Origin of the sequence: Pseudomonas sp. So3.2b (assembly GCF_019464415.1) — a bacterium.
Classification (GTDB): Bacteria; Pseudomonadota; Gammaproteobacteria; order Pseudomonadales; family Pseudomonadaceae; genus Aquipseudomonas; species Aquipseudomonas shahriarae.
In genome coordinates this window covers 1224269-1685641 of record NZ_CP080494.1, presented here as the reverse complement: position 1 = coordinate 1685641, position 461373 = coordinate 1224269, and the positions used below count along the sequence as shown (strand labels likewise).

At 60.2% G+C, this 461373-nt stretch carries 431 protein-coding genes, 2 tRNA genes and 2 pseudogenes (1 of these 435 running past the window's edge); 198 read left to right on the top strand and 237 right to left on the bottom strand.

Annotation, left to right across the window (positions count from 1 at the left end):
- Positions 1–11 precede the first annotated feature (11 nt).
- The 6 genes from K1X80_RS07460 to K1X80_RS07435 all read right to left on the bottom strand — a co-directional run bounded on the left by K1X80_RS07460 (position 12) and on the right by K1X80_RS07435 (position 6331).
- Positions 12–782 (bottom strand): IclR family transcriptional regulator, encoded by a 771-nt coding sequence (locus tag K1X80_RS07460; RefSeq protein WP_057439776.1) that lies wholly within the window; start codon positions 780–782, stop codon positions 12–14.
- Between the two features lie 63 nt (positions 783–845).
- Positions 846–2288 carry an amidase gene (locus K1X80_RS07455; RefSeq protein ID WP_120732001.1) on the bottom strand — a complete coding sequence of 481 codons (1443 nt, stop codon included), beginning with the start codon at positions 2286–2288 and terminating at the stop codon, positions 846–848.
- A complete protein-coding gene (locus tag K1X80_RS07450) occupies positions 2285–3595 on the bottom strand; it encodes a citrate-proton symporter (protein WP_128593592.1) in 1311 nt (436 codons plus the stop codon). The genes K1X80_RS07455 and K1X80_RS07450 overlap by 4 nt, the downstream gene beginning before the upstream one ends.
- Before the next feature lie 58 nt (positions 3596–3653).
- Positions 3654–4829, bottom strand: coding sequence for a M20 aminoacylase family protein (locus K1X80_RS07445; protein WP_057439780.1), 1176 nt, complete (start codon positions 4827–4829; stop codon positions 3654–3656).
- A 108-nt stretch (positions 4830–4937) separates the two neighbouring features.
- On the bottom strand, positions 4938–5252 hold the full coding sequence (locus tag K1X80_RS07440; protein ID WP_057439782.1) for a hypothetical protein: 315 nt from the start codon (positions 5250–5252) through the stop codon (positions 4938–4940).
- A complete protein-coding gene (locus K1X80_RS07435; RefSeq protein ID WP_220172762.1) occupies positions 5249–6331 on the bottom strand; it encodes a serine hydrolase in 1083 nt (360 codons plus the stop codon). Before K1X80_RS07435 ends, K1X80_RS07440 begins: the two co-directional genes overlap by 4 nt.
- A 924-nt stretch (positions 6332–7255) precedes the next feature.
- Between K1X80_RS07435 and K1X80_RS07430 the strand changes: the two genes are divergently transcribed.
- A protein-coding gene (locus tag K1X80_RS07430) for an IS3 family transposase (protein WP_220172761.1) occupies positions 7256–8616 on the top strand; the annotation gives its coding sequence in 2 pieces (ribosomal slippage) (positions 7256–7733 and positions 7733–8616; 1362 coding nt in all).
- A 203-nt stretch (positions 8617–8819) separates the two neighbouring features.
- On the opposite strand, the gene K1X80_RS07425 is transcribed toward K1X80_RS07430, so the two are convergent.
- Positions 8820–9698 (bottom strand): acyl-CoA dehydrogenase family protein, encoded by an 879-nt coding sequence (locus tag K1X80_RS07425; RefSeq protein ID WP_186626211.1) that lies wholly within the window; start codon positions 9696–9698, stop codon positions 8820–8822.
- A 130-nt stretch (positions 9699–9828) separates the two neighbouring features.
- On the opposite strand from K1X80_RS07425, the gene olsB reads away from it, so the two are divergent.
- Together olsB and K1X80_RS07415 are read left to right on the top strand one after the other, a co-directional pair.
- Complete coding sequence (olsB, locus tag K1X80_RS07420) at positions 9829–10584, top strand: L-ornithine N(alpha)-acyltransferase (RefSeq protein ID WP_057439788.1); 756 nt, start codon at positions 9829–9831, stop codon at positions 10582–10584.
- Complete coding sequence (locus K1X80_RS07415; protein WP_115127562.1) at positions 10584–11375, top strand: 1-acyl-sn-glycerol-3-phosphate acyltransferase; 792 nt, start codon at positions 10584–10586, stop codon at positions 11373–11375. The genes olsB and K1X80_RS07415 overlap by 1 nt, the downstream gene beginning before the upstream one ends.
- Before the next feature lie 39 nt (positions 11376–11414).
- Here K1X80_RS07415 and K1X80_RS07410 read toward each other — a convergent pair whose 3' ends face one another.
- Positions 11415–11999 carry an ACP phosphodiesterase gene (locus K1X80_RS07410; protein ID WP_115127561.1) on the bottom strand — a complete coding sequence of 195 codons (585 nt, stop codon included), beginning with the start codon at positions 11997–11999 and terminating at the stop codon, positions 11415–11417.
- Between the two features lie 154 nt (positions 12000–12153).
- On the opposite strand from K1X80_RS07410, the gene K1X80_RS07405 reads away from it, so the two are divergent.
- The 3 genes from K1X80_RS07405 to K1X80_RS07395 are packed head-to-tail and all read left to right on the top strand — an operon-like array spanning position 12154 to position 14727.
- Positions 12154–12468 (top strand): helix-turn-helix transcriptional regulator, encoded by a 315-nt coding sequence (locus tag K1X80_RS07405; protein WP_029297039.1) that lies wholly within the window; start codon positions 12154–12156, stop codon positions 12466–12468.
- Positions 12469–12478: 10 nt separating this feature from the next.
- Positions 12479–13645 (top strand): MFS transporter, encoded by a 1167-nt coding sequence (locus K1X80_RS07400; RefSeq protein WP_057958749.1) that lies wholly within the window; start codon positions 12479–12481, stop codon positions 13643–13645.
- Positions 13646–13671: 26 nt separating this feature from the next.
- A complete protein-coding gene (locus K1X80_RS07395) occupies positions 13672–14727 on the top strand; it encodes an alkene reductase (RefSeq protein WP_198800264.1) in 1056 nt (351 codons plus the stop codon).
- 257 nt (positions 14728–14984) lie between these two features.
- Here K1X80_RS07395 and K1X80_RS07390 read toward each other — a convergent pair whose 3' ends face one another.
- Positions 14985–15617 (bottom strand): TetR family transcriptional regulator, encoded by a 633-nt coding sequence (locus tag K1X80_RS07390; protein WP_057439796.1) that lies wholly within the window; start codon positions 15615–15617, stop codon positions 14985–14987.
- A 265-nt stretch (positions 15618–15882) separates the two neighbouring features.
- On the opposite strand from K1X80_RS07390, the gene K1X80_RS07385 reads away from it, so the two are divergent.
- From K1X80_RS07385 to K1X80_RS07355, 7 genes are all read left to right on the top strand, one after another.
- Positions 15883–17025 (top strand): efflux RND transporter periplasmic adaptor subunit, encoded by a 1143-nt coding sequence (locus tag K1X80_RS07385; RefSeq protein WP_198818497.1) that lies wholly within the window; start codon positions 15883–15885, stop codon positions 17023–17025.
- A 3-nt stretch (positions 17026–17028) separates the two neighbouring features.
- Entirely contained in the window at positions 17029–20196 is a 3168-nt protein-coding gene (locus K1X80_RS07380; protein WP_186626212.1) for an efflux RND transporter permease subunit, read from the top strand.
- The gene (adeC, locus tag K1X80_RS07375) at positions 20196–21653 is read left to right on the top strand and encodes an AdeC/AdeK/OprM family multidrug efflux complex outer membrane factor (RefSeq protein WP_057958747.1); all 1458 of its coding nucleotides are present in this window, start codon (positions 20196–20198) and stop codon (positions 21651–21653) included. The genes K1X80_RS07380 and adeC overlap by 1 nt, the downstream gene beginning before the upstream one ends.
- A gap of 166 nt (positions 21654–21819) precedes the next feature.
- The gene (locus K1X80_RS07370) at positions 21820–23070 is read left to right on the top strand and encodes an OprD family porin (protein WP_220172760.1); all 1251 of its coding nucleotides are present in this window, start codon (positions 21820–21822) and stop codon (positions 23068–23070) included.
- 331 nt (positions 23071–23401) lie between these two features.
- Positions 23402–24301, top strand: a complete 900-nt coding sequence (locus K1X80_RS07365) for a polysaccharide deacetylase family protein (RefSeq protein WP_220172759.1) — start codon at positions 23402–23404, stop codon at positions 24299–24301.
- 183 nt (positions 24302–24484) lie between these two features.
- Positions 24485–26026, top strand: a complete 1542-nt coding sequence (locus tag K1X80_RS07360; RefSeq protein ID WP_220172758.1) for a M91 family zinc metallopeptidase — start codon at positions 24485–24487, stop codon at positions 26024–26026.
- A gap of 37 nt (positions 26027–26063) precedes the next feature.
- On the top strand, positions 26064–27746 hold the full coding sequence (locus tag K1X80_RS07355; protein ID WP_220172757.1) for a M91 family zinc metallopeptidase: 1683 nt from the start codon (positions 26064–26066) through the stop codon (positions 27744–27746).
- A gap of 27 nt (positions 27747–27773) precedes the next feature.
- Here K1X80_RS07355 and pcaC read toward each other — a convergent pair whose 3' ends face one another.
- The 11 genes from pcaC to pcaR all read right to left on the bottom strand — a co-directional run bounded on the left by pcaC (position 27774) and on the right by pcaR (position 38662).
- Positions 27774–28166, bottom strand: a complete 393-nt coding sequence (pcaC, locus tag K1X80_RS07350; protein ID WP_057958742.1) for a 4-carboxymuconolactone decarboxylase — start codon at positions 28164–28166, stop codon at positions 27774–27776.
- A 61-nt stretch (positions 28167–28227) separates the two neighbouring features.
- A complete protein-coding gene (pcaD, locus tag K1X80_RS07345) occupies positions 28228–29019 on the bottom strand; it encodes a 3-oxoadipate enol-lactonase (RefSeq protein ID WP_057958741.1) in 792 nt (263 codons plus the stop codon).
- A gap of 10 nt (positions 29020–29029) precedes the next feature.
- Complete coding sequence (locus K1X80_RS07340; protein WP_057958740.1) at positions 29030–30394, bottom strand: 3-carboxy-cis,cis-muconate cycloisomerase; 1365 nt, start codon at positions 30392–30394, stop codon at positions 29030–29032.
- Positions 30395–30404: 10 nt separating this feature from the next.
- Positions 30405–31700, bottom strand: a complete 1296-nt coding sequence (locus tag K1X80_RS07335; RefSeq protein ID WP_220172756.1) for an MFS family transporter — start codon at positions 31698–31700, stop codon at positions 30405–30407.
- 159 nt (positions 31701–31859) lie between these two features.
- Positions 31860–32426 (bottom strand): protocatechuate 3,4-dioxygenase subunit alpha, encoded by a 567-nt coding sequence (pcaG, locus tag K1X80_RS07330; protein WP_057958739.1) that lies wholly within the window; start codon positions 32424–32426, stop codon positions 31860–31862.
- 1 nt (position 32427) lies between these two features.
- The gene (gene pcaH, locus K1X80_RS07325) at positions 32428–33132 is read right to left on the bottom strand and encodes a protocatechuate 3,4-dioxygenase subunit beta (RefSeq protein ID WP_057439810.1); all 705 of its coding nucleotides are present in this window, start codon (positions 33130–33132) and stop codon (positions 32428–32430) included.
- 27 nt (positions 33133–33159) lie between these two features.
- Positions 33160–34365, bottom strand: a complete 1206-nt coding sequence (gene pcaF, locus K1X80_RS07320; protein ID WP_169990665.1) for a 3-oxoadipyl-CoA thiolase — start codon at positions 34363–34365, stop codon at positions 33160–33162.
- A complete protein-coding gene (locus tag K1X80_RS07315) occupies positions 34362–35141 on the bottom strand; it encodes a CoA-transferase subunit beta (RefSeq protein WP_057439814.1) in 780 nt (259 codons plus the stop codon). Before K1X80_RS07315 ends, pcaF begins: the two co-directional genes overlap by 4 nt.
- Positions 35141–35998: a CoA transferase subunit A gene (locus tag K1X80_RS07310; RefSeq protein WP_057439815.1), complete on the bottom strand. Its 858-nt coding sequence runs from the start codon at positions 35996–35998 to the stop codon at positions 35141–35143. The genes K1X80_RS07315 and K1X80_RS07310 overlap by 1 nt, the downstream gene beginning before the upstream one ends.
- A gap of 297 nt (positions 35999–36295) precedes the next feature.
- The gene (locus tag K1X80_RS07305) at positions 36296–37642 is read right to left on the bottom strand and encodes an MFS transporter (RefSeq protein WP_057958737.1); all 1347 of its coding nucleotides are present in this window, start codon (positions 37640–37642) and stop codon (positions 36296–36298) included.
- Between the two features lie 177 nt (positions 37643–37819).
- Complete coding sequence (pcaR, locus tag K1X80_RS07300; protein ID WP_057439816.1) at positions 37820–38662, bottom strand: pca regulon transcriptional regulator PcaR; 843 nt, start codon at positions 38660–38662, stop codon at positions 37820–37822.
- Positions 38663–39280: 618 nt separating this feature from the next.
- On the opposite strand from pcaR, the gene K1X80_RS07295 reads away from it, so the two are divergent.
- Complete coding sequence (locus K1X80_RS07295; protein ID WP_029297082.1) at positions 39281–39481, top strand: hypothetical protein; 201 nt, start codon at positions 39281–39283, stop codon at positions 39479–39481.
- A 329-nt stretch (positions 39482–39810) separates the two neighbouring features.
- Entirely contained in the window at positions 39811–41286 is a 1476-nt protein-coding gene (locus K1X80_RS07290; protein ID WP_057439817.1) for an inorganic phosphate transporter, read from the top strand.
- Positions 41287–41430: 144 nt separating this feature from the next.
- On the opposite strand, the gene ccoM is transcribed toward K1X80_RS07290, so the two are convergent.
- The 3 genes from ccoM to K1X80_RS07280 form a co-directional block, all read right to left on the bottom strand.
- Entirely contained in the window at positions 41431–41547 is a 117-nt protein-coding gene (gene ccoM, locus K1X80_RS28370) for a cytochrome c oxidase subunit CcoM (protein ID WP_029297086.1), read from the bottom strand.
- A gap of 143 nt (positions 41548–41690) precedes the next feature.
- Complete coding sequence (locus K1X80_RS07285) at positions 41691–41882, bottom strand: hypothetical protein (protein ID WP_128593654.1); 192 nt, start codon at positions 41880–41882, stop codon at positions 41691–41693.
- Positions 41883–41907: 25 nt separating this feature from the next.
- Positions 41908–42249, bottom strand: coding sequence for a hypothetical protein (locus K1X80_RS07280; protein ID WP_057958736.1), 342 nt, complete (start codon positions 42247–42249; stop codon positions 41908–41910).
- A gap of 218 nt (positions 42250–42467) precedes the next feature.
- Here K1X80_RS07280 and rapA point away from each other — a divergent pair, with 218 nt between their 5' ends.
- Positions 42468–45314, top strand: a complete 2847-nt coding sequence (gene rapA, locus K1X80_RS07275; protein ID WP_057439822.1) for an RNA polymerase-associated protein RapA — start codon at positions 42468–42470, stop codon at positions 45312–45314.
- Between the two features lie 609 nt (positions 45315–45923).
- A complete protein-coding gene (locus tag K1X80_RS07270) occupies positions 45924–47048 on the top strand; it encodes an IS481 family transposase (RefSeq protein WP_057961168.1) in 1125 nt (374 codons plus the stop codon).
- 189 nt (positions 47049–47237) lie between these two features.
- Here K1X80_RS07270 and K1X80_RS07265 read toward each other — a convergent pair whose 3' ends face one another.
- Positions 47238–48584 carry an MFS transporter gene (locus K1X80_RS07265; protein ID WP_057958735.1) on the bottom strand — a complete coding sequence of 449 codons (1347 nt, stop codon included), beginning with the start codon at positions 48582–48584 and terminating at the stop codon, positions 47238–47240.
- A gap of 245 nt (positions 48585–48829) precedes the next feature.
- On the opposite strand from K1X80_RS07265, the gene K1X80_RS07260 reads away from it, so the two are divergent.
- From K1X80_RS07260 to K1X80_RS07250, 3 genes are all read left to right on the top strand, one after another.
- Positions 48830–49198 (top strand): YkgJ family cysteine cluster protein, encoded by a 369-nt coding sequence (locus K1X80_RS07260; RefSeq protein ID WP_057958734.1) that lies wholly within the window; start codon positions 48830–48832, stop codon positions 49196–49198.
- Positions 49199–49341: 143 nt separating this feature from the next.
- Positions 49342–51585 (top strand): bifunctional diguanylate cyclase/phosphodiesterase, encoded by a 2244-nt coding sequence (locus tag K1X80_RS07255; protein WP_198792437.1) that lies wholly within the window; start codon positions 49342–49344, stop codon positions 51583–51585.
- Between the two features lie 189 nt (positions 51586–51774).
- Entirely contained in the window at positions 51775–53955 is a 2181-nt protein-coding gene (locus K1X80_RS07250) for a hypothetical protein (protein WP_057958732.1), read from the top strand.
- Positions 53956–54260: 305 nt separating this feature from the next.
- Here K1X80_RS07250 and K1X80_RS07245 read toward each other — a convergent pair whose 3' ends face one another.
- Positions 54261–54566, bottom strand: a complete 306-nt coding sequence (locus K1X80_RS07245; protein ID WP_057958731.1) for a DUF2288 domain-containing protein — start codon at positions 54564–54566, stop codon at positions 54261–54263.
- Between the two features lie 340 nt (positions 54567–54906).
- On the opposite strand from K1X80_RS07245, the gene K1X80_RS07240 reads away from it, so the two are divergent.
- From K1X80_RS07240 to K1X80_RS07200, 9 genes are all read left to right on the top strand, one after another.
- Positions 54907–56034: a branched-chain amino acid ABC transporter substrate-binding protein gene (locus K1X80_RS07240; RefSeq protein ID WP_057958730.1), complete on the top strand. Its 1128-nt coding sequence runs from the start codon at positions 54907–54909 to the stop codon at positions 56032–56034.
- A 228-nt stretch (positions 56035–56262) separates the two neighbouring features.
- On the top strand, positions 56263–57186 hold the full coding sequence (gene livH / locus K1X80_RS07235; protein ID WP_057958729.1) for a high-affinity branched-chain amino acid ABC transporter permease LivH: 924 nt from the start codon (positions 56263–56265) through the stop codon (positions 57184–57186).
- Positions 57183–58436 carry a high-affinity branched-chain amino acid ABC transporter permease LivM gene (locus K1X80_RS07230; protein ID WP_032858082.1) on the top strand — a complete coding sequence of 418 codons (1254 nt, stop codon included), beginning with the start codon at positions 57183–57185 and terminating at the stop codon, positions 58434–58436. Before livH ends, K1X80_RS07230 begins: the two co-directional genes overlap by 4 nt.
- Positions 58433–59200, top strand: a complete 768-nt coding sequence (gene livG, locus K1X80_RS07225; RefSeq protein WP_057958728.1) for a high-affinity branched-chain amino acid ABC transporter ATP-binding protein LivG — start codon at positions 58433–58435, stop codon at positions 59198–59200. Before K1X80_RS07230 ends, livG begins: the two co-directional genes overlap by 4 nt.
- The gene (locus K1X80_RS07220) at positions 59201–59902 is read left to right on the top strand and encodes an ABC transporter ATP-binding protein (RefSeq protein WP_029297115.1); all 702 of its coding nucleotides are present in this window, start codon (positions 59201–59203) and stop codon (positions 59900–59902) included. It abuts the gene before it with no gap.
- Between the two features lie 235 nt (positions 59903–60137).
- Positions 60138–60440 carry a DUF2282 domain-containing protein gene (locus K1X80_RS07215; RefSeq protein ID WP_057439836.1) on the top strand — a complete coding sequence of 101 codons (303 nt, stop codon included), beginning with the start codon at positions 60138–60140 and terminating at the stop codon, positions 60438–60440.
- A 24-nt stretch (positions 60441–60464) separates the two neighbouring features.
- Positions 60465–61346: a DUF692 domain-containing protein gene (locus K1X80_RS07210; protein WP_057958727.1), complete on the top strand. Its 882-nt coding sequence runs from the start codon at positions 60465–60467 to the stop codon at positions 61344–61346.
- A complete protein-coding gene (locus tag K1X80_RS07205; RefSeq protein WP_220172755.1) occupies positions 61343–62107 on the top strand; it encodes a DUF2063 domain-containing protein in 765 nt (254 codons plus the stop codon). Before K1X80_RS07210 ends, K1X80_RS07205 begins: the two co-directional genes overlap by 4 nt.
- Entirely contained in the window at positions 62104–62589 is a 486-nt protein-coding gene (locus tag K1X80_RS07200; protein ID WP_057958725.1) for a DoxX family protein, read from the top strand. Before K1X80_RS07205 ends, K1X80_RS07200 begins: the two co-directional genes overlap by 4 nt.
- Here K1X80_RS07200 and K1X80_RS07195 read toward each other — a convergent pair.
- Positions 62586–63494 carry a LysR family transcriptional regulator gene (locus K1X80_RS07195; RefSeq protein ID WP_057439842.1) on the bottom strand — a complete coding sequence of 303 codons (909 nt, stop codon included), beginning with the start codon at positions 63492–63494 and terminating at the stop codon, positions 62586–62588. The two genes, K1X80_RS07200 and K1X80_RS07195, sit on opposite strands and share 4 nt — an antisense overlap.
- A gap of 104 nt (positions 63495–63598) precedes the next feature.
- On the opposite strand from K1X80_RS07195, the gene K1X80_RS07190 reads away from it, so the two are divergent.
- A complete protein-coding gene (locus K1X80_RS07190; RefSeq protein WP_128593658.1) occupies positions 63599–64198 on the top strand; it encodes a short chain dehydrogenase in 600 nt (199 codons plus the stop codon).
- Here K1X80_RS07190 and K1X80_RS07185 read toward each other — a convergent pair whose 3' ends face one another.
- The gene (locus K1X80_RS07185; RefSeq protein ID WP_169990179.1) at positions 64199–64555 is read right to left on the bottom strand and encodes a hypothetical protein; all 357 of its coding nucleotides are present in this window, start codon (positions 64553–64555) and stop codon (positions 64199–64201) included.
- A gap of 170 nt (positions 64556–64725) precedes the next feature.
- Here K1X80_RS07185 and K1X80_RS07180 point away from each other — a divergent pair, with 170 nt between their 5' ends.
- Both K1X80_RS07180 and K1X80_RS07175 read left to right on the top strand, forming a co-directional pair.
- Complete coding sequence (locus K1X80_RS07180; RefSeq protein ID WP_057958722.1) at positions 64726–65397, top strand: COG3650 family protein; 672 nt, start codon at positions 64726–64728, stop codon at positions 65395–65397.
- Positions 65398–65503: 106 nt separating this feature from the next.
- Entirely contained in the window at positions 65504–67117 is a 1614-nt protein-coding gene (locus tag K1X80_RS07175) for an NAD(P)/FAD-dependent oxidoreductase (protein ID WP_057958721.1), read from the top strand.
- A gap of 67 nt (positions 67118–67184) precedes the next feature.
- Here K1X80_RS07175 and K1X80_RS07170 read toward each other — a convergent pair whose 3' ends face one another.
- Positions 67185–68279 carry a PLP-dependent cysteine synthase family protein gene (locus K1X80_RS07170; protein ID WP_057958720.1) on the bottom strand — a complete coding sequence of 365 codons (1095 nt, stop codon included), beginning with the start codon at positions 68277–68279 and terminating at the stop codon, positions 67185–67187.
- A 216-nt stretch (positions 68280–68495) separates the two neighbouring features.
- On the opposite strand from K1X80_RS07170, the gene nhaA reads away from it, so the two are divergent.
- Positions 68496–69683, top strand: a complete 1188-nt coding sequence (nhaA, locus tag K1X80_RS07165; RefSeq protein WP_057958719.1) for a Na+/H+ antiporter NhaA — start codon at positions 68496–68498, stop codon at positions 69681–69683.
- A gap of 525 nt (positions 69684–70208) precedes the next feature.
- Here nhaA and K1X80_RS07160 read toward each other — a convergent pair.
- The gene (locus tag K1X80_RS07160) at positions 70209–70673 is read right to left on the bottom strand and encodes a glycine zipper 2TM domain-containing protein (protein ID WP_029297142.1); all 465 of its coding nucleotides are present in this window, start codon (positions 70671–70673) and stop codon (positions 70209–70211) included.
- Between the two features lie 157 nt (positions 70674–70830).
- On the opposite strand from K1X80_RS07160, the gene K1X80_RS07155 reads away from it, so the two are divergent.
- Complete coding sequence (locus K1X80_RS07155) at positions 70831–71076, top strand: hypothetical protein (protein WP_057439854.1); 246 nt, start codon at positions 70831–70833, stop codon at positions 71074–71076.
- A 69-nt stretch (positions 71077–71145) separates the two neighbouring features.
- Here the strand turns inward: K1X80_RS07155 and pdxH are convergent, their stop codons facing one another.
- The 5 genes from pdxH to dinG all read right to left on the bottom strand — a co-directional run bounded on the left by pdxH (position 71146) and on the right by dinG (position 78667).
- Positions 71146–71793, bottom strand: a complete 648-nt coding sequence (pdxH, locus tag K1X80_RS07150) for a pyridoxamine 5'-phosphate oxidase (protein ID WP_057958718.1) — start codon at positions 71791–71793, stop codon at positions 71146–71148.
- 27 nt (positions 71794–71820) lie between these two features.
- Positions 71821–72831, bottom strand: a complete 1011-nt coding sequence (locus K1X80_RS07145; protein ID WP_057958717.1) for an OmpA family protein — start codon at positions 72829–72831, stop codon at positions 71821–71823.
- A gap of 139 nt (positions 72832–72970) precedes the next feature.
- Complete coding sequence (locus K1X80_RS07140; RefSeq protein ID WP_200660237.1) at positions 72971–74116, bottom strand: serine hydrolase domain-containing protein; 1146 nt, start codon at positions 74114–74116, stop codon at positions 72971–72973.
- A 53-nt stretch (positions 74117–74169) separates the two neighbouring features.
- Complete coding sequence (locus K1X80_RS07135; protein ID WP_115127547.1) at positions 74170–76434, bottom strand: beta-galactosidase; 2265 nt, start codon at positions 76432–76434, stop codon at positions 74170–74172.
- A gap of 88 nt (positions 76435–76522) precedes the next feature.
- Positions 76523–78667 carry an ATP-dependent DNA helicase DinG gene (gene dinG / locus K1X80_RS07130; protein WP_032858113.1) on the bottom strand — a complete coding sequence of 715 codons (2145 nt, stop codon included), beginning with the start codon at positions 78665–78667 and terminating at the stop codon, positions 76523–76525.
- A 99-nt stretch (positions 78668–78766) separates the two neighbouring features.
- On the opposite strand from dinG, the gene K1X80_RS07125 reads away from it, so the two are divergent.
- Positions 78767–79231, top strand: coding sequence for a CopD family protein (locus K1X80_RS07125; RefSeq protein ID WP_057439857.1), 465 nt, complete (start codon positions 78767–78769; stop codon positions 79229–79231).
- 109 nt (positions 79232–79340) lie between these two features.
- Here the strand turns inward: K1X80_RS07125 and K1X80_RS07120 are convergent, their stop codons facing one another.
- The 3 genes from K1X80_RS07120 to K1X80_RS07110 all read right to left on the bottom strand — a co-directional run bounded on the left by K1X80_RS07120 (position 79341) and on the right by K1X80_RS07110 (position 81258).
- Positions 79341–80099, bottom strand: a complete 759-nt coding sequence (locus K1X80_RS07120; RefSeq protein ID WP_057958715.1) for a hypothetical protein — start codon at positions 80097–80099, stop codon at positions 79341–79343.
- The gene (locus K1X80_RS07115) at positions 80092–80382 is read right to left on the bottom strand and encodes a DUF1145 domain-containing protein (protein WP_220172754.1); all 291 of its coding nucleotides are present in this window, start codon (positions 80380–80382) and stop codon (positions 80092–80094) included. The genes K1X80_RS07120 and K1X80_RS07115 overlap by 8 nt, the downstream gene beginning before the upstream one ends.
- Before the next feature lie 180 nt (positions 80383–80562).
- Positions 80563–81258, bottom strand: a complete 696-nt coding sequence (locus K1X80_RS07110; protein WP_120731974.1) for an OmpA family protein — start codon at positions 81256–81258, stop codon at positions 80563–80565.
- 191 nt (positions 81259–81449) lie between these two features.
- On the opposite strand from K1X80_RS07110, the gene K1X80_RS07105 reads away from it, so the two are divergent.
- From K1X80_RS07105 to K1X80_RS07055, 11 genes are all read left to right on the top strand, one after another.
- Positions 81450–81947, top strand: coding sequence for a DUF6231 family protein (locus tag K1X80_RS07105; RefSeq protein ID WP_057439863.1), 498 nt, complete (start codon positions 81450–81452; stop codon positions 81945–81947).
- 2 nt (positions 81948–81949) lie between these two features.
- The gene (locus tag K1X80_RS07100) at positions 81950–82420 is read left to right on the top strand and encodes a YchJ family protein (protein WP_057439866.1); all 471 of its coding nucleotides are present in this window, start codon (positions 81950–81952) and stop codon (positions 82418–82420) included.
- A gap of 87 nt (positions 82421–82507) precedes the next feature.
- A complete protein-coding gene (locus K1X80_RS07095) occupies positions 82508–82999 on the top strand; it encodes an LEA type 2 family protein (protein WP_057439868.1) in 492 nt (163 codons plus the stop codon).
- Complete coding sequence (locus K1X80_RS07090) at positions 82996–83196, top strand: SEC-C metal-binding domain-containing protein (RefSeq protein ID WP_220172753.1); 201 nt, start codon at positions 82996–82998, stop codon at positions 83194–83196. Before K1X80_RS07095 ends, K1X80_RS07090 begins: the two co-directional genes overlap by 4 nt.
- Before the next feature lie 155 nt (positions 83197–83351).
- Positions 83352–83996: a glutathione S-transferase N-terminal domain-containing protein gene (locus K1X80_RS07085; protein ID WP_115127542.1), complete on the top strand. Its 645-nt coding sequence runs from the start codon at positions 83352–83354 to the stop codon at positions 83994–83996.
- Positions 83997–84225: 229 nt separating this feature from the next.
- Positions 84226–86667: a penicillin acylase family protein gene (locus tag K1X80_RS07080; RefSeq protein WP_220172752.1), complete on the top strand. Its 2442-nt coding sequence runs from the start codon at positions 84226–84228 to the stop codon at positions 86665–86667.
- Positions 86668–86883: 216 nt separating this feature from the next.
- Positions 86884–87666: a transporter substrate-binding domain-containing protein gene (locus K1X80_RS07075; RefSeq protein ID WP_057958713.1), complete on the top strand. Its 783-nt coding sequence runs from the start codon at positions 86884–86886 to the stop codon at positions 87664–87666.
- Positions 87667–87726: 60 nt separating this feature from the next.
- Complete coding sequence (locus tag K1X80_RS07070) at positions 87727–88455, top strand: ABC transporter permease (protein WP_057439877.1); 729 nt, start codon at positions 87727–87729, stop codon at positions 88453–88455.
- Positions 88452–89162, top strand: a complete 711-nt coding sequence (locus K1X80_RS07065) for an ABC transporter permease (protein WP_057958712.1) — start codon at positions 88452–88454, stop codon at positions 89160–89162. The genes K1X80_RS07070 and K1X80_RS07065 overlap by 4 nt, the downstream gene beginning before the upstream one ends.
- A gap of 9 nt (positions 89163–89171) precedes the next feature.
- Positions 89172–90290, top strand: a complete 1119-nt coding sequence (locus K1X80_RS07060) for a succinylglutamate desuccinylase/aspartoacylase family protein (RefSeq protein ID WP_057958711.1) — start codon at positions 89172–89174, stop codon at positions 90288–90290.
- 13 nt (positions 90291–90303) lie between these two features.
- Entirely contained in the window at positions 90304–91068 is a 765-nt protein-coding gene (locus tag K1X80_RS07055) for an ABC transporter ATP-binding protein (protein WP_057958710.1), read from the top strand.
- A gap of 186 nt (positions 91069–91254) precedes the next feature.
- On the opposite strand, the gene K1X80_RS07050 is transcribed toward K1X80_RS07055, so the two are convergent.
- Both K1X80_RS07050 and dcd read right to left on the bottom strand, forming a co-directional pair.
- Positions 91255–91452: a hypothetical protein gene (locus K1X80_RS07050; RefSeq protein ID WP_029297182.1), complete on the bottom strand. Its 198-nt coding sequence runs from the start codon at positions 91450–91452 to the stop codon at positions 91255–91257.
- Positions 91453–91559: 107 nt separating this feature from the next.
- The gene (gene dcd / locus K1X80_RS07045) at positions 91560–92126 is read right to left on the bottom strand and encodes a dCTP deaminase (RefSeq protein WP_003219273.1); all 567 of its coding nucleotides are present in this window, start codon (positions 92124–92126) and stop codon (positions 91560–91562) included.
- A 392-nt stretch (positions 92127–92518) separates the two neighbouring features.
- Between dcd and K1X80_RS07040 the strand changes: the two genes are divergently transcribed.
- Positions 92519–92728 carry a cold-shock protein gene (locus K1X80_RS07040; protein ID WP_002554837.1) on the top strand — a complete coding sequence of 70 codons (210 nt, stop codon included), beginning with the start codon at positions 92519–92521 and terminating at the stop codon, positions 92726–92728.
- A 189-nt stretch (positions 92729–92917) separates the two neighbouring features.
- Here the strand turns inward: K1X80_RS07040 and rpoS are convergent, their stop codons facing one another.
- The 8 genes from rpoS to K1X80_RS07000 all read right to left on the bottom strand — a co-directional run bounded on the left by rpoS (position 92918) and on the right by K1X80_RS07000 (position 100036).
- Entirely contained in the window at positions 92918–93922 is a 1005-nt protein-coding gene (gene rpoS / locus K1X80_RS07035; protein ID WP_057958709.1) for an RNA polymerase sigma factor RpoS, read from the bottom strand.
- Between the two features lie 105 nt (positions 93923–94027).
- Positions 94028–94861 (bottom strand): peptidoglycan DD-metalloendopeptidase family protein, encoded by an 834-nt coding sequence (locus tag K1X80_RS07030; protein WP_057958708.1) that lies wholly within the window; start codon positions 94859–94861, stop codon positions 94028–94030.
- A 211-nt stretch (positions 94862–95072) separates the two neighbouring features.
- Positions 95073–95708, bottom strand: coding sequence for a protein-L-isoaspartate(D-aspartate) O-methyltransferase (locus K1X80_RS07025; protein WP_169865481.1), 636 nt, complete (start codon positions 95706–95708; stop codon positions 95073–95075).
- Positions 95709–95749: 41 nt separating this feature from the next.
- Complete coding sequence (gene surE, locus K1X80_RS07020) at positions 95750–96499, bottom strand: 5'/3'-nucleotidase SurE (protein ID WP_057958707.1); 750 nt, start codon at positions 96497–96499, stop codon at positions 95750–95752.
- Entirely contained in the window at positions 96487–97545 is a 1059-nt protein-coding gene (gene truD / locus K1X80_RS07015) for a tRNA pseudouridine(13) synthase TruD (protein ID WP_169990175.1), read from the bottom strand. The genes surE and truD overlap by 13 nt, the downstream gene beginning before the upstream one ends.
- Entirely contained in the window at positions 97542–98015 is a 474-nt protein-coding gene (ispF, locus tag K1X80_RS07010) for a 2-C-methyl-D-erythritol 2,4-cyclodiphosphate synthase (protein ID WP_029297241.1), read from the bottom strand. The genes truD and ispF overlap by 4 nt, the downstream gene beginning before the upstream one ends.
- A gap of 54 nt (positions 98016–98069) precedes the next feature.
- The gene (gene fghA / locus K1X80_RS07005) at positions 98070–98915 is read right to left on the bottom strand and encodes an S-formylglutathione hydrolase (RefSeq protein WP_057958705.1); all 846 of its coding nucleotides are present in this window, start codon (positions 98913–98915) and stop codon (positions 98070–98072) included.
- A gap of 8 nt (positions 98916–98923) precedes the next feature.
- Entirely contained in the window at positions 98924–100036 is a 1113-nt protein-coding gene (locus K1X80_RS07000) for an S-(hydroxymethyl)glutathione dehydrogenase/class III alcohol dehydrogenase (protein ID WP_057439887.1), read from the bottom strand.
- 109 nt (positions 100037–100145) lie between these two features.
- Between K1X80_RS07000 and K1X80_RS06995 the strand changes: the two genes are divergently transcribed.
- A complete protein-coding gene (locus tag K1X80_RS06995; RefSeq protein WP_057958704.1) occupies positions 100146–101042 on the top strand; it encodes a LysR substrate-binding domain-containing protein in 897 nt (298 codons plus the stop codon).
- Between the two features lie 127 nt (positions 101043–101169).
- Here K1X80_RS06995 and ispD read toward each other — a convergent pair whose 3' ends face one another.
- The 23 genes from ispD to rpsB all read right to left on the bottom strand — a co-directional run bounded on the left by ispD (position 101170) and on the right by rpsB (position 127315).
- Positions 101170–101877 carry a 2-C-methyl-D-erythritol 4-phosphate cytidylyltransferase gene (gene ispD / locus K1X80_RS06990; protein ID WP_057958703.1) on the bottom strand — a complete coding sequence of 236 codons (708 nt, stop codon included), beginning with the start codon at positions 101875–101877 and terminating at the stop codon, positions 101170–101172.
- Positions 101874–102152, bottom strand: coding sequence for a cell division protein FtsB (ftsB, locus tag K1X80_RS06985; RefSeq protein ID WP_029297251.1), 279 nt, complete (start codon positions 102150–102152; stop codon positions 101874–101876). Before ftsB ends, ispD begins: the two co-directional genes overlap by 4 nt.
- A 171-nt stretch (positions 102153–102323) precedes the next feature.
- Complete coding sequence (gene eno, locus K1X80_RS06980; RefSeq protein WP_029297253.1) at positions 102324–103613, bottom strand: phosphopyruvate hydratase; 1290 nt, start codon at positions 103611–103613, stop codon at positions 102324–102326.
- Positions 103614–103769: 156 nt separating this feature from the next.
- Positions 103770–104615 carry a 3-deoxy-8-phosphooctulonate synthase gene (gene kdsA, locus K1X80_RS06975; protein WP_057439889.1) on the bottom strand — a complete coding sequence of 282 codons (846 nt, stop codon included), beginning with the start codon at positions 104613–104615 and terminating at the stop codon, positions 103770–103772.
- A gap of 5 nt (positions 104616–104620) precedes the next feature.
- Entirely contained in the window at positions 104621–106252 is a 1632-nt protein-coding gene (locus K1X80_RS06970; RefSeq protein ID WP_057439891.1) for a CTP synthase, read from the bottom strand.
- A gap of 273 nt (positions 106253–106525) precedes the next feature.
- Positions 106526–107845, bottom strand: coding sequence for a tRNA lysidine(34) synthetase TilS (gene tilS / locus K1X80_RS06965; protein ID WP_057958702.1), 1320 nt, complete (start codon positions 107843–107845; stop codon positions 106526–106528).
- Between the two features lie 158 nt (positions 107846–108003).
- Complete coding sequence (locus tag K1X80_RS06960; protein WP_029297260.1) at positions 108004–108951, bottom strand: acetyl-CoA carboxylase carboxyltransferase subunit alpha; 948 nt, start codon at positions 108949–108951, stop codon at positions 108004–108006.
- A 139-nt stretch (positions 108952–109090) separates the two neighbouring features.
- The gene (dnaE, locus tag K1X80_RS06955; RefSeq protein ID WP_057958701.1) at positions 109091–112612 is read right to left on the bottom strand and encodes a DNA polymerase III subunit alpha; all 3522 of its coding nucleotides are present in this window, start codon (positions 112610–112612) and stop codon (positions 109091–109093) included.
- Positions 112613–112689: 77 nt separating this feature from the next.
- Positions 112690–113322: a ribonuclease HII gene (rnhB, locus tag K1X80_RS06950; RefSeq protein WP_057439893.1), complete on the bottom strand. Its 633-nt coding sequence runs from the start codon at positions 113320–113322 to the stop codon at positions 112690–112692.
- On the bottom strand, positions 113319–114458 hold the full coding sequence (lpxB, locus tag K1X80_RS06945) for a lipid-A-disaccharide synthase (protein ID WP_128593468.1): 1140 nt from the start codon (positions 114456–114458) through the stop codon (positions 113319–113321). Before lpxB ends, rnhB begins: the two co-directional genes overlap by 4 nt.
- Positions 114459–114460: 2 nt before the next feature.
- On the bottom strand, positions 114461–115237 hold the full coding sequence (lpxA, locus tag K1X80_RS06940; protein ID WP_032858160.1) for an acyl-ACP--UDP-N-acetylglucosamine O-acyltransferase: 777 nt from the start codon (positions 115235–115237) through the stop codon (positions 114461–114463).
- Positions 115234–115674: a 3-hydroxyacyl-ACP dehydratase FabZ gene (gene fabZ / locus K1X80_RS06935; RefSeq protein ID WP_029297270.1), complete on the bottom strand. Its 441-nt coding sequence runs from the start codon at positions 115672–115674 to the stop codon at positions 115234–115236. The genes lpxA and fabZ overlap by 4 nt, the downstream gene beginning before the upstream one ends.
- A 110-nt stretch (positions 115675–115784) precedes the next feature.
- The gene (lpxD, locus tag K1X80_RS06930; RefSeq protein ID WP_057958699.1) at positions 115785–116840 is read right to left on the bottom strand and encodes a UDP-3-O-(3-hydroxymyristoyl)glucosamine N-acyltransferase; all 1056 of its coding nucleotides are present in this window, start codon (positions 116838–116840) and stop codon (positions 115785–115787) included.
- A 3-nt stretch (positions 116841–116843) separates the two neighbouring features.
- A complete protein-coding gene (locus tag K1X80_RS06925) occupies positions 116844–117347 on the bottom strand; it encodes an OmpH family outer membrane protein (protein WP_057958698.1) in 504 nt (167 codons plus the stop codon).
- A gap of 45 nt (positions 117348–117392) precedes the next feature.
- Entirely contained in the window at positions 117393–119780 is a 2388-nt protein-coding gene (bamA, locus tag K1X80_RS06920) for an outer membrane protein assembly factor BamA (protein WP_057958697.1), read from the bottom strand.
- A gap of 74 nt (positions 119781–119854) precedes the next feature.
- On the bottom strand, positions 119855–121207 hold the full coding sequence (rseP, locus tag K1X80_RS06915) for a sigma E protease regulator RseP (RefSeq protein WP_057958696.1): 1353 nt from the start codon (positions 121205–121207) through the stop codon (positions 119855–119857).
- A 35-nt stretch (positions 121208–121242) separates the two neighbouring features.
- Positions 121243–122433 (bottom strand): 1-deoxy-D-xylulose-5-phosphate reductoisomerase, encoded by a 1191-nt coding sequence (ispC, locus tag K1X80_RS06910; protein WP_057958695.1) that lies wholly within the window; start codon positions 122431–122433, stop codon positions 121243–121245.
- Positions 122430–123236 (bottom strand): phosphatidate cytidylyltransferase, encoded by an 807-nt coding sequence (locus K1X80_RS06905; RefSeq protein WP_220172751.1) that lies wholly within the window; start codon positions 123234–123236, stop codon positions 122430–122432. The genes ispC and K1X80_RS06905 overlap by 4 nt, the downstream gene beginning before the upstream one ends.
- Entirely contained in the window at positions 123236–123991 is a 756-nt protein-coding gene (gene uppS, locus K1X80_RS06900; protein WP_220172750.1) for a polyprenyl diphosphate synthase, read from the bottom strand. Before uppS ends, K1X80_RS06905 begins: the two co-directional genes overlap by 1 nt.
- Positions 123992–124008: 17 nt before the next feature.
- Positions 124009–124566, bottom strand: coding sequence for a ribosome recycling factor (gene frr / locus K1X80_RS06895; protein WP_057439907.1), 558 nt, complete (start codon positions 124564–124566; stop codon positions 124009–124011).
- Entirely contained in the window at positions 124563–125306 is a 744-nt protein-coding gene (pyrH, locus tag K1X80_RS06890) for a UMP kinase (protein ID WP_003172271.1), read from the bottom strand. The genes frr and pyrH overlap by 4 nt, the downstream gene beginning before the upstream one ends.
- Positions 125307–125517: 211 nt before the next feature.
- Positions 125518–126381: a translation elongation factor Ts gene (gene tsf, locus K1X80_RS06885; RefSeq protein WP_003172264.1), complete on the bottom strand. Its 864-nt coding sequence runs from the start codon at positions 126379–126381 to the stop codon at positions 125518–125520.
- A 193-nt stretch (positions 126382–126574) separates the two neighbouring features.
- On the bottom strand, positions 126575–127315 hold the full coding sequence (gene rpsB, locus K1X80_RS06880; protein WP_029297291.1) for a 30S ribosomal protein S2: 741 nt from the start codon (positions 127313–127315) through the stop codon (positions 126575–126577).
- Positions 127316–127701: 386 nt separating this feature from the next.
- On the opposite strand from rpsB, the gene map reads away from it, so the two are divergent.
- The 3 genes from map to dapC all read left to right on the top strand — a co-directional run bounded on the left by map (position 127702) and on the right by dapC (position 132600).
- Complete coding sequence (gene map / locus K1X80_RS06875; RefSeq protein WP_032858167.1) at positions 127702–128484, top strand: type I methionyl aminopeptidase; 783 nt, start codon at positions 127702–127704, stop codon at positions 128482–128484.
- A 67-nt stretch (positions 128485–128551) separates the two neighbouring features.
- Positions 128552–131254 carry a [protein-PII] uridylyltransferase gene (locus K1X80_RS06870; RefSeq protein WP_057958694.1) on the top strand — a complete coding sequence of 901 codons (2703 nt, stop codon included), beginning with the start codon at positions 128552–128554 and terminating at the stop codon, positions 131252–131254.
- A 146-nt stretch (positions 131255–131400) separates the two neighbouring features.
- Positions 131401–132600 (top strand): succinyldiaminopimelate transaminase, encoded by a 1200-nt coding sequence (gene dapC, locus K1X80_RS06865; RefSeq protein ID WP_057958693.1) that lies wholly within the window; start codon positions 131401–131403, stop codon positions 132598–132600.
- Between the two features lie 80 nt (positions 132601–132680).
- Here the strand turns inward: dapC and K1X80_RS06860 are convergent, their stop codons facing one another.
- Complete coding sequence (locus tag K1X80_RS06860; RefSeq protein WP_057958692.1) at positions 132681–134324, bottom strand: Na+/H+ antiporter; 1644 nt, start codon at positions 134322–134324, stop codon at positions 132681–132683.
- Between the two features lie 264 nt (positions 134325–134588).
- On the opposite strand from K1X80_RS06860, the gene K1X80_RS06855 reads away from it, so the two are divergent.
- The 4 genes from K1X80_RS06855 to K1X80_RS06840 all read left to right on the top strand — a co-directional run bounded on the left by K1X80_RS06855 (position 134589) and on the right by K1X80_RS06840 (position 137649).
- Positions 134589–134897, top strand: coding sequence for an arsenate reductase (locus K1X80_RS06855; RefSeq protein ID WP_232545463.1), 309 nt, complete (start codon positions 134589–134591; stop codon positions 134895–134897).
- Between the two features lie 32 nt (positions 134898–134929).
- On the top strand, positions 134930–135964 hold the full coding sequence (gene dapD / locus K1X80_RS06850; protein ID WP_057439915.1) for a 2,3,4,5-tetrahydropyridine-2,6-dicarboxylate N-succinyltransferase: 1035 nt from the start codon (positions 134930–134932) through the stop codon (positions 135962–135964).
- Between the two features lie 69 nt (positions 135965–136033).
- Positions 136034–137239, top strand: coding sequence for an aminotransferase class V-fold PLP-dependent enzyme (locus K1X80_RS06845; RefSeq protein WP_057439916.1), 1206 nt, complete (start codon positions 136034–136036; stop codon positions 137237–137239).
- Positions 137236–137649 (top strand): SufE family protein, encoded by a 414-nt coding sequence (locus tag K1X80_RS06840; protein ID WP_198792444.1) that lies wholly within the window; start codon positions 137236–137238, stop codon positions 137647–137649. The genes K1X80_RS06845 and K1X80_RS06840 overlap by 4 nt, the downstream gene beginning before the upstream one ends.
- Before the next feature lie 55 nt (positions 137650–137704).
- Here the strand turns inward: K1X80_RS06840 and tcdA are convergent, their stop codons facing one another.
- On the bottom strand, positions 137705–138514 hold the full coding sequence (gene tcdA, locus K1X80_RS06835) for a tRNA cyclic N6-threonylcarbamoyladenosine(37) synthase TcdA (RefSeq protein ID WP_057441812.1): 810 nt from the start codon (positions 138512–138514) through the stop codon (positions 137705–137707).
- Positions 138515–138733: 219 nt separating this feature from the next.
- Between tcdA and K1X80_RS06830 the strand changes: the two genes are divergently transcribed.
- The 4 genes from K1X80_RS06830 (at position 138734) to K1X80_RS06815 (ending at position 143969) form a co-directional block, all read left to right on the top strand.
- On the top strand, positions 138734–141325 hold the full coding sequence (locus K1X80_RS06830) for a glycosyltransferase (protein WP_169990167.1): 2592 nt from the start codon (positions 138734–138736) through the stop codon (positions 141323–141325).
- A 232-nt stretch (positions 141326–141557) separates the two neighbouring features.
- Positions 141558–142709: a succinyl-diaminopimelate desuccinylase gene (dapE, locus tag K1X80_RS06825; RefSeq protein WP_057958687.1), complete on the top strand. Its 1152-nt coding sequence runs from the start codon at positions 141558–141560 to the stop codon at positions 142707–142709.
- A complete protein-coding gene (locus K1X80_RS06820; protein WP_057958686.1) occupies positions 142709–143518 on the top strand; it encodes a putative RNA methyltransferase in 810 nt (269 codons plus the stop codon). Before dapE ends, K1X80_RS06820 begins: the two co-directional genes overlap by 1 nt.
- 73 nt (positions 143519–143591) lie before the next feature.
- Positions 143592–143969 carry a hypothetical protein gene (locus tag K1X80_RS06815; protein WP_115127520.1) on the top strand — a complete coding sequence of 126 codons (378 nt, stop codon included), beginning with the start codon at positions 143592–143594 and terminating at the stop codon, positions 143967–143969.
- A gap of 143 nt (positions 143970–144112) precedes the next feature.
- Here the strand turns inward: K1X80_RS06815 and K1X80_RS06810 are convergent, their stop codons facing one another.
- Positions 144113–144322 (bottom strand): cold-shock protein, encoded by a 210-nt coding sequence (locus K1X80_RS06810; protein ID WP_057441757.1) that lies wholly within the window; start codon positions 144320–144322, stop codon positions 144113–144115.
- A gap of 179 nt (positions 144323–144501) precedes the next feature.
- On the opposite strand from K1X80_RS06810, the gene plsB reads away from it, so the two are divergent.
- From plsB to K1X80_RS06795, 3 genes are read left to right on the top strand one after another with little or no spacing between them, the layout of a single operon-like run.
- Positions 144502–147006, top strand: a complete 2505-nt coding sequence (plsB, locus tag K1X80_RS06805) for a glycerol-3-phosphate 1-O-acyltransferase PlsB (protein ID WP_120731793.1) — start codon at positions 144502–144504, stop codon at positions 147004–147006.
- Between the two features lie 51 nt (positions 147007–147057).
- Positions 147058–147459 (top strand): YbaY family lipoprotein, encoded by a 402-nt coding sequence (locus K1X80_RS06800; protein ID WP_220172749.1) that lies wholly within the window; start codon positions 147058–147060, stop codon positions 147457–147459.
- Between the two features lie 25 nt (positions 147460–147484).
- The gene (locus K1X80_RS06795) at positions 147485–148171 is read left to right on the top strand and encodes a DUF4197 domain-containing protein (RefSeq protein ID WP_057441761.1); all 687 of its coding nucleotides are present in this window, start codon (positions 147485–147487) and stop codon (positions 148169–148171) included.
- An 83-nt stretch (positions 148172–148254) separates the two neighbouring features.
- Here the strand turns inward: K1X80_RS06795 and K1X80_RS06790 are convergent, their stop codons facing one another.
- The 3 genes from K1X80_RS06790 to K1X80_RS06780 all read right to left on the bottom strand — a co-directional run bounded on the left by K1X80_RS06790 (position 148255) and on the right by K1X80_RS06780 (position 152757).
- Positions 148255–148443 (bottom strand): hypothetical protein, encoded by a 189-nt coding sequence (locus K1X80_RS06790; RefSeq protein WP_128593471.1) that lies wholly within the window; start codon positions 148441–148443, stop codon positions 148255–148257.
- Between the two features lie 138 nt (positions 148444–148581).
- Entirely contained in the window at positions 148582–151647 is a 3066-nt protein-coding gene (locus tag K1X80_RS06785) for an efflux RND transporter permease subunit (RefSeq protein ID WP_216312159.1), read from the bottom strand.
- 6 nt (positions 151648–151653) lie between these two features.
- Positions 151654–152757, bottom strand: a complete 1104-nt coding sequence (locus tag K1X80_RS06780; RefSeq protein WP_120731791.1) for an efflux RND transporter periplasmic adaptor subunit — start codon at positions 152755–152757, stop codon at positions 151654–151656.
- Positions 152758–152849: 92 nt separating this feature from the next.
- Here K1X80_RS06780 and K1X80_RS06775 point away from each other — a divergent pair, with 92 nt between their 5' ends.
- Entirely contained in the window at positions 152850–153485 is a 636-nt protein-coding gene (locus K1X80_RS06775) for a TetR/AcrR family transcriptional regulator (protein ID WP_057958679.1), read from the top strand.
- On the opposite strand, the gene K1X80_RS06770 is transcribed toward K1X80_RS06775, so the two are convergent.
- On the bottom strand, positions 153463–154257 hold the full coding sequence (locus tag K1X80_RS06770) for a class I SAM-dependent methyltransferase (RefSeq protein WP_220172748.1): 795 nt from the start codon (positions 154255–154257) through the stop codon (positions 153463–153465). The genes K1X80_RS06775 and K1X80_RS06770 overlap by 23 nt on opposite strands.
- Positions 154258–154352: 95 nt before the next feature.
- Between K1X80_RS06770 and K1X80_RS06765 the strand changes: the two genes are divergently transcribed.
- A complete protein-coding gene (locus tag K1X80_RS06765; protein WP_220172747.1) occupies positions 154353–154973 on the top strand; it encodes an energy transducer TonB in 621 nt (206 codons plus the stop codon).
- A 3-nt stretch (positions 154974–154976) separates the two neighbouring features.
- Here K1X80_RS06765 and K1X80_RS06760 read toward each other — a convergent pair whose 3' ends face one another.
- From K1X80_RS06760 to ppc, 7 genes are all read right to left on the bottom strand, one after another.
- A complete protein-coding gene (locus K1X80_RS06760; RefSeq protein ID WP_120731787.1) occupies positions 154977–155675 on the bottom strand; it encodes an extensin family protein in 699 nt (232 codons plus the stop codon).
- 3 nt (positions 155676–155678) lie between these two features.
- Entirely contained in the window at positions 155679–156506 is an 828-nt protein-coding gene (locus K1X80_RS06755) for an oxaloacetate decarboxylase (protein ID WP_120731785.1), read from the bottom strand.
- Between the two features lie 25 nt (positions 156507–156531).
- Positions 156532–157392, bottom strand: a complete 861-nt coding sequence (locus K1X80_RS06750) for a DUF72 domain-containing protein (protein WP_057441772.1) — start codon at positions 157390–157392, stop codon at positions 156532–156534.
- Positions 157392–157712, bottom strand: a complete 321-nt coding sequence (locus K1X80_RS06745) for a hypothetical protein (protein ID WP_057441774.1) — start codon at positions 157710–157712, stop codon at positions 157392–157394. Before K1X80_RS06745 ends, K1X80_RS06750 begins: the two co-directional genes overlap by 1 nt.
- A gap of 192 nt (positions 157713–157904) precedes the next feature.
- Complete coding sequence (gene tsaB / locus K1X80_RS06740) at positions 157905–158588, bottom strand: tRNA (adenosine(37)-N6)-threonylcarbamoyltransferase complex dimerization subunit type 1 TsaB (protein ID WP_057958675.1); 684 nt, start codon at positions 158586–158588, stop codon at positions 157905–157907.
- 90 nt (positions 158589–158678) lie between these two features.
- The gene (gene adk, locus K1X80_RS06735; protein WP_057441778.1) at positions 158679–159326 is read right to left on the bottom strand and encodes an adenylate kinase; all 648 of its coding nucleotides are present in this window, start codon (positions 159324–159326) and stop codon (positions 158679–158681) included.
- Positions 159327–159619: 293 nt separating this feature from the next.
- Complete coding sequence (gene ppc, locus K1X80_RS06730) at positions 159620–162265, bottom strand: phosphoenolpyruvate carboxylase (RefSeq protein WP_057441780.1); 2646 nt, start codon at positions 162263–162265, stop codon at positions 159620–159622.
- A gap of 184 nt (positions 162266–162449) precedes the next feature.
- On the opposite strand from ppc, the gene K1X80_RS06725 reads away from it, so the two are divergent.
- From K1X80_RS06725 to K1X80_RS06715, 3 genes are all read left to right on the top strand, one after another.
- Positions 162450–162794, top strand: coding sequence for a hypothetical protein (locus K1X80_RS06725; protein ID WP_057441782.1), 345 nt, complete (start codon positions 162450–162452; stop codon positions 162792–162794).
- A 292-nt stretch (positions 162795–163086) separates the two neighbouring features.
- The gene (locus K1X80_RS06720; protein ID WP_057441784.1) at positions 163087–163512 is read left to right on the top strand and encodes a DUF4398 domain-containing protein; all 426 of its coding nucleotides are present in this window, start codon (positions 163087–163089) and stop codon (positions 163510–163512) included.
- Positions 163513–163566: 54 nt separating this feature from the next.
- Positions 163567–164349, top strand: a complete 783-nt coding sequence (locus K1X80_RS06715) for an OmpA family protein (RefSeq protein WP_057958673.1) — start codon at positions 163567–163569, stop codon at positions 164347–164349.
- A gap of 85 nt (positions 164350–164434) precedes the next feature.
- Here K1X80_RS06715 and K1X80_RS06710 read toward each other — a convergent pair whose 3' ends face one another.
- From K1X80_RS06710 to K1X80_RS06635, 16 genes are all read right to left on the bottom strand, one after another.
- Complete coding sequence (locus tag K1X80_RS06710; protein WP_057958672.1) at positions 164435–164749, bottom strand: hypothetical protein; 315 nt, start codon at positions 164747–164749, stop codon at positions 164435–164437.
- A 97-nt stretch (positions 164750–164846) separates the two neighbouring features.
- Positions 164847–165173 carry a hypothetical protein gene (locus K1X80_RS06705; RefSeq protein WP_057441790.1) on the bottom strand — a complete coding sequence of 109 codons (327 nt, stop codon included), beginning with the start codon at positions 165171–165173 and terminating at the stop codon, positions 164847–164849.
- Complete coding sequence (locus K1X80_RS06700) at positions 165170–166084, bottom strand: alpha/beta hydrolase (protein WP_057958671.1); 915 nt, start codon at positions 166082–166084, stop codon at positions 165170–165172. The genes K1X80_RS06705 and K1X80_RS06700 overlap by 4 nt, the downstream gene beginning before the upstream one ends.
- 143 nt (positions 166085–166227) lie before the next feature.
- Complete coding sequence (locus tag K1X80_RS06695) at positions 166228–167505, bottom strand: flavohemoglobin expression-modulating QEGLA motif protein (protein WP_057441794.1); 1278 nt, start codon at positions 167503–167505, stop codon at positions 166228–166230.
- Positions 167506–167526: 21 nt separating this feature from the next.
- A complete protein-coding gene (locus tag K1X80_RS06690) occupies positions 167527–168075 on the bottom strand; it encodes a hypothetical protein (RefSeq protein ID WP_220172746.1) in 549 nt (182 codons plus the stop codon).
- A 43-nt stretch (positions 168076–168118) separates the two neighbouring features.
- Positions 168119–168835 (bottom strand): TetR/AcrR family transcriptional regulator, encoded by a 717-nt coding sequence (locus K1X80_RS06685; protein ID WP_081044192.1) that lies wholly within the window; start codon positions 168833–168835, stop codon positions 168119–168121.
- Between the two features lie 109 nt (positions 168836–168944).
- Positions 168945–170444, bottom strand: coding sequence for a lysine--tRNA ligase (gene lysS, locus K1X80_RS06680; RefSeq protein ID WP_057441798.1), 1500 nt, complete (start codon positions 170442–170444; stop codon positions 168945–168947).
- A gap of 83 nt (positions 170445–170527) precedes the next feature.
- A protein-coding gene (gene prfB / locus K1X80_RS06675; RefSeq protein WP_104911704.1) for a peptide chain release factor 2 occupies positions 170528–171623 on the bottom strand; the annotation gives its coding sequence in 2 pieces (ribosomal slippage) (positions 170528–171550 and positions 171552–171623; 1095 coding nt in all).
- Positions 171624–171792: 169 nt separating this feature from the next.
- Positions 171793–172794, bottom strand: coding sequence for a diguanylate cyclase (locus K1X80_RS06670; protein WP_057441800.1), 1002 nt, complete (start codon positions 172792–172794; stop codon positions 171793–171795).
- A 51-nt stretch (positions 172795–172845) separates the two neighbouring features.
- Positions 172846–173856 (bottom strand): chemotaxis response regulator protein-glutamate methylesterase, encoded by a 1011-nt coding sequence (locus K1X80_RS06665; protein ID WP_120731778.1) that lies wholly within the window; start codon positions 173854–173856, stop codon positions 172846–172848.
- Positions 173853–176159, bottom strand: a complete 2307-nt coding sequence (locus K1X80_RS06660; RefSeq protein WP_120731776.1) for a hybrid sensor histidine kinase/response regulator — start codon at positions 176157–176159, stop codon at positions 173853–173855. Before K1X80_RS06660 ends, K1X80_RS06665 begins: the two co-directional genes overlap by 4 nt.
- Complete coding sequence (locus tag K1X80_RS06655; RefSeq protein ID WP_198792455.1) at positions 176156–176851, bottom strand: chemotaxis protein CheW; 696 nt, start codon at positions 176849–176851, stop codon at positions 176156–176158. Before K1X80_RS06655 ends, K1X80_RS06660 begins: the two co-directional genes overlap by 4 nt.
- On the bottom strand, positions 176848–178116 hold the full coding sequence (locus K1X80_RS06650; RefSeq protein WP_198831053.1) for a protein-glutamate O-methyltransferase CheR: 1269 nt from the start codon (positions 178114–178116) through the stop codon (positions 176848–176850). The genes K1X80_RS06655 and K1X80_RS06650 overlap by 4 nt, the downstream gene beginning before the upstream one ends.
- Positions 178116–178637: a chemotaxis protein CheW gene (locus K1X80_RS06645; RefSeq protein WP_128593473.1), complete on the bottom strand. Its 522-nt coding sequence runs from the start codon at positions 178635–178637 to the stop codon at positions 178116–178118. Before K1X80_RS06645 ends, K1X80_RS06650 begins: the two co-directional genes overlap by 1 nt.
- On the bottom strand, positions 178637–180259 hold the full coding sequence (locus tag K1X80_RS06640; protein ID WP_057958666.1) for a methyl-accepting chemotaxis protein: 1623 nt from the start codon (positions 180257–180259) through the stop codon (positions 178637–178639). Before K1X80_RS06640 ends, K1X80_RS06645 begins: the two co-directional genes overlap by 1 nt.
- 147 nt (positions 180260–180406) lie before the next feature.
- A complete protein-coding gene (locus K1X80_RS06635) occupies positions 180407–181117 on the bottom strand; it encodes a tellurite resistance TerB family protein (protein WP_220172745.1) in 711 nt (236 codons plus the stop codon).
- A gap of 1146 nt (positions 181118–182263) precedes the next feature.
- On the opposite strand from K1X80_RS06635, the gene K1X80_RS06630 reads away from it, so the two are divergent.
- Positions 182264–183889: a glucan biosynthesis protein D gene (locus tag K1X80_RS06630; RefSeq protein ID WP_057959558.1), complete on the top strand. Its 1626-nt coding sequence runs from the start codon at positions 182264–182266 to the stop codon at positions 183887–183889.
- Between the two features lie 49 nt (positions 183890–183938).
- On the opposite strand, the gene K1X80_RS06625 is transcribed toward K1X80_RS06630, so the two are convergent.
- A complete protein-coding gene (locus K1X80_RS06625; RefSeq protein ID WP_057959557.1) occupies positions 183939–184124 on the bottom strand; it encodes a hypothetical protein in 186 nt (61 codons plus the stop codon).
- A gap of 253 nt (positions 184125–184377) precedes the next feature.
- On the opposite strand from K1X80_RS06625, the gene K1X80_RS06620 reads away from it, so the two are divergent.
- On the top strand, positions 184378–184974 hold the full coding sequence (locus K1X80_RS06620; protein WP_057959556.1) for a TetR/AcrR family transcriptional regulator: 597 nt from the start codon (positions 184378–184380) through the stop codon (positions 184972–184974).
- A gap of 2 nt (positions 184975–184976) precedes the next feature.
- Positions 184977–186158, top strand: a complete 1182-nt coding sequence (locus tag K1X80_RS06615) for a DUF418 domain-containing protein (protein WP_057959555.1) — start codon at positions 184977–184979, stop codon at positions 186156–186158.
- 28 nt (positions 186159–186186) lie between these two features.
- Here the strand turns inward: K1X80_RS06615 and K1X80_RS06610 are convergent, their stop codons facing one another.
- The 3 genes from K1X80_RS06610 to K1X80_RS06600 form a co-directional block, all read right to left on the bottom strand.
- On the bottom strand, positions 186187–187296 hold the full coding sequence (locus K1X80_RS06610) for an NADH:flavin oxidoreductase/NADH oxidase (protein ID WP_220172744.1): 1110 nt from the start codon (positions 187294–187296) through the stop codon (positions 186187–186189).
- 170 nt (positions 187297–187466) lie between these two features.
- Positions 187467–189176, bottom strand: coding sequence for a single-stranded-DNA-specific exonuclease RecJ (gene recJ, locus K1X80_RS06605; RefSeq protein ID WP_115127502.1), 1710 nt, complete (start codon positions 189174–189176; stop codon positions 187467–187469).
- Positions 189177–189425: 249 nt separating this feature from the next.
- Positions 189426–189968 (bottom strand): YaeQ family protein, encoded by a 543-nt coding sequence (locus K1X80_RS06600; RefSeq protein WP_169990604.1) that lies wholly within the window; start codon positions 189966–189968, stop codon positions 189426–189428.
- A 147-nt stretch (positions 189969–190115) separates the two neighbouring features.
- Here K1X80_RS06600 and K1X80_RS06595 point away from each other — a divergent pair, with 147 nt between their 5' ends.
- Both K1X80_RS06595 and K1X80_RS06590 read left to right on the top strand, forming a co-directional pair.
- Positions 190116–191315: a CaiB/BaiF CoA-transferase family protein gene (locus tag K1X80_RS06595; protein ID WP_057444507.1), complete on the top strand. Its 1200-nt coding sequence runs from the start codon at positions 190116–190118 to the stop codon at positions 191313–191315.
- Between the two features lie 25 nt (positions 191316–191340).
- A complete protein-coding gene (locus tag K1X80_RS06590; protein ID WP_057959552.1) occupies positions 191341–192225 on the top strand; it encodes a TIGR02285 family protein in 885 nt (294 codons plus the stop codon).
- 170 nt (positions 192226–192395) lie between these two features.
- On the opposite strand, the gene K1X80_RS06585 is transcribed toward K1X80_RS06590, so the two are convergent.
- The gene (locus tag K1X80_RS06585) at positions 192396–192680 is read right to left on the bottom strand and encodes a DUF3509 domain-containing protein (RefSeq protein ID WP_057438042.1); all 285 of its coding nucleotides are present in this window, start codon (positions 192678–192680) and stop codon (positions 192396–192398) included.
- Positions 192681–192950: 270 nt separating this feature from the next.
- On the opposite strand from K1X80_RS06585, the gene K1X80_RS06580 reads away from it, so the two are divergent.
- Entirely contained in the window at positions 192951–193613 is a 663-nt protein-coding gene (locus K1X80_RS06580; RefSeq protein WP_057959551.1) for a response regulator transcription factor, read from the top strand.
- Positions 193614–193641: 28 nt separating this feature from the next.
- Here the strand turns inward: K1X80_RS06580 and K1X80_RS06575 are convergent, their stop codons facing one another.
- From K1X80_RS06575 to ffh, 12 genes are all read right to left on the bottom strand, one after another.
- On the bottom strand, positions 193642–194871 hold the full coding sequence (locus tag K1X80_RS06575) for an EAL domain-containing protein (protein ID WP_128593887.1): 1230 nt from the start codon (positions 194869–194871) through the stop codon (positions 193642–193644).
- Positions 194872–194943: 72 nt separating this feature from the next.
- Complete coding sequence (locus K1X80_RS06570; protein ID WP_220172743.1) at positions 194944–198567, bottom strand: ATP-binding protein; 3624 nt, start codon at positions 198565–198567, stop codon at positions 194944–194946.
- Positions 198568–198690: 123 nt separating this feature from the next.
- Positions 198691–200100: a threonine synthase gene (thrC, locus tag K1X80_RS06565; RefSeq protein ID WP_057959549.1), complete on the bottom strand. Its 1410-nt coding sequence runs from the start codon at positions 200098–200100 to the stop codon at positions 198691–198693.
- Between the two features lie 66 nt (positions 200101–200166).
- Positions 200167–201471, bottom strand: coding sequence for a homoserine dehydrogenase (locus tag K1X80_RS06560; protein WP_029296281.1), 1305 nt, complete (start codon positions 201469–201471; stop codon positions 200167–200169).
- 127 nt (positions 201472–201598) lie between these two features.
- Complete coding sequence (locus K1X80_RS06555; RefSeq protein ID WP_057437999.1) at positions 201599–202330, bottom strand: thioredoxin fold domain-containing protein; 732 nt, start codon at positions 202328–202330, stop codon at positions 201599–201601.
- A 141-nt stretch (positions 202331–202471) separates the two neighbouring features.
- On the bottom strand, positions 202472–203368 hold the full coding sequence (gene xerD / locus K1X80_RS06550) for a site-specific tyrosine recombinase XerD (RefSeq protein WP_057437997.1): 897 nt from the start codon (positions 203366–203368) through the stop codon (positions 202472–202474).
- Positions 203369–203492: 124 nt separating this feature from the next.
- Positions 203493–203906, bottom strand: coding sequence for an acyl-CoA thioesterase (locus tag K1X80_RS06545; protein WP_057437995.1), 414 nt, complete (start codon positions 203904–203906; stop codon positions 203493–203495).
- An 82-nt stretch (positions 203907–203988) separates the two neighbouring features.
- Positions 203989–204339, bottom strand: a complete 351-nt coding sequence (gene rplS, locus K1X80_RS06540; protein ID WP_003175895.1) for a 50S ribosomal protein L19 — start codon at positions 204337–204339, stop codon at positions 203989–203991.
- Between the two features lie 45 nt (positions 204340–204384).
- Entirely contained in the window at positions 204385–205158 is a 774-nt protein-coding gene (trmD, locus tag K1X80_RS06535; protein ID WP_024077235.1) for a tRNA (guanosine(37)-N1)-methyltransferase TrmD, read from the bottom strand.
- Positions 205140–205676: a ribosome maturation factor RimM gene (gene rimM, locus K1X80_RS06530; RefSeq protein ID WP_010565276.1), complete on the bottom strand. Its 537-nt coding sequence runs from the start codon at positions 205674–205676 to the stop codon at positions 205140–205142. Before rimM ends, trmD begins: the two co-directional genes overlap by 19 nt.
- Positions 205677–205681: 5 nt before the next feature.
- Complete coding sequence (rpsP, locus tag K1X80_RS06525) at positions 205682–205933, bottom strand: 30S ribosomal protein S16 (RefSeq protein ID WP_003175899.1); 252 nt, start codon at positions 205931–205933, stop codon at positions 205682–205684.
- 250 nt (positions 205934–206183) lie between these two features.
- The gene (gene ffh / locus K1X80_RS06520; RefSeq protein ID WP_029296179.1) at positions 206184–207560 is read right to left on the bottom strand and encodes a signal recognition particle protein; all 1377 of its coding nucleotides are present in this window, start codon (positions 207558–207560) and stop codon (positions 206184–206186) included.
- Between the two features lie 233 nt (positions 207561–207793).
- Here ffh and K1X80_RS06515 point away from each other — a divergent pair, with 233 nt between their 5' ends.
- The 3 genes from K1X80_RS06515 to K1X80_RS06505 all read left to right on the top strand — a co-directional run bounded on the left by K1X80_RS06515 (position 207794) and on the right by K1X80_RS06505 (position 211514).
- Complete coding sequence (locus K1X80_RS06515) at positions 207794–208606, top strand: inner membrane protein YpjD (protein ID WP_057437993.1); 813 nt, start codon at positions 207794–207796, stop codon at positions 208604–208606.
- 12 nt (positions 208607–208618) lie between these two features.
- Positions 208619–209857, top strand: coding sequence for a transporter associated domain-containing protein (locus K1X80_RS06510; RefSeq protein ID WP_057959548.1), 1239 nt, complete (start codon positions 208619–208621; stop codon positions 209855–209857).
- 346 nt (positions 209858–210203) lie between these two features.
- Positions 210204–211514 carry an MFS transporter gene (locus tag K1X80_RS06505; protein WP_029296174.1) on the top strand — a complete coding sequence of 437 codons (1311 nt, stop codon included), beginning with the start codon at positions 210204–210206 and terminating at the stop codon, positions 211512–211514.
- A 78-nt stretch (positions 211515–211592) separates the two neighbouring features.
- On the opposite strand, the gene purT is transcribed toward K1X80_RS06505, so the two are convergent.
- The 5 genes from purT to K1X80_RS06480 all read right to left on the bottom strand — a co-directional run bounded on the left by purT (position 211593) and on the right by K1X80_RS06480 (position 214829).
- A complete protein-coding gene (gene purT / locus K1X80_RS06500) occupies positions 211593–212774 on the bottom strand; it encodes a formate-dependent phosphoribosylglycinamide formyltransferase (RefSeq protein ID WP_057437989.1) in 1182 nt (393 codons plus the stop codon).
- A gap of 69 nt (positions 212775–212843) precedes the next feature.
- On the bottom strand, positions 212844–213311 hold the full coding sequence (locus K1X80_RS06495; protein WP_029296170.1) for a VUT family protein: 468 nt from the start codon (positions 213309–213311) through the stop codon (positions 212844–212846).
- Positions 213312–213454: 143 nt separating this feature from the next.
- Positions 213455–213670: a DUF1289 domain-containing protein gene (locus tag K1X80_RS06490; RefSeq protein WP_057437987.1), complete on the bottom strand. Its 216-nt coding sequence runs from the start codon at positions 213668–213670 to the stop codon at positions 213455–213457.
- Positions 213667–214191, bottom strand: coding sequence for a gamma carbonic anhydrase family protein (locus tag K1X80_RS06485; RefSeq protein ID WP_057437985.1), 525 nt, complete (start codon positions 214189–214191; stop codon positions 213667–213669). Before K1X80_RS06485 ends, K1X80_RS06490 begins: the two co-directional genes overlap by 4 nt.
- A 35-nt stretch (positions 214192–214226) precedes the next feature.
- Positions 214227–214829, bottom strand: a complete 603-nt coding sequence (locus tag K1X80_RS06480) for a CoA pyrophosphatase (protein WP_057959545.1) — start codon at positions 214827–214829, stop codon at positions 214227–214229.
- Between the two features lie 146 nt (positions 214830–214975).
- Between K1X80_RS06480 and K1X80_RS06475 the strand changes: the two genes are divergently transcribed.
- The 8 genes and pseudogenes from K1X80_RS06475 (at position 214976) to K1X80_RS06440 (ending at position 229277) form a co-directional block, all read left to right on the top strand.
- Positions 214976–215524: an NUDIX hydrolase gene (locus K1X80_RS06475; protein ID WP_169990601.1), complete on the top strand. Its 549-nt coding sequence runs from the start codon at positions 214976–214978 to the stop codon at positions 215522–215524.
- Positions 215525–215559: 35 nt separating this feature from the next.
- Entirely contained in the window at positions 215560–216063 is a 504-nt protein-coding gene (locus K1X80_RS06470) for a murein L,D-transpeptidase family protein (RefSeq protein ID WP_057437979.1), read from the top strand.
- 261 nt (positions 216064–216324) lie between these two features.
- Positions 216325–217083, top strand: coding sequence for a GntR family transcriptional regulator (locus K1X80_RS06465; protein WP_057959542.1), 759 nt, complete (start codon positions 216325–216327; stop codon positions 217081–217083).
- A 9-nt stretch (positions 217084–217092) separates the two neighbouring features.
- Positions 217093–218199 carry an N-acetylglucosamine-6-phosphate deacetylase gene (nagA, locus tag K1X80_RS06460; RefSeq protein WP_128593884.1) on the top strand — a complete coding sequence of 369 codons (1107 nt, stop codon included), beginning with the start codon at positions 217093–217095 and terminating at the stop codon, positions 218197–218199.
- Positions 218180–219202: an SIS domain-containing protein gene (locus K1X80_RS06455; protein WP_115127493.1), complete on the top strand. Its 1023-nt coding sequence runs from the start codon at positions 218180–218182 to the stop codon at positions 219200–219202. The genes nagA and K1X80_RS06455 overlap by 20 nt, the downstream gene beginning before the upstream one ends.
- Positions 219203–219238: 36 nt before the next feature.
- Positions 219239–221751: pseudogene (gene ptsP, locus K1X80_RS06450) on the top strand (phosphoenolpyruvate--protein phosphotransferase).
- Between the two features lie 26 nt (positions 221752–221777).
- A complete protein-coding gene (gene nagE / locus K1X80_RS06445; RefSeq protein WP_057960551.1) occupies positions 221778–223484 on the top strand; it encodes an N-acetylglucosamine-specific PTS transporter subunit IIBC in 1707 nt (568 codons plus the stop codon).
- An 81-nt stretch (positions 223485–223565) separates the two neighbouring features.
- Positions 223566–229277, top strand: a complete 5712-nt coding sequence (locus tag K1X80_RS06440; protein ID WP_220172742.1) for a membrane-targeted effector domain-containing toxin — start codon at positions 223566–223568, stop codon at positions 229275–229277.
- Positions 229278–229369: 92 nt separating this feature from the next.
- On the opposite strand, the gene K1X80_RS06435 is transcribed toward K1X80_RS06440, so the two are convergent.
- Both K1X80_RS06435 and purL read right to left on the bottom strand, forming a co-directional pair.
- The gene (locus tag K1X80_RS06435) at positions 229370–229681 is read right to left on the bottom strand and encodes a hypothetical protein (RefSeq protein ID WP_057437975.1); all 312 of its coding nucleotides are present in this window, start codon (positions 229679–229681) and stop codon (positions 229370–229372) included.
- A 4-nt stretch (positions 229682–229685) separates the two neighbouring features.
- Complete coding sequence (purL, locus tag K1X80_RS06430) at positions 229686–233582, bottom strand: phosphoribosylformylglycinamidine synthase (RefSeq protein WP_115127489.1); 3897 nt, start codon at positions 233580–233582, stop codon at positions 229686–229688.
- A gap of 287 nt (positions 233583–233869) precedes the next feature.
- Between purL and mltF the strand changes: the two genes are divergently transcribed.
- On the top strand, positions 233870–235330 hold the full coding sequence (gene mltF, locus K1X80_RS06425; RefSeq protein ID WP_128593877.1) for a membrane-bound lytic murein transglycosylase MltF: 1461 nt from the start codon (positions 233870–233872) through the stop codon (positions 235328–235330).
- 138 nt (positions 235331–235468) lie between these two features.
- Here mltF and K1X80_RS06420 read toward each other — a convergent pair whose 3' ends face one another.
- The 5 genes from K1X80_RS06420 to treP all read right to left on the bottom strand — a co-directional run bounded on the left by K1X80_RS06420 (position 235469) and on the right by treP (position 242958).
- Positions 235469–235753, bottom strand: coding sequence for a PTS transporter subunit EIIB (locus K1X80_RS06420; protein WP_057960555.1), 285 nt, complete (start codon positions 235751–235753; stop codon positions 235469–235471).
- Positions 235754–235755: 2 nt separating this feature from the next.
- Positions 235756–238287, bottom strand: a complete 2532-nt coding sequence (gene ptsP, locus K1X80_RS06415; protein WP_200661024.1) for a phosphoenolpyruvate--protein phosphotransferase — start codon at positions 238285–238287, stop codon at positions 235756–235758.
- Positions 238288–238456: 169 nt separating this feature from the next.
- Positions 238457–239677: a carbohydrate porin gene (locus tag K1X80_RS06410; protein WP_057444517.1), complete on the bottom strand. Its 1221-nt coding sequence runs from the start codon at positions 239675–239677 to the stop codon at positions 238457–238459.
- Positions 239678–239749: 72 nt separating this feature from the next.
- A complete protein-coding gene (gene treC / locus K1X80_RS06405) occupies positions 239750–241396 on the bottom strand; it encodes an alpha,alpha-phosphotrehalase (protein ID WP_120731751.1) in 1647 nt (548 codons plus the stop codon).
- A 119-nt stretch (positions 241397–241515) separates the two neighbouring features.
- The gene (treP, locus tag K1X80_RS06400) at positions 241516–242958 is read right to left on the bottom strand and encodes a PTS system trehalose-specific EIIBC component (RefSeq protein WP_057437971.1); all 1443 of its coding nucleotides are present in this window, start codon (positions 242956–242958) and stop codon (positions 241516–241518) included.
- 200 nt (positions 242959–243158) lie between these two features.
- Between treP and treR the strand changes: the two genes are divergently transcribed.
- The 5 genes from treR (at position 243159) to K1X80_RS06375 (ending at position 247390) form a co-directional block, all read left to right on the top strand.
- Positions 243159–243863, top strand: coding sequence for a trehalose operon repressor (gene treR, locus K1X80_RS06395; protein ID WP_057960558.1), 705 nt, complete (start codon positions 243159–243161; stop codon positions 243861–243863).
- A gap of 22 nt (positions 243864–243885) precedes the next feature.
- Positions 243886–244656 (top strand): APH(3')-II family aminoglycoside O-phosphotransferase, encoded by a 771-nt coding sequence (locus K1X80_RS06390; RefSeq protein WP_169990401.1) that lies wholly within the window; start codon positions 243886–243888, stop codon positions 244654–244656.
- 88 nt (positions 244657–244744) lie between these two features.
- Positions 244745–245056 carry a hypothetical protein gene (locus K1X80_RS06385; protein WP_057960560.1) on the top strand — a complete coding sequence of 104 codons (312 nt, stop codon included), beginning with the start codon at positions 244745–244747 and terminating at the stop codon, positions 245054–245056.
- 492 nt (positions 245057–245548) lie between these two features.
- Entirely contained in the window at positions 245549–246268 is a 720-nt protein-coding gene (locus K1X80_RS06380) for a hypothetical protein (RefSeq protein ID WP_129451100.1), read from the top strand.
- A 117-nt stretch (positions 246269–246385) separates the two neighbouring features.
- Positions 246386–247390, top strand: coding sequence for a protein NO VEIN domain-containing protein (locus K1X80_RS06375; RefSeq protein ID WP_220172741.1), 1005 nt, complete (start codon positions 246386–246388; stop codon positions 247388–247390).
- Positions 247391–247574: 184 nt separating this feature from the next.
- On the opposite strand, the gene K1X80_RS06370 is transcribed toward K1X80_RS06375, so the two are convergent.
- The 4 genes from K1X80_RS06370 to K1X80_RS06360 all read right to left on the bottom strand — a co-directional run bounded on the left by K1X80_RS06370 (position 247575) and on the right by K1X80_RS06360 (position 252318).
- A complete protein-coding gene (locus K1X80_RS06370) occupies positions 247575–249251 on the bottom strand; it encodes a S8 family peptidase (RefSeq protein WP_258571562.1) in 1677 nt (558 codons plus the stop codon).
- A gap of 63 nt (positions 249252–249314) precedes the next feature.
- On the bottom strand, positions 249315–250100 hold the full coding sequence (locus tag K1X80_RS28085; protein WP_258571544.1) for a hypothetical protein: 786 nt from the start codon (positions 250098–250100) through the stop codon (positions 249315–249317).
- 13 nt (positions 250101–250113) lie between these two features.
- A complete protein-coding gene (locus K1X80_RS06365) occupies positions 250114–251097 on the bottom strand; it encodes an AAA family ATPase (protein WP_129451094.1) in 984 nt (327 codons plus the stop codon).
- An 849-nt stretch (positions 251098–251946) separates the two neighbouring features.
- Positions 251947–252318 carry a plasmid mobilization protein gene (locus tag K1X80_RS06360; protein WP_220172740.1) on the bottom strand — a complete coding sequence of 124 codons (372 nt, stop codon included), beginning with the start codon at positions 252316–252318 and terminating at the stop codon, positions 251947–251949.
- A 493-nt stretch (positions 252319–252811) separates the two neighbouring features.
- Here K1X80_RS06360 and K1X80_RS06355 point away from each other — a divergent pair, with 493 nt between their 5' ends.
- From K1X80_RS06355 to K1X80_RS06330, 6 genes are all read left to right on the top strand, one after another.
- On the top strand, positions 252812–253021 hold the full coding sequence (locus K1X80_RS06355; RefSeq protein ID WP_124401818.1) for a TraC family protein: 210 nt from the start codon (positions 252812–252814) through the stop codon (positions 253019–253021).
- Positions 253022–253023: 2 nt separating this feature from the next.
- Positions 253024–253248 carry a hypothetical protein gene (locus K1X80_RS28080; RefSeq protein WP_124401819.1) on the top strand — a complete coding sequence of 75 codons (225 nt, stop codon included), beginning with the start codon at positions 253024–253026 and terminating at the stop codon, positions 253246–253248.
- A gap of 269 nt (positions 253249–253517) precedes the next feature.
- Entirely contained in the window at positions 253518–254312 is a 795-nt protein-coding gene (gene trbJ, locus K1X80_RS06345; RefSeq protein WP_220172739.1) for a P-type conjugative transfer protein TrbJ, read from the top strand.
- A gap of 2 nt (positions 254313–254314) precedes the next feature.
- A complete protein-coding gene (locus K1X80_RS06340) occupies positions 254315–254503 on the top strand; it encodes a hypothetical protein (protein WP_220172738.1) in 189 nt (62 codons plus the stop codon).
- 3 nt (positions 254504–254506) lie between these two features.
- Positions 254507–256090 (top strand): P-type conjugative transfer protein TrbL, encoded by a 1584-nt coding sequence (gene trbL, locus K1X80_RS06335; RefSeq protein WP_220172737.1) that lies wholly within the window; start codon positions 254507–254509, stop codon positions 256088–256090.
- A gap of 2 nt (positions 256091–256092) precedes the next feature.
- Entirely contained in the window at positions 256093–256413 is a 321-nt protein-coding gene (locus tag K1X80_RS06330; RefSeq protein ID WP_124408092.1) for a hypothetical protein, read from the top strand.
- Positions 256414–257086: 673 nt separating this feature from the next.
- Here the strand turns inward: K1X80_RS06330 and K1X80_RS06325 are convergent.
- The 8 genes from K1X80_RS06325 to K1X80_RS06290 form a co-directional block, all read right to left on the bottom strand.
- Positions 257087–258214 carry a DUF3800 domain-containing protein gene (locus K1X80_RS06325; RefSeq protein ID WP_220172736.1) on the bottom strand — a complete coding sequence of 376 codons (1128 nt, stop codon included), beginning with the start codon at positions 258212–258214 and terminating at the stop codon, positions 257087–257089.
- A 1416-nt stretch (positions 258215–259630) separates the two neighbouring features.
- On the bottom strand, positions 259631–260509 hold the full coding sequence (locus K1X80_RS06320; protein ID WP_220172735.1) for a helicase RepA family protein: 879 nt from the start codon (positions 260507–260509) through the stop codon (positions 259631–259633).
- 3 nt (positions 260510–260512) lie between these two features.
- A complete protein-coding gene (locus K1X80_RS06315) occupies positions 260513–260743 on the bottom strand; it encodes an AlpA family transcriptional regulator (protein WP_220172734.1) in 231 nt (76 codons plus the stop codon).
- Positions 260744–261046: 303 nt separating this feature from the next.
- Positions 261047–262255 (bottom strand): site-specific integrase, encoded by a 1209-nt coding sequence (locus K1X80_RS06310; RefSeq protein WP_220172953.1) that lies wholly within the window; start codon positions 262253–262255, stop codon positions 261047–261049.
- Between the two features lie 308 nt (positions 262256–262563).
- Complete coding sequence (guaA, locus tag K1X80_RS06305; RefSeq protein WP_017134673.1) at positions 262564–264141, bottom strand: glutamine-hydrolyzing GMP synthase; 1578 nt, start codon at positions 264139–264141, stop codon at positions 262564–262566.
- An 81-nt stretch (positions 264142–264222) separates the two neighbouring features.
- Positions 264223–265692, bottom strand: coding sequence for an IMP dehydrogenase (gene guaB / locus K1X80_RS06300; RefSeq protein WP_003209646.1), 1470 nt, complete (start codon positions 265690–265692; stop codon positions 264223–264225).
- A gap of 159 nt (positions 265693–265851) precedes the next feature.
- The gene (locus tag K1X80_RS06295; RefSeq protein WP_057437964.1) at positions 265852–266400 is read right to left on the bottom strand and encodes a hypothetical protein; all 549 of its coding nucleotides are present in this window, start codon (positions 266398–266400) and stop codon (positions 265852–265854) included.
- Positions 266401–266534: 134 nt separating this feature from the next.
- A complete protein-coding gene (locus K1X80_RS06290; RefSeq protein ID WP_057437962.1) occupies positions 266535–267302 on the bottom strand; it encodes a sulfite exporter TauE/SafE family protein in 768 nt (255 codons plus the stop codon).
- A 99-nt stretch (positions 267303–267401) separates the two neighbouring features.
- On the opposite strand from K1X80_RS06290, the gene K1X80_RS06285 reads away from it, so the two are divergent.
- The 4 genes from K1X80_RS06285 (at position 267402) to leuA (ending at position 272600) form a co-directional block, all read left to right on the top strand.
- Entirely contained in the window at positions 267402–268292 is an 891-nt protein-coding gene (locus K1X80_RS06285) for a LysR family transcriptional regulator (RefSeq protein ID WP_057960562.1), read from the top strand.
- Between the two features lie 30 nt (positions 268293–268322).
- Positions 268323–269702, top strand: a complete 1380-nt coding sequence (gene xseA, locus K1X80_RS06280; RefSeq protein ID WP_057960563.1) for an exodeoxyribonuclease VII large subunit — start codon at positions 268323–268325, stop codon at positions 269700–269702.
- 3 nt (positions 269703–269705) lie between these two features.
- A complete protein-coding gene (locus tag K1X80_RS06275) occupies positions 269706–270527 on the top strand; it encodes a M23 family metallopeptidase (RefSeq protein ID WP_128593883.1) in 822 nt (273 codons plus the stop codon).
- A 393-nt stretch (positions 270528–270920) separates the two neighbouring features.
- Positions 270921–272600, top strand: a complete 1680-nt coding sequence (gene leuA / locus K1X80_RS06270; protein WP_057960565.1) for a 2-isopropylmalate synthase — start codon at positions 270921–270923, stop codon at positions 272598–272600.
- Positions 272601–273459: 859 nt separating this feature from the next.
- Here leuA and K1X80_RS06265 read toward each other — a convergent pair.
- The 21 genes from K1X80_RS06265 to trmJ form a co-directional block, all read right to left on the bottom strand.
- Positions 273460–274251, bottom strand: a complete 792-nt coding sequence (locus K1X80_RS06265) for an amidohydrolase (RefSeq protein ID WP_057438035.1) — start codon at positions 274249–274251, stop codon at positions 273460–273462.
- Positions 274239–275387 (bottom strand): pyridoxal phosphate-dependent aminotransferase, encoded by a 1149-nt coding sequence (locus tag K1X80_RS06260; protein ID WP_120731741.1) that lies wholly within the window; start codon positions 275385–275387, stop codon positions 274239–274241. The genes K1X80_RS06265 and K1X80_RS06260 overlap by 13 nt, the downstream gene beginning before the upstream one ends.
- 218 nt (positions 275388–275605) lie before the next feature.
- Positions 275606–277075, bottom strand: a complete 1470-nt coding sequence (der, locus tag K1X80_RS06255; protein WP_057437955.1) for a ribosome biogenesis GTPase Der — start codon at positions 277073–277075, stop codon at positions 275606–275608.
- Positions 277076–277209: 134 nt separating this feature from the next.
- Positions 277210–278361 (bottom strand): outer membrane protein assembly factor BamB, encoded by a 1152-nt coding sequence (gene bamB / locus K1X80_RS06250; protein ID WP_057437953.1) that lies wholly within the window; start codon positions 278359–278361, stop codon positions 277210–277212.
- A complete protein-coding gene (locus K1X80_RS06245) occupies positions 278354–278995 on the bottom strand; it encodes a tetratricopeptide repeat protein (protein ID WP_057437951.1) in 642 nt (213 codons plus the stop codon). The genes bamB and K1X80_RS06245 overlap by 8 nt, the downstream gene beginning before the upstream one ends.
- Positions 278996–279036: 41 nt before the next feature.
- Positions 279037–280326: a histidine--tRNA ligase gene (gene hisS, locus K1X80_RS06240; RefSeq protein ID WP_057437949.1), complete on the bottom strand. Its 1290-nt coding sequence runs from the start codon at positions 280324–280326 to the stop codon at positions 279037–279039.
- A 23-nt stretch (positions 280327–280349) separates the two neighbouring features.
- Complete coding sequence (ispG, locus tag K1X80_RS06235) at positions 280350–281459, bottom strand: flavodoxin-dependent (E)-4-hydroxy-3-methylbut-2-enyl-diphosphate synthase (protein WP_057437947.1); 1110 nt, start codon at positions 281457–281459, stop codon at positions 280350–280352.
- 2 nt (positions 281460–281461) lie between these two features.
- Positions 281462–282457 (bottom strand): RodZ family helix-turn-helix domain-containing protein, encoded by a 996-nt coding sequence (locus K1X80_RS06230; protein WP_220172733.1) that lies wholly within the window; start codon positions 282455–282457, stop codon positions 281462–281464.
- The gene (pilW, locus tag K1X80_RS06225) at positions 282457–283215 is read right to left on the bottom strand and encodes a type IV pilus biogenesis/stability protein PilW (RefSeq protein WP_057437943.1); all 759 of its coding nucleotides are present in this window, start codon (positions 283213–283215) and stop codon (positions 282457–282459) included. The genes K1X80_RS06230 and pilW overlap by 1 nt, the downstream gene beginning before the upstream one ends.
- Before the next feature lie 12 nt (positions 283216–283227).
- Positions 283228–284376, bottom strand: a complete 1149-nt coding sequence (rlmN, locus tag K1X80_RS06220; RefSeq protein ID WP_057437941.1) for a 23S rRNA (adenine(2503)-C(2))-methyltransferase RlmN — start codon at positions 284374–284376, stop codon at positions 283228–283230.
- 28 nt (positions 284377–284404) lie between these two features.
- Positions 284405–284830 carry a nucleoside-diphosphate kinase gene (ndk, locus tag K1X80_RS06215; RefSeq protein ID WP_017846179.1) on the bottom strand — a complete coding sequence of 142 codons (426 nt, stop codon included), beginning with the start codon at positions 284828–284830 and terminating at the stop codon, positions 284405–284407.
- A gap of 91 nt (positions 284831–284921) precedes the next feature.
- Complete coding sequence (iscX, locus tag K1X80_RS06210) at positions 284922–285122, bottom strand: Fe-S cluster assembly protein IscX (protein ID WP_057437937.1); 201 nt, start codon at positions 285120–285122, stop codon at positions 284922–284924.
- 14 nt (positions 285123–285136) lie between these two features.
- A complete protein-coding gene (gene fdx / locus K1X80_RS06205; protein ID WP_016977666.1) occupies positions 285137–285478 on the bottom strand; it encodes an ISC system 2Fe-2S type ferredoxin in 342 nt (113 codons plus the stop codon).
- Between the two features lie 3 nt (positions 285479–285481).
- On the bottom strand, positions 285482–287344 hold the full coding sequence (gene hscA / locus K1X80_RS06200) for a Fe-S protein assembly chaperone HscA (protein WP_057960568.1): 1863 nt from the start codon (positions 287342–287344) through the stop codon (positions 285482–285484).
- 51 nt (positions 287345–287395) lie between these two features.
- Complete coding sequence (hscB, locus tag K1X80_RS06195; RefSeq protein WP_057437935.1) at positions 287396–287917, bottom strand: co-chaperone HscB; 522 nt, start codon at positions 287915–287917, stop codon at positions 287396–287398.
- A gap of 8 nt (positions 287918–287925) precedes the next feature.
- Positions 287926–288249: an iron-sulfur cluster assembly protein IscA gene (iscA, locus tag K1X80_RS06190; protein WP_010565230.1), complete on the bottom strand. Its 324-nt coding sequence runs from the start codon at positions 288247–288249 to the stop codon at positions 287926–287928.
- A gap of 28 nt (positions 288250–288277) precedes the next feature.
- Complete coding sequence (gene iscU, locus K1X80_RS06185) at positions 288278–288664, bottom strand: Fe-S cluster assembly scaffold IscU (RefSeq protein ID WP_028617851.1); 387 nt, start codon at positions 288662–288664, stop codon at positions 288278–288280.
- A gap of 99 nt (positions 288665–288763) precedes the next feature.
- Positions 288764–289978 carry an IscS subfamily cysteine desulfurase gene (locus K1X80_RS06180; RefSeq protein WP_057437931.1) on the bottom strand — a complete coding sequence of 405 codons (1215 nt, stop codon included), beginning with the start codon at positions 289976–289978 and terminating at the stop codon, positions 288764–288766.
- A gap of 50 nt (positions 289979–290028) precedes the next feature.
- Positions 290029–290520 carry a Fe-S cluster assembly transcriptional regulator IscR gene (gene iscR, locus K1X80_RS06175; protein WP_038446306.1) on the bottom strand — a complete coding sequence of 164 codons (492 nt, stop codon included), beginning with the start codon at positions 290518–290520 and terminating at the stop codon, positions 290029–290031.
- Between the two features lie 299 nt (positions 290521–290819).
- Entirely contained in the window at positions 290820–291605 is a 786-nt protein-coding gene (gene cysE, locus K1X80_RS06170) for a serine O-acetyltransferase (protein WP_057960569.1), read from the bottom strand.
- Positions 291606–291607: 2 nt separating this feature from the next.
- Positions 291608–292378 carry a tRNA (cytosine(32)/uridine(32)-2'-O)-methyltransferase TrmJ gene (gene trmJ / locus K1X80_RS06165; RefSeq protein ID WP_057960570.1) on the bottom strand — a complete coding sequence of 257 codons (771 nt, stop codon included), beginning with the start codon at positions 292376–292378 and terminating at the stop codon, positions 291608–291610.
- Between the two features lie 145 nt (positions 292379–292523).
- Here trmJ and suhB point away from each other — a divergent pair, with 145 nt between their 5' ends.
- Positions 292524–293339, top strand: a complete 816-nt coding sequence (gene suhB / locus K1X80_RS06160; protein ID WP_003175971.1) for an inositol-phosphate phosphatase — start codon at positions 292524–292526, stop codon at positions 293337–293339.
- A gap of 203 nt (positions 293340–293542) precedes the next feature.
- On the opposite strand, the gene K1X80_RS06155 is transcribed toward suhB, so the two are convergent.
- The 6 genes from K1X80_RS06155 to queA all read right to left on the bottom strand — a co-directional run bounded on the left by K1X80_RS06155 (position 293543) and on the right by queA (position 299616).
- Positions 293543–294085, bottom strand: coding sequence for a glycine zipper 2TM domain-containing protein (locus K1X80_RS06155; protein ID WP_029298576.1), 543 nt, complete (start codon positions 294083–294085; stop codon positions 293543–293545).
- 123 nt (positions 294086–294208) lie between these two features.
- Positions 294209–295123 (bottom strand): protein translocase subunit SecF, encoded by a 915-nt coding sequence (secF, locus tag K1X80_RS06150; protein WP_220172732.1) that lies wholly within the window; start codon positions 295121–295123, stop codon positions 294209–294211.
- A 9-nt stretch (positions 295124–295132) separates the two neighbouring features.
- Positions 295133–297001: a protein translocase subunit SecD gene (gene secD, locus K1X80_RS06145; protein ID WP_057960572.1), complete on the bottom strand. Its 1869-nt coding sequence runs from the start codon at positions 296999–297001 to the stop codon at positions 295133–295135.
- A gap of 62 nt (positions 297002–297063) precedes the next feature.
- Positions 297064–297402 (bottom strand): preprotein translocase subunit YajC, encoded by a 339-nt coding sequence (gene yajC / locus K1X80_RS06140; RefSeq protein WP_003175975.1) that lies wholly within the window; start codon positions 297400–297402, stop codon positions 297064–297066.
- 43 nt (positions 297403–297445) lie between these two features.
- Entirely contained in the window at positions 297446–298561 is a 1116-nt protein-coding gene (gene tgt / locus K1X80_RS06135; RefSeq protein WP_162947783.1) for a tRNA guanosine(34) transglycosylase Tgt, read from the bottom strand.
- 5 nt (positions 298562–298566) lie between these two features.
- Positions 298567–299616: a tRNA preQ1(34) S-adenosylmethionine ribosyltransferase-isomerase QueA gene (gene queA / locus K1X80_RS06130; protein WP_057437921.1), complete on the bottom strand. Its 1050-nt coding sequence runs from the start codon at positions 299614–299616 to the stop codon at positions 298567–298569.
- Between the two features lie 108 nt (positions 299617–299724).
- Here queA and K1X80_RS06125 point away from each other — a divergent pair.
- The 10 genes from K1X80_RS06125 (at position 299725) to K1X80_RS06080 (ending at position 308220) form a co-directional block, all read left to right on the top strand.
- A tRNA-Leu gene (locus K1X80_RS06125) sits at positions 299725–299809 on the top strand.
- A 165-nt stretch (positions 299810–299974) separates the two neighbouring features.
- A complete protein-coding gene (locus K1X80_RS06120; RefSeq protein ID WP_220172731.1) occupies positions 299975–301216 on the top strand; it encodes a tyrosine-type recombinase/integrase in 1242 nt (413 codons plus the stop codon).
- A 246-nt stretch (positions 301217–301462) separates the two neighbouring features.
- Positions 301463–302401 (top strand): hypothetical protein, encoded by a 939-nt coding sequence (locus K1X80_RS06115; protein ID WP_220172730.1) that lies wholly within the window; start codon positions 301463–301465, stop codon positions 302399–302401.
- A gap of 82 nt (positions 302402–302483) precedes the next feature.
- A complete protein-coding gene (locus tag K1X80_RS06110) occupies positions 302484–302738 on the top strand; it encodes an AlpA family transcriptional regulator (RefSeq protein WP_220172729.1) in 255 nt (84 codons plus the stop codon).
- On the top strand, positions 302735–303040 hold the full coding sequence (locus K1X80_RS06105) for a hypothetical protein (protein ID WP_220172728.1): 306 nt from the start codon (positions 302735–302737) through the stop codon (positions 303038–303040). Before K1X80_RS06110 ends, K1X80_RS06105 begins: the two co-directional genes overlap by 4 nt.
- A gap of 530 nt (positions 303041–303570) precedes the next feature.
- Positions 303571–303855 (top strand): hypothetical protein, encoded by a 285-nt coding sequence (locus K1X80_RS06100; RefSeq protein ID WP_220172727.1) that lies wholly within the window; start codon positions 303571–303573, stop codon positions 303853–303855.
- On the top strand, positions 303852–304124 hold the full coding sequence (locus tag K1X80_RS06095; protein ID WP_017734497.1) for a DUF3077 domain-containing protein: 273 nt from the start codon (positions 303852–303854) through the stop codon (positions 304122–304124). The genes K1X80_RS06100 and K1X80_RS06095 overlap by 4 nt, the downstream gene beginning before the upstream one ends.
- Positions 304121–307009: a DUF927 domain-containing protein gene (locus K1X80_RS06090; RefSeq protein WP_220172726.1), complete on the top strand. Its 2889-nt coding sequence runs from the start codon at positions 304121–304123 to the stop codon at positions 307007–307009. Before K1X80_RS06095 ends, K1X80_RS06090 begins: the two co-directional genes overlap by 4 nt.
- Positions 307010–307104: 95 nt before the next feature.
- Positions 307105–307947 (top strand): chromosome segregation protein SMC, encoded by an 843-nt coding sequence (locus tag K1X80_RS06085; protein ID WP_220172725.1) that lies wholly within the window; start codon positions 307105–307107, stop codon positions 307945–307947.
- A 63-nt stretch (positions 307948–308010) separates the two neighbouring features.
- Entirely contained in the window at positions 308011–308220 is a 210-nt protein-coding gene (locus K1X80_RS06080) for a hypothetical protein (RefSeq protein ID WP_258571543.1), read from the top strand.
- A gap of 216 nt (positions 308221–308436) precedes the next feature.
- Here K1X80_RS06080 and K1X80_RS06075 read toward each other — a convergent pair whose 3' ends face one another.
- Complete coding sequence (locus K1X80_RS06075) at positions 308437–309249, bottom strand: DUF2971 domain-containing protein (protein WP_220172724.1); 813 nt, start codon at positions 309247–309249, stop codon at positions 308437–308439.
- A 405-nt stretch (positions 309250–309654) separates the two neighbouring features.
- Here K1X80_RS06075 and K1X80_RS06070 point away from each other — a divergent pair, with 405 nt between their 5' ends.
- Positions 309655–310242 carry a hypothetical protein gene (locus K1X80_RS06070; protein WP_220172723.1) on the top strand — a complete coding sequence of 196 codons (588 nt, stop codon included), beginning with the start codon at positions 309655–309657 and terminating at the stop codon, positions 310240–310242.
- Here the strand turns inward: K1X80_RS06070 and K1X80_RS06065 are convergent.
- The 5 genes from K1X80_RS06065 to K1X80_RS06045 form a co-directional block, all read right to left on the bottom strand.
- Positions 310239–311084 (bottom strand): HNH endonuclease, encoded by an 846-nt coding sequence (locus tag K1X80_RS06065; RefSeq protein ID WP_220172722.1) that lies wholly within the window; start codon positions 311082–311084, stop codon positions 310239–310241. The two genes, K1X80_RS06070 and K1X80_RS06065, sit on opposite strands and share 4 nt — an antisense overlap.
- 449 nt (positions 311085–311533) lie before the next feature.
- Positions 311534–311956 (bottom strand): response regulator, encoded by a 423-nt coding sequence (locus tag K1X80_RS06060; protein ID WP_220172721.1) that lies wholly within the window; start codon positions 311954–311956, stop codon positions 311534–311536.
- Positions 311953–312663: a sensor histidine kinase KdpD gene (locus K1X80_RS06055; RefSeq protein ID WP_220172720.1), complete on the bottom strand. Its 711-nt coding sequence runs from the start codon at positions 312661–312663 to the stop codon at positions 311953–311955. Before K1X80_RS06055 ends, K1X80_RS06060 begins: the two co-directional genes overlap by 4 nt.
- On the bottom strand, positions 312664–313560 hold the full coding sequence (locus tag K1X80_RS06050; protein WP_220172719.1) for a restriction endonuclease: 897 nt from the start codon (positions 313558–313560) through the stop codon (positions 312664–312666).
- Between the two features lie 149 nt (positions 313561–313709).
- Entirely contained in the window at positions 313710–315059 is a 1350-nt protein-coding gene (locus tag K1X80_RS06045; RefSeq protein ID WP_220172718.1) for an SIR2 family protein, read from the bottom strand.
- 1140 nt (positions 315060–316199) lie between these two features.
- Here K1X80_RS06045 and K1X80_RS06040 point away from each other — a divergent pair.
- From K1X80_RS06040 to K1X80_RS06020, 5 genes are all read left to right on the top strand, one after another.
- Entirely contained in the window at positions 316200–317018 is an 819-nt protein-coding gene (locus tag K1X80_RS06040) for a hypothetical protein (RefSeq protein ID WP_220172717.1), read from the top strand.
- A 225-nt stretch (positions 317019–317243) separates the two neighbouring features.
- Positions 317244–317573: a hypothetical protein gene (locus K1X80_RS06035; RefSeq protein ID WP_057437918.1), complete on the top strand. Its 330-nt coding sequence runs from the start codon at positions 317244–317246 to the stop codon at positions 317571–317573.
- A gap of 34 nt (positions 317574–317607) precedes the next feature.
- Positions 317608–317979, top strand: coding sequence for a PH domain-containing protein (locus K1X80_RS06030; RefSeq protein WP_128593811.1), 372 nt, complete (start codon positions 317608–317610; stop codon positions 317977–317979).
- A 315-nt stretch (positions 317980–318294) separates the two neighbouring features.
- Positions 318295–318774, top strand: coding sequence for a hypothetical protein (locus K1X80_RS06025; RefSeq protein ID WP_120731731.1), 480 nt, complete (start codon positions 318295–318297; stop codon positions 318772–318774).
- Between the two features lie 12 nt (positions 318775–318786).
- Complete coding sequence (locus K1X80_RS06020; protein WP_115127478.1) at positions 318787–319029, top strand: hypothetical protein; 243 nt, start codon at positions 318787–318789, stop codon at positions 319027–319029.
- A gap of 432 nt (positions 319030–319461) precedes the next feature.
- Here the strand turns inward: K1X80_RS06020 and K1X80_RS06015 are convergent, their stop codons facing one another.
- Complete coding sequence (locus K1X80_RS06015; RefSeq protein ID WP_220172716.1) at positions 319462–319974, bottom strand: type VI secretion system amidase effector protein Tae4; 513 nt, start codon at positions 319972–319974, stop codon at positions 319462–319464.
- Between the two features lie 314 nt (positions 319975–320288).
- On the opposite strand from K1X80_RS06015, the gene psrA reads away from it, so the two are divergent.
- The 4 genes from psrA to phnX all read left to right on the top strand — a co-directional run bounded on the left by psrA (position 320289) and on the right by phnX (position 324588).
- Positions 320289–321380, top strand: coding sequence for an iron-containing alcohol dehydrogenase PsrA (gene psrA, locus K1X80_RS06010; RefSeq protein ID WP_220172715.1), 1092 nt, complete (start codon positions 320289–320291; stop codon positions 321378–321380).
- A 92-nt stretch (positions 321381–321472) separates the two neighbouring features.
- A complete protein-coding gene (locus K1X80_RS06005) occupies positions 321473–322768 on the top strand; it encodes an MFS transporter (protein ID WP_057437908.1) in 1296 nt (431 codons plus the stop codon).
- A 37-nt stretch (positions 322769–322805) separates the two neighbouring features.
- The gene (locus K1X80_RS06000; protein WP_057437906.1) at positions 322806–323678 is read left to right on the top strand and encodes a LysR substrate-binding domain-containing protein; all 873 of its coding nucleotides are present in this window, start codon (positions 322806–322808) and stop codon (positions 323676–323678) included.
- Between the two features lie 82 nt (positions 323679–323760).
- A complete protein-coding gene (phnX, locus tag K1X80_RS05995; protein WP_198800090.1) occupies positions 323761–324588 on the top strand; it encodes a phosphonoacetaldehyde hydrolase in 828 nt (275 codons plus the stop codon).
- A gap of 63 nt (positions 324589–324651) precedes the next feature.
- On the opposite strand, the gene K1X80_RS05990 is transcribed toward phnX, so the two are convergent.
- Positions 324652–325035 carry a cytochrome c family protein gene (locus tag K1X80_RS05990; protein ID WP_057437904.1) on the bottom strand — a complete coding sequence of 128 codons (384 nt, stop codon included), beginning with the start codon at positions 325033–325035 and terminating at the stop codon, positions 324652–324654.
- 55 nt (positions 325036–325090) lie between these two features.
- Complete coding sequence (locus K1X80_RS05985) at positions 325091–325651, bottom strand: hypothetical protein (RefSeq protein ID WP_029300252.1); 561 nt, start codon at positions 325649–325651, stop codon at positions 325091–325093.
- Between the two features lie 178 nt (positions 325652–325829).
- On the opposite strand from K1X80_RS05985, the gene K1X80_RS05980 reads away from it, so the two are divergent.
- A complete protein-coding gene (locus tag K1X80_RS05980; RefSeq protein ID WP_220172714.1) occupies positions 325830–326549 on the top strand; it encodes an SDR family oxidoreductase in 720 nt (239 codons plus the stop codon).
- 17 nt (positions 326550–326566) lie between these two features.
- Here K1X80_RS05980 and K1X80_RS05975 read toward each other — a convergent pair whose 3' ends face one another.
- A complete protein-coding gene (locus K1X80_RS05975; protein WP_220172713.1) occupies positions 326567–327499 on the bottom strand; it encodes a hypothetical protein in 933 nt (310 codons plus the stop codon).
- A gap of 193 nt (positions 327500–327692) precedes the next feature.
- On the opposite strand from K1X80_RS05975, the gene K1X80_RS05970 reads away from it, so the two are divergent.
- The 3 genes from K1X80_RS05970 (at position 327693) to K1X80_RS05960 (ending at position 331124) form a co-directional block, all read left to right on the top strand.
- Positions 327693–328070, top strand: coding sequence for a response regulator (locus K1X80_RS05970; protein ID WP_057444523.1), 378 nt, complete (start codon positions 327693–327695; stop codon positions 328068–328070).
- Positions 328071–328272: 202 nt separating this feature from the next.
- Entirely contained in the window at positions 328273–328887 is a 615-nt protein-coding gene (locus K1X80_RS05965) for a biliverdin-producing heme oxygenase (protein WP_128593807.1), read from the top strand.
- Entirely contained in the window at positions 328884–331124 is a 2241-nt protein-coding gene (locus K1X80_RS05960; RefSeq protein ID WP_220172712.1) for an ATP-binding protein, read from the top strand. The genes K1X80_RS05965 and K1X80_RS05960 overlap by 4 nt, the downstream gene beginning before the upstream one ends.
- A gap of 172 nt (positions 331125–331296) precedes the next feature.
- Here the strand turns inward: K1X80_RS05960 and K1X80_RS05955 are convergent, their stop codons facing one another.
- Positions 331297–331755 carry an REP-associated tyrosine transposase gene (locus K1X80_RS05955; protein ID WP_057960582.1) on the bottom strand — a complete coding sequence of 153 codons (459 nt, stop codon included), beginning with the start codon at positions 331753–331755 and terminating at the stop codon, positions 331297–331299.
- Between the two features lie 174 nt (positions 331756–331929).
- On the opposite strand from K1X80_RS05955, the gene K1X80_RS05950 reads away from it, so the two are divergent.
- Positions 331930–333849, top strand: a complete 1920-nt coding sequence (locus K1X80_RS05950; protein WP_057960583.1) for an alkaline phosphatase D family protein — start codon at positions 331930–331932, stop codon at positions 333847–333849.
- A gap of 138 nt (positions 333850–333987) precedes the next feature.
- Complete coding sequence (locus K1X80_RS05945) at positions 333988–335001, top strand: diguanylate cyclase domain-containing protein (RefSeq protein WP_057960584.1); 1014 nt, start codon at positions 333988–333990, stop codon at positions 334999–335001.
- A gap of 3 nt (positions 335002–335004) precedes the next feature.
- On the opposite strand, the gene K1X80_RS05940 is transcribed toward K1X80_RS05945, so the two are convergent.
- Positions 335005–336033, bottom strand: a complete 1029-nt coding sequence (locus K1X80_RS05940; RefSeq protein WP_057437889.1) for an amino acid ABC transporter substrate-binding protein — start codon at positions 336031–336033, stop codon at positions 335005–335007.
- 148 nt (positions 336034–336181) lie between these two features.
- Between K1X80_RS05940 and K1X80_RS05935 the strand changes: the two genes are divergently transcribed.
- Positions 336182–337108, top strand: a complete 927-nt coding sequence (locus tag K1X80_RS05935) for a LysR substrate-binding domain-containing protein (RefSeq protein WP_128593804.1) — start codon at positions 336182–336184, stop codon at positions 337106–337108.
- 186 nt (positions 337109–337294) lie between these two features.
- Here K1X80_RS05935 and K1X80_RS05930 read toward each other — a convergent pair whose 3' ends face one another.
- On the bottom strand, positions 337295–338419 hold the full coding sequence (locus K1X80_RS05930) for an IS481 family transposase (protein ID WP_057961168.1): 1125 nt from the start codon (positions 338417–338419) through the stop codon (positions 337295–337297).
- A gap of 996 nt (positions 338420–339415) precedes the next feature.
- Between K1X80_RS05930 and K1X80_RS05925 the strand changes: the two genes are divergently transcribed.
- Complete coding sequence (locus K1X80_RS05925) at positions 339416–340684, top strand: aspartate aminotransferase family protein (RefSeq protein WP_057960586.1); 1269 nt, start codon at positions 339416–339418, stop codon at positions 340682–340684.
- Entirely contained in the window at positions 340672–340953 is a 282-nt protein-coding gene (locus tag K1X80_RS05920) for a hypothetical protein (RefSeq protein ID WP_057960587.1), read from the top strand. The genes K1X80_RS05925 and K1X80_RS05920 overlap by 13 nt, the downstream gene beginning before the upstream one ends.
- Before the next feature lie 32 nt (positions 340954–340985).
- Here K1X80_RS05920 and K1X80_RS05915 read toward each other — a convergent pair whose 3' ends face one another.
- The 3 genes from K1X80_RS05915 to K1X80_RS05905 form a co-directional block, all read right to left on the bottom strand.
- Positions 340986–343019, bottom strand: coding sequence for a c-type cytochrome (locus tag K1X80_RS05915; protein WP_120731713.1), 2034 nt, complete (start codon positions 343017–343019; stop codon positions 340986–340988).
- Between the two features lie 164 nt (positions 343020–343183).
- On the bottom strand, positions 343184–344791 hold the full coding sequence (locus K1X80_RS05910; RefSeq protein WP_186626329.1) for a 5-guanidino-2-oxopentanoate decarboxylase: 1608 nt from the start codon (positions 344789–344791) through the stop codon (positions 343184–343186).
- A gap of 118 nt (positions 344792–344909) precedes the next feature.
- Positions 344910–345794, bottom strand: a complete 885-nt coding sequence (locus K1X80_RS05905) for a LysR substrate-binding domain-containing protein (protein ID WP_057960590.1) — start codon at positions 345792–345794, stop codon at positions 344910–344912.
- Between the two features lie 234 nt (positions 345795–346028).
- On the opposite strand from K1X80_RS05905, the gene K1X80_RS05900 reads away from it, so the two are divergent.
- The 8 genes from K1X80_RS05900 to K1X80_RS05865 all read left to right on the top strand — a co-directional run bounded on the left by K1X80_RS05900 (position 346029) and on the right by K1X80_RS05865 (position 353865).
- Positions 346029–346811: an ABC transporter ATP-binding protein gene (locus tag K1X80_RS05900; protein ID WP_038446245.1), complete on the top strand. Its 783-nt coding sequence runs from the start codon at positions 346029–346031 to the stop codon at positions 346809–346811.
- A gap of 47 nt (positions 346812–346858) precedes the next feature.
- On the top strand, positions 346859–347632 hold the full coding sequence (locus K1X80_RS05895; RefSeq protein ID WP_057960591.1) for a transporter substrate-binding domain-containing protein: 774 nt from the start codon (positions 346859–346861) through the stop codon (positions 347630–347632).
- Positions 347633–347650: 18 nt separating this feature from the next.
- On the top strand, positions 347651–348364 hold the full coding sequence (locus tag K1X80_RS05890) for an ABC transporter permease (RefSeq protein ID WP_057437878.1): 714 nt from the start codon (positions 347651–347653) through the stop codon (positions 348362–348364).
- A 12-nt stretch (positions 348365–348376) separates the two neighbouring features.
- Positions 348377–349066: an ABC transporter permease gene (locus K1X80_RS05885; protein WP_057437876.1), complete on the top strand. Its 690-nt coding sequence runs from the start codon at positions 348377–348379 to the stop codon at positions 349064–349066.
- Between the two features lie 21 nt (positions 349067–349087).
- A complete protein-coding gene (locus K1X80_RS05880; RefSeq protein ID WP_057960592.1) occupies positions 349088–350269 on the top strand; it encodes a pyridoxal phosphate-dependent aminotransferase in 1182 nt (393 codons plus the stop codon).
- A 132-nt stretch (positions 350270–350401) separates the two neighbouring features.
- Entirely contained in the window at positions 350402–352138 is a 1737-nt protein-coding gene (locus K1X80_RS05875) for an amidohydrolase (protein WP_120731706.1), read from the top strand.
- Positions 352135–353052 (top strand): GTP-binding protein, encoded by a 918-nt coding sequence (locus K1X80_RS05870; protein WP_057960594.1) that lies wholly within the window; start codon positions 352135–352137, stop codon positions 353050–353052. Before K1X80_RS05875 ends, K1X80_RS05870 begins: the two co-directional genes overlap by 4 nt.
- Before the next feature lie 108 nt (positions 353053–353160).
- A complete protein-coding gene (locus K1X80_RS05865) occupies positions 353161–353865 on the top strand; it encodes a hypothetical protein (RefSeq protein WP_128593920.1) in 705 nt (234 codons plus the stop codon).
- Between the two features lie 643 nt (positions 353866–354508).
- Here K1X80_RS05865 and cyoE read toward each other — a convergent pair.
- From cyoE to cyoA, 5 genes are read right to left on the bottom strand one after another with little or no spacing between them, the layout of a single operon-like run.
- Positions 354509–355396 carry a heme o synthase gene (gene cyoE / locus K1X80_RS05860; RefSeq protein WP_029300217.1) on the bottom strand — a complete coding sequence of 296 codons (888 nt, stop codon included), beginning with the start codon at positions 355394–355396 and terminating at the stop codon, positions 354509–354511.
- An 11-nt stretch (positions 355397–355407) separates the two neighbouring features.
- Positions 355408–355743 carry a cytochrome o ubiquinol oxidase subunit IV gene (gene cyoD / locus K1X80_RS05855; RefSeq protein ID WP_029300215.1) on the bottom strand — a complete coding sequence of 112 codons (336 nt, stop codon included), beginning with the start codon at positions 355741–355743 and terminating at the stop codon, positions 355408–355410.
- Positions 355743–356369: a cytochrome o ubiquinol oxidase subunit III gene (gene cyoC / locus K1X80_RS05850; protein ID WP_038446230.1), complete on the bottom strand. Its 627-nt coding sequence runs from the start codon at positions 356367–356369 to the stop codon at positions 355743–355745. Before cyoC ends, cyoD begins: the two co-directional genes overlap by 1 nt.
- Positions 356370–356372: 3 nt before the next feature.
- A complete protein-coding gene (gene cyoB / locus K1X80_RS05845; protein WP_057444528.1) occupies positions 356373–358391 on the bottom strand; it encodes a cytochrome o ubiquinol oxidase subunit I in 2019 nt (672 codons plus the stop codon).
- Between the two features lie 3 nt (positions 358392–358394).
- On the bottom strand, positions 358395–359333 hold the full coding sequence (gene cyoA, locus K1X80_RS05840) for a ubiquinol oxidase subunit II (protein WP_029300208.1): 939 nt from the start codon (positions 359331–359333) through the stop codon (positions 358395–358397).
- 27 nt (positions 359334–359360) lie between these two features.
- Between cyoA and K1X80_RS28365 the strand changes: the two are divergent.
- Positions 359361–359575, top strand: a pseudogene (locus K1X80_RS28365) (hypothetical protein).
- 77 nt (positions 359576–359652) lie between these two features.
- Here K1X80_RS28365 and K1X80_RS05835 read toward each other — a convergent pair.
- The 3 genes from K1X80_RS05835 to hmpA form a co-directional block, all read right to left on the bottom strand.
- The gene (locus K1X80_RS05835; RefSeq protein ID WP_128593286.1) at positions 359653–359973 is read right to left on the bottom strand and encodes a hypothetical protein; all 321 of its coding nucleotides are present in this window, start codon (positions 359971–359973) and stop codon (positions 359653–359655) included.
- A gap of 155 nt (positions 359974–360128) precedes the next feature.
- Positions 360129–360635, bottom strand: a complete 507-nt coding sequence (locus tag K1X80_RS05830; RefSeq protein ID WP_057958354.1) for a disulfide bond formation protein B — start codon at positions 360633–360635, stop codon at positions 360129–360131.
- A gap of 240 nt (positions 360636–360875) precedes the next feature.
- A complete protein-coding gene (gene hmpA, locus K1X80_RS05825; RefSeq protein ID WP_128593285.1) occupies positions 360876–362057 on the bottom strand; it encodes an NO-inducible flavohemoprotein in 1182 nt (393 codons plus the stop codon).
- A 156-nt stretch (positions 362058–362213) separates the two neighbouring features.
- Here hmpA and norR point away from each other — a divergent pair, with 156 nt between their 5' ends.
- A complete protein-coding gene (gene norR / locus K1X80_RS05820) occupies positions 362214–363755 on the top strand; it encodes a nitric oxide reductase transcriptional regulator NorR (RefSeq protein WP_057958352.1) in 1542 nt (513 codons plus the stop codon).
- A 57-nt stretch (positions 363756–363812) separates the two neighbouring features.
- Here norR and K1X80_RS05815 read toward each other — a convergent pair whose 3' ends face one another.
- On the bottom strand, positions 363813–364730 hold the full coding sequence (locus K1X80_RS05815; RefSeq protein ID WP_220172711.1) for a DMT family transporter: 918 nt from the start codon (positions 364728–364730) through the stop codon (positions 363813–363815).
- 136 nt (positions 364731–364866) lie between these two features.
- On the opposite strand from K1X80_RS05815, the gene K1X80_RS05810 reads away from it, so the two are divergent.
- Entirely contained in the window at positions 364867–365742 is an 876-nt protein-coding gene (locus tag K1X80_RS05810; protein WP_128593284.1) for a helix-turn-helix domain-containing protein, read from the top strand.
- A gap of 31 nt (positions 365743–365773) precedes the next feature.
- Here K1X80_RS05810 and dacB read toward each other — a convergent pair whose 3' ends face one another.
- From dacB to K1X80_RS05770, 8 genes are all read right to left on the bottom strand, one after another.
- Positions 365774–367228 carry a D-alanyl-D-alanine carboxypeptidase/D-alanyl-D-alanine-endopeptidase gene (gene dacB, locus K1X80_RS05805; protein ID WP_198792275.1) on the bottom strand — a complete coding sequence of 485 codons (1455 nt, stop codon included), beginning with the start codon at positions 367226–367228 and terminating at the stop codon, positions 365774–365776.
- Between the two features lie 69 nt (positions 367229–367297).
- The gene (locus K1X80_RS05800) at positions 367298–369721 is read right to left on the bottom strand and encodes a TonB-dependent receptor (RefSeq protein ID WP_220172710.1); all 2424 of its coding nucleotides are present in this window, start codon (positions 369719–369721) and stop codon (positions 367298–367300) included.
- Between the two features lie 110 nt (positions 369722–369831).
- Entirely contained in the window at positions 369832–369981 is a 150-nt protein-coding gene (gene ykgO, locus K1X80_RS05795; protein WP_020297337.1) for a type B 50S ribosomal protein L36, read from the bottom strand.
- Between the two features lie 102 nt (positions 369982–370083).
- Positions 370084–371061 (bottom strand): FecR family protein, encoded by a 978-nt coding sequence (locus K1X80_RS05790; protein ID WP_057958349.1) that lies wholly within the window; start codon positions 371059–371061, stop codon positions 370084–370086.
- Positions 371058–371636, bottom strand: coding sequence for an RNA polymerase sigma factor (locus tag K1X80_RS05785; protein ID WP_057958348.1), 579 nt, complete (start codon positions 371634–371636; stop codon positions 371058–371060). Before K1X80_RS05785 ends, K1X80_RS05790 begins: the two co-directional genes overlap by 4 nt.
- A gap of 7 nt (positions 371637–371643) precedes the next feature.
- The gene (locus tag K1X80_RS05780; RefSeq protein ID WP_057437857.1) at positions 371644–371970 is read right to left on the bottom strand and encodes a DUF3325 domain-containing protein; all 327 of its coding nucleotides are present in this window, start codon (positions 371968–371970) and stop codon (positions 371644–371646) included.
- Positions 371970–373544: a PepSY domain-containing protein gene (locus tag K1X80_RS05775; RefSeq protein ID WP_120731693.1), complete on the bottom strand. Its 1575-nt coding sequence runs from the start codon at positions 373542–373544 to the stop codon at positions 371970–371972. Before K1X80_RS05775 ends, K1X80_RS05780 begins: the two co-directional genes overlap by 1 nt.
- Positions 373541–373843, bottom strand: a complete 303-nt coding sequence (locus K1X80_RS05770) for a DUF3649 domain-containing protein (RefSeq protein WP_057958346.1) — start codon at positions 373841–373843, stop codon at positions 373541–373543. The genes K1X80_RS05775 and K1X80_RS05770 overlap by 4 nt, the downstream gene beginning before the upstream one ends.
- 211 nt (positions 373844–374054) lie before the next feature.
- Here K1X80_RS05770 and K1X80_RS05765 point away from each other — a divergent pair, with 211 nt between their 5' ends.
- The 3 genes from K1X80_RS05765 (at position 374055) to fecA (ending at position 377920) form a co-directional block, all read left to right on the top strand.
- The gene (locus K1X80_RS05765; RefSeq protein ID WP_057958345.1) at positions 374055–374543 is read left to right on the top strand and encodes a sigma-70 family RNA polymerase sigma factor; all 489 of its coding nucleotides are present in this window, start codon (positions 374055–374057) and stop codon (positions 374541–374543) included.
- The gene (locus K1X80_RS05760; protein ID WP_186625453.1) at positions 374540–375484 is read left to right on the top strand and encodes a FecR domain-containing protein; all 945 of its coding nucleotides are present in this window, start codon (positions 374540–374542) and stop codon (positions 375482–375484) included. Before K1X80_RS05765 ends, K1X80_RS05760 begins: the two co-directional genes overlap by 4 nt.
- 90 nt (positions 375485–375574) lie before the next feature.
- Positions 375575–377920: a TonB-dependent Fe(3+) dicitrate receptor FecA gene (gene fecA / locus K1X80_RS05755; protein WP_200660659.1), complete on the top strand. Its 2346-nt coding sequence runs from the start codon at positions 375575–375577 to the stop codon at positions 377918–377920.
- 123 nt (positions 377921–378043) lie between these two features.
- Here fecA and K1X80_RS05750 read toward each other — a convergent pair whose 3' ends face one another.
- A complete protein-coding gene (locus tag K1X80_RS05750; RefSeq protein WP_057437847.1) occupies positions 378044–378451 on the bottom strand; it encodes an HPF/RaiA family ribosome-associated protein in 408 nt (135 codons plus the stop codon).
- Between the two features lie 212 nt (positions 378452–378663).
- Positions 378664–379611 (bottom strand): LysR substrate-binding domain-containing protein, encoded by a 948-nt coding sequence (locus K1X80_RS05745; RefSeq protein ID WP_057437845.1) that lies wholly within the window; start codon positions 379609–379611, stop codon positions 378664–378666.
- A gap of 138 nt (positions 379612–379749) precedes the next feature.
- Here K1X80_RS05745 and K1X80_RS05740 point away from each other — a divergent pair, with 138 nt between their 5' ends.
- From K1X80_RS05740 to K1X80_RS05730, 3 genes are all read left to right on the top strand, one after another.
- Positions 379750–381126, top strand: a complete 1377-nt coding sequence (locus K1X80_RS05740) for an L-serine ammonia-lyase (RefSeq protein WP_120731690.1) — start codon at positions 379750–379752, stop codon at positions 381124–381126.
- 60 nt (positions 381127–381186) lie between these two features.
- Positions 381187–382476 carry a serine/threonine transporter gene (locus tag K1X80_RS05735; protein WP_057437841.1) on the top strand — a complete coding sequence of 430 codons (1290 nt, stop codon included), beginning with the start codon at positions 381187–381189 and terminating at the stop codon, positions 382474–382476.
- A gap of 269 nt (positions 382477–382745) precedes the next feature.
- The gene (locus tag K1X80_RS05730; RefSeq protein WP_057444533.1) at positions 382746–383063 is read left to right on the top strand and encodes a DUF3509 domain-containing protein; all 318 of its coding nucleotides are present in this window, start codon (positions 382746–382748) and stop codon (positions 383061–383063) included.
- 1 nt (position 383064) lies between these two features.
- Here K1X80_RS05730 and K1X80_RS05725 read toward each other — a convergent pair whose 3' ends face one another.
- The 4 genes from K1X80_RS05725 to K1X80_RS05715 all read right to left on the bottom strand — a co-directional run bounded on the left by K1X80_RS05725 (position 383065) and on the right by K1X80_RS05715 (position 385425).
- On the bottom strand, positions 383065–383514 hold the full coding sequence (locus tag K1X80_RS05725) for a phosphate-starvation-inducible protein PsiE (protein WP_032857668.1): 450 nt from the start codon (positions 383512–383514) through the stop codon (positions 383065–383067).
- 160 nt (positions 383515–383674) lie between these two features.
- On the bottom strand, positions 383675–383863 hold the full coding sequence (locus K1X80_RS28070) for an antitoxin (RefSeq protein WP_081044175.1): 189 nt from the start codon (positions 383861–383863) through the stop codon (positions 383675–383677).
- A 36-nt stretch (positions 383864–383899) separates the two neighbouring features.
- The gene (locus tag K1X80_RS05720) at positions 383900–384862 is read right to left on the bottom strand and encodes an IS110 family transposase (protein ID WP_076965387.1); all 963 of its coding nucleotides are present in this window, start codon (positions 384860–384862) and stop codon (positions 383900–383902) included.
- A 233-nt stretch (positions 384863–385095) separates the two neighbouring features.
- A complete protein-coding gene (locus K1X80_RS05715; protein WP_057958340.1) occupies positions 385096–385425 on the bottom strand; it encodes a DUF6124 family protein in 330 nt (109 codons plus the stop codon).
- A gap of 424 nt (positions 385426–385849) precedes the next feature.
- Here K1X80_RS05715 and K1X80_RS05710 point away from each other — a divergent pair, with 424 nt between their 5' ends.
- A complete protein-coding gene (locus K1X80_RS05710) occupies positions 385850–386110 on the top strand; it encodes a YebG family protein (RefSeq protein ID WP_003188807.1) in 261 nt (86 codons plus the stop codon).
- A gap of 32 nt (positions 386111–386142) precedes the next feature.
- On the opposite strand, the gene K1X80_RS05705 is transcribed toward K1X80_RS05710, so the two are convergent.
- Positions 386143–387183, bottom strand: a complete 1041-nt coding sequence (locus K1X80_RS05705) for a Glu/Leu/Phe/Val dehydrogenase dimerization domain-containing protein (protein ID WP_057958339.1) — start codon at positions 387181–387183, stop codon at positions 386143–386145.
- Between the two features lie 185 nt (positions 387184–387368).
- Between K1X80_RS05705 and K1X80_RS05700 the strand changes: the two genes are divergently transcribed.
- Positions 387369–388172, top strand: coding sequence for a SirB1 family protein (locus tag K1X80_RS05700; protein WP_220172709.1), 804 nt, complete (start codon positions 387369–387371; stop codon positions 388170–388172).
- A 77-nt stretch (positions 388173–388249) separates the two neighbouring features.
- Here K1X80_RS05700 and K1X80_RS05695 read toward each other — a convergent pair whose 3' ends face one another.
- From K1X80_RS05695 to hmgA, 4 genes are all read right to left on the bottom strand, one after another.
- Entirely contained in the window at positions 388250–389605 is a 1356-nt protein-coding gene (locus K1X80_RS05695) for an aromatic acid/H+ symport family MFS transporter (RefSeq protein ID WP_057437836.1), read from the bottom strand.
- Between the two features lie 67 nt (positions 389606–389672).
- Positions 389673–390317, bottom strand: coding sequence for a maleylacetoacetate isomerase (gene maiA, locus K1X80_RS05690; RefSeq protein WP_115127449.1), 645 nt, complete (start codon positions 390315–390317; stop codon positions 389673–389675).
- 12 nt (positions 390318–390329) lie between these two features.
- Positions 390330–391628 carry a fumarylacetoacetase gene (fahA, locus tag K1X80_RS05685; protein ID WP_057958337.1) on the bottom strand — a complete coding sequence of 433 codons (1299 nt, stop codon included), beginning with the start codon at positions 391626–391628 and terminating at the stop codon, positions 390330–390332.
- A gap of 3 nt (positions 391629–391631) precedes the next feature.
- Positions 391632–392915, bottom strand: a complete 1284-nt coding sequence (gene hmgA, locus K1X80_RS05680) for a homogentisate 1,2-dioxygenase (RefSeq protein ID WP_220172708.1) — start codon at positions 392913–392915, stop codon at positions 391632–391634.
- 119 nt (positions 392916–393034) lie between these two features.
- Between hmgA and K1X80_RS05675 the strand changes: the two genes are divergently transcribed.
- Positions 393035–393823 (top strand): IclR family transcriptional regulator, encoded by a 789-nt coding sequence (locus K1X80_RS05675; RefSeq protein ID WP_057958335.1) that lies wholly within the window; start codon positions 393035–393037, stop codon positions 393821–393823.
- 144 nt (positions 393824–393967) lie between these two features.
- On the opposite strand, the gene K1X80_RS05670 is transcribed toward K1X80_RS05675, so the two are convergent.
- From K1X80_RS05670 to K1X80_RS05635, 8 genes are all read right to left on the bottom strand, one after another.
- The gene (locus tag K1X80_RS05670; protein WP_198792279.1) at positions 393968–396508 is read right to left on the bottom strand and encodes a LuxR C-terminal-related transcriptional regulator; all 2541 of its coding nucleotides are present in this window, start codon (positions 396506–396508) and stop codon (positions 393968–393970) included.
- 153 nt (positions 396509–396661) lie between these two features.
- Complete coding sequence (locus tag K1X80_RS05665; RefSeq protein ID WP_169990148.1) at positions 396662–398029, bottom strand: DUF1329 domain-containing protein; 1368 nt, start codon at positions 398027–398029, stop codon at positions 396662–396664.
- Positions 398030–398059: 30 nt separating this feature from the next.
- Positions 398060–399850, bottom strand: a complete 1791-nt coding sequence (locus tag K1X80_RS05660; protein ID WP_220172707.1) for a DUF1302 domain-containing protein — start codon at positions 399848–399850, stop codon at positions 398060–398062.
- Positions 399851–400333: 483 nt separating this feature from the next.
- Positions 400334–401245 carry an SDR family oxidoreductase gene (locus K1X80_RS05655; RefSeq protein WP_120731680.1) on the bottom strand — a complete coding sequence of 304 codons (912 nt, stop codon included), beginning with the start codon at positions 401243–401245 and terminating at the stop codon, positions 400334–400336.
- A 198-nt stretch (positions 401246–401443) separates the two neighbouring features.
- On the bottom strand, positions 401444–402388 hold the full coding sequence (locus tag K1X80_RS05650) for an alpha/beta fold hydrolase (protein ID WP_057958330.1): 945 nt from the start codon (positions 402386–402388) through the stop codon (positions 401444–401446).
- Positions 402388–403170, bottom strand: coding sequence for a class II aldolase/adducin family protein (locus tag K1X80_RS05645; RefSeq protein WP_057958329.1), 783 nt, complete (start codon positions 403168–403170; stop codon positions 402388–402390). The genes K1X80_RS05650 and K1X80_RS05645 overlap by 1 nt, the downstream gene beginning before the upstream one ends.
- 153 nt (positions 403171–403323) lie before the next feature.
- The gene (locus K1X80_RS05640) at positions 403324–404010 is read right to left on the bottom strand and encodes an LrgB family protein (protein WP_220172706.1); all 687 of its coding nucleotides are present in this window, start codon (positions 404008–404010) and stop codon (positions 403324–403326) included.
- Positions 404000–404392, bottom strand: a complete 393-nt coding sequence (locus K1X80_RS05635) for a CidA/LrgA family protein (protein ID WP_120731676.1) — start codon at positions 404390–404392, stop codon at positions 404000–404002. The genes K1X80_RS05640 and K1X80_RS05635 overlap by 11 nt, the downstream gene beginning before the upstream one ends.
- Before the next feature lie 92 nt (positions 404393–404484).
- Between K1X80_RS05635 and K1X80_RS05630 the strand changes: the two genes are divergently transcribed.
- Positions 404485–405381, top strand: coding sequence for a LysR family transcriptional regulator (locus K1X80_RS05630; RefSeq protein WP_198792281.1), 897 nt, complete (start codon positions 404485–404487; stop codon positions 405379–405381).
- On the opposite strand, the gene K1X80_RS05625 is transcribed toward K1X80_RS05630, so the two are convergent.
- Complete coding sequence (locus K1X80_RS05625) at positions 405362–405817, bottom strand: flavodoxin (RefSeq protein WP_057444540.1); 456 nt, start codon at positions 405815–405817, stop codon at positions 405362–405364. The genes K1X80_RS05630 and K1X80_RS05625 overlap by 20 nt on opposite strands.
- 103 nt (positions 405818–405920) lie before the next feature.
- Between K1X80_RS05625 and K1X80_RS05620 the strand changes: the two genes are divergently transcribed.
- Positions 405921–406388 (top strand): PAS domain-containing protein, encoded by a 468-nt coding sequence (locus K1X80_RS05620; RefSeq protein ID WP_057437813.1) that lies wholly within the window; start codon positions 405921–405923, stop codon positions 406386–406388.
- A gap of 58 nt (positions 406389–406446) precedes the next feature.
- A complete protein-coding gene (locus K1X80_RS05615) occupies positions 406447–407052 on the top strand; it encodes a hypothetical protein (protein WP_220172705.1) in 606 nt (201 codons plus the stop codon).
- Between the two features lie 2 nt (positions 407053–407054).
- Here the strand turns inward: K1X80_RS05615 and K1X80_RS05610 are convergent, their stop codons facing one another.
- Complete coding sequence (locus K1X80_RS05610) at positions 407055–408014, bottom strand: MerR family transcriptional regulator (RefSeq protein WP_057437810.1); 960 nt, start codon at positions 408012–408014, stop codon at positions 407055–407057.
- A 213-nt stretch (positions 408015–408227) separates the two neighbouring features.
- On the opposite strand from K1X80_RS05610, the gene K1X80_RS05605 reads away from it, so the two are divergent.
- The 5 genes from K1X80_RS05605 (at position 408228) to K1X80_RS05585 (ending at position 410635) form a co-directional block, all read left to right on the top strand.
- Positions 408228–408788, top strand: a complete 561-nt coding sequence (locus K1X80_RS05605) for a hypothetical protein (protein WP_057958325.1) — start codon at positions 408228–408230, stop codon at positions 408786–408788.
- A 61-nt stretch (positions 408789–408849) separates the two neighbouring features.
- Complete coding sequence (gene folM, locus K1X80_RS05600; RefSeq protein WP_057437799.1) at positions 408850–409557, top strand: dihydromonapterin reductase; 708 nt, start codon at positions 408850–408852, stop codon at positions 409555–409557.
- Positions 409558–409612: 55 nt separating this feature from the next.
- Entirely contained in the window at positions 409613–409984 is a 372-nt protein-coding gene (gene folX / locus K1X80_RS05595) for a dihydroneopterin triphosphate 2'-epimerase (RefSeq protein WP_057437798.1), read from the top strand.
- A gap of 23 nt (positions 409985–410007) precedes the next feature.
- Complete coding sequence (locus K1X80_RS05590; RefSeq protein WP_057437796.1) at positions 410008–410304, top strand: DUF1244 domain-containing protein; 297 nt, start codon at positions 410008–410010, stop codon at positions 410302–410304.
- Positions 410297–410635: a HopJ type III effector protein gene (locus tag K1X80_RS05585; RefSeq protein WP_169990144.1), complete on the top strand. Its 339-nt coding sequence runs from the start codon at positions 410297–410299 to the stop codon at positions 410633–410635. Before K1X80_RS05590 ends, K1X80_RS05585 begins: the two co-directional genes overlap by 8 nt.
- Before the next feature lie 87 nt (positions 410636–410722).
- On the opposite strand, the gene trxB is transcribed toward K1X80_RS05585, so the two are convergent.
- Positions 410723–411685, bottom strand: a complete 963-nt coding sequence (gene trxB / locus K1X80_RS05580; RefSeq protein WP_057958322.1) for a thioredoxin-disulfide reductase — start codon at positions 411683–411685, stop codon at positions 410723–410725.
- A 294-nt stretch (positions 411686–411979) separates the two neighbouring features.
- Between trxB and cysZ the strand changes: the two genes are divergently transcribed.
- From cysZ to K1X80_RS05560, 4 genes are all read left to right on the top strand, one after another.
- Entirely contained in the window at positions 411980–412735 is a 756-nt protein-coding gene (gene cysZ / locus K1X80_RS05575; RefSeq protein ID WP_029295586.1) for a sulfate transporter CysZ, read from the top strand.
- Positions 412736–412833: 98 nt separating this feature from the next.
- Positions 412834–413811: a cytochrome-c peroxidase gene (locus K1X80_RS05570; protein ID WP_162947782.1), complete on the top strand. Its 978-nt coding sequence runs from the start codon at positions 412834–412836 to the stop codon at positions 413809–413811.
- Between the two features lie 78 nt (positions 413812–413889).
- On the top strand, positions 413890–415068 hold the full coding sequence (locus K1X80_RS05565) for a glycosyltransferase family 1 protein (protein ID WP_186625440.1): 1179 nt from the start codon (positions 413890–413892) through the stop codon (positions 415066–415068).
- A 116-nt stretch (positions 415069–415184) separates the two neighbouring features.
- Entirely contained in the window at positions 415185–415601 is a 417-nt protein-coding gene (locus K1X80_RS05560) for a hypothetical protein (RefSeq protein WP_057437786.1), read from the top strand.
- Positions 415602–415675: 74 nt separating this feature from the next.
- On the opposite strand, the gene K1X80_RS05555 is transcribed toward K1X80_RS05560, so the two are convergent.
- The 3 genes from K1X80_RS05555 to K1X80_RS05545 all read right to left on the bottom strand — a co-directional run bounded on the left by K1X80_RS05555 (position 415676) and on the right by K1X80_RS05545 (position 418038).
- Positions 415676–416779, bottom strand: a complete 1104-nt coding sequence (locus tag K1X80_RS05555; protein ID WP_057958319.1) for an NADH:flavin oxidoreductase — start codon at positions 416777–416779, stop codon at positions 415676–415678.
- Positions 416780–416933: 154 nt separating this feature from the next.
- Positions 416934–417416, bottom strand: coding sequence for a glutathione peroxidase (locus K1X80_RS05550; protein WP_057958318.1), 483 nt, complete (start codon positions 417414–417416; stop codon positions 416934–416936).
- Positions 417417–417552: 136 nt separating this feature from the next.
- Entirely contained in the window at positions 417553–418038 is a 486-nt protein-coding gene (locus tag K1X80_RS05545) for a peptidylprolyl isomerase (protein ID WP_017476012.1), read from the bottom strand.
- Here K1X80_RS05545 and K1X80_RS05540 point away from each other — a divergent pair.
- The 3 genes from K1X80_RS05540 to K1X80_RS05530 are packed head-to-tail and all read left to right on the top strand — an operon-like array spanning position 418007 to position 421405.
- Positions 418007–418345, top strand: a complete 339-nt coding sequence (locus tag K1X80_RS05540) for a DUF3565 domain-containing protein (protein WP_081044174.1) — start codon at positions 418007–418009, stop codon at positions 418343–418345. The two genes, K1X80_RS05545 and K1X80_RS05540, sit on opposite strands and share 32 nt — an antisense overlap.
- A 60-nt stretch (positions 418346–418405) precedes the next feature.
- A complete protein-coding gene (pta, locus tag K1X80_RS05535) occupies positions 418406–420505 on the top strand; it encodes a phosphate acetyltransferase (RefSeq protein ID WP_057958317.1) in 2100 nt (699 codons plus the stop codon).
- A complete protein-coding gene (locus tag K1X80_RS05530) occupies positions 420506–421405 on the top strand; it encodes an acyltransferase (protein ID WP_057958316.1) in 900 nt (299 codons plus the stop codon).
- A 167-nt stretch (positions 421406–421572) separates the two neighbouring features.
- On the opposite strand, the gene cysN is transcribed toward K1X80_RS05530, so the two are convergent.
- The 3 genes from cysN to K1X80_RS05515 all read right to left on the bottom strand — a co-directional run bounded on the left by cysN (position 421573) and on the right by K1X80_RS05515 (position 425316).
- The gene (gene cysN, locus K1X80_RS05525) at positions 421573–423471 is read right to left on the bottom strand and encodes a sulfate adenylyltransferase subunit CysN (protein ID WP_220172704.1); all 1899 of its coding nucleotides are present in this window, start codon (positions 423469–423471) and stop codon (positions 421573–421575) included.
- A gap of 9 nt (positions 423472–423480) precedes the next feature.
- A complete protein-coding gene (cysD, locus tag K1X80_RS05520) occupies positions 423481–424398 on the bottom strand; it encodes a sulfate adenylyltransferase subunit CysD (protein WP_057437780.1) in 918 nt (305 codons plus the stop codon).
- Positions 424399–424557: 159 nt separating this feature from the next.
- The gene (locus tag K1X80_RS05515) at positions 424558–425316 is read right to left on the bottom strand and encodes a Nif3-like dinuclear metal center hexameric protein (RefSeq protein WP_057958314.1); all 759 of its coding nucleotides are present in this window, start codon (positions 425314–425316) and stop codon (positions 424558–424560) included.
- 102 nt (positions 425317–425418) lie between these two features.
- On the opposite strand from K1X80_RS05515, the gene algW reads away from it, so the two are divergent.
- The 3 genes from algW (at position 425419) to K1X80_RS05500 (ending at position 429489) form a co-directional block, all read left to right on the top strand.
- A complete protein-coding gene (gene algW, locus K1X80_RS05510) occupies positions 425419–426573 on the top strand; it encodes a Do family serine endopeptidase AlgW (protein ID WP_057437778.1) in 1155 nt (384 codons plus the stop codon).
- A 75-nt stretch (positions 426574–426648) separates the two neighbouring features.
- On the top strand, positions 426649–428757 hold the full coding sequence (locus tag K1X80_RS05505) for a TonB-dependent siderophore receptor (RefSeq protein WP_128593277.1): 2109 nt from the start codon (positions 426649–426651) through the stop codon (positions 428755–428757).
- Positions 428758–428769: 12 nt separating this feature from the next.
- Complete coding sequence (locus K1X80_RS05500) at positions 428770–429489, top strand: DUF4198 domain-containing protein (RefSeq protein ID WP_057958312.1); 720 nt, start codon at positions 428770–428772, stop codon at positions 429487–429489.
- A 63-nt stretch (positions 429490–429552) separates the two neighbouring features.
- Here the strand turns inward: K1X80_RS05500 and hemH are convergent, their stop codons facing one another.
- Together hemH and K1X80_RS05490 are read right to left on the bottom strand one after the other, a co-directional pair.
- Positions 429553–430575 carry a ferrochelatase gene (hemH, locus tag K1X80_RS05495; RefSeq protein ID WP_169960581.1) on the bottom strand — a complete coding sequence of 341 codons (1023 nt, stop codon included), beginning with the start codon at positions 430573–430575 and terminating at the stop codon, positions 429553–429555.
- Between the two features lie 14 nt (positions 430576–430589).
- Positions 430590–431489: a TIGR01777 family oxidoreductase gene (locus K1X80_RS05490; protein WP_057437775.1), complete on the bottom strand. Its 900-nt coding sequence runs from the start codon at positions 431487–431489 to the stop codon at positions 430590–430592.
- A 197-nt stretch (positions 431490–431686) separates the two neighbouring features.
- On the opposite strand from K1X80_RS05490, the gene K1X80_RS05485 reads away from it, so the two are divergent.
- From K1X80_RS05485 to K1X80_RS05430, 12 genes are all read left to right on the top strand, one after another.
- Complete coding sequence (locus K1X80_RS05485; protein ID WP_057437773.1) at positions 431687–432673, top strand: NAD(P)/FAD-dependent oxidoreductase; 987 nt, start codon at positions 431687–431689, stop codon at positions 432671–432673.
- Positions 432670–432885 (top strand): TIGR02450 family Trp-rich protein, encoded by a 216-nt coding sequence (locus K1X80_RS05480; protein ID WP_057437771.1) that lies wholly within the window; start codon positions 432670–432672, stop codon positions 432883–432885. The genes K1X80_RS05485 and K1X80_RS05480 overlap by 4 nt, the downstream gene beginning before the upstream one ends.
- Before the next feature lie 122 nt (positions 432886–433007).
- Positions 433008–433967, top strand: a complete 960-nt coding sequence (locus K1X80_RS05475) for a DUF523 and DUF1722 domain-containing protein (protein WP_057958357.1) — start codon at positions 433008–433010, stop codon at positions 433965–433967.
- Between the two features lie 3 nt (positions 433968–433970).
- Complete coding sequence (locus K1X80_RS05470; RefSeq protein ID WP_057437769.1) at positions 433971–434906, top strand: MerR family transcriptional regulator; 936 nt, start codon at positions 433971–433973, stop codon at positions 434904–434906.
- Complete coding sequence (gene phrB, locus K1X80_RS05465; protein ID WP_057958309.1) at positions 434906–436351, top strand: deoxyribodipyrimidine photo-lyase; 1446 nt, start codon at positions 434906–434908, stop codon at positions 436349–436351. Before K1X80_RS05470 ends, phrB begins: the two co-directional genes overlap by 1 nt.
- The gene (locus K1X80_RS05460; RefSeq protein WP_057437765.1) at positions 436344–436766 is read left to right on the top strand and encodes a nuclear transport factor 2 family protein; all 423 of its coding nucleotides are present in this window, start codon (positions 436344–436346) and stop codon (positions 436764–436766) included. Before phrB ends, K1X80_RS05460 begins: the two co-directional genes overlap by 8 nt.
- The gene (locus K1X80_RS05455) at positions 436763–437545 is read left to right on the top strand and encodes an SDR family oxidoreductase (RefSeq protein WP_057958308.1); all 783 of its coding nucleotides are present in this window, start codon (positions 436763–436765) and stop codon (positions 437543–437545) included. Before K1X80_RS05460 ends, K1X80_RS05455 begins: the two co-directional genes overlap by 4 nt.
- Entirely contained in the window at positions 437542–438789 is a 1248-nt protein-coding gene (locus K1X80_RS05450; RefSeq protein WP_057958307.1) for an NAD(P)/FAD-dependent oxidoreductase, read from the top strand. Before K1X80_RS05455 ends, K1X80_RS05450 begins: the two co-directional genes overlap by 4 nt.
- Positions 438786–439589: a DUF1365 domain-containing protein gene (locus K1X80_RS05445; protein ID WP_057958306.1), complete on the top strand. Its 804-nt coding sequence runs from the start codon at positions 438786–438788 to the stop codon at positions 439587–439589. The genes K1X80_RS05450 and K1X80_RS05445 overlap by 4 nt, the downstream gene beginning before the upstream one ends.
- Complete coding sequence (locus K1X80_RS05440; protein WP_057437758.1) at positions 439576–440847, top strand: cyclopropane-fatty-acyl-phospholipid synthase family protein; 1272 nt, start codon at positions 439576–439578, stop codon at positions 440845–440847. Before K1X80_RS05445 ends, K1X80_RS05440 begins: the two co-directional genes overlap by 14 nt.
- Entirely contained in the window at positions 440840–441319 is a 480-nt protein-coding gene (locus tag K1X80_RS05435; RefSeq protein ID WP_057958305.1) for a DUF2878 domain-containing protein, read from the top strand. The genes K1X80_RS05440 and K1X80_RS05435 overlap by 8 nt, the downstream gene beginning before the upstream one ends.
- A 54-nt stretch (positions 441320–441373) precedes the next feature.
- A complete protein-coding gene (locus tag K1X80_RS05430) occupies positions 441374–441679 on the top strand; it encodes a YkgJ family cysteine cluster protein (RefSeq protein ID WP_057958304.1) in 306 nt (101 codons plus the stop codon).
- 151 nt (positions 441680–441830) lie between these two features.
- Here K1X80_RS05430 and K1X80_RS05425 read toward each other — a convergent pair whose 3' ends face one another.
- The 6 genes from K1X80_RS05425 to hemA form a co-directional block, all read right to left on the bottom strand.
- A complete protein-coding gene (locus tag K1X80_RS05425) occupies positions 441831–442349 on the bottom strand; it encodes an acyloxyacyl hydrolase (protein ID WP_170060218.1) in 519 nt (172 codons plus the stop codon).
- A gap of 113 nt (positions 442350–442462) precedes the next feature.
- Positions 442463–443257, bottom strand: a complete 795-nt coding sequence (gene murI, locus K1X80_RS05420) for a glutamate racemase (protein ID WP_057958302.1) — start codon at positions 443255–443257, stop codon at positions 442463–442465.
- Positions 443250–444005: a molybdopterin-synthase adenylyltransferase MoeB gene (locus K1X80_RS05415; protein ID WP_120731660.1), complete on the bottom strand. Its 756-nt coding sequence runs from the start codon at positions 444003–444005 to the stop codon at positions 443250–443252. The genes murI and K1X80_RS05415 overlap by 8 nt, the downstream gene beginning before the upstream one ends.
- A complete protein-coding gene (gene prmC, locus K1X80_RS05410; protein ID WP_220172703.1) occupies positions 443999–444829 on the bottom strand; it encodes a peptide chain release factor N(5)-glutamine methyltransferase in 831 nt (276 codons plus the stop codon). The genes K1X80_RS05415 and prmC overlap by 7 nt, the downstream gene beginning before the upstream one ends.
- Positions 444830–445912, bottom strand: a complete 1083-nt coding sequence (gene prfA, locus K1X80_RS05405; protein ID WP_057437746.1) for a peptide chain release factor 1 — start codon at positions 445910–445912, stop codon at positions 444830–444832.
- A complete protein-coding gene (gene hemA, locus K1X80_RS05400) occupies positions 445909–447198 on the bottom strand; it encodes a glutamyl-tRNA reductase (RefSeq protein ID WP_057958299.1) in 1290 nt (429 codons plus the stop codon). Before hemA ends, prfA begins: the two co-directional genes overlap by 4 nt.
- Positions 447199–447380: 182 nt before the next feature.
- Here hemA and K1X80_RS05395 point away from each other — a divergent pair, with 182 nt between their 5' ends.
- The 18 genes from K1X80_RS05395 to hrpT all read left to right on the top strand — a co-directional run.
- Positions 447381–449105: a tetratricopeptide repeat protein gene (locus K1X80_RS05395; protein ID WP_128593274.1), complete on the top strand. Its 1725-nt coding sequence runs from the start codon at positions 447381–447383 to the stop codon at positions 449103–449105.
- Positions 449106–449109: 4 nt separating this feature from the next.
- Positions 449110–449727, top strand: coding sequence for a lipoprotein insertase outer membrane protein LolB (lolB, locus tag K1X80_RS05390; RefSeq protein ID WP_057437742.1), 618 nt, complete (start codon positions 449110–449112; stop codon positions 449725–449727).
- A 1-nt stretch (position 449728) separates the two neighbouring features.
- Positions 449729–450577, top strand: a complete 849-nt coding sequence (ispE, locus tag K1X80_RS05385; RefSeq protein ID WP_115127432.1) for a 4-(cytidine 5'-diphospho)-2-C-methyl-D-erythritol kinase — start codon at positions 449729–449731, stop codon at positions 450575–450577.
- Positions 450578–450613: 36 nt separating this feature from the next.
- Positions 450614–450688: transfer RNA gene (locus K1X80_RS05380), tRNA-Gln, on the top strand.
- 45 nt (positions 450689–450733) lie between these two features.
- The gene (locus K1X80_RS05375) at positions 450734–451675 is read left to right on the top strand and encodes a ribose-phosphate pyrophosphokinase (RefSeq protein ID WP_003171603.1); all 942 of its coding nucleotides are present in this window, start codon (positions 450734–450736) and stop codon (positions 451673–451675) included.
- Between the two features lie 138 nt (positions 451676–451813).
- Positions 451814–452413 (top strand): 50S ribosomal protein L25/general stress protein Ctc, encoded by a 600-nt coding sequence (locus tag K1X80_RS05370; RefSeq protein WP_057958296.1) that lies wholly within the window; start codon positions 451814–451816, stop codon positions 452411–452413.
- 168 nt (positions 452414–452581) lie between these two features.
- The gene (pth, locus tag K1X80_RS05365; RefSeq protein ID WP_032857782.1) at positions 452582–453166 is read left to right on the top strand and encodes an aminoacyl-tRNA hydrolase; all 585 of its coding nucleotides are present in this window, start codon (positions 452582–452584) and stop codon (positions 453164–453166) included.
- A 22-nt stretch (positions 453167–453188) separates the two neighbouring features.
- Positions 453189–454289, top strand: coding sequence for a redox-regulated ATPase YchF (ychF, locus tag K1X80_RS05360; protein WP_057437736.1), 1101 nt, complete (start codon positions 453189–453191; stop codon positions 454287–454289).
- A gap of 396 nt (positions 454290–454685) precedes the next feature.
- Positions 454686–455609, top strand: coding sequence for a sigma 54-interacting transcriptional regulator (locus K1X80_RS05355; RefSeq protein ID WP_057958295.1), 924 nt, complete (start codon positions 454686–454688; stop codon positions 455607–455609).
- A 177-nt stretch (positions 455610–455786) separates the two neighbouring features.
- Positions 455787–455966 (top strand): hypothetical protein, encoded by a 180-nt coding sequence (locus tag K1X80_RS05350; RefSeq protein WP_081044173.1) that lies wholly within the window; start codon positions 455787–455789, stop codon positions 455964–455966.
- A 63-nt stretch (positions 455967–456029) separates the two neighbouring features.
- Positions 456030–456404 (top strand): hypothetical protein, encoded by a 375-nt coding sequence (locus K1X80_RS05345; RefSeq protein ID WP_057958294.1) that lies wholly within the window; start codon positions 456030–456032, stop codon positions 456402–456404.
- A gap of 6 nt (positions 456405–456410) precedes the next feature.
- Positions 456411–457199 (top strand): type III secretion system inner membrane ring lipoprotein SctJ, encoded by a 789-nt coding sequence (gene sctJ, locus K1X80_RS05340; protein ID WP_057958293.1) that lies wholly within the window; start codon positions 456411–456413, stop codon positions 457197–457199.
- On the top strand, positions 457192–457773 hold the full coding sequence (locus tag K1X80_RS28065; protein ID WP_057958292.1) for a hypothetical protein: 582 nt from the start codon (positions 457192–457194) through the stop codon (positions 457771–457773). Before sctJ ends, K1X80_RS28065 begins: the two co-directional genes overlap by 8 nt.
- Positions 457757–458347 (top strand): type III secretion system stator protein SctL, encoded by a 591-nt coding sequence (gene sctL, locus K1X80_RS05330; RefSeq protein WP_057438025.1) that lies wholly within the window; start codon positions 457757–457759, stop codon positions 458345–458347. Before K1X80_RS28065 ends, sctL begins: the two co-directional genes overlap by 17 nt.
- Positions 458348–458452: 105 nt before the next feature.
- Entirely contained in the window at positions 458453–458671 is a 219-nt protein-coding gene (locus K1X80_RS05325; protein WP_057958291.1) for a hypothetical protein, read from the top strand.
- 1 nt (position 458672) lies between these two features.
- Entirely contained in the window at positions 458673–459065 is a 393-nt protein-coding gene (locus tag K1X80_RS05320) for a CesT family type III secretion system chaperone (protein ID WP_057437726.1), read from the top strand.
- Positions 459066–459080: 15 nt separating this feature from the next.
- On the top strand, positions 459081–461222 hold the full coding sequence (gene sctC, locus K1X80_RS05315) for a type III secretion system outer membrane ring subunit SctC (RefSeq protein ID WP_220172702.1): 2142 nt from the start codon (positions 459081–459083) through the stop codon (positions 461220–461222).
- Positions 461219–461373, top strand: the 5' portion of a protein-coding gene (gene hrpT / locus K1X80_RS05310) for an HrpT family type III secretion system protein (protein ID WP_057958289.1). Its footprint extends 49 nt past the window's final position; only the first 155 of its 204 coding nucleotides appear in the window; it begins with the start codon at positions 461219–461221; its stop codon lies off the right edge, out of view. Before sctC ends, hrpT begins: the two co-directional genes overlap by 4 nt.

Below are 461373 nucleotides of genomic sequence, written 5' to 3'. Positions count from 1 at the left end.
GTATATCCCCCTCAGCCCAACGCATGCTGCACCCCGCGCACAGTCGCCTCCAGGCTGGCCAGATGCAAACTCAACACCCGCTCCACCGGCGCCTGGTGCATCGGCCAGTGCAACGCCATGCTCCCCACCAACCGGCCATTGGCCCGCACCGGCAGGGCCACCGCGCGGATCAGGAACGGCAAGCGCACCGGGTACTCCCAGTACCCCTCGGTACGCTGGCCAAACCCCTGGTGCTGGGATTGCTCACAGGCGCGGTACTGGTCGTCGGCCGGCACATGTTCGCGGCTGGCCAGGCGCTCTACTTCATCAGAAGCCAACTCGGCCAGGCACGCCTTGCCCATGGCCGAGTGGAACAAACTGGCATGCTGGCCGACGATCTGGCAGTTGTTCGGGTACAGCTTGCGCAGCACCGTGGGGATCGCGCTCTCCATGACTTCCAGGCGTTCGCCGTCAAAGTTCGACAAATCCGCCACCAGCCCGGTGCGTTCGCTGAGTTCCAGCAGCCAGGGCGCCGCGCACTCCACCAGGCGGCGCTTGAACCGTTGCTGGGTATCGCCAAACAAACGCTGGGCACTGATGCGATAACGCCGGTCGCTCAGGCCGCGATAGATCCAGCCCTGCTCCTGCAAGGTCAGCAGCATGCGCGACACCGTGGCCTTGGGCAGGCGCGTCAGGTAATGCAGCTCCTCAAGCCCCAGGGCCTGGTGCTCACCGAGCAACTCGATGATGGCCAGTGCCCGCTCCACTGAGCGCACAGTACCTGTGTCGGCGTTGCTGCCCATGGCTGATCTCCCGGTTGCTGATGGATGATCGAATTTCACAGCAAGATACAGGCCGCTGCCAGCTCAGGCGTTCGCCCGCAAGCATTGCGGAGGGCGACGCTGCACCCAGCGTGTCAGTTGTTCATGGGCATACGCCAGTTGCAGCACGGCGCGATCCGCCTGGGCCGGGCCGATGATCTGCAAGCCCATGGGCAAGCCACGGTGGTTGAAGCCCACCGGCACACTCATGCTCGGCAGGCCGGCCAATGTGGGGCCGATCACCACCTCCATCCAGCGATGATAAGTGTCCATGGTTTGCCCCCCGACGACGCGTGGCCAGGGCTGTTGTGCATCGAAAGGGAACACTTGTGCGCTGGGCAGCAGCAGAAAATCGTAACGTTCGAACAACCTGGCCAAGGCGCGATACCAGTCGCTGCGCGCCAGCGACGCCTGATACACATCCGCCGCGTTCAGGCCCAGGCCGCCCTCGACTTCCCACTGCGCTTCAGGCTTGAGCAGCGCACGTTTATGGGGGGCGGCATAGGCCGCCCCCAGCGTGCCCTGCACCAGCCAATGGCGATGGACCAGCCAGGTTTGCCACAGGCGCGCCATGGAAAAGTCCGGCTGGCAGCTTTCTACCTCGCACCCCAGCGCGCCGAAATCGCCGAGGGCTGACTCACACAGGCCCAGCACGCCGTCGTCCATCGGCAGATAGCCGTTGTAGTCCCCCAGCCAACCCAGGCGTGCGCCGTTGAAATCACGGGCCAACGATGTGCCGAACACGCCGGGATCGTCTTTGAGCGACAACGGCACCCGCGGGTCATAACCGGCCTGGACGCTCAACAGCCGCGCCACGTCAGCCACACTGCGCCCCATCGGGCCTTCGGTGGCCAGTTGCTGGACAAACACCTCCGGCGCCGGGCCATGGGGTACGCGGCCCTGGGAAGGACGCAGGCCGAACACGTTGTTGAACGCCGCCGGGTTGCGCAGCGAACCCATCATGTCGCTGCCATCGGCCACCGGTAGCATGCGCAGCGCCAGGGCCACCGCCGCCCCGCCGCTGCTGCCGCCCGCGACCAAGGTCGGGTCATAGGCATTGCCGGTGGTGCCGAATACGCTGTTGTAGGTCTGCGAACCCAGGCCGAACTCCGGCACGTTGCTCTTGCCGATGATAATCGCGCCACTGGCACGCACCCGCGCCACGACGATCGCGTCTTCACTGGGAATCTGCTCGGCGAACAGGGGCGAGCCCAGGGTGGTGCGCAGGCCCTGGGTCGCCGCCAGATCCTTGATGGCCTGGGGCATGCCGTGCATCCAGCCACGGGAGCGGCCCTGGTCCAGCTCAAGGTCACAGGCACGGGCTTCGGCCAGCACATCGGCTTCGTCGCGCAACGACACCAGGGCATTGACCGAGGGGTTGAAGCGCGCGATCTGCGCCAGATAGGCCTGCATCACTTCGTGGCAGGACACCTGCCGTGCATGGATCGCCCGGGACAGCTCGAGCGCATCCAGTTCAACGATGTTCAAGGTTTCACCCCCTTGGCAAAGCGCGCCGGCGCTGCAGCCCTCGGCGCTTCATGCATGCAGTAAGTGCCCAGCAGCGTCAGGACGCAAGCGAACAGCACATAAAACGCCGGGGCCACCGGTGTGCCCAACTCTTTGCTCAACCAGGTGACGATCAGCGGGGCAAAACCGCCGAACACCATCACCGCTACGTTATAGGCCACCGACACACCGGTGGAACGCACCTCGATGGGAAACTGCTCGGCCAGGGCGGTCGGCGCCGGGCCGAAGAAGCCGCCGATGGCGGTGCACAGCATCACTTGCATCACCAACAAACGCTCGATGGACGGCGCCGCCGCGACCCACACATACAGCGGGTAGACCATCACAAAGAACGCCAGGGTAAAGCCCATCAACACCGGGCGCCGGCCCAGGCGATCCGACAGCATGCCGGACAAGGGGATGACCACGGTCATCAGCGCCACGGCAAACATCTGCACCATCAATACCTGGTCCAGGGGCAGGCCGAGGTTCTTGTGGGCGAAGGTCGGCATATTCACCAGCACCACGTAGAACGACACCGTCGCACCGCAGGCCAGGCCCATGCTCACCAGGATGCTGCGCCGATGCTCACGCAGCACTGTCATCAGGCTCGGGGCCGGGCCAGTGGCCTGTTTGCGCGCTTCGATAAACTCCTCGGGGTCTTCCATGTGCCGACGAATCCACAAGCCCACCGGACCGATCAGCAAGCCGAACACAAACGGCAGGCGCCAGCCCCACAGGTCGAGGGTCTGCGGGGAAAAGAAGTGAGTGACCAATGCCACCATCGCCGCGCCGCCAAACACCGCCAGGCACTGCCCGACCAATTGCCAGGAGCCGTAAAGGCCTTTGCGATGAGCCGGTGCGCTTTCCACCAGGAACGCCGTGGCGCTGGCATATTCGCCGCCGGTGGCAAAGCCCTGGAGCATCCGCGCCACTACGATCAGCAGCGGTGCGCCCATGCCGATGGCGGCGTAGTTGGGCGCAAACACGATCAGTGCGATGGACACGGTCATCAAGCGGATAATCAACTGCATGGCGGCCTTGCGGCCTTTGCGGTCGGCGTACATGCCGAGCAGGATGCCGCCCACCGGGCGCATGAAAAAGCCCACGCCGAAGGTGGCCAGGGCCATCAGCAGCGATGCGTATTCATCGTCCGAGGGGAAGAACTGCCGGGCGATGATGCTGGCCAGAAAGCCATAGACGATGAAGTCGTACCACTCCAACGCGTTGCCGACCACCGCCGCTACCACTTGCCGGGTGCGGGACACACCTTTTATTGAAGTCTGCATGAGAACACTCCATTCAACCTGTTGAGGAAAGGTCCAGCGGCAGGAAAAAGGCAGGTGGTCAGGCCGGCTTGAGCCAGCTCTCGGCCAGGGCGCCCCAATAGGCGGCGCCGGTCAGCAGGATCTCGTCGTTGAAGTCATAGGCCGGGTTGTGGACCATCGGCCGCGACACGCCGTTGCCGATAAACAGGTAGCTGCCGGGGCAGCGTTGGAGCATCCAGGCGAAGTCTTCGCTGCCCATCAACTTGGGCGTATTGGCGTCGACCGCCGCTTCACCGAGCAAGGCAATGCCGACCTGGCGGGCGAACTCGGTTTCGTCGGCATGGTTGACCAGCACCGGGTAGGCCGGGCGGTGTTCAATCTGTGCGGTACAGCCAAAGCTGGCGGCCTGGGTCTGGATGATTGCCTTGACCCGCTCCAGCATCTGCTCGCGTACCGGCGCATTGAGGGCACGCAGGCTCAGGCGCAGGATGGCCTGCTGAGGAATCACGTTGGCGGCCTGCCCCGCTTGCAGGGCACCGACCGTGACTACCGCAGCTTCCTGGGCATTGATATTGCGCGCGACCACCGTCTGCAAAGCCATCACCGTACTGGCGGCGGCCACCAGCGGGTCCACGGTCAGGTGCGGCATGGAACCGTGGCCGCCGACGCCTTCGAGGGTCACGGTGAGCAGGTCCTGGGAAGCCATCATCGGCCCGGTCCGCAAGCCCAGGTGGCCGGCGGGCAGGCCGGGCATATTGTGCATGCCGAACAGCGCGTCGCAGGGGAAGCGCTCCAGCAAGCCATCGGCGAGCATCGCTTCGGCGCCGCCCTGGCCTTCTTCGGCCGGCTGGAAAATCAGGTTGAGGGTACCGTCGAACTGACGCGTCGCCGCCAGGTAGCGCGCGGCGCCCAGCAGCATGGCGGTGTGACCGTCGTGACCGCAGGCATGCATGCAGCCGGCGTGCTGGCTGCTGTAGGCGACGCCGGTGTTTTCGATAATCGGCAAGGCATCCATATCGGCCCGGATCCCCAGGGTGCGTGGACTGCTGCCATTGCGCAGCACGCCGACCACGCCGGTGTGGCCGATGCCGGTATGGACCTCGAAGCCCCAGTCCTTCAGGGATTGTGCGACCAGGGCCGAGGTGCGGTTTTCTTCAAACCCCAGTTCAGGGTGGGCGTGGATGTCCTGGCGCACGGCGTGCAGGTCGCTGGCGACATCGCTCAGCCAATCCAGGATGTGCTGGTGTGGGCGCATGGTGACTCTCCTCGCAGGCGGGTGTTCCCGTTCTTTTTTGTGGCACCGCCACAGATAACCGCGATGGGCGTGCGAGGACAATCAAAGGTGGTTCCACCCTGTGGAACCTCAGGGCAGCAGGCGGCAGCCCTGGCGCTCGCCCAGCCATTGGGCGCTGTGGCTGCGGCCCAGGCCGCTGGCGGTGACCAGGCGCGTTTGCGGATGATCGGCAAAGGCGCTGGTGGGAACGTATTGCTTCACATACCCCAGGCAATAGTCAGCAGGATTGCCCGCCACATACCGACACGAGCAATACTCCTTGGCCGTATACGCCGCGATGATGTCGGGGAAGGCTTGCAGGTTGACGCGCTCGTGCCAGATCCATCCCAGCAAGGCGAGCAACAGCAGGAGAAACAGACTGATAAACGGGCGACGACGGATCATGGTTGCACCGCCGCGAGCACGCGTTTGAGCAGTTCGTTGTGGCGATAGCTGCCGTCGCGGTCATCGCCGTAGCGCACGATCACCAGCTGTGCCTCGGGCAACACATACAACGCCTGGCCCCAGTGCCCCAGGGCCGCGAAGGTATCGTCGGGCGCATCCGGCCAGGGCCGGGCAGCGCCCTGCACGTGGCGGTTGAGCCACCAGTGGCCGCCGGGTACCGCCTCGTCCTGGCCCGCGATGTACTGCGCCAGGGGTTGGCGATTGAAATCGACCCAGGCCTTGGGCAGCAATTGCCGCTCACCCCAACGCCCGTCCCGCGCCATCAACAAGCCAATCCGTGCCAGATCGCGGGCAGTCATATAGGCATAGGATGAGGCGACAAAGGTTTCATTGGCGTCGCTTTCCCAGCTGGCACTGCGAATGCCCAAGGGCGTGAACAGCGCGGTCCACGGGTAATCGACATAAGCCTTATGGCCAAGCATGCCCTTGAGGGCAGCAGACAATAGATTGCTGTCACCGCTGGAGTAGCGGAATGCCTGGCCAGGTGCGGCGAAGGGGCTGGTATCAGCGGCAAACTCCGCCATATCAGCGCGGCCACGGGTGTAGAGCATGGCCACCACCGAGGATTTCAGCGGCGCGTATTCGTAGTCTTCCTGCCAGTCCATGCCCGAGGCCCAATTGAGCAGGTGCCCCAGGGTAATGGTCGGGTGCTGCTTCATCGGTGGATAAAAGCGCGCGGCCGGGTCGCTCAGTTTGAAACGGTTTTCGCCGTACGCCACGCCCAGGACGGTGGCCATCAGGCTTTTGCTGATGGACCAGGTCAGGTGCGGGGTGGTGGCGGTGGTCGGTGCTGCATAGCGCTCATAAATGACTGCGCCATCGCGGATCACCAGCAGCGCGTCGGTGCGGATGCCTTCGCGGGTGATGTCATTGCGCGCCGGGAACGCATAGTCCTCCAGCGCCTTGACGGCGGGACCGGCCAACTGCGGGCCCTGGGACCAATCCTTTGCCGGCCAGGTCTGGGCATGGGCGGTAGCGGTGAACAGCAGCAAGGCGACGGACAGCAGGCCTTTGACCATGGACAAGCACTCGGGGGCATTCAAGCCCGCGAGCCTAATGCAGATAAATGACGGTTTGGCGACAGGCCTGGGAACCACCACATAGCGCCTGTGGGAACGGGCTTGCCCGCGATGGCCATAGGTATCTACACAACTCTTTAGCTTATTGGGTTTGTGTACATATCCGTTGCTGCGGTCATGGCGGCTATTGGTTCCGCTCTTACAGCGGGTCACTTTTGGAAAAGAGCCCCAAAAGTAACCAAAAGGGCTCCTGCCCCACCACTCGGTGCCTCGCCTAGGCTCGGCATGCCCGCAGTCAGGCATTGCTCCGTGGGCCCGCCGCGATCGGCCATCCATGGCCGTGTCGCGGCTACCCCGGCATCCATGCCGGGGTGCCCACTGCGCAATACCTGCCTGCGGCCATCGTGGTTTAACGGGGCGCCCAAGATCAAGATCAAAAGCCAGATCAAAAGCAGAGCAACAGCAAAGCCGGGGCGCGAAGCTGCATTCCCCCCTGTGGGAGCTGGCTTGCCTGCGATGGCGGTGTATCAGTCGATAAATGTATTGGCTGATACACCGCCTTCGCAGGCAAGCCAGCTCCCACAGGTATATGCGTACATCTCGACGATCAGGTCGGCTGTCAGGCCGACTCGCTTTGCTTGTGATTTTGATCTTAGGCGCCCCGTTAAACCACGCTGGCCGTCATCCGATATTGATTTGGGGGGTAACCCGGCAGGACGCCGGGTTAGCCGCGCTGGGCCATGGATGGCCCATCGCGGCGGCCCCCCAAATCAATGTCGGATGACGGGCACACCGAGCCTAGGCGAGGTGCCGAGTGGTGGGGCAGGAGCCCTTTTGGTTACTTTTGGGGCTCTTTTCCAAAAGTGACCCGCTGTTGAACTGCCCCCCGAATGTTGGACACCTGACCCCTCGGGAGGGTGTTCCATGACGAAATACAACCTAGCGCTCAAGCAATCACTGATTGAAGAGTGTCTGTCTGCCAGTAGCGTTCATGAGGTGGCCCTCAGGCATGGCTTGAGTCCATCGCTACTGCGGCGCTGGATCAAGGGTTTTGAAAAGCACGGTTCCTCTGGCTTGATTGCTAAGTACAGCCATTACGATGCCCAGTTTAAATTGAAGGTTTTGCAGTGCATCGAACAAGACGGACTGTCGGCCCAACAGGCCTGTATACAGTTTGATATCCGTGGCCCAAGCAGTATCAGGCAGTGGCAAAAGCTGTACGATGAGGGCGGCGTAGAAGCGCTACAACCGCATCGTCTTCAAGAGTCCAGCATGCCCCGCAAACCTTCCAGACAACCCAAAGCAAGTCCTGCTCTTCCTGCGGACGCAGAGCTGACCCCTGAACAAATGCTCGCAGAACTGGCCTATCTGCGCGCGGAGAATGCCTATTTAAAAAGCTCGATGCCTTAATCCAAGCGGATCCCCGTACTGCGCAGCCAAAAACGCAGGCCGTCCAAGGATTGAGGCATGAGCATCCACTTGCTCTGTTGCTACGTGCAGCGGGACTTGCACGCAGCACCTTCTATTACCAAAGCAAAACACTGCTAACCGACAAGCATGCCGACCTTAAAGATCGCATCCGCAGCGTCTTTCACGGGAATAAGGGGCGTTACGGCTACCGCCGTATCACTGCGACCCTTGGAAACAGTGGTGAGTTGATCAATCACAAAAAGGTGCATCGGCTGATGCAGATAATGGGCCTCAAGTCGCTGGTCAAAGTGAAGAAATATCGCTCTTACCGAGGTGCTGAAGGGCTTGTTGCGCCTGATCTACTAAAGCGCGAATTTAAGGCAGAAGCCCCTAACCAGAAATGGGTAACCGACGTGACGGAGTTCAAGGTGAAGGGGCAAAAGCTGTTTCTCTCGCCTCTCATGGATTTGTACAACGGCGAGATCCTGGCCTACCAGATCAACCGACGTCCCGAATTCAGGATGGTCTCGATGATGCTGGAAAAAGCCTTCGGGCGACTGAGTCGAGATGAAAAACCAATACTGCACTCTGACCAGGGTTGGCAGTACAGGCAGCCTACCTACCGACATATGCTGGCCGAAAAGAGCATCGAGCAGAGCATGTCGCGCAAGGGTAATTGCTTGGACAATGCCGCCATGGAAAGCTTTTTCGGCACACTCAAGAGCGAGTTTTTCTATCTGGAATCATTTGAGAGTGTGGAGCAGCTGGCATCAGGCATAGAGGATTACATTGCCTACTACAACCAAGACCGCATAAGCCTCAGACTGAATGGCTTGAGTCCGGTACAATTTCGTATCCAGACGCTGAATCAATAGCGTCCCTGTCCAACATTCGGGGGGCAGTTCATGTAAGAGCGGAACCAATAGCCGCCGTTACCGCAAAAACGGATATGTACACATACCCAGAAGAGAGTGTGTAGATACCTATGCCCCGATGGCGGTATATCAGTCACCGCCTGTATTGCCTGCCCCCCCTGCTATCGCGGGCAAGCCCGCTCCCACACAAGCTCATCCCACAGTCAGCGAGGGGCTGGGTTCAGGGCTTTTTCCAAGCGTTTGGCCCGGGCGCTGGCGGCGAGGTCCAGCACGGCTTGGTCGCGCTGCCACATCGCGGCCCACGGTCCCGCCCCCATCGCCTGATTGACCTGCGCCTTCAGCCCCTCGAACTGCACAAACAATCCCCCCAACAACACATGCCCCGCCGCCGACGCGCTGGGTTGGCGAACAACCTCGGCACAGCCGGCCAGCAATGCCAACAACTGCAAACGCAGGGCCTGGGGCCAGTCGCATTCCTGGCCGATGCCATGCAGCCAGGCGGTCATCGCGCTGAGTACATAGGTGTCCTCCAGGGTGCGGAAGGGTTTGACGTAATCGTCCCAGCCATCCCCCGGCAAGCGCTCGCAGGCGGCGTGGTCGAGGTGGACGCGACCATGGCTGATATCGGGCATCAAGGGGATCGCCGGCAAGGGCTCCACACGCACGCCGGGCTCGCCGGCCAGCACCACGGCCAGGGTCAGGCGCGGCTTTTCGCCGGGGGCCTCGCAGCGGGCGGCGATCAACAGCCAGTCGGCGGCATCGCCGGCGGTGACGAAATCCTTGCGTCCGCTCAGGCGCAGGTCGTCCAGGCGCGTTTGCATGTCCAGCGGGCGCAGGCTGCGCTGTTCGGTCGCACACAGGGCGCCCAGGCTGTGGGGCGCGCTGGGCCATAACGCGCGCAATGCTGCTTGATAACCCACCAGGAACGCCAGGCCGGGCGTGGCCATCAGGCGGGCGCCCTGGGTTGCCAGCTCGAAGGGCGTGAGCGGCCCCAGGCGTTGCAATAAAACGCTGTAGCCCTCGGCCAGGTTGGCGTGGACGGGCAGTCGGGCAGGTCGGTCGAGCAACGCGTGCCAGGGCATGGAAGGCTCCTTGGGGGCTGTCATCTAAGCGTCACCGTAGATTCATGGAGATGACACCGGGGGTACATAGCCTGACTTTGCACAACAAAGTCGACTGGCCGCAACCCTGGCCGGCACCTGGAGACTCGCCATGACTCAGATCGCCCGCATCAGTGACACCGGCAATGAACGCCGCCTGCAAGCCGAACGCCTGATCGGCGCCCAGGCGTTGCAGGAAGCCCAGGCCCTGCGTTTCAGCGTTTTCAGCGGCGAGTTCAATGCCAAGCTGAAAGGCGCGGAGCTGGGCCTGGACATGGATGACTATGATGTTCACTGCAGCCACATTGGCGTACGGGACTTGAACACCGGGCGCCTGGTGGCCACCACCCGCCTGCTGGATCACCAGGCGGCCAGCACCCTGGGCCGGTTCTACAGCGAAGAAGAGTTCAGCCTCCACGGCCTCCTGCACTTGCAGGGGCCGATCCTGGAGATCGGCCGTACCTGTGTCGACCCGGCCTACCGTAACGGCGGCACCATCGCGGTGCTGTGGGGCGAGTTGGCCGAGGTGCTCAACCAGGGCGGCTACAGCTACCTGATGGGCTGCGCGAGCATCCCGATGCACGACGGCGGCATCCAGGCCCACGCGATCATGCAGCGCCTGCGCGAACGCTATCTGTGCAACGAACACCTGCGCGCCGAACCGAAAAAGCCTCTGCCGAGCCTGGACTTGCCGTCCAACGTCATCGCCGAAATGCCGCCACTGCTCAAGGCCTACATGCGCCTGGGCGCGAAGATCTGCGGCGAGCCGTGCTGGGACGAGGACTTCCAGGTGGCCGACGTGTTCATCCTGCTCAAACGCGACGAGTTGTGCCCGCGGTATGCCCGCCACTTCAAGGCGGCCATGTGATGGGCCGCCTGCGGGTCTACGGGCGGATCGCCCGCGTGCTGCTGGTGGTGGCCCTGGGCTTGAGCATGGCCGGCGTGTTTGGTGTGTTCGAGCGCCTGGGAATCGCCAACTCCATGGTGCGGCGCCAGCGCTGGTCGCGGTTTTTCATGGCGCGCCTGAGCAATGCCCTGCCCTTTCGCGTGACGGTGCACGGTGAGCTGCCGCAACAGCCGATGCTGTGGGTCAGCAACCATGTGTCCTGGACCGACATCCCGCTGCTGGGGATGGTGGCGCCGCTGTCATTCCTGTCCAAGGCCGAAGTGCGCACCTGGCCAGTGGCCGGTTGGCTGGCCGCCAAGGCGGGCAGCCTGTTTATCCGCCGTGGCTCGGGGGATAGTCAGTTGATTCGCAAACAGATGACTCGTCATCTCGAGCAAAAACACCCGCTGCTGATGTTCCCCGAAGGCACCACCACCGATGGCCGCAGCCTGCGCACCTTCCATGGCCGGCTACTGGCCAGCGCGATTGATGCCGAGGTGGCGCTGCAACCGGTGGCGATCCGTTATTTGCGCGAGGGACAGATTGATCCGCTCGCACCGTTTATTGGTGACGATGATTTGCTCTCGCACCTGATGCGTTTGTTTGCCAATGATCAGGGCGACGTTGAGATTCATCTGCTCAAACCCATTGCCTGCGCCGGCCAGGAACGTGCGGCGCTGGCGTATCAGGCGCAGCAGGCGGTGCAGAAGGCCTTGTTCGGGCCGGTGCCACAAAACCAGCCAGTGCCGGTTCGGCCGGCGTATGCGGCCTGAAGCAAACGCAGTACCCAATGTGGGGGCTTGCTCCCACATTCAGGTTTGTATTACCAAGTGGCTATTCGAGAACGCCTGCAACTGGGGATAGAACACCCGGAAATCCTCGCTCAACGGCTCATACAGAACTCGCAACTCCTGCATCGCCTGGTCCAGTTCCTGGGGTTGGCTCAGGCGCCGGGAAATCCCCCGCAGCACATGCTCCATCACCGCAAACTCGCGGTAGGAGCCCAGCCAGTCATCCGTCGCCATAGACGGTGCAATCTGCGCCAGGCGCCCCGGCAATTGCGGTTCGGCCGCCAGCACCTGGTACACCTGGGAGGTAAAGCGCTCCAGTGGCTGATCGGCATACAACGCCCAATCCCGCGCCAGGCAATGGTCGAAGAACACGTCGAGGACGATCCCCGCATAACGACGCCGAGTCAGGGTAAACCGTGACAACGCCTGCCCGACCAATGGGTGGCTGTCGGTGAAACGGTCGATGGAGCGATGCAGCTGGATCGCCGCCTCGATTTGCGGGCTGTACTGGCCCTGCAGGCGGCCTTTGACGAAATCGCCATAGAGGCTGCCCAGCAGTTGTGCAGGAAGTTGGCCGCCGAGGTGCAGATGTGCGAGATAATTCATGGCGCGCAGTTTAGCACTGCTGCCAACGTATCGTTATAACCCGATATACCGATTTATTAAGTAACAAGATCAAAATCGTATTGGTATATCGGGATATAGCGATTTAAAGTTCGCCTCATCGCGATATAACGTTTTACCCACACCGAGCCCTGCCATGTCCATTGACCTCGACGAAATAATAAAAGCCCTGGCACACCCAGTACGGCGAGACATTCTCAACTGGCTGAAAGACCCGAAAGTGCAGTTCCCCGAACAAGTCCACAACCACGAGTACGGCATCTGCGCCGGGCAGATCGACCAACGCTGCGGCCTGTCGCAGTCCACCGTGTCGGCGCACCTGGCAACCCTGCAACGGGCAGGCCTGATCAGTAGCCAGAAAGCCGGGCAGTGGCACTTTTTCCGCCGCAATGAAGACGTCATCCAGGCGTTTATCCAAGCCATCACCGAAGAACTCAGCCCACCGCTGTAAAGGATCCCGCATGCCTCTCTCGCTCCTCATACTGGCCTTAAGCGCCTTCGCCATCGGCACCACCGAATTCGTCATCATGGGCCTGTTGCCCGATGTGGCGGCCGACCTTGGTGTGTCGATTCCTGGCGCCGGCTGGCTGGTGACTGGCTACGCCCTGGGCGTGGCCATTGGTGCACCCTTCATGGCACTGGCCACCGCCAAACTGCCACGCAAGGCTGCCCTGGTAGCGTTGATGGGCATTTTCATCGTCGGCAATCTGCTTTGCGCCCTGGCCAGTGACTACAACGTGTTGATGTTTGCCCGGGTAGTCACCGCGTTGTGCCACGGTGCCTTCTTTGGGATCGGCTCGGTGGTGGCCGCCAACCTGGTGCCAGCCAACAAACGCGCATCAGCCGTGGCCCTGATGTTCACCGGCCTGACCCTGGCCAACGTGCTCGGCGTGCCCCTGGGCACCGCGCTGGGCCAGGAAGCCGGCTGGCGCTCGACCTTCTGGGCGGTGACGGTGATTGGTGTGATCGCGCTGATCGGCCTGATCCGCTTCCTGCCGGCCAAGCGTGATGAAGAGAAACTCGATATGCGCGCCGAACTGGCGGCCCTCAAGGGTGCCGGGATCTGGTTGTCGCTGAGCATGACCGCGCTGTTTGCCGCGTCGATGTTCACCCTCTTCACCTACGTCGCGCCGCTGCTCGGTGATGTCACCGGCGTCTCGCCCAAAGGCGTGACCTGGACCCTGCTGCTGATCGGCCTGGGCCTGACCGTGGGCAATATCATCGGCGGCAAACTGGCGGACAAACGCCTGGCGGCGACCCTGATCGGCGTGTTTATCAGCATGGCCGTGGTATCCACCGCATTGACCTGGACCAGCGTCGCCATCATCCCCACCGAAATCACCCTGTTCCTCTGGGCCACCGCGTCGTTTGCCGCCGTACCGGCACTGCAGATCAACGTGGTGACCTTCGGCAAGGCCGCGCCCAACCTGGTGTCGACCCTCAATATCGGCGCTTTCAATATCGGCAACGCCCTGGGCGCCTGGGTCGGCGGCAGTGTGATTGCCCACGGTTTCGGCCTGACCAGCGTGCCGCTGGCGGCTGCGGCCCTGGCGATCCTGGCGCTGGTGGTCACGCTGATCACCTTCCGCCAGAGCGCCGATGCTGACCTGGCCCCTGCTACCCATTAATCACTTAGAACAGACGAGTATTTGCGATGACGACTATTTTCGATCCGATCAAACTGGGTGATGTGCAGCTGTCGAACCGCATCATCATGGCACCGCTGACCCGCTGCCGTGCCGACGCCGGTCGCGTGCCCAATGCGCTGATGGCTGAATACTACGTGCAGCGGGCGTCTGCCGGCCTGATCCTCAGCGAAGCCACTTCGGTGACGCCGATGGGCGTGGGCTACCCGAACACCCCAGGCATCTGGTCCAACGACCAGGTGCGCGGCTGGACCAACATCACCAAGGCCGTGCACGGCGCCGGCGGCAAGATCTTCCTGCAACTGTGGCACGTGGGGCGGATCTCCCACCCGTCTTACCTGAACGGCGAGAGCCCGGTAGCCCCGAGCGCCATCCAGCCCGCCGGCCACGTCAGCCTGGTGCGCCCGCTGGCCGACTACCCAACCCCACGAGCCCTGGAAACCGCAGAAATCGCCGATATCGTCGATGCCTATCGCGTGGGTGCCGAGAACGCCAAGGCTGCCGGTTTTGACGGGGTGGAAGTGCACGGCGCCAATGGCTACCTGCTCGACCAGTTCCTGCAAAGCAGCACCAACCAGCGCACCGACGAATACGGCGGTTCCCTGGAAAACCGCGCGCGACTGTTGCTGGAAGTGACTGACGCGGTGATCGAAGTCTGGGGCGCCGGCCGCGTGGGGATGCATCTGTCGCCACGGGCCGACCTGCATGACATGGGCGATGCCAACCTGGCAGAAACCTTCACCTACGTCGCCCGTGAACTGGGCAAGCGTGGCATCGCCTTTATCTGCGCCCGCGAGAAAGAAGCCGGCGACAGCCTGGGCTCGCAATTGAAAGCCGCGTTCGGCGGTCCGTACATTGCCAACGAACGCTTCACCAAGGACAGCGCCAATGCCTGGCTGGCCTCGGGCAAGGCCGATGCGGTGGCGTTTGGCGTGCCGTTTATCGCCAACCCGGACCTGCCGGCCCGTCTCAAGGCCGATGCATCATTAAACGAAGCGAACCCGCAAACCTTCTACAGCCCAGGCCCGGTCGGCTATATCGACTACCCGACCCTGGCGCTCTGACCCGCAACAATGCAAAAGCCCCGGCTCGCAAGAGCCGGGGCTTTTTATTGGATCTTGAAAACACCGCGCCCGCTCCCACAGGTTCGGTAACAATCCTTCACAGCAATGAAACAATATCGCTACAAAATACTTAGCCGGCTACCTTTCAACCTGGGGCCAGCGCGTATATAACGTCACCCCACAAATAAGTCGGAAGGACGATTGATCATCCTTAGGCTTTACTGTTGACACCAACGAACGCAATTACGCATTTTGTATCAATTGTGCAGGCTGGGACTCAAGCGCAGCATGTCCAGCCCGATATCCACCAGGCGCTCGGCCTGCTGATACAGCTCAAAGCTGTCTGGCACCAGTAGCCACTGGCCAATAAGCCCGTTGATGTAGGCATGAATGCACACCGCCCCGCGAGCGGTGTCGAGGTTTTCCGGAAGTTGCCCGCGGTGGACTGCATTGCGCAGTGTCAGGCCAATGCGCAGGTTGCACTCAAGGCTGTGGGTCTGGCGCTGACGGCGCATGTCACACATTTCATCGGTAAATTCGCACTTATGGAACAAGATCTCATTAATGCGCCGGGTTTTCGGGTCCAGGGCCACCTGATGAAAAAGATGGATCAGCAGCTTGCGCATGCAGCCCAGCGGATCTACCTCATCCTCGCTTTCACTGGCCCTGGCCAATTCGTCCAGGGGCTCGTGCAGCGTGTCCAGCAGCGCCTGCAGCAGGTCCGACTTGTTGCTGAAGTGCCAATAGATCGCGCCTCGCGTCACGCCCGCACGCGCCGCGATATCCGCCAGCGTAGTACGGGCAACGCCACGCTCATAAAAGGCTTGCTCGGCAGCTTCAAGAATCTGGCTGCGGGTTTCCTGAGCTTCCTCTTTGGTACGACGAACCATGGCAGTAACACCTCAATCAGGACACGAGCGGTGGTTGATAACCACCTTCTGAATAATTATGGGACGACACCGTCAAGGGCGCCGAACGTAATAGAATCGAGGCTTTCAGCGCTGCCTTGCAAGGAATCCGCGAAGCCTGTCAAGAGTTTACAAACAACCATGAACGTAAGTATATTGCCTAGCAAGCTACTTATCTACTCACTGCCTGTTTTTTACCCTTCCACACTTCTTGTGCGCATCGAGCGCGCCTGACCCGAGGATCTTCATGCAACTTAAGCCAGCTGTTACCGCTCTGGTCACTGCCGTCGCCCTGGCATCGCTGCTCAGCGGATGTAAAAAGGAAGAAGCGGCTCCGCCCGCTCAAACCCCTCAGGTCGGCGTGGTCACTATTCAACCTCAAGCCTATACCCTGACCTCCGAATTGCCGGGCCGCACCACTGCGTTCCGCATCGCGGAAGTCCGCCCGCAGGTCAATGGCATCATTCTCAAGCGTCTGTTCAAGGAAGGCGGCGACGTCAAGGAAGGCCAGCAGCTCTATCAGATCGACCCATCGGTGTATGAGGCGACCCTGAAAAGCGCCCAGGCCAACCTGCAACAGACCAAGTCGATTGCCGACCGCTACAAACAACTGGTCAACGAGCAGGCCGTCAGCCGCCAGGAATACGACACCGCCGTATCCAACCGCATGACTTCCGAAGCCAACCTGCAGACCGCCCAGATCAACGTGCGCTACACCAAGGTGTTTGCCCCGATCTCCGGGCGTATCGGGCGTTCCTCGGTCACCGAAGGCGCTCTGGTCAGCAATGGCCAGTCCGACGCCATGGCCGTGATCCAGCAACTGGACCCGATCTACGTCGACGTCACGCAATCCTCCGCCGAGATGCTGAAGCTGCGTCGCGACCTGGAAAGCGGCCAACTGCAGAAATCCGGTGAAAACGCGGCCATGGTCAAGCTGACCCTGGAAGACGGCAGCGAGTACGCGCAACAGGGCAAGCTGGAATTCTCTGAAGTGTCGGTCGACCAGACCACCGGTTCGGTAACCCTGCGCGCCGTGTTCCCCAACCCTGATCACACCCTGTTGCCGGGCATGTTCGTCCACGCCCAATTGCAGGCCGGCGTGAACAGCAAGGCGATCCTCGCCCCACAACAAGGCGTGACCCGCGACATCCGGGGCATCCCGACTGCGCTGGTCGTGACCGCCGACAACAAGGTCGAACAGCGCGTGCTGGTGGCCAACCGTACCGCTGGCGCCTACTGGCTGGTGGAAAAGGGCCTGAATGCCGGTGACCGTGTGATCACCGAAGGCTTGCAGTTCATCAAGCCGGGCATCACGGTTGACGCGAAGGAAGCCACCAACGCCAAGCCTGCCGGTACTGCTCCTGCCGCCGCCGCTGGCAAAGGGGAGTAATACATGTCGAAATTTTTTATCGACCGTCCCATTTTCGCCTGGGTAATTGCCCTGGTGATCATGCTGGTCGGGGCACTGTCGATCCTGAAGTTGCCCATCAACCAATACCCGGCCATCGCGCCAACCGCCATTGATATCCAGGTGACCTACCCAGGCGCGTCCGCACAAACCGTGCAGGACACCGTGGTACAGGTGATCGAGCAGCAGCTCAACGGTATCGACAACCTGCGTTATGTGGCCTCGGACAGTAACTCCGACGGCAGCATGACCATCACCGCGACGTTCAACCAGGGTACCAACCCGGACATCGCCCAGGTTCAGGTGCAGAACAAGCTGAACCTGGCGACCCCATTGCTGCCGCAAGAAGTGCAGCAACAAGGGATCCGCGTAACCAAGTCGGTGAAGAACTTCCTGATGGTGATCGGCCTGGTGTCCGAAGACGGCACCATGAGCAAGGATGACCTGTCCAACTACATCGTTTCCAACATCCAGGATCCGATTTCGCGGACGTCTGGCGTGGGTGACTTCCAGGTCTTCGGTTCCCAGTACGCCATGCGTATCTGGCTGGATCCGGCCAAGTTGAACAACTTCCAGATGACCCCGGTGGATGTCAGCAGTGCCATTGCGGCGCAGAACGTCCAGGTGGCCACCGGCCAGTTGGGCGGCCTGCCAGCCCTGCCCGGCACCCAGTTGAACGCCACCATCATCGGCAAGACCCGTCTGCAAAGCGCCGAGCAGTTTGAAAAGATCCTGCTGCGCGTGAACAGCGATGGCTCCCAGGTACGCCTGGGCGATGTCGCCCGTGTCGAGTTGGGTGGCCAGAACTACAGCATCAGTGCCCAGTTCAACGGCAAGCCGGCTTCCGGCATGGCGATCAAACTGGCATCGGGTGCCAACGCCCTGGACACCGCCAAGGCCATCCGTGCCACGGTCGCGTCCCTGGAGCCGTTCTTCCCGCCAGGCATGAAAGCCGTGGTTCCGTATGACACCACCCCAGTGGTGACCGAGTCGATTTCCGGGGTAGTCGATACCCTGGTCGAGGCGATCATCCTGGTGTTCCTGGTGATGTACCTGTTCCTGCAAAACTTCCGCGCCACCATCATCACCACCATGACAGTACCGGTGGTATTGCTGGGTACGTTCGGCATCCTCGCGGCCTTCGGCTTCACCATCAACACCTTGACCATGTTCGGCATGATCCTGGCCATCGGCTTGCTGGTGGACGATGCGATCGTGGTAGTGGAAAACGTCGAGCGGGTGATGGCCGAGGAGCATCTGTCGCCTAAAGAGGCAACGGTCAAGTCCATGGACCAGATCCAGGGCGCCCTGGTAGGTATTGCCCTGGTACTCTCGGCGGTACTGCTGCCGATGGCGTTCTTTGGCGGCTCGACGGGGGTCATCTATAAACAGTTCTCCATCACCATTGTGTCGGCGATGGCACTTTCGGTACTGGTTGCACTGATCTTCACCCCGGCCCTGTGCGCCACCATGCTCAAGCCGATCGACCCCGAGAAACACGGCCAACCCAAGCGTGGTTTCTTCGGCTGGTTCAACCGCACCTTCGACCGTGGCGTACTGAGCTACGAGCGCGGCGTGGGCAACATGATCAAGCACAAGGCGCCTTCGTTCCTGGTGTACCTGATCATCTTCGCCGGCATGATCTGGCTGTTCACCCGTATCCCAAGCGCGTTCCTGCCCGAGGAAGACCAGGGCGTGATCTTCGCCCAGGTACAGACGCCGGTTGGTTCTTCGGCCGAACGCACCCAGACCGTTATCGACGACATGCGTGCTTTCCTGTTGAACGACAAGGAAGGCGAGCCCGGTGAAGGCAAGGCCGTGCAATCGGTATTTACCGTAAACGGCTTCAACTTTGCCGGTCGTGGCCAAAGCTCGGGCCTGGCATTCGTCATGCTCAAGCCATGGGACCAGCGCGACGCATCCATGTCGGTGTTCGAAGTGGCCAAGCGTGCCCAGGGCTACTTCTTCCAGACCTTCAAGGACGCCATGGTGTTTGCCATCGTGCCCCCATCGGTACTGGAGTTGGGTAACGCCACCGGTTTCGACGTGTTCCTGCAGGACCAGGGCGGTGTGGGTCACGAAGCGTTGATGAACGCACGTAACCAGTTCCTCGGCATGGCCGCGCAGAGCAAGATCCTGGCCGGCGTACGTCCCAACGGCGTCAACGATGAGCCGCAGTACGAGCTGACCATCGACGACGAGAAAGCCAGTGCCCAGGGCATCAGCCTGTCGAGCATCAACCAGACCCTGGCGATTGCCTTGGGTGGCAGCTACGTCAATGACTTCATCGACCGCGGTCGAGTGAAGAAGGTCTACATCCAGGGTGAGGCCGCTGGCCGGATGACCCCTGAAGACCTGAACAAATGGTTCGTGCGCGCCAACGACGGAAAAATGGTGCCACTATCAGCAATTGCCTCTGGCAACTGGATCTTCGGTTCGCCGAAACTGTCGCGGTACAACGGTGTAGCGGCGATGGAAGTCCTCGGTACCCCGGCGCCTGGCTACAGCACCGGTGATGCGATGGCGGAAGTCGAACGCATCGCCAAGCAATTGCCGGCAGGTGTGGGCTATGCCTGGACCGGCCTGTCCTATGAAGAACGCTTGTCCGGCTCCCAGGCACCTGCGCTGTATGCCCTGTCGTTGCTGGTGGTGTTCCTTTGCCTGGCAGCGTTGTACGAAAGCTGGTCGATCCCGATTGCGGTAGTGCTGGTAGTACCGCTGGGCGTGATCGGTGCACTGATGGCCACCAGCCTGCGAGGACTGTCCAACGACGTGTTCTTCCAGGTGGGGTTGTTGGTCACCGTGGGCCTGGCTTCGAAGAACGCCATCCTGATTGTCGAGTTCGCCAAGGAACTGCATGAACAGGGCAAGGGCATCGTCGAGGCGGCCATCGAGGCGTCCCGCATGCGTTTGCGTCCGATCATCATGACGTCCATGGCGTTCATCCTCGGCGTACTGCCGCTGGCGATCTCCTCGGGTGCAGGTTCGGGCAGCCAACACGCAATCGGTACCGGCGTAATTGGCGGTATGATCACCGCCACTGTTCTGGCTATCTTCTGGGTGCCACTGTTCTTCGTGACCGTGTCCGCCATTGGCAGCCGGAAAAAAACTGACAAGTCCGATACACCGAATACTCCTAAAGAGGCTGGCTAATGCGCAAGTCGCTACTCTCCCTGGCAGTCACGGCATTTGTGCTCAGTGGCTGCTCGCTGATCCCTGATTATCAGCAGCCTGAAGCGCCGGTGGCCGCCCAGTTCCCGCAGGGGCCGGCGTACTCGTCGGCCCAGGCACCGAGCCAGGCCGCGGCCGAGCAAGGCTGGAAGCAGTTTTTCCACGACCCTGCCCTGCAGCAACTGATTCAGGTCGCGTTGGTCAACAACCGTGACCTGCGCGTCGCCGCGCTGAACATCGACGCCTTTGCCGCGCAGTACCGCATCCAGCGTGCCGACCTGTTCCCGGCCGTCGGCGCCAATGGCAGCGGCAGCCGCCAGCGCGTTCCGGCACGGGCCTCGCAAACCGGCGAATCGAACATCACCAGCTCCTACTCGGCGACCCTCGGGATCAACGCCTACGAACTGGACCTGTTCGGCCGGGTGCGCAGCCTGAGCGAAGAAGCGTTGCAGAAGTACTTCGCCACTGAAGAAGCACGCCGCAGCACGCAGATCAGCCTGGTGGCCAGCGTGGCCAATGCCTACCTGACCTGGCAGGCCGACAAGGAACTGCTGAAGCTGACCCAGGACACCCTGGCCGCCTACGAGCAGAGCTTCAAGCTCACCTCGCGCAGCAACGAAGTCGGCGTGGCCTCGGCCCTGGACTTGAGCCAGGCGCGGACCTCGGTTGAAAGCGCCCGCGTGCAACTGGCCCGCTACACCCGCCAGGTGGCCCAGGATGAAAACAACCTGACCCTGCTGCTGGGCACCGGTCTGCCGGCGAATCTCGTCACTCAGCCGCTGTCCGACGACCTGTTGAGCGAAGTACCGGCCGGCCTGCCTTCAGACCTGCTGCAACGTCGCCCCGACATCCTCCAGGCCGAGCACAACCTCAAGGCTGCCAACGCCAATATCGGCGCGGCACGGGCTGCGTTCTTCCCGAGCATCAGCCTGACGGCCAATGCCGGGACCTTGAGCCCGGACCTCGGCGGCCTGTTCAAGGGCGGCTCGGGTACCTGGTCGTTCGCACCGCAGATCAACATCCCGATCTTCAACGCCGGTAGCCTGCGCGCAAGCCTGGACTACTCGAAGATCCAGAAAGAGATCAACGTCGCGACCTACGAGAAGTCGATCCAGACCGCGTTCCAGGAAGTCTCCGACGGCCTGGCAGCACGTGCGACCTACAACCAACAGTTGCAGGCCCAGCGTGACTTCGTCTCGGCCAACCAGGACTACTACCGTCTGGCCGAGCGTCGCTACCGCATCGGGGTTGATAGCAACCTGACCTTCCTCGACGCCCAGCGCCAGCTGTTCGCTGCCCAGCAAACGCTGATCACCGACCGCCTGGCCCAACTGACCAGCGAAGTGACCTTGTACAAGGCCCTCGGTGGCGGTTGGAACGAACAGACGGCGCAGAATGAGCCGGTGAAAGAAGAAGCGCCGAAGCTCAAGTTGTTCTGATCGGCGTAGCAACACAGGAAGCCCACCTTTTGGTGGGCTTTTTCATGGGCGTACAGTTCCGTTCGATCACCGCCCAGAACCCGCCCTCCCCCAATTGAACCGCCCCGGCAACGCCCCGCACCATGGCCCGCACCTGAAAACCACCAATAACAACAGGTCCCACGCCATGAGCACCTTGCACCCTCGCCGGCTATTGCTGGCTACCGCTGTCGCCAGCCTTGCCCTCCCAGTTGTCGCCGAGGAACACGGCTTTCTGGAAGATGCCAGCGCCAACCTCAACCTGCGCAATTTCTTCCTCAACCGCAATTTCACCAACCCGACCAAGGCCCAGGGCGGCGCGCAGGAGTGGACGCAGAGTTTCATCCTCGACGCCAAGTCCGGTTTCACCCAGGGCACCGTGGGGTTCGGGGTGGATGTGCTGGGCATGTACGCGCAAAAACTCGACGGCGGCGGCGGCGCCGGTGGCACCCAATTGCTGCCCCTGGATCACGATGGCAAACCGGCCGACAACTTCGGCCGCCTGGGGGTGGCGTTCAAGGCACGGATTTCCCAGACCGAATTGAAAGTCGGCGAGTGGATGCCAGTGCTACCGATCCTGCGTTCGGACGATGGCCGCTCCCTGCCGCAAACCCTGCGCGGCGGGCAGATCACGTCCAAAGAGATCGCCGGCCTGACCCTGTATGGCGGCCAGTTCCGCGCCAACAGCCCACGGGACGACAGCAGCATGACGGACATGTCGATGTTCGGTAAAACCGCGTTCACCTCCGATCGCTTCAACTTCCAGGGCGCCGAATATGCGTTCAACGACAAGCGCACCCAGGTCGGCGTGTGGAATGCCCAGCTCAAGGACATCTACCGCCAGCAATACCTCAACCTGACCCACAGCCAGCCCGTGGGCGACTGGACCCTGGGCGCCAACCTCGGCTTCTTCTATGGCCAGGACGACGGCAGCGCCCGTGCCGGCAACCTGGACAACCAGACCTGGTCCGGCCTGTTCTCGGCCAGGTACGGCGGCCACACCTTCTATGTCGGCCTGCAAAAACTCAATGGCAATAGCGCGTGGATGCGGGTCAATGGCACCAGCGGCGGCACCCTGGCCAACGACAGCTTCAATGCCAGCTATGACAACGCCGAAGAACGCTCCTGGCAGCTGCGCCACGACTACAACTTCGCCGCACTCGGCGTGCCGGGCCTGACCCTGATGAACCGCTACATCAGCGGCAGCAACGTGCACACCGCCACCGTCAGCGATGGCAAGGAATGGGGACGGGAAAGCGAAGTGGGCTACACCGTGCAAAGCGGCAGCCTGAAAAGCCTGACCCTGCGCTGGCGCAATTCCAGCATCCGTCGCGACTTCAGCAACAATGAGTTTGATGAGAATCGGTTGATTGTCAGTTATCCCCTTAGCCTGCTGTAGGCTGCCTCGCACTGACTAGGGGTACCAGCACTGGATATCTGCGGTGGCCCCCCCTGGAGCAGGCCGGCGACAAACCTGCGCGAGATACGCCCAACGGCAAACTTCAGGCCGTCGGCCTGCCGACCGCTGCCGCCCCCCCTTCAGTGTCAGTGCTGAAGGGGCCACTTGCCGCGAGTAGCGCACCGGCCCACCAGCGTTTAGCCTCAATGAAGAGATGGCCGGCCGTTGTAGTTCGTCAGCCAGATGATCACCCCGGTTATTCTTGCTGTATGGTGCCCGCCTGTTGCGGCCTCTCCTTAGGCGCAATCTGTGTCAGAGCCCGGCCCATACCATGAAATCCTTCGCCATCACCGCCGCCGTGTTCGCTTTGGCACTGAGCCTCAGCGCCTGCATCGGCGCGCCCGTGGCATTGACACCCCAGACCGAACAGCGCCTGCACGCCCAGGCCCCCATCCGTTTCCTGCTGACGTTCGATGACGGCCCCAGCGCCTCGGGCTACGCCAACCCTAGCCGTTTGGTCCTCGAGAGCCTGGCCAACAACCCGGTGCAACCGGGAATCAAGGCGATCTTCTTTTTGCAGACCGAGGCCTGGCGCTCTGGCGGCAGCCCGCGCGGGCGCAAGACCATGGAGCGCGAGCACGCCGCCGGCCATATCCTGGCGTTTCACACCGCCACGCGCTGGCATAGCAATCATCGGCTGTTGAACGACGAAGAGCTGACGCAGACCTTGAGCCTGGGCGCCGCGACTATCGCCTCGATCACCGGCGCTGCGCCGAACCTGATACGCCCGCCCTTCTGGAATTACGACAAACGCACCTTCGCTGCCTACCAGCGCCACGGCATGCAGATTCTGCTGACCGACCTGAGCGCCAATGACGGCAAGATCTGGGGCTTCAATGCCAGCCCACGGCGTCGGGCCAACCTGCTGCGGCAGCTGTCGCTGGTGCGCGAACGCATTGCCCTGGGCGAACTGCCGACTGTAGAAGGGGTGATCCCGGTGGTGGTGACCTTTCACGACATCAATCGCTACACCGCCCGGCATCTGCAGGAGTACCTGCAGATCCTGATGGACAGCGCCCAGGCCAATGGCCTGAAGACCGCCGCCGAACCGTTCTACACCGACCGCTCGGCACTGGAGCGCGGGGCCCTGGCGCGCACGGTGAAGGATGCCAGCCAAGCCGTGCACTTACCGGGGATGTGGGACTGGGTGTGGGACGCCGCCCCCCAATGATCCAACCCGACCACAGAGCCGTGTTTCGTTAACCGACACCCCAGACGATTTAGCGACGTGTGCAGCGGGCGCGAGCAAATTTCATTACGCCAGGACACAAAGCATCGGCCGGTATGGCGGAACCCTTTTATTCCAATCATCAACCTACAGAGAGCCCCCTATCTCGAATAGAAAGGTTCTCTGATGAACACTATCGCGCCACTGAACCACAGTCTGCCCCTCCCTTCCCTTGAGCCTTCCACACACTCGGCACCCGCCCCAGCCAAGAGGGAGCGCCGTCAAGCGCCCTCCCTGGCGCAGGACACTGGAGAAAGCCCTGCTCCGCCTGCGAGACGCGTTCGCCCATCGCAAGAACAGGAAGCGATACTGGTCGATGACGGTAATCTGATTGCCCGGCATTCAATCCGCACCCGGCAATATGACCTGGATAAACCCACCCTGCTGGACGATAAGCTGACGCTTGAAACAGGTAATACCTCAGACACTATTCATGTCAGTAACCGCACCGACGGACGACTCAATGTAGAGGTCAATGGCAAGTCATACATCTTTGACGCAAGAGACGCGAAAGATGAAGTCCCCACAAAACTCGTGATTAAAAGTAACGGCGGCGACGACAAGATAAAGGTCGATGCCGATGTCATGCTTTACGTAACGATTGAAGCGGGGGATGGCAATGATCACGTAAGGGCGGGAGGTGGTCCAAGCCGCCTGCTGGGAGGCAGCGGCAACGACTTTCTCCAGTTGGGCAGCGGTGCAGGCTATGCCGAAGGCAATGAGGGTAGCGACATGATGATAGGCGGCTCCGGTAACGCCATTCTGTACGGCAATAACGGCAACGACTGGATGTATGCGGGGCCTGGGGCAGCCAGCAAAAAAAGCCACATGGACGGCGGCAGCGGCTCAGACACAATGTATGCCGGCAACGGCCACACGATTATGAATGGCGGCCGGGGTGACGATGTGATGCTGGGTCGCGATCGAACCACCTTTTACAGCGGCAAAGGTAACGACACGATCCGCTCCAACAATCGGGACGACCTTATCTACGCAAAACCCAGCGACAGGTTCCTGAACTCTGCGCACGCGAAGTTAAGGGCAGTCACACCCAGTGAAGCCGGTAAAAGAGGGTTTAACGTCCAAGGCACAGCAGAGTTCAAACAACGCGTCGAAGATGACCTGGAGCTTTTACGCAGCTCGCCGGCAGGCCAGAAAATGCTTGCCGAGATGGACGCCGCCGCTGACAGAAATGGAGTACCGGTAACCCTTCAGGATGGCGGAAAAAGAGACAGGACAGATTACGCGTTCAACCAACAAGAGCCGGATCAGTTGGATCCTGAGGCCCCCGTAAAAGGTTATGTTCACAACGGGGTACAGGGCGCGCCAATCACCGATGGCGTCGTCCGCTACTCCCCTTCCAGTACGTTTGACGCCCCTGTATCAGGCGGTTTTCCGATAACAAATCTCTACCATGAAATGGTGCATGCCTATAACGGCGCCACGGGTTCCTTCCTCCCCGGAACGACCGAGGAGCCGGTCGCGGGTGAACCTCCCGAAGACACACCCAATATTGAACGACAGGCTGTCGGTCTGCCGACGGGTGCCGAGCCGTTCGACTTTGACCATGATCCACTCACCCCGCCGACCGCCACCAATCCCGCCCCCTTCACGGAAAACTCTTTACGCAAAGAAATGGGACTTAATCTGCGCGATCGCTATACCTGACGCTCCTTGTTTTAAGGCAGGCCAATGATACATAACCGTGCGCGACCGCGAAGTTCTACGCGTTCATGTGTGGTCCGAAAAAAACGGTATTGAAGTTCGGCGGAATCCTGTTCAGGCGGCCAACCACTCATCTCCAAACCCCCTATCGCGAGACGATGCAATGTCCATCTCAGCCCCTGCACAGTATCCAAACGTATTCTCCTCATCCGCACTCAGTCCAACACCGGCTGCTAACGCCCTGCCAAACCCCATTTCCATTGAAGTTCCCCTGCTACAAAACTCAAATGCGACTTTCACACCGAAATCAAAACCAACACCAGACCAACACTACGTAGAAAAATATCCAACCTATACAAACTCTGCTCCTTTATATAAGGACGACCTTATCAAAATCACCCATAAAACCACTTGGGAGACGGTCAGCGACAATGAACGCACAAACAGAAGCAACGTCATCAAAATCGAAACAGGTGAAAAGCCCGACGTTATAAAAGTCAATCAATCTTCGAACAATGAAGTCCAGCTGCAAGTCAACGACAGGCATTACACATTAAAAATCAACAATCACGAAAGTTACCCTGAAGAACTGCACATCAAGTCAAAAGGCGGCGATGATCACATTCGGGTTGATCCGCGCGTGACGATCCCCATTACGATCGAGGGCGGTAAAGGTCGAGACCGGATTGAAGCCCTTGGCAGTGGTGATACCCGTGTCTACGGAGGAGCGGGGAACGACAACATCACGCTGGGCAGCGGCAACGGCTACGCCGAAGGGAATGACGGCAATGACACAATGAAAGGCGGATCAGGAATAGCCGTCATGTATGGGAATAACGGCAACGACACTATGTCCTCCGGGACTGGCAGCGAAGGCACATTCAGCTATATGGATGGCGGCAACGGCAACGACACGATGGTCAGCGAAAGCCCGATGAATGTCATGCATGGCGGCCCCGGTGATGATTTGATGACAGGAAATGCACAGACCGTGTTCTATACAGGGCGTGGTCGGGATCGTGTCAACTCATACAATGCAAACGATACTATCTATGCCAAGAAATATGACCTCGTCACCAGTATTCCCGGCACCCGATATAAAAAAGTCAACATCAGCAATGCGGGTCATAAAGCGTTCAAGATCGAGGGCTCAAGCAAATTCAAACAACAAACCCAGGATGATCTTGAATTCTTCAGAAGCTCACCAACGGCACAAAAAATGCTGAGTGAACTGGACCGGGCCGCCGAGCGCAACGGTTCCTCCGTAACAATCCGAGAAACTACCGTCCGCCCCAATTATACATTCACCAACAACTTCACCAGAGAACACGACAAACAATTAAAAGAATATGACGAGCTCGCAGAATCACCCCAATTGGGATTCATACACGGCAACACCAAAGGCTCAGTCGCCACGGGGGCAAAGATACACAACAATCCCGGCCTCATCTTCCGTGAGCCTCCGGTCATCAGCCTCTACCATGAAATGGCCCACGCCTATAACGGCGCCAATGGCACCTTTTTACCCGGCAAAACCGCAGATGAACCGAATCGGGAGCGCCAAGCCGTCGGGGTAGAGACCAATGCCCCCGCCTTTGATTTTGACAACGACCCGTCGACACCCCCGACGACTACCAACCCCAACCCCTTTAATGAAAACGCACTGCGTGAAGAAACGGGTACTGCGCGGCGGGATGCTTACTTTCCGCCTGACGAGGGGTGAGCGGCTCCAGGCGGGGGTAAATCGTCGTCAATCCCGCGACTCAACCCCCAACTCATCCCACACCGACTCGGCCAGGTGAAACGTCGCATTGGCCGCAGGGATCCCGCAGTAGATCGCGCTCTGCATCAGTACTTCCTTGATCTCGGCACGGGTCACGCCATTGCTGGCGGCGGCGCGCAGGTGCAGTTTGAGCTCTTCGTTGCGGTTCATACCGATCAGCATGGCAATGGTGATCAGGCTGCGGGTGTGCCGGGGCAAGCCCGGGCGGGTCCAGATATCGCCCCAGGCATGGCGGGTGATCATTTCCTGGAACTCGCTATTGAACTCGGTCAAGGCATTGAGGCTGCGATCGACATGGGCATCGCCCAGCACTTCACGCCGCACCTTGAGCCCATCGGCGTAACGTTGTTTCTCGTCCACAAAACCTCCTAAAACCAACCATTAATGACTGTGCCACAACAAGCGCTACTCGCCTGGACCATCAGCCCGCCAACAAGAACGCCAGTACCCGCTCGCTGAACGCAGCCCCGGCCTGTACGTTGGACAAGTGCGCCGCATAAAACTCGGCATACTCGGCGCCCGCGACACGCTCTTGAATAAAGTGCCCGCCAGCCGGCGGTGTGACGGCATCCTCAGTACCGGCAATCACCAGCGTCGGCACCTTGATAGACGCCAGTTGCTCACGCAGATCCGCATCGCGCACCGCGCCACAGTTGGCGGCATAGCCTTGGGGCGATGTGGCCGCGAGCATGTCGGTAATGCGCTTGGCCTGAGCGGGATGAGCCTGGGCAAAATCGGCAGTAAACCAACGCGCAACCGACGCATCACGCAAGCCGACCATTGCCGCCTGGCCCTCGCGCAGGACCATTTCGATCCGCGGGTTCCAGATGTCCGCAGTGCCGATCTTGGCTGCCGTGTTGCACAGCACCAGCTTGAGCAAGCGCTCACCGGCGTTGATGCCCAGCCACTGGCCAATCAACCCGCCCATGGACAAACCGCAGAAATGCGCACGCTGGATATCCAGCGCATCCAGCAACGCCAGCACGTCACGCCCCAGTTGCTCAATGCTGTAGGGGCCCTCGGTGACCAGGGATTTGCCGTGGCCACGGGTGTCCAGGCGCAGCACCCGAAAATGCTCGGTGAAGGCCGGCATCTGGGTATCCCACATATGCAGGTCGGTGCCCAGTGAATTGGACAGCACCAGTACCGGCGCGCCTTCAGGACCTTCCAGTTGGTAATTCAGTTCGCCATCGGCGAGTCGTACAAATCCCACAGCAGCCTCCTCAGGCAGAAAAAGCAAAGTGCTCAGCCACGGCGCGGCTGACCCAGGTCTGTGCCTGGCCCAGGTAATGCGCCGGGTCCAGCAGGCGATCCAATTCCACCGCCGACAGCTCGGCGGTGACTTGCGGCTCATCGGCCAATACCGCGCGCAAATGGCGCTGCTCGGCGACCGCGCGTTTGCAACACTGTTCCAGCAGGTGATGGGCGGTTTCACGGCCCAGGCGCTGGGCCAATGTGCTACTGACGGCCTCGGCCAGCACCAGGCCCTGGGTCAGGTCGAGGTTGTGGCCCATGCGTTGTGCATCGACTTCCAGGCCTTCACTCACCAGCAATGCCTGATGCAAGGCACCGGACACCAGGCGGCAGATTTCGGGCAGGGTTTCCCATTCGGCATGCCACAGGCCCAGGCTGCGCTCGTGCTCCTGGGGCATGGCGCTGAACATCGTCGCCACCAGCCCCGGCACCCGCGTAGCAGCGCTGATCAACACCGCCGCGCCAACCGGGTTGCGCTTGTGCGGCATGGTCGAGGAGCCGCCCTTGCCTGGGGCTGACGGCTCGAACACTTCCGCCGCTTCGGTCTGCATCAGCAGGCTGATATCCCGCCCGAGCTTGCCCAGGCTGCCGGCGATCAGGCCCAGCACGCTGGCGAACTCCACCAGACGGTCACGCTGGGTGTGCCAGGGTTGTTCGGGCAGCGTCAGTTGCAACTCCGCCGCCAGGGCTTGCGCCACCGGCATGGCGTGTTCACCCAGTGCAGCCAAGGTGCCGGACGCGCCGCCGAACTGCAGGACCAGCAGGCGCGGCTGCAACTCCACCAACCGTTGGCGATTGCGCGTCACCGCCCCCAGCCAACCGGCGATTTTCATCCCCAGGGTGACCGGCGTTGCGTGCTGCAACCAGGTACGCCCGGCCAACGGCACGTCGGCATAGCGCTGCGCCTGGGCCGCGAGAACCGCGCCCAGCCGGGCCAGGTCCGTGTCGATCAGTTCCAGCGCCCGCCGCAGTTGCAGCACCAGGCCGGTGTCCATCACATCCTGGCTGGTGGCGCCCAGATGCACATAGCGTTCGGCGCCGGCGTCCTCGCTGGCAATCAGTTTGCCCAGGGCCTTGACCAGCGGGATCGCCGAATTGCCCGCCGTGGCAATCGCCGCGCCGAGGGCATCCACGTCGTACAACGAGGCCAGGCATGCCTGGGCAATCGGCGCGACGGCGGCCTGGGGAATCAACCCGATCCGCGCCTGTGCCCGGGCCAGTGCGGCTTCGACATCCAGCATGCCCTGCAAGCGTCCCTGGTCACAGAACACCTCGGCCATGCTGTCGGCGGTGAAGTAAGCGTCGAACAGTTGGTTGCTCGTGCGCAGTGTCATAAGTCATCCCTTACAGATCGTGGTGCAAGTACTCAGCCTGTTTCGGCAGGCGCAGGCTGAACAGGAACGCAATCGCCATCATGCCGGTCACGTACCAGTAGAAGGTGTTTTCCAGGCCAATGGATTTCAGGCCCAGGGCTACGTATTCCGCCGAACCACCGAAGATCGCGTTGGCCACCGCGTAGGCCAGGCCCACACCGAGGGCGCGCACTTGTGGCGGGAACATTTCGGCTTTTACCAGGCCACTGATGGAGGTGTAGAAACTCACAATCGCCAGCGCCAGGGTAATCAATACAAAGGCCAGGAACGGACTGGTCACGGTTTTCAGGGTCAGCAGGATCGGGACTGTGCACAAGGCCCCGAGCGCGCCGAACCAGAGCATCGAGTTACGGCGGCCGATCTTGTCCGAGAGCATGCCGAACAGCGGCTGCATGCACATATAGAGGAACAGCGCGCCGGTCATGATGTAGCTGGCGGTCTTGGCGTGCATGCCGGCGGTGTTCACCAGGTACTTCTGCATGTAAGTGGTAAAGGTGTAGAAGATTAGCGAGCCGCCGGCGGTGTAGCCGAGCACGGTGATAAACGCGGCCTTGTGATCGCGGAACAACGCGGCAATGCTGCCGGCGTCCTTGTTTTCCCGCATTTCCTTGCTGGTGGTTTCTTTCAGGGAGCGGCGCAGCAACAGCGAAATCACCGCCGCCACGGCCCCGATCACAAACGGAATGCGCCAGCCCCAGGCCCGCAGCTCGTCCTCGGTGAGCAGTTGTTGCAGGATCACCACCACCGACACCGCCAGCAGTTGCCCGCCAATCAGGGTCACGTACTGGAACGAGGCGAAGAAGCCGCGCTGGCCCTTGAGCGCGACTTCACTCATGTAGGTCGCCGTGGTGCCGTACTCGCCACCCACCGACAGGCCCTGGAACAGCCGCGCCATCAGCAGCAGGGCCGGAGCCCAGGCGCCGATGTCTTTGTAGGTCGGTAGAAAGGCGATGACCAGGGAACCGGCGCACATCATCAGCACCGAAATCATCATCGAATTCTTGCGCCCGTGCTTGTCGGCGACCCGGCCAAACAGCCAGCCGCCGATGGGGCGCATCAAGAAGCCTGCGGCGAACACGCCAGCGGTGTTGAGCAGCTGCACCGTGGGGTCGTCGGAGGGGAAAAACGCCGGAGCGAAATAGATCGCGCAGAAGGCATAGACGTAGAAGTCGAACCATTCGACCAGGTTGCCGGAAGAGGCCCCGACAATCGCAAAAATCCGTTTGCTGCGTTCTTCTCCGGTGTAGTGACTGGTACTCGTTGTCATGTTGTTTTCACTCGTAGGGAACGGGTTAGAGTCTAGACACACTTTGCAACAACCTCGTTCCGCAAGCAGACCTTTGAATGGCAGCCAAGCCCGCTCCCACAGGTGATCGCATTCCACTGTGAGAGCGGGCTTGCCCGCGACAGCGCCCTGGCAGGCAACTCAATAATCGAAAAACACCGTCTCTTCATCGGTGCCCTGAAGCACCACATTCCACTGATACACCCCCGACGCATCCGCCTTGGCAACCAACGTGCCGCGCCGCTCTGCCGGCACACACGCCAGCAACGGGTCATCGCCATTGGCCGCTTCGCCGTCGAAATAAATCCGCGTCAGCAAGTGCTTCACCAAACCACGGGCAAACACCAGCACCACCAAATGCGGCGCCTGGGTCGTACCCTTCAGGCCCGGCACGCTACCGGGCTTGATGGTGCTAAAACGGAAACGCCCTTGCGCATCCACCGGCACCCGGCCAAAGCCTGCGAAACTGGGGTCCAGGGCTTTGTCCTGGTCGTCCTCGGGGTGGTCATATTTACCGGCGGCGTTGGCCTGCCAGACTTCCAGCATGGCATCGTTGACCACCTCGCCATTGCCATCCACCACCTGCCCGGTGATGGCCACACGCTCGCCGAGGGTGCCCGCATTCGCCAGGTCTTCGCAGTTCAACCAGGTCAGGCCGATGTGGTAGTACGGCCCGACGGTGTGGGACGTGGTTGCGTTGAGGGTCATGTCATTTCTCCATCGGCGTGGCGTCGCGGCCGCGCAGGACGATGTCCCAGCGATAGCCGAGGGCATAGTGCGGCACGGTCTTTTCCAGGTCGAAACGGGCGATCAGGCGTTCCTTGGCCGAGGTGTCCGGCACGCAGTTGTAGATCGGGTCATAGGCCAGCAGCGGGTCGCCGGGGAAGTACATCTGGGTCACCAGGCGCGTCAGCACACTGGGGCCGAACAGCGAGAAGTGGATATGCGCCGGGCGCCAGGCGTTGTGGTGATTGCCCCACGGATAGGCGCCGGGCTTGATGGTCTGGAACTGGTACCAGCCATCGGCATCGGTGACGGTGCGCCCGGTGCCGGTGAAGTTCGGGTCCAGGGGCGCGTCGTGCTGGTCGCGCTTGTGGTTGTAGCGACCGGCGGCGTTGGCCTGCCAGATCTCCACCAGGATGCCCGGCACAGGCAGGCCGTTTTCATCCAGGACCCGGCCGTGAATGATGATGCGCTCGCCTTGGGGCTCGCCCTCGTGCTGGGCGGTCAGGTCGTTGTCGTGCTCGGCAATGCGTTCGGCGCCGATGGTCGGGCCGGTGATTTCCGACAGAGAATGGGGCAAAAACACCAGCGGCTTGGACGGCGAACGCAGGTTCGTCGACTGGTACGCCGGGTGCAGGTAATCAGGCTGAGTACCCGCTTGCGGGCGCCGGTATCCGGGCTTGTCACTCATGGAGCATTCCTCTTTTTCTTGTAGGTCTCAAACGCGTTCGATGGCCAACGCCAAGCCTTGGCCAACGCCGACACACAGGGTCGCCAGGCCTTTGCTGCCGCCGGTTTTTTCCAGTTGATGCAGGGCCGTCAAGACCAGGCGCGCACCGCTCATGCCCAGGGGATGACCCAAGGCAATCGCGCCGCCGTTGGGATTGACCTGGGGTGCGTCGTCCGCCAGGCCCAACTCACGCAGCACCGCCAAACCCTGGCTGGCGAAGGCTTCGTTGAGTTCGATCACATCAAAGTCGCTGACCGCCAGGCCCAGGCGCTCTACCAACTTGCGCACCGCTGGCACCGGGCCGATGCCCATCACCCGGGGTTCGACCCCGGCACTGGCCATGCCCAACACCCGGGCGCGGGCGGTCAGGCCGTGCTTTTTCACCGCGTCCGCGCTGGCCAGAATCAACGCGGCGGCGCCGTCGTTGACCCCGGAAGCGTTGCCGGCGGTGACGGTCTTGTCCGGGCCGTTGACCGGCTTGAGCTTGGTCAGGGCTTCGAGGGTGGTATCGGCACGCGGGTGTTCGTCGTGCTCCACCAGGGTCTCGCCTTTTTTATGGGCGACCCGTACCGGGACGATTTCTTCAGCGAAAAACCCCGCGGCCTGGGCCATGGCTGTGCGTTGCTGGCTGCGCAAGGCGAAGGCGTCCTGGTCGGCGCGCGAGACGTTGTAATCATCTGCCACGTTATCAGCGGTCTGCGGCATGGCATCCACGCCGTACTGGGCCTTCATCAACGGGTTGATAAAGCGCCAGCCGATGGTGGTGTCTTCCAGCTTCATGTTGCGCGAGAACGCGGCGTCCGCCTTGCCCATCACGAACGGTGCACGGGACATCGACTCGACACCACCGGCAATCGCCAGCTCCATTTCGCCACTGGCAATGGCGCGGAACGCGGTGCCGATGGCGTCCATGCCCGAGGCGCACAAGCGGTTGACCGTCACCCCGGGAATGCTCGGCGGCAGGCCGGCCAGCAGCGCGGCCATGCGCGCCACGTTACGGTTGTCTTCGCCGGACTGGTTGGCGCAACCGAGGAACACTTCGTCGACCGCGTTCCAGTCTACCGACGGGTTGCGCGCCATCAGGGCCTTGATCGGCAGGGCCGCCAGGTCATCGGCGCGCACCGTGGACAGGCCACCGCCGAAACGGCCGATGGGGGTGCGGATCGCATCACAGATAAACACGTCGCGCATCAGGCTTCTCCTGGGGTTTGGCCATGGGCCGCGGCGGTACGGGCTTCAAGATCGCGCAAGGCGTTCAGTTCGACTGGCGTGGGTTCGGCGCTGGTGCTGACCTGCTCGGCAAAGCGGATCGCCCAGCCGGTGGCGGCAATCACTTGCTCGCGGGTCACGCCGGGATGCAAGGCGGTGACCACAAATTCGTGGGTGCCCTCCTCCGGCTCCATGATGCACAGGTCGGTAATAATCCCGACCGGGCCTGCGCCTGGCAGGCCGAGGCGCTTGCGCGAGTCGCCGCCTTCGCCATGGCCGACCGAGGTGATGAAATCCAGTTTGTCGACAAACGAACGGGACGACTGCTTGAGGATGATCAACACGCTCTTGGCGGAGCCGGCAATCTCCGGCGCACCACCGGCACCCGGCAGGCGCACCTTGGGTTGGTGGTAATCACCAACCACCGTGGTGTTGATATTGCCGAAGCGGTCGACCTGGGCTGCGCCGAGAAAACCGACGTCAATGCGCCCGCCTTGCAGCCAGTAGCGAAAAATCTCACCCGTGGGCACGACACTGTCGGCGGTTTCCGCCAACTCGCCGTCGCCAATGGACAGCGGCAGGACCGAGGGCTTGGCGCCAATCGGGCCGGACTCGTAGATCAACACCACATCCGGCGACGACGTCAGGCGGGCCAGGTTGGCGGCCTTGGACGGCAGGCCGATGCCGACGAAGCACACGGCACCGTTCTTCAGGCGGCGCGCGGCGGCGACGGTCATCATTTCATTGGTCGAGTAAGTCATTACTTGGCCTCCTGCGCGGCAGCCAGTTTGGCCTGGAATTGACTGAAGTCAGCGGTACCATGGATGTATTCATTGATCCATGCGGTAAACGTCCCACGGTCCCGAGCGATCGGATCCCAGGCTTGATAGAAGCGATTGTCACGCTCGGTGTAACCGTGGGCGTAGGAAGGGTGCGCGCCCCCTGGTACATGGCACACGGCGGTCAGGGCCCAGGTCGGCAGCACGCAGGCGTTCATGGGGGCGTTGAGGTCGTCGACGATTTCTTCGACGGTGACGATGCAACGCTTGGCCGCCAATGCCGCCTCTTTCTGCACCCCGAGAATCCCCCACAACAGCACGTTGCCCTTGCGGTCGGCCTTTTGCGCATGGATCACGGTGATGTCCGGGCGCACCGACGGCACCGCCGCCAGCACTTCGCCGGTGAAGGGGCAGGTCACGGTCTTGATCAGCGGGTTGACCTTGGGCAGGTCAGAACCGGCATACGCCCGCAGCACCGCGAACGGCAGGCCGGAGGCGCCGGCCACGTAGGCGTTGGCCAGGTCCGCATGGCTGTGTTCTTCGATCTCCAACGGTTGCGGCCATTGCTTTTCCACCGCATCCCGCAGGCGATGCAGGGAACCTACGCCCGGGTTGCCGCCCCAGGAAAAAATCAACTTGCGCGCACAGCCGGCACCGATCAGTTGGTCGTAGATCAGGTCGGGCGTCATGCGCACCAGCGTCAGGTCTTTCTTGCCCTGACGGATGATTTCATGACCTGCCGCTGTAGGGATCAGGTGGGTAAAGCCTTCGAGCGCGACGGTATCGCCGTCATTGACGAACTGCTTTACCGCATCAGCCAGCGAAAGGATTTCAGCCATGGGGTTGGGCTCCCGGTGTAGGTCGAAAAAGGCGCTGGAGGCAGCGCCGAAGTACTTGAAGAGTAAGCCGGGGTCAGGGGTCAAACAATCCGATAATCGACTAACCGTTCGATAATCGAACAGATTGTTACCTGGCTAACATTCCTCCAAACACCCCTGCTTTCCATGCGAACAGCGTCCCTGTGGGAGCGGGCTTGCTCGCGAAGGCGGTGTGTCAGTCAACACACTTTTGTCCTGAGCCACCGCCTTCGCGAGCAAGCCCGCTCCCACATTTTTCAACCGTGCCTGCATTAAGTCTCAGGTGGCGTCGGCGTGGCTGACGAAGCCCTTGATCAATACCGCAGTGGTGGCCAATGCAGCCGGAATCACCAGTGCCGTCAGCACTTGCTCGAAGTTCCAACCCAGCCCCAACAGCGTGGCTCCCATCCACGCACCGAGGATCGCGCCAAAACGGCCAATCCCCAGCATCCAGGACACCCCGGTCGCCCGGCCCTGGGTCGGGTAAAACCGCGCCGCCAACGAAGGCATGGCCGATTGCGCACCGTTGACGCACATCCCGGCGATCAACACCAGGGTGGCCAGGAGGGTGATATTGCCCAGGCTCTGGCCCACGGCGTAGGCAAAGACCCCAGCCAGCAGGTAGAAAGTGCCGATGACCTTGTGCGGATTGAACCGGTCCATGGCCCAGCCCACGCCCACGGCGCTGAGTACCCCGCCAAACTGGAACAACGCGCCGATAAAAGCCGCCTGCTCCATGCTGGCGCCGCTGTCACGCATCAGGGTCGGCAACCAACTAGTCAGCAGGTACACAATCACCAGACCCATAAAGTAGGTGAGCCACAGCAACAGGGTGCCGGCGCTGTAGGTGCCAGAGAAGATCACCGCGAACACATTGCGCGCCTTGACGGTTTTCTGTTCCGGGACGCTGAAGCTGGAAGCCTGGGCGACGGTGGCCGGGTCGATGGGTGACAAGGCCTTGCGCACCTTGTCTGTGCCGCGATTGCGCACCACCAGGTAGCGTGCCGACTCCGGCAGCCACAGCACCAGCACGCCGACCAGGATCAAGGGCAGGATGCCGCCGATCAGCAGCAGGCTGTGCCAGCCGAACATCGGGATCAGCTTGGCCGAGATAAACCCGCCACCGGCCATGCCCAGGTTGAAGCCGCAGAACATGCTGGTCACCAGCAACGACTTGTGGCGCTCCGGGGTGTATTCGGACAGCAACGTCGTGGCGTTCGGCATGCCAGCGCCCAGGCCCAGACCGGTCAGGAAGCGCAATACCAGCAACTGATCAACGTTGCTGCTATAGGCCGAGGCCAGGCTGAACGCACCGAACACCAGCACGGCGCCGACCAACACCACCTTGCGTCCGAAACGGTCGGCCAACGGGCCTGAACCCAGGGCGCCAAACACCATGCCGATCAACGCGGCACTCATCACCGGGCCGAGGCTGGCACGGTCGATCCCCCAATCCTGGGACAGTGCCGGCGCAATAAAGCCCATGGCCGCGGTATCCAGGCCATCGAGAAAGACAATCAGGAAGCACAGGATCACCACCCGCCATTGATAGCGGGACAGCGGTTGCGCATTGATAAAGGACTGCACGTCCAGACATGTACCAACAGAAGGCGAAGGCTGATTCATTATTTTTATTTCCACACCGATGGCGGGCGGACGACGGCGAGTCGTCATTATTATTGGGGCGAAACCGAAACCGCGGCGGTAGAGGCTGTCGCGGTCAATCACGCTGCCGCGACATTAATGAGCCAGGGGAAACACCGTCAATTCGTCAAACTAGGATCTGTGCGGTCACCGAACAGCTTAAGCAAACAACTGGGCACTCAGCTCCTGGCTGGCGCAGAGCATGCTCGGCAGGAAACGTTGTTCCAGCTCACTGCGGCTGACCCGCCCGGCGTGGGTGCTGACATTCAGCGCAGCCAATACCTGGCCGGACGCGTCATACACCGGCACGGCGATGGAGCGCAGACCCTGCTCCAGTTCCTGGTCGACAATGCACCAGCCCTGTTGCCGCACTTGTTGCAGGCATTCAAGCAAGGCTTGCGGCGTGGTCAGGGTGCGGCTGGTCTTGGTTTGCAGGTCGGCATGATCCAGGTAGTCCTGCAGCGACGCGTCATCCAGGGCCGCCAGGAGGATTCGGCCCATGGAGGTGCAGTAAGCTGGCAGCCGGCCACCGACCGAAAGATCCACCGAAATCAGGCGTTGGGTGGTGGCGGATCGGGCGATATAGAGGATGTCGTCGCCCTCCAGGGTCGCCATGTTGCAGGCTTCATGAAGCTGCTCACTCATGCGGTCCAGGTAAGGCTGGGCAGAAACCGCCAGGGGCGTGGACGACAGATAGGCATGGCCGAGGGTCAGGACCTTGGGCAGCAGGGAGTACGTGCGCCCGTCGGTGGTGGCGTAGCCGAGTTTGATCAAGGTATGCAGGCAACGCCTGACGGCAGCGCGGGGGATTTCCGTGCGATGGCTGATCTGGGCGATGGTCAGGTGCCGCTTGCGCTCCTGGAACGCCTGTACCACGGCCAGCCCGCGGGCCAGGGAGGTCATGAAATCCGGGTCGCCGGTAAACGCCTGGATGCGCTTGGCCGGTGACGCAACGATCGGCGGCGCCACTGAGGCAAAGGAGTTGCGCAATTGATCGTTCATTTCAGGTCCTTTCTCTTATTTTCAAGCGCCATTACAAGCCGGCAGGCAACGGATGTACAAGGCAAGGGCGCCAACATTGGGCGATTATCGGACGGTCATTCGATAATCGCAATTTACGCCGCTGGGCGCTGCCAGGCCCCGCACTGAATTTGTTGCACTCACTTAACCGACGGCGTCCGGCCTGGCAATGTTGACTTAATTAACGACCGTGCAACTGTCACATACAGAGTGTTAGGCAAGTACGGCGTCAAGTTCCCGACATGAGGTGAATAGCAATACAGCTACGCCAAGTTGACGTTTTTTAACTTGTTGACGATAGTCTTATGCAAATGCGCCGCTATAATGCACCCTGTGACAAGGTCGAGTTGGCCTCAAGGGCATGCCTGCCCCCACCAAGCCTCAGCTTTTCCTTGTCCTGGCCTGGGTTGCAGATACCGGGTACTCAGCTCCACAGCCTGCCCATATTTGTGATGTAAAAAGAAAACTGTTGCTACGACAGCTGTTCTTCCCCGGTGCCGTGGCCGCGTGCAATAACTGAAGTGGTTGATCGTGTAATACGCCCATCACTTGCGTCATCGCGCATCACCGGAATCAAACTCAACTCAATTAGGTAACAAAGTGACGAAAGACGAACTGCGCGCGGAACTTGAGCGCCAGGAACAACGTTACAAGGATGTTTACGGCGGGGAAGTCACCACCTACGCCGCCCAACCTGAGCCGGAGCGCAAACCATGGCGCAAACGAGCCAGTCTGCTCGACCAGGCATTTGCCCAGGAAATCCAAAAGATCGAAAAGGACCTCAAGGCCGAAGAGCCATAAGCCTCTCGGACTGAGCCTTCCTGGCAAGTCATTGCCCTGCCAGCCCCCCTGGCAGGGGCGCCCGGGTTTTGCCCTGCAATCGTCAGTTTCGCCGCTCTGACGAAATTTCATACACCTGTTTCAGACCCTTCATCTTAATTGTCGCACCCTGCCACGGCCCCTCTATTCTTTATAAATCAATGAGTTGCCAAACCACCGAAATATCTGGTAGTCGCACCCCTCCTCCAAATTAATTCGTTGAAGAATGTTACCGGCGAGCAGCTAGTGCATAGATTACTGAGGTTTTCTGGCATAATCGCGCCCCCTTACGACCGGGTCATAAAACCTTCATGATCGATTTATTCAGCGGACTGGATGCTTGGGTTCTTGTGAGCCTGTTGCTCGCCCTCGCCTTTGTCCTCGCCTTCGAGTTCATCAATGGCTTTCATGACACCGCTAACGCGGTGGCCACAGTCATCTATACCAAAGCGATGCCGCCGCACCTGGCCGTATTCTTTTCCGGGGTGTTCAACTTCCTCGGCGTGTTGCTCGGCGGGGTGGGCGTTGCCTATGCCATCGTGCACCTGCTGCCGGTGGAGTTGCTGATCAATGTAAACACCGGCCATGGTCTGGCCATGGTGTTTTCATTATTAGCAGCGGCCATCACCTGGAATCTCGGCACCTGGTATTTCGGGATCCCGGCATCCAGCTCCCACACCCTGATCGGTTCGATCCTCGGTGTCGGCCTGGCCAATGCCTTGATCAACGATATTCCGCTGGCAGACGGGGTCAACTGGCAGAAGGCCATTGATATCGGCGCCTCGCTGGTGTTCTCGCCCATGGCCGGCTTCCTGGTCGCAGCCCTGGTGTTGATTGGCCTTAAATGGTGGCGTCCGCTGTCCAAGATGCACAAGACACCGGACCAGCGCCGCAAGCTCGACGACAAGAAACACCCGCCGTTCTGGAACCGCCTGGTACTGGTGATTTCCGCGATGGCCGTGAGTTTCGTGCATGGCTCCAACGACGGCCAGAAAGGTATTGGCCTGATCATGCTGGTGCTGATCGGTATCGTGCCCGCGCAGTTCGTACTCGATCTGGGCAGCACCACTTACCAGATCGAGCGAACCCGCGACGCCACCCTGCACCTCAACCAGTTCTACCAGCGCAACCACGAAACCCTCGGCGAATTCCTTGCCCTGGGCAAAAGTGTCAGAGACGACCTGCCAGGCAAGTTCCGTTGCAACCCGCAACAGACCGAGCCGACCATCAACGCCCTCCTCGGCACATTGAAGGGTGTCTCTGACTACCATTCCTTGACCTCCGACCAGCGCATTGAAGTCCGTCGCTACCTGCTGTGCCTGGACGACACCGCGAAGAAAGTCGGCAAGCTGCCTGGCCTTGATTCCCGCGAGAAGTCGGACCTGGAAAAACTGCGCAAAGACCTGACCGCCACCACCGAATACGCACCGTTCTGGGTAATCCTCGCCGTGGCCCTGGCCCTTGGCCTGGGCACCATGGTGGGCTGGAAGCGCGTGGTACTGACGATTGGCGAGAAGATCGGCAAGCAGGGCATGACCTATGCCCAGGGCATGTCGGCGCAAATCACCACCGCCACCATGATTGGCTTTGCCAATATCTTCGCCCTGCCGGTGTCCACCACCCACGTGCTGTCTTCGGGCGTGGCCGGGACCATGGTCGCGAACAAGAGCGGGCTGCAAGGCGGCACCGTGAAGACCATCCTGATGGCCTGGATCCTGACCCTGCCAGCCACAGTGAGCCTGTCGGCCGGCTTGTTCTGGCTGGCGTCCAAGGCGTTGGGCAGTTAACCGACAACGCAATTAAAAAGGCGTGACCTGCGAGGGTCACGCCTTTTTTTGTGCCTTTGTGGCTAGAGAGCTAAATATCGGGCAAAAAAAAGGGCGACCGAAGTCGCCCAAAATGCCTTGCGTGCTCATGTAACCCGGAAAAACCTATGGTTTTTTACGCTTGTTCGCGTCTTTCCAGATAAAAAATCCAAACCCTACAAAAAACAGCACCATGAGGCCGACAGTCAGCACCCCGGCAAAAACCACATTATCGAAAAACATGACCGGCCTCCTGCTCTTGCCTTGTTGCGATGGGGCTAAGTTAACCAAGAAGTCGGGGGCAGAAATTGACGGGGATCAATGTCGCCCGCAACGGGGCGTAAAGAAGGGAGATAACTGACCTGAATCAATAGATTCAGGGCATTTCAGCGCTTTTTCGGTTTGTTTTTCGACTTTTTCTTCGCCTTGCCCAGCGGCATGGCCTGCTCGAACGCCTGGCGCACGTCATTCAGGCGCTTGTCATTGAGATCGTGGACCCGTTTGGCGCGTTCGGCAGTCAGGTCGATCAGCTTGTCGTCACTCATGGCATGGCTTACGTGGTGGCTGGATTGACTCAATAATGCGTCCTGGCCCGCCCGGGGGTCAAACCTCGACGTCCACCCACAACCCCTGGCGGGGTGCATCCTCGATCAGCGGCGCGACCGGCACGGTGTTATCGGCATTCAGTTCGTCACCAGGAATAGCCAGGTGCTGCTCGGGATCTTCGTCGGCCTCGCGCCGGCGTTTTTGCTGTTCCTGCTGGCGTCGTTGTTCCTCGCGCAGCATCAGGGTCGATTGCTCCGCGTCGCGGTTCTTGAGGTCAATGGTGCTTTCGCTGGAACTCGCCTGCGCAGGCACCACCGGCGGGATATCGGGTTTGGGGCGCACGGGGTCGAGTTGTGACGTGACCGGCACAACACTCAAGGGCAAGATCGGTGGCAGCATAATTATTGGTCTCCTGTCAGCAGGCTGTCGGCTGCTGTACCAGCGACTTGAGCCTGGGGCCGCCAACTTGTGACCCAGTCGTCAGTCGCCAGTGCCCTGCCACCCGTCGAATCGTCCTCTTTCACTCCGGCAAGCGGAGTAGTTTTTGTCAGAGTCCTTTGGCTGGGGGCCTTGTTCCGTTAGAATAGTCGGCTTTTTCACGGCGGGAGTCAGGCAGCATGGCGCAGCAGTATCAACCGGGGCAACGCTGGATTAGTGACAGCGAAGCAGAGCTGGGGTTAGGCACCGTTCTGGCACAGGACGGCCGCTTGTTGACCGTGCTCTATCCGGCCACTGGCGACACCCGCCAGTATGCGCTACGGAATGCGCCCCTCACTCGCGTGAGGTTCTCGCCGGGTGACACCATCACCCACTTCGAAGGCTGGAAGATGACCGTGCGCGAGGTCGACGATGTCGACGGCCTGCTGGTCTACCACGGCCTCAATGGGCAGAACGAGCAGGTCACCCTGCCGGAAACCCAACTGTCGAACTTCATCCAGTTCCGCCTCGCCAGCGACCGTCTGTTCGCCGGCCAGATCGACCCGCTGGCCTGGTTCTCCCTGCGCTACCACACCCTGGAACACACCAGCCGCCAGTTGCAGTCCTCGCTCTGGGGCCTGGGCGGCGTGCGTGCGCAGCCGATTGCGCACCAACTGCACATCGCCCGTGAAGTGGCTGACCGGATCGCGCCACGGGTGCTGCTGGCCGACGAAGTGGGCCTGGGCAAGACCATCGAAGCCGGCCTGGTGATCCATCGCCAACTGCTGTCCGGGCGCGCCAATCGCGTACTGATCCTGGTCCCGGAAAACCTCCAGCACCAATGGCTGGTGGAAATGCGCCGGCGTTTCAACCTGCAGGTCGCGCTGTTCGACGAAGAACGTTTTATCGAAAGCGATGCCAGCAACCCGTTCGAAGACACCCAACTCGCGCTGGTGGCCCTGGAATGGCTGGTGGACGACGAAAAAGCCCAGGACGCACTGTTTGCCGCCGGCTGGGACTTGATGGTGGTCGACGAAGCCCACCACCTGGTCTGGCACGAAGAAAAGGCCAGCGCTGAATACCAACTGGTCGAGCAACTGGCCGAGACCATTCCCGGCGTGCTGCTGCTGACCGCAACCCCGGAACAACTGGGCCAGGACAGCCACTTCGCCCGTCTGCGCCTGCTGGACCCGAACCGTTTCCATGACGTCAAAGCCTTCCGCGCCGAGAGCGAGAACTATCGCCCGGTCGCCGAAGCCGTCCAGGAACTGATGGACAAGGGTCGCCTCTCGCCGGCCGCGCACAAGACTATCCAGGGCTTCCTCGGCAACGAAGGCGAAGCACTGCTGGCTGCCGTCAACGATGGCGACACCGAAGCCAGTGCGCGCCTGGTGCGTGAGCTGCTGGACCGCCACGGCACCGGCCGCGTGCTGTTCCGTAACACCCGCGCCGCCGTACAAGGCTTCCCCGAGCGCAAGCTGCACGCCTACCCGCTGCCGTGCCCGGACGAATACCTGGAACTGCCGCTGGGCGAGCATGCCGAGCTGTACCCGGAAGTCAGCTTCCAGTCGCAACCGGATATAGAAGAAGAAAACCGCTGGTGGCGCTTCGACCCGCGCGTCGAGTGGCTGATCGACCAGCTGAAAATGCTCAAGCGCACCAAAGTCCTGGTGATCTGCGCCCACGCCGAAACCGCCATGGACCTGGAAGACGCCCTGCGCGTGCGTTCCGGCATCCCGGCCACGGTGTTCCACGAGGGCATGAACATCCTCGAACGGGACCGTGCCGCCGCCTACTTCGCGGATGAAGAGTTCGGCGCCCAGGTGCTGATCTGTTCGGAAATCGGCAGTGAAGGCCGCAACTTCCAGTTCGCCCACCATCTGGTGCTGTTCGACCTGCCATCGCACCCGGACTTGCTGGAGCAGCGCATCGGGCGTCTGGACCGGATCGGCCAGAAGCATGTGATCGAGCTGCACGTGCCGTACCTGGAAACCAGCCCGCAAGAGCGGCTGTTCCAGTGGTACCACGAAGCCTTGAATGCCTTCCTTAATACCTGCCCGACCGGCAACGCCTTGCAGCACCAGTTCGGCCCGCGCCTGCTGCCGCTGCTGGAAAATGCCGACGACGGCGAATGGCAAGCCCTGATCGACGAAGCCCGCACCGAGCGCGAGCGCCTTGAAGCCGAGCTGCACACCGGCCGCGACCGTTTGCTGGAGCTCAACTCCGGCGGCGCTGGCGAAGGTGATGCGCTGGTCGAGGACATCCTGGAGCAAGACGATCAGTTCACCCTGCCGATCTACATGGAAACCCTGTTCGACGCGTTCGGCATCGACAGCGAAGACCATTCGGAAAACGCACTGATCCTCAAGCCCAGCGAAAAAATGCTCGACGCCAGCTTCCCCCTCGGCGATGACGAAGGCGTGACCATCACTTACGACCGCAACCAGGCGCTGTCTCGCGAAGACATGCAGTTCATTACCTGGGAGCACCCGATGGTCCAGGGCGGCATGGACCTGGTGCTGTCCGGTTCCATGGGCAACACCGCAGTGGCGCTGATCAAGAACAAGGCGCTGAAGCCAGGCACTGTGTTGCTGGAACTGCTCTATGTCAGTGAAGTGGTGGCACCGCGTTCGCTGCAACTGGGTCGCTACCTGCCCCCGGCGGCCCTGCGCTGCCTGCTGGATGCCAATGGCAATGACTTGTCGGGCCGGGTGTCCTTCACCACCCTCAACGACCAGCTGGAAAGCGTGCCACGGGCCAGCGCCAACAAGTTCGTGCAGGCCCAGCGCGATCAGCTGACGCCACGGATCAACGCCGGCGAAGAGAAAATCGCTCCGCGCCACGCCGAACGTGTGGCCGAGGCGCAACGTCGCCTGGCGGCAGATACCGACGAAGAGCTGGCGCGCCTGACCGCCCTGCAAGCCGTCAACCCGACCGTGCGCGACAGCGAACTGGTTGCCCTGCGCCAACAGCGCGAGCAAGGCCTGGCCATGCTCGACAAGGCGGCGCTGCGGTTGGAGGCGATTCGGGTGTTGGTCGCCGGTTGATCCGCGCCCTGCCCTGATGAACAAAAAGGCCCGCACAATGCGGGCCTTTTTTATGGGTGTCCTGCCGGTTTACCCCCCAAATCAATATCGGATGACGGCCAGCGTGGTTTAACGGGGCGCCTCAGATCAAGATCAAAAGCAAAGCGAGGCGGCCTGACCTTCGAGGCGTGCGCGTCCTTCTGTGGGAGCTGGCTTGCCTGCGATGGCGGCAGGTCAGCCAATAGATTTATCGACTGATACACCGTCATCGCGGGCAAGCCCGCTCCCACAGGGGAATGCAGCTTCACGCTCTTGCTTTGCTGTTGCTCTGCTTTTGATCTTGATCTGAGGCGCCCCGTTAAACCACGATGGCCGCAGGCAGGCATTGCGCAGTGGGCACCCCGGCATGGATGCCGGGGTAGCCGCGACACGGCCATGGATGGCCGATCGCGGCGGGCCCGCGGAGCAATGCCTGACTGCGGGCATGCCGAGCCTAGGCGAGGCACCGAGTGGTGGGGAAAAAGCGCTTTGGTTACTTTCACGCTCTTTGTACGGACCGGACACATGGTTGACGGGTGTGCGGGGACATGGTGGACACTTTTGGCGAGCCAACTTCGCCGGAAAGCCATCATGCCCTGGGACACGAGAGATACCATGAGCCTGAAAGAAGAGTTCATTGCCTTAGCACGGCAACCCGGCAGCAATAAACGAGAGCTGTGTCGACGGTTCGGCATCAGTCCGCAAACGGCCTATAAGTGGTTGAAACGCTATGAAATGCAGGGGCAGTCTGGACTGCAAGAGAAGTCCCGAAAACCTGCGACTAGCCCAAAGCTAACCGCGCCAGCTCTGGAAGCGGAAGTCATAGCGCTTAGGCGAGCACATCCCGCTTGGGGCGGACGTACAATCAGCAGCCTTTTGAAAAAGCAGATTGCTCCTAGCACTGTCACCAATGTTCTGCACCGATGCGGGCTGATTCAGCCTGTTCAGAAGGAACAAGAAGCAAAGCTGAGATTTGAACACGATGCACCTAACGATCTTTGGCAGATGGATTTCAAAGGGCACTTCCCGACGCAAGAAGGCCGATGCCATCCGCTGACGTTGTTGGACGATCACTCACGATTCAATTTGGCGATTCAAGCTTGTGATAACGAGCGTGGAATCACAGTGAAGGAAAAGATGATCGAGGTATTCCAGCGCTTTGGTTTACCGGCTCGCATCAACGTTGACAATGGGCCGCCATGGGGCTCGCCACGCAACCCTGGGGAAATCACAGAATTAAGTATCTGGTTGATTCGCTTGGGGATCAGGATCAGCTTCAGTCGTCCTTATCACCCTCAAACCAATGGAAAGATTGAGCGCTTCCATCGTTCACTCAAAGCCGAGGTGCTTGATGGGCGTCAATTCTCCACGATCAAGGATGCTCAAACAGCGTTTGATCAATGGCGTGAGGTCTATAACTTAAAACGCCCTCACCAAGCACTGGACTACAAGGTGCCTATGGACCGGTATCGAGCAAGCCCCTGGGCTTATCCGCAGCAGCTATCGGAGTTTGAATATGGGCCGGATGATGTGCTGGCCAAGGTTTATCACAGCCGATTTCGCTTTCAGAAACGTTACTTCAGCATTGCCAAGGGGCTGGTTGGGCAGCACATCGCAGTTCGGCCTAACCCTGAAAGTGACGGGCTCTTTGACGTCTACTTCTGCCACCATTTCCTACGAACGATCGACGTGAGCAAACCGGACTATGGTTCATAATGTGTCAACTATGTCCCCGCACATGTGTCCACTATGTGTCCGGTCCGTACACGCTCTTCGAAAGTGACCCGCCGTAAGGGCGGAACCAATAGCCGCCGTGACCGCAGTAACGGATATGTACACAAACCCAATAAGCACTAGATAAAAGAGTTGTGTAGATACCTATGCTGCGCTGGCGTCACCTCGGTTTCAAGCAGTAGCCGCCGCCGCCGGCACCTCAACCCTCCCCAACCCATCCTTCATCCGCTTGGCATCGCGCACAAAACACCGCGAAGCCTGGAACAGAAACAGCATGGTCAGGAACAACGCCACCGGAATCAGGTACATGGCGTCATGCAGCCCCACCGCCTTGAACGCCTCGGTCATTTGCTCGGCACCCGCCGCGTACATTGCCGCATGGGCAAAGTGATCAGACAGCGCGCCCACCACCACCGGCCCCATGCCACCCCCCAGCAGATACAGGCCGGCGAAAAACAGCGCCATGGCCGTGGCCCGCAGGCGCGGCTCCACCACATCCTGGATCGCCGTGTACACGCAGGTGTAGAAGTTATAGGCAAACAACCAGCCCACACTGAACACCGCGACAAACACCCCGATCTCGATGCGCCCCGCATGCAGGGCCCAGGCAGTGCATACCGTGGAGATAATCAGGCTGAAGGCGGCAAACAGTAAGCGGCCATTGGCAATGCGCTGGTGAATCTTGTCCGCCACCAGGCCGCCCAAGGTCAGGCCGAACAGACCGGTCACGCCGACAATCACCCCGGTCGCCACGGCCGCCTCCTGCAAAGGCATCAGGAAGTAACGTTGCAGCATCGGCACCAGGAACGAGTTACAGGCATAGGTCGCAAAGTTAAAGCACAGCCCCGCCAGCACCAGCCACAGAAAGGTCGGCACCGCCAGCACGCGCCGGATCGGCCGGTCGACTTTCTCCTGGGAGACTTGCACGGTTTCGGCGGCGCCGCGCTTGGGCTCCTTGATGTAGAACATGAACACCGCAAGGATCAGCCCAGGGACGGCCGCAATAAAGAACGGCGCACGCCAGCTGTCGAACGCCTCGACCATCGCACCGATGGTGAAGAACGCCAGCAACAGGCCCAGGGGCAGGCCCAGCATGAAAATCCCCATGGCCCGGGCGCGACGGTGGGCCGGGAACAGGTCGCCGATCAACGAGTTGGCGGCCGGCGCGTAACTGGCTTCACCAATGCCGATGCCCATGCGCACCAGCAGAAAGGTCCAGAAGCTGCCAACCATGCCGTTGACCGCCGTCAGCGCGCTCCAACTCGCCAGGCCCCAGCCCATCAGCTTGCTGCGCGAGCCGGTATCGGCCAGGCGCCCCAGGGGCAAGCCGGCAATCGCATAGACGATGGTGAATGCGGTGCCGATGATGCCGAGCTGGAAGTCACTGAGGTGCCATTCCATGCGGATCGGCTCGATGATGATCGCCGGGATCGTGCGATCAAAGAAGTTGAACAGGTTGGCCAGGAACAGCAGGAACAGAATGCGCCAGGCATTCGCCGCTTGGGTCGAGTTCTGCATGGGTCCGTCTCTTTTATTGTTATAGAGGCTCGATGCCGACGCATCCTGCCCGGAACCTGCAATCTAGTCAGGCGCGGCGCGGTTGTCTGTAATGATTCGTAAAGCTGATAGGGCGTAATTTCATCCAGGACAGCCGGATTTTCCCGCTAAAAAAATAAGCATGCGCCCCCCTTCCCAAGCGCCTTGGCAGGCATAGAATAGCGAGCCTTCCGCAGTTCCCCCTTACCTCTTATTGATGACGTGCCATGTCCGATGCCAGTCCGTGTCTGAATTGCGGTGCCTGCTGTTCACACTTTCGCGTGTCTTTCTTTTGGGGCGAATGCGCCTCATCAGGCGGCACCGTACCCGATGACCGCGTGGTACAGATCAACCCCACGCGGGTGGCGATGATCGGCACCGACCAGAAACCGGCACGCTGCTGCAGCCTGGAAGGCGAAGTGGGCAGCACCACCCGTTGTTCGATCTACGAGCAGCGTTCCAGCGTGTGCCGGGAGTTCGAGGCCTCATGGAGCCAGGGTGAAGTGAACGTCGATTGCGACGCCGCCCGCGCCGCATTCGGCTTGGCGCCGCTGGAGCAACCGCCTTACGAGTTCGAGCTGCCCATCAGTGCTTAGCACCATTGGCTATGGGGAGCATGCCAAAATCAAAGCAATCAAAATGCCATTACGGCTTGCGATTCCGTTGAGCCTTCTATACTCGATTCCATAGGTCATCGCCACGCGCAGTGACACGAGATGACTCTGCAACGGGACGTGCTATGGAATGGCTGGGTCTGCATTTTTTTACCCCGCTTCCCGAGAGCGGGTATTTATTACTTAATTGCACCCATAACCCCTTCCTGGTGCTACTGGCGTACCTGGTTGCCTGCGCCGCGAGCTTTGGCACCCTGGACATGGCGGAGCGTGTCGGCCACGTTGATAACCTGACGGCAAAACGCCATTGGCGCTGGATCGGTGCCGGTTGCCTGGCCGGCGGGATCTGGTCGACGCACTTCATCAGCATGCTGGCGCTCCAGGCGCCCATCACTATCCATTACGAATGGTTCCTGACGCTGGCTTCATTGGCGATCGCATTGATCGCTTCGTTGTTCGCCCTGCAAACCCTCAGTCATGCCCGAATGCGTTTTCATCAGTACCTGACGGCGGCCACCTGCATGGGCCTGGGCATCGCCCTGATGCACTACGTGGGCATGGCCGCCATGCGCTCCGAGGCCCAGGTGTATTTTTCCAGCGGGCTGTTTGGGTTGTCGGTGGCCATTGCCATTGGCGCCAGCCTGGCCGCCTTGCTGTTGTCCCGCTACCTGCGCAATGGCAATGGAATGTTCCACCAACTGCTCAAGTACGCTGCCAGCCTGGTGCTCGGTGCCGGCATTATCAGCATGCACTTCACCGGTATGGCTGCCATGCAATTGCTGCTGCCCACCGGGGCCTTGCCGGCATTGCCCATCGACAACAACCCGACGCAACTGGGCCTGTCGGTGGCCGTCATCACGTTGTTGGTCATCGGCAGCAGCATCAGCGCGGCCCTCGCCGACAAAAAACTGCAGCACAAGGAACGCGACCTGCGTCGGGTCAATGCCCTGCTGACCGAGCTGGACCAGGCGCGCGCATCCCTGCAGCAAGTGGCCCACTACGACGCCCTGACCAGCCTGCTCAATCGCCGGGGTTTCAACCAGATCTTCGCCGAAAGCCTCGCGCAGAAAGCCCAGGCCGAGGGCATGCTGGCGGTGATCTTCCTCGACATCGACCACTTCAAGCGGATCAACGACAGCCTCGGCCATGATGCCGGCGATGAGCTGCTGACAGTCCTGGCCGGCCATATCAAGAGTTCGATACGCAGTCACAATGATGTAGTGGCGCGCTTTGGCGGTGATGAATTCTGCATCCTGATCAACATCCGTCATCGCGACGAAGCGCGGCACATGGCCCAGCGCATCATGCAGAAAATGAAAGAGCCCATCGAGCTGGCTGGCCGGCGCATGGTGATGACCACCAGCATCGGTATCAGCGTGTTTCCCGAGGACGGGACCACCTGCGAGGAACTGCTGAAAACCGCCGACCTGGCGCTGTATCAATCCAAGGATGGCGGGCGCAACAGCTTGAACTTCTTCAGCTCCAACCTGAAAACCCGGGCCTTTCTCGAACTGCAGTTGGAAGAGGAATTGCGCAATGCATTGCGCAACCAAAAGGAACTGGTCCTGCACTACCAACCGATTCTGGACCTGCACAAAGGCAAGGTCACCCGCCTCGAAGCCCTGGTGCGCTGGCAACACCCGCAACATGGGCTGCTGGCGCCCGAACGGTTTATCGGCATCGCCGAAAACAACGGCCTGATCGCCGAGCTGGACAACTGGGTGCTGCGCCAGGCCTGTGCCGACCTGGGCTGGCTGACGGACCAGGGGCACCCGGACCTGGTCATGGCCGTGAATTGTTCGGCCCTGAACCTGGCCCGGGACGAACTGGCAGATGAAATCGAATACGCCTTGCGCAACAGCGGCATCGCCGCCAGCCGCCTGGAGCTGGAAGTGACCGAGAATGCCTTGATGGGCAACATCAGCAGCACCCTGATCCTGCTGCGGCAAATCCGTGCGCTGGGTGTGGCGCTGTCCATCGACGACTTCGGCACCGGCTACTCCTCCCTCTCCTACCTCAAGCGCCTGCCCCTCAACACGCTGAAGATCGACCGCTCCTTTATCCAGGACATTCCCAAGTCCACCTCCGATATGGAGATTGTCCAGGCAATCATCGGCATGGCCCACACCCTGCACCTGCAGGTCATTACCGAAGGCGTGGAAACCCAGCAGCAACTGGAGCTGTTGATCAAACATGGCTGCGATTACGTGCAGGGTTACCTGCTCAGTGCAGCGGTGCCGGCCAGTGAAATCAGTGCCGTGATCACGGCACTTGACCAGCGCAACCCGCCGGGCCTGGCGGGCAGCAAGGACACGACCAGCGCAAAGGGTTCATCGACGGGTTCTTCGGTAGTCCGCCCTATTCGCTGAAACGCCAGCATCAGGGCAAATAGCCAGTATTTGATTAAAGAACGCCGACGAACGGCCGATTCATGAGAGTCCAACGTAGCTTTTCCCTAGAAAACCTAGGGTTAAACCCTATCGGGTAAAGTCGCGAACTCTCACTCGGTGATGGCTCTTTGATGTTTTCCGGCCATCCGTCCAGGCACATGGCGCACAATGACTTCTAAAAATAATCCTGTTACCGCGGTATCCGACGTGTTGCTGACAGCGCCTGCGGAAAAACCCTCAGGTTCAAAGTCATTGACCAGTCAACGTGCGCTGGGCACCCAGCAATACCTGTACTTCACCGAAACCAACACCGACCGCATCCTCGACAACCTCGATGGCCTGCGCGACATGGTGTTCCCGCGCCCGCCGCACCTTGACGGTGACAGCGAGCTGCACAGTGAGCAGGAGTTTCCCTCGGTCTGCCTGATCGGCCTGGGGCGCTGTGGTTCCAACATCGCCCTGGATGTGGCGGAACTGGTGTACAACGCCCGCAAGTTTTATCTGAACGAGTTCAGCACCGAAGACAAATCCTACGTTGAAAAAGGCTACAGCCCGGCCCAGTGGATCCGTAACAACCTGCGCCTGGGCGCCAGCAAGGCCAGCAAGCCGGTGTTTCTGGTAGAACCCCTGGTGATGCTCGGCGACCTGGACAAAGACATCGCCGGACGCATCCGTTTCTCGCGCAAGGGCGAGAAAAGCGGCTTTTTGCGCGACTACAGCAAAATGAAAATCATGGACCTGTCGGAAGTGCATGCCGGTGGCGCCGGTAACGCACCGATCCTCGGCCAGTACCTGGCCAAGATCATCCTCAACAAAGACACCCAGCGTTTTTCCAGCCCTGACTGGAAGATGATCCATTCGTACCTGATCGACTCCTGCGGGATCAAGGCCAACCAGTCGCGCCTGTACTTCTCGATCTTCAGCGCCGGCGGCGGCACCGGCTCGGGCATGGCCTCGGAGTTCGGCCTGGCCCAGCAACACTCGTACATGAACAAGACCTTCGACACCAAACCTGCCGACGAGCATGACAGCAAGAGCGGCCATGCCTTTGTGTTCGAGCCGATTTTCACCAGCGGGATCTGCGTGCTGCCGAACATCTCCGATCACCGCAGCGAAATGTCCGAGGCGCTGCACATCAACGCCGGTCGGCTGCTGTGCAAGTACCTGTCGGAGGAATGGGATTTCTCGTACAACTTCGACAATGAAGACAGCAGCGAGGCCAGTGTCAAAGGCCGTATCCGCCCGTGGAACGCGATGATGCTGATCTCCAACGACATCATGCGTTACGCCGAAGAAAGCGACGACGGCAACATCCAGAACATTGACGTCAATGCCATGGAAAAACACGCCAACCAGTACATCTCACAGCAGATCTTCAACATCCTGACGGCTCAGGCGGTGACGACCGACTATGACCAGAACTATTTCCGCCGCGCCGGCATCGACATCGGTGAAACCATTCGCCTGGACGCCAACGACCTGTTCATGAGCCTGGCCGGGCCGGTGGCAATTGCCTACGCCGAGTCGGTGGTCCCGGAAACCCCGGCGCCGAGCAACGACAAGTTCAAGGTGTTTGAAAAAGAGCCGCAGCGCCTGAACATCGACGATTTGTTCTTCCGCTCCATCGACCTGCCCCACTTCAATAAAGTCACCCAGGCCATCGAAGGCATCAGCCTGTTGCCGATCGAATCCAAGCGCTACAAGGCCTCCCTGGAGCAGTACAAGAACTCCGGCTATGACGCAGCGGCCCTGCATGACCTGCACTTCTTCAAGAACTGCTCGTCGGTGGTGTCCATCGTCTCCCTGCCCAAGGACTACAAACTGTCCTATATGGACCTGAACCGGCTCAAGACCCACCTCAACAGCCTGTTCCCCAACACCACCCTCAAGCGCTACGCCCTGGTGATCGGTGCTTCGGCCAACCTGTCGTTGACCACCCTGATCGCCAAGAGCCCGTGCCTGTCGGATGACTTCCTGACGTTGATCGTGGCCTTTATCAAGCGCTGCTTTGCCCGCAACCCGTACCGTTTCGACGAGACCCTGGACAACTCGATCCTGGACTTCATCATCCATGAAGACTTCGACGAGGACCGTATCGACGAGTTGCTCAACGAATTCGAGAACCCGGCGAAGATCCTCGATACCAACTGGTACGCGATCAAGCCGATGTATGAGAAGAAGTACCGCGAGCTGATCAACGACAAAGAGAAGTTTGTCTCGATCAACGACATTCGCCTGTCGCGCGATTGCGTGAAGAAGGCGATCAAGTACCTGCGTGAGATTTATCGTCACCGGATTGGCAAGACCAAGGTGATCTCGCTGAACAACCATACGGGCAAGACCGCCTAGACCGAGGTGCGCCCATCGCGAGCAAGCCCGCTCCCACAGTTGTCCGAGTTCCACTCTTGGAATGCGGCTGGATGTGGGAGCTGGCTTGCCTGCGATAGCGGTCTAACCGGCAACAAATACCCCTAACCTTGCCACACCAAGAAACAATTCCCCAGGCCATCCGCGCCCCGCAAAACTGTTCCCCTGACGTTTACGTCACCCTCGCCTGTGACCTTTCTTCACGGCCAGTTGCCATCATGGGCAAAGCGGTTACTCCGCTACACACTTTTAATGGCGCGCAACTCGCACTATTTCGGTGCGCGCGTTTAGTTCGATGCCCTTTCCTGGATCAGAATCCACGGTGAAACCACCACCGCCCACAAGCTCGGATCACGCTCCACCAGGTCCAATGCCCGCGTCGCAGACACTTCGCCAAGGCTCCCGGAGGCCAGCCAGGCGGCCACTTTGTCACGGTTGTCCTCGGCCATTCCCTCGGCCGCTTCGATCAAATCCAGGCCAGCGTCGACCCACAATAGGGCACCCTTGGCAAAGAACGGTTCGAGCTCCTTCCAGGAAATTTCCGCGGTTTCGCCGAGCAGCTTGGCATAGAGGGTGCTAGGTTCTTGCGTCATGGGAACTCACCTGAGGAAAAAATCGGCGCAATCATACCGTCGAGGCTTCCCCAGAAAAACCCAGTTGCAATTGAGGCACCGATTGAAAGTGTCAGGAACGCCAAGGATTGCCCGAGACTCTGGCAAGCACCCGCCGCTATTCTGTCTTTTTCTTTCATTTAAGCGACATACCCGGCGTTTGCCCCCAGCAGCCAGCTTTTCAAGCGATCAACCGGCGCTCTACACTGTACCGGTACAGTTGCCAGGCCGCTGCCGGGGGATATCCGAGATATCTGATCCGGTTCTGTAGCCCACAAGGCCGCTAGAACTATAAAAAATACAACAGTAAGAGTGGAGCACTATGAATAAGGCTACTAAGCAGATTTCCAAACTGTTTGCCGCTATGGTCCTGGCTGGGGTTGCCGGCCATTCGTTCGCAGCTGACACCATCAAGATCGGTATTGCCGGCCCTAAAACCGGCCCTGTGACCCAATACGGCGATATGCAGTTCATGGGCGCCAAGCAAGCCATCAAGGACATCAACGCCAAGGGCGGTGTCGATGGCAAAATGCTTGAGGCCAAGGAATACGACGACGCTTGCGACCCTAAACAAGCCGTTGCCGTCGCCAACAAAGTGGTCAACGACGGCGTCAAGTTCGTGGTCGGCCACCTCTGCTCCAGCTCCACTCAACCTGCAACCGACATCTACGAAGACGAAGGCGTGATCATGATCACTCCGGCGGCTACCAGCCCGGAAATCACCTCCCGTGGCTACAAGCTGATCTTCCGTACCATCGGCCTGGACAGCGCCCAGGGCCCAGCGGCCGGCAACTACATCGCCGACCACGTCAAGCCGAAGGTCGTGGCAGTCCTGCACGACAAGCAACAATACGGTGAAGGCATCGCCACCGCCGTTAAGCAGACCCTCGAGAGCAAAGGCACCAAGGTTGCCGTGTTCGAAGGCCTGAACGCCGGCGACAAGGACTTCTCCTCGATTATCCAGAAGCTCAAGCAAGCCAACGTCGACTTCGTCTACTACGGCGGCTACCACCCAGAACTGGGTCTGATCCTGCGTCAATCCCAGGAAAAAGGCCTGAAAGCCAAGTTCATGGGCCCGGAAGGCGTGGGCAACGACTCCATCTCGCAAATCGCCCAGAAAGCCTCCGAAGGCCTGCTGGTCACCCTGCCGAAATCCTTCGACGCCGACCCTGCGAACAAGGCCATCGTCGACGCACTCAAGGCTGACGGCAAAGACCCAAGCGGTCCGTTCGTGTTCCCAGCCTACTCGGCGGTTGAAATCATCGCGGGCGGCATCGCAGCTGCCAAAAGCGAAGACACCACCAAAGTGGCAGAGGCCATCCACGCGGGCACCTTCAAGACCCCGACCGGCGACCTGAGCTTCGATAAGAACGGCGACCTGAAAGACTTCAAGTTCGTGGTCTACGAATGGCACTTCGGTCAACCAAAAACCGAAGTTTCCCCTCAGTAAGCCAGGCGTTACTGGATAACAAGCCCACTGTGCAAGCAGTGGGTTTTGTTTTACGAGGTTTATGGGCCACGCACCCGCGATCCGGGCGCTGGTTCACCTGAAAATCTTAAAACCGTCACCAGCGGTTCGCTGGCAAATGCTTTGTGCAAATGTGCTCACAGAACACAGCACCGAGCAGGAAGATGACTCCACCAGTGAAATGCGTATCGGGTTTTTAGGAGCGCTGTAATGCCTGAGATCTATCATTTTTTCCAACAGCTGGTTAATGGCCTGACCATTGGCAGCACCTATGCCTTGATAGCCATTGGCTACACAATGGTTTACGGCATCATTGGAATGATCAACTTCGCCCACGGCGAGGTGTACATGATTGGCTCCTACGTGGCGTTTATCGCCATTGCCGGGCTGGCCATGATGGGTATCCACTCCCTGCCGCTGTTAATGACTGCCGCGTTCCTTGCGTCAATCGTCGTAACCAGTGCCTACGGCTACAGTATCGAACGTGTTGCGTACCGCCCCTTGCGTGGCAGCAACCGCCTGATCCCGTTGATTTCTGCCATCGGCATGTCGATTTTCCTGCAGAACACCGTATTGCTGTCCCAGGACTCCAAGGACAAGTCCATTCCCAACCTGATCCCGGGGAGCTTTTCCTTCGGTCCAGGTGGTGCAGAAGAAGTGCTGATTTCCTACATGCAGATCCTGGTCTTCGTCGTCACCCTGGTGGCCATGCTGGGCCTGACCCTGTTCATCTCCCGCTCCCGTCTGGGGCGCGCCTGCCGGGCCTGCGCCGAAGACATCAAGATGGCCAACCTGCTGGGTATCAACACCAACAACATCATTGCCCTGACCTTCGTCATCGGCGCCGCACTGGCCGCCGTCGCTGCCGTGTTGCTGAGCATGCAGTATGGCGTGATCAACCCCAACGCCGGCTTCCTGGTGGGGCTCAAAGCCTTCACTGCGGCGGTCCTCGGCGGCATCGGCAGTATTCCGGGCGCGATGCTCGGCGGGCTGGTGCTGGGTGTGGCCGAAGCCTTTGGTGCCGATATCTTCGGCGACCAGTACAAGGACGTGGTGGCATTCGGTCTATTGGTTCTGGTGCTGTTATTCCGGCCGACCGGCATCCTGGGCCGTCCGGAGGTTGAGAAAGTATGAGCAGATATCTTAAATCGGCGTTTTTCAGCGCCTTGCTGGTATGGGCCGTGGCCTTTCCGGTACTCGGGCTCAAGCTGAGCATTGTCGGGATCAACCTTGAAGTACACGGCACCGGGCCAGTCACCCTGACCATCATTGCCCTGTGCTCGGTGCTGATGTTCCTGCGGGTGCTGTTCACCCAGCAGGTCGGTGCGCTGCTCAAGTCCAACCGTGGCCCGCTGGTCTCGCCCAAGGTCAGCCAGTTCCTGACCCTGCCGCGCACCCAGCGCTACATCATCATCGGCCTGATCGTGGCCGCGTTGATCTGGCCATTCTTCGGCTCCCGTGGTGCGGTGGATATCGCCACCCTGATCCTGATCTACGTGCTGCTGGGCCTGGGCCTGAACATCGTGGTGGGCCTCGCGGGCCTGCTCGACCTGGGTTATGTGGGCTTCTACGCAGTAGGTGCCTACACCTACGCGCTGCTCTCGCACTACCTGGGCTGGAGCTTCTGGATCTGCCTGCCTCTGGCCGGCATGGCGGCGGCCACCTTCGGCTTCCTGCTGGGCTTCCCGGTGTTGCGCCTGCGCGGTGACTACCTGGCCATCGTGACCCTGGGCTTCGGTGAAATCATCCGTCTGTTCCTGCGTAACCTCACCGATATCACCGGCGGCCCCAACGGCATCAGCAGCATTCCCAAGCCAACGTTCTTCGGCTTGTCGTTTGATCGCTCCGCTGCCGAAGGTATGCAGACCTTCCACGAGTACTTCGGGATTGCCTACAACCCGGTGAGCAAGGTGGTGTTCCTGTACCTGGTCGCCCTGTTGCTGGCCCTGGCCGCGCTGTTCGTGATCAACCGCCTGCTGCGCATGCCGATCGGGCGTGCCTGGGAAGCGCTGCGTGAAGACGAAATCGCCTGCCGCGCGCTGGGCCTGAACCCGACCGTCATCAAGCTCTCGGCCTTCACCCTGGGTGCCGCGTTCGCCGGTTTTGCCGGCAGCTTCTTTGCCGCTCGCCAAGGCCTGGTGACACCGGAATCGTTCACCTTCATCGAGTCGGCAATCATCCTCGCCATCGTGGTATTGGGTGGCATGGGCTCGCAGTTGGGCGTGATCCTTGCGGCCATCGTGATGATCCTGCTGCCGGAACTGATGCGTGAATTCAGCGAGTACCGCATGTTGATGTTCGGCGCCATGATGGTGCTGATGATGATCTGGCGCCCTCAAGGCCTGCTGCCCATGCAACGTCCACATATGGAGCTGCGCAAATGAGCCGCGAGATCCTGAAAGTCGAAAACCTGAGCATGCGCTTCGGCGGCTTGCTGGCGGTCAATGGCGTCGCCCTGACCGTCAAAGAGAAACAAGTGGTCGCGTTGATCGGCCCCAACGGCGCCGGCAAGACCACGGTGTTCAACTGCCTGACCGGTTTCTACAAACCGGCCGGTGGCAGCATCCTGCTGGACGGCCAGCCGATCCAGGGCCTGGCCGGTCACGAGATCGCCCGCAAGGGCGTGGTGCGGACCTTCCAGAACGTGCGGTTGTTCAAGGACATGACCGCCGTGGAAAACCTGCTGATCGCCCAGCACCGGCACCTGAACACCAATTTCTTCGCGGGCCTGTTCAAGACCCCGGCGTTCCGCAAGAGCGAGCGCGAGGCCATGGAGTACGCCGCGTACTGGCTGGACAAGGTCAACCTGACCGAGTTTGCCAACCGCCCGGCCGGCACCCTGGCCTACGGTCAGCAACGGCGCCTGGAAATCGCCCGCTGCATGATGACCCGCCCGCGGATCCTGATGCTCGACGAACCGGCTGCCGGCCTCAACCCCAAGGAAACCGAAGACCTCAAGGCGTTGATCGGTGTGCTGCGTGAAGAAAACAACGCCACCGTGCTGCTGATCGAACACGACATGAAACTGGTCATGAGCATTTCCGACCATATCGTCGTGATCAACCAGGGCGCGCCATTGGCCAACGGGACGCCGGAGCAGATCCGCGACAACCCGGAAGTGATCAAAGCCTATTTGGGGGAAGCGTAAATGCTGCAATTCGAAAACGTTTCCACTTTCTACGGCAAGATCCAGGCCCTGCACGACGTCAACGTGGAAGTGCGCCAGGGCGAGATCGTCACCCTGATCGGTGCCAACGGTGCCGGCAAATCCACCTTGCTGATGACCTTGTGCGGCTCGCCCCAGGCTCACAGCGGCAGCATCCGCTATATGGGTGAGGAACTGGTGGGCCAGCACTCTGCGGCGATCATGCGCAAGAGCATTGCCGTGGTCCCGGAAGGCCGTCGGGTGTTTGCCCGCCTGACCGTGGAAGAGAACCTGGCCATGGGCGGGTTCTTTACCGACAAGGGCGACTACCAGGAGCAGATGGACAAGGTGCTGCACCTGTTCCCTCGGCTCAAGGAGCGCTTCAGCCAGCGCGGCGGCACCATGTCCGGTGGCGAACAGCAAATGCTTGCCATCGGCCGTGCGCTGATGAGCAAGCCCAAGCTGCTGCTGTTGGATGAGCCGTCCCTGGGCCTGGCCCCGATCATCATCCAGCAGATCTTCGACATCATCGAGCAACTGCGCAAGGACGGTGTGACGGTGTTCCTGGTGGAACAGAACGCCAACCAGGCACTGAAAATTGCCGACCGCGCCTATGTGTTGGAAAACGGCCGGGTAGTGATGCAGGGCAGCGGCGAACAACTGCTGACCGACCCGAAAGTGCGCGAGGCTTACCTCGGCGGCTAGGGTCTGAATGTGGGAGCGGGCTTGCCCGCGAAGGCGGTGTGTCGGTGCCGGATGGTTTGGCTGACACACCTCTATCGCGAGCAAACCCGCTCCCACATTTGCTTTGTGTGAACCGTAGAATTTGCATTGTTTTAACTTTTATTCGAGCCGCCTGTAACGATCCCCTCCCCCCTTTCTCTAGTGGGGTATGCAAGCACAAACGCTTGCTTACCCACCTCACTGCTGGAGAAACATCATGACCACCCGTTCGCTGTCCGCCGCCACCCTCGTCCTCGCCCTGGGGTCGGCCTTGAGCCTGAGCACCCTGACCACTGTCGCCCATGCCGACGACGCGAAGATGGAAAAATGCTTCGGCGTCGCCCTCAAAGGCAAGAATGACTGCGCCGCAGGCCCCGGCACTACCTGTGCGGGCACCTCGAAAACCGACTACCAGGCCAACGCCTGGAACCTGGTCCCTGAAGGCACCTGCGTGAAGATGGAAAGCCAAACCTCGCCGACAGGTTTTGGCCAACTGGAAGCCTTCAAGGCCAAGTCCTGAATTACCCCTGCCTGAGTACTGACGATGACACTTTCATCCCTGCCTGATGTCGCCCAGGCTCAGGCACCCGGCCTTGCGTGCCGGGCCGGGCTGGGGCTCAAGAGCGAACACTGGCATACAGTGCTCGCCACCCTGCCCGATATTGGTTTTTTTGAAGTCCATGCCGAAAACTACATGGTGGCCGGCGGGCCTTTTCATCACTACCTGGGCCTGATCCGCGAGCAGTATCCGCTGTCACTGCATGGCGTCGGCCTGTCCATCGGCGGCGAAGGCCCGCTGAGCCAGGCCCACCTGGCGCGCCTGGCGGTACTGATCGAGCGCTATCAACCCCAGTCCTTTTCCGAACACCTGGCCTGGTCCAGCCACGGCCCGGTGTTTCTCAACGATCTGCTGCCCCTGGCCTATGACGACGCAACTCTCAAGCGAGTGTGCGAACACGTGGACCAGGTACAAACCACCCTCAAGCGGCCCATGCTGCTGGAGAACCCGTCGACCTACCTGCAGTTCCAACGCTCCACCCTGGATGAAACCGACTTTATCCGCGAGGTCATCCGGCGCACCGGCTGCGGTTTGTTGCTGGACGTGAACAATGTGTATGTGTCCTGCATCAATCATCAGCAGGATCCGTTGGCCTACCTCGATGCGTTGCCTTTGCACGCGGTGGGCGAGATTCATCTGGCAGGCTTTGCCGAAGACAGCGACAGCCTTGGTGATCGCCTGCTGATTGATGATCACGGCGCGCCCATCGACAACGCCGTCTGGCAGTTGTATCAGCAGGCCTTGCAACGCACCGGGCCGGTTGCGACGCTGATCGAGCGCGACAACGATGTACCGGCCTTCAGCGTATTGCACGCCGAAGCCCGGCAAGCCGAGCGCCACTTGCTAGCTGCGGCGGTGCGCCCATGAATGTGCTCGAACAGTTTGCAAAGGCCCTGTTGGCGCCGGGCCAGCCATGCCCGGAGGGTTTGTTCAGCCACAACGGCGCCGATCCCGCCAGCCGTTTTGCGGTGTATCGCAACAACGTCCACAGTTCGTTAATCAGCGCCCTGGCCGACGGTTACCCAGTAACCCGGCAACTGGTGGGCGATGGTTTTTTCCGCGCCATGGCCGGGTTGTATGTCCAGGCCTATCCACCCACCAGCCCACTGCTCAACGAGTACGGCAGCGACCTTGCCGCCTTTATCCAGGGCTTCGCCCCCGCCGCCAGCGTGCCTTACCTGGCGGACGTCGCGCGACTGGAGCACTTGCGGATCAACGCCTATCACGCCGCCGACACACCCGTCGCCGAGCCCCAGGCCGTCATCGACCAACTGCAACAGTTGCCCAGCCTGGGCAACGTACGCCTGCACCTGCACCCCAGCGTCAGCACCCTGCAGTCGAACTATGCCGTGGTGGCGTTATGGGCCGCGCATCAAACCACCGACACCGTCACCAGCCTCAACCCCTGGCAGGAGCAAAGCGCGTTGATCCTGCGCAACGGCCTGGAGGTCGAGGTATTCGGCATCGACAGCGGCTGCGTGACGTTTATCAACAGCCTGGCCAACGATTGGCCCCTGGAAATGGCGGTGGCGTACGCCCTCGACGCAGCGAGCGAATTTGACCTGCACCACTGCCTGGGACTGCTGATCAACCACCGCGCCATCACCCATATCAAGGTACAACCATGAATACTGCCGCTACGCGCCTGATTGCACGCGCCACCCAAACCTTCGGGAACATCCCCTACAGCCTGATCGCCCTTATTGCACGCTTTTCCATGGCGGCGGTGTTCTGGAAGTCCGGCCAGACCAAGGTCCAGGGCTTTGCCGTCGACCTGGTAGACGGCACCTTCGAACTGGGTGTGCCGCAGTTGGCCAACTCCACCGTGCCGTTGTTTAAAAGTGAATACCACGTACCGTTTGTGCCCGCAGAAGTGGCGGCGTACCTGGCTACGTTCGCCGAGCATTTTTTCCCGGTCCTGATTCTGCTGGGGCTGGCCACGCGCTTTTCGGCCCTGGCCTTGTTGGGTATGACCCTGGTGATCCAGTTGTTTGTCTACCCCGACGCCTACCCGACCCACGGCACCTGGATCGCCTTGCTGCTGCTGTTGATGGCCAAGGGACCAGGACGGGTGTCCATGGATCACTGGATTGCCCGGCGCTGGCGCTAAAGCCGGTCCAATGCCTCGCCATTGCGTTTGAACCAGCCCACCAGGTAATCGGCCAGTACTTGGGTACGGCGTGGCAACCCGCCCTGATAGGGGTGGACCAGATACATCGGCTGGCTGCGAGTCTGATAATCACGCAGGAGCCAACGCAGCCGGCCGTCAGCCAATTCCATCTGCAACAGATAGGAGGGCAGCCGTGCGATGCCGGCGCCCACCAACGCCGCCTTTTTCAGCAGGTTGTAGTGGTTGGAGGCAAACGTGCCATCCACCCGGACCCGCAGCAATTCGTGTTGCTGGTGATACAGCCACTCTTCGCGACCACTGTAGTGGCTGTTGAGCAAGCAACGGTGGCCGACCAGCTCCGCCGGTGTCAGCGGTTCCCCGTGTTGCTCCAGATAGGCCGGGCTGGCGCAGGTCATTTCATGCCAGGCCAACAGCGGCCTGGCGACCAGCCTTTCATCGTTGGCCACCGCCGAGCGTACTGCCAGATCAAAACCGTCCCGCGCCAGGTCACGATAATTGTTGTTCAGATCCAGCTCGATCTGTACTTGCGGGTACTGCCGGGAAAACTCCAGCAACAGACCATCGAAGAAGGTTTCACCCAGGGAAACCGGAACGGTCATACGCACCGGCCCTGCCACATCGTCCTTGAGTCGCGCCAATGCCTGACGCGCGCGGTCGACCTGGATTACCAATGCCTGGGCCTGGGGTAACAGCGCCGCGCCGGCGGCAGTGAGGCTTAAACGGCGGGTGGTGCGATGCAGCAACACCACCGAAAACTGCGCCTCCAACTGGCTGATGCGCTTGGACAACTGGCCCTTGCTGCACCCCAGTTGCTGGGCGGCCAGGGTAAAACTGCCGGCTTCGATCAACACCGCAAACGCCGCCAGATCATCCATCTCGCTCATGGATTGTTTCCATTTGAAAACCAAAGGTTGCCTATTAGTGCGCTTATCCGCAGAAAAAACCACTCTAGACTCAAGGCTCACCTGAACCTCTAGAGGAACGACACATGAAAATCCTGTTGATTGGCGCCAGCGGCACGGTGGGCTCGGCGGTCAAGGCCGAACTGTCCCAGCGCCATGAAGTGATCAGCATTGGTCGCACGAGCGGCGACTTTCACGTCGATATCAGCGACAGCGCTTCGATCCGCCGACTGTTTGCACAAACCGGCAAGTTCGACGCCCTGGTGTGCGCCGCCGGCAGCGTCAACTTTGTGCCCCTGGGCGAAATGGACGCCAGCCACTTCGACCTCGGCCTGCAAGACAAACTGATGGGCCAGGTCAACCTGCTGCTGATCGGCCGCGAATTTGCCAACGACGGTGCGTCCTTCACCTTCACCAGCGGCATCCTCAACCGCGACCCGATCCGCACCGGCGCCTCGGCGGCGCTGGTCAATGGCGCCATTGATGCTTTCGTCAAAGCGGCGGCAATTGAACTGCCACGGGGCCTGCGGATCAACTCGGTCAGCCCCAACGTACTGCTGGAGGCCATGGGCAGCTATGCGCCTTATTTCCGGGGCTTCAAGCCGGTGCCTGCGGCAGATGTAGCTTTGGCCTACGCCAAGAGTGTGGAAGGCTTACAGACCGGGCAGACTTACATCGTCGGCTGATCACTTGATCAGCGACGGCATCATCTCCAACAACTGATCGCGGGGGATGGAGAACCTCAGGCCCGGACCGTCGAGCACACCCTGGACCGTCGCCGTATTGAGCTGCCGGCCATTGAGGTACAGGGCCATCTGTTTATGCATGGCCGCCTCGGACAGCGCCTTCGTGCGCTCCTGGGCCTGCGGTGTCAGCGTCACGTCAACCTCGATAAACTCGGGGTGGAGGGCTTGGGCTTTTTTCAGGGTCAAGGTGATATCGGTGAAGTCGGTCTGTGAGGTATAGAACAGCTTGGCCGGCACCTCGGCCCAGGCCAGGGGTGCCACGCAGGCCAGGGCGAGAAGGGTCCATCGAATGTTCATATGAATGCGCCTTTCGAAAAACTTAAACTTGGCATAAGGCTTCCGTAACATCCACGGAAAAAGGCTTAATTTCAGGCTCCGTTAAAATGCTGCAACCTAATCGCCCATCACCGACTTGTGATGCAGCGCCAGCCTGCGTAACGTGGCGGCACTTGTCAGGAGACCCGATAATGCGTGCCGCCCGTATCCTTGCTCTGTTTGCCCTACTGCCCCTGTTCGCCGCCTGCCAGGTGTTTGAGCGCGACCCGGCCAAGCCGTCCACGGCGGGCCTGACCCGCATGCAGGGCGAGTTGACCGCCATCGGCGATAAACTGCTGTTCCAGCCCTGCCATGACCAGCGCAACTACGTGGTCAACGATACCGGCGGCACCAGCATCCTCCAGGAAGCGGCGTCCCTGGCCGGCCAGCAAGGGGCCTTGTTTGCCGACTTGCGCGGCAAGTTCTCCGGGGTCGCCAGCGGCACCCAGGGCCAGGTGGAGCTGCAGCAGCTGTACCGCGTCGAACGCTCGACCTCGGCCTGTGACGACCCGGACTTCAAGCGCATGATCCTGCGCGCCAACGGCCACAAACCCGCGTGGGCGCTGAATGTCACCAACAAGGGCATGGTCCTGCAGCGCGAGGGCCAGCCACCGCTGCCGGTACCTTATGTGGAAGAGCAACTGGGCGATGGCCGTTTCAACCTCACCACCGAAGCCAACGGCCAGAAGATCGAACTGTGGGTCGCGCCCCAGCGCTGCATCGACAGCGTCAGCGGCAGCCTGCAGCACATGAGCGCCGAACTTCGGATCAACGGCCAGGTGCAGCGTGGCTGCGCGGCGTTTGGCGGCTCGCGAGACGACTGATTCGGCCCTGCGCTGTTTTAGCATGACGGGAAACCGCCGTTGGGGCTTATAATCGCCGGTTTGCAAAACCGCCGGCCCTACCAAACGCCGCATACCGGATCCTGTCATGCTACGAATCACCGAACTCAAGCTGCCCATCGACCATCCCGAAGAAGACCTGCGGCCTGCGATTGTGCAGCGCCTGGGCATCGCCAGTGATGATCTGCTCGATTTCACCCTGTTCAAACGCAGCTACGATGCACGCAAAAAATCATCGGAGCTGTGCTTCATCTACACCGTCGACCTTGAGGTCAAGGGCGAAGCCGCCCTGCTGCTCAAGTTCGCCGACGACCGCAATATCAACGCCGCACCGGATGTCAGCTACAAGGTAGTCGGCCAGGCGCCGGCCGACCTGAGCGAGCGACCGATTGTGGTCGGTTTCGGTCCTTGCGGGATTTTTGCCGGGCTGTTGCTGGCGCAGATGGGTTTCAAGCCGATCATCCTCGAGCGTGGCCGCGAAGTGCGCCAGCGCACCAAGGACACCTGGGGCCTGTGGCGCAAAAGCGTACTCAACCCCGAGTCCAACGTGCAGTTCGGCGAGGGCGGCGCCGGGACCTTTTCCGACGGCAAGCTCTACAGTCAGATCAAGGATCCGAAGTTCCACGGGCGCAAGGTGCTGCACGAGTTCGTCAAGGCCGGCGCGCCAGACGAAATCCTCTACGTCAGCAAACCGCATATCGGCACCTTCCGCCTGACCGGCGTGGTAGAAAACATGCGCCAGCAGATCATCGCCCTGGGCGGTGAGGTGCGTTTCGAACAGCGGGTCACCGACGTGCTGATCGAGGACGGCCAGTTAAATGGTGTGGTCGTCGATGGTGGCGAGCAGATCCTCTCCAGGCACGTGATCCTCGCCCTCGGCCACAGTGCCCGCGACACCTTCCGCATGCTCCACGGCCGTGGCGTATACATGGAAGCCAAGCCGTTTTCGGTGGGTTTCCGTATCGAACACCCGCAGTCGCTGATCGACGCCGCGCGCCTGGGCAAGTATGCCGGGCACCCGAAACTGGGGGCGGCCGACTACAAGCTGGTGCACCACGCCAAGAACGGCCGTTCGGTGTACAGCTTCTGCATGTGCCCAGGCGGTACGGTGGTGGCGGCCACTTCCGAGCCAAATCGGGTCGTGACCAACGGCATGAGCCAGTACTCGCGTAACGAGCGCAATGCCAACTCCGGGATCGTGGTCGGTATCACCCCGGAAGTGGACTATCCGGGCGGCCCGCTGGCCGGGATCGAGTTGCAGGAGCGCCTGGAATCCCATGCGTTCATCCTCGGCGGCAGCAACTACGAAGCGCCGGCGCAACTGGTGGGTGATTTCATCGCCGGCAAGCCGTCCACCGCTATTGGTAGCGTGGAGCCTTCCTACAAGCCGGGCGTTGCTCTCGGCGACTTGGCCCTGGCCTTGCCAGACTTCGCCATCGAGGCCATCCGCGAAGCGTTGCCGGCCTTTGAGAAGCAGATCAAGGGCTACTCGCTGCATGACGCAGTCCTGACCGGGATCGAAACCCGCACTTCGTCGCCACTGCGGATCACCCGCGACGCGTCGATGCAGAGCTTGAATGTGAAAGGCCTGTTCCCGGCGGGTGAAGGCGCAGGTTATGCCGGCGGGATCCTGTCGGCAGGCGTTGACGGGATTCGGATTGCCGAAGCCGTGGCGCGCAACATCCTCGGGATCGAAGCCTGAGTAAACGCGCTCCATTGTGGGAGCGGGCAAGCCCGCCTCCCACAGTGATCGTCATGCGCCAGGCAGTTTAGATATTGGCGCGCAATACGCTGTCCGGCAACGGCTCGCCACGCTCGACACTGGCGGCAACCGCGTCGATCAACTCTTCCAGCGCATACCCCTGCCCAACCAGCCACGCATCGTCGTAGTAGGTCGTGGCATAACGCTCGCCACCGTCACACAGAATCGCCACGATAGACCCCGACTCCCCTGCCGCCTGCATCTGCTGCGCAGCAATCAACGCGCCGATCAGGTTGGTGCCGCTGGATCCCCCGACCCGCCGTCCCAAGCGCTGCGCCAGGTAATGCATGGCGGCCAGCGACAAGGCATCCGGCACCTTGACCATTGCATCAATCACCTTGGGCAGGAACGACGCTTCCACCCGTGGCCGACCAATGCCTTCGATCCGTGAGCCGCAGTCCAGGCGCAAGCTGGCATCACCGCTCTGGTAATACTCGAAGAACACCGAACGCTCGGCGTCGGCACACAACACTCGGGTGCAATGCTGGCGATAACGCACATAGCGCCCCAGAGTCGCCGTGGTACCGCCGGTACCCGGGCTGGAAATCAGCCAGCTCGGCTCTGGATGCCGCTCGAAGCGCAACTGCTGGAAGATCGACTCGGCAATATTGTTGTTCGCCCGCCAGTCGGTAGCCCGTTCGGCATAGGTGAACTGATCCATGAAGTGCCCACCGCTTTCCTGCGCCAGGCGCTCGGATTCGGCGTAGATCTGCGTGGGGTCCTGCACCAGGTGGCTCTTGCCGCCATAGAAGGCGATCTGGGCAATTTTTTCCTGGGACGTGGTGGCCGGCATCACCGCAATAAACGGCAGGCCCAGCAAGCGCGCGAAGTACGCTTCGGAAATCGCGGTGGAGCCACTGGAGGCCTCGATCACCGGCGCGCCGGGCTTGAGCCAGCCGTTGCACAAGGCATACAGGAACAAGGAGCGGGCCAAGCGGTGCTTAAGGCTACCGGTGGGGTGGCTGGACTCATCCTTGAAATACAATTCGATCCCCGGCAAGCCCGGCAATGCCAGTGGGATCAGGTGGGTGTCGGCGCTGCGCTGGAAATCAGCTTCAATAATGCGAATGGCCTCTCGGGCCCACGGACGGTGGTCACTCATGCTCAAGTTCCATTAAGTTTTCAGGCGTGATCTTAGGGTGTTTCCCAAACTGCACACAGATACAGTCATGACTTAATTCGATCCCTAATTGCTAGGCTTTGAGCCAATCCCTAGCACCGCACTTTTATATAACAAAAAAGAATATAACTTTTGTTTTAACAACTAACAGTACGGGTTAGGGTACGCCCCTATTGAACCTTGATTGGAGAGCGTCCCTTGCCTCTGCGTAGCACGTTTACCCGTTTCTTCCAGCTCGAAGCGGCCAGCGGTCTGTTACTGATCGCTGCAGCCGCCTTGGCCCTGATCATCAACAACTCGCCGCTGTCGTCGTTCTACAGCAGCTTTCTTGAAGTGCCCGTCGCCGTACAGATCGGCGCCCTGCAGATCGCGAAGCCATCGCTACTGTGGATCAACGACGGCCTGATGGCCCTGTTCTTCCTGCTGATCGGCCTGGAGGTCAAGCGCGAGCTGCTCGACGGCCATTTGTCCAAGCCTTCCCAGGTTGTGCTGCCAGGGGCTGCGGCCATCGGCGGCATGGTGGTGCCGGCGCTGATCTACTGGGCCTTGAACAAGGATAACCCGGCGGCACTCGGCGGCTGGGCCATCCCGATGGCCACCGATATCGCCTTTGCCCTGGGCGTGCTGGCACTGCTGGGCAAGCGTGTACCGGTGTCGCTGAAGCTGTTCCTGATGACCCTGGCGATCATTGATGACCTGGGAGCCATCATCGTCATTGCGATTTTCTACTCCGGCGAACTGTCCACTGCGTCGCTGGCGGGCGCCGGCGCCTGCCTTGTCGCGTTGATCACCATGAATCGCCTGGGCGTGGTCAAGCTCGGGCCGTACCTGATCATCGGCTTGATCCTGTGGGTCTGCGTGCTCAAGAGCGGTGTTCACGCCACCCTGGCCGGCGTCACCCTGGCGTTCTGCATTCCGCTGCGCACCAAGAACGCCGAGCCCTCGCCCCTGCTCGGCCTGGAACACGCCCTGCACCCGTGGGTGGCATACGGCATCCTGCCGCTGTTCGCCTTTGCCAACGCTGGCGTGTCGCTGGCCGGGGTCAATCTGGAAAGCTTCACCCACCACGTGCCGATGGGTATCGCGGCAGGTTTGCTGGTGGGCAAGACGGTCGGTGTGTTTGGCCTGACCTGGCTCGCCGTGAAAACCGGGCTGGCCGCCCTACCGACCGGCGCCAATTGGGGCCAGGTCATGGGTGTCGCCATCCTGTGTGGCATCGGCTTCACCATGAGCCTGTTTGTCGGCTCACTGGCGTTCTTGCCGGGCAGTAGCGAATACGCCGGGATGGACCGGATGGGCATTCTCACCGGCTCGATCCTCGCGGCATTGATTGGTTATGCCGTGACGGCGATGGCCAGTCGTAAGCAGGTGACAGTCAACGCTTAACGCGTTATGTGGGGGCAGGCCTGTCTTGCCCCCATGCGCTGTTTCAGCCTCTTCTCCCCTCGCTTACAGCACCTTCCTACCTTCTTTCTCCTGCGCCTCCCCTAACGTCGCACACCCGTCTGCAAGAACGGATGTCACGCCCAGGTGGGCAGGATGGCCAACAACAAGGACAGCCCTCTGCTGTCGGGGGCGTGTTCGCCAAATCCTCTCTACGAAAATCCAAAAGAACAAAGAAGATTCGCACCATGAGATATCTGATTGCAGCCTTCGATAAGGTTACTGACCTCCAGGCGTTTGTAGTCGAGCAACATGGCTGGGAGGTCTACAACCTGCCCCCGCTCAACTAACGGCTATAGAAACCTTGGCCGGCAGAGCAATAAATGACTCGGCTCATCACTTCCAACTTACCTGCAACGTTTAACGCGCCCGGCCGAAATCAAAAATCGCATTAAGAAAGTCCTTAGCCGAACCGAAAAAAACCCCGACCAGGCACCCGGTCGGGGTTTTTCTTTTACTGTATGACGCTTAGCGGGTAACGCGGCTGGTCCCATCTACAGTCATGATGCGCACACGGTCGCCGATGCGGAAGATTTCGTTTTCCTGCACCGCCTGGACGTAGGCGCGCATGCTGCCGTCGTCTTCGCGCACGGTGATTTCCACGCCCTGGGTACGGGTCAGGCCTTCTTCGGTGGCCGAGCCCAGCAGGCCGCCCGCCACTGCGCCGATAACGGCAGTCACGATGCTGCCGCGACCGCCACCGATGGCGCTACCGCCAACACCGCCGATGACCGCGCCTGCTGCGCCGCCGATTGGGGTCTTGGTGCCTTCGATCTTGACCGGACGCAGGGATTCGATGGTACCCATGCGCACGCTTTGCACACGACGGGCTTCGTCACGGGAGTACGAGTCGCCGGTCAGACTGGAGGCGCAGCCACCCAGCAGCAACGACATGGTGGTAAAGCAGGCAACCAGCAGAACAGACTTACGCATAGCATCAACTCCAAAGGACATATCTTTATTAGACTCCGCTGCTTGACGCCTGTCACGGCACGGCCCGGAGAAAATTGCTTTCATTCAGCCCCAGTACAGACAGGCTGTATCGCAAAAACCGACAAACGGTAGCACCTACACCCAGACAAGGAATTTCATGGACTACTTCATCATTGTAGCGACCACCGCCGCCGGCCTGTACTTCCACTGGTGGCTCTACCGGCGGATCAAGCGCTGGGTAGATCGCGACCTGGCGCTGTCCCTGGCTGGAGACGATCAGCGCAAGCGCAACTTTATGCTGCAACAGTTGGACCGCGCCAAGGCAGAGAAGGTCAAGCGTAAGGATTTACCACAATGGCTGCAGGACGCAGCCCGGCAATACACACCACAAGCCCCGGAGTAGAGACTTCGGCAGGAACACCTGACTCCAGGCCACAGCGCCCATATGGATTACAGGTGTTTAAAGGCGCACTCAGGGCGCCAGGCGCTCGCGGGTCCAGTCGGTACCCTGCAAGCGATAGTTCAAGCGGTCATGCAAGCGGCTCGCCCGGCCCTGCCAGAACTCGATGCGTTCCGGCAGCAGGCGATAACCCCCCCAGTGCTCCGGGCACGCCGGCTGGGTATCGCTGAAGCGCTGTTCGGTCAGCGTGAGCAAGTCCTGCAATTGCTGGCGATCACGGATCACCTGGCTTTGCGGGGAAGCCCAGGCACCGATGCGGCTGCCCAGGGGTCGCACCTGATAGTAGGCATCCGATTCCTCAGGCGTGACCTTGACCACCCGCCCCTCGATGCGCACCTGGCGCTCCAGGGTCGGCCAGAAGAAGGTCATGGCAGCAAACGGGCGGGCTGCCATTTGCTGACCCTTGGCGCTCTGGTAGTTGGTAAAGAAGGTAAAACCCTGGGCATCCAGGCCCTTGAGCAGCAGGACTCGGCAGTGAGGCCGGCCCTCCTGGTCCACGGTCGCCAGGGTCATCGCGTTGGCCTCCACCGGCGCTTGCTCGGTCTTGACCGCATCGCTGAACCACTGGTGGAACAAGGCAAACGGCTCGTCCGGGGCCTGGGCCTCGCTCAAACCGTCCCGCGTGTAGTCACGGCGCATATCCGCCAATGCCTGGTTCATGGGGCTTTATCCTTCTCGCTCAACTGCTCAGTTTTTCGCCTGGTCGTTTGCCGCTACTTTTTTCGCAGGTGCCGCTGCCTTGGCGGCCACCGGCTTTTTGGCTGCCGGCTTGGCGGCGGCTTTTTTCGCGGCTGGCTTGGCGGCGGTCTTCTTGGCCGGGGTTTTCTTCGCGGCCACGGCTTTCTTGGCCACCGGCGCAGGAGCAACGACGTCCTGTACCGCTACCAGTTCAGGCTTCGGCGGGTTTGGCGAGTTGTACTTGCTCAGCAGTGCCAGCATGGTGGTGCGCTGGGTGAACATGATTTCCATGCGACGGTTCAGGGCGCGGCCCTGGGTGCTGTCGTTGGCGGCGCGGGGCATCAGGTCGCCCATGCCACGCAACATCAGGCGGTCCTGCTTCAGGCCGCTGAGGCTGAAGATCGAAGCGATGGACTGGGCACGCTCCTTGGTCAGGGCCTGGTTCTGCACGGTGTCGATGTGGCCCAGGACCAGCACGGCAGTCTTCGGATCCTTTTCAACGGCCTTGGCGACACGGGTAAACGGACCCAGGGTCACCGGCAACAACATCGCCGGGCGCTTCGGGTTGTACGAACCATCGACCGGGGCAATCACCACCAGTACGTTGTCGCGACGTTCCAGTTGCAGGTTGCTGTCCTTGATCGCGGCGCGCAGGCGTGGCTCGTAGTCATCCAACCAGGCCTGGGTGATTTTCGGGTCTGGCATCGGGATGTTGGTCACATCGACTTTGTTCAGGGGTTTTGGCTTGCTTTCAAACGGCCACCACCATTTGGTGTCGCTTTCAGCCTTGGCCACTACCGGCGCCGCAGCGGGAGCAGGTGTTGCCGCCTTCAGATCGGCCTTGAGATCAGCCTTGGCGTCAGCCGCCTTGGCATCGGCCTTGGCGGTAACGTCCTTGGCCGCCGCCTTGTCGGACCCGAATGACCACCAATGCTCGCCAGACGCATCATTTTGTGGGTTTTGTGCACAGCCAGTAATAGTGAGGCAGAGCGCCAGAGCCAAGGACTTGTTCGATAACATGAGATATCCACAAAATGAGAAAACACAGGGGTCTGAATGACCCGTTAAACGGACGCTTCACGAAGTTTAAAGTAACAATACTTTTCCAGCGTCTTTTGTAGGTGCCTTTTTAACAAAAAAACGCCAGACAGCAAGCTATTTACAGACAACCGGCCAATATTCTTACCAACTTTTGCGCGCGCGGGTCCATAAGTACATGCGGCCCCAGTGTATTGGTCACAAAACCAAATGCTACATCATGTTCCGGATCGGCAAAGCCCACGGAACCACCGGCCCCAGGATGCCCAAATGCACGTGGGCCAAGGCCGAACGTCGCGTTGGGCACGTCTGGCTGGTCCAACATGCAACCCAGGCCAAAGCGGGTTTGCGTCAATAAGGTTTTATCCGGCCCAACACTGTGCTCGCGGGTCAGTTGTTCAAGCATATCGGCTTCCAACAAACTTCCGTCCAACAAACCACTATAAAACCCGGCCAAACTGCGCGCATTGCCATGACCATTTGCCGCAGGCTGCTGCATGCGGCGCCATTCAGGCTTGTTAGTGCTGGTTAGTATAGAAGGCGGATTGGTAAACGCCCGGGTAGTCATTGCTTCGGGCTCACGCAGGGTGACCTGTAACAACCGTTGGGCTGCCGCATCCCCCATATTGCCTTTGCTCCGGGCAATGTGGGCGACACGATAAAATTCCTCGTCCGCCAACCCGACATGGAAGTCCAGGCCCAGTGGCCGGGCAACCCGCGCCACAATCGACTCCCCCGGCCCACGCCCATCGGCGCGGCGCAGCAGTTCACCGACCAGCCAGCCATAAGTGATGGCCGCATAGCCATGGCCTTCGCCGGGTGTCCACCAGGGGGTTTCGGCGGCCAGGGCGGTAGTCATCAAAGGCCAGTCATACAGGGCCTCGGCAGGCAATATGTCACGCAACGCGGGCAGCCCGGCCTTATGGCAAAGCAGTTGGCGCAGGGTGATGTTGTGTTTACCTGCCGCAGCGAACTCCGGCCAGTAGTTGGCAACCGGGGCGTCCAACTGCAATTTGCCCTCGGCTACCAGTTGCAGCGCGGTGACGGCGGTGAAGGTCTTGGTGCAGGAGAACAGGTTGGCGATGGTGTCGCTGTGCCAGGCCTCGGCACCGTCCTTGTCGGCAGTGCCGGCCCACAGATCGAGGACGGTTTGCCCGCCAATCTGTACACACAGCGCCGCACCACGCTCCTGAGGGTCGTCAAACAGCGCGGCGAAGGCTTCGCGCACTGCTTCGAATTGAAGCTCGTAATGACCCTGAATCTGCACCTGCATCCCCCTCGGAAAAGTCCTGCGTTAAATGGCGTTCATTGTTCCAGCCATTACTGGCTTTGGGAACCCGTGGCAGCCTGGGCGACCTTGGCTTTTTCAGCTTTGCGGCCCAATTGCTGGATCGCCGCCAGGTTGCTTTTACGCACACTGTCGACAAAACCCTGGAAGGGCACATCGGTGATCCCCACCAGGCCGAAATGACCATTTTCACCGTCCAGCAATCGCCCGGTCACCGGCTGGTCGAGGTACTGGAACCAGTGCACGCCAACAATCGACGGCTCGGCCATGGCCTGCTTGAGGAACGTCGCGTAAGCCGGGCCACGCGCCTCCTCCCTGGCCAAGGGCGTCAAGCCGCCCCAGAACGGGCCACGGTCGGTCGAGCCGAAGTTGAACTCGCTGATCAATACCGGCTTGTCCAGCCCGCGCAGGGCGGCGAAGTCATAACCGTCCTGGGGCTTGAGGGTGTACATATTGAAGCTCAGTACATCGCAGTACTGGGCGCAGGACGCCACGGCTTCCGGGGTGCTGACCGCATAGCGGCCACCCAGCAGCAGCTGGTTGGGCGCATGCCATTTCAGCGCATCGGAGATGGTCTTGAAGTAGGCGTCAGCGAAGGTCTTCTGGAAGTACTGGAAATCAGCTTCGATTTCCGGGTGCTCGGGGTTGGGTACCGGCGGCTCGAAGCCTGGATCTTCCATCAACTCCCAGCCCGCCAATTGAATACCCCAGGCTTTGGACAGGCCATCTTCGTTACGGTATTTATCGCGCAGTTGCTTGAGGAACGCACGCTTGGCCGGCACATCGGTGGTCATGCGCAGGGTGCCGTAGGCCAGGGCATAGCGGGATTTCGCATCGTTGCCAGGACCGGCCCACGCCAGTTCGTTATCGGCAAAGAAGCCGATCAACCAGGGGTCGTCGCGATGGTCACGGGTGGCAATCGCGACCGCCCGCTCGGTGGCCATGGCAAAGCGCGGGTCGAAGGGATCGGGCATGCCGCCCCACCAGTCGATACCGGTGCTGATACTGGTGTAGTCGCCAATGATCGACAGCGGCAAGGTGTAAGGCACGCGATCCGCGCCAACCAGTTGCGGGGCGCTCCAGTTGCCGACGGTGTTGAAACCCCAGGCCTGCAGGCGGTCCAGGGTGTGGCTAACCCAGCGCGCCTGGTCAAACCCCTGGGCTGTGCAGGGCTGGGCCTGGGCTGCCGGGTCGCACGCCTGGCCATAGGTGCGTTGCAGGTTAGCGCCGTAGAAGTCATACCAGCGCCCCACATTGAAGCCACGCCCTACATCCGCGCCATTGCCGCCACGGTTGTCGCCACTGCCGTAATACTTGTCGAAGGGCTCACCCGCCTTGGGCAACGCGCCAAACATCCATTCGCGGCCGGCGACATAGGTCTGGCTGTTGTCCGGGGTCACCGTGTTGACGCCCAGGGAGTAGAACGGATGCCCCAGGGGTGTCACCAGGTACCAGCGCCCATCACGCTTTTCGGTACGGAAGAAGCCGCTGGCGTCAAAGGCCGGGCCCTTGGTCCAGCCGCCAAACTTGTCCAGGCCCGCCTTGTCACGCTCCGCAAGCCAGCCCTTGAGCTGTTGCTGCTCCTTGGCGGCCGCGGCTTTCAACTGCTCGTCGCTGCTGACCTTTTCCGGCCAGCGCGCGCGGTTGGACTGCCCGTAGGCATCCACCAACTCACTGTAGGCAGCCTTGAGCACCGGCTCGCTGTCCTGCACGCCAAAGCGCTCCAGCAGGATACTTTGCGGCGCAGCCGGCTGGATCATCGACAGCGTGACCGAGACCACCTGGCTGCGGTCGAGCTCGCCAGCGCTGCCGGCCAGCATCACGCGCTGACCGTCCACGGTGATCGGCATCGGCGGCCCGGCTTTCATACCCTGGCTCAAGGGCGAATTGGCTTGCAGTGGCACCAGCAGCGTTTGCGCAGGTCCCGCCGGCAAATCAATCCGGCTGACCAGGGTCTTGCCGTCGCTGCTCTGCACCTTGACGTACAAGGTCAGCGCCCAGTCCATCGCACTCTGGATACGCAGGCTCATGGCACTCGATTGCGACCAGTCCCACACGCCACTCTGCGGGCTGAGCACCAGGCTCGGTTCCGCCGCCGGGTTGAAGGTGATGCGGCGCAACACCTCGCCTTCCGGGGTCTGTTCGGCGTTGTATTGCGGCAAGCTGGCGTCCTGGGTCGCCACCTTGACCACATCGGCCGGCCGGACAAAGTTGAACAGCGTCTGTTGCCCGGCCGGCGCGGCCAGCAATGGCGCAGCGAACAACAAGGCAAAAAGAGCAGGCAGCGTGCGGATCATACGAACAAGGTTCTCCCAATTGGCCGGTGAATGGCCTGATGACATACATGAGATAGACCACGAAGTGGGCGAATTCGCCCACTGCGGCTTAAGAAATTTCGCGCCGGAAAGGCGGCAAGGCATTCAGGATCGCCTTGCCATAGCGCTGGGTGACCAGACGGCGGTCGAGCAAGGTGATGGTGCCCCGGTCTTCTTCGGTACGCAGCAAGCGACCACAGGCCTGGACCAGCTTCAACGAGGCATCCGGAACCGAGATCTCCATGAACGGATTACCGCCCCGGGCTTCGATCCACTCGGCCAGCGCAGCCTCGACCGGATCATCCGGCACCGAGAACGGGATCTTGGCGATCACCACGTGCTCGCAGTAGGCACCGGGCAGGTCGACACCTTCGGCAAAGCTCGCCAGGCCGAACAGCACGCTGGAGTCCCCGCCATCAACCCGCGCCTTGTGCTTGTTCAGGGTTTCCTGTTTCGACAGGTTGCCCTGGATAAACACCTGTTTGCGCCAGTCGCGGTCGAGGCCGTCGAACACGTCCTGCATCTGTTTACGCGACGAGAACAGCACCAGGGTGCCCTTGGAGCCTTCCACCAGCGACGGCAGGTCACGAATGATTGCCGCGGTGTGGGCCGGCGCATCCCGTGGGTCGGCCTTGAGGTCCGGCACCCGCAGCACGCCAGCGTCAGCGTGATGGAACGGGCTGGGGACCACGGCAGTGACGGCTTTTTTCGGCAGGCCGGCGCGCATGCGGAAGCGGTCGAAGGTGCCCAGGGCCGTCAGGGTGGCCGAGGTCACCAGGGCGCCGTAGGCCACATTCCACAGGTTGCGCCGGAGCATTTCTGCGGCAAGGATCGGGCTGGCGTTGACCTCGATATCGAACAGCGCACCGCTCTCCGACAGCGTCAGCCAGCGGGCCATGGGTGGATTGTCTTCCGGGTCTTCAACGGTGAAGGCCGTCCACAACTCCCAGTTGCCCTGGGCACGGGACAACAGGCTGCCAAACAACGGATACCACTCTTCGGCCTGGTTGCTGGCGATGCCGATATTGACCTCGCCGTCCATGCCTTCCTTGAGCAGGTCGGTGAGGCGGGTGAACAGGTCGGTCAGGCGTGAGAAGCCCTTCTTCAACTCCACGCCCATCTCGCGCATATGCTCGGGGATCAGCCCGCCGACAAAGCGATGGCGTGGCCGCTCGCGACCTTCAACGTCTTCGCCGGGCTTGAAGTCCGCCACCTGTTCGCAGGCGCTGAACATGAACTGTTGCTGGGTCTTGATCTCCCGCGCCAACTCCGGCACCTGTTCGATCAACTTGCCCAGGTCGCCCGGCAGCGGATGCTGGGCCAGCAGCTTGGTGAGGTTCTTGGCGGTGGTTTCCAGCCAGTCAGCGGTGGAACGCAGGCGTGTGTAGTGGGCAAAGTGGCCGATGGCCTTGTCGGGCAGGTGATGGCCTTCGTCGAACACGTAGAGGGTGTCGCGCGGGTCGGGCAGCACGGCGCCGCCGCCCAGGGCCAGGTCAGCCAGAACCATGTCGTGGTTGGTGACAATCACGTCGACCTTGCCCATGCCTTCGCGGGCCTTGTAGAAGGCGCACTGGCCGAAGTTGGGGCAGTGCCGGTTGGTGCACTGGCTATGATCGGTAGTCAGGCGCGCCCAGTCGGCATCTTCAAGGGCGTTGGGCCAGCTGTCGCGGTCGCCGTCCCACTTATTGCCGGCCAGCTTCTCGATCATGCTGGTAAACAGCTTCTGGCTGGCCTCATCGACTTCGATCTTGAAGCCTTCTTCTTCGAACAGCGAGGCCGTGGCGGTTTGCGCGTGGCCTTCCTGCAACAGCACATCCAGCTTGGACAGGCACATATAGCGGCCACGGCCCTTGGCCAGGGCGAAGGTGAAGCTCAGGCCGCTGTTGCGCATCAGGTCCGGCAGGTCTTTGTAGACGATCTGCTCTTGCAGGGCCACGGTGGCGGTGGCAATCACCAGGCGCTTGCCGGCGGCCTTGGCAGTGGGAATCGCCGCCAGGCTGTAGGCCACAGTCTTGCCGGTACCGGTGCCGGCCTCGACGGCCACGACCGCAGGGTCGCCACTGCGCCGGCCTTCGTCGTCGGTGTCGATATCCCCGAGGACCTTGGCCACTTCGGCGATCATCAGGCGCTGGCCGTAGCGCGGTTTCAAGCTCTTGGCTTCGAGAAAACGCGAGTAGGCGCCCTGGATCGTGGTTTTGAGTTCAGTGCTGATCATGGATAGTCGGGCGCAAAAAACGCTGGATAAATTTTCAGTGGTTCGGATCGGCCGCTATCATACCCCGCTAATTAATCCCGCGCAGAACGGAGTACCTCAATGACCGTGTTTAGCCTTGCCTACACCCTGCATGTATTGGCCGCCCTGGTATGGGTCGGTGGTATGTTTTTCGCCTGGATGATCCTGCGCCCGGCCGCAATGGCGGCGCTCGACGGCCCTCCACGGCTGAAATTGTGGATGAATGTGTTTCAGCGTTTTTTCGTGTGGGTCTGGGTCGCGGTGCTGATCTTGCCGATCAGTGGCGTCGGCCTGTTGCAACTGCGCTTCAACGGGTTTGAAACCGCGCCGCGTTATGTGCAAGTGATGATGGGCTTGTATGTGGTAATGACCGCGCTGTTTATCCGCATCCAGGCGTTACAACTGCCTGAACTGCGCACGGCTGTGGCGGCCGAGGACTGGGCGACGGGCGCGCAGGTGCTGGGAAGAATCCGAAAGCTGGTAGGGATCAATCTGATTGTCGGGTTGGTGGTGGTGGGCGTGGCTTCGGCTCGGCCGATGTTCTGAGGTTGTTCCTCAGTGCCTCATCGCGGGCAAGCCCGCTCCCACACTTTGATTTGTGAATACCTTAAAAATGTGGGAGCGGGCTTGCCCGCGATGGACCAGTGCCGATAGCTCAAAGCCGCTGGATGGTCACCGTACCGGCAGGCCCCGCCGGCCCCGCCTGGCCTTCCAGACCCGGCCGGCCTTTCTCGCCGCCGTCGGCACGGTACACCAGGCAGCCCTTGGACGCCCCGCCCTTGCCCGGCTTGCCGGCCACACCCGGTAAACCTCCCGCACCACCCTCGACCCAGACCTTGATCTGCTCACTCGGATAATCCCGCGGCAACTCGATGCGCACCGCCGCCCCCGCAGCCCCCGGCAGCCCGTCGCCGCCGTTGTCGCCATTGGCGCCACGTCCGGCCGAACCCCAGGTGCAACCAGGGTCTTCGCCATTGGCACCATCCAGGCCGCTGTAACCCTGGGCACCGGTGCCACCACGGGCATCGACGGACAGTTCTTCTGCAATCAACCCATTGATCCGCAGGGTCAGGTCACGCCCCGGCCGGGCCGGTTTTTCATGGGTGCCGGGCGCGCCACGGGAGGTGATTTGGCTGCCATGCTCCAACTGCGCGTGCCGCACCTGCAACTGCAGGGCCGAGGCGCTGGGCACGATGGCAATCCGCGCTTCGCGGCCCAGGTGCAGTTCGTCGACAGTGACCTGGGTGATATTGGCCGGAATCAACAAGGTGCCATAGTCCGCCACTTCCAGGCGCTCCAACTGCAGCACGCTGGTGCTGTTGGGCAAGCGCATCAGCGAGTGGGTCTCGACACTGACGCTTTCGGCCAGGGCAATGGGGCTGACCAGCAGGGCCAGGAGAAAAACCTTACGCATGATTGGCATCCTTGTTGTCTTGGTTAGCCGTAGGCGCAGGCAGGCCCTTTATATGGAACATCCCCAGCAACAGGATCAGCAGGCGGTCACGCCAGGGGTGAGCACGATGTTTGACGCTGGCGTTGAATAACACCAACTCCAGAAGATGGACCAGCAACAACAGGCTGCCGACCAGGTTGACCAACAGATGAAATGGATTAGTCAGCGGTTTGAACAGGTTGACCAGCACAACCGTCCAGAACAGCATCGCCAGCAACTTCCCCAATCCTAGCAACAGCTTCATGCCCTACGCCCCCTTGCACATTATTCTTTGGGCGCACAGTAACGAGTTCTACAGGCGATTTGCCAGTGAAGGATTAAAAAACTTGAGAAGGCTGCGACTTGGCGGCCAGATCGCCGAGATTCGTCTGATACAGCTGTAAGAAATGCCCCTGGCACCACCCAGGGGCATATCAGAAATGTCTTAGCGGTTGATTTGAATTTCCACGCGACGGTTCTGGGCGCGGCCGTCGGCGGTTTTGTTGTCGGCCACCGGATGGCTCTCACCAGCCCCCGTCACCGACACAAAGTTACTGCGGGGCACGCCGGAGCTGACCAGGTACTCGGTCACCGAACGGGCGCGTTTTTCCGAAAGTTTCTGGTTGTAGGCATCTTTACCGACGCTGTCGGTGTGCCCGCTGACCCGCAACTGCGCACTCGGCGCTTCCTGTTTCAGGCGTGTGGCAACCGTGTCGAGCTTGGTTTTGTCGGCGGCCGTCAGCCGGGCCGAATCGAACTCGAAGTGCACATCACGAATCACGATGGTCTCTTCCTGGACCACGACCACTTCCTCGACGACGACCGCCTCAGGTACCGGCGGGCAGCCGTTGGCATCCACCTGCACGCCCTTCGGGGTGCCCGGGCACTTGTCGCGACTGTCCGGGACGCCATCCGCGTCTTCGTCACCGTCGCCATGCACCCAGCAATAGGCGCCGGCCATGCCGCCAATCAACAATGCGCCACCGCCAGCCCATGAAGAGCTTTCGGTAGCGCCCAGCGCGGCCCCGGTTACGCCGCCGAGGGCGGCACAGGTGGGCCAGTCGGTTTTTTGCAAGCCTGCGCAACCTGTCAATACTCCGGTTAGCAGAACCAAGGGTAGAGCTGTCCGCATGATGCTCATTTGATTTCTCCTGAGGGGATCGGCCGCAAGCCGATGGGTGGAGTAAAGACCGCTCTTTTCATCTGCGCCAGCCGGCCATACCCCCGTATTCATTGGCCGAGGCCGCTTTTTCCGGTCGACAGGCGAGCGCCCGCTCTAGGCCCGCACGCTCAAGCAGGCTAGTCTTGAAGGTTCTGATGTGAGGATCTTCGATGACCGCCGGCAATTCTTCCCGTACTCCGCAGCAAGCACTCGCTGCCCTGCTTGATCGCCAAGCCCCCAAACGCCTGCTGGTGTTGGGCGCCGGCCACTTCCCGGCGCTGGAGGCATTCCAGCAGGCACACCCTGACACCGTGGTCTGCGTCGCCGGGCCTGGGCCATTGCCACCTGAGGTGGCCGCCCAGCGATTTGACCTGGCCCTGGTGGTCGATTGCCTGGAGCACCTGTCAAAACGTGCAGGTCTGGAGCTGCTGGGCGGCGTGCGCAACCTCAATGCCAGCCGCATCGCCGTTCTCGCCGACCTTGCCGCCTGCGGCTGGAAGGACACCGACTTTTTCTCCCTGGCCCTGCAGACCAATGAGCAGTTTTGCCGCGACAATCAGGTACTGACGCTGTTTACCTACGATCTGCTTGAATACAAACAAGTGCCGGACTGGCTGAATGCCCGGTTCTGGGCCAACCCGGAAAATTTCGGAAAGTATTGGTGGTAACCATGAGTACATCCATTTGCCCTTGCGGCAGCGGCAACCTGCTGGATGCCTGTTGCGGCCACTACCACACTGGCCACCCCGCGCCGTGCGCCACCGCGTTGATGCGCTCACGCTACAGCGCCTATGTGCTGGGGCTGGTGGACTACCTGGTGGCCACTACGCTACCGGCACAACAGAACGGCCTCGACCGTGATGCCATCGGGGCCTGGAGCGCACAAAGCACCTGGCTCGGCCTGGAGGTGGAAAGCTCCGAGGTGTTTGGTGGGCAGCCGGAACATGCCTTTGTCACTTTTACCGCACGCTGGCATGACAGCACCGGCGAACACAGCCACCGCGAACAGTCGTCTTTCGTACAGAACGATGGGCGTTGGTACTTTATTGATCCTACGGTGGAGGTGAAGGCCGGGCGTAATGATGCCTGCCTGTGCGGCAGTGGGCAGAAGTTCAAGAAGTGCTGTTCCAGTTACCTTTAAAAACCAAGGACACTGCGTTAAACCACACAACACTCGTCATCGTTGACGACCATCGCCGGCAAGCCGGCTCCTACAAGGGATTGCGTCATGGTCAGCCGATTACGAACCTACAGCTGTTTAATGGTATTGACCGTTGGCCTCTCGGGCTGTGCGTCCTGGTTCGCCGATGACACGCCGCCGCCACAGATCCACCTGGTCAAGGTCGAGTTGGTGCGGGCCAAGCTACTGGAGCAGAAATTCAAGCTGCACTTTCGCGTAGATAACCGTGACGACTCGGACCTCACCGTGCGCGGCCTGATCTATAAGATCAGCCTGGCTGACGTGGAGCTGACCGAGGGCGAATCCAACGAGTGGCTGACCATACCGCCCCATGGCCGGGGATTTTTCAAGGTCACGGTGCGCACCAACCTGTGGCCACAGGTGCGGGAGATCGCCGACCTGCTGAAAAATCCGCACCGCCCCATCCCCTATCGCCTGGAAGGTGAGTTGAAAACCGGATTATTCATCGGTAACGACGTGCACGTGATGCGCAATGGCGAGATAATCCCCGGCGATTTTATTCCGGAGCGACACCAATGACTCAGCAACCCCATGTCCATGGTCCTGACTGCAACCACAATCACGATCACCACGATCACGACCATGGTCATGTCCACGGCCCGAACTGCGGCCATGCCCACCAGGAACCGGTGCGCAACGCATTGAAGGACGTTGGCCGCAACGATCCATGCCCATGCGGCAGCGAGAAGAAGTTCAAGAAGTGCCACGGCGCCTGATACGCGTCCCGCAGGAGCCGGCAAGCCGGCTCCTACAGTTCTATCGTTAGACGCAAATATTTCATTGAATTTTCGGTAGCTGAGCACTACCTATACCTACAGGCACATCAGCGGGCGTCCTGCCCGTTCAAGCATCACCAATCCTGGAGAGCTTCATGATCGACCTGTATTACTGGACCACCCCCAACGGTCACAAGATTTCGTTGTTCCTGGAAGAAGCAGGCCTGCCCTACGAGGTGCACCCGATCAACATCGGCCAGGGCGACCAGTTCAAGCCAGACTTCCTGAAGATCGCTCCCAACAACCGCATTCCTGCCATTGTCGACCAGCACCCGAGCGACGGTGGCGCGCCGATTTCGCTGTTCGAATCCGGAGCCATCCTGCTGTACCTCGCGGAAAAAACCGGCCAGTTCCTGCCCAAGGACCTGCGCGGTCGCCAGGAAGTGCTGCAATGGTTGTTCTGGCAAATGGGCGGCCTGGGCCCGATGGCCGGGCAGAATCACCATTTCAGCCAGTTCGCCCCGGAAAAAATCCCCTACGCGATCAAACGCTACGTCGATGAAACCGCGCGCCTCTATGGCGTGCTCGACCGGCGCCTGGCGGACCGCAGCTTCGTTGCCGGCGAGACCTACAGCATTGCCGATATGGCGATCTACCCGTGGATCGTGTCCCACAAATGGCAGAGCCAGCGCCTGGAAGATTTCCCCCACCTGCATCGCTGGTTCAACCTGATCAAGGAACGCCCGGCGACAGTGCGAGCCTATGACCTGGTGCAGAAGGTCAACCCGCCGAAACCCTGATGCACGCTCCCCCCTGTGGGAGCTGTCGAGCCCCCGGCGAGGCTGCGATGCAGGCGCTGGGGCTGCCAGATACAGCACGATGCTCCTATCGCAGCCTGGCTAAAGCTCGACAGCTCGCACATGTGCTCAATCAAATCCTGAAAATTAGCATCGCCTCCCGCTTGCGTCGGTTCGCCGCGCTCACTAACGTAGCGCCTTTACTGACGCTACCCCCCGCAGGAGCTTTGCCATGGCCTCGCCAGCCCTTTCACGTTTTCTTCCCCGGTTCGGCGTTGCCGCGGCAGTGGCCAGTGCCTTGGGCCTGGCCGGTTGCCAGTCCCTGAACAGCCAGGACACCCTGCCCCCCGTTTCCGGCGTGCAGCCGCTCAAGGGCCTGGCGCAGAATGTTTCCGTACGGCGTAACAGCCAGGGCATGCCGCTGATTGAAAGCAATACCTTCCACGACGCACTGTTCACCCTCGGTTATGTGCACGCCAGCGACCGAATCAACCAGATGGTTACCCTGCGCCTGTTGGCCCAGGGCCGACTGGCGGAGATGTCCGGTCCGGACGTGCTGGATGTCGACCGCTTCATGCGCGCCGTCAACCTGAAGAAAAGCGCCAGCGAGCTGTACAACGCCTCGTCGCCGCGCCTCAAGCGCTTCTTTGAAGTGTATGCCCGCGGGGTCAACGCCTACCTGTTCCGCTACCGCGACAAACTGCCGACGGACCTGGCCCAGACTGGCTACAAGCCCGAGTACTGGAAGCCGGAGGACTCGGCGCTGTTGTTTTGCCTGCTGAATTTCAGTGAGTCGGCCAACCTGCAGGAAGAGTTGTCCGCCCTGGTACTGGCGCAAAAAGTCGGCGCCGACAAACTCGCCTGGCTGACCCCAAGCTACCCGGACGAACCGCTGCCTGTGGCGGAGTCCGACAAGCTCAAGGGCGTCAATCTCGGGCAGATTCCCGGCCTTGCCACGCTCAACAGCATCAACGAACACCTGGGCAGCCTTAACACCCTTGGGGTTTCCACCTCCAGCAACTGGGCCATCGCCCCGCAACGCAGCCGCAGTGGTCGCAGCCTGTTGGCCAACGACCTGTCTACGCCTATGCAGGCGCCGTCCCTGTGGAATTTCGTACAAATCCGCGCGCCGAAATACCAGGCGGTCGGGGTGTCGATTGCCGGGATTCCTACCTTGCTGTCCGGTTTCAACGGCAAGGTGGCGTGGAGCATGAGCCAGGTGTCCGGCGATACCCAGGACCTGTTCCTGGAGAAGGTCAAACGCCAGGGCAGCGCGCTGTACTACGAGCACAACGGCAAATGGCTGCCGACAATCGTGCGTAACGAAACCTTCTTCGCCAAGGGCCAGCGGCCGATTCGCGAGGCGGTGTACGAAACCCGCCACGGACCGTTGCTCAACAGCGCCCAGTCGCTGACCAGCGGTTACGGCCTGGCCCTGCAAACCGCCAGTTTCAAGGACGACAAGAGCCTGGATGCGTTTTTCGACCTGTCCCGGGCGCAGAATGTGGAAAAAGCCTCGGACGCCAGCCGCGAGATTCGGGCCATCGCCCTGAACATGGTATTTGCCGACGCCAGCAATATCGGCTGGCAGGTCACCGGGCGGTTCCCCAACCGCCGCGAAGGTGAAGGCCTGCTGCCCTCGCCGGGCTGGGACGGGCGCTTTGACTGGGACGGCTACGCCGATGCGATGCTGCATCCCTATGACCAGGACCCGCCACAGGGCTGGGTCGGCACGGCCAACCAGCGTACGGTGCCCCACGGCTACGGCATGCAACTGTCCAACTCCTGGGCCGCGCCGGAGCGCAGCGAACGCCTGGCGCAACTGGCCGGCAACGGCAAGCACGACAGCCGCAGCGTGATCGCCATGCAGTACGACCAGACCACGCTGTTCGCCGCCAAACTCAAAAGCATGTTCCAGGCGCCGGGCATGGCCCAGCCACTGAAGCAGGCGGTTGATGCCCTTCCTGCCGCTGAGCGGGCCAAGGCGCAGCAGGCCCTGGGCCGCCTGATGGCGTTCGACGGGCGGCTGGCAGCCACCTCGGCCGACGCCGCGATCTACCAACTGTTCCTGCAGGAAAGCGCCAGGCAGATTTTCCTCGACGAGCTGGGCCCGGAATCCAGCGCCACCTGGAAAGCCTTTGTCAGCAACGCCAACCTGTCCTACGCGGCCCAGGCCGACCATCTGCTGGGGCGTGAAGACAGCCCGTTCTGGGACGACCTGCGCACCCCTGGCAAAGAAGACAAACCGGCGATTCTCGCCCGCAGCCTGGCTGCTGCAATCACCGCCGGCGACAGCCAGTTGGGCGCAGATCACAAGGCCTGGCAATGGGGCAAACTGCACAGCTACACCTGGAAAAACACCGGCGGCCAGACGATTCGCGGCCCATTGGCAGCCGGCGGCGATCACAGTACGTTGAACGCAACGCCTTACAATTGGGGGCAGGATTTCGCCACCAGCCAAGTCCAGGCCCTGCGCATGATTGTCGATTTCGGCCAGGTGGAACCGATGATGGGTCAAGGCGGGATCGGCCAATCCGGCAACCCTGCCAGCCCGAACTATGCCAATGGCATTGATCCGTGGCTCAAGGCGCAATACCTGAGCTTCCCGATGCAGCCACAGAACTTTGAAAAGGTGTATGGCAAGACTCGTCTGACCCTGGTTCCGGGAAAGTAATCCCACGTAGGCGCCCCGCCCGCACTGCAATGGTGCTGAAGATTTTTAGCGCCCGATATCGGGCGCTTCCTACGTTACCCTTCGTGTAATCCCGCCAATTAAAAAGACTGTTCAGAACTATGGTGCAGAAATTGCTACTTGCGATTCGTCTGACACCGTTCAGTAACAGTCCTAATCGCGCCACAAGCGCTTATCTTGGTTCCCAGGGATTACATAATGAAAAAAGCATTGCTGACCCTTTCTGCACTCGCACTGTGCATGGCCGCCGGTACCGCCTTGGCCAAGGAATACAAAGAATTGCGTTTTGGTGTGGACCCTTCCTATGCGCCATTTGAATCCAAGGCCGCCGACGGCAGCCTGGTGGGCTTCGATATCGACCTGGGCAATGCCATTTGTGCGGAGCTGAAGGTCACCTGCAAGTGGGTGGAAAGTGACTTTGACGGCATGATCCCGGGCCTGAAAGCCAAGAAGTTCGACGGTGTGATTTCGTCCATGACCGTGACCCCGGCCCGCGAGAAGGTCATCGACTTCTCCAGCGAGCTGTTTTCCGGGCCGACCTCCTATGTATTCAAGAAAGGCTCGGGCCTGAGCGAAGACATCGCCTCTCTCAAGGGCAAGACCGTCGGCTATGAACAAGGCACCATCCAGGAAGCCTACGCCAAGGCTGTGCTGGACAAGGCCGGAGTGAAAACCCAGGCCTACCAGAACCAGGACCAAGTCTATGCCGACCTGACCTCGGGCCGCCTGGATGCGTCGATCCAGGACATGCTGCAGGCCGAACTGGGCTTTCTGAAATCGCCACAAGGGGCGGGCTATGAAGTCAGCAAGCCCGTAGACAGCGAATTGCTGCCCTCCAAGACCGCAGTCGGCATCGCAAAAGGTAACAAAGAGCTCAAAGCCCTTCTGGATAAAGGTATCAAAGCGTTACACGATGATGGCACCTACGCCACCATCCAGAAAAAACACTTCGGCGATCTGAACCTGTACAGCGGCAAATAACGCTGCGGCGCCCGCCGCTCCAAGGGGTGGGCGCACTACCGATTGCCAAAGGCGTACCCCATGTTTGAAGACCTGTTGCAGACCCTCGGGCTTGGCGCGTTCAGCTTGAAAGGGTTTGGCCCGCTGTTGCTGCAAGGCACCTGGATGACCATCAAGCTGTCGGTGCTGTCCCTGGCCGTCAGCGTGCTGCTGGGACTGATCGGCGCCAGCGCCAAGTTGTCGAGCCTGGCGCTGTTGCGCATTCCCGCGCAGCTGTACACCACCTTGATTCGCGGCGTGCCGGACCTGGTGCTGATGCTGTTGATTTTCTACAGCCTGCAAACCTGGCTGACCAGCTTCACCGACTACATGGAATGGGAATACATCGAGATCAACCCGTTCGGCGCCGGGGTGATTACCCTGGGCTTTATCTACGGTGCGTATTTCACCGAGACTTTTCGCGGCGCGATCCTCGCCGTGCCCCGCGGCCAGCTCGAGGCCGCCACGGCCTATGGCCTCAAGCGCGGGCAGCGCTTTCGCTACGTGACCTTCCCGCAAATGATGCGCTTCGCCTTGCCGGGCATTGGCAATAACTGGATGGTGATGCTCAAGGCTACGGCGCTGGTGTCGATCATCGGCCTGGCCGACGTGGTCAAGGCTGCCCAGGATGCCGGCAAAAGTACCTACCAACTGTTCTTTTTCCTGGTAGTGGCGGCCTTGATCTACCTGGCCATTACCAGCGCATCAAACTTCGTCCTGCGCAGGCTGGAAGCCCGTTACGCCGCCGGCTCACGGGAGGCCGTGCGATGATCGAACTGTTGCAGGAGTACTGGCGGCCTTTCCTCTACAGCGATGGCAACCATATGAGCGGCCTGGCCATGACGATGTGGCTGCTCACGGCCTCGATCTGCATGGGTTTCGTGGTGTCGATCCCACTGTCCATCGCCCGCGTCTCACCCAAGCGCTGGGTCCGTTGGCCGGTGCAGTTCTACACCTACCTGTTTCGCGGCACACCGCTCTATATCCAGCTGCTGATCTGCTACACCGGTATCTACAGCCTCGCTGCGGTTCGCGCACAACCATTGCTGGATGCGTTTTTTCGCGACGCGATGAACTGCACCCTTCTGGCCTTTGCCCTCAACACCTGCGCCTACACCACGGAAATCTTCGCCGGAGCCATCCGCAGCATGGCCCATGGTGAGGTCGAAGCGGCGAAAGCCTATGGCCTGAGCGGCTGGAAACTCTACGCCTACGTGATCATGCCGTCGGCCCTGCGCCGTTCATTGCCGTACTACAGTAATGAAGTGATCCTGATGCTGCACTCGACGACGGTAGCCTTTACCGCGACGATCCCGGACATCCTCAAAGTCGCCCGGGACGCCAACTCGGCCACCTTCCTGACTTTCCAATCGTTTGGTATCGCTGCGCTGATCTACCTGACCGTGACCTTTGCCCTGGTCGGTCTGTTTCGTCTGGCGGAGCGGCGCTGGCTGGCCTTTCTCGGGCCGAGCCATTAAGGAGCCCCTATGCGGCAACAGATTCATCCCCTCCTCGCCCCCGTGCCAGGCACGGCACGGCAGATCCACAGCTTTCACTTCGGGCCAGAGCAGGCCGAAGGCAAAATCTACATCCAATCCTCGCTGCACGCCGACGAACTGCCCGGCATGCTGGTGGCCTGGCACTTGAAGGTACGCCTGGCGGAACTGGCTGCAGCCGGCCGCCTGCGCAGCGAAATCGTGCTGGTGCCGGTGGCCAATCCAGTGGGCCTGGAGCAAGTGCTGATGGACATTCCCCTGGGCCGCTACGAGCTGGAGAGCGGGCAGAATTTCAATCGCCTGTTTGTCGACCTCAGTGACGAGGTCGGCAATCAGGTCGAGGGCCGGCTGGGGGATGATCCAAGGCGCAACGTCGCGCTGATCCGCGACAGCCTGCGCCAGGCCCTCGACCGCCATGTACCGGCCACGCAGCTGCAATCCCAGCGCCTGGTGCTGCAACGCCTGGCCTGTGATGCCGATATGGTGCTGGACCTGCATTGCGACTTCGAAGCCGTCGCCCACCTTTACACCACGCCCGAGGCCTGGCCGCAGGTCGAGCCGCTGGCCCGTTACATCGGCGCCGAAGCCTGCCTGCTGGCCACCGATTCCGGGGGGCAATCCTTCGATGAGTGTTTCACCCTGCTCTGGTGGCAATTGCAGCAACGTTTTGGCGAGCGCTTCGAGATTCCCCAGGGCAGTTTTTCCGTGACCCTGGAGTTGCGCGGCCAAGGCGATGTCAATCACGGCCTGGCCAGTCTCGATTGCCAGGCGATCATCGACTATCTGATCCGATTTGGCGCCATCAGCGGCGAACCTGCACCCCTGCCCGACTTGCCCTACCCCGCCACGCCGCTGGCTGCCGTCGAACCGGTGGCAACCCCGCTAGGTGGCTTGCTGGTGTTCCACGCGCTGCCAGGAGAATACCTGGAGGCCGGGCAGTTGGTCGCCGAGGTCATTGACCCCATTCACGACCGCGTCACCCCCGTTCACTGCCGCCATGCCGGCCTGATGTACGCCCGCTCGCTACGGCGCATGGCCACGGCCGGCATGGTGATTGCCCATGTCGCCGGCCTTACGCCCTATCGCAGCGGCTATTTACTATCGCCTTGAGGATGCACGCCCCATGTACAAACTGACCGTTGAAGGCCTGCATAAAAGCTATGGCGACCATGAAGTGCTCAAAGGTGTTTCGCTAAAGGCCAAAAGCGGTGATGTGATCAGCCTGATCGGCGCCAGCGGCTCGGGGAAAAGTACCTTCCTGCGTTGCATCAACTTTCTTGAACAACCCAATGACGGCGCCATTAGCCTGGATGGCCAGCCGATCCGTATGGTCAGCGACCGCCACGGCATGCGCGTGGCCGACGAAGCCGAGCTACAGCGCCTGCGCACCCGCCTGGCGATGGTGTTCCAGCACTTCAACCTGTGGAGCCATATGAGCGTGCTGGAAAACATCAGCATGGCCCCCCGCCGGGTCCTGGGCTGCAGCAAAAAGGACGCCGAGGACCGTGCCCGGCGTTATCTGGAGAAGGTAGGGCTGCCGGCACGGGTGGCCGAGCAGTATCCGGCGTTCCTCTCGGGGGGCCAGCAACAGCGAGTGGCGATCGCACGCGCCCTGGCGATGGAGCCGGAGGTGATGCTGTTCGACGAGCCGACATCGGCCCTCGACCCGGAACTGGTGGGCGAAGTGCTGAAGGTGATCCAGGGCCTGGCTGAAGAGGGGCGGACCATGATCATGGTGACCCACGAGATGAGTTTTGCGCGCAAGGTTTCCAGCCAGGTGCTGTTTTTGCACCACGGGCTGGTGGAGGAGGAAGGCACGCCGGAAGACGTGCTGGGCAACCCGAAAAGCGAGCGTTTGCGGCAGTTTCTAAGTGGCAATCTGAAGTAAGAGGCCAAGGCAAGAGGCCTTACTGTGGCGAGCGGGCTTGCCCGCGTCGGGCTGCGTAGCAGCCCCTGTAACGTTGCCGCCTGTCTTCAGATACACCGCGGCGCCAGGTTTCAGGGCTGCTGCGCAGCCCAACGCGGGCAAGCCCGCTCGCCACCACAAAAGCTACCAGCGGTTTGTGGAGGCCTGTCAGGCCACTGGAGCGGGTGGTGGCTCATCCGGCAGGGTCGGCACACCAGGCTCGGTAGGTTGTTCCGGGGTATCGGGGTCAGGCTGGCCAGGGATGCCGCCGGCGGCGGGGTCGGCCATCAGGGACCAGGCCAGAACACCAATCTGGTTGGGTTCAAGCCGGGCAAGTTCGGCGCTGATTCGCGGGTCGATCTTCATAGGGTACTCCTCAAGCGTGGCTCGGCGCGCTGTGCACGCGCCGAGGCAGTACTCCCAATAGAGTGCCTGCCCGCTGACAAATTCCCTTGCCCTGTAAGACGTTTCGATCAGGTGCGTGGCAGGGTGACGCCGCGCTGGCCCTGGTACTTGCCGCCACGGTCTTTATAGGACACTTCGCACTCTTCGTCGGATTCGAAGAACAGCATCTGTGCGACGCCTTCATTGGCGTAGATCTTGGCCGGCAAGGTGGTGGTGTTGGAAAACTCCAGGGTCACGTGGCCTTCCCATTCCGGCTCAAGCGGAGTCACGTTGACGATAATGCCGCAGCGCGCGTAGGTGCTCTTGCCCAGGCAGATGGTCAGCACATTGCGCGGAATACGGAAGAACTCGACAGTGCGCGCCAGGGCAAAGGAGTTTGGCGGGATGATGCACACGTCGCTCTTCACATCGACGAAACTCTTTTCATCGAAATTTTTCGGATCGACGGTGGCCGAGTTGATGTTGGTGAACACCTTGAACTCATCGGCGCAACGCACATCGTAGCCATAGCTGGAAACCCCGAACGAAATCAGGCGCTCGGCGCCCTCTCCGCGCATCTGGCGCTCGACGAAGGGTTCGATCATGCCGTGCTCTTGCGCCATGCGGCGAATCCACTTGTCCGATTTGATGCTCATGGCGGGTGTCCTGAATAGCGAGGTGGAAAATTCTGTTGGGCATCTTACCGGGGCTGGCCTCGCGGTTCAAAGGACGCGGGGGTTTTTCTTGATTAAGTTGCGCCCGATCACTGTCAGCCGTATGGGGCGGGCCCTGCCCCTGAATTAAAGGGCCGCAGGCCTGTAAAAGGCACCGCCAGTCACGAAAATAGAGAAACCTTCGGAAATACCATTGGCACGTTCCGGAAAAAGGGTTAAGGTGGCGCCACTGTGCTGCTTGTGTCACTGAGAATCTCTACACGATATGTTGAATTTCGATCCAACCATCTCCAAGAATTTTTCCTGCTCTTTGCACTCAGTCTCGGCCAGGGCTTTTCCTGAGTCGCAGTTAACTTTGTCCAAGGAGATACACCATGTCTAATCGCCAAACTGGTACCGTTAAGTGGTTCAACGATGAAAAAGGCTTCGGCTTCATCACTCCACAATCCGGTGACGACCTGTTCGTTCACTTCAAAGCTATCCAATCCGACGGCTTCAAAAGCCTGAAAGAAGGCCAACAGGTTTCTTTCATCGCTACCCGCGGTCAGAAAGGCATGCAAGCTGAAGAAGTTCAAGTTATCTAACTTGTACTGACTTAGTCGAAAGAACCCCGCCCTTAAAAGCGGGGTTTTTTTATGCCTGGAATTTGATGCTGCCCTTGCCAGCGAGAGCCGCCCTCAAGGTCGCCATCGTCGGCAAGCCGGGCTCCCACAACGCAAAACGCCCGGTGCATTCCCATGCACCGGGCGTTCTCATAGCTACCTTACAAGCCGTTACTGAAACAACGACTCACTCGACAAGCCATTCTTCTCCAGGATCTCCCGCAAACGCTTGAGACCCTCAACCTGGATCTGCCGCACCCGCTCGCGGGTCAAGCCGATCTCCAGGCCAACATCCTCCAGGGTACTGCTCTCATGGCCACGTAGACCGAAGCGGCGAATCACCACTTCGCGCTGCTTGTCCGTCAGCTCCGAAAGCCATTGGTCGATGCTCTGCGACAAGTCATCGTCCTGCAACAGCTCACACGGATCCGTTGGTCGGTCATCCGTCAGGGTGTCCAGCAGGGTTTTATCGGAATCCGGACCCAGCGAGACATCGACCGAAGACACACGCTCATTAAGACCCAGCATGCGCTTGACCTCTCCCACCGGTTTTTCCAGCAGGTTGGCGATCTCTTCAGGCGATGGTTCATGATCCAGCTTTTGAGTGAGCTCACGTGCTGCCCGCAGGTACACGTTAAGCTCCTTGACGACATGAATCGGCAACCGGATGGTCCGGGTCTGATTCATGATTGCCCGTTCGATGGTCTGGCGAATCCACCAGGTAGCGTAGGTCGAGAAGCGAAAACCCCGCTCGGGGTCAAACTTCTCCACTGCCCGGATCAGGCCGAGGTTGCCCTCTTCGATCAAGTCCAACAGGGACAGCCCACGATTGACATAGCGTCGGGCGATTTTCACCACCAGTCGCAGATTGCTTTCAATCATGCGCTTGCGCCCAGCAGGATCACCCTTTTGCGACAGTCGCGCAAAATGGACTTCTTCTTCGGGAGTGAGCAAGGGGGAAAAGCCGATTTCATTGAGATACAACTGGGTCGCATCGAGCGCCCGGGTGTAATCAATGTACTTATGCTGTTTTAACGCTGTGGAGTTTTTGGACTTGGTACGAACTGAAGGTACAGCGGGTCCCTCATTCGACATCGAATCCGTACCGATGCCGGTCTCCATAAGGAGAACCTCATCGTCGATGTCAAACTCCGGCGCTTCTTTACTGAGAGCCATTGTTATAGTCCTTTGGTGAGTTCGACCTCAAGCTCAAGCGACGCCTTTATCCTTGGCAACGCTGGAGCCTGTTCCTTCTACGTGAGGGAACAGGCTGACAACACATCAACGCCGGGGTAGGAATTGCAGTGGATCTACAGGCTTACCTTGGCGGCGAATCTCAAAGTGCAGTTTCACCCGGTCTGTACCAGTTGACCCCATCTCGGCAATTGTCTGTCCGACTTTGACTTGCTGCCCCTCCCGAACCAACAACCTGCGGTTATGACCGTAGGCACTGACGTAGGTATCGCTGTGTTTGATGATGACCAATTCGCCGTAGCCCCGTAAACCACTCCCGGCGTATACAACAGTCCCATCAGACGCAGCTAAAACAGGCTGTCCCAAATCCCCGGCGATATCAATGCCTTTATTCAAACTACCGTTTGAAGAGAATTTTCCAATAAGAATGCCATTTGAGGGCCATCCCCAACCCTTCGGCGCAGGCCCCACAGGTGGCAACGGCGCGGGTGCCGGCTTCCTCGCAGCCGCCGGCGCAGCGGTGCCTGCAGGCCGGGTGAAGACCGTCGTCTTGCTGGAAGAAGAAGCCGAGGAACCGGATTTTGTCACAACTGCCGTGGGTGCCGAACCCGTGCGCCCATCGAAACGTATCGTTTGCCCCGGATGTATCGTATAGGGCACCGGGATGTTGTTCCGCGCGGCCAGCGCCTTGTAATCCCAACCATAACGGAAGGCGATCGAGAACATAGTATCGCCCTTGCGCACCACGTACTGCCCGGTGGTCACCGTAGGCCGCTGCGGTGCCGCGCTATTGCGGTCGACGACCCGTGCCCCGCCGCCTGTGTTGGAACAGGCAGCCAACAAGGAACTCAAGACAAGGCCAATCACCAGTCGCTGAAAGCTCGTTTTACTCATACGCTGCGCAATGACTGTGAGACTCACCCGCCGCTCCCTTTGTGGTGGCTGAAACATGAACGCCTGTATCAGGCTTGAAATATGTCGCCAGTATAACTGGCTGCCGGACTTTAACCGGCAACAAGGTAGAAACGAAAAATTCATCTCGTTAAGTAACTACCCAACTTGATGTTGACTCAATGAACCCCGCTGTAAGACACATACCCGGCAATAGAATTCAGTGCGCCGTCATAAATGATCAGGCCAGCGGCCCATTAAGTAACGGCACAAAACGCACTGCCCCCAGGACATGCCGCGAAAAACCTTCTTCTTCGCGCACAATCAACATCAGTTGCTGCACTTCACCCGACCCGACCGGAATCACCAGGCGCCCACCCGGGGCCAGTTGGTCGAGAAGCGCCTGAGGCACATCCGTGGCCACGGCCGTCACGATGATGCCGTTATAGGGCGCCAATGCCGGCCAGCCCTCCCAGCCGTCCCCCCAGCGAAACACCACATTGCGCAGGTTCAATTCCACCAGGCGCTCCTTGGCCCGGTCCTGCAGGACCTTGATCCGCTCGACGGAAAACACCCGCTCCACCAACTGCGAGAGCACGGCGGTCTGGTAGCCGGAGCCGGTGCCGATTTCCAGCACTTTGTCCAGCGGACCCGCCGCCAGCAGCAGCTCGCTCATGCGCGCCACCATGTAGGGCTGGGAGATGGTCTGGTTATGGCCAATGGGCAGCGCGGTGTCTTCATAGGCGCGATGGGCCAGGGCCTCATCGACAAACAGATGACGCGGGGTACGACGGATGACTTCCAACACCTGGGCGTTGGACAGCCCCTCTTCGTAGAGCCGCTGGATCAATCGCTCACGGGTGCGCTGGGAGGTCATGCCGATGCCACGGCGCAACAGGTCGTCCTGTTCACGAGCCATCAGCGCAGCCCCTCCAGCCAGGGATCGAGACCACCGAAGGCATCATTGAAGGTGCGATCAAGTTGTAACGGGGTAATCGAAACATAACCTTGCATCACCGCATGAAAGTCCGTGCCCGGCCCGCCATCCTCGGCGTCGCCCGCTGCAGCAATCCAGTAGCCTTCCCTGCCACGGGGATCGACCACTTTCAGCGGTGCCGCGGCGCGGGCGCGATGGCCCAGGCGGGTCAACTGGATACCGCGAATATGGTCCAGGGGCAGGTTGGGGATATTGACGTTGAGCACTGTACGTGGCGGCAGCACCAGGGTGTCGTGGGCCTCCACCAGTTTGCGCGCGAAGTACGCGGCGGTCGCCAGGTTATCCACCTGGCGCGACGCCAACGAAAAGGCAAATGCCGTGCGTCCCAGGAAACGCCCTTCAAGGGCCGCCGCCACGGTGCCGGAGTACAACACGTCATCGCCCAGGTTGGCGCCCAGGTTGATCCCGGAAACCACTAAATCCGGCTCATCGACCAGCAAACTGTTGATCGCCAGGTGCACGCAATCGGTCGGCGTGCCATTTACGCTGATAAAGCCGTTGGCCAACGTTTGCGGGTGCAAAGGACGGTCGAGCGTCAGCGAACTGCTGGCGCCGCTTTTGTCCTGGTCCGGTGCAACCACCACGCACTCGGCGTAATCGGCCAGCGCAGCATGAAGCGCGGCAAGGCCGGGGGCGGTGACCCCGTCGTCGTTAGATATCAGAATACGCATGGGCTGTCCGTCTGCCCCACCGGCACCAGATCAACAAGCTCGCGCACCAAAACAGTGGCGAAGCATCCGGCCGGCAGGACGAATTCCAATTGCAGAATGTCAGTCTCGGGATAATGCCACGTCAACCCGCCAATGGGCAGTCGCAGAATGCGTCGCTCCTGACTCATGCCGGCTTTGGCCAGCCAATCGCACAGGTCTGCTTCGCTCGCTGCGACGGTTTGCTCCAGCGCATGGGTGGCGCCGCTGGCGGGCGATTCGCCTTCACCCCACTGCGGGCCGGTGGGATGCAGGTCGAGGATGGCCAGGCGCGGATCGCTGCACTCCGCCTCCCCGGCCGGGAAAAAGCTGCGGCTGTCGGTGAACGCCAGCAAGTCACCGACCTGGGCGCGCTGCCATGAACCATCGGCAACCCGCGCCGCCAGCACTTTATTGAACACAAAGCTGCGCGCGGTCGACAGCAGGCGCGAACGCACATTGCGCTGCTCCGGCAAGGCCTTGCGGGTCGCCCAGTCGCGGGCATCGACGACGTTACCGCCGTTATGGCCAAACCGCTGGGCGCCGAAATAGTTGGGGATACCCTGTTGGGCGATCAGCTGCAGGCGCGCATCGATCGCGGCGTGGTCACCGACCAGTTGGGTCAGGCGCAGGGTAAAACCGTTGGCCGCATGGGCGCCACGCTGCAACTTGCGCTTGTGGCGGGCGGTCTTGAGGATCTTCAGGGTGTCGTTTTCCGCCGCGCTCAGGTCTGGATCGGCCTTGCCGGGCAGTTGCACGCTGAACCACTGGCGGGTCAGCGCCTGGCGATCCTTGAGGCCGGCATAGCTGACCGTGCGCAAGGGCACGCCGGCAGCCTTGGCAATGCGCCGCGCGGCCTCTTCGGTGTTCAGGCCACGCTTTTCCACCCACAGCCACAGGTGCTCGCCTTCGCCGGTCAGCGGGATATCCAGCACCTCGTCCACCTGGAAGTCCTCAGCCGTCGCCTTGAGTACCGCGCTGCCCAGTGCTTCACCATAGGCCCGCGGCCCCAACAGTTGCAGGTCGTTCATGCGCGCAGCAACAAGGCGACGGAGTGCACGGCGATGCCCTCTTCTCGACCGGTAAACCCGAGTTTTTCGGTGGTGGTGGCTTTCACGTTGACTTGATCCAGTTCTATTTGCAGATCGGCGGCAATCACTGCGCGCATCGACTCGATATGCGGGGCCATTTTGGGCGCCTGGGCGACGATGGTGTTATCGACATTACCGACCTTCCAGCCCTTGGCATGGATCAGGCCGACCACATGCCGCAGCAGCACGCGACTGTCCGCGCCCTTGAAGGTGGGATCGGTGTCCGGAAAGTGTTTACCGATATCCCCCAACGCCGCCGCGCCGAGCAAGGCATCGCTCAAGGCATGCAGCACAACGTCGCCGTCGGAATGAGCCAGCAACCCATGGTGGTGCGCAATGCGCACGCCGCCCAGGGTGATGAAGTCGCCTTCGGCGAAACGGTGCACATCATAGCCGTGGCCAATACGCATAAAAAAACGCCCCGAGTTAATTCAGGGCGTGATTCTACCTACTTTTGCCGGACATTAACCGAGCAAAGCACGTCCATGATGACGCAAGTGGTCCTCGATGAAGCTGGCGATAAAGAAGTAGCTGTGGTCATAACCCGGCTGCAGGCGCAGCTCCAGCGGATGGCCGGCGGCCTTGGCGGCTTGTTGCAAGGCCTCGGGCTTGAGCTGGGTGGCGAGGAAGTCGTCGCGATCGCCTTGGTCCACCAGCAACGGCAGTTTTTCCGAGGCTTCGCTGATCAGCACGCAGGCATCCCATTCGCGCCACTTCGAACGCTCTTCCCCCAGGTAGCGGGAAAAAGCCTTCTGCCCCCAAGGGCAATCCATCGGATTGTTGATCGGCGAGAACGCCGACACCGACTGGTAGCGCCCAGGATTGCGCAAGGCACACACCAGCGCACCGTGGCCGCCCATGGAGTGCCCGCTGATGCCACGCTTGTCGGAAGCCGGGAAATGCGCTTCAACCAACGCCGGCAATTCCTGCACTACATAGTCATGCATCCGATAGTGCTTGCTCCACGGCTCTTGCGTGGCATTCAAGTAAAACCCGGCACCCAGGCCAAAATCCCAGGCATTCTCCGGATCGCCCGGTACACCCGGCCCACGGGGGCTGGTGTCCGGCGCGACGATGATTATTCCCAGTTCGGCCGCCATACGTTGCGCGCCGGCCTTTTGCATGAAGTTCTCATCGGTGCAGGTCAGCCCCGACAGCCAGTACAGCACCGGCAACTTGCCGCCCTGCTCCGCCTGGGGTGGCAGGTAGACGGCGAAGGTCATGTCGCAGTCCAGCACATCGGAATGATGTTTGTAACGCTTATGCCAGCCGCCGAAGCTCTTCTGGCATGACAGGTTTTGCAGACTCATGGCCGACCTCAGAAATGGATGACGGTACGAATGCTCTTGCCTTCATGCATCAGGTCGAACGCCTTATTGATATCTTCCAGGCCCATGGTGTGGGTGATGAAGGTATCCAACGGGATTTCACCGCTCTGGGCCATTTCCACGTAGCTTGGCAACTCGCTGCGGCCACGCACGCCACCGAAAGCCGAACCGCGCCAGACGCGACCGGTCACCAGCTGGAAGGGACGGGTGGAAATTTCCTGGCCGGCCCCGGCGACACCGATGATCACCGACTCGCCCCAACCTTTGTGGCAGCACTCCAGGGCCGCGCGCATCAGTTGGACATTGCCGATGCACTCGAAGGAAAAGTCCACGCCGCCGTCGGTCAAATCGACGATAACGTCCTGGATCGGCCGGTCGTAGTCTTTCGGGTTGATGCAGTCGGTGGCGCCCAGTTGCTTGGCGATTTCAAACTTGGCCGGGTTGATGTCGATGGCGATGATACGGCCGGCCTTGGCCTTCACTGCACCGATCACAGCCGACAAGCCAATCCCGCCGAGGCCGAAGATGGCCACGGTATCGCCCGGCTTGACCTTGGCGGTGTTGATTACCGCACCGATACCGGTGGTGACGCCGCAGCCCAGCAGGCAGACTTTTTCCAGCGGAGCTTCTTTAGGAATCTTGGCCACGGAGATTTCCGGCAACACGGTGTATTCGGAAAAGGTCGAAGTACCCATGTAGTGGAAAATCGGCTGGCCCTTGTAGGAGAAGCGCGTCGTGCCGTCCGGCATCAGGCCCTTGCCCTGGGTTGCGCGGATGGCCTGGCACAGGTTGGTCTTGCCCGACAGGCAGAACTTGCACTTGCCGCATTCCGGGGTGTACAGCGGGATCACGTGGTCACCCACGGCTACCGAGGTCACACCTTCGCCAATCGCTTCGACTACCGCACCGCCTTCATGGCCGAGGATCGACGGGAAAATACCCTCCGGATCGGCGCCCGACAGGGTGTAGGCATCGGTATGACAAACCCCGGAGGCAACCACGCGCAGCAGGACTTCACCAGCCTTGGGCATGGCGACATCCACTTCCACGATCTCCAGTGGTTTCTTGGCTTCAAAGGCGACAGCGGCGCGTGACTTGATCATCCGGGTTTCTCCTGGGGCTTAAAAAGTAAGACGGGCAGTGTAAAACATGGCTCATTGATTAATAATCCAGACAAAAGCAAAACATTATTGCTGTACTGGGATAATCACCATGCTTGAAAACCGCTGGGAAGGCATTGATGAGTTCGTCGCCGTGGCCGAGTGCAGCCAATTTACCGCTGCCGCCGAACGCCTGGGCGTGTCCTCGTCCCATATCAGCCGCCAGGTGGCACGCCTGGAAGAACGCCTGCAAACCCGCCTGCTCTATCGCAGCACCCGGCGCGTCACGCTGACCGAGGCCGGGCAGACCTTTCTGCAACATTGCCAACGCCTGCAAGACGGACGCGAAGAAGCCTTGCGCGCAGTGGGCGACCTGACCAGTGAACCCAAGGGTATGTTGCGCATGACCTGCGCCGTGGCTTATGGCGAACGTTTTATCGTGCCGTTGGTAACACGCTTCATGGGGCTTTACCCGCAATTGCGGGTGGATATTGAACTGAGCAACCGCCCCCTCGACCTGGTGCATGAAGGCCTGGACCTGGCGATTCGCCTGGGCCGCCTGCAGGATTCACGAATGGTCGCCAGCCGCCTGGCGCCGAGACGCATGTATCTCTGTGCGTCGCCGTCCTACCTGGAGCGGTACGGGCGCCCCCATAGCTTGTCGGAACTGAGCCGGCATAACTGCCTGATCGGCAGTTCGGATATTTGGCAGTTGGCGCAGGATGGACGCGAATTTTCCCAGCGCGTGCAGGGAAACTGGCGCTGCAACAGTGGGCAAGCGGTGCTGGATGCGGCGTTGCAAGGGGTGGGGTTGTGCCAGTTGCCGGACTATTACGTGCTGGAGCACTTGCACAGCGGCGCGCTGGTTTCACTGCTTGAATCCCATCAACCGCCGAATACGGCAGTGTGGGCGCTGTATCCGCAACAGCGGCATTTATCGCCAAAGGTGCGCAAGTTGGTGGAGTTCTTGAAGGAGGGGTTGGCTGGGCGGCCGGAGTATGGCGGGTGATCTGGGGTGCCTGGCCTGGCCTCATCGCAGGCAAGCCAGCTCCCACACCTGACCGCGTATCTCTGTTGGAATGCGGTCAGGTATGGGAGCTGGATTGCCTGCGATGAAGTCACCTCGGTCCAGCAGCCTACCGGCGATTAGCCCACCGCAACCTAAGCCACTCCAGATCCTCCGGCCGCGTCACCTTGATATTGTCCGCACGCCCTTCCACCAAACGTGGCGCCTGGCCAGACCACTCCATGGCCGAGGCTTCATCGGTGATGAGCGCATCAGCCACCAGGCTATCGGCCAACGCGCGGTGCAAGGCGCCGAGGCGGAACATTTGCGGGGTGTAGGCTTGCCAGATCAGGCTACGGTCAATGGTTTCCACCACCCGCCCCCGCTTGTCGACACGCTTGAGGGTGTCGCGGGCCGGTACGGCGAGCAAGCCACCCACCGGGTCGTCCGCCAACTGCGCCAATAACGTGTCGAGGTCTTCGCGGCTCAGGTTCGGCCGCGCAGCATCGTGCACCAGCACCCAGTCGTCATCGCCGGCGCCCAGGGCATTGAGTTGCAACAGTGCATTGAGCACCGAGCCTGAGCGCTCTGCCCCGCCGTCCGCACGTTGGATACGCGGGTCGGCAGCACACGCCAGGTTGGGCCAGTAAGGATCATCGACCGCCAGACTGACCACCAGCCCCTTGAGGCTCGGATGGTCGAGAAAACAGCCAAGGCTGTGTTCGAGAATAGTGCGCCCGCCCAACTGCAAATACTGCTTGGGACGGTCCGCGGCCATACGGGCACCGACGCCCGCGGCAGGAATCACGGCCCAGAAGGCCGGCAAACAGGCGCTCATTGGGCCAACTGGTAGAGGGTTTCGCCCTCCTTGACCATGCCCAATTCATGACGAGCCCGCTCTTCAACGGTCTCCATGCCTTTTTTCAACTCAAGCACTTCGGCATCGAGCACACGGTTGCGCTCCAGCAACACCTCGTTCTCGGCGTGCTGCGCGGCAATTTGCTGGGTCAGGTCGGTCACCTGCGCCAGACTGCCATTGCCCACCCAAAGGCGGTACTGCAGGCCAGCCAGCAGCAAGAGCAGGACGAGGAACAACCAATTGGGACTGCGCATCGAATATCGGGTATCCAGTGAAAAAAGACAGCCATGCAAAACTTTTGAAGCAACTGATAGCACGAAGCCTGGAAGACCCAGGCTTGTGCTTGATAGGCATCAGATTAGTGCGCAAATTCACTCTACAGCGAGTTTTCCGACACAATCCTTTGTCTTTTTACCATCAACTACTCAGCCGCGAAACTCGCCACGACCGTTGTATTTGGCTTTTCCGCCCAGTTGCTCTTCGATACGCAGCAATTGGTTGTACTTGGAAACGCGGTCGGAACGGCACAGGGAACCGGTTTTGATCTGGCCCGCCGAGGTGCCCACAGCCAGGTCGGCAATGGTCGAATCTTCGGTTTCGCCGGAGCGGTGGGAGATCACGGCGGTGTAGCCCGCAGCCTTGGCCATCTGGATGGCTTCCAGGGTTTCGGTCAGGGTGCCGATCTGGTTGAACTTGATCAGGATCGAGTTGGCGATCTTCTTGTCGATGCCTTCTTTCAGGATCTTGGTGTTGGTCACGAACAGGTCGTCACCGACCAGTTGGATCTTCTCGCCGATCTTGTCGGTAAGGATTTTCCAACCGTCCCAGTCAGACTCGTCCAGGCCGTCTTCGATCGAGATGATCGGGTAGCGCTGGGTCAGGCCCTTCAGGTATTCCGCGAAACCTTCGGAGTTGAACACCTGGCCTTCGCCGGACAGGTTGTACTTGCCATCTTCGTAGAACTCACTGGCCGCGCAGTCCAGGGCCAGGGTCACGTCGGTGCCCAGCTTGTAGCCAGCGTTGGCCACGGCTTCGGAGATCACTTTCAGTGCATCTTCGTTGGACGCCAGGTTCGGTGCAAAACCACCTTCGTCACCCACTGCTGTGCTCAGGCCACGGGCCTTCAGTACCGCTTTGAGGTGATGGAAAATCTCGGTACCCATGCGCAGGCCTTCGGAGAAGGTCTTGGCGCCCACTGGCTGCACCATGAATTCCTGGATATCGACGTTGTTGTCTGCGTGCTCGCCACCGTTGATGATGTTCATCATTGGGACTGGCATCGAGTACACGCCCGGAGTGCCGTTCAGATTGGCAATGTGCGCGTACAGCGGCAGGTCCTGGTCCTGGGCGGCAGCCTTGGCAGCTGCCAGGGATACAGCGAGGATCGCATTGGCGCCGAGGCTGCCTTTGTTTTCAGTGCCGTCGAGCTTGATCATCGCGTGATCGAGGGCTTTCTGGTCCAGCGGGTCCTTGCCCAGCAACAGGTCGCGGATCGGACCGTTGATGTTGGCTACTGCCTTGAGGACACCCTTGCCCAGGTAACGGCTCTTGTCGCCATCACGCAGTTCCAGCGCTTCGCGCGAACCGGTGGAAGCACCGGACGGCGCGCAGGCGCTGCCGATGATGCCGTTATCGAGAAGCACGTCGGCTTCGACGGTGGGGTTGCCACGGGAGTCGAGAACTTCACGACCTTTGATGTCGACGATTTTTGCCATTGTTGTAAACACTCCAAAGTTGACGAAAACGACGCAGCTGAAGGAAATCTTTTGACCGACCGCAAGGGTGGAACAACGGGGCAGGCTTGCAGACGACAAGACTCAGGCCCGGGGGCCTGAGCATAAAGCGCGGAAAGTTTACCGGAGAAACGCGGGTTACGCGGTCTCTACCGTCGGAAAACTCTTGACCAGTTCGTCCAATTGCTTGAGTTGGGCCAGGAATGGCTCCAGCTTGTCCAGGCGCAGAGCGCAAGGACCGTCGCACTTGGCGTTGTCCGGATCCGGGTGGGCTTCCAGGAACAGGCCTGCCAGGGACTGGCTGATACCGGCCTTGGCCAGATCCAGTACCTGGGCACGTCGGCCACCGGCGGAATCGGCTCGACCACCAGGCATTTGCAGCGCATGGGTCACGTCGAAGAACACCGGGTATTCGAACTGTTTCATGATGCCGAAACCAAGCATGTCCACCACGAGGTTGTTGTAGCCGAAGCTCGAACCACGCTCGCAGAGGATCAACTGGTCATTACCCGCTTCCACGCACTTGTTCAGGATGTGTTTCATCTCCTGGGGCGCGAGGAACTGGGCTTTCTTGATATTGATCACAGCGCCGGTCTTGGCCATCGCGACGACCAGGTCGGTCTGGCGCGACAGGAAGGCCGGCAACTGGATGATGTCGCATACCTCGGCGACCACACCAGCCTGTTCAGGCTCGTGGACGTCGGTGATGATCGGCACGCCGAAGGCTTGCTTGATGTCCTGGAAGATCCGCATGCCTTCTTCAAGGCCCGGGCCGCGATAGGAGGTCACGGACGAACGGTTCGCCTTGTCGAAGCTGGCCTTGAATACATAAGGGATACCCAATTTCTCGGTAACCTTTACGTACTCTTCACAGACCTGCATCGCCATGTCGCGGCTTTCCAGCACGTTCATGCCGCCAAACAGCACCATGGGCTTGTCGTTGGCAATTTCGATGTCGCCTACGCGAATGATCTTCTGGGCCATCAGGTTTACGCCTTCTTCTGATGTTGCGTCAGTGCTGCTTTAACGAAACCGCTGAACAACGGGTGACCGTCGCGCGGCGTCGAAGTGAACTCAGGGTGGAACTGGCAAGCGACGAACCATGGATGATCCGGGGCTTCGACCACTTCAACCAGCTTGCCATCACCGGAGCGACCGGAGATTTTCAGGCCAGCCGCTTTGATCTGCGGCAGCAGGTTGTTGTTCACTTCGTAACGGTGACGGTGACGCTCGACGATCACGTCCTTGCCGTAGCAGTCGTGCACCAGCGAGCCGGACTCCAGCAGGCAATCCTGTGCGCCAAGGCGCATGGTGCCGCCCAGGTCGGAGCTTTCGGTACGGGTTTCGACAGCGCCGGTGGCATCTTCCCACTCGGTGATCAGGCCCACGACCGGGTGGCCGCTGGTGTGATCGAACTCGGTGGAGTTGGCGTCTTTCCAGCCCAGCACGTTACGAGCGAACTCGATAACGGCCACTTGCATGCCCAGGCAGATACCCAGGTAAGGCACCTTGTTCTCACGAGCGTACTGCACGGCAGTGATCTTGCCTTCCACGCCACGCAGGCCGAAACCGCCTGGCACGAGGATCGCATCCACACCTTCGAGCAGCGCGGTGCCCTGGTTTTCGATGTCTTCGGAGTCGATGTAGCGCAGGTTGACCTTGGTACGGTTGCTGATGCCCGCGTGGCTCATCGCTTCGATCAGCGACTTGTACGCGTCCAGCAGCTCCATGTACTTGCCAACCATGGCGATGGTGACTTCGTGCTCAGGGTTGAGCTTGGCGTCAACCACCGCTTCCCACTCGGACAGGTCCGCGCCATTGCACTGCAGGCCGAAACGCTCGACCACAAAATCATCCAGGCCCTGGGAATGCAGGATGCCTGGGATCTTGTAGATGGTATCGGCGTCTTCCAGGGCAATCACCGCACGTTCTTCAACGTTGGTGAACTGGGCGATCTTGCGACGCGAGGAAATGTCGATCGGGTGATCGGAGCGGCATACCAGCACGTCCGGCTGCAGGCCGATGGAACGCAGTTCCTTGACCGAGTGCTGGGTAGGCTTGGTTTTGGTTTCGCCAGCGGTGGCGATGTACGGCACCAGGGTCAGGTGCATCAGCATCGCGCGCTTGGCGCCGACTTCGAAACGCAACTGGCGGATGGCTTCGAGGAACGGTTGGGATTCGATGTCACCCACGGTGCCACCGATCTCGACCATCGCCACGTCGGCATCGCCTGCACCCTTGATGATGCGGCGCTTGATTTCGTCGGTGATGTGCGGGATCACCTGGATGGTTGCACCCAGGTAGTCACCACGGCGCTCCTTGCGCAGCACGTGCTCGTAGACACGGCCGGTGGTGAAGTTGTTGTTCTGGGTCATGGTCGTGCGGATGAACCGCTCGTAGTGGCCCAGGTCCAGGTCGGTCTCGGCGCCGTCGTGGGTGACGAACACTTCACCGTGCTGGAACGGGCTCATGGTGCCCGGGTCGACGTTGATGTACGGGTCCAGCTTGAGCATGGTGACCTTAAGTCCCCGCGCCTCCAGGATGGCCGCCAACGAAGCGGAGGCAATGCCTTTCCCCAATGAAGAAACAACACCGCCCGTGACGAATATGTAGCGCGTCATGAAAAACCCTAGAAGTCTGCGTTAAAGCGGTCGGAGCCGCCGGGGAAAGCGAAGGAAGGCCGAAGCCCCCGATCACCTGCATTAATCACAGTGCACCTTTCAAAAAAACCGCCGCGTTGTGACAGACCAGCAATGGAACACCGGTACGTTGATCGCTACACATTTTTTGGAATCGCCCAGCAAAGACTGCTTGGTAATCGGCAACAACTGTGTTTCAGGAGAATCCACAGAAGTTGTATCAAGAAGGGAGCGTAGTCTACCGGAAAGGCGCTATCAGCTCAAACCTTGATCGCAGGTTGGTGGCGCCCAATGTAATTGCCAGTCATCCCCCTGCCCTGTCGAGGCCCCTGCCAGGTTGGCCACGGCCACCAGACGGCTGCCCTGGTACAGCAGCGGCAATCTGCCACGGATAAAGCCCGGTACAGCCGTTTCGTTGAGCAGACGCTTGAGGTCGCGCCGGCCACGGCCGGGCACGTCCATGACTTCACCGCCCTGGCGGTAGCGGATGCTCAAAGGGCCTTCAGGGGCATGCCCGCTGAAATACAACTGCCCGTTGCCAGGTAACTGTAGTGGGTTTTGCGGGTGCGACCAGCTCAAAGGACTGTCGGAAAACTCTGACCAATTGGTAGGTATCCACCAGATACGATCGTTGCAACGCTGCAATTGGCCGTCAGCCAAACGCCACACCGGCTGCGCGTCCTCCTTGGCATCGCGCAAGGCGCTCCAACCAACCCAATGTTCGCTGTCGGGCATCGCCGTCAACGGCGCCAGCCAATAGCGCAGGACGTTGCGCTGCCGAGCGTCGGAAAGATCGCGCAGTGGCGCAAGTGCCAACGATGGCAGCGCCAGCCAGGGAAACGCCGACGGCAGTTGAGCGGCCTGCATATCCAGTTGCGCCAACTCATCGAGCAGCTCCTGGGCCTGCGCCAGATGCCCGGCAGTACGGGCCAGGCTATTCACGGCCTGGGGCCAGCGCGCCGTAAGTACGGGAAACACATGATGGCGCAGGTAATTCCGGGAAAAGCGTGGGTCGCCGTTGGAGGGGTCTTCGATCCAGCTCAACTGCTGCTCGCGGGCGTAAGTTTCCAGTTCGGCTCGCGACACCTCCAGCAGCGGCCGCATCAGGTGCCCCCCACCCAAAGATCGCTGGGCGGGCATGCCGGTGAGGCCCCGCACTCCCGCGCCCCGCAGCAGGCGAAACAGCAAGGTCTCGGCCTGATCGTCACGGTGCTGGCCAGTGAGTAGCAACTCACCTGGGCCGATTGCCTCGGCGAACGCCTGGTAGCGCGCGTCACGGGCCGCACGCTCCAGGCTTGCACCCGATGGCACCTGCACACGCATGACCCGCAGCGGCACACCGGCGGCATCACAGACCGCCTGGCAATGGGCTGGCCACGCGTCGGCCGCAACCTGGAGGCCGTGGTGAACATGGATAGCCTGCAGTGGCGGCAAGGATTGGGTTTTTGCCAGATCGGCAAGGAGGTGCAGCAGAACCGTGGAGTCGAGTCCGCCGGAGTAGGCGATCTGCCAGGCCGGGGCGTCGCGCCAGGGGGCCAGGGTTTGCAGGAGTTTGGCGGTTAGAGTTGGTTTCATCGCACGTTACCGCCGCAAAACTGGAATACGTTAGCCAAGCATATACAACGCCAATGTGGGAACGGGCTTGCCCGCGACAGCGGTGTACCAGTCAACCCATCTGGCACTGACACATTGCTATCGCGGGCAAGCCCGCTCCCACAGGGTAATGCAGTAGCTTAGAGACCGTAGCTCATCAGGCGCTCGTAACGACGGGCCAGCAGCGCCTCGTTGTCGAATTTCTTGAGCATGTCCAACTGCGCGCAGAGTTCGGCGCGGATGGTGGCCGATGCGGCCGCCGGGTCGCGGTGGGCGCCGCCCAGGGGTTCGGCAATCACTTTGTCGACGATACCCAGGCCTTTCAGGCGATCAGCGGTGATCCCCATGGCTTCGGCAGCATCCGGGGCCTTTTCTGCGGTTTTCCACAGGATCGAGGCGCAGCCTTCCGGCGAGATCACCGCATAGGTGGAGTATTGCAGCATGTTCAGTTGGTCGCAGACGCCAATGGCCAGCGCACCACCGGAACCGCCTTCACCGATCACGGTAGCGATGATCGGGGTTTTCAGACGCGCCATCACGCGCAGGTTCCAGGCAATCGCTTCGCTCTGGTTGCGCTCTTCAGCGTCGATGCCTGGGTAGGCGCCAGGGGTGTCGATAAAAGTCAGGATCGGCATTTTGAAACGTTCAGCCATTTCCATCAGGCGGCAGGCCTTGCGGTAGCCTTCCGGACGCGGCATGCCGAAGTTGCGACGCACTTTCTCACGCACTTCACGGCCTTTCTGGTGACCGATCACCATCACTGGCTGGTCATCCAGGCGAGCAATGCCGCCGACAATCGCCGCGTCATCGGAGAAGTGGCGGTCGCCATGCAGCTCGTCGAATTCGGTGAAGATGTGGTCGATGTAGTCCAGGGTGTACGGACGGCGCGGGTGGCGGGCCAGGCGCGCGATCTGCCAACTGGTCAGCTTGCCGAAGATGTCTTCGGTGAGCGTCTTGCTCTTGTCTTGCAGGCGGGAGATTTCATCGCCGATATTCAGCGAATTGTCATTGCCGACCAGGCGCAGCTCTTCGATCTTGGCTTGCAGGTCAGCGATCGGCTGTTCGAAATCAAGAAAATTCGGGTTCATAAGCGTCCGTCTTGGGTCGACGGCCAGGGAGTGCCTGGCCAGCCGGTTGTCTATTCGCGCCCTACCTTAAGGGAGAGGCGCGTCAAGGTCGAGATTAAATGTCGAGTCGAGGTCAGGGGTACAAGGGCAGCCCTGACCGTCAACGGTATTGGAGGAAGACGTTGTCACGCCCGAACTGGTCACGCAATGCTTGAATCAAGCCATCAGCCGGGTCAATTCGCCACGTCTCGCCAAACTGCAACATCGCCTTGGCATCGCTGCCGGTGTACTCCATAGTCACCGGGCACGCACCACGGTGACGCTTGAGCAGATCCCCCAGCCAGCGTAGCTGATCGCCCTTGAGCGCTTCGGTTTTCACCTTCAGGCGCAGGCTTTCGGCCAGGTTGGTGCGGGCATCTTCCATGCTCATTACGCGTTTGATCCGCAGGCGCAGGCCGCCGGAGAAGTCATCGTTGCTGACCTCGCCCTCCACCACCACCATCGCGTCGGTCTGCAACAGCGACTGCGCGGAATGGAACGCATCGGCAAACAGCGACGCTTCGATACGCCCGGAGCGGTCGTCGAGGGTGATGAAACCCATCTTGTCGCCCTTTTTGTTCTTCATTACCCGCAGGGCAATGATCATCCCGGCCACGGTCTGGGTATCGCGCGCCGGTTTCAGGTCGATGATGCGCTGGCGGGCAAAACGCCGGATTTCGCCCTCATATTCGTCAATCGGGTGGCCGGTGAGGTACAGGCCCAGGGTGTCTTTTTCACCCTTGAGGCGTTCCTTGAGGGTCAGCTCCTTGGCCTTGCGGTGGTTAGCGTACACATCGGCATCTTCTTCGACGAACAACCCGCCAAACAGGTCGGCATGCCCACTGTCATGGGTGCGGGCGGTTTGTTCAGCGGCCTTGATCGCTTCTTCCATGGCGGTCAGCAGTACCGCGCGGTTACGGTCGATATTGGCCTGGTAGGCCTTCGACTCGTCATGGAAGTACGGACCAAGACGGTCAAGTGCGCCGCTGCGGATCAGGCCATCGAGGGTACGTTTGTTGATGCGCTTGAGGTCGACCCGGGCGCAGAAGTCGAACAGGTCCTTGAACGGACCGTCCTGGCGCGCCTCGGTAATCGCCTCAACCGGGCCTTCGCCCACGCCCTTGATCGCGCCCAGGCCATAGATGATGCGACCTTCGTCGTTCACCGTGAACTTGAACTCCGAGGCGTTCACGTCCGGCGCGTCGAGGCGCAGCTTCATGGTCCGCACTTCTTCGATCAAGGTCACGACCTTGTCGGTGTTGTGCATATCCGCCGACAGCACCGCCGCCATGAACGGCGCCGGGTAGTGGGCCTTCAGCCAGGCAGTCTGGTATGACACCAGGCCGTAGGCGGCGGAGTGGGATTTGTTGAAACCATAACCGGCGAACTTTTCCACCAGGTCAAAGATGTTACCGGCCAGGTCGGCGTCGATATTGTTGGTGGCGCAACCCTCAATGAAGCCGCCGCGCTGCTTGGCCATTTCCTCGGGTTTTTTCTTACCCATGGCCCGGCGCAGCATGTCCGCACCGCCAAGGGTGTAGCCGGCCATGACCTGGGCGATCTGCATCACCTGTTCCTGATACAGGATGATGCCGTAGGTCGGTGCCAGTACCGGCTTGAGGCCTTCGTACTGGTAGTCGGAGTGCGGGTAAGCCAGTTCGGCGCGCCCGTGCTTACGGTTGATAAAGTCGTCCACCATGCCCGATTGCAGCGGGCCCGGACGGAACAGGGCCACCAGTGCGATCAAGTCTTCCAGGCAGTCGGGCTTGAGCTTTTTGATCAGCTCCTTCATGCCGCGGGATTCAAGCTGGAACACCGCAGTGGTTTCGGCTTTTTGCAGCAGCGCGTAGGTGGGTTTGTCGTCCAGTGGGATAAAAGCGATATCCAGCGGCGCTTCATCCACCTTGGCGCGCTCACGGTTGATGGTCTTGAGCGCCCAGTCGATGATCGTCAGGGTACGCAGGCCGAGGAAGTCGAACTTCACCAGGCCGGCCGCCTCCACGTCATCCTTGTCGAACTGGGTTACCAGGCCATCGCCTTCTTCGTCGCAATAGATCGGCGAAAAGTCTGTCAGCTTGGTCGGCGCGATTACCACGCCACCGGCGTGCTTACCAACGTTACGCACCACGCCTTCGAGCTTGCGCGCCATGTCCCAGATTTCGGCGGCTTCTTCATCGACCTTGATGAAGTCGCGCAGGATTTCTTCCTGCTCGTAGGCCTTTTCCAGGGTCATGCCGACTTCAAAGGGGATCATCTTCGACAGACGATCCGCCAGACCGTAGGACTTGCCCTGTACCCGCGCCACGTCGCGAATTACCGCCTTGGCCGCCATGGAACCAAAGGTGATGATCTGGCTTACAGCGTTACGGCCATATTTTTCGGCCACATATTCGATGACCCGGTCGCGACCATCCATGCAGAAGTCGACGTCGAAGTCGGGCATCGATACCCGTTCCGGGTTCAGGAACCGTTCGAACAGCAGGTCATATTCCAGCGGGTCAAGGTCGGTGATCTTCTGCACATAAGCCACCAGCGAGCCGGCACCCGACCCCCGGCCAGGGCCCACCGGCACGCCGTTGCTTTTGGCCCACTGGATAAAGTCCATTACGATCAGGAAGTAACCGGGGAACCCCATCTGGATAATGATATCCAGCTCGAAGTTCAGCCGGTCGACATACACCTGGCGCTTGGCCTCGTAGTCTTCGGTGGTGTCCTTGGGCAGCAGGACGGAAAGACGCTCTTCCAGACCATCGAACGACACCTTGCGGAAATACTCGTCGATGGTCATGCCATCGGGAATCGGGAAGTTGGGCAAAAAGTGTTTGCCCAGCTTCACTTCGATATTGCAGCGCTTGGCAATTTCGACGGAGTTTTCCAGGGCCTCGGGCAAATCGCTGAACAGCTCAGCCATTTCCTCGGCGCTTTTGAGGTACTGCTCTTCGCTGTAGTTCTTCGAGCGACGCGGATCGTCCAGCGCCCGGCCTTCGCCGATACACACGCGGGTTTCGTGGGCCTCGAAGTCTTCCTTCTTGATAAAACGCACATCGTTGGTGGCGACCAGCGGCGCACCCAGCTTTTCGGCCAGGGCCACGGCAGCGTGCAGGTGCTCTTCGTCGTTGGGGCGATTGGTGCGCTGAACTTCCAGGTAGAAGCGGTCAGGGAACACCGCCATCCACTCCCGGGCGAGCACTTCTGCCTCCTGGGGATTGCCGCCCAGCAAGGCGAGGCCGACCTCTCCTTCCTTGGCAGCCGACAGCATGATCAGCCCTTCGCTGGCCTCGGCTACCCATTCGCGCTCGATGATGATCGAGCCGTTGCGCTGGCCGTCGATAAAACCGCGGGAAATCAGTTCAGTCAGGTTGCGATAACCCACGCCGTTCATCGCCAACAGGCTGATGCGACTCAAGGCGTTATCGGGGTCTTTATTGGACAGCCACAAGTCGGCGCCGCAGATCGGCTTGATGCCGGCGCCCATGGCGCTCTTGTAGAACTTGACCAGGGAGCACATGTTGTTCTGGTCGGTCACCGCCACGGCCGGCATATTCATGCCCACCAGGGTTTTGACCAGCGGTTTGATCCGTACCAGGCCGTCGACCAGGGAGTATTCAGTGTGCAGGCGCAGGTGAACGAATGAAGCCGGCATAGTGATCCTGTCTAGATACGTGTGAAAACAACAAGGCCCGGATTGTACCGGGCCTTGAGTAAAACATCAGCCTGCGCCTAAAGCTCGACCAGGCTTTCGCGCACCTCATAAGCCTGGCGTACCGGGGCAAACGAGCGGCGGTGGATCGGCGTCGGGCCCAATCGGGCCAGGGCTTCCAGATGAACGGGCGTCGGGTAGCCTTTATGGCCACCAATGCCATAGCCCGGATAGATCAATTCGAACGCCGCCATCTCACGGTCACGACTGACCTTGGCCAGGATGGAGGCGGCGGCAATTGCCGGCACCTTACTGTCACCCTTGACCACCGCCTCGGCCGGCATCGCCAGCTTCGGGCAGCGATTGCCGTCGATCATCGCCAGCTTGGGGGTGATGTGCAGACCCTCGACGGCGCGCTGCATGGCCAGCATCGTGGCATGCAGGATGTTCAGTTCGTCGATTTCTTCGACTTCGGCCCGGGCGATATGCCAGCTGAGGGCTTTTTCGCAAATTTCATCAAAAAGCTTTTCACGACGGGCTTCGGTGAGCTTCTTCGAGTCGTTGAGACCGAGGATCGGACGATTCGGATCAAGAATCACCGCCGCCGTGACCACTGCGCCGCACAACGGGCCGCGCCCTACTTCATCGACACCGGCGACCAGTTCGTGGGTTTGGGCGACCAGGCTGAAATCCAGGCCCATTTGCGTCTTCATAGGGTTTCCTGCTGGCGGCCGATCAAGGTCAACACGGCGTCTGCGGCCTGGTTCGACGCATCACGGCGCAAGGTACGGTGAATTTCGTCAAAGCCACGGGTTTGCTCTTCGCCACCGTCGATCAACGGCAGAATGGTCTGGGCCAAAGCCTCGGGGGTAGCAGCGTCCTGCAGCAACTCCGGCACCAGCAACCGCTGGGCCAGCAGGTTGGGCAAGGAGATGTAGGGGCTTTTGACCATGCGCTTGAGAATCCAGTAGGTCAGCGGCGCCAGGCGATAGGCCACAACCATCGGCCGCTTGTAGAGCAAAGCCTCCAGCGTGGCAGTACCGGAGGCGATCAACACCGCATCACAGGCCGCCAGGGCAAGGTGCGAACCACCGTCGAGCAGGGTCAACGGCAGGTCACGTCCTACCAGCAAGGCCTCGATCTGTGCACGCCGTTGCGGGCTGGCGCACGGCAGTACAAACCGCACCCCGGGCTTCAAGGCCAGCAGACGCTCGGCCGCATCGAAAAACAGTGCGCCCAGGCGCCCGACTTCACCGCCACGGCTACCGGGCATCAACGCCACCAGCGGCCCCTCGGGCAGGCCCAACTCGGCGCGGGCGGCGGCGCGATCAGCCTGCAGCGGGATGGTATCGGCAAGGGTGTGGCCGACAAACCTGACCGGCACGCCCTTCTCTTCGTAGAACCGCGCCTCGAAAGGCAGCAGGGTCAGCATCAGGTCGCAGCCTTCGCGGATCTTCAGCACACGCTTCTGCCGCCACGCCCATACGGACGGGCTGACGTAATGCACGGTCTTGATCCCGGCCTGACGCAGTTTGAGTTCGATATTGAGGGTGAAGTCCGGTGCGTCGATACCGATAAAGACGTCCGGTTTTTCTGCGATCAGGGTCTGGATCAGCAGTTTGCGCCGAGCCAGCAGCTCGCGCAGGCGCCCCAGCACTTCCACCAGCCCCATGACCGACAAACGCTCCATGGGAAAGTAGGAAGTCAGGCCTTCGGCCTGCATCAGCGGGCCGCCGACCCCAATGAATTCAACGGCTGGATGCTGCGCCTTGATGGCGCGCATCAGGCCAGCGCCGAGGATATCGCCGGAAGCTTCTCCGGCCACCAATGCAATACGCAGCGTGGCCATGATCAGCGGGTGATGCCGCGAGTCGATGCCTGGATCGAATCGCGGAAGATGGCAACTTCTGGAAACAGCGCCGCCGGCTCGGCCAGCTCGGCCAACGCCTGGTCAACCGTCAGCCCCTGGCGATACACCACTTTGTAAGCGCGGCGCAGGGCGTGGATGGCATCTTCGCTGAAACCACGCCGGCGCATGCCTTCGAAGTTCATGCTGCGGGCTTCGGCAGGGTTGCCAAAAACCGTGACGAACGCCGGCACATCCTTGCCAATAGCGGTACCCATGCCGGAAAAGCTATGGGCACCAATATGACAGTACTGATGCACCAGGGTGAAACCGGAAAGAATCGCCCAGTCGTCAACGTGCACATGGCCGGCCAGCGCAGTGTTATTGACGAGGATGCAGTGGTTGCCGATCACACTGTCGTGACCGATATGGGCGTAGGCCATCACCAGATTGTGATCACCCAGGGTCGTTTCCGCCCGATCCTGCACTGTGCCACGATGAATGGTCACGCCTTCACGAATGATGTTGTGATCACCGATTACCAGGCGGGTTTCCTCACCCTTGTACTTCATGTCCGGCGTATCTTCGCCTACCGAGGAGAACTGGTAGATGCGGTTGTGTTTGCCAATGCGGGTCGGACCCTTGAGGATCACGTGCGGCCCGATGACAGTCCCCTCGCCGATTTCCACACCTGCGCCGATGATCGACCAGGGGCCGACCTCAACGTCGGCGGCCAGCACGGCCGTCGGATCGATGATTGCGCGAGGGTCAATCAAACTCATAGTTTGCGTTCCGCACAGATAATTTCGGCGGAACACACAGGCTTGCCGTCAACAGAGGCCTGGCATTCGAACTTCCAGATCTGGCGCTTGCAGCTCACGAACTTGGCTTCCAGGATCAACTGGTCACCTGGGGTGACCGGGTTGCGGAAGCGCAGCTTGTCGGAGCCCACGAAATAGTAAAGCGTGCCATCGGCAGGCTTGAGGTCGAGCATTTTAAAACCGAGGATACCAGCGGCCTGGGCCATTGCCTCAATGATCAACACGCCCGGCATGATCGGATGCGCGGGAAAGTGACCGTTGAAGAATGGTTCGTTGATGCTGACATTCTTGTAGGCACGAATGCGCTTTTCCTCAACATTCAGTTCCACTACACGGTCCACCAGCAGGAACGGGTAACGGTGAGGCAGGTATTCGCGAATCTCGTTGATGTCCATCATTTCGGGGGGAAGCCTGTAATAAAGATTGGGAGCGCGCGGACTAAGGCACGCCCCTCTAGCAAATCAAGAAGGCAGTCTAGCTGCTGTGCACACTTGATATGGAAATGGTATCAGCCATCTGATGAAACATTACTGCCAGGGGTCACGTCCCCAACACGCTTTTCCAGATGTTTCAGGCGCCGCGCCATGTCGTCGAGCTGCCTTAAACGGGCCGCGCTCTTGCGCCACTCGGCCGCGGGTTGCATCGCTGTACCGGAAGAGTAGGCCCCTGGCTCGGTAATCGAATGGGTCACCATGGTCATGCCGGTAATGAATACGTTGTCGCAGATTTCAATATGGCCCACCAACCCAACACCGCCGGCCAGCATGCAATGCTTGCCGATCTTGGTGCTGCCAGAGATGCCGACACACGCGGCCATGGCCGTGTGATCGCCAATCTGTACGTTGTGGGCGATCTGGATCTGGTTGTCCAGCTTCACACCATTGCCAATCACGGTATCGGCCAGGGCCCCGCGATCGACGGCAGTGTTGACGCCAATCTCCACATCATCACCGATCAGCACACCGCCGACCTGGGCGATCTTCTGCCAGATGCCCTTCTCGTTGGCGAAGCCAAAGCCTTCGCCGCCGATCACGGCACCCGACTGAATCACCACTCGCTGCCCGATACGCACATCGTGGTACAGGGTCACGCGCGGCGCGAGCCAGCCACCTGCAGCGATTTCACTGCGGGCACCGATAAAGCAATGAGCGCCGACAGTCACACCGGCGCCAATGCGCGCACCACTCTCGATCACCACAAAAGCCCCGATGCTCGCCGCAGGATCTACCTGAGCATCATCGGCGATGACAGCAGAAGGATGGATACCAGGAGCCGCTTTGGGTTTCGGATCGAACAGGTGCGACACCCGCGCGTAAGCCGCGTAAGGGTCAGCCACCACCAGCGCACTCCCGGCAAACGTCTCGGCGTCAGCGGCCTTCAGCAATACGGCTGCGGCTTGGCTGTCGCCCAGGTATTTACGGTATTGGGGATTTGCAAGGAAGCTCAACTGAGCTGGGCCAGCCTCCTGCAAGGTGGCTAGCCCAGTGATTTCCTTCTCCGGGGAGCCACTCAAGGTAGCCCCCAGGAACTCGGCCAATTGACCGAGTTTGATAGTCGCGGTCATGGCTTACTTCAGCTGGTTCATGCGCTCGATCACCTGGCGGGTGATGTCGTATTGAGGTTTGACGTCAATCACGGCGCCACGCTCGAAGACCAGGTCGAAGGCACCTTTCTTGATGACTGCTTCCACGGCGCTGTCGAGTTTTGGCTTCAGTTGCTTGAGCATTTCACGGTCAGCAACAGCCTTGGCTTCGTTCAGTTCCTTGGACTGGAACTGATAGTCACGGGCCTTTTGCTTGAATTCAAGCTCCAGACGCTCGCGCTCGCCTTGCTGCATTTTATCGCCACCGGCGACCAGACGATCCTGGATGCCCTTGGCGCTGCTTTCCAGGGTCTTGAGCTTGGTCAGTTGCGGACCAAATTTCTTCTCGGCATCCACGGCGTACTTCTTGGCCGCATCGGATTCCAGCAGAGCCATCTGATAGTTCAGGACGGCGATTTTCATTTCGGCAAACGCCGGGGTCGCTACCAGCACAGTTGCCAGAAGAACCAATTGAGTCAACTTACGCACGATGCACTCCTACAGAATCCGTTGTCGTTATCTTGGGTCGGACGCTTAGAACGTCTGGCCGAGGGAAAATTGGAAAATCTGGGTTTCAGCGTTATCCGGTTTCTTGACTGGCATCGCCAAGGCGAAGCTCAGAGGACCCAGGGCAGTAATCCAGGTCACACCCACACCCACGGAACTGGCCAGATTGCTCAGGCTGACGTCGTTGCACTGGGTGTTGGACTTCAAGCCGCTTGGGTTACGGATCTGCTCGCACTTGGAGTCGAATACGTTACCCACATCCCAGAAGACCGAGGTCCGCAGGGAACGCTGGTCCTTGACGAACGGCAGCGGGAACAGAATTTCCGCACCACCTTGAATCAGCACGTTACCACCGAATGGCAGCGGATCATTGTCCGAGTCACGCACGGTGCCGACGTTACCGGTTTCGGCAACACCACGGCTTGGCGTACCACGTGGACCCAGGGTGCTGTCCTTGAAGCCACGTACCGAGTTGAAACCACCGGCGTAGTAGTTCTCGTAGAACGGCAGGCCATCGGTCGAACCGTAGCCATCACCATAGCCCAGTTCCGTGTGCAGGCGCATGGTGTAGTTATCGCTCAACGGCGTGAACAACTGGCCACGGTAGTCGAGTTTGAAGAACGACAGGTCGCTACCAGGGGTGGTGGCTTCCAGGGTCAGGCTCTGGGAATGACCACGGGTCGCCAGCACGCCTTTGTTCAGGGTGGACTCGGACCAACCGGCCGAGGCCTTGAAGTTGAGGAACTTGTCACCTTCGCGGCGGGTGAAGTCGAAGATTTCGTCCACGGTGTAGACACCGGTCTTGATCTCATCCTGCTGCGCGGTCAGGCCGAAGGTCAGACGCGAAGTCTCACTGATCGGGTAGCCCACGTTGACACCGGCACCCAGGCTGTCGATCGCATAGCTTGCAACGTCGACGTCGAGGTCTTTGTAGTCGGTGGTGCGGTAGAAAGCGTTGTAGCCCAGGCTCACACCATCAGCAGTCCAGTAGGGGTCCACATAACCGAAGTTGTAGCGGCTCTGGTATTCACTGCGGGTCAGGCCGATGGAAACCTTGTTACCAGTACCCAGGAAGTTGTTCTGGGTGATCGAGCCACCAAGGATCAGGCCTGCACTCTGTGCAAAACCGACACTGGCGGTGATCGAGCCGGAGGCTTGTTCTTCCACGGCGTAGTTCACGTCGACCTGGTCATCCACACCCGGTACGGCCGGGGTTTCGACGTTGACTTCCTTGAAGAAGCCCAGGCGCTCAAGACGGGTCTTGGACTGGTCGATCAGGTAGGTCGAAGCCCAGCCACCTTCCATCTGACGCATTTCACGACGCAGCACTTCGTCCTCGGACTTGGTGTTGCCACGGAAGTTGATGCGGTTGACGTAGGCACGCTTGCCTGGATCGACGACAAAGGTGATGTCCACAGTGTGGTCATCATCGTGGGGGGTCGGCACGCCGTTGACGTTGGCGAAGGTATAGCCTTCGTTACCCAGGCGACGGGTGATCAGCTCGGAAGTCGTGGTCATCAGCTTGCGCGAGAACACCTGGTCCTTCTGGACCAGCAGCAGGGACTTGACCTGGTCTTCAGGCACTTTCAGGTCGCCGCTGAGCTTCACGTCACGAACGCGGTACTTCTCGCCTTCGTTGACGTTGACGGTGATGTACACGTGTTTCTTGTCCGGGGTGATGGACACCTGGGTCGAGGCGATATCCATGTTGATATAGCCACGGTCCAGGTAGTAGGAACGCAGGCGCTCCAGGTCACCGGAGAGTTTTTCACGGGCGTACTTGTCGTCGTTCTTGAAGAACGACAGCCAGTTGGTGGTCTTGAGTTCGAACAGGTCGATCAGGTCGTCGTCGGCGAACTTGGTGTTACCCACCACGTTGATGTGCTGGATCGCCGCCACAGTGCCTTCGTTGATGTTGACCTTCAGGCCGACACGGTTGCGCGGCTGCGGCACCACTTCGGTTTCCACGGAAGCGGAGTAACGGCCCTGGGCAACGTATTGACGTTGCAGCTCGTTACGCACGCCTTCGAGGGTGGCACGCTGGAAGATCTCGCCTTCGGCCAGGCCGGACTGTTTGAGACCCTTCATCAAGTCTTCAGTGGAGATCGCCTTGTTGCCTTCGATCTCGATACTGGCGACAGAAGGCCGCTCGACGACAGTGATGACCAGGACGTTGCCTTCACGACCCAGTTGGATATCTTGAAAGAAGCCGGTTTTGAACAGCGCACGAGTGGATTCCACCAGGCGACGGTCGTCAGCCTGTTCCCCAACGTTCAACGGCAAGGCGCCAAAGACGCTACCCGCGGAAACCCGCTGGAGGCCGTTGACGCGAATATCGGAGATGGTGAAGGACTCGGCGTGAACTTCGGCGATCATCAATACGGTGAGAACCGCAGTTAGCAGCAGACGTTTCATGAAGTCCTTTCTTATTCCAACTGGCAATAAACAAACTGCCGCAAAATGCGGCAGATTCGCAATTCAGCGAAGCGTTACAGACGTCCCAGATCGTTGACCAAGGCTAACAACATCACCCCGACCACCAAACTGATACCGATCTGTATCCCCCAACCCTGCACCCGATCCGACAAGGGGCGACCACGCACCCACTCGACGAGATAAAACAACAGATGCCCCCCATCCAATACTGGAATGGGCAACAAATTCAGAACTCCTAGGCTAATACTCAGATAAGCCAGGAAATTCAGGAAATCAGCAACGCCCGACTGGGCAGAAGCGCCCGCCACTTTAGCAATGGTTATCGGTCCACTCAAGTTTTTTACCGAGAGCTCGCCGAACAACATTTTCTTCAGCGAATCGAGGGTCAGCACACTCATGGTCCAAGTGCGTCTTGCACCTTCGCCAATTGCAGCCAACGGCCCGAAGCTGACCTCCCGCACCATCGATGGCGGCCATTCGACACCTTTGACCCCGGCACCCAGGTATCCGCCGGCTGCCTTGGCCTCTCCACGCACCGCGAGGGTAACAGGGACGTCGATTTGAGCACCGTCACGCTCAACTTTCAGCACAATTTTCGTATCAGGACGTACACGAACCAGATCGACCACTTGCTGCCAGTCACCCAGCACCTGACCATCCAGGGCCAGCAAACGATCACCGGTCTTCAGGCCGGCCGCCTGGGCCGGCCCCTTCGGATCGAGCTCAGCCAACACCGGCGGCAGTGCCGGGCGCCATGGACGAATGCCGAGGGACTTGATCGGATCAGGCTCATCAGCGCCCTTGAGCCACTTGTCCAGGACCAGCTCGCGCGGTGTCTCGGCCGTGGAGTCCTGCTCGCGCACTACCAGTTGTACGGTGCCGCTCTCACCCAGGCGGCGAACCAGCTGCAGATTGACCGCCCCCCAGCCTGTAGTAGGCTCGCCATCAATAGCAACAATTTCCTGCCCGGCGCTCAAACCGGCCTTGGCGGCGATGCTGCCCGCCTCCACCGCACCGATGACCGGCCGCACTTGCTGGCTGCCCAGCATTGCCAGGACCCAGAAGAACACCATGGCCAGCAGGAAGTTGGCGATCGGGCCGGCAGCCACGATAGCGATCCGCTGACGAACGGTCTTGCGATTGAAAGATTGATCCAACTGATCAGCCGGCACTTCGCCTTCGCGCTCGTCGAGCATCTTGACGTAGCCACCCAGGGGAATGGCGGCAATCACGAATTCGGTGCCCTTGCGGTCGTGCCAGCGCAGCAGCGGCATGCCAAAACCCACGGAAAAGCGCAGGACTTTGACGCCACAACGGCGCGCCACCCAGAAATGACCGAATTCGTGGAAAGTGACCAGCACACCCAGAGCAACCAGGGTGCCGATAATCATGTAGAGCGCACTCATCTAATCTCTCCGCATTCCAATCCCGCGCCTGCCGACTAACCTGCGTGGCGTTTCAACCATTGCTCGGCCAAGACCCGGGCCTTGGCATCCGCCTCGAACACGGCGCCCAAATCATTCACGGCAACCACCGGCTCAAGGCTCAAAATTTCCTCGATGATACTCGCGATCTGTGGAAAGCGGATGCGCCGATCAAGAAACGCAGCAACCGCGACCTCATTCGCCGCATTGAGCATCGCCGGAGCGCTGTTGCCCGCCTCTGCCGCCTCACGTGCCAGGCGCAGGCAAGGGAAGCGCTGATCATCCGGTGCTTCGAAATCCAGGCGGGCAATGGCAAACAGGTCCAGGGGCGCCACACCCGAGTCAATCCGCTCTGGCCATGCCAGGGCATTGGCAATCGGCGTGCGCATGTCCGGGTTGCCCAACTGGGCCAGCACCGAGCCATCCACGTAGTCGACCAGGGAATGAATCACACTTTGCGGATGAATCACCACTTCGACCTGATCGGCGCGAGCATCAAACAACCAGCAGGCTTCGATCAGTTCCAGGCCCTTGTTCATCATGCTGGCCGAATCCACCGAGATCTTGCGCCCCATCGACCAATTGGGATGAGCGCAAGCCTGATCGGGAGAGACGTGCTCCAGCTCGGCCAGCGGCGTCTGCCGGAACGGGCCGCCAGAGGCTGTCAGCAGGATACGCCGTACGCCGACCTGGCTCAGGCCGCGGGCAAAATCGCCCGGCATGCACTGAAAAATCGCGTTATGTTCGCTGTCCAGCGGTAACAGTACCGCTGCGCTCTTGCGCACGGCCTGCATAAACAGCGCGCCGGACATGACCAGCGCTTCTTTATTGGCCAACAGGATCTTTTTGCCAGCATCCACCGCTGCAAGGGTTGGACGCAAACCCGCGGCGCCGACAATAGCAGCGACCACGGTATCCACTTCAGAGGCAGCGGACACCTGGCACAAGCCCTCCTCGCCAACCAACACCTGGGTCGACAGGCCCGCAGCCCGCAGATCGTCCTGCAAACCACGGGCAGCGGTCCCGTCCGGCACCACTGCGAACTGCGGCCGGTGCCGCACGCACAGCGCCAACAGCTCGCTCAAGCGACTGAAGCCGGTCAGGGCAAATACCTGGTAGCGCTCAGGGTGACGGGCAATCACATCCAGCGTGCTCAATCCGACCGAGCCGGTTGCCCCCAGCACGGTGACCTGCTGCAGGCGGCTCACGAAGCGGCCATCCACAACAATACGGCAAACACTGGGATCGCCGCCGTCAGGCTGTCGATGCGGTCCAGCACACCGCCATGGCCCGGCAGCAGGTTACTGCTGTCCTTGATGCCCGCCTGGCGCTTGAACATGCTTTCGGTCAGGTCGCCGACCACCGAGATCAGTACGACCACCGCCGCGCCCATCAGGGCCAGGAGGATTTGTTTGCCCCCCCAATCACGCATAACGCCAACAACCAGGGTAATCAACAACGTCAAGGCCAGTCCGCCGTATACCCCTTCCCAGCTCTTGCCGGGGCTGACCGCCGGGGCCAGCTTACGCTTGCCAAAGGCACGGCCGGAGAAGTACGCACCGACATCCGCGCCCCAGACCAGGACCATCACCGCCATGATCAACCAGTTGCCCAGGGCCATATGCTTGATATAGACCAGGCCCTGCCAGGCCGGCAGCAGGATCAGCAGGCCGATCACCAGCTTGCAGGCGACGCTGGACCACTTGCTGCTGGTCCGCGGATAGGTCAATACGAGGAATGTCGCCAACGCCCACCACAGCACCGCTGCCCCGAGCACCCAGGGTGCGACATCCGGCAGGATGTACATCAGGAACAGCAACAACGCGACAACGGCGGCGTACACCACCCGCGGCAGTTGTTCGGCAAACCCTGCCAGGCGCGCCCATTCCCAAGCGCCCAGGGTCACGACCAAACCAATGAACAGCGCAAAGCCTGCGCCTTCGAGCAGGAAAAACCCGCACAGGGCGATCGGCAGCAGGATCAGTGCCGTGATGATTCGTTGTTTAAGCATTAAACCCGGGCTCCAGCTTCGATCTGCTCGCTCGTTTTACCGAAGCGACGCTGACGGGAAGCGAAATCGGCCAGCGCATTACGCATGGCATCGTGTTTGAAGTCCGGCCAGAACAGGTCGGAGAAGTACAATTCGGTATAGGCCAACTGCCACAACAGGAAGTTGCTGATGCGGTGCTCGCCACCGGTACGGATGCACAGGTCCGGCAACGGCAGGTCGCCGGTCACCAGACAGGTTTGCAACAACTCGGGCGTGATGTCTTCCGGCCGCAGATGACCGGCCTGTACTTCACGCGCCAGGCGCTGCGCAGCCTGAGCAATGTCCCACTGTCCGCCATAGTTGGCGGCGATTTGCAGGACGAAGCGGTTGCTGCCAGCAGAGATAGCCTCGGCCTCACGCATGGCCGTCTGCAGTTCCGGATGGAACCGCGAGCGATCGCCGATGATACGCAGGCTGATATTGTTGTCGTTCAGGCGCTTGGCCTCACGACGCAAGGCCTTGAAGAACAGGTCCATCAAGGCGCTGACCTCTTCGGCCGGGCGCTGCCAGTTTTCACTGGAGAAGGCAAACAAGGTCAACACCTCGACCTTGGCCTCGGCACACACCTCGATCACGGCCCGTACCGCATCGACACCCGCTTTATGCCCGGCGACACCCGGCATAAAGCGTTTTTTCGCCCAGCGATTATTCCCATCCATGATGATCGCGACATGGCGCGGCACCACAGAGGGCACAGTCTGCTTGGTCTTTTCCATGAAGGCGTCCTGACCCCTTATACGGCCATCAGGTCCTTTTCTTTCTCTTCCGTGGCCTTGGTGATCAGGGCCTCGGATTCCTTGGTCAACTTATCGATATCGGCGATGGCACGACGTTCTTCGTCTTCGCTGATTTCTTTGTCCTTGACCAGTTTCTTCAGGTCACCCAAGGCATCGCGACGGATGTTGCGCACGGCAACGCGAGCATCTTCAGCTGCGCTGCGCGCCTGCTTGGTGAAGCCCTTGCGGGTTTCTTCGGTCAGGGCCGGCATGGAGATCAGCAGCAACTCACCCAGGTTGGTCGGGTTGAGGTTCAGGCCAGCGCTCTGGATAGCCTTGTCGACAGCAGCGAGCATGTTGCGCTCGAAGGCCACGACCTGCAGGGTGCGCGAGTCTTTTACGGTCACGTTGGCCACGCCGCTCAGCGGGGTGTCGGAGCCGTAGTAAGGCACCATCACGCTGCCCAGGATGCTTGGGTGGGCCTTGCCGGTACGAATCTGGCCAAACGCGTGGTTCAGAGACTCCAGGGATTTTTGCATACGCGCTTGGGCGTCTTTCTTGATTTCATTGATCATTGTTGGCCTTCCTCGATCAGAGTCCCTTCTGCGCCGCCGTGTACGATATTCAGCAGGGCGCCGGGCTTGTTCATGTTAAATACGCGCAGCGGCATCTTATGGTCGCGGCACAGGCAGATTGCCGTCAGGTCCATCACACCCAGCTTGCGATCCAGCACTTCATCATAAGTCAGATGATCGAACTTCTCGGCATGCGGGTCTTTGAATGGATCGGCAGTGTAGACACCATCGACCTTGGTGGCCTTGAGCACTACGTCGGCATCAATTTCGATGGCACGCAGGCAGGCAGCCGAGTCGGTGGTGAAGAACGGGTTGCCGGTACCGGCGGCAAAAATCACCACCTCTTTGGCATTCAGGTGGCGCATGGCTTTGCGCCGATCATAATGATCGGTCACACCCACCATGGAAATGGCCGACATCACGATGGCCGAGATGTTGGCACGCTCCAGGGCGTCGCGCATGGCCAGGGCGTTCATCACAGTGGCCAGCATGCCCATGTGGTCGCCAGTGACCCGATCCATGCCAGCAGCACTGAGCGCGGCGCCACGGAACAGGTTGCCACCACCGATCACCAAGCCGACCTGGACGCCGATACCGACCAGTTGGCCGACTTCCAGCGCCATGCGGTCAAGCACCTTGGGATCGATCCCGAACTCTTCCGAGCCCATCAGGGCCTCGCCGCTAAGCTTGAGTAGAATGCGTTTATAGCGAGCCTGATAACCACTGCCCTGCTGAGCCATTGCGAATCTCTCCTGCGGCGTATTTTTAAAAAATTCTTGGCGAGCCGTTTACGGCTTGCGTTCACTCTAGCTGGACGCTGTCACAGCGCCATCGGAACACGGCTTTGTAAGCCAGTTCCAAAGGGAAGCCAAATAAAATTGAGCATCCCATTTGAAAAGAGGCTGCGCGCGTGAGCGGGCAGCCTCTCTTGGGCGACAGTTGAAAACTGTCTTATTGCTTAGCGGCAGCCAGCTGGGCAGCAACTTCTTCAGCGAAGTTGTCGACCGGCTTCTCGATGCCGTCGCCTACTTTGAAGTAGGTGAAGGAAACGATTTCAGCACCGGCTTTCTTGGCCAGCTCGCCAACCTTGATTTCAGGGTTCTTGACGAACGCCTGCTCAACCAGGCTTGCTTCGGCCAGGAACTTGCTGATACGGCCTTTGACCATGTTCTCAACAATGTTTTCTGGCTTGCCTTTGATTTTTTCTTCGTTCAGCTGCAGGAACACAGCTTTTTCGCGCTCGATCGCTTCGGCAGAAACTTCCGAAGGCAGCAGGAACTCAGGGTTGCTGGCCGCTACGTGCATAGCGATGTCTTTGGCCAGTTCAACGTTGCCGCCCTTGAGGACAACTGCAACACCGATCTTGTTGCCGTGCAGGTAACCACCGACAACATCACCTTCAACGCGCACCAGACGACGGATGTTGACGTTTTCGCCAACCTTGCCGACCAGTACCAGACGATCAGCTTCTTGAGCGGCGATCAGCGGAGCGGCGTCAGTCAGTTTGTCGGCGAACGCTTTTTCAACGCTAGCAGCAACAAATGCCTTGAAGTCGTCCTGCAGAGCCAGGAAGTCGGTCTGCGAGTTCACTTCCAGCAGAACGGCAGATTTACCGTCTTCCTTCAGAGCGATAGCGCCTTCAGCAGCGACGTTGCCTGCTTTCTTGGCAGCCTTGATCGCGCCCGAAGCACGCATGTCATCAATGGCTTTTTCGATGTCGCCGTCAGCCTTTTCCAGGGCTTTCTTGCAATCCATCATGCCTTCGCCAGTACGCTCACGCAGTTCTTTAACCAACGCTGCAGTAATTGCTGCCATTTTCAAATTCCTCTTGGATAGGTTTTCAACCATTCCACCCGACTTGTACGGGCGTTCAATTCTTCCCGAACCACCCTTGTTAACCGCTGCACGTTACAGATGCTGTAGCTGTGCCGCTCACAAATGGTTTTCGAGGTGGCAAAAAGGGGGCCAAGCCCCCTTTTTGCTTACTGAGTCAACGCCAGGGCGTCAATTACTCAGCTGCAGCGACCGGTGCTTCTTCAGCAGCGAACTCTACGGTGCCGCCGCCAACATTGTTGCGGCCACGGATTACAGCGTCAGCCATCGAACCCATGTACAGCTGGATAGCGCGGATTGCGTCATCGTTGCCTGGGATGATGTAGTCAACGCCTTCCGGGCTGCTGTTGGTATCGACTACGCCGATAACCGGGATACCCAGCTTGTTGGCTTCGGTGATCGCGATGCGCTCGTGATCAACGTCGATAACGAACAGTGCGTCAGGCAGACCGCCCATGTCCTTGATACCACCCAGGGAACGATCGAGCTTTTCCAGGTCACGGGAGCGCATCAGCGCTTCTTTCTTGGTCAGCTTGGCGAAAGTACCGTCTTCGGCTTGCACTTCAAGGTCACGCAGACGCTTGATGGAAGCACGGATGGTTTTGAAGTTGGTCAGCATGCCGCCCAACCAGCGGTGATCGACGTACGGCGAACCGCAACGTGCTGCTTCTTCAGCAACGATCTTGCCAGCGGAACGCTTGGTGCCGACGAACAGAATCTTGTTTTTGCCCTGAGCCAGGCGCTCTACGAAAGTCAGAGCTTCGTTGAACATTGGCAGGGTTTTTTCAAGGTTGATAATGTGGATCTTGTTACGCGCGCCGAAAATGTATTTACCCATTTTCGGGTTCCAGTAACGGGTCTGGTGACCGAAGTGCACACCGGCCTTCAGCATATCGCGCATGTTGACTTGGGACATGATAGTTCCTTAATAAGTCGGGTTTGGCCTCCACGTATCCCAATGACCAACCAGCGGCTTCAAGGCCTCCGGCACCCAGGTCATCGTGTCGACACGTGTGTGGATTTAAGCTTTGCGGGGTATCCCCGGAAAGCGGCGCATTTTATACCACAGCATCGGCAAAAACGAAACCCGCAATCGCACTTGCTTGCCGCCAGCGCCACCCAAGCCATTGAATCGGGTGAAAATACCCACACCTTATAGAGAGAAGCGATAGCCAGACACTCATGGTTTACACCTTGCGTCTGTTAGAATCGCGTTTTTTGGGCTTGTGCGAACGCTGCACCTTTTTGTCGCACGCCCGTAAACCGTATTGATTTCAGCGCGTCGCGCTAGAGAGAGCCTGTATGACCGTTACCCTGAAAACCGCCGAAGACATCGCAGGTATGCGCGTTGCCGGCAAACTGGCGGCCGACGTACTGGAAATGATTGCCGAACACGTCAAGCCCGGCGTCACCACCGAAGCCCTGGACCGCATCTGCCATGACTATATTGTCGACGTGCAGAAAGCCATCCCCGCGCCGCTGAACTACAAAGGCTTCCCCAAGTCGATCTGTACCTCGATCAACCACGTGGTCTGCCACGGCATCCCAGGCGACAAGCCGCTCAAGGACGGTGACACGCTGAACATCGACGTCACCGTGATCAAGGACGGCTATCACGGCGACACCAGCCGTATGTTCCATGTCGGCAACGTGCCGGTGTGGGCCGAGCGCCTGTCCCAGGTCACCCAGGAATGCATGTACAAGGCCATCGAGCTGGTCAAGCCGGGCTGCCGCCTGGGCGATATCGGAGAAGTGATCCAGAAGCACGCAGAAAAGAACGGCTTCTCGGTAGTCCGTGAGTTCTGCGGCCACGGCATCGGTAAAGTGTTCCACGAAGAGCCACAGATCCTGCACTACGGCCGTGCCGGCACCGGCATGGAACTCAAGGCAGGCATGACGTTTACCATCGAACCGATGATCAACCAGGGCAAGGCCGACACCAAGGTGCTGGGCGACGGCTGGACGGCCATCACCAAGGACCGCAAGCTCTCGGCGCAGTGGGAACATACCCTGCTGGTCACCGAGACGGGCTATGAGATCTTCACCCTGCGCGCCGACGACACGATTCCCCGCGTTTCGGCCTGATGCTTGCAGCGGGCTTTCCAGATAGCAATGTTGTGACCTACACCTAGATAGAAAGGAAAGCCGATCAATGCCCCAGGTGGATCCAGAACTCTTCGACCGTGGCCAGTTCCAGGCGGAACTGGCGCTGAAGGCCAGCCCCATAGCAGCCTTCAAGAAGGCCATCCGCCAGGCCCGCGAGGTGCTCGACGAGCGCTTTCGCAGCGGCCGGGAGATTCGCCGGCTGATCGAGGATCGTGCCTGGTTCGTCGATAACATCCTGCAAAAGGCCTGGGAGCAGTTTGATTGGAGCGAGGACGCCGACATCGCCCTGGTGGCCGTCGGCGGCTACGGCCGTGGCGAACTGCACCCCTACTCCGATATCGACCTGCTGATCCTGCTGGACAGCGCCGACCATGAGATCTTTCGTGACTCCATCGAGCGTTTTCTGACGCTGTTGTGGGATATCGGCCTGGAAGTCGGCCAAAGCGTGCGTTCGGTGGCTGAATGCGCCGAAGAGGCCCGCGCCGACCTGACCGTGGTCACCAACCTGATGGAAAGCCGCACCATCTGCGGCCCCGAGCGTCTGCGCCAGCGCATGCTGGAAGTCACCAGCACCGCGCATATGTGGCCGAGCAAGGAGTTCTTCCTGGCCAAGCGCGCCGAGCAGAAAGCCCGGCATCACAAGTACAACGACACCGAATACAACCTGGAACCCAACGTCAAGGGCTCGCCCGGCGGGCTGCGGGATATCCAGACCATTTTGTGGGTCGCCCGTCGCCAGTACGGCACCCTCAACCTGCGGGCCCTGGCCGGCGAAGGCTTTTTGGTGGAGAGCGAAAACGCCCTGCTGGCCTCGTCCCAGGAGTTCTTGTGGAAGGTGCGCTACGCCCTGCACATGCTGGCCGGACGCTCCGAAGACCGCCTGCTGTTCGACCACCAGCGCTCCATCGCCACCCTGCTGGGCTTCGAGGGCGAAGACGCGAAGACCAGCATCGAAAGCTTCATGCAGCAGTACTACCGGGTGGTCATGAGCATCGCCCAGCTCAGCGACCTGATCATCCAGCACTTCGAAGAAGTAATCCTGGCCCCCGAAGACGAAGCGCCGCCGCAACCGATCAACGCCCGCTTCCAACTGCACGATGGCTATATCGAGGCGCGTAACGACAATGTGTTCAAACGCACGCCGTTTGCCATGCTGGAAATCTTCGTGCTGATGGCCCAGCAACCGGAAATCAAGGGCGTGCGCGCCGATACCATCCGCTTGCTGCGGGAAAACCGTCACCTGATCGACGACGAATTCCGCCACGACATCCGCAACACCAGCCTGTTTATCGAGCTGTTCAAGTGCAAGGTCGGCATTCACCGCAACCTGCGGCGCATGAACCGCTACGGCATCCTCGGGCGCTATCTGCCGGAGTTCGGCTTTATTGTCGGGCAGATGCAACACGACCTGTTCCATATCTATACAGTCGACGCCCACACCCTGAACCTGATCAAACACCTGCGTAAGCTGCAATACACCCAGGTGTCAGAGAAATTCCCGCTGGCCAGTAAGCTAATGGCCAAGTTGCCCAAGCCTGAACTGATCTACCTGGCCGGCCTGTATCACGATATCGGCAAGGGCCGGCATGGCGACCACTCGGAAATCGGCGCAGTGGATGCCGAAGCCTTCTGCCAGCGCCACCAGTTGCCGCAGTGGGACAGCCGCCTGATCGTCTGGCTGGTGCAGAACCACCTGGTGATGTCCACCACCGCCCAGCGCAAGGACTTGTCCGACCCGCAGGTGATCCATGACTTTGCGCAGATCGTCGGCGACGAAACCCGTCTCGACTACCTGTACGTGCTGACCGTCTCCGACATCAACGCCACCAACCCGACCTTGTGGAACTCGTGGCGCGCCAGTCTGTTGCGCCAGCTCTACACCGAGACCAAGCGCGCCTTGCGCCGTGGCCTGGAGAACCCGGTGGACCGCGAAGAGCAGATCCGCCGCACCCAGAACGCGGCCCTGGATATCCTGGTGCGCGGCGGCAACGACCCGGACGATGTCGAGCAGCTCTGGTCGCAGTTGGGGGATGATTACTTCCTGCGCCACACCGCAGGCGACGTGGCCTGGCATACCGACGCGATCCTGCAGCAGCCGGCCGACGGCGGCCCATTGGTGCTGATCAAGGAAACCACCCAGCGCGAGTTCGAAGGCGGCACGCAGATCTTTATCTATGCGCCGGACCAGCATGACTTCTTCGCCGTGACCGTGGCCGCGATGGACCAGCTGAACCTGAACATCCATGACGCGCGGGTCATTACCTCCAGCAGCCAGTTCACCCTCGACACCTATATCGTGCTCGACACCGAAGGCGAGTCCATCGGCGACAACCCCGAACGCGTGAAGAAGATCCGCGAGGGCCTGACCGAGGCCCTGCGCAACCCGGACGACTACCCGACCATCATCCAGCGCCGGGTACCGCGCCAGCTCAAGCACTTCGCCTTTGCGCCCGTGGTGACGATCCACAACGATGCCCAGCGCCCGGTGACGGTACTCGAGCTCAGCGCCCCCGATCGCCCTGGCCTGCTGGCGCGGATCGGCGGGATTTTCCTGGAGTTTGACCTGTCGTTGCAGAACGCCAAGATTGCCACCCTGGGCGAGCGGGTCGAAGACGTGTTTTTTATTACCGATGCCGACAACCAGCCACTGTCCGACCCTGAACTGTGCCGCCGCTTGCAGGACGCCATCGTCGCGCAATTGAGCGTGAATCAGGAGCCTGGCGCGGAGTTGTCCAGAATAACCATTTGAGTTGAATTTAATTTCCCTGTGGACGCGGACCTTGTAGGGGCTGGCTTGCCTGCGATGCGGGCGGCGCGGTGTATCTGGTGCACCGAGGCGATGCCATCGCAGGCAAGCCAGCTCCCACAGGGCCGCGCTCAACGATAGAGGCCCCGATGAACAACGCTCTGAACCAACTGCAACCCTACCCGTTCGAGAAATTGCGTGCCCTGCTGGGCAGCGTCACACCAAACCCGGACAAGCGCCCGATTGCCCTGTCCATTGGTGAACCCAAGCACAAGTCCCCGGATTTTGTAGCCCAGGCCCTGGCCAACAATCTGGATCAGATGGCGGTATACCCCACTACCCTGGGGATCCCCGCGTTGCGCGAGGCTATTGGGGCCTGGTGCGAGCGGCGCTTCGACGTGCCCAAGGGCTGGCTGGACCCGGCGCGCAATATCCTGCCGGTCAATGGCACCCGCGAAGCCCTGTTCGCCTTCACCCAGACCGTGGTCAACCGGGGCGACGATGCCCTGGTGGTCAGCCCGAACCCGTTCTACCAGATCTACGAAGGCGCAGCGTTCCTCGCCGGCGCCAAGCCGCACTACCTGCCGTGCCTGGATGAAAACGGCTTCAACCCGGATTTCGACGCGGTCTCGGCCGACATCTGGAAACGTTGCCAGATCCTGTTCCTGTGCTCCCCCGGCAACCCGACCGGCGCACTGATCCCGGTCGACACCCTGAAAAAACTGATTGCCCTGGCCGACCAGTACGACTTCGTGATCGCCGCCGACGAGTGCTACAGCGAGCTGTACTTCGACGAGCAAACTCCGCCGCCAGGCCTGCTCAGCGCCTGCGTCGAGCTGGGCCGCCAGGACTTCAAGCGCTGCGTGGTGTTCCATAGCCTGTCCAAGCGCTCCAACCTGCCGGGCCTGCGCTCGGGGTTTGTGGCCGGAGATGCGGAAATCCTCAAGGCCTTCCTGCTGTACCGCACTTACCACGGCTGCGCGATGCCGGTGCAAACCCAGCTGGCAAGCATCGCCGCGTGGCAGGACGAGGCTCATGTACAGGCCAATCGTGACCTGTATCGGGAAAAATTCGACGCCGTATTGGCGATTCTCAAGCCGGTACTCGACGTGCAAAACCCCGATGGGGGCTTCTACCTATGGCCGAACGTCGAGGGCGACGATGCCGCGTTCTGCCGCGATTTGTTCGCGGAAGAACATGTGACCGTGGTGCCGGGCTCGTACCTGTCGCGGGAAGTGGATGGCTTCAATCCAGGGGCCGGACGGGTGCGCCTGGCATTGGTTGCGCCATTGACCGAATGTGTTGAAGCCGCCGAACGGATGCGCAACTTCATCCAGCGTCGTCGTTGATGACAGGGGCCGCTCCCGCCCAGGAGCGGCCTGCGCGTTGAGATCGCGCAAGGGCAACAGGGGTAAGTCAGCCCACACGGCTACTTCTGGGTCCCCAGGTTGGCCTCACTCATATCCAGGTCGGCCAGCACTTCGCGCAGCACGTCATCGCCAATCTGGTGGTGACGGCTCAGGCTATACAGCTCCAATCGCTGCGCGCGCAGGGCCTTGAGCCGTAACTTGCGCTCCAGATGATCCATCTGCAGCGCCAGCGCCTGGGCTTCGGCCGAGTCATTGAACACCTCCAGTTGATGGCGATATTCCGACATGATCCGTGCCTTGAGCTCTGCCGCCAGTGCAGCCTGGGCCGCATCCAGGGGCGCCGCGTCGGCGGCCTCCTCTGCTTCCAGGGCATGAATCGCGGCTTCGGCGGTTTTCTTCCAGGCATCACGCACCTCGCCGCGCCGCTTGTCATCCGGGCTCTTCTCGATCCCCCGCAACAACAAGGGCAAGGCGATACAGGCGGCGACCAATGACAACAGGATTACCCCGGCGGCAATGAAGATCAGCAGGTCGCGCTCGGGAAACGCCTGGCCAGGCGCCATCAGCAACGGTACTGACATCACACCGGCCAGGGTCACCGCCCCGCGCACCCCGCCAACCGTCAACAGCCAGCAGGACCGCGCGGTGGGCACCAGTGTCAGCTCACTTTTACCGCGCAGGCGACGCAGCAGACCGGACAGACGCCAAATGCTCTGTACCCAGATAAACCGCAACACCAACAACACCAGGAAGATCGCGATCACGTCCAGGCAGCGATAGAACAAGGTCGGCCACAGCGTGGCTTCGTGGCTGGTCACCGCCTTGATGATGTCCGGCAACTGCAGGCCAAGCAGCAGGAAGATCAAACCGTTGAAGGCAAACTCCAGCAACGACCAGACACTGCGATTGAGCAAGCGTGTACTGGTCTGGCGTGGCAGCAGGTCCAGCCAGCTCTGCATCATGCCCGCCGCCACGGCCGAGAGAATCCCCGAGGCGCCCAGGCGTTCAGCCAACACATACGCCGCAAACGGCAGCAGCAACATAAACACCACATGGGTCGCCGGATCATCCCAGCCCCGGGCAATCATCCAGGCCCGCAGGCGCCCCACCAGCCAGCTCAAGGCTACGCCAATGGCCAGGCCACCGACCGCCACCAGCACAAATGTCAGGCTGGCATCGGCCAGGGAAAATACCCCAGTCAACGCCGCCACCAGGGCGAACTTGAAGGTCACCAGGCCCGACGCATCATTCATCAAGGCCTCGCCCTGAAGCATGTGCATCAAAGGCGTGGGCAAGCGGTTCTGGGAAATCGCCGACACCGCCACCGCATCCGTCGGCGACAACACTGCCGCCAGGGCGAAAGCCACCGGCAAGGGAATGCTCGGCAACAACCAGTGGATAAAGTACCCGGCGCCCACCACGGTAAACAGCACCAGCCCCACGGCCAACGTCAGGATCGGCCCACGCAGGCGCCACAGCTCACGCTTGGGCATGCGCCAGCCATCGGAGAACAGCAACGGCGGCAGGAATAGAAACAGAAACAATTCAGGGTCCAACGCCACATGCAGCCCCAGGGTCGGCCACGCCAGCAAGGCACCAGCGGCAATCTGCACCAACGGCAACGGCAAAGGGATCACACGCCCGACCAGACGCGAAACGCTGACCAGCATCAGCAGGATAAGAACGGTGTAGGCGGTTTGCATAAAGCGGGGTTCCTGGACAATCGACTTGCAATGACACACTTGAGGCAACAACGCGCCTTTGAAGTGCCATATTAGCTGCCTATGCTGTTGCCGGGCTTTTGCACATAAGTCGCACCTCGTACCGTAAGGAGTGACGAGCGGCACCGAAACTGTTTTGTCGTGGCATAATCCGTGATCGTTTGTTTCCAGCAGCCCAAAGGGGGCAGTTCCTTGACCGATTCAAGCAAAACATTGCACCTTTTTGGCATCAAAGCCTGCGACACCATGAAAAAGGCCCGTACCTGGCTCGATGAAAATGCCATCAGCTATGAGTTTCATGACTACAAGACGGCCGGTATCGACCGCGAACACTTGACCCAATGGTGCAATGAGCACGGTTGGCAGGTGGTTTTGAACCGTGCAGGCACGACCTTTCGCAAACTCGAAGACGAACGCAAAGCCGATCTCGACCAGGCGAAAGCCGTTGAACTGATGCTCGCACAACCCTCGATGATCAAGCGCCCAGTGCTCGATCTCGGTGACAGAACCCTGATTGGCTTCAAGCCAGATAGTTATTCGGCGGCCCTCAAGTAGGCCAGCCACTTCATTTTTGTAGAGGTAACAGCATGTCCAATTCCCTGTTCAGCCTGGGCTTCGGCGTCGGCACCCAGAACCGCCAAGGTGCTTGGCTGGAAGTGTTTTACGCGCAGCCATTGCTCAACCCTTCGGCCGAAATCGTCGCTGCCATCGCGCCGATCCTTGGCTACACCGAAGGCAACCAGGCGATCACCTTCACCATTGCCCAAGCCTCGCAACTGGCTGATGCACTGAAAAATGTAGATGCCACCCAGGCCGCCCTGCTGACCCGCCTGGCCGAAAGCCACAAGCCGCTGGTCGCCACGTTGTTGGCCGAAGATGCCGCACTGACCTCCACCCCTGAGGCCTACCTCAAGCTGCATCTGCTCTCCCACCGCCTGGTCAAGCCCCATGGCCTGAGCCTGGCGGGTGTGTTCCCGCAACTGCCGAACGTAGCCTGGACCAGCCAGGGTGCGATCGACATCGGCGAACTGGCCGAGCGCCAACTGGAAGCGCGCCTGCGTGGCGAGCTGCTGGAAGTGTTCTCGGTGGACAAGTTCCCGAAAATGACCGACTACGTGGTCCCGGCCGGCGTGCGTATCGCCGATGCCGCACGTCTGCGCCTGGGTGCCTATGTGGGCGAAGGCACCACCGTGATGCACGAAGGCTTCATCAACTTCAATGCGGGCACCGAAGGCCCGGGCATGATTGAAGGCCGTGTATCGGCTGGCGTCTTCGTCGGCAAGGGGTCGGACCTGGGCGGCGGTTGCTCCACCATGGGCACCCTGTCGGGCGGCGGCAACATCGTGATCAAGGTGGGCGAAGGCTGCCTGATCGGCGCCAACGCCGGTATCGGTATCCCATTGGGTGACCGCAACACCGTGGAATCGGGCCTGTACGTGACTGCCGGCACTAAAGTGGCGCTGCTCGATGAGCAGAACCAACTGGTCAAGGTGGTCAAGGCCCGTGAACTGGCTGGCCAGCCGGACCTGCTGTTCCGCCGTAACTCCGAGACCGGTGCCGTGGAGTGCAAAACCCACAAGTCGGCCATCGAACTGAACGCAGCGCTGCACGCTCACAACTAAGCAGCGACTCGATGCCACCGGAGCCGGCCGTGCCTTGCAGCACGGCCGGTTCATATGAGTCTTGAACCCATGCTTGTGCCCTCGCCCTGGCGCGCCGATTTCCCGGCCATCGCCACCTTGCAACGGCAAGACCAGACCTATCTGGACAACGCCGCTACCACGCAAAAACCTCAAGCCCTGCTGGACGCCCTTGGCCATTACTACGCCAATGGCGCGGCCAATGTGCACCGTGCCCAGCATTTGCCAGGCGCCCATGCGACCCAGGCGTTCGAGGACAGTCGCAGCAAAGTGGCGCAATGGCTCAACGTCGGTGACAGCGGGCAGATCATCTTTACCCACGGCGCGACGTCTGCGCTGAACCTCCTGGCCTATGGCCTGGAGCACCTTTTCAACCCGGGCGATGAGCTTGTCATCAGCGCCCTGGAACATCACGCCAACCTGCTGCCCTGGCAGCAACTGGCCAAACGCCGCGAGCTCACGCTGGTGGTGCTGCCCCTCGACGATGAGGGTTTGATCGACCTGCAAGCCGCCGCCACGATGATCGGCCCACGCACCCGCCTGCTGGCGGTGAGCCAGTTGTCCAACGTGCTGGGCGTCTGGCAGCCGTTGCCGCAGTTGCTGGCACTGGCCAAGGCCCACGACGCCTTGACCGTGGTGGATGGCGCCCAGGGCATCGTCCACGGCCGCCATGACGTGCAGGCCCTGGGCTGCGACTTCTACGTATTTTCCAGCCACAAACTTTATGGTCCGGACGGCGTCGGCGTGCTTTACGGCCGCACCGAAGCCCTGCATCGGCTGCGCCACTGGCAGTTTGGCGGCGAGATGGTGCAGCAGGCGGACTACCACAGCGCCAGCTTCCGCCCGGCGCCCCTGGGTTTCGAGGCGGGTACGCCACCGATTGCCGGGGTGATTGGCCTGGGGGCGACCCTGGATTACCTCAACTCCCTGGATCAACAGGCGGTGATCGCCCACGAAGCGGCACTGCACGACTACCTCTTGCGCGGTCTACAGGCACGCAAGGGCGTCCATCTGCTGGGCTCGCCGCAAGTCGCCCTGGCCAGCTTTGTGGTGGAGGGTGTGCACAACGCCGATCTCGCCCACCTGCTGACCGAGCAGGGCATCGCGGTACGCGCCGGTCATCACTGTGCGATGCCTTTGCTCAAGAGCCTGCATCTGTCGGGGGCGATCCGGGTTTCCCTGGCGTTGTACAACGACTCCGATGACCTGGAGCGTTTCTTTGAAGCGCTGGATCAGGCCCTGGACATGCTGCGATGAGCCTGCCCGCAGATGCACGTGTCGCGTTGCAGGCCTTTCAGGCCGTCGGCAGCTGGGAGCAACGCGCGCGCTTGTTGATGCAATGGGGCGAGCGGCTGCCGGCGTTGGCGGCTGAGGACAAGGTCGAAGCCAACCTGGTGCAGGGCTGTGAAAGCCTGGTGTGGCTGGTGGGATGCTTGCGCGATGGCCATTGGCAGTTTGCCGCCAGCAGTGATGCACGCTTGATTCGAGGGTTGGTGGCGTTGCTGCTGGCGCGGGTCAACGGGCTGTCGGCGGAGGCGTTACAGGCGGTCGACCTGCCCGACTGGTTCAACCAACTGGGGCTTTCCCGTCAATTGTCGCCGTCGCGCAGTAATGGCCTGAATGCGGTCCTGCAGCGCATGCGCCAATTGAGCCAAGCACAAAACTGAATGTGGGAGCTGGCTTGCCTGCTCCCCCACTGTGATGGATGCCCAGCCGTGAGATTCAGGCGGGCTTGACCCGCTCGGACGGCCTGCGCACCCCAGCCACAATCTTGTCCACCGCCTTGGTCGCCGCGACCATGCCAAAAGTCGCCGTCACCATCATCACCGCGCCAAACCCGCCGGCGCAGTCCAGCTTCACCCCATCACCGACAAAACTCTTTTGCAAACAGATGCTGCCGTCGGGTTTGGGATAGCGCAGTTGTTCGGTGGAGAACACGCAAGGCACGCTGTAGTGCCGGGTCACGGTGCGCGAGAACCCGTAGTCGCGGCGCAAGGTGGAGCGCACTTTCGAGGCCAGCGGGTCGTTGAAGGTGCGGTTCAGGTCGCACACCTGGATCAGCGTCGGGTCAATTTGCCCGCCGGCGCCGCCGGTGGTGATGATCTGGATCTTGCGGCGCTTGCACCAGGCAATCAGCGCCGCCTTGGCGTTGACCGCGTCGATGCAGTCAATCACACAGTCGATGGTCGGCGTGATGTACTCAGCCATGGTGTCGCGGGTTACGAAGTCCGCCACCGCGTGCACCGTGCAAGCGGGGTTGATCGCACGCAGGCGTTCGGCCATCACTTCGACCTTGGGCTTGCCCACCGTGCTGTCCAGGGCGTGCAACTGACGGTTGCTGTTGCTGACGCACACGTCGTCCAGGTCAAACAGCGAAATCTCGCCCACCCCGCAACGGGCCATGGCTTCAGCGGCCCAAGAGCCGACACCGCCCACGCCGACGATGGCCACATGGGCCGCTTTCAAGCGTTCCAGGCCTTCTATGCCATACAAGCGGGCGACGCCGGCAAACCGTGGATCTTCTGTACTCATGACCATTACCCCAAAAACCGGCGCGCATTATAGGGCTACGCAGCGATAAGTTCTAAGCTACAAGCTATAAGTAAAGAACTTACCGACGCTTTGGCTGCCCAATGCCCGGTTTTTCCTGGCTTGCTGTACGCAGAGTGCAGGGCCGATGGTAGGATGCGCGCCGTTCGGCGTACACCAACACGTCTATTCGTTCCACACCCTTTGGAACCCGAAACAGCTATGTCATCGCGTAAATTTGGACTCAACCTGGTGGTGGTGCTGGCAATTGCCGCGCTGTTCACCGGTTTCTGGGCGCTGATCAACCGCCCGGTCACTACCCCCAACTGGCCTCAGCAGATTTCCGGGTTTTCTTACTCGCCGTTCCAGCAGGGCCAGTACCCGCAAAAAGACCAGTACCCGACCGACGAACAAATGCGTCAGGACCTTGCGATCATGAGCAAGCTGACGGACAACATTCGGACCTATTCGGTCGACGGCCCCCTGGGGAATATCCCCAAGCTGGCGGAAGAGTTCGGCCTGCGTGTGACCCTGGGGATCTGGATCAGCCCGGACCTTGAGCGCAACGAGCGCGAAATCCAGCGGGCCATCGAGATCGCCAACAGTTCGCGCAGCGTGGTGCGTGTGGTGGTCGGCAACGAGGCCATCTTCCGCAAGGAGATCACCCCCGAGGAGCTGATTGTCCTGCTGGACCGGGTGCGCGCCGCCGTCAAAGTGCCAGTGACTACCTCCGAGCAGTGGCATATCTGGGAACACAACCCGCAACTGGGCAAGCATGTCGACCTGATCGCCGCGCACGTTCTGCCGTACTGGGAACATGTGCCGATGGCCCAGGCCGGGCAATTCGTCCTCGACCGGGCCAAGGACCTGAAGAAGACCTTCCCGAAAAAGCCACTGCTGCTGTCGGAAGTCGGCTGGCCGAGCAATGGCCGCATGCGCGGTGGCGCGGACGCCTCCCCGGCTGACCAGGCCATTTACCTGCGCACTCTGGTCAACAAGCTTAACCGCCAGGGCTACAACTACTTCGTGATCGAAGCCTTCGACCAACCCTGGAAAGCCAGTGACGAAGGCTCGGTGGGCGCCTACTGGGGCGTGTTCGACGCTGCGCGCCAGCAGAAATTCAACTTTGAAGGGCCGGTCGTGGCGATTCCGCAATGGCGGGTGCTGGCCATCGGCTCGGTGGTGTTGGCACTGCTGTCGCTGACCTTGCTGATGATCGACGGCTCGTCCCTGCGCCAGCGTGGCCGTACCTTCCTGACCTTCATCGCGTTCCTGTGCGGCTCGGTGCTGGTCTGGATCGGCTATGACTACAGCCAGCAATACAGCACGTGGTTCAGCCTGACCGTGGGCTTCTTGCTCGCGCTAGGTGCCATGGGCGTGTTTATCGTGTTGCTGACCGAGGCCCATGAACTGGCGGAAGCGGTCTGGACCCACAAACGCCGGCGTGAATTCCTGCCGGTTGAAGGGGATTCGCACTACCGCCCGAAAGTCTCCATCCATGTGCCGTGCTACAACGAGCCGCCGGAAATGGTCAAACAGACCCTCGACGCCCTGGCCGCCCTCGATTACCCGGACTACGAAGTCCTGATCATCGACAACAACACCAAGGACCCGGCGGTGTGGGAACCGGTACGCGACTACTGCCTGACCCTGGGCCCGCGCTTCAAGTTCTTCCACGTCGCGCCCCTGGCCGGCTTCAAGGGTGGCGCGCTGAACTACCTGATCCCGCACACCGCCAAGGATGCCGAAGTGATCGCGGTGATCGACTCGGACTACTGTGTGTCGCCCAACTGGCTCAAGCACATGGTGCCGCACTTCGCCGACCCGAAAATCGCCGTGGTGCAGTCGCCCCAGGATTACCGCGACCAGAACGAAAGCACCTTCAAGAAGCTCTGCTACGCCGAATATAAAGGCTTCTTCCATATCGGCATGGTCACCCGCAACGACCGCGACGCGATCATCCAGCACGGCACCATGACCATGACCCGCCGCTCGGTGCTCGAAGAACTGGGCTGGGCCGACTGGTGCATCTGTGAAGACGCCGAACTGGGCCTACGGGTATTCGAGAAAGGTCTGTCGGCTGCGTACTACCACACCAGCTACGGCAAGGGCCTGATGCCCGATACCTTTATCGACTTCAAGAAACAACGGTTCCGCTGGGCCTATGGTGCGATCCAGATCATCAAGCGCCACACCGCCAGCCTGCTGCGCGGCAAGGACACCGAGCTGACCCGTGGCCAGCGCTACCACTTCCTCGCGGGCTGGTTGCCGTGGGTAGCGGACGGCATGAACATCTTCTTCACCGTCGGTGCCCTGCTGTGGTCGGCGGCGATGATCATTGTGCCGACCCGGGTCGACCCGCCGTTGCTGATCTTCGCAATCCCGCCGTTGGCGCTGTTTGTGTTCAAGGTCGGCAAGATCATCTTCCTTTACCGCCGCGCCGTTGGTGTGAACCTCAAGGATGCGTTCTTAGCAGCCCTGGCCGGGTTGGCGTTGTCCCACACCATCGCCAAGGCAGTGCTGTATGGCTTCTTCACCACCAGTATTCCGTTCTTTCGTACACCGAAAAACGCGGATAACCACGGCTTCTGGGTAGCGATTTCCGAAGCCCGCGAAGAGATGTTCATTATGTTGCTGCTGTGGGGCGCGGCGCTGGGGATCTACCTGGTGCAGGGCCTGCCAAGCAATGACATGCGCTTCTGGGTGGTGATGCTGCTGGTGCAATCACTGCCGTATGTGGCGGCGCTGATCATGGCGTTCCTGTCGTCACTGCCGAAACCGGCAGCGGTGGCGGAGCCCGCGACGGCCGCGTAAAAACTTGCGCAATGCACTAAACGGCGGCCTCTGGTCGCCGTTTTGCTATAAGATAACGGCCCTTTATGGGTTCAGGCAGCCACTGCCCCCCTTGTGGGAGCGGGCTTGCCCGCGATGGCATCGCTGCGGTGCAACTGCTACACCGCGGCGCCTGCATCGCGGGCAAGCCCGCTCCCACATTGGATATATTTCACTCTCGTCTTGCGCCCTGACACACCTTCGGAGTTTTCCCATGACGGCCCACGCCGACCTTTCGCCGACCCTCCAACTCGCTATCGACTTGATCCGCCGCCCGTCGGTGACGCCGATCGACGCCGATTGCCAGAAGCTGATGATGCAGCGCCTGGGCGACGCCGGCTTTGCGCTTGAGCCGATGCGCATCGAAGATGTGGACAACTTCTGGGCCACCCACGGCAAGCACGAAGGCCCGGTGCTGTGCTTCGCCGGCCACACCGACGTGGTCCCGACCGGCCCGGTGCAGGCCTGGCAGAATGACCCGTTCGACGCATTGATCGACGAACACGGCATGTTGTGCGGGCGTGGCGCGGCCGACATGAAAGGCAGCCTGGCCGCGATGCTGGTGGCCTCCGAGCGCTTTGTGAAGGACTATCCGGACCACAAGGGTTCGGTGGCATTCCTGATCACCAGCGACGAAGAAGGCCCGGCGCACCACGGCACCAAGGCAGTGATCGAGCGCCTGGCAGCACGCAAGGAGCGCCTGGACTGGTGCATCGTCGGTGAACCGTCGAGCACCACCCTAGTGGGTGATGTGGTCAAGAACGGCCGTCGCGGCTCCCTCGGTGCGACCCTGACCGTGCGCGGTGTGCAAGGCCACGTGGCTTACCCGCACCTGGCAAAGAACCCGATCCACCTGGCCGCCCCAGCCCTGGCCGAACTGGCCGCCGAGCATTGGGACAACGGCAATACCTTCTTCCCGCCGACCAGCTTCCAGATTTCCAACCTCAATTCCGGCACCGGCGCCACCAACGTGATCCCGGGTGACCTGACGGCGGTGTTCAACTTCCGTTTCTCCACCGAGTCCACCGTCGAAGGCCTGCAACAGCGGGTCGCGGCGATTCTCGACAAGCATGGCCTGGACTGGCATGTGGAGTGGGCGCTGTCGGGCCTGCCGTTCCTGACCGAGCCGGGCGCGCTGCTCGATGCGGTGTCCGCCAGCATCAAGGCCATTACCGGCCGCGAGACCCAGGCGTCCACCAGCGGCGGCACCTCCGACGGGCGCTTTATCGCGACCCTCGGCACCCAAGTGGTGGAACTGGGCCCGGTCAACGCGACGATCCATCAGGTCAACGAGCGCATTCTGGCCAGCGACCTCGATGTGCTGACCGAAATCTACTACCAGACCCTGATCAAGTTGCTCGCCTGATGCTTGCTTGCCCCATTTGCAGTGCGCCCCTCAATGAGGTGGATAGTGGCGTGGTATGCCCGGCCGGGCACCGGTTCGACCGGGCCCGCCAGGGTTACCTGAACCTGTTGCCGGTGCAGCACAAGAACAGCCGTGACCCAGGCGATAACCTGGCCATGGTGCAAGCGCGCCGCGACTTCCTCAATGCCGGGCACTACGCGCCTGTGGCCAGGCGCCTGGCCGCCCTGGCAGCCGAACGCAAACCCCAGCGCTGGCTGGATATCGGTTGCGGCGAAGGCTACTACACCGCGCAAATCGCCGATGCCCTGCTGCGCGCCGATGGTTATGCCCTGGATATTTCCAAGGAAGCAGTCAAGCGCGCGTGCAAACGCAACCCGACGCTGACTTGGCTGATCGCCAGCATGGCCCGCGTGCCGCTGGCCGACGGCAGTTGCCAGTTCCTCGCCAGCGTGTTCAGCCCCCTGGACTGGCAGGAAGCCAAGCGTCTGCTCAGCCCGGGCGGCGGCCTGATGAAGGTCGGACCGACCAGCGGCCACCTGATGGAACTGCGCGAACGCCTGTACGACGAAGTGCGCGAGTACACCGACGACAAGCACCTGGCCCTGGTGCCAGACGGCATGAGCCTGCAACACAGCGAAGTGCTGGAGTTCAAGCTCAGCCTGGCCGACCCCGGGGACCGCGCCAATCTGCTGGCGATGACCCCCCATGGCTGGCGTGCCAGCGCCGAGCGCCGCGCCCAGGTGATCGAGCAGGCCGAACCGCTGCTGGTCACCGTGTCGATGCGCTACGACTATTTCGTGCTTCAATAACCGACTATTCCGGGCCTTTGCGCCCACCCTGAATCCGCGAATGGATTTTCGAATCCCGCAACGAGGAACATCCATGCGCCAACCCGATATCGAGATTTACCTCAAGGACGCCGACGTCGACTACAAGGCTATCGCCGCCTGGCTCGGCGCTGCCCTGGGGCCGTGCACCGACTGGATACAGAAGGGCCAGACCTACAAGTGCAAGGCCGGCAATGTGCCAGTGACCTGGCTGCCCAAGGCCGTGGGCAAATGGAACAGCCTGTACCTGGAAAGCGACCAGACTCCGTGGGAAGACGACATCGCCTGCGCCCGTGCGGCCTTTGCCGCGCTGAACGTTGAAGTGCGCTGCGCGCCGGGGACGTGGGTCGAGGAAGAAGGTGAAGAAAGCGCCGACACCTGGATTCGGATCAGCACCGACGGTGAAGAGCAGATCACCTGGAAAACCACCTGATTCTGAACTGTGAACCCAATCAGATGTGGGAGCGGGCTTGCTCGCGAAAGCAGTCAATCAGTCAACCTCTACAGTGACTGATTCAGCGCTTTCGCGAGCAAGCCCGCTCCCACATGGGTTCAGCGGCGTTGCAGAAATCGGCTTTAAAGACCGACTACATCCTCAGCCTGCAAGCCCTTGTCGCCGGTCACCACGGCGTATTCCACCTGCTGGCCCTCGGCCAGGGAGCGGTGGCCTTCACCGCGGATAGCGCGGTAGTGCACAAACACATCCTTGCCATCCTCCCGCTGGATAAAACCATAGCCCTTGGCGTCGTTGAACCACTTCACATTGCCGGTTTCGCGCGTTGTCATCTGTTTGCTCCCACTGGTTTTTATTGTTGAGTCAGTCGCATTGAACTGCCGAGTATAAGACAGGCTCAAAAACGATCAACTCAACTTTACATCGCTGCTTTTTTGCCGATTTTCGGCGAATACGGCACACTACCCGCCCGAGCGCCTGCTCGGTTTTTTCCACTCAAAGCAGCACGCCTATGACCCGCTCCCCGTTCCGCCGTCTGGTATTTGGCACCTTGCGCCGACTGTTGTACCTCTGGGTTCGCTCGGAGACGATCAACCAGTCGTCCCTCACCCTTAACCTGGACCGCAGCCGGCCGGTGTTCTACGTCCTGCAATCGCCCTCCCTGACCGAACTGGCCGTGGTGGATGCCGAGTGCACCAAGGCCGGCTTGCCGCGCCCGGTGCTGCCGGTGTCCGTTGGCCCGTTGATGGAACCGGCGGCGTTCTTCTACCTGACCCCGGACCCGGACTGGCTCGGCCGCCAGGACAAGCGCGGCGCGCCGCCGACCCTGACGCGCCTGGTCAACACCCTGACCGAGCATGCCGAAGAAAACGCCCAGATCATTCCGGTCAGCGTGTTCTGGGGCCAGTCGCCCGCCAGCGAGTCGAGCCCCTGGAAACTGCTGTTCGCCGACAGTTGGGCAGTCACCGGGCGCCTGCGCCGGCTGTTGAGCATCCTGATCCTGGGGCGCAAGACCCGAGTGCAATTCTCTGCGCCAATCAACCTGCGTGAATTGATCGAGCACAATAAAGGTCACGAACGCACCGTACGAATGGCCCAACGCATCCTGCGGGTACACTTTCGCAACCTGAAGACTGCGGTGATCGGCCCCGACCTGTCCCACCGGCGCAACCTGGTCAAAGGCCTGGTGAATATGCCGCTGGTGCGCCAGGCGATCCTCGACGAGGCCGAGCGGGAAAAGATCACCCCGGAAAAAGCCAAGGCCCAGGCCCTGCGCTATGGCAACGAAATTGCCTCGGACTACACCTACACCGCCATCCGCTTCCTCGAAGTGGTGCTGAGCTGGTTCTGGAACAAGATCTACGACGGCATCAAGGTCAACAATATCGAAGGTGTGCAAAAGGTCGCCCAGGGCTACGAAGTGATCTACGTGCCCTGCCACCGCAGCCATATCGACTACCTGCTGCTGTCTTACCTCCTATTCAAGAACGGCCTGACCCCGCCGCACATTGCTGCCGGGATCAATCTCAATATGCCGGTGATCGGCAGCCTGTTGCGCCGCGGCGGGGCGTTTTTCATGCGCCGTACCTTCAAGGGCAACCCGCTGTACACCTCGGTGTTCAACGAATACCTGCATACCCTGTTCACCAAGGGCTTCCCGGTGGAGTACTTCGTCGAAGGCGGCCGCTCGCGCACCGGGCGCATGTTGCAACCCAAGACCGGGATGCTGGCGATCACCCTGCGCAGCTTCCTGCGCTCCTCGCGCATGCCCATCGTGTTTGTGCCGGTGTATATCGGCTATGAACGGGTGCTGGAAGGCCGCACCTACCTGGGCGAACTGCGCGGGGCGACGAAAAAGAAAGAGTCGATCTTCGATATCTTCAAGGTCATTGGCGCGCTCAAGCAGCGCTTTGGCCAGGTAGCGGTCAACTTCGGCGAGCCGATCAAGCTGGCGGAATTCCTCGACCAGGAGCAACCGGACTGGCGCGCCCAGGATCTGGCACCGAACTACAAGCCGGCCTGGTTGAATGAGACCACCAACCGCCTCGGCGAGCGCGTGGCCCAGCACCTCAACGAGGCCGCTGCGATCAACCCGGTGAACCTGGTGGCGTTGGCGCTACTGTCCACCAGCCGCCTGGCCCTGGACGACCAGGCCATGGCCCGGGTGCTGGACCTGTACCTGGCGCTGCTGCGCCGGGTGCCCTACTCGCCTCACACCACGCTGCCCGAAGGTGACGGCCAGGCCTTGATCAAGCACGTCAAGGACATGAACCTGCTGTCGGAACAGAGTGATGCCCTGGGCAAGATCCTCTATCTGGACGAGCAAAACGCCGTCCTGATGACCTATTACCGCAACAACGTGCTGCATATCTTCGCCCTGCCGGCGCTGTTGGCCAGCTTCTTCCAGAGCAGCTCGCGCATGAGCCGCGAACAGATCCTGCGCTACACCCGTGCGCTCTATCCGTACCTGCAATCGGAGTTGTTCATCCGCTGGACCCTGGACGAACTTGACGCAGTGGTCGACCAGTGGCTCGAAGCCTTGGTAGAACAAGGTCTGCTGCGCTTTGAAAACAACATCTACCTGCGCCCGGCGCCCAGCTCGCGCAACTTTGTGCTGCTGACCCTGCTGTCCAAGAGCATTGCCCAGACCCTGCAACGCTTCTACATGGCCATTTCCCTGCTGCTCAACAGCGGCCAGAACAGCATCAGCGCCGAAGAGCTGGAAGACTTGTGCACGGTCATGGCCCAGCGCCTGTCGATCCTGCATGGCCTGAATGCCCCGGAGTTCTTCGATAAGAGCCTTTTCCGACATTTTATTCAGACGTTGCTCGAGCAAGATGTGCTGCGTCGCGATGAAGCCGGCAAGTTGAGTTACCACGACCTGCTCGGCGAATTGGCCGAAGGCGCAGCCAAACGGGTGTTGCCGGCGGAGATTCGCCTGTCGATCCGCCAGGTCGCGTTGCACCGCAATGAAGAAGCGCCCGCACCGGACGCCGAGGCGGACGAAACCCGCTAGATTTACCAGGGCGCCAGGGTGTTTCTGGCGCCGTTGACAAGGAGCTGTACCATGAAAAAAATCATCCTCTTGGGCCTGACCGCCCTGCTGGGAGCCTGTCACTCGATGAATCCTGCGCCCAAAGCCAGCCTTGATGGCGAAGTGTTCTACCTGCAACGCATCGCCCTGCCGCCTGCCGCGACCTTGAGCGTCAGCCTGCAGGATGTGTCCCTGGCCGATGCGCCCGCCGTCACCCTGGCCGAGCAGAACGGCCCGGTCAACGGCCAGGTGCCGCTGCCCTTCCACCTGAGCTACGACCCGGCCCAGGTCAAGCCTGGCCACAGCTATTCGGTCAGCGCTCGCATCGAGCTGGATGGCAAGCTAATGTTTATCACCACCGAGCGCCATTCGGTGCAGTTGAACGGCCAGGATTCCCAGCCGCTGCGCCTGCGCGTTGACGCCGTTGCCCACTGATCCAGTCGATTAAAAGGAAGCGCCCATGCTCCGTAACTCTCTTCGCCTCACCACCTTGTGTGCCGGCCTGCTGCTCGGTGCCAACGCCATGGCCCTGTCCCTCGGTGACCTGTCCCAGGGCGACGCTACCGGCGGCCTCAAGGACGCCCTGACCCAAGGCGCACAGATTGCCGTCAAGCAACTGGGGGCTCCCGGTGGCTTCAGCAACAACCCCGAGGTCAAGATCGGTTTGCCGGGCAAGCTGGAGAAAGCTGCCGGCGCCCTGAAAATGCTCGGCATGGGCGATCAGATCACCCAGCTTGAAGCCAGCATGAACAAGGCCGCCGAATCCGCCGTGACCCAGGCCCAGCCGATTCTGGTGAATGCCGTGAAAAACATGAGCGTGAACGACGCCAAGGGCATCCTCAGCGGTGGCCAGGATTCGGCGACCCAGTATCTGGACAAAAGCAGCCGTGAGCAGATCCGCGCCAAGTTCCTGCCGATCGTCAAGCAATCCACGGACAAGGTCGGTGTAGCCCAGCAATACAACGCGCTCGCCAAAAAGGCGCCCCTGGGTTTACTGGGTGGCAAGAGCGACAGCGTCGAAAACTACGTGACTGAGCAAGCGCTGGACGGCTTGTTCAAGATGATTGCCCAACAGGAAGAAAGCATTCGCCAGAACCCGGCAGCCGCCGCGACCAGCCTGGCGAAGAAAGTGTTCGGTGCCCTCTAGGTACACCGTCGGTAACCAACAACAACGCCCCGAATAATTGGGGCGTTGGTGTTATTGCCCAGCGGACATGCCCCTTACTACCATCAGCTGTAGCTGATTTTCCCCTCGTACTTGATGGTACTGGAGAACTGCGGCGGTTGAGCGTGGTGGTGGTGGTGGTGGTGGCAGGGCGGAGGCTTGCATTTGGATTTACCGCGCTTGCCCATTTTGAAGGCCATCATCGGCATCATGCCCAGACCTATACCTATACCACCCATTGCAAATAAACCCATAGGTAATTCCTCGCAGGTTGATAAAGCCTTGTTCTGTAACAACCCCGTTGCCAGAAGAAGGTACCTGTAACTCAGGTACCCCTAAGTGGCAAACACGCAGGAAAAAGTTCCTAAACCCTGTAGCCGATTCACGCAGGCTTATGCCGAGTGCGGCTTGACCCGGAACCACGCCGCATACAGCGCCGGCAAAAACAGCAGCGTCAACGCCGTCGCCACAATCAACCCGCCCATGATCGCCACCGCCATCGGCCCGAAAAACACACTGCGCGACAGCGGGATCATCGCCAACACCGCCGCCAGGGCCGTCAGCACAATCGGCCGGAAGCGCCGCACGGTGGCTTCGATAATCGCCTGCCAAGGCTCCAGGCCTGCCTTGATGTCCTGCTCGATCTGGTCCACCAGGATCACCGAGTTACGCATGATCATCCCCGACAACGCGATGGTCCCCAACATGGCCACGAAGCCAAACGGCTGGCGGAACACCAGCAGGAACAGCGTCACCCCGATCAGCCCCAGCGGCGCGGTCAGGAACACCATGGCCGTGCGCGAGAAGCTGCGCAGTTGCAGCATCAGCAAGGTCAGCACCACCACGATAAACAGCGGCACCCCGGCCTTCACCGAGTTCTGCCCTCGGGCGGAGTCTTCCACGGTGCCGCCCACGTCCAACAGGTAACCGTCCGGCAATTCGGCACGTACATCGGCCAGGGTCGGCAGGATCTGCTGGACCAGGGTCGCCGGTTGCTCCTTGCCGTAGATATCAGCACGTACAGTCACCGTTGGCAGGCGGTTGCGGTGCCAGATAATGCCTTCCTCGAAGCCATATTCCAGGGTGGCGATCTGCGACAGCGCCACGCTGGTGGCGTTGTCGGTCGGCACCGCCAGGCTCGGCAGCAGCGACAATTCGGTGCGCTCATGCACGGTGCCGCGCAGGAGGATTTCGATCAACTCGTTGTCTTCCCGGTATTGGCTGACGCTGGAGCCGGTCAGGGAGCTCTGGAGGAATTTCGACAGGTTGGCGGTGCTCACGCCCAAGGCGCGGGCGCGGTCCTGGTCGACATTGAGGTAGACGATCTTGCTTGGTTCTTCCCAGTCCAGATGCACGTTGGCCACATGGCTGTTCTCACGCACCTTGGCCGCGACCTTGCGCGCCAGGGCCCGCACTTCTTCGATGTGCTCGCCGGTCACGCGGAACTGCACCGGGTAACCAACCGGCGGGCCGTTCTCCAGGCGGGTGACCCGCGAACGCAGGTCGGGGAATTGCTCGTTGAGGGTTTCGATCAACCAGGTGCGCAGGGTTTCGCGCTCCTCGATGGTCTTGGCCAACACCACAAACTGGGCAAAGCTGGCCGCCGGCAGTTGCTGGTCCAGGGGCAGGTAGAAGCGCGGTGAGCCGGTGCCGACATAGGCCACATAGTTTTCGATCCCCTCATGCGCCTTGAGCAAGCCTTCGAGACGCTTGACCTGCTCGGCGGTGCTGCTCAGGGAGGCGCCTTCCGCCAGTTTCAGGTCGACCATCAGTTCCAGGCGTCCGGACGCCGGGAAGAATTGTTGCGGGACAAAACGGAACAGCGCCACCGAGCCGATAAACAGCAGCACGGTCAGCACAATCACGGTTTTGCGGCGGCGCACACACCACTCCACCCAGCGCCTTACGCGCTGGTAGAACGGCGTGCCGTACGGATCCGGCCCATCAGTACCGTGCTTGGCCGCATGAATTTTCGCCAGATCCGGCAGGAGCTTTTCCCCCAGATACGGCACAAACACCACAGCGGCGACCCACGAGGCCAGCAGCGCGATGGTCACCACCTGAAAGATCGAGCGGGTGTATTCGCCGGTACTCGATTGCGCGGTGGCAATCGGCAGGAAGCCGGCTGCGGTGATCAGCGTACCGGTGAGCATCGGAAACGCCGTACTGGTCCAGGCGAAACTGGCTGCCTTGAGACGGTCGTAGCCCTGCTCCATTTTGATCGCCATCATTTCCACGGCGATGATCGCGTCGTCCACCAACAGGCCCAGGGCCAGGACCAGCGCCCCCAGGGAAATCTTGTGCAGGCCGATCCCCAGGTAATACATGCAGGCAAACGTCATCGCCAACACCAGCGGAATCGCCAATGCCACCACCATGCCGGTGCGCACACCGAGGGAAAAGAAACTCACCAGCAATACAATCGCCAAGGCCTCGGCCAAGACCTGGACGAATTCGCCCACGCTGGTCTTCACCGCAGCCGGCTGGTCCGACACCTTGCGCAGTTCCATGCCTGCCGGAAGGTTCTTCTGCAGGCGTGCGAACTCGCCCTCCAGAGCCTTGCCCAGTATCAGGATATCGCCACCATCGCGCATGGCCACGGCCAGGCCGATTGCGTCGTCCCCCATATAGCGCATACGCGGCGCCGGTGGGTCGTTGAAGCCCCGGTGAATCTCGGCCACATCGCCGATGCGGAAGGTACGGTCGCCAACGCGGATCGGGAAATTGCGGATCTCTTCGACCGTCTTGAAGTTACCCGACACCCGCAGTTGCACGCGCTCGCTCGGGGTCTCGAAGAACCCGGCGGTGGATACCGCGTTCTGCTCCTGCAACGCCTGCTGCACCGCTGCCAGGGGCAGGCCGAGGGTGGCGAGCTTGAGGTTGGACAGCTCGATCCAGATCTTCTCGTCCTGCAACCCCAGCAGCTCGACCTTGCCCACATCCGGCACCCGTTGCAGCTGGATCTGGATACGGTCGGCGTAGTCCTTGAGCACCGCGTAGTCAAACCCCTCGCCGGTCAGGGCGTAGATATTGCCAAAGGTGGTGCCGAATTCGTCGTTGAAGAACGGGCCCTGGATGTCCGGTGGCAGGGTCTGGCGGATATCGCTGATCTTCTTGCGCACCTGGTACCACAGGTCGGGAATCTGCGCCGAGTGCATCGAGTCCCGCGCCATAAACGTGACCTGGGATTCGCCCGGGCGGGAGAACGAGACAATGCGCTCGTACTCGCCGGTTTCCATCAGTTTCTTTTCAATGCGCTCGGTGACCTGGCGCGAGACTTCCTGGGCCGTGGCCCCTGGCCAGTTGGTCTTGATGACCATGGCTTTGAAGGTGAACGGCGGGTCTTCACTTTGCCCCAGCTTGGTGTAGGACAACGTACCGACGACGGCCAACAGCAGCATCAGGAACAGGACGATCTGGCGATTACGCAACGCCCATTCGGAAAGATTGAAACCCATCGGGGACTACTCCTTGTTGGCCGCCAGATTCACCACCCGGTTGGAGCGATCCACCGGGCGTACTTGCTGGCCCTCATGGAGCACATGGACACCGGCGGCAATCACCCAGTCGGAGGGGCTCAGGCCTTCAAGCACCGGTACGCTTTTTTCGCCGAACGCGCCGATGCGCACCGCCGTGCGCTTGAGGGTGTTATCCGGCTTGACCAGCCAGACGTAGGACGCGCCGTTCTCTGCGCTGAGGGCAGACAGCGGCACCGACAACGGAATCACGCCGTTGGCCTGGATAAAGACCCTCGCGCTCTGCCCCAGCTCCGCCGGGACTTTGCCGGCGTTGAAGGCGACACGGGCGGCGAAGGTGCGCGACTTGGGATCGGCCGCCGGCGACAGCTCGCGAATGCGCCCCTCGAAGCGTTGGTCGGGCTGGCTCCACAGCTCCACGGAGACCGGCTGGCCGACCTTGAAGCGACCGAAGCTCTGCTCCGGGAAGCTGATCAACACTTCACGCTCGCCATCGGTGGCCAGGGTGAACACGGTCTGCCCGGCCGACACCACTTGCCCGACTTCCACTGCACGCTTGGCGACCACGCCATCCTGGGGGGCGCGCAGCACGGCATAGCCGGCCTGGTTATTGGCCACGTCGAATTCAGCCTTGATCTGCTGCAGGCGTGCGACCCCAGAACGGTAGAGGTTTTCGGAATTGTCGTACTGGGAACGGCTGACCATCTGACGGTCCATCAGGGTCTTGTAGCGATCACGCTCGGCCCGTACCAGGCTCAGGTTGGCCTCGGCTGCCGTGACCTGGGCACGGGTGGCCTGCAGTTGCAGGCGTACATCCTGGGGGTCGAGCTCTGCCAGCGGCTGGTTGGCCTTGACGCGCTCGCCCTCCTCCACCAGCCGGCGACTGACTTTGCCACCAATGCGAAAGGCCAGGTCCGGCTCATAACGGGCGCGAACCTCGCCTGGATAACTGTCCATTGCCAGCGCCGAGGGCTGTGGCTGCACCACCATGGCCGGGCGGACGGTGGTTTGGGCCGCTTCTTCATGGCCGCAGGCAGCCAATAAAAGAGCAAGGCTGGCAGGCAACGCGAGGTGCAGAAAAATGCTGCGCATGCTGAAGGACCTTTCGCAAATGGTGCTTGGAGTAATTATACTGGCCAGTATGTTATTAATACCAAACTCACCAGTCCAGTATTAAAGTGAAAATGTCCGACAATCCTGTAAACACCAATAGCCCCGGGCGTCCCAAGGACATGGCAAAACGCCAGGCAATCCTCGACGCGGCGAAAATCCTGTTTTTGAGCAATGGTTACGCGAGTACCAGCATGGATGCCGTGGCCGTTGAGGCTGGCGTGTCGAAACTGACGGTCTACAGCCACTTCACCGACAAGGAAACGCTGTTCACCGCCGCCGTCGAAGCCAAGTGCGAAGCACAACTGCCGGTGATGTATTTCGAGTTGCCGGACGACGTGCCAGTGGAGAAGGTGCTGCTGAACATCGCCCGAGGCTTTCACCTGCTGATCAACAGCGAGGAATCGGTGAACCTGCATCGCCTGATGATGACCTCAGGCAATCAGGATCCGAAGCTGTCGCAGATCTTCTTCGAAGCCGGCCCCATGCGGATGTTGCAGGGCATGGAGCGCCTGCTGGGCAAGATCAATCAAAGTGGCGCATTGCGCATCGACAAGCCGTTTACCGCAGCCGAGCACTTCTTTTGCCTGCTCAAGGGCACGGCAAACTTCTGCTTGCTGTATGGCTGCGGCGAACGCTTGAGCGAAGCGGCCGCCGAGGAGCATGTGCAGGAAGTGGTGGGATTGTTTATGCGGGCGTACCGGCCTTGAGCGCTTTCTTCGGATAAATATCGTACCGGCTGGATTTGCCATCCAGCGCATGGCTCGGCTTGGGCCCCTCAATGCACGGCGCCTTGCGTGGGCGCTTCACCACCACCCGGTGGCTGGCCAGGGCCAAGGCCGCCGCGAGCAATGCCGGGGCATCCGGATCGTCACCCACCAGCGGGCGGAACAGGCGCATTTCCTTCTTCACCAGGGCGGTTTTCTCCCGATGGGGAAACATTGGGTCGAGGTAGATCACCTGCGGCGGCTCACCTTCCCAATTACGCATCACCTCGATGGAATTGCCCTTGAGCAGGGTCATCCGCGCAACAATCGGCGCCACTTCAAAATCCTCCGCCCCACGCGCCAGGCCATCTTCGAGCAAGGCACCGATCAACGGCTGACGTTCGATCAGGCTCATCTCGCAGCCCAGGCTGGCCAGCACGAAGGCATCCTTACCCAGGCCGGCCGTGGCATCCAGCACTCGCGGGCGCACGCCTTGGGAGACCCCCACCGCCTTGGCAATCATCTGCCCGCTGCCACCCCCATAGAGCCGCCGATGGGCAGCACCGCCCTCGACAAAATCCACCCGCACCGGGCCAGGCGCATCCGGGCCCAGCTGTTGCAGCTGCAGGCCATGCTCACCCACTTGCAGGGCAAAATCGGCGTCCGCCAGTTGCACAGGCAAACCGAGCTGCTCGGCCCAGTGCTGGGCACGGGCCTGAAAACCGTCGGTCAAGGCCTCGACCCGAATGCGGCTGGCCGCGGGTTGTTCGCTCATCGTTTACTACGCTCAAAAATATTAAGGATCGGCAAACAGCGGCCGATAAAAAAGGATCAGGCATTTTGCCAGACCCTGAGCGTCGACCGAGAGAAATGTCAGACATTCATTCCCTATTCACCGGTGTCCTGCCGACCCACAACCACTTCGGCCTGCGCAATACCCAAGCGCTGGCCGGCGTCAGTCATGTGTGGCAGGACTTCTTCGCCCGGGCGTTGGCCGAGCAGTTTGGCCAGGAGCCAGGTGCGCAGCTGGCCGCCGATCCGGTGCCGGTGGATGCCTCGGTCGAACCCAGCGCCGGCAGCGACCTGCTGACGCAAATCGTCACCCAGCGTCATTGCGATGTCCAGGACACCGAGATCGCCCCGCCTGAGCCACTGTTCCTGCCGATTGCCGAGTTCGAACTGGACCTGCTGCCACCGGCGGCCGTGCCGTTCCCGGAGGATGAAATCGTTGCCCAGCAACGCCAGCAGAACTTCGAGAGTGGCTGGGTACGGCCGATCGTCCTGACCGCCGGCCAGCCATTGCCCGAGCCAGGCCCGGCGCCGCAACCCAAGCCGCTGTTCCTGCCGATTGCCGAATTCGAACTGGACCTGCTGCCACCGGCGGCCGAGCCATACCCCGACGAGGAACTGGTGCAACAGCAAAAGGCCCTGGACTTCGATTGCGGCTGGGCCCGCCCATTGATCCTCAACAACCTGCGCCTGGCGGCCTGACCCTTAGCGGCACACCCACCAACGCCCCATATCCAAATGGAAATGGTTGCGATGGGCGGCGTTGTAATCCGGGCTCAAGACCACGTTGAAATCATTGCACGCACTGTCGCGCACCTGCCGCAGAAAGCGTGCGCTGGCACCCTCTCCTGGCCAATCCTTCAACACATTGATGCTGCGCCCATCCGCCAGGCGAAACCCGGCAATGTCCAGGGCATTGGCCGAGGCATGCTGGCTGAGTCGCCCTTCAGCCCGCCCATACATGTTGCGGCAGGCAAAACTGCCGAGGTGATCGACCCGCGTCACCGCCTGGCCAAACACCGCCTGGGCAGCCGGCTGCAAGCTGTGGCGCTCGAACAGGGCAAACGCCACCGCCAAGGGGCAACTGGCGAGAAAACTGCTGCTCAACCCCACCTCCGCGCCCTGAACCCGCAACGTGTTGCGCAATGGGCAAGCCGCATCCGCCGGGCTGTCCGCTTGATGGCTGACCCGCAACCCGGAGGTTTTCAGCACCTGGTCGCACAGGGCGGGATCGTCCTGCAAGCGCCCCAGTTTGAAGCGGGTCAGCAGGTTAGGCGCAGCTTGCACATCCAAGGGCGCCCAGGGGTTCCACTCAGCGGGCAGCGGCACCCAGCCGCGCCAGATGCCTACGAGTAGGCCGCCGGCGAGTAGCAGCAACACACCCAACACTTTGAAAAAAGCCACGTCTCAACCCTTGCACAACTGATTTGCCTGGCTGAACGGCATCGAGCGCTCGGTAAAGGTAAAGGTTCCCAGTTCCTGAACCTCCCGCGCGGCCCTGAAGAACTCCCCATAGGCCGCCAGGGCCATGGCCGAGCCGACGCTGATGCGCTTGACGCCCATCTCGCTCAGTTGCGCCACCGAGAGCTTGAGGCCACCTGACATCAACACATTCACCGGTTTTGGCGCCACCGCCCGCACCACCGCCAATACTTCCTCAGCACTGCGCAGGCCTGGAGCATAAAGCACGTCGGCACCCGCTTCGGCGTAGGCCTGCAAACGGCGAATAGTGTCGGGAAAATCCAGGCGACCATGTAGGAGGTTTTCCGCACGGGCCGTCAGCATGAAGGGAAATGGCAAGCTGCGTGCCGCAGCGACGGCAGTCTCGATGCGTTCAACCGACAGATCAAAGGGGTAGATCGGGTCGACCGCAATCCCGGTAGCGTCTTCGATAGAACCGCCGACAATGCCGGTAGCGGCTGCCCGCAACAGGCTCTGGGCACAACCTTGAGGCGTATCGCTGAAGCCGTTTTCCAGGTCCGCCGCCACCGGCAGCGAGGTGGCCTGAACGATCATCCCGGCGTTGCCCAGAGTATCCTCCAGCGATAGCGCGCCTTCAGCATCCGGACGCCCCAGACTGAAGGCAAAACCCGCGCTGGTAGTGGCCAGGGCTTCAAAACCGAGGCTGGCGAGCATCTTGGCGGAACCGGCGTCCCACGGGTTGGGCATCACGAATGCACGATCACGCTCGTGCAGGGCTCGAAAGGATTCGGCGCGAAGGGTTTGGGCATCCATGACTGACTCCAGGCACAAAAAAACCCTAGAGTAACCCCAGTTGCTCCACCGCGGGTTCCCGATGCAACTGCGCCAGCGCCGGCAACCCCGGCAACCGCTCCATCAATTGCTGATGAAAGCGTATGGCCAGTTGGGCCGCCAGGCGGTTATCCGAGGTGTGCAGGAACACATAAGGCGTGCGCCCCTCCTCAATCCAGCCTGCGACTTTCTCAAGCCACGGCACGAGGAACGGGTCGTTGGCTTCCAGGTCCGGGTGGCCGATAAAGCGTACCTGGGGAAACTGGGTCAACGCCGCTGGCCGGGGCGGTACCTTGGGCTTTTTCGATTGGGCGTGGAGCACCGCTGCCGAAGTCGACGTGCAACTGAACAAAGCTCGTGGATCCAGGCAGATACGCTCGACCCCGCGATCACGCAGCAGGCGGTTGAGGCTGCGCTCGGCGTCACCCTTGGCGAAGAACTCACGATGACGCACCTCCACCGCCAACGGGCGCTCCAGGCCGTCGATAAACCCTGCCAGCTCCCCCAGCCGCTGCGGGGTGAAGCTGGCCGGCAGTTGCAGCCACAACGGCGACACCCGCTCGCCCAGCGGGCTCATCAAGCCAAGAAAGCTTTCGGCGGCGGGCAACTGTTCGCGCAGGTCGGCACTGTGGCTGATATCACCGGGAAATTTGGCGGTAAACCGAAAGTGCGCGGGCATGATCTCGGCCCAACGCTGCACGGTGGCCACCGAGGGCCGCGCGTAGAAGGTGGTGTTGCCTTCGCAGGCATTGAACACTTGGCAATACAGCCCGAGAAAATCCGTGGCGCGGGCGTCTTGCGGATACAGGTACTCGCGCCAGGCGTTTTCACTCCAGGACGGGCAACCGAGGAAATAAGGCAACAGCATCAGATGTGGATATCGAGACCCAGCACTTCCATATCCCATTCGACAAAGCCGGCAGTGGTCAGGTAGCTGGCCAGGGCCGTAGCGACGTTTTTGCTCATGGAGCGCGGGAAGATCATGTCTTGCTGGCGGGCCGGAACGCCGCCGATACGCGAACCGCTGGCACCTTGGGCACGGGCGGAAACTGCCGCGCCCTGGGAGGTTTCGGGCTGGACTTCAATAAAGTCGGGGGATTCTTCGACGGACTCGTCTACCGTCACGTTCGCCTTGCGTGGCTTGCGCTTGAGGGGGTAGGACTGGGTAGAAAAGCCGTCTATACGCATACATGCAGATCCGCTATCAATGATGGCAATTTAGCGGCACTTTCCTTGGCACGCAAATGCTCTGGTGATAACTAGAACACATAAACGGGCAAAGGTTTAAACCCAGGGGCAAATTCTGACGATTGGCGCGAATTGCCTGCGATCAACGGTGGGGCTCGACAGCTCCCACACTAGAGGCTGAGCGCAATAAGCCTAGAGCCCGCGCTCGGCCTTGGTCTGTGCCACTTTATCGCGCAGGTACACCGGAGCGGCCTGATCAGCCGGGATCGCCTCGCCGCGCTCCCAGGCAAAACGCGCCAGGCTCAGCAGGTCTTCGGCATGGGGCAACATCCCGGCATCCTGGCCGGCCGTGGCCACGGCGATACGTTCGCCATAACCCCACCCCGTACCAGCGCCAAACCAGTCGCCACTGGCATCGGCCGGCAACGCGGCGGCCTCGGGCGGCTGCACGGCCTCGACGCCGACCAGGCGCATCTCACCAGCGGTTTCGCGGTAGCAGCCCCAATAGACCTCATCCATCCGCGCATCAATGGCGGCCGCGACCTGGCGTGCGCCATGTTCACGCAACGCACGCTGGGCCAACACGGCCAGGTTGGACACCGGCAGTACCGGCCGCTCCAGGGCAAACGCCAGGCCCTGCACCACACCGATGGCGATGCGCACGCCGGTGAATGCACCCGGGCCGCGGCCAAAGGCGATGGCGTCTACCGCCGACAGGGTGGTGCCGGCATCGAGCAATAGCTGCTTGATCATCGGCAGCAGCTTTTGCGCGTGCAGGCGCGGGATCACCTCATAGTGGCTCGTGACCTTGCCGTTATGCAGCAGGGCAACGGAGCAAGCTTCAGTCGCGGTGTCCAGGGCCAGCAGGGTGCTCATCGGTATGGGTGTCCAAATCGAAAAAAAGTGCGCCAGTATAAACAACAACGGCCCGCAAGCGGGCCGTTGAACGTCAAGCCAATCGTCAGATCAGTTCAGCGCTTCCAGCACCTTGGCGGTGATGGCTTCCACCGAGCCAACGCCCGGGATGTGGCTGTATTTCGGCTTGCCCTGGGCAGCCGACAGCTTCTGGTAGAACTCTACCAGCGGCTTGGTCTGGGAGTGGTAGACCGACAGGCGATGACGCACGGTTTCTTCAGTGTCGTCTTTGCGCTGCACCAGGTCATCACCGGTCACATCATCCTTGCCAGCCACTTTTGGCGGGTTGTAGACGATGTGGTAGACGCGGCCCGAGGCTTCGTGAACGCGGCGACCGGCGATACGCTGGACGATCTCTTCATCTTCAACGGCGATTTCAACCACAGCGTCCAGCTCGACGCCGGCTTTCACCAGGGCTTCGGCCTGGGGAATGGTGCGTGGGAAACCGTCGAACAGGAAACCGTTCTTGCAGTCGTCCTGGCTGATGCGTTCCTTGACCAGGTTGATGATCAGGTCGTCGGAGACCAGGCCACCGCTGTCCATCACGCTCTTGGCGATCAGGCCCAGCTCGGTGCCGGCCTTGACGGCAGCGCGCAGCATGTCGCCAGTGGAGATTTGTGGAATGCCGAACTTTTCAGTGATGAACTTTGCCTGAGTACCTTTACCGGCCCCGGGAGCTCCCAGCAGAATGACGCGCATCGATGTGCTCCTCAATTTTTTATAGAGATGACGCTCGGATTCGCCGCGTGGGGCCAATCTCGTAGAATATGCTCGTAAAAATACGAATCCAGGCCGCCCAACCGGCCAAAGGCTGATCAAGATACACAGCGAGCCCTAACCACACAAGCCGCCAAAAGTCGGAAGAACCCGCACCACACAAGCCTTTTGGTCGCGGTATCCCTTGGTGCAACCCGGACACAAAACCGCCGGCACAGCCCTTTCGGGTCAGCCGGCGGTTTTGTGTGCAAGCCCTTGAGAACACGCCAGAAATGTCAGCCGGTGTTACGCAGCCCGGCGGCAATACCGGCCACGGACACCAGCAGCGCCTGTTCCAGAGGGCTGTCCTGTGTCGCCTCCTGCTGGCGGGAGCGGGCCAGCAGTTCGGCCTGCAACAGGTGCAACGGGTCGAGGTAGGTGTTGCGCAGGCGGATGAACTCCAGGGTGTCGGGGCTATGGGCCAGCAGCTGCGACTGGCCGGTCAGGCCAAGCACCACGGCGCAGGCCTGCGACAATAGGTCGCGCAAATGCGCACCCAATGGCAACAGGTCGGCTTGCACCAGACGCTGGTCATAGAGCCGGGCGATATCGGCGTCAGCCTTGGCCAGGACCATTTCCAGCATGTCGATACGGGTGCGGAAGAACGGCCATTGTTCGCGCATCTGCCCCAGCAATTCACCTTCGCCGCGCTCCAGGGCCTTGCTCAATGCCGCTTCCCAGCCGAGCCAGGCCGGCAGCATCAGGCGGGTCTGGGTCCAGCCGAAGATCCACGGGATTGCACGCAGGCTCTCGATGCCGCCGGCACGGCGCTTGGCCGGGCGACTGCCCAGGGGCAAGCGGCCCAGTTCCTGCTCGGGGGTGGACTGGCGGAAATACTCGACGAACTGCGGATTTTCCCGCACCACTGCGCGATAGGCGCTGACACCATCAGCCGCCAATTCATCCATCAAATGGCGCCAGGCCGGCTCCGGTGGTGGCGGTGGCAATAAGGTCGCCTCCAGCACTGCGGCCAGGTACAGATTGAGGTTCTGCTCAGCGATATCCGGCAAGCCGAACTTGAAACGAATCATCTCGCCCTGCTCGGTGGTGCGGAAACGCCCGGCTACCGAGCCCGGTGGCTGCGACAGAATCGCCGCATGGGCCGGGCCGCCGCCACGGCCCACGGTGCCGCCGCGACCATGGAACAACAACAGTTCCACCTGCTGCTCGCGACAGATATCCACCAGACGTTCCTGCGCCCGGTACTGGGCCCAGGCCGCAGCCGTGGTGCCAGCGTCCTTGGCCGAGTCCGAATAGCCGATCATCACTTCCTGCGGGCCTTGCAACCGCGCGCGATAACCGGGCAGCAGCAACAGGCGCTCGATTACCGGGCCGGCGTTGTCCAGGTCGGCCAGGGTCTCGAACAACGGCACCACACGCATCGGCCGCTGCACCCCGGACTCCTTGAGCAGCAACTGCACTGCCAGCACATCGGATGCCGCGCCCGCCATGGAGATGACGTAGGAACCGAGGGAAGCCGCCGGCGCAGCGGCGATTTCCTTACAGGTATTGAGCACTTCGGCGGTATCGGCCGAAGGCTTGAAATACCCCGGCAACAACGGGCGACGATTGGCCAACTCCTTCATCAGGAAGGTGATGCGCGCGTCTTCGTCCCAGTCCTCATAGCGACCCAGACCCAGGTAATCGGTGATTTCGGTCATCGCCGCCGAATGCCGGCTGGAGTCCTGGCGTACATCCAGGCGCACCAGGAACAGGCCGAATGTCACTGCACGGCGCAGGCAATCGAGGAGCGGGCCGTCGGCAATCACGCCCATGCCGCAGGCGTGCAGGGACTGGTAGCACAGCTCCAGCGGCTCCAGCAGGTCACGATTGTTTTGCAGCACATCGGCTGGCGCCGGGAGGCTGCCGGTCAACGCCGCGTGCGCCCAATTGCGGGTGGCGCGCAGGCGTTCGCGCAGTTGTTTGAGCAAGGCTCGATAAGGTTCGACGCTGTCGCCGACCTTGGCCTGCAACTCAGGGCTGGCCTGCTGCATGGACAGTTCCGAGGCCAGGTGGTCGATATCCCGTAAATACAGATCTGCCGCCATCCAGCGCGCCAGCAGCAGCACTTCACGGGTCACCGGCGCCGTCACATTGGGGTTGCCGTCACGGTCGCCGCCCATCCACGAGGCGAAGCGGATCGGCGCCGCCTCCAGGGGCAGGCGCAGGCCGGTGGCGGCGTGCAAGGCTTGATCGGCCTTGCGCAGGTAGTTGGGGATCGCGTGCCACAGCGAATGCTCGATCACCGCAAAGCCCCACTTGGCCTCGTCCACCGGGGTGGGCCGGGTACGGCGGATTTCTTCGGTGTGCCAGGCTTCGGCGATCAGCCGTTGCAGGCGTTGGCGAATCTGCTCGCGCTCGGCGCTGGTCAGGTCACGGTGATCCTGCAAGGCCAGTTGTGCGGCGATGGCGTCGTATTTCTGGATCAGGGTGCGGCGCGCGACTTCGGTCGGGTGGGCAGTGAGTACCAGCTCGATCTCCAGCCGCGCCAACTGCCGGGCCAGGGATTCGCTGCTGTGGCCCTCACTCTGCAGCCGCGCCAGCAGCTCGGGCAACACCCGCGATTCGAACGGGGCCGGCTGGGACTCATCGCGCCGATGAATCAGTTGGTACTGCTCGGCGATATTGGCCAGGTTGAGGAACTGGTTGAACGCCCGTGCTACCGGCAGCAGCTCGTCTTCCTGCAACTGGTTGAGGCTGGCGCTGAGTTCTTCACCGGCCGCCGCATCCGTGGTCCCGCCCCGGCGATCGGCCTTGGCGCCCTTGCGAATCTGCTCGATCTTGGCGAGGAACTCATCACCGTACTGTTCTCGAATCGTGTTGCCCAGCAATTCACCCAACAGGTGAACATCTTCACGCAAACGTGCATCGATATCGCTCATCAGCCAATCTCCAGCCAGGAATCCGTGATGCTTTGATCTTTAAGAGTGCCGATCAAGCCTTGGTCTGACAAGGAACTTTAAACCTTGGCGGTTGCAGCTAGTCTCAAGGGTACGTCGTCGCGTTATCCACGCTACGACTGGTCACTCATCACCGCCCGCTACCCCGGGCATCACTGAGGTTGCCATGAAAATCCGAGAACTGGCCCAGCAATGGGAAGAAACCGCCAAGGGTCGCCTGACCAAGACCGAATATGCCATCCACCTGGATGTAGAGGCCGCTGCCCGGCTAGCGGCCATCCGCGAGATGTACCCCAAGCGCAGCACCGAGGAATTGCTCGGCGAGCTGATCGGCGCCGCCCTGGAAGAGCTGGAAGCCAGCTTTCCGTATATCCGGGGCCAGCATGTGGTTGCCACCGATGAAGAGGGTGACCCGCTGTATGAAGACGTCGGCCCCACGCCGCGCTTCCTGTCGCTGTCACGGCGCTACCTGCACGACATGTCAGCCACGCCTGACGATCAGAAACACTGATCCACATTCGCTGATAAAAACCATCCCCCAGCGTACCGGGCCTTTCATAGGCCCGGCATACCGCTGCAGGTGGCAAAAGTTCCGATTTTTTATCGCCGCCCCCTCAGTCAGATTTGTTCAGATATTTTTTCGGGCAAATCGCCATCTTTGGCTGAACTATTCAAAAAAGCCTCGGGTCACAGCCAGTAAGCCATCACTTGGAACAGGCGTTTGAAAAGGCACACTGAGCTTCACCGCCAAACGCAGACGCTGAACACCGTAGATGGATTTGATGTTTTTCAGGAGTTATCTAATGGAGTTGAAGACGATGAAGACCAGCACTGCCAAATCCTCGTTTAACCACCTGCGCGGGCTCAAATTGGCCGCGTTGGCAATCGGCACCAGCTTCGTCCTCGCGGGCTGCGCCGGCAACCCGCCGACCGAACAGTACGCAGTGACCCAATCGGCCGTGAACAGCGCTGTAAGCGCTGGCGGTACCGAATACGCTGCCGTGGAAATGAAAGCTGCACAGGACAAGCTCAAGCAAGCCGAGCTGGCCATGCATGACAAGAAATACGACGAAGCCCGTCGTCTGGCCGAGCAGGCTGAGTGGGACGCTCGCGTGGCAGAGCGCAAGGCCCAGGCTGCCAAGGCCGATCTGGCGCTGAAGGATTCTCAGAAGGCTATTGAGGAGCTGCGTAACGAAGGCATGCGCCCTGCTGTGATCCAGCAGAAGTAAGCACCGCCATTGTTTGCATCGCACCCGAAATCGAATTGAAAGGACGACACCACTATGCGTAAACAATTGATGATCCCTGCCCTGCTGGCGATGAGCGTTGCACTGGCGGCTTGCTCCACCCCGCCTAACGCGAACCTGGAAAACGCACGGACCAACTTCTCGGCCCTGCAAGCCAACCCGCAAGCGACCAAAATCGCCGCCCTGGAAACCAAGGACGCCAGCGAATGGCTGGACAAGGCTGACAAGGCGTACCGTGACAAGGAAGACGAGAAGAAGGTCGACCAACTGGCCTACCTGACCAACCAGCGCGTTGAAGTGGCCAAGGACACCATCGCCCTGCGCGAGTCCGAAGCCAAACTGAAAAACGCTGGCGACCAACGTGCCCGCGCCCTGCTCGAAGCCCGTGACGCGCAGATCAAGCAACTGCAAAGCAGCTTGAACGCCAAGCAGACTGAACGCGGGACCCTGGTGACCTTTGGTGATGTGCTGTTCGCTACCAGCAAGGCTGATCTGAAATCCAGCGGCCTGGTGAACATCAACAAACTGGCGCAATTCCTCCAGGAAAACCCGGATCGTAAAGTCATCGTCGAAGGCTACACCGACAGCACCGGCAGCGATGCCTACAACCAGACCTTGTCCGAGCGCCGCGCTACTTCGGTGCAGGTTGCACTGATCAAGATGGGCGTTAACCCAAGCCGCATCGTGACTGCTGGCTACGGCAAGGCATACCCGGTTGCCGATAACGCCAGCGTTTCGGGCCGTGCCATGAACCGCCGCGTTGAAGTGACCATCTCCAACGACAACCAGCCGGTCAAGCCACGTTCTTCGGTTCAATAACCGACTGACAGCTACTGGTCTGAAAGCCCTGCCTGTGTTCCAGGCAGGGCTTTTTTGCATAAGAACTGCGGGCAGACTCTGCGGATCAGCCGAAATTGATTTGGCTGTTGTTCTCTTGAGGCATCTGCATGCCTTGCTGCTGATCGCCACTCATCTGCTTGCGCAGCGGGTCCTCTTCCTCGTTAGCACCGCCACTGCCGCCACTGCCCTGGGAGCCGCCTGCACCTCCCGCACCGCCCAACAGTTGCGCCAGGAGTTTCTTCAGCGCTTCAGGGTCCATACCGCCCTGCTGCTGACCGCCTTCGACGCCCTTGCCAACCATATTGCCGGAATCCCCCATGCCGGCGCCGCCGAAGTTACCGAACCCGCTGCCACCACCGCCTACTCCATTAATACTCATAGTGATACTCCACGTAATTAAGGGTTACTCGTCAGCGCTGCTGACGACCCAATCAGTGGTGTCATACGGAATATGGTTCCAAAAACTACCGGCAGGCTCACTCCTGCAGTTGCGGGGTTTCCTGGCCCATGCAACGCACCGCCTGCTTCTTGCTGTTTACCAGCACGCCCGTCAGCCCCTTTTGCTCGGTATCGAACAGCACCAGCACACCGTCGACGCATTGCGCCACTTGGGGGGCCGGGGTCAGGGAAACTTTGTAGTCCTCGCCGGGCACGGTCTTGAGCATGGTGTAGTCGCTGAGCAGCAACGCATCCTCAGGCTTGGCGAAGTGCAGGTAGCCGTAGTACCACAGGCAGCCAACGGTACCGATGATGGTGCCGATGCCGGTGAGGATCAGGGGGATCATGTTGCGTTCTTCGCTCATTGCGGGCTCTCTGATGATTCGGTTTTAGGATTGGCAGCCGCCGGATAATTGGGAATTTCCCCCAGGCGGCGCAAACCGTTGAAATGCTGCGGATCGTCAAGATAGCGCAGCATTACGGTTTGCCAGGTCTTGTCGGCAAAGGTCTGCACGTGACCGCCCCGGGTCAGTTGCAACACCCTTGGCGGCGGCGCAGCTTGATACAGACGGATGCCGTTGGAAAGCGGCACGATCGGATCATCCAGACTGTGGAACAGCAGTTTCGGCACGCCAGTCAGCTGTGGCATGCCATGGATCGCACTGTCGGCGTCTGGCACCAGCCACGACAACGGCACCTGGAACGGCCATGTTAGCCAGGAAGTGCTCAGGGCGAATTGCCCTACATCACGATAACTGGCGGGCACGCCATCGAGCACCAGCGCTTTGAGCCGGGGCTGTCGCTCGGGGTGTGCGGCCAGGTAATGCACGGCCAACGCCCCGCCCAGGCTCTGGCCGAGGACCACCAGCGGCTGCCCTTGGGTTTCAGGGGCCTGGTCGAGCCACTGGAAGGCGGCATCCAGATCCTGGTAAATGGCCGGCAACGAAGGTTTGCCTTCTGACACGCCATAGCCGCGATAGTCCAGCATCAGCACTTGATAGCCCTGGGCCGGCAACCACCAACTGCCGCCCAGGTGCCCGGAGAGGTTGCCCCCATTACCGTGCAGGTGCAGCACCGTGCCCTTGAGCGGCACGCCGGCCTTGGCTGGCAGCCACCAGGCCCGCAACTTCAGGCCATCGGCGGTGGTCAGGGTGACGTCACGGTATTCCAGGCGCGCCTGCTGTGGACTGAACGGCAGGCCGGGCTCGGGGTAGAACAGCAGCGAGCTGCAGCCATTGAGGGTGAGGAGCAGGCATAGAATGCCGAGGAGTCTCATCCGTTGAAACCTCGCAAATGGGTGGGGACACAACCCTGATAATCAATGAAGACTAACTGTGGGAGCTGGCTGTCAGTTACTCCACCGGTGGCTGACAGACCGCGATCGCAGGCAAGCCTGCTCCCACAGTTGATGGGATTTGGTCAGAGGATATTGGAGTAATCCGCCTCGATCCGGTCCAGGCTCAGGTGGTTGAGGAAGTTGGAGAAGCACATCCATGCCGACAGCGCGTTCATGTCACGGAACTGATCCGGCAGGTATTTGGGCGGCACCACCAGGCCTTCGTCCACCAACTGGCGCAAAGTACGCATGTCTTCCAGGGTGGTCTTGCCGCAGAACAACAGCGGCACCTGCTCCAGCTTGCCCTTGCGCACGGCCAGCTGGATATAGTTGTAGACCATGATAAAGCCCTTGAGGTACGACAGATCCTTGGTAAACGGCAGCCCCGTCGGCGTCGAGCCGCGGAACACCCGGCTGGCGTTGCCGTAGCTCTCGGCCATTTCAAAGCCTTGCTCGCGGAAGAACTCGAACACCTGCAGGAAATCGGCGCCCTCTTCCACCATATGGATCGCGCGGGTGCGGTTGGTCAGCTTGCGCAGGCGGCTGGGGTAAGAGGCAAAGGTGATGATCTCCATCAAGATTGCCAGGCCTTCCTGGGTCACGGTCGACGACGGTGGGCCCTTGGACAGGAAGGTGCAGATCGGCTGGTTCTGGCCATTGAGGGTGGTGCCCACATGGACCAGCCCTTCGTGCACTTCCAGGGCCCGCACATCCCGCTCGTTGAACATCGCATCGGCGCGGATCTTGATGTAGTCGGCGCCCGCCGCCGCGTCGGCAACGATGCCGTCGGACTCAAACACGCGAATGGTTTCTTCGGCTTCGCCAAACACTTTGTTCAGGCGGCTTTGCAGCAGGCCCACAGCGTCCTTGGCGGTCAGGGTCTTGGCTTCGTCCTTGAGGTCGCCACGACCGTCGATGTTATTCAGGTAGTCGGAAAGCATCAGGCCCAGGTCGGCCAGGGTCGGGTCGCCGGCATGGAACGCATCGGAGGCGGCGCCGTAAAGCTCCTGGGAAATCAGGCCGAAATCCTCGGTGCCACGGGCTTCGAGCATGCGCACCACCATGCGGTACTCCTTGCACATGCGCCGCATGATCTGCCCGACCGGGTTGAACTGGCCCAATTGGCGGGTGATATCGCGCTCGATGTTCTGGAACTCCAGCTTCACCTTGCTGGAATCGAACGACAGTGGCCGGTTCAGGTAATAGTCGCGATCCACGGCCGGCATGTGCTTGCCCTTGCCCTGGAGGAAGCCCTTGCGAATGTTGTCGTCCCACTTCACGGCGTCGAGGACGCGAATCGGTGTCTGCGCCAGCACAATGCGATCGGACAAGGTGCGTATCGTCTGCTGGTAATCGTCCACCCGGTGCTCCCTCTTTAAACGTTATTTGCCCACATGTTTATAGCGTACGGCTTCGACAAACACGTCGGCGTTGGCCGGATCATCCAGGTAAGCCAGGATCTGGCTCATGGGGCTGTCGATCAATATGCCGTCACCTTCGACGGTATCCACGTGGCTGCCAATCAGGATTTTCTGCGCGATGGCCTGGTTGATTGCCTCGGGGTCGAGGTTGTAGACCACCAATTCGCGGGCATTATTCAATTCAAAGCCGGCGAGGATAAAATGCCCACCCAGCTTGTCCGGCAGCGGTGCCGACAGGTACCAGCGGTTGCCGTGGCGGGACACGCTGAACAAATATTCGTCGCGCTTGACCGGGTTGGTTTGCGAAGTGCTCACCGCCTTGTAGCGATGCTGTCCAGCGCGGCTGATCTGCAGGTCGAGCGGTTCGCCCCAGGCGTTCCTGCTGGCCCACTTGCCCAGCAGCGCGTCAGGTGCGGCCTCGCTGGCCGGAAGGGGCTCCTTGAAGGTCACCAGGCAGCCGCTCAGGAGCAGCAACACCATTGCGGTCACAGCCACACGCCAGGTTTTCATCCATCACTCCACAGCTGTTTTGGGTGGCCCGGCTCCCACACGACTAGACCGAGGCCAGTACCAGGTGCATGTAACGCTTGAGAATCTCGAGCATTTCTTCGCCAGTCAGGGCCTCGGGCTCGAACAGCAGGCCCTGATATTCCATCCGACTGATAATCGCCGTCAACACTTTGGCATCTTGCTGGGGTTCGCGGGAGCCCAATACCTGGAAAAACTGGCAAGTGCCCTGCAACAGAATCTGCTGATGGGAGCGCACCAGGTCGGCCAGGCGCGGGTTCAACAAGGCCTCCTGGCGAAACGCCTGCTCGGCCATCAGGTACTCGCGACGGTTAAGCAGTTGGCGCAGGACGTAATCGGCGGTCAGCCGCGCAATATCGTCGGCCAGTTGCGAGCGCGACTCGGCGCTGCCATCACCATAAGCCACCATCTCGCGCAGCAAGCCCTCATTGCGCACCCACAACTTGCCCATGAACGCCGCACTGCGCTCCACGTACTGGGCAAAGGTGTCGGTAAGCAGGTCGTCGATATCCTTGAAGTAGTAGGTGGTGGCCGACAATGGCACACCCGCCTCCGCCGCTACCGCCCGATGGCGCACGGCGCGCACGCCGTCGCGCACGACAATGCGCATCGCTGCATCGAGGATGTCTTGCCGACGCTGCTCGCTGCCCTGGCGACTGGCCTTGCGCCCTTGGTACTGAACACTTTCAGCCACGGCGGCAGCAATGCCAGCGGCGCCTTCTTGAGCCATTACGCGCTTCACGAAAGATCGTCCTCTCCTATCAACAGAAGCCTGGCGCCGTTTGCTTGACGTTAGTTCAGGCCCCACAAAAAAGCCGCCTTATAAAAGGCGGCTTGATGATTTACTGCGGTTACGCTTGCGGCCGCATATGCGGGAACAAGATGACATCGCGGATCGACGGTGAGTTGGTGAGCAACATCACCAGACGGTCGATACCGATCCCTTCACCAGCCGTTGGCGGCATGCCGTACTCCAGCGCGCGCACGAAGTCGGCGTCGTAGTGCATGGCTTCGTCGTCACCGGCGTCCTTGTCGGCCACCTGGGCCATGAAACGCTCGGCCTGGTCTTCCGCGTCGTTAAGCTCGGAGTAGGCGTTGGCGATTTCGCGACCACCGATAAACAGCTCGAAACGGTCGGTGACGTTCGGGTTGTCGTCGTTGCGACGGGCCAGCGGCGACACTTCGAACGGGTACTGGGTGATGAAGTGCGGCTGCTCCAGCTTGTGCTCCACCAGCTCTTCGAAAATCATCACCTGCAGCTTGCCCAGGCCTTCGAAGCCCAGGACCTTGGCCCCGGCTTTCTTGGCGATGGCGCGAGCCTTGTCGATGTCGTTCAGGTCGTCAGCGGTCAGCTCAGGGTTGTACTTGAGGATCGAGTCGAACACCGACAGGCGCACGAACGGCTCGCCGAAATGGAACACCTTGTCGCCGTAAGGCACGTCGGTGCTGCCCAGGACCAGTTGCGCCAGCTCGCGGAACAGTTCTTCGGTCAGGTCCATGTTGTCTTCGTAGTCGGCGTAGGCCTGGTAGAACTCCAACATGGTGAATTCCGGGTTGTGACGGGTCGAGACACCTTCGTTACGGAAGTTGCGGTTGATCTCGAACACCTTCTCAAAACCACCCACCACCAGGCGCTTGAGGTACAGCTCCGGCGCGATACGCAGGAACATTTCCAGGTCCAGGGCATTGTGGTGGGTTTCGAACGGCTTGGCTGCGGCGCCGCCCGGGATGGTCTGCAGCATCGGCGTCTCGACTTCGAGGAAGTCACGCGCCATCAGGAAGCTGCGGATGTGCGCGATTACTTGCGAACGCACGCGGAAGGTCTGGCGCACTTCTTCGTTGACGATCAGGTCAACGTAGCGCTGGCGATAGCGCTGCTCGGTGTCGGTCAGGCCGTGGTGCTTGTCCGGCAGCGGGCGCAGCGACTTGGTCAGCAGGCGCACGTTGGTCATTTCGACGTACAGGTCGCCCTTGCCGGAACGGGCCAGGGTGCCTTCGGCGGCAATGATGTCGCCCATGTCCCAGGTTTTCACCGAGGCCAGGGTTTCTTCCGGGAGGGTCTTGCGGTTGACGTAGACCTGGATGCGCCCGGTCATGTCCTGGATCACCATGAACGAGCCACGGTTGAGCATGATGCGACCTGCCACCTTGACCGGGATCGCCGCTTCAGCCAGCTCTTCCTTGGTCTTGTCCGCGTACTGCTTCTGCAAGGCATCGCAGTAGTTTTCGCGGCGGAAGTCATTGGGGAAGGCATTGCCCTTGGCGCGCTCGGCAGCAAGCTTTTCCTTGCGCAGGGCGATCAGGGAGTTTTCTTCCTGTTGCAGGGCCTGGTCGAGTTGTTGGTCGCTCATGTCTTTAAATTTTCCATCACAGGTTCGTTGCCCCCAGGCCTTCGGCCTGGGGATCGCGGGCAAGCCCGCTCCCACAGAGGGTGTTACAGGCCGGACTTCAGGCTCGCTTCCAGGTATTCGTCGATATCGCCGTCGAGTACCTTGTCGCAGTCGCTGCGTTCGATGTTAGTGCGCAGATCCTTGATCCGCGAAGCATCAAGCACATACGAACGGATCTGGTGACCCCAGCCGATATCCGACTTGGTGTCTTCCAGCGCCTGGGAAGCGGCGTTGCGCTTCTGCATTTCCTGCTCGTACAACTTGGCCCGCAGCATTTTCATGGCGGTGTCCTTGTTGGCGTGCTGGGAACGTTCGTTCTGGCAGCTGACCACGGTATTGGTCGGAACGTGGGTGATACGTACGGCCGAGTCAGTGGTGTTTACGTGCTGACCACCGGCACCGGAGGAACGGTAGGTGTCGATCCGCAGGTCGGCCGGGTTGATCTCGATTTCCACCTTGTCGTCGATCTCTGGGGAGACGAAAACGGCGGAGAACGAAGTGTGGCGACGGTTGCCGGAGTCGAACGGACTCTTGCGCACCAGACGGTGTACGCCGATCTCGGTCCGCAGCCAGCCAAAGGCGTATTCACCCTTGATATGCACGGTCGCGCCCTTGATACCGGCGACTTCACCGGCGGACAGCTCCATGATGGTCGCTTCGAAACCGCGTTTGTCAGCCCAGCGCAGGTACATGCGCAGCAGGATGTTGGCCCAGTCCTGGGCTTCGGTGCCACCGGAACCGGCCTGGATATCCAGGTAGGCGTTGTTCGGGTCCATTTCGTGGCTGAACATGCGGCGGAATTCAAGCTTGGCGAGGTTGTCCTCGAGACGGGCCAGCTCGGCGACGACATCGCCCACTGCGCCTTCGTCGTTTTCTTCGACGGCCATGTCCAGCAGGTCGCGGCAATCGCCCAGACCGGTGTTCAACTCGTCGAGGGTGTCGACGATCTGCGCCAGCGCAGCGCGCTCGCGGCCCAGTTCCTGGGCGTATTCAGGTTTGTTCCAGACAGCCGGATCTTCAAGCTCGCGATTGACTTCGGTCAGACGCTCATGCTTTTGATCGTAGTCAAAGATACCCCCGAATAGTTTCGGAGCGCTCGGACAGGTCCTTGATGGTGTTCAGGATCGGGTTGATTTCCATGGCGGGCAGCACTCGTTGGCGAACTTTTGAAAGCCGGCGAGTATAACGGCAAAAGGCTGGAAACGGCAGTCCGCTTGGCCGAAAAGGCCGGGTTTGTGTGATATCTACAGGCCGATAACGATCAAAGTTGGGAGCGGGCTCCCACATTGGGTTGGCGGTGTCCTGCAGGCTATTCGATCCCCACCTGGTTGCGCCCATTATGCTTGGCCAGATACAACCCCTTGTCCGCCGCCGAGATCAATTGCCGGCAATCAGTCCCCAGCAGCGGCGTCATGGTCGCCAGGCCAATGCTGATGGTCAGGCTCGCCCCTTCAGAGGGTGCAATATGCGGGATTTTCAACGCGGCAACAGCCTGGCGCAGTTTCTCCGCCACCAACCGCGCACCGCCCGGCGAGGTGTTCGGCAACACCAGGGCAAACTCCTCGCCCCCGTAGCGCGCCGGCAGGTCCGAAGGACGGCTGCTGGCGTCACGGATGCTCGCCGCCACCTTACGCAGCGCCTCGTCTCCTTCCAGGTGGCCAAAGCTGTCGTTGTAGGTCTTGAAGAAGTCCACGTCGATCATCAACAACGACAACTGGGTCTGGTCCCGCATGGCGCGTCGCCATTCCAGCTCCAGGTATTCGTCGAAATGCCGGCGGTTGGACAGCCCGGTCAAACCGTCGGAGTTCATCAACCGCTGCAGCACCAGGTTGGTGTCCAGCAGTTGTTGCTGGCTGACCCGCAATGCACGGTAGGCCGCATCCCGCTGCAACAGGGTCATGTAGGAGCGCGAGTGGTAGCGGATACGCGCCACCAGTTCGATGTTGTCCGGCAGTTTCACCAGGTAATCATTGGCCCCGGCGGCAAACGCGGCGCTCTTGATCAGCGGGTCTTCCTTGGTCGAGAGCACGATGATCGGGATGTTCTGCGTCGCCGGGTGGTTGCGGTATTCGCGCACCAGGGTCAGGCCGTCCAGCCCGGGCATGACCAGGTCCTGGAGAATCACCGTCGGCTTGATGCGGATCGCCTGGGAGATGGCCTGGTGGGGGTCGGCACAGAAGTGGAAGTCGATATTCTCCTCATGGGCCAGACCGCGTCGCACGGCTTCGCCGATCATCGCCTGGTCGTCCACCAGCAACACCATGGCGGCGTTTTCGTCGGTCTTGAAGTCGTCGAGCTGTAAATCATTCATTTGCGGTCACCTGAATTACTACGTGCAGGCCAGGACAGCGAGTTATATCGGTCATTTTGCGAATACCTCCAGCAATCGTGGCGCAATTCTGTCCAACGGGCGAATCTCAACAGCGGCATCAATCGCCGCCGCCGCTTTGGGCATGCCGTAAACCGCACAGCTCTGCTGATCCTGAGCGATGGTCAGATAGCCCTGCTGACGCATCAATTTGAGTCCCTGGGCTCCGTCACGTCCCATGCCGGTCAGTAATACGCCGACGGCATCGCCGTTCCAATGGCTGGCGACGCTCTCGAAAAACACGTCGATGGACGGCCGATAAATCTCGTTCACGGGTTCCGCCGTGTAGGCCAACGTGCCGTTTTTCAGCAGCCGGATATGATGATTGGTGCCGGCCAGCAATACCACGCCGCTTTGCGGTGGCTCACCTTCGCGTGCCAGGCGCACCGGCAGGCCCGAGGCGCTGCTCAGCCACTCGGCCATGCCGGCGGCGAACACCTGGTCCACATGCTGCACCAGCACAATGGCTGCCGCAAAGTTCCGAGGCAAGCCCTTGAGCAGGGTTTCCAGCGCCGCCGGGCCGCCCGCCGAAGAGCCGATCGCGACCAGGCTCTGGCGCTTGCCCGTCCCCCGCGGATGCACAGGTTCGGCCCGCACCCGGCTGCCCCGCTGGCCGATCAGCCAGCCAATATTGAGGATCTTGCGCAACAGGGGCGCGGCCGCCTCCTTGGCATCGCCAACCCCCAATGCCGGGGTGTCCACCACATCCAGGGCACCATGGCCCATGGCTTCAAACACGCGGCTGACATTCTGCTGGCGATCCACCGTAACGATAACGATAGCGCATGGCGTCTCGGCCATGATCTGCCGGGTGGCCTCGACGCCATCCATCACCGGCATGATCAGGTCCATCAGGATCAGGTCCGGGGTCAGCTCGGCACAGCGCTGCACCGCTTCCAGGCCATTGGTGGCAACCCACACTACTTGATGGGCCGGTTCGAAGCTCAAGGCCCGGCGCAAGGCCTCGACCGCCAGGGGCATGTCATTGACGATGGCGATCTTCATGCCCGGGCGCCTCCAATCAGTTCCACCACCGCATCGAGCAGGGCGTCATCATGGAAACTGGCCTTGGCCAGGTAATAGTCGGCGCCGGCATCCAGGCCGCGCCGCCGGTCTTCTTCACGATCCTTGTAGGACACCACCATCACCGGCAGCGACTGCAGGCGAGTGTCACGGCGTAAAAGTGTGACCAATTCGATACCGTCCATGCGTGGCATATCAATGTCAGTAATCAGCAGGTCGAAGTCTTCGGAACGCAGAGCATTCCAGCCATCCATGCCATCGACGGCGACCGCCACCTCATATCCACGATTAAGTAATAGCTTGCGCTGCAGTTCACGCACGGTAAGCGAGTCATCCACCACCAGGATGCGCTTGCGCGTGGCCTCGACGGTTTGCTGCGCGCGGCGGGCAATGCGTTCCAGGCGGCCGGTGTTGAGCAGCTTGTCCACCGAGCGCAGCATGTCTTCGACATCGACGATCAACACCACCGAGCCGTCATCCAGCAGCGCACCGGCAGAAATGTCCTGCACCTTGCCCAGGCGATCGTCCAGCGGCAGCACCACCAGGGTGCGCTCGCCGATAAACCGCTCTACGGCAATCCCGTACACCGCATCGCGCTCGCGGATTACCACGACCTTGAGGGTATCCTGGCTGGTCTGCCCGGGCGGGCGCTGCAACAACTGGCTGGCCGCGACCAGGCCGACATGCCGGCCTTCGTGCCAGAAATGCTGGCGGCCTTCCAGTTGCACGATTTCGTCGGGTTCCAGGTCGCACATACGCTCGATATGGGCCAGGGGGAAGGCGTAGGCTTCTTCGCCAACCTCCACCACCAGGCTGCGCACCACCGACAAGGTCAGCGGCACTTCCAGATGGAAGCGGCTGCCCTGCCCTGCCGTCTGCTCCAGTACCACCGCACCGCGCAGTTGGCGGACCATGTGTTGCACCGCATCCAGGCCGACACCGCGCCCGGAGACTTCGGTCACCTTGTCGCGCAGGCTGAAGCCCGGCAGGAACAGGAAGGTCAGCAATTCCTCTTCGCTCAGGCGCAAGGCGGTTTCCAGTGGCGACAGATTGCGCTCGACAATACTGTCGCGCAGGCGCGCAAGGTCCACGCCGTTACCGTCATCACTCAATTCCAGTACCAACAGGCCAGCCTGGTGCGAGGCACGCAGGCGGATCAGGCCTTCGGCCGGCTTGCCCGCCAGCAGGCGCTGCTCGGGCATCTCAATGCCGTGATCGACGGCATTGCGCAACAAATGGGTCAGCGGCGCTTCGAGTTTTTCCAGGACATCACGGTCAACCTGAGTCTTCTCGCCTTCGATTTCCAGGCGCACCTGCTTGCCCAGGCTGCGGCCCAGGTCGCGCACCATGCGCGCCTGTCCCGCCAGCACATCGGCAAACGGGCGCATGCGGCACGCCAGCGCGGTGTCATACAACACCTGGGCGCGCTGCCCGGCCTGCCAGCCGAACTCATCCAGTTCGGCGGACTTTTCCGCCAGCAGCAACTGCGCTTCGCTCAACAGGCGGCGGGCATCGGCCAGGGCTTCCTGGGCTTCAAGGCTCAGGTCGACGGTCTTGAGCTGGCCATCCAGGTTGTCCAGGGCCCGGGCGCTATTGCTTTGGATGCGCTTGAGGCGTTGCAGGCTGGACAGGTAAGGCTTGAGCCGCTGGGTTTCCACCAGGGATTTGCTGGACAGGTCCAACAGGCTGTTCAAGCGCTCGGCGGTGACCCGCAACACCCGCTCGCCACCTTCGGTCATACGTTTGTTGTGGCGCGGCGCATCACTGCTGACCGGCGGCGCGACCTCCGGCTCCGGGGGCAATAGCAGCGATTCTTCAAGGGACGGCAGCGGCTGCGCGAGCGGCGCAGCCACGGGCGGCGGCGGCGGCGGTGCAACCACCTTGGCCATGGGTTGCGACGGGTCCAGCAAGCGTTCCATCAGCGCCACATACGCCTGGATATCGGCCGGGCCCACGGTGTTGCCCGGTGTGGCGATGCGCATCAGCAGGTCGGTGCCCTGCAACAACGCGTCGATATGTTCGGGTTGCAGAAACAGCCGGCTTTCCTGGGCGCTGACCAGGCAGTCTTCCATCACGTGAGCCACGCTGACGCCGGCATCGACCCCGACAATCCGCGCCGCGCCTTTGAGCGAATGCGCCGCACGCATGCACGCCTCAAGTTGGTCGGCCTGGGTCGGGTTGCGTTCCAGGGCCAGCAGGCCGGCACTCAGGACCTGGGTCTGGGCATCGGCTTCCAGGCTGAACAGCTCCAGCAGCGAGGCGTCGCGCATCTGGTCGGGGGTCATGACAGGCTCCGGGTCACGGCAGACAGCAGTTGCGTCTCGTCCAGCCAGCGCAGGCTGCGGCCCTTGAACGGCAACACACCCTGGGTGTAGCGCGCACTGGCCTGGGTGCCGGAGGCAGACGCGGCTTTCAGGGTGCGCTCCTCAATGGCATGGATGCCATCCACTTCATCCACCGGCACCACTACCGGGCCATCCTGCGCGGCGATGATCAGCATGCGCGGCATGATCCGCCCGCCACTGGCGCCGCCGCTGCTGTCGAGCCCGAGCAGCTCCACCAGGGACAGGCAGGCCACCAGAGCACCGCGCACATTGGCGACCCCGAGCAAGGCCCGCGAGCGCTGGTGGGGCAAGGAATGGATCGGCTGCAGGGGCGCCACTTCCACCAGGCAGCGAGTGGCGATGCCCAGCCATTCCTCGCCCAGGCGGAACATCAGCAAGGACCGGGTGGCCACCTCGTCGTCCGCCTGTGTCGCAGCGCCAGGGTGACGATCCTCTTGCTGCAATGCATAGCGATCCAGCAGGCGAGTGGCCGCTGCCGAATACACCGCACAATTGCGGCAGTGGATATGCTCGGCCAGCAACGGGCAGGATTTATCGCCGTGGATCCCGATGCGGTTCCAGCAATCGTCAATGGCCTGGGTATCGGCGACCGTCAGGTTCAGGCCGGTGTCCGGGGATGCGGAGCTACTCATCGTTTACGCTCACTGTCAGCGGCTCGCTCGCTACGGGCAGCACGGGCTTGCAAGCGCCGCGCCCCCGCCGTATCGCCCTGGGATTCCAGCAGTGCGGCCAGGTGCATCAAGGCCTGCGGATGCTGGGGTTCCAGGTACAAGGCTTTTCGATAATACCCCTGGGCTTCCAGGGCGCTACCCGCCACATCGCTGAGCAGGCCCAGCCAGTAAAACACCTGGGCCGCCGGCGGATGAGTTTGCAGGTACAGCTCACAGGCAGCACGGGCCTCAAGGCTCTTGCCTTCATTGGCCAGGGTTGCGATCTGCCCGAGCAGATCGGCAGCATCCGAATGCACTGGCGCAGGCTTGATCGGCGCCACCGGCGCTGCGAATGCACTGAAGGCTCGCGGTTTACTCGCAATCGGCGCTGCGCTGCGTTGCGGCAGCGGCGCCGGTATGGTGGTGAAGACCGGCTCAGGCGGCGCGGCTTCGGCGTGGCGACTGAAGGCAAACGACTGCGGCACACCAATCGAGCGCATGCCCAGGCGCCCCAACAGGCTGCCTTCGGCCGGGCCGATAAACAGCACGCCGTCGACATGGGTCAGGCCCTTGAGCACTTCAAAGACCTGCTTCTGGGTCGGCTGGTCGAAGTAGATCAGCAGGTTGCGGCAGAACACAAAGTCATAAGTCGGCTCATTGGCCAGCAACTGCGGGTCCAGCAGGTTGCCCACTTGCAGGCGCACTTGCTCACGCACCCGGTCGGCGACGCGATAGCCGTCGCTCTCGGCGCTGAAATGCCGCTCACGAAACTCGAGGTCCTGGCCACGGAAGGAGTTCTTGCCATACACCCCGCGCCGCGCGCGCTCCACCGACAATGGGCTGACGTCCATGCCTTGCACCTTGAACTGGTGGGGCGAAAGGCCCGCATCGAGCAGGGCCATGGCGATGGAATAGGGTTCCTCGCCGGTGGAACACGGCAGGCTGAGAATGCGCAAGGCGCGCATATGCTTGATTTCGCCCAGCCGTGTCACCGCCAGCCGCGCCAGGGTGGCAAAGGATTCGGGATAACGGAAAAACCAGGTTTCGGGGACGATCACCGCTTCGATCAGCGCCTGCTGTTCCTCGCTGCTGGTTTGCAGGCGTTGCCAGTACTGATCGGCACTCAGCCCCTGCAACGCCTGGCTGCGCTGGCGCACGGCGCGCTCGATGATGGCTTCGCCCACCGAGGCGACATCCAGGCCGATGCGTTCCTTGAGGAAGTCGAAGAAGCGTTGATCATTGCTCATCACGCCTCCCCAACGGTCAGGTCGGGGGCAAACAGCAAAGCGCAGACCTCGGGGGTCAGCAGGTCGGCGACGCCGATCCACTGCATCAGCCCCCGCTCGTCTTCGCGCACCGGCCCCAGGTAGGGCGCCTGGCGATTGTCCAGGCCGTAGGGCTGGAAGTCCGCCGGGTCGCAGCGCAGGGTGTCAGTGGCCTGTTCGAGGATCAGCCCCAGCCAGCGCGGCTCCAGCCAGGTTTCTGGCCGATAGTTGACCAATACCAGACGCGTACTGGTGCGGGCCTGGGCCGATGTACCAAAGGTCAGGGCGCTGAGGTCGATCACCGGCACCATGTTGCCGCGATGGGCAAAGATCCCGGCGACCCACACCGGCGCATGGGCAATCGGCTTGAGTGGCAGGCGCGGCAGCACCTCGGCCACTTCCGTGGCCTTGAGGGCGTAGCGCTCGCTGCCGATATGAAACACCAGGAACAAGGCTTTTTTGGCTGCTGTCATCGCGCCGCGTTTCGCCGCTGGATCGCTCATCAGACTTTAAAACGCGACACGCCGCTGCGCAGACCCACCGCAACCTGGCTCAGTTCATCAATGGCAAAACTGGCCTGGCGCAGGGACTCCACGGTCTGGCTGCTGGCATCGCCCAATTGCACCAAGGCATGGTTGATCTGCTCGGCCCCCGTGGCCTGGGCCTGCATGCCCTCGTTGACCATCAGCACCCGCGGCGCCAGGGCCTGGACCTGATGGATGATCTGCGACAGTTGCTCGCCGACCTGCTGCACCTCGAACATCCCGCGACGGACCTCTTCGGAGAACTTGTCCATGCCCATCACGCCGGCCGATACCGCCGATTGGATCTCGCGCACCATCTGCTCGATATCGTAGGTGGCCACGGCGGTCTGGTCGGCCAGACGCCGTACTTCGGTGGCGACCACGGCAAAGCCGCGCCCGTATTCACCGGCCTTTTCGGCCTCGATGGCAGCGTTGAGGGACAGCAGGTTGGTCTGGTCGGCCACCTTGACGATGGTCACGACCACCTGGTTGATGTTGCCCGCCTTCTCGTTGAGGATCGCCAGCTTGGCGTTGACCAGATCGGCGGCCCCCATCACCGAGTGCATGGTTTCTTCCATTCGGGCCAGGCCTTGCTGGCCGGAACCGGCGGCCACCGAGGCCTGGTCGGCGGCGGTAGACACTTCGGTCATGGTGCGCACCAGGTCCTTGGACGTGGCGGCAATTTCCCGCGAGGTGGCGCCGATTTCGGTGGTAGTGGCGGCCGTTTCGGTAGCCGTGGCCTGTTGCTGCTTGGAGGTGGCCGCAATCTCGGTCACCGAGGTGGTGACCTGCACCGACGAACGCTGGGCCTGGGATACCAGAGCGGTCAGCTCGGTCATCATGTCATTGAAGCCGGTTTCCACGGCACCGAACTCGTCCTTGCGGTCCAGGTTCAGGCGTTTGCTCAGATCGCCGGTGCGCATGGTTTCGAGGATATCGACGATGCGGTTCATCGGCGCCATGATCGCGCGCATCAGCAGCAGCCCGCACAGGCCGGCGGCGAGGATCGCCAGGAGCAGCGACACGCCCATACCGATTTTCGCTGCAGCCACGGCATCATCAATGGCCGCGGTGGCGTTGTCCGCGACTGCTTTGTTCTCGTTGATGATGTCATTGAGCTTCAAGCGCCCGGCGATCCAGGCCGGGGTCAGTCGCTCGTCGAACATCTTGACCGCTTCGGCTTCCTTGTTGGCCGCATGCAGCTCCAGGACCTGGGCAAGTACTTGGTTGTACTTCTGGTGCAGGGCTTCAAAGGTGTCGAACTCAGTACGATCCTGGCCGATATTGACCGTCTTGGCGTAACTGGCCATATGCTGCTCCAGCTGCGCCTCGAACGTCTTGTAATCCTGCCTATCCTCGTCGGAAATGCCCTGGTGCTCGCGCAACCCGATCAACTCCTGGGTCTGCAGGTAGCTGTCGACCCAGGCGCTACGGATCATCGAGCTGAAAAACACCCCCGGTACGGCGTCGTCGCGTACCACATTTTCGCTCGCTTCGATCTTCAGCAACCGTGAATACGAGACCACAACCATCAGCAGCATAATGGCGATAATCACCGCAAAGCTCGCCAAGATGCGTTGGCGCAAGGTCCAGTTCTTCACAGTAATTCCTCGAAGGCCGATCAAATGCCGGGGAGTATAGCTGAGGCCGTGCCATCATTTATCAATGGGTTGTGGGCCAAGTCTCACGAAATATAAAAACACCCCGCAACCTGGACGGTGACGGGGTAGTTTTCTGTACGGGGCGGGTCAGAGCGTGGCTTGGCGTACCTGTTTTTCCAGTTCGATCTTGAGGCCCGGCTCCAGCTTGAGTTGGCGGGCCAATTCGTCGAGGTAGGACTTCTCCATGAAGTTCTCCTCGTCCACCAGCATGACGCTGGCGATGTACATTTCGGCGGCCATCTCCGGGGTGCTGGCAGCGCGGGCGACATCGGTGGGATCCAGGGGTTTGTTGAGTTCGGCATGCAGCCAGCGTTGCAGTTCCTGGTCATTGTCCAGCTTGACGAATTCGCCTTCGATCAACGCACGCTCGCGCTCGTCCACATGGCCGTCGGCCTTGGCGGCGGCCACCAGGGCCTTGAGGATGGCCTGGCTATGCAGTTCGACCTGGGCCGGCGGCAGGCGGTCGAGGGTCTGCGGTTCGCCTTTTGGCGCGCCGGCCTGTTGTGCCTGCCAGTTGCCGTAGGCCTTGTAGGCAATCACGCCTAATGCGGCAAGACCACCATAGGTGAGGGCTTTACCGCCAAAGTTGCGGGCCTTTTTGTTGCCCAATAGCAGGGCCATGGCCCCGGCGGCCAATGCCCCGCCACCTGCGCCACCGAGCAGGCTGCCGAGCCCGCCACCGCCGAGCAGGCCGCCCAAGGCACCTTTGTCATCGCCTTTGCGTTGACCGCCAGCTTTGTTTTGCAGCATGTCCTGGCCGGACTTGAGCAACTGATCAAGCAATCCACGGGTATTCATTCATAGCCTCCAGAGACTTGGGTTCATAGGGTTGATAGGCCTTCAGCGTAAAACTAAGTGCCAATAATCCTGGATATAGAGTGCTTCCAGATGTAACTCAACTGCGATGGTTTTGGGTCGGTGTACATATCCATTGCTGCGGTCACGGCGGCTATTGGTTCCGCTCTTACAGCGGGTCACTTTTGGAAAAGAGCCCGGAGTGCCGGCCCAGCCAAAAGTAACCAAAAGGGCTCTTGCCCCACCACTCGGCACCTCGCCCAGGCTCGGTGTGCCCGTCATCCGACATTAATTTGGGGGGCCGCCGCGATGGGCCATCCATGGCCCAGCGCGGCTAAACCGGCGTCCTGCCGGTTTACCCCCCAAATCAATATCGGATGACGGCCAGCGTGGTTTAACGGGGCGCCTCAGATCAAAATCACAAGCAAAGCGAGGCGGCCTGACAGCCGACCTGATCGTCGAGGCGTGCGCGTGTACCTGTGGGAGCTGGCTTGTCGGGTCGCCGCATCGCTGCGATGGCGGTGTATCAGTCGATAAATGTATTGGCTGAGACTCCGTCATCGCAGGCAAGCCAGCTCCCACAGGGGGAATGCAGCTTCGCGCTCTGGCTTTGCTGTTGCTCTGCTTTTGATCTTGATCTTAGGCGCCCCGTTAAACCACGATGGCCGCAGGCAGGTATTGCGCAGTGGGCACCCCGGCATGGATGCCGGGGTAGCCGCGACACGGCCATGGATGGCCGATCGCGGCGGGCCCACGGAGCAATGCCTGACTGCGGGCACACCGAGCCTAGGCGAGGTGCCGAGTGGTGGGGCAAGAGCCCTTTTGGTTACTTTTGGGGCTCTTTTCCAAAAGTGACCCGCCGTTGGGCGGAACCAATAGCCGCCGTGACCGCAGCAATGGATATGTACACCGACCCAAAACCATCGCAGGCAAGCCGCCCCCTACAGGATCCCCCCGGCTGACACGTCTTGTTTCATATGCAACGCCATCATCCCGCTATCAATCAATTTTCCTTCCCCACCGAACCCCTTAAGCTATTCAGCATCTGTTTAATGTCCGTTGCGTTTGGCCGAAGGCATGTCCGAACCGTAATTTCTGATCCAGCACGCGCCAGGAACGGCACGGGATTGCTCACCACAGGTTGTATTTATGCACCGCAGGAATTTGCTCAAAGCGTCCATGGCCATCGCGGCCTACACCGGGCTGTCAGCCAGTGGTCTGCTGGCCGCCCAGGCCTGGGCCGGGAATCGTGCAGCCGATGGCGACGCCAAGGCGTTCGACTTCGACTGGCTCAAGCTGCAGGCCAAGCAACTGGCTGGTAAGCAGTATCAGAACACCCGCCAGGTGCTGCCGCCGACCCTGGCGACCATGACCCCGCAGAATTTCAATGCCATCGGCTACGACGGTAATCATTCGCTGTGGAAAGACCTCAAAGGCCAGCTGGACGTGCAGTTTTTCCACGTCGGCATGGGTTTCAAGACCCCGGTGCGCATGCACAGTGTCGACCCCAAGACCCGCCAGGCGCGGGAGGTGCATTTCCGTCCGTCGCTGTTCAATTATGAAAAAACCACGGTCGATACCAAGCAGCTCAAAGGCGACTTGGGTTTTTCCGGCTTCAAGCTGTTCAAGGCCCCGGAACTGGACCGCCACGACGTGGTGTCTTTCCTTGGCGCCAGCTATTTCCGTGCGGTGGATAACACCGGCCAGTACGGTCTTTCGGCACGCGGCCTGGCCATCGACACCTACGCCAATAAACGCGAAGAGTTCCCCGATTTCACCCAGTTCTGGTTCGAGACGCCGGACAAGGACAGCACCCGTTTCGTGGTCTACGCCCTGCTCGACTCCCCGAGCGCCACCGGTGCCTATCGTTTTGATATCGACTGCCAGGCCACCCAGGTGGTGATGGCCATCGACGCCCATATCAATGCGCGCACGGCAATCCAGCAAATGGGCATCGCGCCGATGACCAGCATGTTCAGTTGCGGCACCCATGAGCGGCGCATGTGCGACACCATCCACCCGCAGATCCACGACTCCGATCGCCTGGCGATGTGGCGCGGCAACGGCGAGTGGATCTGCCGCCCGCTGAACAACCCGGCCACTCTGCAGTTCAATGCCTTCGCCGATAAAGACCCGAAAGGTTTCGGCCTGGTGCAGACCGACCATGAGTTCGCCAGTTACCAGGACACCGTCGACTGGTACAGCAAGCGCCCAAGCCTGTGGGTGGAGCCGACCACCGCGTGGGGCGAAGGCTCTGTCGATCTGCTGGAAATTCCTACGACCGGCGAGACCATGGACAACATCGTCGCCTTCTGGACCCCGAAAAAACCGGTGGCCGCCGGCGACTCCCTGACCTTTGGCTACAAGCTCTACTGGAGCGCCCTGCCCCCGGTCAGCACACCGTTGGCACAAGTCAACGCTACCCGCTCCGGCATGGGCGGCTTCACCGAAGGCTGGGCGCCGGGTGAGCATTACCCACCGGTCTGGGCCCGCCGTTTTGCCGTGGACTTCAAGGGCGGTGGCCTCGACCGCCTGCCCGCAGGCACCGGGATCGAGCCTGTGGTCACCTGCTCCCATGGCGAAGTGAAAGACTTCAGCGTGCTGGTGCTCGACGACATCAAGGGCTACCGCATTCTCTTCGACTGGTACCCGACCAGCGACAGCGTTGCGCCGGTGGAGATGCGCCTGTTCATCCGCACCAATGACCGGACCTTGAGTGAAACCTGGTTGTACCAGTACTTCCCGCCCGCACCGGACAAGCGCAAGTACAGCTGATGCCCAACGTTCCCACGCTCATTGCGGCGTGGGAACGCCCCCACCCGGTTCAAAAACGCGAAATACTCCTCATCGCACCAATCAAATAACGCATTGCAATTTGATCGTTTTCGGTCAAGGCACGGTACTGCTCTAGCAACTGCGCCTCGTCCGAGCTCAACCGGCGGCCATGCAACGACAACTTGCGGCTGAAAAAAAGCACCAGAACCCCTGCGACACCAATGGACTTGACCATGGACTGTTTCTCCGTGTGATAAACAACAACTCCCGATGCCCATAACCCTATCCGCGAAGTGCAATGCCTCAGCGCGTAAACAGACTGACTTCCTGGGCCAGAAGCCGTCTTACTTCAAGCGTAGAAACTATCCTGGCGCTTGTGAGATTTTTTTAGAGTATTCACTTAAATAATGATCTCGAAGCAAAAAGCTTGCAGATAATTCTTACGCCTTATAAATTGAGTGACCACTCAATTAATGAATGAGACAGGCATGCGCACCCCTGACCCCCAGCAACGCGAAAGCAAACGCATGGCCCTGCTGGATGCCGCGTCCCAGTGTTTTGCCGAGGCCGGTTTTGTCGCCACGCGCACCGCTGATATCTGTGCCCGGGCCGGTATGAGCGCGGGCAATTTGTTCCACTATTTCGCCAGCAAGCACGAGGTGCTGCTGGCGCTGGTGGCCCGTGAAGGTGCACAGATCCAACAGGCCATGGCGCCGTTGGCCAAGGCGGCTGATCCGATGGCGCAGTTATTGGCTTTCCTCGATCAGGTCTGCCAATTGGCCTGCGACCGCCACTACGCCGGCCTGGCGCTGGAGATCTCGGCCCTGGGCCATCGTGACGAAGCCGTGGCGCGCCTGGTGAAGGCCAATGACCGCACCTTGCGTGACGGCCTGGAAGCCCTGGTACGGGCGGCTGACCAGGCCGGGCAATTGCACACCGCGCTGAGCGTGCCCGAAGCAGCCAACTGGCTGGCGGCCTTGATCGATGGCATGTTCGCCCGGGTGGCGGCCGACCCGGACTTTCACCCCGAGCAGCAGACCACGGTCCTGCGGGGCCTGGTGGTTCACCTACTGCAGGGGCGTTGAGCATGCCAGCCACGGCCAACGCGCGCTTGGTCCAGGTCGATGCGCTGCGCGGGTTTGCCTTGTTCGGCATTCTCAGCGTCAATATCTGGGCCTTTGCCGATCCCTACTACGCTTCGACCTCCAGCAACCCGACCTACGCCAGCGTGCTCGATCACGGGGTGCGGCTGCTGGTGGCGTGGTTGTTCGAGACCAAGTTCTACCTGCTGTTTTCCTTTCTGTTTGGCTACAGCTTCACCCTGCAAATGGCCGCCGCCGAACGTGCCGAAGCAGCATTCGTCCCACGCATGCTGCGCCGGCAACTGGCCCTGTTGATACTCGGCCTGGCCCATGGCGCGCTCTTGTATTACGGCGAGATTCTCTCGACTTATGCCCTGTTGGGCCTGGTGCTGCTGGCCGCCCGCAACCTGTCAGCGGCCCGCGCCCGGCGGTGGGCTATCGGTCTGGTGGTGGTCGCTTGTTCATTGTGGATGGTGCTGGGTGTCTTACAGGGCCTGGAAGGGCAATGGATCGGCACTGGCCATGGCGAGGCCCAGGCAAAACTCGCGGCATTTTCCGCCGGAGCCCTGCAGACCGTGCAATTTCACAGCCGGGAAGTATGGGCCACGGTGCCTGCGTTATGGCTATTGCAAGGGCCCAGCGCCCTGGCGATGTTCCTGTTCGGTTACGCCGCCGGGCGCCAGCAGTGGCTGGCCTCTTCACAGGCCTGGGCACCCCGTACCCGGCGTCTGCTGCTAACGACCGCCCCACTGGGCCTGCTCGGTGCGCTGGTCTACGCCCTGACCGCCGCTTACAGACCAGGCGGCGGCCTGGAAACCTTTGCCTTCGGCCTCGGCCAACTGACAGCACCGCTGCTGACTGCCGCCTATTGCCTAGTGATGCTGGCGCTGTTCAACACCGCCACTGGCGCAAGGCTGTGTGCGTGCCTGGCGCCGCTGGGCAAGATGGCCTTGAGCAATTACCTCATGCAATCCATGGTCCTCGGGCTGTTATTCACCGGCTACGGCGCGGGCTGGGTCAATCAGGTCGAGCCCTGGTTGCTGCTCCCCATGGCGGCTGCGATTTTTATCCTGCAAATGGGGTTGAGCGCGCACTGGCTACGCCGCCATCCCTATGGGCCATTCGAGTGGTTGTTGCGGGCCGCGACGTTGCTGGCCTGGCCACAGTGGCGACGTGAGGCCCGCTGACCCGGCGGGTCAGCGGCGGCTGGAGGGGTTACTTGTTGCGCAAATCCGACTCATGGATCGGCTGGTCGCGGTGGGTAGCCCGCTGGTACTGCGCCGGCCAGGTCGCCTTGCGGCCGCCCAGGTCGTCATCGGCGTGCAGCGGCCAGTACGGATCACGCAGCAGTTCCCGGGCCAGGAAGATGATATCGGCCTGGCAGGTGCGCAGAATATGCTCGGCCTGGGCCGGTTCGGTAATCATCCCGACCGTGCCGGTGGCCATACCGGATTCCTTGCGCACGCGCTCGGCAAAGCGCGTTTGATAGCCGGGGCCGATAGGGATTTCGGCATTGGCGGCGGTACCACCGGAGGACACGTCGATCAGGTCCACGCCCAGGTCTTTCAGGCGGCGCGCCAGTTCCACGGTTTCGTCCGGGTTCCAGCCGTCTTCCACCCAGTCGGTGGCCGAGACGCGCACAAACAGCGGCAGCTCTTGCGGCCACACCTCACGCACCGCTTCGGTGACTTGCAGCACCAGGCGGATGCGGTTTTCAAAGGAACCGCCATATTGATCCTGGCGCTGATTGCTCAGAGGCGAAAGAAATTGATGCAGCAGATAACCATGGGCCGCATGGATTTCCACCACTTCGAAACCGGCGGTCAGGGCACGCTTGGCGGCCGCCACAAAGTCGCTGATCACCTGCTGGATTTGCCCCTCATCGAGCTGCCGGGGGGCGGTGTGCTGAGGGTCGAAGGCTATCGGCGAAGGGCCAACAGGCACCCAGCCACCGTCTTCGGGCTTGACGCTGCCATGCTTGCCGATCCACGGCCGATGGGTGCTGGCCTTGCGCCCGGCGTGGGCCAGTTGAATGCCCGCCACCGCGCCCTGGGCGCTGATAAAGCGTGTGATGCGACGCAGCGGCTCAATCTGGGCATCGCTCCACAGGCCCAGGTCCTGGGCGGTGATGCGGCCATCGGCAGTAACGGCGGTAGCTTCGCTGAAAATCAGCCCGGCGCCGCCAACGGCGCGGCTGCCCAGGTGCACCAGGTGCCAGTCGTTGGCCAGGCCATCGACGGCGGAGTACTGGCACATCGGCGATACGGCAATGCGGTTGAGCAGGGTCAATTGGCGCAGGGTATAGGGTTCAAGCAACAGACTCATGGGGCACCTCTTCTCGTATCCGGTGGGCATTGGCTCCAGGGTTCTGTCTGACCGGTACGCGTGACGAGAAGATGAAAGGCCCGTCCCCTTCGGGCTAAAAAACAGACAAGGTCACAAGACCAATCACACAGTGCTTAGAGACTAGTCGACAACCGGGGATTGCACAGGGTTCAGCGCGGTTCGATGTGGGCAATCATCAATTGCACGGTTTCCTGGCCGCGGAACTCATTGACGTCGAGCTTGTAGGCCAACTCCACCCAGCGAATGGTCGGGTTCGGCCACACCTCGCGGTCGATGCCAAAGGCAATGCCATCGAGCTTCACTGCGCCGCACTCACTCTTGAGCACTACCTTGAGGTGCCGCTCGCCCACCACACGCTGCTCCACCAGTTGAAACACCCCATGAAACAACGGCTCGGGAAAGTGCTGGCCCCAGGGCCCGGCGTTGCGCAGGGCACGGGCCAGTTCCAGGTGGAACTCTTCCACCGCCAGGGTGCCATCGGACAACAGGCGCCCCGTCAGGTCTTCTTCACGCAGTTGCCGGCGCACTTCGGCGTCGAAGGCTTCGGCGAACAACGGGAAGTTGGCTTCAGGCAAGGTCAGGCCCGCCGCCATGGCGTGGCCGCCGTACTTGGCGATCAGGTTCGGGTGCTGGCTGGCCACCACTGCCAGGGCATCACGGATATGAAAGCCCGGCACCGAACGCCCGGAGCCCTTGAGCAGGCCATCACCGGCATCGGCAAAGGCAATGGTCGGGCGGAAATAGCGCTCTTTCATACGCGAGGCGAGGATCCCGATCACACCCTGGTGCCATTCCGGGTCGAACAGGCACAGGCCAAATGGCATCGACTCCACCGGCAAGTCCTTGAGCTGGGCCAGGGCCTCGCGCTGCATGCCCTGCTCGATGGCTTTGCGGTCCTGGTTCATGCCGTCCAACTGCGCGGCCATTTCCCGGGCCTGGGCGAAGTCGCTAGTGAGCAGGCATTCGATGCCCAGGCTCATGTCATCCAGGCGCCCGGCCGCATTCAGCCGTGGGCCGAGGATAAAACCCAGGTCGGTAGAGGTGATGCGTGCGTGGTCGCGCTTGGCCACTTCCAGGATCGCCTTGATCCCCGGCCGCGCACGCCCGGCGCGGATCCGCTCCAGCCCTTGATGGACCAGGATGCGGTTGTTGGCATCCAGCGGCACCACGTCGGCCACGCTGCCCAGGGCCACCAGATCGAGCAACTCGCCGATATTGGGCTGCGGCTGCTTGTCGTACCAGCCCAGGCTGCGCAGGCGCGCACGCAGGGCCATCAGCACGTAGAAAATCACCCCGACGCCCGCCAGGGCCTTGCTGGGGAACCCGCAACCGGGCTGGTTCGGGTTGACGATGGCATCGGCCGCCGGCAGTTCATCGCCGGGCAAGTGGTGGTCGGTGACCAGCACCTTGAGACCCGCCGCCTTCGCCGCCGCCACACCCTCGACACTGGAGATGCCGTTGTCCACGGTAATCAGCAAGTGCGGCTCGCGCTGCAAGGCCACGGCGACGATTTCCGGGGTCAGGCCATAGCCGTATTCGAAGCGGTTGGGCACCAGGTAATCCACATGGGCCGCCCCGAGCAGGCGCAGGCCGAGGGTGCCCACGGTGCTGGCGGTGGCGCCATCGGCGTCGAAGTCGCCGACGATCAGGATGCGCTGGCGCTGCTCCAGGGCCGTCACCAGCAAATCCACGGCAGCCTCAATCCCTTTGAGCTGCTGATAGGGAATCAGCCGCGCCAGGCTTTTATCCAGCTCATCCTGCGAGGTCACGCCACGGGCGGCGTAGAGACGAGTCAGCAACGGTGGCAATTCACCGAGGAACGGCAGGACAGCGGGCAATGGGCGGGGATCGATGCGCATGGGGTGATGGGGGCTTCTGTGCAATACAACGGTTAAAAAACACTATGAGTAACGACAAACATCAAATGTGGGAGCGGGCTTGTGTGGGAGCGGGCTTGCTCGCGAAAGCAGTGGGTCAGTCAACATCAATGCTTGCTGGGCCGACGTCTTCGCGAGCAAGCCCGCTCCCACATTTGATCTTCGCTGCTTTGAAGATTGCCTTCGCTTAACTGGGCAAGCCAGCTCCCACACAAACCCGTCCTGACAGGATCAGCCGCGTTCGCCGACCAGCCACTGCAGTTGCACTTCGTGCTGGCCGCGGTCATCGGTGACGAAGATCGTGCCTTCGCTGATCATCACATCCCACTTGATCACCCGGGGCATGTCCTTGGCCAGGGTTTCCAGGATTTCCTGGGGCACGGCGGCGATATGCACGTTTTTCAGGTTGTTGCCCACCGGCACCACCTTGCCTTCCCACACCCGCAGGCTGCCGTAGGCCAGCAGGCTGGTACGTTCGGTACGGCGCGAACACCAGGTCAGGCGGTCGGCATCGGGCTGGCCGACTTCGATCCAGTGCAAAACCCGATCATCCAGGCTTTTTTCCCACAGGGCTGGTTCGTCTACATCTGACAGTCCGCGACCAAACGACAACTGCTCGTTGTACCAAAGGGCGTAGGCCAGCAAACGCACGGTCATGCGTTCTTCGGTTTCCGAGGGGTGACGGGCGATGGTTTGCTTGACGCTCTCGTACACCGAACGATCGAGGTCGGTCAGGTTGAGTTCAAACTTGTAGGTCGTGGACGGCTGGGCCATGAACGGACTTCTAGAGACAGGGAAAGGCGGCCAGTCTAACCGATGGCGGGGTCATTCAACGAATCCTGCGCTGCATCATCCTTATCCCTGCAGCACTCGCCTATGTTAAAAGGCAATACATACCTTCCTGCGTTAGTAAGGATCCTCATGTCGTTTACCGCCAAACCGCTCGCCGGCCTGAAAGTCATCGAACTGGGCACCCTGATCGCCGGTCCGTTCGCCTCGCGCATCTGCGCCGAGTTCGGTGCCCAAGTGATCAAGGTCGAATCCCCCGACGGCGGCGACCCGCTGCGCAAATGGCGCAAGCTGTATGAAGGCACGTCGCTGTGGTGGTTTGTCCAGGCACGCAATAAACAGTCCCTGACCCTCAACCTCAAGCATCCCGAGGGGCTGGCGATCCTCAAGCAGTTGCTGGCAGACGCCGACATCCTGATCGAGAATTTCCGCCCCGGCGTCCTGGAAAAACTCGGCCTGAGCTGGGACACCCTGCACGCCCTCAACCCCAAGCTGGTAATGGTACGGCTCTCGGGCTTTGGCCAGACCGGGCCGATGAAGGATCAACCGGGCTTCGGCGCGGTCGGTGAATCCATGGGTGGCCTGCGCTACATCACCGGCTTCGAAGACCGCCCGCCGGTGCGCACCGGGATTTCCATCGGCGACTCCATCGCCGCGCTGTGGGCGGTGATTGGCGCGCTCATGGCCCTGCGCCATCGCGAGGTCAACGGCGGCCTCGGTCAAGTGGTGGATGTGGCGCTGTATGAAGCGATCTTCGCGATGATGGAAAGCATGATCCCCGAGTTCGATGTGTTCGGGTTTATCCGCGAGCGCACCGGCAACATCATGCCGGGCATTACCCCGTCATCAATCCATACCACCGCCGATGGCAAGCATGTGCAGATTGGCGCCAATGGCGATGCAATCTTCAAGCGCTTCATGCTGACCATTGGCCGTGAAGACCTGGCCAATGACCCACAACTGGCCAGCAATGATGGCCGCGATAGCCGGCGCGACGAGCTGTACGGCGTAATCGACCGCTGGGTCAACAGCTTGCCACTGGCCCAGGTGGTGGAGCAGCTGAACCAGGCCGAAGTGCCTGCCAGCCGGATTTACAGCGCCGAAGATATGCTGGGCGACCCGCAATACCTCGCCCGGGAAATGTTCCTCAAGGCCCAGTTGCCCGACGGCAAGGATTTCAAGATGCCCGGCATCGTGCCCAAGCTCTCGGACACCCCAGGCAGTTGCGAGTGGGTCGGGCCAGAGCTGGGCGAACACAATGCCGTGGTTCTGCAATCCCTGGGCTACGACAGCGACGCCGTGGCCCGTTTGCGTAAGGATGGCGCGATCTGATGCCCCGTGGAGCACTCTCAAGATAATGGCCGGCCGTTTTATCAGGGCGTTGCGGCGCCTATGGCTCATCGCCCCGCTGCTGGGGATGCTGCCGCTCTCGAGCCAGGCACAGGACACCCTGACCTGGCTGGTGCGTGACCTGCCACCGATGACCATTTTCGATGGCCCGCAAAAGGGCCAGGGCAGCGTCGATAAACTGCTGCCGCTGTTGATCGAGCGCCTGCCGCAGTATCGCCACCAGATCCTGCACGTCAATCGCGCCCGAGGCCTGCAAATGCTCAACACGCCCTCCTTCACCTGCGATCCATCGTTGGTATGGACCCCCGTGCGGGCCAGGAACATTGTGTTTTCCGCACCGGCGTTCGCCGTACTGAGCAATGGCATTGCGATTCGCCGCAACCAGCAGGACGCCCTGGCAAGCTATGTGGTGGATGGCCAGTTCGATCTGGTGAGGTTCCTCGATGTGCAGCAGATGCGTCTTGGAATCGTCGCCGAGCGTAGCTACGGACCTGGGGTGGACGAACAGTTGAATCACGCCGATCCGCTCAAGCTGACCCCCCATTACGGTAACGATGCACTGGGCAGCTTGCTGCAGATGCAGCGTCTGGGGCGGCTGGAAGCCGTGTTGGGCTACTGGACGGAAATCCGATACCAGGCAGCGCAACAGGGTATTGATCCGCAAGACCTGGTGTTCTATCCGATCAAGGGCACGGCGCGCTATCAGCGGATTCATATCGGTTGCTCGGACACCCCGATGGGGCGCGAGGCCATTAGCCATATCAATCGCGAGTTGCAGAATATTCCCCAGGAGACGTTGCGCCAGACCTACGCCAACGGGCTGGACCCGCTGATGCGCGAGCGGTACCTCAAGGACAACCCGAGGTTTTTCAGCGAAACGCCGCTGCCCTGATAAATCCCGGGCAAAAAGAAACCCCGAGCAGTGGGGAGACAACTCGGGGTTAAACGTGGCCTACAAAGACCAGTACAACAAGCTACAAGCACCGGAGCACAATGCTTGATCCTGCTGTTACATGGTCTGACTGGCCTTCCTGTAGGAAGGTTCCGAAGATAAAAATTTCTTCACGCCTGGACGCTGATGCGCGTCTGGGCGGCATTGCGCAAGGCCGCGATTACCGAAGGTTCCAGGCGCCCTTCGGCGATTTTCAGGTCGCGGAGCAGGCAGTCCACCACGTCCACCAAGGCGCGCTTGTCGGTCAATTGCGCACGATCCACTTCGCGTTCGACCACGATTGCGCCCGTGGGGCTCTTCACTGTCACCAGGCTCTCGCCGTGTACACCCGAGGTAGTCAGCGTGACCTGATAAGGGCTCAGCGCTTCACCGAGCAATAGGCTGATACTTTCCATCTCGATCACCACTCAATCATGAGAAAAATAAATAACCAGTGTAGGCGCGAGCATGCTCGCGAAAAACCTGAGAGCGCCGCGTTCGTTCAGGATGCCCTACATTATCGTTGACGTTTTTCGCGAGCAAGCTCGCGCCTACAGATAAGTGACCTACGCCAAAAGCACAAAGTTCGCCTTTGAGCTGAGCTTATCGAGCATGCATGGCCAATATGACAGAGAGAAAACAGCCGCCGACAGGCTAGAATCCCCTGATTATTGCCGGAGTCCGCCGTGAGAGACGCGTCTGAACAGCCCTTGCGTATTGTCATCGCCGACGATCATCCGATTTTCCTGATCGGTTTGCGGGCAGTGCTGGAGCGCGACGAGCAGGTGCGCATCGTCGGTGAGGCCACCTCGCCCCAGGCCCTGGCCGCCCTGCTGCAACGCTGCCCCTGCGATGTACTGGTCACCGATTTCATGATGCCCGCCGAACCCCAGGCCGACGGCCTGCGCCTGATCGAACACCTGCGCCGGCATTACCCGGACCTGCCGATTGTGGTGGTGACCATGCTCAACAACGCCGGCCTGTTCCACTCGATCCTGGAACTGGGGGTCATGGGTCTGTTGAGCAAGGCCAGCCTGGCCGACGAGTTGCCCGAAGCCATCGACAAGGTGCGCCAGCAGCGGCCCTATGTGGCCCGCACCATTGAACAGGCGCTCGCCCTAGCCGGTGCAGTGGGGGCTGATCGCCTGCACTCGCAGCACCAGTTGTCACCCCGGGAACTGGAGGTGATCCGCCTGCTGGCAGGTGGCAAGACGGTGGGCGAGATTGCCGCGCACCTCAATCGCAGCAAGCAGACCGTCAGCGCGCAGAAAGTCAGTGCCATGCGCAAGCTGGGGTTGATCAGCGATGCCGCGTTGTTCATCTATGTGCAGGAACACGGGTTGGCCTAGGTTTGTGCAGCGGCCGGCTTGCCGGCTCCTACAAGGCAATCGCCGTAGATTTCGCCAGCCAGTGTTGCAGCGCCTGGGCACTCATCGGATGAGCGATCAGGCAACCCTGCAGCCAGGCCGGCCCCAGCGCGCGCACCGCGTCACGGTCGGCGGGGGTTTCAATTCCGGTCACGACCACGCCAACCCCCAGGTGCTGGGCCATGCTCATGGCCCCGGCGACCACCGCACACTTGCGTTCGTCACCCGCCATCCCGCTGGCAAACGCCGGGGGAATCTTCAGCTCGGTGAACGGCAGCTCCAGCAACCGCTGCAGGCTGGTACCGCCGATGCCGAAATCGCCAATGGACAACTTGCAACCGATCATCCGCAGGCGCAGCAAACCGGTGACATGGGCGCTGTCGGTCTTCAGGCGCGAGGTTTCCACCAGTTCCAGGGTGAGGTTGCGCGCCGGGACGGCAAAGCGCTGCAGCAGGCCTTGCAGCGTGAGCGCGAAGTGTTCCTGATCCAGCAACCGCCCGGGAATGTTGACTGACACCGGCAGTTCCAGGCCCGTGTCCCGGGTCACCTGGGCGCATAGGCGCAACACCTGGTCCAGCACGTACCAGGTAAAGGCCTGCTCCAGGCCGGCCAACTCCAGCAGCGGCAGAAACTCGCTGGGCATCAACTGGCCATGCTCCGGGTCTTGCCAGCGCGCCAACGCCTCCACGCCTTGCAGATCACCGGCCTGGCTGACGATGGGTTGGTAGCAGACACGGGCGTAACGCTCAAAGGCGGCCTCGCCGACCTCAGCGCAAAGTTTCTCGGTCGCGAATTCACTCACTCCCAGCATCTGGTGCACACGCTCCCAGGACAGCGCTTGCGGGCTCGGCCGCAAGCGTTGCCGGCAGGCATCGAGCATCTGCCCGATGGAAGTGGCGGAAGCCGGCTTGGGCATGCACCCCAATACGTTCAACCCCGCATGACGCGCCATGCTCGCCACGCCTTCCAGTACATCCGGTTCGGCGTCGCTCAACAGGACCAGGACCTGGGCCTGGCTGTGCTCAGCCATTTCGCGGATCAGCCCCAGTGAGTCGCCATGCTCCAGGTACAGATCGCAGATGGCGATATCCACCGGCCCCTTGCTCGCCAGCGACTGGCGGGCGACCTCGACGCTGTCGGCCGTAAGCACGTTGAACACGCCGTTGGCGTTGAGCATCTGGTGCAGGGCCATCAGCTGGAACGGGTGATCTTCGAGAATCAGGACTTTGAGTGAGCGCATGGAAAACTCTGGGGCTGCGTGCAGGATGGCCCACATTAGCCAAAACCCGGACGCGACCACATAGGACGCGTCCTATTCTTGCTCCAGATAAGGCTGAATCTCCTCTCGCAGTGCCAGCAATGCCTGCGACAAGGCTTGCCAGCGCACTGGCAGCTCAGCGTCGCGGTGTTCCCGCGCACTGCTTTCAAGGGCGATGCAGGCCTTGGCCAGCGGCAGCGCATCCACCAGGCAACAAATGCCCTTGAGGCGATGCAGGCTGGCCCGCACCTGCACCAGGTCGTGCTCGGCCATGGCGTTGCCCAACAGATGGTGCTCGTGCTCCAAATTGTTCGCCAACTCCTGCAACATGCTTTGCAGAATCGGCCCGTCGGCCTGGGTCATCTTGCGCAGGGCCTGCAGGTCGAAGGCCGGCACCGCCGTGACCCGGGCCAGCACCCGCGCCCACTGCTCCAGGGTCACCGGCTTGACCAGCAGCACATCCATACCCGCCTGCTGGTCGCGCTGGCTTTCGTCCTCCTGGGCCGCAGCGGTGCAGCCAATCAACGCGCAGCGCGGGCGCTGCTCCTGGGTTTCGATCTGGCGAATAGCCTCGGCCAGGGCATAACCGGACATGCCCGGCATATGACAATCAGTCACCAGCACGTCGAACGCCTCGCTGCGCCAACGCTGCAATGCGGCCTCGGCACTATTGAGGGCCACCACCTGGTGCCCGAGGAATTGCAACTGCTGGACCAGCACCAAGCGGTTGGCCGGCAGGTCGTCGACAATCAGCACCGACAGCACCCGGCCCGCAGCCAGCACCGGCGCGGCGGCCACCGGCGCCGGCAGGTCGTCACTGCCGACCCGGTCCAGGCGCAGGTCGATACACACGGTGGTGCCTTCGCCCAGGGTGCTGCGCAGGGTGATTTGCCCGCCCATCAGGTCCACCAGTTGCTGGCAGATACTCAAACCCAGCCCGGTGCCGCCATGTTCGGCGGCCGTCAGCGGGCTGCCCTGGATAAACGGCCGGAACACTCGTGCCTGCTGTTCGACGCTGATGCCGGGGCCAGTATCTTCGACGCACAGGTGCAAGTATTCGTGACCCTCACCATCCACCTGGCAGGCGACACGCATACGCACATCTCCGCTTTGCGTGAACTTCAGCGCATTGCCCAAAAGGTTATGCATGACCTGGCGCAGGCGCAGCGGGTCGAACCAGTAAAAGCCTTGGGCCTGGGGATCGAACGCCAGGGTCAGGTGCAGGCCCTTTTTCTGCGCAGTGGCTTCAAACAGGCGCTGGATACCTTCGAAGAAACCTTTCAGGTCAGTGGTCTGTGGCGCCAATTGCAGATGGCCGGCTTCGATCTTCGCCAGATCAAGGCTATCTCCCATCAGGGCAATCAACTCCCGTGCCGAGCGATGGGCCACCTGCAACGCCTCGGAAACAGGGGCGCCCGAGGCCAGGGCGCGCTCCTGTTCCAGCTCCAGCAGGCCGATAATCGCCGTCATCGGCGTACGAATCTCATGACTGAGGTTCGACACAAAGGCACTCTTGGCGTAGTTCGCTTCATCGGCAGCGCGACGCGCGTCCATCAGTTGGGTTTCCAGGACCTTGCGCTCGTTGATATCGACCCAGCCCCCGAGCAAACCCCGCAACTGGCCCTCGGCATCGTAAAACGGCACGGTCCATTGATAGACATGGGCGATACCGCCGTTGAACTCCAGTTGGCGGTCGATAAACAACGATTGCTGCGTCTCCAGTTGCTCCATGTGCCCCACATGCAGGCGCAAGGCGGTGGCGGCCGGCAAAATTCCACTCTCCGGCAGGGTCAGGCCCTGGATCAGTTCAAGCCGGGTGGCCAACTGCTGTTCATAGCTTTTGTTGCAGGTGACCAAACGGCCAGCGAGGTCACGCACAAACACCGGGTTGGGCATGCCATCGAGCAGGGCGCGCTTGAACGCCAGTTGGTCATTGAGCCGTCGCTCGGCCTCCACACGCTGGCGAATCTGACGCTTGAGCCGGCTGTTCCAGACCAGAGATACCAGCACAAACAGCAACGCCGTGGCGACCGTCCAATAGGCCCATGGCGGCACACGCTGCCAGGCGGGCACCGGGACCGCCACCGCGCCCATCCAGCGCAGGCGCAACGCGCTCAGTTCGGCTACCGGCAAGGCTTCCAGGGCCTTGTTCAAAATACTCAGCAGCTCGGGATGGTCCTTGCGCACTGCCAGGTTGTCACTGGACCACTTGCCATCGACACTGCGACCGACCCGCAACTCATCGTTCGGATAACTCTGCACCTCGACTTCACTCTGGATGGTCGCAGCCGCTTCTCCCCGGGCTACCAGAGCGCGGGCCTCGGTGTAGTTGGCCACCGAGCGCAGGCGGATCTGCGGGTATTCACGCCGGATGTCGCCTTCGAGCACATGCCGCGCCGGCAGCGCCAACACCTCGCCCGAAAGCTGGCTGAGGCTGGTCAGCGGTGGCGTATCAAGACGCTCGACAAACACCCAGCCGGCACCGCCAAAGCCGTGGCTGAAATCCAGAAACCGCCGGCGTTCGGTGCTTTCCACCAGGGTAGTGCTCATATCCGCACTGCCCTTTTCCAGGATAGCCAGGGTCTGCGCGGTGGAAAACACTTCCTCCATGACGAACTGCAAACCGGTCATGCGCGACAGGCGATTGAGCAGATCGACATTCAGCCCGACCCAGCGCCCGTCCTTGTCTTTGAACACATAGGGCGAGTATTGCTGGGACGCCACCACCACATGGGGATGCTGCAGCACCCAGGCCTGCTCGGCGGCCGACAGGGGAATACGCTCACCGACGACGTCCACCCCCAGCCCGGTGGTCCAACGGGCCAGGATCTCACGGCGCACCGAGTCATCAATGCTCTGCAACGCCCGGTCCATCATCTTGCCCAGCAACGGATCGGCCTGGCGCGTGGCGAAGGCAAAACCAATCGGCGCCAGGCGGCTTTGCTCCTTGATCTGCATGCTCAGGTAAGGACGCAGGGACTTGTAGGCGCGCACGATCACTTCATTGCCGATAAACGCATCCACATCACCCTGCTCCAGGGCTTCGAGGCCGCTATAGAGATTGGGCGCCAGCATGATGTGGCTTTGCGGGTAGGCGGCATGCACGTTCTTGACGTTGGCGTAGCCATCGAGCAACACCACCTTCTTGTCCTGGAGTGCGTCGTTTGGCGTGGCGTCGGCACCGCGCGTCACCACCACCGAACGGTCGGGCATATAGTCCGCCGTAAAGGCCAGGCCGGGCACGTCACGTTCATAGCCGTTGGCGCTGGTGAGGATATCGATAGCCCCGCTGCGCAACGCCTCCACGGCCTGGGCCCGCTCGGCGAAGCCCATCACCTGCATCGACACGCCGAGTCGCGCCCCCACCAGGCTCAAGTAGTCGGCACTGATGCCCTGGTAGCGATTGCGATCGCGGGTGATGTCGATGGGTTGGTAGTCATCAATGGAAATCCCCACCCTCAGGGTTCGGTGTTGCGCCAGCCACTGGCGCTCGGCGGGTGCCAGGGGGATGGGCGCCAGGGTGATAAACGCCGGCACCAGATTGAACGGCAGGCTGACGGCGGCCAGGCTTGCAGGCAGGTGGCCGAGCAGCAGCGCGCTCAGTAGGCACAGGTGCCATCGGGTCGTGAACCGCACCGTAGGGGTTTCCTTGTGGGTTATTTTTGGTTCGGTGGACATATCCGTTGCAGGGGTAACGGGGCGCCCCGGATCAAAAACAGGGTGCGATACCCGCCAAGAAAAACGGCGCTTCCCCATCTCTGGACAAGCGCCGTTTGCCTTATTCGTGCAGCCTTTCAGAACTCAGAGCGGCTTACCACGATTGCCATGCTGGCTGACGAACGCCTGAATAGCCTTCAGGTCATTAGGCAATACCGTGCAACGCTCTTCCCGCTCAAACAGGTCAGCCAGGTGCGGCGGCAGTTCCAGAGCCTTGCCGACACCGGCCTTCTGCACCGCCTCAGGGAATTTCACCGGGTGGGCCGTGCCGAGGATCACCATCGGGATGTCCAGGCTGCGCCGGCATTCGCGCGCGGCCTTGACGCCAATGGCGGTGTGCGGGTCCAGCAGCTCGCCGGTCTGGGCATAGACTTCAGCGATGGTCTCGCAGGTCTGGGCATCGTCCACGGCCAGGGAGTCGAACAGCTTGCGGGTTTCGGTCCAGCGCTCCTGATCGACGCTGAAACCACCACCCTGCTTGAAGCTGTCCATCAGGCCGGCCAGGGCCGCGCCGTTACGACCGTGCATGTCGAACAGCAGGCGTTCGAAGTTCGACGAGACCATGATGTCCATCGACGGCGACAGGGTCGCGTGCAGGGTTTCCTTGACGTACTGGTTGCCGCTCATGAAGCGGTGCAGGATGTCGTTGCGGTTGGTGGCGACGATCAACTGGTTGATCGGCAGGCCCATGTTGCGTGCCAGGTAACCGGCGAAGATATCGCCAAAGTTGCCGGTCGGCACCGAGAACGACACCGAACGTGCCGGCCCGCCCAGCTGCAGCGAGGCGTGGAAGTAGTAGACGATCTGGGCCATGATCCGCGCCCAGTTGATCGAGTTCACCGCAACCAGACGCGTGCCTTTGAGGAAGCTCTGGTCAGCAAAGCTGGCCTTGACCATTTCCTGGCAGTCGTCGAAGTTGCCTTCGACCGCGATATTGTGGATGTTCTCGCCGAAGATGGTCGTCATCTGCCGGCGCTGCACCTCCGATACGCGGTTGTGCGGGTGCAGGATGAAGATGTCGACGTTTTCGCAGTGCTTGCAGCCTTCGATGGCCGCCGAGCCGGTATCACCGGAGGTGGCACCGATGATCACCACGCGCTCGCCGCGTTTCTCCAGCACGTAATCCAGCAGGCGACCGAGCAGTTGCAGGGCGAAATCCTTGAACGCCAGGGTCGGGCCGTGGAACAGCTCCAGCACCCATTCGTTGCCGTTCAGCTGACGCAGCGGGGCGATGGCGTTGTGCGAGAACACGCCGTAGGTTTCTTCGAGGATCTTCTTGAAATCGGCATCGGGGATGCTGCCGGTAACGAACGGGCGCATGACCCGGAACGCCAGCTCGTGGTACGGCAGGCCAGCCCAGGAGGCGATTTCTTCCTGGGTGAAGCGTGGCAGGTTTTCCGGCACGTACAGGCCACCGTCAGTGGCGAGGCCTGCGAGCAGGACGTCTTCGAAATTCAGGGCCGGTGCCTGGCCGCGGGTGCTGATGTAACGCATGACTGGCTCCTCTACAACATTCTTGAACAGAGGCCGCCGAACCTGCGGGGCCTCTGCAACCTATCGTTAGTTCAGGTGTTCGACGCGGATCCGCACCACCGGCCCGACCACGCCCTGCAGGGCTTCCAGCGCGGCAATGGCATCGTTCATGTGCTGTTCCAGCACACGGTGAGTCAGCAGGATCATGGGCACCAGGCCGTCGTGTTCTTCGACTTCCTTCTGCATGATCGACTCAATGTTGATGCCGCGCTCCGAGAGGATGCTGGCCACCTGGGCCAACACGCCCGGGTGGTCCTTGGCCTGGATCCGCAGGTAGTAGGAGCTTTCGCAGGCTTCGATCGGCAGGATCGGGTGGGCCGACAGCGAATCCGGCTGGAAGGCCAGGTGCGGCACGCGGTTTTCCGGGTCGCTGGTCATGGCGCGGACCACGTCCACCAGGTCGGCGATCACCGACGAAGCCGTCGGCTCCATGCCGGCACCGGCGCCGTAGAACAGGGTCGAACCGGCCGCATCACCATTGACCATCACCGCGTTCATCACGCCATTGACGTTGGCGATCAGGCGGTCGGCCGGAATCAGGGTCGGGTGCACGCGCAATTCGATACCGGCAGCGGTGCTGCGCGCCACGCCCAGGTGCTTGATGCGGTAGCCCAGGGCTTCGGCGTAGTTCACGTCGGCGGTGGTCAGCTTGGTTATGCCTTCGGTATAGGCCTTGTCGAACTGCAGCGGGATACCAAAGGCGATGGACGCCAGGATGGTCAGCTTGTGCGCCGCGTCGATACCTTCTACGTCAAACGTCGGGTCGGCTTCGGCGTAACCCAGGGCCTGGGCCTCGGCCAGCACGTCTTCGAAGGTACGGCCCTTCTCGCGCATTTCGGTAAGGATGAAGTTACCGGTGCCGTTGATGATGCCCGCAACCCAGTTGATACGGTTGGCCGACAGGCCTTCGCGGATCGCCTTGATCACCGGGATACCGCCAGCGACGGCGGCTTCGAACGCCACGATCACGCCCTTCTCGCGGGCCTTGGCGAAGATTTCGTTGCCGTGCACGGCAATCAGCGCCTTGTTGGCGGTAACCACGTGCTTGCCGTTTTCGATGGCCTTGAGCACCAACTCACGGGCGACGGTGTAGCCGCCGACCAACTCGATGACGATGTCGATTTCAGGGTTCGTGGCCACATCGAAGACATCGTTGGTAATCGCAATACCGGTCGTTTGGTACTGAGGCTTTGGCGTACGCATGGCAATTTGTGCCACTTCAATCCCGCGCCCTGCACGGCGGGAAATCTCCTCAGCGTTACGCTGAAGTACGTTCAAGGTGCCGCCACCGACGGTCCCTAACCCACAGATGCCTACTTTGACCGGTTTCACTGAAGAACTCCCCATGAAACGGCCGACTCAAGGTCGGCCGTGAAAAACAGCCGCACAACTGCGGCTCTCTGTTAACGACCCGTCGACGTGTCGGCGGGCCTGATCGTCAAAGGCTCGACAATACTGTTTATTTGGCACCCAGTGCCAGTTTGGCGACTTGTGGCGCAGGCTGGTAGCCCGGAATCACCTGGCCGTCGGCCAAGACGATGGCCGGCGTACCGTTCACCCCGATGGACTGACCCAGAGCGTACTGCTTGGAAACCGGATTGGCACACTTGGCGGACTTGATTTCTTTGCCATCGACCATCTTGTCCATGGCTGCTTTCTTGTCGGTTGCGCACCATACCGCTTGCAGTTGCTCGTCGCCCGGCGAACCGAGGCCCTGGCGCGGGAACGCTACGTAACGCACTTCGACACCCATCTTGTTCAGCGCAGGTATCTCGGCGTGCAGCTTGTGGCAGTACGGGCAAGTGGTGTCGGTGAAGACGGTGATGTGGGTCTTGGTTTCGCCAATCGCGGGGTAGACCACGGTCTCGGCCACCGGGATACCGTTGATCAGCTTGGAGATCCCAACGCGCTCGGCCTTCTCGGTGAGGTTGACCGGCTTGCCGTCTTTCAACTGGAACAGGTAGCCCTGGACGATGTACTGACCGTCGGCGCTGGCATACAGCACGCGGCTGCCCTTGAGCTTGACCTCATACAGGCCGGCCATCGGGCTGGCGCTGATGCTTTCGACCGGAGTTTCGAGCTGGAGGCTTTCCAGACTCTTACGGATTGTCTTCTCGGCGGCGTCATCGGCGACGGCAAAGGTTGAAACCAACGCAATGGCTGCGGCGGCAAAAATCTGGGTCAAGCGCATGGGAACTCCTGAAGGCAGATGCAGGGACGAAGGCCAGGACGCCGATCTGGAAACACGGCTCGGGACCGTCCCCTTTGCAAACCGGCAAAGCCTACCACAATTGGGCGCCAGGGCAGACGCTGGCGGCCAAATTGGGGCCTGTCAGCCCCTTGGGTGATGTTTGGCATGCAGGTCCTGCAACCTTGCCCGCGCCACATGGGTATAAATCTGCGTGGTGGACAGGTCGCTATGGCCCAGCAGCATCTGCACCACGCGCAAATCCGCGCCATGGTTGAGCAGATGGGTGGCAAATGCATGGCGCAGGGTGTGGGGGGACAGCGACTTACCGATCCCGGCGACCTTGGCCTGGTGCTTGATGCGATGCCAGAAGGTCTGGCGGGTCATCTGCTCGCCGCGCAGGCTGGGGAACAGCACGTCACTGGGGCGCCCGCCGAGCAGCTCGCTGCGGGCATCGCGCATATAGCGCTCGACCCACACGATTGCCTCTTCGCCCATGGGCACCAGGCGCTCCTTGCTGCCCTTGCCCATCACCCGCAACACACCCTGGCGCAGATTGACCTGCTCCAGGGTCAGGCTGATCAGCTCGGTGACGCGCAGGCCGCAGGCATACAAGACTTCCAGCATCGCGCGGTCGCGCTGACCGATGGCTTCGCTCAGGTCGGGCGCGGCCAGCAGGGCTTCGACGTCGGCTTCTGACAGGGACTTGGGCAACGGCCTGCCGAGTTGCGGCATATCGACTTGCAGGGTCGGGTCGACAGCAATCAGCTTTTCCCGCAGCAAATAGCGATAAAACCCACGCACTCCCGAGAGGAATCGCGCAGTGGAGCGCGGCTTGTAGTTCTGCTCAAGGCGCCAGGCCAGGTGATCGAGGATCAACTCACGCCCGGCGTGGCTCAGCTCGAGGTTTCTCTCCAGCAACCAGCCATTGAACAGGGCCAGGTCGCTGCGGTAGGACTGGCGCGTGTTGTCCGACAGGCCTTTTTCCAGCCAGAGGGCGTCGAGGAAGCGGTCGATCAGGGGATGGTCAATGGCGGGCATGGGGGCTCAGGCTGAGTACTTTAGTGTCTGGTAGATCCTATCGCAGGCAAGCCCGCGCCCCCAGGGAAATGCATGGCTAATGTGGGAGCTGGCTGGCCTGCGATAGCGGCGACGCGGTCTCGGATCAGTCTACAAACCCAGGCAGCACTGGCACCGGGCGCTTATCGTCATCAATTGCGACAAAGCTGAACACACCCTGGATCGCCTTCTCGCGGCCATCGGCACTCATGCTCTCGACAAACACCTCCACTTCCACCTTGAGGCTGGTGTTACCGACTTTGATCACGCGGCCAATCAGCTCGACGATGGAACCGGCCGGGATCGCGTGATTGAAGTCGATACGGTCGGTAGACACCGTCACCAGCGGCAAACGGCAAAACCGCGTGGCGGTGATGAACGACACTTCATCCATCCAGGCCAATGCAGTACCGCCAAACAGCGTGTTGTGGTGGTTGGTGGTCGGCGGGAATACGGCTTTGGTTACATGGGTCACGGACAGGTCGGTGCGGCGCTGGATTTCTTCGAGGCGGGTGGTCATGAACGGGTTCCGGGCAAGAGGCAAATTTCAGGCACAAAAAAGCAGCCCGTAGGCTGCTTTTTTCTGCATCGGGAAGCTGGACTTAAGCCAGTTTTTCCTTGATGCGAGCTGCTTTACCGGACAGGTCACGCAGGTAGTACAGCTTGGCTTTACGTACGTCACCGCGACGTTTAACGGCCATGCTGTCGATTTGCGGGCTGTAGGTCTGGAAAGTACGCTCTACGCCAACACCGTTGGAGATTTTACGAACAGTGAAAGCACTGTTCACACCACGGTTACGCTTGGCGATTACGACGCCTTCGAACGCTTGCAGACGCGAACGGTCGCCTTCCTTCACTTTCACCTGAACGACAATAGTGTCGCCCGGGGCAAAGGTAGGGATCTCTTTGGTCATCTGCTCTGCTTCGAGTGCAAGGATGATTTTGTTAGTCATGCTGTGCTCCTAAGGTAGATCGTCGGATCTACCATCGATACGTTGTTAACTATCGTCCCGCGCGAGGATGTATTCCTCGAGCAGCTTCTTCTCTTCTCCAGAAAGCGAGCGGCTTTCCAGAAGATCGGCGCGTCGTTCATAGGTCCGACCAAGGGACTGCTGTAAACGCCAACGCCGGATGTGTGCGTGATTGCCACTTAGCAACACGTCGGGAACACGCTGATCCGCATACACCTCCGGTCGGGTGTAGTGCGGGCAATCCAGCAAACCATCCGTGAAGGAATCTTCCTCCGCGGAGTCCGCATGCCCTAAAGCTCCAGGCAGCAGTCGTGTAACCGCATCTATCAGGACCATCGCCGGCAGCTCACCGCCAGACAGGACATAGTCCCCAATCGACCACTCTTCATCGACATGAGCTTCAATAAAACGCTCGTCAATGCCTTCATAGCGACCGGCAATCAGGATCAGTGCTTCCTCATTCGCCAGTTCGCGTACCGCCGCCTGTTTCAGCTGACGGCCTTGAGGGGACAGGTAAATTACCTTCGCCTTCTCCCCTGCTGCTGCCTTGGCCTGAACCAGGGCGTCTTCCAGGGGCTTGATCTTCATCACCATGCCCGGGCCACCGCCAAATGGGCGATCGTCCACAGTGTGATGTCGATCCGTCGTGTAGTCTCGCGGGTTCCAACAAGTGAGCTGCAAGAGCCCTTGTTTCACCGCCCGACTGGTGATGCCGTACTCGCTGATGGCAGAAAACATCTCGGGAAACAAACTGATCACTTCAATGCGCAAATTAGCCACGCTTAGAAGTCCGCGTCCCATTCCACCTTCATCTCGCCCGCTGCCAGGTCGACAGCCAACACGCATTGCTCGGTATAGGGCAACAGGCGTTCGCGATCATCCAGGCTGCCAGCGCAAGGCTTGACCACCATTACATCATTGGCGCCGGTTTCCAGAAGATGGTCGATTTTCCCGAGCAATTGCCCGAGTTGATCAATAACCTTCAGACCTTCCAGCTGGTACCAGTAGTACTCGCCGTCGGTCAATTCAGGGAACAGGTTGCGCGGCACGCAGATCTCATAACCGGCCAGAAGACGCGCTTCTTCACGATCATCGAGACCCTTGAGCTTTGCGACCAGGAACTTATCGTTCCCACGTCCACTGACCAGCTCGACCTGTTTCACACTACCTTCGCGCTTGAGCGTCCAGGTCTTGTACTGCAACAGGTTTTCAGTCGGATCAGTAAAGGAATACACCTTCACTTCGCCGCGAACGCCATGAACAGAGTAAATCTTGCCGATAACGATCAAATCATCAGCAACAGCTGGCGTCGCGTTCATATTGCTCAGGCTGCGGCCTTAGCCGAGTCCTTCAACAACTTGGCAACACGCTCGGAAGGCTGTGCACCAACGCTCAGCCAGTAGGCTACGCGCTCTTGGTTCACGGACAGACGAACTTCTTGACCACGAGCAACAGGGTTGAAGAAACCAACCTGTTCCTTGTGCGAACCGTCGCGCGGGTTGCGGCTGTCGGTTACGGTCAAGTGGTAAAACGGGCGCTTTTTGGAGCCGCCAAGGGCAAGACGGATTGTTAGCATGTGAACATCGTTCCTGTAGTCGGTGCTGCAAATCTAAATGCACAGCGGGCATGGGTGCCCGAAAGGCCGCATATTCTAAGGAATATCCGGACTTTTGCAAATGTCTTTTTCCGGCGCCTGACCGCGGGCCATTCAGATCTGCTATAGAGCCGTCGGTTAAAACGGCGAGTCAGCTCCCGCCAACGGCGGGTTTGCTGGAGATCCCACATCCTTGTGGGTCTGCGCAAGAGCAAGCCCTTGCGCGAATTCTTTACATCTTCGGCATGCCACGGCCGGGCATCATACCGCCCATGCCGCGCATCATTTTGGCCATGCCGCCTTTGGCGGAGAATTTCTTCATCATCTTTTGCATCTGCTTGTGCTGCTTGATCAAGCGACCGATGTCCTGCACCTGGGTGCCGGAACCCATGGCGATCCGACGTTTGCGCGAACCGCTGATCAGCTCAGGGTCGCGGCGCTCGGCCGGGGTCATGGAGTTGATGATGGCTTCCATCTGCTTGAACTGCTTCTCTGCCGCACCCTGGGCATTGCCCATTTGCGCCAGGTTCACACCGCCGATGTTCGGCAGTTTGTCCATCAGGCCGCCGAGGCCGCCCATGTTCTTCATCTGTTGCAGCTGATCGCGGAAGTCTTCGAGGTCGAAGCCCTTGCCCTTTTTCAGCTTCTTGGCCAGTTTGTCGGCCTTGTCCTTGTCGAGGGTCTGCTCGGCCTGCTCGATCAGGCTGAGCACGTCGCCCATGCCGAGGATCCGCGAGGCAATCCGCTCAGGGTGGAACGGCTCGAGCGCTTCGGTCTTCTCGCCCATACCGATGAACTTGATCGGCTTGCCGGTGATTGCGCGCACCGACAGTGCGGCACCGCCACGGGCATCACCGTCGACCTTGGTCAGGATCACGCCGGTCAGCGGCAGGGCATCACCAAAGGCCTTGGCGGTGTTCGCCGCGTCCTGGCCGGTCATGGCATCGACCACGAACAGGGTTTCTACCGGGTTGATCGCGGCATGCAGCGCCTTGATCTCGCCCATCATCTCTTCGTCGATGTGCAGGCGACCGGCGGTATCGACGATCACCACGTCGATGAACTTGAGCTTGGCTTCTTTAATGGCAGCGTTGGCGATGTCGACCGGCTTCTGGCTCAGGTCGGACGGGAAAAAGGTCACGCCGATTTCACCGGCGAGCATTTCCAGCTGCTTGATCGCGGCCGGACGGTACACGTCCGCCGACACCACCATCACGGATTTTTTCTTGCGCTCTTTAAGGAAGCGCGCCAGCTTGGCAGCGGTGGTGGTCTTGCCCGCCCCCTGCAAACCGGCCATCAACACCACGGCCGGCGGCACGGCGCTGAGGTTCAGGTCTTCGTTGGCCGCACCCATCAGGCTTTCGAGCTCGGCCTGGACGACCTTCACAAAGGCCTGGCCCGGCGTCAGGCTGCGGGACACTTCAGTGCCGACCGCACGCTCCTTGACCGAGTTGACGAAATCCTTGACCACAGGCAAGGCAACGTCGGCTTCGAGCAACGCCATGCGCACTTCGCGCAGGGTGTCTTTAATATTGTCCTCGGTCAGCTTGGCCTTGCCGGTGACATGGCGCAGCGTCTGCGAGAGACGGTCAGTCAAGTTTTCAAACATGCGCGATCCTTTCAGGCCCTATTCATCGAAGTGCATCGGTAGACCGAGGTAATGGCGGCCCAGGCTGTGTAAATCGCTATTAAAAACAGCGCTTGGCGAGCCTGCGGCGTGGGCAGGTCGCGGATTATAGCGAAGACTGCCGTCATGCACACCCGCTGTCTGGCCCGCTGGTCTTTCGTGGAACGCAGGTGTGTGCCAAACTCATCGGCTTTCGGGCTTGCCTAACAGGATTTATGCTCCCTTTGTCACCCAGTTTGCTACCCAGTCTCGCCGCCGCACTCTTGTATGCCGCTGCGACCCTCTACCAGGGCACCCGTCTGGCCCAACGCGCCAGGGCGGACAAACGCCTGCTGGCCGGCCTCGGCGTGTTCGCCTTGCTGGCCCACGCTGCCAGCCTGTTCACCCACCTGATGACGCCAGTGGGCCTGGGCCTGGATTTTTTCAGCGCCGCCAGCCTGATTGCCGCTGCGGTCATTGCCTTGACGCTGCTGGCCTGCGCGCGGATCCCGGTGGAGAACCTGCTGTTGCTGCTCTTCCCCCTGGGGATGCTGACAGTGCTGCTGGCGCAATTTGCCCCCACCGGCACGGTGCAGGTGATCGACGAGGAGCCGGGCATCCTCGCGCATATCCTGCTGTCGATCCTCGCCTACGGCATGTTCACCATCGCCGTGTTCCAGGCGTTGCTGCTGCTCTTGCAGGACCACCAGCTCAAGCACAAGCACCCTTCCGGGCTGATCAAGAACTTCCCGCCGCTGCAGACCATGGAAAGCCTGCTGTTCGGTTTCCTCTGGGCCGGCTGGACGCTGCTGTCGCTGTCGCTGATTTCCGGCTGGCTGTTCGTCGAGAACCTGTTCGCCCAGCACCTGGTGCACAAAACCCTGCTGGCGTGCCTGGCCTGGGTGGTGTTCAGCGTGCTGCTGTGGGGCCGCAATCGCCTGGGCTGGCGCGGGCACAAGGCGATCCGCTGGACCCTGGCCGGCTTCTGCCTGCTGATGCTGGCGTATTTCGGCAGCAAGCTGGTTCGCGAATTCATCCTGCATATCTGACGGGCGGCAATCATGCACAACTTGCCCCTTGAGCCGATGCTCGCGGTAGTCGCGCTGCTGGTCTTGTGGTCGGCGCTGTTTACCGCCATCGAGGCGGCCCAGCTCCATTTGCTGGCCCTGCGCCCCGGTACGCGGCAGGGCGACAAGGCCGCCGCCCGCCTCAACTTCCCGCGCAACAGCCTGATCCTGTGCAACACCCTGTGCCGCGCGGTGGTGGTGATTCTGTGCACCCTGCTGGCGATCTATGCCTGGGCCGAAAACGGTCCCTGGCTGGGTTGGCTGGTCTCCAGCGGGCTGTTGCTGGTGCTGGCCGACTACCTGCCGCGCACCCTCGCCACCCGCTATCCGCACGCGGTGCTGGGGTTTGGCAATACGCTGCTGGGTGTGCCGCTGAAAATCCTCTATCCCCTGGCCTGGCTGCTCAATGGCCTCAGCCTGCTGTTGCTGCGCCCTTTCGAACGCAAGTCGGGGATCGTCAAGAAAAGCGACGAGCCACAGAGCGACCCGTCCGACGAGCAAGCCTCAGACGCGAACGACGACCCTCGGCCGGGTATGCCGGGTATCCACGCCCTGGACAACATTACCGTCAATGACATCCTGGTGCCGCGCAGCGAAGTCGATGGCATCAACCTCGACGACCCTATCGAGGAGATCATCGAACAACTGCGCAGCTCCAAGCGCACGCGGCTGCCGGTGTTCCACAGCGATATCAACCAGGTCGAGGCGGTGCTCAACACCCGGCAGATCCAGCACCTGCTGCCCGATGCCAGCCTGACCAAGGAAGCCCTGCTCGCAGCCTGCCACGAGCCGTACTTCGTCCCGGAAAGCACGCCGCTGCAACTGCAATTGCTCAACTTCCACAAGCAGCAACGCCGCCTGGGCATGGTGGTGGACGAATACGGCGAAGTGCTGGGCATCGTCACCCTGGAAGACATTCTGGAAGAGATCGTCGGCGAATTCGAAAGCGAGCAGAGCCTGGATAACCCGCTGATCCAGCCCCAGCCTGACGGCCGCTATGTGATCGACGGTGCCGTATCGATCCGCGAGCTGAACAAGTGCCTGGGCTGGCACCTGCCTAGCGACGGTCCCAAGACCCTCAACGGCCTGGTGACCGAAGCGCTGGAGACCATTCCCGATTGCTCGGTGTGCGTGAAGATCGGCCGTTATCGCCTGGAAATCCTCGAAACTGAAGACAATCGGGTGAGCAAGGTGTTGATCTGGCATATCGGCTCAGCGCCGATTGCCACCTGACTCACGGTGGACAAGCCCGTGTGGAAGCGGGCTTGCCCGCGATAGCCTCACCTCAGTGTCACTGATACCCCGAGGCGCCCGCTTCTCCCACATTTGATCTTTTCAGCCCCTAAGACCGCGCTCCAGCCCTTGTTTGCAGCGCAACCCCCTTCCTATAATCAATCGCGCTTACCCAAGCCCTGCCCGACCGCGTGCTATCCGCACTGAGCGTGTCCAGGCACCGCAACCCCGTGTCTGACCGGTACCCGCTCCCATCCCGAGCCAACGCCGCGCACTGCCCTGATCCATGGGTGCAAGACCAATAATAATCCGCGCCAAGCGCGCAATGACCATCAGGGATACCTCAATGAGCACCACCTATAACGAGGCCGCTCCCGCCGCCCCGACCAACTCGACCAGCCGGGTCGCCACCGCGAGCATCATCGGCACCGCCATCGAGTTCTACGACTTCTATATCTACGCCACGGCCGCCGCGCTGGTGATCGGCCCGGTGTTCTTCCCGCAGAGTTCCGGCACCGCGCAGATGCTGGCGGCGTTCCTGACCTTCGGTATCGCCTTTATCGCGCGGCCACTGGGTTCGGCGCTGTTCGGCCACTTCGGTGACCGCATCGGGCGCAAGTCGACGCTGGTGGCCTCCTTGCTGCTGATGGGCGTGTGCACCACCCTGATCGGCCTGTTGCCGGGTTACGACACCATTGGTGCCTGGGCCCCGATCCTGTTGTGCGTGCTGCGTTTCGGCCAAGGCCTGGGGCTGGGCGGGGAATGGGGCGGCGCCGCGCTGCTGGCCACCGAGAACGCGCCCAAGGGCAAGCGTGCCTGGTTCGGCATGTTCCCGCAGCTGGGGCCTTCCATTGGCTTTTTGGCGGCCAATGGGCTGTTCCTGATCCTGGCGATGAACCTGGACGATGAACAATTCCGTAGTTGGGGCTGGCGTATTCCGTTCCTGCTCAGCGCCGCGCTGGTGATGGTGGGCCTGTATGCGCGCCTCAAACTGCATGAAACCCCGGTGTTCGCCAACGCCGTGGCCAAGGAAAAACCAGTAAAAGTGCCGCTGGTGGAGCTGTTCAGCCAGCATTGGTTGCAAGTGCTGCTGGGCGCGGCCGCGATGGTGGTGTGCTATGCGCTGTTCTATATCACCACGGCGTTTTCCCTGAGCTATGGCGTGAGCACCCTGGGCTACAGCCGCGAAACCTTCCTCGCCCTGCTGTGCTTTGCCGTGTTGTTCATGGGCGCGGCCACGCCGCTGGCAGCCCTGGCCAGTGACCGCTATGGGCGCAAGCCGGTGTTGATCGTCGGTGCGGTGCTGGCGATTCTGTCGGGTTTCACCATGGAACCATTGCTGACCCACGGCTCGACCTGGGCGGTGGCGCTGTTCCTGTGCCTGGAACTGTTCCTGATGGGCGTGACCTTTGCGCCGATGGGGGCGTTGTTGCCGGAACTGTTTCCGACACGCGTGCGTTATACCGGGGCGTCGGCGGCGTATAACCTGGGCGGGATTGTCGGGGCTTCGGCCGCACCGTTTTTCGCGACCAAACTGGTGGCGATGGGTGGGCTGAGTTATGTCGGCGGGTATGTGTCGGCGGCAGCGTTGCTCAGTTTGATTGCGGTGCTGTGCCTGAAAGAGACGCGGGATAACGATTTGAACAAGGTCGCCTGATAGACCGCTATCGCGGGTAACCCCGCCCCCACACTGGAACGCCTTCCACATGTGGGAGCGGGCTTGCCCGCGATGCTTTTACAGCTCTACAACCACCGCTTGAGAAGCACGGGTCGCCTTGGCCCGGGCAGCCTCGATCGACTCATCCCGCGCCAACGCCACGCCCATGCGGCGCTGACCATTCACTTCTGGCTTGCCGAACAGACGCAGTGCGGTATCCGGCTCGCTCAGGGCCGCGCCGAGGTTGGCGAACGCCGTCTGGGTCGATTGCCCTTCCACCAGAATCACCGCCGAAGCCGAAGGCCCGAACTGGCGGATCAATGGGATCGGCAGGCCAAGAATCGCCCGCGCGTGCAGGGCAAACTGCGACAAGTCCTGGGAAATCAGGGTCACCAGCCCGGTGTCGTGAGGGCGCGGCGAGACTTCGCTGAACCACACCTGGTCGCCCTTGATAAACAGCTCGACCCCAAACAGACCACGACCACCCAGGGCCTCGGTCACGGCTTTGGCGACGCGCTCGGATTCGGCCAGGGCCGCCGGGCTCATGGCCTGGGGCTGCCAGGACTCCTGGTAGTCGCCCTTCTCCTGACGATGGCCGACAGGCGCGCAGAAGGTGGTGCCACCGACGTGACGCACGGTCAGCAGGGTGATTTCGTAGTCGAAGTCGATAAACCCTTCGATGATCACCCGACCTTTACCTGCACGCCCGCCTTCCTGGGCGTAGTCCCAGGCTTTCTGCACGTCATCGGCGCTACGCAACAGGCTCTGGCCCTTGCCCGACGAACTCATCACCGGCTTGACCACGCAGGGGAAGCCGAGGTCTTCGACGGCCTTGCGGTAGTCTTCCACGGTGTCGGCAAAATGGTACGGCGAGGTCGGCAGGTCCAGCTCTTCAGCGGCCAGGCGGCGGATGCCTTCACGGTTCATGGTCAACAGCGCCGCACGGGCTGTGGGGATCACGGTAAAACCTTCAGCCTCCAGTTCCACCAGGGTGCCGGTGGCAATGGCTTCGATTTCCGGGACGATGAAGTGCGGCTTTTCCGCCTCGATCACCGCACGCAGGGCTGCGCCGTCGAGCATGTTGATCACGTGGCTGCGATGCGCCACCTGCATGGCCGGCGCGTTGGCGTAGCGATCCACGGCAATCACTTCAACGCCCAGGCGCTGCAGCTCAATTACCACTTCCTTGCCCAGCTCACCGCAGCCACACATCAATACGCGGGTCGCGGTTGGCGACAATGGAGTTCCGATTCGGGTCATCTCAGGTCCTCAGGGGAGCGGATCAGGGGGAGAAAGGCCGGCATTTTACATGAACGGCGGGCATTGGCCTCAGTTGGCGACGCGCTGGCGCCGCAAACGCCAGGCCATGGCCAGCCACACCACGGTGACCCCGGCAAATTTCGAGGCCAGGGCGGTACCGACCACCGCCGGCGTCAACGCGCCGATCAGGCCAAAAAAGATAAAGGTATCGAGGGGAATGCTCAGCGCCGAGCTGATCCACAGCCGGTCATGCAACGGGCGCTTGGTGATGCTGAAGACCAGCCAGTCGATGCACTCGGAGACCGCGAACGCCGTGGCGCTGGCCAGGGCGATGGACGGATCGGAGGTAATGTAGGACAGCACCAGCGCCGCGAGCATGGCGATAATCGCCCCGTGGCCGAAGCGCGTTTGCACCATGTCCCGCAGGATAAACACCAGGCCACCCCAGGCGGACCAGATGACATCCAGGTGCGGGGCGGTGGAAAAGGCGAAGTTGATCAGCACGACGCTGCTGATATAGGCGATCAGGAAGAGCATGGGGCGAGGGACCTGTGGGTAATGCGCACAGGGTACACAATTAAAGGGATGTCGTCTGGAGGGGCCTCATCGCAGGCAAGCCAGCTCCCACATTGGAATGCATTTCAAAATGAGGGAGCTGGCTTGCCTGCGATAGCGCCCTGTCAGGCGCCAGATTTCCCAGGAATCATCCACAACACCCCACTGGCTTTCGCCCGCTCATGACATAACCCCAGCACCACCCGGCGCTCGGCGTTGTCCATGCGGCTCCAACGGGTGATTTCGTCGACATTGCGCTGGCAACCGGTGCAGATATCGTCGTCATCCAGCGCACAAATGCTCACGCAGGGCGAGGCAACGGGGCGTTCAACCGGGTTCATTCCGGCTGCTCGACCAGGTCACGGGCATAGCGCTGAGAGTTGTGCACATAGTGCGCAGCACTGGCCTCCAGCATGTTCTTCTGTTGCTCGGTCAATTCCCGCACCACCTTGCCGGGCGAGCCCATTACCAGCGAGCCATCAGGGATTTCCTTGCCTTCGCCGATCAACGAATTGGCGCCGATGATGCAGTGCCGGCCAATCTTGGCGCCGTTGAGGATCACCGCATTGATGCCAATCAGGCTGTAGTCGCCGACGGTACAGCCATGCAGCATGGCGTTATGCCCCACCGTCACACCGGTGCCCAGGGTCAGCGGGTAGCCCATGTCGGTGTGCATCACGCTGCCGTCCTGCACGTTGCTGTTCTTGCCGATCAGGATCAGTTCGTTGTCGCCACGCAACACCGCGTTGAACCAGACGTTGGCGCCCTCCTCCAGCTTGACCTTGCCCACCAGCGTGGCATTGGGGGCTACCCAGCTATCTGGATGTGTCTCGACGCGGGCATCGCCCAGGCGGTATTTCATGGTCTTCCCTCACGGCTTGCCATTCAAACGATGGCTTAAGTATTGATAAAGCTTTTCGGCGGACGGTGCAGGCTGATATCGGCATCGTCATAGAGCAGGTTGATCAACTCGACGATCATGATCGCCGTCAGGCCCCAGATCTTGTATTCACCAAAGCGATAGCTGGGCACGTACCAACTGCGGCCCTGGTAGTCGATACGGTGGGTGTGCTCACGCGGGTCCTGGCGGAAAAACTCCAGGGGCACGCTGAATACGGCGGCAATCTCGGCATCGTTGGCCAGGTATTCGACATAGTCGGGGATCACGCCCACATACGGGGTCACGCGGATGCCGTGCAGGGAGATCAGGGGGCTCAAGGGCCCGATCACTTCCACCAGGCCCGGTGGCAGGCCGATTTCCTCTTCGGCCTCGCGCAGCGCGGTGAACACCAGGTCCGGGTCTTCGGGGTCACGGCGCCCACCCGGAAACGCCACTTCGCCGCCATGGGTCGACAGGCCGCTGGCACGCAGGGTCAGGATCAGCTCGGGTTCGTCACTGCGGGTAATCGGCACCAGCACGGCGGCCTCGGGGAAACGGCTGTCAGTTTCCAGCGTGCGTGGCGTGTGATTGGTTACCCGGCGAAGTAGCTCGTCCAGCATGAGTCATCTCGATCTGTTGGCTACCTTGCATCATGCACCAAAGCGTACGGGTGCCCAACCCCAAAACCCCGGCGGTGTCGCTAAACGACAACTTGCAGGCCACTGCCCTGCACGCCAAGATAGGCGCAGTCCCCAGGAACCCAAGCATGAATTTCTGCAGCCAGTGCGGTAAACCGGTCATCCAGCGCATTCCCGAAGGCGACGCGCGCCTGCGTTATGTGTGTGACCACTGTCAGACCATTCACTATCAGAATCCCAATATCGTCACCGGCACCCTGCCCGTCTGGGGCAACCAGGTGCTGCTGTGCCGGCGCGCCATCGAGCCGCGCCTGGGCTACTGGACCCTGCCGGCAGGTTTTATGGAAAACGGCGAGACCGTGGAACAGGGCGCAATGCGCGAAACCCTCGAAGAAGCCTGCGCCAGGGTGCGCAACCTGACGATCTACACGCTGATCGACGTACCGCACATCAGCCAGGTGCATATCTTCTACCGCGCCGAACTGATCGACCTGGACTTTGCCGCCGGCCCCGAGAGCCTGGAAGTCAAACTGTTCGATGAAGCGGACATCCCTTGGTCCGACCTGGCTTTCCGCACGGTACGGCGTACCCTAGAATGCTTTTTCGCCGACCGTCGGCAACAGGTGTTTCCCGTGCGCAGCGAATCGGTGCCACCCTTGACTCACCCTGCACAATAACAATCGAAGGTCACCGTCAAAGGGATACCGCTGCAATGCGTTGGTTGCTTGCTCTGCTCTGCCTGTCGTTCGTCACCCTGTCGTCAGCCACCACCCTGCAAACCCTGGGCGGTAAAACCGTCGATAAGATCCTGGTGCTCAAGTCCGCCCATCAGTTGCAACTGATCCACGACGGCAAACCGCTGAAGACCTACCGCATCTCCCTGGGCAAGAACCCCAAGGGCCACAAGCTGATCGAAGGCGACCGCCGCACCCCGGAAGGCTTCTACTGGATCGACTGGCGCAAGACCAGCGACCGTTTCAACCTGTCCATGCATATCTCCTACCCCAATATCAGCGATGCCGCCCGCGCCCGCCGCGAAGGGGTCAAGCCCGGCAGCATGATCATGATCCACGGCACGCCAGACAGTGAGGAGTATCCGGAACAGTGGTTCCACACCCTGGACTGGACCGACGGCTGCATCGGCATGCGCAATGTCGACATGCGCGAAGTGTGGAACCTGGTCAAGGACGGCACGATGATCGAGATCCGTCCGTAACTTCGACCGTTGGTAAAATAATTCAAAAAAAACCTGCCTCTGCCACAGCCCCTGCCGGTGAATACCATTTCATCGGCGGGGGCTGTGCGTTTCTGCGCGCGACAAAGACCTCTCTAATACCACTTGATACCACCCCCTGAAAAAGTGCCCTGCAAGCCGGTTCCGCACGCTTTTGGCGGCATTGACATGGTATTTAAGTGGTATTAATTTCCGGCCATTACCGGGCGACAACACTCCAATAACGCATCGGAAACCCTACAGATGAATCCCATCCAGACCCTGCGTCCTGACGACCGACAATCCACGCCGTTGTACCTGCAACTGGCCCGCAACCTCGAAGCGGCGATCCATGCTGGCCAGTGGAAATCCGAGCAGGCCTTGCCCTCGGAGCGTGTGCTCAGCGAGCAGTTGGGTATTTCCCGGGTCACCGCCCGTAAAGCGCTGGAAGTGTTGTTTGCCCAAGGCCTGATCCGCCGCAGCCAGGGCTCTGGCACGTTTATTACGCCACGCCTGGAACAGCCGCTGTCACGCCTCTCGGGGTTCAGCGAAATGCTGCGGCTCAAGGGGTTTGCCCCCAGCTCCCAGTGGCTGGTGCGCGAGATCACCCCGCCGACCCACGAAGAGCTGATCCGCCTGTGCCTGTCGCCCACCGACAAAGTGGCGCGGCTCAAGCGCCTGCGCAAGGCAGATGACACCGTGATGGCCATTGAAATGAGCGCCCTGCCCGCCTCGATCGTGCCCACCCCCCAGGCCATCGGCAGCTCGCTCTACGAATACCTGGAAGGCATCGGCAAACCGGTGGTGCGGGCCCTGCAACATATCCAGGCCATCAACGCCTCGGATGAGTTCGCCGCCCTGGTGGGCATCGCCCCCGGCACCGCCATGCTGCTGATGACCCGGGTCGGCTACACCGCCGACAACACGCCGATCGAAATCACCGACACCTACTGCCGCAACGACTACTACGACTTTGTCGCTGAGCTGCGTAGGTACGACTTTTCCGCCGAACTGCGGCCTTAGAGAACTGCCATGTCCGAAGACAATATCCTCACGCCCCACGGCTGGATGCGCGGCCGCCTGGTGCACCACGAAGGCAAGGTCAGCGCCGTCGAAGGTGTGCCTTGCGACCCGGCCGACAACGACCTGCCCTACCTGCTGCCGGGTTTTATCGACCTGCATGTACACGGCGGCGGCGGCAAGGACATCATGGAAGGCCGCAGTGCCTTCGAGACCATCACCCGCACCCATGTGCGCTTCGGCACCACTTCGCTGCTGGCCACCACCATGACTGCACCGGTCGAGGAAATCTCCCGCGTGCTCGGCGAACTCGGCCAGTTCTGCGAAAACCGTCCAAGCGGCAGCGCCCGGGTGTTGGGGGTGCATCTCGAAGGCCCCTACATCAACCCAGGAAAGCTCGGCGCACAGCCCAACTTTGCCCACACGGCATTGATGGCCGAGGTCGAGGAGTATCTGCGCCTGGCACCGATCCGGGTCATCACCATTGCCCCGGAAATCGCCGGGCATGACGGCCTGATCCGCACCCTCAGCCAACGCGGCGTGCGCATGCAGATCGGCCATACCCTGGGCAGCTATGAAGAAGGCGTCGCAGCGCTGGCCGCCGGCGCCACCAGCTTCACCCACCTGTACAACGCCATGAGCCCGCTGCATCACCGCGAGCCGGGCATCGTCGGTGCCGCACTGGCCCACGCGCAATACGCCGAACTGATCCCGGACCTGTTGCACGTACACCCCGGGGCCATGCGCGTGGCCCTGCGCTCGATTCCCTGCCTGTACTGCGTCACCGACTCCACCGCCGCCGCCGGCATGCCCGACGGCGAATACAAGCTGGGCAGCCACACCGTGACCAAATGCCTGGGCGGCGTACGCCTGGCCGACGGCACCCTGGCCGGCAGCACCCTGACCATGGATCAGGCGCTGCGCAACCTGGTGAAGATCGGCCTGCCCATCAGCGAAGCCTCACAGCGCCTGTCGCAATTTCCTGCGGATTACCTGGGCCTGGAACAACGCGGCCGCCTGCAACCCGGCAGCTTTGCCGACTGCGTGCGCCTGGACCGCTCCCTGCACCTCACCGACGTAATGGTCGAAGGAGAAACCATTGACTTCAAAAATGCTTGAAGAGGCCCTGTCCTCCTGTGAGGCCGTCGCGGCCCAACTGCAATGCCTCGACCCGCTGCTGGCCGAGGTCGCCGGCCGCCTGCGCCGCCAGCCGCCGCAAGTGGCGATGACCGTCGCCCGTGGCAGTTCGGACCACGCCGCCAGTTACTTCGCCTACCTGACCATGCAGCATGTGGGCGTTCCCGTGGCGTCGCTGCCAATGTCGGTGGTGACCCTGGCGCAGGCGCCACTGAAGGTCAGCGGCCAGGCGGCCTTCGGCTTCTCTCAGTCGGGGCAGAGCCCGGACCTGGTCAACAGCCTGCGCCTGCTGCGCAAGCGCGGGGCCTTGAGTGTGTCGATGGTCAACGCCGAAGACTCGCCCCTGGAAGCCGCCTGCGAATTCCATGTGCCGCTGTGCGCCGGCCCCGAGCGTAGCGTGGCCGCGACCAAGAGTTTTATCGCCACCTTGAGCGCCAGCGCCCAGTTGGTCGGGCACTGGAACCAGGAAGACGGCCTGCTCGAAGCTTGCCACGCCCTGCCTGCCGGCCTGCGCGAAGCGGCGACCCAGGATTGGAGCCTGGCCATCGACGCCCTGCGCGACTGCCAGCGCCTGATGGTCATCGGCCGTGGCGCCGGGTTTGCCATCGCCCAGGAAGCCGCGCTCAAGCTCAAGGAAACCTCGGCGATCCAGGCCGAAGCCTTCAGCAGCGCCGAAGTGCGCCACGGGCCGATGGCCTTGATCGACGATAACTACCCGTTGCTGGTGTTCGCCCCACGCGGCGCCGAACAGCCGGGCCTGCTGAGCCTGGCCACGGAAATGCGCCAGCGCGGGGCTCGGGTGCTGCTGGCCGCGCCCGACGATATCGCCGAACGCGACCTGACCCTCAGCCGCGCCGAACACCCGGCCCTGGACCCGATCCTGGCAATCCAGAGCTTCTACGTGATGGCCGCCGGCCTGGCGCAGGCCCGGGGCATGGACCCGGACCAGCCCCGCCACCTGAGCAAAGTCACTCGCACCCACTGAGTTGATTTCTGTCGTTTCCTGATGAGTACCGTGCCCATGCCCGACAATAATAATGACCTCACCCTCAGCGCCCCCCTCAGCGGGCCAGTGCTGACCCTGGGCAATGTGCCTGACGACGTGTTCGCCAGTGGCGCCATGGGCGACGGGATTGCCATCGACCCCCTCAACGATTGCCTGCATGCGCCGTGTGCCGGGGTCGTGATCCACGTTGCCCGTACCGGCCACGCCCTGACTATCCGCGCCGACAATGGCGCCGAGGTGCTGCTGCATGTGGGCATCGACACCGTCGAACTGCAAGGCGAAGGCTTTGCCTTGCTGGTCCAGCAAGGCGCACGGGTCAGCAATGGGCAGCCCCTGGTGCGCTTTGACCTGGATCGCATCGCCCGCCAGTGCAAAAGCCTGGTCAGCCTGATCATCCTCACTAACGGTGAGCAGTTCGAACTGCGCCCCGTGGCCGTGAACGCCGTCAAGGTCGGCGAAGCCCTGCTGCGCATCGTTGCGCGTCAGGCTGGCGTCGTGCAGCCCGTGATGGCCGACACCGCCGAGGCGCACGCCAGTGCCAGCGTGCGCATCACCCATCGCGGCGGCCTGCATGCGCGGCCCGCAGCGCTGATCCGCAAGACCGCCCAGGGTTTCAGCAGCCTGTCGCAGCTGCATTTCGCCGGTAAATCGGCGTCGTGCGCCAGCCTGATCGGCTTGATGGGGCTGGGCATTGGTGAACAGGATGAAGTGCAGGTCACGTGCCGTGGCCAGGATTGCGACGCGGCGTTGCAGGCACTGGTCGCCGCCCTTTCGCTAGCCACTGCCGAAGCCGTACAGGCCCCGGTGATAGCCGCTGCGCGTCCAGTCAACCGTGAAGCAGGCGTATTGCAAGGGGTGTGCGCCGCGCCGGGCCTGGTCTGCGGGCCGTTGTTCCGACTCAACAGCATCGAGTTGCCAGAAGACCCACGTAACCATGCGCGCCATGAGCAGTTGCAGCACCTGGACAGCGCCCTGGAACAGGTGCGCGGCGAAATCCGCAATACCCTGGAGCACGCCCGCCAGCGCCAGGCCGTCGAGGAAGAAGAGATCTTCGCCGCCCACCTGGCGCTGCTGGAAGACCCGACCCTGCTGGAGGCCGCCACCGCTGCCATCGAGCACGGCAGCGCCGCCACCATGCCTGGCGCGATGCGATCCAGGCCCAATGCGCGGTGTTGCTGGGCTTGGGCAAGCCGTTGTTTGCCGAACGTGCCAACGACCTGCGGGACTTGCAGCAACGGGTGCTGCGCGCACTGCTGGGCGAAGCCTGGCAGTTCGAGTTGCCCGCCGGCGCGATTGTTGTCGCCCATGAGCTGACGCCTTCGGACCTGCTGCAACTGAGCGCGCAAAACGCGGCCGGTATCTGCATGGCCGAAGGCGGCGCCACGTCCCATGTGGCGATCCTGGCCAGGGGCAAAGACTTGCCCTGCGTGGTGGCGCTGGGCAGTGAAGTATTGGCAATAACCCAAGGGCAACGGGTGGTGCTGGACGCCGCCAATGGGCGCCTGGAACTCAACCCGGACGATGCCCGCCACGCCCAGGTCCACCAGATCCGCGATGCGCAGAAACAGCGGCGCCAGCTGCAACAGGCCCAGGCCCATGCTGCCGCCAGCACCCTGGATGGCGTGGGCATTGAAGTGGCCGCCAATGTCGCCTCCAGCAGCGAGGCGCAGATTGCCTATGACAATGGTGCCGATGGCGTGGGTCTGTTGCGCACCGAGTTTCTGTTTGTCGACCGCCGCACCGCACCCGATGAACAGGAACAGCGCCAGGCCTATCAAGCGGTAATGGACGCCATGGGCGACAAATCGGTGATCATCCGCACCATTGATATCGGCGGCGACAAGCAACTCGACTACCTGCCCTTGCCCGCCGAAGCCAATCCGGTACTGGGCCTGCGCGGTATTCGCATGGCCCAGGTGCGCCCGGAACTGCTCGACCAGCAACTGCGTGCCCTGCTGCAGGTCAGCCCGTTGCAACGTTGCCGGATCCTGTTGCCGATGGTCAGTGAAGTCGACGAGTTGCTGCACATTCGCCAGCGCCTCGATGAACTGTGCGCCGAACTGCAACTGACCCAGCGCCCGGAACTGGGGGTGATGATCGAAGTCCCGGCCGCCGCGCTGATGGCTGAGCAACTGGCCGAGCACGCGGACTTTTTGTCGATCGGCACCAATGACCTGTCCCAGTACACCCTGGCCATGGACCGCGACCACGCCGGCCTCGCCGCGCGGGTCGATGCGTTGCACCCGGCGCTGCTGCGCCTGATCGCCCAGACCTGCAGCGGCGCGGCTAAACACGGGCGCTGGGTCGGTGTGTGCGGTGCCCTCGCTTCCGACCCGCTGGCCACCCCCGTGCTGGTGGGCCTGGGGGTGCGGGAGCTGTCCGTCAGCCCGCCGCAGATTGCCGCCATCAAAGACCGCGTGCGTCACCTCGACGCCGCGCAATGCCGGCAACTGAGCCAGGCCCTGCTCAACCTGAGCAGCGCCGGCGCCGTGCGCCAAGCCTGCCAACACCACTGGCCGTTGAGCTGACAACAACAAGAAAAAGGAGACTCGCCATGTACCAATTGTTTATCGAAGGCCTGCAACGCCTGGGCCGTGCGCTGATGCTACCCATCGCCATCCTGCCGATTGCCGGCCTGCTGCTGCGCCTGGGTGACACCGACCTGTTGAACATCGCGGTGATGCACGACGCCGGGCAAGCGATCTTTGCCAACCTGGCGCTGATCTTCGCCATCGGCATCGCCGTGGGCTTTGCCCGCGACAACAACGGCACCGCCGGACTGGCCGGGGCCATTGGCTACCTGGTGATGGTCTCCACCCTCAAGGTCATGGACAGCACCATCAACATGGGCATGCTCGCCGGGATCGTCAGCGGGCTGATGGCCGGGGCCCTGTACAACCGCTTCAAGGACATCAAGCTGCCGGAGTACCTGGCGTTCTTTGGCGGGCGACGCTTTGTGCCGATTGTCACCGGGTTTTCGGCGGTGGGCCTGGGGGTGATCTTCGGCCTGATCTGGCCGCCGGTGCAGCACGGCATCAACAGTTTTGGCGTGCTGCTGATGGAAAGCGGCAGCCTCGGCGCCTTTGTGTTCGGCGTGTTCAACCGCTTGCTGATCGTCACCGGGCTGCACCATATCCTCAACAACATGGCCTGGTTTGTGTTTGGCAGCTTCACTGATCCGGCCACCGGCGCAGTGGTCACCGGCGACCTGACCCGCTACTTTGCCGGCGACCCCAAAGGCGGCCAGTTCATGACCGGCATGTTCCCGGTGATGCTCTTCGGCCTGCCCGCCGCGTGCCTGGCGATGTACCGCAACGCCCTGCCGGAGCGGCGCAAGATCATGGGCGGGATCTTCCTGTCGATGGCCCTGACCTCATTCCTCACCGGGGTCACCGAGCCGATCGAATTCGCCTTTATGTTCCTCGCGCCGTTCCTGTACCTGCTGCATGCGCTGCTCACCGGCCTGTCGATGGCGGTCACCAACCTGCTGGATATTCACCTGGGCTTTACCTTCTCCGGTGGGTTCATCGACATGGTTTTGGGCTGGGGCAAGTCCACCAATGGCTGGCTGGTGATCCCGGTGGGCCTGGCCTACGCGGTGATCTACTACAGCGTGTTCAACTACTGCATCCGTCGCTTCAACCTGAAGACCCCTGGCCGTGAAGACATCCAGGTGGTACAGGCCGAAGCGATGAGTGATAACCAGCGGGCCAGTGCCTATATCCGCGCCCTGGGCGGCGCCGACAACCTGCTCAGCGTCGGCGCCTGCACCACCCGTCTGCGCCTGGACATGGTCGACCGTAACAAGGCCGTGGACGCCGAGCTCAAGGCCCTGGGGGCGATGGCCGTGGTGCGCCCCGGCAATGGCGGCAGCTTGCAGGTGGTGGTGGGGCCGATGGCCGACAGCATTGCCGATGAGATTCGCTTGGCCATGCCGACAGCCGGCCAGCCCTCGCCCTCATCTCCCAGCCCTCAGCCCGCGGTGGCCAACGTTGCCCCGCCCCAGGCCGAACAATGGCTGAACGCACTGGGCGGCGGCGACAATGTGCTGCAGCTCGATTGCGTGGCCATGACCCGTCTGCGCCTGCGCCTGGCCGATGACCGGGCATTGTCGGAATCCCAGCTCAAGACCCTTGGTTGCCAGGGCATCAGCCGGCTCGACGGCGGTATCTGGCACCTGCTGGTGGGCGAGTCGGCCCAAGGCTTGAGCACTGCCCTCAAGGCCCTTGCCAGCCGCGACCCGGTGCGTACCGGGGCCTGAGCCCGCTACTTATCTACCGCCCTGCCCAGGGCACGGCTGCCCATGCTGAGGGTTCTTATCCTCAGCATGGAGAGCGTGCCTGTGAGCACCACATCCCCAACCTTTGAAGGCATCAAAGGCCACCTCAATCAGATCGGTCATCACCTGCTTCAAGTCGATGCGCCGCTAGTGCCCGAACACAAACCCTCTGCTGCACTGGCCTATCTGGAAAAACTCAACGGCATGCTGATGTCCTATCGGCAGCTGTATCTGAACAAGAGCCGGCCGCTCTACCGAGGGCTTACCCAGAGCAACCTGGCCAGCCGCGTGGCAACGCTCAAGACCACGCTCAACGCCCATCTGCAGCACCTCGACCGCTATGAGCAGATAGATGGCAAGCCACGCAAATCCTTTATGACCTTTGAAGCCGGGTACGTCGCCCTGGCCCATGCAACAACCCTCAGTGCCGAGGACCGCCTGTTGCACCCGCAACAGCAGGCCTTGCTTGGGCGTATAGCGCAGGGCATAACCCTGCGCCCGGGGCTGTATGCACTGACCTTGCGTTATCAGGAACAGAGCGTCGAGCTGGCGGGGGCCTTCGTGGTGACCGAGAAGTCCAGCCCGGTGCCCAGCGATCTGAGTTCTGCACTGCCCCTGGGTGAGGTAATGCTGTTTACCCCCACCCGCGGGATCGAGTGCCTGGGCTCCCTGGCGCACTTGAATACGCACTTGCGCCAAGGCATGGACGATGCCGAGCAACGGCGCGACTTCATGCAACTGCTGCCCGTGCGTTATCGCGATATAACACCGGCCGCGATCTGGCCGCTGGAATTGACGCCGATCGACAAGACCCCGCTGTTTGAACACACCGACGCCGCCCTGATCGCCAAGCGCACCCAGGACATCGAGCGGGCGCTGAGCCTGGTCGACAATCCGCAGCCGTCAGCCGCTCAACTGATCAGTGACCTGGATCGCGCCATCAGCGCCTCTGTGCCGGACATCAGCCCACGCCTGGCATGGCGCGCCCGCCGCTTGCTGGAGCGCTACCTGCGCCAGAGCGCACCGGACTGGTACCGCAGCGCCAGTGCAGACCGTCGGGCCACACTCGCCACCCACTTGGCGAGCTACAACGAGGCACGCCAGCATCTGCTCGACCTGCTGAGTCCGGTCACCAGCCCCGAGGCACTGGCCCGCTACCAACTGCTCGAACGCCTGAGCGATGAGCTGGACATCCAAGACCTGATGCCCGAGCACCTGGTGATCAACACCCGGCGCTACGTGGACCCCATCGGCGAGTACGAACATGACCGCAACCTGATCGACCTGGCCCTGCGCGGCCTGCAAACCGGCGATGCACTGGCGGGCTCGGACTTTCTCAACAAAACCACACTCACCTACCGGGATGCCGTGTTGCCCAAGGCCTATCGGGACCTGACACCCGCCTGGCTGGCGCAGACGCTGAGCACCCTGCAGCCACGTATCGACTTTGCCGACGCCCAGCAGCAGATGCACGGCAAACCCGCCGTCAGCCGGGCAATCGAACAGATGCTCGACCAGCGGATCAACGCGCTGGCCTACACGGCCTTGCTTCAGGGGCACCTCACTGAAGAGGACTTCCAGTTGGTGCAGAGCCTGCGCCAAGACACCGACCCGCGCCTGAGCGCCGCCACCCTGTCGCTGCACGAAGCCCAGTTGCAGGATATGTGGGTGCTGCGCCAGACCGATGCCAACGGCACCGTGATCCGTGTGCTGTTATGCACCCCCGAGGCACCGCGCGAGCAGCAGTTTCAGGCATTCGACAGTGAGATCGCGTGCCAGAACCATATCCTCGGCTGGAGCCAGGACAGCGGCGGCCTCACCGACTACCTGATCAAGCGGGTTGCCCTGCGTTTTCGCGATGCAATGAAACAGGTATTGACGGGCCTGAGCTTCAAGTTTCACGCCCGGGAATACACACAGATCCGCTTTGGCAATATCGGCAAGCATGCCGACTGCCTCCAGACCATGTCGGCCCATGTCCTGGCAACCCGGGTCGATGACTATGAATTCGGCACCCCGAACTGGTATCGCTCCACCAGCGTCGACAACCGCCAGAAACTGCTGAAACTGGCGCAAGACAGCGAAGGTGCACTGCAGGCCTACAACGACTTCCCGTTGTCCGATGCACACGTTCCCGGCTTCTCCACCTACGTGCACGAACGGGCCAGAAAACGCCTGAACGAACTGCTCGGACGCCATCAGAACGACATCGACCCCGATACGGTCTGGGCCTTCTCGCCCCCGGCGCTGCTCGCCTCATGGACCCCCACCCCCCTGACCTACACCCAGCTGTACCGCGATGGCTACGCCGACGGCGTAGGCTTTCTTGAGCAGAAATTTTCGCGCGCCGCTCGCTTCAAAGGCCCGCCCGGTGTTGACCTGAGCCCGCTGACCGCTGAAAAGGTCGCCCGCTCGATCACCGGCACCTGGGTTGGCCAACACTACATCAACGAAGTCAAACGCCGCCTGCTCAACGCCGGCAGTGCCGACTATGCCTTGCGGCGCAATGCCACCCTGAGCATTACCCAACGGCAGATGCAGAACGCCGCCCTGGAATGCCGCCTGCAAGGGCATATCGCCGGGGTCGATGGCGACTGGCTGGAACGCAGCATTGCCAGCATGGGCGATACTCGCACCGAGGTCCGTGGCACCTACGCCCTCCACCGCTTGCTGGTAGACGGCGAATGGGTGATCGATAACTTCCTCTTCAGCCACGCCGGTTTCCCGACGTTGCTTTACACCCCAAACGCACCCGACGGCATCAGCTTTCGTGAGGCGCGACAGTTCAACTATCTGCTGAAAAAGACTCCCGGCATGGTCGGCTATTTCACCCTGCGGGTCGGTGCTCAATCCCAGGCGCGCGTACGCAGCTTCCTGGAAGAGGCCAAGGCGCAATTACCCGAGGACTTGAATAAAACCTCCGTGAGTCCGCCGCGCTACGACTCGACCCACGGGCAAACCCCATTACTGGATCTGCGCCAGGCGCTGTACGACATGAAGCAGCAGCGCAAGATTGACGACGTTGAAGGCACCACGGCGAATCGCAGCCAGATGATCAGCGGTATTCTGTGGACCTGCGTGGAGTGGGTCAGCGGTATCGCTACCGCGCCGTTCCCCACCCTCAGCCTGAGCCTGGGCATGCTGTTGGCATTCAAGGACGGCATGCTGGCGCTGCACGCCTATCAGCAGGGCGATACGGGGGCGGCCGTGGAACACTTGATCGGTTACGTGCTCAACAGCGCCGGGGCGGCCTTTACCGATCTGCGCCCGGCCCTGGTGTCGCTCAAACAACTGGTAAAACCGGCCGTGCGCCCGGCCACCGAGGCTGCGGCGGCGCTGAACGAGGTCTTGAAGCTGATCCAGCCACTAGAGCCCAAGCCGCTGGCGCTTGAGGACATGCAAGCCGTGCTGTTCGGTGGCGAAAGCCTATGGGCAAAAAAGACCCCCGACCCGATCGGCCGCTATTTGCTGTACCGCCTGGACCCGGCGACCGGCAGACTGGTTTCCACTACCCGCCTCGCCGCCCCCGATGCGCAAGGCGTCTGGCGGCGTACCGGGGTGACTGGCGGCGCGCCGAAATATGAAAAGCTGCCCGAGCCACCCGAGCCATTGAAGAACTATGAAATCCCGGCAAAGTACGCGGGCAAACTGGAGCTGGCCCTGAACCCGGATGTACGGGCCGGGATAGTGCAGCGAACCGAATGGGAGTTCGGCTCCCGGGACGTCGCACTGGAGAATGCTGCCCGAGACTTGAAAGCGGTGCGCGCCGCCTACTTGCAACAGGCCGAGCAACTGACAGCCGACGCCCGCCACTTTTTCAAACATCTCGACCCACTGCCGGCCCGCGCCGATGTGCCGGCCATCGGCGCCGACACGTCCTTCTCGCAATGGATCGCCAGCAATGCCTTTGCCGGGAACAAGCCCCTGGTCATCGGCGCGATACCCGGCTCCATTGCAGCTAAACAACTGCTGATCACGCAGATGGACAGCTTGCTCAACCAAGGCTTCAAACACCTGTACATCGAGCACCTGCCAGCCGATATATTCCGGGCGAAACTGGAGAAGCTGAACAGCGGGAAATCCTGGCAACATATCCAACGGCACCTGAAAACCATCGATACCGCCTTGGGTTTTGCCGAGAATGCCGAATACTCCTACGTGGCCCTGGTGCGCAAGGCCCAGGCAAAGGGCATGAAGATCAGGGCCCTGGACGCATCCACCTCCTATCTACTGGATGACGTCCTGCAAATGGCCGACACCCCGACCACCACGCCCCGGGACAACGGGATCAGGAACTTCTACTCCCACAAAGCCCTCGAGACCGACGCCATCGGCACACCCGGTGAGCGCTGGGTGGCCCTGGTGGATTCATCGCGCCTGCGCACTTTCGATGACACCCCCGGCCTGGCCGACTTGCAAGGTGCCGTTGCCCTGCGGGTGGACGACGTGGCCCCGGGCCAACCCGTGGGGATCTGGCTCGACACCGCCGGTGCCATTGCGGGCGATCCCTTGGCCAAGGGCGATTACCGCCTGGCCCTGCAGACCGCGTACAAGGCACCCGAACCCGCAGCGTCGTCCAGCGCGGCGACTGCCGCGGTCGTGACGCATTACAGCGACTACGACATTCCCCTACCGCTCAGGGACAACCTTGCGCAACAGATCGTCGCCCACCGCGGGTTGGACAGCCGCTACTTTGCGCTGAATCCGCACGAGCGCGAAGCATTCCAGGCCTTCCAGAGCGCCAGGGATCGCCTGAGTAGCGATGCCCAGGCCTACCTGGCCAGCCAGGTACCGCCGGCAAGGCCAGACCCGGCCGAACTGGCCGCCCACACGACCCCAGAGGCATTTCTGGAAAAACTGCGTCAAAGCGAGTTCCCGGGACTGATCCTTGGTGAAGGGCACCAGGAGCAATCCAGCAAGCGCTGGCTGCGCGACCACATGAAAAAACTCAAGGAACTGGAGTTCAAGACGCTGTACGTCGAACACCTGCTGACCGATATGCATCAGGCGGACCTGGACATGTTCCTCAGTACGCAACGGCTGCCGGACACACTCAAGCGCTACCTCACACGGCTGGATCGCGGCCATATGCCAGGCTACAACGGCGACGATACCTACACCGAAGTCATCCAGGTGGCGGCCAGGCATGGCCTGCGCATCCGGGCCCTGGACTGCACGGCCAGTTACCACGTCAAGGGGCTGCGGGACACGGTGCAGTCGCGCAACCAGATGTTCAGCTACTTCGCATCGCAGGTGATCAAGGCCGACCAGGCGGCCCACGGACCGCATAAATGGCTGGCCTTCATCGGCAGCGCCCACACCAACATCAACCTGGGGGTGCCCGGCCTGGCGGAGCTGCAAGGCGCCGTCAGCCTGCAAATCCGGGACACGGCCCCGGCACTGGCGCAGAACATTCGCCCCGGCACCTGGGAGACGTTTGCCGAAGGCCTGACGCCTTACACCCGAGCCCTGCGCAGCGATTTCATCCTGGACGCCGGCGTAGAAGGCATCAAGGCCCCCTCCCCCTTCGTCCCCGCGGACAGGACACGCCTGAACCGTCCCGGCCTGTTCCTGATCGAACGCCCGTCGCCGGCGCAGAGCAACCTGCTGCATCGTTCCCGCAGCGGGGAAATCGTCTCGACACCGATCAAGGTCGACCACAACGGCCTGTTTTATGTCGAGCGCTGGGAGCCGATGCAGGGCAAGCGGTTCGGCTACGAAAACCTGTTGATCAGCGCCTTGAAGGCTGAAGTGGGGCTGGTGCCCGCACCGTGAGTGATTGAGGCTTGCCCATGGCGGCATGATCGCCCACAAAAAAACCCGCTGGCCAAGTCGGCCCAGCGGGTTTTCTGTCTACAGCCGGCCGATCAGAAATCCGCCAGCTGCCACACCTCATAAGCCGGTGTTTCATAGGGGTGGCTGAGCTTCAACGCAGCGACAACTGCCTTGATCAACTCATCAGCCACCACCAGCTCGACCTTCCATTCTTCAACCACTTCGACCTGGCCCACCTGCCCGATAAACGGCTGGCTGCCGTCCATCGGGCGGAATTGGCCCTGGCCCAGCACTTGCCAGGCACAGCTGTCGTAGTCGCCGATGCGCCCGCCACCGGCCGCGAAGACGGCGCTTTTCACCGCCTCCACATGGCTGTCGGGCACAAAGAAGCTGAGCTTGTACACGGCCTTAGTTCACCCACACACGAGCGTTACGGAACATGCGCATCCACGCACCGTCTTCGTTCCACTCTTCCGGGCGCCACGAGTTCTGCACCGCGCGGAACACACGCTCCGGGTGCGGCATCATGATGGTCACACGACCGTCGCGGCTGGTCAGCCCGGTGATCCCGCGCGGCGAGCCGTTCGGGTTGGCCGGGTAGTTTTCGGTGACCTTGCCGTGGTTGTCGACAAAGCGCAGGGCCACGGTGCCGGACAGGTCGGCTTCGAGCAGCGCTTCTTCGCTGGCGAACTCGGCATGGCCTTCACCGTGGGCAATGGCGATTGGCATGCGCGAACCGGCCATGCCTTGCAGGAAGATCGAGTTCGATTCCTGCACCTGCACCATGGCCACACGGGCCTCGAACTGCTCGGAACGGTTACGCACGAAGTGCGGCCAGAACTCGCTGCCCGGGATCAGTTCGTGGAGGTTGGACATCATCTGGCAACCGTTGCACACACCCAGGGTGAAGCTGTCGTTACGCTCGAAGAAACCCTGGAACGCATCGCGGGCACGGCTGTTGAACAGGGCCGACTTGGCCCAGCCTTCACCGGCACCCAGCACGTCGCCGTAGGAGAAACCGCCGCAGGCCACCAGGCCCTTGAACTCATTGAGGTCAACACGACCGGCGAGGATATCGCTCATGTGCACGTCAATCGCATTGAAGCCGGCACGGTCGAACGCGGCCGCCATTTCCACCTGGCCGTTGACGCCCTGCTCACGCAGCACGGCAACCTGTGGGCGGATGCCTTTCTTGATGTACGGCGCGGCAATGTCCTGGTTGACGTCGAAGCTGAGCTTGGTGCTCAGGCCCGGGTTGTCTTCTTCCAGGATCACGTCGAATTCCTGCTCGGCACAGGCGACGTTATCGCGCAGGCGCTGGATCTGATAGCTGGTCTCGGCCCACTGGCGTTGCAGCAGGCGGCGCTGGCCTTCAAACACGGTGTCGCCGTTGAACACGATGTTGATCACACCGTTGTTGATCGGCTGGCCGACCACGGCCACGCAGTCGCCCAGCCCAGCGGCGCTGAACTGTGCAAGCACGTCCGGGGTGGCGTCCTGGCGCACCTGGATGACCGCGCCCAATTCTTCGTTGAACAGGATGGCAGCGATGTCAGCGGAAGTTTCCGCCAGGCCGTCGAGGTTCAGGCTCAGGCCGCAGTGACCGGCGAAAGCCATTTCCACGACGCTGGTCAGCAAACCACCGTCGGAACGGTCGTGGTAAGCCAGCAGGTGGCCATCGGCATTCAGGCCCTGGATCACGGCGAAGAAGGCTTTGAGGTCTTCGGCGTCATCGACGTCCGGCGCCTGCTTGCCGAGCTTGCCGTGGGTCTGGGCAAGGATCGAGGCGCCCATGCGGTTCTGGCCACGACCGAGGTCGATCAGGATCAGGTCGGTGGTGCCCTTGTCCATGCGCAGTTGCGGGGTCAGGGTCTGGCGGACATCGGTGACTGGCGCAAAGCCGGTGACGATCAGCGACAGCGGCGAGGTAACGCTCTTGTCGGTGCCTTCATCGTTCCAACGGGTGGCCATGGACATGGAGTCCTTGCCCACCGGAATGGTGATCCCCAGTTCCGGGCACAGCTCCATGCCGACTGCCTTGACGGTGTCGTACAGGCGCGCATCTTCACCGGGGTGGCCGGCAGCGGACATCCAGTTGGCCGACAGCTTGATATCGGACAGCTTGCCAATACGCGATGCGGCGATGTTGGTGATGGTTTCACCAATGGCCATGCGGCCCGACGCCGGGGCGTCCAGCAGGGCCAGCGGGGTACGCTCGCCCATGGCCATGGCTTCACCGGTGTACACATCAAAGCTGGTGGCGGTCACGGCAACGTCAGCCACCGGCACCTGCCAAGGGCCGACCATCTGGTCACGGGCAACCAGACCGGTGATGGTGCGGTCGCCGATGGTGATCAGGAAGCTTTTGCTCGCCACGGCCGGGTGGTGCAGCACGCGCTCGATGCTGTCGGTCAGGTCCAGGCTGCTTGGGTCGAAATCATCGCCCAGTTCGGCTTCACGTACCGCCGAACGGTGCATGCGCGGGGCCTTGCCCAGCAGCACTTCGAGGGGCATGTCCACCGGGCTGTTGCCGAAGTGGCTGTCGGTCACGGTCAGTTGCGGCTCGGCAGTGGCTTCGCCGACCACGGCAAACGGGCAACGCTCGCGTTCGCAGATGGCCTGGAAGCGCGCGAAGTCTTCAGGGCCGACCGCCAGTACGTAACGTTCCTGGGATTCGTTGCTCCAGATTTCGTGCGGGGCCATGCCCGGCTCGTCGTTTGGAATATTGCGCAGTTCGAAACGGCCGCCACGGTCGCCGTCATTGACCAGTTCCGGGAAGGCGTTGGACAAACCGCCGGCGCCGACGTCGTGGATAAAGCTGATGGGGTTCTTGTCACCCAACTGCCAGCAACGGTCGATGACTTCCTGGCAACGGCGTTCCATCTCAGGGTTTTCGCGCTGAACAGAAGCAAAGTCCAGGTCCGCCGAGCTGGTGCCGGTGGCCATGGAGGAAGCCGCGCCGCCGCCCAGGCCGATCAACATGGCCGGGCCGCCGAGCACGATCAGCTTCGAGCCGACGAGGATCTCGCCCTTCTGCACGTGGTCTTCACGGATGTTGCCCATACCGCCGGCCAACATGATCGGCTTGTGGTAACCGCGCACTTCATCGCCACGGGGGGTGGTGATGGACTGCTCGAAGGTACGGAAATAACCGGTCAGGGCCGGACGCCCGAATTCGTTGTTGAACGCGGCGCCGCCCAGCGGGCCTTCGATCATGATGTCGAGTGCGGTAACGATGCGCTCAGGCTTGCCGTATGGCACTTCCCACGGCTGTTCGAAGCCTGGGATCTGCAGGTTGGACACGGTGAAACCGGTCAGGCCCGCCTTGGGCTTGGCGCCACGGCCGGTGGCGCCCTCGTCGCGGATCTCGCCGCCCGAGCCGGTGGCTGCGCCCGGGAACGGGGCAATCGCGGTCGGGTGGTTGTGGGTTTCAACCTTCATCAGGATGTGCACCGGCTCCTGCACCGCGCCGTACTGGCGGGTTTCCGGGTCCGGGAAGAAACGGCCGGCGACAGAGCCGACGATCACCGAGGCGTTGTCTTTATAAGCCGACAGAACGCCTTCGCTGTGCATCACGTAGGTGTTCTTGATCATGCCGAACAGGCTTTTTTCCTGGCTCTGGCCGTCGATATCCCAACTGGCGTTGAAAATCTTGTGGCGGCAGTGCTCGGAGTTGGCCTGGGCGAACATCATCAGTTCGATGTCGTGGGGGTTGCGCTGCAAACCGTTGAAGGCGTTGACCAGGTAGTCGATCTCGTCTTCGGCCAGGGCCAGGCCCAGCTCGGTGTTGGCCTTCTCGAGGGCGGCGCGGCCACCGCCGAGCACGTCAATCGCGGTCAGCGGCTTGGGCTCGGCATGGCTGAACAGGCCGGCAGCCTGTTCCAGTTGGCTGACGATGATCTGGGTCATGCGGTCGTGCAGGCTGCTGGCAATCAGCTCGGCTTCGGCATCGCTGAACTGGCCAGCCACGTAGAAGGCGATCCCGCGTTCCAGGCGCTGGATTTTTTCCAGGCCACAGTTGCGGGCGATATCGCTGGCCTTGCTCGACCAGGGCGAGATGGTGCCGAACCGTGGCAGAACCAGGAACAAGCGGCCAGTCGGCTCTTGAACGGGAACGCTGGGGCCGTACTTCAGAAGGCGTGCCAGCACTTGCTGTTCGTCGGCGGTCAAAACGCCGTTAACGTCGGCGAAGTGAGCAAATTCAGCATACAAGCCAGTGACAGCTGGAACCTTCTGGCTCAGTTGCTCAAGGAGTTTGCTGTGGCGAAAGGCAGAAAGGGCAGGAGCGCCGCGCAGGATCAACATCTTCGGGACAGCCTCGGGAAGGGGGTGTGCTTTGAGGCCGTGCATTCTAGCGTAAACCTGCGCCAACGGCACCCGAAACGGTGCCGCTGGCCGCTGCCGAACGTCAGTTGGCACAGATTGCACGGTATCGGGGCGTTTTCCAGGGTGGCCGACGCAGTTATTTTCACCCTCACCATTGCGCCCCAGGCCACGTTTCTGCGGGCTGCAGCACAGTTTCGCAGGCGCTAGCAGACAACTCCCATGCTGTCGAGATATGGCGCCGTGGGCCGTTTGCGTATACTGCCCAGATGTTCTCCCCAACTGCTTTGCGCCCGCGATGTGCCAAATGGCTCCTCGCCACCGGACTCTTCCTGATGCTCAGCGCCTGTGTTGATAAGCCCAGCACGCTCGAGCGAATCAAGGAGGATGGCGTATTGCGGGTGGTCACCCGAAACAGCCCGGCCACCTATTTCCAGGACCGCAACGGCGAAACCGGTTTCGAATACGAACTGGTCAAGCGCTTTGCCGACGACCTGGGGGTCAAGCTTGAAATCGAGACCGCCGACAACCTCGATGACCTGTTCGACCAGTTGGGCAAACCCGACGGTCCGGTATTGGCCGCCGCTGGCCTGGTCAGCAGCGAGCAGCGTAAACAACAGGTGCGCTTTTCCCATGCGTACCTGGAAGTCACCCCGCAGATCATCTATCGCAACGGCCAATCCCGCCCCACCAATGCGGCCGACCTGGTGGGCAAAAAGATCATGGTGCTCAAGGGCAGCACCCATGCCGAGCAACTGGCCGAGCTGAAAAAGCAGAATCCTGCGATTGAATACGAAGAGTCCGATGCCGTTGAAGTGGTCGACCTGCTGCGCATGGTCGATGAAGGGCAGATCGACCTGACCCTGGTCGACTCCAATGAAGTGGCGATGAACCAGGTGTACTTCCCCAACGTGCGGGTGGCCTTCGATCTGGGCAACGCCAGCAACCAGAGCTGGGCCGTGGCTGCCGGTGAAGACAACAGCCTGCTCAACGAGGTCAACAGCTACCTCGACAAGGTCGAGAAGAACGGCACCCTGCAACGCCTCAAGGATCGTTATTACGGGCATGTCGATGTACTGGGGTACGTCGGCGCCTACACCTTTGCCCAGCACTTGCAGCAGCGCCTGCCCAAGTACGAGAAGTTCTTCAAGACCTCGGCCAAGGAAGAAAAGGTCGATTGGCGGCTACTGGCAGCCATTGGTTACCAGGAATCGCTGTGGCAACCGACCGTCACTTCCAAGACCGGCGTGCGCGGCCTGATGATGCTGACCCAGAACACCGCCCAGGCCATGGGCGTGTCCAACCGCCTGGACGCGCGGCAGAGCATCAAGGGTGGCGCCAAGTACCTGGCGATGATCAAGAGCGAACTGGACGACAAGATTCTCGAACCTGACCGCACCTGGTTTGCCCTGGCGGCCTATAACGTCGGCGGCGGTCACCTGGATGACGCGCGCAAGCTGGCGCAAAAGGAAGGCCTGAACCCGAACAAGTGGCTGGACGTGAAGAAAATGCTGCCGCGCCTGTCGCAGAAGCAGTGGTACAGCAAGACCCGCTACGGCTACGCCCGGGGCGGCGAGCCGGTGCACTTCGTGGCCAACATCCGCCGTTACTACGACATCCTGACCTGGGTGACCCAGCCGCAGCTGGAGGGCAACCAGATGGTGGAAGGCAACCTGCATGTGCCGGGCGTGGACAAGACCAAGCCGCCGCAAGATACCCCCCAACTCTGACCCCCGGGTCCGATCAGACAGCACAAAACCCAATGTAGGAGCGGGCTTGCCCGCGATAGCGGTGGGTCAGTTGATGAGTATTTGACTGACCCACCGCTATCGCGAGCAAGCCCTCTCCCACATTTATTTTGTGGTGTTCTACAGGCCAGTGATCAGATGCACCACCCCGCCCGCCAGCACCATCACCGCCGTGATACCCGCCGCCTTCAGCGCCGCCTCGTCCACTAGCGCCGGGTCCTGTAGCTGCACGCGGGTCCGCGTCAACGCCACCCGCTGCTGTGTCTTGAGATTCGCCGCCCCACCCAATGCACTCAGCACCGCCGGCGCCAACATGCCGTCAGCCTTCGGCTCGGCAACCAGCGTTTCCGCCACCAGGTCCGGGGTCAGGGCTTTCCAGAACGCCTGCTGCAATTTCTCGAACATATTCAGTTCTCCACAACCAATGAGGTTTCGACGGTCGCTGCGTGGTACAGGCTCAGAGCCTCGCGCACCTGGGCGGCCTCTTCCAGGTTCAACACCTGGTGGGCGATCAGTTGGCAGTCCGCCAGGTCCAGGTCACGCACGGTGGCCTTGATACTCGGGATCAACGGTACGCTGACAGACAACTCGTCCACCCCCAGCCCGATCAACATCGGCACCGCCAGTGTTTCGGACGCCAGCGCGCCACACACACCCACCCACTTGCCATGGGCATGGGCGGCCTTGACCGTGGTGGCGATCAGGCGCAGCACCGCCGGGTGAAAGCTGTCGGCCTGGCTGGCCAGGCGCGGGTGGTCGCGGTCCATGGCCAGGGTGTATTGGGTCAGGTCATTGGTGCCGATCGAGAAAAAGTCCACATGGGGCGCAAACACATCCGCCATCAATGCCGCCGACGGCACCTCAATCATGATCCCCAGCTTCGGCAGCTCGGCAAGCCCCAGGGCCAGCGCTTCCTCTTCGAGGATCTGCCGGGCCTGATGCAGCTCCGACAACAGGCTGACCATCGGCAACATGATATGCAGCCGCGCCAGGCCCGCGCTGGCAAGGATTGCGCGGAACTGCTCGCGCAGCAGTTGCGGGCGCTCCAGGCACAGGCGAATGCCGCGCAGGCCAAGAAAGGGGTTGGTCTCGCTGTCCATCGGCACATAGGCCAAGGGTTTGTCACCGCCCACATCCAGCGTGCGTACCACCAGATTGCGCTCGGTGCCCAAGACACCGGCAATGGCGCTGTAGGTCTGGGCCTGTTCCTGCGGGCTCGGCGCGCGGTTGCGGTCCAGGTAGAGAAACTCCGAGCGCAACAGCCCGACCCCCTCGGCCCCCAGGACCAGGGCTTGCTGCACCTCCTGCAGCGAAGCGACGTTGGCGGTCACCTCAATATGATGACCATCGCGAGTGATGGCGGCCAAGGCGGCCTGCTGCAGATCGCGCTGGTGGCGCACAACCTGCTGCTCGCGCGCAGCCCGCAGCGTCTCGATCACCGCCAGGTCCGGGTCGAGGTGCAGTTCGCCTTTGTCGGCGTCCAGCAACACGGGCTTGCCATCGGGCAACGCCAGGACCTGGGCCGACACACCGCACATCGCCGGCAAGCCCAGGGCGCGAGCAAGAATGGCGACGTGGCTGGTGGCCCCTCCGGCCACGGTGATAAACCCCAACACCTTGCCCGGATCGAGGCTGGCGGTTTGCGAGGGGGTCAATTGCTCGGCAATCAGGATGGCCTGCTCCGGCAACTCCCAGGCGCCGTCTTGAACCCCGAGAATCAGCTTGAGCACGCGCTGGCCAACATCCGCCATGTCGGCGGCGCGTTCGGCCAGCAGGGGGCTGCCTGATTGCTCGAACAGCCCGGCGGTAGCGAGTGTGGCGCTGTTCCAGGCAAACGCGGCGCTCTTGCCTTCGGCGAGCAGGGCGTGGGCTTGTTCAAGCAGGGTCGGGTCTTCGAGCAATTCCTGATGGGCACGGAAAATCTCTACCTGGGCACTGCCGCCGGGCTTGTCCTGCAACGCCTGCAGCGCCTGGGTTGCAGCGCACAAGCCACGTTCCAGGGCGGCCCGTTCCAGCGCCTCGCCAGCCCCCTCTTCAGGCACATTCAGCTGCGGCTCGGCCACCTGCACCACTTGGCCAAACGCCGAACCGGGCGACGCACAGACGCCGCGCAACACGCTCGCCGACGACAGCGGCGCGACCGGTTTAACCTCCTCGGCCAGCACCGCTACGGTTTCGCCACAGCCCTCCAGCAACAGCGCGACCAGCGCCTGAATCGCCGCCTCGGCGTCCTGCCCCGCCGCGCTGACTTGCAAGGTATCGCCCTGCACCGTCTGCAACGCCATGATCGCCACCAGGGACTTGGCGTTGGCGCTCTGGGTTTGCTTGTGCAGGCAGATGCTCGCATTGAAGCCCTTGGCCGCCTGGGCCAGCACCGCCGCCGGGCGGGCATGCAGGCCGTTGGCATTGGGCAACGTGAGGGGTTTGGAAAACAGTGCGTCGCCCTCCTCTTCCTCGTCGTTGGCCGCACGGATTACCGGGGTCACCCGCAGCAACGGTTGCCCGGCGGCGACGAGTCCGGTGTCCGTCGCCAGCAGCACAAATGGCTCGCCGCTGACCACCAGCATCAGGGTCAGCAAGCTGCGGGCATTGAGCGCGATAAAGTCGGCATCAAACTCGATCAACGGCTGACCCGCCTCGACCCGCTGGCCTTCCTCGACCAGCCGGGTAAAACCCTTGCCCGCCAGGTTCACGGTATCCAGGCCGATATGCATCAGCACCTGCACGCCGTGGTCGTCGGTGACGCTGACCGCATGCCCACTGTCCTGGACATTGCTGATCACCCCGGCCAGCGGCGCGCAGAGGGTCTGCGAGGTGGGGTCGATACACACGCCATCGCCGATCAGGCGACTGGAGAACACCGGATCCGGCACCTGGTCCAGGGGCAACAGCACACCCGCCAGGGGCGCCAGCAGTTCCAGGGGTTGAGTTGTGGTCATGACATCACCTGCTGTTTGGTTCTGTAAAAATCATCGGCCGAGTACAAATCCCGGGGTGAAATGGGCCCCAGTGGGAGCTGGCTTGCCTGCGATTGCATCAATACGGTTGCACTGGAACACCGAGCCGCCGGTATCGCGGGCAAGCCCGGCTCCCACATAAAGCCGGTGTTTATTTCCACCAGTATTCGACCTGCACACCGAAGTTGGAGCCATGCCGCGCGGTGCCGTAGGAGCCGGTGTCGGACAACGCCGAACCCGCCGCCAGTTCATTGGCCGCGCGCTTGGCCGCTTCGTTCCAGGTGGCATAGGTGTAGTACAAACGCACCTCCGGCCGCGCCCAGAAATCCGGGCCTTTGGGCGACCAGGTCGGGGCGAAGGTGAATTTGCTGAGTTTGCGCGTGCCGCCGCTGGCGTCGACCTGATCATGCCCCAGTTCGGTGACCAGCTTGAACTGCTCGCTGATGGCATACGCCGGGCGCACACCGATGGACATCCAGGTCTGGTCCTGGCTGCCGGGGCGCACGTCTTTCTGGTACACCGCCTCGACCTGGCCGCCAAAACGCGGGGTCACTTGCCAGTCGAAAAACTCCACCGCGCGGTAGCTTTTGCTGCTGCGCTCCAGTGCCGTGTTGCCGGTGTAGCCAAGGCCAGTGCCCGGCCCTTCGCCGTACTGCAGGGCGAACTTGTTCTTGCCACCGAGGAACGCGGCCTGCACATGCTGCGCAGTGAGGGCCCAGCCACTGTGGGTGTCGCGCCCGCCCGCCTGTTCGATATAGCTCAGGCCCAGCTCCAGCTCGCCGCCGGGGTTGGTCTTGAAGCCTGCGACGTTGAAGTCGTGACGGGTGGCGTATTCCTTCTGGTACAGGTTGTCCTTGCGCGACAGGGCGTAGCTGTATTTCAGATCGCCGATCAGCACGTCCTCGATGCCACCGCCGGTGGCGCTCTGGTTCCAGTAGTAGAAGTCGGAAATATGGATGTCATTACGTTTGTAGTAGCGCCGGCCGGCCCACAATGAGCCGCCATTGAGGCTGGGCATATTCGACCACTGCGCATACATCTGCGGCATGCGCGCCGAGCCGTTGTTTTCGCCCTGGAACTTCAGCTCGCGGTCGTACTTGTTGTACAGCGAGGCCATGGCATCCACGCTCAGCACCGAGCCGTCATCCAGGGTGAACAGGTCCTGGCGCAACTCCAGCTCGGCATATTGTTCGCATTCGTTGCCCAGGCGGTATTTGGATTGGGCGCCCGGCAGTTGGAAACATTGCTGCGGGCCGCTGCCGGTCGAGGTGCCGGCGCCGCTGCGCAGGTAGCCGGCAAATTCCAGGGCATGCGCCGCCAGGGGCAGGGTCAGACAGGATGCAACGAGGCCCAGCTTTATTGTTGTTTTCATGAAGCGCTCCATTATTTTTTCTTATTTTTTCCCTGTCGGAGCCGGCAAGCCGGCGCCTGAAAAGGGGATGTTTCAGTCGGTCAGGTGCAGCACAAAAGACTCGTAAGGACGCAAGATGACCGTGTCCGTGGGTACCGGGCAGTCGGGGTAGTTGCTGATCAGCAGGCGTTGCTCACTCGCCGCGCTGATCAGGTTGTTGGGCAACTGGATTTCGCAGGGCTGGCCATAGAAGTTGTTCAGCACCAACAGACGCTCGCCATGGCCTTCACGCAGGTACGCCCAGACCTTGTCGTGGTCTTGCAGCAGTTGGCGGTAGACGCCTTCTTGAATCAGCGGCTCAAGGCGCCGCAAGGCGATCAGCGCACGGTAGTGATGCAGTACCGAATCCGGGTCATCCAGCTGGCTCTGGACATTGATCTGCGCCGCATTGGCCGGGATGCCGATCCACGGTTCAGCGCGGCTGAAACCGGCATTGGCCTGGCTATCCCACTGCATCGGGGTACGGCCGTTATCGCGGGATTTCTGCATGATCGCAGCCATGCTCGAGGCCTCGGACTCACCGGCATCGCGCTTGAGGCGGTAGATGTTGAGGGTCTCGACATCACGGTACTGCTCGATGCTGTCGAAGCCCGGATTGGTCATGCCCAGCTCTTCGCCCTGGTACACAAACGGCGTGCCCTGGAGGAAGTGCAAGGCCGTGGCGAGCATCTTGGCCGAGACCACGCGGTGCTCGCCGTCATCACCAAAGCGCGAGACCACCCGCGGCTGATCATGGTTGCACCAGAACAACGCGTTCCAGCCGCCACCGGCCTGCATGCCCAGTTGCCAGTCGGAGAAAATCCGTTTGAGTTGCTGGAAGTCGAAGTCGGCGCGCACCCACTTTTGCAGGTTGGGGTAGTCGACTTTCAGGTGATGAAAGTTGAAGGTCATCGACAGCTCTTTCGACTCTGGTCGCGAGTAGCGAATGCAGTGTTCGAGGCTGGTGGAGGACATCTCGCCGACGTTGATCAGTGCGTGGCCCTCGAACACTTCTCGGTGCATTTCCTGCAGGTAGGCATGCACGTTCGGCCCATCGGTGTAGAAGCGCCGGCCGTCGCTGTTGTCTTCGGGAAAATCCGCCGGCTTGGAGATCAGGTTGATCACGTCCAGACGGAAGCCGCCCACGCCCTTGTCACGCCAGAAGCGCATGAGTTTGTAGACTTCGGCGCGCACCTTGGGGTTGTCCCAATTGAGGTCGGCCTGGGTGTGGTCGAACAGGTGCAGAAAGTACTGGCCGGTCTGCGCCTCGTATTCCCAGGCCGAGCCGCCGAACTTGGATTCCCAGTTATTGGGCTGGTCGCGCCAGATGTAGAAGTCGCGGTACGGGTTGTCGAGGCTGCTGCGCGCCTGCTGGAACCACTCGTGCTCGATGGAGGTGTGGTTGACCACGATATCGAGCATCAGCTTGATGCCGCGCTTGGCCGCTTCGCTGATCAGCAGGTCGCAGTCGGCCATGGTCCCGTAGCTGGGGTCGATGGCGTAGTAGTCGCTGATGTCATAGCCATTGTCGCGCTGGGGCGAGCGCAGGAACGGGGTGATCCACAGGCAATCGACGCCCAGCCACTGGAGGTAGTCGAGTTTATCCACGATGCCCAGCAGGTCACCGGTGGCGTTACCCGCATGGCTGTGGAAGCTTTTGGGGTAGATCTGGTAGATCACCGAGTGTTGCCAGTCTTGCATGGTGGGCTCCTTCAGTAGAGTGGTGTGCTGGTCTTGCGGGCCTCATCGCGGGCAAGCCCGGCTCCCACAGGGGAACGCATTCCAGATGTGGGAGCTGGCTTGCCTGCGATGGCGATCTATCAGGCGACGCGATAACCCGGCCGAACAATTTTCATGCTCAACCCACAGGTCAGAACAAACGGCACGACAATCGCGATGACCATGCCGATCACAAACATCGCGATGGATTGCGGCACGATCGAAATAAATCCGGGCAGGCCGCCCACGCCGATGGCCGAGGCCTGCACCTTGTTCAGCGAGAGGAAAATGCTGCCCAGGGCCGAGCCCAGCAGGGCGGCATAGAACGGGAACTTGAAGCGCAGGTTCACCCCAAACATCGCCGGCTCAGTGATGCCGAAGTAAGCGGAAATCGCCGAGGTCGAGGCCATGCTTTTATCCCGCGCATTGCGGCTCATGTAGAACACCCCGAGGGCCGCGCTGCCCTGGGCCAGGTTGGACATGACAATCATCGGCCAGATAAACGTGCCGCCCTGGGTCGAGATCAGCTGCAGGTCCACGGCAAGGAACATGTGGTGCATGCCGGTAATCACCAGCGGCGCATACAGCAGGCCGAAAATCGCCCCGCCCACCATTGGCGCCAGGTCAAACAGAGTGACCACGCCTTCGGTGATCAGGATGCCGAGGTGCCGGGTCACCGGGCCGATGATTGCCAGGGCCAGCACGCCGGTGACGACGATGGTGGTGATCGGCACGACGAGCAATTGGATGGCATTCGGCACCCGCGCCCGCAGCCATTTTTCAATCACGCTCATGACGTAGGCGGCCATCAGGATCGGCAGGATCTGGCCTTGATAGCCGACCTTCTCGATCTGGAACCAGCCCAGAATATCGAAGTACGGCAAGCTCTGGCCGTCGAGCCCGGCCACCGCCTTGCCGTAGTTCCAGGCGTTGAGCAAGTCCGGGTGGACCAGCATCAGGCCGAGCACGATGCCGAGGATTTCACTGCCGCCAAAGCGCTTGGCCGCCGACCAGCCCACCAGCGCCGGGAGGAACACAAACGAGGTGTTGGCCATCAGGTTGATCAGGCTCCACAGGCCATCCAGGTTCGGATAAGCCTCGAGCAAGGTCTGGCCCTCGATGAACATGCCCTTGGCGCCCATCAGGTTGTTGATACCCATCAGCAGGCCGGCAATGATCAGCGCCGGCAGGATCGGCATGAACACATCGGAGAACACCCGCACCAGGCGCTGCATGGCGTTGGTCTTGTCGGCGCCCTTCTTCTTCACATCGGCAATGGTGGCGGCGGCGAGGCCAGTCTGCTCGCGCAGGGCGGCGTAGACCTTTTCGACTTCGCCGGGGCCGATGACGATCTGGAACAGACCGCCGGTGAAGAACGAGCCCTTGACCAGGTCGACCTGGTTCAACGCACTGCCGTTGACCAGGCTAGGGTCCTTGAGGGCCAGGCGCAGGCGCGTCACGCAGTGGGCCGCCTGCTCAAGGTTATCGCTGCCCCCGAGGTTCTGGAGAATCTCGCGGGCGATGTTGGAATAGTCGTGGCTCATGCTTGTTCTTCCACTTTAGATTCTTGTTATTGGCAGCATGCCGAGGGCAAAAGTACTCGTACAGACGAGTTAAAGCAACAACTCGTCTGTACGAGTTACAAAAATAGTCGCCCACTGCTTTCCAAGGGGCCAATGGACAAAGCCCGCCTCTGCCACTAAGGTTCCTGCCTTGAACGCAAACGCGGCACAGAGCCCTCTCCATGAGTAAATACAACCAGATCTACACCGATCTGCTTGCCAGCATCACCACCGAACGCCTGCAACGCGGCACGCGCCTGCCCTCCGAAACCGAATTGATGGACACCTACCAGGCCAGCCGTGGCACCGTGCGCCGGGCCATCGAGCAATTGCAGGAGCGTGGGTTCGCGCAAAAAATCCATGGCAAGGGCACCTTCGTGCTGTCGCCCAACCCGATTGAGTTTCAACTGGGCGGCATCGTCAGCTTCCACGAAACCCACGCCGACCTGGGCGATGACGTACGCACCGAAGTGGTCGAATTCACCCAACTCCCGCTGGAAGGCTCGCTGCTGCAACATATCGAGGCCGAGCCCGGCACCCTGATTACCCGCATCAAACGGGTGCGGCGCATCGGCGGCAAACGGGTGATCCTCGACATCAACCACTTCGTCGCCGAGTTGATCCCCGGATTGGACCAGGCGATTGCCGAGCAGTCGATCTACGCCTTCATCGAACAGACCCTGCATCTGCAGATCAGCTACGCCCAGCGCACCATCGAAGCCCTGCCCCGCAGCAAGGACGACCAGGCGCACCTGGACCTCGACGGCCAGAGCCATGTGATTGTGGTGAGCAACCAGACATTTTTGCAGGACGGGCGGCAGTTCGAATACACCGAGTCGCGGCATACGCTGGATAAGTTTTACTTCTCGGATATTGCACGGCGCTAAAGCAGGAAAAAGGAAAAGCCCTGTGAATATTCCAAACAAATGGCGTGAACAGTTCCCCCATGCGCTGATCGAGCAGCAGGCCATCGGCGAGTCGCGGGCTGACGTCTTCCGGCTACGCAGGGACAACGGCACGGACCTGTTCCTGAAGGCCGAGCCCCTCGTAGAACACGCCGAGCTTGCCGATGAAATCGAGCGCCTTCACTGGCTGCAACAGCAGGGCCTGCCGGCGCCGGTGGTGCTGGATGAGGTGCAGGAAAACCTTCACCACTGGCTGCTGATGAGCGCCATCCCGGGACAGGACCTGGCCAGTAGCAGTGACCTTTCTGCCGCGCAGATCATCGACATCCTGGCCAACGCCCTGCGTACATTGCACCAGATCCCCGTGGCGCAATGCCCCTTCGATCACACCCTGGAACTGCGCATCACCGTCGCCCAGGCACATATCAACGCCGGGCTGATTGATGTAACGGACTTCGACGATGAGCGATTGGGACGTAGCGCCACCGATGTGTTCGCCGAACTCCTGTCGACACGGCCCACCACCCATGACTTGGTGGTAACCCACGGCGACGCCTGCCTGCCGAACTTCATGGCAGCGGACGGTCACTTCAGTGGTTTTATCGACTGCGGCCGCCTGGGGGTCAGTGACCGTTATCAAGATCTGGCCCTGGCGGCCCGCAGTGTCGAGCGCAACTTGGGGCAGGAATGGGTCAGGCCGTTCTTTGAGAGGTATGGTGTGGAACCTGATGAGCAGCGAATGGCTTTTTACTGCCTGTTGGATGAGTTTTTCTAGTTACTCCTGAGCAGCCCTCGACACTACCTCGACAAGCTCGCTGATACGACGCATACGATATCCGAGCCAAACCATGAGGAAGAACGCCATGCTCACGAAGAGCCTGTTGCTGAGTTTTTGCGCTGTGTTATTGATTGGCTGCACGGGCAGGGGCTTTCAACCTCCGCCGCCGGAATTTACCAATTGGAAGAAGAACGGAGTGTCTGAAGAAGGCGTCAAGAGTGCTATGACCGCCTGCGGCTATACCAACCTGACAGGGACAGGGGACAGGACGCCGATTGACCAGGTGCTCACGCAGTTTTATTGCATGAAAGACGCCGGCTTCAAGCGCACAGATAACATCGACCTGTGCAAGGAAGGCCGCATCGGCGAATCACCGGTGTGCGAAGGCCGCCGGTAACCCATTACCAAAAGCCCGCAATTAAGCGGGCTTCAGGGTACTTTTTGCTAGAGGGTGCCGGACAATGCCGGACATCCAATCATTCCCACTCTATTATCAATGTGGCCTAAAACCGCCATTAAACAAGGCGATCAGTAACACTTTTACTACAAATACCATGAAAAATACCAAAGTATTAACAGTTAGCCTTGAGCACGCATCTTATACCTAAGCTGAGCTTCGAAGAGCCGCCAAACCCCGAAACTCTTGAATAGCGGCCTGCCAGCCGCGGCCATAGTCGCAAGCCCAAGCGAGCCAAAGGGTTCGTCAATGGCCCCTACATCGTTGGAAAAAACACCGAAAATTGCGTACCAGGGGTACGCCGTCATTTCTTAGGTGATACCGAGGGCGAATGATGGCACTCTGTACATCTCCTTACCCCCTACCCGACATCATTCAATAGGACGTGGATGGGGTGGTAGCAGAATTACCACTGAAAAAAGGATTTTGTGAATGAGCCTTCCTCTTGTAAACACCTTTTCCCCGCCCTACGAAAAATGGGAAACAAGGCATCCCACCGTTGAGGAGATGCTGGCAGCTAACAATCTCCACATGAGCGTCAAGGTTAGACTAGAGGCGACAGTCGCGAACGCTTACGAGGCGGCCACTCACATAGGGCGCGTCGGAGCAGACAACGGCCTTGGGAATTTCATCAATGCAGTACTGGATGACAGTCCCGCCCACAAGCAATGGCGACAGGCTATGCCATCAAAAACTCCTGATGCGCTGGCGCGGTATCAGAAGTCATATCCAAATTGCGACTTTGCACAGGTCTCGATAGAGATCAATGCAATCGCACAGGTGCTCAGTGAAGGCCAGTGCCTTTTTCATGCAGGGTTGTGGCCTGACGGTGCCACGTTAATCACGGATCGTCCTCTATCTACCTCATTCTGTCCCCAGGTAGCACTGCGAAATGCAGACCATCAAAGCAAAGCATACGACGCAGGCCGCATTGATCTATTCGTGCTGACAGCAACTAGCCCAAAGACGAATATCTTTGCTTATAAGCGCAACGGTACGAACCTCGGCCATGAAAATGAGGTTCTGTTCGCCGCAGGTGCGAGTTTAAAGCTGGTATCGGCCGAAGTGGTTAATACCAACTACCCGGCAGCGAAAGCTGGGTTTCCTGAAAAACGGATTTCGGTTCGCGTACTCACCATTGACATTTCATAGCTGATTTTGCAGCTAACGTGCGCAGCGCGGTGACCCGCAAGAAATTATATGCGCGTGGAATTCTCTTTTTGTTGATCTAACCCGATATACAAAACGAATCAGAGCAAGGGAAGGTCTGTGAAAAAAATTCTATGGGTGAAGTTTGGCTGGTCAGAATACTATCGTGGAGGGCCGGTAGACGGTAATTTTGGGTGGCTCAACGAAAACAAGGGCAAAAAAAACGAAGGACGGGGGCACGAGGCGTTCAACTTCAATCCTAGCCCTGATGGAACCTATTACTGTTATGTTCCCCCCCAAGCAAGCGCGTACGCGCCTTATAACGATGATCCAAATGGTTGGACAGTGATCTGCCTCGCGAAAAATCCAAAGCATACCGGCGTCCATATTGTCGGATGGTATGAAGATGCCACCCTGCATGGCGAGTGGCTTGATCTTCCGGATGGTCTGATCAAAAAGCGAGGTGATACCGCCCACCCGGCCTATGACTGGTCGTACTGCATCTCTAGCAAGTCCGCATATTTCGTTCCACCCGAGAACCGGATTATGCCTTTCTCGGATCCATCCGTGAGGCAGGGCAAATATTCATTCCTGAAAGGGCCGAGCGTAGACGGCAACGAGAACAAAGTGAGAGTGCTGGAACTTCTCAGCAGCCGTCTGAAAGCGATGACCCCAGTCGCTATCCAAAACCCTAACGAAGGTTCGTTACCTGATCCCGAACTCGACGGGACCGATCCTCTAAAAGGATTTGGTACGCCCGAACATCGAAAAAGGGTGGAGCTAGCAGCAGAATTCGCCGTTATTGACTATTACAAAAGGAAAGGATATGCCTACGAACGCGTTACACATTTACCATGCGGGTATGACTTCGTCTTCACCAAAGGTAAATCGGTGCGACACGTCGAGGTCAAAGGCACATCCAGTCCCACTCCTCGATTCTTCATTACTCGGAATGAGTATGTGAAGGGTCTTGAGTCCAATCCAGTATGGCGTCTTGCCATGGTTACCTCAGCGCTTTCCGAAGCCCCGAGCATAGTTGAATACGATGCTCTCCAATTGCGGCGAGTGTTCGACCTTGAACCCTACGTCTATATTGGTAAATTCATCCCGAAATCGGAGAGTTAACAAGCAGGCCTGATGATCTAGGCTAACCGATATATTCATGAAGAACCAGTCAAAGCATTAAAGCTTCACACTCATCACGCTCGATACCATGTGAGCTTGCCTTAAACAAACATGGTATCGATGTACTTCTTTCAAGACATGGCCTAGCTTACGGCCTGAGTGCTGCCAAACAAGGTTTAAGAGATCAAACCTCGATCAGCAGATCAATTACTGTTTGAACCGGCGTGTAAATATCGACATCAACCTCAGGGGCTTCAATAGTAACCACTAGGCTAAAGCGCGCTTTCTTTCTCCAGCTCTCTTCGGAAGTCTTGTATTTCCACCAACCGCCAACAGGATAGACAGCAATATGCTTCATACTTGCGAGCTTAGCAGCATCTCCAGTCCAAAAATCGGAGTGAATTGAGCCGCGCTTCCTGAGTTGTGGACCGAATTGCCAACCAGAGTTATCTCCTTCAGGCCCATCATAATCTTCATCATCCTCATTGGTCAGACCGTTCACGAACAACTTAAAATTCGCGAGGCTTTGTTCAGGTCGAATGACCTCGAACCGTAGCCCATGCGACTGATAGCTGTATCTGCTTCTGTAACCTTTTCTCCCAGGATTAGGCTCAATAAAGTATGAGAGCGTGACCTTCAGTCTGACTTGAGTATCCTGGAGGGATTCCAGAACCTCTTTCGGCCAAGGAAGTTCGTAAAGTACCATCTCATTAAGTTTAGCATCTGAAGAAAGTGATTCTTTCCCCGGCGTTTTTATAAAAGGCTGAATTTCTTCTTGCGAAATGAGAGTTAAGATATTGTCGGCACTGTGCTGGGCTTTTGCCAAATTTACGACGCCATGCCCCACAGTTCTGAGCATAATTTCTTTGGACTTAGATAAATTATGCGCTTGTTGTAGTGCCTCATACCGCTCAAACATACGCTCGGTCCAGCCCGCAGAGTGAACCATTAAACCACGGATGGTTTCCGGCCAGAAGTCCGGGTACTCCGCAGTAAGTATGCCCGCGTCTCGCGAGACTAAGCCGCTTGCCGCACTGGTGTCTTTGGTAGTTTCCAGTACAAGTCCTGCAGAGCGTCCTGATGTAGTAAGGATAGAAACGCAATCAGCATCTGTGAGTTCTGTCTGGTTAGGCGATAGAAGCCGGTTCCCACCCTCGGCTACCACTTCTGGTTTATAAGGTGCCTGCTTACGCCAGCTCCAGTTTATTGATGATCTGGATGATGCAGAAATATCACCTGGATGGGAGAATGGCGACCAGCCCTGAAAAGTGGGATCATCCACACCTGTTAGAAACGTGCAAGCTCCCACGGTCACCGCATTCCAAGATTGAGCAGGGTCCTCAATTTCAGAGAGGTGAACTTGATCCCAATAGTCTATGCCCGTTCTTATATTGGTGTTGTTGCCAGCGGAAATTATGAACAAACGCTGCTTCTCATCTTGGTAACCAGAGGCGTAGTAGTCAATCTCTGCTGACCAAGAGGACGGTAGTCCACTTGGACCTGACGGTTGTGCGGTCACCGCCATGGAGTAAACTCTATTCCAATTTGGGCTTTGTATCTCGATCTTGTTAGCTGTATCGATAGTTACGGCACCATACAACTCAGGATCATTCATGCCAACTGGAGGAAAAATTCTAGCAGACTCAATATGATATGGCACTTCAAACACGCTATTTGAGAAAAGTAGCTCTTGCAACTCTAATCCATATAGGGCTAGTCCTGCCTGTCGGGAACCGTGATCATTATAAGCGCTGCCCGGGGTGTCAAAATGACTCCACCGAGCATCCCAACACTCAGATTTTTCAGCACTGCAACTTGAAGACAAAAGAGGATTATTGTAGTTGATGCCGGTATCAAGAATACAAATTGAGGCTACGCTATTATTTTTAAAATTAGTCCTAGCCAGTAAATTTTCCGATAGTTCCTACTGGTCGCTCGGACCCAATGTTATGGAGATGTTTGGAGAGCACTGCGCCTTACGCAACTCCGACAAGTTTCCAATTAATTCCGGAGCTGTTTGCAGATTATTGGCCGATGTCCGTATTAGAAACACTGCACACTTAAAGAAAGTTAAATACGAGCCGGATGCCTCTGCACCAATTCTTTCGGCAAGTTGATTGGCAAGTGGCAGAGGGCTTCCCAAACGGTCGCTCCAGTTCATCCATACTTCCCACCAAATTATCTCGTCAGCATTAATGGGGTACGCATCACCTCTATCTGTCCAAAATGATCTTAGACTGGCTAGCTTTATTTCCTCGATGCTGTCGATCAGCTTGCGGTTTTTTGGGGTTTTATTTCCTGTTTTAGCATTTTCAAAGTCTTTCTCTGGATTCAAGTACGCTTCTACTTTCTTAGAGAAATCCAGTCTTTTACTGTCTGGTACAAAAATGACTGCGACCTCACGGTCTCCATCCAGATGCCAGCTTTGTAGGTGATAACTTTTTTTCGTATCAAGACTATCAAGCTGTAGTTGGCAGCCTGGAAAACTTCTGACCTCAAGATATATGCCACTTTCTTCTGTTAATGGCTGAACGTTCGCTTTTCGATGACTGCCTGCCGATATTGCATTGTTATACCCGGCAAAAATCCTACCACCATGAACCCCGCGATCCTGTGAAGGTATCAAGGGATTTCTACCTACACCCTTAGGCTTGAATTTTTCTTTCTTGTTGAAGCCTGGTATTACAATGTGTGGCAATCCTTCGCGCATGCGGGCTTTCCGGTCAGTTATGAATATGTTTGTACGCTAGTGCGTCTGTCAGCAGTTTCGTCGTGAGGTCGGAATCATGATGAAGAACAGCTTCTTTAGCTGCATCCTCACAGGCTCTAGTGATTTCAGCGGAACTTAGACCTGTTGCCTTGCCGACTACCGACTGCCAGCGAATTCCTTTAAGGCTAAACTGACTCAACCGATTTATGATGATCTTTTTTATATTTTCTTTGTCAGGCTTTTCAAAAGGTATTATATCATCAAACCTTCTGTATAACGCCTTATCGAGAAGCTCGGGGTGATTGGTTGCTGCGATAATTATGCTTTCTGATGTATCTTGCTCAACAAAAAGCAAGAGAGAGTTCAAAACTCTTCGTATTTCTCCGACATCGTTTTGCGACCCGCGCTGCGTACCAATTGCATCAAACTCATCAAAAAAATAGATGGCTCTAGTTTGCTTTATATGATCAAAAACCAATCTTAGCTTTGAGGCTGTCTCACCCATATATCGAGTAATCAATGAGTCTAGAACTATAGTGTAAAGTGGAAGTTTTAGTTCAGCAGCGAGCACTGAAGCAGTTAGGGTTTTCCCTGTTCCAGGAGGACCGGTAAAAAGCATCTTCCTTCTAGGGAGGAGCCCAAAATCGTGCAACTTGTCTTTTTGCCGCTGTTCAATGACGATCCTATCAATTCGACTTTTAGTTTCAGAAGATAATATTAACTCGGATAATCGTGCGGACGGATGCGAAAGCTCAAGCAGTCCATTTAGTTCTTGAGATGAGCGATTAAGCTGAACTGTACTCTTCACTGAAGAAAGTTTAGGCTCAGAATTAGAGACCTGCGCTTTCTCTATGAGTCCCTTTATTTCCCCCGCAAGTTTCGTATGGCCCACGCGCGCCTCTTTCGCCGCAACCTGCAAGGCGATCGAGTAGAAGCGATGCTCGTCACGATCAATGTGACTTCTAAGCAGCGCTTTAATCTGTTCGGCTGTTGCCATTATAAGTCCCGTATTACGCTAGCTAGACCCTTATGCTCAATTTCACATTTCTCATGTGAAATTTAAAAGCATATCCCTGTCACATTAGACATCAGCATCAAGCTCACGATCCCCTCCTTAGGTGTCTGGGGGCACTGCCTGAAGGCAAGCGTCCGCTGTGTCTGATTATGACAGCTCTCTCTCTTCAGCAACACGACTCAATGATGGGTGGTCCGCAGCCGATTGCGCACGAAACCGCTGAATCCCTCGAGCCAGTTGACCTCATCTCCAAGGGCCGAAAACGCTTTGTTTCACTTCTCTCAAATCCGCTGCGGAGGGTTGGTAACCTTCTCCTGGATGAACCTTGGTCCAACAGCTCGTGTTGGCTGGTGAGCTTAGGAGCGGTTCGCAGATTAACGATGGGCTACGAGTCTGTTGACGGACAGCGTTGTGAGGTAATGGAATCTCGATTTTCCATTTGGACCTTGCCTCAATAGCTCGCGGTTTCGTTTGCAAAGTGGTCCATTGCAGCCAAGACGTCATCTTGGCTGCTCGTGAGCTCCAAACGCGAGGGATAGCTGTTGTAGCAAAATATCCAGTTCCGCTGGGCTGCCTTCGCGTAGCACGTCGGCAAGTAGTTCAGCCGCGTATGCTGGGTCAGCACGAAGCTGCTCGGACATTGCTTCACTGTGCGATCGATCTTTCATCTGGTCTTCCCCCTATCGCCTAGTGACCTGCGAGCTCAAGCCAACCAATAGCATACGTTGAGCAACTGAGCGACGGCATCGTTCTCTAAACAGTCCGAGAGGCAGCCTATCGGCTATCAGTCTTTGTGGATTGCACAATCCAAAAGCTGTTCAGAACTAAGACTTACCTGTGAGCTTTGACAATCGCTCCCATCTTCATTCCTACAGCCACCTGCAACCTCCGAAACTCCATCATCACACTTTCCACATCAATTGCGTTCGCGCCTTCTCCACGCTTCTCTGCAAGCCAGAGTTTTAACAGACCAGCAACCCGCCCGAGGTCGCCACTCACCTTGGCCAAGTCACCCACGGCGGTCAGGTCAACGACCGACCGAATGGGCGTGTTCATGCCTATGGCGCGAAGGTAGCCTGATCGGGACATGCCAGCTTCTTTGGCCTTATTCGTGATCACCGCCTTTTCCTCGTCAGTGACCCAAACCTCGATTGGCTTGCCGCGTCGGCGAGCCGTTGTTTTGTCTTTGGTGACACCTTTCATGGGTGCTCCTGCCGTTGCTATCTTTTTGCTCTTAGACGCGGCAGCGGCTGCACGCCTCGCAGAGCGAGATACGTTGAGCCGAAGGCGAATAAGATTAGGTGTTGGGAGGGTGCGGGCTTGCCCGTACCCGTACAACACACATCTTGCCGTCTGCCTGAGTGCAATTCAAAGAAATTTAGTGCTAATAGCCGTTTCGGTAAAGTCAGTTGCCTTAAATTTCCTTGAGTTGCGTTAATTCCCCCTAAGTTGCCTAGAGTTGCATTAATTCAGGTAAGGAATTGCCTAAAATTGCTTTGAATTAACTAAATCGACTAAATTTAAATCAATGGTTCAAACAGGGCGGAAAAAGTATGATTTCCGGCCAACTTGCCGTACCCACGCTTAGCTCGCAGCGATGCCGACCCTGATATGGTTAACAACTCCAGCGGTCGGTAGAATCTCCGCTACCCACAATAGATCAAGGCCGAAACGGCACCAAAAAGGAGCATGAAACATGGCTAGAAAAACTCTTTCTGAGCGTCGAGCTGATGCCTGCTCTGAACTAGAGATGGCTAAGGCAAGGCTTGCAAAACTAGACAATGAGGCAGCAGAAAGAATTGCAAGAATTGCAATAAAATCAGGATTAGTTAATCTTGATCTTGCGGACGATCACATCCGGGAAGAATTCGACAGAATCGTGGAAAGGATAAGCAAGAGGAATTGATTATGAAGACAGCCCACCGCATCAGCGCTTTGGCCACTCAACTCAACGAACTGCAAGCCTGCCTCGGTCGAGCCAGCGGGCAATCTGGTAAGCGTATTGTGGAGGCCCAGCGCATTGCGGCCGAGCTAGCTTCTTCACTCGAAGAGTGGCACCTTGAGACGCTGCACATCCCTGAAACTGAGCGTTGCCTCTACCGCACTCATAATCCTTATTACGCAGCCCACTGACGCCGCGCACCAACTTATAAAAAGCGCACTTCGGTGGGATTTTTTTCGTCCGCAAAACGCATCAAACCGGACAGCCGATTCTTCTTCCTCATGAAAGAAAAACCCTAGACAAACCAGAGAGTTGGCATCAGTTAAGGGGTTGATTGACGGACAGTTTCCGGACGCAACTTATTGAAATCTATGCGGATAGACTATTATCCGCATATTCAAAACAGCGCCATATCGGAGAATAATCAAGCCTCAAGTTACTACAAAATGAGGTATTCGGTATGGAAATAGAATCGCAAAAAATGTCAGTTTATATCGCTCGGATATTTGGCCGAGGCGCGGCGCTAGCTGTGGCAATGGCAACCACAAGCCTTGGTGTATTTCTCTATATGACACCTGCCCCGGCTTACGCCATTTACTGCTCTAACTGCTCGACGTTCTATCAACAGATGTTCGAGTACGCAGAGCAGGTCAACACGGCGCTGAACACCGCCGAGCAACTGCAAACGCAAATTCAGCAGTACCAAAACATGGTCACGCAGGGCACGGGCTTGCCCGATTCGATGTTCGGCAGCATCGCGTCTGACTTGAAAAGCGTGGTCAACATCTACAACCGCTCCCAAGCCTTGGGCCGCCAAGTCCAGAACATGGATTCGCAATTCAACACGGTTTTTCCCGGCTTCGAGTACTACCTAAATCAAGCAGCGAACTCGGCAGAGGTCCCGGCGCAGGATAGCTATCAAAAGTGGTCACAACAGGGCCGCGACAACGTGAAAACGGCGATGGAAGCGACGGACCTCAATACCAGCACCTTCGAGTCCGAGAACGCTCAGCTAGACCGCATGGTGGCTCGTTCGCAGTCGGCCATTGGTCGGATGCAGGCGATTCAGGCGGGCAACGAAATTGCCTCGCAAAACGTGCAGCAACTGCAAAAGCTGCGCGACCTGCTGGCCACGCAAATCAACATGCAGGGCAATTACATGGCTCAGCAAGGCGACCGGAAGGCTGCCAGCGAAGCCGCCGAACAGCAGTTTGAAGCGCGCAAAAACACACGCGGCGGCGTGAAGGAGTACTGAGAATGACTATTTCGAAATGGATCATCGCATTGATGTGCGCCGGATCCGCACTGGCCGGTTACATGGTTACCGTGGTGGTTCAAAGCAATAGCGAATGTACTGCGATGGCTGAGCAACAACGTCACCAGCGTGACGCTGATGCGTCGTTTGAGGCGCGCCCGAACACTCGCGGCGGTGTGAGGGGGTACTAGCTAATGGATCGTCGTCTATTGTTGTTCCTCGCCTTAGCGAGTGTGTTCGTGGCCGGAAATGCTGTGGCCGCGACCGACCTTTCGCATGCCGACACATCGGTTCAGGGCCTACTCGACCTAGTTTTGCAACAGTCGCACCAGTGGTCAGCGAAGCTGTATGACTATGCGATCAGACTGTTCTGGCTCCTGGCCTCAATCCAGTTTATTTGGACTTTCATGCCTCTGGTCATGAAGCAAGCCGATTTCGGCGAGATTGTCGGCGAGCTGCTGCGCTTCGTGCTGGTGATCGGTTTCTTCCTTGCAGTCATGAAGTACTCGGTGGAATGGTCGACGGCCATTGTCGATAGCTTCCGCGATGCGGCGGCATCGGCGAGCGGCCTGGGGCGTGCATTAGAACCCGGCGATATGCTGGCAGTTGCGCTGGATTTTGGCCGCACCATGGTGGAGGGCATTTCAGTGTTTTCTCCAGCCAAGGGACTTCTGATCGCTGTATGCGCAATCCTTGTGTTGGCATGTTTCGCCTTCATCGCTGCATTCATGTTTGTCACGCTCGTAGAGTCTTACGTCATCATCAATGCTTCCGTACTGTTCATCGGCTTTGCCGGTTCGCAATGGACGCGGGACTTTGCAATTGCGCCGATGCGCTTCACCGTTGCGATTGGCGCCAAGCTATTTGTACTAACCCTGATCGTCGGCCTGATCATACAGTCGGCAAAACAGTGGTTGGCCGCCTACACCAATGACGAAGCGTCATTGATGACGATGGTCGGTTTGGCCTTGGTGTGCTGTTACCTCACGAAGACAATTCCTGACCTGATCGGTGGCATGATTAGCGGCACGTCAATGGGCGGCGGCTCGGCCATTGGCGGGATGGCAGTGGCCGGTGCTGCCGGGGCGGCGGCTCCTGCTGCTGCCCTCGGTGCTGCCGGTACTGGTAGCGCAGCCGGGGCTGGGGCGGCGGGTATCGGTGGACTGGGCGGAGGCGGTCTGGCGGGGGCGATTAACTCCAGCTTTGCCGGTGCCAGCTCCGCAGGCGGTGCCGCGTCGTCTATGGGTGCAGCGGCGTCCTCCGGCGTGGGTGCCAGCACCGGCGGCGCAGCGGTCAAGGGTGCGAGTTCCGCAGGCGCGAAGGTCGGCGGCAGCTCCGCCAACCTTGCCGGGCAGGCGTCGGCCCCTCCGTCCTCTCCAACCAGCGGCGTACAGCAGGCCGCCAAGCAGGCCGGAAAGACCGCGCGGGGAAACGACAACGAAGACCAGCAGACAATCCCAAACGGGGGAGTTGTCAGCTCCGGCAGCGCACTTTCCCATGCGGCCGACGGTGCCGCAAAGATGCTCGGCGTGATGGCCTCGATGGCAGTGCCAGGTATGGAGAATGCGCACGCCTTGTCTCTTGGTGCAGGATCTCCGCCATCAGTTTCCGACGATACCAACTCGACCACTCCAACCAATGGAGCAGAATCGGTCACGGAAGCTTCACAAGCTGAGCCTAACGTCATCCGTCCGGCCTCGAATACTAACTCTACTTCCGGTCGCCTCGCCTCGCTCAAAGTGCCGGGAATGACCTCGAACGATCAACCGGAGAAATAACCATGATGGACGTTCTGATGTTCGCTGGATTTGTAGTATTTGCCTCGACGTTCGCCATCGGCATGTGGGCGCTCAGCAGATGGCTACGCAGCAAGGGCTATGGGCCGCAACTCGATAGGCTGGATCGCCAATTCACGGCCTTGCAGCTACGAGTAAGCCCGCTGGCCTTGTCGGCTTCTTATCGCATGTTTGCCGGGGCGCATACCATGAATCGTTTACCTCTGCTGGGCAGCAAGAGTAGCGCCACTCTGAACCAGCAGGTGTTGATGGCCATCCAAGCCGCGCAGGAAGCACAGAAGCAAGATAAGCGCGGTGAGCACTGATCGCTGGCCAGCCCCACAGAACCCCGCCTCAGTGCGGGGCTTTGCTTTCTCCCCCTTTGGTGTTACGAACACTCCGCATCTTCGGTGCTGCGCGTCCCGTGGACAACGCTTCGCGTTGACACACCGGACTTGCGGCTACTCGTGATATTTCATCACGGGGCTACTCCCGGCTATGCCGGACAAAATCCCGGGAGGCTTCGCCACTAGTAATACGCACGGACATTGAACACCTGCACCTGGCATTGCCGATACCGATACGGATGGGCTTATGTCAGCCACATGACAACCCTCGAAATCACCGCGAGCGGGGCGCCGTCAAAAGCGCGGGGGCTTCTCCATTAGTAATACGCACGGACCTGTCTCAGTTCCGTCTATTACACCCTGTAAGGCCCTGTGCTGTATCAGCACAGCATCCCGTTACCACCCGCTAAAAAGCGCCTTACGGCGTGTCCTGCGGCATTTTGGCGAGCTCGAAAGGCAGGATGTCCAAGGTGGTTGAGGGGGTGTGTATTCGACTGAGCGAATCTGCCTGCGTAATTGCATAGACTTGACCACTCATTTGCATCCGTGCTGACCAGCCGTTTGCATTCGACTTGACCAGCACACGCCGTTGTGAAGATCGGCAGAGAACGGCCAAAAGCCGTCATCGAGTGCCTACAAACTCAGAGCCGATTCACCCCATCTGAAAAGGTGAAACTCTCAACCTACGCGTTATATCTGCAATTACCTGTGGCAAGCCCTCTGTGAGACTCACGTCCTCCATCGCCCTCTGATGCAAGTGCTGCAATAGAAGAGTATTGCGTTGGGCTCGCTGAAGTTCGAGTCTCACTTCATCCATGTCGGGCACTACGCTGCCATAACGAGCCTGTCTTGCAATGATGTGCCGCCAATGGTCAGCCGATTCATCTTTGACCCCTGAAAACACGTACACGGCCGCAGCGGCGACGGCGTCCGCAATCTGAATACCGTGTGCCTCATGTGATGCAGCAAATTCTATTGGGCCGGACAGGTTGAACGTGATCGGATGTTGCTCTCCTCCGATTTCAGAGAAGCTCTTTGTCGTATTGCCAACCATTGAGGTGAACATCTCCTGGTTGTGTTGGAGAGGTTTAGAGTGATCGCAGACTGCTGTGATTACCTCATGCTCGGCTCCCCAATTAGCCAAGAGGGTATATAAAGCGGAGTTGGTCAGATCAAGCACCCATTTGCCCGTCTCACCGTTCGCTAATGATGCCAATTCACTGCGAATATCTTGGTGACGCTTTTGGGCAAACTCACGGATCAACCTGATAGTCTCGGAGTGCTCCGCAACCGCTGACGACGAGAAAATAGTTTCAAGATTTTGCCCGCTGCCGTCCCTCATCAGCGCTTCAAACTCAGCGAAGAGCTCGTCCGCACCCGCACCGCGGGTGATGAACTCCATATACAGCACGTTCGCTATGAAACGATGGAAACCAATCCCATAGAAAAGAGAGTTGATATCGGAATAACAAGGCTCAAAAATGTACTCGTGAAACTTTGCGGCTAAGGCAAACTTTTTGTCAGAAACTGAGACTTTAATTCGACCATCGAAAGCATCAAGCAACTCCGTAATTGCTTTCCTGCCTTTCGCAAACTTCACAAGATTGGCACCTTTTAGCTCGCCCCCTTGGATGTTGTATTTCTTAATAATCCTCTCTACAGTCGTTCTCGCCTCATCATCATCTGTAGCAACAGAGGCGTATGCGAAGTAACTCTGTCTTGGGTGCAGCAGATTGTTCCCTGTAAATCCGGACTCATCAAAATATATTTTTTGTGACATTCCACATTCCTTGTAGTGATATAAATTGGCGTTCGGCACATTAGTGCCCCTATTGGGCTAAAGAGGACGCTGGTGGAAGCCCAATTCTGATCTTAAGGAAGATCGCAACAAAGGCGGAGAAAAGCTACCAATTTGCCATCGGCTAGTCCATCGACTGCTTTTGGCCGATTGTGTTGAAAAAGTCGATTTGTCCAAAACGCTCGGATACTGATAGGTAAAAACACCTGTTTTGCGTGCTGCTACATGAAATCCGAGGCGTGAACCTTCTGCCGAAAACACAGATTTCAATCTCGAGCGCGAACTTTTCTACCGTGGAAACCGAAGCCGACCTTTTCAACACAATCGCTCGATGACTGCCTGTCGCCAGCGGCAGCAATGGGCAGCTCTCTACCGATCATGTTTACTAAGCGTGCTGGTCAAATCCGATGCAATCGGTGGTCTAATCGAATGCAAACGCCTGGTCAAGTGGAGTGCAATTTCGCATCTGCCCTTCCTTTTGGTGCTCAACGGCCGTAGGCCGACCGGCAAGGCCGGACCGCGCCTAGGCGCGGTCTTTGCCGCGCAGGACTGAATATCCTGAATATCCTGCTAACTCCGGGCGGGTGTGCGACGTTTCGGGCGAGTGTGGGACGCTATCGGGCGGATGTGCGACGCTTTCGGGCGGGTGTGCGACGCTTTAAGCGTTACCAGGACCTTTTTTCCTTACCCTAGCGCCGTCGATAATCAGGCCTAGTTCATTCAATTTGTCCGCTTCTTCCCTTAGTCTGAATCGTGCATCGCGGATTGCCTTGCTGAGCACCCTACCGGCGACGGCCACAATAAGCGTGTCGAGATACCATCCGCCTGTTGGCTCTACTTTATGGCTCAAAACGTGCCGAGCTACAGCTTGGCTGATGCCGTGTTCTAGACGCGCAATTTGCGCGGGGTCGTAGTAAAGATGTAAATCGTGCTGAAGTAGCATTACAAGAGCAACGCCGAGCCGCACCTTCCACAGACGCCGCTCCCCCCCCCGTCAGGGGATTAGGTCGCGTCTTTTCCGAAGGAACTACGTGGTCAATCAGCCCACCTATAATCGGAAAATCGAATTGGGGTGTTTCGATGGTTATGGTTGCAGCTCGTAGCTCCGCCAATAGCTTTTCAAGCTGGGAGAGACTGTAGCGACTTTCTGACAGCGTTTTCCGCAAGCGGGCAGGGTCTACCAAAAGCTCAATGCCGCCATCGTCGACCACGCGCTTACGTTCTGAGCAATATAAAATCGCATCCATAACGTCGGCGTGTCTCTGGCCTAGTCTGCCTACCACGCGGCAACGCCCAAATGATGTATCGGTCCAATCGCCTGCGCGATGCTGCGGGCGCTGGCTAGGCTGATAAAGCATCACTCGGGCCAGTGCGCTAGTACTGGTGGGGGTCACGACGTTACCACCGCTCATCGTCACTCCCACTTACGATCTGCAGGGCGCGTTCTTTCTTAACCGCCTCCAATACCACCGGTACAAGCACGCCGCCATCGTGGCGCTTGTACCATTGTTCGAGCGGAGTGGCATCGTAGTTCTGCTTGCTAACACCGAAACGAACAAAGAAACCTCTTCGGTCGTTACCGATGGGCTGGCGATCATAGGCGCGGTCGCTGAGAATTTTGGCCTGCTCCTCCGTCATCTTTGCGACAAAGCCGCACCAGCGGGCGTTGTCGATTAGAGCGGATGCGCCTCGTGCTGCCTGTTGCTGATCGGTTTGCCCCTCGCGGGCACTGCCCTTGCTGACATGGTGCAGGTACAAGACTGATGCCCCAGTATTGGTCGCGACGTGCTCAAGCGTGGCGACTAGCCGTGACATGTCGCCGTTGCTGTTCTCGTCTCGGTCGTGAATTCGGCTTAGGGTATCCAGCACTATCAACCGGGCACCTTCGCAAAACTCTGTTACACGGGCAAGATGCCGATCATCCATGACGTTCAGTCGTTTACCCATGATCGACTCAAGAACGAGGTTCTTCGCGATGGCCTCGCGTGCCTGCTGATTTAAGTGCTGGCCTATGGCATGGATGCGGCGCACCAATGCGACTTCCGGGTCTTCTCCAGCGAAATAGACGACTCGGCCAGCGCATGAGGGGGCAAGCCCTACCAGATCACCGCCGGCAACGCTGCATGCGATAGCCATCGCCGCTTCCAACGCCCAGAAGCTTTTCCCTGTAGCTCCGGGAGCTACCAATGCTCCCACTGTGCCAGCGAGGAAGCCGGGCCATATGAAGTCCAGTGTGGGCGGTTCGTTCTCGAATGCTGCCCGTAAGTCAATCGCCACAACTCAAGCTCCCATTCCGGGACGCGTGGCCGGGCCGGATTGCCTGCACGTATCAATCCATGTCTCGACCTCTTCCAAATCCCAAACGACCTTCCGGCTGCTAACGGCAATACGACGAGGGAATTTCCCCTTCTTTTCGAAGTTATAAATCGTCCGCTCACACAAGGGGATCATTGCCAGCAATTGCTTTTTGCTGATGAGCACTTTGCTCGACTTCCTCGATTCTTTTTCCACACCGAACTCCTCGTTTTGTCGCATTTGAGGTTCGATTATTGCCCCATATTTCCAGAGCATTCCACTCATATTTATGGATTTATTCCCTTCAAAATCAGTATCTTACTGTCCGGCAAACGTATAATTCCGGACAAAAGAGACAACGCGATGTCGTTGTTCTTTCAGGAGTTTTTTCCGTCAAAAACCTCAAAAAAAACGTGTCCCACAAACGGGTAGTTTCCGGACAAAAAAAAACCACGAATGTGGTTTTTTGATAGAGAAAAATAGATCAGCTCCCGCTCAATCCCATCACGAAAAACGAAATCAACTCTCTGAACGCGTTCTCTTGCGCGTCCATTCATCAATCATATCCGCCCAATCCTGCAACATCGCCCGACGCTGATCGCGGTATTCAGCCTTGTTGTAGACGGCTCTTACCCCCTTCTGCTCGTGCGCAAGGCACTTCTCAATCCAGTCTGAGTTGTAACCCGCCTCATGCAGCAGCGTGCTCGCTGTGCGCCTCAAATCATGCGGTCCGAACTTGCTCAGCGGCTGCCCTTCTTTCTGCGCAAGCCGGTAGGTGAGCGTCAGCACCTGATTGATCGTCGCGGTGCTCATAGGCAAATCAGAATCGTACCGGGAGGGAAAGACGTAATCTGAACCACCGGCAAACGTCTTCAACGCGATGAAGAAATCCAAAGCCTGCTGAGATAAGAACACCAAATGGGGGTTGCGGCGCTTCATCCGCTCTTTCGGAATGGTCCATAAGGCTTCGCTGAAATTGATTTCGCTCCAGGTAGCGTTGGTCAATTCACTTTTACGAACCATGGTCAGCAACAGCAGCTTAGCGGCGACTCTCACGGATGAGGCAGTGCCGATGCGGTCCAGGTACTGATACATCAACGCGATTTCGTCAGGCCCTAAAGCACGGTCACGTGGCTCGAATTTAGCGATGCTTGCAGGACGTACCAAATCAGCCGGATTCTCGACCTTCTGGCCTCGCTCTATCGCCCATCGGAACACCTGCATCACAATCTCGCGGGAGTGCACGGCCGTGGCTGGAGCTCCACGCTCCACAATTGCATCAGTCAGCGTTCGCAGATCCTCATGATTGATTTCCACCAGCTTCTGATTACCGAAGTGCGGCTTTAGCTCGCGCTCGTAAACCGATCGGCGCATGTCACGCGTCGAGTCAGCCATCTGATACCCACGCAGCCATTTCTCAGCCCACGCATCAAACGTCTCTGCCCCTTTGATGCGTGCCTTGGCACGGGCTTTTTCTTTGGCAGGTGACTTACCCGCCGAAACCATCTTTTTAGCCTCGCCCAGGCGCTCTCTGGCTTCCGCAAGTGTGATGCCACCCATGCCATAACGACCGAACGTGATGGTCTCCTGACGGCCATTGATTGAGTAGTTGTAACGAAATGAGATGGAACCGGCAGCAGTGACGGCCACGTACAACCCGTCGCGGTCGTTCACCTTGTAGAGCTTTTCTTGCGGTTTGAGGTTACGCAGCTTGGTATCGGTCAGCATGGCAGTTACGGATCCCATGGAAAAAATACCATGCTCAGAAAAGCACTCATGCACCACGATAAAACCCAATGAAACCGGGCTGATGATGAGATTTGATACCATGCCCTTCCCTACTAGGGCGACATGGTATCGAGCACCGAACATGGCATTTGGCTCAGTCAATGCCCCGTACCATGCCATACAAACACGGTGCTTGGCGATGCACAAAGCTGCCAGAATTTGCCAGACCCAAAAAGCCAAAAGCCCGCAATTACGCGGGCTCCAGGGCATTTTTTGCTAGATCGTGCCGGTCAATGCCGGACGCCCAATCATTCCCACTCAATCGTCGCCGGCGGCTTGCTCGACACGTCATACGTCACGCGCGAGATACCTTCGATTTCATTGATGATACGGCCGCTGACAGTCTCCAGCAGTTCGTACGGCAGGTGTGCCCAGCGGGCGGTCATGAAGTCGATGGTTTCTACGGCACGCAGGGCCACGACCCAGGCGTAGCGACGGCCATCGCCTACAACCCCAACCGATTTCACAGGCTGGAACACGACGAAGGCCTGGCTGACTTTGTGGTACCAGTCAGCCTTGCGCAGTTCTTCGATGAAGATGTGGTCGGCACGACGCAGCAGGTCGGCGTATTCCTTTTTCACTTCACCGAGGATGCGCACGCCCAGGCCCGGGCCTGGGAATGGGTGGCGGTAGACCATGTCGTACGGCAGGCCCAGTTCCAGGCCCAGACGGCGGACTTCGTCCTTGAACAGTTCGCGCAGCGGTTCTACCAGCTTGAGGTTCATTTCCTCAGGCAGGCCACCCACGTTGTGGTGGGACTTGATCACGTGGGCCTTGCCGCTCTTGGCGCCGGCCGACTCGATCACGTCGGGGTAGATGGTGCCCTGGGCGAGGTACTTGATGTTGTCCAGTTTGTTGGACTGGGCATCGAAGACGTCGATGAAAGTGCGGCCGATGATCTTGCGCTTCTTCTCTGGGTCGGACTCGCCGGCCAGGTTGTTGAGGAACTGATCTTCGGCGTTGGCACGGATCACCTTGACGCCCATGTTCTCGGCGAACATGGCCATCACTTGCTCGCCTTCGTGCAGGCGCAGCAGGCCGTTGTCGACGAATACGCAAGTCAGTTGGTCGCCGATGGCCTTGTGCAGCAGCGCAGCAACCACGGAGGAGTCTACGCCGCCGGACAGGCCGAGCAGGACGTTGTCAGTACCGACCTGGGCACGCACGTTGGCGATGGCGTCTTCAGCGATCTTCGACGGGGTCCACAGGGCTTCGCACTGGCAGATGTCGAGGATGAAGCGCGACAGGATGCGGCCGCCCTGCTTGGTGTGGGTCACTTCCGGGTGGAACTGCACGCCGTAGTAGCCGCGCTCGTCGTTGAACATGCCGGCAATCGGGCAGCTCGGCGTGCTGGCCAGGATGTGGAAGTCTTCCGGCATCTTGGTGACCTTGTCACCGTGGCTCATCCAGACGTCGAGGCCGAACAGGCCGTCGGCGTCGATGTGGTCTTCGATGCCGTCCAGCAGGCGGCTCTTGCCGACCACGTCGACACGGGCGTAACCGAATTCACGCAGTTCGGAACCTTCAACCTTGCCGCCCAGTTGCTCGGCCATCGTCTGCATGCCGTAGCAGATACCGAAGACCGGCACGCCCAGGTCAAACACCGCTTGCGGGCAACGCGGGCTGTTGGCTTCGTGCACGGACTCGGGGCCACCGGCCAGGATGACACCTTTAGGGGCGAATTCGCGGATCGCTTCGTCATCCATGTCGAACGGGTGCAGTTCGCAGTACACGCCGATTTCACGCACGCGGCGGGCGATCAGCTGGGTGTACTGGGAACCGAAGTCGAGGATCAGGATGCGGTGGGCGTGAATGTCGAGGGCCATGAAGTCAGTCTCGTCTAATGAATCAGAAACAACTCGGGGCTGAAAGAACAGCCCCGGTTACTTAACGTTTTGCTGGAAGCCTCAACCTACGCGGTAGTTTGGCGCTTCCTTGGTGATCTGCACGTCGTGGACATGGGATTCAGCCATGCCGGCGCCGGTGATCCGTACGAACTCTGGCTTGGTGCGCATTTCTTCGATGTCGGCGCTGCCGGTGTAGCCCATCGAGGAACGCAGGCCGCCCATCAGCTGATGGATGATGGCGCTCAGGGTGCCCTTGTACGGCACACGGCCTTCGATGCCTTCCGGTACGAGCTTCTCGGCGCCTGCCGAGGAGTCCTGGAAGTAACGATCGGAGGAGCCTTGCGCCTGGGACATGGCGCCCAGCGAACCCATGCCACGGTAAGCCTTGTAGGAACGGCCCTGGAACAGTTCGATCTCGCCTGGTGCTTCTTCGGTACCGGCGAACATCGAGCCCATCATCACGCAGGAGGCACCGGCTACGATGGCCTTGGACAGGTCACCGGAGAAACGGATGCCGCCGTCGGCGATCAACGGTACGCCAGTGCCTTCAAGGGCAGCGGCAACATTGGCGATGGCGCTGATTTGCGGCACGCCCACACCGGCGACGATCCGCGTGGTGCAGATCGAGCCAGGGCCGATACCGACCTTGACCGCGTCAGCGCCCGCTTCGGCCAGGGCCTTGGCCGCTGCGCCGGTGGCGATGTTGCCGCCGATCACCTGTACGTCAGGGAAGTTCTGCTTGACCCAGCGCACGCGGTCGATCACGCCTTTGGAGTGACCGTGGGCGGTGTCGACCACCACCACGTCAACCCCGGCAGCGACCAGGGCCGCAACGCGGTCGCCGGTGTCTTTACCAGTACCAACGGCGGCGCCAACGCGCAGACGACCTTGGTCATCCTTGCTGGCCAGCGGGTAAGCCTTGGCTTTTTCGATGTCGTTGACGGTCATCATGCCTTTGAGGGCGAATTTGTCGTCGACGATCAGCACGCGCTCGATGCGGTGCTTGTGCAGCAGTTCACGCACATCGTTCTTGTCGGCGCCTTCCTTGACCGTGACGAGGCGCTCTTTAGGCGTCATCACTTCACGGACGGTGACTTCAAGACGGTTTTCGAAGCGCACGTCACGGGAAGTGACGATGCCGACCAGGTCGCCATCATGCAGCACGGGAACACCGGAGATGTTGTGCAGGCGGGTCAGGTCGAACAGGTCGCGTACGGTGGCGTCGGCTTCGATGGTGATTGGATCTTTCACCACACCGGCTTCGTAACGCTTGACCTTGCGCACTTCGGCAGCCTGCTGCTCGATGGTCATGTTCTTGTGGATGATGCCGATGCCGCCTTCCTGAGCCATGGCGATTGCCAAACGGGCTTCGGTGACGGTGTCCATGGCAGCGGAAACCAGGGGAATATTCAGCTCGATGCCACGGGTTAGGCGGGTCTTGAGACTGACTTCGTTAGGAAGCACCTCGGAATAACCGGGCACTAAGAGAATGTCGTCGAATGTCAGAGCTTCTTGGCTGATACGCAGCATCGCGGGGGCTCCCGAGCGGGAAAATGGAAGCGCGTCATTATACTCAGACACCCCTCGGGCCTCAACGTAAAACTCTGACAAACTTGGTAATACTGATAGATGGGGAATTTCCAGGCCCTGATCGTTCCCAGGCGGAGCGTGGGAATGATCGGGGCGCTCCTAGAGTTCGACTTTGACCCAGCTGATTTTCTGATCGAGCCAGTCGGCAAACTCGTCGATAAAGCTCTGCTTGAAGCCCGCTTCCGCCCAGTTGTTGAAGATGAAGCCCAGGTTGGAGAAACCGCATTCCTGCAGGAACAGAAACCCGTTGATGTCATCTTCATGCCCACACAACGGGCAGGTGAAGTTGTCGGTGTGGCCGGGCATCCAGTCTTCCAGGCTGTCGAACAGCGCCTCGCCGACTTCTTTAAGGCATTCCGGGCAGCCGGCTTCTTCGAGAAAGCCCTTTGCCGGGGTGTAGATGCAGCGTTTGTAGATGATTTCCAGGCCATTGACCGGCTCGTTGAACGGCAGCGCCTCGGGGTGCAGCACCACGGCGCGGGCACCGTCGGCCAGGGCGTAGCCCATGCGGTTGCCGGTGCGCCCGCAGGTGGTCAGTTCTTCCTTGATGATGTTCTTGCGCACCAGCCAGCGCACGATGGCCCGGGCGCGGGGTTCGTGGACGGGCAAGGTGGAGATTTTCGGGACAAGGATGCTTTGGGAATTCATGGGAGTCCTGCGGTGTGGCGTCTGACGCCATCGCGAGCAAGCCGCTCCCACATTCGATTGCATTTCAATGTGGGAGCAGGCTTGCCCGCGATGAGGCCCTAGAGCCCGGCAGCTTAATCCCTGAAACCCACAGGTCAAGTACTCAAATACCGCCCAATCAAGGCAATGCCACTGGCCAGCACCAACCATGTCACCAAGCGCACAAACGCCTCACGGGACATGCGCAGGGTCAATCGCCGCCCCGCCCACAGCCCCAGGGCCATCGCCGGCAACAGGCACACCGCCAACATCAGCAACGGCAACTCGGCATACACCCCGGCGATCAAAAACAGACTCAGGCGCACCACCGTGCTCGCGCTGATCAACGCGCTTTGGGTCGCCCGCGCGCCGTCCTTGGGCAGGCGGCTGTTCAGATAGATCGCATATAAAAAGCCGCCACTGCCAAACAACGCACCAAACAATCCGCCCACCACGCCCATGGGGACCGACCAGCCGGCAGCCAGGGCCGTGGGCTTGGCCCTAACCGCCAGGCTGTAGATGGCATAGGTGCTGATAAACAGGCCCATCAACAGCAGCAGCAGGTCCGAGTGCAGGTTGAGCAAGAAGATCACGCCGAGGGTGCAGCCAATCGCCATGCACGGCAGTAATCGCAACAGCTCCGGCTTGACCACATCCCGCCGCGATTGCAGCAGGTTGCCAAAGGCCGCGACGAAATCCAGCAGCACCAGCAGCGGGATGATCTTCGACAGCGGCATAAACATAATCAGGATCGGCCCGGCCACCAGCGCCGTGCCGAAGCCGGCGATGCCAAACACGATGTAGGCCAGGGCAATCCCCAGGCCGATTACCAACCAGTCCAGCGCCCCGAACGACCACTGCCCCATCAATTCAACCAGGCTCATGCAATATTCCTTGTCAGCGATGGCCCTCACTTTAGCCAAGCGGATGGGTTGCGACTAATATCTTCCAAGCCCTCCACTTATCTCGAAAAGGCATGACTCGTGATTTCCACCCGGCAACTGCGTTACTTCGTCGAAATCGCCGAGAGCGGCAGCTTCAGCGCCGCCGCCGAGCGCCTGTTTGTCGCGCAATCGGCCCTTAGCCGGCAGATCAAGGAGCTGGAAATTATCCTGCAAACCCCGCTGTTCGAGCGCACCGCCCGCCAACCCAGACTGACCGCCGCCGGCGAGGCGTTTTATCCACGGGCGCGCAACCTGCTGGGCGAGTTGCACAAGGCCAGTGAACTGGCGACCCAGGTCGGCCACGGCCAGCTCGGCACCCTGCGCCTGAGCCACTCCAGCACAGTGCCGATGAGTGGGCGGGTACTGCGCGGGATCAGCACCTGGCTGGAACAGTGCCCAGGGGTGTCGATGGATATCGTCAAACTGTCCTCCGAAGCGCAGTTGGAAGACATTGCCGATGGTCGCCTGGAGGTCGGCCTGCTGCGCCTGCCGGTACTGCGTCAGCGCGAAGGGGTGCGCATCGTGCCTTTATATAAGGAGCCACTGTTGCTGGCCGTGCCGCCGGCGCACCCTTTGGCCCGGCACACATCGGCCATTGAACTGGCACAGTTGAAAGACGAAGCGTTTATTTCGATCCCCCACCCGCAACGCGGAGGTCTGAGTTATCTGTCGGCCGAATTGTGCATGCGTGCCGGATTTTTCCCCAAGGCCGCACGGGTGATGTCGCGCAAGACCACCCAGTTGCAGCTGATCCAGGCGGGGTTTGGCATTGCCCTGCTGCCCGAGTCGATGCGCGATATTGCCCCAGCCAATATTCACTTCCTGCCCCTGGCCGACCCCGATTGCCACAGCACCGTGGCCCTGGCCTGCGCGCAGGCGCCGAGCGCGTTGGTGGCGCAGTTCTGTCAAACCTTGGGCGAATGCCTATAAACTGCCGCCCATGACTAAAGATCTCTTCCCATGATTAAAGACCCGTTTGCCCGCCTGGGCCTGGACCGCGAAGTCCTGACTGTCAGCCAGCTCAACGGCCGCGCGCGGGTGTTGCTGGAGGACGTGTTCACCAATATCTGGGTCGAAGGCGAGATCTCCAACCTCGCCCGCCCCGCCTCCGGCCATGTGTACTTCACCCTCAAGGACAGCGGCGCGCAGGTGCGTTGTGCACTGTTTCGTAACAATGCCGCACGGGTGCGTCAGGCGCTGAAGGATGGCCTGGCGGTCAAGGTGCGGGGCAAGGTCTCGCTGTTCGAGGGCCGTGGCGACTATCAGTTGATCCTCGACACAGTGGAACCGGCCGGTGATGGCGCGTTGCGCCTGGCCTTCGACGCCTTGAAGGAAAAGCTCAGCGCCGAAGGCTTGTTCAGTGCCGAGCGCAAGGTGGCGCTGCCGGCCCATCCACGCCGCATCGGGATTATCAGTTCGCCCACGGGCGCGGTGATTCGCGACATCATCAGCGTGTTCGGCCGCCGTGCACCGAACGTGCAACTGACCCTGATCCCCACCGCCGTGCAAGGCCGCGAAGCCGTGGCGCAGATTGTCCGCGCCCTCAAGCTGGCGGATGCCCGTGGCTTCGACGCGCTGATCCTGGCCCGTGGCGGCGGCTCCCTGGAAGACCTCTGGTGCTTCAACGAAGAAGCCGTGGCGCGGGCCATTGATGCCTGTATCACGCCCATCGTCAGTGCGGTCGGCCATGAGACCGATGTGTCCATCAGTGACTTCGTGGCCGATGTGCGTGCGCCTACGCCGTCGGCGGCGGCTGAGTTGCTGGCGCCGGATGCGAGCAATCTGGTGCGCCAGGTCGAAAGCCTGCACCGGCGCCTGGTGATGCTGATGCGCAATCGCCTGACCCACGACCGCCTGCGCCTGGAAGGCATGGCCCGCCGCCTGCGTCACCCCGGTGAGCGCCTGCGCCAGCAGGCCCAGCGCCTGGATGACCTGGATATGCGCCTGCGCCGCGCGTTCGAGCGCAGCCTCAACACCCGCCGCGAACGCCTGATCCGCCTGGAGACGCGCCTGGCCGGGCAGCATCCGGGACGGCAACTGGCCCTGCTGCGCCAGCGCCTGGACAGCCTCGCCGAGCGCCTGCCCCGGGCCATGCGCGAGGGCCTCAAGGCCCGTCGTCTGCAACTGCAAAGCCAGGTGCAGACGTTGCAGGTGGTCAGCCCGCTGGCGACCCTGGGCCGTGGCTACAGCATCCTGCTGGACGAGCGCGGCCAGGCGATTCGCAATGCCGCGCAAACCCACACCGGCCAACGCCTGACCGCGCGCCTCGGTGAAGGCCAATTGCAAGTGCGGGTGGAAGATAACCACCTGACACCCGTCACCCTTTCATTACTGGATTGATTGATGCCTCGTCTATTTAGCCTGCTGATGCTGCTGTGCCTCGCCTTCAATGCCCACGCCGACAGCTACATCACCCGCACCCTGAACAAGCCGGTACCCGGCGGTGTGGCCGTGGTCGACCTGGGCCCCGCCGCCGCCGCACCGAAAGCCACCTACCAGGGCAAACCGGTGCTGGTGGTCAAGGAACAGGACAACTGGCTGGCGATTGTCGGCATCCCATTGACGGTAAAGCCCGGTAACGAGCGCATCAGCAGCGGTGGGCGCACCCTGCCGTTTATCGTCGGTTTCAAGAAGTACCCGGAACAGCGCATCACCCTGAAGAACAAAAGCCAGGTCAACCCCGCTCCGGCGCAGCTCAAGCGCATCGAAGGCGAACTGGCCGTGCAACTCAAGGCTTACCGCAGCTTCAGCCCGAACCTGCCAAGCAACCTGGTGTTGGACAAACCAGTGAACGGCCCGCTGTCGAGCAAGTTCGGCGTGCGTCGCTTCTTCAACGGTGAAGAACGCAACCCGCACTCGGGCCTGGACTTCGCGGTGCCTGCCGGCACGCCGATCAAGACCCCGGCCAATGGCAAGGTGATTCTGGTGGGCAATTATTTCTTCAACGGCAATACGGTGTTTGTCGACCATGGCCAGGGCTTTATCAGCATGTTCTGCCATATGTCGAAGATTGACGTGAAGGTGGGCCAGCAATTGGTGCGTGGAACGGTGGTGGGCAAGGTCGGAGCGACGGGCCGGGCGACCGGGCCGCATATGCACTGGAATATCAGCTTGAATGATGCGCGGGTCGATCCGGCGATCTTTATTGGGGCGTTCCAGCCTTGATGTGATCGCTGGGCATACGGGCGTTATCGCGGTGCAACGATTCAACGTGCCCGCGATGACGCCAGCTCAATTCCACTGATTGCGCATCCTGAAACCCTCACGCAAACAAAACAAAGCCTTGAGCGTTTACCAACCATAAAATCTCGTTTCTTACAGAAATAGCAGAACTTCTCTCAATTTTTTTCGACTGCTTGCCATCTTTCACCCCGACGGTTAGGGTTGAGCTTATGAAAACCTCTCACACCCTCATTCAGCTCCGCCAGCACCGCAGCCTGTGCCTCGTCAGCGCACGACTGCCAGGCTGAATCGATCTGCCTCGTCCCCGGTTTGCATCCCTAATAAACGTTTTCTGGCAGGCCGCCTCTTCTCGGCCCTACAACAAGGATTCTTCTGATGAGCATGCTCAAAGACCCGTCTTCGAAATACCGCGCATTCCCGACCATTGATATCCCGGATCGCACCTGGCCGTCGAAGACCATCACCACCGCGCCGATCTGGTGCAGCTCCGACTTGCGCGACGGCAACCAGTCGCTGATCGAACCGATGGATGCGGTGAAAAAACTGCGCTTCTGGAAAACCCTGGTCGCGGTGGGCGTAAAGGAAATCGAAGCCTCGTTCCCGGCCGCTTCGCAGACCGACTTTGACTTCGTGCGCACCCTGATCGAAGACAACCACATCCCCGAGGACACCACCATCCAGGTGCTGACCCAGGGCCGTGAAGACTTGATCGCCCGCACCTTCGAATCCCTGCGCGGCGCCAAGAAAGCCATCGTGCACTTGTACAACGCTACCTCGCCGTCCTTCCGCCGTATTGTGTTCAACCAAGACAAGGACGGGATCAAGGCCATCGCGGTCGACGCGGCCAAGCTGTTCGTCAAGTACGCCGCCCAGCAGCCGGAAACCCAGTGGACCTTCGAATACTCCCCGGAGACCTTCAGCGCTACTGAACTGGAATTCGCCAAGGAAGTGTGTGACGCGGTGATCGAGGTGTGGAACCCGACGCCTGAGCACAAGATGATCCTCAACCTGCCGGCCACCGTGGAATGCGCCACGCCGAATATCTATGCCGACCAGATCGAGTGGTTTGGTCGCCATATCAACCGTCGTGACAGCGTGATCATCAGCCTGCACACCCATAACGACCGTGGCACCGGTGTCGCGGCTACCGAGTTGGGCCTGATGGCTGGCGCCGACCGTGTTGAAGGCTGCCTGTTCGGCAACGGCGAGCGTACCGGTAACGTTGACCTGGTCACTGTGGCGTTGAACCTCTACACCCAGGGTGTGGACCCTGAGCTGGACTTCTCCGACATCGACGGCGTGCGCAAAGTGGTCGAGGAATGCAACCAGATCCCGGTGCACCCACGTCACCCATATGTCGGCGACCTGGTCCACACCGCATTCTCCGGCTCCCACCAGGACGCGATCCGCAAGGGCTTCGCCCAGCAGAAACCGGATACCTTGTGGGAAGTGCCGTACCTGCCAATCGACCCGGCCGACATTGGCCGCAGCTACGAGGCGGTGATCCGCGTCAACAGCCAGTCGGGCAAAGGCGGCATCGCCTACCTGCTGGAACAGGAATACGGCATCAGCTTGCCACGCCGCATGCAGATCGAGTTCAGCCAGGTGGTACAGGCCGAAACCGACCGTGTGGGCCTGGAAATGACCGCCGCGCAGATCCACGCGTTGTTGCAGCGTGAATACCTGCAAGCCAACACCCCGTACGCGTTGGTCAGCCATCGCCTGCAGGAAGAAAACGGCAACAGCTCGGTAGAAGTCGAAGTCTCCGGCAAGGGCCAGGGCGAAACCAACCTGCGCTGGCACGGCAAGGGCAATGGCGCACTGGAAGCACTGGTGGCCGGCCTGCCGATTGGGGTCGAGATCATGGACTACAACGAACATGCGATCGGCGCGGGGACCAACGCCAAGGCCGCGGCTTACATCGAGCTGCGCGTGAACGGCGAACGCCCGGTGCATGGCGTGGGGATTGATGAAAACATCACCACCGCCAGCTTCAAGGCGGTGTTCAGCGCCCTGAACCGCTCGTTGAGCCAGCTGGAAGCGAAAGCAGCGTAACTGACCGCTGAAAAGCCAAAGGCCCCTGGATGCGAATCCAGGGGCCTTTTTAGTTTGGGGTTGTGGTGGTGCTGATGGCCTCATCGCGGCATAGGTATCTACACAACTCTTTTATCTAGTGCTTATTGGGCTTGTGTACATATCCGTTGCTGCGGTCATGGCCACTTAGGGTTCCGCCCTGACGGCCAGCGTGGTTTAACGGGGCGCCTAAGATCAAAAGCCAGATCAAAAGCAGAACAACAGCAACAGCAACAGCAAAGCCGGGGCGCGAAGCTGCATTCCCCCTTGTGGGAGCTGGCTTGCCTGCGAAGGCGGTGTATCAGCCAATACATTTATCGACTGATACACCGCCTTCGCAGGCAAGCCAGCTCCCACAGGTATATGCGTACATCTCGACGATCAGGTCGGCTGTCAGGCCGCCTCGCTTTGCTTTTGATCTTAGGCGCCCCGTTAAACCACGCTGGCCGTCATCCGATATTGATTTGGGGGGTAACCCGGCAGGACGCCGGGTTAGCCGCGCTGGGCCATGGATGGCCCATCGCGGCGGCCCCCCAAATCAATGTCGGATGACGGGCACACCGAGCCTGGGCGAGGTGCCGAGTGGTGGGGCAAGAGCCCTTTTGGTTACTTTTGGCTGGGCCGGCACTCCGGGCTCTTTTCCAAAAGTGACCCGCCGTAAGGGCGGAACCAATAGCCGCCGTGACCGAAGCAACGGATATGTACACAAACCTAAGAATCACTAAAAAAATCTGTAGATACCTATCCTCATCGCGGGCAAGCCCGCTCCCACATTTGGAATGCATTCCCCTGTGGGAGCGGGCTTGCCCGCGATAGCTATCCCACTGACAACAGGCCCCTGTCAGACAAACTGAAAACTATCGGCATCCAGATTTGCCGGAAACCGCGTGCGATAGTCCGCCAATTGCGCCGCCTCCAGGCACACCTGGAACACCCCGTCCGCCTCCCCTGCGCTCAGCAGGCTTTCGCCCTGAAAGTCCAGGACCTGGCTGTCGCCGGTGTAGGCAAAGCCCTTGCCATCCGTACCCACTCGGTTCACCGCCGCCACATAACACAGGTTTTCGATGGCCCGAGCCGGCAACAGGCGGTTCCAGTGCTGGCGCCGTGCACCCGGCCAGTTGGCGGTATACAGCAGCAGGTCAGTGTCCTGGGCATCACGGCTCCACACCGGGAAGCGCAGGTCATAGCAGATCAGCGGGCGAACCCGCCAACCCTTGAGTTCGAATTGCACCTGGCGCTCGCCGGGGGTGTAGTGATTGTGTTCACCGGCCATGCGAAACAGGTGGCGCTTGTCGTAGTGCAACACTTCGCCATCGGGCCGCGCCCACAACAGGCGGTTGCGGTGGCTGCCGTCAGCGGCCTGGATGATCACGCTGCCGGTAATCACCGCGTTGTACTTCCGCGCCTGGGTCTTGAGCCATTCATGGGTCGGGCCGTTTTCGGCTTCGGCCAGCAATTGGGACTCCATGGAAAAGCCGGTGGTGAACATTTCCGGCAGCACGATCAGGTCGGCGCCCCTGGCCTGCTCCAGCAGCAGCTCGAAATGCTCCAGGTTGGCCTGGCGGTCATGCCAGGCCAGGGTGGTCTGCACCAGTGCAATGTTCAGGTCGGGTAAAGCACTCAGATCACGCATAGTTTCTCGGCTGCTTGACGCAGCGTCTCCTCGCGTTTGGCAAAGCACAGGCGCACCAGGCGCTGGCCTTGGGGTGGGGTCCGATAGAACACCGAGACCGGAATTGTCGCCACGCCATGCTCGCGAGTCATCCACAGCGACATGGCCACGTCATCCAGGTCCGGGCGAATCTGTGAGTAATCCACCAGTTGAAAGTAAGTACCGGCTACCCGCGTAAAACTGAAACGCGAGGGGGCCAGCAGATCGCAGAACAGGTCACGTTTGGCCTGGTAGAAAGCGGGCAGTTCCTCGACATGCTCCGGGTGTTCGGCCATAAAGTCGGCCAGGGCATACTGCAATGGCGTAACACCGCAGAAACTGACGTATTGATGCACCTTGCGCAGCTCCGCACTCAAGGCCGCTGGCGCCACCACGTAGCCGGTCTTCCAGCCGGTGACGTGGTAGGTCTTGCCAAAGGAGCTGACCACGAACGCGCGCTGATACAGCTCTTCGTGGGCCAGGACGCTGACGTGGGGTACGCCATCGAATACCAGGTGCTCGTAGACCTCATCGCTGACCAGATAGATATCGCGATCGCGGATCAGCTCGGCCAATTGGTCGAGCTCGGCGCGAGTGATCAGGGCACCACTGGGATTGTGCGGGGTGTTGAGGATGATCATGCGTGTACGCGGGGTCAGCGCGGCCTTGATCTGTTCGAAATCCAGGCTGAAATCCGCCAGCCCCAGTTGCACATGCACGCAACGCCCTCCAGCCAGCTCCACCGAAGGCTCGTAGCTGTCGTAGCACGGGTCAAAGACAATCACCTCGTCACCGCTGCGGATCACTGCCTGGATCGCACAGAAGATTGCCTGGGTGGCGCCGGGGGTGATGGTCACTTCGCTGTCGGGATTGACCGACACGCCGTAGCTGCGAGCGATCTTGGCTGCCACTTGCTGGCGCAGGGCCGGCAGGCCGGTCATCGGCGCGTATTGGTTATGACCACTGGCAACGTGTTTGCCCACCGCGTCGAGCAAGGCCTGGGGACCATTGAAATCAGGAAAACCCTGGGACAGGTTCAACGCGCCGGTTTCGACAGCGAGTTGCGACATGGTGGTGAAAATGGTGGTGCCGACATTCGGCAACTTGCTGGTGATCATGCGGTGGGCCCCTGGCGGTGAGTTACAAGTTGTAAGCTGCATGCGCCGAGGGGTCAATCGTGAGGCACAAAAAAGGGCTCATTCAGAGCCCTTTTTGGGTAACGCCTAACGTCTGTAGGAATTGGCTTGCCTGGGATGGCGCTGGGTCAGTCAGCAGGTTGGTGTCTGATCTATCGCTATCGCGGGCAAGCCCACTCCCACACAAGCCCACTCCACTGTCAGCGGCGGTCTTTACGCTTTTTGTCAGCCTTTTTGTTGTGGCTCATCAAGCGACGTTTCTTGTTCACTTGGCGGTCAGTCAGGCTGTTCTTGTTACCTTCGTACGGGTTCTCGCCACCTTTGAACTCGATGCGGATCGGTGTGCCGACCAGCTTCAAGACACGGCGGTAAGTGTTTTCCAGGTAACGCACGTAGGACTTGGGCACCTTCTCGATCTGGTTACCGTGGATCACGATAATCGGCGGGTTGGCACCACCCAAGTGGGCGTAACGCAGCTTGATCCGGCGGTTGTTGACCATCGGTGGCGCGTGTTCGCCCACCGCGTCTTCAAGGATCTGGGTCAGGCGGTTGGTCGGCCAGCGGGTGACCGCCGACTTGAACGAGTTCTGTACCGAAGCGTAGAGGTTGCCCACGCCAGTACCGTGCAGCGCCGAGATAAAGTGGATATCGGCGAAGTCGACGAAGAACAACCGGCGTTGCAGCTCGACCTTGACGAAGTCACGCTCGCTTGGGGTCATGCCGTCCCATTTGTTGATCGCGATCACCAACGCCCGACCAGCCTCCAGGGCAAAGCCCAGCAGGTTGAGGTCGTGGTCGACCACGCCTTCGCGGGCGTCCATCACGAAGATCACCACGTTGGCGTCTTTGATCGCCTGCAGGGTTTTGACCACCGAGAACTTTTCAACTTCCTCGTGGATCTTGCCGCGCTTGCGCACACCGGCGGTGTCGATCAGCGTGTACTTCTCGTCGTTACGCTCGAACGGGATGTAGATGCTGTCGCGGGTGGTGCCGGGCTGGTCGTAGACGATTACCCGGTCTTCACCGAGCATGCGGTTGACCAGGGTCGACTTGCCCACGTTGGGGCGGCCGATGATAGCGATCTTGATCCCGTCTTTTTCACTCGGGCCAGGAATGCGCTTGGCTTCCTCACCTTCAGCGACGATCTCTTCTTCGCCTTCAACTTCTTCGGCGTCATCCTTGGGGAAGTCGCGCAGGGCGATTTCCAGCATCTGGGTGATACCGCGACCGTGGGCACCGGCGACAGGAATCGCGTCACCCAGGCCCATCGGGCTGAATTCGGCACGGGCCGCTTCAGGATCGATGTTGTCGATCTTGTTGGCGATCAAATAGGAGCGCTTGTTACGTTTGCGCAAGTGCTCGCCGATCATCTGGTCGGCGGCGGTGTAGCCCGCACGGGCGTCCACCAGGAACAACACGACATCAGCTTCTTCAATGGCCAGCAGCGACTGCTCGGCCATCTTTTCGTCCATGCCATGCTCGTCACCGGAGATACCACCGGTGTCGACAATAATATAGGAGCGCCCTTGCCACTTTGCCTCACCGTATTGGCGATCACGGGTCAGACCGGACAAGTCGCCGACGATGGCGTCGCGAGTCCTGGTCAGGCGGTTGAACAAGGTGGACTTGCCGACGTTAGGTCGGCCCACCAGGGCGATTACGGGAACCATGCGGCTCTCCACTGCGTTATTTCAGAAAATACAAAAGCCGCTGCAAGGCAGCGGCTGGTGCTCGGGGCAACACCCGAAGGTGTCGCATGCCCTGCCGAAGCAGGGCCGCCTGGGGGTTACCCCAAGCATAGTTCTTACTTGATGGTCAGGGCTTCCAGCTTGCCGCTGTTACCAAACACATAAAGCATGTTGCCTACTACCAGCGGACGCGCACGCAGGCCGTCGCTGTCGATACGTTCACGGCCGACAAAGCGACCATCTACCTGGCTCAGCAGGTGCAGGTAACCTTCCAGGTCGCCTACCGCTACATAGCTGGAGAACACTTCCGGAGCCGACAGTTGACGGCGAGCCAGCGAGTCATTGCTCCACAGGGCTGTGGTGGAACGCTCATCGACGCTTTCAACGGTGCCCGATGCCAGGCTCACGTAGACGCTGCCAAAACCTTGGGCGACACCGGCGTAGCTGGAGGCATCACGCTGCCAGAGGACGCGGCCGCTTTGCAGGTCCAGCGCCGCGACACGGCCCTGGTAAGTGGCGACGTACAGGGTTTCACCCGACAGCAGCAAGCCGCCGTCGATGTCCACCACACGGTCCAGCTCGGAACGACCTTGCGGAATGGCGACCCGCGATTCCCAGGCTGGCACGCCGTTCTGGGTATCCAGGGCGACCACTTTACCGGTCGAAAGACCTGCCAGCGCCAGGTTATTGGTCACAACCGGACCACTGGTACCGCGCAACGTCAACACCGCAGGGGTGCTGTCGTACAGCCAGCGCTGCTCGCCGGTGTTGGCGTCAAGACCGATGACACGGTCATCCTGGGTCTGCACCACGACGATATCGCCGTTGGTGGCAGGCGGTGCGAGGACTTCACTGGTCACGCGAGCGCGCCATTTCTCTTCACCGGTGCTCGAATCCAGGGCCACGACTTCGCCTTTCAGCGTGCCGATCATCACCATGCCGTAACCCACGCCGACGGCGCCGGAAACAGGCAACTCGAGGTCTTTCTTCCACTTGACGTCGCCGTTCATGCGATCCATGGAGATCACCACGCCGGTCACGTCAGCGGCCACAATGTTGTCACCGTCGATTGCCGGTACCAACATGTTGTAGGTGTCGCCCTGGCCGTCACCGATAGAGCGGCTCCACTGCTTTTGCAGGACCACTTCTTCCTTGAAGCTGGTCAGCTCGGCCGGAGGCAGTTCTTTTTTGCTGTTGCTGCTGCAACCCGCGGCCAAAACGGCCAGAGCCAGCAATGCTGCATGTTTCCAACGGATCACGTCACGCATCCCCTTTGGCCAAGTCGTCCAGCTTGATTTGTAAGCCACCGACCGCTGCTTCATCAGACAGCGCAGCCTTGGCTTTTTGGTACGCAGCATTGGCTTCGTCGGTACGACCCAATTGGACCAGCAGGTCGCCCTTGAGCTCTTCGCGAGTGGCTACAAATGCCTTGTCAGCATCGCCGTCGAGCAGTTTCAGTGCTTCGTCGGCCTTGTTTTGTGCGGCCAGGACCTGGGCCAGGCGCTGACGTGCGATTTCACCCAGGGTCGGGTTGCTCGGCTTGTCGGCGATGGCTTTGAGCTCGGAGGCTGCATCATCCAGCTTGCCGGTATCGACCGCGACTTTCGCGACGAACAGGCTACCGTATTGGGCGTAGGTGCTACCGCCAAATTCGTTTTTCAGCTTGCCGGCCAGGTCCGCCACTTGGGCAGGATCAGGCTTGCCGGTAGGCGTCAGCGTGGTTTCCAGCAGTTGCTGATAGAGCATCGAGGCGCCTTGCGACTGATTGCCCTGATACTTCTGGAACGCCTGCCAACCGAACACCACCACCAGCGCCAGCAGGCCGCCAGTTACCAGGGGTTTGCCGTTACGCTGCCACCAGTCTTTGAACTCGGCCAGCTGATCATCTTCAGTACTCGACACCCCAATACTCCTTAATCGCTAAATTCGGCTGTTTGACAGCTTCAACCCTGCACGATGCAGGTGGCCAAGTGCGCGGCAAGCGCATCAAAGGCAATGCTTTGTTGTTCGCCCTGGCCACGCAGGGGTTTGACACTTACCACTTGCTGGGCCAGTTCATCGTCGCCCAGGATCAGCGCGTACAACGCGCCGCTCTTGTCGGCTTTCTTGAATTGGCTCTTGAAGCTGCCAGCGCCGGCATTGACCTGCAGGCGCAGGTTCGGCAGTTGGTCGCGCAACTGTTCGCTCAAGGCCAGGCCAGCCAGTTCGGCTGCCTCGCCAAAGGCGCACAGGTACACGTCCACCTGACGGGAAATTTCTTCAGGGATCTGCTCCAGGGTTTCCAGCAGCAGGATCAGCCGCTCGATGCCCATGGCAAAACCCACGCCCGTGGTCGGCTTGCCACCCATCTGCTCGACCAGGCCGTCGTAACGACCACCGGCACACACGGTGCCCTGGGCGCCGAGCTTGTCAGTGACCCACTCAAACACGGTCTTGCTGTAGTAATCGAGGCCGCGCACCAACTTGGGGTTGATCACGTAGGGAATCCCGGCCGCATCCAGGCGTGCCTTGAGGCCCTCGAAGTGCGTGCGGGACTCGTCGTCCAGGTAGTCGGCCATTTTCGGCGCGTCGACCAGCACAGCCTGGGTCTCGGCGTTCTTGGTATCAAGGACGCGCAATGGGTTGGTCTTCAGGCGACGCTGGCTGTCTTCATCGAGCTTGTCCAGGTGAGCGGACAGGTACTCGACCAGGGCTTCACGGTAACGGCCACGGGACTCGCTGGTGCCCAGGCTGTTGAGCTCGAGCTTGACCGCGTCGCGGATGCCCAGTTGGCCCCACAGGCGCCAGGTCAGCACGATCAGCTCGGCGTCGATATCCGGGCCATCAAGGTTGAAGACTTCGCAACCGATCTGGTGAAACTGGCGATAACGGCCTTTTTGTGGGCGCTCGTGGCGGAACATCGGGCCGATGTACCACAGTTTCTGGGTCTGGCCACCACCGGTGATGCCATGCTCGAGCACAGCGCGCACGCACGCGGCGGTACCTTCCGGACGCAAGGTCAGGGAGTCGCCGTTGCGATCTTCGAAGGTGTACATCTCTTTTTCGACGATGTCAGTCACTTCACCGATGGAGCGCTTGAACAGCTCGGTGAACTCGACGATTGGCATGCGGATCTGCTTGTAACCGTAGTTATCCAGCAGGCGCGCGACCGTGCTCTCGAAATAGCGCCACAGGGGCGTCTGTTCGGGCAGGATGTCGTTCATGCCACGAATGGCTTGCAGAGACTTGCTCACATCAGATCCTTAAATTCGTTCGATCAGCCGCGAGCGATCAGCGCTGCGTCAGAGGCGACCTTCTCGGCCGCTTTCTCGCGGATCAGCCGTTCCAACTGATCCACCAGATTATCATTCGTCAATTTCTGCGACGGCTTGCCGTCGATGTAAATCAGGTTCGGGGTACCGCCGGTCAGGCCTACGTGCGCCTCCTTGGCCTCACCCGGCCCGTTGACCACACAGCCGATCACCGCAACATCCAGCGGTACCAGCAGGTCTTCCAGGCGTACTTCCAACTCGTTCATGGTTTTCACCACGTCGAAGTTCTGCCGCGAGCAACTCGGGCAGGCAATAAAATTGATGCCACGGGAGCGTAAATGCAGGGATTTGAGAATGTCGTAGCCGACTTTCACTTCCTCTACCGGGTCCGCCGCCAGGGAGATACGAATGGTATCGCCAATCCCGTCGGCCAGCAGCATACCGAGACCCACCGCAGATTTCACTGTGCCTGAACGCAAACCACCGGCTTCGGTGATGCCCAGGTGCAATGGCTGCACGATTTCCTTGGCCAGCAGGCGGTAGGCTTCTACCGCCATAAACACGTCGGAAGCCTTTACGCTGACCTTGAAATCCTGGAAGTTCAGGCGTTCAAGGTGCTCGACATGGCGCAGTGCCGACTCGACCAGGGCTGCCGGGGTAGGCTCGCCGTATTTCTTCTGCAGGTCTTTTTCCAGGGAGCCAGCGTTGACACCGATGCGGATCGGGATCCCGCGGTCACGGGCTGCGTCGACCACGGCACGCACGCGGTCTTCGCGACCGATGTTGCCCGGGTTGATCCGCAGGCAGTCGACGCCCAGTTCGGCCACGCGCAACGCGATCTTGTAGTCGAAGTGGATATCGGCGACCAATGGTACCTTGACCAATTGCTTGATGCGGCCGAAGGCTTCGGCAGCGTCCATATCCGGCACGGAAACCCGCACGATATCGACGCCAGCGGCTTCCAGGCGGTTGATCTGGGCCACGGTGGCCGCTACGTCATTGGTGTCGCTGTTGGTCATGCTCTGCACGGCGATGGGGGCATCACCACCCACCGGCACGGAGCCGACCCAGATCTTGCGCGATACGCGACGTTTGATTGGAGATTCGCCGTGCATGACTATTGTCCCAACTTCAGGCGAGCGGTCTCGCCACTGGTGAACGGCGCCACGTCTACAGGCTGGCCGTTATAGGCCACTTGCGCGCCACGGGCAAAGCCCAGACGCAGCGTCAAAGGAGGCTTGCCGACCTGCTCAAGCGTATCTCCCTTACGCTTCAAAGCACTGAACAGGACTTTGCCATTGCCATCGGTGACTTGTGTCCAGCAGTCAGCGACGTAGGTAATGTGGAGACGGCCATCCCCCGCCACGCCGGCAGGCGCCTGGTCGGCAGGTGCAGCGACTGTTGGTGCGACTGGCGCGGCCGGAGCCTGGGCCGGGACAACAGGCGTCTGGACCGTGGCGGCCGGGGCCTGGGTCACGGGAGCCGTTGGAGCCGGTGCAACGGCAGCCGGAGCTGGCTCACCGCCGGTTTCGGCAGGCTGCTGGCCCGCTTGCAGCTCAAGATTGGTTTCAGGGGCAGCCTGGCCCTGGACGACAGCCTGGTCTTCCGGCTCGTCCAAGGGGTGAATCTGGGTGGTACCGTCAGCGCTTTCGACTTCGACGTGTTCCAGGGCGTTGCTGATCAGATCCTTGCTGCGCAGCGAGGTCTGGTCCTGCCACCAGATAAAACCACCACCGATCACTGCAATCAGCAATAACAGGCTGACAATTCGCAAAATAGTATGGGAAACCCGCACCGGCTCTTCAATACGACCAAGACCGTGTACGTTACTGCCCTGGGAATCCGTACCGGTGAACTGGTCGAATTGCTGGACCAGGATGGCCTGGTCAGTGCCCAGCAGCTTGGCATAGGCGCGGATGTAACCACGGGCGAAGGTATGCCCTGGCAGTTTGTCGAACGCGCCGTTTTCCAGGTTACCCAGGGAAGTGGTGGTCAAATTGAGCTTGAGGGCCACTTCTTCCAGCGACCAACCATTGCTTTCGCGGGCCTGACGCAAGGTCTCGCCTGGGTTTACGCGATTAGCGGCTACAACTTCCGGGTGCGCGGCTTTCATCATTGCTCCGACAGGTATTGCTGATATTCCGGGGTACCGGGATAGAGTCGTTCTAATTGCTGACCAAAACGTGCGGCCTTGTCGCGTTCTTCATGAACCGTGGCGAGGCGCACACCAAGCAATAGACTACGTGCATTTTGCCCACTGAGCAGGCTAAAACGCTCGTAATAGTCACGTGCCGGCACATAATGCCTGTCTTCAAACGACAACTGGGCCATTTCGAGCAAGGCCCGTGGCTGGCGCTGATTCAGGTGCAGGGCTTTTTCCAGTTGCTGGCGGGCATCTTCACGCTGGCCGAGACGCACGGAGGTCACTCCCAGGTTCTCGAAAACCCGCGAACGTTCAGGATATAGGGTATCAGTGGCTGCTTGCTGGAAATAACCGGACGCTTGCTTATAACGCTCCTGCTGAAACAGGAAGCTGCCGTAGTTGTTGAGCAGGCGTGGATCATGGGGGCGAACAGCCAGGGCCTTGCGGTAATACTGGTCGGCCAGCTCGGGCTCGGCCTGGGCCTGGAACACCAGGGCCAACGCCGCATTCGCGTCGGCATCATGGTTGTCGAGGGCCAGGGCCATTTGCAGCGGCACCTTGGCCTGCTCGCTCAGGCCCTGGCGCAGGTATCCCAGCCCCAACTGCACATAGGCAGCACGCGCTTCGTCACGGCCCTTGCCGGTTTGCAACGGACTATCAGAGCCCGATGAAACACAGCCAACCGACAGGCTGGCAACAAGCAACAGCAGCGCAAGGCGCAAGGGCATAGAGATCCTCTCTCAGGTTCGTGTCGCGGCGTTCTGCGCCAGATCGCTGTCGGCGCTCAATTCGCGCACTGCGATGTAACGCTCGCTACGACGGGTGCGATCCAGCACCTGTCCTACCAATTGGCCACAAGCGGCGTCGATGTCCTCACCACGGGTGGTGCGCACAGTCACATTGAAGCCAGCCTGGTGCAGTTGATCCTGGAAACGACGGATGGCGTTGTTGCTCGGCCGCTCGTAGCCAGAATGGGGAAACGGGTTGAACGGAATCAGGTTGATCTTGCACGGGGTGTTCTTGAGCAACTCGATCATCTCGACCGCGTGTTCAACCTTGTCATTGATATCTTTGAGCAAGGTGTACTCGATGGTCAGGACGCGCTTTTCGCCCAGGGACGACATATAACGCTGGCAAGATTCGAGGAGCATCTTAAGCGGATACTTCTTGTTGATCGGCACCAATTGGTTACGCAATGCGTCATTGGGTGCGTGCAGCGACAACGCCAGGGAGACGTCGATGTGCTTGGACAGCTCATCAATCATCGGCACCACGCCGGAGGTCGACAGGGTCACACGGCGCTTGGAGATGCCGTAGCCCAGGTCGTCCATCATCAGGTGCATGGCCGCAACCACGTTGTCGAAGTTCAGCAGCGGCTCACCCATGCCCATCATCACCACGTTGGTGATGGCACGGTCGACGGTCGCCGGGACGCTGCCAAAGGATTTGTTGGCAATCCACACCTGGCCAATGACTTCGGCGGCGGTGAGGTTGCTATTGAAGCCTTGCTTGCCGGTGGAGCAGAAACTGCAATCCAAGGCACAGCCTGCCTGGGACGAAACGCACAAGGTGCCACGTTTGCCCTGGGGAATGTAGACGGTCTCGACGCAGCTGCCGGACGCCACGCGCACCACCCACTTACGGGTGCCGTCGCTGGAGATGTCCTCGCTGACCACTTCAGGACCACGGACCTCAGCAATCGCCTTGAGCTTGTCGCGCAGGGCCTTGCTGACGTTCGTCATGGCGTCGAAATCGTCGACGCCAAAGTGGTGAATCCACTTCATTACCTGACCGGCACGGAAACGCTTCTCCCCGATTGAGTCGAAGAATTTTTCCATTTCCTGTTGAGTCAGACCCAGCAGGTTGGTTTTTACAGTCGATGTAGTCATGGATTCACCTTCACTCTTAAGCCAATGCTTAGCGAGTGGTTACTTCAGTAGCTGCGAAGAAGTACGAAATTTCGCGAGCAGCAGCGGCTTCGGAGTCCGAACCGTGTACAGCGTTGGCGTCGATGGAATCAGCGAAGTCAGCACGGATAGTGCCGGCAGCTGCTTCTTTAGGGTTGGTAGCGCCCATCAGCTCACGGTTCAGAGCGATAGCGTTTTCGCCTTCCAGAACCTGAACAACAACAGGACCGGAGATCATGAAGGCAACCAGGTCACCGAAGAAACCACGAGCGCTGTGCTCAGCGTAGAAGCCTTCAGCTTCAGCCTTGGACAGTTGCTTGAGTTTCGAAGCTACAACCTTCAGGCCGGCTTTTTCGAAACGAGTGGTGATCTCGCCGATGACGTTTTTTGCAACAGCGTCAGGCTTGATGATGGAGAAAGTACGTTGAACAGCCATGGTGTAACTCCAGAAACGGTAATTTGCGAAAAATTAAACCCGCGAATTATACGCGGGTTCTTGGGTATTGCCTAACTGCGTAAGGGAGGCTTCAGTCCTGTTCTTCTTTCCAGGCAGTCTGGATCGCTTCGAGAACCTTTTCACCACCACGATCCCGCTCGTCTTCGAACCCTGGCAACGCCATGACCATGTCACGCAAAGCTACAAAGTTCACCGAATAGGGATCCGTATCCGGATGGCCGTCGGCCAGCAGAATAGCGATTTCTTGCACATCAACCCATTTAAGACTCATGACACTTCCTTGAATCAGTGCGGCGCTTCGGCGGCATGGTTGAGCGAATACTTTGGAATTTCGACGGTGAGGTCTTCTGTCCCCACCTTGGCCTGACAGCTCAGGCGCGAAGTCGGTTCCAGGCCCCACGCCCTATCAAGATAGTCCTCTTCCAGCTCATCAGCCTCTTCGAGACTGTTGAAACCTTCGCGGATAATGCAGTGACAGGTGGTGCAGGCGTTAACACCACCACACGCACTCTCGATCTCGATATGGTTGTCATGGGCAACTTCGAGAATGGACTTGCCGGTCTCAGCCTCCACGACCATACCGTCCGGGCAATGCTCGGCGTGTGGCAGAAAAATGACCTGTGGCATCAGTTATTCCTCGATTTCATTCAGGTTGCGTCCCGCCAGGGCGGCTTTCACCGTCTGGTTCATACGACGGGCAGCAAAGGCATCGGTTACTTGTGAAAGGCGCTTGGTCTGTTGTTCGATGGCATAGCCATCGGTGCCTTTCATCAATTGGGCCAGTTCCTGCATCTGCAGGTCGATGACCAGACGCTCTTCAGCATCCAGCAGGCGCTCGCCGTCGGCCTCAAGGGCGCCCTGCACCGCTTCAAGCAGGCGCTGGGCATCGACTTGCTGCTCACGCAACACCCGGGCGACCTTGTCATCACCGGCGTACTGGAACGAATCCTTGAGCATCTTGGCGATTTCGCCGTCAGTCAGGCCGTAGGACGGCTTGACCTGGATGCTCGCCTCAACGCCCGAACCCAGCTCGCGTGCTGCCACGCTGAGCAGGCCGTCGGCGTCAACCTGGAACGTCACGCGGATCTTCGCCGCACCCGCGACCATGGCCGGGATACCGCGCAATTCAAAACGCGCCAGGGAGCGGCAGTCGCTGATCAGCTCGCGCTCGCCTTGCAGCACATGAATCATCATGGCCGTCTGGCCATCTTTATAAGTGGTGAAGTCCTGGGCGCGGGCGACGGGAATGGTGGTGTTGCGCGGAATCACCTTCTCCATCAGGCCGCCCATGGTTTCCAGGCCCAGGGACAACGGAATCACATCAAGCAGCAACAACTCGCCGCCATCGCGCTTGTTGCCGGCCAGGGTATCGGCCTGGATCGCGGCACCGATGGCCACCACCTGATCCGGGTCGATTTCGGTCAGCGGCTGGCGACCGAAGGCGTCGGCTACCGCTTCGCGAACCCGTGGCACACGGGTCGAACCGCCAACCATGACCACCGCGCCAACTTCTTCCAGTTCGATGCCGGAATCACGTACGGCGCGACGGCAAGCCTTCAGACTACGGGCGACCATTGGCTCGATCAGCGCATCAAAGGCTTCACGGGTCAGTTGGGCCGACCAGGAGCCGTAGGAAACTTCAACAGATGCGGCGTCAGTCAGCGCTTCCTTGGCGGCGCAGGCGGTTTGCAGCAGGTTACGCTGCTCGCCCGGATCCAGGTCGGCGGACAAACCGGCACTGGTGATCATCCAACCGGCAATGGCGTGGTCGAAGTCATCCCCACCCAGGGCACTGTCGCCACCGGTGGCCAGCACTTCAAACACACCGCCAGTCAGGCGCAGAATCGAAATATCAAAGGTGCCGCCGCCCAGGTCATAGATAGCAACCAGGCCTTCAGCGTGCTGATCCAGGCCATAGGCCACAGCTGCCGCCGTCGGCTCGTTGAGCAGGCGCAGCACGTTCAGACCGGCGAGTTTCGCCGCATCCTTGGTGGCTTGGCGCTGGGCGTCATCAAAATAAGCCGGGACCGTGATGACCGCCCCGACCAATTCGCCACCCAAGGTAGTTTCTGCACGCTGGCGCAGTACCTTGAGGATATCGGCCGACACTTCCACCGGGCTTTTCGGCCCCTGCACGGTGTCGATGAACGGCATATGGGATTCGCCGCCGACAAAGCGGTACGGCAGCTGGTCGCCCAATTGCTTGACGTCGGACAGCCCACGACCCATCAAGCGCTTGACCGACAGTATGGTGTTCAGCGGGTCGGCAGACGCCGCCAGCCGAGCGGACTCGCCCACTTCGATGCGGTCAGCGTGATAGCGCACGGCGGATGGCAGGATGACCTGGCCATCAGCATCGGGCAGCGGCTCGGAGAGACCGCTGCGCAGTGCGGCGACCAGTGAATTGGTAGTACCCAAGTCGATGCCAACCGCCAGGCGACGCTGGTGCGGTTGAGGACTTTGGCCGGGTTCGGCGATCTGCAGTAGAGCCATGGTAATCAGGTCTTATCTGTCTATCAGGCGTGCAATCTGTGCAGCACTGGGTTAATCGTCGAGGCGCTCTTCTAGCTGGCGCACTTCGTAAGTGAGCTTGTCGAGGAACTGCATGCGCCGCATCAGGCGTTCGGCCTGTTCACGTTGCGCTGCATCGTCCCAACAGGCTGCGAAGCTTTCGTTGAGTTCATCCTGGGCCACTTTCAGACGCCGCTTGAAGACCGCGACGCCAGCCAGATCGGCCTCGTCCTGCAAGTCTTCAAGCTCTTCACGCCACTGCATCTGCTGCATCAGGAAATCGGGGTCATGGACCGTGACTTCCAGCGGCATTTCGCCACCACCCATGGCGAGCAGGTAACGCGCGCGTTTGGGAGGGCTTTTGAGCGTCTGATAGGCTTCGTTGAGGCTGGCTGACTGCTCCAGCGCCAGGCGCTGCTCACGCTCGGAAGCGTCGGCAAAGCGATCCGGATGCACCCCACGCGCCAATTCACGGTAGCGCGTGGCAAGCTGCTCGAGGTCCAGCCGAAAGCTCGGCTGCAGCTCGAATAAAGCGAAATGACAAGGAGTACCCACAAATAGCCTCAGATGTTGAAGCTTTCGCCGCAGCCACACTCACCGCGTACGTTGGGGTTGTTGAACTTGAAGCCTTCGTTCAACCCTTCCTTGACGAAATCGAGTTCGGTGCCGTCCAGGTAGGTCAGGCTTTTCGGGTCGATGATCACTTTCTCGCCGTGACTTTCGAACACCTGATCTTCCGCAACCACCTCGTCGACGAACTCCAGCACGTAGGCAAGGCCGGAACAGCCTGTGGTGCGCACACCCAGACGAATCCCCTCACCTTTACCGCGCCCATCCAGGGAGCGTCGCACGTGCCGCGCAGCCGCTTCTGTCATGCTGATAGCCATCGTTGACTCCTTACTCGTCGCCAAATGCTTAGATCAAGCCTTTCTTCTGCTTGTAATCGCGAACGGCCGCCTTGATGGCGTCCTCTGCAAGTACCGAGCAGTGAATTTTCACGGGCGGCAGGGCCAGTTCTTCGGCCAACTGGGTGTTGCTGATAGTGACAGCTTCATCCAGGGTCTTGCCTTTCATCCATTCGGTCGCCAGGGAACTGGAGGCGATGGCTGAACCGCAGCCGTAGGTCTTGAACTTGGCGTCTTCGATAACGCCAGCGTCGTTGACCTTGATCTGCAGGCGCATAACGTCGCCGCACGCCGGAGCGCCGACCATGCCGGTGCCCACATCAGGATCTTCCGCGTCCATCTTGCCGACGTTGCGCGGGTTTTCGTAGTGGTCGATGACCTTTTCGCTGTAAGCCATGGTACTGAATCCTCACTCATCAGGGCCGCTCTGGAACCCTGTAGAAACGCCTGCGTTTTCCGCCACGTTCCTACAGAGCTTGGGTGGCGGCTTCTATATTTAGTGTGCCGCCCACTCGATCTTGGAAATATCGACACCGTCTTTGTACATGTCCCACAGCGGCGACAGAGTGCGCAGCTTGGTGACCGCTTCGCAGACTTTCTGCGCTGCGTAGTCGACTTCTTCTTCGGTGGTGAAACGGCCGAACGTAAAGCGGATCGAGCTGTGCGCCAACTCGTCGTTGCGGCCCAGGGCGCGCAGGACGTAGGACGGCTCAAGGGAAGCCGAGGTGCAGGCCGAACCGGACGAAACCGCCAGATCCTTGAGCGCCATGATCAGCGACTCGCCCTCGACGTAGTTGAAGCTCAAATTCAGGTTGTGCGGTACACGGGCGGTCATGCTGCCGTTGATGTACAGCTCTTCAAGGTTCTCGACCTGCTTGTAGAAGCGATCGCTGAGAGCCTTGATGCGCACATTTTCGGCAGCCATGTCTTCTTTGGCTACACGGAAGGCTTCGCCCATGCCGACGATCTGGTGGGTCGCCAGGGTGCCCGAGCGCATGCCGCGCTCGTGACCGCCGCCGTGCATGGTGGCTTCGATACGGACGCGAGGCTTGCGGCTCACGTACAGCGCGCCAATGCCTTTAGGGCCGTAGGTCTTGTGGGCCGAGAACGACATCAGGTCGACTTTCAGCTTGGACAGGTCGATATCGACCTTGCCGGTGGACTGGGCAGCATCGACATGCAGCAACACGCCTTTGGAGCGGGTCAGCTCGCCGATGGCGGCGATGTCGTTGATGGTGCCGATTTCGTTGTTCACGTGGATCACGGAAACCAGGATGGTGTCTTCACGCATCGCGGCTTCGATCATTGCCGGGGTGACGATACCGTCGGTGGTGGGCTCGAGGTAAGTAACCTCGAAACCTTCACGCTCCAGTTGGCGCATGGTGTCGAGGACAGCCTTGTGCTCAATCTTGGTGGTGATCAGGTGCTTGCCCTTGGTCGCGTAGAAATGCGCGGCGCCCTTGATTGCCAGGTTGTCGGACTCGGTGGCACCGGAGGTCCAGACGATTTCACGCGGGTCGGCATTGACCAGGTCGGCGACCTGGCGACGAGCGTTTTCCACCGCTTCCTCGGCCTTCCAGCCGAAAACGTGGGAACGGGAGGCCGGGTTGCCGAAGTTTCCGTCAACCAGCAGGCATTCGCTCATCTTTTGCGCGACACGCGGATCAACCGGGGTGGTCGCTGAGTAATCAAGGTAAATCGGCAATTTCATGGACTTTCTCCTAAATCAGGCTGGCTGGCGTGCCGTTAGCTCTTCGGCTGTCACTCGACGGCGGACGCTTCAATCTTGTCCAGACGCGGCACCTTGGTGTTGCATCGGCGCTGGTCCTGACGCTGGGCTACTTCCTGCACCTCACGGCGAGTCACAAGATCAGCCAAGCTGATACCACTCAAAAACTCATGGATCTGCAGGCTCAGGTCACACCACAAGTGGTGTGTCAGGCAGGTGTCGCCGGCATGGCAATCACCCAGACCCTGGCACTTGGTAGCATCGACGGACTCATTGACCGCGTCGATCACCTGGGCCACCTGGATGCCCTGCATATCGCGGGACAACTGATAACCGCCACCCGGGCCACGCACACTAGAAACCAAGTTGCTGCGGCGCAGCTTGGCGAACAGCTGCTCAAGGTAAGACAGGGAAATGCCTTGGCGCTCGGAGATATCGGCCAGGGACACCGGCCCGTTTTGCGCGTGCAGGGCCAGATCGAGCATGGCGGTCACCGCATATCGGCCTTTTGTAGTCAGTCTCATGGACAAGTACCAAGGTGTTTCAGAATGGGAGCAAGTATGCGATTCCCGAGTATTTAAGTCAACTATAAGACCTAGTACTTTAGTCAGGAATACCCGTAAAAAGGGCGCGCGAATCATAGCAGGATGGGGTGGGATCGAACAGCAGGAACAGGGCCAGGGCTCAATCTCAAGACCAATGGAGATCAAATGGGGGAGCTGGCTTGCCTGCGATAGGGGTGGATCAGCAGCCCAAGGGGTGACTGGCAGACTGCTATCGCAGGCACGCCAGCTCCCACAGGGCATTTTATCGGACTTAAAACCTAACCAGCCTTGGTGGCACCGGCCTCATCCTTGATCTCAGCGAAGTCCTCTTCGCGCAACTCAGGGAGATCTTTCGCACAGTAAGGACTACCCAGATCCTTCAGCGCGCCGCACATGCCGTCCAGCTTGCCATCCACCGCCTGCAGGTGGTCGAGCAACTGGCCGATGGCGCGAGCCACCGGGTCCGGCATGTCTTCGCTGACGCCATAGGCGTCGAAGCCGATCTTCTCGGCCATGGCCTTGCGCTTGGCCTCCTGCTCATCGCCGACTTCCGGCTTGACGATGATCCGCCCAGGAATGCCCACCACGGTTGCGCCCGGTGGCACCGCCTTGGTCACCACCGCATTGGAACCAACCTTGGCACCGGCACCCACGGTAAACGGCCCCAACACCTTGGCGCCCGCCCCTACCACTACACCGTTTTCCAGGGTTGGGTGACGTTTACCCTTGTTCCAGGTGGTACCGCCCAGCGTCACGCCTTGATACAAGGTCACGTCATCACCAATTTCGGCGGTCTCACCAATAACGATGCCCATGCCGTGATCGATGAAGAAGCGACGACCGACCTTGGCCCCCGGATGAATCTCGATCCCGGTCAGCCAGCGACCAAAGTTCGACACCAGCCGCGCCAGCCACTTCCAGCCCATGCCCCACAAGGCACCGGACAAGCGGTGAATCCAGATCGCGTGCATGCCCGGGTAGCAGGTCAGCACTTCAAAGGCGTTGCGCGCCGCCGGGTCACGATGGAAAACACTCTGGATATCTTCTCGCAAACGCTCGAACATTTTTAATCCTTCCGCTTAAGAAGCTCGCCACGGGCCGCTTTCTGGGTTTCCGTGAGGATGCCACGCAATATATTCATCTCTGCCCGGCTGACCGAGCTGCGCCCATACAGCCGGCGCAGGCGCGCCATCAAGTGCCGTGGTTTTTCCGGATCAAGGAATTCAATGGCCACCAGGGTCTGCTCCAGGTGTTCATAGAACCGTTCCAGTTCATCCATGGTGGCCAATTCACCACTTTTGGTGGATGCGACCTCGTCCTTCTCCATCTTGCTCGGCTGGCCTTGTGCTGCCAGCCAGGCCATGCGCACTTCATAACTCAACACCTGCACGGCTGCCCCGAGGTTCAGCGAGCTGAATTCAGGGTCTGATGGAATGTGCACGTGATAATGACATCGCTGCAGCTCGTCATTGGTCAGGCCGGAGTCTTCACGGCCAAATACCAGAGCGATTTCAGCACCGCCAGCAGCCTCTTCGACCACTTTGGCCCCGCACTCGCGGGGATCGAGCAGCGGCCAGGGGATGCGCCGGTCACGAGCACTGGTGCCGAGCACCAGGTTGCAACCGACCAGGGCGTCTTCCAGGGTGGCGACAACCTGGGCTTTTTCCAGGATGTCATTGGCGCCTGAGGCACGAGCGTCAGCTTCGTGGTGCGGGAACACCCGTGGCTCCACCAGCACCAGGCGCGTCAGCCCCATGTTTTTCATGGCCCGCGCCACCCCGCCGATATTGCCGGGGTGACTGGTATTGACGAGGACGACACGAATGTTTTGCAGCAAGGGAGGCGCTCTCGGACATGGGAAAGGGGGGCAAATATTACAGAACAGCCTAAGGTTATGCCATGAAAGCGAACGTCGTCCTTCACCTGAAGAAAGTTTCTGCTAGAATGCCCGGCTTTCTTTAACAACCTTAGGTGACACATCCATGCAGCCCATGCTGAATATCGCGCTGCGCGCCGCCCGCAGCGCCAGTGAATTGATCTTCCGCTCCATCGAGCGCCTGGATACCATCAAGGTCGACGAAAAAGACGCCAAGGATTATGTATCCGAGGTGGATCGCGCCGCCGAACAGAAAATCATCGACGCCCTGCGCAAGGCCTACCCTACCCACGGCATCCTCGGTGAAGAAACCGGCCTGCACAAAGGTAGCGGCGAAGGCGAAGACTACCTGTGGATCATCGACCCACTGGATGGCACCACCAACTTCCTGCGCGGCATCCCACACTTTGCCGTGAGCATTGCCTGCAAATACCGTGGCCGCCTGGAACACGCCGTCGTGCTGGACCCGGTTCGCCAGGAAGAATTCACCGCCAGCCGTGGCCGTGGCGCCCAGTTGAACGGTCGTCGCCTGCGTGTCAGCGGTCGCACCAGCCTGGACGGCGCCCTGCTGGGCACCGGCTTTCCGTTCCGTGACGACCAGATGGACAACCTGGAAAACTACCTGGGCATGTTCCGCGCCCTGGTTGGCCAGACCGCCGGCATCCGCCGCGCCGGCGCCGCCAGCCTGGACCTGGCATACGTTGCCGCCGGTCGTTTTGATGCGTTCTGGGAGTCGGGCCTGTCCGAGTGGGACATGGCCGCAGGCGCCCTGCTGATTCAAGAAGCCGGCGGCCTGGTGAGCGACTTCACCGGCGGTCACGACTTCCTGGAGAAGGGTCACGTGGTAGCAGGCAACACCAAATGCTTCAAGGCAGTCCTGACGGCGATCCAGCCGCACCTGCCGGCTTCGCTGAAGCGTTAAGCGAGCGAGCACAAAAAAGCACCCCTCGGGGTGCTTTTTTTATGCCTGGGATTTGGCCATGCCTCGCTTTCAGCGACAACACAAATCAAATATGGGAGCGGGCTTGCCCGCGATAGCGGAGTGCCTGGTTAGACACATTTGACTGATTCACCGCCATCGCGGGCAAGCCCGCTCCCACATTTTGAGCTGCGCCAGGCTTGGGATTACTGTTGATTTTGGCCCAAGATCAAACGCCCTTCTTTATCCACTGGGATCTGGCTACCCGGATCACGCTCCATGCGCACCGATCCTTCCTTGCCATCCAGGTTGTAACGCACGTCATACCCGACAACCTTGTCGCTGATGTCGTTGACGGTATTACAGCGCGTCTGGGTGGTGGTGTAGGTATCACGGTTCTGCATGCCTTCCTGAACCTTGTTACCGGCATAACCACCACCGACTGCGCCAGCTACGGTGGCAATCTTCTTGCCTGTACCGCCACCGATCTGGTTACCCAGCAGACCACCTGCCAGGGCGCCGACCACGGTACCAGCGATTTGATGCTGATCCTGCACCGGACGCTGCCGGGTTACGGTGACGTCCTTGCAGACCTCACGCGGGGTTTTGATCTGGGTCTTGACCGGCTGCACTGCCAGCACTTGCGCATACTCAGGGCCGCTTTTTACCAGGCTGTAGGTGGCGACAGCACCCCCGGCAGTCACACCGACAGCACCCAATACCGCACCAACCAGTAACGACTTGTTCACGTGAACCTCCTGACCATCACAAGCGGACTGAAACGTCCGCGCTATACCCAGCCTTGGAGCAAAAAAAAAGGCGCGAGTTCAATACTCGCGCCTTCTTTGTAACAGCCGATCAACAAAAACCCATCAAGGGCGCTCGTCGACCTCCTTGTCTGTCGCAACAGGAGGAATCAGGTCTTCGCTGTTGAGGTTCAGCCAGATCAGCACCACGTTGGCGATGTAGATCGACGAGTAGGTACCTGCCAGGACGCCGATGAACAGCGCCAGGGAGAAGCCCCACAGGTTGTCGCCACCGAAGATCATCAGCGCGCCAATCGCCAGCAAGGTGGAGATCGACGTCGCCATGGTACGCAGCAGGGTCTGGGTGGTGGAGATGTTGATGTTCTCGATCAACGTCGCCTTGCGCAGCACCCGGAAGTTCTCGCGAACCCGGTCGAATACCACGATGGTGTCGTTCAAAGAGTAACCAATGATCGCCAGCACCGCCGCCAATACCGTCAGGTCGAAGGTGATCTGGAAGTACGCCAGGATCCCCACGGTCACGATCACGTCGTGGATCAGCGAGACAATGGCACCGACGCCAAACTTCCACTGAAAGCGGAACGCCAGGTAGACCATGATGCCGGCCAGCGCCATCAGCATGCCGAGGCCGCCCTGGTCGCGCAGCTCTTCACCCACCTGCGGGCCGACGAACTCGACGCGCTTGACCGAAGCCGGGTTGTCGCCACCGACCTTGAGCAAGGCCTCGGCCACCTGGTGACCCAGTTGCGGGTCTTCACCGGGCATCCGCACCAGCAGGTCGGTGGTCGCACCAAAGCTCTGCACGATCGCCTCGTTATACCCGGCCTCGTTCAGCTGGGCACGCACCTTGGTGACGTCGGCCGGTTTCTCGTAGGTCAGCTCGATGAGCGTACCGCCGGTGAAGTCCAGGCCGTAGTTCAACCCCTTATGGAACCAGCTGAACAGCGCCAGGACGGTAAGGAGCACAGTGACGCCGAACGCAACGTTGCGAACGCCCATGAAGTTGATTGTACGTAACATGGCAGCCCCTTAAATCCACAACTTCTTGAAGTCACGCCCGCCAAAGGTCAGGTTGACCATTGCGCGGGTCACCAAAATGGCCGTGAACATCGAGGTAAAGATACCGAGGGACATGGTCACCGCAAAACCCTTGACCGGGCCGGTGCCCATGGCAAAGAGAATCCCGCCGACCAGCAATGTGGTCAGGTTGGAGTCGAGAATCGCGGTAAATGCCCGGCCGAAGCCTTCGTTGATTGCCCGCTGCACGCTCATGCCCGCTGCAATCTCTTCACGAATCCGCGAGAAGATCAGCACGTTGGCGTCTACCGCCATACCCATGGTCAGCACGATACCGGCGATACCCGGCAGGGTCAGTGTAGCCCCCAGCAGCGACATCAGGGCCAGCAGCATCACCATGTTGCCCGCCAGGGCTACGGTGGCGATGACGCCGAAGAAGCGGTAGATGGCAATGATGAACAGCGAAACGAACAGCATGCCCCACAGCGCCGCATCGACACCCTTGGTGATGTTGTCAGCACCCAGGCTTGGACCAATGGTGCGCTCCTCGGCGAAGTACATCGGTGCCGCCAGGCCACCGGCACGCAACAGCAGCGCCAGCTCGGAAGACTCACCCTGGCCGTTCAGGCCGGTGATGCGGAATTGAGCACCCAGAGGCGACTGGATGGTCGCCAGGCTGATGATCTTCTTCTCTTCCTTGAAGGTCTGTACCGCCACGTCTTTCTCGACGCCATTGACCATTTGCTTGGTGTAGGTGGTCACCGGGCGTTGCTCGATGAAGATCACCGCCATGCTGCGACCGACGTTGCTGCGCGTGGCGCGGTTCATCAGTTCGCCACCATGACCATCCAGACGGATGTTCACTTCAGGCGTGCCGTGCTCGCCGAAACCAGCCTTGGCATCCGTCACCTGGTCACCGGTGATGATCAGGCTACGCTCGATCTGCGCGGCTGGGCGGTTGCCCTCGCGGAACTCGAAGGTTTCGGAAGTGGCCCTGGAAGCACCCGGCTCGGCCGCCAGGCGGAACTCCAGGTTGGCAGTCTTGCCGAGGATGCGCTTGGCTTCAGCAGTATCCTGCACGCCCGGCAGCTCAACCACGATGCGATTGGCACCCTGGCGCTGAACCAGAGGCTCGGCCACACCCAGCTCGTTGACGCGGTTACGTACCGTGGTCAAGTTCTGCTTGATGGAGTATTCACGGATTTCCGCCAGCTTAGCCGGGGTCATCGCCAGACGCAGTACCGCCTGACCATTGAGGTCGGCCGGAACAATGTCGAAATCGTTGAAGTTTTTGCGGATCAGTGCACGGGCCTGTTCGCGGCTTGCTTCGTCAGCAAAACCCAGCTGGATGGCACCATTGAGCTGCGGCAGGCTGCGATAACGCAGGCGCTCTTTACGCAACAGGCTCTTCACATCGCCTTCGTAGACTTTCATGCGTGCGTCGAGGGCTTTGTCCATGTCCACTTCCAACAGGAAGTGCACACCACCGGACAAGTCCAGACCCAGCTTCATGGGATGCGCGCCAATGCTGCTCAGCCATTTTGGCGTGGTCTGAGCCAGGTTCAGTGCAACGACGTAGTCATCACCCATGACCTTGCGTACAACATCCTTGGCCGGCAATTGGTCTTCTTGCTTGGTCAGGCGCAGCAAACCGCCCTTCGCATCAGCTGCCAATGTTGCCGCTTTAACCTGGATACCCGCGTCGATGAGCGCCTTGCTCGCACGGTCCAGGTCAGCCTGATTGACCTGCAGCGAAGTGCTGGCACCGGTGATCTGGATCGCCGGGTCATCAGGATAGAGATTGGGAGCGGAATAAATAAAGCCGATCGCCAGCACCGCCAGGATCAGTACGTATTTCCACAGAGGGTATTTGTTCAGCATCACGCCGCCCGCTTATGACGCGGGGCGCCTTGCGCGCCCCGTCGATTGGTAAAAGTTGTTACTCAGATCGCTTTGAGCGTGCCTTTTGGCAGCGTGGCGGCAATGGCGCCTTTCTGGAACTTCATTTCAACGGTGTCGGAGACTTCCAGTACCACGAAAGCATCGGAAACCTTGGTGATCTTGCCAGCGATACCGCCGGTGGTGACCACTTCGTCGCCTTTTTGCAGGCTACCCAGCAGGTTTTTCTGCTCTTTGGCGCGCTTGGCCTGTGGGCGCCAGATCATCAGGTAGAAGATGACCAGGAAGCCGACCAGGAAAATCCACTCGAAACCACCGCCCATAGGACCGGCAGCGGCCGGTGCAGCGGCGTCAGCCATAGCGTTAGAGATAAAAAAGCTCATTTAGCACTCCAGTTGCAAATAGTGAATCTTAGGGTCGGGAAACTCAGTCCAAGGGCGGCACGGGCAGCCCGCGCTTGGCATAGAAGGCATCGACAAAGGCGGCCAATGTACCCTGTTGAATAGCCTCGCGCAAACCAGCCATCAGGACTTGGTAGTGACGCAAATTGTGGATGGTATTCAACATGCTACCCAGCATTTCCCCGCATTTGTCCAGATGGTGCAGATAAGCACGGGAGAAGTTCTGGCAGGTGTAGCAATCACAGGTGGGATCCAGCGGCGAATCATCATGGCGATGGAACGCGTTACGGATCTTCAGCACGCCTGTATCAATGAACAGATGCCCATTGCGGGCATTACGGGTTGGCATCACGCAATCGAACATGTCCACACCGCGGCGCACACCCTCTACGAGATCTTCTGGTTTGCCAACGCCCATAAGGTAACGAGGTTTGTCAGAAGGCATCAGGCCTGGCAGGTAGTCCAGCACCTTGATCATTTCATGCTTGGGCTCGCCCACCGACAGACCGCCAATGGCCAGGCCATCAAAGCCGATCTTGTCCAGGCCTTCCAGCGAGCGCTTGCGCAGGCTTTCGTGCATACCGCCCTGAACGATACCAAACAACGCCGCCGTGTTTTCGCCGTGGGCATTCTTCGAGCGCTGGGCCCAGCGCAACGACAGCTCCATGGAGATCCGCGCCACGTCTTCATCGGCCGGGTACGGCGTGCACTCGTCAAAAATCATCACAATGTCGGAGCCCAGGTCGCGCTGGACCTGCATCGACTCTTCCGGGCCCATGAACACCTTGGAACCGTCCACCGGCGAGGCGAAGGTCACGCCCTCCTCCTTGATCTTGCGCATGGCGCCCAGGCTGAACACCTGAAAACCACCGGAGTCAGTCAGGATCGGGCCTTGCCACTTCATGAAGTCATGCAGGTCGCCGTGCTTCTTGATCACTTCCGTGCCCGGGCGCAGCCACAGGTGGAAGGTGTTGCCAAGGATGATCTCGGCGCCGGTGGCGACGATGTCACGCGGCAGCATGCCTTTGACCGTGCCGTAGGTGCCGACCGGCATGAACGCCGGGGTCTCCACGGTACCGCGAGGGAAGGTCAGGCGGCCGCGACGGGCCTTGCCGTCGGTGGCCAATAATTCAAACGACATACGACTCATAGTTGTTCCTCTGGGCCGCGCGGCGCCGGATTACGGGTGATAAACATCGCATCACCGTAGCTGAAAAAGCGGTATCCATTGTCAATGGCTGCGTTATACGCGGCCATTGTTTCGGGATAACCCGCGAAGGCCGACACCAGCATCAACAGCGTGGATTCCGGCAAATGGAAGTTGGTGACCAGGCAGTCGACCACATGAAACGGCCGGCCTGGGTAGATAAAGATGTCGGTGTCGCCACTGAACGGCTTGAGCACGCCATCGCGCGCCGCGCTCTCCAGGGAGCGCACGCTGGTGGTGCCCACTGCGACCACCCGCCCACCGCGCGCCTTGCAGGCGTTGACCGCGTCCACCACGGCCTGGCTGACTTCCAGCCATTCGCTGTGCATATGGTGATCTTCGATGTTCTCCACACGCACCGGCTGAAACGTCCCGGCCCCCACGTGCAGGGTCACATAGGCAGTCTCGACACCCTTGGCGGCAATCGCATCCAGCAGCGGCTGGTCAAAATGCAACCCGGCCGTCGGCGCGGCGACGGCGCCGAGGCGTTCGGAGTAAACCGTCTGATAGCGCTCGCGGTCCGAGTCTTCATCGGGACGGTCTATATAAGGAGGCAACGGCATATGGCCGACACGCTCCAGCAGCGGCAACACTTCCTCGGCAAACTTGAGCTCGAACAGCGCGTCATGGCGCGCGACCATCTCGGCCTCGCCACCGCCATCAATCAGAATGCTCGACCCCGGTTTCGGCGACTTGCTGGAGCGCACATGGGCCAGCACACGATGGCTGTCCAGCACCCGCTCGACGAGAATTTCCAGCTTGCCGCCGGAAGCTTTCTGGCCAAACAGCCGCGCCGGAATCACCCGGGTATTGTTGAAGACCATCAAATCGCCTGGGCGCAAATGCTCAAGCAAATCAGTGAATTGACGGTGTGCAAGGGCACCGCTGACCCCGTCCAGGGTCAACAGTCGGCTGGCGCGACGCTCGGCCAAAGGGTGGCGGGCGATCAGCGAATCCGGGAGTTCAAAAGTAAAGTCAGCAACGCGCATGATGGGGTTCGTCTAGCAGGGCCGGGAAGTCTAGCGGAAATAGTGAAAATAGACCATGAAACGTGATTGACCAACGGTAATCACCTCTCTATACTTCGCCGCCATTGAGCCCTGATGGCGGAATTGGTAGACGCGGCGGATTCAAAATCCGTTTTCGAAAGGAGTGGGAGTTCGAGTCTCCCTCGGGGCACCATATAGCAGTATCTGAAAGTCTCTACCAGACTCTCAGCACCAGAGAAACCGGCCATTTGAGCCGGTTTTTTTGTGTCTGGCTATCTACCTCTGTATCCCCTTATCCGTTGTATCCCTGTATCCCTGCTTGTATCCTGAGAAAAATACCGAACTTTGGGATACAAGGATGAAGCGCGCAGATATCAAGCGCCGCCCTCTCGCAGACACAACGCTTGCAGGGCTGGAGCCGGAGTCAAAGGAATACCGGGAGCTAGACGGAAACGGCCTCTACTTCAGGGTCAAACCAGATGGTGGTAAATCCTGGCAGCTACGCTACAAACGTCCGGCGGGCAATTGGGCTTGGATGGGGCTCGGGGGTTACCCAGAGGTCAGTGGTGCGCTGGCAAGAGACAAAGCTGCCGATCTACGCAAAGTAGTGAGTAGCGGCGCCGATCCCCTTGAGCAGAAACGATCCGCTAAAGCTGCAATCGATGCGGCCAAAGCTCGAACCTTTCGAGCCGCTGCTGAAGCCTGGCTCAAGGCCAAAGAAGAAAAGGGCTTGGCCCCCTCCACCATCAACAAAATCCGCACCTACCTCGACAAGGACATACTCCCGGCATTGGGAGATAAGCCCCTCGACGAAATCACCCGGACCGACTGCGCAGATCTCCAGGCATCCTTGGAAGCTAGAGACGCTCACAATGTGGCGGAAAAGTGCCGTACCTGGATAAACCAAATCTTCGGCCGAGCCATTGGTTTAGGACTCACCGAAAACGATCCAGGTAGCCGACTTCGCGATATTGCCGCCCAGGCACCTAAGACTCAGCAGCATCCACACTTGCTGGAGCCTGAACTGGCTGAGTTCCTTCAAGCACTCAAAAACACTCCGAGCAGACTTACGGCACGCACCGCCGCATGGCTTTGTATCTGGACGGCATCCCGCCCAGGCATGGTCCGCTTGGCTGAATGGAAAGAGTTTGACCTTGAGAAGGCGGTTTGGACGACGCCTGCTGCCAAGATGAAGATGCGCCGGGATTTTGTATGCCCCCTTCCCCATCAAGCAGTTACAGCTTTGAGGGATCTGCACAACTTAACGGGGCGGAGTCGTTGGCTTTTCCCCGGTGTAGGAGCGAAGAACCCAACCATCAGCGAAAACACGATCAACAAAGTCTTCGCAACCATCGGCTACAAAGGTCGTCTCGTAGGCCACGGCACTCGACACACCGCGAGCACGTTACTTAGAGAGCATGGCTGGCCGAAGGAACATGTTGAAGCGCAGTTGGCTCACAAAGAGGAAGGCATCTCGGGGGTATACAACAAGGCACAATACTTTGAGCAACGTGTAAACATGATGCAATGGTACGCCGATCATCTTGATTCCCTAGTGGCCGGAAATGTAGTGCAAGGTCAATTTGGGAAGGCCGTGTGAAGCCGTTAACCCTATACCCCTTCAAAAATGGTGTTACGGGTGTTACGCGCGTTACACATCTCGATAACCTTATGTTTTTATTGAATATATTAGGCGTTACACGCACTGAAAAACTTCTGAGCAGCACGTGTTACATGGAGGGGTCGTGTTACAGAACGACCACACCCGTGACCCTGCTGGCATCGGCGTTTTTATCCGCAAATCGCTGCGTTAGCCCACTGGTCTCGGGGCGTCGGGGAGACCTAAATGGACATTGAGCGAGGCATCGATGCAGAGGAACTCGAAATTGCAGGAGTCGACGTAACGTGCCTGGTGTGGGATCAGGACGACGTCGAGATTGCCGTTCGCAATCTTATGCTGTTTCCGCAGTTCAACGAACATTTCAAAGATGCCTTCGATCTGATCAGCACCGCTACATCGTTCTGGCTTGAGGACGGCTCCTACGCTCCGTGCGCAGAGTCTGTAACAAGAACTCTTTATCGACTTCGCGATGCCATTAGCGAACATGCCAGTTATGCAGAAGCAGGCTCATTGCCCAGTGTCATTCGACGGCTTCTTGGAGTCAGTAATTCCGCAGCAGACTCACAGCTTGTAGCCACCTTTGCCTTGGTACTGGGAACTCAGGCCGTGGAGAAGCTTGCAAATTGGCTATTCGACCTTGAGCTTGCGACCTACGACATTGATGCGGATCTCATAGAACAGCTGAAACATGACTCACCACGCCAGTACCTTGCCCTGATTGAAAAAGAGCGGGACCGCAGTAGCGGAAACGAAATCCGAGCACGAGAAGACTTCGCTACTTTGCTAGGAGAGGCGAACCAGGCGTTGTTGATGGCGAGTCTTTATCGCCAAGTGGAGCAGATGGATGTGTTTAAAAAAGGCTTCAACACATCAAGCCTGATGCATCGAATTCTCGACGACGCTTTTTCGACAAAGGCGACGAGAAGGGGCCAGGAAGCAGGTAATGGGAACCGCAATCCCAACTCAGCGATACAGACCTCCGCTACGGATAGGCAGGCAAAAATTAAGGCAGCCGCAGAGCAAATCATTAACGGCCGGAAAAGTGAAAAACGAAGTCTGTCCGATGCTGAACTGACCAATCTACTTTTCGACCAAGCCGGCAACGGCACGAAAAAAACCATTCGAGAGCACTTAGTCGCTCTGGGCCTTAGACCTCTGAAATAAAAAAGGGAGCGGACACAGTCCACTCCCCCTCCCCTGCGTAGCGTATGACCCGTTGTCTCAATTAACAAAGGGTTAGCTCGCTATGACTACCGTATTAAAAGCAATTCCCTCGCATGATCCCTCCATGACCCTCATCCGCATGCCTGAGGTCATTTCAATCGTAGGGCTCGCACGCCCGACTATCTACAAGCTGATGCGTCAACCTGAAAGCGGATTCCCGTTGCCGGTAAAGCTGAGTAACAGCAATGCACGAAGTGCTCCGGTTGCGTGGGTATTGGGGGAAGTTCAGGCATGGACACGGGCACGCATCGCTGCCCGCGATCAGGCGGCAGCATGAAAAGTCGTGTCGCTAACAACGCCATTTTGCAGCCTTTTTCTGTACTCAGAACAGTCGGATTCTCATCACGCGGTATGCAGCGTTTTGAACGTTACCGCACAGAGCAAAAACGCCTGAACCGGGACGTGATGGTGATGCGATGGGCAGACGGCATCTGGTGCGCATTATCCGTTCCTTGCCAAGCCCCGCAAGCAATCATCGTCGACGAAGGCCAACAAGTCGACGCCTACGAAGATGCACGATCTTGCCTCGAAGCCAACTTCCTGCCCCTCCTGTCCTTGCGTTGGGAAGCCCATGCCTGAAATGAAAACGCCCCCGGGGGGCAACCGGAGGCGTTGAGGTAAATCTGTATGCCTAAGCAATTTATGTTGCATCGAAAAAATCCGCAAGCATTCAGCACAGTTGCACTTTCAAAAAACGGACGCTACTCTCTGCGCGTCGCTGCAAATTCAGCGACCGGGCGTAGGAACCCGAGAATTAGTAGGCGCATCAGCGCCCAGATCACAACTGCCGGCGTTTTTTTTCGTCCGCAGTTACGTGTTATGGCGGCTGTGTGCGGGCAGGCTTCGGCCTGGCCGGGTGCCTACTATCCCGGTATTCCTACCCCGTGCACAGCTGCCACCCAATCCCGTAGGAAGGACGGTGGCGGCTCCAGTCTGAAAGTAGGAGCTCACCACATGCACGCCCTTAATCCGTCCAAAATTCGCGCCGCTGCTCATCGAGCAATGGCTCTCGCCGCTTTACACGCCAACTCCAGCCTCGCTACACGCCTCTCCCGTTACAACGCCCATATGTCCAAAGCGCGGGCTCTGGAAGCCGCAGGGGGTGCCCAATGAGCATGTTCCCAGGCTTTGCACTACCCGAGGATCTCCTCTGCGTCAGCCGAGACGCCGAAGCCGGCCTGCCTATCGACGCCATCACCTGCGCGCTCGACCGTGCCGACTCCGTTCTCATGCTGCTGGAAGACCACTTAGACGGGGATAAACCCCTGCTCTCCAACCACGTGCTGTCGTCCGTTATTTGGGACGTGCGTGGCACCTTGGGGTTGATCAAAACACTCACCATGTACGGTGATGCCTCATCTGTGCCGATGGGCCAGAAAGGCGGTGCGCTGTGACCCACTCCAACACGCTTGGACGCTCCGAGTTTTCCCCTGCCAACGGTAACGGCCAAAACCTGTTTCGGGTGAATGCCGGTATACCGCTGGAGGATGCACTTGAAGCCGTCTCTCAGATTCTGCACCACGCAAACCAACTGATCCTCGATGCCGCCATCAGCGATGCGGGCGAGCGATTTAGTTGGCCTGCGTTCTACCTCGGCGAGATGGCCAAGGCACTGATCGACGACGTGAACGAGGCACTGCTTGAGTCGAGGACCGCACCATGACTCAGCGCACCGGCAACACCTCAAAACGTCCTAGTTTTGCCGACGTAAAAAGCGCTGCCCTGAAGAACATCGACCGCGTCCTTACTCACTGGCTGCCGAACGGCAAACGCGTCGACGGCGGCAAGGAATACACCGCACCGAACCCCACACGCCCCGATAAACGAGCAGGCTCACTCAAGGTCAATTTGGGCAAGGGCACCTGGGCGGATTTTGCCACCGGCGATAAAGGCGGCGACCTGATCGATCTGGTGCGCTATATCGACGGCGGCACCGATGTTGAGGCCTGCAAAAAACTGGCGGATCTGCTCAGTGTTTCCGCTGGATCTGCGACCACCAAAGGCGCACCGGCCAAAAGCGCAACACCGGAGTGGATCGCAATTCAGCCGATCCCAGCCGAGGCCATGAACAAGTGCCCTACCAAACACCGGCAACATGGCGCCCCATCCAAGGTGTGGATCTATCGCGATGTTCAGGGTCACCCGGTCATGGCGCTGTATCGCTTCGACCTGGGCCCCGATGAAGACGGCAAACCGCGAAAAGTCTTTGCGCCGTTGACCTGGTGCAAGCGTTCCGATGGCCAAACCACACAATGGCGCTGGCAAGGCTTGCCGGAGCCTCGGCCACTGCTGCGCCTGGATGAGCTGGCAAAGCAGGCGAATGCACCTGTGGTGCTGTGTGAAGGCGAGAAGGCTGCTGACGCCGCCGCCGTACTGATGCCCGACCACATAGCCACGTGCTGGCCGAACGGCTCCAACTCTTGGCACAAGGCCGACCTGACGCCGCTCAAAGGGCGCACGGCGGTGCTGTGGCCGGATAACGATGCCAGCGGCAAGACCTGCATGGACTCCATCGAGCTCAAGCTGACTGAGCTGGGCGCCGCTTCAGTGCAACGAATCTCGCTCGACGTGTTCAAGCTCAAGCCCAGTACCAAGGGCGGGAAACCGACACTCGTTAAAGGCGGAACATGGGAAGACGGCGATGATGCCGCAGATGCCTTAACCAAAGGTTGGACCGCTGGCCACGTGGCCGAGCTGGTGCGCAACGGCGAGTTTTTCGGCAATGCCGGTGAGACTACTGAGCCTCAACAACCGAAGGCAAAGTCACCCGCCAAACGTCCTGCGAAATCGAGAAATGACCTGTTGCCGGGCGGCTTTCGCCTGACGCCTGAGGGGGTGTTTTATTCCGGCGACGATGGCGAGGCGCGCCCCGTGTGCTCTCCTCTCGAAATCATCGCTCGCACTCGCGACGACAAGGGCCACAACTGGGGCTTATTGGTCGAATTCGACGACCCGGACGGCGCCAAAAAGCGCTGGAACATTCCGGCCCGAACGATGACCGGCGACTTCGGCAAGGATGTACTCGGCCCACTGGTAGACATGGGCCTACGCCTTGCCGGGAGTCGGTCGGGGCGCAATGCACGCAACGACCTACAGAGTTACCTCGGCGGCTTCGACAGCGCCCAGCGTGCACGATTGGTGACGCGCTTGGGCTGGCACGACAACGCCTTCCTTTTGCCCGAACAGCAAATCGGGTCGCACGCCGAACACCTGCATTTTTATGAAGCCGGGGCGCAATTACCACCGATCAACGAGGCGGGCTCTCTGGAGCAATGGCAGCAACAAATTGGCGCGCTGTGTGTTGGCAACCACCGCCTAGCGTTTGTCGTCTCTGTGGCGTTTGCAGGTCCTCTATTGAACCTGCTAGGGCATGAGTCGGGCGGCTTCCACCTGTATGGCGACAGTTCCGGGGGCAAGACCACCCACTTGCAGGTAGCGGCCTCGGTTTATGGCGGGCCGCGTGTGGTGCGTTCATGGCGTTCAACAGACAACGCCCTGGAATCCATCGCCGCCGCACATTCAGACGGCCTCCTGGTGCTGGATGAAATCGGCATGTGTGACCCACGCATTATTGGCGAGACGGTCTACATGCTTGGTAATGGCACCGGCAAGGCCCGGGCAAATGATCGAGGACAAGCGGGCCGACAGGTGCAGGAATGGCGCTTGCTGTTTCTCTCAACGGGCGAGAAGACGTTGGCGCAGCACATGGCGGATGCCAACAAAGAGCTAAAAGCGGGTATGGAAGTCCGCATGCTCGCCGTGCCTGCGGATGCCAGCAAAGGGCTAGGTATGTTCGACGTACTGAACGGCTTTGAGGATGCGGCCGCCCTATCCGACGCACTCAAAGCTCGCGTAGCCAAATACTACGGCACACCCCTCACCGCCTTCCTGCACGCACTGTGCGCGCCTGGAGAAATGCTCAGATGGTCGGTGATCGTGCGCCGCACGGTGGAGCAGTTCATCACCCAAAACCTGCCCGCCTCTGCCAGTGGACAAGCACAACGTGCCGCCCTTCGCTTCGGCCTCGCAGCAGCGGCCGGAGAGTTGGCCACCGCCTTTGGCGTCACTGGCTGGCCTGATGGCACAGCTACAACCGCTGCACGCGTGTGCCTGCATGCGTGGCTGGCCGAGCGTGGCGGTGCCGGTAACTTCGAGAGCGATGCAATTTTGGCGCGCTTACGCCAGGTCATTGAGCGATTTGGTGAAAGCCGCTTTACCCGCTGGGAGTCAGCCGCCGCCAAGATCGATGAACACGGCCCACGCACGATTGATCGGTTGGGCTTTCGCAAGACGATGGAACACGGCATGGGCGACGCCCTGCACACCACCAACACCTACTACGTGCTGCCTGAAGCCTGGAGGGCCGAGATCTTCAAGGGCATGAATATCAGTGCGGTGAACAAGGAGCTGCTGCAACGGGGCGTGCTCGAGCCGGGAAGCGACGGAAAGGCGTACAGCTTGATTCGCCTGCCGGGGTTAGGGCCTCAACGCTGCTACGTGGTGAAGACCGTACCAGGAACGGATGAAGGCGAGGCCAAGGCCGCCTGACGGCATGCCTGCTGATCGAGGTAGCGCCGGCTCATTTCCGGCCTCGCCAGCCGTTCAACCATCCTTATCAATCGTAATGCACAGAGACAGTACAGATGAACACTATCCAAGAACTGAAAGACCGCCGCGACGAACTGACCCTAGAAATGGAGAGCATTCAGCACGACCTGGCGCCCTTTGAGGCGGCATTGGAAAGTCCCGAGGTTATCCAGGAGGGCCGTCAAAGGGCCGTCCAGGATGAAATCAACGATCACAAAAGACGCATCGACTCACGAAATCTTGAGATCCACATCCTGAATCAAAAAATTGATCGCCGTGAAGCACTGGCGAACCGTGAGAGCTTGGCTGCGGGCTACATCAGCGCGATGGCGACTTGGAAAGCCGACGAGATGGAGCTCAACGAAAAGCGCAACAGCATTGAGACACGGTTGCAGCAGGTCCGCCAGAGCGATCAGGAAGACATGGCAAAGGCTCGACAAGCTGAAACGGACGCAGCCACCGCTTATGCGCAGGCTGTCGCCTGGGGCGATGTGGAGGGCGAGAAAGCGGCTAACGCAGAAGCTCAAAAAGCAGCAAAAGCCCTCGCAGTTGCGGTTGAGCATCACCGCCGCCAACAACTACTCATCACCGCGCTGGAGCAGGAGCTCGTGACGATTGATCAGCACATCACAGAGGCACAAAAAGAACGCGCCAAGATCGAAAACCAAGCGGCTCATCTGGCGAACACAGTGTTAGAAGAACAATGGAATGAGGCCGCGAAAACACTGCTAGAGACAGGCGGCAAGCTGTGGGCAGCACGCAACCTGATTAGTCGTGACCCGGTGGCACTGATGAAGCTGGATATCCCTGAACAGGGCGAGCACTTTGGAAGCTGGACCTGGCGCGAACTCGTGGATCGCTCACACCAACACAGCCTGCTTGACCTGCTGGCCGCCTAACCCAAACCTACCCCGAAGCAACTGGCGAGGGCTGGTTGCTTCGGGCCTACCATCGGTCCAATCATGAACAAACCACCACAGAATAGCGCACAGATGCCTGATTACCTGAAGGCCCGAAAGCTTCATTTGAACGGGATAATTGTCGTCCTGGCTGGCATGAAAAAGCTGAATGCGAGCGCAAACAAAGACACTAAAGTCGAGACGCTCACGATTGATGCAATCAAGGCAGAGCTTGATTTTATTGACCTCCAGCTCAAAAGAAAGAGCGGTTGATGAAGACGCGGAAGCTTAGGCAGCTTCCGCTTCGCTAGATCCTCCCATTACAAGCAAGGCTTCAGATTTTTCGGCTTCTGATCTGTGGCGGCTGTGGGCCTATGAACGCTTTCGGCCAGAAGCGACAATAAAATTTTCGCTCTCAAATGCTGCCAACCCCACCACTTGTCCCTCAGAAGGGGGAAGTGAGGTAACTCCATTACGAAGAATAATCTTTCACCAGTTTCGAAAAGGAATGGAGGTTTTCCGCACTTCGATTGGTGTCGAGTAATCTCCGTCTAGCAATCTAGGAGGAAACATATTAATAAGGAAGGCCTCTGTGGCCAGTACTGCAAGCTCGGGGTGAGGAGTGTGACCAACAACAATTTCCTGGACAAGTGGTAGAAAATTAAATTTGTCATCATCACTACTTCGCAGGCTAACTTTATAAAAAGGAGTAAGCATTGACTTTCCAGCACGAAAACTTAATTCTCTAAAGCTTGCGGTCACAATAATTCGCCATTCAGCCTCCTCTTCGAAGCTCGGATCCTTTAACACGGGGGCGATCTCTGATAGTCGGTCAAGAAAAGTCGACGTGCTTTCATAGCTAATGTCGAACCCATACTCAGGCTCGGGCTCGTCTTTAAACTCCTCAATCAGCGCTTCAATCATCTTAGAGACAACGCTTACCTGCTCTTCCTTGTTGTATATGCACTGCACCAATTTAAATCCCTGCAATCTTATGTAGGGCTCCAGCGCATGATAATTCAAGCCGATAGAGTATCCACCATGGCTCTGCGAGTACCCTCTCCACTGGCTAAGTAAGTCTCCATTTTCAGTTAGGGAGCAAACACATACATTCCTATCTTTAATGTGAACTATACTGTCTTTGTAGTGATTTAGCCGTCCCTTTACATTTCGGCCTTGTGATTTTTTTGCGTAACTTTCTAAAAGTTTCGCTGCAAGATCCAATGCTAGCTTATGTTCATTGGAGTCATTGAGAAATTGAATCTTGGTTGCCCATAGCTCTCTCTGCTGGAAAATACCCATAAATCCATTTTGGTCTGTATAATGATATAGGATCATTTAAATTATAACTCTGAAAAATATTGTCTTGGCTGCCTGTAATTATTTAGCTGGCAAATTTCGCTGGTGTGTAATTTTACTTGCTGGGTTTGTGCTTTAGGCTATTATAGGCAAAACGCCATCACTGGATAGTGCCATTAGGTTCATTTAAGCAGGTCCTACCACCACAAGAATGCTTTGATCATCGCCACCTAACATTAATAGGTGATCGTGCGGTGGGTTGCTGCATGCGGGTGCTAGTCGAACGCTTTGGCGTCGACGGTTGTCGGTCAAGGCGCTCCCATTGCGCTGGTCAAATTCGATGCAAACAGCTGGTAAAGTGGAATGCAATTGCCCACTCTAACTGATAAGGGACTGAGGTCGAGAAGCATGGATGACGAATATGCAGGCTGGCTTGCGAGCCGTCCCTCTCTGGTTGAGCACAGAAGCCACCCAAATCATTGGTTTAATCGTGCCGCAGACTTGAAAGCGTCAGCGGGTGCACTCTGGCACTCGATGGGGCCTCAAGACGCGTCAATCGCACAGGAGCTTGGTTACGGCAGCGGGTACAGCATGAAAGTGGCGTGCTGGCCGGCGTATCACATGCTCTGCGGACTCTCTCTAGAACTGATCATGAAAGCTGTTCTTGTTCAGCGAGTTACGCCGCAGAGACAGGTTGAAATTCACTTTTTGCACAAACTCCATCAGGCGCTCGGCCTGAGCCTCGATGATGAGCGTAAACAGCTACTCGACTTCTACGAAGCTTCGGTCGTTTGGGCCGGTCGCTACCCTACGCCACGCAATCCGACGGACGAAAAGCTTTTGAGCCATTACAGCCTTGAGAGTAGCGTACTCACCAAACCCATATTAATGGGGCCACCCGACACCCTACAGTTCAGAGCATCCAGCGACACCACAGATTGGGACAACTTTTCAAAGCTGTGGTGCGAATACGCGAAGCTGTTCGATCACACCTAAAAGCGAACCTTACTCCGGCCAAACAGGTTGCCTCGGTGCCAGGCGAGGTATTCATGGTGCCTTGGTGACAGCTTCACTTTCAGCTCTGCCGAGCAATTCAGGATCTGCCTGTCGTGGTCAGAGACGTGAGGAGAAATCAGAATCCTTCCTCCCTCGTCGAACGAAACATATCCCTTATCAAACAAGGCATCGAGGGCGGGACTGAGAAGCAGGCCATTAAACACATCGAGCCGTTCAGCGTTGCTGGACTCGCTCCAAGGCTTGATGTGTGAAGCCTTGAGAATGTCGATCTGTGAACATCCAGTGGCCGCGCATGCTCCCCAGTGTTCGATCAGTTTCTTACGAAAAGCCCCCTGGCCGATCCGAGCCAATATGACCTGGCGCTTTTGCGTTTCAGTTAGCTTCGCGTCCGCCGTCACCTGCTCCTCTTGGTCCTTGATGATCACATCGGAAACTTCGTCCGTGATCCAGAATTTTCGCGGCGCGCCATAACCTCCGTCACGATTAGGTGTAACGCCGGTTGAAAAGCAAAATTTCTCAAAAGCCAGTTGCAAAATCTCATTCGGGGCCGGCGGAGACCCATAAATCCGGCTCAGGGCATCATTGGTGCGACTACCGTGCTTATCCTGGTTACTGCCATGTGCCTGGATTTCATTTCCTACATAACCAATAAACCTTGATGGGGCGAAAGCGATGCCCGCCCCGGTGAGGTAGGGAAGGTAGCATTTTCCATTTTTGATCAGGTCACGACAGATGTCCCCATCCCCGCCTGCAAGACGCCTTGTACGATCCAGGACATCAAGATTCTTTAAAACCTGCTCCTCGTTTACCACGAGTTCCATTACCACTCCCTACTCAGACAACGCTGAAGATAAACAACCAATGTATGGACAGGTTTTATCCTACGCCATAGCCGATAGATAGACCGGAGAGCCCCCTCAACAAGTGTCGCTAGGTGTCAGTTTTCAGAGCGCGCTATAGGGCAGCCCCAAATCAACACGCACGCGAATGTCCGCTTTCGGCCAAAAGAAGACGGTCGCAGAAGTGTGCTTTCGTCCAAAATTTGTCACTCCGGAAATTACCAAACCTTGGGGCGATTCTTGGGGGCTGCGAGCCAACTGAAGAGAATCGCATCACCATTGCCGGCGTGGAAGCGCAGGTAGTCTGAAAGTGGTCGGCTTACTGGATTACGAACCGTAAGTCCTCTCACCCCCTATCCGTCATGCGACCGGCTCAGGTGTATTAAAATTTGCGACCTCAGAGCAATAAAAACATTTTCGTCCGCGTCTATTCATGCTCTCGTTAATATTGAGGCAAGCTTATCTTTTAACGCTTTTGCTCGACCTTTAGGTATATATGAAACATTTAATCTTTGACACATCTCTTCGACTTCTGGCTTGTCGTGAACTGAATAGACTATTATTTTATTACCGTTAATCCCTTTCGTTCGAGCTTGCTGCGCTATAAAGAGGCCTCTGAATTCTTGAAATAGTTTCCCCTTTTGCTCCAATACGCTTTCAAACTCAGAAGAGGCGGGCACATTGAGATCAAAAATCAGTGCTGCATAGTCATCTACGCTGGCGCCCACTAGCTTTTTATTTGCATCATCTATCGAGGTTGAAAAATCCACGCTGAAACCTAGTGACTCGACATAGTCCTCTAGCCAATCCAAAAACATAGGTTCATCATCAAGAATTAGAATTTTTGCGCTCATTTTAAAAACCCATTTGGTATTCTGATTTCAAATTTCGTAACTCCAGAAGATGAATGACTCCCGTCAATCGTCCCCTGAAATGCATTCTCGACGATTAGCTTACAAATATGAAGCCCTAGGCCGGACCCGGAAGATGTTCTTTCTTTTGCACGTTTTGCTCGATATCCGATTGCGAAAATATCGTCTTCGTTAGAAAATGCCTCGCTTTGTCCTTCAAATATTATGATCAGGTTGTTAGTTTTTTTCTGTATCCAATTTTTTATTGTCAAAGTCGAGCCGGCTTTGCCATATTTAACTCCATTATCGATGAGATTCATGAAGACCTGTTTAAGTAAATTCGGATCACCCTTTACGCAGTTTTGAGTGTTTCTATCCTCTAACTCTACCTTTACCCTACTACTCGTCCCTTGTTCTTGAAAGAACTGCGCAGATTCGATAATGGCCTGTGGTATGACAGTGGTTTTGATGGAGGAGTTCGAAATTGACTCAGTATTTCCCGATGCGTACTCTGCAAAATATGAAAGGTTTCTTATCAGCGAAACCGTATATTCTAGTTGTGCCCTAGCGCGTGCTAATCGCTGAGCCTTTTTATGCTCTGGAATTACGTCATTTATTAAATTGTCGAGTGTTCCAATCACGCCACTCATTGGATTTATTGCTTGGTGAGTAATATTTTGAATGAGGAATAAGGTTTCTTTGTTATCCATTTATACGGCCCTTTTAATTATAGATAAGCTAATATTTTCAGCCCCCAGTTGAGCGCTAAAATTTGACAGGCCTGAAAGCGCTTGGATGTGATTTTCTTCCGACTCAATTAAAGTTCTCGGCAATTCAATTGCCAAGTTAAGTTCTTGGTCTTGCGTGATTACTGGTGCCGTCTTAAAAATAAATACTAAGTATGCAAATAGCGCTCTAATAGAGAATCGATCATAATGTTTGACACATAACCCTGAATAATCTATCCATTCGAATTGATCTTCAGTTTTGTGAGTTCGAAAATAAAACTCATCTGAAACTTTTACATCTGACATCCTAGTCGATACCAGTTCGCTGATAGAATGAGCCAGCCATAGTTTTATTTCAGGTATCGGCCCAGTGTCCGGCGAAAGAGTATTAGATATCTTAATAAGTAGTAAAATGGAGGGGTAAAAAATATCGAGTTTAGATGCCGCCTCTGATTTCAGCCCGTACTTCCTTGCGAGTTCGGGGTAAAGATTTAATTTCGCAGCAACCTCAACTGCGCCCCAGAATCTAATAGTTGGTTTTTTTCGTGTTTCATTCCAGGCTCTAACCTGATCAACTGCTTGCGGCGTGAGGGAAGAGCTTGTTACGAACAAAAGCATATCAGCGCTTTGCGCTTCGGCATATGATATTTTATTCCACACTGTAGGCCAGTCAACAGAACCTGTATATCTTTTGCATTCAACATACCACTTTTGGCGTTGATACTGACCGGATAAATCCGAAATAAAATAATCACCTTCAATGTCTCTTCCGACATCGCTCCCAGGAGTTCTCCATACTGTATTTCTCAATCCGAGCGTAGTAACAATATCAAATGTCATACTTTCAAATTGTTCTGGGGAAAGACTTAATAAATTCAATGTTCCTCCTTGAAAATCCTAGTAGATCTTGGCGGTGACTTCATGACAGTACTCTAGCCTTCTGGAAACTGAAGCTGCTTCTGGCCAATTTTAGTCACTCCCAATGGGCTGTTAAGGCATCAGGCTTATTGATAATTAAGCATCAAAGGTTAAGCGGGCAAATCCAAAGTATATTCCTCTCCGTTTTTTATTTTCTCAAGTAGCTGCCGCAGCAAGTTAGAGTATCGATGCGCCTGAACCTCATTACCACTCATTACAGCACAATGGTATTTATTGTCGAACGATTTTATATCTACACCAGTAGTGTTCTTCAAAATCTCGAGCAGCTTATTCGCGTCGTGCCATCCTTTGAAACCCAAACTTACACCTAAAGTTGATGGTGTGTGTGGGAAATTGACGTTGAAGGCTAGACCGTCAGAGGCGTCAGCTATTCCGTAAAGTTTAGCTAATGCTCCCTCTGACTCAGAGACGTTTGCAAGTACAGTGTAATCAACTTGAATGGGGTTTTTCGGAATGTCAGAACGCACTAGCTCATAGGTTCTTGCCAGTAGAGCACGTAGTAACTTTGGGTTGACGTTGTCAAGTGCTTGGTTAGCGCCAAAAGCCTTGTATACCCAGCTATAGTCATGTGCAACGATACTTTTTATACGTATGCTTTTATTCTCTGATACCGATATCAGGCGTTCACGCCTAGGATATTCGGTAACTTCCTTGCTTGACCACTCTAAATGGTAAATATTTGGAATTAACGCGCCATTTTCGGAAAGAATCTCATCAATATCCGAAAGTATAGCTCTAATGTTTGGATCTTCGGCGCTGTAGCCAACAAAAATAAGAGGATGCTCCGCAAAAAAAGCAAGCATTTTGGCGCTTAGATACTTTTTCTTTTTCAGAAAGTTATCGTAGTCCTCTCGTGTGATGACTACACTCCTAGAATCCGAAGCACATCCATGTATCTTAAATATTTCACCAATGCTTGAATGATTTGCATAGAGAATTCGCTGTCCAATGATTGGAGCGTAGTCAGGGAAAATGCTCTCAAGTAAACAATCATAGTTGGTTGTGATTATTGAGTGAGGGTGAATCTTTTTTAGCAGTTCGATTTCGTTTTTATCCGTGATAATTGCTTCACTTAATAATTTCTTAAAAATCTCACACACTGCATGTTTGAAGTAAATATCGGACTCATTGCCTGAGCCAAATAATTCACCGGGAAACTCATCTTCGCCGCCACTCCAAGCCCAATCATTGAATTTTTCGGAGAAGACGGTTCCAATGTCGACAAGATTAGGATAGCGCTGCAAATAATAAGCAAATTTTTTATCGATCTCGGGACACATTTCACTAAGTGAGTGCAGTAACTCCTCCCAGTTAGGGCCGTTAAGGTACCTTTTAGTTAGGCCTGACCCTACGAAAAGTATGGGCTGGCAGCCCATCGCTTCAATACATGTTTTAATATCATCCGTCACATCGTCTTTATATTTATCATAATCGCTCATATGCGCTCCCTGGTGTTTTTGTGCCTGCTGAGCGAGGGGCGGTCACGTGACGGGATTCGTCAAGGATCTCAGTCTCCCCCAATGAGCAATGTCAGAATAGCCACTAGCCATCTCTGGTGGCTAGTGGCTTTGATCAAGATCGACGATTTTCATTTCTTTGATAACGATTACAGAGCCCTAGCAAGCAGAATCTGGCGCATCCAGCTTAGTGATTCGGATAGCAGCTTTTGGCCGATAGCGACCCCTATAAGCGAAGGGCTCTGGTCCGATGACAGTCGCCTTAATCATCATAAATCGCACCTCCCAGAGCATTCATTGATGTAACACCTATTGGCCATGTAACACACATATCGGCAAACCAGTCACAGCTGTGTAACGCCATATAAATCATTTAAAATCATATACTTATAGACCTACGTAACACACGTAACACCCGTAACACGGTTTTATTAGGGTATCCCCTAGCCCCATTAGTATTGCTCCTTCAGCGAAGCGAGGTGGGTCATGCTCTTAGCTTTGGTTCGATAGTGGGGACCCTGGAGCACTCTCGAAGGTACGGGGTAGGAAACCCGCGTAATCGTGTTAGCGGAAAGGTGCCCAGCTTAGTGAACAGGTGAACCGGGTGAACTGCTGTTCACCAGTGCATTTGCCCAACGAATCGGAAAGCCGCTGGGGCCCCTGGGCATTTCGGATAGACACGGGGCAAAGAACCCGCCGGATCTCGTTAGTGGCTGGGCTCCAAAGTTAGTTGACTGGTTGACCGAGTTGACCAGGCCAATCGTGCACTATCCTGAACGAAACCCATGACCGTTACAGATCCGGTAAAGATGTACTTTTCTCTTCAAGATCCTTTCAATTTCAACGTTGAAATTTCAGTAAGCTGGTGCGGCTGCCGCTACCACGATCCCGCGGGTTTCATGCCCCGTACTTGCTCAAATAGCTCAGGGTCCCCGGCGGCTTTCAGCCTTATTGATTAGTCAACACCGTTCAGAGCAGACGATAACCTTCCACCTGCAAAATCAAACGGCGATGCACATCTGCGCCTAGTGGCGTATCGCCCCGACTTTCTGTAAAACACGTTTCAGACGAAGCCTAGTTGCTTGTCGCTCCCCCAATAAAAACATAGCCAAGGAAAGGAAAATGCCTTATTCGGCAAGCGTCTTTAACGTACTGATAGCTTCACCATCGGACGTTCCCTGTGAAAGGCAAGCAATTGCTGAGAGCCTGCATGAATGGAATGCTCTGCATTCACAAAGCACAGGCAAGGTTCTATTACCAGTGATGTGGGAATCACACAGCGCTCCCAGCATGGCGGACCGTCCGCAAGGTGTGATCAACGACCTGGTGGTGAAATCATGCGACATGCTGATCGGTGCTTTCTGGACCCGGCTTGGTTCACCTACCGGCGTCGAAGATAGCGGCACGGTGGAAGAAATTAAGTGGTTTCTGAAGCAAGGCAAGCCAGTGATGCTGTACTACTCAGACGCTCCTGTTCAACCGAGCAAGATCGACAAGGACCAGTTGGATCGACTTGAACAATTCAAGAAAACTATCCGGAATAAGGGTATCCAAGAGCAGTACTCTTCTGTCGAACAACTCAAGGTCCAACTATCACGGCACCTAACGATAATCACCAGGGGCCTCTCCGTTGGGACCGTCGTAGACGCATCAGTCGTTAAGGCGGCGAAGGAGTCTACAAAAGTACCCGTTGCCAAAAAAGCGCCCGCCCCTAAGGTGCAACCAGCATCAGTCGGTATTGAACTACACGAATACTCAGACCGGTCATTCATCGTCACCGGTGACACAAAAACCAAAAAGGATGAACTGAAAGATCTCGGTGGAAAGTGGATCAAGACACGTGATGGAAGCTGCGCCTGGAACTTTTCGAAGAAAAAAATCGATGCTGTGGCTGAACTGCTTGATATCCCACCCTTCTTAATTGAACAATCTGATGCCTAAACCAAGCTGTCGATTGTAGAGCGATCACTGGGCAGTAACCTTCAGCTTGTATCCCTAGCTGTATCCCAAACTATATAATCGCGCTACAAGTCACGGTCTACATAGGACGCACGAGTCTCCCTCGGGCACCATCTTAAAAAAAGACCTTGAAATTCAAGGTCTTTTTTTTCGCCTGTAGAAAAGTGATCATCGCCCACCGCACCAGACAGTAGAGGTACCAGGACCATGGAATTGACACTCGAAGCCGTTGCTCTGTTCGCCCTCAAACTGGTGCATGAGACGGAAGATGGCAGCCCGATCCTGCGCGACGATCTGGTCATGGATGGGTATGAGCGGGAGGTGTTTGGGTTGTTGGTGCGCACTGGCGACCTGACAACTATCCAACGCAAGTTGGATGAATGCATGAAGTTGGCCCTGGAGACGTTGGGGGGTGCCAACACGGTCATGGGCCGTGAGCTGCAAAAGCTGGCGGCTGAAGTCCAGCAAGCCTCGACGCTGGAGGAACTAAAGACCCCGCTCGACGCACTTATGGACTACCTCAAGGCCATCTTGTAACGCACCCTCCCTGCCCCACGACAAGGACCGCCCAATGATCGACTTCAACAACAAAGGCTTCTTCAAGCTCAAGCAAAACAATGAATACGCCGAACGCGTTGCATCCCTGCTGCTCGATGACGAACAGGTAGTAGATGCCTACAAAGCCATGCGCGACGGTGTGGTGTTTACCACCAAGCGCATCATCGCCGTGAACGTGCAAGGCATCACCGGCAGCAAGAAGGACTTCACGTCCCTGCCGTACAAAAACATTGTCGCGTACTCGGTGGAAACCTCCGGCACGTTCGACCTGGATTCGGAGTTGGAGATCTACTTCTCGTCATTGGGCAAAGTGAAGTTCGAGTTCACGGGCAGGACCTCGATGGTGGAAATCTCCAGGCTGATTTCCAAACACATGCTGGGTTGATCGGCCGGTAAAAACTAAGGTCTTTTTACCGCAAGCCGTGTGATTCAGCGGCTGTACGCCATCAAGTGTGGGAGCTGGCTTGCCTGCGATAGCGCCCACCCCGGCACCATCGAACTACCCGTCTACAGCAACTCTCTCACCCAGCGCTCCAGGTCCTTCCTCGGTCAACCATACCGATTTGTTCCGCTTCACCGGATCACAGATGCCAGCAACACCTTACGGCAGGCAACGCACCTTGCCAGGCAGGTGAAATGATTTGAATCCAGCGCGCGCCTTCTAGACAATCCCCACCTTTGGCTCGAAAGGATGCGTGCAATGAAGTTCGAAGGGACTTTCCAATACATGGGCAATCACGGGATCGTGTTCAACGTCTCGCAGATCACCCTCACCGACAGCGAGCGCGGACGCTTGGGCGAGTTGCATTTTGGTGAAGCGAAAAGCGCCCACTATGAGGTCAACCGCAAGGTCGTCGAGGTGTACGACAAGATGCTGGCCAAGAACCTGCCGTGCCTGATGATGATCGGCATCTCCAAGCCGCTGACCCGGCAACAGGGCGATGTTCTCAATGCCCAACGCACCAAGATCGCTAACCTCGCGGCCTCGGCCTTCGCTGGCGCCACCTCTTATATAGCCTCCCCCTACGTGGGTGCCCCTGTCGGCGCCGGTGTGCGCATGTATGTGAATGAAACCCTGCCCACCTATCATGCAGGCGACATACTGGTCAGCATCGAGGCGCAGGTGAATGGCGGTATCGGCCCACAACGTAGCGCCTCGACACTGATCATCAAGACCTGATGGGAGAAACACATGTCTGACATTACCCAGTTGGTCATTGCCTTGGTGCTGTTCTTTCTGCTCGATCGGTTTCTGAAGCCGTACCCACTTCGCAAATGGCTAGGGGTGCTGCTGGTAGCGATCGGAGCGGTCGGCTGCGTGGCTGCAAGCCAAATCCGTTTGTTTGGGTTTGACCTGGGGCTGCTGTCGATCTTTGCCGTTGCACTGGGGGTGGGGTTGTTCCTGAAGCGGCGGCGGTTCGAACAGAGAGGGTGAAGGTGGCAGGAATTTGCGCTGATTAGCGCCCCAAAGCCCCAGTAGTAAAAGGGGACGGACTTGTTTGAAAATAGATCCGTGCCCTTTTCCTGATCAGGATGCAGCACTGCAGATCGGGATTGCCTGCCAAGCAACGGATACATTTATTCCCAGCGGGGCCTGAAGTATTCAGGAGCAAGCCAAAAAAGAGGTTCCTAGAGCTGGGCTCCTACCCCCGAAGCAAACGCCGACGGAACCAAACAACTCCAACTAAGATTGAAACCCCAACTACCACCCCATTCCCTAACAACCAAATCCCAAAATTCCGACTCTGGTCCGCATCATTCTCGTAAAACGGCCCAAAGTAAGCCGAAGCCGCTACAACCAACCCGTTAAACACCGCAACCGCCACAGCCACCACCAACGCTACAAATAACATGCCCTTAACTACCGTCATAAAACCTTCCAAAACCAAATCTCCCTGGACTCGTGATAATCCGAGAACGTCCCCTCAATCAAAAACCCAAGTTGAATACGCGGGTAGCTCAACCAATCCGTCAACCGCCGCCCATTCCACAGATCAATGTGATCACCACTGCGATTGCCAAATGTCTCGCTCCCCCGGCGCCAAAAGTCCTTGAAGAAAATGATGCCTCGCTGCCCTTGCAGCTCATCCTCGAAACCTTCGGGTGTGACCTTTCTCATTCGTTGCAAGCCGGGAATGTTCGTACCGCTTAATGCTCTGGCCATTTCTTCTGCTGCCAGTACATGGCCCTCAGCCTTGGGATGCTGCCAACAATAGCGCACGCCTCTTAATTTGCTCAGATCAGCGCCTGATCTGCGCAGTGCAACACCAAGGTTGATCGCGCATTGATCACTGAAGTTTTTGGCACCGTTGGCCCGGCATGGCGCTGCGTCTCCATAGATCTGCGGGTGGTTTTTCCATAGGGAATCGAAAGTGAGCATTCCGCGTCTCCATCGCGTATTTTTCACGCAAAAGTAGCAAACGCAGTGCTGCCAAAGACGGGGCTACATGAAAACAGGAAAGATCCTACCAGCACGCAACGTTTAGGACAGAAAAGCAGCGGCGGTAAGCTTAGAGCTCGTATCGGCGCGGTCGTGGCAAAGACCCAACCACGCCAAGGCAGGCACTTGCCCTTGACCGTCCTACATCTCATATCGGCCCAGCCAATCCATCCCCCCAATCTATCGATTTGAGCTCTCCCCCACCCTCCCCGACTATTGGTGCCACTTCCAACAACAAAAACCAGGAACACGCCATGACTGCCCGATTCCATAACCCGGTAGACACCCGCGTCGGCTGGGGCTGCCTGCAAGACCTGGCCAGTATCACTGCGCAGCAGACCGTCGCCCTCGTCACCTTCCCGGAGGCCCGTGGCCTGGGCTTGGTCGAGCGGATCCAGGGATTGCTGGGCGAGCGTCTGGTGTATGTCGTCGAGGATGTGCAGCCCAATCCCGATGTCGCGCAATTGCGTGAAACCTACGAGCGCTTCTGGCTGCAAGCCGGGGATTGCGATGTGGTGCTGGCCGTCGGTGGCGGCAGTGCGATTGATACGGCCAAGGCGCTGATTGTCGGCACTGAGTCCGGGCAGTTCGATGAATTACTGGCATTGTTGGCGACCGGCCAGCCGTTTGTGCCGGCGCACTGCAAGACCTTGATCGCTGCGCCGACCACGGCGGGCACCGGCAGTGAGGTGACGCCCTGGGCGACAATCTGGGATTCGGCCAGCCACAAGAAGTATTCCCTGCACCTGGATTGCACCTGGCCGAAGGTGGCGATTGTCGACCCACAATTGATGCTGACCGTACCGGCCGGGGTCACGGTGTCGACGGGGCTGGACGCCTTGTCCCACGCGCTGGAGGCGATCTGGAACATCAATGCCAATCCGATTTCGGACACGTTCGCGGTATCGGCCATCGAGGACATCCTGGAATGCCTGCCACCGCTGCGGCGCGACCTCGGTAATCAGGAGTTGCGCTCGCGCATGGCCTTGGCCGCGCTCAAGGCCGGCCTGGCGTTTTCCAATACCAAGACTGCGCTAGCCCACTCCATTTCCTACGAGATGACCCTGCACCACGGCCTGCCCCATGGCATCGCCTGCTCCTTTACCTTGCCGCTGGTCCTTGGCTTGGCGTGGGGACATGACGCGGCGCGGGATCGCACCCTGCAACGGGTGTTCGGTGATGACCTGGACAAAGCCCAGACCCGGTTGCGCAACTTCCTGCATAGCCTGGAGGTAAAAACCGAGTTTGCCGATTACGGCGTCACGCCCACCGAGGCCGCCGCGATGATCCGCTTCGCCCTGCAAGGTGCACGCGGCAAAAACTTTATCGGTTCGAAAGCCGCCTAGGCTCAACGCAATTCAGTCTTTCCTCTTGCACCTGTAAAGGGTGCCACCCCGTCGCTGCGGCTTCGGGGGCGAATAACAATAAGGAAAACATCATGAATCGTGCACAAACCCTGCCTGCCCCTGCCGTTCGCTCGGCGTCGTTCCGTTTTGCCCAGTGGCGCATGCTGCTCGCGGCGATGTTTTGTTACCTGTTTTTCTACACTGGGCGCCAGACCTTCGGCTTCGCCATCCCGGGAATCCAGGCCGAGTTCGGCCTGACCAAGGAAGTGCTGGGCTGGATCTCGGCCGCCATGCTCTGGTCCTATGCCATCGGCCAGGCGATCAACGGCAACCTGGCCGATAAGTTCGGCGGACGGCGCATTATGACCCTGGGCGCGGTGCTGTCCTGTGGCGCCAACTGGGTCACCAGTTTTGCCAGTGGTTTTGCCGGGTTGATCCTGCCGTGGGGCATCAACGGTTACTTCCAGGCCCTGGGCTGGGCGCCGGGTAGTCGCTTGATCTCCAACTGGTGGAGCGCCAGCGAGCGCGGCCGGGTCTATGGCTTCTACGTGTTCGCCGCCGGCTGCGCGTCGGTGCTGTCCTATGTGACCTCCATCGTGGTGTTGGAGGTGCTGCAACTGGAATGGCGCTGGATCTTCCGCCTGCCGGTCCTGTTGATGTTGGCCGGGGGTATCCTGTTTTACCTGGTGGCCCGTGAGCGCCCACAGGACCTGGGCTTCGAACCCCTGGCCGATACCGGCGTGGCCAACGCCGAGGACAAGGGCCATGAAGTGGCCCACGGCGAAGAGGAAACCTCGGCCCAGCGCTACAAGGCAGTGCTGAAAAACGCGCGCCTGATCATTGCCGCCGTGTCCCTGGGTTTCCAGAACGCTGCGCGCTACGGCCTGATCGTGTGGGTGCCGGTGCATTTCCTCGGCGCCAACTGGAAAAGCGGCGACAGCATGATCGATCCAAAGTGGATCACCGTCGCCCTGCCGGTGGGCATGGCCGTCGGCGCCCTGAGCAATGGCTGGGTGTCGGACAAGCTGTTCGGCTCCAAGCGCTACCTGGCGATCATGCTCTATATGTTCCTCGGCGCCGCGACCAGCCTGTGGATGTGGAGCCTGCCACCCCATAGCGCGATCGGCCTGGTGGCGCTGTTTCTCTGCGGGTTCTTTGTCTACGGCCCGGCGTCCAGCTTCTGGGCTTTGTGCCCGGACCTGGTGGGTGCCAAGCGCGCAGGCACGGCCACGGGTGTGATGAACTTCTCGTCTTATCTGTTCGCCGGCCTGGCAGAACCGCTGATCGGCAGTATGCTCGACAGTACCGGCAATACGTCGCTGATCTTCATCGTCGTCACCTCGGCCTGCCTGTGCAGCGCGGTGGTGGCCCTGTTTATCCGCCGTTGATGACCCGGCTCGGCTGATCCCTGGAACAGGATGCGTTATGTACCAGTACCACAAGTGGCTACGGTCCTTTCATGCGGTGGCGAAGACCGGCAGTTTCACCCTCGCCGCCGAGTACTTGAGCGTCGGCCAGCCGACTGTCAGCGAACAGGTCAACGGCCTGGAAAAGCAGTTCTCGGTGGAGTTGTTCCACCGCCGTGGGCGCTTTATCGAGATGAGCTCGGCCGGCCATGCGCTCTACGGGATCACCCAGGGCCTGTTCGGCCAGGAGGATGAGGCCATGCAACTGCTGCACAGCTTCAAGCAGCGCAAGACCGGGATGTTGCGCCTGGGCGCTGTTTCGCCGCCCATCGCCATGAACCTGACGTACGAGTTGATGCAGCGCCACCCGGATATCACGCTGGAGACCTCGTTTTCCCCGGAGAAGGAGACCCTCGACCGCCTGTTCAATTTTGATATCGACGTGGCAATCCTGGCCCTCTCGGAGTTTGACCAACGCTTCGATACGCAGCTGTACCGGCGTTACCCGATCATTGCGGTGGTGCGCGACGACCATCCCTGGGCTGCGCAGAAAGAGGTACACGTCGAGCAGATCAGCCAGGAGCGTTGGGTCATGCGCGAACGCAGCTCGCGCACCCGGCAACTGGTGGAAGAAAGCTGCAAGCGCCTGGGGGTGGACCTCAACTGCGTGATGCAGCTCAACAGCCGCGAAGCCATCGTGCATGCCATCGCCAAGGGTATCGGCATTGGCTTTGTATCGGCGGTGGAATACGCCGAAACGCCGGGTACCACACCGATCACCTTCGTCGACCACCCGTTTTCCATCGACTACCACCTGTGTTGCCTGGGCATCCGGCGCAACCGACCGATGATCGCCGAACTGTTCGAGGCCAGCCCCATACCGGCTACCTGATTCGCTTCACCCTTTTGCACTCAACCGGCTTACCTCGTGAATCGAGGGACGGCCTGCTCATACCCGAAAATGGAGATTGATCATGCATTACCAACAACCTTCTACGTTACAAGCCGTGGTCCTGGACTGGGCCGGCACCGTCGTCGACTTCGGCTCGTTTGCGCCCACGCAGATTTTCGTCGAGGCCTTTGCCGAGTTCGGCGTCGCCGTGTCCCTGGAGGAAGCCCGCGGGCCGATGGGCATGGGCAAGTGGGATCACATCCGCACCCTGTGCAATCAGCCGCAGATTGCCGAGCGCTATCGTGCGGTGTTCAACCGCCAGCCGACCGACGCAGACGTCACCGCCCTGTACGAGCGTTTCATGCCGTTGCAGATCGAGAAAATCGCCCTGCACTCGGCACTGATTCCCGGTGCACTGGAGGCGATTGAAACCCTGCGTGCCAAGGGTTTGAAGATCGGCTCGTGCTCGGGCTACCCGGCGGTGGTGATGGCCAAGGTAGTCGAGTTGGCGCGGCAAAATGGCTATGTGGCCGATCATGTGGTGGCCACCGACGAAGTGCCCAACGGTCGCCCGCATCCGGCCCAGGCCCTGGCCAATGTGATCGCCCTGGGCATCAGCGATGTGGCGGCGTGCGTCAAGGTCGATGACACCTGGCCGGGAATCCTGGAAGGACGCAGTGCCGGCATGTGGACAGTCGCCCTGACCTGCTCGGGCAACGCACTGGGACGGACCTACGCGCAATACAAGGCGCTGCCGGCCGAAGAACTGGCGCAGGAACGCGAGCGTATTACACAGATGTTTGAAGGGTCACGGCCGCACTACCTGATCGACACCATCGTCGACCTGCCGGCAGTAATCGACGATATCAATGCGCGACTGGCACGCGGGGAAACACCTCAAGGCAGTTGAAATCGCTGCCAATCCTGCAGGAGCCGGTTTGCCGGCTCCTGCAATGGATTTGGGTGTATCGCGCTATTGCGCCTGAAAGGTCTCCAGATAGGTCAGCAGGTTCTCGATCTTCTGCTGATCACTGATCCCCCAGAAAATCATGCGGGTGCCGCTCACCACTTTTTTCGGGTTCTCGATATAGGCCGCGAGGGTCTCCCGCGTCCACACCACGCCCGAATTTTTCATCGCGTCGGAATACTGATAGTCCGCCGTGGTGCCCGCCAGCCGCCCGATCACCCCGTTGAGCTGTGGCCCAAAGCCGCCACGGGCGTTCAACCCGACACTGTGGCAACCGCCACAGGTCTTGGCGAACAGCCGGCCGCCTGCCTCGGCATCGCCTGCTGCCACCGCCGACGTGTTGAAGAGCATGGCCGTGAGTAACAGGGTCAGTAAGGCAGCGGGTTTCATCAGGGGCTCCAGGTCACGGGCTTCAGGCGGTAGAGGCGGCAATTATGCCTGCGGTTTACTTGTCCTCGTCCACGTTATTGAAGCGTGCCCGGTTGATCTGCCAAGGCAGGGCTGGCTGTGAACGGATTTTTTTATGTTTGCCACGGCTGAAAAAGTGCGTTTGCAGTTCCAGGAAGTGCCGGTCGCGCCCTACCGACTCAAAGGTTACGACAAAGAAAATCAGCGGTGTGCTGGCCTTGGCCCAGAGCTTGGACGCCTTCTCGATGGCTTCGGGCAAATGGCTTTTGGTGCTGTAGGACACGAAAGTGGAGAACGCCGCCTGTTCATGGTTTTTAAACAGTTTGCTGATTTCATCCACTTTGTCGTTATGGGACTGGACCCACTCCCATTCGACGTTGGACAGGATGCTCTTGTCGGGATATTTCAGGACCGCATCGGTACGCCCGCCCTGTTCGAAATAGGCACGCGCGCCGAGCAATTTCGCGCACTCGCGCATCACCAGCCCCACATGAATCGTCCACCCGGCACGGTTGGTGACGGCATCCACCTCCACCGGAAAATCCTGGTACCACAGGCAATTGAACAGGGTGATGAAGTCGCGTTCGATCCGTTTCATTTTTACTTCCTTAGCGTCGACTGGATAAATGGCAAAGAGCCATCACTCTAAATCAACTGAAGACAAATCGCTCCCGCTGTCTGGCAAAACATTTGGACACAGCCATTCAATTGCCATCACTCCCGCCCTCTGTTTGCATGCGCACTTTCCATCAGCACGTCAGTTCAAGGAGAGATCAATGAGAACCATGGTGGTCGGTGCAAGCAAAGGTTTGGGCAGGGCATTTATGGAAGGCTTGGGCGACGTGGGGGATACCTTGATCGGGGTCTCGCGTAGCCGTCCTACAGGCTTGGTATCCAGCAGCGGCGCCGAAGTGTCATGGGTCGAAGCCGACCTTGGCCAGCCGGCGCAAGCCGCACAGGTCATCGAGCAGGCGGTGGCACAGGACGGCCTGGATACGCTGATCTATAACCTGGGTATCTGGGAAGAACAGGCGTTCGATGAGGCCTACAGCTTCCTCAAGGATGAAGACACGCAGTTGGAAGCCATTGTCAGCTGCAACATCACTGCCCCCCTGCTGCTGATCAAGCGCCTGCTGCCCGTGCTGTTAAAAAGCCCCAACCCACGCATCATCTTTACCGGCTCTACCTCAGGCCTGCCACAGAGTGGGCGCCCGGAGGTGACGTTCGGCGCGTCGAAGTTCGCCTTGCGCGGCATGGCCGATGCCTTGCGTGAAGGTTATCGGCACCAGCGCCTGGGCGTGACCTGCCTGAACCTGGGCTACCTGAATACCGAGGATCCATTGAGCACCTCCCGTCTCGAGGCCGAGCAGCGTGGCGACGGGCAGTTGATCCCGGTACACGACGTGGTGCAAGTGGTGCGCATGGCCTTGAGCCTGTCATCGGCCAGCTTTGTCAAAGAGCTGACTTTGCCGGCCCTGCTGGACGAGCGCTTCTGACGGAACAGGCCGAATCTTCAGACAGCCAGATAAAGCGCCATCAGGCACAACGGCACCAACACCAGCCCCAGCAGCATCATGAACACCACACTCATGGCGTTGGTCCGGGGCGTGCCGACGTGGCTGACAAAGCCCATGCACAACCGTCGCAACAGCTCCGCGCCTCGGGCGAATTGATAGACCACGCCGATGGTGAGCAGCGAGAGGGTTCCGGTCGCCGCGCAGTAAAACAGGATCGGCTCGGGCATGAAATAACTGGAGATAAAGCCTTCGGAGGTGGCATAGATAAACGTCACGGGCTGAAACAGCGCGATCGAATACAGCACATTGCGCAACGGGTTGAACGCGATCGTCGGCCGCACTTCGTCAGCGGGCAACATGGCGTACAGCTCGTTCATGTCCGACCAGCGAAACCAGTAGACCGCCACACTGAACAACAGGTAGGCCAAGGCAATCGTCGCCGAAAAGCACCCCAGGAACTGCCACGAACCAAACCCGCGACGCGCTCCCACGTTGATGCTCCATTTGGTCAACTGGATGGTCACGCAGTCGATCACCATCGCCACCAGCAGCCCCTTGCCGTAGAAGTCCTTGATGGCTTGCAGCACATTCGGCGGCGGCGGCACATTGAACACGTGCTCGGGATTTTTAAACAGGTAGAGATCCAGCAGCCACACCACAAAAAACACCAGCGACACGAGCAAGGTGTACAGCGGGATACTGATCAGTTGGCGCCGGGCGAGGTACGTTTGCCCGAACACCCGTTGGAAGAGGTTGGCCCACAACTGGGCGATCCCGATAAAGCGGTCGCGGCCAAGGCTCATGCCGCCCAAGGTCTTGAGTATTTCCAGGCGGCTTTTCTGGGTGGTAAACGCGACGGCGACCAATACCCCGGTACACCCGAACAACACGGTGGCAACGACGATCAACGCCCCAATCAGTTCTTTCACACTCGCATCCCTTGCTGTGAAGTTACGTGGCCCACATCCTGGCTTATCCCACCCGCGGCTCGCAAGCAGCGGCCGTTTTATCCACGTTGCCGACACGCCCAAGTGACCACCCATCGAATAAAAAATATTCAGTAGAACCTATCCCGTGACCTGCCACTCCACCTTACTCAACCCAGATGGTGGAGTAAGGATCATGGCTCAGCCATCGATATTGGTACTGGAAGACGACGAAATCATTCGCTCGTTGATGGTGGATGTACTGGAGGAGTTCGGCGCGGTGGTGACCTCGTTCCCATCGGCCGATGAAGGCATGATTTTTCTGGAGCGGACCAGTGATCCGGTAGACCTGATTGTCAGCGATATCCAGATGCCCGGCCTGCTCAACGGGTATGACCTGAGCAAGGTCGTGGCCCATCGCTGGCCGTCCTTGCCGGTGGTGCTGACCTCGGGCAATACGGTGATGGCGGCGCAACTGGGCAATACGGTGAAATTCCTGCCCAAGCCATGGAGCACCGAGCGCCTGCTTGACTGTGTGCAGTCGGCATTGGTGCAGGGTACCTCCCTGCACTGATAGCGTCACAACACGGCGGCAATCGAACTTCGCGATAAGGTGTGGGGTCTGTTTTTGAATATTGGGTTATTTTTCTGACAACAACGTCAGATTTTTTACCTAACTTTTCAGATAGAGACGACGGGACAAACAGAATCGTTGCCCGCCCTTCACCCACGCGTCAGCCATGGTTTGCCCTGGCCGACCAGTCCGAGCTTACTGCATGCATCCACAGGCCCATGACGTCGCGGCGCCCTCCCTGCTTGAAGCCTTGCGCGCAGGCACAGCCCTGCTCCATGTGGCCCTGGAAAAACGCTTGCCATTCTTTTCCCCGCAGTTGGATGCCGACGGGTATCGGCGTTTGTTTGAGGCTTACTACGGTTTCTACCACCCGCTGGAATCACGACTGTACGACTGCGCCTTGATTCCTGTGGGATTCAACCAGGCGCTGCGGGTGAAAACCCCTACCCTACACAGTGACCTGATTGCCCTGGGCCTCACCAGCCAGGCGGTTGCCGCCCTGCCCCTCTGCCCTCGCCTGCCACGCCTCGACACCCCGGCCGCCTGCCTGGGCGTGTTGTATGTGCTCGAAGGCGCGACCCTCGGCGGCCAGGTGCTGCGCCGGGAGATGGCCCGGCGCCTGGCGCTGGACGCCAGCAACGGCGGCGCCTTTCTCGATATATACGGCACCGAGACTGGTCGGCGCTGGAAAGACTTTCTCGACTACTTGGGCCACGTCCCGCTGGACGACCTCGGCCGACAGCAGGCGGAGGACGCGGCCTGCTCGACATTCAGCTGTTTTGAGCAATGGCTCGACAGCCAGGAGGTACTGCTATGAAACCCGAAGATTTTGAAGAACTGCTGGCCAACTGTGCCGACGAGCCGATCCGCTTCCCTGGCGCGATCCAGCCTCATGGCGCACTGCTGACCCTGCGCGAACCGGACCTGCAAATCGTGCAAGTCAGCGCCAACGTGTCCAGCCTGTTCAATCACCCGCCTGAGACCTTGCTTGGCCAGCCACTGGATACGCTGTTGGGCGCGGACAACGCGCGCACGGTGCAGCAGATCGCCAGTCAACTTAACTTTATCGACGCCCCGGCGCTGCATGTCACCCTCAACGGGAGCGAGTTCGAAGGCCTGCTGCACCGCCATCAAGGCGTGCTGGTGCTGGAGTTCGAGCCACGCTACGAGCACTTCCAGCCCAAGTCGGTGAACGGCCGCGCCAGCAACCTGGGCAAGATGTTGCAACGTTTGCAGTCGGCGAAAACCCTGCAAGCCTTGTACGAAATCAGCGTGAGCGAAATCCAGGCCATGACCGGCTATGACCGTGTGCTGATTTATCGCTTCGAAGAGGAAGGCCACGGCCAGGTCATCGCCGAAGCGTCCGCGCCGTCCATGGAACTGTTCAACGGCCTGTTCTTCCCGGCGTCCGACATCCCGGAACAGGCCCGCGAGTTGTACCGCACCAACTGGCTGCGAATCATCCCCAATGCCGACTACGAGCCGGTGCCGCTGCTACCCAAGCTGCACCCGGATACCGGGCAACCGCTGGATTTGAGCTTCGCGACCCTGCGCAGCGTGTCGCCGATCCACTGCCAGTACATGAAGAACATGGGCGTGCTGTCGTCCATGAGCATCTCGCTGATGAAAGGCGACAAATTGTGGGGGTTAATCAGTTGCGGCAACCGCGAGCCGCTGCACGTGCCCAACGACCTGCGCACCACCTGCCAGACCATCGGCCAGGTGCTGTCGTTGCAGATCAGCGCCATGGAGGCCCTGGATATCAGCCGCCAGCGTGAAGAAAAAGTCGAGGCCCTGGACACACTCAACCAGGCAATGAGCGCGTCAGCGGACACGGTGTTCGACGGCCTGGCCCAATGCCCGCAGGTGTTGATGGACCTGGTCCTGGCCGGTGGCGTGGCGATCATTGAGGGCCAGCAACTGCATCGCTATGGCAACTGCCCGGAACCGGCGCAGATCCGCGCCTTACACAAATGGCTGCAGGACACCGGGCAACCGGTGTTTGCCAGCCACCACCTGTCAGCGGTCTACCCGCCCGCAGCCGACTATCAGCCAGTGGCCAGTGGCGTCCTGGCCATGAGCCTGCCCAAGCCGGTGGACAACGGCGTGCTGTGGTTCCGCCCGGAAGTCAAAGAGAACATCCAGTGGAGCGGCGACCCGCAGAAACCGCTGGCCCTGGAACAATCCGACGCGGGCCTGCGCCTTCGCCCACGCACCTCGTTTGAAATCTGGAAGGTGGAAATGGCTGGCATCTCCACCAAGTGGAGCTCTGGCGACCGTTTCGCCGCCAACGACCTGCGCCGTTCGGCCCTGGAAAACGACCTGGCCCGCCAGGTCCTGCGCGAGCAACAAGCGGTGCGCGCCCGGGATGAACTGGTGGCGGTGGTGTCCCATGACCTGCGCAACCCGATGACCGTGATTTCAATGCTGTGCGGCATGATGCAAAAGGCGTTCAGCTCTGATGGCGCCCACACCTCGCGGCGAATTTCCTCGGCCATCGACACCATGCAGCAGGCCGCCGCGCGCATGAATGTGTTGCTGGAGGATTTGCTAGACACCTCAAAGATCGAGGCGGGCCGCTATACCGTCAAGCCGGTGCCCCTGGACGTCAGCCAGATCCTCGAAGAAGCCTATGCGCTGCTGGCGCCCCTGGCCCAGGAAAAGGGGGTTGACCTGTCGTTCAACGCCGAACCCGGCCTGCAGATCAACGCCGACCCGGAGCGTTTGTTCCAGGTACTGTCGAACCTGATCGGCAACGCCATCAAGTTCACCCCGCGCCAGGGCAAGATCGGGATTTCGGCGATGAGCAATGGCGAGGAGATTGTGTTTGCGGTGCGCGACTCCGGCGAAGGCATTGCCCCTGACCAACTGCCCCACGTGTTTGATCGCTACTGGACCCTGACCGAAAACAACCCCACGGGCAGCGGCCTTGGGCTGTACATCACCCAGGGCATCGTCAAGGCCCACGGCGGGCGGATCGAAGCCGAAAGCGAGCTGGGGCGTGGCAGTGAATTCCGCTTTACCGTCCCCAAGGTCACGCAGCCCCCATGCTGACCGCGCGGCCCACTGTGCCTACCTCTGTGGCGAGCGGGCTTGCCCGCGCTGGGCTGCGCAGCGGCCCCCTTCAGACCTCTACGGTGTGTCAGGCATACCATAGCGCCCGGTTTTGGGGCTGCTGCGCAGCCCAGCGCGGGCAAGCCCGCTCGCCACAACCACATCACAAAACTCAGAGCCAGACCGCATCCCATAATGGGTAGTCACCGATATGCTCCACCAGCCCTGCCCTCAGCGGATTGGCAATAATATAGCGAGCGATTTTCCGGTGGTCCTCTTCAGCCCTCACCGCACGGTCATGATAACCACGCTGCCAAAACGGCCCCGTGGTACCGCGAGCACGGTTTATCGTCAGCGTGCTCCGGGACTTGGTCCGCCCCATGACTTGCGCCAACCCCATCTCTTGCAGCTCAAACAGCCAATGAAGGTGATCCGGCATAATGACCCAGGCCAGCGAGTTGACCTGGCCTGAGTCATGGGTACGCTTAAGCTCGGCCACCAACAATCGGCCCAGGCGCAGATCACGGAACAATGGCCGTCGCCCATACACGACGGCGGTTATCAGATAGGATCGGCCTGGCTCCGAGTACCGGCCACGGCGTAACAAATGAGAGTCTGGCTGACGAAGCATTCCTTTGCGCCTTTGAACAATAAGTACATGTCGAGGCTAGCAGCGGATATCAGCCAATGACCGTAAGATTGGTGAACACATGTATCCGCTTGCCACAGTGAGCCTGCTTTGACAAAACACCGACATCCACTGCGTTAACCTACCCAGTCCAATCCCGCACAGAGCCGTGTTTTCATGCTGCAACCCGACACATTGCCCGCCGTCCTCGCCGGCCCCTTATTGCGTCGCCTGGAGCCGGGCCGCCTGGTGTTGTGGCTGGTGGGCAGTCGCGCGCTGGCATTGACCTTGCGGCTGCAGTTCTGTCAGGACGAAGGCGAACAGTCCCTGGATATCGACCTCGACGCCACACGCTGCCAGGTCATTGCCGTGGGCCGCGCGGCGTTTATCCACCTGATTGATGTGTCGCTGGCCACGCCGCTGCCCCAGGACGTGCCCATCCGTTATGACCTGCTGATCGAGGGTGGCGCCGGCATCGCCCAATGGGCCCCGCATCTGTTGTACCCAGGCGCCCAGGCCCCGGACTTCATCCTGCACAGCCGTATCCGCCAGTTGCTGCACGGTTCTTGCCGCAAACCCCACCATTACGCCGACGAGGGCCTGCTCTGCGCTGATCGCCTGTTGGCCGCCGACCGCAGCCTGGCCCAGCGCCCGGCGTTGTTGATGATGAGTGGCGACCAGGTGTACGCCGACGATGTGGCCGGGCCGATGCTGCGCGCCATCCATGGGCTGATTGCGCGCCTGGGCCTGTTCGATGAGCACCTCGATGGCGCCGTGGTGGACGACAGCGCCAAACTCTACGACCACCCTGCCAGCTATTACCATCGCGCCGATCTGTTGCCGGCCCTGGAGAGCAACGAGACCCTGCGCGAACGCTTTTTTGGCGGGGTGAAAAAGCCGATCTTCACCAGCAGCACCGCCGACAACCACCTGGTGACTTTCGCCGAAGTCATGGCCATGTACCTGTTGGTCTGGTCGCCCACCCCCTGGACCCTGATCGCCACACAGCCGCCCACTCGGCTCACTGCCGAAGAACGGGCGCGCTACGCCCGCGAACAGGTGCCTGTGGATAAGTTTCGCGACGGTCTGGGCGGTGTGGCCCGGGTGTTCGCCCATGTGCCGTGCCTGATGATTTTCGATGATCACGACATCACCGATGACTGGAACCTCAGCGCCCAGTGGGAACAGACCGCCTATGGCCACCCGTTCTCCAAACGCATCATCGGCAACGCCTTGCTCGCCTATATGCTCTGCCAGGGCTGGGGCAACAACCCCGATGCCTTCGCCACGCTTGTGGAAAAAACCCTGGCCCTGAGCGCGACGGCCCAGCAGCACGACAACCATTTACCCGCGCCCGCCCAGGACCAATTGCTTGAAGAACTCCTGCAGTTTCAACAGTGGCATTACGTGCTGCCCACCACCCCGGCGCTGGTGGTCATCGACACCCGTACGCGGCGCTGGCGCAGTGAATTCACCCTCAAGCAACCGTCCGGCCTGCTGGACTGGGAAGCCTTGAGTGAGCTGCAACAAGAACTGCTCGACCACCCTTCGGCAATCATCGTGTCGCCTGCGCCGATCTTCGGCGTCAAGCTGATCGAGACGGTGCAGAAAGTCTTCAGTTGGTGCGGTTACCCACTGTTGGTCGATGCCGAAAACTGGATGGCCCACCGTGGCGCCGCGCAGGTAATCCTGAATATCTTCCGCCACTCGCGCACCCCAGGTAACTACGTGATTCTGTCGGGGGATGTGCACTACTCGTTCGTCTACCAGGTGCTGATCCGCCATCGCAACGGCGGGCCGAATATCTGGCAGATCACCAGCAGTGGCATCAAGAACCAATTCCCGCCGCGCCTGCTGGAATGGTTCGACCGCCTTAACCGCTGGCTCTACTCACCACGCTCGCCCCTGAACTGGCTGACCCGGCGCCGGCGCATGCAAGTGGTGCCGTATATCCCGGAACATGCCGAAGCGGGAGAGCGTCTGTGGAACAGTGCCGGCATCGGCCAGGTGCTTTTCAATGAGCAAGGGCAGCCGGAGGCGATTTACCAGCACAACGCCAACGGCTCGGCTCCTACCCGGATGGTGGAACCGCTCTAGCTTGGTCACCAACAATAATGGCGTTTAGCCACAATTTTACCCAGACAAACCTCGCTGTACAGTACGCCCAGCCACGGAGTATCGGCGTTAACACCTGACTGGCCACAATGAGCCAGCATCCTCGCAGGGAGCGCGCAGATGGGCGATACATCCGATTTGGATCCGTTGAACAGTGAGCTTTTCGACGTCAACGCCGACCTGGTCCATGCCATCATGGAACTGGTCAGCGATGGAATCTGGGACTGGAATGCCAACACCGGGTTTGTCTATCGCAACCCCGGCTGGTACGAAATGCTCGGTTACGATCACCATTCCCTGGAAAACACCGTCTTCACCTGGGAAAGCGTGATCCACCCCGACGATTACCCCCATGTGATGAAAGTCTTCGATGACTACATCAATAGCCGCACCCCTCACTATCAAGCCGAATACCGCTGTCGAAAAAAAGACGGCACCTGGCTGTGGATCGAAGACCGTGGCTACATCATTGCCCGCAATGCCGATGGCTCGGTGTCGCGCATGGTCGGCGCCCACCGCAGCATTCATGAGCGCAAACGCTCCCTGGAACAGCTTGAGCGGCGCAACCAATCCCTTGAAGCGCTGGTGGCCGAACGCACCCGCGAATTGTCGCGGGTCAACCAGCAACTGCAGTTACAGCTCGAGGAAAACCGCTCCCTGGCCGAGCGCGATACCTTGACCCGCATCGCCAACCGCTATCGCCTGGAAAAAGCCCTGCTCGAAGAGTGTGCGCGCGCTCAGCGGTTTCGTCTGCCGCTGGCGGTGATTGCCATGGATGTCGATGACTTCAAGTTGATCAACGACCAGCATGGACACGCCGTGGGCGATGCCACCCTGCTGCGGGTAGTCGAATGCCTGGAGCATTGCGTGCGTCAGGGCGACCTGCTGGCACGTTGGGGGGGCGACGAGTTTATGCTGATTATGCCCAAGAGCACCGTGGAAACCGCCCGGATACTGGCCGAGCGCATTCGCCGGGCGGTGCTCGACCTGCCTCCCATGGGCGATTTCAACGTGACCCTGAGCCTGGGGGTGGTACAGCGCCTCGATGGCGAATCACCCGCCGACCTGATGGCCCGGGCGGACCAGGCGCTGTACCGGTCCAAGGCCGCGGGCAAGGACCGGGTTTCGCAATAACCGTTAGCGCACCGGCGGCGCGTACTGGATGCCGCCGTTGTTCCACAGCGCATTGAGGCCGCGCGGGATCTTCAGCACGCTGCCCTGGCCAATGTTGCGCTCGAACACCTCGCCATAGTTGCCTACTTGCTTGACGATCTGCACCACCCAGTCCTTGCGCAGCTTCAAATCCTTGCCGTACTCCCCATCGGCCCCCAGCAGGCGGGCGATGTCGGGGTTCTTGGTGGTCTTGGCCTGTTCCTCGACGTTCTTCGAGGTGATGCCCATTTCCTCGGCATTGAGCATGGCAAACAGCGTCCACTTGACGATGCTGAACCAGTCGTCATCACCCTTGCGCACCAGCGGGCCCAGGGGTTCCTTGGAGATCACTTCCGGCAGCACGATAAACTCATCCGGGTGCGCCATCTTGATCCGCTGGGCGTACAGGCCCGACTGGTCGGTGGTCAGCACGTCGCAACGGCCGGCTTCCAGGCCCTTGGCACTTTCATCGGCGGTGTCGAAGGTGATCGGGGTGTATTTCATGCCATTGGCACGGAAGTAATCCGAGACGTTCAACTCGGTGGTGGTGCCGGCCTGGATACAGATGGTCGCGCCATCCAGCTCCTTGGCGTGGGCCACTCCCAGCTTGGTATTCACCAGAAACCCGATACCGTCGTAATAGGTCACGCCGGTAAACACCAGGCCCATTCCGGAATCCCGGGAGCTGGTCCAGGTGGTATTGCGCGAGATCACGTCGATTTCCCCGGATTGCAACGCAGTGAAGCGCTCCTTGGCGGTCAGTTGGGTGAATTTGACCTTTGAGGCATCGCCAAACACGGCGGCGGCAACGGCATGGCACACATCAACGTCGATGCCGGTCATCTTGCCCTGGGCGTCCGGCACGCCGAAGCCTGGCAAGCCGTCGCTGACCCCACATTGGATAAAGCCCTTTTTCTGGATCGCGTCCAGGGTCGCGCCTGCGTGAGCGGTGCCGGCCAGGCCCAGGACAGTGGCGGCGGTGAGTGCTGCCAGGGTGGATTTCAGATGCTGCATGCAAGGCTCTCCGTGTTGGATTTTATTATTTGGCGCCGCAAACCCGGGCCAGTTTATTTATAGTGTTGCCGGTCAGTATCAACGGCTTTACACCTGGGTCACAAATGACGTTTAGGCAAAGGCTCCTTCCTGTTTGGAATGAACTCCCATGATCTCAAAACGCTTGACCCCTTCGATGACTGCCCTGCAATGCTTCGAAGCCGCTGCCCGGCACCTGAGCTTCACCCGTGCCGCCGAAGAACTGCACCTGACCCAAAGTGCGGTGAGCAAGCAAGTGGCGCAACTGGAGGAAATGCTCTGCCACAAGCTCTTCGAGCGCGTGCGCCAGCGTCTGTACCTGTCGCCGGCCGGCTCGCTGTACCTGGCAGAAGTGCACAAGATCCTGACCCAGGTGGATATCTCCAGTCGCTATATCCTCACCTACGGTGGTGAAACCGAGGTGCTGCGCATCGCCACCCAACCGACCTTCGGCGACCGCTGGCTGGTGCCCAAGCTCAAGGACTTTGCCGCCCGTCATCCGAATATCCACCTGGATGTGCGCAACGAGCTCGAACCCTTCGACGTGCTGCAGGCCAAGGCCGATATCGCGTTCTTCTTCGGCCAGGGGTCATGGCCGGGGGCCACCTGCATTGAGCTGTTTCGCGAAGCGGTAGTGCCGGTGTGCGCACCGGGGTTTGTCGCCCAGGGCAGCGACGCTTCATCGCAACACACCTTGCTGCAATGCACCTCACGGCCCGAGGCCTGGCACGAGTGGTTCCTGGAACAGGGCCTGCATTCACAGAACAGCTACCACGGACCGCGCTTCGACACGTTCTACATGTGCATACGCGCGGCGCAATCGGGTTACGGCGTGGCACTGGTGCCGCACTACCTGGTGGCTGACGAATTGGCCCAGGGCAGCCTGGTGGTGCCATGGGACTATGCGATGCCCAGCAGTGGCGCGCACTTTATCGCCCATGCCGAGCATGCTGGGGAGATTCCCAAGGTGAAGGCGTTTTTGCAGTGGATGGTGGAGTACACCCACTCTCACTGTGGGGGCGGGCTTGCCTGCGATGGTGGTGTATCAGTCAACTGATGGGCTGCCTGATGCTCCCCCATCGCGGCATAGGTATCTACACACTCTCTTCTGGGTATGTGTACATATCCGTTGCTTCGGTAACGGCGGCTATTGGTTCCGCTCTTACAGCGGGTCACTTTTGGAAAAGAGCCCTGTACGGACCGGACACATAGTGGACACATGTGCGGGGACATAGTTGACACATTATGAACCATAGTCCGGTTTGCTCACGTCGATCGTTCGTAGGAAATGGTGGCAGAAGTAGACGTCAAAGAGCCCGTCACTTTCAGGGTTAGGCCGAACTGCGATGTGCTGCCCAACCAGCCCCTTGGCAATGCTGAAGTAACGTTTCTGAAAGCGAAATCGGCTGTGATAAACCTTGGCCAGCACATCATCCGGCCCATATTCAAACTCCGATAGCTGCTGCGGATAAGCCCAGGGGCTTGCTCGATACCGGTCCATAGGCACCTTGTAGTCCAGTGCTTGGTGAGGGCGTTTTAAGTTATAGACCTCACGCCATTGATCAAACGCTGTTTGAGCATCCTTGATCGTGGAGAATTGACGCCCATCAAGCACCTCGGCTTTGAGTGAACGATGGAAGCGCTCAATCTTTCCATTGGTTTGAGGGTGATAAGGACGACTGAAGCTGATCCTGATCCCCAAGCGAATCAACCAGATACTTAATTCTGTGATTTCCCCAGGGTTGCGTGGCGAGCCCCATGGCGGCCCATTGTCAACGTTGATGCGAGCCGGTAAACCAAAGCGCTGGAATACCTCGATCATCTTTTCCTTCACTGTGATTCCACGCTCGTTATCACAAGCTTGAATCGCCAAATTGAATCGTGAGTGATCGTCCAGCAACGTCAGCGGATGGCATCGGCCTTCTTGCGTCGGGAAGTGCCCTTTGAAATCCATCTGCCAAAGATCGTTAGGTGCATCGTGTTCAAATCTCAGCTTTGCTTCTTGTTCCTTCTGAACAGGCTGAATCAGCCCGCATCGGTGCAGAACATTGGTGACAGTGCTAGGAGCAATCTGCTTTTTCAAAAGGCTGCTGATTGTACGTCCGCCCCAAGCGGGATGTGCTCGCCTAAGCGCTATGACTTCCGCTTCCAGAGCTGGCGCGGTTAGCTTTGGGCTAGTCGCAGGTTTTCGGGACTTCTCTTGCAGTCCAGACTGCCCCTGCATTTCATAGCGTTTCAACCACTTATAGGCCGTTTGCGGACTGATGCCGAACCGTCGACACAGCTCTCGTTTATTGCTGCCGGGTTGCCGTGCTAAGGCAATGAACTCTTCTTTCAGGCTCATGGTATCTCTCGTGTCCCAGGGCATGATGGCTTTCCGGCGAAGTTGGCTCGCCAAAAGTGTCCACCATGTCCCCGCACACCCGTCAACCATGTGTCCGGTCCGTACAGAAAAGAGCCCCAAAAGTAACCAAAAGGGCTCTTGCCCCACCACTCGGCACCTCGCCTAGGCTCGGTGTGCCCGTCATCCGACATTGATTTGGGGGGCCGCCGCGATGGGCCATCCATGGCCCAGCGCGGCTAACCCGGCGTCCTGCCGGGTTACCCCCCAAATCAATGTCGGATGACGGCCAGCGTGGTTTAACGGGGCGCCTAAGATCAAAATCACAAGCAAAGCGAGGCGGCCTTAGAGCCGACCTGATCGTCGAAGCGTGCGCGTACCCCTGTGGGAGCTGGCTTGTCGGGTCGCCGCATCGCTGCGATGACGGTGTCTCAGTCGATAAATGTATTGGCTGATGAACCGCCATCGCAGCGATGCGGCGACCCGACAAGCCAGCTCCCACAGGGGAATGCAGCTTCGCGCTCTGGCTTTGCTGTTGCTCTGCTTTTGATCTGGCTTTTGATCTTAGGCGCCCCGTTAAACCACGCTGGCCGCAGGCAGGTATTGCGCAGTGGGCACCCCGGCATGGATGCCGGGGTAGCCGCGACACGGCCAGGGATGGCCGATCGCGGCGGGCCCACGGAGCAATGCCTGACTGCGGGCATGCCGAGCCTAGGCGAGGCACCGAGTGGTGGGGCAAGAGCGCTTTGCTTACTTTGGCGCTCTTCCAAAGTGAGCCGCCGTAAGGGCGGAACCCTAAGTGGCCGTGACCGCAGCAACGGATATGTACACATCCCCAACAACCAAATCAACCAACCCATCTGCTGACTGATACACCACCATCGCGGGCAAGCCCACTCCCACCGCAAAGCCATTGCCACATCCCGATTTTTGCGAATGACCCGGCGACTTTATTTCGTTTGCCGGGCCACCGCGCTCGCGGCTTAGATAGGCGCAAACCGCCCCTTTGCGAGCCCGTGATCCATGAGCCACGAAACCATCAGCCAGTCGATTTCCATCGTCCATCCCATCTGCCTGAGCCACGGGCGCAACGCCGAAGTCTGGGACACCGAGGGCAAGCGCTATATCGACTTTGTCGGCGGCATTGGCGTGCTCAACCTCGGCCATTGCCACCCGGCTGTGGTCGAGGCGATTCGCGAGCAGGCTACCCGGCTCACCCATTACGCCTTCAATGCCGCGCCGCACGCGCCCTATATCCAGTTGATGGAGCGCCTCAGCGCCTTTATCCCGGTGGCTTACCCGGTCAGCGGCATGCTGACCAACAGCGGCGCCGAAGCCGCCGAGAACGCGCTGAAGATCGTCCGTGGCGCCACCGGCCGCACCGCCGTGATTGCTTTTGACGGCGGCTTCCACGGGCGCACCCTGGCCACCCTCAACCTCAACGGCAAGGTGGCGCCCTACAAGCAAAAAGTCGGCGTGCTACCCGGCCCGGTTTTTCACCTGCCCTACCCCAGCGCAGACAATGGCGTGACCACAGACGATGCACTCAAAGCCATGGAGCGCCTGTTCAGCGTCGAAATCGACATCGCCGACGTGGCCTGTTTCATCCTCGAACCGGTGCAGGGCGAAGCCGGTTTCCTGGCCCTCGACATTCCCTTCGCCAGAGCCCTGCGGCGCCTGTGCGATGAACACGGCATTCTGTTGATCGCCGACGAAATCCAATCCGGCTTTGGCCGCACTGGCCAGCGTTTCGCCTTCTCACGCCTGGGCATCGAACCCGACCTGATCCTGCTGGGCAAAAGCATCGCCGGCGGCGTGCCCCTGGGCGCCGTGGTCGGACGCAAGGCCTTGCTGGACAACCTGCCCAAAGGCGGCCTGGGCGGCACCTATTCCGGCAACCCGATCGCCTGCGCGGCCGCCCTGGCCACCCTGGATGTGATGAGCGACGAACACCTGCAAGCCTGGGGCGAACAACAGGAAGCCGCGATCTGCGGGCGCCATGCCGCCTGGCAGGCGAAAAAAATCTCGCCCTACCTCGGCCGCCTGACCGGCGTCGGCGCCATGCGCGGTATCGAGTTGGTCAACCCCGACGGCAGCCCAGCCAGCGCCCAACTCCAACAACTGCTGAACCTGGCCCGCGACGCAGGATTGCTGCTGATGCCCAGCGGCAAGGCCCGGCATATCATCCGCTTACTGGCCCCGCTGACCATCGAGCCGGCGGTGTTGGAGGAAGGCTTGGATATTCTGGAGAAATGCCTGGCACAGCTGGACGCGCCGGCATGTCGCAGATGACCCAGCGGGCTCTGGAGCGAGGCGATGCGGCTGTCACCCTCGGCCTGTCTGTGCTGCAGGTACTGGGTTTGGGACAGGACATAGCCCATATCGCCGCCAAAGGTGGCGATTGGCAACGGATACTGATTGCTCCAGGCAGAACATTGGGCGGCGCACGTCCAATGCGACGGCCACCTGCGGATCGCCAATGGCCGACATTGGCCAACGCCATGGACGTATCTCGTCAAGAACAGGATCGGATGAGCCGGGAATTCAGGCTGGCGCTGTAGGAGCCGACAAGTCGGCCCCTACAGGGTTGAGGTCAGTAACGCGCGTCCACCGGCTTACCGCCGTTCGGCCAGTCCTTCACCTTGTCCGGGAAGTCCGGGCGTGGTTTTTGCGAGAAGTAGGCGGCAACGTCTACCGCTTCCTGGTCCGACAAGCCGCCCTGGCCCAACGGGAATTTCTCGTGGAAGCCGATCGGCATATTGCGTTTGACGAACGCGGCCGCCGTGTAGGTGCGGGCCATGCCAGCGCCGATGTTGAAGGACTGGTCGCCCCACAACGGTGGGTACACCAGGCTGCCGTCGGCACGGGCCAGGCCCTCGCCGTCGCTGCCGTGGCACACCGCGCATTGCTTGGCGTAGACCTGCTCGCCATTGGCCAGGTCGGGCTTGATGGCCGGGTCGATCTTGCCGACACCACGGCCAGGGACTTTATCCTCGGGCTTGGTGTTGTTTTTCATCCAGTCGAAGTACGCCACCATCGCCTGCATATCCGCCGATTGAGGCGGTATTGGCTTGCCGTTCATCGAGCGGCGGAAGCAGCCGTTGATGCGCTCCTCCAGGCTCACCACCTTGCCGGCACGTGGGGCGTAGCTGGGGAAGAAGGCCGACACGCCCACAAACGGCGAGCCATCTGCCACGGTGCCAGCGTTGAGATGGCAACTGGTGCAGTTCAGCGCGTTGCCGACATTGTCTGGCAGCAGTTCCTTGGTTTGCAGGTGCAGGCGCATGCCGCGGACCACTTGATCGGCATTGGATGCTGCCAGCAGGTTGGCCAGGCGCGGCGTCTCGAACGCCGAGGAGTCGGTGCTCACCGGGTTGAGTTGGTCACGCATTTTCTTCACCTGGGCGGTGCTGATCGGCGTGCCTTCGTTGCCCCAGCGTGTGCGCACAAAGGTGAGGATTTCCGCCACTTCGTTGTTCGCAAGCCTGGCAAAGCCCGGCATGGTGTAGACCCGTGGATGGGCGGCGGTCTCGGCGGTTTCCCAACCGGTCAGGGTGATGTGCAGCAACGAGGTCGGGTTGCTGGCAACCACGCCGGTGTTGCCGGCCAATGCCGGGAACAGGCCCTTCACGCCCGCGCCATCGCTGCGGTGGCAATCGCTGCAGAACTGCATATAGCCCAGGCCGCCACGGCTGGTGAACAAGTCCTTGGGCAGTTCGGCCGGGCCTTTGGCGACGGCCGGCATCGGCAGGTCATCCTTGCCCGGTGGCAGGGATTTGAGATAGGTCGCAATGGCCGTCAGGTCAGCATCCGTGAAGTGCTGGGTGCTGTGCCGGATCACGTCCACCATGTTGCCCGATACCGTGGCAAAGCGGTTCTGCCCGGTCTTGAGCAGTTGCACGGTGTCTTGCACCGTCCATAGGTTGCGCAGGCTCAAGGCGCGCCAATGCTCGACGGTTTCCCCGCCCAGGTAATGCTCGCCGCTGCTGCCGGCGTCGCTCATGGCTTTTTCCTGGAAGGCGATACCGCGCGGGGTGTGGCACGAGCCACAGTGGCCGAGGCCCTGGACCAGATAGGCGCCCCGGTTGAGCACGGCATCCCGGGCCGGGTCGGGCTGGAACGGTTGCTTGTCGAGGAACATGAAATTCCACAACGCCAGGCCCCAGCGCTGGTTGAACGGGAAGCCCATGTCGGCTTCGAGGTTGGCCTGTTTCACCGGTTCGACGGCGTGCATCAGGTAGGCGAACAAGGCACGCATGTCCTCTTCGCTCATCTTCGCGTAGGACGGATACGGCATCGCCGGGTACAGGTTCATACCCGCCGGCGTCACGCCTTCGCGCATCACACGGTCGAACTGTTCGAAGGTATAGGCACCAATCCCGGTCTCGCGGTCCGGGGTAATGTTGCTGGAGTAGATGATGCCCATGGGCGTGCTCAGCTCCAGGCCACCCGCCATCTCGGGGCCTTGCTTGGCGGTGTGGCAGGCGATGCAGTCACCTAGTTGGGCAACGTATTTGCCCTGGGCAATCAGTTCGGTATCGGGTTTGGCGGGTTCGTTGGCGTGCAGGGGAAGCGCAAGACACAGCGTCGCCCCCATCCAGGCCAAACGTGACAGAGAAAGGGCCATCGCATTATTCCTTTAATAACCTGGCCGGGGGGTTGGCCCCTGGGTACAGGTTTGTCTGCGTTTTTATGAGGTCATCAGGCGGACAACCGGGGCTTTGTAAGCCCCGGTTTGTTGTAGCGGATTTTCGAGGGGAGCCCGTTGATATGGATCAGGCCGAGGGCGGTTCAGGCGTTTTGCAGGTAGTGCGCGGCGTCGAGCTCGATCATCACCGGTTGACGGCTGTCGACCAGGGTTTGCAACAGCGCGTGCAAGGCCTGTGGCGTGTCGGCCGTGTGATAGGCGACGTGGCAGCTGCGGGCCATCGCGGCAAAGTCCGGGGTCAGGATATCCACCCCCAGCGGCACGATTTCCCGGGCCTGCATATAGTCCCGGATCTCGCCGTAGCACTGGTTGTTCCACACCACCAGGATCACACCGATGCCGGCCTCACGGGCCGCGATCAGTTCGTTGCTGGCAAACTGCAGGCCGCCATCGCCGACCAGTGCCACCACTGGCCGTTCAGGCTTGGCCAGCTTGGCACCGATCGCCGCTGGCAATCCGTAGCCGAGGGTGCCGTAGCCGGTGCCGGCGTTGAACCAACTGTTGGCCGCCGGCGCTTGGTAGCCCACCGCGCCCTGGTACACCGGCTGGGTCGAGTCGCCGACGATCAGCGGGTCGACCAGGCTGTCGCGCAACAGGTCCAGCAAGCCTTGCAGCCCCTGTTGCTTGGCGTTCCAGCTCTCGCGTTCCAAACGGTTGACGCGCTGCACGCTGTCCTGTGCCCAACGCCCGCTCGGCGCTGGCGGGCTGACCGCAGCCAGTAACGCCTGCAAGCCTTCGCGGGCATCGCCCAGCAGCCCGACATGGGCGCGTTGCACGCCCATGACTTGCATCGGGTCGATATCCAGGCGGATCAGCGGTGCCTTGAATTTCAGTGGGCCAAGGCCGAAGAAGTCGTAGTCGGTTTCTCCCAATTCAGTGCCCACGGCGAGGATCACATCGGCCTCGTCAAACAACGAGCGGCCATGCCTGGACGACTGCACACCATCCAGCAACAGCGGGTGCCCCATGGGCAGCAGGCCACGGGCATTGGTGGTCAGGGCCACCGGCGCTTGCAGGCGTTCGGCCAGTTGCTGCAACACCTCAGCGCAATCACGGGCACCGCCGCCGGCGAGGATCAGCGGCCGCCGCGCTTCATTGAGCAGGCTCAGCGCCGCCCGCAGCGAGGCCGGCGCCGGAGCCGGGGCGCCGGGCAGGCTGCGAGGCATCAGGTTGAGGTCGATGGCCGGCATCTCCAGCACATCCAGGGGGATTTCCAGATGCACCGGGCGCGGGCGCGCGCACTTGAACACCGCGAAGGCGCGGGCCAGCAGTTCCGGCAATTGCTCCGGTGATTGCAGGGTATGGCTGAAGGCACACACACCGGCGACCATCGCCCGCTGGTCCGGCAGCTCGTGCAGATGCCCGTGGCCCAGGCGCAGATGTTCGCGGCGGTTGGTGGTGGAAATCACCAGCATCGGCACCGAGTCGGCATAGGCCTGGCCCATGGCCGTCAGAATATTGGTCATGCCGGGGCCGGTAATGATGAAACACACGCCCGGCTTGCCACTGGCGCGGGCGTAGCCGTCGGCCATAAACCCGGCGCCCTGCTCATGGCGCGGGCTGACATGCCGCAGACGGCTGCCATGCAGGCCGCGATAGAGCTCGACGGTGTGCACACCGGGGATGCCGAACACGGTATCTACCCCATAACCTTCCAGCAGGCGAACCAGGGACTGGGCACAGGTGGTCATTGCTCATTTCCTTCTTATTGTTCTGTGTCGATTGGTCGGACCTTAGGGGGCGCTCCGAGGGCGGACAAGCAAAAAATTTGCCGGCCATTGGCAAAAAAAATTCACGGATTGCCGCGCACTACAGCCCGCCACCCAGCTGCGACTTCACCCACTCGCCAAACGCCTGCACCACCGGGCGCTCGACTTTCTGGTGATCGGCCACCAGGTAATAGCCACGGTTGGATTCGATCTCGGTCTCGAACGGCCGCACCAGCAAGCCCCTGGCCAGGGCCTCGCCGCTGATCAGGTTGTCGCCCATGGCGATGCCCTGGCCGGCGATGCACGCCGACTGCACAAAGTGCGCATCGGCAAACACGATGCCACGCTGCACATCCACATTCGGCGCCCCGGCGGCGGCCAGCCATACGCGCCAGTCGGAGTAGTCGATCATATGCAGCAGCGGTGCGCCGGCCAGGTGTTCCGGGTTCTTCAGGCCGCCCATGGTGTTGACCAGGCGCGGGCTGCACACCGGGAAATAACGCAGCGAGACGATCTTCTGCACATGCTGGTTAGGCCAGTCGCCCATGCCGTAGGCGATAAACAGGTCGGCGCCGTGGTCGCTGGTGTCGTCCGGGGTGCGCGGTGATATCAGGTGCAGTTCGACCTGTGGATAAAGTGCCTGGAAGTCGGCGATATGGGTGCACAGCCAATAGGTGGCAAACCCCGCCGGGCTGCTGATACACAGGCGCCCGCTGACCTGCTGGCCATCGAAACGCTGCCCGGCTTCAAGGATATTGGCCAGCAGCCCATGGATATCCCGGGCATAGCGCTCGCCCTGCCAGGTGATGCGGATATTGCGCCCGGTGCGCTCGGTCAGGGCAAACCCCAGGGTCTGTTCCAGGCTCTTGATCTGGTGGCTGATGGCACTGGGGGTGAGGTTCAGCTCGGCGGCTGCCTCGGACACGCTGCCCAGCCGGGCCACCGCGTCCAGCGCCCGCAAGGCGGTCATGGAGGGGTAACGCATGGATGTTCACCTGCTCGAAGATACCCGCACCATAGCCGGAATCAGCCGTCAGACATAGCCACTGGCGAGCGGGACAGTTGAATTAAATTTCAATATCGAGCGAAAAATGCTCGATTGACCTCATGTGGCCAGTGGCTATTCTCGATCCTCATCACTGCATGCCTGTGCAGCTTTGCGCAGGAGCCGGCTCCTGCAGAAAACTGCCTAATCTACAAAAATAAAGAGGGATAACCCTTGAACCCAGTCACCCCGGTGGTCGCCATTGATGCTCTGCACAAGAGCTATGCCGCGCACCATGTTCTCAAAGGCATTTCCCTGCGCGCCAACGAAGGCGATGTGGTGTCGCTGATCGGCTCCAGCGGTTCGGGCAAAAGCACCCTGCTGCGTTGCATCAACCTGCTGGAGATCCCGTGCAGCGGCAGCCTGCGCATCAATGGCGAAGAAGTGCGCCTGAAAAAGGACCGCGCCGGCAACCCGCTGATCGCCGATCCCGACCAGGTGGCACGCCTGCGCACGCAACTGGGCATGGTGTTCCAGAGCTTCAACCTGTGGCCCCACCGCACCGTGCTGGAAAATGTCATCGAAGCACCGGTGTATGTGCTGGGTGAAGACCGCAAGGACGCCATCGCCCACGCCGAGCACCTGCTGGAAAAAGTCGGCCTGGCGAGCAAGCGCGATACCTTCCCGGCCTTCCTCTCCGGTGGTCAGCAACAGCGCGTGGCCATCGCCCGCGCCCTGGCCATGCGCCCGCGTGTATTGCTGATGGATGAACCCACCTCGGCCCTCGACCCGGAGTTGGTCGGCGAAGTGCTGAAGGTGATCCAGGGCATCGCCGAAGAAGGCCGCACCATGATCCTCGTCACCCACGAAATGGCGTTTGCCCGGGATGTATCGAGCAAGGTCATGTTTTTGCACCAGGGATTGGTTGAAGAAGAAGGCACGCCCCAGCAAGTCTTCCAGAACCCCACCAGCGAGCGTTGCCGCCAGTTCGTCATGGCCCAGGACAATCGCGTTTGAACTGCCGCTTCCATCCTTCAAAACAATAACTTCGAAAGGGTCAAGCCATGCATAACTCTCTGAAATCCCTCGCCGCCGGCTGCGTGCTCGCCGTGCTTTCCCACAGCGCAGTGGCCGCCGAAAAAATAGTGTTCGGCATCGCCCTGGAACCCTACCCGCCGTTCTCCGAAAAAGCCGGCAATGGCGCCTGGAGCGGTTTCGAACCAGACCTGATCAAGGCCCTGTGCGAACGCCTGCAAGCCCAATGCCCGCTCAAGGAAGTGTCCTGGGACGGTTTGATCCCGGCGCTGCAATCGAGCCAGATCGACGTGATCCTCAACTCCCTAAGCATCACCGAAGAGCGCGAAAAGGTCATCGCCTTTACCGCCCCCTACTACCAGACCCCGGCCATGTGGGTCGCCGACAAAAGCCTGGACCTGGTCACCACCCCCGAAGGTCTAAAGGGCAAGTTGATTGGTGTGCAGGGCTCGACCTCCAACGCCACCTACCTCAAGACCTACTACGCCAAGGGCTCGACCCTGCGCTACTACAACACCCAGGACGACATGACCGCCGACCTGCAAAGCGGGCGCATCGACGTGATGCTGGCCGACGCGCTGACCATCGAGCCGATGCTCAAGTCCAATGCCGGCAGTGGCCTGGCTGACAAGGGCCTGGCGCCCAAAGACCCGTTGTTCGGTTCCGGTATCGGTGCCGCCGTGCGCAAGGGTGACGACCGCCTGCGCGAGCAGCTCAACACCGCGCTGGCGGCAATCAAGGCCGACGGCACCTACGACAAAATTCGCAGCCGCTATTTCAGCGTCGATATTTCCGCGCAATAACGTCCAACGGAACGCGCCATGATTTCTTTGTCCGAACTCACCCAGTTGTTCGTCGCCGACGGCTGGCTCAACGCGCTGCTCCAGGGCGCGGTGGTGACCTTGCAGATTTCCGCCGGGGCTTTTGTGCTGGGCCTGGGCATCGGTTTGCTGGTGGCCATGATCAAGCTCAAGGGCCCACGCTGGATGGTGCGCCTGGCCAACCTGTACACCACGCTGTACCGCGCGGTGCCGGAGCTGCTGCTGATTTTGCTGCTGTATTACGCCGGCACCGACCTGCTGAATATGGCGATGGCCGCCATGGGCCGCGACAGCGTGACGGTCAACGGTTTTATCGCCGCCGTGCTGGTGCTGGGCATCGTTCAGGGCGCGTACTCCGCGGAGATCATTCGCGGCGCGATCCAGGCCATTCCCGTCGGCCAGCTGGAAGCGGCTCGGGCCTTTGGCATCGAGCGCTGGCTGCTGGTGCGCCGGGTGTTGCTGCCGAGCATGTTGCCGTTTGCCATGGCCGGTCTGTCGAACCTGTGGCTGGTGCTGGTCAAGGACAGCGCACTGATCAGCATCGTCGGCTACAGCGAGTTGCTCTCGGTGGGCAAACAGGCGGCCGGCTCCACCAAGCATTACCTGGTGTTCTACCTGGCGGTGGCGGCGGTGTATTTCATCATCACCCTGATTTCCAACGGCGCCTTCCGGGTGTTCGAGCGACGGATCAACCGCTGGATGCCGCAGCACTAAGGAGCGCAGCCGATGGACTTTTCATGGATCAACAGTTTTGGCAACGAGCTGCTGCACGGCCTGGGTATCACCCTGAAGTTGCTGGCCTTGTCCGGGGTGTTTGGCTTTTTGCTGGCGGTGCTGGTGGCCTTGGGGCGCTTGTCGTCCAACCCGCTGATCAGTGGGCCGTTGCGCGCCTATACCGCGGTGTTCCGAGGCACGCCGCTGCTGGTGCAGATCTACATCCTGTATTACGGCGTGGGCAGCGTGTTTGCCAGCTACCCGCTGATTCGCGGCAGCTTCCTCTGGCCGTATTTGCGTGAAGGCTTCTGGTACGTGGCCCTGGCCCTGATTCTGTGTGTCGGCGCGTATGTCGGCGAAGTGCTGCGCGGCGCCCTGCGTGCGGTGCCACGGGGCGAGCTGGAAGCGGCGCGGGCGTTTGGCATGAAGCGCCTGATGGTACTGCGCCGGGTCTGGTTGCCACGGGCCCTGGAGCTGGTGAAGCCGACCCTGGTGGGCGAAACCGTGTTGCTGCTCAAGGCGACCGCGCTGGCCTCCACCGTGGCCGTCACCGACCTGCTCGGCGCCGCCAACCTGGTGCGGGCGCAGACGCTGCGGGTGTATGAGCCACTGTTGGCCGTGGCGGTGATCTACATTGTCCTGGCGTTCGTGATCGAACACGTCTTCTCGCGCTGGGGCAAAGTCCCGCAGCGCCAGGCTTGAATCAATTTTAGGAGAACAAGGATGCGTTATTCACCGTTTGTCGAGCGCATTAGTGGCGAGTCCGTTAGCGCCTGGGATATTCACTACGCGGCCGTCGAAGCCCGTGGCCGTGGCGAAGATGTGATTGTGTTGAGCGTCGGCGATCCCGACTTCGCCACCGCCAGTGCCATTTGCGAAACCGCCGTCGACGCCCTGCGCGCCGGCGACACTCACTACACCCATGTCCTCGGCCGACCGGCCCTGCGCGAGGCGATTGCGGCCAAGCAAAGCCGTCTGCAAGGTATCGCCGTACACGCCGATAACGTGGCCCTGGTGGCCGGTGCGCAAAACGGCCTGTTCGCCACCTCGCTGTGCCTGTTCAGCCATGGCGACGAAGTGCTGGTGCCGGAGCCGATGTACCTGACCTATGAGGCGTGCATCCACGCTTCCGGGGCGCGCATCGCGACCATCGAGCAACCGGCAGCCAACGGCTTTCGCCTGACCCGCGCGGCCCTGGAAAAAGCCATTACCGCCAAGACCCGGGGCATTGCCCTGGCCACGCCGTGCAACCCCACCGGGAACGTCTACAGCCGTGAAGAGCTGGAGTGGGTGGCCGAAGTCGCCCGTGAGCACGACCTGTGGGTAATTTCCGATGAGGTCTACGGCCAGATCACTTACGACCAGCCGCACCTGAGCATTGCCTCGCTGCCAGGCATGGCCGAGCGCACCGTGGTGCTCAACAGCCTGTCGAAAACCCACGCCATGACCGGCTGGCGCGTGGGCTGGGTGGTGGCGCCGACCGCGTTGGTCGGCCACCTGGATAACCTGCTGCTGTGCATGCTCTATGGCTTGCCCGGGTTTATCCAGGAAGCGGCGATCAAGGCCCTGGAGCTGGATGACGAGGTGGTGAGCGACGCGCGCACGGTGTATCGCCGCCGGCGCGACCTGGTGGTGGCCGGCCTGGGTGGCATCGCCGACCTTGATTGCCGGGTGCCACAGGCCGGCATGTTTATGCTGGTGGACGTGCGCCGCACCGGGCTGTCGAGCATGGACTTTGCCTGGCAGCTGTTCCGCGCCACCGGGGTGTCGGTGCTCGATGCCCAGGCGTTTGGCGCCAGTGCCGAAGGCTTTGTGCGCATCTCCTTTACCGTCGCCGACGACACCCTCAAAGACGCTTGCCAGCGGATTGCCGGGTTTGTCGAGGGCCTGCGCGCCAACCGCTGAGCTTTATGTGGGAGCGAGCGTGCTCGCGATGCGGGCAACTCGGTCCCACAGGCACAACGCGGTGATGCCATCGCAGGCAAGCCAGCTCCCACCCTTTGATCGTCGCCGCTTCTGAATATTGAGGTTTCCCCCGTGACCGCTTCCGACCAATTCACTTCCACCCACTCCGTTGTCGGCGAGCACGCTGACCTAGTGCTGCACCACGGCCGCTTCTACACCCTCGACCCGGCCCAGCCGTGGGCCGACGCGGTGGCGATTCGCGGGGGACGTTTTATCGCAGTCGGTACATTCGCCGACCTGCAACACCTGATCGGCCCGCAGACCCGCCAACATGACCTGCTGGGCGCATTCTGCATGCCCGGCCTGCACGATATGCACACCCATCCCGACCTCGCCCTGGCGCCACGCTACAGCGATGACCTGGATGTGGGCATCGAAGATCCCACCCCCGAACAACTGGCGGCGGCGATCCACGCCTACGCCGATGCCCACCCCGGCGATGGCTGGATCTACGGCCAATACTGGGTGCGCTACACCTTCCGCGAAGCCGGGCTGACCCCAGGGCGCGAATGGCTCGACAGCATCATGCCGGACCGCCCGGTGGCGCTGCTGGACCGTATGTGGGGGACCATGATGGTCAACTCCTGCGCCTTGAAACTGGCCGGCATCGACCGCCACACCGCCGACCCGCGCAACGGCTATATGGAGCGCGACGAACTCAGCGGCGAACCCAACGGATTGATGATCGACGGTGCCTACGCGCTGATCCACGCGGCCATGCCGCCGACCCCGGTGGCGGTGCTGCGCCGGGCCTATCGCGACGGCGTGCATTTCCAGAGCTCGCGTGGCGTTACCGCGACCAAGTATGTTCACGTCTGCGAGCGGCGTCTGGACGCCCTCAAGGAGCTGGACGATGCGGGCGAATTGAGCCTGCGCGTGGAAGCCGCGATCAGTTGGCAGGACGATATCTTCCCGGTGCGCCGGCGCTGGGAACTGCTCGGCGGCGAGCGTCACTACTATCGCAGCGCGCGGCTGAACGCCAACGCGGTGAAATTCCACTTCGACGGCACCGTGGAGCCCAAGTCTTCGTACCTGATGACCCCCTGGGCGGCCGACTCCACCTGGCGCGGCAAGCTCAACCTGACCCCGGAACATATCACCGACATGGTGGTGGACATGGACCGCCGTGGCCTGCGGGTGATCGCCCACTGCACCGGCGACGGCGCTTCCGATGTATTCCTTGATGCGGTCGCCGAAGCGCGGCGGGTCAACGGTGACAGCGGCATTCGTCACCAATGCGCCCACAGCACCTTGCTGCATCCGGGCAACCTCAAGCGCTTCAAGGCGCTGAATGTGATCGCCGAATTCTCCCCGGCGGCCTGGTACCCGACGCCGTTTGCCAGCGGCGCCCGCTCCGGTTATGGCGCCGAGCGCCTCAAGCGCATCTACGACTTCAAAGGCGTGCTGGCCGAAGGCGGCCTGGCGGTAATGGGCACCGACTGGCCGGTGGCCTCGATTGACCCGTGGCTGGCCCTGGAAACCATGGTCACCCGGCAGAACCCCTGGAACCAGGAACCGGACTGCTTCGGCGAGCCGATCACCCTGGAACAGGCACTGCAAGTGGCGACCCTCAACGGCGCCCACGCCATGGGCCTGGAGCACTCCACCGGCAGCCTGGAGGTGGGCAAGTGCGCCGACCTGATCGTGATCGACCGTGACCTGTTCGCCCAGCCGGCGCGCAACTACATCCACCAGACCCAGGTGCTGCTGACCCTGGTCGATGGTCGGCCGGTGTACGACCGCCTCAACACCTTTGAAGGCACGGCGCTGCAAGCCGTGTGGCAAGGCCTGCCGCCGGTGATCGAATGAATAGCGAGAGCATTGCAGTCACGGTAGTTTCGGGCTTTCTCGGCGCAGGCAAGACCACCCTGCTCAACCGCATCGCCCAGCAGCCGCAACATGGGCGCATGGCGGTGATCGTCAATGACTTCGGCGAGCTGAACATCGATGCGGCGATCATCGCCGAAGTCACCGACGCCGTGTTCAGCCTGCAGAACGGCTGCATCTGCTGCACTGTGCAAGAGGACCTGCTGGCGCAGCTGGTGAGCCTGAGCCAACTGCGCCCCCGCCTGGACCGTATCGTCATCGAGTGCAGCGGTGTGTCCGACCCGCAACGCATTGTGCAAACCCTGGGTTATCCACAGCTCAAGGCGCACCTGCATCTGGATACGGTGATCACCCTGGTGGACGCCAGCGGCTATGGCGCCCTGGAGGGTGAGTTCGCACGCTTGTCCCGGGCTCAGGTGGCCTGTGCCGACCTGGTGTTGCTGAACAAGGCCGACCTGGTCAGCGCCGCCGAACTGCAAAGCCTGCGCGCAACTATCGGTGCCCGCACACGCGTGATCAGCACCGTGCAGGCGCAGATCCCCGATGCCCTGCTGCTGGGCGAGCGCACCCCGCGCAACGGCTTCACTCCCGTGCCGACGCCGCACCACGAACTGTTCGAAAGCTGGACCTGGCAAGCCACCCAGGCCCTGCCGGCCAAAGCCCTGCGCGATTGGCTGGGGCAACTGCCCAAGGACTTGTTCCGCCTTAAAGGCCTGGTGCATTTACAGGGCAATGAGCAACCCTTCTGGTTGCAACATGTGGGCAACCGCAGCCAGTTCAGCCTGGCCAGCGGCGAGCACGCGCAGGACTCGGCGCAACTGGTGTTTATCGCCCGACGGGATAGCGGGCTGCGGGAAACGCTGGAGGCGCAATTGCAGGAGATGCAGGAACTGTAAGCGCGGATGACGATGAAGGCAGAGTGCCGCCTTGACCTTGCTACCCCGGCCCTTGAAAATGCCCGACGTTTTTCCCGTCTCCCCGCTTACAGAAGTAGTGAAATTTCAATGTCAGATTCCCGTACTGAAGAATCCGTAGTCACTTTGCAGTCCAAAGCTGAATACGAAAACGCCATCAATCTTTCACAGCATGTGCCAGCGGCCAAGAACATCAGTGAAATGGTGCTGGACGCATTCCACACCTCCAAGGAAAGCGACCAGATCCGCGAATTGCGCGTCGCCATCCGCCAGGCCCACGATGCCTTTGACGATGACCAGGCCTATGACCTGATGGGCCAGCTCAAGCAGCTCAAAGACGCCGAAGCCGCCGACAACGCAGCCCTGGAAGACCTGAGCAGCAAGTTTTCGATCAGCCGAATCCTTTCCAGCTTCAAGGACGACCCCGAGTTCCAGGAACTGGTGTATGGCCTGGCGCTCAAGGTGTTGAACCAGACCCACCAGGCCATCAGCAACCCGAGCGCCGGCAAGGGCAAGGCTGCGCGGGCGAAGAAGGAAGTTGAGGTATTTGTGATCAGCAAGGACGGGATCAGCGTGACCCTGCCGATGCGCACGCCGCGTTCCAAGCTCAATGTTGACCGCGAGGCGCTGGAGTTTTTGGGCTTTAGTTTTGTGGGTGAAGGGGATGAGGCAGAGCTTGAGAGTGAAAGCTTTGTGGATAACTCCGGTGCCGAGCAGCCTTTGACGCGCAAGAGTATTGTGACGGCGCTGCAACAGCAGACGGCGTTTGATGGGTATAGCATTGCTCAGCAATAGGTCTTGATTGAGTACATATCCGTTTTTTGTAATGGCGGCTATTGGTTCCGCCCTTACAGCGGCTCACTTTTGTAGAGCGCGAAAGTAAGCAAAGCGCTCTTGCCCCACCACTCGGTGCCTCGCCTAGACTCGGCATGCCCCTCATCCGACATTAATTTGGGGGGGCCACGGTGTATCAGTCGATAAATCTATTGACTGACCTGCCGCCATCGCAGGCAAGCCAGCTCCCACAGGGGAAGGCAGCTTCGCACCCCGGCTTTGCTGTTGCTGTTGCTGTTGCTCTGCTTTTGATCTGGCTTTTGATCTTGATCCTAGGCGCCCCGTTAAACCACGATGGCCGCAGGCAGGTATTGCGCAGTGGGCACCCCGGCATGGATGCCGGGGTAGCCGCGACACGGCCAGGGATGGCCGATCGCGGCGGGCCCACGGAGCAATGCCTGACTGCGGGCATGCCGAGCCTAGGCGAGGCACCGAGTGGTGGGGCAAGAGCGCTTTGCTTACTTTGGCGCTCTTCCAAAGTGAGCCGCCGTAAGGGCGGAACCAATAGCCGCCGTTACCGCAGAAATGGATATGTACCCATACCCCCCCCCACAAAAAAGCCCCGCTCTTCTCTCAAAGGCGGGGCTTTTCATGACATCCCAACTCAGTGGGCGTAAGTCAGCAACAACTCTTTCGGCACCTGGAAATCCAGGGACATCATCACGCTCAAAGCCGTAATGGTGAAGATCGAGAAGACAAACAACTTACGCGCCCAGACAGTGTCATCCACCGCCTTGTAGCCGGTCCAGGCCATGTACAACCAGTACATGCCCATGGCCGCGGCGACGGCGAGGTAGCTCATGCCGGCATAACCACTGAAGGTCAACATCAAGGTCGCCACAAGGAAGGCCAGGATGTACAGCAGGATGTGTTTCTTCGCCACCTGGATGCCACGCTTGACCGGCAATACCGGAATCGAAGCCGCCAGGTAGTCGTTGAAACGGAAGATCGCAATGGCGTAGGAGTGCGGCATCTGCCACAGGCTGAACATCACCAGCAGCACCAGCGCAGCCATGTCGAAGCTATTGGTCACAGCCACATAACCAATCACCGGCGGCATCGCCCCCGACAGGCTGCCCACCAGCGTGCCGTGAACCGACTTGCGCTTGAGGTACAGGCTGTAGAGGCCGACGTAGATGACAAAACCGATCACGGCAAACAACGCCGCCAGCGGATTGGCCACCGTGTACAGCAATGCCACGCCGGCAACACCGAGGACGGTCGCGAAGATCAGTGCCAGTTTCAGGGAGATAAGGCCCTGGACCAGCACGCGATTCTTGGTGCGCTCCATCTTGATATCGATGTCACGGTCGATGCAGTTGTTGAACACGCAACCGGACGCCACAACAAGGGAAGTGCCGATCATTGCCGCCAGGAAGATGGCCAGATCGACATGCCCCTTGGAGGCCAGGAAGAAACCGCCTGCCACAGAAAGCACGTTACCGAAAATGATCCCCGGTTTGGTGATTTGGATAAAGTGCTTAAGCGACATCGGGTCTTACCTCACTTCGCCATCATGTAGGTGTGGATGCTGAACATGATCCACAACGACAGGCCAACCAGCAGCAGGATCACAATGGCCGTGAACACAAACGCAATCACGTTGTTGCGCTGGGCCTGGGAGCGATCCAGGTGCAGGAAGTAATACAGGTGGACAACCACCTGGATCACCGCGAACAACAGCACGATGGCCAGTGTCGTGGCCTTCGGCAAGGTTGGGTACATCACCAGGCCGAACGGGATGATCGTCAGGATCACCGACAGGATGAAGCCGATAGCGTAAGACTTTACGCTGCCGTGGCTCGCATCATGGCTGTCATGGGAGTGTGCATTAGCCATTACAGAGTCCCCATCAAGTAGACAACGGTGAAGACGCAGATCCAGACCACGTCCAGGAAGTGCCAGAACAGGCTCAGGCAGCTCAGGCGGGTCTTGTTGGTCGACGTCAGGCCATGCTTGTTGACCTGGTACATCATGATCGCCATCCAGATCAGACCGGCGGTTACGTGCAGACCGTGGGTACCGACCAGGGTGAAGAACGCCGACAGGAAGCCGCTGCGGCTAGGGCCGTAGCCTTCGGAGATCAGCAGGTGGAACTCGTTGATCTCCATGGCGATAAAGCCAAGGCCGAGCAGGAAGGTCAGGCCCAGCCACTTGAGCACGCCTGCCTTGTTGCCACGGAAGAACGCCAGCATGGCGAAGCCGTAGGTGATCGAACTGAACAGCAGCAAGGCGGTTTCGCCCAGCACGTAATTCAGTTCGAAGATGTCGTGGCCCGACGGGCCACCCGCTACGTTGTTTACCAGTACCGCGTACACCGCGAAGATCGACGCAAACAGGATGCAGTCGGTCATCAGGTAGAGCCAGAAACCGTATACGGTCATCTCGCCCGAGTCGTGGTGATGGTCATCGTGCCCATGGTCATCGACATGGGCGTGTCCAGCATTGGTCACTAAGTTCGACATGGTTTAAGCCTGTTCCAACGAGGTTTCAACACGGTTGGCCGGAATCTTCTTCTCGGCTACCAGGCGAGCGTGCTGCTCGGCTTCGATGCGCTCGATCACGTCGACCGGCACCATGTAGCCTTGATCATCACGCGCCGCGTGGATCACGAAGTAGATCACGGTGCCAGCCAGGCTAGCGATGGCCAGCCACCAGATGTGCCAGATCATCGCGAAACCGAAGACCGTCAACAGCGCGCCCATCACCACGCCAGTGGCGGTGTTGTTCGGCATGTGGATCGGTTCGTAGCGCACAGGTCGCTGGTACGCAGTACCGTTTTCCTTGGCTTCGGTGAACGGGTCGATGGTCTCGGCCTTCGGCAGTACAGCGAAGTTGTAGAACGGCGGTGGCGACGAGGTCGACCATTCCAGGGTGTGTGCATTCCATGGGTCGCCGGAGTCGCAGGCGTTTTGCTTGCGGTCACGGATACTCACGTACAGCTGGATCAGCTGGCAGGCGATGCCGACAGCGATCATCACCGCACCGAACATGGCGACGTACAGGTACGGCACCCACTCAGGGTTGGTAGTGGCGTTCAGACGACGGGTCATGCCCATGAAGCCCAGTGCATAGAGCGGCATGAACGCGACGAAGAAGCCGGTGATCCAGAACCAGAACGCAGCCTTGCCCCAGCCTTCGTGCAGCTTGAAGCCGAACGCTTTCGGGAAGTAGAAGCTGAAACCAGCGATGTAGCCGAATACCGCACCACCGATGATCACGTTGTGGAAGTGCGCGATCACGAACAGGCTGTTGTGCAGCACGAAGTCAGCACCCGGGATGGCCAGCAGTACGCCGGTCATGCCGCCGATGGCGAACGTCACCATGAAGCCCAGGGTCCACAGAACCTGGCTGGTGAAGCGCAGGCGGCCGTGGTAGATGGTGAACAGCCAGTTGAATAGCTTCACCCCCGTAGGGATCGAAATCAGCATCGTCGCCAGGCCGAAGAAGGCGTTGACGCTGGCCCCCGAACCCATGGTGAAGAAGTGGTGCAGCCAGACCATGAAGCCCAGTACGGAGATCGCGCCCGAGGCGTAGACCATCGAGTGGTGACCGAACAGGCGCTTGCCGGTAAAGGTCGAGATCACTTCGGAGAAGATACCGAACGCTGGCAGGATCAGGATGTACACCTCAGGGTGACCCCATGCCCAGAACAGGTTCACGTACATCATTGGATTGCCACCAAGTTCATTGGTGAAAATGTGGAAATCCATGTAACGGTCAAGCGTCAACAGTGCCAGGGTAGCGGTCAGGATCGGGAACGAAGCCACGATCAGAACGTTGGCCCAGGTGCAGGTCCAGGTGAAGATCGGCATGTCCATCAGTTTCATGCCTGGGGTACGCATTTTCAGCACGGTGGCCAGGAAGTTGACCCCCGTCAGCGTCGTACCTAACCCGGATAGCTGTAGCGCCCAGATGTAGTAATCCATCCCCACGCCCGGACTGTATTGCAGCCCCGACAACGGCGGATAGGCAACCCAACCGGTCTTGGCGAATTCGCCGACGCCCAGGGACAGGTTGATCAGCACCACGCCGGAAACCAGCAGCCAGAAGCTCAGGGAGTTGAGGAACGGGAACGCAACGTCACGCGCACCGATCTGCAGCGGCACTGCCAGGTTCATCAGGCCGGTGAAGAAAGGCATCGCCATGAAGATGATCATGATCACACCGTGGGCGGTGAAGATCTGGTCATAGTGTTCAGGCGGCAGGTAGCCAGGCGAACCCTCGGTGGCCATGGCCAACTGGGTACGCATCATGATGGCGTCGGCAAAACCACGCAGCAGCATGACCATGGCGACGATGATGTACATCACGCCGATTTTCTTGTGGTCGACCGACGTCAGCCACTCGGTCCACAGGTAGGTCCACTTCTTGAAGTAGGTGATTGCCGCAAACAGTGCCAGACCACCCAGCGCGATCATGGCGATGGTCACCATCACGATCGGCTCGTGGAATGGGACCGCTTCCCAACTTAATTTACCAAACATCGTTTACTCCTCTGCCCCGGCAGCTGAATGCGAATTTGCGTCCGTCCCTTCCACAGCAGCCACTTCTTTCTTCTCGTGCTTGACCGGCTTGCCTGGTTTCATCCCTTCATACTTGTCGATGATTTTCTGAAACAGGTCCGGCGTGTACGAGGAGTACAGCTCTACAGGGTTGTTCTGGCTTGGCTTGGCAAGGGCTTCGTATTCAGCTTTTTCAAGCTGTTTTGGTGAGCTCTTGGCTTCTTGTACCCAGGCGTTGAAGTCTTCCTGGGTGGTGGCGATTGCTTTGAATTTCATGCCGGTAAAGCCCGCGCCACTGTAGTTGGCGGAGATACCGTCGAGCTCGGCGTTCTGGTTGGCAATCAGGTGCAGCTTGGTCTGCATGCCCGCCATCGCGTAGATCTGACCACCCAGGCCCGGGATGAAGAACGAGTTCATCACCGCATCCGAGGTCACTTTGAAGTTGATCGGGGTGTTGGCCGGGAACACGATCTTGTTGACGGTGGCGATCCCTTGCTCGGGATAGATGAACAGCCACTTCCAGTCCAGCGCGACCACTTCGATAGTGATTGGCGGCACGTCGGATTCCAGCGGACGGTAAGGGTCCAGCTCGTGGGTCGACTTATAGGTGATGTAACCCAGGGCGATAATGATCAGTACAGGTACCAGCCACACCGCGATTTCAATCTTGGTGGAGTGCGACCACTTCGGCGCGTAGGTCGCCTTGGTGTTGGACGCGCGGTATTTCCAGGCGAACGCGAAGGTCATCACGATCACCGGCACCACGACCAACAGCATCAGCAAGGTGGCCGTGATGATCAGGTTACGTTGCTCTACGCCGACCTGACCCACAGGGTCGAGCAGCGTCCAGTTGCAGCCTCCCAGCAATAACATGCCGAAAAGCGGCACTATGCCTAGTAATCGGGTGTACCTGTTTTTACTCATCTCACGACCTCTAAAGCAGCTTGCGCAATGCAGTTGGGTTTTGATCGCCAACACTTCACCCTGCCAAGGGTTGGCATTTCTCTTCGATTGAATAAGGGCCTGCCCGGCGCTTCATGCGCTGATCGACACGTCCAGGTCTGGCGGTGAATTCTTATTCGATTTCGTTGGTCAAAGGCCTTGTTACAGACCAATTCCATTTGGTGCGGATAGTTGAAAGGCTGCCGGCACCTGGGGTCGCATGAAGCATTGTTTCCGCCTCTCGACCGCCCTATTTGCTCAGGGTTGAGCAGCACCGGACACTCAGTGCGGGCGATTGTAGTTAGCTGGCGATGTATAAACCATGACCTATAAAGAAATAATTTTTATCGTTTCCAGCAATAATCCTGCGCCATTGTTGCAAAGGTTCGGGATCGTATCGCGTTTGATTCTCAACAAAAACCCCAAAAAAAGCCGTGTTATTGCCCATTCTGTCGCACCCAGAGACCTCTTCCAGGGTCGCCAAACCCCAGGCAAGCCCGCTAAAAACAAGGCATTCGCCCATCATCGGATGTTCTGTAGAGCACGCCGCGCGCGGGGTCGGCCAGGGTGGAAAGTGACAGGCAAAAGCGCCCAACCCATGGTCGATTAAGCGCTGTGCCATGGGGTATGAAATGTCCTGCGGCGCCCTCAGTGTGACAACGTGTCGCACGTTGCGCGCAGCCAATCTTGTCCAGCGTCATGACCCCTTCACAAAATGCCCACACACAAAAACGCCCCTGCCTGCATCAGCAGGACAGGGGCGCTTTGTAGGACGAGTTAAGCGTTGTGCTTGCGATTACGGTAAATGCCCAGGGGCACCAGGATCACCGTCAACACAAACGCCACCAGCGCCCACTGGGCCAGGGACAAGCCCAGGACCGGCGGGTACGGGGTACTGCAGAAACCATCGACCTGGAAGCCCAGGGGGAAGATCTTCGCCAGGGGCAGGTCATCGACAATCGGCTGCAGCACATCGACGCCACAACTGATGGTCGGATAGAACTGGGTATACACATGGTGCCCGGCGGCAGCGACACCACCGAGGGCGCTGAGCACGACCAGCACTTCAAAGACCGTGACACTGCGCTGGGTGCGCATGGCCGCGCCAATAAAGGCAAAGAGCGCAATCAGCAACAAGGCATAGCGTTGCAAGATGCACAAAGGGCATGGCGCTTCGCCCAGCACTATCTGCATATAAAGCGCGCCACCGATCAGCGCCAGGCAGATGATGCCCAGCAACACCAGGAAGCGCCGCTCACGGCCCAACCGCATTTCGTCAATCATCCCCGTTTCCCTTTGCCTAATGATGGGTGTGCCAATGGCCGCAAGTTTACACACAGGTGGTGAAAATTTAGCAGTAGGCGTCGCAATCTTAGGCGCAGGCGGGTTAACGACACATTAATGTGGTGGTCTTTCGGGCCTCTTCGCGAGCAAGCCCGCTCCCACATTTGAATGTATTCACAGATCAAATGTGGGAGCGGGCTTGCTCGCGAAGAGGCCAATACGGTGTTGAAGAGCGGCCGCTTATTCCAGCGCCGCCGCCGGCCCGAAGAACTCATACCGGCTCTGCTTCTCAGGTACACCGAGCGCCTTGAGGTGACGCTTGATCGCGCTCATAAAACCCTTCGGCCCCAGGAAGTAGGCATCCACATCACGCTCTTCGGGCAACCACGCCGCCAGTTGCTCCTGGGTCAGCAGCCCGAGGTTGTCCGCCGCCGGGCTGATGCCGTCGTCTTCGGCATAGCAGTAAAAGCGCTGCAGTTGCGGATGGCGCGCAGCCAGGGCATCGACCCAATCGCGGAACGCATGCACGCCGCCATTGCGTGCGCAGTGGATAAAATGCACCGGGCGCTCGGTGGCCAGGGCCGCTTCCAGCATCGGCAAGGTCGGGGTGATGCCCACCCCGCCGCTGATCAGCACCAGGGGTTTGTCGCTGGGCACCAGGGTGAACTCCCCCGATGGCGGGAACAGGTCGATGGTCGCGCCCACGTGCATCTGGTCATGCAGGTAATTGGACACGCGCCCGCCCGCTTCACGCTTGACGCTGATGCGGTACAGGCCCGCATCGGTGCGCGCCGACAATGAATAGTTGCGGCGCACTTCTTCGCCATCGAGGATCAGCTTCAGGCCGATGTATTGGCCGGGCTCGGCGGCGAGGATCGGGCCATTGTCCACCGGGGCAAAGTACAGGGAGACGATTTCACTGCTCTCCTCCACACGCTTGACCAGCAGAAACGCACGCGCCCCGCGCCAGCCGCCAACGGCCTGGGCTTTTTCGTCGTAGATGGCGCTTTCTGCGCCGATCAGAATGTCGGCCAACTGACCATAAGCCGCGCCCCACGCGCTCATCACTTCTAGGGTGGCGATTTCGTCACCCAGCACCTCGGAAATCGCCCGCAGCAGGCAGTTGCCGACAATCGGGTAGTGCTCCGGGAGGATTTGCAGGGCCACGTGCTTGTTGATGATCTTGGCCACCAGGTCGCCCAACTGATCCAGTTGGTCGATATGCCGGGCGTACATCAGCACGCCATTGGCCAGGGCGCGGGGCTGGTCGCCGCTGGCCTGGTGGGCCTGATTGAACAGCGGGCGCACTTCGGGGTACTCGGAGAGCATCATGCGGTAGAAGTGGGTGATCAGGGCTTCGCCACCGCTTTCGAGCAGCGGCACAGTGGACTTGATGATGGCACGGTCTTGAACGCTAAGCATGGGGAGACTCCTGAGCCTTTAAGGCTTCTGAATGATTACCCTGTAGCAATCAGTATTCATGCCAACTAACAAACCATTATTTATCAACAACTTAAATTAAACATAGTCAATATGACTTCCTACACCTTATAGTCATTAGGACTACAAGGAGTCATTATGACTGCACATTCCCTGCTCACCACCCTGCTGCCACTGGTGGCTGACCTGTCCCGTGAACTGCCGGAAGGCGAGCGTTACCGACGCCTGCTGCAAGCCATGCGCACCCTGCTGCCCTGCGATGCCGCCGCGCTGTTGCGCCTGGACGGCGAATGGCTGGTACCCCTGGCCGTGGACGGCCTGAGCCCGGATACCCTGGGCCGGCGCTTCAAGATCAGCGAACACCCGCGCTTTGCCGTGCTGCTGAGCAGCCCCGGCCCGACCCGCTTTGACAGTGACAGCGAACTGCCCGACCCCTACGACGGCCTGGTCGATGGCTTGCACGGGCATCTGGAGGTCCACGACTGCATGGGCTGCCCGCTGTTTGTCGACGACCATCCCTGGGGCCTGCTGACCCTGGATGCCCTGGACACCGAGCGGTTTGACCGGGTCGAACTGGACGCCTTGCAGGCCTTCGCCAGCCTCGCCGCCGCCACGGTCAATGTGGCCGAACGCATGGAGCACCTGGCCCTGCGCGCCGAAGACGAACACCAGCGTGCGGAAATCTATCGCCAGGCCAGCGGCCAGCAGCACAAGGAAATGATCGGCCAGAGCAAGACCCACAAGCGCCTGGTGGAAGAAATCAAACTGGTGGGCGGCAGCGACCTGACCGTGTTGATTACCGGTGAAACCGGGGTCGGCAAGGAGCTGGTGGCCCAGGCCATCCACGCTGCCTCGCCCCGCGCGGAGAAGCCGCTGATCAGCCTCAACTGCGCCGCCCTCCCGGAAACCCTGGTGGAAAGCGAGCTGTTCGGCCACGTGCGCGGCGCGTTTACCGGCGCGCTGAACGAGCGTCGGGGCAAGTTTGAATTGGCCAACGGTGGCACCCTGTTCCTCGACGAAGTGGGAGAGTTGTCACTGACGGTCCAGGCCAAGCTGTTACGCGTCCTGCAAAGCGGGCAGTTGCAGCGGCTGGGTTCGGATAAGGAGCATCAAGTGGACGTGCGCCTGATCGCCGCCACTAACCGCGACCTGGCCGCCGAGGTGCGCAACGGCCGCTACCGCGCCGACTTCTATCACCGCTTGAGCGTGTACCCCCTGCAAGTGCCGGCCCTGCGTGAACGCGGGCGCGACGTGTTGTTGCTGGCCGGATTTTTCCTTGAACAGAACCGTTCACGCATGGGCCTGGGCAGCCTGCGCCTGACCAGCGATGCCCAGGCGGCATTATTGGCTTATGGGTGGCCCGGGAATGTGCGCGAGCTGGAACACCTGATCGGCCGCAGCGCATTGAAGGCCCTGGGCAATTGTCGCGAGCGACCGAAGATCCTCAGCCTCAGTGCCAAGGACCTGGACTTGCCCAATGACTCTGCGCCCTTGATAGAAGAGCCTGGCGAAATCCCCGTGGTGACTGGCGATCTGCGCCAGGCCACCGAGCACTACCAAAGGCAAGTGATCAGCGCCTGCCTGGAGCGCCACCAGCACAACTGGGCCAGCGCCGCCCGCGAACTGGGCCTGGACCGCGCCAACCTGGGGCGCATGGCCAAGCGCCTGGGCCTGAAGTAACGCGGATCACACTGTGGGAGCTGGCCTGCCTGCTCCCACATTAGATCTTCTTGCACATTAGGTTTGCTTCGGTTGCAAAAGCGGGCTCACAGGCGCAACCGCCCTGGGCTTACGAAACACCAGCACATTCCCCAGCATCACCAATACCAACCCGGCCAGCGCCGGGGCGCTCCATTGGTAGCCCTCGAACAGCGCCGAAACGTTCAATGCCACCACCGGGAACAGCACCGTGCAATACGCCGCCCGCTCCGGGCCCATGCGGCCGACCAGGGTCAGGTACGCGGTAAAGCCAATCACCGAACCGGGGATCACCAGGTACAGCAGCGAGCCGATATAGCGGGTGTTCCACTCCATCTCAAACGGAATGCCCTGGACCACGCAGTACAGCGCCAGCATCGACGCGCCATAGGCCATGCCCCAGGCGTTGGTGGTCAACGGCCTGAGCCCGGCTTTCTGTTGCAGGCTCGACAGCATATTGCCTGCCGAGAAACACAGGGTGCCCAGCAGCGCCAGGCCCAGGCCCAGGCCCAACAGTGTTTCGGGGCTGGCGGTATGCCCGACCAGTTCCGGCCAGAACAGCAGCCCCAGCCCCAGCAACCCAAGGCCGCCGCCCAGCAATACATTGCGCGCAACTTTCTGGCCAAAGAACACCCGCGCATTCAACGCATTCCACAGTGTCGCGGTGGAGAACACCACGGCCACCAGGCCACTGGGGATCCACTGGCTGGCCGTGAGGAAGCACATGAAGTTCACACAAAACAGGCACAAGCCCTGGGCCAGGCAGATCAGGTGACCCCGACGGTTCATCACCTGCAATTTGCGGCTGAGCAACAGCAGCCCAAACAGCACCAGTGCCGCCAGGCCGAAGCGATAGACGATCGAGACCGGAATTTCCACCACGCCCAATTGCCACTTGAGGGCAATCCAGGTGGTGCCCCAGATCAGCACGGTCAGTAAATACAGGGATAGGTTCATGGCGCACTCCGGTGGTTGAGCCACAGTTTCACCCCGCCTTGCTGCTGGGCACTTGCAGATTCTTGCGCTTTTGTCGGGCCGAGGGATCACAGCGCCAGCCGCCGGGAGTAGGATGCAAGGCGTCGGAGAGAGCCCCATGTCTGCACTGGAAAACCTGCAAGTCTTCAAAGCCCTGAACAGCTCGCCCAACGCTCGCCTGGAGCTGTCTGCCGAGCTTGGGGACGGCTTGTCTGCAGCTTTGTGGAGCAACCACCACGACGCCCAGGATTACCAGGCGCCCAGCCATCACACCTTGTCTTGCTATGTGGCCGGCGGCACCGGCACTTTCCGGCGCAACCAGCCCGGCACCAAGGGCGGCCCCGACAAGCTGTGCATCCTGCCCGCCGAGCATCAGTCGGCCTGGGTGATCAATGGTGAAATCCGCCTGGCCCATGTGTACTTCAGCCCCGAGCAATTTGCCCTGGGTTGCGTCACCTTGCTGGACCGTGAACCCCGCGCCTTGCAACTGCGCGAAAGCACCTTTCTGGAAGACGAACAGCAAGCGCGGCGTTTTCATCAACTGATCCGCCTCAATTGGCAGGAACCGGCAGAACGCTTGCTGACCAGCAGCCTGGCCTTTGAAATGCTCAACCATACCCTGCTCAGCCAGGTCGGCCTGCGTGAAGGATTGCGGCTCAAGGGCGGCCTGGCGGCGCACCAGCGCCGGCAGTTGGTGGAGTACATCGACCAGCAACTGGCCGAACCGATCAGCCTGGGGCAACTGGCGGGGCTGTGCGCCTTGTCGGAATACCACTTCGCGCGGATGTTTCGCGCAAGCTTTGGCCTGCCGCCCCATCAATATGTACTGGCCCGCCGCCTGTCGCGGGCCCAGGCCCTGTTGCGCAGCGGCTCACTGCCGCTGGGGGAGATTGCCCTGGCGTGTGGGTTTTCCAGCGCCAGCCACTTTACCAACCGGTTTCGCCAGGCAATGGGAGCGACACCGGGGGAATACCGGCAGGCGTTCCAGCCCTAGAGGCCTTACACAAAACCAATGTGTGTGGGTTTCAATCGAGGCTTTGTGCCAGGACCACGGCCAGTCGATCTTCCAGCGCCTTGATCCGGCTCCCCTGGACCACATAGTTGTTGGTCAGCATCGAAAACACCAACCGCCGCCCACCCGCATCGGTGATGTAGCCCGTCAACGAAGACACCCCACCCATCGACCCCGTCTTGGCCTGCAGGTTGTTTTGCGCCGCTGTCCCGCGCAGGCGGTAACGCAGGCTGCCGCCGTCCAGCCGGTCCGGGTTGCCGGCGATGGGCAGTGCGTCGTACCAGGCGTTGAACCACGGCTGCTTGTTAATGGCCAGCAACAGGTCGGTGAAGTTCTGCGCCGACACCAGATTACGTCGCGACAAACCCGAGCCATCCACCTGGCTTAATGTTGCCGGGTCCAGGCCCTGGCGCTTGATAAAGTCGGCCACCGCCGCAACCCCGGCCGCCGCCGTGCCGGCACTCGCCTGCTGGCGCCCCATGGCCTTGAGCAGCGCTTCGGCCATGCTGTTATTGGACAGTTTGAGCAAGGGCCTGATCAGCTCCTGCAACGGTGCCGACTGGTGTGTTGCCAGGACAGTGGCGGTCGCCGGACTCACACCACCGATCACCCGCCGCCCCTGCACGCTGATCCCCTGCTCCGCCAAGGCCTGGGCAAACAGATTGGCCACCAGTTGCGTCGGCTCCCACACGCTGACCCATTGGCGGCTTTGCTTGCCCGGCGGTAACGCGCCGCTCAGGCGCAGCAGGTTGCTGCCATGCTGGCGATTGAGCCCATAGCTATTGCCTGGGCCGCTGACGGCCAGGTTGCTGAGCTGTACATAGTCGGTGGGCGGACTCAGGGTGACACTCACCAACTGGCCGACCGTTGTGGGCGCCTTGGCCGTGACGATCAAGGTGCCCGCATCAAAATCAGCATTGGGTGACACGGTCAGCGCGGAAATCTGCGCGCCGTAATACTTGTCTTCGTCGTCATGGGCCCAATCCACACCCAAGCGCTCGGCGTCGAACCAGCTGTCATCGAACACCATATCGCCCTGGACCTGCCGGATGCCCTGGGCGGCGAGGCTCGCCGCCAGCGCCTGGTAATCCGCCCACTGGATCGTCGGGTCACCCAGCCCCCGCAGGTACAGGTTGCCCAGCAGGCGCGTGCCCTGTTGGCTGCCATTGCTCAGCAACTGCGTAGAAAACCGATACTGCGGGCCCAGTACATCCATGGCCGCCGCAGTGGTCAGCAGTTTCAGGCTGGAGGCCGGCACCAGCCGCGTGCGTGGGTTGTGCTGGTACAGCGTGTTGCCGCTGCGAGCATCACGCACCATCAGCGAAACACTGGCACCCGCCAAGGCAGGATCAGCCAGCAATTGGTCCAGCGCCTGTTCGCCGGTTTTCGAAGGCGTGGCACAGCCACCCAATAACAGGCTCACGCCCACCAGCATGGCGCTGGTGTGTATCCATCGTCCCAACTGCATCAAACCGTCCCGGCAATCATCAAAGAGCGCAACGCTAGCAGCTCAGGCCGCCAGCGTCATCGCCGACGGTCAGAACTCCAGGGTGCTGGACAACGACACCTGGCGCGCATCGCCCATGGACACAAACAAGCGGCTGACGGCCGAGGTGTAGTAGGTACGGTCAAACAGGTTCTTCACATTGAGCTGGAACTTGACCTTCTGCCCGTCAACCTTGGTGTCATAGGTGGCAAACGCATCGGCCACGGTGTAGCCCGGCAGGTCGAAGCTGTTGAGGGCATCGCCAGCCCGCTCGCCCACGTAACGCGCACCGGCACCGACACGCAGTTGATCGCCGCCGACGATGGTGCCGAAGTCATATACGGCTGAAACAGAGCCGGAATTTTTCGCCACGTTCTGCAGGCCCTTGCCTTTGAAGGTCGGGTGTTCGGTGACCTCGGCATCGGTGTAGGCATAGCTGCCGATCAGGCTCCACTGGTCGGTCAACTGCCCACTCAGGTCCATTTCCAGGCCACGGGAGCGCACCTTGCCGGCGACGCTGTAGATCGAGGTCGCGCCCTCGGTGATCGACACCAGCACGTTGCGTTTTTGGATATCAAACAAGGCCACGTTAGCGGTAATACGCCCCGGCATATCGAGCTTGGCCCCCAGCTCCCAGGATTTGGACTGTTCCGGGGCGATGCTGCCGTCGATCACCATCTTGTTGTCCAGCGGCGCAATGGTGGAGTTGGGTTTGAACGATTCGGTGTAGCTGCCATAGAACGACAGCTCATCGGTGTAGCGATACACCAGGCCGGCACGAGGTACCCACTTCTGGCCGTTGCTGTTGGTGTTGGCCGTGAACGGGCGGCCCTTGCCGGCGTATTGGTCGTATGCCTGGAAGCGCGCACCGCCGACCAGGATCCACTGGTCGGTGAGGTGAATGGCGTCCTGGAAAAACACCGAATCGCTGCGCAGCAGGTCGGTCTGGTTGCTGTCCGGCGCGCTGACGTTGGTGCCCGCCACTTCGCGGCCGTACACCGGGTCGTTGTAGTTGAACACGCTGCGGCTGGCCTGGCGGATCAGGTCGGCGCGGTAGATTTTGCGGTACTCGTCATCCAGGCCGAATACCAGGTCATGGCGCATGCCGGCCACGTCCACCTTGCCTTCAAGGCTCACAGTGGTGAAGCGGTCGGTGGTCAACGCGCCCTGGGTGCCGTCCATGTTGCGCGTCAAAGTGCCATTGGCATTGACCTTAGTCACACGCACCTGGCTGGCGTCGTAGGTTTCGCGGTTCCAGCTGTAGCCGAAGTGGGCCGTCCAGTCGTCGTTCAGGTCGTGGTCGACTTGGACGCGATACAGGTCCGAGCGGCCTTCCATATTGTTGAAGGGCTCATCCAGGCGGCGCGTGGCAGGGATGTTAAGCGGGTGATTGGTCTTGGGGTCGATGGCCGTGCCACGGTCGAACGGCGAGAGAAATTCGCGGTGCTCGTAGGCCAGCAGCACCTGGGTGGTGTCGCCGTACCAGGCTAGGGACGGCGCGATCAGGCTTTCGCGATAGGTGCCGAAGTTGCGCCAGTAGTCCTCATCCTGATGGTCGACGATCAAGCGGTAAGCCAGGCCGCTGTCGCCCAACGGGCCGGTGGTGTCGAGGTTGCCGCCGCTGCCGTTCTTGCCGCTGCCATAGGTCGAGCCACGCACGGTCAAGGCGGTGGATTGGGTCAGTTCGGGTTTCTTGCTGACAATGTTGATCACCCCGCCCGGGTCCTGAATGCCATACAGCAACGACGCCGGGCCCTTGAGCACTTCGACGCGCTCGGCGGTTTCGTTCAGCGCCCGGCCTTGCACCACCGGCATGCCATCGCGCATCACCGAGCCATTGCGGTTGTCGCCAAAGCCACGCAGCATCACCGCATCCTGGGTGCTGCCCAAGGTGTTGGTCTGGGTGATGCCGCTGATGTTGGCCAAGGCATCGTCGAGGTTGCGCGGCACCTGGTCGCGCATCACCTGGGCCGGCACCATGTTCACGGTTTGCGGGGTTTCCAGCAGCAAGCCCTGGGAGCGCATGACCGAGCTGGTGGGCGGTGGCTGGTAGCTGGTGGTTTGCTGCTGGTTGACACCGCTGATGGTGGTGGCGCCGAGGTTGACCGCGCCTTCGCTAGGCAGCGGTTCCAGGGCCAGGGTGCGGGCGTCGATCTGGCGGAAGGTCAAGCCGGAGTTGCCCAGCAGGCGCTGCAGAGCCTGGGCGGCACTCATCTGCCCACTGACGGCCGGGGCGTTGAGGGTGTAGGGGGCTTCGTCGGTGTAGACCACGCTGATGCCGGTCACCCGGCTGAAATCGCTCAGGGCCTGGGGCAACGGCTTGGCCGGCAGCGCAAAGCTGAAGACTGCGCTCTGCTCCTGCGCCGCTTGCGCCAGGCTCAGGGGTTGTAATGCCAGGCCTGAAGCGGCCAGAAGGGAGGCTCCCAGCCACTGTTTAACCGAACCGCCTACCGCCGCTTTTGCCCTGGACTTCATGCTTGAGAACCCGTGTAGAAAACGCTGTTAATGCGAATTGATCGCAGTTTCAAGCACTACACGGATGGCGTGGGGTTTTACCTCAGGTGAAATTGAAAATAATTTCAACATCAGCCTTTATTCTTGTTTTTCGCCCCGCCCTGCCGGGCCTTGAAGCGGGGGTTGGATTTGCAGATCACATAGATCCGCCCCCGGCGCTTGACGATCTGGCAGTCGCGATGACGGTTCTTGGCTTCTTTGAGGGAGGACAGGACTTTCATAGGGTGGCTCCTTTGCATGAATGTAATAACATATCATAAATGCAAATAAGAATAATTATCAACTTTCTCTTCAGGCGTTCACGATTCCTGTGGGGCTGGTTTTTAGCGGACCACGATCAACCGCCCCAACACACTGTGCTGCTCAAAGCCCAGCACCGCTTGCAATGCCTTGAGCACCGCCTCGGGGTCTTTGCTCGGAAAGCTGCCGCTGACCCGGCGGGCGCCGAGTTCGTCATTGAACAGCAGGATGCGGCCGGGGTAGTAACGGCCCAGGTCCTTGACCACATCGGCCAGCGGGGTCTTGTAGTAGTTGAGCCAGCCATCGCGCCAGCCCAGGCGCGATTCACTGTCCACCGCATGCCGCTCATCAGCCACACCCTCGGCGTAGGCCACTTGCTGGCCGGCCGTCAGTATTTGCTGAGGACCCTGGGCCGACGGCGTAACCCCTACCCGCCCCGACAGCACCGTCACCTGGGCGCCCGCCGGTTGCAGGCGCACTTCAAATTGGGTGCCCAGCACCCGCACTTCGCCGCTGTCGGCGTGCACCACAAAGGCTTGCCCGGTGTGGGCCACGCTGAAGAAACCGGCACCGCGACGCAATTGGATATGCCGCTCACCGTGACTGAAATCCACGGCAATCGCGCTGTCGGCATCCAGGGTGACTTGGCTTTGATCAGCCAGGGTCACGGTTTTGACTTCACCCGGCGCACTGACGTAATCGGCGCCCAGGTCATCGACCCAGCGCTGCGGCTGCCACCCCGCGCCCAGCGACACCATCAGCACCAGGCACGCCGCCACTGCCAGCGCTGCAGACCAGCGGCGCATGCGGGAGCCTTTCGCACCGTCCATGGCCTTGAGGTAACGCTGCAAGGCCAACGCGTCTTCGTCAGCCAGAGTGCTCGCCGGGACTTCGCTCAGTTCCCACAGCACCTGGGCCTGGGCATACGCCTCGACATGGGCCGGGTCGGCGCGCAACCAGTGGCTGAAGGTAGCCTGGTCGCCACTGCTCGGCGCATCGTGCAGCAGGCTGAGCCAGGCCAGGGCGGCCTGTTCCTGGGCGGGTGTCGGGGTGACGTTCACGGTGCTTTCCCTGGCGAGCGTGGCGGATGGGCTTGCCGAAGGCTGGCTTTGCAGGCCTCGAGGGCGCGCATCATATGTTTTTCCACGGCACTTTGGGACAGGCCCATGGCCTTGGCGATTTCTGCGTATTTGCGCCCGTGGATGCGGTTGAGCAAAAAGATCTGCCGCGTACGCTCCGGCAAGCTGCGCAGCGCCGCTTCGACATGGCGCAGATCGTTGCCCGCTTCCAGCGCGGCCTGGGGCTCGGAACTGTGATGGTCGTGCTGCTCCGGCATCCAGCCTTCAGTGCCGCGCACCCGCGCGTTTTCGCTGCGCAGGTGGTCGATGGCGATATTGCCGGCGCAGCGCAGCAGGTAGGTGCTGAGTTCTTCGACCTGCACCAGGGGCCGGCGCCAGAAACGCAGAAACAGATCCTGTACCAGGTCCGCTGCCGTCGCCCGGCAGCCTACGCGGCGGCTGACCAACGCCTCCATCTGTGAACGCTGGGACAAAAATACCTGCAGGAAATGTGCGCGCCCGCCCGACGCTTCTGCGTGGGGCTGATCCTGGGACTCGGGCGGCGTGGTGATCATCAAAAGGGGCTCAGAGGGTCGCGAAAGCCGCAACGGGGCTGACCAGCAGGCCGACGCCTGCGAGAACCAGGGCCAGCCTTGGCCGATACGGCAACAGCAGCACCAGCAACAGCCCACTGAGCATCAGCACCGCGCACCAGTCCACCAGGCCCCGGCTCCAGCCGGCCATGTGTACCGCCGGCCAGATCGACAGCCCCAGCAACAACCAACCGCCCACGCGCAACCCCAGGCGCCGTCGTGGCGAAGGTTTGCTGTGCAGCAACTCGCCATGGTGACGGTCCAGGGACAGGCACAGTGCAACAAAGCCCGCATAGCACAGCAACAAGGCCAGCAACATCAGTGCACCTCGCTTTTGAGGGTCAGTGGGCGGGCGCGCTCGGCCCGGGGCTGGGCGGCGCTGCGGTGCTGCATTTTCCAGGCAGCCCAGGCCAGGAACAGGCCGCTGCCCAGGCAGGTCAGGTCAAAGCCGGCCATGGCCCAATCACCCTTGGCCACTGACACGCCCAGGTGCTCGGAGGTGGTCAGCACATTGAGCAGCGGCACCGCCATAAACAGTACGGCGCCCAGGCCCAGTTGCTCGATCCAGGCACGGCGGCCACGGCGCAACATGGCATGGAGCAGGGTCAGGCCCCAAGCGATAAAGAAACTTTGCACTTCCCAGTCCGAGCGTTCGGCGAAGCTCACAGGCAGCAGGCGATTGGCCCAGAAAAACGCGGCAATGGCGATGACCAGCCCGGACATGCTGGCAATATTCAGCACTTCCACCAGGCGCAATTCAAACGGCATCACCCCGGTCTTTACATGCTTGAGCTGACGCTTGCCCAGCCAGATCACCAGGCCGGTGCCAATCATCGCCGTGCCCGCCAGGCCGCAGATAAAGTACAACCAGCGCAGCAGCGGGCCGGCGAAGTGCCCCATGTGCAGGCCGTAGAAACTGCCACCGATTGCCATCGGCAGCGACTGCTCGGCACTGACCCGCAGCAGTTCGCCGGTGGAGCCATTAAAGGACACGGTGCTGCCGAAATCATGCACCACCCGGTCAGAACCGGCGCGGGAGACATTGACTGCGGCATTCACATCGCCGGGGTTGTTCACCGCCAGCCGCCCCACGTGCCCACCGTCCCACTGCGCCCGTGCCTGTTCTACCAGCGGCGCCAAGGGCAGCAGCTTGCCCGGCTGGCCGAGGGCCGGTGCGTTGTTGGTGGCCGGGAACAGTTCATTGAAGAAGGCGCGGGTATCGCCGTCATAGGACGCAAGGATGCTGGCGGGCATGACCATGGTCATGAAGATCACCAGGCTGCTGTAGGTGATCATCAGGTGGAACGGCAGCACCAGCACGCCCACCGCGTTGTGCCCATCGAGCCAGGAGCGCTGGCCCTTGCGCGGGCGGAAGGTGAAGAAGTCCTTGAAGATTTTCTTGTGGGTGATGATCCCGGTGATCAGCGCGACGAACATCACCATCGCCGCAATGGTCGACAACCAGCGACCCCACGGGTGAGGCATCTGCAACTGGAAGTGGAACCGGTAGAAGAACTCGCCGCCCATGGTTTCCCGGGCCTGGAGTTGCTCGCCGGAGACCGGGTCGAGCATTTTCTCAATGAAATTGCCGCGCCGGCCAGGGTCGACCTTGTCTTGCCACATCACCGACAAACCGGGGTCGCGGCTGTTGGGCAGGCCGATAAACCAACGCGCCGCCGTGGGGGCGTGCTGTTCCAGATAGCTTTGCGCCACGGCCACACTGCGCGCATCGTCCACCGCATGGGCGGGCACTTCCGGCTGCATCCAATGGGTGATTTCGCCCTTGAAGTAAGCCAGGGTGCCGGTGAGGAAAATCGCGAACAGCAACCAGCCGAAAATCAACCCGGCCCAGGTGTGCAACCAGGCCATGGCCTGACGGAAACCCTCTTTCATGGGCGCGCCATCCAATAGGCCAGGCCTGCCAGGGTGGCCAGTATCGCGCAGGGCACCAGCACGCCAAACCAGGCGCGGGCGGCACTGCGGCAGGCAAAACACCAGATCACTGCCAGCAGGTAGAACACAAAGGAACTGAGCATGCCGCTGACCACCGCATCGGCGCGGGAGATTGGCAGCCACAAGGTCAGGCACACGCTGGCCAGGGACGCCAGCACATAGCCACCGACCACAGCCGCCAGCAGCCGCGACGTCACGCCGAGACGATAGGAAACAGGAAGTGATGCTTTGCTTTTCATGCCAGTGGCACCTGGTTTATCAGGGGCGGGAGTTTAATGATAATTATTCTTATAAGCAAAAGAGAACGGATGAAGCCAACACCCACAGGGTCTTGTGGCGACTTTAAAACGGCTATCGGTCCTGTGCTAATTGCCGAATGCCACCTGGCCACTCTACAATGCGAACAATTCTCGTTATCTAAAGCATGCAGATGCTGCCGGAGTGTTCGCGTTGCGGCCGTCCAATACCGTCGAAGTCCTGTATCACGACCATCACCACTGGCTGACCGGCTGGTTGCGACGCAAGCTCGGCTGCCCGCACAGCGCCGCCGACCTGGCCCAGGACACGTTCATCCGGGTGTTAAGCGCCCGCGAAACCCCGACGTTGATCGAGCCCCGCGCCTTCCTCACCACCATCGCCAAGCGCGTGCTGTTCAACCACTACCGCCGCCAGGACCTGGAGCGCGCCTACCTCGACGCCCTGGCGCAAATGCCTGAACTTGCTGCGCCATCGGAAGAAGCGCGGGCGATCATCCTGCAAACCCTGATGGAGCTGGACCAACTGCTCGACGGTTTGCCCGTGCTGGTCAAACGCGCCTTCCTGCTGGCCCAGCTCGATGGCCTGACCTACGCGCAAATCGCTGCCGAACTGGGGATTTCCATCGCCACCGTCAAACGTCATCTGAACAAAGCGGCCATGCGCTGCTATTTCGCCCTATGAACCCCACCACACACTTCTCGACCCAGGTCGCCGAACAGGCGGTGCAATGGCTGATGCAAATGCAGCAAGGCCCGCTCAACCCGCGCCAACAGGCCAAATGGCAACACTGGCTGGAGGCCCACAGCGAGCATCAACGGGCGTGGGAGCATATTCAGCGGGTCAACCAACGCCTGCGCGGCATGCCCTCGCCCCTGGCCCACGCGGCGTTGAACGCACCGCAATCCAGCAGCCGGCGCCAGGCCCTGAAACTGCTGCTGATCCTCGGCGTCGGCTCGGCGGCTACGTGGGGCTTGCGCCAGCAGCACTTGATCCCGCCGCTGACCGCCGACTACCGCAGCCCCCTCGGCCAGCGCCGCAAGGTACAACTGGCCAACGGCAGCCAGCTGCAACTCAATACTGCCAGTGCGGTGGATGTGCAATTCGATGGCCCACAGCGCCTGATCCGCCTGCTCGAAGGCGAGATATTGCTGCGCACCAGCACCCCGTTGCAGATCATCACCGGCCAGGGCGTCGTCAGCACCCAGGCGGCACAGGTGAATGTGCGTCAGTTCAACGATCACACCCAGGTCGCGGTGCTGGATGGCCAGGTGGAGATTGCACCCAGGTCCTACAACGGCCTGCCCCTGCCCCTGGAAAAATCCCACCAGGTCAACCTCACCCGCAAAGGTTGGGATACCCCGCGTCTCACCGATGCCAACACGGGTGCCTGGGCCGACGGCATGCTGGTGGCATCGCACATGCGCCTGGCAGATTTCCTCGAGGAACTGAGCCGTTATCGCCGTGGCCAATTGCAGTGTGATCCGCAGGTGGCCAACCTGCTGATCTCCGGCAGCTACCCGCTGGACGACAGCGAGCGCATCCTCGACCTGCTGCAAATCAGCCTGCCGGTTAAAGTGCGGCGGTTTACCCGCTATTGGGTCAGCGTCGAAGCCCGCGCCTGAATTATTTTCGACACCCGTGAGCCGTTTTCCGTACCTCGCGTGACAGAGAGGGAAAGCCACCCTGTTTCCCACCTCTGAGGAACGTTCTTCATGCCCCAGCAACCGACTCGCCTGACGCCACTCGCCCGTACGCTGCGCCACTTGCTGCTGGGCGCCAGCCTCAGTTTCAGCGCCCTGCCTTACGCCCTGGCGGCCGAGGCCAAGCCTTATCACATCGCCCCGGCGTCTCTGGAAGCGGCATTGAATCAATTTGGGCGTGAGGCTGGCGTGCTGATTTCGTTTGGCTCCGAAGTGACTGCCGGCGCGCAAAGCCAGGGCCTGCAGGGCAACTACACCACCGAGCAAGGTTTGAACGCGTTGCTCAAGGGCACCGGCCTGCAAGCCCGCGCCGAAGGTGACAATGCCTATAGCCTGCAACCCCTGAACGCGCCGGCCCCCCTGGAGCTGGGCACCTCCAATGTGGTGGGCGACTGGCTCGGCGATGCGGCGCAGATCAATGTCTTCGAACACCCCGGCGCCCGCGATGTGATCCGTCGTGAAGAATTCGAGCGCCAGGGCGCAACCCAGGCCCGTGACGTGCTCAACCGTATTCCCGGGGTCAACGCGCCGGAAAACAACGGCACCGGCAGCCACGACATGGCGCTGAACTTCGGCATTCGCGGGCTCAACCCGCGCCTGGCGTCGCGCTCGACGGTATTGATGGACGGCATTCCGGTGCCTTTCGCGCCGTATGGCCAGCCGCAGCTGTCGTTCGCGCCCATCAGCATGGGCAACATGGATGCCGTGGACGTGGTGCGCGGCGGTGGCGCGGTACGCTACGGGCCGCAGAACGTCGGCGGCGTGGTCAACTTCGTGACCCGGGCAATTCCCGATGCACCGATGGTCAAGGGCGGCCTGCAGACCGAGACCAGCCCGTCTTCCAGCCACGATGGCTTCAAGACCACCGGCAACCTGCTGGCCGGCGGCACCGCCGACAATGGCCTGGGCGGCGCGCTGCTGTATTCCGGCACCCGCGGCGGTGACTGGCGTGAACACAGCGACACCCAAATCGACGACCTGATCCTCAAGGGCCACTACCAGCTGGACGAAGCCAACAGCTTCAATGCCATGGCCCAGTACTACGAGGGTCAGGCCGATATGCCCGGTGGCTTGAGCACGGCGGCCTACAAGGCCGACCCGTATCAATCCACCCGGCCCTACGACAAGTTCTGGGGCCGCCGTACGATGTTCAACGTAGGCTATCGCTACCAGGAAGATCGCCGGGAATTCACCGTCAACAGCTTCTTTACCAAGACCTTGCGCAGCGGTTATCTGGACCAGGGCAGCTTCCTTTCGCTGTCGCCGCGCGAATACTGGGTACGCGGCCTGGAAACCCGCCTGGCCCAAGGCTTCGACCTCGGCCCGAGCAGCCACGAGGTGGGCGTGGGCTACCGCTACATCAACGAGGCCGGGCATGAATTGCGCTACCGCACGCCGATCAGCGCCAACCAGCAACTGCCCAACACCGACAGCCGCAACGACCGCGACACCCGGGGTGGCACCGAAGCCAACGCGTTCTTTATCGACGACCGGATCGATATCGGCAAATGGACCGTGACCCCGGGCATCCGCTACGAGATGATCAAGTCCCAGCAGACCAACAACCTGACCGACGTCAAATACAAGGGTGACTACAACACCGCCCTGCCGGCGTTGAACGTGCTGTATCACCTGACCGACGACTGGAACCTGTACGCCAACACCGAAGGTTCCTTCGGCAGCGTGCAGTACAGCCAGATGCCCAACCGTGTGAGCAGCGGTGCGGTCAAGCCAGAAAAGGCCCGCACCTGGGAAGTCGGCACGCGCTACGACAATGGCGCGCTGCGCGCAGAAATCGGCGCGTTCCTGATCAACTTCGACAACCAGTACGAAAGCAACCAGACCAACGACTCGGTGATCGCCCGGGGCGAAACGCGGCACCAGGGTATCGAGTCCAGCGTCAATTACGCCCTCGACGGCTTGAGCCCGGCGCTGGCTGGCTTTGATGTGTACGCCAGCTACGCCTATGTCGATGCAACCATCCGCGAAGACGGCCCGAACAAAGGCAACCGCGTGCCCTTCTCGTCCAAGCACAAAGGTACCCTGGGCGTGGGCTACACCGAAGGTCAATGGAAGTTGAACCTGGACAGCACCTACCAGAGCAGCCAATTCGCCGATAACGCCAACACCCAGGCCGAAAGCGTGGATGGCAGCAATGGGCGCATCCCCGGCTACATGCTGTTCAGCAGCCGCGCGGCATACGACTTCGGCCCGCAGTTGTCGGATCTGAATGTGGCGGTGGGGGTGAAAAACATCTTCAACACCCAGTACTTCACCCGTTCGTTTGACGATAACAACAAGGGCAAATACGTGGGAGAACCGCGCACCGTGTATGTGCAGACCTCAGTCGCGTTCTGACGGGCCGGCAAAGATCCTGAATACACTGCTGGCCAGCTCCGACATTTGATACCTATCAGCCACAAAAAAAACGGGCCTGCATCTGCAGGCCCGTTTTGTATGGGGTTGAAAAACAGTCAGCAATCAGCTGTTAAGCGCAGCCTGTTCGTTTTCCAGGAATTCCTCTTCAAGCCCGGCTTCATCGACTTGGTTGTTGGGCGTGCGTTTCTCTGCACGCGGCTTGCCTTGCAGTCTGCCGAACAGATGTTCCAGCGCGTTATCCAGCTTGGTGGCCGCCCCGTCGATCGCTTGTTCCAGGGTGTCGGCTTTATGGATGACCGAAATCGGTTGATGGCCCTTTGGCCGCGCTTCCAGGCGGCAACTCAAATCATGGGGGCCCGGCTTGTCGCCGTTCTCATCCCGCAGGTAGACCTCGACGCGGGTCAGGTCTTCTTCATAACGTTCGAGCGTGCTCTCAATGGTAGTACGTACCCACTCCTCCAGTCGGATGCTGCTTTCAATATGGTTGTCGCTGTTGACTTGGATTTGCATAGTGTTTCCCTTATTTCAGCTAGCTCGCCAGAGATCACCACTGCAACACCGATGCGGTGAAACCATGACCTCTTAACTACACAATTGAGCACCTGAAGGAACAATTCAACCCCTATGCAAAGATAAATCCCACATTACAAATTAAGCCTGACAGCCGCCCAAAGCGCTGTTATCGTCGGGAGTTGGGTATCCCCACCTACCTGCGTAATTCCTCACAATTGCCCCTCTCCCAAGGGGTGCAATCCGCGAAAAATCCCCGCCTCTTCCACCAGCCAATCATGCACCGCACGCACGCCGGGATGGTTCAGTGCGCCTGGCGCATACAGCAGCACGTAGCGCTTGTGATTCGGTACCGCAAGGCCGAATGGCACTATCAGGGTGCCGCGCTCCAATTCGTCATTGAGCAGGGTGCGCCGGGCAATCGCCACGCCCATGCCGGCAATCGCCGCCTCGATGGTCAGGTGGTTGCGGTTAAAGGTGTGCCCACGTCGCACGTCGGCGTCGGGATAGCCGATCGCATTCAGGTAAAACTCCCACTCGGCGTATTCATAACTCCCACGCCAGGCCGTGATGTCGTGCAACAGCGGGAAGTGGGCCAGGTCGGCCGGACCGTGCAGCGGCGGCCGCCCGCGCAACAGGCTTGGCGCGCACACCGGGAATATCTGCTCGTCGAGCAAGGCTGTGGATAACAAACCGGGATAACTGCCGTCGTTGAGGTCGATGGCCAGGTCAAAGTCGCCTTCGTGCAGGGCAATGCTGCTGTCCTCGGCCACCAACCGTAACTGGATATCCGGGAAACGCTGCTGCAGACGCGGCAAACGCGGCGTCAACCATTTGCCCAGAAAGGACGGAATCGAGCGCAGCCGCAGGGTGCCGCTGATCATCCCCGCATCCAGGCGCTGCAACTCGGCATCAATGCTGCCGTAGGCCTCGCTTACCGTGGTCGCCAGCCGCTGCCCTTCGGCACTCAACTCCACGCCACGCGCCCGGCGATGGAACAGGCGAAAGCCCAGACGCTCCTCCAGTTGGCGAATCTGCTGGCTGACTGCCCCAGGGGTGATGTGCAGTTCTTCGGCGCAACGGGTAAAGGATAAATGCCGTGCAGCGCAGGCAAATACGTGCAACCAGACATAGGTCTGGGCATGCAGGGGGCGAGCCATAGAGTTTAGTCCTGCTAAAGGGTGTCTTAGGATAATTCGTTGGTCAGTGCCGATCTAGAGGCTCAGTATCGCGCCTCTTCCGCTTGTCCTACAAAACATGGCAGCGATTTCCTACTCCATAGCTTGTAAGGCTTTAGCATGGCTATCAGCGTTTTTGATCTATTCAAGGTGGGCATCGGCCCATCCAGCTCCCATACCGTGGGCCCTATGCGGGCTGCGGCAACCTTCGCCCAGTCCCTCACCGACCAACAATTGCTGGAGCACACCCAACGCGTGGAAGTGCGCCTGTACGGCTCGCTGTCTGCCACCGGCGTGGGCCACGCCACCGATCGCGCGTGTGTGATGGGGTTGATGGGCGAATGGCCAGATCGGGTTGACCCCACCTCGATCGGGCCGCGTATCCAACAGTTGCGCGAATCCTCCAGGTTAATGCTTGCAGGCCAAAAAGAAATTGCCTTCAACTGGCAGCACGATCTCCTGTTGCTGGAAGAAAGCCTGCCCTACCACCCCAACGCCATGTCCCTGCATGCCTACGGGGCAGACGGCCTGTTGAGCGAACAGACCTACTACTCGGTGGGCGGCGGTTTCATCATCGAGGCGGCCGAGGCCGAGTCGGGTATTGCTCCCACCAGCGATGTAGAACTGCCCTACGACTTTTCCAGCGCCGTCGAACTGCTGGCCCTGTGCAACAAGCATGGCCTGCGTGTCTCTGAATTGATGATGGCCAACGAACGCGCCTGGCGTAGCGATGAAGAAATCCGTAGTGGCCTGCTGCATATCTGGTCGGTAATGCGCGAGTGCGTCGAGCAAGGCCTGCGTGATGAAGGCATCTTGCCCGGCGGCCTGGATGTGCCGCGCCGCGCCGCAAAACTGCACCGCAGCCTGCTGGAAATCGGCAAACCGAATGTGATCACCTCGACCTTGTCGGCCATGGAGTGGGTCAACCTGTTCGCCCTCGCCGTCAACGAAGAAAACGCCGCCGGTGGGCGCATGGTCACCGCACCGACCAATGGTGCAGCCGGGATCATTCCGGCAGTGCTGCACTACTACATGAAGTTCAATGCCGACGCGTCCGACGATGATGTAGTCAACTTCTTCCTGGCCGCAGCCGCCGTCGGCATCCTGTGCAAGAAAAACGCCTCGATCTCCGGCGCTGAAGTCGGCTGCCAGGGCGAAGTCGGTTCGGCCTGCGCCATGGCCGCTGCGGGCCTGGCGGATATTCTCGGCGCCACCCCCGAGCAACTGGAAAACGCCGCCGAAATCGGCCTGGAGCACAACCTCGGCCTGACCTGCGACCCCGTCGGCGGCCTGGTCCAGGTGCCCTGCATCGAGCGCAACGCCATCGCCGCCGTCAAAGCCATCAACGCCACGCAAATGGCCCTGCGCGGCGACGGCAAACACTTCATTTCCCTCGACCGGGTGATCCGCACCATGCGCGATACCGGCGCCGATATGCATGACAAATACAAAGAAACTTCACGGGGCGGCCTGGCGGTCAGCTGGGTGGAGTGCTGAGGAGCACTGCTACCTGCCCCCTACGTGAGCCCGCGCAAAAATAATAATGAGGCAATAACGATGACCGATGTACGTACACCTGCTGCCGAAAACCCCGCTGCTGTCACGCAAACCGTAACGACCGGCTGGAGCAAACACGACACCACCTGGATGCTGGGCCTCTACGGTACCGCCATCGGTGCTGGCACTCTGTTTCTGCCGATCAACGCCGGGGTCGGCGGCTTCTGGCCGCTGATCGTACTGGCGCTGCTGGCCTTCCCCATGACCTTCTTCGCCCACCGTGGGCTGACGCGCTTTGTGCTGTCGGGCAAATCCGGCGACATCACTGACGTGGTGGAAGAACATTTCGGCGTCGGTGCCGGCAAGCTGATCACCCTGCTGTACTTCTTCGCCATCTTCCCGATCCTGCTGGTGTACAGCGTTGCGCTGACCAACACCCTCGGCAGTTTCATGGAACACCAACTGCACATGACTGCGCCGCCACGGGCGATCCTGTCTCTGGTGCTGATCCTCGGCCTGATGGCCATTGTGCGATGCGGCCAGGGTGTGATCGTCAAGGCCATGAGCGTGTTGGTCTACCCGTTCGTCGCCGCCTTGCTGCTGTTGGCCGTGAGCCTGATCCCCAACTGGAACGGCGCGTTCTTCGCCTCCGCCAGTGAGGGCATGCCCCTGCCGGTGTTCTTCAAGACCCTGTGGCTGGCGATTCCGGTGATGGTGTTTTCGTTTAACCATTCGCCGATCATCTCGGCCTTTGCGGTGGACCAGAAACGCGTGTACGGCGCCCAAGCCGAACGCAAGAGCAGCGGCATCCTGGCCACGGCCCACGGCATGATGGTGCTGACGGTGATGTTCTTCTGCTTCAGTTGCGTACTGGCGCTGTCACCGGCTGATCTTGCCGCCGCCAAGGCGCAGAACATTTCGATCCTGTCCTACCTGGCCAACCACTTCCAGACCCCGGTCATCGCCTACGCGGCGCCGTTGATCGCGCTGGTGGCCATCACCAAATCCTTCCTCGGCCACTACATCGGCGCCAGCGAAGGCTTCCAGGGCCTGATCGTCAAAACCCTGCGCGGGCGCAACCGCACCTTGTCGGCGCGCTGGCTGGAACGCTGCACCGCGGTGTTCATGATCCTCAGTTGCTGGGCCGTGGCCACGTTCAACCCAAGCATCCTGGGCATGATCGAAACCCTCGGCGGGCCGATCATCGCGTGCTTGCTGTTCCTGATGCCGATGTACGCAATCCGCCGCGTGCCATCGCTGCGCCAGTATTCGGGCCAGGTGTCGAATGTGTTTGTGGTGTTGGTGGGGCTGATTGCGCTGTCAGCGGTCATTTTCTCGCTGGTGCCCTGAAACAGCTCACTGCACAGATCAACCTGCGGGAACGGGCTTGCCCACGATAGCGCTGCATCAGTCACTGAATGGTTGGCTGATCCACCGCAATCGCGGGCAAGCCCGCTCCCACAGGGGCAGTTCGTCGTCAGAAAGATAGCTGTACGGCACGCCCCTTGCTGTACACCCACTGAAGGAAAACGGAGCTTGCGACCGGTGGTTAGGCAACACGAACCAATCGCCATACCGGTCGTCAATCAGTGCATGTTCTTATCAGGCGGTAACGCACCATGGACAATCCTTTTCAACTGATCACCGACACGTTCGCCCCCCAATACCGGGTCAACCTGAGCATCCAGCGCCTGGACGGCAGCATCATGCTGACCCTCTCCGACGACAGCGGCGTGGTCGCCAAACGCATGATCAGCGCCGAACAGCGCAACGACCCGCAACGCCTCAAACGCCTGGTGCAAAGCGTGCAATTCGGCATTGCCATTGAACAAGGGCACAGCGCCATGGAGATTTTGGCAGTGATGACCGACGGCGACAGTCACAAACTGCTGCAGCGCCCGCCGAGCAACCGGCCGCCCATCGCGGCCGGGCTCTGACTCAGGATTCGGACTTTTCCTTGACCGATGGGTAGCGCGACGAAGCAAAACGCACCACCAGGATGGCGAACGCCAACAACAGAATCCCGCCACACAAGTAAATGATGCCCAGGTCCGGGGCATTGTGGTGGGACACGTCGCCGATCAGCAGGCGGGTCAACGCCGTGATCGCCACGTAGAGCAGGAAGCGGATGGGCATGTGGTTGGTCTTGAAGTAGATCCCCACCATGGCGCCCAACTCCAGGTAGATAAACAGCAGCAGGATGTCATCAACGCTGATACCACCTTTTTGCAACATGTCGATAAAGGTCATTATTGCCGCATAGGCGGTGATTGCACCGATACCAAAAAGCGCCAGATAGTGAAACGCCTCCACTGCCAGGTTGCCCAGGGAATCTGCATTCGCGTGCAGGCTTTTGCGCACTTTGTCGGCCCACTTCATTTCTGTCATTGCTCACCACCACTGTTTAAAAAATAGCCAACCCGGCCAATACCTGCGTCGTGCCTCACGGCGGATCGGATAATGCCCGTTCGGCGTGACGATAGTTAGGCATGCAGAAAAAAGGCCAGGGATTGCAGAGTGAGATGATGGCGGCTTGATATGAGGCACTTCAATCAATTGAATGTCTTGCGACCCTGGCGTCAATCAGCGCCCGCATTTCTGCCATGACGTGATCATGAGGGACGCCACGGCTTGGATCATCAAGGGCAGCGTTCACCTGGGAACGGAACCAGCGGTCATAACTGGCGGCGGGCTCTTGGGTATCTGCGGGGATATCTGAGGGAAAAGAAGTCTCGATAAAAATTCAAAGCCTATGCCGATTTTGTAGGAGATTCTATGGTTTTGGGGAAGCCCCCAAAACCGCTTTTGACTGGTATTCGCTCAGGTTTTTCATGAGCGAAAAGGCGATGCGCGCCAGCTTGCGGCCAATGATGACCAGGGCTTGAGTCGTTTTCAGGCCCCTGGCCAGATAACCCTCGTATAAAGGTTTCCAGGCTTCTGACCTGATACCTGCTGACGCCGCGTTATGCAGCAATCTGCGTATCTCTGAATCTCCCTTCTTGCTCAATGAGCGGCGTCCGCTCATTTGCCCGGAATCGGATACTCTCAAGTCCATTCCCAAGAACGCGATGTAAGCGTCAGCACTTTCAAATTCTCCTCGCTGAAACGCCATTACCAGGGCAACCGCTGTCAGAAAACCAATGCCCTCGACGGCTTGGCAGCGCTTGACCTGATGCAAAAGCCCCGCCTCAGTAACAGCATCTAATATCCTTTTCTCAATGAGCCCCTCATGCCTATCAAGACACGCTGAAATGCTCTTGGACGAGGCCTTGAGTGATGGCTCGCCCGCCCAGCTCTGATTCAGTGCAACACGCATTTTCACCAGCGCTGCGCGTCGACGCAGCAAGCTTTGAAGCTTGGTATAAATCTTCGGCGGCGGATTCCAGGCGCGTAAATCAGCCTGTTCATTCTTCAAGTAGCGAGCCAGCAACTGCGCATCACTGAAGTCTGTTTTAGCGCGACCACCTGTGCCTTTGCGGTAATGGCTAAGGCGATATCCATCAATCACGTAAACGATATGGCCCATCGAATGAGCCAAATTGACGGTATCCACGTGATAGATATTGGTGGCTTCAATTGCGATGGCGCTGCCCGCAGGCAAAGACTTCAGCCATGCCTTCAGCTCGCTTTTCTTGTTCGATACGATCTTTGTTTCAGCAGTTTCACTTTGATAAACAACTACTTCGGCTTTAGCGACATCCACTCCAATGATTGATTGCGAGACAGTCATTGCCATGAGAAAAGCTCCGGGTTAGGGTTTACGGGCTTGTCGGGGCTTCACCGTTGCGCTGGCTTGCTTCTATCGTCGGTCATGGCCGATGCATTCCTTATCGGCGCTTTGGTGAAGGGGTGGGACGAAGTCTCCCACGGTCTGTACTGGCTAGAGTCAGATGCTGGCTTTTAGTCCCACCACCCCTACAAGTCTAACCATACAAGCTGGCTTGCCAGCTCCTGTGTATTGGGATCGGCCTATGCCACCTGCTCTAGCGCGCGGTCAACCAGTAAACCACCCATCTCCACCAACTGGTGAATTGCCAACAGCAAGCTGCGCTGTGAGCCATCAAGATCAAAAGCCAGTGTGCTTGCCATTTCACGGGCGCTATTCAAGGTTTCGCTGGCGTTGACCAGTAAGGTTTGCGTGTCAGCCCGAGGCGTTACGCTGAAAAGCGTCGCGGGGGGCTCCGGAGCAGGTTGAAGCGATTCAGACCGCAAGTAGTGATCAATGGCCCGATTGGCAGCCGCTTGCAGCCGAGCGTCATTGCCTGAGTTGTCTGGGGGGTTGGGGGAATGCTTTTTCATGGTGTAGTTCCTTAGCAGAGAAACCATCACCGCCTGCCGCCAAGCAGGTTGGGTGACGGATTGCACAAGGTTGGCGGACCGGTAAGGAAGAAACCCGGCACCCCGAAGGGTCCATGCGCAACCCGCCATGACATAAGAGTGCAGATGCAAAAAACGCCTGCAAGCTCATTGAGGGTTGTTGCGCTTTCCTTGCTGGGCCGCCAAGCCCACTCGCTGCATACGCAGCGCCCGAGGAAGGTAAGCCACCGGACAAATCCAGCGCAACCCCGGCAAGTTGTCAGAAATTTCCGTTGTAGCAAACCCCCATTTCCCAACTACATTAAAAAGCTGCTACCCAAACCCCATGGATTGGCTTATCCTTTTAGCTGTATATAAATACAGTAGTCGCAATAGACAACTATCGTGAAGGCATGTGAGGTGGTGAATGGCCGTCGAAGTGGTATACCGCAGCAGCCGAGATCTGGAGCGTTTGTTCATGGATAAAGCCGAAGCTGACCGTCATGACAAGATGCTTGAACTCGCTGAGTTGCTCGCAGAAGTGTTGCAAAAAGCCGTGCCGTCCCTGAGCGAGCAGCAGGTGGAGGAAGCCGGGATCTACATGGCGAAGAATCGCGATGTGTTTGCCAAGGCGTTCAAGAGCCAGCCGGATGCGTTGTCCGAGTTGCTGAACCCGGCGGCGGAATAAAGCCCGAATTGAACAGGCCCTGAATCATTGATTCAGGGCCTTTTTAATAAGGGCTCGGCGTACAGCAGCCGTTCGGCCAGCTCATCGGCCACTCGGGCAGGTGAGCGTTTTTCGGCCTGGGCGTGGCCGAAGATTTCGGTCAGGCGGGTGCCGATGTTGGACAGGTGCGCGGTGATGGTCGCCAGGTCCGCGCCGTTGTGCTTGAGGGCGACATAGATCAGGCCGCCGGAGTTGATCACGTAGTCCGGTGCGTAGAGGATCCCACGCGCCTCCAATTGGTCGGCCACTTGCAGGTGGGTCAGTTGCGCGCTGGCGGAGCCGGCCACGGCGGCGCAGCGCAGTTGGGCGACGCTCTGGCGATTGAGGACGGCGCCCAGGCCGCACGGCGCGAGAATGTCGCAGGGGGTGCTGAGCAAGGCTTCGTTGGCAATCGGGTGGGCGCCCAGTTGCTCCATGGCCAGTTGCACTTTACCTGGGTCGATATCGCTCACCAGCAATTCGGCGCCAGCGGCGTGCAGTTGTTCGGCCAGGGCGTAGCCGACGTTGCCCAGGCCCTGGATTGCCACACGCAGGCCTTCCAGGTTGTCGCTGCCCAGGCGGGCCATGGCGGCGGTGCGGATGCCGGCGAATACGCCCATGGCCGCATGGGGTGACGGGTCGCCAGCGGCAGTGGTGCTGGTGACAAAGCGCGTGTGCTGGGCGATGCAGTCCATGTCGGCCACAGAGGTGCCGCTGTCGATGGCGGTGATATAGCGGCCATCGAGCTGCTCGATACACCGGCCAAAAGCTTCGAACAGCGCGGCGCGGCTTTCCACATGGGCCGGGCGGATGATCACCGCGTTGCCACCGCCCACCGGCAGACCGGCCAGCGCGGCCTTGTAACTCATGCCTTGGGCCAGGCGCGCGGCATCGGCCACGGCGCTTTCATCGTCGGGGTAGGCCAGGTAGCGACAGCCACCCAGGGCCGGCCCCAAGCGACTGCTGTGGATGGCAATGACCGCCTTCAACCCGGTCACCGGGTCAACGCTCAGGTGCAGGGATTCAAGGCGGGTGCTGTGCATGAGAGCAAACATCGTCAAGCTCCCGAATCACTTCTTGTAGTCGCCAAGTATAGGCTGCCGGGAAAAGGTTGCCGGAGCGTGCAGGAATAAGCAGCCCGCAATTACAGGCTTTGCGACATATCCAGGTAGGTAGGTTCTCAAGAAGCTGGACGAAAGTTCTTGGCAAGGCTAAAACGGGACATCCGACGGAGAATGCAATGAATCCCCGCCAAGCCTTTTTCGAATGCCTGCACCGCTCGCCTCCGGCGCTGTTTGAAGCCGCGTTATGGATCGCTGCCGAGCACGACCCTGCCGTGGACCCGCAGGCGATCCTGGCTGACTTCACGGTGCTGCAACAGCAAGTCAGCCTCGGCATGCCGCTGCTGCCGGCCGATGAACTGGGCCAGCCGTTGCTGCGGATAATGAATGACCTGGGCTTCGCCCAGGATGACTTCACCCCCTTGCGCCCCGCCGCCGCCCTGTTGGACAAGGTGTTGCAGCGCCGACGCGGACAACCCCTGGCCCTGGGCCTGATCGCCCTGGAGTTGGCGCGGCGCCTGGAGATCCCTATGGTGGGGGTCAATTTTCCGGGGCACTTCCTGCTGCGGGTAAGCGGTGCCGATCATTTGCTCGACCCCTGCGGCGGGCGGCGGCTGTACCCCAACGACTGCCGCGAACTGCTGCAACGCCAGTACGGCCCCAATCTCAAGCTGCAAGCCGAACACCTACGCAGCGCCGAGCCGCGACTGATCCTGCAGCGGCTGTCGCGCAACCTGCGGCAACTGCACCTGACCAATGACCATCACCTGGCGGCGCTGATCGACGCCGAGCGCGTGCTGGAGCTGGGCGACGCCAGCGCCGCCGACTATCTGGCGCGGGCCAGTCTGTACAAGCACCTGGATTGCCCGAATGCCGAGCGCTTCGATCTTGAGCATGCGCTGTTGCTCAGTGAAGACCCGGTGCAGCGGCTGCGCCTGACGGAACGGCTGGGGCATTTGCCGCTTGGGGCGGTGGTGCATTGACGGAGACCTTGAACCGCGCCGCCCCCATCGCAGCCCCGCTGGGGCTCGACAGCTCCCACAAGTAAGGGGGTTGCCCCTCAGGATTCAAGCGGGTGCTGAAGGATCTCAACCGGCGCCTTGGCCTCGGGCGAGCGCACCTGAATGATCAACAACGCGGCGATCACCGCCGGAATCGCGCAGAAGAAGAAAATCTGCTGCACCGGCACGTGCATCGCCAGCAGCATGCTGCCAAACAACGGCCCCAGGATCGAACCAAACCGCCCGACACCCAGTGCCCAGCCGGTGCCCGTGGCACGTACATGGGCCGGGTAGAAGTTGCTGGCAAATGCATTGAGGGTCAACTGGCCGCCGATGATGCAAAAGCCCGCCGCAAACACAAACGCCACCAGGTAACGCGGGTTGTCATGGTTGAGCCCCAACAGAATCGTGCACACCGCCGCTGCCGCCAATACACCGGAAAGCAGGCGTACTTTGCTTTTCAGGCGGTCGGCAAACCAGGCCATGCCAATCGCGCCCAGGGTGCCGGCGAACAGGAACATCGAGGTCACCAGGTTGGCTTTGTTCAAGGCCATGCCACTTTCCAGCAGCAGTGACGGCAACCAACTGATCATGAAATACAGCAGGATCAGGCTGACAAAAAAGGTCGACCAGATCAGCAGCGTCGGCCGTGCATAGCCATTACGAAACAACTCCACGACAGTCAGCTTGCTGCCCTGCTCCTGGCGATTCTGTTCTTCGCTGGCCGCCGGTGCCTGCCAACCGGGCAGCATGCGCGCCGTGACTTTCTGCAGGCGCGTATAGGGCGGTGCATCGCGCAACAAACGCGGCAAGGATTCAGGCAGCAGCCATACCAGAAAGGGAAACAGCAGCAACGGCGTCACGCCACCGGCAAGGAACACCGCCTGCCAGCCAAAGCTGTCGATAAACCCCGCCGCGACAAAACCGCCTGCTGCCCCGCCGAACGAGAACCCGCAGGCCGCCAGCGTCACCATCAACGTGCGCATACGCGGTGGCGAATATTCCGACATCAAGGCCATGGCGCTGGGCATCGCGCCGCCCATGCCAATGCCGCAGATAAAGCGCGCGGCCATCAGGGTATTCAGGGAGTTGGCGAATACCATCAGCACCGTGAGGCTGGCGTAGATCAGTACGCAGGCGAGCAGGATGCGGCGCACGCCGAAACGGTCGGCCAGGGGCGTCACAGCCAGGGAGCCCAAGGTCAGCCCCAGCAGGTTGGCACTGAACACCGGGCCGAAGGCGGCCTTTTCCAGGCCCCAGTCCTGGGCCAGGGCCGGGACCACGTAGCCCAACACTTGAGCGTCATAGCCATCGGTGACCAGCAACAACGCTAACAACAGGAGAATCAACCACTGGTAGCGCGACACCGGACGGGCGTCGAGTGCCGCGCGAAAGCTGGCAATCTGATTGTGCATCGCAAGGACCTTTTTATTTTTATGGGGCATCACTTGTGGGAGCTGGCAAGCCAGCTCCCACATGGATCTAGGGGGTGTCAGGGGTGTCAGGTTGGTTGGAGGGGTGGGCCTGGATGAAGGCGGGGTGTTTGGCTGCCAATGCGGCGACACGCAGGATTCGCGGGTAACCCTCCAGCGCCACCTTGAAGCGCTCTGCCGCATACAACTGCGGGATCAGAAACGCATCCGCCAGCCCTGGCTGGTCACCGAAGCAATAGCCCTGGTCACCGATCAATTGCTCCACGGCGCCCAGGCCCTGGCTGATCCAGTGCCCGATCCACTCCAGCAATTGCGCCTCGTCATGCCCCCACTGACGCAGCAGGTTCTGAGTGCTGGAGTTGTGCAGCGGGTGGATGTCACAACCGATGATCGACGCCACTGCACGCTGATGGGCGCGGGCCGCCAGGTCCTTGGCGAGCAGCGGTACCTGTGGATAACGTTCGTCCAGGTATTCGATGATCGCCAGCGACTGGATCAACAGTTCGCCCTCGTCGGTACGCAACGCCGGGACACGGCCCTGGGGGTTGATCGCCAGGTACTCGGGCTGGCGGTTGGCGCCGCCCTTGGGCACCAGCAGGTTGACCGGCAGCGCGGTAAAGTCCAGGCCCTTGAGCGCCAGGGCGATGCGCACCCGATAAGACGCCGTGGAACGATAGTAGGTATAGAGCTCCATCCCCTCGCCCCCTTAGCGCGCGGCGACCACAGTGCCACGGCATTCGCCGAAACCAATGGAGGCAAACCCCTCACGCTGGCAGCGGGCGCGCAGGATGATTTCATCGCCGTCTTCAAGGAACTTGCGCACTTCGCCGGAGGCCAGTTCGATCGGCTTTTTGCCGCCTTCGGTGATTTCCAGCAGGCTGCCGAACTGACCGGCCTCGGGGCCCGACAGGGTGCCCGAACCAAACAGGTCGCCGGCCTGCAGCTGGCAGCCGTTGACGCTGTGGTGCGCGACCATTTGCGCCACGGTCCAGTACATGTGTTGGGTGTTGCTCAGGGTCAGACGATGGGGCGCCAGGTTCTGCTCGCGCATCGCGGCGGTGGTCAGCAGCACTTCCAGTTCGATATCAAAGCCGCCAGCGGCCTGATCACGGGGGTCCAGCAGGTACGGCAGCGGTTGTGGATCGCCGGCCGGGCGTGCGGGCTGGGCCTTGCGGAACGGTTCCAGGGCTTCGGCCGTGACCACCCAGGGCGAGATGCTGGTGATAAAGCTTTTCGACAGGAACGGCCCCAGTGGCTGGTATTCCCAGGCCTGGATATCGCGGGCCGACCAGTCGTTGAGCAGGCAGAAGCCAGCGATATGCTCGGCGGCATCGCCAATGGCAATCGAGTCGCCCATGGCATTGCCCTGGCCGATCCAGATGCCCAGTTCCAGCTCGTAGTCCAGGCGTGCGCACGGGCCGAAGGTCGGTTCGGTCTGGCCGGCTGGCAGGGTCTGGCCCTTGGGCCGGCGCACCTCGGTGCCGGAGGTACGGATGGTCGAGGCGCGGCCGTGATAACCAATCGGCACGTACTTGTAGTTGGGCAGCAAGGGGTTGTCCGGGCGGAACAGTTTGCCGACGTTCTGCGCGTGTTCGATGCCGACGTAGAAGTCGGTGTAATCGTTGATTTTCGCCGGCAGGTGCATCTGGCAATCGGCGGCCAGTGGCAACACCTGGGCGCCCAGGGCTTGCAGCTGGGCTTGCTGGCTGCTGCCCTCGGCGAGCAGTTCCAGCAGGCGTTCGCGCAGTGCCACCCGTGGGCCGCGGCCCAGTTCGAAGAAGGCGTTCAGTTGGCCGTCCGCCATAGCGTCGATGGCGCGGCGCGCTTCACCGTCAAACAGGTCACGGGCCGCTTGCAGATCAAAAATGTGCTCGCCGATCGCCACGCCACTGCGCGGTGCCGAACCGTTGTGGCTGAAGATGCCCAGGGGCAGGTTCTGCAGGGGGAAATCCGTGTGACCGTTGGCCGAGGCCACCCAACTGCGGGTGAGAGTGGACTGCGTCATGGCTTATCTCCGATTCGGGTTGAAGGTTGCCGGCAGCGTGGCCCAGCAAACGTCGTAAGTGTTTTGCAATTGCGGGCAATCCAGGGCGAAGCGGGTCGGGCGCAGCACCTGGCTGGTCTCGAACATAAAGGCCATGGTGTTATCAATTTTGTGCGGCGCCAGGTCGACGGCGATGGCCTTGGTGCAGGTCTCGCCATCCGGACCGTGGGCGCTCATACAACTGTGCAACGACGCGCCGCCGGGCAGGAAGCCTTCGGCCTTGGCGTCATAGGCACCCTGGATCAGGCCCATGTATTCGTTCATCAGGTTGCGGTGGAACCAGGGTGGACGGAAGGTGTTCTCGGCCACCATCCAGCGCGGCGGGAAGATCACGAAGTCGAGGTTGGCCAGGCCGTGAACGCTGGTGGGCGAGGTCAACACAGTAAAGATCGACGGGTCCGGGTGATCGAAGCTCACCGTGCCGATGGTGTTGAAGCGGCGCAGGTCATATTTGTACGGCACGTTATTGCCATGCCAGGCCACCACGTTCAGCGGCGAGTGGTCGAGGGTGCAGCCCCACAGCTCGCCGAGGAACTTCTGCACCAGGGGCGTCGGTTGCGAAAGATGTTCGTAACGGGCGACCGGGGTCAGGAAGTCCCGGGGGTTGGCCAGGCCATTGCTGCCAATCGGCCCCAGGTCCGGCAGGCGCAGCGGCGCGCCGTGGTTTTCGGCGACGTAGCCGCGAGCCTGGGCATCCAGCAGCTCGATGCGAAATTTCAGGCCCCGTGGCAACACGACGATTTCCAGCGGCTCGACCTCCAGCACCCCCAGTTCGGTGGCGATGCGCAGGCGGCCTTGCTCAGGGACGATCAACAGTTCGCCGTCGGCATTAAAGAACACCCGCTCCATGGAGCAGTTGGCACGGTAGTGATAGATGCTGATGCCGGAGGGCTTCTCGGCGCCGGCGTTGGCCACCATGCCGACCAGGCCGTCGATAAAGTCGGTGGGTTCTGCAGGTATATCCAGCGGGTTCCAGCGCAGGCGGTTGGGCGTGACCTCGCCCAGCGGGCCGCCGGCCAGTTGCCGGTCCAGCTTGATGAATGCCGGGTGATTGGCCGACGGCTGGATGCGATACATCCAGGTGCGCCGGGCTTCGCTGCGCACCATGGTGAACGCGGTGCCGGAGAACAGTTCGGTGTACAGCCCGTAGGGCGCTTTTTGCGGGGAGTTCTGGCCGACCGGCAGCGCACCTGGCAAGGCTTCGCTGGCGAATTCATTGCCAAAGCCCGATTGATAATCGAGGGTCATGGATCGTCCTCAGTAAGGAAGTTGTTTTTATCGTAATCCAGTTACGCATAACGTAATTTGCTCCGTATCGACCGTCAAGCTATAAAGACCGCCATTCGTCTTTCGGACACACGCTCTCCATGGAAAAGCCGCCCGCCCCCCGCGACACCGGTAAACAGAAAGTCCGCTCGGCCGAAGTCGGCACCGACATCCTCAAGGCCCTGGCCGAACTGTCGCCGGCCACATCCCTGTCGCGTCTGGCCGAGCACGTGCAGATGCCGGCCAGTAAGGTCCACCGCTACTTGCAGGCCCTGATTGCCTCGGGGTTTGCCGAACAGAACGCGGCCACCAACCATTACGGCCTGGGCCGCGAGGCCTTGCGCGTGGGGCTGGCGGCGCTGGGCAGCATGGACGTACTGAAAGTCGCCACCCTGCCCCTGGCGCAGCTGCGCGACGAGTTGAATGAAACCTGCTTTCTCGCGGTATGGGGCAACCACGGCGCGACCGTGGTGCATATCGAACCGGCGGTGCGTGCGGTCACGGTGGTGACGCAATTGGGCTCGGTGCTGCCGCTGCTCAGTTCCTCGACGGGGCTGGTGTTCAGCGCGTTTTTGCCAGAGCGCGAAACCGTTGACCTGCGCGCGCAGGAGATCCAGGCCGGCATCGCCCATGCGCTGGCGGACGACCAGGCGTATGTGCAGGCCTGTGAGCAGATTCGCCAGCGTGGCCTGCACTTTGTGCATGGTTTGCTGATGCCGGGGGTCGATGCGCTGTCGGCGCCGGTATTCAATGCGCTGGGGCAGGTGGTGGCGGTGATGACGGTGGTGGGGCCGACCTCGTTGTTCCATGCCGATGAAGATGGACCGGCGGCCCGGCAATTACTGGCAGCGAGCCAGGCGGTGAGTTGGCGGATGGGTTATCAACCCTGACTCGCTGGAACTGAATGCATGCGGGCTAATGTGGGAGCTGGCTTGCCTGCGATGGCGGTGGGTCAGTTGATACATTCTGCGACTGATACACCGCCATCGCAGGCAAGCCAGCTCCCACCTGTTGATCGGCGTTGCTGGGAGTAATCAGGCCATCAGGCCCAGGCTCTTGGCCTTGGCCACCGCCTGGGTGCGCCGCTCCACCCCCAATTTGCTGTGAATCCGCCTTGCATGGGTTTTCACCGTGTGCAGCGAGATAAACAACAGGTCGGCAATTTCCAGATTGGAGTTGCCCAGCGCGATCAGTTGCAACACTTCCAGCTCCCGTTGGCTCAACGGGTTTTCCCCCGGCGCCGCCACTGCCTCCTGAGGTTCAAGCCCCAACTCACTGAGCAACCCCGGCTGGCGCAGGCGCAGTTCACGCACCGCCTGCTGCACCTGACAGCGCGCCGCCAGGGCCAGACCGGTTTGCAGCGCACGCACCGCCAGCGCTTTCTCCCCCAGTTGCCAGGCCACCTCGCCCAGCACCAACTGCAACTCCACTTCCAGGCACTGCATGCCAGACTCGCGGGCGGTGTCGAGCAAGGCGGTGAGCCGCTGGATGGGTTGCTCGGCACGGCGCAGTTTGACCTGGGCCAGCACCAGCAGGTACTCCAGCCGGGGGATCAACTCCAGGGTCGCCGGCGGCGCCTGCTTGGCGTGGGGGCCGTGATAATGGCGCAGTACCCGGCTGACCGCTTCCAGGGTCAGTTCGGCCCGCCCCTGTTGCAGCCAGAAATGCCCGCTGAGCAACAGCAACACCGCCCGGTACACCGTGTCGGGCACCTGCCGGCGCTGCATCAGGCGCTCGGCGTCGCGCAGTTGGATAAACGCCTGGGCGTAGTCGCCGCGGTTGGCCGCCAGCATTGCCAACCCGAGGAAGCCATACAGCACGCGCTTGTCCTGGCTATGCAGGCACATGCCCAGGCCGGCTTCGAGGCATTCGGTGGCCAGGGCGTCATGCCCCTGGCGCAGTGCCAGATGCCCTCGGCGCAAGGCAATCCGGCCCATCAGCGGCCCGGTCTTGAGACGCTGCTGGATCAACATGGCCTGCACGCCTTCCAGCAGGCTCTGGGCCCGGTACGGTGCGCCCCGCTGCTCCAGCAGTTGCGCATGATCCAGCTCCAGTAGCGCCTCCAGCAGCAGCGAACCATGGGCCCGCGCCAGGCACAGCGCCTCGCGGTTGAGGGCCTGGGCCACGTCCAGTTCGCCGCGCAACAGCGCTTGCTGGGTCAGCCCGGACAGGCACATCAGGCGCGACGTCCAGGCGCTGTCCGGCAGATCATTCAACGCATCGAGAAAGTGCGCGCGGGCCCGCACCGCTTCGCCCCCCAGATGCAACAACCACCCCCACTGCGCCTGCCAGCGCGCCAGCAGATGCCGTTGCAAGGCGGCCGTGGGTTGCGGGGTGAAACGTGCCAGTTGATCAACACATTGCGCGGCCTGCTCGAAACGCCCGGCAAACAGCAAGGCGGCGGTGACCAGCCCCACCCGTTGCGCCGAGCCGAGCATCAACTCGTCACCGTGCTGCTCATGCAGGCGCAACAACAACACGGCGTTTTGCTGACGGAACAGGTCTTCGAAACTGAAGTGCTCCAGCAGGCTCACCGCCGCTTCGTACTCCTCGGCCAACAGCGCCTGCTCGAACGCCGCCTGCCAATCCTGGGCCGCGCTGAACCATTGGCAGGCGCGCCGGTGCCAAGAGCGCCGGGCCGGCCAGGGTTCGTCGCGCAGCAACTGGGCCAGGGGGGTGAAGACCTGCAGCCAGTCCGGCGAGTCTTCCCAGGGCTCGATAAACGCCCCCAGGGCCTGAAGTTCGCGCAGGTAGTCGGCGCCATCGCCAAAGCCAAACAGGTGTTCGCATAGCCCCTGGTTAAAACGTGGCAAGTGCGCCAGTACGCGCCAGGCCTCCTCCAGCTCTTCAGGCAGGGTGCTGAACAGCTCGTGCTGCAGATAGTCGAGCAGGGTCTGGGAACGCCCATGCCAGGCGCCGCTGTCGGGATGGCTGTCGCCTTCCAGCAGGGCAATACGCACGCCAGCGCACCAACCGGCGCTGAATTGCAGGACCTTGTCGGCAGTCTGCCCGGCTGCGGCGTGATGCTCGAGCAGTTGCTGGACCTCGCGCTGATCGAACGCCAACTCGGTGCCGCCGCACTCCCACAATTCATCATCGAGCAGCAGCCGCGGCCAATTGCAGGCCGGTCGGCGCCGCGCCCCCAGCCACCAGACCAAGGCCGGGCTGCTGGCCGTCAGCACCCGGTCGAGCAAGGCATCCAGGGCCGGTGCCGACACCCGGCAATAGTCATCGAGAAACAGCCAGGCCGGCGCTTGCCAGCGGCTCAGGTCCAGCAGCAAGCTGGCTTCATCGACAAACGCCAGGCCCAGGCTCTGGGCCAGGCGCTGGCAGAAATCCAGCGGGGCCAAAGCCGCGCCATTGAGCGGCAACCAATACACCTGGCAGCTCGCCGGGGCCTGCAGGGCACATTCGGCCAACAACGCACTCTTGCCGCTGCCGGCCGGCGCGCACAGCAACCGGACCCGCGCCTCGGTACCCCGCAACGGCTCGGCCAGGCGTGGGCGCAGCAAATGGTGGGAAGACAGACGTGGCATGAATCCAGGACGATCCAGGCGACGGGTCATGGCGGTCATTACAGCGTCCCTTTTTTATTGTTATGCGGCGTGCGGACTACCGTAGTCCTGTCAATGGGCGTTGTTGAAGAAGTATTCAGCGGGCTGATTGCCGAGCATAAAAAAGCCGGGCTTCATTTGAGCCCGGCACAGGATTGGGTTTACAACCTCAGGTCAGCGTACGCCCGAGGCGCGCAAGGCCGCCGGGGTGTAGTCCGCTGCCTTGGCGTTGAAGCCGAACACAAAGCTGCTCTTCTCCTCGTTCTTCATGCCCAGGGCGATGTAGCGCCCGGCGATGATGTCGTACAGGGTCTCGACCGTGTAGGCCGGGGTCTGGTGGTTGTAGTAGAACTGCGCATGGCCTTCGGCAACGCGCCACAGTTGGCCACGGCCGTCATAGTGATCCACCAGCGCCACTTGCCAGCTGTCTTCGTCGATGTACATGTGGCGCTTGGCATAGATGTGCCGTTCGTTGGGCTTGACCGTGCCGACCACTTCCCAGACCCGGTGCAGTTCATAGCGGGTCAGGTCCTGGTTGATATGGCCGGCCTTGATGATGTCGTCATATTTAAGGGATGGCGAGTCGAGCTTGTAGGCGTTGTAGGGAATGTACATTTCCTTCTTGCCCACCAGCTTCCAGTCGTAGCGGTCTGGCGCGCCGGAGAACATGTCGAAGTTATCCGAGGTGCGCAGGCCGTCGGACGCGGTACCCGGCCCGTCGTAGGCCACTTGCGGTGCACGGCGCACGCGGCGTTGACCGGCGTTGTAGATCCACGCCAGGCGCGGTTCCTTCACCTGGTCGAGGGTTTCGTGCACCAGCAGCACGTTACCCGCCAGGCGGGCGGGCGCGGTGACCGACTGCTTGAAGAAGGTCAGCACGTTGGCGCCCTTGGTCGGGTCCATGTCCGGGATCAGTTGCGGCACCGCCACTTCTTCTTCGAAGCGGATCGGCGTGTAGCTGCCGTTGGTCTGCGGTGTGGCCTGGGTGATGATGCGCCGCAGGTTGCCGCCGTGGTAACGGGTGATGTGGTTCCACAACACCTCGACGCCATTCTTCGGAATCGGGAAGGCGTAGTAGCGGTTGCCGGTGAAGTTTTCCAGGCCGTTGCCGTCGTTGATCGACTTGACGTTGAGCGCGCTGCGCTTGATCGACTCGTAGATATCGTCGGGCAGGTTGACCGTGCGGTGAGTGGTGTAGACCGGGATTTTGTAGGTCTCGGGATAACGCTTGAACATCGCCACCTGGCCGTCCGAGAGTTTGTCCTTGTACTTGTCGACCGTGGCCGCAGTGATCACGAACAGCGGTTTTTCATTGGCAAACGGGTCGGCCAAAAAGCCCTTGCTGTCCACCGCACCGGCGTTTTTCGGGATGCCGCCGGTCCAGGCCGGGATCGAGCCATCGGCGTTACCGGCCTTCTCCGCACCCACCGGGGTCAAGGTGGTCCCCAGCTTGGCGGCTTCTTGCGGTGACACCGCGGCCATCACGTTGGCGGCCAACAGGCTGAGGGCCAGCACACCGCACTGCAAAATCGTCTTACGCATGGTTGTTGTCCTTGTTCTTTTTTAGCCGAATCAGAAGTTCACGCCGAAGCTGAGGGCGAGGAAGTCACGATCGGTCAGGGTGTTGTAGTCACCGCCAAAAAAGTCGGTGTAGCTCAGGCTCGCGGTGTAGGTATTGCGGTAGTCCGCATCGACCCCGACGCTGAGCGCCTTGGCCCCTTCGTTGAACAGGCCGTTGGGGCCATAGCCCTTGACGTCATGGGACCAGGACAGGTTGGGCTTGAGGTTGATCCCGGCGATCACGTTGTTGTAGTCGAGGATCGCCCGGGCGCGATAACCCCAGGAGGTCGCGGTGACGAAGCCGTCAGTGTCACCGCCAAAGCCGTATTGGCCATAGACCGAATCGCGGCCGTAGCGCAGCTTGGTTTTGTTCTCCAGCCCGCCGACCCGCACGATGGCCGCCTCGCCCACCACGGTCAGGCGCTCGGCGCCCAGCACCTGGTCGAAAAACTGGGTCATGGTGGTCTGGAACTGGGTAATTTCCTTGCGCCGGTAGCCGATGTTGTCGGCGCCAAATGAGCTCCTGATAGGTGACACGGTGTTACCGGCAATCGGGTTGACCAGGGCCAGGGTCAGGTCAGTGGTGTTGAGTTGCACGGGGGCGTTGGGGCGGTAGCTGATTTCCCCGGTCCAGGCCGTGCCGGTGGGTAGGGTCGTGGAAAAGCTGGCGCCGTACAGGCGGATATCTTCGGGGTAATCCAGGTAGTACTGGCCGCGCCCGAGCATCACGCTCTGCGCCAGGCCGGCGCCACTGCCGGGGGCAATGCCGTTGGCGGTATTGATGATATTGCCGATGGTCGCCAGGTTGGTGTTGGCCGTGAGGGTGCCCACCGTCGGCGTGCGGCTGTGGTAGTTCATGAAGTACAGGCCGTACTCGGTGTCATCGCCCAACCAGCGCAAGGCCATGCCGAACTGCCCGGAATCCCGGGCGTCACGGTCGGCGGCGCGGCGTACGATCACCCCTTCATTGGTTACGCCAAAGCCCTGGCCGAACGCGGCAGCGACCGGTTGCAGCGGGCGGATCGCCGGGCTGCCAACGGTGTAGTTGTCGGTGCAGCCATCGGCCGCCACATCGCCACCAAAGTAGGTGCCGCAGTTATCCAGCACGGTCTGGTCCCATTCCAACTGGTAGAAACCTTCCACGGTCAGTTGGTTGGTCAGGCCCTGGGAGGCGAACAGCATGTTGACTGGAATCAGGCCTTCCTTGATCTCGGCGCCCGGCCGGCGGAAAGCCGAGACGTCAATGGGGTTGATGCTGTTGATGGAGTTGCCGATGAAGGTACTTTCGCCCCAACTGACCACCTGTTTACCGGCGCGCACGGTGCCCGGCAGGTTGCCCAGGGAATAGTTGTGATAGACGAAGGCATCGAGGATCTGCGCACCGCTGGATTTGGAGCCTTCCTTGCGGTTGTGGTCGCTGATCGGCTTGAACTCGCGGTCTTCGTCCTTGAGTTCGAAGTCGTACCAGTATTTGCCCCGCACAAACACACCGGTATCGCCGTACTTGAGTTCCAGGTCGTGCAGGCCCTTGAAGATTTTCGAGAAGGTTTCGCCCTTCTTGAAGTTCAAGCGCCCGTCATCCCCGGTGGAGGCCTGGCCACTGCCGCCGTTGACCGTCCCCACCAGCTTGCGGTCGGCATCGCGCATGCCCCAACTGGCCCCGACCGACAGCGATGAATCGAATTGCCCCTCGATCTCGCCGATATTGAATGAAACAGCCTGCGCCTGAACGCAGCAGCCCAAAGCAACCGCAGCGGCCAGCGCCTGTGGCCTGAAGATGGCGCGCATTGTTGTTTTTGTCATGCGTCTTCCCCGGTGGTGTGACAGAAGGCCCCACCCTACTGCCCGCCAGCAGGAGCGATAAGCGCACCAAGGAGGTATTCGTTGTGTCGCTCGAAAGGATTAGCGCAGGCTCTAGCGTGGGTATCAGCGGGGCTATGGACGCAGTGGATGGAACGCCATCAAGAGAATGGATACCCCCGCCCGGCAGGGGCGCCACTGTTGTTGTTTTGGTAACAGTCCTTGTCCTGAATCAGTGTTTTTCATTCTGTTACAACGGACTATTCTTGCCGGGCGTTCAAGGCAAACCGCCTGCTTCACGAAAGCCAGTTCTGGATGGATTGAAGCTTATTTTCAGTCTGTTAACGGTGTTCACTGACGTTGATTTGTAGCTCCTTGATCCAACGTCTTACTTCGGCCGCTGCTTTTGCAGCGGCCTTTTTTATGCCTGAAAAAAAGCGGGGCGCTCTCAGCGCCCCGCAGGATTAAATGTTTTTCAGGTAACGATCACAGGCTGTACTTCTGCAGGTTGTCCATCATCTCTTTCAAGGCTTCGATATTGTCCTTGGGATGGGCCGCCCCTTCAAAGTCGCAGATCTGCTGCCAGTGCGCCGCCACATCCTCTGGCGAGAAGCCAGCCTCAGGATCAAAGCCTACGCCCAGGCTGCGTTCCCAGCGGGTCTTGCCGATCCAGCCGCCGCCCACTTCAAACAGCCCCGAGGTTTCCTGGCAGGTCTCGCTGCCCAGGTACACCACCAGCGGGCTGACCAGCTCGGGCTTGAGTCGCTCGAACACCTGCGGCGGAATCAACCCTTCAGTCATGCGCGTGCCGCCAGTGGGCGCGATGGCGTTGACCAGGATGTTGTGCTTGCGCCCTTCCAACGCCAGGGTGCGGGTCAGGCCATACAGGCCGAGCTTGGCCATGCCGTAGTTGGACTGGCCGAAGTTGCCGTAGATGCCTGAAGTGGACGCGGTGAAAATCACCCGGCCGTAGCCTTGCTCGCGCATATGCGGCCAGGCGGCGCGGGTCACTTTGTAGGCACCTTCGACGTGCACGCGGTACACCAGGTCCCAGTCGCTGTCCTCCATCTTGTGGAAGGTCTTGTCCCGCAGGATCCCGGCGTTGTTCACCACCACGTCGATGCGGCCAAACACGTCGAGGGCGTGTTGCACGATCTTTTCGCCGTCGGTCACCGAATCGTGATTGGCCTCGGCAATGCCGCCGGCCTCACGAATCTCGGCCACTACGCGGTCGGCCGCCGAGGCGTTGGCGCCTTCGCCCTGAGTCGAGCCGCCAAGGTCGTTGACCAGTACCTTGGCCCCGTGCCTGGCGAACAGCAGCGCATGGGCACGGCCCAAACCACCCCCGGCCCCGGTGACGATCACGACTTTATCTTGGAACTGCACAGACTCACTCATAGGGAACTCCAGCGAAGACAGTGGACGATGGCTTGAGTGTCAGGCACCGGGCTTGTGGTCACAATAAATACGGGCGGGGGTGAATGGTGCGCAATAAGGCACGGGGATGATTGAACTGATGCAGGAGATAGCTTGTGTGGGAGCTGGCTTATGTGGGAGCTGGCTTGCCTGCGATTGCATCACCTCGGTACAACTGATTTACCGAGGTGTACCCATCGCAGGCAAGCCAGCTCCTACACAAGCCAGTTCCCATAGCGGGTCTTTGCTGTTGCCGATGCCGTCGCGAAATACCAGGTAATGCTTGAGCACCTGCACCGGCGCCTCGATCTGCGGGTAGTGGCCGATATTGGCCAGCAACACCGTGTCGGCGTCCGGTATCAACTCGCGGTAACGCGCGACCATGTGCGCGCCGGAGACCGGATCGACTTCGCCATCGATCACCCGCAACGGCACTTCGCCGCGCTGCATGGCCGCCACCCAGCGCTCACGCTGGCGACGGCGCTGGGGAATGTAGGCGATGAGTTTGTGCAGGATCCGCGGGCCGTCGTTGTTTTCGATCAGGCTCCAGAAATCATCCAGGGCACTTTCGCTGGGACGGGTGTCGGGGCCGAAGATCTGCTTGAAGCTGTCGGCCAGGGCGTTGCGCCCGAATGCGCGACCGATCATCCACCCCAGGGGGCTGAGCAAGAGTTTTTGCACCAGCGCCGCGCGGTGGGTCTCGGGGAACAGCCCGCCATTGAGAAATACACAACTGGCCAGTTGAAAGCGACCTTCGTAGTGCCGGGCGAGCAGTTCCTGGGCCACGCTGTCGCCGTAGTCATGGGCCATGACATGCACCGGCTGTTGAATCCGCAGATGGGCCAGCAGCGCCTGTTGCAGGTCGGCCTGTTCCAGCAGGCAATAAGTGTGGTCCAGGGGCTTGGCCGAGTCGCCGAAGCCGAGCATGTCGCAGGCGATCACCTGATAACGCTGGGCCAGGGGCTGCCAGAGGTAATGCCAGTCCCAACTGGCGCTGGGGAAACCGTGGATCAGCAGCAAGGGCTCGCCCTGCCCGGCCACCCAATAACGCAGGGTCTGCCCGCGAAAGACAAAACTCTGCCCGCGCTTGCGCCAGGCGCTCAGGGGGATCTCGGCCAGTGGCATCAGAGTCGGTATCCTGGGTCTTGTTGGTCCAGCTTGCGCAACAATGCCGGCCAGGCCAGCGCGCCGCCCATGCCTTGGGCGCTCTTGGTCACGCCCGCAATCATCGCCTTGGCCCCCGCCAGAATCTGCGGCTCGATGGCAATCAATTCCGCACCGCCGTTTTGCGCCAGCACCTGGATATCGCAGGCGCGCTGGAAGGTGAACATCATCAAGAACGTATCGGCGATGGTCGCACCGCAGGTCAACAGGCCATGGTTGTGCAGCATCAGGAAATTGTTCGGCCCCAGGTCGGCCTGCAGGCGGGCCTTTTCCTCGTGGTTCAGCGCTACGCCTTCGTAGGCGTGATAGGCCAGGCTCGACAGCACGAACAGCGATTGCTGGCTGATGGGCAGCACGCCCTGCTTCTGGGCCGACACGGCCACGCCGGCCGCCGTGTGGGTGTGCAGCACGCAGACCACGTCGTGGCGTACTTCGTGTACCGCGCTGTGGATGGTGTAGCCGGCCGGGTTGATCTCGTAGGGGCTGTCCATCAACTTGTTGCCGGCCTGGTCGACCTTGACCAGGCTGGAGGCGGTGATTTCGTGGAACATCAGCCCGAACGGGTTGATCAGGAAGTCTTCGGTGCCCGGCACCTTGGCCGAGATATGGGTGAAAATCAGATCATCCCAGCCATGCAGGGCCACCAGGCGATAGCAGGCGGCCAGGTCGATACGGGCCTGCCATTCGGCGGCGCTGACCTGGTCTTTCACACTCTGTGTCGATTGAACGGGGGCTAGGCTCACGGCAATGACCTCGACGCGGTGGTGTTCTTATTATTTTTTTAGGGTGATGGGCCAGTCTAGTCAGACCTCGGGGCAGCCGTAGTTGCGTTGGCAGCCAGCTTGATGACCGAGCGAGTCAACTACGAGGATAGTTCAGATTCGTACAACAAGGTGTCAGAGAAGCGACGCCAATAAAGGCGCGGCAAACAGGTTGAGCAAACCGGTCAGGACCATCACCAGTCCGGCCACCGAGCCCTCCTCGCCCCCCACTTCATGGGCACGGCTGACGCCCGCACCGTGGGCGCCCACGCCAAACAACGCGCCCCGCGCCAGGGCACTGCGCAGCGGCAACCACTTGAGCAGTACCCCGCCGAGCATGGCGCCGAACACACCGGTGAACATCACAAATACTGCCGTCAGCTCCGGTACACCGCCCAAGTCATGGGCCAGGGGCATGGCAAAGGGCGTGGTGATCGAGCGTGGCACCAACGACATCGTGACCGAACTGTCCAGGGCCAGGGCGTTGGCCAGGCCAAATGAGGTGCCAATGGATGCCGCGCTACCCGCCAGCATCCCCAGCAGCAACGCCGACCAGTGCCGCATCAATAACTGGCGCTGCTGCCAGATCGGAATGGCGAACGCCACCGTGACCGGCCCCAGTACCAGCATCAGCCAATGGGTGTCGGTGGAGTACTCGGCATAGGCGGTGTTCAGTGGCACGGCCACCGCCAGCAGCAGCGCGGGCACCAGAATCAGTGGCGACAGCAGGTAGCGCCCGGTACGCCGATAGATCCAGCGGCTGAAACCATAGGCCACCAGGGTCAGGGCCAGCCAGAACAGCGGCATCAGTTCAAGCTTCATGGCGCAACTTCCAGCGGCAGACCAGTTCGACGGTAAACGCCGTGACCAGCATCACCATCAGGGTACTGAGGGCGATCACCAGCATGATCCGCCAGCCGTCATGGCGCATCAGGCCGCCGTAATCGAGCAGGCTCATCAGCGCCGGGATAAAGAACAGCAGCATCTCTGCCATCAGCAGGCCAGCGCCCAATTGCAGGGCCGCCGGCTTGATCAGGCCGCTGGCGAACACCAGCAACAGCAAGCCCAGGCCAATCACCCCGCCAGGGATCGGCCAGGCCAGCCACACGGCCACTTGGCAGCCCAGCAAGTAAATCGCCAGCAATACCAGCAACTCAACCAGCAGCCGGCCCAGATGTTTGAAGGTTAAGCGTTTAGTAGACATAGGTTCCTCGCAGGCCTTCATTTTAAAGAGCCGCGTGGCATACCCGAAGCGAATTGTTAGACTGCAAGCCATTCCAAACAGGAATTACCGCAATGGAATTCAAACAACTGCGCAGCTTTATCGAAGTGGTCCACCGTGGCGGGTTTACCCAGGCCGGGAAAACCTTGCATATCAGCCAGTCCGCCGTGAGCAAGCAAGTGGCGCAACTGGAGCAAAGCCTGGGCACGCCGCTGCTCGACCGCATTGGCTCCCAGGTGCGCCTGACCGCCGCCGGGCAGGTGGTGCTGCAACGGGCCGAAGCCATGTTGCGCCTGCAAACCGAGCTGCTGAGCGAGCTGGACGACTTGAATCAACTCACCCGTGGCGAGTTGCGCATGGGCCTGCCGCAGTTGGGGGGCGACACCCTGTTTGCCGGGCTGTTTGCCGAATATCGCCGGCGCTACCCCAATGTCAGCATCCAATTGCTCGAAGGCGGCAGCCGCAATATTGAGCAGGCCATCCTCGCGGGTGAGCTGGACGTCGGCGGCAGCCTGCTGCCCACCGATCCGGCTTTCGCCTGGCAAGCTTTCTGTGATGAACCGCTGGATGCGCTGCTGCCCGTGGACCACCCACTGGCGCAGCACACAGAGATTGGCCTGGAGGAGTTGGCCGACACGCCATTTTTGATGTACCAGCGCAGCTTTGTGCTCAATGACCGGCTACTCCAGGCCTGCCAGCAACTGGGCTTCACACCCCGGGAAAGTGGGCGCAGTGGTCAGGCGGACTTTCTGGTGGCACTGGTAGCCGCCGGCCAGGGCGTGGTGCTGCTGCCCAGCGTGGTCGCACGTGGGCTGGAACGTCCCGGCGTGGTGCGCCTGACACTCAGGGCACCGCAATTCCTACGTTGGGATATCGCCTTTATCTGGCGCCAGGGCGCCTATCTGTCGAAAGCCGCCCTGGCCTGGCTGGCGCTGCTGCGCGAATACCCGATCAGCCGCGCAGTGCGCTGACCAACTCTGCCAGCCATGGCTCCGCGTCAGCTTCCGGGGTGACGCTTTCGCTGGCATCCAGGCGCAGCATTGGCAGGACTTCGCGCACCCCCAATTCGCCGAACAGCTCACGCATCTGCTCGCCGCCGCCACAGAAGGTGTCGCCGTAGCTGGCGTCGCCCAGGCCGATCACCGCGCCAGGCAAACCGCGCCAGGCGGCGGGCAGTTGGTCGCGGATCATCGAATACAGCGGCATCAGGTTGTCCGGCAGTTCGCCCATGCCGGTGGTGGAGGTGACGGCCAGAAAGGCGTCCGGGGCGAAGGCCTGCACATCGGCCAGGGTCGCCCGCGGGTTATGCCAGGCCTCGAAACCGGCTGCATTGAGGATACCCATGGCGTGGCGGGCAACTTCTTCTGCCGTGCCATAGACCGAGCCGGAAAGGATGGCGACTTTCATCAATCTGATCCTGTAGTTGAGTGAAAACCTGGGATATTAACAGTTGGCAGCCGGGTGGGTTGCCCTACACTAAGAAATCCACAAACACGCTATGGATCGCTCAATGATCAACGCCAAGCTCATGCAAATGGTGGTCAATGCCTCCAACGACGGGATTGTCGTGGCGGAACGGGAAGGCAAGGACAAGCCGCTGATTTACGTGAACCCCGCCTTCGAACGCATGACCGGCTACAACCTGGACGACGTCCTTTATCAGGATTGCCGCTTCCTGCAATCGGGTGACCGCGACCAGCCGGCCCTGATGGCCATTCGCGAAGCCCTGGACAGTGGCGGCGCATGCCGGGAAATCCTGCGCAACTACCGCAAGGACGGCACGCATTTCTGGAATGAACTGTCATTATCGACGGTTTATAACCAGGCCGATCAGCAGACTTACTTCGTCGGCGTGCAAAAAGATGTCACGGTTCAGGTCAAGGCCCAGCAGCGTGTGACCCAGTTGGAAGCCCAGGTAGCAGCACTTACGGCCGAGTTGGCAACGCTCCGGGCGACGAGCGGATCTAACAAACTTTAGAAAATATGGTCTTTAGGGTGATAATCAGTTTAATCACGCATTTCCTTGAGCCACATCAATGCAACGCGACGCGCTTTTGACCCAGGACGAGCTGGATTTCATCCAGAACATGCACCACAACCCGCAGCTGAATGTGCGGGATGTGTCGTCGAGCCTGACGGTCAACGGTGGCGCGCAGATCCGCGACCTGCTTACGCGCCTGGCGGCCCATGAGCAGGTGACGATCCAGGCGCAGTTCGATAACCAGCAAATGACCTTTCCACTGCAACTGGTGGAAGACGAGTTCCATGCCCTGCACTTGCGTCTTGGGGTGCCGAGTATTTTCGAGGATGGGCCGATGATTCGGCCCTGGCGCCTGGAGCTTGAAGATCCGGTCGCCCTGGAAAACGTCAGGGGTCAGCCGGGAGCGTTGTGGGTGCATGAAGTGTCGTTCAAGGGCCTGCTGGTGCAGTGTCGCGGCCGCAGCAAACCACCGCGCACGTTCTCGATGTGGTTCAGCCCCTCCGGCTACGAACGGATTGCCGTGCGTGGCACGTTAGAGCGCGAAACGGCTCGCGGCCTGTTTGCCTACCGCTTGAGCCAGGGTGATGCGGATGAAACCGAGCGCCTGCGCCAGTTCATCCTGCAACAGCATCGCCTGGCCCACCCCGAAGTGCATGCCTGATCTCAGGTATCCAGGGTTCCACTGAGAAACTGCTGCAAGCGTCGCTGCATCAACCGCCCTTCATTGCCCAGGCAACCGATGGCAGTACCGGCCAGTTGCTTGTCGGCCATGTCCGAGGCATCACCGGCCAATAGCAGCGGGCACTCCAGGGTCAGGGCCAAGCGCTCCAGCCGATTGGGCAAATCGTGGGTCGGTGAGTGGTTGGAGAACAGCACCAGCGCCTGCGGCCGGGTCTTCTCGCAGATCAGCGTCAACTCATCCAGGGGATGGCCCAAGCTCAACACGTGAACGGCCAGTTCATCACCACTGAGCATCAGCCCCGCCACCAGCAACTCCAGTTCTCGGCACTCACCGGCAATGGCCGCCAGCAATACCTGTGGCGTACGGCCGGCACGGGCCATCTGCAGGCGCTGGGAAATCCGCGCCCGCAGGAAACTGTCGAAAAACAGCCATTCGCTGGCCTGGCCGAAACGCCCCTGGTGACGCAACAACTGTTGCCAAAGGGGCATCAGGATGTCCTGGAACACCACCGCAACGGGGTATGCCGCAAAAATCTGTCCGTACAGGCGTTCCAGTTGCAGCTCATCAAAAGCGCCGATGGCAAGTTGCAATTGCTGCTGCCACTGAGTCGACTCGTGTTCTGCGTCGCCTTCCTGCAACTGGCGCACGAAAGAGGCCTGCGAATCGTCGCGCGCGAGGATCTTGCCAACTTTGCTGACCGCCACGCCACGCTCGATCCAATCCAGAATGCGATGGACGGTCTCAATATCCTTCTGCGTGTACAGGCGATGCCCGCTTTCGGTGCGTACCGGTTGGATCAAACCATAACGCCGCTCCCACGCTCGGAGCGTGACCGGGTTGATACCCGTCAATCTCGCAACTTCGCGAATCGGGAACAACTCATCTGCCGCACAGTGGGCGCTTGGTGCAATACCTTGGGATGGTGCTGTGATTACAGGCATCGGCTGACCAAAACTATACAAAGTTGGATCCCATTTAACGCTTTTATACCTGTCTTTTTCAAGGGAATTGCCCAGCCGTCCAATGTCGCTGGCGTATTTCGTCAAATCAGGAATAATCCTTGCCTGTTTTTTCTGCGTCGCCGCTCTACCCCGCGGTTTCGCCAGGGACGCCACCTACCCGGTACAGCGCTCCCACACATTCGGAGATACACAATGTCTACCCTCCCCGTCACCTTGATGGTCGCGCGCCGCGCTGCCCAAGGTCGCTATCAAGACATGATGAGCTGGCTGCGTGAAGGCGAGCAACTGGCCACTGACTTTCCCGGTTACCTGGGCTCCGGCGTGCTTGCCCCGCCTGCCGACGGTGGCGAATTCCAGATCATCTTCCGCTTCGCCGACGAGCAGACCCTGCACGCCTGGGAATTCTCGGCCTCGCGCAGCGCCTGGCTGAGCCGTGGCAGCGAGTTGTTTGCCGACCCTATGGAGCATCGGGTCAGCGGCATGGAGGGCTGGTTTGGTGCCGTAGGCCAACGCCCGCCGCGCTGGAAACAGGCCGTGGCGATCTGGCTGGCGTTTTTCCCGGTGTCGCTGCTGTTCAACTTTGGCCTTGAGCCCTTGCTGGCCGAACTGGGCCTGTTCAGCCGCGTGCTGGTCAGCACCCTGGCCCTGACGCCGTTGATGGTCTATCTGTTCATTCCGCTGTCGACCCATTTGCTGGCAGGCTGGCTCAATCCTGCGCCGCCACGGGTAAAACCTGCCGAAGCAACCGTTTGAGCCGATCCGCAACAGGCCGGTCGCTGGTATAGTTTTAGCTTGCCCGCGACTCGAGCTTCCCATGACTTCTCCCGCTCCGATCCTGATCACCGGCGCCGGCCAACGTGTCGGCTTGCACTGCGCCCTGCGCCTGCTGGACGACAACCAGCCGGTGATCTTCAGCTATCGCAGTGAGCGTCCCGGCGTGCAGGCCCTGCGCGAACGTGGGGCGATTGGCGTGTTTGCCGACTTCTCCTCTGAGGCCGGCATCCTGGCATTTATCAGCGAACTCAAGAGCCATACCGATAGCCTGCGGGCGATTATCCACAATGCCTCGACCTGGGCCGCAGAAACACCTGGCGACGAAGCCCACGCCTTTATTGATATGTTCAGCGTGCACATGCTTGCGCCGTACCTGATCAACCTGCATTGTGCTGACTTGTTGCGCTGCTCGACGCTGGCCGACATTGTGCACATCAGCGACGACGTGACCCGCAAGGGCAGCCGCCAGCATATCGCCTACTGCGCCACCAAGGCCGGGCTCGACAGCCTGACCCTGTCCTTCGCCGCCCAATACGCGCCCCGGATCAAGGTCAATGGCATCTCGCCGGCCATGGTGATGTTCAACGACGGCGACGACGCGGCCTATCGCGCCAAGGTCCTGGCCAAGTCTGCATTGGGTATCGAACCCGGGCCTGAGGTGATTTACCAGAGCGTGCGTTACCTGCTGGACAACCCTTATGTCACTGGCACCACCCTGACCGTCAATGGCGGGCGGCATGTCAAGTAAACCCGAACACCAGCCGCCTGGGGTTCCTGCAACTGATTGGACGGAGCAAGTAGCAATGCCACAACTTCAACCAGGTATGGCGCGCATCCGGGTCAAGGACCTGTGTCTGCGCACCTTTATTGGCATCAACGAGGAGGAGATCCTCAACAAGCAGGATGTGTTGATCAACCTGACCATCCTGTATGCCGCACAAGACGCGGTGCGCGATAACGACATTGACCACGCCTTGAACTACCGCACCATCACCAAGGCCATCATCGCCCACGTCGAAGGCAACCGCTTTGCCCTGCTCGAACGCCTGACCCAGGAACTGCTGGACCTGGTGATGAGCAATGAGTCGGTGCTGTATGCCGAAGTCGAAGTCGACAAGCCCCATGCGCTGCGTTTTGCCGAGTCGGTGTCGATCACCCTGGCAGCCAGCCGTTAACCCCCTGAACCTGCGTGAACCCCATGACTGATCAACAACGCCTGGAACTCGAAGCCGCCGCCTTCCGCCGGCTGGTCGCACACCTGGACAGCCGCAAGGACGTGCAGAACATCGACCTGATGAACCTCGCCGGGTTCTGCCGCAACTGCCTGTCCAAGTGGTACAAGGCCGAAGCCGACGAACGCCAGATCGAGGTCAGCCTCGATGACGCCCGCGAAGTGGTCTACGGCATGCCGTACGCCGAGTGGAAAGCCCAATACCAGCAAGAAGCCAGCGCCGAACAACAAGCGGCGTTTGCCAAAGGAAAACCCCATGACTGACCTGAACACCCTGCGCGCCAGCCTCAACAGCGGCGCACACGTCTTTGCCGACACCCTGGCGTTTATCGCTGCCGGCTACGACTACCAGCCCCAGGCCTTCACCAACGGTGACGTAGAAAACGCCGCCGGGCAAAACGAGGGCTCGTGCAAGACCCTGGGCCTGGCGCTGCTGGAAGGCTTGAGCGACCAAGAGGCCCTGCTGGCGTTTGGTGAGCACTATCGTTCGGTGCTGGCGACGCCTGAGGGCACAGATCACGGCAATATCCGCGCGTTGATCGAGCATGGGTTGGCGGGTGTGAAGTTCGGCGCCCAGCCCTTGAGCCGGCGCTGATCGGGTTAACACGTCTGTACTCTGGCGTTGCTTGAATCGCGCCCATAAAAAAACCGGCCTCGCAGCCGGTTTTTTCATTGCAACGGTTTAGAAAGCAGCGTCTTTCAAGCCGTCGAGGTAACGCTCGGCATCCAGGGCCGCCATGCAGCCGGCGCCGGCCGAGGTGATGGCCTGGCGGTAGACGTGGTCAGCCACGTCGCCAGCGGCAAAGATGCCTTCGATGTTGGTCGCGGTAGCATTGCCTTCACGGCCGCCCTGCACCACCAGGTAACCGTCTTTGGCGGTCAGCTTGCCTTCGAACAGCGAGGTGTTCGGAGTGTGGCCGATGGCGATGAACACGCCGTCGACTTTCAGCTCGTCGAAGCTGCCGTCGTTGTTTTTCAGGCGCGCACCGGTCACACCCATGTTGTCGCCCAGGACTTCATCCAGGGTGGCGTTGAGCTTGAGGATGATCTTGCCTTCGGCAACCCGCGCGTGCAGCTTGTCGATCAGGATCTTCTCGGCGCGGAAGGTTTCGCGGCGGTGAACCAGGGTCACGGTGCTGGCGATGTTGGCCAGGTACAGTGCTTCTTCGACAGCGGTGTTACCACCACCGACCACAGCCACCGGCTTGTTGCGGTAGAAGAACCCGTCGCAGGTCGCGCAGGCGGAAACGCCTTTGCCCATGAACGCTTCTTCCGATGGCAGCCCCAGGTAACGGGCGCTGGCGCCGGTGGCGATGATCAGCGCGTCACAGGTGTAGACGCCACTGTCGCCGGTCAGGCTGTAGGGCTTTTTCGAGAAGTCCACGGCATTGATATGGTCGAAGACGATTTCGGTCTCGAAACGCTCGGCGTGCTCTTTCATGCGCTCCATCAACACCGGGCCGGTCAGGCCGTGGACGTCGCCCGGCCAGTTGTCGACTTCAGTGGTGGTGGTCAACTGACCACCCGCCTGCATGCCGGTGATCAGCAACGGCTTGAGGTTGGCCCTGGCCGCGTAGACCGCAGCGCTGTAACCGGCAGGGCCGGAACCGAGAATAATCACTCGCGAATGACGGGTATCAGACATGACTCACTCCTATCGACCGCCCGGACTACAGAGCGGCTGGAATAAAAAAGGACCGCGAAGCACTTGGGGAAGGCTTTTTAACTCGCAGGCCCTAAAAATAATGGGTGCAGCGTATAGAGGGGGGCAAGATTAAGGAAATACGGATTAACAATCCAGCTCATAGGCGGTCTCTATGCCGTGGCACCTATTAATCAACATGTTTGTTACCGTTAATGTCGGCTTGCTGACCGTGCTTTCACCCTACCGGCAAAGCCGGTAAGGTCGGCGCGTTTACCCTTTTGCCCGGAGTTTTCCATGCCCGCCCCCGTTCTGTCAGGCCCACAATACCTGCGTGAAGGCCTGAAACTGGTCTTGAGCCCAGGCCTGCGCCTGTTCGTCCTGCTGCCCCTGGCGATCAACCTGATACTGTTCGTCGGGTTGATTTATTTTGCTGGCCATCAGTTCAGCCTGTGGGTCGACACCTTGATGCCGACACTGCCCAGCTGGCTGAGCTTCCTCAGCTACATCCTGTGGCCGCTGTTTGTGCTGCTGGTGGCCTTTATGGTGTTTTTCAGCTTCACCATGCTCGCCAATATCATCGCCGCGCCCTTCAATGGCTTCCTCGCGGAAAAAGTCGAAGTGGTGGTGCGCGGTACCGATGATTTCCCCGCCTTCAGCTGGGCCGAGCTGTTCGCCATGGTCCCGCGCACCCTGGCCCGGGAAATGCGCAAGCTGGGCTACTTCCTGCCCCGGGCCATCGGCCTGTTTATCCTGTCCTTCATCCCCGTGGTCAACCTGATTGCCGCACCGCTGTGGCTGCTGTTCGGGGTGTGGATGATGGCGATCCAATACATCGACTACCCGGCCGACAACCACAAACTGGGCTGGAACGAAATGCTCGCCTGGCTGCGCCAGAAGCGCTGGCAGAGCATGAGCTTCGGCGGGATTGTTTACCTGGTGTTGCTGGTGCCGGTGGTCAACCTGCTGATGATGCCGGCGGCGGTGGCCGGGGCCACGTTGTTCTGGGTGCGTGAGCGCGGCGCCGAAACGATGCTGGCGCAAAAGCCCTAACCTGTTCGATTGACCTGGATCATGGCGATTTGCCCACACAGAGCACATGGTTATTAAAACTATAAGCCTGTGGGGAGCACACCGTGTACAGACCGTTAATGCTGATGTTCGGATTGATGTTGGGCGGCGAGGCCTGGGGGGCCGCCGCCGCCAATGAACCCATCCTGCCGGTGCAACCGGCGAAGATCACCGATGCCAACAAGGTCGAGTTGGGCAAGCAATTGTTCTTCGACCCGCGCTTGTCCAAGTCCGGTTTTATTTCCTGCAACTCGTGCCACAACCTGAGCATGGGCGGCAGCGACAACCTGCCCACCTCCATCGGCCATAACTGGCACCAGGGCCCGATCAACTCGCCGACGGTGCTCAACTCGAGCATGAGCGTCGCGCAGTTCTGGGACGGGCGCGCGGCGACTCTGCAGGAGCAGGCCGGCGGCCCAATCGCCAACCCCGGCGAGATGGGCTTTACCCACGACCTGGCGGTGGACGTACTGCGCTCGATCCCGCAATACCAGGCGGCGTTCAAGAAGGTGTATGGCGATGACGGCATCAAGTTCGACGATGTGACCAATGCCATTGCGGCCTTCGAAGAAACCCTGGTCACCCCCAACGCCCCATTCGACCGTTGGTTGCTGGGCGATAAAAAAGCCATCAGCGCCACTGCGGCGCAGGGCTACCAGCTGTTCAAGAGCATCGGCTGTGTGGCGTGCCATAACGGCGAAGCGGTCGGTGGCAGCACCTTCCAGAAAATGGGCATGGTCGAACCCTATGCCACCCAGAACCCGGCCCAGGGCGTGGCGGGCCTGACCGGCAAGGATCAGGACCGGATGATGTTCAAGGTACCGACCTTGCGTAACGTCGCCCTGACCTACCCCTACTTCCACGACGGTGCCTACTGGAACCTCAGCGAAGCCGTGGACGTGATGGCCCGCCTGCAACTGGGGCGCAAGTTGAGCACCGATGAGGTCAGCCAGATTGTCGCATTCCTCGACACCCTGACCGGCGACCAGCCGGACTTCAAGCTGCCGATCCTGCCACCGTCCTCGGCCAAGACCCCGCGTCCTGCGCCGTTCAACTAAGCCAGTACCGGGCCTGTCGTCATAAATCCGTCATTGCGATGACACAATGACGACATGGCCCGCGCCGACACTGGCTGCATGACGACAGCTTCCCTGAATATCACCCTGATCACCGAAACCTTTCCACCGGAAATCAACGGCGTGGCCAACACCCTTGGCCGCCTGTGCGACGGCCTGCGCGCCCGTGGGCACCAGGTGGAGTTGGTGCGCCCACGCCAGGGTGGCGACTCGAGCCGCCTCAGCGACGACGGCCTATTGTTGTGTCGCGGCTGGCCTCTGCCAGGGTATCCCGGCCTGCAATGGGGCCAGTCCTCGATGCACAAACTGCTGCGGCGCTGGAAACGCCAGCGTCCGGACGTGCTGTACATTGCCACCGAAGGCCCGCTGGGCTTGTCGGCCTTGCGCGCGGCACGGCGCCTGGGGATCAGCGTGGTCAGCGGTTTCCATACCAACTTCCAGCAGTATTCCAGCCAGTACGGCCTAAGCATGCTCAGCCGCATCCTGACCCACTACCTGCGCTGGTTCCACAACCGTTCCAGCCTGACCCTGGTGCCCAGCGTCAGCCAGCGCCTGGAACTGGAACGCCGCCACTTCGAGCGCCTGGACCTGTTGTCGCGCGGGGTCGACAGCCAACTGTTCCACCCGGCCAGGCGTGACAACACCTTGCGTGGGCAGTGGGGCCTGGGCAATGACGATATTGCGATCTTGCATGTCGGACGCCTGGCGCCAGAGAAAAACCTCGGCTTGCTCAAACGCTGCTTCGAGGGGTTGCAGGCGACTTATCCACAGCGTCGTTTGAAGCTGATCGTGGTCGGTGACGGGCCACAGCGGGAGACACTGGCGAAGAGCCTCCCCGAGGCGATTTTCTGCGGCACGCAACGCGGCGAGGAACTGGCCCGGCACTATGCGTCAGGTGACTTGTTTCTGTTCCCCAGCCTCACCGAGACCTTTGGCAACGTGGTACTGGAAGCCATGGCCTCCGGATTGGGCGTGGTGGCCTACGACCAGGCGGCCGCCACCCAGCATATCCGCCATGGCTACAGTGGTGCCGTGGCGATGCCGGGTGATGAGGATGCATTTTGCGATGCCGCCAGTTGGTTACTGGAAGAACCCGAGAGTCTGCGCCGGATGCGCCTGAATGCCCGCCAACATGCCAGTCGCCAGGGCTGGCCGGCAATTATCGAGCAGTTCGAGCACCAACTGCGCAGCGTGTGCGGTGAGGAACCTGTCGATACAGGCAGCTCGCGCCTGGTGTGATGTATATCCAGTTACTTTAGACATGGAACCATCAGCTCTCTAGCGCCATACAGATAGGGCTGCAGATTCAGGCTCGTGCAGGTCTGCGCAGACAATCATGCGATGGAGTCTTAACCATGTTAATCAACACCAACCCTTTACCGACCTCAGCCCTCCCCCCGAACAACGGCCAGAAGGATCCCGCGCAGTATGATCATTTATGGCAAAAGCACGGCAGAGACATCGAACCCTTCACCGCCGACGAGCAGAAACTGCTGAACAGTGACCGATTCAATCGACTCACACATGAGGCAGACCTCCCTGATCAAACAGCCGTGCAGGAAAAAGCGCAGCGCAATCAACTTCGGCGGCAGTTCGGGATATCGTCGCAAGAGCCCTCACACTCACCCAGCCAAGTCAGCTCGGGTCAGCCTAAGGCAGAGTCCCGCCCCTTTGAGCAGCTTACTTCCGCCCCAAGGGTGGATAATCCGCTACCGCCCGAGGTTGCATCGCGCCCCTTGATGTACGCTCCGAACACCGCCAAGGGTGGATAGCCCGCCCTTCAGCCGCAGCTAACGCATGGGGCAGCAACCTCAGATGAGCCGGGCCAGCCGGCTCATCCTGAGCGTCACACCAAGGTCATCAGCGCTTCACGACTGAACGGCAAGATATCGCCCTCACGGCCTTCACGGACCTTCAGCGCCCAATCCGGGTCGACCAGCAGCGCACGACCAACGGCCACCAGGTCGAACTCATCGTTATTCAGGCGCTCCAGCAGTTTTTCCAGGCTCGCCGGCTGCGCCACTTTGTCAGTATTGACCATGAACTGCAGGAACTCGCCATCCAGGCCCACGCTGCCCACAGTGATGGTCGGTTTGCCAGTGAGCTTGCGGGTCCAGCCCGCCAGGTTCAGCTCGGAGCCTTCAAACTCCGGTTCCCAGAAACGCCGTGTGGAGCAGTGAAAAATATCCACACCCGCGTCCGACAACGGCTTGAGAAACTCACCCAGTGCCTCGGGCGTTTGCACCAGACGCGCGGTGTAATCCTGCTGCTTCCATTGGGAGAAACGGAAAATGATCGGGAACTCGGGACCTACCGCCGCCCGCACGGCCTGAATCAACTCGATGGCGAACCGGGAGCGATTGGTCAGGCTGCCGCCGTATTCATCCGTACGCTGGTTGCTGCCTTCCCAGAAGAACTGGTCGACCAGGTAACCGTGGGCACCGTGGATCTCCACGCCGTCCATACCGATGCTCTGGGCATCCTTGGCGGCCTGGGCGAAGGCAGCAATCACCGCCTGGATATCCTGGACCGTCATGCCGTGGACCACCACGTTACCGTCCTTGAGTTTTTCCATCGGGCCATAGGCCGGCACGCTGGCATCGGGTTCTGTGCCTATGCGCCGCACGCTGCCAACGTGCCACAGTTGCGGGACGATCTTGCCGCCCTCGGCATGCACCGCGTCGACCACTTTCTTCCAGCCGGCCAATGCCGCTTCACCGTAGAAATGCGGGACATTCGGATAGCCGTTGGAAGCCTGGTGGCCCACCACCGTGCCCTCTGTGATGATCAGGCCAACGCCGGCCGCCGCGCGACGGCGGTAGTACTCGATGACTTTGGAATTGGGTACGCCACCGGGGGAAAACGAACGGGTCATCGGCGCCATGACCACGCGGGTCGGCAATTGCAGTGCACCGAGCTGGAAAGGTTTGAACAAGGCTTGGACAGGCATGGCAGCACTCCGCATGAAAGGGGTTTTATGATGCGGATAATATGGAGTGCAGACCGCACTGGATAGCACTATTGATTGCGGTGATTAAGGTGCAAAAGCGGGAGGATACATCGACTTGTGGCAAAGGGGCGTGCCCCCTCACCACAGCGCCAAATCAGGCCAGGGCCTTTTCGATGGCCTGGATAACACTCGGATCATCAGGCGCGGTACGTGGGGAAAAACGCGCCAGCACCCGCCCATCCTTGCCCAGCAGGAATTTCTCGAAGTTCCAGGTGATATCCCCTGGAAACTCCGCGCCCTCACCTGCCAGCAAGCGATACAACTGATGACGATCGGGACCGTTGACCTCCAGCTTGCTGCCCAGGGGAAAGCTCACGCCATAGTTGAGGCTGCAAAACGCCTGGATCTCGTCTTCGGTCCCGGGCTCCTGGCCTGCAAATTGATTGCACGGCAGGCCCAGCACGGTGAAACCCTGGCCCTTGTACTGCTGATAAAGTTTTTCCAGCGCCGCATACTGCGGGGTCAGTCCACACTTGGAGGCGACATTGACCACCAGCACAACTTGCCCCTTATAGGGCGTCAGAGGCAGCTCCTGACCATCCAGGGCTGTGAGTTTAAGGTCGTGGAAAGCACTCATGACGAACTCCAGATTTCCCATATTCTGTGTAACGGCCATTCGAGATTACAGCCGCCCAGCCGGCAAGAATAGCCGCCAATCAAAAAAGGCGCCCGAAGGCGCCTTTCTTTTCAACTGACTGGACGTGGCCCGTCAATCAATGGTGGTGACCACCTTCGCCGTGTACGTGGCCGTGGGCAACTTCTTCCTGGGAAGCGTCGCGGATGGCAACGATCTTGACCTGGAAGTTCAGGCGCTGGCCTGCCAGCGGGTGGTTGCCGTCGACGGTGACATCGTCGCCGTCCAGGTCGCGGATGGTCACGATCTGCATTTGGCCGTCCGGAGCGGAGGCGTGGAACTGCATGCCCACTTCCAGTTCGTCGACGCCTTCGAACATGCTGCGGCTCAGGGTGCTGACCAGTTCGGCCGAGTACTCGCCGTAGGCATCTTCAGGTTCTACGGCAACGGTCAGTTCATCACCAACCTCTTTGCCTTCCAGGGCCTTTTCCAGGCCCGGGATGATGTTACCTGCGCCTTGCAGGTAGACCAGCGGCGCGCCGCCGGCGGAGCTGTCGATGACCTCACCAGCGTCGTTGGTCAGGGTATAGTCAATGGAGACAGCCTTGTTGGCGGCGATCGGCATGGGGCGAGACCTTTTGCATAAGAATGAAGAACGGACAAGTCTAAACAAGGATTTGCCCGAAAGCGAACACAACCCGGACAGACGGAGTCGATCCAGTGACTCGACGGTCGTCGGATTTCATCAGGACGCAGACGGCCACTGGGTCGCCGCGCTGTCCTGCGGCCATACGCAACACCTGCGCCACCAGCCGCCCTGGCAATCCAGGGGCTGGGTGATTGATCCGGCGCAACGCCTGGCAAAAATAGGCCAGCCCTTTGCCTGTGGCTGGTGTGCGCAGCGCCCGGATAACGATACCCTTGGCAACTGATTCCCGGTCGGCGCGCAGCCATAGCGCACCACCGAAGCCATGCACCTTCAGAGAATTCGCATGCAGACTTTTTTTATCGCGCCCACCGATTTTGGTGTGGGTCTGACCTCCATCAGCCTTGGGCTGGTGCGTACCCTTGAGCGGGCCGGGCTGAAAGTCGGCTTTTTCAAACCGATTGCCCAGCCGCACCCCGGCGATACCGGGCCTGAGCGCTCCACCGAGCTGGTGGCGCGTACCCACGGCCTGAAACCGCCGCAACCCCTGGGGTTGGCCCATGTCGAGCGGATGCTCGGCGATGGCCAGCTCGATGAGTTGCTCGAAGAAATCATCACCCTGTACCAGCAGGCCGCCGTGGGCAAGGACGTGCTGATTGTCGAGGGCATGGTGCCGACCCGCAGCGCCAGCTATGCCGCACGGGTCAACCTGCACCTGGCGAAAAGCCTGGATGCCGAAGTCATCCTCGTCTCGGCCCCGGAAAACGAAGTGCTGACCGAACTGTCCGGCCGCGTGGAATTGCAGGCGCAACTGTTCGGCGGCCCGAAAGACCCGAAAGTGCTGGGCGTGATTCTGAACAAGGTGCAGACCGACGAAAGCATGGAAGTCTTCGCCGCGCGCCTCAAGGAGCATTCGCCGTTACTGCGCAGTGGCGATTTCCGCTTGCTGGGCTGTATCCCGTTCCAGCCCGAGCTCAATGCCCCGCGCACTCGCGACGTGGCCGACCTGATGGGCGCACAAGTGCTCAATGCGGGCGACTATGAAACCCGGCGCATGAGCAAAATCATCATCTGCGCACGCACCATGCGCAACACCGTGGAGCTGCTCAAGCCCGGCGTGCTGGTGGTGACGCCGGGGGATCGCGACGACATCATCCTCGCCGTCAGCCTGGCCGCGATCAATGGCGTGCCCCTGGCCGGCCTGCTGCTGACCAGCGACACCCTGCCCGACCCACGGATTATGGACCTGTGCCGTGGTGCGTTCCAGGCCGGGCTGCCGGTGCTGTCGGTGAGCACCGGCTCCTACGACACCGCCAACCAACTCAACAGCCTGAACAAGGAAATCCCGATTGATGACCGCGAACGTGCGGAGATCATCACCGATTTCGTCGCCAGCCACCTGGACGCGCGCTGGCTGCACCAGCGTTGCGGTACGCCACGGGAGATGCGCCTGTCGCCGGCAGTGTTCCGCTACCAGTTGATCCAGCGTGCCCAGGCCGCCAACAAGCGCATTGTGCTGCCCGAGGGCAGCGAGCCGCTGACCGTGCAAGCCGCCGCCATCTGCCAGGCCCGGGGCATTGCCCGTTGTGTGCTGCTGGCCAAGCCGGCTGACGTCGAAGCCGTGGCCCGCGCCCACGGCATCGAGTTGCCCGAAGGCCTGGAGATTCTTGACCCGGACCTGATTCGCGAGCGCTATGTCGAGCCGATGGTGGCCCTGCGCAAGAGCAAAAGCCTCAACGCGCCGATGGCCGAGCAGCAACTGGAAGACACCGTGGTGATCGCCACCATGATGCTGGCGCTGGATGAAGTGGACGGCCTGGTCTCCGGGGTCATCCACTCCACCGCCAATACCATCCGCCCGGCCCTGCAACTGATCAAGACCGCGCCGGGCTGCACCCTGGTGTCGTCGGTGTTTTTCATGCTGTTCCCTGAACAAGTACTGGTCTACGGCGACTGCGTGATGAACCCGCACCCCAGCGCCGCGGAACTCGCGGAAATCGCCCTGCAGAGCGCCGACTCGGCCGCCGCCTTCGGTATCACCCCGCGCGTGGCGATGATCAGCTACTCCAGTGGTGACTCGGCCAGTGGCGAAGAAGTGGAGAAAGTCCGCGAGGCCACCCTGCTGGCCCACGAACAACAAAGCTCGCTGCTGATCGATGGCCCCTTGCAGTACGATGCCGCCGCCAACGAAAACGTCGCTCGGCAACTGGCACCCAACAGCCTGGTGGCGGGCAAGGCCACGGTCTTTGTGTTCCCCGACCTCAACACCGGCAACACCACCCACAAAGCCGTGCAGCGCAGTGCCGATTGCGTCAGCCTCGGCCCGATGCTCCAAGGCCTGCGCAAACCTGTGAACGACCTGCCCCGTGGGGCCCAGGTGGACGATATCGTCTACACCATCGCCCTGACCGCGATTCAAGCCGCCAACCGACCTATGGATGCCTAAATGCTGGACTTTCTGCCTGCCCCCCTGCGTGGGGTCCTTGCCTCGCTGCTGCTGGCGTTGAACACCATCCTGCTGTGTTCATTCCTGTTTATCGTCGCGCTGTTCAAGGCGCTGCCGTTCGCCAAGCGCTTCAGCGAGTGGTTGATGAACCACACCCATGAAGCGTGGATCAGCAATAACAAGGCCTGGATGAACCTGGTGCGCCGCACCCGCTGGCACCTCAAGGGCCTGGAAGGCCTGGACTACCAGCACTCGTACCTGGTGACCAGCAACCACCAGAGCTGGGTCGATATCATGGTGTTGCAGTACGTGCTCAATCGACGGATCCGCCCACTGAAGTTTTTCCTCAAGCAGGAGCTGATCTGGGTACCGGTGATTGGCCTCGCGTGGTGGGCGCTGGGCTTCCCCTTCATGAAGCGTTACACCAAGGCCTACCTGGAGAAACACCCGGAGAAAAAAGGCAAGGATCTGGAAACCACCCGCAAGACCTGTGCGAAGTTTCGCGATAACCCGGTGGGTATTTTCAACTTTGCCGAAGGCACGCGGTTTACCCCTGGCAAACATGCCCAGCAACAATCGCCGTTCCGCTACCTGCTCAAGCCCAAGGCCGGCGGCATTGCGTTTGTACTGGATGCCATGGGCGAGCAACTGAAGTCACTGGTCAATGTGACTATCCACTACCCAGGCGGGCGCCCGGGGTTCTGGGACTTGTTGTGCGGCAATGTAAAAGACGTGGTGGTGCAGTTTGAAGAGGTGCAGATCCCGGCCGAGTTCATTGGCAAGAATTATGAGCAGGATGGGGAGTATCGGTTGGCGTTCCAGGGCTGGATCAACCAGTTGTGGGAAGACAAGGATGCCCTGTTGAGCCGGCTTCACATCGAGTACCCAGGCAATCGGTGATCACCATGTGTGGCTTGCCTGCGATAGCGGTCTGTCAGATGTAAGTGCATTGCCTGAACCACTGCCATCGCAGGCAAGCCAGCTCCCACACTGACTGTGTCAACCTGAAGAATGTGAAAAGCCCGCCACCGAGTGATCGGTGGCGGGCTTTTTTGTGGCGGCGAGGTTTAGATCGCGCCGCGCTGGCGCAACAGCTCCAGCACTTGCTTGACGCTGTCGTCCAGCGACAGGGCCTGGGTGTCGAGCACCAGGTCGGCATTCAACGGCACGTCGTACGGGAACGACTCACCAGGGATGTTATCCCCACCCGCAGCATACAGGCCTTGCGGGTCACGCTCGGCACACACCAGCGGCGAGGCCTGCACGTACACGGTCAGCAAACGCTCACTGCCGATCAACGCCTTGGCCTGTTCACGGCCTTCGGCATCCGGCGCCACGAAGGCCGCCAGGGTCAGCAGGCCGGCTTCGTTGAACTGACGCGCCACGTGAGCAGCACGCCGCCAGTTCTCGGTACGCCCGGCTCGGTCCTGTGGCAGACCTTTATTGAGGTCATGGCGCAGGTTCTGGCCATCGAGTACGAACACCGCACGGCCCATGTCGAACAATTTACGCTCAACTGCATAGGCCAAGGTGCTCTTGCCTGCGCCCGACAGGCCGCTGAACAACACGGTGGCCGGCTGCTGGCCGAAACGCTGGGCGCGCTCTTCGGTGGCCACGTGGGCCAACTTGCCGTGCTGCGCCGCGCCGCCATGGCTGACCGGTGGTGCGATGATCATGCCCGCGGCCACAGTGCCGTTGGTCAGGCGATCAATTACGATAAAGGCGCCGGTGGTGCGGTTGCTGGCGTAACCGTCCAGGGCAATGGCCGCGTCGAGGCTGACCTTGACCCGACCGATCTCGTTCAGTTGCAAGGCACTGGCGGGGCCTTCTTCCAAGGTGTTCACATCCACACGATGCACGATGCTGGTGATGGAACCCGGCACGTAGCTGGTAGCGCGCTTGATGTCGTATTTCTTGCCCGGCAGCATCGGCTCCTCGGCCATCCACACCAGCATGGCGTCGAAGGCGTCGGTCACTTGCGGCACGTTGTCGGCATGCACCAGCAGGTCGCCACGGGAGATGTCGATCTCGTCTTCCATGGTCAGGGTCACGGCCTGGCCTGGGCCTGCGTGCTCCAGTTCACCTTCGAAGGTGACGATGGATTTGATGCGGCTGCTCTTACCCGACGGCAACACCACCACTTCGTCGCCCTTGTGCACGATGCCGCTGGCCAGGGTACCGGCGAAACCACGGAAGTTCAGGTTCGGGCGGTTGACGTACTGCACCGGGAAACGCAGGTCGGTGTAGTTGCGGTCGTTGGCGATCTCGACGGTTTCGAGGATCTCCATCAGCGACTGGCCGGTGTACCACGGCGAACGCTCGCTCTTGTTCACCACGTTGTCGCCCTTGAGCGCCGACATCGGCACAAAGGCCATGGTGCTCGGCTTGAATGCAATGCCCTCGGCAAACTTCAGGTAGTCGGCCTTGATCGACTCGAAGATGCTCTCGTCGAAACCGTTGAGGTCCATCTTGTTGATCGCGATAACGATGTGCTTGATGCCCAACAGCGAGGCGATAAAGCTGTGGCGACGGGTCTGGGTCTGCACGCCGTAGCGCGCATCCACCAGGATGATCGCCAGGTCACAGGTGGACGCACCGGTGGCCATGTTGCGGGTGTACTGCTCATGGCCGGGGGTGTCGGCAATGATGAATTTGCGCTTGGCGGTGGAGAAATAGCGGTAGGCCACATCAATGGTGATGCCCTGCTCACGCTCGGCCTGCAGGCCGTCGACCAGCAAAGCCAGGTCGATATCGTCACCGGTGGTGCCGACTTTCTTCGAATCGCGGGTGATGGCTTCCAGATGGTCTTCGTAGATCATCTTGGAGTCGTGCAGCAGGCGCCCGATCAGGGTGCTCTTGCCGTCGTCGACGTTGCCACAGGTCAGAAAGCGCAGCATTTCCTTGCGTTCGTGCTGGCCCAGGTAGGCGAGGATGTCCTCGCTGATCAAATCAGATTGATGCGACATGACAGCCCCTTAGAAATAACCTTGACGTTTTTTATCTTCCATCGAGCCTGCACCATCGTGGTCGATGACACGGCCCTGGCGCTCGGAAGTTCGCGTCAGGAGCATTTCCTGGATGATGTCCGTCAGCGTCTCGGCTTCGGACTCCACCGCGCCCGTCAACGGGTAGCAGCCAAGGGTACGGAAACGGACTTTCTTTTTGACGATGCGGGCTTTGTCCTCGTCGGACAGGTGCTCGAGGATGCGCTCGTCGTCGATCATGATCAGCGTGCCGTTCTTCTCGATCACTTCACGTTCGGCGGCGAAGTACAGCGGCACGATGGGAATGCCTTCCAGATAGATGTACTGCCAGATATCCAGCTCGGTCCAGTTGGACAGCGGGAACACGCGGATCGACTCGCCCTTGTTGACGTTGCCGTTGTAGACGTTCCACAGCTCCGGGCGCTGGTTTTTCGGGTCCCAGCGGTGCTTGCTGTCGCGGAACGAGTACACGCGCTCTTTGGCGCGGGATTTCTCTTCATCGCGACGGGCGCCGCCGAAGGCTGCGTCGAAACCATGCTGGTCCAAGGCTTGTTTCAGGCCTTCGGTCTTCATGATGTCGGTGTGCTTGGCGCTGCCGTGGGTGAACGGGTTGATGCCCTGCGCCACACCGTCCGGGTTGACGTGAGTGATCAGCTCCAGGCCCAGTTCCTCGACCATGCGGTCGCGAAACTTGTACATTTCCTGGAATTTCCACTGGGTGTCCACATGCATCACCGGAAACGGCAGCTTGCCCGGGAAGAATGCCTTGCGCGCCAGATGCAGCATCACGGCGGAGTCTTTGCCGATGGAGTAGAGCATCACGGGGTTGTCGAACTCGGCGGCAACCTCACGGATGATGTGGATGCTCTCCGCCTCCAGCTGTTTCAGATGCGTCAGTTTGTCGACCATGGCTACTCACGGAAAAACGATCTTATGGACGGCCTGCGGGCCGTGTTCGAGCGAGGCATGCTAGCACAGCACCTACTTCTAATCAGGGAGCTGGCTAGATCGAAACGGTATATGGATATACCGCTCGGTTTGCCTGCAATGAAGGGCCTGTGGGGAGGCTCAGATCGGGTTGGGGCAGTCGATAAACAGGTGCTCGAGGGCAAAGCGCCGGGCCAGGTAATCGCCCAGGGCCTGCACGCCATAACGCTCGGTGGCATGATGGCCGGCGGCGATAAAGCTGATGTCGTTTTCCCGGGCACTGTGGAAGGTCTGTTCCGAAGCTTCGCCGCTGAGGTACAAATCCACCCCGGCCAGCACGGCCTGGTCGATGTAGCCCTGGCCGCCGCCGGTGCACCAGCCCACGCGGCGGATCATCGCGCTGCCTTCGATCAGCAGCGGCTCGCGGCCCATGGCTTCCTGCACACGGCGGGCGAAATCCCGTGCCGACAGGGGCTCGGCCAAGGAGCCGACCAGGCCGACGACCTTGAGGTTGTCCGGGTCCAGCGGGCCTTCGACGGTGATGTCCAACTGGCGGGCCAACTGCACGTTGTTGCCCACGTCCGGGTGCAGGTCCAGCGGCAGGTGGTAGGCCAGGAGGCTGATGTCGTGCTTGAGCAGGGTCTTGAGGCGGCGCTGTTTCATGCCGGTGATGCACGGGCTCTCGCCTTTCCAGAAATAACCGTGATGCACCAGCACCAGGTCGGCCTTGGCCTCCACCGCCGCGTCGAGCAGCGCTTGGCTGGCAGTCACGCCACTGACAATGCGCAACACCTGCGGCCGGCCTTCGACCTGCAGGCCATTGGGGCAGTAATCGGCAATTTTCGCGCTGTTCAAGTAGCGATCCGCTTCTTCAACCAGGGTGCTCAGGGCGACGGCCATAAAAGACTCCTAAATATCCCGTTCAGAGGCGCTCGCGGCCTCGTATAATGCGCGACATTATGGGCGCTCCCGCGCCCCCTGCAACCTGTCAGGACTTACTTGATGCTCAAGGCGCTGCGTTTTTTTGGATGGCCATTGTTGGCCGGCGTGCTGATCGCGATGCTGATTATTCAGCGTTATCCGCAATGGGTCGGCCTGCCAAGCCTGGACGTCAACCTGCAACAGGCACCGCAAACCAGCGCGGTGCAACAAGGCCCGGTGACCTACGCCGATGCGGTGGTGGTCGCTGCGCCCGCAGTGGTCAACCTATACACCACCAAAGTCATCAATAAACCGGCGCACCCGCTGTTTGAAGACCCACAGTTCCGGCGGTTCTTCGGTGACAATTCGCCCAAGCAGCGCCGCATGGAGTCGAGCCTCGGCTCCGGGGTGATCATGAGCCCCGAAGGCTACATCCTGACCAACAACCATGTAAGCACCGGGGCCGACCAGATTGTCGTGGCCCTGCGCGATGGCCGCGAAACCCTGGCGCGGGTGGTGGGCAGCGACCCGGAAACCGACCTTGCGGTCCTGAAGATCGACCTGAAGAACCTGCCCTCCATCACCATCGGCCGCTCCGAAAGCCTGCGGGTCGGTGATGTGGCCTTGGCGATCGGCAACCCGTTCGGCGTCGGCCAGACCGTGACCATGGGCATCATCAGCGCCACCGGGCGTAATCAGTTGGGCCTTAACAGCTACGAAGACTTTATCCAGACCGACGCGGCTATCAACCCGGGCAACTCCGGCGGCGCGCTGGTGGACGCCAATGGCAACCTGACCGGCATCAACACGGCGATTTTTTCCAAGTCCGGCGGCTCCCAGGGCATCGGTTTTGCGATCCCGGTGAAGCTGGCGATGGAAGTGATGAAGTCGATCATCGAGCACGGCCAGGTGATCCGTGGCTGGCTGGGGATTGAAGTGCAACCGCTGACCAAGGAGCTGTCGGAGTCGTTTGGCCTGACCGGGCGCCCAGGCATCGTGATTGCCGGCATCCTGCGCGGCGGCCCGGCGGAGAAAGCCGGGATGCAGGTGGGCGATGTGATCCTCAGCATCGACGGTGAACCGGCGGGCGATGGTCGCCGTTCGATGAACCAGGTGGCGCGGATCAAACCGACGGAAAAGGTCGCGATCCAGGTGATGCGCAACGGCAAAGAGATCAAGCTGCTGGCCGAAGTGGGCCTGCGCCCGCCGCCCGCCCCGGTGAAAGAGCAGGAATAAAGGACGATCCTTAAAGAGATACACTCTCAATAGTCATGTTATATTATTTCAATATTGATATTGGAATGTTAGACCATGACGTCTCGAAAGTTTGCGCCCCTGGCCGGTCTCGCCCTGGGATTGCTGGTGGACCCGGTGTTTGCAGAAGACACCAACACCCTTGAACTGGGCACCACCAGCATCACCGGCGAGGCGTATGAATCCGCTACCGGCCCGGTCACGGGTTACCGTGCGACCCGCTCGGCCAGCGGGACCAAGACCGACACCGCCCTGCGGGATATCCCACAGTCAATCAGCGTGATCCCCACCACAGTGCTCAAGGACCTGGGCAGCAACAACGTCGAGCGCGCCCTGGAGTTTGCCGGCGGGGTGTCCAAGCAGAACAACTTCGGTGGCCTGACCCTTTACGAATACAGTATTCGCGGCTTCACCACCTCGGCGTTCTACCAGGATGGTTTCAGCGCCAACCGTGGCTACCCGAGCACGCCGGACACGGCCAATATCGAACGTATCGAAGTGCTCAAGGGCCCCGCCGCCAGCCTCTATGGCCGTGGCGATCCCGGCGGCACCGTGAATATCGTCACCAAAAAGCCCCAAGCCGAAGCCTTTACCACCCTGCAGACCAGCGCCGGCAGTTGGGACCGCTACCGCACCGCCGTCGATATCAACACCCCGCTGGACAGCGAAGGCAATGTGCTGTCGCGGGTCAATCTGGCAGTGGAAGACAACCACAGCTTTCGTGACCACGTGCAGAGCAAGCGGGTGTTTGTCGCCCCATCGTTCAGTTGGCAACTGGACCCGGACACCAGCCTGTTGGTGGAAAGTGAGTTCGTGCGCCACAGCTCAACGTTCGACCGGGGCATCGTCGCGCCGAATGACCGCTGGAGCGGCATGTCCCGCTCGACCTTCCTCGGCGAGCCCAACGACGGCGATATCGACAACCACAACAACCGCCTGCAAGCCACCCTCGAGCATCACTTGAACGATGCCTGGAAGCTGCGCCTGGCCAGCCATTACAAACAAGGCAGCCTCTGGGGCCACGCCTCGGAAAGCCGCCCGCTGAATGCCGATGGGCATACCGTCAACCGCCGTTACCGCGAACGCTCCACGGGTTGGCACGACAGCATCACCCAGTTGGAGCTGCGCGGTCTGTTCGATATCGGCAGTTGGCAGCATGAATTGCTGATCGGCACCGAGTACGAGGACTACCGCAAGAAAGAACGGGTGACCGCCATCACCGGCAGCTACCCGATTGATATCTACCAACCGGTCTATGGCCAGCCCAAGCCCAATGGCAAGCCCACGGGCACTGATTTTTTCACCCAGGTGAAAAGCCAGGCGCTGAACCTGCAAGACCAGATCGTATTTACCGACCGCCTGCGCGGCCTGGTGGGCGTGCGCCTGGAGCACGTCGAGCAAAGCTCAGAGGACTTCACCCGCAACGGCGCCAAGAGCCAGAAAACCCACGATGTCATGACCCAGCGGGCCGGCCTGCTGTATCAACTGACCCCGCAGGTGGGGCTGTTTGCCAACGCCAGTACCTCGTTCAAGCCGCAAAGTGACCTGGACGCAGCCGGTAAATTCCTCGAGCCCGAAGAAGGTGTTGGTTATGAAGTCGGTATCAAGACAGAGCTGTTCGACGACCGCCTGAGCGCCACCGTCGCCGCCTTCCATATCAATAAAGAAAACACCCTGGCCACCGACCCGGCCACCGACCTCAAGCGCGCCATTGGCAAGGCCCGCAGCCAGGGGGTTGACCTGCAACTGAGCGGGCAATTGACTGACGCTGTGCGGGTGATTGGTGCCCTGGCCTACATCGATGCGCAAGTGACCAAGGGTGACAAAGAAATCCCCACCGGCAGCCGCGTCCCTGGCGTGGCCAAGCGCAGTGGCAGCCTGTTGGGCGTGTATGAGTTCCAGGATGGCGCCCTGCGGGGCTCGGATCTGGGCGCGGCCTTTACCTACGTCGGCGACCGCTCGGGCGAGGCCGGTAAAAGCTTCGAGTTGCCGGCCTACCACACGGTCGACCTGCTGGCCCATTACAAGGCCAGCGACAACCTCACCGTGGGCCTGAACCTCAACAACCTGTTCGATGAAAAGTACTACGAGCGCTCCTACAGCAACTACTGGGTAACCCCCGGAGAGCCGCGCAACTTCACCGTCAGCCTGACCCTCAATCTGTAAAAGGACCTCACCATGCAAGCGCTCAAATCATTGGCCGTGCTCGGCCTGCTGTTCGCCACCCAGGTATCGGCCCACGGTCTGTGGACCGAGCAACGCCGGGGGCATATCGAGGTGGTCTATGGCCACGGTGCCGAAGACGAAGCCTTCAAGGCCAGGAAAGTCAGCGGCGCCTGGGCCTATGACGCCAGTGGCCGGATGATCCCGGTGACCGTACAACGCCTGGACGACCAGGCGCGCCTGCAACCGCTCAAATCTCCTGCGGTGCTGGCCGTGGCGTTTGATAACGGCCTGTGGACGCAAACCCCAGACAAGAAATGGGTGAACAAGGGCCACAGCCAGGTGCCGGGCGCCGTCGAAACGACCCAGGCCCTGAAGTACAGCCTGGCGATCTATCAGGCCGGGGCAAAACTGCCCAAGCTGGATCAGTTGAGGATGGTGATCGTGCCCGAAGTCGACCCGCTGACCGTCGGCCCAGGCCAATCGCTGCCTGTACGGGTGCTGATCGACGGCAAGCCCGCCGCCGGAATCAAGTTGATTGGCGACTACCGCAGCGCGCCGAACACCTTGAGTACCGAGACCGACAAGGATGGCCGGGCCCAGGTACTGGTGCGCAATGAAGCGCTGAATGTGATTGCGGCGCAGGCACAAGTGCCGGTCAAAGATAACGGCGAGGTCCACATCCGCGCGCTGTTCAGCTCACTGACCTTTCTTGGCCAGCCCCATCACGAGTAAAGCCCGCTGAAGCCATGTGGGAACTGGCTTGTATGGGAGCCAGCTCCCACACAAGCCGCCACATTAGAGGCTGACGGGCGCTCTTTCGCACAAGGTGTTAAGTGCCGCCGCCCACTGCGGATCATCATTGAGGCACGGCACCAGCACTAACTCCTCGCCCCCGGCTTCGCGGAACTGTTCCAGGCCGCGATCACCGATCTCCTCCAGGGTCTCGATGCAATCGGCGACAAACGCCGGGCACATCACCAGCAACTTCTTCACCCCCTGCTGAGCCAGGGCCTCCAGGCGGGCCTCGGTGTAGGGTTCGATCCACTTCGCCCGGCCCAGGCGCGACTGGAACGCTACCGACCATTTACCCTCAGGCAGGCCCATGCGCGCGGCAAAGTCGCGGGCGACGCTGAAGCATTGCCCGCGATAACAGGTGGTACGCACCTCAGGCGACGCATCGGCGCAACAGTCGCCCGCACCGTCCAGGGAATGCCCGGGGTTGAGTTTATTCAGATGCCGTTCCGGCAGGCCGTGGAAGCTGAACAGCAGGTGATCGTAATCCTGCTGCAAATGCGGCCTGGCACTGGCCACCAGAGCATCGAGGTATTCCGGCTGGTCGTAGAACGGTTGCAGGATCGAGAACTGCAGGTCGAGTTTCTTCTCGCGCACCACCCGCCGCGCTTCTTCGATCACCGTGGTCACGGTGCTGTCGGCAAACTGTGGATACAACGGCGCCAGCGTGACCTTATGAATGCCCTGGCCGGCCAGGCGGGTCAGCACGCTTTCAATCGACGGTTCGCCATAACGCATCGCCAGTTCCACCGGGCCATGGGTCCATTGGCTGGTCATCTGCTGCTGCAGGCGGCGACTGAGGACCACCAGCGGCGAGCCTTCGTCCCACCAGATCGAGGCGTAGGCGTGGGCCGACTGCTCGGGACGCTTGATCAGGATCAGCGACACCAGCAAGCGCCGCACCGGCCACGGCAGGTCGATCACATATGGGTCCATCAAGAACTGATTGAGGTAGCTGCGCACATCGGCCACCGAAGTGGACGCCGGCGAGCCCAGGTTGACCAGTAACAACGCGTGATCCGTCATGCAACATCCTATCTCTAGAGGCGGCTGGACAAGTCGTCCAGGGCCGCGTGCAACTCAGTGAACTGAAAAGTGAAACCGGCGGCCAACAACCGCTCGGGTAGCGCCTTCTGCCCGCCCAGCAACAGGCCGGACAACTCGCCCAAACCCACCCGCAAGGCAAACGCCGGCATCGGCATAAACGCCGGGCGGTGCAGCACCTGGCCCAGGGTCTTGGCAAACTCGCGGTTACGCACCGGCTGGGGCGCGCAGGCATTATAAGGACCGCTGGCGTCAGGTTTGTGTAGAAGAAAATCAATCAGGGCGATTTGATCCTTGATATGCACCCACGGCATCCACTGCCGACCGTTACCGATAGGCCCGCCCAGCGCCAGTTTAAAGGGCAGTAACAACCGCGACAAAAAGCCGCCCTCGGCCGCTAGCACCAGGCCAGTACGCACCAGCACCACCCGCAGGCCGAAGGCCTCGGCGCGCTGGGCGGTTTCTTCCCAGGCAATGCACAACTGGCTGGGAAAATCGTCCAGCACCGGGCCGCTGGCTTCGGTCAGCTCGCGCTCACCGCCATCGCCATACCAACCCACCGCCGACCCGGAAATCAACACCGCAGGTTTCACCGCCAGGCCTTCAAGCCAGGCCAGCAAGGTTTCCGTCAGGCTGATCCGACTGCTCCACAGCAATGCCTTGCGTTTATGGGTCCAGAGCCGGTCGGCGATCGGCGCGCCGGCCAGGTTGATAACAGCATCCACCGGCTGCGTTACATCCTGCAAACGGGCAACGCCCTTCACCTGCGCACCGCACAGGGTGGCGACCTGCGCGGGATTGCGGCTCCATACCGTCAACTGATGCCCCTGGGCGCTCCAGTACTGGCAAAGCTGGCGGCCGATCAGACCGGTACCGCCGGTCAGCAAAATATGCATGAGATCTTCCTCCTGTAACGTTGGCCGGGCATCGCTGGTCTATTTTATAAGCAGGGATCTTTTTAATCGGGCGCGACCTACGTTTAACCATAGGCCACGCCACACGTTAAGGCATGCCGAAACTTATACCAAAAAACAATATTGTACAGCTATTGGTGTCGGCGTAGTCTGTACCCAAAGGTAAAACGAGGCCTCCCATGACTGTTCCCATCGCGATCATCGGTACCGGCATCGCCGGACTTTCTGCCGCCCGAGCGTTAAAAGATGCCGGGCACGCTGTACAACTCTTCGATAAAAGCCGCGGCAGTGGCGGGCGCATGTCCAGCAAGCGCAGCGAGGCCGGCACACTGGACCTCGGCGCACAGTACTTCACCGCCCGCGACCGACGCTTCGTCGATGAAGTGCAACGCTGGCAAGCCAATGGCTGGGTTGCCGAGTGGGAACCGCAACTCTACAACTGCCAATCCGGCCAACTGAGCCCTTCTCCCGATGAGCAGACCCGCTGGGTCGGCACCCCGCGCATGAGCGCCATCACCCGCGCACTGCTGGACGACCTGCCGGTGGAGTTCGGCTGCCGTATCACCGAAGTGTTCCAGGGCCAGCAACACTGGAACCTGCTGGACGCCGACGGTGGCAACCATGGCCCCTTCAGCCACGTAATCATTGCCACCCCGGCGCACCAGGCCACGGCCCTGCTGGCCGCGGCGCCGAAACTGGCGAGCACGGCAGCCGGGGTGAAAATGGACCCGACCTGGGCCATTGCCCTGGCCTTCGACACGCCGCTGGATACGCCGATGGAAGGCTGCTTCGTACAAGACAGCCCCCTCGACTGGCTGGCCCGCAACCGCAGCAAACCAGGGCGGGACGCCACGCCAGATACCTGGATCCTGCACGCCACCAGTGCCTGGAGCAAACAGCACCTGGACCTGCCCAAGGAAGCCATCATCGAATTGCTGCACGGCGCCTTTGCCGAACTGCTGCATTGCAGCATGCCGGCGCCCTCCTTCAGCCTCGCCCACCGCTGGTTGTACGCCCGTCCGGCGGGCAGCCATGAATGGGGAGTACTGGCGGATGCCGACCTGGGCCTGTACGTGTGTGGCGACTGGTGCCTGTCAGGCAGGGTCGAAGGCGCGTGGCTCAGCGGCCAGGAAGCCGCGCGGCGCTTGCTCGGACACCTGCAATGAACCGCATCAATCCAACAAAACTGCTGCTCTCCAAATGGACAGCAACCCACCCGCGAAACAAGGAAAAACATTTCCTGGTCACCGAGTTGTTTCGCGATGAAGAAGACAACGTACTGGAGATTGAACTGCAAGCCGTCTTGACCCGGCGCGGAGAACGCCTGACCTGGCAGAGCCTGCAAGATGCCGAGCGCTGGAAAATGGGCTGGCAATAACCTCATCAAAAAACTTGTACAAACTATTTGACTTGTACAGTGCAAAACCTATGATGAGATTAGTTGTACAGAAAACATTAACTGTACAGGAATCTTGTCGAGGCTTTGCCATGTCCTGCAACGTGTCCGTCACCGGCAAACCAAAAATCGCCATCAGCGCCTGCCTGCTCGGCGAAAACGTGCGCTTCAACGGCGGGCACAAACAATCCCCCCTGTGCAGCCAGACACTCAGTGACTATTTCGACTTCGTGCCACTGTGCCCCGAAGTCGCTATTGGCCTGGGCATCCCCCGTGAGCCGATTCGCCTGGTGGGCGACCCACTCCAGCCGCAAGCCGTGGGCACGGTCCACCGCGAACTGAATGTGACCGGCGCACTGGATGAGTACGGCCAGCGCATGGCCGCCGAACATACGGACCTGTGCGGCTATATCTTCATGCAGAAATCACCGTCCTGCGGCCTGGAACGGGTCAAGGTCTACCGCGACAACGGCACCCCGGCCGAGGGCGGCGGGCGCGGCATCTATGCCCAGGCATTCTGCGCACGCCATCCCAACCTGCCGGTGGAGGAAGATGGCCGCCTGCACGACCCGGTGCTGCGGGAAAATTTCCTGACCCGGGTCTTTGTCTATGCCACATGGCAACAATTGCTCGCGCAGGGTCTGACCCGTCACCAGCTGCTGGCCTTCCACTCGCGCTATAAATACCTGCTGATGGCCCATAGTCCGGCCCACTACAAAAGCCTGGGCAACCTGCTGGGCAGCATGAGCAAGGACTGTGACCTGCCAGTGCTGGCCGCCGAGTATTTCAGCGAGCTGATGACGGCCCTGAAAAAGTGCGCCACCCGTGGCACCCATTCCAATGTATTGCAGCACATCAGCGGTTACCTCAAGCAGGCCCTGAGCGCCGCAGACAAACAGGAAATGCAGGCGCTGATCAGCCAATACCGGCAAGGCATCGTGCCGCTGGTCGTGCCGCTGACCTTGCTCAAGCATCACTTTCGCCAACACCCGGACCGCTACATCGCGCAGCAGGCCTACCTGCAACCGCATCCGGAAAATCTCAGCCTGCGTAATGCGATCTAACCCATGAATGTTTCCCCGCAACCCCCTGCCCAACCCGTCGAAGATGTGGCCCTGGCCCTGGAACAAGGCTGGCTGCCGATTCGCGAAGTGGCCCGCCAGACCGGGGTCAACGCGGTGACCCTGCGCGCCTGGGAACGGCGTTACGGCCTGATCGTGCCGCAGCGTACGCCCAAGGGCCATCGGCTGTTCAACGCCGACCATGTGCAGCGTATCCAGACTATCCTGACGTGGCTCAACCGAGGCGTACCGGTAAGCCAGGTCAAGCAGTTGATCGACAACGCCCAGCCGGTGGACGACAGCGTCGAAAACGAATGGCAGAACCTGCGCCAGACCTTGATCCAGGCCATCGGTCAACTGGCCGAGCGCCGGGTCGACGACGTGTTCAACCAGGCCATGGCCCTTTACCCGCCGCGTACCCTGTGCGAGCAACTGCTGTTGCCACTGCTCAAGGAGCTGGAGCAGCGCTGGCAAGGCCAGTTCGGCGCGCAGACGGAGCGGGTGTTTTTCCATTCCTGGCTGCGCAGCAAGTTCGGCGCACGGATGTATCACAACAACCGCCAGCTCAACGGCCCGCCATTGTTGCTGATCAACCATTCCGACCTGCCGCTCGAACCGCACCTGTGGCTGAGCGCCTGGCTGGCCAGCAGCGCCGATTGCCCGGTGGAAGTTTTCGACTGGCCGTTGCCTACCGGCGAACTGGCCCTGGCCGTCGAGCACCTGCAACCGCGCGCCGTGCTGCTGTACTCGAGCAAGGCCCTCCATTTAGCGACCTTGCCGAAACTGCTGAGCGGCACCCACTGCCCGATCCTGATCGCCGGACCAACGGTGTGCATCCATCAAGCCGAGTTATCCGTATTAACTCAGGACACCCCTCAATTGGTGCTGGCCGAAGACCCCTTGTCGGCCCATCAGCTCCTGATCCAGCGTGGGCTTCTCTAATGCATCTGATCTGGCTGCGCAGCGACCTGCGCCTGCATGACAACACCGCCCTCGCTGCCGCCTGCCAGCGCGGCCCGACAGCGGCGGTGTACCTGATTACCGCCGATCAGTGGCTGGCCCATGACGATGCGCCGTGCAAGGTGGACTTCTGGCTGCGCAACCTCAAGGCCCTGAGCCTGGCCCTGGGAGAGCTGAATATTCCCCTGCTGATCCGCCATGCCGACACTTGGGACCAGGTGCCACAGGTACTGGTGCAGGTGTGCCAGGCCCTGTCAGTCGAGAGCGTGCACACCAACGAAGAATACGGGATCCACGAAAGCCGGCGCGATGCCGCCGTGGCCCAGGCTCTGGAAGCACACGGGGTAGGGTTTCACAGCTATCTGGACCAACTGCTGTTCCAGCCTGGCAGCGTATTGACCAAGACCGGCACTTACTTCCAGGTGTTCAGCCAGTTTCGCAAGGTCTGTTACAACCGCCTGCACAGTGCCCTGCCGCGCCGGGTGGCGACGCCCAAGGCGCAGGCCGCGCTGCCGTTCGCCAGTGATGCAGTTCCCGAGCAGGTCAAGGGATTTGCCCCGCCCAGCGACACCCTGCGCGCCCTTTGGCCGGCCGGTGAAGATGAGGCGCAGCGACGCCTTGCCCAGTTTGCCGACGCACAAATCAGCTATTACAAGGATGAACGCGACTTCCCGGCCAAGCCCGGCACCAGCCAACTGTCTGCGTACCTCGCCGCCGGCGTGATTTCGCCACGCCAGTGCCTGCATGCGGCGCTGCAAAGTAACCAGGGTGAATTCGAAAGCGGCGACATCGGCGCAATCACCTGGATCAACGAGTTGCTGTGGCGCGAGTTCTACAAACATATCCTGGTGGGTTACCCACGGGTGTCGCGCCATCGTGCCTTTCGCCCGGAAACCGAAGCTGTGGCCTGGCGCCACGCTCCCGCTGATCTGGCCGCCTGGCAAGAGGCACGCACCGGCCTGCCGATCATTGATGCCGCGATGCGTCAGCTCTTGGAAACCGGCTGGATGCATAACCGCCTGCGCATGGTCGTGGCGATGTTTCTGACCAAGAACCTGCTGATCGACTGGCGCGAAGGCGAGCGCTTTTTTATGCGCCACTTGATCGACGGCGACCTGGCGGCCAATAACGGCGGCTGGCAATGGAGTTCGTCCACCGGCACCGATTCGGCACCGTACTTCCGCATTTTCAGCCCGTTGAGCCAGTCCGAGAAATTCGATGGCGAAGGGCGTTTTATCAAGCAGTGGCTGCCACAACTGGCGGGATTGAACAAAAAGGAAGTGCACAACCCCGACGCTGTCGGCGGGCTGTTTGGCGTGGCCGACTACCCACGGCCCATCGTCGACCTGAAGTCTTCCCGCGAGCGGGCGCTGGCGGCCTTTCGTGCCCTGCCCTCACGCCAGGCGGCAGGGGGTGTGTATGAGTGACTTCCTGCGCCAGTTCGCCGAGTCCTTCGCCACCCTGGACAAACACAACCTGCACCGGCTCGACAGCCTGTACAGCCAGGACATAGCGTTTACCGATCCACTGCACCAGGTCCACGGCATCAGCGCGCTGAAGGCGTACTTTGCCGAGCTTTACAGCAACGTCGACCCATTGCATTTTGACTTCCACGGTTTCGACCACGTGGCCGAAGGCGAAGGTTACCTGCGCTGGACCATGAGCTTTTGCCACCCGCGGTTGGCGGGCGGCCAACAGATTCAGGTGCAAGGCTGCTCTCACCTGTTATGGCACGACAAGGTTTACCGGCACCGCGATTACTTTGATGCCGGAGCGCTGCTTTACGAACACCTGCCGGTACTCGGCCGGTTGATCCGTTGGTTGAAAGGGAGAATGGCATGAGCCTGACATCGCCACGCCGTTATTGGCTGACCGGGGCAAGCAGTGGTATCGGTGCGGCCCTGGCCGAAGAGTTGCTCGGCAGTGGGGCGCAGGTCGCGCTGAGTGCGCGCACCAAGGCGCCGCTGGAGCAACTTGCGCAACGTTACCCCGGGCAAGTGCTGGTGGTCCCCGGCGACTTGACCAACAGCCAGGTGGTCCGGGAAATCGGCGAGCACATCATGCAAACCTGGGGTGCCCTGGACACCGTGATCCTGAATGCCGGTACCTGCGAATATGTGGATGCCAAGCAGTTCGATGCGTCGATTATCGAACACGTGGTGCGCACCAACCTGCTGGCCAGCAGTTATTGCATCGAAGCCGCATTGCCGCTGCTGCGCGCCGGGTCAACCCCGCACCTGGTGGGCGTCGCCAGTGCCGTCACCTACCTGCCGATGCCCCGCGCAGAAGCCTACGGCGCGTCCAAGGCAGGCCTGCGCTATTTGTTCGAATCGCTGCGCATCGACCTGTCTCCCGAAGGCATTGATGTCACGGTGGTCAGCCCCGGCTTCGTCGATACGCCGTTGACCGAACGCAATGATTTCCCGATGCCCTTGAGCTGGCCGGCCGACAAAGCAGCGCGGCATATTTTCGGCAAACTGGAAAAACGCCCACTGGAGATCGCCTTCCCGGCACTGTTTATTGCCACCCTCTGGCCTTTGTCGAAACTGCCGAACCGCGCGCAACTGATCATCGGCAAGCGCATGCTGCGCAGCCCACCGCCACAAAAGGACGACCTGTGAAGATCGCCATTATCGGCAGTGGGATTTCCGGGCTGACCAGCGCCTACCTGCTCAGTCGCCGCCACGACATCACCCTGTTCGAAGCCGCCGACCGGATTGGCGGCCATACCCATACGGTAGACGTGACCGTCGATGACAGACATTACGCGGTGGACACCGGCTTTATTGTGTTCAACGACTGGACCTACCCCAACTTCATCCGTTTGCTGAGGCAGATCGGCGTGCCGTTCAAACCGACCGAAATGAGTTTCTCGGTCTGTGCCCCAGAGGAAAACCTCGAGTACAACGGCAATAACCTCAACAGCCTGTTCGCCCAGCGCAGCAATATCCTGTCCCCCGGCTTCTGGGGGATGTTGCGCGATATCCTGCGCTTCAATCGCCAGGCGCCGCTGGATTTGCAGGAGCAACGCATCAGCGCACAGACGACCCTGGGCGAATACCTGCAGGCGGGCAACTACGGCCCGCGCTTTATCCGGCACTACATCGTGCCCATGGGCGCGGCGATCTGGTCGATGCCCCTGGCGGACATGCTGGGGTTTCCGCTGCAGTTCTTCGTGCGCTTCTTCAAGAACCACGGCCTGCTGTCGGTGAACAATCGGCCGCAGTGGTGTGTGATCGAGGGCGGCTCCAGCCGTTATATCGAGCCCCTGACCGATTCGTTTCGCCAACAGATCCGCCTCAACTGCCCGGTGCAAAAAGTCGAGCGCACACCGGAAGGTGTGGTCATCCACAGTGCCGATGGCCGTGAAATTTTCGACAAGGTTGTCTTCGCCTGCCACAGCGACCAGGCCCTGGCCCTGCTGAACGACCCGAGCCAGGCTGAGCAGCAGATTCTTGGGGCGATAACCTACGCCGACAACGACGTGGCCCTGCACACCGACACCCGCTTGCTGCCCGATCGCCCACTGGCCTGGGCCAGCTGGAACTATCGACTGGACGCCAGTATGCACAAGCCAGCGGCCGTCACCTACGCCATGAACATCCTGCAAGGCATCGACAGCCCCACCACCTTTTGCGTGAGCCTCAATCAGACAGCAATTATCAACCCGCTGAAAATCCTTGCCCGCTACACCTATGCCCATCCCCAATACAGCCTGGCGGCGGTGGCGGCGCAAGCGCGCTGGGAAGAACTGCATGGCGCCCAGCACACCTATTATTGTGGGGCCTACTGGGCCAACGGCTTTCATGAAGACGGCGTGGTCAGTGCCCTGCGCGTGGCCCAGGCCTTCGGGGAAACCCTGTGAACAGCGCCCTCTACAGTGGCTGGATCGCCCATCGGCGATTTACCGCCAAGGGGCATGCGTTTCGCTATCGCATCGGCCTGCTGTACCTGGACCTCAGCGAACAGGAGCAGGTGCTGGGGCTGTCGCCGTTCGCCGGCCGTGGCCGCTTCGCGCCGTTTTCATTGCGCCAGCAGGACTACCTGCCTGAATTGACCCGCGACGGCACCTGTTTGACTGATGCCGTGCGCCAGGTGGTCAGTACGGCGTTGGGGCATACCCCACAGGGCACTGTCTGCCTGCTGACCCAGGTCCGCAGTTGGGGCCTAGCGTTCAACCCGGTGAGTTTCTTTTACTGCTTCGAGGCTGATGGGCAACTGGCGGCGATTGTCTGTGAAGTGACCAACACCCCATGGCGCGAACGCTATCACTACGTGCTGCCGGCCCGCGCCCTGGCGGGCGGCGAGCACCAGCATTTCGCGGTGGCCAAGGCGTTTCATGTGTCGCCGTTCTTGCCCCGGGACCTGGAATACCGCATGAGCTTCAGCCCACCCGGCCAGCGCCTGGGGGTGCATATGGCCGACTGGCAGGGCGAGACCAAGGTGTTCGACGCCACCTTGAGCCTGCAACGCGAAGCCCTGGACCGCGCCAGCCTGCATCGCTACTTGTGGCGCTTCCCGTGGATGACCGCCAAGACCGGCCTGGCAATTTACTGGCAAGCCCTGCGCTTGCTGCTTAAACGCACACCGATTTTCCCCCATCAGGCCGCCGATGGCGCCTGTGCAACTGGGTATCCCAAGGATCGCCGCCATGAAATCCCCTAGCTTATCGGTCAAATCCAATCGCCTGAACGTCAATGGCCTGACCGGCGCGTTGTTGCGCAAGGCCGTGCTGCGTCAACTCGGCAACCTGCGTCACGGCCAACTGGTGGTGGTCGAGGACGGTGAGCGCCAGGTGTTCGGCGCACGGGAGGCGCACTTGCTGGGGGAAATCCAGATCCTCGACCCGGCGGTGTGGGGCCTGGTAGCCGCCAACGGTTCCATCGGCGCCGGCGAGGCGTTTATTCATGGTTACTGGAGTAGCCCGGACCTGACCGCGGTGGTGCGGGTGATGGTCAGCAACCTTGAGGTACTGGATGCCCTGGAAGGCGGCCTGGCCAAGTTGGCCCGCCCATTCACCCAGGGCCTGCACTGGCTCAACCGCAATACCCGCAAGGGCTCGCAAAAGAACATCGCTGCTCACTACGACCTGGGCAACGACCTGTTCCAGGAGTTTCTCGACCCGACCATGATGTATTCGGCGGCGCAGTTCCTCACCGCCGACGACACCCTGGAACAGGCGCAGCTCAACAAGCTCGAACGCATCTGCCAGAAACTCGCGCTCAAGCCTTCGGACCACCTGCTGGAAATCGGCACCGGCTGGGGCAGCATGGCCCTGTACGCGGCGCAGCAGTATGGCTGCCGGGTCACCACGACCACCTTGTCCAAAGAGCAGTTTGCCTACACCGAACAGCGCATCCAGGCCCTGGGCTTGCAGAATCAGGTGACATTGCTGTTGCAGGACTACCGCGACTTGAGCGGGCAGTACGACAAACTGGTGTCCATTGAAATGATCGAGGCCGTGGGCCATCGTTTCCTGCCCACCTACTTCAAGCAATGCGCGCACTTGCTCAAGAGCGACGGGCTGATGCTGTTGCAGGCCATCACCATCCGCGAACAACGCTATGAACAGGCCAAGAGCAGCGTCGACTTTATCCAGCGCTACATTTTCCCCGGTGGCGCCCTGCCCTGTGTACAGAAGATGTTGCAGATCGTCAGTCGCGACACCGATATGAACCTGCTGCACATGGAAGACTTCGGCCTGCATTACGCGCGAACCCTGCGCTTGTGGCATGAGAATTTTCGCCGTGCCCATGGCCGCCTCACGGAACTGGGCTACGACGAATACTTCCTGCGGTTGTGGGAGTTCTACCTGTGCTACTGCGAAGGTGGTTTTATGGAACGCACCATCGGCACCGCGCAATTGCTCCTGGCCAAACCTGGCGCGGTGACACAACCACTGCTCGGGCGCTTCAATGCTTAAAAACCTGGCCAATGCCGCGCTGTTCCAGTGCGGCTGGTTTGCCTGTGTGATGGGTGGCGACAGCCTGTGGTTATTGCTCGGGCTGGGCGTGCTGGCAATCCACCTGCTGTGGATAACTTCGTGGGCCGTTGAAGGGCGGTTGATCTTGAGCGTGACCGTGCTGGGCACCCTGCTCGACACACTGTTGCGCACGGCCGGTGTATTTGAATTCAGTGATCCAGGCCCGTTGATTCCTCTGTGGTTAATCTTGCTGTGGGCGCTGCTGGCGACTACCTTGCGCCACTGCCTGGCCTGGAGCGCCCGGCCCTGGTGGCGCGCAAGCCTGCTGGGAGCAGTGGGCGGGCCGCTGTCGTACTACGCCGGTAGCCAGTTGGCAGGCGTGAGCTTCGGGTTTGCCACGGCCCCGACCCTGGCGGCCATCGCACTGCTGTGGGCTGTGGTATTTCCTGGCCTGCACCGGCTCGCGCGCTGACGTCCGTCAGAGCTTTCACACGCGCCCGACCGGCTTGCCTTACACTGCGCGCCTATGACCACCATTCCCCACATTCAAATCGCCGAACCCGCCGTGACGTGCTCCACGTGTGCAGCTTGCTGCTGCCAACTGGAAGTCATGTTGATCACCGACACCGGCGTGCCTGATCGCTTTATCGACACGGACGATTGGGGCGGCGAAGTCATGCTGCGCCTGGACGACGGCTGGTGCGCGGCGCTGGATCGCGACACGATGATGTGCACCATCTATGAGAAGCGACCGCTGATTTGCCGGGAGTTCGAGATGGGCGCGCCGGAGTGCCTTGAAGAGCGCCAGGGGATTGCGACGGTCTACCGCTGACCGTGAAAACTGCCGAGCTCAAATGGGGGAGCGGGCTTATGTGGGAGCTGGCTTGCCTGCGATAGCATCACTTCGGTTTGTCTGAAGCACCGAGCCATCTGCATCGCGGGCAAGCCCGGCTTCCACATGGGTTCTGCTGTGCCGGGGAATATCAGAGCGGCAGGGTGTAGTTCAACGAATAGCTCTCGATACCATCGTTGTGACTACTGATGCCTGCGTTGGAATAGTGCGTGGCACGGATCCCCACCTGATGCCCGCCGGCAAAACGCAAGCCGAAGCCCAGGCGGTCTTCGAACTGGAAGGCCCCGCCGATGTTGTTGTCCTCGACCCGAGTGCGTGAGAACAGCGCCACGCCGATCCCCGCTTCGATATAGGGTTTCACCGACTCGCCGGCGAATTCGTACACAAACACCGGCGAAAACGACAGGCTGCTGACACTCGCACGTTCATCACCGTCCCAGAAGGTATAAGCGCCGCTCCAGTAGCCGGTCAGGCGCCCCACATCGCTCTGCCACCAGCTCTTGTCCCAGTCCGATTGCAGGCCCAGACGATAAGTCATGGTCGAATCGCTGGTATGCCCTACCGCAAATTCCAGGCCGGCAGCCTGGGCCGAAACCGAGTGTCCCAACACAGCGGCTGCAATCGCAGCCAAACAGAACAAGCGCTTCATAAGAAACATCCTTTCCAAACGAAGTTGTATGGTTGTGTACCGCTAATCAAGAGCTATAGAAATCACGGACTACGCAGAAGTTCAGCTAAAAAACCCGCTATTTCACGAATTTTTCACAGACCGAAGCTTCGCACAACGCCGCTGAACTTCCACAGTGTGGGTAGGATATTTCTTAGATGCTGCGGATCACCGCTGGTCCAGAACTGCGCAGCCCGAGGATTGCCCTCGGCCAGCAGTTGGCGCTCGCCCAGCAGACGCTGCAACTGACGCGCCACGGCCGCCCCGGTGTCGATCAGGATGACCGTCGGTGGCAGCATCGTCGCCAGCAATGGCTTGAGGAAAGGATAATGAGTGCAACCGAGGATGATGGTGTCGCACCCGGCCTCGACCAGCGGCGTGACGTACCCCTGCAGCAACTGGCGCAGCGCCGGGCTGCCCAGGTCGCCGGCCTCGATCAACTCCACCAGCCCCGGACAGGGTTGGGTGACCACCCGCACATCGCTGGCAAAGCGGTCCAGTAACGCGGCGAACTTGGCGCTTTGCAGGGTGCCCGTGGTGGCGAGCACCCCGATCACCCCGCTGCGGGTCGCGGCGGCGGCTGGTTTGACTGCCGGCTCCATGCCCACCAGGGGCCAATCCGGATAATCAATACGCAAGTCCGCAACCGCGGCTACGGTTGCCGTGTTGCAGGCGATCACAAAGGCCTTGGCGCCCTGCTCGCGGAAAAACTCCGCGACCACCCGCGAACGTTCGCGAATGAACGCCGGGGTTTTCTCGCCGTAGGGGATATGCCCGCAATCCGCCACGTACAGCAGCGACTCATGGGGCAATAAACGATGAATTTCGTCCAGCACCGACAGGCCGCCAACGCCGGAGTCGAACACACCAATCGGTGCATCCTTAACCATGCTGGCTGCCGCAGACGCTGCAACCGGGATCGCGCTTGACCCGCAGTTCGCGAAAACGTGTGCCCAGGGCGTCGATCAACAGCAGGCGCCCAACCAGCGGTGTGCCAAAGCCAGCCAGCAGCTTCAGGGCTTCCAGGGCTTGCAGGCTGCCGACCAACCCCACCAGCGGGCCGACGACGCCGGCTTCGCTGCAGGTCAGCTCGGTATCGCTGCCGTGCCCATATAAGCAGTGGTAGCACGGGCTTTCCGGACGCCGCGGATCAAACACCGAGAGCTGGCCTTCGAGGCGAATCGCCGCGCCGCTGACCAGGGGCTTGCCAGCTGCCACGCACGCCGCGTTCACCGCTTCGCGGGTGGCGAAGTTGTCACAGCAGTCGAGCACCAGGTCCACATTGGACACGGCGGCGGCCAACGAATCAGCGTCCAGCGCCGTGCGGTGGGCAATCAGTCGGATCTCGGGGTTGATCGCGCTCAAGCGGCCGATGGCGGAATCGACCTTGCTCAGGCCGATGCTGTCGGTGTCGTGGATGATCTGGCGTTGCAGGTTGGTCAGGTCGACGGTGTCAAAGTCCGCCAGATGCAGCTCACCGACGCCAGCCGCTGCCAGGTACAAGGCCACCGGAGCGCCCAGGCCGCCAAGGCCGACAATCAGCACGCGGCTGTTTTTCAGGCGTAACTGGCCGTCGATATCGACCTGTTGCAACAGGATCTGCCGGCTGTAGCGCAACAGCTCCTGATCGGTCAGCACGGCCGGCGCCCCAGGCTGATGCGCTCATGGCCGCCGAGGTCGATACGGCTGTGGACCTCTTCGAAACCTTGCGCCAGCAGCAGGTCGCGCACGGCCGGAGCCTGGTCGTAACCATGCTCGAGCAACAACCAGCCACCGGCCTCCAGGTGCTGCGGCGCCTGGGCGATGATCAGGCGCAGGTCGTCCAGGCCGTCGTGGCCGGCCACCAATGCGCTGACCGGCTCGAAACGCACATCACCCGCCGCCAGGTGCGGATCGCTGTCGGCAATATAGGGCGGGTTGCTGATGATCAGGTGATAGGTGTGATCTTTGAGGGCGCTGAACCAGTGACTATTGAGCACCGTGACGTTTTCCAGGTGCAGGCGCTGGCGATTGCGCTCGGCCAGGGCCACGGCTTCCAGCACGCGATCCACCGCCGTCACGCGCCAGGCCGGGCGCTCGCTGGCCAGGGCCAGGGCGATGGCGCCGCTGCCAGTGCCCAGGTCGAGGACATTGGCCGGGGTCGCGGGCAACAACTCCAGGGCCGCTTCCACCAGCAGTTCGGTGTCCGGGCGCGGGATCAGGGTGTGCGGCGCGACTTCCAGGTCAAGCTTCCAGAAACCTTGCTGGCCGAGGATATAGGCCACCGGCTCGCCGCTGCGGCGACGTTGCAGGTAGTCGGCAAAGCGCAGCGCGTCTTCGCTGCTGACGATTTTTTCCGGCCAGGTGTGCAGGTAGCTGCGGGACTTGCCCAAGGCAGCGGCCAGCAACAACTCCACATCCAGGCGCGCGGTAGGCGAGTCCGGCAGGTCGGCGGCGCGCAGCAAGCTGGCAATAATGGTCATTTATTCACCTATCGCGGCCAGTTGGTCCGCCTGGTATTCGGCGAGCAACGGCTCGATCACTGCGTCCACGCCACCGGCAAGGATCTCGTCCAGGGAATACAGGGTCAGGTTGACCCGATGGTCGGTAACCCGGCCCTGGGCGTAGTTATAGGTGCGAATGCGTTCGGAACGGTCACCCGAGCCCACCAGCAACTTGCGCTCACTGGCAATGGCGTTGGCGGCGGCGCTGGTCTGCTGGTCGTTGAGCTTGGCCGACAACCAGGACATGGCCCGCGCACGGTTCTTGTGCTGGGAGCGTTCTTCCTGGCACTCCACCACAATGCCGGACGGCAAGTGGGTGATGCGGATCGCCGAGTCGGTCTTGTTGACGTGCTGGCCACCGGCGCCCGACGAGCGGTAAGTGTCGACCCGCAAGTCTGCCGGGTTGATTTCAATGGCTTCCTGCTCGTCCGGCTCGGGCAATACCGCCACGGTGCAGGCCGAGGTATGGATACGGCCCTGGGATTCGGTGGCGGGCACACGCTGTACGCGGTGCACGCCGGACTCGAATTTCAGCTTGCCGTAGACGTTCTCGCCTTCGACCCGGGCAATGATTTCCTTGTAGCCGCCGTGCTCCCCTTCGTTCTCCGAGAGGATTTCCACGCGCCAGCCGCGCCGCTCGGCATAGCGCGAATACATGCGGAACAGGTCGCCGGAGAAGATCGCCGCCTCGTCACCGCCAGTACCGGCGCGGATTTCCAGGAATACGTTGCGCCCGTCGTTGGGGTCTTTGGGCAGCAACATGCGTTGCAGGTCGCCCTCCAACTCGATGAGCTTATCTTTGGCTTCGCGGACTTCTTCCACGGCCATTTCACGCATGTCCGGGTCGCTGTCCTTGAGCAGTGCCTGGGCACCTTCGAGGTCGGCCTGCACTTTGAGCAGTTGCGAATAGGTGGTGACAATCGGCTCAACTTCGGCGTATTCCTTGGAATAGGCACGGAACTTGGTCTGATCGGAAATAACCTCGCCATCGCCGAGCAAGGCAGTCAGTTCTTCGAAACGGTCCTGGAGCACGTCCAGTTTATTGAGCAGTGACGCTTTCATTGCGGTTTTTTATCCGAAGAGCTGTCTGACGCGCCCTCTCCGAGGGCAAAGAGTTCCTGGGCCATGGCCAGCGCATCGAGGCGGCCTTCGGCTGTCAGTTTTTTAAGCTGTACGCTGGGAGCATGCAACAGCTTGTTGGTAAGGCCACGGGCCAATTGCATCAAAATGTCTTCAGCGTTGCCGCCATTGGCCAGCAGGCGCTGGGCCTTGATCAATTCTTCGTCACGCAAGCGCTCGCCCTGTTGGCGATAGGCCTTGAGCACATCCACGGCGGCCAGCTCGCGCAGGCGCACCATAAAGTCATCGGCGCCGATCGCGACCATTTCCTCGGCCGCCTGGGCAGCGCCCTGGCGGCTCTTGAGGTTTTCGGCGACCACTTCGTGCAGATCGTCGACGCTATAGAGGTAAACGTCGTCCAACTCGCCGACTTCCGGCTCGATATCCCGGGGAACGGCGATATCCACCATGAAAATCGGTTTGTGCTTGCGCAGTTTCAGGGCGCTTTCCACTGCGCCCTTGCCGAGGATCGGCAACTGGCTGGCGGTGGAACTGATGACGATATCGCTGCGCACCAGTTCGGCCGGAATATCGGCCAGCAACACGGCGTGGGCGCCGAACTCTTCGGCCAGGATGCTGGCGCGCTCCAGGGTCCGGTTGGCCACCACGATGCGCTTCACGCCCAGGTCATGCAGGTGCCGGGCGACCAGGGTGATGGTCTCGCCCGCGCCGATCAGCAGGGCCTGGCTGCGTTGCAGGTCGCTGAAAATCTGCTTGGCCAGGCTGACGGCGGCAAACGCCACGGAGACCGGGTTTTCACCGATGGCCGTATCAGTGCGCACCTGTTTGGCCGAGTTGAAAGTGGCCTGGAACAAACGCCCCAACAACGGCCCCACGGTCCCGGCTTCGCGGGCTACGGCGTAGGCCGATTTCATCTGGCCGAGGATCTGCGGTTCGCCCAACACCAGCGAATCGAGCCCGGACGCCACACGCATCATGTGACGAACTGCCGCATCATCTTCATGCACATAAGCGCTGGCGCGCAGGTCATCCAGGCTCAAATGGTGGTAATCAGCCAGCCAGCGCAGCACCCCATCCGACGAAAGATGTTCCTGCTCTATATAGAGCTCGCTGCGGTTGCAGGTGGAAAGGATCGCAGCTTCGCGGCTGTCGGTGAGCCGGCACAGCTGCTGCAAAGCCTCAACCAACTGCTCCGGGGTAAACGCCACGCGCTCGCGGACGTCTACAGAAGCAGTCTTGTGGTTGATACCCAGAGCAAGGAAGGCCATTCAATATCGCTGATGATGTCGAGAAGCCGACAATTGTCCTACTTCGACTGATTCAGAACAACCACCGTCGTCTATTGTCCTAATGCCCTATGCCTATAAAGGCGCCAATTGAGACTCGGTTATGTTTGGCCGAGGGCTTGTGTCATGATGATCCGACCGCAGGTTAGTCGTCCTCTTCCTATATGAATAGATCTTCCGCGTTGCTCCTTGCCCTTGCCTTCCTAGGCGGCTGCCAGTCCATGGCCCCCGTATCGCCGCAGAGTCCTGCGCCGGTGGAAGACAACACCCCCGCCCCTGAAAAGCCCAAGGTTTATTCCTCGTTCAGCGAAGAAACGGTGTTCAGCCTGCTGAGCGCGGAGCTGGCCGGCCAGCGCAATCGTTTCGACATTGCCCTGGATAACTACGTGACCCAGGCCATCAACACCCAGGACCCGGGGATTTCCGAGCGCGCGTTTCGCATCGCCGAATACCTGGGCGCCGACCAGGCCGCCCTGGACACCGCACTGATCTGGGCGAAAAACGCCCCGGACGACCTCGAAGCCCAACGCGCTGCGGCAATCCAGTTGGCGCGTGCCGGGCGCTACGACGACTCCATGGTCTATATGGAGAAAGTCTTGCAGGGCAAGGGCGATACCCATTTCGACTTCCTCGCCCTGTCTGCTGCCGACACCGACCAGGACACCCGCGATGGTCTGATGAAGAGTTTCGACCGCCTGCTGCAAAAGCACCCGAGCAATGGCCAACTGGTATTTGGCAAGGCGCTGCTGCTGCAACAGGATGACGAACCGCAAGCGGCCCTCAAGCTGCTGGAGCAAAACCCGCCGGAAGAAGGTGAGATCGCCCCGCTGCTGCTGCGCGCGCGCCTGCTGCAAAGCCTCAACCGCGGTAAGGAAGCCTTGCCGCTGCTGCAAAAAAGCATCAAGAAGTATCCGGACGACAAGCGTCTGCGCCTGACTTATGCGCGCATGCTGGTAGAACAGGACCGCATGGAAGGCGCCAAGGTGGAGTTCGCCAGCCTGGTCCAGCAATACCCGGACGATGACGAATTGCGTTATTCCCTGGCGCTGGTATGCCTGGAAGCCAAGGCCTGGGAAGAGGCCAAGGGCTACCTGGAAGACCTGATCGCGCGGGAAAGCCATGTCGATTCGGCCCACCTGAACCTGGGGCGCATCGCCGAAGAACGGGATGACCCGCAAGGCGCGCTGATCGAGTACGCCCAGGTCGGCCCCGGCAATGACTATCTGCCGGCACAACTGCGCCAGGCCGATATCCTGATGAATAACGGCCGCACCGACGAAGCCGAAAAACGCCTGGCCGCCGCCCGCGATGCCGAGCCGGACTACGCCATCCAGCTGTATCTGATCCAGGCCGAAACCTTGTCGGCCAACAATCAGGGGGAGCGCGCCTGGAAAATCCTCGCCCAGGCCCTGCTGCAATACCCCGACGACCTGAACCTGCTGTACACCCGCGCCATGCTGGCCGAAAAACGCAACGACCTGGCGCAGATGGAAAAAGACCTGCGCCTGATCATCAAGCGCGACCCGGACAATGCCATGGCACTGAACGCCCTGGGTTACACCTTGTCAGACCGTACGACGCGCTATGCCGAGGCCAAGGCTCTGATCGAACAGGCGCACCAGCTCAACCCGGAAGACCCGGCAGTGCTCGACAGCCTGGGCTGGGTGAATTACCGCCTGGGCAACCTCGATGAAGCCGAACGCCTGCTGCGCCAGGCCCTGGAGCGATTCCCCGACCAGGAAGTCGCCGCGCACCTGGGCGAAGTGCTCTGGGCCCAGGGCAAACAACGCGAAGCCCGACAAATCTGGGGCAAGTTCCTCAAGGAACAACCCGACAGCCCTATCCTGCGCAGCACCATCAAGCGCCTGACCGGATCCGAGACTCTTTAATTCTATGTTTTTGCGCCACGCCATCGTTTTCAGTTTTATCGCCCTGCTCGCCGGTTGTGCGGGCTTCGGTGCCCGTGAGTCCGTCGAAGGCCAGGGCAACCCGGCACAGTGGCGACAGCATAAGGATCAGCTCAGCAGCATTGATGGCTGGCAGATCGAAGGCAAGATCGGGGTTCGCGCACCGAAGGATTCGGGCAGCGGCACCTTGTTCTGGCTGCAACGCCAGGACTATTACGACATCCGCCTTTCTGGCCCCCTGGGTCGCGGTGCTGCGCGCCTGACCGGTCGACCGGGGCAAGTGAGCCTGGAAGTGGCCAACCAGGGCCGCTACGAAGCGCCATCGCCGGAAGCCTTGCTTGAAGAGCAGGTCGGCTGGAAGCTGCCGGTCTCCCATCTGGTCTGGTGGGTTCGCGGCCTGCCCGCGCCCGAGAGCAAGAGCCGTCTGAGCCTCAATGGCGACAGCCGCCTGGCCACCCTGGAACAGGATGGCTGGCGGGTCGAATACCTCAGCTATGTGGAACAAAGCGGCTACTGGCTGCCCGAACGCATCAAGCTGCACGGCTCCAACCTTGACGTCACGCTGGTGATCAAGGACTGGCAACCACGCAAGCTGGGGCAGTGACATGAGCGAACGCCTGACCCTGCCCTCCCCGGCCAAGCTCAATCTGATGCTGCACATCCTCGGACGTCGTGAAGACGGCTACCACGAGTTGCAGACGCTGTTTCAATTTCTCGATTATGGCGATGAGATGACCTTCGCCGTGCGCGACGATGGCGTGATTCAGCTGCACACCGAATTTGCCGACGTGCCCCATGACAGCAATCTGATCGTGAAGGCCGCAAAAAAACTTCAGGAACAATCCGGTTGCCCGCTGGGCATTGATATCTGGATCGACAAAATCCTGCCCATGGGTGGCGGTATCGGTGGTGGCAGCTCGAATGCCGCGACCACCCTGCTCGGCCTCAATCACTTGTGGCAGCTTGGCTGGGATGAAGATCGCCTGGCCGCACTGGGCCTGACCCTGGGCGCCGACGTCCCGGTTTTTGTGCGTGGACACGCCGCATTTGCTGAGGGTGTAGGGGAAAAACTCACCCCTGTAGACCCCGAAGAGCCGTGGTATGTCGTGCTTGTTCCGCAAGTATCTGTAAGTACAGCAGAAATTTTTTCAGATCCGTTGTTGACACGTAACTCTTCTCCCATTAAAGTGCGCCCCGTTCCCAAGGGAAACAGTCGAAATGACTGCTTACCGGTGGTAGCAAGGCGTTATCCAGATGTACGTAACGCATTGAATTTGTTAGGTAAATTTACCGAAGCAAAACTCACCGGAACTGGAAGTTGTGTGTTTGGGGGCTTCCCAAGCAAAGCTGAAGCTGATAAAGTCTCGGCCCTTCTTACAGAGACCCTTACAGGGTTTGTAGCAAAGGGAAGCAACGTTTCGATGTTGCATCGCAAGCTGCAAAGTCTGCTCTAAAGGAACCGAGTACTGGGTACTCGTTGCAACAGATACAGGGGCGTCGCCAAGCGGTAAGGCAGCAGGTTTTGATCCTGCCATGCGTTGGTTCGAATCCAGCCGCCCCTGCCATTTTCTATACTCATCCAGGTTACCCTCAGCCTCTAGGTACTGCGCGTGTCCAAGATGATGGTCTTTACGGGGAACGCTAACCCCGATCTGGCTCGACGTGTCGTACGTCAGCTGCATATCCCTCTCGGTGACATCTCTGTCGGTAAGTTTTCCGACGGCGAAATTACAGCCGAGATCAATGAAAATGTCCGCGGTAAAGATGTTTTCATTATTCAGCCGACTTGCGCTCCGACCAACGATAACCTGATGGAACTCGTCGTGATGGCTGATGCCTTCCGCCGCTCCTCAGCGACTCGAATCACAGCTGTAATCCCTTACTTTGGTTATGCCCGTCAGGATCGCCGTCCGCGTTCCGCACGTGTGGCTATCAGCGCGAAAGTCGTCGCTGACATGCTGACCGTGGTAGGTATCGACCGTGTTCTCACGGTTGACCTGCACGCTGACCAAATCCAGGGGTTCTTCGATATTCCGGTAGATAACATCTACGGCTCCCCCGTTCTGGTGGATGACATCGAAGACCAGCGCTTTGAAAACCTGATGATCGTGTCCCCGGACATTGGTGGCGTCGTGCGTGCACGGGCTGTTGCCAAATCCCTGGGCGTGGACCTCGGGATCATCGACAAACGCCGCGAGAAAGCCAATCACTCTGAAGTGATGCATATCATCGGTGATGTCGAAGGGCGTACCTGTATTCTGGTCGATGACATGGTTGATACCGCCGGCACCTTGTGCCACGCGGCAAAAGCCTTGAAAGAGCACGGTGCGGCTAAAGTCTTCGCCTACTGCACACACCCTGTGCTGTCGGGCCGAGCGATCGAGAACATCGAGAACTCTGTGCTGGACGAACTGGTGGTGACTAACACCATCCCGTTGTCCGCTGCTGCTCAAGCCTGTGCACGTATCCGTCAACTGGATATCGCACCGGTTGTTGCTGAGGCGGTTCGCCGTATCAGCAATGAAGAATCGATCAGCGCGATGTTCCGCTAAGGGTCAAACCCTGGCGGCATCAACCTGACGAAAAGCGCCCCGCCCCAGCACAATGCTGGGGCGGGGCTTTTTTGCCCATATCGCCTTTAGCGCTGGTCGCAAACGCTGGGGCGAATGTGGTTATTTTGGAGATACAACATGAACGATTTTACTTTGAATGCTGAACTGCGTTCCGACCTGGGGAAAGGTGCGAGCCGCCGCCTGCGTCGTCTCGCAAGCCTGGTTCCAGCTGTAGTCTACGGTGGCGAAAAAGCCCCTGAGTCCATCAGCATGCTGGCTAAAGAAATTGCCAAACTGCTCGAAAACGATGCGGCCTACAGCCACATCATCGAGCTGAACGTTGGCGGCAAAAAGCAGAACGTCATCATCAAGGCCCTGCAACGTCACCCAGCTAAAGGTCACGTGCTGCACGCTGACTTCGTACGCGTCGTAGCAGGTCAGAAACTGACCGCTATCGTACCTGTGCACTTTGCTGGTGAAGAAGCTCCGGTCAAGAAAGGCGGCGAAGTCTCGCACCTTATCGCCGAGATCGAAGTGACCTGCCTGCCTAAAGACCTGCCTGAGTTCATCGAAGTCGACCTGTCGGCTCTGGAAATCGGTGACATCGTTCACCTGTCCGACCTCAAGGCCCCTAAAGGCGTTGAGTTCGTTGCTCTGGCTCACGGTGATGACAAGGCTGTTGCCAACGTCCACGCTCCACGTGTTGCTCCAGAAGCTGAAGAAGGCGCTGCAGAGTAATTCACTCTGTAATGCCGGAGCTTGAGGAAACATCGCGGACCGAAACGTAGCGAGAAAGCGGGCGATAACGCGAAGTTTATCTCTGGATAAGTGAGCTCCTGTCGTCCACTTTCGCCGCAATGAGGTTGCGGCGATGTTATCCACAACTCCAAAGGAAGGGCCCCTGTCGTGACTGCCATTAAACTGATCGTTGGCCTGGGAAATCCAGGCGCCGAATACGAACAGACCCGGCACAACGCGGGGGCCCTTTTTGTTGAGCGCATCGCCCACGCCCAAGGCATCAACCTGGTGGCCGATCGCAAATATTTTGGCCTGACCGGACGCTTCTCGCATCAGGGTCAGGATGTTCGTCTGCTGATTCCCACCACCTACATGAACCGCAGCGGCCAGGCTGTCGCGGCGCTTGCGGGCTTCTTCCGGATCAAACCCGAAGAAATCCTGGTGGCCCATGACGAACTGGACCTGCCACCCGGCGTTGCCAAGCTCAAGCAAGGCGGCGGCCACGGCGGTCATAATGGCCTGCGCGACATCATTGCGCAGTTGGGCAATCAGAATACGTTTTACCGCCTGCGGCTCGGCATTGGCCACCCAGGCGTTGCCAGTATGGTTTCAAATTTCGTCCTGGGTCGTGCGCCACGCGCCGAACAGGAAAAACTCGATGCCAGCATCGACTTTGCCCTCGGCGTGCTGCCGGATATCTTCGCCGGTGAATGGAACCGTGCGATGAAAAACCTGCACAGCCAGAAGGCCTGACTTTTTTGCGAGGGGAAACACCATGGGATTCAATTGCGGCATCGTCGGCTTACCTAACGTCGGCAAGTCCACCCTGTTCAACGCCCTGACCAAGTCCGGTATTGCGGCGGAGAACTTCCCCTTCTGCACCATCGAACCCAACACCGGTATCGTGCCAATGCCCGATCCGCGCCTGGAGGCCCTGGCGGCCATCGTCAATCCCAAGCGCATCCTGCCGACCACCATGGAGTTCGTCGACATCGCCGGCCTGGTGGCTGGCGCGTCGAAAGGTGAAGGCCTGGGCAACAAGTTCCTCGCCAACATCCGTGAGACCGATGCCATCGCCCACGTGGTCCGCTGCTTTGAAGACGAGAACGTGATTCACGTCTCCAACAGCGTCGACCCGAAACGCGACATCGAGATCATCGACCTGGAACTGATCTTCGCCGACCTCGACAGCTGCGAGAAGCAACTGCAAAAGGTCACGCGCAACGCCAAAGGCGGCGACAAGGACGCAGTGGTCCAGAAGGCCCTGCTGGAGCAGTTGATCGCACACTTCACCCTGGGCAAGCCGGCACGCAGCCTGATGAAGAACATGAGCGTCGACGAAAAGGCCGTGATCAAGGGCTTCCACCTGCTGACCACCAAGCCTGTGATGTACATCGCCAACGTGGCTGAAGACGGTTTCGAGAACAACCCGCTGCTCGACGTGGTCCTGGCCATTGCCGAAGAAGAAGGCGCAATGGTTGTACCGGTCTGCAACAAGATCGAAGCGGAAATCGCCGAACTTGAAGACGGCGAAGAGAAAGACATGTTCCTCGAGGCCCTGGGCCTGGAAGAGCCTGGCCTGAACCGCGTGATCCGTGCGGGCTACGAAATGCTGCACCTGCAGACCTACTTCACCGCCGGCGTCGAAGAAGTACGTGCCTGGACCGTCAAGGTCGGCGCCACCGCGCCACAGGCTGCCGGTGTGATCCACACCGACTTCGAAAAAGGCTTTATCCGCGCGGAAGTGATCGCCTACAACGACTTTATCCAGTTCAAGGGTGAAGCCGGGGCCAAGGAAGCCGGTAAATGGCGCCTGGAAGGCAAGGAATATGTCGTCAAGGATGGCGATGTGATGCACTTCCGCTTCAACGTGTAAGCTGGCTGTACGATCCAAGCGGTAGAACAAAAAGCCGATGCTCTGCATCGGCTTTTTTGTGGGCGATGATTTCTGTTACCCATCACAACGAAACAATCACTTACCTTATAAATCAAAAGATTCAAATACAAATATTCCACTCCGCAGACAAAAAATCTTCTCAACAGAAAACTCACAGCTACTTGTAGACTATTCCTGCCGAGAATAAGCATATCCACACAACCAGACACTTGACTTATATAAAACCCCAGGCCACCAAGCCTTTCGCACAACAAAGCCGCCATTTACCATTTTTAACCACGATGACAATCCAGAAATTTTACTATCTACTTACCAACATATAACAAACTTTAGTCCCACAATAGTGAAGCGACACATTATTGGAGCAACAGCAATATGTCGACCTCCTATCAGTACGAGTTCGAGACTGACACATCGCTAACCGAGTGCCCGGATATCGAAAGCACAATCCACAATACCGCCACGCAGAACATCGATATATTGCTGTTGGGCGAAACAGGCACTGGTAAAGATACACTGGCGCAACGTGTGCACCGTTTATCTCATCGAAAAGGTAACTTTGTTGCCATCAATTGCGCAGCGATACCGGAAAGCCTTGCAGAAAGCCAACTGTTCGGAGTCAACAGTGGCGCCTATACCGGGGCCATACAATCACGTGCAGGATTTATTGAAGCCGCCCATCTGGGCACTTTATACCTGGATGAAATCGATAGCATGCCACTCACTTTGCAAGCGAAGTTGCTGCGTGTGCTGGAGGCTCGGGGTGTCGAGCGGCTGGGCTCTACGCGGTTTATCCCGCTGGACATACGCATCATAGCTTCAGCCCAACATTCGCTGCACGACATGGTGGAACAAGGTGCGTTCAGACGAGACCTGTACTTTCGCCTGAATGTCGTCAACATCACCCTCCCCCCCTTACGTGAACGCCCCGAGCGGATTATTCCGTTATTTTTTAACATGATCCGGCAAGAGGCAGAGTACTTTAAGTGCCCAGTTCCACAACCGCCCAGCACCCTCATTCAACAATTGCTGTGTCACCCATGGCGCGGTAACGTCCGAGAGTTGCGCTCAACCGCCAAGCGTTTCGTGCTGGGACTGCCTCCAACTTCAGTGCCTTTAATGAGCACCGAAGACAATAATTTGAACTTAAAAGAACGCTTGCAGCAAATAGAGAAACTTCTGATTGAAGAATCCCTGCGCCGCCATGTTTATAACGTGGACAGTGTGGCGACCGAACTGAATATCGCCAAACGCACGCTCTACCATCGAATGAAGCAACTGGGAATATCGCTGGAGTGAATGAAGACTGCTCAACAAGGACATATTTCGATACAGCTGCTCCCACAGGCTTTGGAACGACATGCTATTTGCAACCACATAGATAATGGCTACAGGCTTTGACTGCCCAACGTCAAGGGGCATTTGAAACACTGTCAGCAACCACCTTTTACGTTAATGATCATGGAGTAAACAAATATGGGTGTCAGTGGCGTTGGTAATAGTAATAGTGGCGGCTCTTCAAATTTTGGTTTTGGCGACGGAGATAACGCAGACCTGAAAGCACAACGTAGAGCCATCCAGCGTGAATCCCTGAAGGAAGGTAACGAATCCTTCAAGCTGAGTGAACAGAAAAAAAATATTGAAGCAATGCGATAACCCACTGCGTCCCCTGCCTCCTGGCAGGGGACGCAGCCTCACTGTCTGGCTTCGGGATTTTATATGCGTACAGAAGCGCTACAGGCGTTTTCATCAACCGATGAAAAGCGCCTGAAAACCTCCACAATGGCTACATCTCCTGTGTTCCAAAGCGAGGATGTGAACTTTTTCATCTCAAGCCTGGAGCACTCAGGCCAAGCTGCAATAGCCGTAGCCCCAACGGTTACACCGAACGCCCTCACGGACATGTCCAACCAGTTGCTCAAATCGTCAAACTATATGGGCAGAGCCCTGAAAGCGATGGGGAACGGCACGAGAGAAAACTTCTCGCTCGGCTACTCCACCCAACTGTCCACTACGGTGCTGGGAACACAGATGCTGGTCAAGGGCCTCTCAAAGGGTGCCCAGCTCATCGAAAAAATCAGCAACCTGCAGTAGGTAAACATGATTCGTCTCCTGGTCACCGGGTTGGTTTTATCTCTGACATTAGTGCTCACGGGGTGTAATGACAGTGTCGAACTCCATCGCCAGCTTTCCGAGCAGGAAGCCAATGAGGTGATTGCGGAACTGGCAGACAAACACATACGCGCCCAGAAAATCCCCGCCAAAGATGGTGTGGTTGTACGAGTGAACAGCGCCGATATCAGTCGTGCAGTGCGTACACTTGATGCCGTCGGTTTGCCCAAGATGGCCCGCGCCACAATGGGCGATACCTTTCGCAAGGAAGGCGTCATCTCCACCCCACTGGAGGAACGTGCCCGCTACATCTACGCCTTGTCCCAGGAGTTGGAGGCGACCTTGTCAAATATCGATGGGGTGATTGTCGCCCGGGTCCACGTAGTGTTGCCAGAACGCGTTGCACCTGGAGAACCCGTGCAACCTGCATCCGCTTCGGTCTTTATCAAACACGATCCGCGACTGGAGCCTGACAGTATCCACGGACGCGTCCGGCGGATGGTCGCCAGTAGCATTCCCGGCATGGCCACGGCCGTCGATAACTCACAAAAACTGACCGTGGTATTCGTACCCGCAACGGCTTACCAGGAGCAGCAACGCCTGAGCTATTTCGGCCCGTTTCTGATACCGGGCGATGACCTTGTTTTTTGGCGCAGCACCCTCGCGTTGATAGCCGCCGTCATAGTACTTGTACCGGCTGGCGCCCTGTTCTGGCATAGGCGTGGTCAACGCCTGCGGCGTGAGACACTCACCACGGCCACCCCGGCCCATGAGTGAGCAGTTGGAGTGGGCCCGATGGTGGGCTTTCCCGTGGAAGTTTTCACACAGCGACTGGGGCAACTTCGACGAATATCATGCACAGAGCGCCCTGTACCACCCACGGCACGTTTTCGTGAATACCCGGCTGGGTATCGAACCCTGCCTGCCGCCCACGCCCCACTCCACAATCCTTCGCTTGGCGCTGGCCCCCCAGGAGCAACTCGAGAGCATGCTGGCGCTGCTGGACAACGTTTGTCGCCCCGCCACCGATAGCCAGTTGAGCCAAGACCAATACGAGTGGTGTCAGCGCCTGTCCAAGGCACTACGCCCAGACACGCTGTTGTCCGGTAAAGAAGACCCACTGCAATTGCTACGTGCCTGGGTAACCCCAGCCATCTGGCAACGCCTTCGATTGCGGTTTGAGCGCCGTCGGACCCACCCCCCTGAAGAGCACACACCCGCACTCAATGACGCTCGAAACCGCCTGGACACGCTGTGGCAGGCCATAGTCTGGCGAGCAACCACCATGCCAAGCGAGCAATCCTTCACTTATCAAACTGAGCAGAGAACGGATGATGTTGAACATACGTAAAATCGAGTTGCGCACCGGTGCTCCAGGATTACCGCAAACCCTGATTTCCCAGGAAATGCTGGCGGATTGCCGCAGGGCCAGTCAATTGTTGAGCCGTGCCAAGGTCCAAGCCAAGGAACTGCTGCGCCAGGCAACCGAACACCGGGAAAAAGCCCTTGAAAAGCTCACACTGGAGTTCTGGCGGCGGGCCAATGCGCAACTCAAGGAATGGGAAAAACAACAGCACGTTATGTGCGACAACCTGGAGCAATATGCCACCTCTATTGCCAACCAGACCATCCTCTGCCTGCTTGAAGAGGCACCTGTGGCACAGCGCCTTAGCGCCTTGGTCAAGCAATTACTGGCGACTCAAGTTCCATCAGGCAAGGCAACACTCCTCTGTCACCCACTTGAGTGTGCCGAGGTAGAACGCTGTCTTTCCAGGCAGCACGCCACGTTTTGGACACTACGTCCTGATGACCGGGTCCGTCCTCAATCCCTGGTATTGGAAACGGAGGAAGGGGACTTCTGTATCAACTGGGCCAGCCTGTGCGAAACAGTACTGGTCCGTGACGTGCAAACACCAGGTGCCTGACGGGTCAGGGAGCGTTGCCGAACAGATGTATCAATAAACACCGAAACAAATGGAACTGAAATTTGAGGGGAACCACATAGCTCAGACACATCAGGAGAAAAATATATGGATTTCCACCACGACGTGAAAAAGAACCTGCTCAGACAACTGCAGAGCAGCATAAACAAGGCAGCCGATATAAACGAAGATTTTGCCAACACAGATTTCGATGAGTATTTGTTCGCTGAGTTGATGAAACAGGAGCGTTACTCGTTGATCGCCTACAACGAGGCCGTTCGCGCCAGCCATACCATTCTCAAAATAGTTGCTGACGGCGTGCAGTAAGGTGGATGCGCTGATTGCCCGCTGGATGAACGACCAAACTGAACACATCAGCCTGATGGAGGGCAACGATGAGATTGTCTTACGGCGCTCTGGCCCAGTGCTGCTGTTAAGTGTGCAACTGACTCAGGAACGGCCCGACAAATCCACCCTGCAAAACTGGATGCGATTGGGACGCGCCAGCCTGAACCACTTCCAAGGAGCGCTGGCCCAATCACCGGAAAGTGGTGCGCTCTGGCTGCGTCAACAATTGATCAGTGGGTGCAGTCCAGAACAGTTGTGCAACACACTCGAAACGCTGCTCAACCAGCGCGACACCTGGCGCGCAATGATCAAGCGTCTCGCAAAGCCAAACCTGAAACACAAGCCCCTGTCACTACGCTCGCTGCCGTACTAATCAGAGAGTTCCCCCATGTATAACAAGATCGACAAGCGCAATCGCTTGCGCGCCGTCTCGCCTGCAGGTCCGCGAAAAATAGCCGATTGGCGCTGCCTGCTAGCGTTACCCTGGTTGCTTATGCCCCTGCAAAGTACGCTCGCGGCTATCCCCAGTGAATGGAAAAACACCGCGTATGCCTATGAAGCCGAACATAAGCCGGTGCAAGAAGTCCTGGAGGATTTCGCCCAGACCTTTGGCACGCAATTGCAGATCGACGGCCTGCTGGAGGGCAACGTCAATGGCAAGATCCGCGCTGATACCCCCCAGTCACTGCTCGACAGGCTGGGAGTAGAACATCGTTTCCAGTGGTACATGTACAACAACACGCTGTACATCAGCACCCTGGACCAACAGGAGTCCGCGCGCCTGGAAGTCTCCTCCGAAACCGTGGCTGACTTGAAGCAGGCCTTGACCGACATTGGCCTGCTCGATAGCCGTTTCGGCTGGGGAGAATTACCTGACGATGGTGTGGTGCTGGTGTCGGGCCCCAAGCGTTATATCGACCAGATCAAGCATTTCAGCAGCCAGCGTAAATCTCCCGATGAAAAACAGAGTGTGCTGACGTTCCCGCTGAAGTTCGCCAACGCAGCAGACCGCCCGATTGATTATCGTGGCGAAAAGTTGGCCATCCCCGGGGTTGCCAGCATGTTGCGAGGCTTATTGGAACCTCGGGACACCTCAGTGCTTTCGTCGAGGACCTCACGTCCCGCCTCGTCATCGCAGCCCTCGCCTGTCACCCCGATCCTGCCCCGCCTAAGCAACCCGATGCTGGACCAGATGCTCGGCGCGCCAGCTCCCCTCGGGCAGATGAATCCAGGCATGCCGCTCACCACCAGAGCCCCGGTTGCAAGAGGCCGGATCCGCGTTGAAGCGGATGTGCGTAACAACGCCGTATTGATCTATGACCTGCCAGAGCGCCAGGCAATGTACCGCGAGCTGATCGCCCAGCTCGATGTGGCACGCAAGCTGGTGGAGATCGACGCGATCATTCTCGATATCGAGCGCACGCAGCTGCGTGAGTTCGGGGTCAACTGGGGTTTCCAGAACAGCCGCTTTCGTGGCGGGGTGAACATGGCGCCGGGTACCTCCGCACAGATGTCGATTGGAAACCGCGACCGCTTCTACGCCGATATCCGCGCCCTGGAGGCCAAGGGCCTGGCGACCATGGTGTCCAACCCGTCGGTGCTGACCCTGGAAAACCAGCCCGCTGTGATTGATTTCAATCGCACCCAGTACCTGACCGCTGGCGTCGAAAACGCGACCATCTTGCCCATCACCGTGGGCACCAGTTTCCAGGTGGTGCCACGGGTCATCACCTCGCGCGGCAGCCATCAGGTCCATCTGGCGGTGGATATTGAAGACGGCAACTTCGACGAAACCAACCCCGAACGCATCGGCCCCGATGTACGCCGCGGCAAGGTCAGCACCCAGGCGGTGATGGCGGAAAAACGCTCGCTGGTGGTCGGCGGCTTCCATGTCAGCGAAAGCGCCGACAGACGCAATAAAGTGCCGGTGCTGGGCGATATTCCCTTGCTGGGCAAGACGCTGTTCCCCTCCACCGAGCGCAAGAACAACCGCCGTGAACGCCTGTTTATCCTGACCCCGCGGGTGATCGGCGACCAGGCGGACCCGTCGCGCTATTTGCCCCAGGACGACCAGGCGGAACTGCAGGCCGCCCTCAAGCCTTTGGCCAGGCGCTATGCCGAGCATCAGCCCGTGATCAAGCGCAGCGATATCACCAGCGCCCTTGCACACCTGGTCACCGGTCAAGTGCCCCACACGTTCAAGGCTGAGCCTATGCCGCTAGGCCTGAACACCTTGTGCAGCACCCGTGATCTGCTGGCGCTCAATACCGAACGCAGCCAGTGGTACACCGGCCCGCAGTTCAACGTGGCGGTGGTCGTGCTGCGTAACCAGTTCAAGCGCAACGTGCGTATCGATGAGAAGGAATGCAGCAACTCCCAGACCCTGGCCGTCGGTGTCTGGCCGCGGGCCTGGCTCAAGCCCGGTGAAGAGGCCGAGGTATTCATCGCCATGCGCCCGGTGGTGAAGGATGAACATATCGGTGTGACCCGCCCCTCCCTGCTCACCCCAACACGGAAAACTGCGCCATGAAACAGCGAATCGCCTGCATCACCCTCCTCGGCCTGACCCTGCTGCTGGAGGGGTGTACACCGACATGTCGAGGCGACTCCTGCTCCCGCCCCCAATCGAGCGCCGACAAACTGGTGGTGTGGTGGCCGCCGCAAATGCGTGTCGAACCCGG

Bases quoted from the DNA above. Each gene is read 5' to 3' on its own strand.
- K1X80_RS07310 (WP_057439815.1), bottom strand. From the start codon at position 35,998: ATGGCTGAAATCCTTTCGCTGGCTGATGCGGTAAAGCAGTTCGTCAAT.
- surE (WP_057958707.1), bottom strand. From the start codon at position 96,499: ATGCGTATTCTGATATCTAACGACGACGGGGTCACCGCCCCCGGCCTT.
- pta (WP_057958317.1), top strand. From the start codon at position 418,406: ATGCAGACTTTTTTTATCGCGCCCACCGATTTTGGTGTGGGTCTGACC.
- K1X80_RS05470 (WP_057437769.1), top strand. From the start codon at position 433,971: ATGAATGTTTCCCCGCAACCCCCTGCCCAACCCGTCGAAGATGTGGCC.
- map (WP_032858167.1), top strand. From the start codon at position 127,702: ATGACCGTTACCCTGAAAACCGCCGAAGACATCGCAGGTATGCGCGTT.
- cysZ (WP_029295586.1), top strand. From the start codon at position 411,980: ATGCCCGCCCCCGTTCTGTCAGGCCCACAATACCTGCGTGAAGGCCTG.
- uppS (WP_220172750.1), bottom strand. From the start codon at position 123,991: ATGGAAAAGACCAAGCAGACTGTGCCCTCTGTGGTGCCGCGCCATGTC.
- phnX (WP_198800090.1), top strand. From the start codon at position 323,761: ATGCATTACCAACAACCTTCTACGTTACAAGCCGTGGTCCTGGACTGG.
- K1X80_RS06750 (WP_057441772.1), bottom strand. From the start codon at position 157,392: ATGCTGTTGCCTTATTTCCTCGGTTGCCCGTCCTGGAGTGAAAACGCC.
- K1X80_RS05355 (WP_057958295.1), top strand. From the start codon at position 454,686: ATGTCGACCTCCTATCAGTACGAGTTCGAGACTGACACATCGCTAACC.
- tilS (WP_057958702.1), bottom strand. From the start codon at position 107,845: ATGAAACCAACTCTAACCGCCAAACTCCTGCAAACCCTGGCCCCCTGG.
- lysS (WP_057441798.1), bottom strand. From the start codon at position 170,444: ATGAGCGACCAACAACTCGACCAGGCCCTGCAACAGGAAGAAAACTCC.
- K1X80_RS07205 (WP_220172755.1), top strand. From the start codon at position 61,343: ATGAATGTGCTCGAACAGTTTGCAAAGGCCCTGTTGGCGCCGGGCCAG.
- eno (WP_029297253.1), bottom strand. From the start codon at position 103,613: ATGGCAAAAATCGTCGACATCAAAGGTCGTGAAGTTCTCGACTCCCGT.
- ppc (WP_057441780.1), bottom strand. From the start codon at position 162,265: ATGAGCGATATCGATGCACGTTTGCGTGAAGATGTTCACCTGTTGGGT.
- K1X80_RS06290 (WP_057437962.1), bottom strand. From the start codon at position 267,302: ATGAGCCTGGTTGAATTGATGGGGCAGTGGTCGTTCGGGGCGCTGGAC.
- dapC (WP_057958693.1), top strand. From the start codon at position 131,401: ATGAACAACGCTCTGAACCAACTGCAACCCTACCCGTTCGAGAAATTG.
- K1X80_RS05500 (WP_057958312.1), top strand. From the start codon at position 428,770: ATGCAAGCGCTCAAATCATTGGCCGTGCTCGGCCTGCTGTTCGCCACC.
- K1X80_RS07445 (WP_057439780.1), bottom strand. From the start codon at position 4,829: ATGCGCCCACACCAGCACATCCTGGATTGGCTGAGCGATGTCGCCAGC.
- K1X80_RS07185 (WP_169990179.1), bottom strand. From the start codon at position 64,555: ATGAACATTCGATGGACCCTTCTCGCCCTGGCCTGCGTGGCACCCCTG.
- K1X80_RS05810 (WP_128593284.1), top strand. From the start codon at position 364,867: ATGTCTGCACTGGAAAACCTGCAAGTCTTCAAAGCCCTGAACAGCTCG.
- K1X80_RS07265 (WP_057958735.1), bottom strand. From the start codon at position 48,584: ATGCAGAACTCGACCCAAGCGGCGAATGCCTGGCGCATTCTGTTCCTG.
- K1X80_RS28080 (WP_124401819.1), top strand. From the start codon at position 253,024: ATGAAGACAGCCCACCGCATCAGCGCTTTGGCCACTCAACTCAACGAA.
- K1X80_RS06385 (WP_057960560.1), top strand. From the start codon at position 244,745: ATGCTCACGAAGAGCCTGTTGCTGAGTTTTTGCGCTGTGTTATTGATT.
- K1X80_RS06360 (WP_220172740.1), bottom strand. From the start codon at position 252,318: ATGAAAGGTGTCACCAAAGACAAAACAACGGCTCGCCGACGCGGCAAG.
- K1X80_RS05865 (WP_128593920.1), top strand. From the start codon at position 353,161: ATGTCAGATTCCCGTACTGAAGAATCCGTAGTCACTTTGCAGTCCAAA.
- cyoC (WP_038446230.1), bottom strand. From the start codon at position 356,369: ATGTCGAACTTAGTGACCAATGCTGGACACGCCCATGTCGATGACCAT.
- K1X80_RS05890 (WP_057437878.1), top strand. From the start codon at position 347,651: ATGATTTCTTTGTCCGAACTCACCCAGTTGTTCGTCGCCGACGGCTGG.
- K1X80_RS06665 (WP_120731778.1), bottom strand. From the start codon at position 173,856: ATGAAGATCGCCATCGTCAATGACATGCCCCTGGCGGTCGAGGCCTTG.
- thrC (WP_057959549.1), bottom strand. From the start codon at position 200,100: ATGCGTTACATCAGCACCCGCGGCCAGGCACCGGCCCTGAATTTCGAA.
- treR (WP_057960558.1), top strand. From the start codon at position 243,159: ATGAGTAAATACAACCAGATCTACACCGATCTGCTTGCCAGCATCACC.
- dnaE (WP_057958701.1), bottom strand. From the start codon at position 112,612: ATGCCGGCTTCATTCGTTCACCTGCGCCTGCACACTGAATACTCCCTG.
- K1X80_RS07155 (WP_057439854.1), top strand. From the start codon at position 70,831: ATGGACTACTTCATCATTGTAGCGACCACCGCCGCCGGCCTGTACTTC.
- der (WP_057437955.1), bottom strand. From the start codon at position 277,075: ATGGTTCCCGTAATCGCCCTGGTGGGCCGACCTAACGTCGGCAAGTCC.
- yajC (WP_003175975.1), bottom strand. From the start codon at position 297,402: ATGAGCTTTTTTATCTCTAACGCTATGGCTGACGCCGCTGCACCGGCC.
- K1X80_RS07360 (WP_220172758.1), top strand. From the start codon at position 24,485: ATGAACACTATCGCGCCACTGAACCACAGTCTGCCCCTCCCTTCCCTT.
- trmD (WP_024077235.1), bottom strand. From the start codon at position 205,158: ATGGGACGCGGACTTCTAAGCGTGGCTAATTTGCGCATTGAAGTGATC.
- purL (WP_115127489.1), bottom strand. From the start codon at position 233,582: ATGTTGATCCTGCGCGGCGCTCCTGCCCTTTCTGCCTTTCGCCACAGC.
- K1X80_RS05640 (WP_220172706.1), bottom strand. From the start codon at position 404,010: ATGAAGCTTGAACTGATGCCGCTGTTCTGGCTGGCCCTGACCCTGGTG.
- livG (WP_057958728.1), top strand. From the start codon at position 58,433: ATGAGCCGCGAGATCCTGAAAGTCGAAAACCTGAGCATGCGCTTCGGC.
- K1X80_RS05740 (WP_120731690.1), top strand. From the start codon at position 379,750: ATGGCTATCAGCGTTTTTGATCTATTCAAGGTGGGCATCGGCCCATCC.
- K1X80_RS05960 (WP_220172712.1), top strand. From the start codon at position 328,884: ATGAAACCCGAAGATTTTGAAGAACTGCTGGCCAACTGTGCCGACGAG.
- iscX (WP_057437937.1), bottom strand. From the start codon at position 285,122: ATGAGTCTTAAATGGGTTGATGTGCAAGAAATCGCTATTCTGCTGGCC.
- K1X80_RS05630 (WP_198792281.1), top strand. From the start codon at position 404,485: ATGGAATTCAAACAACTGCGCAGCTTTATCGAAGTGGTCCACCGTGGC.
- K1X80_RS05480 (WP_057437771.1), top strand. From the start codon at position 432,670: ATGAACCGCATCAATCCAACAAAACTGCTGCTCTCCAAATGGACAGCA.
- guaA (WP_017134673.1), bottom strand. From the start codon at position 264,141: ATGGCCCTCGACATTCACGCCCACCGCATCCTGATCCTCGACTTCGGT.
- K1X80_RS07065 (WP_057958712.1), top strand. From the start codon at position 88,452: ATGATCGAACTGTTGCAGGAGTACTGGCGGCCTTTCCTCTACAGCGAT.
- K1X80_RS07385 (WP_198818497.1), top strand. From the start codon at position 15,883: ATGCAACTTAAGCCAGCTGTTACCGCTCTGGTCACTGCCGTCGCCCTG.
- K1X80_RS07415 (WP_115127562.1), top strand. From the start codon at position 10,584: ATGGGCCGCCTGCGGGTCTACGGGCGGATCGCCCGCGTGCTGCTGGTG.
- K1X80_RS05560 (WP_057437786.1), top strand. From the start codon at position 415,185: ATGTTAATCAACACCAACCCTTTACCGACCTCAGCCCTCCCCCCGAAC.
- secF (WP_220172732.1), bottom strand. From the start codon at position 295,123: ATGTTACGTACAATCAACTTCATGGGCGTTCGCAACGTTGCGTTCGGC.
- cysN (WP_220172704.1), bottom strand. From the start codon at position 423,471: ATGTCGCATCAATCTGATTTGATCAGCGAGGACATCCTCGCCTACCTG.
- K1X80_RS05635 (WP_120731676.1), bottom strand. From the start codon at position 404,392: ATGTCTACTAAACGCTTAACCTTCAAACATCTGGGCCGGCTGCTGGTT.
- hmpA (WP_128593285.1), bottom strand. From the start codon at position 362,057: ATGCTTAGCGTTCAAGACCGTGCCATCATCAAGTCCACTGTGCCGCTG.
- K1X80_RS06480 (WP_057959545.1), bottom strand. From the start codon at position 214,829: ATGCTGGACGAGCTACTTCGCCGGGTAACCAATCACACGCCACGCACG.
- pyrH (WP_003172271.1), bottom strand. From the start codon at position 125,306: ATGGCTCAGCAGGGCAGTGGTTATCAGGCTCGCTATAAACGCATTCTA.
- K1X80_RS07335 (WP_220172756.1), bottom strand. From the start codon at position 31,700: ATGACAACGAGTACCAGTCACTACACCGGAGAAGAACGCAGCAAACGG.
- K1X80_RS05940 (WP_057437889.1), bottom strand. From the start codon at position 336,033: ATGCAGCATCTGAAATCCACCCTGGCAGCACTCACCGCCGCCACTGTC.
- K1X80_RS05655 (WP_120731680.1), bottom strand. From the start codon at position 401,245: ATGAGTGAGTCTGTGCAGTTCCAAGATAAAGTCGTGATCGTCACCGGG.
- K1X80_RS05970 (WP_057444523.1), top strand. From the start codon at position 327,693: ATGGCTCAGCCATCGATATTGGTACTGGAAGACGACGAAATCATTCGC.
- K1X80_RS06720 (WP_057441784.1), top strand. From the start codon at position 163,087: ATGGAGTTGAAGACGATGAAGACCAGCACTGCCAAATCCTCGTTTAAC.
- rlmN (WP_057437941.1), bottom strand. From the start codon at position 284,376: ATGACTACATCGACTGTAAAAACCAACCTGCTGGGTCTGACTCAACAG.
- K1X80_RS05910 (WP_186626329.1), bottom strand. From the start codon at position 344,791: ATGACCACCTGTGCCCAGTCCCTGGTTCGCCTGCTGGAAGGTTATGGG.
- K1X80_RS06295 (WP_057437964.1), bottom strand. From the start codon at position 266,400: ATGAATTCCCAAAGCATCCTTGTCCCGAAAATCTCCACCTTGCCCGTC.
- K1X80_RS05610 (WP_057437810.1), bottom strand. From the start codon at position 408,014: ATGCCTGTAATCACAGCACCATCCCAAGGTATTGCACCAAGCGCCCAC.
- plsB (WP_120731793.1), top strand. From the start codon at position 144,502: ATGACCCGCTCCCCGTTCCGCCGTCTGGTATTTGGCACCTTGCGCCGA.
- iscU (WP_028617851.1), bottom strand. From the start codon at position 288,664: ATGGCTTACAGCGAAAAGGTCATCGACCACTACGAAAACCCGCGCAAC.
- K1X80_RS07190 (WP_128593658.1), top strand. From the start codon at position 63,599: ATGAAAATCCTGTTGATTGGCGCCAGCGGCACGGTGGGCTCGGCGGTC.
- K1X80_RS06040 (WP_220172717.1), top strand. From the start codon at position 316,200: ATGCCTTATTCGGCAAGCGTCTTTAACGTACTGATAGCTTCACCATCG.
- K1X80_RS06860 (WP_057958692.1), bottom strand. From the start codon at position 134,324: ATGCAAACCGCCTACACCGTTCTTATCCTGCTGATGCTGGTCAGCGTT.
- fdx (WP_016977666.1), bottom strand. From the start codon at position 285,478: ATGCCACAGGTCATTTTTCTGCCACACGCCGAGCATTGCCCGGACGGT.
- K1X80_RS06230 (WP_220172733.1), bottom strand. From the start codon at position 282,457: ATGAAAGCCGCGCACCCGGAAGTTGTAGCCGCTAATCGCGTAAACCCA.
- rpoS (WP_057958709.1), bottom strand. From the start codon at position 93,922: ATGGCTCTCAGTAAAGAAGCGCCGGAGTTTGACATCGACGATGAGGTT.
- K1X80_RS07255 (WP_198792437.1), top strand. From the start codon at position 49,342: ATGGAATGGCTGGGTCTGCATTTTTTTACCCCGCTTCCCGAGAGCGGG.
- pilW (WP_057437943.1), bottom strand. From the start codon at position 283,215: ATGCCCTTGCGCCTTGCGCTGCTGTTGCTTGTTGCCAGCCTGTCGGTT.
- K1X80_RS06635 (WP_220172745.1), bottom strand. From the start codon at position 181,117: ATGAATACCCGTGGATTGCTTGATCAGTTGCTCAAGTCCGGCCAGGAC.
- frr (WP_057439907.1), bottom strand. From the start codon at position 124,566: ATGATCAATGAAATCAAGAAAGACGCCCAAGCGCGTATGCAAAAATCC.
- K1X80_RS07395 (WP_198800264.1), top strand. From the start codon at position 13,672: ATGACGACTATTTTCGATCCGATCAAACTGGGTGATGTGCAGCTGTCG.
- K1X80_RS05660 (WP_220172707.1), bottom strand. From the start codon at position 399,850: ATGACAAAAACAACAATGCGCGCCATCTTCAGGCCACAGGCGCTGGCC.
- lpxB (WP_128593468.1), bottom strand. From the start codon at position 114,458: ATGGCCACGCTGCGTATTGCATTGGTGGCCGGAGAAGCTTCCGGCGAT.
- K1X80_RS06770 (WP_220172748.1), bottom strand. From the start codon at position 154,257: ATGAGCGAACAACCCGCGGCCAGCCGCATTCGGGTCGAGGCCTTGACC.
- K1X80_RS06100 (WP_220172727.1), top strand. From the start codon at position 303,571: ATGAGCATGTTCCCAGGCTTTGCACTACCCGAGGATCTCCTCTGCGTC.
- K1X80_RS07390 (WP_057439796.1), bottom strand. From the start codon at position 15,617: ATGGTTCGTCGTACCAAAGAGGAAGCTCAGGAAACCCGCAGCCAGATT.
- K1X80_RS05705 (WP_057958339.1), bottom strand. From the start codon at position 387,183: ATGTTTGCTCTCATGCACAGCACCCGCCTTGAATCCCTGCACCTGAGC.
- dinG (WP_032858113.1), bottom strand. From the start codon at position 78,667: ATGATCAGCACTGAACTCAAAACCACGATCCAGGGCGCCTACTCGCGT.
- K1X80_RS07175 (WP_057958721.1), top strand. From the start codon at position 65,504: ATGCTACGAATCACCGAACTCAAGCTGCCCATCGACCATCCCGAAGAA.
- K1X80_RS06410 (WP_057444517.1), bottom strand. From the start codon at position 239,677: ATGAAAACAACAATAAAGCTGGGCCTCGTTGCATCCTGTCTGACCCTG.
- K1X80_RS06485 (WP_057437985.1), bottom strand. From the start codon at position 214,191: ATGAAATACCGCCTGGGCGATGCCCGCGTCGAGACACATCCAGATAGC.
- K1X80_RS06615 (WP_057959555.1), top strand. From the start codon at position 184,977: ATGCCAGCCACGGCCAACGCGCGCTTGGTCCAGGTCGATGCGCTGCGC.
- K1X80_RS07270 (WP_057961168.1), top strand. From the start codon at position 45,924: ATGCCCTGGGACACGAGAGATACCATGAGCCTGAAAGAAGAGTTCATT.
- K1X80_RS06830 (WP_169990167.1), top strand. From the start codon at position 138,734: ATGTCATCGCGTAAATTTGGACTCAACCTGGTGGTGGTGCTGGCAATT.
- K1X80_RS05615 (WP_220172705.1), top strand. From the start codon at position 406,447: ATGCAACGCGACGCGCTTTTGACCCAGGACGAGCTGGATTTCATCCAG.
- pdxH (WP_057958718.1), bottom strand. From the start codon at position 71,793: ATGAACCAGGCATTGGCGGATATGCGCCGTGACTACACGCGGGACGGT.
- folM (WP_057437799.1), top strand. From the start codon at position 408,850: ATGACTTCTCCCGCTCCGATCCTGATCACCGGCGCCGGCCAACGTGTC.
- K1X80_RS07365 (WP_220172759.1), top strand. From the start codon at position 23,402: ATGAAATCCTTCGCCATCACCGCCGCCGTGTTCGCTTTGGCACTGAGC.
- K1X80_RS05885 (WP_057437876.1), top strand. From the start codon at position 348,377: ATGGACTTTTCATGGATCAACAGTTTTGGCAACGAGCTGCTGCACGGC.
- xseA (WP_057960563.1), top strand. From the start codon at position 268,323: ATGATTAAAGACCCGTTTGCCCGCCTGGGCCTGGACCGCGAAGTCCTG.
- K1X80_RS05830 (WP_057958354.1), bottom strand. From the start codon at position 360,635: ATGATTGACGAAATGCGGTTGGGCCGTGAGCGGCGCTTCCTGGTGTTG.
- K1X80_RS06420 (WP_057960555.1), bottom strand. From the start codon at position 235,753: ATGTTCGAGAAATTGCAGCAGGCGTTCTGGAAAGCCCTGACCCCGGAC.
- K1X80_RS06105 (WP_220172728.1), top strand. From the start codon at position 302,735: ATGAAAAGTCGTGTCGCTAACAACGCCATTTTGCAGCCTTTTTCTGTA.
- K1X80_RS06820 (WP_057958686.1), top strand. From the start codon at position 142,709: ATGCTTGCTTGCCCCATTTGCAGTGCGCCCCTCAATGAGGTGGATAGT.
- K1X80_RS06365 (WP_129451094.1), bottom strand. From the start codon at position 251,097: ATGGCAACAGCCGAACAGATTAAAGCGCTGCTTAGAAGTCACATTGAT.
- K1X80_RS06505 (WP_029296174.1), top strand. From the start codon at position 210,204: ATGAGCACCACCTATAACGAGGCCGCTCCCGCCGCCCCGACCAACTCG.
- K1X80_RS06575 (WP_128593887.1), bottom strand. From the start codon at position 194,871: ATGCGCTCACTCAAAGTCCTGATTCTCGAAGATCACCCGTTCCAGCTG.
- K1X80_RS06325 (WP_220172736.1), bottom strand. From the start codon at position 258,214: ATGTCACAAAAAATATATTTTGATGAGTCCGGATTTACAGGGAACAAT.
- prmC (WP_220172703.1), bottom strand. From the start codon at position 444,829: ATGACCATTATTGCCAGCTTGCTGCGCGCCGCCGACCTGCCGGACTCG.
- rimM (WP_010565276.1), bottom strand. From the start codon at position 205,676: ATGAACGCGACGCCAGCTGTTGCTGATGATTTGATCGTTATCGGCAAG.
- K1X80_RS06795 (WP_057441761.1), top strand. From the start codon at position 147,485: ATGCTCCGTAACTCTCTTCGCCTCACCACCTTGTGTGCCGGCCTGCTG.
- rapA (WP_057439822.1), top strand. From the start codon at position 42,468: ATGGCGCAGCAGTATCAACCGGGGCAACGCTGGATTAGTGACAGCGAA.
- K1X80_RS06110 (WP_220172729.1), top strand. From the start codon at position 302,484: ATGACTACCGTATTAAAAGCAATTCCCTCGCATGATCCCTCCATGACC.
- K1X80_RS06025 (WP_120731731.1), top strand. From the start codon at position 318,295: ATGAAGTTCGAAGGGACTTTCCAATACATGGGCAATCACGGGATCGTG.
- K1X80_RS06995 (WP_057958704.1), top strand. From the start codon at position 100,146: ATGCTTGAAAACCGCTGGGAAGGCATTGATGAGTTCGTCGCCGTGGCC.
- K1X80_RS05990 (WP_057437904.1), bottom strand. From the start codon at position 325,035: ATGAAACCCGCTGCCTTACTGACCCTGTTACTCACGGCCATGCTCTTC.
- K1X80_RS06970 (WP_057439891.1), bottom strand. From the start codon at position 106,252: ATGACGCGCTACATATTCGTCACGGGCGGTGTTGTTTCTTCATTGGGG.
- K1X80_RS05650 (WP_057958330.1), bottom strand. From the start codon at position 402,388: ATGCCACTGGCCGAGATCCCCCTGAGCGCCTGGCGCAAGCGCGGGCAG.
- K1X80_RS06065 (WP_220172722.1), bottom strand. From the start codon at position 311,084: ATGGAACTCGTGGTAAACGAGGAGCAGGTTTTAAAGAATCTTGATGTC.
- folX (WP_057437798.1), top strand. From the start codon at position 409,613: ATGCCACAACTTCAACCAGGTATGGCGCGCATCCGGGTCAAGGACCTG.
- K1X80_RS06045 (WP_220172718.1), bottom strand. From the start codon at position 315,059: ATGAGCGATTATGATAAATATAAAGACGATGTGACGGATGATATTAAA.
- K1X80_RS06275 (WP_128593883.1), top strand. From the start codon at position 269,706: ATGCCTCGTCTATTTAGCCTGCTGATGCTGCTGTGCCTCGCCTTCAAT.
- treP (WP_057437971.1), bottom strand. From the start codon at position 242,958: ATGAGCCACGACTATTCCAACATCGCCCGCGAGATTCTCCAGAACCTC.
- K1X80_RS06380 (WP_129451100.1), top strand. From the start codon at position 245,549: ATGAGCCTTCCTCTTGTAAACACCTTTTCCCCGCCCTACGAAAAATGG.
- cyoE (WP_029300217.1), bottom strand. From the start codon at position 355,396: ATGTCGCTTAAGCACTTTATCCAAATCACCAAACCGGGGATCATTTTC.
- xerD (WP_057437997.1), bottom strand. From the start codon at position 203,368: ATGCCCGCCATTGACCATCCCCTGATCGACCGCTTCCTCGACGCCCTC.
- K1X80_RS06855 (WP_232545463.1), top strand. From the start codon at position 134,589: ATGAAAAAGGCCCGTACCTGGCTCGATGAAAATGCCATCAGCTATGAG.
- K1X80_RS06355 (WP_124401818.1), top strand. From the start codon at position 252,812: ATGGCTAGAAAAACTCTTTCTGAGCGTCGAGCTGATGCCTGCTCTGAA.
- K1X80_RS05350 (WP_081044173.1), top strand. From the start codon at position 455,787: ATGGGTGTCAGTGGCGTTGGTAATAGTAATAGTGGCGGCTCTTCAAAT.
- K1X80_RS05545 (WP_017476012.1), bottom strand. From the start codon at position 418,038: ATGCCGATCGCCGCCAACAAGGCTGTCTCCATTGACTATACCCTGACC.
- mltF (WP_128593877.1), top strand. From the start codon at position 233,870: ATGTTCTCCCCAACTGCTTTGCGCCCGCGATGTGCCAAATGGCTCCTC.
- K1X80_RS06005 (WP_057437908.1), top strand. From the start codon at position 321,473: ATGAATCGTGCACAAACCCTGCCTGCCCCTGCCGTTCGCTCGGCGTCG.
- K1X80_RS05540 (WP_081044174.1), top strand. From the start codon at position 418,007: ATGGAGACAGCCTTGTTGGCGGCGATCGGCATGGGGCGAGACCTTTTG.
- pcaG (WP_057958739.1), bottom strand. From the start codon at position 32,426: ATGACCCTCAACGCAACCACGTCCCACACCGTCGGGCCGTACTACCAC.
- cysE (WP_057960569.1), bottom strand. From the start codon at position 291,605: ATGTTCGAGCGTTTGCGAGAAGATATCCAGAGTGTTTTCCATCGTGAC.
- K1X80_RS28065 (WP_057958292.1), top strand. From the start codon at position 457,192: ATGAGTGAGCAGTTGGAGTGGGCCCGATGGTGGGCTTTCCCGTGGAAG.
- K1X80_RS07105 (WP_057439863.1), top strand. From the start codon at position 81,450: ATGACCGCCGGCAATTCTTCCCGTACTCCGCAGCAAGCACTCGCTGCC.
- K1X80_RS05945 (WP_057960584.1), top strand. From the start codon at position 333,988: ATGGGCGATACATCCGATTTGGATCCGTTGAACAGTGAGCTTTTCGAC.
- K1X80_RS06035 (WP_057437918.1), top strand. From the start codon at position 317,244: ATGGAATTGACACTCGAAGCCGTTGCTCTGTTCGCCCTCAAACTGGTG.
- K1X80_RS06330 (WP_124408092.1), top strand. From the start codon at position 256,093: ATGATGGACGTTCTGATGTTCGCTGGATTTGTAGTATTTGCCTCGACG.
- rpsB (WP_029297291.1), bottom strand. From the start codon at position 127,315: ATGTCCCAAGTCAACATGCGCGATATGCTGAAGGCCGGTGTGCACTTC.
- dcd (WP_003219273.1), bottom strand. From the start codon at position 92,126: ATGAGCATCAAATCGGACAAGTGGATTCGCCGCATGGCGCAAGAGCAC.
- nagA (WP_128593884.1), top strand. From the start codon at position 217,093: ATGTCCGAAGACAATATCCTCACGCCCCACGGCTGGATGCGCGGCCGC.
- K1X80_RS07060 (WP_057958711.1), top strand. From the start codon at position 89,172: ATGCGGCAACAGATTCATCCCCTCCTCGCCCCCGTGCCAGGCACGGCA.
- truD (WP_169990175.1), bottom strand. From the start codon at position 97,545: ATGAACGACCTGCAACTGTTGGGGCCGCGGGCCTATGGTGAAGCACTG.
- K1X80_RS06800 (WP_220172749.1), top strand. From the start codon at position 147,058: ATGAAAAAAATCATCCTCTTGGGCCTGACCGCCCTGCTGGGAGCCTGT.
- K1X80_RS06060 (WP_220172721.1), bottom strand. From the start codon at position 311,956: ATGAGCGCAAAAATTCTAATTCTTGATGATGAACCTATGTTTTTGGAT.
- K1X80_RS05455 (WP_057958308.1), top strand. From the start codon at position 436,763: ATGAGCCTGACATCGCCACGCCGTTATTGGCTGACCGGGGCAAGCAGT.
- secD (WP_057960572.1), bottom strand. From the start codon at position 297,001: ATGCTGAACAAATACCCTCTGTGGAAATACGTACTGATCCTGGCGGTG.
- K1X80_RS06765 (WP_220172747.1), top strand. From the start codon at position 154,353: ATGTCAGACATTCATTCCCTATTCACCGGTGTCCTGCCGACCCACAAC.
- ispE (WP_115127432.1), top strand. From the start codon at position 449,729: ATGAGCGAACGCCTGACCCTGCCCTCCCCGGCCAAGCTCAATCTGATG.
- K1X80_RS06785 (WP_216312159.1), bottom strand. From the start codon at position 151,647: ATGGGTTTCAATCTTTCCGAATGGGCGTTGCGTAATCGCCAGATCGTC.
- hscA (WP_057960568.1), bottom strand. From the start codon at position 287,344: ATGGCTCTACTGCAGATCGCCGAACCCGGCCAAAGTCCTCAACCGCAC.
- prfA (WP_057437746.1), bottom strand. From the start codon at position 445,912: ATGAAAGCGTCACTGCTCAATAAACTGGACGTGCTCCAGGACCGTTTC.
- K1X80_RS06260 (WP_120731741.1), bottom strand. From the start codon at position 275,387: ATGATCACCAGCAAGTTGCCGAATGTCGGCACCACCATTTTCACCACC.
- tgt (WP_162947783.1), bottom strand. From the start codon at position 298,561: ATGTCGTTTGAATTATTGGCCACCGACGGCAAGGCCCGTCGCGGCCGC.
- K1X80_RS07125 (WP_057439857.1), top strand. From the start codon at position 78,767: ATGACCGTGTTTAGCCTTGCCTACACCCTGCATGTATTGGCCGCCCTG.
- trbJ (WP_220172739.1), top strand. From the start codon at position 253,518: ATGGAAATAGAATCGCAAAAAATGTCAGTTTATATCGCTCGGATATTT.
- K1X80_RS07220 (WP_029297115.1), top strand. From the start codon at position 59,201: ATGCTGCAATTCGAAAACGTTTCCACTTTCTACGGCAAGATCCAGGCC.
- K1X80_RS06600 (WP_169990604.1), bottom strand. From the start codon at position 189,968: ATGGCCCAGCCGTCCACGACCTACAAGTTTGAACTCAACCTGACCGAC.
- K1X80_RS06115 (WP_220172730.1), top strand. From the start codon at position 301,463: ATGGACATTGAGCGAGGCATCGATGCAGAGGAACTCGAAATTGCAGGA.
- K1X80_RS07340 (WP_057958740.1), bottom strand. From the start codon at position 30,394: ATGACACTGCGCACGAGCAACCAACTGTTCGACGCTTACTTCACCGCC.
- K1X80_RS05760 (WP_186625453.1), top strand. From the start codon at position 374,540: ATGAACCCCACCACACACTTCTCGACCCAGGTCGCCGAACAGGCGGTG.
- lpxA (WP_032858160.1), bottom strand. From the start codon at position 115,237: ATGAGTTTGATTGACCCTCGCGCAATCATCGATCCGACGGCCGTGCTG.
- K1X80_RS05925 (WP_057960586.1), top strand. From the start codon at position 339,416: ATGAGCCACGAAACCATCAGCCAGTCGATTTCCATCGTCCATCCCATC.
- K1X80_RS05915 (WP_120731713.1), bottom strand. From the start codon at position 343,019: ATGGCCCTTTCTCTGTCACGTTTGGCCTGGATGGGGGCGACGCTGTGT.
- K1X80_RS06020 (WP_115127478.1), top strand. From the start codon at position 318,787: ATGTCTGACATTACCCAGTTGGTCATTGCCTTGGTGCTGTTCTTTCTG.
- suhB (WP_003175971.1), top strand. From the start codon at position 292,524: ATGCAGCCCATGCTGAATATCGCGCTGCGCGCCGCCCGCAGCGCCAGT.
- K1X80_RS05980 (WP_220172714.1), top strand. From the start codon at position 325,830: ATGAGAACCATGGTGGTCGGTGCAAGCAAAGGTTTGGGCAGGGCATTT.
- K1X80_RS05675 (WP_057958335.1), top strand. From the start codon at position 393,035: ATGGAAAAGCCGCCCGCCCCCCGCGACACCGGTAAACAGAAAGTCCGC.
- K1X80_RS05505 (WP_128593277.1), top strand. From the start codon at position 426,649: ATGACGTCTCGAAAGTTTGCGCCCCTGGCCGGTCTCGCCCTGGGATTG.
- K1X80_RS06780 (WP_120731791.1), bottom strand. From the start codon at position 152,757: ATGCGCAGCATTTTTCTGCACCTCGCGTTGCCTGCCAGCCTTGCTCTT.
- K1X80_RS07100 (WP_057439866.1), top strand. From the start codon at position 81,950: ATGAGTACATCCATTTGCCCTTGCGGCAGCGGCAACCTGCTGGATGCC.
- K1X80_RS05935 (WP_128593804.1), top strand. From the start codon at position 336,182: ATGATCTCAAAACGCTTGACCCCTTCGATGACTGCCCTGCAATGCTTC.
- K1X80_RS05715 (WP_057958340.1), bottom strand. From the start codon at position 385,425: ATGAAAAAGCATTCCCCCAACCCCCCAGACAACTCAGGCAATGACGCT.
- K1X80_RS05725 (WP_032857668.1), bottom strand. From the start codon at position 383,514: ATGACAGAAATGAAGTGGGCCGACAAAGTGCGCAAAAGCCTGCACGCG.
- K1X80_RS05775 (WP_120731693.1), bottom strand. From the start codon at position 373,544: ATGAAAGAGGGTTTCCGTCAGGCCATGGCCTGGTTGCACACCTGGGCC.
- bamB (WP_057437953.1), bottom strand. From the start codon at position 278,361: ATGCGTGACGTGATCCGTTGGAAACATGCAGCATTGCTGGCTCTGGCC.
- K1X80_RS05730 (WP_057444533.1), top strand. From the start codon at position 382,746: ATGGACAATCCTTTTCAACTGATCACCGACACGTTCGCCCCCCAATAC.
- K1X80_RS07400 (WP_057958749.1), top strand. From the start codon at position 12,479: ATGCCTCTCTCGCTCCTCATACTGGCCTTAAGCGCCTTCGCCATCGGC.
- ispG (WP_057437947.1), bottom strand. From the start codon at position 281,459: ATGCACGGCGAATCTCCAATCAAACGTCGCGTATCGCGCAAGATCTGG.
- fabZ (WP_029297270.1), bottom strand. From the start codon at position 115,674: ATGATGGACATCAACGAGATTCGCGAATACCTGCCTCACCGTTACCCG.
- K1X80_RS06000 (WP_057437906.1), top strand. From the start codon at position 322,806: ATGTACCAGTACCACAAGTGGCTACGGTCCTTTCATGCGGTGGCGAAG.
- K1X80_RS06645 (WP_128593473.1), bottom strand. From the start codon at position 178,637: ATGAGCGATCCAGCGGCGAAACGCGGCGCGATGACAGCAGCCAAAAAA.
- K1X80_RS05905 (WP_057960590.1), bottom strand. From the start codon at position 345,794: ATGCGTTACCCCTCCATGACCGCCTTGCGGGCGCTGGACGCGGTGGCC.
- K1X80_RS06570 (WP_220172743.1), bottom strand. From the start codon at position 198,567: ATGTCCACCGAACCAAAAATAACCCACAAGGAAACCCCTACGGTGCGG.
- K1X80_RS06340 (WP_220172738.1), top strand. From the start codon at position 254,315: ATGACTATTTCGAAATGGATCATCGCATTGATGTGCGCCGGATCCGCA.
- K1X80_RS06555 (WP_057437999.1), bottom strand. From the start codon at position 202,330: ATGCGCTTGACCCAGATTTTTGCCGCCGCAGCCATTGCGTTGGTTTCA.
- K1X80_RS07180 (WP_057958722.1), top strand. From the start codon at position 64,726: ATGCGTGCCGCCCGTATCCTTGCTCTGTTTGCCCTACTGCCCCTGTTC.
- sctL (WP_057438025.1), top strand. From the start codon at position 457,757: ATGTTGAACATACGTAAAATCGAGTTGCGCACCGGTGCTCCAGGATTA.
- K1X80_RS07200 (WP_057958725.1), top strand. From the start codon at position 62,104: ATGAATACTGCCGCTACGCGCCTGATTGCACGCGCCACCCAAACCTTC.
- iscR (WP_038446306.1), bottom strand. From the start codon at position 290,520: ATGAGACTGACTACAAAAGGCCGATATGCGGTGACCGCCATGCTCGAT.
- adk (WP_057441778.1), bottom strand. From the start codon at position 159,326: ATGCGCGTCATTCTGCTGGGAGCTCCCGGGGCCGGTAAAGGTACTCAG.
- K1X80_RS06650 (WP_198831053.1), bottom strand. From the start codon at position 178,116: ATGAGCAATGATCAACGCTTCTTCGACTTCCTCAAGGAACGCATCGGC.
- lolB (WP_057437742.1), top strand. From the start codon at position 449,110: ATGTTTTTGCGCCACGCCATCGTTTTCAGTTTTATCGCCCTGCTCGCC.
- K1X80_RS07160 (WP_029297142.1), bottom strand. From the start codon at position 70,673: ATGCGTAAGTCTGTTCTGCTGGTTGCCTGCTTTACCACCATGTCGTTG.
- K1X80_RS07405 (WP_029297039.1), top strand. From the start codon at position 12,154: ATGTCCATTGACCTCGACGAAATAATAAAAGCCCTGGCACACCCAGTA.
- purT (WP_057437989.1), bottom strand. From the start codon at position 212,774: ATGACCCGAATCGGAACTCCATTGTCGCCAACCGCGACCCGCGTATTG.
- K1X80_RS07440 (WP_057439782.1), bottom strand. From the start codon at position 5,252: ATGATCCGTCGTCGCCCGTTTATCAGTCTGTTTCTCCTGCTGTTGCTC.
- K1X80_RS06775 (WP_057958679.1), top strand. From the start codon at position 152,850: ATGTCCGACAATCCTGTAAACACCAATAGCCCCGGGCGTCCCAAGGAC.
- K1X80_RS05435 (WP_057958305.1), top strand. From the start codon at position 440,840: ATGCTTAAAAACCTGGCCAATGCCGCGCTGTTCCAGTGCGGCTGGTTT.
- K1X80_RS05620 (WP_057437813.1), top strand. From the start codon at position 405,921: ATGATCAACGCCAAGCTCATGCAAATGGTGGTCAATGCCTCCAACGAC.
- pcaH (WP_057439810.1), bottom strand. From the start codon at position 33,132: ATGAGTGACAAGCCCGGATACCGGCGCCCGCAAGCGGGTACTCAGCCT.
- K1X80_RS06545 (WP_057437995.1), bottom strand. From the start codon at position 203,906: ATGACCACCCGCCTCGAAGAAATCCAGCGCCGCACCGACCTGTCCGTG.
- dapE (WP_057958687.1), top strand. From the start codon at position 141,558: ATGACGGCCCACGCCGACCTTTCGCCGACCCTCCAACTCGCTATCGAC.
- K1X80_RS05770 (WP_057958346.1), bottom strand. From the start codon at position 373,843: ATGAAAAGCAAAGCATCACTTCCTGTTTCCTATCGTCTCGGCGTGACG.
- K1X80_RS07090 (WP_220172753.1), top strand. From the start codon at position 82,996: ATGACTCAGCAACCCCATGTCCATGGTCCTGACTGCAACCACAATCAC.
- K1X80_RS06595 (WP_057444507.1), top strand. From the start codon at position 190,116: ATGTCGTTTACCGCCAAACCGCTCGCCGGCCTGAAAGTCATCGAACTG.
- K1X80_RS05815 (WP_220172711.1), bottom strand. From the start codon at position 364,730: ATGAACCTATCCCTGTATTTACTGACCGTGCTGATCTGGGGCACCACC.
- K1X80_RS06815 (WP_115127520.1), top strand. From the start codon at position 143,592: ATGCGCCAACCCGATATCGAGATTTACCTCAAGGACGCCGACGTCGAC.
- K1X80_RS05325 (WP_057958291.1), top strand. From the start codon at position 458,453: ATGGATTTCCACCACGACGTGAAAAAGAACCTGCTCAGACAACTGCAG.
- K1X80_RS07260 (WP_057958734.1), top strand. From the start codon at position 48,830: ATGTCCGATGCCAGTCCGTGTCTGAATTGCGGTGCCTGCTGTTCACAC.
- K1X80_RS07135 (WP_115127547.1), bottom strand. From the start codon at position 76,434: ATGATCCGCACGCTGCCTGCTCTTTTTGCCTTGTTGTTCGCTGCGCCA.
- trxB (WP_057958322.1), bottom strand. From the start codon at position 411,685: ATGTCTGATACCCGTCATTCGCGAGTGATTATTCTCGGTTCCGGCCCT.
- K1X80_RS07425 (WP_186626211.1), bottom strand. From the start codon at position 9,698: ATGCCCTGGCACGCGTTGCTCGACCGACCTGCCCGACTGCCCGTCCAC.
- murI (WP_057958302.1), bottom strand. From the start codon at position 443,257: ATGGTTAAGGATGCACCGATTGGTGTGTTCGACTCCGGCGTTGGCGGC.
- K1X80_RS07210 (WP_057958727.1), top strand. From the start codon at position 60,465: ATGACACTTTCATCCCTGCCTGATGTCGCCCAGGCTCAGGCACCCGGC.
- K1X80_RS05920 (WP_057960587.1), top strand. From the start codon at position 340,672: ATGTCGCAGATGACCCAGCGGGCTCTGGAGCGAGGCGATGCGGCTGTC.
- fghA (WP_057958705.1), bottom strand. From the start codon at position 98,915: ATGAGTCTGCAAAACCTGTCATGCCAGAAGAGCTTCGGCGGCTGGCAT.
- K1X80_RS05485 (WP_057437773.1), top strand. From the start codon at position 431,687: ATGACTGTTCCCATCGCGATCATCGGTACCGGCATCGCCGGACTTTCT.
- K1X80_RS05430 (WP_057958304.1), top strand. From the start codon at position 441,374: ATGACCACCATTCCCCACATTCAAATCGCCGAACCCGCCGTGACGTGC.
- K1X80_RS06030 (WP_128593811.1), top strand. From the start codon at position 317,608: ATGATCGACTTCAACAACAAAGGCTTCTTCAAGCTCAAGCAAAACAAT.
- treC (WP_120731751.1), bottom strand. From the start codon at position 241,396: ATGCAAGACTGGCAACACTCGGTGATCTACCAGATCTACCCCAAAAGC.
- K1X80_RS07305 (WP_057958737.1), bottom strand. From the start codon at position 37,642: ATGAATCAGCCTTCGCCTTCTGTTGGTACATGTCTGGACGTGCAGTCC.
- K1X80_RS05880 (WP_057960592.1), top strand. From the start codon at position 349,088: ATGCGTTATTCACCGTTTGTCGAGCGCATTAGTGGCGAGTCCGTTAGC.
- ispD (WP_057958703.1), bottom strand. From the start codon at position 101,877: ATGAGCGCCTGTTTGCCGGCCTTCTGGGCCGTGATTCCTGCCGCGGGC.
- K1X80_RS07280 (WP_057958736.1), bottom strand. From the start codon at position 42,249: ATGCTGCCACCGATCTTGCCCTTGAGTGTTGTGCCGGTCACGTCACAA.
- K1X80_RS07040 (WP_002554837.1), top strand. From the start codon at position 92,519: ATGTCTAATCGCCAAACTGGTACCGTTAAGTGGTTCAACGATGAAAAA.
- leuA (WP_057960565.1), top strand. From the start codon at position 270,921: ATGAGCATGCTCAAAGACCCGTCTTCGAAATACCGCGCATTCCCGACC.
- K1X80_RS07250 (WP_057958732.1), top strand. From the start codon at position 51,775: ATGACTTCTAAAAATAATCCTGTTACCGCGGTATCCGACGTGTTGCTG.
- rpsP (WP_003175899.1), bottom strand. From the start codon at position 205,933: ATGCTAACAATCCGTCTTGCCCTTGGCGGCTCCAAAAAGCGCCCGTTT.
- olsB (WP_057439788.1), top strand. From the start codon at position 9,829: ATGACTCAGATCGCCCGCATCAGTGACACCGGCAATGAACGCCGCCTG.
- K1X80_RS07170 (WP_057958720.1), bottom strand. From the start codon at position 68,279: ATGAGTGACCACCGTCCGTGGGCCCGAGAGGCCATTCGCATTATTGAA.
- maiA (WP_115127449.1), bottom strand. From the start codon at position 390,317: ATGGAGCTCTATACCTACTATCGTTCCACGGCGTCTTATCGGGTGCGC.
- nagE (WP_057960551.1), top strand. From the start codon at position 221,778: ATGTACCAATTGTTTATCGAAGGCCTGCAACGCCTGGGCCGTGCGCTG.
- K1X80_RS07230 (WP_032858082.1), top strand. From the start codon at position 57,183: ATGAGCAGATATCTTAAATCGGCGTTTTTCAGCGCCTTGCTGGTATGG.
- K1X80_RS05370 (WP_057958296.1), top strand. From the start codon at position 451,814: ATGAACGATTTTACTTTGAATGCTGAACTGCGTTCCGACCTGGGGAAA.
- rnhB (WP_057439893.1), bottom strand. From the start codon at position 113,322: ATGAAGACGCAAATGGGCCTGGATTTCAGCCTGGTCGCCCAAACCCAC.
- tsf (WP_003172264.1), bottom strand. From the start codon at position 126,381: ATGGCAGCAATTACTGCAGCGTTGGTTAAAGAACTGCGTGAGCGTACT.
- K1X80_RS05515 (WP_057958314.1), bottom strand. From the start codon at position 425,316: ATGGCCGTCGCCCTGAGCACCCTGGTTGAAGAAGCGGATCGCTACTTG.
- K1X80_RS05895 (WP_057960591.1), top strand. From the start codon at position 346,859: ATGCATAACTCTCTGAAATCCCTCGCCGCCGGCTGCGTGCTCGCCGTG.
- K1X80_RS05345 (WP_057958294.1), top strand. From the start codon at position 456,030: ATGCGTACAGAAGCGCTACAGGCGTTTTCATCAACCGATGAAAAGCGC.
- K1X80_RS06490 (WP_057437987.1), bottom strand. From the start codon at position 213,670: ATGAACCCGGTTGAACGCCCCGTTGCCTCGCCCTGCGTGAGCATTTGT.
- K1X80_RS06080 (WP_258571543.1), top strand. From the start codon at position 308,011: ATGAACAAACCACCACAGAATAGCGCACAGATGCCTGATTACCTGAAG.
- K1X80_RS05955 (WP_057960582.1), bottom strand. From the start codon at position 331,755: ATGCTTCGTCAGCCAGACTCTCATTTGTTACGCCGTGGCCGGTACTCG.
- dacB (WP_198792275.1), bottom strand. From the start codon at position 367,228: ATGCAGTTGGGACGATGGATACACACCAGCGCCATGCTGGTGGGCGTG.
- K1X80_RS05700 (WP_220172709.1), top strand. From the start codon at position 387,369: ATGAATCCCCGCCAAGCCTTTTTCGAATGCCTGCACCGCTCGCCTCCG.
- dapD (WP_057439915.1), top strand. From the start codon at position 134,930: ATGTCCAATTCCCTGTTCAGCCTGGGCTTCGGCGTCGGCACCCAGAAC.
- K1X80_RS06475 (WP_169990601.1), top strand. From the start codon at position 214,976: ATGAATTTCTGCAGCCAGTGCGGTAAACCGGTCATCCAGCGCATTCCC.
- K1X80_RS07290 (WP_057439817.1), top strand. From the start codon at position 39,811: ATGATCGATTTATTCAGCGGACTGGATGCTTGGGTTCTTGTGAGCCTG.
- cyoD (WP_029300215.1), bottom strand. From the start codon at position 355,743: ATGGCTAATGCACACTCCCATGACAGCCATGATGCGAGCCACGGCAGC.
- K1X80_RS06310 (WP_220172953.1), bottom strand. From the start codon at position 262,255: ATGCTGACCGATACCAAGCTGCGTAACCTCAAACCGCAAGAAAAGCTC.
- K1X80_RS05720 (WP_076965387.1), bottom strand. From the start codon at position 384,862: ATGGCAATGACTGTCTCGCAATCAATCATTGGAGTGGATGTCGCTAAA.
- K1X80_RS05585 (WP_169990144.1), top strand. From the start codon at position 410,297: ATGACTGACCTGAACACCCTGCGCGCCAGCCTCAACAGCGGCGCACAC.
- algW (WP_057437778.1), top strand. From the start codon at position 425,419: ATGCTCAAGGCGCTGCGTTTTTTTGGATGGCCATTGTTGGCCGGCGTG.
- K1X80_RS06715 (WP_057958673.1), top strand. From the start codon at position 163,567: ATGCGTAAACAATTGATGATCCCTGCCCTGCTGGCGATGAGCGTTGCA.
- K1X80_RS06755 (WP_120731785.1), bottom strand. From the start codon at position 156,506: ATGGATGCCCAAACCCTTCGCGCCGAATCCTTTCGAGCCCTGCACGAG.
- K1X80_RS05490 (WP_057437775.1), bottom strand. From the start codon at position 431,489: ATGCATATTTTGCTGACCGGCGGTACCGGTCTGATCGGCCGCCAGCTT.
- K1X80_RS06700 (WP_057958671.1), bottom strand. From the start codon at position 166,084: ATGAGACTCCTCGGCATTCTATGCCTGCTCCTCACCCTCAATGGCTGC.
- K1X80_RS05695 (WP_057437836.1), bottom strand. From the start codon at position 389,605: ATGCACAATCAGATTGCCAGCTTTCGCGCGGCACTCGACGCCCGTCCG.
- K1X80_RS07075 (WP_057958713.1), top strand. From the start codon at position 86,884: ATGAAAAAAGCATTGCTGACCCTTTCTGCACTCGCACTGTGCATGGCC.
- K1X80_RS06690 (WP_220172746.1), bottom strand. From the start codon at position 168,075: ATGAAAACCTGGCGTGTGGCTGTGACCGCAATGGTGTTGCTGCTCCTG.
- K1X80_RS07460 (WP_057439776.1), bottom strand. From the start codon at position 782: ATGGGCAGCAACGCCGACACAGGTACTGTGCGCTCAGTGGAGCGGGCA.
- K1X80_RS07380 (WP_186626212.1), top strand. From the start codon at position 17,029: ATGTCGAAATTTTTTATCGACCGTCCCATTTTCGCCTGGGTAATTGCC.
- K1X80_RS07070 (WP_057439877.1), top strand. From the start codon at position 87,727: ATGTTTGAAGACCTGTTGCAGACCCTCGGGCTTGGCGCGTTCAGCTTG.
- K1X80_RS06585 (WP_057438042.1), bottom strand. From the start codon at position 192,680: ATGGAAAGTATCAGCCTATTGCTCGGTGAAGCGCTGAGCCCTTATCAG.
- K1X80_RS05950 (WP_057960583.1), top strand. From the start codon at position 331,930: ATGCTGCAACCCGACACATTGCCCGCCGTCCTCGCCGGCCCCTTATTG.
- ndk (WP_017846179.1), bottom strand. From the start codon at position 284,830: ATGGCTGTTCAACGTACTTTCTCCATCATCAAGCCTGACGCTGTTGCA.
- K1X80_RS05590 (WP_057437796.1), top strand. From the start codon at position 410,008: ATGACTGATCAACAACGCCTGGAACTCGAAGCCGCCGCCTTCCGCCGG.
- K1X80_RS07055 (WP_057958710.1), top strand. From the start codon at position 90,304: ATGTACAAACTGACCGTTGAAGGCCTGCATAAAAGCTATGGCGACCAT.
- K1X80_RS06810 (WP_057441757.1), bottom strand. From the start codon at position 144,322: ATGACAACGCGCGAAACCGGCAATGTGAAGTGGTTCAACGACGCCAAG.
- K1X80_RS05780 (WP_057437857.1), bottom strand. From the start codon at position 371,970: ATGTTGCTGGCCTTGTTGCTGTGCTATGCGGGCTTTGTTGCACTGTGC.
- K1X80_RS06265 (WP_057438035.1), bottom strand. From the start codon at position 274,251: ATGCGTGATCTGAGTGCTTTACCCGACCTGAACATTGCACTGGTGCAG.
- K1X80_RS07410 (WP_115127561.1), bottom strand. From the start codon at position 11,999: ATGAATTATCTCGCACATCTGCACCTCGGCGGCCAACTTCCTGCACAA.
- K1X80_RS06465 (WP_057959542.1), top strand. From the start codon at position 216,325: ATGAATCCCATCCAGACCCTGCGTCCTGACGACCGACAATCCACGCCG.
- K1X80_RS07115 (WP_220172754.1), bottom strand. From the start codon at position 80,382: ATGAAGCTGTTGCTAGGATTGGGGAAGTTGCTGGCGATGCTGTTCTGG.
- tcdA (WP_057441812.1), bottom strand. From the start codon at position 138,514: ATGAGTACAGAAGATCCACGGTTTGCCGGCGTCGCCCGCTTGTATGGC.
- K1X80_RS05965 (WP_128593807.1), top strand. From the start codon at position 328,273: ATGCATCCACAGGCCCATGACGTCGCGGCGCCCTCCCTGCTTGAAGCC.
- K1X80_RS05625 (WP_057444540.1), bottom strand. From the start codon at position 405,817: ATGAAAGTCGCCATCCTTTCCGGCTCGGTCTATGGCACGGCAGAAGAA.
- ccoM (WP_029297086.1), bottom strand. From the start codon at position 41,547: ATGTTTTTCGATAATGTGGTTTTTGCCGGGGTGCTGACTGTCGGCCTC.
- K1X80_RS07000 (WP_057439887.1), bottom strand. From the start codon at position 100,036: ATGATCAAGTCACGCGCCGCTGTCGCCTTTGAAGCCAAGAAACCACTG.
- K1X80_RS07080 (WP_220172752.1), top strand. From the start codon at position 84,226: ATGGCCTCGCCAGCCCTTTCACGTTTTCTTCCCCGGTTCGGCGTTGCC.
- K1X80_RS06470 (WP_057437979.1), top strand. From the start codon at position 215,560: ATGCGTTGGTTGCTTGCTCTGCTCTGCCTGTCGTTCGTCACCCTGTCG.
- queA (WP_057437921.1), bottom strand. From the start codon at position 299,616: ATGCGCGTTGCTGACTTTACTTTTGAACTCCCGGATTCGCTGATCGCC.
- K1X80_RS28085 (WP_258571544.1), bottom strand. From the start codon at position 250,100: ATGCGCGAAGGATTGCCACACATTGTAATACCAGGCTTCAACAAGAAA.
- K1X80_RS07245 (WP_057958731.1), bottom strand. From the start codon at position 54,566: ATGACGCAAGAACCTAGCACCCTCTATGCCAAGCTGCTCGGCGAAACC.
- K1X80_RS05745 (WP_057437845.1), bottom strand. From the start codon at position 379,611: ATGGCTCGCCCCCTGCATGCCCAGACCTATGTCTGGTTGCACGTATTT.
- K1X80_RS06495 (WP_029296170.1), bottom strand. From the start codon at position 213,311: ATGCTCTTCCTGATCGCCTATATCAGCAGCGTCGTGCTGATCAACTTC.
- hemA (WP_057958299.1), bottom strand. From the start codon at position 447,198: ATGGCCTTCCTTGCTCTGGGTATCAACCACAAGACTGCTTCTGTAGAC.
- K1X80_RS07315 (WP_057439814.1), bottom strand. From the start codon at position 35,141: ATGACTTACTCGACCAATGAAATGATGACCGTCGCCGCCGCGCGCCGC.
- psrA (WP_220172715.1), top strand. From the start codon at position 320,289: ATGACTGCCCGATTCCATAACCCGGTAGACACCCGCGTCGGCTGGGGC.
- K1X80_RS06960 (WP_029297260.1), bottom strand. From the start codon at position 108,951: ATGAACCCGAATTTTCTTGATTTCGAACAGCCGATCGCTGACCTGCAA.
- ftsB (WP_029297251.1), bottom strand. From the start codon at position 102,152: ATGCGCAGTCCCAATTGGTTGTTCCTCGTCCTGCTCTTGCTGCTGGCT.
- K1X80_RS06625 (WP_057959557.1), bottom strand. From the start codon at position 184,124: ATGGTCAAGTCCATTGGTGTCGCAGGGGTTCTGGTGCTTTTTTTCAGC.
- K1X80_RS07120 (WP_057958715.1), bottom strand. From the start codon at position 80,099: ATGCGTAAGGTTTTTCTCCTGGCCCTGCTGGTCAGCCCCATTGCCCTG.
- hmgA (WP_220172708.1), bottom strand. From the start codon at position 392,915: ATGACCCTCGATTATCAATCGGGCTTTGGCAATGAATTCGCCAGCGAA.
- K1X80_RS05550 (WP_057958318.1), bottom strand. From the start codon at position 417,416: ATGAGTGCTTTCCACGACCTTAAACTCACAGCCCTGGATGGTCAGGAG.
- K1X80_RS05570 (WP_162947782.1), top strand. From the start codon at position 412,834: ATGCTGATGTTCGGATTGATGTTGGGCGGCGAGGCCTGGGGGGCCGCC.
- K1X80_RS06180 (WP_057437931.1), bottom strand. From the start codon at position 289,978: ATGAAATTGCCGATTTACCTTGATTACTCAGCGACCACCCCGGTTGAT.
- norR (WP_057958352.1), top strand. From the start codon at position 362,214: ATGACTGCACATTCCCTGCTCACCACCCTGCTGCCACTGGTGGCTGAC.
- K1X80_RS05985 (WP_029300252.1), bottom strand. From the start codon at position 325,651: ATGAAACGGATCGAACGCGACTTCATCACCCTGTTCAATTGCCTGTGG.
- K1X80_RS06590 (WP_057959552.1), top strand. From the start codon at position 191,341: ATGGCCGGCCGTTTTATCAGGGCGTTGCGGCGCCTATGGCTCATCGCC.
- ykgO (WP_020297337.1), bottom strand. From the start codon at position 369,981: ATGAAAGTCCTGTCCTCCCTCAAAGAAGCCAAGAACCGTCATCGCGAC.
- K1X80_RS06705 (WP_057441790.1), bottom strand. From the start codon at position 165,173: ATGAGCGAAGAACGCAACATGATCCCCCTGATCCTCACCGGCATCGGC.
- K1X80_RS05395 (WP_128593274.1), top strand. From the start codon at position 447,381: ATGAATAGATCTTCCGCGTTGCTCCTTGCCCTTGCCTTCCTAGGCGGC.
- K1X80_RS05930 (WP_057961168.1), bottom strand. From the start codon at position 338,419: ATGCCCTGGGACACGAGAGATACCATGAGCCTGAAAGAAGAGTTCATT.
- K1X80_RS05800 (WP_220172710.1), bottom strand. From the start codon at position 369,721: ATGAAGTCCAGGGCAAAAGCGGCGGTAGGCGGTTCGGTTAAACAGTGG.
- sctJ (WP_057958293.1), top strand. From the start codon at position 456,411: ATGATTCGTCTCCTGGTCACCGGGTTGGTTTTATCTCTGACATTAGTG.
- K1X80_RS06515 (WP_057437993.1), top strand. From the start codon at position 207,794: ATGCTCCCTTTGTCACCCAGTTTGCTACCCAGTCTCGCCGCCGCACTC.
- guaB (WP_003209646.1), bottom strand. From the start codon at position 265,692: ATGCTGCGTATCAGCCAAGAAGCTCTGACATTCGACGACATTCTCTTA.
- K1X80_RS06870 (WP_057958694.1), top strand. From the start codon at position 128,552: ATGCCCCAGGTGGATCCAGAACTCTTCGACCGTGGCCAGTTCCAGGCG.
- K1X80_RS07450 (WP_128593592.1), bottom strand. From the start codon at position 3,595: ATGCAGACTTCAATAAAAGGTGTGTCCCGCACCCGGCAAGTGGTAGCG.
- K1X80_RS05555 (WP_057958319.1), bottom strand. From the start codon at position 416,779: ATGCCTGTCCAAGCCTTGTTCAAACCTTTCCAGCTCGGTGCACTGCAA.
- K1X80_RS06710 (WP_057958672.1), bottom strand. From the start codon at position 164,749: ATGAGTATTAATGGAGTAGGCGGTGGTGGCAGCGGGTTCGGTAACTTC.
- K1X80_RS06725 (WP_057441782.1), top strand. From the start codon at position 162,450: ATGAAAATCCGAGAACTGGCCCAGCAATGGGAAGAAACCGCCAAGGGT.
- K1X80_RS06090 (WP_220172726.1), top strand. From the start codon at position 304,121: ATGACTCAGCGCACCGGCAACACCTCAAAACGTCCTAGTTTTGCCGAC.
- K1X80_RS06745 (WP_057441774.1), bottom strand. From the start codon at position 157,712: ATGCGTATAGACGGCTTTTCTACCCAGTCCTACCCCCTCAAGCGCAAG.
- K1X80_RS05750 (WP_057437847.1), bottom strand. From the start codon at position 378,451: ATGCAAATCCAAGTCAACAGCGACAACCATATTGAAAGCAGCATCCGA.
- tsaB (WP_057958675.1), bottom strand. From the start codon at position 158,588: ATGAGCACCCTGCTGGCCCTGGACACCGCGACTGAAGCTTGCTCCGTT.
- K1X80_RS06120 (WP_220172731.1), top strand. From the start codon at position 299,975: ATGAAGCGCGCAGATATCAAGCGCCGCCCTCTCGCAGACACAACGCTT.
- lpxD (WP_057958699.1), bottom strand. From the start codon at position 116,840: ATGACCGCGACTATCAAACTCGGTCAATTGGCCGAGTTCCTGGGGGCT.
- K1X80_RS05665 (WP_169990148.1), bottom strand. From the start codon at position 398,029: ATGCGTAAGACGATTTTGCAGTGCGGTGTGCTGGCCCTCAGCCTGTTG.
- K1X80_RS06070 (WP_220172723.1), top strand. From the start codon at position 309,655: ATGGATGACGAATATGCAGGCTGGCTTGCGAGCCGTCCCTCTCTGGTT.
- trbL (WP_220172737.1), top strand. From the start codon at position 254,507: ATGGATCGTCGTCTATTGTTGTTCCTCGCCTTAGCGAGTGTGTTCGTG.
- recJ (WP_115127502.1), bottom strand. From the start codon at position 189,176: ATGCGCATCGATCCCCGCCCATTGCCCGCTGTCCTGCCGTTCCTCGGT.
- bamA (WP_057958697.1), bottom strand. From the start codon at position 119,780: ATGAAACGTCTGCTGCTAACTGCGGTTCTCACCGTATTGATGATCGCC.
- K1X80_RS07195 (WP_057439842.1), bottom strand. From the start codon at position 63,494: ATGAGCGAGATGGATGATCTGGCGGCGTTTGCGGTGTTGATCGAAGCC.
- livH (WP_057958729.1), top strand. From the start codon at position 56,263: ATGCCTGAGATCTATCATTTTTTCCAACAGCTGGTTAATGGCCTGACC.
- cyoA (WP_029300208.1), bottom strand. From the start codon at position 359,333: ATGAGTAAAAACAGGTACACCCGATTACTAGGCATAGTGCCGCTTTTC.
- K1X80_RS06655 (WP_198792455.1), bottom strand. From the start codon at position 176,851: ATGAGTAGCTCCGCATCCCCGGACACCGGCCTGAACCTGACGGTCGCC.
- cysD (WP_057437780.1), bottom strand. From the start codon at position 424,398: ATGGTCGACAAACTGACGCATCTGAAACAGCTGGAGGCGGAGAGCATC.
- pcaR (WP_057439816.1), bottom strand. From the start codon at position 38,662: ATGAACGATCAATTGCGCAACTCCTTTGCCTCAGTGGCGCCGCCGATC.
- hemH (WP_169960581.1), bottom strand. From the start codon at position 430,575: ATGACGGATCACGCGTTGTTACTGGTCAACCTGGGCTCGCCGGCGTCC.
- K1X80_RS05710 (WP_003188807.1), top strand. From the start codon at position 385,850: ATGGCCGTCGAAGTGGTATACCGCAGCAGCCGAGATCTGGAGCGTTTG.
- K1X80_RS05440 (WP_057437758.1), top strand. From the start codon at position 439,576: ATGAAATCCCCTAGCTTATCGGTCAAATCCAATCGCCTGAACGTCAAT.
- K1X80_RS05835 (WP_128593286.1), bottom strand. From the start codon at position 359,973: ATGGCACAGCGCTTAATCGACCATGGGTTGGGCGCTTTTGCCTGTCAC.
- cyoB (WP_057444528.1), bottom strand. From the start codon at position 358,391: ATGTTTGGTAAATTAAGTTGGGAAGCGGTCCCATTCCACGAGCCGATC.
- rplS (WP_003175895.1), bottom strand. From the start codon at position 204,339: ATGACTAACAAAATCATCCTTGCACTCGAAGCAGAGCAGATGACCAAA.
- kdsA (WP_057439889.1), bottom strand. From the start codon at position 104,615: ATGGCCCAGAAGATCATTCGCGTAGGCGACATCGAAATTGCCAACGAC.
- K1X80_RS06660 (WP_120731776.1), bottom strand. From the start codon at position 176,159: ATGACCCCCGACCAGATGCGCGACGCCTCGCTGCTGGAGCTGTTCAGC.
- K1X80_RS07110 (WP_120731974.1), bottom strand. From the start codon at position 81,258: ATGAGCATCATGCGGACAGCTCTACCCTTGGTTCTGCTAACCGGAGTA.
- K1X80_RS05605 (WP_057958325.1), top strand. From the start codon at position 408,228: ATGTCTACCCTCCCCGTCACCTTGATGGTCGCGCGCCGCGCTGCCCAA.
- K1X80_RS05735 (WP_057437841.1), top strand. From the start codon at position 381,187: ATGACCGATGTACGTACACCTGCTGCCGAAAACCCCGCTGCTGTCACG.
- fahA (WP_057958337.1), bottom strand. From the start codon at position 391,628: ATGACGCAGTCCACTCTCACCCGCAGTTGGGTGGCCTCGGCCAACGGT.
- K1X80_RS07145 (WP_057958717.1), bottom strand. From the start codon at position 72,831: ATGTTATCGAACAAGTCCTTGGCTCTGGCGCTCTGCCTCACTATTACT.
- ptsP (WP_200661024.1), bottom strand. From the start codon at position 238,287: ATGACCACAACTCAACCCCTGGAACTGCTGGCGCCCCTGGCGGGTGTG.
- K1X80_RS07215 (WP_057439836.1), top strand. From the start codon at position 60,138: ATGACCACCCGTTCGCTGTCCGCCGCCACCCTCGTCCTCGCCCTGGGG.
- K1X80_RS07085 (WP_115127542.1), top strand. From the start codon at position 83,352: ATGATCGACCTGTATTACTGGACCACCCCCAACGGTCACAAGATTTCG.
- rseP (WP_057958696.1), bottom strand. From the start codon at position 121,207: ATGAGTGCGCTCTACATGATTATCGGCACCCTGGTTGCTCTGGGTGTG.
- K1X80_RS06015 (WP_220172716.1), bottom strand. From the start codon at position 319,974: ATGCTCACTTTCGATTCCCTATGGAAAAACCACCCGCAGATCTATGGA.
- K1X80_RS05670 (WP_198792279.1), bottom strand. From the start codon at position 396,508: ATGACCGCCATGACCCGTCGCCTGGATCGTCCTGGATTCATGCCACGT.
- K1X80_RS07095 (WP_057439868.1), top strand. From the start codon at position 82,508: ATGGTCAGCCGATTACGAACCTACAGCTGTTTAATGGTATTGACCGTT.
- K1X80_RS06610 (WP_220172744.1), bottom strand. From the start codon at position 187,296: ATGAGTCTGTTGCTTGAACCCTATACCCTGCGCCAATTGACCCTGCTC.
- ispF (WP_029297241.1), bottom strand. From the start codon at position 98,015: ATGCGTATTGGCCACGGCTATGATGTGCACCGTTTCGCCGAAGGCGAC.
- ffh (WP_029296179.1), bottom strand. From the start codon at position 207,560: ATGTTTGAAAACTTGACTGACCGTCTCTCGCAGACGCTGCGCCATGTC.
- K1X80_RS07240 (WP_057958730.1), top strand. From the start codon at position 54,907: ATGAATAAGGCTACTAAGCAGATTTCCAAACTGTTTGCCGCTATGGTC.
- K1X80_RS06510 (WP_057959548.1), top strand. From the start codon at position 208,619: ATGCACAACTTGCCCCTTGAGCCGATGCTCGCGGTAGTCGCGCTGCTG.
- phrB (WP_057958309.1), top strand. From the start codon at position 434,906: ATGCATCTGATCTGGCTGCGCAGCGACCTGCGCCTGCATGACAACACC.
- K1X80_RS06630 (WP_057959558.1), top strand. From the start codon at position 182,264: ATGCACCGCAGGAATTTGCTCAAAGCGTCCATGGCCATCGCGGCCTAC.
- K1X80_RS05425 (WP_170060218.1), bottom strand. From the start codon at position 442,349: ATGAAGCGCTTGTTCTGTTTGGCTGCGATTGCAGCCGCTGTGTTGGGA.
- K1X80_RS05565 (WP_186625440.1), top strand. From the start codon at position 413,890: ATGACGACAGCTTCCCTGAATATCACCCTGATCACCGAAACCTTTCCA.
- ychF (WP_057437736.1), top strand. From the start codon at position 453,189: ATGGGATTCAATTGCGGCATCGTCGGCTTACCTAACGTCGGCAAGTCC.
- K1X80_RS06670 (WP_057441800.1), bottom strand. From the start codon at position 172,794: ATGAATGATTTACAGCTCGACGACTTCAAGACCGACGAAAACGCCGCC.
- K1X80_RS07025 (WP_169865481.1), bottom strand. From the start codon at position 95,708: ATGACCTCCCAGCGCACCCGTGAGCGATTGATCCAGCGGCTCTACGAA.
- K1X80_RS06055 (WP_220172720.1), bottom strand. From the start codon at position 312,663: ATGGATAACAAAGAAACCTTATTCCTCATTCAAAATATTACTCACCAA.
- K1X80_RS06840 (WP_198792444.1), top strand. From the start codon at position 137,236: ATGAGCCTGCCCGCAGATGCACGTGTCGCGTTGCAGGCCTTTCAGGCC.
- K1X80_RS05530 (WP_057958316.1), top strand. From the start codon at position 420,506: ATGCTGGACTTTCTGCCTGCCCCCCTGCGTGGGGTCCTTGCCTCGCTG.
- K1X80_RS05460 (WP_057437765.1), top strand. From the start codon at position 436,344: ATGAGTGACTTCCTGCGCCAGTTCGCCGAGTCCTTCGCCACCCTGGAC.
- fecA (WP_200660659.1), top strand. From the start codon at position 375,575: ATGCCCCAGCAACCGACTCGCCTGACGCCACTCGCCCGTACGCTGCGC.
- K1X80_RS07435 (WP_220172762.1), bottom strand. From the start codon at position 6,331: ATGGTCAAAGGCCTGCTGTCCGTCGCCTTGCTGCTGTTCACCGCTACC.
- K1X80_RS06085 (WP_220172725.1), top strand. From the start codon at position 307,105: ATGAACACTATCCAAGAACTGAAAGACCGCCGCGACGAACTGACCCTA.
- K1X80_RS07370 (WP_220172760.1), top strand. From the start codon at position 21,820: ATGAGCACCTTGCACCCTCGCCGGCTATTGCTGGCTACCGCTGTCGCC.
- K1X80_RS06790 (WP_128593471.1), bottom strand. From the start codon at position 148,443: ATGGGTTTATTTGCAATGGGTGGTATAGGTATAGGTCTGGGCATGATG.
- sctC (WP_220172702.1), top strand. From the start codon at position 459,081: ATGTATAACAAGATCGACAAGCGCAATCGCTTGCGCGCCGTCTCGCCT.
- K1X80_RS05870 (WP_057960594.1), top strand. From the start codon at position 352,135: ATGAATAGCGAGAGCATTGCAGTCACGGTAGTTTCGGGCTTTCTCGGC.
- adeC (WP_057958747.1), top strand. From the start codon at position 20,196: ATGCGCAAGTCGCTACTCTCCCTGGCAGTCACGGCATTTGTGCTCAGT.
- K1X80_RS06845 (WP_057439916.1), top strand. From the start codon at position 136,034: ATGCTTGTGCCCTCGCCCTGGCGCGCCGATTTCCCGGCCATCGCCACC.
- K1X80_RS06905 (WP_220172751.1), bottom strand. From the start codon at position 123,236: ATGCTTAAACAACGAATCATCACGGCACTGATCCTGCTGCCGATCGCC.
- iscA (WP_010565230.1), bottom strand. From the start codon at position 288,249: ATGGCTATCAGCATGACAGAAGCGGCTGCGCGGCACGTGCGACGCTCC.
- K1X80_RS06620 (WP_057959556.1), top strand. From the start codon at position 184,378: ATGCGCACCCCTGACCCCCAGCAACGCGAAAGCAAACGCATGGCCCTG.
- K1X80_RS07050 (WP_029297182.1), bottom strand. From the start codon at position 91,452: ATGAAGATCGACCCGCGAATCAGCGCCGAACTTGCCCGGCTTGAACCC.
- K1X80_RS06075 (WP_220172724.1), bottom strand. From the start codon at position 309,249: ATGGGTATTTTCCAGCAGAGAGAGCTATGGGCAACCAAGATTCAATTT.